The organism is Gudongella oleilytica (assembly GCF_004101785.1).
GTDB lineage: Bacteria > Bacillota > Clostridia > Tissierellales > Tissierellaceae > Gudongella > Gudongella oleilytica.
Genome location: NZ_CP035130.1, coordinates 1 through 461373, shown reverse-complemented (window position 1 = coordinate 461373; position 461373 = coordinate 1). Strand labels below are relative to the sequence as shown.

The 461373-nt window shown below is 42.5% G+C and carries 413 protein-coding genes, 6 tRNA genes, 3 rRNA genes, 1 other RNA gene, 5 pseudogenes, 3 riboswitches and 3 other annotated features (1 of these 434 only partly in view); of the genes and pseudogenes, 79 read left to right on the top strand and 349 right to left on the bottom strand.

The window, feature by feature from the left end:
* The 3 genes from EC328_RS02105 to kal form a co-directional block, all read right to left on the bottom strand.
* Nucleotides 1-47, bottom strand: partial view of a gamma-glutamyltransferase family protein gene (locus EC328_RS02105; protein WP_420841489.1) — the 5' portion only. It extends 1570 nt beyond the left edge of the window; only the first 47 of its 1617 coding nucleotides appear in the window; it begins with the start codon at nt 45-47; its stop codon lies beyond the left edge, outside the window.
* A 79-nt stretch (nt 48-126) separates the two neighbouring features.
* Nucleotides 127-951 carry a 3-keto-5-aminohexanoate cleavage enzyme gene (gene kce, locus EC328_RS02100; RefSeq protein ID WP_128425273.1) on the bottom strand — a complete coding sequence of 275 codons (825 nt, stop codon included), beginning with the start codon at nt 949-951 and terminating at the stop codon, nt 127-129.
* Between the two features lie 133 nt (nt 952-1084).
* A complete protein-coding gene (kal, locus tag EC328_RS02095; RefSeq protein WP_128425272.1) occupies nt 1085-1468 on the bottom strand; it encodes a 3-aminobutyryl-CoA ammonia lyase in 384 nt (127 codons plus the stop codon).
* 175 nt (nt 1469-1643) lie between these two features.
* Between kal and EC328_RS02090 the strand changes: the two genes are divergently transcribed.
* The 4 genes from EC328_RS02090 (at nt 1644) to EC328_RS02075 (ending at nt 7085) form a co-directional block, all read left to right on the top strand.
* On the top strand, nt 1644-2861 hold the full coding sequence (locus tag EC328_RS02090; RefSeq protein WP_128425271.1) for a 6-phosphofructokinase: 1218 nt from the start codon (nt 1644-1646) through the stop codon (nt 2859-2861).
* Nucleotides 2862-2947: 86 nt separating this feature from the next.
* Nucleotides 2948-3697 (top strand): ABC transporter ATP-binding protein, encoded by a 750-nt coding sequence (locus tag EC328_RS02085; RefSeq protein WP_206363894.1) that lies wholly within the window; start codon nt 2948-2950, stop codon nt 3695-3697.
* On the top strand, nt 3698-5785 hold the full coding sequence (locus EC328_RS02080) for a COG1361 S-layer family protein (RefSeq protein WP_128425270.1): 2088 nt from the start codon (nt 3698-3700) through the stop codon (nt 5783-5785).
* A gap of 16 nt (nt 5786-5801) precedes the next feature.
* A complete protein-coding gene (locus tag EC328_RS02075; protein ID WP_164906005.1) occupies nt 5802-7085 on the top strand; it encodes an ABC transporter permease in 1284 nt (427 codons plus the stop codon).
* Nucleotides 7086-7315: 230 nt separating this feature from the next.
* Here EC328_RS02075 and EC328_RS02070 read toward each other — a convergent pair whose 3' ends face one another.
* The 24 genes from EC328_RS02070 to EC328_RS01955 all read right to left on the bottom strand — a co-directional run bounded on the left by EC328_RS02070 (nt 7316) and on the right by EC328_RS01955 (nt 39791).
* Nucleotides 7316-8926 (bottom strand): CTP synthase, encoded by a 1611-nt coding sequence (locus EC328_RS02070; RefSeq protein ID WP_128425268.1) that lies wholly within the window; start codon nt 8924-8926, stop codon nt 7316-7318.
* Nucleotides 8927-9119: 193 nt separating this feature from the next.
* Nucleotides 9120-11474: an ATP-binding protein gene (locus EC328_RS02065; RefSeq protein ID WP_128425267.1), complete on the bottom strand. Its 2355-nt coding sequence runs from the start codon at nt 11472-11474 to the stop codon at nt 9120-9122.
* Nucleotides 11475-11705: 231 nt separating this feature from the next.
* On the bottom strand, nt 11706-12887 hold the full coding sequence (locus tag EC328_RS02060) for an MFS transporter (protein ID WP_206363893.1): 1182 nt from the start codon (nt 12885-12887) through the stop codon (nt 11706-11708).
* 191 nt (nt 12888-13078) lie between these two features.
* Nucleotides 13079-14734, bottom strand: coding sequence for a peptide ABC transporter substrate-binding protein (locus EC328_RS02055; protein WP_128425265.1), 1656 nt, complete (start codon nt 14732-14734; stop codon nt 13079-13081).
* A 126-nt stretch (nt 14735-14860) separates the two neighbouring features.
* Nucleotides 14861-15844: an ABC transporter ATP-binding protein gene (locus EC328_RS02050; RefSeq protein ID WP_128425264.1), complete on the bottom strand. Its 984-nt coding sequence runs from the start codon at nt 15842-15844 to the stop codon at nt 14861-14863.
* A gap of 1 nt (nt 15845) precedes the next feature.
* The gene (locus tag EC328_RS02045) at nt 15846-16862 is read right to left on the bottom strand and encodes an ABC transporter ATP-binding protein (RefSeq protein WP_128425263.1); all 1017 of its coding nucleotides are present in this window, start codon (nt 16860-16862) and stop codon (nt 15846-15848) included.
* 7 nt (nt 16863-16869) lie between these two features.
* Nucleotides 16870-18057 (bottom strand): ABC transporter permease, encoded by a 1188-nt coding sequence (locus EC328_RS02040; RefSeq protein ID WP_128425262.1) that lies wholly within the window; start codon nt 18055-18057, stop codon nt 16870-16872.
* Nucleotides 18058-18059: 2 nt separating this feature from the next.
* Nucleotides 18060-18986, bottom strand: a complete 927-nt coding sequence (locus EC328_RS02035; RefSeq protein ID WP_128425261.1) for an ABC transporter permease — start codon at nt 18984-18986, stop codon at nt 18060-18062.
* Nucleotides 18987-19327: 341 nt separating this feature from the next.
* A complete protein-coding gene (locus EC328_RS02030; RefSeq protein ID WP_128425260.1) occupies nt 19328-20794 on the bottom strand; it encodes an ABC transporter permease subunit in 1467 nt (488 codons plus the stop codon).
* Nucleotides 20794-21855 (bottom strand): ABC transporter permease subunit, encoded by a 1062-nt coding sequence (locus EC328_RS02025; RefSeq protein ID WP_128425259.1) that lies wholly within the window; start codon nt 21853-21855, stop codon nt 20794-20796. Before EC328_RS02025 ends, EC328_RS02030 begins: the two co-directional genes overlap by 1 nt.
* Nucleotides 21848-23455: a sugar ABC transporter ATP-binding protein gene (locus EC328_RS02020; protein WP_206363892.1), complete on the bottom strand. Its 1608-nt coding sequence runs from the start codon at nt 23453-23455 to the stop codon at nt 21848-21850. The genes EC328_RS02025 and EC328_RS02020 overlap by 8 nt, the downstream gene beginning before the upstream one ends.
* A gap of 92 nt (nt 23456-23547) precedes the next feature.
* Nucleotides 23548-24738 carry a DUF3798 domain-containing protein gene (locus EC328_RS02015; protein WP_128425257.1) on the bottom strand — a complete coding sequence of 397 codons (1191 nt, stop codon included), beginning with the start codon at nt 24736-24738 and terminating at the stop codon, nt 23548-23550.
* 225 nt (nt 24739-24963) lie between these two features.
* Nucleotides 24964-27093 (bottom strand): adenosylcobalamin-dependent ribonucleoside-diphosphate reductase, encoded by a 2130-nt coding sequence (locus EC328_RS02010; RefSeq protein WP_128425256.1) that lies wholly within the window; start codon nt 27091-27093, stop codon nt 24964-24966.
* A 441-nt stretch (nt 27094-27534) separates the two neighbouring features.
* Complete coding sequence (gene rbsK, locus EC328_RS02005) at nt 27535-28410, bottom strand: ribokinase (protein WP_128425255.1); 876 nt, start codon at nt 28408-28410, stop codon at nt 27535-27537.
* 2 nt (nt 28411-28412) lie between these two features.
* Entirely contained in the window at nt 28413-29699 is a 1287-nt protein-coding gene (locus EC328_RS02000) for an amidohydrolase (RefSeq protein WP_128425254.1), read from the bottom strand.
* Nucleotides 29700-29723: 24 nt separating this feature from the next.
* Nucleotides 29724-30671 carry a nucleoside hydrolase gene (locus EC328_RS01995; RefSeq protein ID WP_128425253.1) on the bottom strand — a complete coding sequence of 316 codons (948 nt, stop codon included), beginning with the start codon at nt 30669-30671 and terminating at the stop codon, nt 29724-29726.
* A 9-nt stretch (nt 30672-30680) separates the two neighbouring features.
* The gene (locus EC328_RS01990) at nt 30681-31607 is read right to left on the bottom strand and encodes an ABC transporter permease (RefSeq protein WP_128425252.1); all 927 of its coding nucleotides are present in this window, start codon (nt 31605-31607) and stop codon (nt 30681-30683) included.
* Between the two features lies 1 nt (nt 31608).
* A complete protein-coding gene (locus tag EC328_RS01985; protein WP_128425251.1) occupies nt 31609-32676 on the bottom strand; it encodes an ABC transporter permease in 1068 nt (355 codons plus the stop codon).
* Entirely contained in the window at nt 32669-34216 is a 1548-nt protein-coding gene (locus EC328_RS01980; RefSeq protein WP_128425250.1) for an ABC transporter ATP-binding protein, read from the bottom strand. Before EC328_RS01980 ends, EC328_RS01985 begins: the two co-directional genes overlap by 8 nt.
* Before the next feature lie 104 nt (nt 34217-34320).
* Nucleotides 34321-35406: a BMP family ABC transporter substrate-binding protein gene (locus EC328_RS01975; RefSeq protein WP_128425249.1), complete on the bottom strand. Its 1086-nt coding sequence runs from the start codon at nt 35404-35406 to the stop codon at nt 34321-34323.
* Nucleotides 35407-35423: 17 nt separating this feature from the next.
* Nucleotides 35424-36803 carry an ADP-ribosylglycohydrolase family protein gene (locus EC328_RS01970; protein ID WP_128425248.1) on the bottom strand — a complete coding sequence of 460 codons (1380 nt, stop codon included), beginning with the start codon at nt 36801-36803 and terminating at the stop codon, nt 35424-35426.
* Nucleotides 36803-37504, bottom strand: coding sequence for a purine-nucleoside phosphorylase (gene deoD / locus EC328_RS01965; protein WP_128425247.1), 702 nt, complete (start codon nt 37502-37504; stop codon nt 36803-36805). Before deoD ends, EC328_RS01970 begins: the two co-directional genes overlap by 1 nt.
* Before the next feature lie 20 nt (nt 37505-37524).
* Nucleotides 37525-38808, bottom strand: a complete 1284-nt coding sequence (locus tag EC328_RS01960) for an amidohydrolase family protein (RefSeq protein ID WP_128425246.1) — start codon at nt 38806-38808, stop codon at nt 37525-37527.
* Nucleotides 38805-39791 carry a LacI family DNA-binding transcriptional regulator gene (locus tag EC328_RS01955; RefSeq protein WP_164906004.1) on the bottom strand — a complete coding sequence of 329 codons (987 nt, stop codon included), beginning with the start codon at nt 39789-39791 and terminating at the stop codon, nt 38805-38807. The genes EC328_RS01960 and EC328_RS01955 overlap by 4 nt, the downstream gene beginning before the upstream one ends.
* A gap of 226 nt (nt 39792-40017) precedes the next feature.
* Between EC328_RS01955 and EC328_RS01950 the strand changes: the two genes are divergently transcribed.
* Nucleotides 40018-40428, top strand: a complete 411-nt coding sequence (locus EC328_RS01950; RefSeq protein ID WP_128425244.1) for a universal stress protein — start codon at nt 40018-40020, stop codon at nt 40426-40428.
* Nucleotides 40429-40590: 162 nt separating this feature from the next.
* On the opposite strand, the gene EC328_RS01945 is transcribed toward EC328_RS01950, so the two are convergent.
* Genes EC328_RS01945 through EC328_RS01935 form a run of 3 tightly spaced genes read right to left on the bottom strand, consistent with a single transcriptional unit; the run spans nt 40591 to nt 43594 of the window.
* Nucleotides 40591-42015 carry an amidohydrolase family protein gene (locus EC328_RS01945; RefSeq protein ID WP_128425243.1) on the bottom strand — a complete coding sequence of 475 codons (1425 nt, stop codon included), beginning with the start codon at nt 42013-42015 and terminating at the stop codon, nt 40591-40593.
* Nucleotides 42016-42032: 17 nt separating this feature from the next.
* Entirely contained in the window at nt 42033-43172 is a 1140-nt protein-coding gene (locus EC328_RS01940; protein WP_128425242.1) for a M20 family metallopeptidase, read from the bottom strand.
* Between the two features lie 38 nt (nt 43173-43210).
* Nucleotides 43211-43594: a VOC family protein gene (locus tag EC328_RS01935; RefSeq protein ID WP_128425241.1), complete on the bottom strand. Its 384-nt coding sequence runs from the start codon at nt 43592-43594 to the stop codon at nt 43211-43213.
* Between the two features lie 154 nt (nt 43595-43748).
* On the opposite strand from EC328_RS01935, the gene EC328_RS01930 reads away from it, so the two are divergent.
* Together EC328_RS01930 and nhaC are read left to right on the top strand one after the other, a co-directional pair.
* Entirely contained in the window at nt 43749-44162 is a 414-nt protein-coding gene (locus EC328_RS01930) for a universal stress protein (protein WP_128425240.1), read from the top strand.
* Nucleotides 44163-44346: 184 nt separating this feature from the next.
* The gene (gene nhaC / locus EC328_RS01925) at nt 44347-45735 is read left to right on the top strand and encodes a Na+/H+ antiporter NhaC (RefSeq protein WP_128425239.1); all 1389 of its coding nucleotides are present in this window, start codon (nt 44347-44349) and stop codon (nt 45733-45735) included.
* A 142-nt stretch (nt 45736-45877) separates the two neighbouring features.
* Here nhaC and EC328_RS01920 read toward each other — a convergent pair whose 3' ends face one another.
* The 7 genes from EC328_RS01920 to ilvC form a co-directional block, all read right to left on the bottom strand.
* The gene (locus tag EC328_RS01920) at nt 45878-46849 is read right to left on the bottom strand and encodes a 2-hydroxyacid dehydrogenase (RefSeq protein ID WP_128425238.1); all 972 of its coding nucleotides are present in this window, start codon (nt 46847-46849) and stop codon (nt 45878-45880) included.
* A 12-nt stretch (nt 46850-46861) separates the two neighbouring features.
* Nucleotides 46862-47833 carry a 2-hydroxyacid dehydrogenase gene (locus EC328_RS01915; protein WP_128425237.1) on the bottom strand — a complete coding sequence of 324 codons (972 nt, stop codon included), beginning with the start codon at nt 47831-47833 and terminating at the stop codon, nt 46862-46864.
* 12 nt (nt 47834-47845) lie between these two features.
* Nucleotides 47846-49072 carry a DUF401 family protein gene (locus EC328_RS01910; RefSeq protein ID WP_128425236.1) on the bottom strand — a complete coding sequence of 409 codons (1227 nt, stop codon included), beginning with the start codon at nt 49070-49072 and terminating at the stop codon, nt 47846-47848.
* 375 nt (nt 49073-49447) lie between these two features.
* Nucleotides 49448-50359, bottom strand: coding sequence for a branched-chain amino acid transaminase (locus EC328_RS01905; RefSeq protein ID WP_128425235.1), 912 nt, complete (start codon nt 50357-50359; stop codon nt 49448-49450).
* Between the two features lie 2 nt (nt 50360-50361).
* Nucleotides 50362-52020, bottom strand: a complete 1659-nt coding sequence (gene ilvB / locus EC328_RS01900; protein WP_128425234.1) for a biosynthetic-type acetolactate synthase large subunit — start codon at nt 52018-52020, stop codon at nt 50362-50364.
* Between the two features lie 25 nt (nt 52021-52045).
* Nucleotides 52046-53704 carry a dihydroxy-acid dehydratase gene (gene ilvD / locus EC328_RS01895; protein ID WP_128425233.1) on the bottom strand — a complete coding sequence of 553 codons (1659 nt, stop codon included), beginning with the start codon at nt 53702-53704 and terminating at the stop codon, nt 52046-52048.
* 19 nt (nt 53705-53723) lie between these two features.
* The gene (ilvC, locus tag EC328_RS01890) at nt 53724-54716 is read right to left on the bottom strand and encodes a ketol-acid reductoisomerase (protein ID WP_128425232.1); all 993 of its coding nucleotides are present in this window, start codon (nt 54714-54716) and stop codon (nt 53724-53726) included.
* A gap of 207 nt (nt 54717-54923) precedes the next feature.
* On the opposite strand from ilvC, the gene EC328_RS01885 reads away from it, so the two are divergent.
* Nucleotides 54924-56579, top strand: a complete 1656-nt coding sequence (locus EC328_RS01885; protein ID WP_128425231.1) for a transposase — start codon at nt 54924-54926, stop codon at nt 56577-56579.
* Here the strand turns inward: EC328_RS01885 and EC328_RS11895 are convergent.
* Complete coding sequence (locus EC328_RS11895) at nt 56461-56814, bottom strand: ACT domain-containing protein (protein WP_420841491.1); 354 nt, start codon at nt 56812-56814, stop codon at nt 56461-56463. The genes EC328_RS01885 and EC328_RS11895 overlap by 119 nt on opposite strands.
* Nucleotides 56815-56893: 79 nt before the next feature.
* Nucleotides 56894-57162, bottom strand: a binding site (T-box leader).
* A gap of 106 nt (nt 57163-57268) precedes the next feature.
* A complete protein-coding gene (locus EC328_RS01875) occupies nt 57269-58291 on the bottom strand; it encodes a homoserine dehydrogenase (RefSeq protein WP_128425229.1) in 1023 nt (340 codons plus the stop codon).
* Nucleotides 58292-58464: 173 nt separating this feature from the next.
* Between EC328_RS01875 and EC328_RS01870 the strand changes: the two genes are divergently transcribed.
* The gene (locus tag EC328_RS01870) at nt 58465-59844 is read left to right on the top strand and encodes a TraB/GumN family protein (protein ID WP_128425228.1); all 1380 of its coding nucleotides are present in this window, start codon (nt 58465-58467) and stop codon (nt 59842-59844) included.
* An 85-nt stretch (nt 59845-59929) separates the two neighbouring features.
* Here the strand turns inward: EC328_RS01870 and EC328_RS01865 are convergent, their stop codons facing one another.
* The 20 genes from EC328_RS01865 to EC328_RS01765 all read right to left on the bottom strand — a co-directional run bounded on the left by EC328_RS01865 (nt 59930) and on the right by EC328_RS01765 (nt 79753).
* Nucleotides 59930-61048, bottom strand: coding sequence for a glycerate kinase (locus tag EC328_RS01865; protein ID WP_128425227.1), 1119 nt, complete (start codon nt 61046-61048; stop codon nt 59930-59932).
* A gap of 22 nt (nt 61049-61070) precedes the next feature.
* Complete coding sequence (locus EC328_RS01860; RefSeq protein ID WP_164906003.1) at nt 61071-61952, bottom strand: DMT family transporter; 882 nt, start codon at nt 61950-61952, stop codon at nt 61071-61073.
* A gap of 61 nt (nt 61953-62013) precedes the next feature.
* Complete coding sequence (locus EC328_RS01855; protein WP_164906002.1) at nt 62014-62481, bottom strand: hemerythrin domain-containing protein; 468 nt, start codon at nt 62479-62481, stop codon at nt 62014-62016.
* Nucleotides 62482-62539: 58 nt separating this feature from the next.
* The gene (locus EC328_RS01850; RefSeq protein WP_128425224.1) at nt 62540-63010 is read right to left on the bottom strand and encodes a peptidoglycan recognition protein family protein; all 471 of its coding nucleotides are present in this window, start codon (nt 63008-63010) and stop codon (nt 62540-62542) included.
* Nucleotides 63007-63570 (bottom strand): sigma-70 family RNA polymerase sigma factor, encoded by a 564-nt coding sequence (locus tag EC328_RS01845; protein WP_128425223.1) that lies wholly within the window; start codon nt 63568-63570, stop codon nt 63007-63009. Before EC328_RS01845 ends, EC328_RS01850 begins: the two co-directional genes overlap by 4 nt.
* 116 nt (nt 63571-63686) lie before the next feature.
* On the bottom strand, nt 63687-64256 hold the full coding sequence (locus tag EC328_RS01840) for a competence protein ComK (RefSeq protein ID WP_128425222.1): 570 nt from the start codon (nt 64254-64256) through the stop codon (nt 63687-63689).
* A 148-nt stretch (nt 64257-64404) separates the two neighbouring features.
* On the bottom strand, nt 64405-65652 hold the full coding sequence (locus EC328_RS01835) for a D-serine ammonia-lyase (RefSeq protein ID WP_128425221.1): 1248 nt from the start codon (nt 65650-65652) through the stop codon (nt 64405-64407).
* 224 nt (nt 65653-65876) lie between these two features.
* Nucleotides 65877-66884, bottom strand: a complete 1008-nt coding sequence (locus EC328_RS01830; protein WP_128425220.1) for an aldo/keto reductase — start codon at nt 66882-66884, stop codon at nt 65877-65879.
* 198 nt (nt 66885-67082) lie between these two features.
* Nucleotides 67083-68066, bottom strand: a complete 984-nt coding sequence (locus EC328_RS01825) for a C-terminal binding protein (protein WP_128425219.1) — start codon at nt 68064-68066, stop codon at nt 67083-67085.
* A 21-nt stretch (nt 68067-68087) separates the two neighbouring features.
* Nucleotides 68088-69248 carry an aminotransferase class I/II-fold pyridoxal phosphate-dependent enzyme gene (locus EC328_RS01820; RefSeq protein WP_128425218.1) on the bottom strand — a complete coding sequence of 387 codons (1161 nt, stop codon included), beginning with the start codon at nt 69246-69248 and terminating at the stop codon, nt 68088-68090.
* A gap of 75 nt (nt 69249-69323) precedes the next feature.
* A complete protein-coding gene (locus EC328_RS01815) occupies nt 69324-69581 on the bottom strand; it encodes a hypothetical protein (protein WP_128425217.1) in 258 nt (85 codons plus the stop codon).
* Between the two features lie 98 nt (nt 69582-69679).
* A complete protein-coding gene (gene proB, locus EC328_RS01810) occupies nt 69680-70477 on the bottom strand; it encodes a glutamate 5-kinase (RefSeq protein ID WP_128425216.1) in 798 nt (265 codons plus the stop codon).
* 123 nt (nt 70478-70600) lie between these two features.
* The gene (locus EC328_RS01805) at nt 70601-71449 is read right to left on the bottom strand and encodes a protease complex subunit PrcB family protein (protein WP_128425215.1); all 849 of its coding nucleotides are present in this window, start codon (nt 71447-71449) and stop codon (nt 70601-70603) included.
* Between the two features lie 378 nt (nt 71450-71827).
* Nucleotides 71828-72538, bottom strand: a complete 711-nt coding sequence (locus tag EC328_RS01795) for an ABC transporter ATP-binding protein (RefSeq protein ID WP_128425213.1) — start codon at nt 72536-72538, stop codon at nt 71828-71830.
* A complete protein-coding gene (locus tag EC328_RS01790; RefSeq protein WP_128425212.1) occupies nt 72538-73305 on the bottom strand; it encodes an ABC transporter ATP-binding protein in 768 nt (255 codons plus the stop codon). Before EC328_RS01790 ends, EC328_RS01795 begins: the two co-directional genes overlap by 1 nt.
* On the bottom strand, nt 73289-74362 hold the full coding sequence (locus EC328_RS01785) for a branched-chain amino acid ABC transporter permease (RefSeq protein WP_128425211.1): 1074 nt from the start codon (nt 74360-74362) through the stop codon (nt 73289-73291). Before EC328_RS01785 ends, EC328_RS01790 begins: the two co-directional genes overlap by 17 nt.
* A gap of 2 nt (nt 74363-74364) precedes the next feature.
* Entirely contained in the window at nt 74365-75258 is an 894-nt protein-coding gene (locus tag EC328_RS01780; protein ID WP_128425210.1) for a branched-chain amino acid ABC transporter permease, read from the bottom strand.
* Between the two features lie 71 nt (nt 75259-75329).
* On the bottom strand, nt 75330-76478 hold the full coding sequence (locus EC328_RS01775) for an ABC transporter substrate-binding protein (RefSeq protein WP_128425209.1): 1149 nt from the start codon (nt 76476-76478) through the stop codon (nt 75330-75332).
* Between the two features lie 161 nt (nt 76479-76639).
* Nucleotides 76640-78256 (bottom strand): amidohydrolase, encoded by a 1617-nt coding sequence (locus EC328_RS01770; RefSeq protein WP_128425208.1) that lies wholly within the window; start codon nt 78254-78256, stop codon nt 76640-76642.
* 63 nt (nt 78257-78319) lie between these two features.
* Nucleotides 78320-79753 carry an alanine/glycine:cation symporter family protein gene (locus EC328_RS01765; RefSeq protein ID WP_128425207.1) on the bottom strand — a complete coding sequence of 478 codons (1434 nt, stop codon included), beginning with the start codon at nt 79751-79753 and terminating at the stop codon, nt 78320-78322.
* Between the two features lie 215 nt (nt 79754-79968).
* Between EC328_RS01765 and EC328_RS01760 the strand changes: the two genes are divergently transcribed.
* On the top strand, nt 79969-81624 hold the full coding sequence (locus tag EC328_RS01760) for a M20/M25/M40 family metallo-hydrolase (protein WP_128425206.1): 1656 nt from the start codon (nt 79969-79971) through the stop codon (nt 81622-81624).
* A 233-nt stretch (nt 81625-81857) separates the two neighbouring features.
* On the top strand, nt 81858-82826 hold the full coding sequence (locus EC328_RS01755) for an S-layer homology domain-containing protein (protein WP_164906001.1): 969 nt from the start codon (nt 81858-81860) through the stop codon (nt 82824-82826).
* 214 nt (nt 82827-83040) lie between these two features.
* Here the strand turns inward: EC328_RS01755 and EC328_RS01750 are convergent, their stop codons facing one another.
* The 7 genes from EC328_RS01750 to EC328_RS01720 form a co-directional block, all read right to left on the bottom strand.
* Complete coding sequence (locus EC328_RS01750; RefSeq protein ID WP_128425204.1) at nt 83041-83598, bottom strand: GGDEF domain-containing protein; 558 nt, start codon at nt 83596-83598, stop codon at nt 83041-83043.
* 137 nt (nt 83599-83735) lie between these two features.
* Nucleotides 83736-84710, bottom strand: a complete 975-nt coding sequence (locus EC328_RS01745; RefSeq protein ID WP_128425203.1) for a copper amine oxidase N-terminal domain-containing protein — start codon at nt 84708-84710, stop codon at nt 83736-83738.
* Between the two features lie 125 nt (nt 84711-84835).
* Nucleotides 84836-85618, bottom strand: a complete 783-nt coding sequence (locus tag EC328_RS01740) for a tyrosine-protein phosphatase (protein ID WP_128425202.1) — start codon at nt 85616-85618, stop codon at nt 84836-84838.
* A complete protein-coding gene (locus tag EC328_RS01735; protein WP_206363891.1) occupies nt 85615-86364 on the bottom strand; it encodes a CpsD/CapB family tyrosine-protein kinase in 750 nt (249 codons plus the stop codon). The genes EC328_RS01740 and EC328_RS01735 overlap by 4 nt, the downstream gene beginning before the upstream one ends.
* Nucleotides 86365-86366: 2 nt before the next feature.
* Complete coding sequence (locus EC328_RS01730; protein ID WP_128425201.1) at nt 86367-87041, bottom strand: YveK family protein; 675 nt, start codon at nt 87039-87041, stop codon at nt 86367-86369.
* 16 nt (nt 87042-87057) lie between these two features.
* The gene (locus tag EC328_RS01725; RefSeq protein ID WP_206363890.1) at nt 87058-88908 is read right to left on the bottom strand and encodes a polysaccharide biosynthesis protein; all 1851 of its coding nucleotides are present in this window, start codon (nt 88906-88908) and stop codon (nt 87058-87060) included.
* Between the two features lie 95 nt (nt 88909-89003).
* Nucleotides 89004-90647 carry an S-layer homology domain-containing protein gene (locus EC328_RS01720; protein ID WP_164906000.1) on the bottom strand — a complete coding sequence of 548 codons (1644 nt, stop codon included), beginning with the start codon at nt 90645-90647 and terminating at the stop codon, nt 89004-89006.
* A gap of 284 nt (nt 90648-90931) precedes the next feature.
* Here EC328_RS01720 and EC328_RS01715 point away from each other — a divergent pair, with 284 nt between their 5' ends.
* Nucleotides 90932-92548, top strand: coding sequence for an S-layer homology domain-containing protein (locus EC328_RS01715; RefSeq protein WP_128425199.1), 1617 nt, complete (start codon nt 90932-90934; stop codon nt 92546-92548).
* 36 nt (nt 92549-92584) lie between these two features.
* Here EC328_RS01715 and EC328_RS01710 read toward each other — a convergent pair whose 3' ends face one another.
* The 4 genes from EC328_RS01710 to EC328_RS01695 form a co-directional block, all read right to left on the bottom strand.
* The gene (locus tag EC328_RS01710) at nt 92585-92722 is read right to left on the bottom strand and encodes a YvrJ family protein (protein ID WP_128425198.1); all 138 of its coding nucleotides are present in this window, start codon (nt 92720-92722) and stop codon (nt 92585-92587) included.
* 209 nt (nt 92723-92931) lie between these two features.
* Nucleotides 92932-93150 (bottom strand): DUF2922 domain-containing protein, encoded by a 219-nt coding sequence (locus EC328_RS01705; RefSeq protein ID WP_128425197.1) that lies wholly within the window; start codon nt 93148-93150, stop codon nt 92932-92934.
* Between the two features lie 34 nt (nt 93151-93184).
* Entirely contained in the window at nt 93185-93406 is a 222-nt protein-coding gene (locus EC328_RS01700) for a DUF1659 domain-containing protein (RefSeq protein ID WP_164905999.1), read from the bottom strand.
* Between the two features lie 104 nt (nt 93407-93510).
* On the bottom strand, nt 93511-95244 hold the full coding sequence (locus tag EC328_RS01695; RefSeq protein WP_128425195.1) for a 5'-nucleotidase C-terminal domain-containing protein: 1734 nt from the start codon (nt 95242-95244) through the stop codon (nt 93511-93513).
* A 145-nt stretch (nt 95245-95389) separates the two neighbouring features.
* A riboswitch (cyclic di-GMP riboswitch) is annotated at nt 95390-95473 on the top strand.
* A gap of 221 nt (nt 95474-95694) precedes the next feature.
* Here EC328_RS01695 and EC328_RS01690 point away from each other — a divergent pair.
* Both EC328_RS01690 and EC328_RS01685 read left to right on the top strand, forming a co-directional pair.
* The gene (locus EC328_RS01690; RefSeq protein ID WP_164905998.1) at nt 95695-97905 is read left to right on the top strand and encodes an MSCRAMM family protein; all 2211 of its coding nucleotides are present in this window, start codon (nt 95695-95697) and stop codon (nt 97903-97905) included.
* 141 nt (nt 97906-98046) lie between these two features.
* On the top strand, nt 98047-99858 hold the full coding sequence (locus tag EC328_RS01685; RefSeq protein WP_164905997.1) for an O-antigen ligase family protein: 1812 nt from the start codon (nt 98047-98049) through the stop codon (nt 99856-99858).
* Nucleotides 99859-99909: 51 nt separating this feature from the next.
* On the opposite strand, the gene EC328_RS01680 is transcribed toward EC328_RS01685, so the two are convergent.
* From EC328_RS01680 to EC328_RS01510, 39 genes and pseudogenes are all read right to left on the bottom strand, one after another.
* The gene (locus tag EC328_RS01680; RefSeq protein WP_128425192.1) at nt 99910-102408 is read right to left on the bottom strand and encodes an S-layer homology domain-containing protein; all 2499 of its coding nucleotides are present in this window, start codon (nt 102406-102408) and stop codon (nt 99910-99912) included.
* Nucleotides 102409-102520: 112 nt separating this feature from the next.
* Entirely contained in the window at nt 102521-103513 is a 993-nt protein-coding gene (locus EC328_RS01675; protein ID WP_128425191.1) for a stalk domain-containing protein, read from the bottom strand.
* Nucleotides 103514-103798: 285 nt separating this feature from the next.
* A complete protein-coding gene (locus EC328_RS01670; protein WP_164905996.1) occupies nt 103799-104395 on the bottom strand; it encodes a TetR/AcrR family transcriptional regulator in 597 nt (198 codons plus the stop codon).
* On the bottom strand, nt 104388-107510 hold the full coding sequence (locus EC328_RS01665; RefSeq protein ID WP_128425189.1) for an efflux RND transporter permease subunit: 3123 nt from the start codon (nt 107508-107510) through the stop codon (nt 104388-104390). Before EC328_RS01665 ends, EC328_RS01670 begins: the two co-directional genes overlap by 8 nt.
* A gap of 2 nt (nt 107511-107512) precedes the next feature.
* Entirely contained in the window at nt 107513-108718 is a 1206-nt protein-coding gene (locus EC328_RS01660; RefSeq protein WP_128425188.1) for an efflux RND transporter periplasmic adaptor subunit, read from the bottom strand.
* A gap of 350 nt (nt 108719-109068) precedes the next feature.
* Nucleotides 109069-110310 carry an efflux RND transporter periplasmic adaptor subunit gene (locus tag EC328_RS01655; RefSeq protein ID WP_128425187.1) on the bottom strand — a complete coding sequence of 414 codons (1242 nt, stop codon included), beginning with the start codon at nt 110308-110310 and terminating at the stop codon, nt 109069-109071.
* A 27-nt stretch (nt 110311-110337) separates the two neighbouring features.
* On the bottom strand, nt 110338-112695 hold the full coding sequence (locus tag EC328_RS01650) for an ABC transporter permease (RefSeq protein ID WP_128425186.1): 2358 nt from the start codon (nt 112693-112695) through the stop codon (nt 110338-110340).
* Entirely contained in the window at nt 112695-113387 is a 693-nt protein-coding gene (locus EC328_RS01645; RefSeq protein ID WP_240671507.1) for an ABC transporter ATP-binding protein, read from the bottom strand. Before EC328_RS01645 ends, EC328_RS01650 begins: the two co-directional genes overlap by 1 nt.
* A gap of 83 nt (nt 113388-113470) precedes the next feature.
* Entirely contained in the window at nt 113471-113611 is a 141-nt protein-coding gene (locus EC328_RS11475; RefSeq protein WP_164905995.1) for a hypothetical protein, read from the bottom strand.
* 23 nt (nt 113612-113634) lie between these two features.
* Entirely contained in the window at nt 113635-114810 is a 1176-nt protein-coding gene (locus EC328_RS01640) for a TolC family protein (protein ID WP_128425184.1), read from the bottom strand.
* Between the two features lie 171 nt (nt 114811-114981).
* On the bottom strand, nt 114982-116553 hold the full coding sequence (tnpC, locus tag EC328_RS01635) for an IS66 family transposase (RefSeq protein WP_128425183.1): 1572 nt from the start codon (nt 116551-116553) through the stop codon (nt 114982-114984).
* 113 nt (nt 116554-116666) lie between these two features.
* Entirely contained in the window at nt 116667-117023 is a 357-nt protein-coding gene (gene tnpB, locus EC328_RS01630) for an IS66 family insertion sequence element accessory protein TnpB (protein WP_128425182.1), read from the bottom strand.
* A complete protein-coding gene (gene tnpA / locus EC328_RS01625) occupies nt 117017-117379 on the bottom strand; it encodes an IS66 family insertion sequence element accessory protein TnpA (RefSeq protein WP_128425181.1) in 363 nt (120 codons plus the stop codon). The genes tnpB and tnpA overlap by 7 nt, the downstream gene beginning before the upstream one ends.
* Nucleotides 117380-117547: 168 nt before the next feature.
* Nucleotides 117548-118945 (bottom strand): annotated as a pseudogene (locus EC328_RS01620) (IS1182 family transposase).
* Nucleotides 118946-119138: 193 nt separating this feature from the next.
* Complete coding sequence (locus EC328_RS01615; RefSeq protein ID WP_128425180.1) at nt 119139-121856, bottom strand: S-layer homology domain-containing protein; 2718 nt, start codon at nt 121854-121856, stop codon at nt 119139-119141.
* A gap of 411 nt (nt 121857-122267) precedes the next feature.
* The gene (locus EC328_RS01610; protein WP_128425179.1) at nt 122268-122675 is read right to left on the bottom strand and encodes a four helix bundle protein; all 408 of its coding nucleotides are present in this window, start codon (nt 122673-122675) and stop codon (nt 122268-122270) included.
* A 52-nt stretch (nt 122676-122727) separates the two neighbouring features.
* The gene (locus tag EC328_RS01605) at nt 122728-123849 is read right to left on the bottom strand and encodes a S41 family peptidase (protein ID WP_128425178.1); all 1122 of its coding nucleotides are present in this window, start codon (nt 123847-123849) and stop codon (nt 122728-122730) included.
* 198 nt (nt 123850-124047) lie between these two features.
* Complete coding sequence (locus EC328_RS11700; RefSeq protein WP_338035542.1) at nt 124048-124341, bottom strand: group II intron maturase-specific domain-containing protein; 294 nt, start codon at nt 124339-124341, stop codon at nt 124048-124050.
* Between the two features lie 3 nt (nt 124342-124344).
* On the bottom strand, nt 124345-125289 hold the full coding sequence (ltrA, locus tag EC328_RS01600; RefSeq protein ID WP_240671505.1) for a group II intron reverse transcriptase/maturase: 945 nt from the start codon (nt 125287-125289) through the stop codon (nt 124345-124347).
* Nucleotides 125290-125866: 577 nt separating this feature from the next.
* A complete protein-coding gene (locus EC328_RS01595) occupies nt 125867-128626 on the bottom strand; it encodes an InlB B-repeat-containing protein (RefSeq protein ID WP_128425177.1) in 2760 nt (919 codons plus the stop codon).
* A gap of 28 nt (nt 128627-128654) precedes the next feature.
* Nucleotides 128655-128737, bottom strand: a riboswitch (cyclic di-GMP riboswitch).
* Between the two features lie 8 nt (nt 128738-128745).
* Nucleotides 128746-129162 carry a hypothetical protein gene (locus EC328_RS01590; protein WP_128425176.1) on the bottom strand — a complete coding sequence of 139 codons (417 nt, stop codon included), beginning with the start codon at nt 129160-129162 and terminating at the stop codon, nt 128746-128748.
* 154 nt (nt 129163-129316) lie between these two features.
* Nucleotides 129317-130348: an LPXTG cell wall anchor domain-containing protein gene (locus EC328_RS01585; protein WP_128425175.1), complete on the bottom strand. Its 1032-nt coding sequence runs from the start codon at nt 130346-130348 to the stop codon at nt 129317-129319.
* A gap of 183 nt (nt 130349-130531) precedes the next feature.
* Nucleotides 130532-131737 carry a BTAD domain-containing putative transcriptional regulator gene (locus tag EC328_RS01580; RefSeq protein WP_128425174.1) on the bottom strand — a complete coding sequence of 402 codons (1206 nt, stop codon included), beginning with the start codon at nt 131735-131737 and terminating at the stop codon, nt 130532-130534.
* 446 nt (nt 131738-132183) lie between these two features.
* Nucleotides 132184-132942, bottom strand: coding sequence for a lysine 5,6-aminomutase subunit beta (gene kamE, locus EC328_RS01575; protein WP_128425173.1), 759 nt, complete (start codon nt 132940-132942; stop codon nt 132184-132186).
* The gene (gene kamD / locus EC328_RS01570) at nt 132942-134495 is read right to left on the bottom strand and encodes a lysine 5,6-aminomutase subunit alpha (protein WP_128425172.1); all 1554 of its coding nucleotides are present in this window, start codon (nt 134493-134495) and stop codon (nt 132942-132944) included. The genes kamE and kamD overlap by 1 nt, the downstream gene beginning before the upstream one ends.
* A 95-nt stretch (nt 134496-134590) precedes the next feature.
* Nucleotides 134591-136228 (bottom strand): lysine 5,6-aminomutase reactivase ATPase KamC, encoded by a 1638-nt coding sequence (kamC, locus tag EC328_RS01565; protein WP_128425171.1) that lies wholly within the window; start codon nt 136226-136228, stop codon nt 134591-134593.
* 1 nt (nt 136229) lies between these two features.
* Complete coding sequence (gene kamB, locus EC328_RS01560) at nt 136230-137309, bottom strand: lysine 5,6-aminomutase reactivase subunit KamB (protein ID WP_240671504.1); 1080 nt, start codon at nt 137307-137309, stop codon at nt 136230-136232.
* On the bottom strand, nt 137272-138534 hold the full coding sequence (gene kamA / locus EC328_RS01555; protein WP_128425170.1) for a lysine 2,3-aminomutase: 1263 nt from the start codon (nt 138532-138534) through the stop codon (nt 137272-137274). The genes kamB and kamA overlap by 38 nt, the downstream gene beginning before the upstream one ends.
* A gap of 65 nt (nt 138535-138599) precedes the next feature.
* Complete coding sequence (locus tag EC328_RS01550; protein ID WP_128425169.1) at nt 138600-138953, bottom strand: four helix bundle protein; 354 nt, start codon at nt 138951-138953, stop codon at nt 138600-138602.
* 66 nt (nt 138954-139019) lie between these two features.
* On the bottom strand, nt 139020-140057 hold the full coding sequence (gene kdd / locus EC328_RS01545) for an L-erythro-3,5-diaminohexanoate dehydrogenase (protein ID WP_128425168.1): 1038 nt from the start codon (nt 140055-140057) through the stop codon (nt 139020-139022).
* A 211-nt stretch (nt 140058-140268) separates the two neighbouring features.
* Complete coding sequence (locus EC328_RS01540; RefSeq protein ID WP_128425167.1) at nt 140269-141657, bottom strand: sigma-54 interaction domain-containing protein; 1389 nt, start codon at nt 141655-141657, stop codon at nt 140269-140271.
* Between the two features lie 155 nt (nt 141658-141812).
* On the bottom strand, nt 141813-143453 hold the full coding sequence (locus EC328_RS01535) for a M20/M25/M40 family metallo-hydrolase (RefSeq protein WP_128425166.1): 1641 nt from the start codon (nt 143451-143453) through the stop codon (nt 141813-141815).
* Between the two features lie 64 nt (nt 143454-143517).
* Complete coding sequence (ispE, locus tag EC328_RS01530; RefSeq protein WP_128425165.1) at nt 143518-144360, bottom strand: 4-(cytidine 5'-diphospho)-2-C-methyl-D-erythritol kinase; 843 nt, start codon at nt 144358-144360, stop codon at nt 143518-143520.
* A 114-nt stretch (nt 144361-144474) separates the two neighbouring features.
* On the bottom strand, nt 144475-144735 hold the full coding sequence (locus EC328_RS01525) for a Veg family protein (protein WP_128425164.1): 261 nt from the start codon (nt 144733-144735) through the stop codon (nt 144475-144477).
* A gap of 425 nt (nt 144736-145160) precedes the next feature.
* Nucleotides 145161-146498: a magnesium transporter gene (mgtE, locus tag EC328_RS01520; protein ID WP_128425163.1), complete on the bottom strand. Its 1338-nt coding sequence runs from the start codon at nt 146496-146498 to the stop codon at nt 145161-145163.
* A 144-nt stretch (nt 146499-146642) separates the two neighbouring features.
* The gene (gene mgtE / locus EC328_RS01515) at nt 146643-147980 is read right to left on the bottom strand and encodes a magnesium transporter (RefSeq protein WP_128425162.1); all 1338 of its coding nucleotides are present in this window, start codon (nt 147978-147980) and stop codon (nt 146643-146645) included.
* A 340-nt stretch (nt 147981-148320) separates the two neighbouring features.
* Nucleotides 148321-148617 (bottom strand): iron-sulfur cluster assembly accessory protein, encoded by a 297-nt coding sequence (locus EC328_RS11865; RefSeq protein ID WP_332925370.1) that lies wholly within the window; start codon nt 148615-148617, stop codon nt 148321-148323.
* Between the two features lie 159 nt (nt 148618-148776).
* Nucleotides 148777-149079, bottom strand: coding sequence for an iron-sulfur cluster biosynthesis family protein (locus EC328_RS11860; protein WP_332925322.1), 303 nt, complete (start codon nt 149077-149079; stop codon nt 148777-148779).
* A 77-nt stretch (nt 149080-149156) separates the two neighbouring features.
* Nucleotides 149157-149504, bottom strand: a complete 348-nt coding sequence (locus tag EC328_RS01510; RefSeq protein ID WP_128425161.1) for a phage holin family protein — start codon at nt 149502-149504, stop codon at nt 149157-149159.
* Between the two features lie 166 nt (nt 149505-149670).
* Here EC328_RS01510 and EC328_RS01505 point away from each other — a divergent pair, with 166 nt between their 5' ends.
* On the top strand, nt 149671-149856 hold the full coding sequence (locus EC328_RS01505) for a DUF1858 domain-containing protein (protein WP_128425160.1): 186 nt from the start codon (nt 149671-149673) through the stop codon (nt 149854-149856).
* Nucleotides 149857-149939: 83 nt separating this feature from the next.
* Here the strand turns inward: EC328_RS01505 and ltrA (EC328_RS01500) are convergent, their stop codons facing one another.
* From ltrA (EC328_RS01500) to metG, 8 genes are all read right to left on the bottom strand, one after another.
* Complete coding sequence (gene ltrA / locus EC328_RS01500) at nt 149940-151181, bottom strand: group II intron reverse transcriptase/maturase (protein WP_240671456.1); 1242 nt, start codon at nt 151179-151181, stop codon at nt 149940-149942.
* A gap of 112 nt (nt 151182-151293) precedes the next feature.
* Nucleotides 151294-151473, bottom strand: coding sequence for a hypothetical protein (locus EC328_RS01495; RefSeq protein ID WP_128425093.1), 180 nt, complete (start codon nt 151471-151473; stop codon nt 151294-151296).
* Nucleotides 151474-151730: 257 nt separating this feature from the next.
* Complete coding sequence (locus tag EC328_RS01490; RefSeq protein WP_128425159.1) at nt 151731-151961, bottom strand: glutaredoxin family protein; 231 nt, start codon at nt 151959-151961, stop codon at nt 151731-151733.
* Nucleotides 151962-152074: 113 nt separating this feature from the next.
* Nucleotides 152075-152221, bottom strand: a complete 147-nt coding sequence (locus tag EC328_RS11460; RefSeq protein WP_164905992.1) for a hypothetical protein — start codon at nt 152219-152221, stop codon at nt 152075-152077.
* A 200-nt stretch (nt 152222-152421) separates the two neighbouring features.
* A complete protein-coding gene (gene rsmA, locus EC328_RS01485; protein WP_128425158.1) occupies nt 152422-153282 on the bottom strand; it encodes a 16S rRNA (adenine(1518)-N(6)/adenine(1519)-N(6))-dimethyltransferase RsmA in 861 nt (286 codons plus the stop codon).
* Nucleotides 153272-153817, bottom strand: coding sequence for a ribonuclease M5 (rnmV, locus tag EC328_RS01480; protein ID WP_128425157.1), 546 nt, complete (start codon nt 153815-153817; stop codon nt 153272-153274). The genes rsmA and rnmV overlap by 11 nt, the downstream gene beginning before the upstream one ends.
* Nucleotides 153818-153834: 17 nt before the next feature.
* A complete protein-coding gene (locus tag EC328_RS01475; protein WP_128425156.1) occupies nt 153835-154605 on the bottom strand; it encodes a TatD family hydrolase in 771 nt (256 codons plus the stop codon).
* 9 nt (nt 154606-154614) lie between these two features.
* Nucleotides 154615-156615 carry a methionine--tRNA ligase gene (gene metG / locus EC328_RS01470; protein WP_276318551.1) on the bottom strand — a complete coding sequence of 667 codons (2001 nt, stop codon included), beginning with the start codon at nt 156613-156615 and terminating at the stop codon, nt 154615-154617.
* A 17-nt stretch (nt 156616-156632) separates the two neighbouring features.
* Nucleotides 156633-156860, bottom strand: a binding site (T-box leader).
* A 460-nt stretch (nt 156861-157320) separates the two neighbouring features.
* Here metG and EC328_RS01465 point away from each other — a divergent pair.
* Nucleotides 157321-158346 (top strand): 3D domain-containing protein, encoded by a 1026-nt coding sequence (locus EC328_RS01465; protein WP_128425154.1) that lies wholly within the window; start codon nt 157321-157323, stop codon nt 158344-158346.
* 26 nt (nt 158347-158372) lie between these two features.
* Here EC328_RS01465 and pulA read toward each other — a convergent pair whose 3' ends face one another.
* From pulA to EC328_RS01420, 9 genes are all read right to left on the bottom strand, one after another.
* Complete coding sequence (pulA, locus tag EC328_RS01460; RefSeq protein ID WP_164905991.1) at nt 158373-160292, bottom strand: type I pullulanase; 1920 nt, start codon at nt 160290-160292, stop codon at nt 158373-158375.
* Between the two features lie 12 nt (nt 160293-160304).
* Nucleotides 160305-162557, bottom strand: a complete 2253-nt coding sequence (locus tag EC328_RS01455; RefSeq protein ID WP_164905990.1) for a glycogen/starch/alpha-glucan phosphorylase — start codon at nt 162555-162557, stop codon at nt 160305-160307.
* 4 nt (nt 162558-162561) lie between these two features.
* A complete protein-coding gene (glgA, locus tag EC328_RS01450) occupies nt 162562-163995 on the bottom strand; it encodes a glycogen synthase GlgA (protein WP_128425151.1) in 1434 nt (477 codons plus the stop codon).
* 6 nt (nt 163996-164001) lie between these two features.
* Complete coding sequence (glgD, locus tag EC328_RS01445) at nt 164002-165126, bottom strand: glucose-1-phosphate adenylyltransferase subunit GlgD (protein WP_128425150.1); 1125 nt, start codon at nt 165124-165126, stop codon at nt 164002-164004.
* Nucleotides 165127-165138: 12 nt separating this feature from the next.
* Entirely contained in the window at nt 165139-166278 is a 1140-nt protein-coding gene (locus tag EC328_RS01440) for a glucose-1-phosphate adenylyltransferase (protein WP_128426958.1), read from the bottom strand.
* Nucleotides 166268-168199 (bottom strand): 1,4-alpha-glucan branching protein GlgB, encoded by a 1932-nt coding sequence (gene glgB, locus EC328_RS01435; protein ID WP_240671503.1) that lies wholly within the window; start codon nt 168197-168199, stop codon nt 166268-166270. The genes EC328_RS01440 and glgB overlap by 11 nt, the downstream gene beginning before the upstream one ends.
* Before the next feature lie 105 nt (nt 168200-168304).
* Nucleotides 168305-170161, bottom strand: coding sequence for an ATP-binding protein (locus EC328_RS01430; protein WP_128425149.1), 1857 nt, complete (start codon nt 170159-170161; stop codon nt 168305-168307).
* A 218-nt stretch (nt 170162-170379) separates the two neighbouring features.
* The gene (locus tag EC328_RS01425) at nt 170380-170757 is read right to left on the bottom strand and encodes a GIY-YIG nuclease family protein (RefSeq protein WP_128425148.1); all 378 of its coding nucleotides are present in this window, start codon (nt 170755-170757) and stop codon (nt 170380-170382) included.
* Between the two features lie 86 nt (nt 170758-170843).
* Nucleotides 170844-171830 carry a DNA double-strand break repair nuclease NurA gene (locus EC328_RS01420; protein WP_128425147.1) on the bottom strand — a complete coding sequence of 329 codons (987 nt, stop codon included), beginning with the start codon at nt 171828-171830 and terminating at the stop codon, nt 170844-170846.
* 111 nt (nt 171831-171941) lie between these two features.
* Between EC328_RS01420 and EC328_RS11795 the strand changes: the two genes are divergently transcribed.
* Nucleotides 171942-172184 (top strand): AbrB/MazE/SpoVT family DNA-binding domain-containing protein, encoded by a 243-nt coding sequence (locus EC328_RS11795; protein ID WP_128425146.1) that lies wholly within the window; start codon nt 171942-171944, stop codon nt 172182-172184.
* 38 nt (nt 172185-172222) lie between these two features.
* Here EC328_RS11795 and rsmI read toward each other — a convergent pair whose 3' ends face one another.
* The 14 genes from rsmI to EC328_RS01345 all read right to left on the bottom strand — a co-directional run bounded on the left by rsmI (nt 172223) and on the right by EC328_RS01345 (nt 184445).
* Complete coding sequence (rsmI, locus tag EC328_RS01410) at nt 172223-173050, bottom strand: 16S rRNA (cytidine(1402)-2'-O)-methyltransferase (RefSeq protein WP_128425145.1); 828 nt, start codon at nt 173048-173050, stop codon at nt 172223-172225.
* A gap of 5 nt (nt 173051-173055) precedes the next feature.
* Nucleotides 173056-173769, bottom strand: a complete 714-nt coding sequence (locus EC328_RS01405; protein WP_164905989.1) for a tRNA1(Val) (adenine(37)-N6)-methyltransferase — start codon at nt 173767-173769, stop codon at nt 173056-173058.
* Nucleotides 173770-173845: 76 nt separating this feature from the next.
* On the bottom strand, nt 173846-174013 hold the full coding sequence (locus EC328_RS01400) for a DUF362 domain-containing protein (RefSeq protein WP_128425143.1): 168 nt from the start codon (nt 174011-174013) through the stop codon (nt 173846-173848).
* A 79-nt stretch (nt 174014-174092) separates the two neighbouring features.
* Entirely contained in the window at nt 174093-174980 is an 888-nt protein-coding gene (locus tag EC328_RS01395; protein WP_128425142.1) for a PSP1 domain-containing protein, read from the bottom strand.
* Complete coding sequence (gene holB, locus EC328_RS01390) at nt 174980-175960, bottom strand: DNA polymerase III subunit delta' (protein ID WP_128425141.1); 981 nt, start codon at nt 175958-175960, stop codon at nt 174980-174982. The genes EC328_RS01395 and holB overlap by 1 nt, the downstream gene beginning before the upstream one ends.
* A gap of 3 nt (nt 175961-175963) precedes the next feature.
* On the bottom strand, nt 175964-176245 hold the full coding sequence (locus EC328_RS01385; protein ID WP_128425140.1) for a cyclic-di-AMP receptor: 282 nt from the start codon (nt 176243-176245) through the stop codon (nt 175964-175966).
* A gap of 12 nt (nt 176246-176257) precedes the next feature.
* Complete coding sequence (locus tag EC328_RS01380; protein ID WP_128425139.1) at nt 176258-176584, bottom strand: cyclic-di-AMP receptor; 327 nt, start codon at nt 176582-176584, stop codon at nt 176258-176260.
* Complete coding sequence (gene tmk / locus EC328_RS01375; protein WP_128425138.1) at nt 176581-177216, bottom strand: dTMP kinase; 636 nt, start codon at nt 177214-177216, stop codon at nt 176581-176583. The genes EC328_RS01380 and tmk overlap by 4 nt, the downstream gene beginning before the upstream one ends.
* Nucleotides 177217-177229: 13 nt before the next feature.
* Nucleotides 177230-178645 (bottom strand): aminotransferase class I/II-fold pyridoxal phosphate-dependent enzyme, encoded by a 1416-nt coding sequence (locus EC328_RS01370; protein WP_128425137.1) that lies wholly within the window; start codon nt 178643-178645, stop codon nt 177230-177232.
* A gap of 127 nt (nt 178646-178772) precedes the next feature.
* Nucleotides 178773-179735: an AmmeMemoRadiSam system radical SAM enzyme gene (amrS, locus tag EC328_RS01365; protein ID WP_240671502.1), complete on the bottom strand. Its 963-nt coding sequence runs from the start codon at nt 179733-179735 to the stop codon at nt 178773-178775.
* A gap of 24 nt (nt 179736-179759) precedes the next feature.
* Nucleotides 179760-181166: an AmmeMemoRadiSam system protein A gene (gene amrA, locus EC328_RS01360; protein ID WP_128425135.1), complete on the bottom strand. Its 1407-nt coding sequence runs from the start codon at nt 181164-181166 to the stop codon at nt 179760-179762.
* 57 nt (nt 181167-181223) lie between these two features.
* Complete coding sequence (locus EC328_RS01355; RefSeq protein WP_128425134.1) at nt 181224-181856, bottom strand: 50S ribosomal protein L25; 633 nt, start codon at nt 181854-181856, stop codon at nt 181224-181226.
* 695 nt (nt 181857-182551) lie between these two features.
* Nucleotides 182552-183727: a YibE/F family protein gene (locus EC328_RS01350; protein WP_128425133.1), complete on the bottom strand. Its 1176-nt coding sequence runs from the start codon at nt 183725-183727 to the stop codon at nt 182552-182554.
* 40 nt (nt 183728-183767) lie between these two features.
* Nucleotides 183768-184445 carry a hypothetical protein gene (locus EC328_RS01345; RefSeq protein ID WP_128425132.1) on the bottom strand — a complete coding sequence of 226 codons (678 nt, stop codon included), beginning with the start codon at nt 184443-184445 and terminating at the stop codon, nt 183768-183770.
* Between the two features lie 143 nt (nt 184446-184588).
* Here EC328_RS01345 and EC328_RS01340 point away from each other — a divergent pair.
* A tRNA-Val gene (locus EC328_RS01340) sits at nt 184589-184664 on the top strand.
* Nucleotides 184665-184901: 237 nt separating this feature from the next.
* Here the strand turns inward: EC328_RS01340 and EC328_RS01335 are convergent.
* The 9 genes and pseudogenes from EC328_RS01335 to EC328_RS01295 all read right to left on the bottom strand — a co-directional run bounded on the left by EC328_RS01335 (nt 184902) and on the right by EC328_RS01295 (nt 193351).
* A complete protein-coding gene (locus tag EC328_RS01335; protein ID WP_128425131.1) occupies nt 184902-185537 on the bottom strand; it encodes a V-type ATP synthase subunit D in 636 nt (211 codons plus the stop codon).
* A complete protein-coding gene (locus EC328_RS01330) occupies nt 185538-186926 on the bottom strand; it encodes a V-type ATP synthase subunit B (RefSeq protein WP_128425130.1) in 1389 nt (462 codons plus the stop codon).
* A pseudogene (locus EC328_RS01325) lies at nt 186919-188683 on the bottom strand (V-type ATP synthase subunit A). Before EC328_RS01325 ends, EC328_RS01330 begins: the two are co-directional and overlap by 8 nt.
* Nucleotides 188684-188699: 16 nt before the next feature.
* Complete coding sequence (locus EC328_RS01320) at nt 188700-189008, bottom strand: V-type ATP synthase subunit F (RefSeq protein ID WP_128425129.1); 309 nt, start codon at nt 189006-189008, stop codon at nt 188700-188702.
* The gene (locus EC328_RS01315) at nt 189001-190005 is read right to left on the bottom strand and encodes a V-type ATP synthase subunit C (RefSeq protein WP_128425128.1); all 1005 of its coding nucleotides are present in this window, start codon (nt 190003-190005) and stop codon (nt 189001-189003) included. The genes EC328_RS01320 and EC328_RS01315 overlap by 8 nt, the downstream gene beginning before the upstream one ends.
* Nucleotides 190006-190009: 4 nt before the next feature.
* The gene (locus EC328_RS01310) at nt 190010-190573 is read right to left on the bottom strand and encodes a V-type ATP synthase subunit E (protein WP_128425127.1); all 564 of its coding nucleotides are present in this window, start codon (nt 190571-190573) and stop codon (nt 190010-190012) included.
* Between the two features lie 21 nt (nt 190574-190594).
* The gene (locus EC328_RS01305; protein WP_206363888.1) at nt 190595-191074 is read right to left on the bottom strand and encodes a V-type ATP synthase subunit K; all 480 of its coding nucleotides are present in this window, start codon (nt 191072-191074) and stop codon (nt 190595-190597) included.
* 17 nt (nt 191075-191091) lie between these two features.
* Nucleotides 191092-193038, bottom strand: a complete 1947-nt coding sequence (locus tag EC328_RS01300) for a V-type ATP synthase subunit I (protein ID WP_128425125.1) — start codon at nt 193036-193038, stop codon at nt 191092-191094.
* Entirely contained in the window at nt 193025-193351 is a 327-nt protein-coding gene (locus EC328_RS01295) for an ATPase (RefSeq protein ID WP_128425124.1), read from the bottom strand. Before EC328_RS01295 ends, EC328_RS01300 begins: the two co-directional genes overlap by 14 nt.
* Before the next feature lie 275 nt (nt 193352-193626).
* On the opposite strand from EC328_RS01295, the gene EC328_RS01290 reads away from it, so the two are divergent.
* Nucleotides 193627-195375 (top strand): IS1634 family transposase, encoded by a 1749-nt coding sequence (locus EC328_RS01290; protein WP_128425123.1) that lies wholly within the window; start codon nt 193627-193629, stop codon nt 195373-195375.
* Between the two features lie 163 nt (nt 195376-195538).
* Here EC328_RS01290 and EC328_RS01285 read toward each other — a convergent pair whose 3' ends face one another.
* From EC328_RS01285 to EC328_RS01250, 8 genes are all read right to left on the bottom strand, one after another.
* The gene (locus EC328_RS01285; RefSeq protein ID WP_128425122.1) at nt 195539-195964 is read right to left on the bottom strand and encodes an MOSC domain-containing protein; all 426 of its coding nucleotides are present in this window, start codon (nt 195962-195964) and stop codon (nt 195539-195541) included.
* Nucleotides 195965-196004: 40 nt separating this feature from the next.
* On the bottom strand, nt 196005-196262 hold the full coding sequence (locus tag EC328_RS01280) for a hypothetical protein (RefSeq protein WP_128425121.1): 258 nt from the start codon (nt 196260-196262) through the stop codon (nt 196005-196007).
* Nucleotides 196263-196562: 300 nt separating this feature from the next.
* Nucleotides 196563-197384 (bottom strand): c-type cytochrome biogenesis protein CcsB, encoded by an 822-nt coding sequence (gene ccsB, locus EC328_RS01275; RefSeq protein ID WP_128425120.1) that lies wholly within the window; start codon nt 197382-197384, stop codon nt 196563-196565.
* Nucleotide 197385: 1 nt separating this feature from the next.
* A complete protein-coding gene (locus EC328_RS01270) occupies nt 197386-198642 on the bottom strand; it encodes a cytochrome c biogenesis ResB family protein (RefSeq protein ID WP_128425119.1) in 1257 nt (418 codons plus the stop codon).
* Between the two features lie 55 nt (nt 198643-198697).
* Nucleotides 198698-199765, bottom strand: coding sequence for a cytochrome c3 family protein (locus tag EC328_RS01265; protein WP_128425118.1), 1068 nt, complete (start codon nt 199763-199765; stop codon nt 198698-198700).
* A gap of 33 nt (nt 199766-199798) precedes the next feature.
* Entirely contained in the window at nt 199799-200068 is a 270-nt protein-coding gene (locus EC328_RS01260; RefSeq protein WP_128425117.1) for a hypothetical protein, read from the bottom strand.
* Nucleotides 200069-200123: 55 nt separating this feature from the next.
* Nucleotides 200124-201317 (bottom strand): rhodanese-like domain-containing protein, encoded by a 1194-nt coding sequence (locus EC328_RS01255; protein WP_128425116.1) that lies wholly within the window; start codon nt 201315-201317, stop codon nt 200124-200126.
* Between the two features lie 394 nt (nt 201318-201711).
* A complete protein-coding gene (locus EC328_RS01250) occupies nt 201712-202326 on the bottom strand; it encodes a GNAT family N-acetyltransferase (protein WP_128425115.1) in 615 nt (204 codons plus the stop codon).
* Between the two features lie 194 nt (nt 202327-202520).
* Between EC328_RS01250 and EC328_RS01245 the strand changes: the two genes are divergently transcribed.
* Nucleotides 202521-202862 carry a cytochrome b5 domain-containing protein gene (locus EC328_RS01245; protein WP_240671501.1) on the top strand — a complete coding sequence of 114 codons (342 nt, stop codon included), beginning with the start codon at nt 202521-202523 and terminating at the stop codon, nt 202860-202862.
* 18 nt (nt 202863-202880) lie between these two features.
* On the top strand, nt 202881-203273 hold the full coding sequence (locus tag EC328_RS01240) for a hypothetical protein (protein WP_128425114.1): 393 nt from the start codon (nt 202881-202883) through the stop codon (nt 203271-203273).
* 201 nt (nt 203274-203474) lie between these two features.
* Here EC328_RS01240 and EC328_RS01235 read toward each other — a convergent pair whose 3' ends face one another.
* Nucleotides 203475-204869 carry a dipeptidase gene (locus tag EC328_RS01235; RefSeq protein WP_128425113.1) on the bottom strand — a complete coding sequence of 465 codons (1395 nt, stop codon included), beginning with the start codon at nt 204867-204869 and terminating at the stop codon, nt 203475-203477.
* 175 nt (nt 204870-205044) lie between these two features.
* Between EC328_RS01235 and EC328_RS01230 the strand changes: the two genes are divergently transcribed.
* On the top strand, nt 205045-206388 hold the full coding sequence (locus EC328_RS01230; RefSeq protein ID WP_128425112.1) for an SLC13 family permease: 1344 nt from the start codon (nt 205045-205047) through the stop codon (nt 206386-206388).
* A 72-nt stretch (nt 206389-206460) separates the two neighbouring features.
* The gene (locus tag EC328_RS01225) at nt 206461-207465 is read left to right on the top strand and encodes a DUF4349 domain-containing protein (protein ID WP_164905988.1); all 1005 of its coding nucleotides are present in this window, start codon (nt 206461-206463) and stop codon (nt 207463-207465) included.
* 52 nt (nt 207466-207517) lie between these two features.
* On the opposite strand, the gene EC328_RS01220 is transcribed toward EC328_RS01225, so the two are convergent.
* Together EC328_RS01220 and prxU are read right to left on the bottom strand one after the other, a co-directional pair.
* Entirely contained in the window at nt 207518-207922 is a 405-nt protein-coding gene (locus EC328_RS01220; RefSeq protein WP_128425110.1) for a Fur family transcriptional regulator, read from the bottom strand.
* An 81-nt stretch (nt 207923-208003) separates the two neighbouring features.
* Entirely contained in the window at nt 208004-208615 is a 612-nt protein-coding gene (gene prxU, locus EC328_RS01215; RefSeq protein WP_240671539.1) for a thioredoxin-dependent peroxiredoxin, read from the bottom strand.
* 483 nt (nt 208616-209098) lie between these two features.
* On the opposite strand from prxU, the gene EC328_RS01205 reads away from it, so the two are divergent.
* Nucleotides 209099-209542, top strand: coding sequence for a YaiI/YqxD family protein (locus EC328_RS01205; protein WP_128425108.1), 444 nt, complete (start codon nt 209099-209101; stop codon nt 209540-209542).
* Nucleotides 209543-209556: 14 nt separating this feature from the next.
* Nucleotides 209557-210141, top strand: coding sequence for a DJ-1/PfpI family protein (locus tag EC328_RS01200; protein WP_128425107.1), 585 nt, complete (start codon nt 209557-209559; stop codon nt 210139-210141).
* A gap of 66 nt (nt 210142-210207) precedes the next feature.
* Here the strand turns inward: EC328_RS01200 and EC328_RS01195 are convergent, their stop codons facing one another.
* From EC328_RS01195 to EC328_RS01175, 5 genes are all read right to left on the bottom strand, one after another.
* Nucleotides 210208-211506 carry a DUF4179 domain-containing protein gene (locus EC328_RS01195; RefSeq protein ID WP_128425106.1) on the bottom strand — a complete coding sequence of 433 codons (1299 nt, stop codon included), beginning with the start codon at nt 211504-211506 and terminating at the stop codon, nt 210208-210210.
* A complete protein-coding gene (locus EC328_RS01190) occupies nt 211499-212023 on the bottom strand; it encodes an RNA polymerase sigma factor (RefSeq protein ID WP_206363887.1) in 525 nt (174 codons plus the stop codon). Before EC328_RS01190 ends, EC328_RS01195 begins: the two co-directional genes overlap by 8 nt.
* A 96-nt stretch (nt 212024-212119) precedes the next feature.
* Complete coding sequence (locus tag EC328_RS01185) at nt 212120-212464, bottom strand: tRNA-binding protein (RefSeq protein WP_128425104.1); 345 nt, start codon at nt 212462-212464, stop codon at nt 212120-212122.
* Between the two features lies 1 nt (nt 212465).
* Nucleotides 212466-212972: a dihydrofolate reductase gene (locus tag EC328_RS01180; protein WP_164905986.1), complete on the bottom strand. Its 507-nt coding sequence runs from the start codon at nt 212970-212972 to the stop codon at nt 212466-212468.
* Between the two features lie 10 nt (nt 212973-212982).
* Entirely contained in the window at nt 212983-213690 is a 708-nt protein-coding gene (locus EC328_RS01175) for an RtcB family protein (RefSeq protein WP_206363886.1), read from the bottom strand.
* A 171-nt stretch (nt 213691-213861) separates the two neighbouring features.
* On the opposite strand from EC328_RS01175, the gene EC328_RS01170 reads away from it, so the two are divergent.
* On the top strand, nt 213862-214413 hold the full coding sequence (locus EC328_RS01170; protein WP_128425102.1) for a GerMN domain-containing protein: 552 nt from the start codon (nt 213862-213864) through the stop codon (nt 214411-214413).
* A gap of 45 nt (nt 214414-214458) precedes the next feature.
* On the opposite strand, the gene EC328_RS01165 is transcribed toward EC328_RS01170, so the two are convergent.
* The 11 genes from EC328_RS01165 to EC328_RS01115 all read right to left on the bottom strand — a co-directional run bounded on the left by EC328_RS01165 (nt 214459) and on the right by EC328_RS01115 (nt 225783).
* Nucleotides 214459-215304, bottom strand: coding sequence for a VOC family protein (locus EC328_RS01165; RefSeq protein ID WP_128425101.1), 846 nt, complete (start codon nt 215302-215304; stop codon nt 214459-214461).
* A gap of 255 nt (nt 215305-215559) precedes the next feature.
* Nucleotides 215560-216768, bottom strand: coding sequence for a cation:proton antiporter (locus EC328_RS01160; protein ID WP_240671500.1), 1209 nt, complete (start codon nt 216766-216768; stop codon nt 215560-215562).
* A 12-nt stretch (nt 216769-216780) separates the two neighbouring features.
* Nucleotides 216781-216839: riboswitch (Fluoride riboswitch) on the bottom strand.
* Between the two features lie 40 nt (nt 216840-216879).
* Nucleotides 216880-217734 (bottom strand): homoserine kinase, encoded by an 855-nt coding sequence (gene thrB / locus EC328_RS01155; RefSeq protein WP_128425099.1) that lies wholly within the window; start codon nt 217732-217734, stop codon nt 216880-216882.
* Entirely contained in the window at nt 217727-219208 is a 1482-nt protein-coding gene (gene thrC, locus EC328_RS01150) for a threonine synthase (RefSeq protein ID WP_128425098.1), read from the bottom strand. Before thrC ends, thrB begins: the two co-directional genes overlap by 8 nt.
* A gap of 3 nt (nt 219209-219211) precedes the next feature.
* The gene (locus EC328_RS01145; RefSeq protein ID WP_128425097.1) at nt 219212-220423 is read right to left on the bottom strand and encodes a homoserine dehydrogenase; all 1212 of its coding nucleotides are present in this window, start codon (nt 220421-220423) and stop codon (nt 219212-219214) included.
* Nucleotides 220424-220425: 2 nt separating this feature from the next.
* Nucleotides 220426-221409 carry an aspartate-semialdehyde dehydrogenase gene (locus tag EC328_RS01140; RefSeq protein WP_128425096.1) on the bottom strand — a complete coding sequence of 328 codons (984 nt, stop codon included), beginning with the start codon at nt 221407-221409 and terminating at the stop codon, nt 220426-220428.
* Nucleotides 221410-221430: 21 nt separating this feature from the next.
* On the bottom strand, nt 221431-222738 hold the full coding sequence (locus EC328_RS01135; RefSeq protein ID WP_128425095.1) for an aspartate kinase: 1308 nt from the start codon (nt 222736-222738) through the stop codon (nt 221431-221433).
* A 91-nt stretch (nt 222739-222829) separates the two neighbouring features.
* Nucleotides 222830-224071 carry a group II intron reverse transcriptase/maturase gene (gene ltrA, locus EC328_RS01130; protein ID WP_240671456.1) on the bottom strand — a complete coding sequence of 414 codons (1242 nt, stop codon included), beginning with the start codon at nt 224069-224071 and terminating at the stop codon, nt 222830-222832.
* A gap of 112 nt (nt 224072-224183) precedes the next feature.
* Nucleotides 224184-224363 carry a hypothetical protein gene (locus EC328_RS01125; RefSeq protein WP_128425093.1) on the bottom strand — a complete coding sequence of 60 codons (180 nt, stop codon included), beginning with the start codon at nt 224361-224363 and terminating at the stop codon, nt 224184-224186.
* A gap of 478 nt (nt 224364-224841) precedes the next feature.
* Complete coding sequence (locus EC328_RS01120; RefSeq protein ID WP_128425092.1) at nt 224842-225351, bottom strand: type 1 glutamine amidotransferase domain-containing protein; 510 nt, start codon at nt 225349-225351, stop codon at nt 224842-224844.
* Between the two features lie 60 nt (nt 225352-225411).
* A complete protein-coding gene (locus EC328_RS01115; protein WP_206363885.1) occupies nt 225412-225783 on the bottom strand; it encodes a CPBP family intramembrane glutamic endopeptidase in 372 nt (123 codons plus the stop codon).
* Between the two features lie 193 nt (nt 225784-225976).
* On the opposite strand from EC328_RS01115, the gene EC328_RS01110 reads away from it, so the two are divergent.
* The 4 genes from EC328_RS01110 (at nt 225977) to EC328_RS01095 (ending at nt 228238) form a co-directional block, all read left to right on the top strand.
* Nucleotides 225977-226064, top strand: a tRNA-Leu gene (locus EC328_RS01110).
* Between the two features lie 110 nt (nt 226065-226174).
* The gene (locus EC328_RS01105; RefSeq protein ID WP_128425090.1) at nt 226175-227005 is read left to right on the top strand and encodes a histidine racemase CntK family protein; all 831 of its coding nucleotides are present in this window, start codon (nt 226175-226177) and stop codon (nt 227003-227005) included.
* 13 nt (nt 227006-227018) lie between these two features.
* A complete protein-coding gene (locus EC328_RS01100) occupies nt 227019-227813 on the top strand; it encodes a threonine/serine exporter family protein (RefSeq protein WP_128425089.1) in 795 nt (264 codons plus the stop codon).
* On the top strand, nt 227804-228238 hold the full coding sequence (locus tag EC328_RS01095) for a threonine/serine exporter family protein (protein ID WP_128425088.1): 435 nt from the start codon (nt 227804-227806) through the stop codon (nt 228236-228238). The genes EC328_RS01100 and EC328_RS01095 overlap by 10 nt, the downstream gene beginning before the upstream one ends.
* Here the strand turns inward: EC328_RS01095 and EC328_RS01090 are convergent.
* From EC328_RS01090 to EC328_RS01065, 6 genes are all read right to left on the bottom strand, one after another.
* A complete protein-coding gene (locus EC328_RS01090) occupies nt 228224-228955 on the bottom strand; it encodes an ABC transporter permease (protein ID WP_128425087.1) in 732 nt (243 codons plus the stop codon). The genes EC328_RS01095 and EC328_RS01090 overlap by 15 nt on opposite strands.
* A complete protein-coding gene (locus EC328_RS01085) occupies nt 228952-229872 on the bottom strand; it encodes an ABC transporter ATP-binding protein (RefSeq protein WP_128425086.1) in 921 nt (306 codons plus the stop codon). Before EC328_RS01085 ends, EC328_RS01090 begins: the two co-directional genes overlap by 4 nt.
* A complete protein-coding gene (locus tag EC328_RS01080; RefSeq protein ID WP_164905985.1) occupies nt 229865-230998 on the bottom strand; it encodes an ABC transporter permease in 1134 nt (377 codons plus the stop codon). The genes EC328_RS01085 and EC328_RS01080 overlap by 8 nt, the downstream gene beginning before the upstream one ends.
* Nucleotides 230999-231017: 19 nt before the next feature.
* Nucleotides 231018-231962 (bottom strand): glycine betaine ABC transporter substrate-binding protein, encoded by a 945-nt coding sequence (locus EC328_RS01075; protein ID WP_164905984.1) that lies wholly within the window; start codon nt 231960-231962, stop codon nt 231018-231020.
* Nucleotides 231963-232034: 72 nt separating this feature from the next.
* Complete coding sequence (locus EC328_RS01070) at nt 232035-232271, bottom strand: hypothetical protein (RefSeq protein WP_128425083.1); 237 nt, start codon at nt 232269-232271, stop codon at nt 232035-232037.
* A gap of 160 nt (nt 232272-232431) precedes the next feature.
* Nucleotides 232432-232704 carry a hypothetical protein gene (locus EC328_RS01065; protein WP_128425082.1) on the bottom strand — a complete coding sequence of 91 codons (273 nt, stop codon included), beginning with the start codon at nt 232702-232704 and terminating at the stop codon, nt 232432-232434.
* A gap of 98 nt (nt 232705-232802) precedes the next feature.
* Here EC328_RS01065 and EC328_RS01060 point away from each other — a divergent pair, with 98 nt between their 5' ends.
* From EC328_RS01060 to EC328_RS01040, 5 genes are all read left to right on the top strand, one after another.
* Nucleotides 232803-233486 (top strand): RluA family pseudouridine synthase, encoded by a 684-nt coding sequence (locus tag EC328_RS01060; RefSeq protein WP_128425081.1) that lies wholly within the window; start codon nt 232803-232805, stop codon nt 233484-233486.
* A complete protein-coding gene (locus EC328_RS01055; RefSeq protein ID WP_206363884.1) occupies nt 233477-234052 on the top strand; it encodes a GNAT family N-acetyltransferase in 576 nt (191 codons plus the stop codon). The genes EC328_RS01060 and EC328_RS01055 overlap by 10 nt, the downstream gene beginning before the upstream one ends.
* On the top strand, nt 234053-234607 hold the full coding sequence (locus EC328_RS01050) for a GNAT family N-acetyltransferase (RefSeq protein WP_128425079.1): 555 nt from the start codon (nt 234053-234055) through the stop codon (nt 234605-234607). It begins immediately after the preceding gene.
* A 109-nt stretch (nt 234608-234716) separates the two neighbouring features.
* On the top strand, nt 234717-235274 hold the full coding sequence (locus EC328_RS01045) for a CD3073 family putative ECF transporter S component (RefSeq protein WP_128425078.1): 558 nt from the start codon (nt 234717-234719) through the stop codon (nt 235272-235274).
* A complete protein-coding gene (locus EC328_RS01040) occupies nt 235274-235759 on the top strand; it encodes a CD3072 family TudS-related putative desulfidase (protein WP_128425077.1) in 486 nt (161 codons plus the stop codon). Before EC328_RS01045 ends, EC328_RS01040 begins: the two co-directional genes overlap by 1 nt.
* A gap of 95 nt (nt 235760-235854) precedes the next feature.
* Here the strand turns inward: EC328_RS01040 and EC328_RS01035 are convergent, their stop codons facing one another.
* From EC328_RS01035 to EC328_RS11785, 10 genes and pseudogenes are all read right to left on the bottom strand, one after another.
* On the bottom strand, nt 235855-236427 hold the full coding sequence (locus EC328_RS01035; protein ID WP_128425076.1) for a nitroreductase family protein: 573 nt from the start codon (nt 236425-236427) through the stop codon (nt 235855-235857).
* A 137-nt stretch (nt 236428-236564) separates the two neighbouring features.
* Complete coding sequence (locus tag EC328_RS01030; RefSeq protein ID WP_128425075.1) at nt 236565-237233, bottom strand: PhzF family phenazine biosynthesis protein; 669 nt, start codon at nt 237231-237233, stop codon at nt 236565-236567.
* A gap of 114 nt (nt 237234-237347) precedes the next feature.
* Nucleotides 237348-238133, bottom strand: coding sequence for an alpha/beta hydrolase (locus EC328_RS01025; RefSeq protein ID WP_164905983.1), 786 nt, complete (start codon nt 238131-238133; stop codon nt 237348-237350).
* A gap of 71 nt (nt 238134-238204) precedes the next feature.
* Nucleotides 238205-238339: a hypothetical protein gene (locus tag EC328_RS11790; protein WP_276318543.1), complete on the bottom strand. Its 135-nt coding sequence runs from the start codon at nt 238337-238339 to the stop codon at nt 238205-238207.
* A 234-nt stretch (nt 238340-238573) separates the two neighbouring features.
* Nucleotides 238574-238810, bottom strand: a complete 237-nt coding sequence (locus EC328_RS01020) for a hypothetical protein (protein WP_128425073.1) — start codon at nt 238808-238810, stop codon at nt 238574-238576.
* 99 nt (nt 238811-238909) lie between these two features.
* On the bottom strand, nt 238910-239146 hold the full coding sequence (locus tag EC328_RS01015) for a hypothetical protein (RefSeq protein ID WP_128425072.1): 237 nt from the start codon (nt 239144-239146) through the stop codon (nt 238910-238912).
* Nucleotides 239147-239338: 192 nt separating this feature from the next.
* Complete coding sequence (gene recR / locus EC328_RS01010; protein WP_128425071.1) at nt 239339-239938, bottom strand: recombination mediator RecR; 600 nt, start codon at nt 239936-239938, stop codon at nt 239339-239341.
* 17 nt (nt 239939-239955) lie between these two features.
* Nucleotides 239956-240294, bottom strand: coding sequence for a YbaB/EbfC family nucleoid-associated protein (locus tag EC328_RS01005; protein ID WP_128425070.1), 339 nt, complete (start codon nt 240292-240294; stop codon nt 239956-239958).
* Nucleotides 240295-240306: 12 nt separating this feature from the next.
* A complete protein-coding gene (dnaX, locus tag EC328_RS01000) occupies nt 240307-241944 on the bottom strand; it encodes a DNA polymerase III subunit gamma/tau (protein WP_128425069.1) in 1638 nt (545 codons plus the stop codon).
* Between the two features lie 93 nt (nt 241945-242037).
* Nucleotides 242038-242226, bottom strand: a pseudogene (locus EC328_RS11785) (Rdx family protein); the annotation flags it as partial.
* Between the two features lie 163 nt (nt 242227-242389).
* Between EC328_RS11785 and EC328_RS00990 the strand changes: the two are divergent.
* Both EC328_RS00990 and ffs read left to right on the top strand, forming a co-directional pair.
* Nucleotides 242390-242481, top strand: a tRNA-Ser gene (locus EC328_RS00990).
* A gap of 3 nt (nt 242482-242484) precedes the next feature.
* Nucleotides 242485-242750, top strand: an RNA gene (gene ffs, locus EC328_RS00985) — signal recognition particle sRNA large type.
* 111 nt (nt 242751-242861) lie between these two features.
* Here ffs and EC328_RS00980 read toward each other — a convergent pair.
* Together EC328_RS00980 and kynU are read right to left on the bottom strand one after the other, a co-directional pair.
* Complete coding sequence (locus EC328_RS00980) at nt 242862-244325, bottom strand: DUF5050 domain-containing protein (protein ID WP_164905982.1); 1464 nt, start codon at nt 244323-244325, stop codon at nt 242862-242864.
* A gap of 136 nt (nt 244326-244461) precedes the next feature.
* Nucleotides 244462-245742, bottom strand: a complete 1281-nt coding sequence (kynU, locus tag EC328_RS00975) for a kynureninase (RefSeq protein ID WP_128425067.1) — start codon at nt 245740-245742, stop codon at nt 244462-244464.
* 243 nt (nt 245743-245985) lie between these two features.
* Between kynU and EC328_RS00970 the strand changes: the two genes are divergently transcribed.
* Nucleotides 245986-246792 carry a helix-turn-helix domain-containing protein gene (locus tag EC328_RS00970; RefSeq protein ID WP_128425066.1) on the top strand — a complete coding sequence of 269 codons (807 nt, stop codon included), beginning with the start codon at nt 245986-245988 and terminating at the stop codon, nt 246790-246792.
* Nucleotides 246793-247032: 240 nt separating this feature from the next.
* Here EC328_RS00970 and clpB read toward each other — a convergent pair whose 3' ends face one another.
* The 5 genes from clpB to EC328_RS00945 form a co-directional block, all read right to left on the bottom strand.
* The gene (gene clpB, locus EC328_RS00965) at nt 247033-249606 is read right to left on the bottom strand and encodes an ATP-dependent chaperone ClpB (RefSeq protein WP_128425065.1); all 2574 of its coding nucleotides are present in this window, start codon (nt 249604-249606) and stop codon (nt 247033-247035) included.
* Nucleotides 249607-249620: 14 nt separating this feature from the next.
* Nucleotides 249621-250568, bottom strand: a complete 948-nt coding sequence (locus EC328_RS00960) for a DnaJ domain-containing protein (protein ID WP_128425064.1) — start codon at nt 250566-250568, stop codon at nt 249621-249623.
* A gap of 139 nt (nt 250569-250707) precedes the next feature.
* Nucleotides 250708-250977, bottom strand: coding sequence for a metal-sensing transcriptional repressor (locus EC328_RS00955; RefSeq protein WP_128425063.1), 270 nt, complete (start codon nt 250975-250977; stop codon nt 250708-250710).
* Between the two features lie 11 nt (nt 250978-250988).
* Nucleotides 250989-251195: a heavy-metal-associated domain-containing protein gene (locus tag EC328_RS00950; protein WP_128425062.1), complete on the bottom strand. Its 207-nt coding sequence runs from the start codon at nt 251193-251195 to the stop codon at nt 250989-250991.
* A 16-nt stretch (nt 251196-251211) separates the two neighbouring features.
* A complete protein-coding gene (locus EC328_RS00945) occupies nt 251212-253581 on the bottom strand; it encodes a heavy metal translocating P-type ATPase (protein ID WP_128425061.1) in 2370 nt (789 codons plus the stop codon).
* A 216-nt stretch (nt 253582-253797) separates the two neighbouring features.
* On the opposite strand from EC328_RS00945, the gene EC328_RS00940 reads away from it, so the two are divergent.
* The 4 genes from EC328_RS00940 to EC328_RS00925 all read left to right on the top strand — a co-directional run bounded on the left by EC328_RS00940 (nt 253798) and on the right by EC328_RS00925 (nt 258823).
* Nucleotides 253798-254016, top strand: a complete 219-nt coding sequence (locus tag EC328_RS00940) for a FeoA family protein (protein ID WP_128425060.1) — start codon at nt 253798-253800, stop codon at nt 254014-254016.
* A 52-nt stretch (nt 254017-254068) separates the two neighbouring features.
* Nucleotides 254069-256054 carry a ferrous iron transport protein B gene (feoB, locus tag EC328_RS00935; RefSeq protein WP_128425059.1) on the top strand — a complete coding sequence of 662 codons (1986 nt, stop codon included), beginning with the start codon at nt 254069-254071 and terminating at the stop codon, nt 256052-256054.
* A 12-nt stretch (nt 256055-256066) separates the two neighbouring features.
* A complete protein-coding gene (locus EC328_RS00930) occupies nt 256067-256324 on the top strand; it encodes a FeoC-like transcriptional regulator (protein WP_128425058.1) in 258 nt (85 codons plus the stop codon).
* A gap of 1044 nt (nt 256325-257368) precedes the next feature.
* Nucleotides 257369-258823, top strand: a complete 1455-nt coding sequence (locus EC328_RS00925; protein WP_128425057.1) for a nicotinate phosphoribosyltransferase — start codon at nt 257369-257371, stop codon at nt 258821-258823.
* Nucleotides 258824-258857: 34 nt separating this feature from the next.
* Here the strand turns inward: EC328_RS00925 and EC328_RS00920 are convergent, their stop codons facing one another.
* The 25 genes and pseudogenes from EC328_RS00920 to EC328_RS00805 all read right to left on the bottom strand — a co-directional run bounded on the left by EC328_RS00920 (nt 258858) and on the right by EC328_RS00805 (nt 282590).
* Nucleotides 258858-259484 carry a V-type ATP synthase subunit D gene (locus EC328_RS00920; protein ID WP_128425056.1) on the bottom strand — a complete coding sequence of 209 codons (627 nt, stop codon included), beginning with the start codon at nt 259482-259484 and terminating at the stop codon, nt 258858-258860.
* A 9-nt stretch (nt 259485-259493) separates the two neighbouring features.
* A complete protein-coding gene (locus EC328_RS00915) occupies nt 259494-260867 on the bottom strand; it encodes a V-type ATP synthase subunit B (RefSeq protein WP_128425055.1) in 1374 nt (457 codons plus the stop codon).
* A gap of 11 nt (nt 260868-260878) precedes the next feature.
* Nucleotides 260879-262651: a V-type ATP synthase subunit A gene (locus EC328_RS00910; protein WP_128425054.1), complete on the bottom strand. Its 1773-nt coding sequence runs from the start codon at nt 262649-262651 to the stop codon at nt 260879-260881.
* Nucleotides 262644-263273: a V-type ATP synthase subunit E gene (locus tag EC328_RS00905; protein WP_128425053.1), complete on the bottom strand. Its 630-nt coding sequence runs from the start codon at nt 263271-263273 to the stop codon at nt 262644-262646. Before EC328_RS00905 ends, EC328_RS00910 begins: the two co-directional genes overlap by 8 nt.
* An 11-nt stretch (nt 263274-263284) precedes the next feature.
* The gene (locus EC328_RS00900) at nt 263285-263590 is read right to left on the bottom strand and encodes a V-type ATP synthase subunit F (protein WP_128425052.1); all 306 of its coding nucleotides are present in this window, start codon (nt 263588-263590) and stop codon (nt 263285-263287) included.
* A gap of 2 nt (nt 263591-263592) precedes the next feature.
* Complete coding sequence (locus EC328_RS00895) at nt 263593-264030, bottom strand: ATP synthase subunit C (protein WP_128425051.1); 438 nt, start codon at nt 264028-264030, stop codon at nt 263593-263595.
* A gap of 27 nt (nt 264031-264057) precedes the next feature.
* Nucleotides 264058-265986: a V-type ATP synthase subunit I gene (locus EC328_RS00890; RefSeq protein ID WP_164905981.1), complete on the bottom strand. Its 1929-nt coding sequence runs from the start codon at nt 265984-265986 to the stop codon at nt 264058-264060.
* Nucleotides 265987-266000: 14 nt separating this feature from the next.
* Nucleotides 266001-267056, bottom strand: coding sequence for a V-type ATPase subunit (locus EC328_RS00885; RefSeq protein WP_128425049.1), 1056 nt, complete (start codon nt 267054-267056; stop codon nt 266001-266003).
* 9 nt (nt 267057-267065) lie between these two features.
* Nucleotides 267066-267392, bottom strand: a complete 327-nt coding sequence (locus tag EC328_RS00880; RefSeq protein WP_128425048.1) for a hypothetical protein — start codon at nt 267390-267392, stop codon at nt 267066-267068.
* Nucleotides 267393-267668: 276 nt separating this feature from the next.
* Nucleotides 267669-268238: an indolepyruvate oxidoreductase subunit beta gene (locus tag EC328_RS00875; protein ID WP_128425047.1), complete on the bottom strand. Its 570-nt coding sequence runs from the start codon at nt 268236-268238 to the stop codon at nt 267669-267671.
* Nucleotides 268239-270014 carry an indolepyruvate ferredoxin oxidoreductase subunit alpha gene (gene iorA / locus EC328_RS00870; protein WP_128425046.1) on the bottom strand — a complete coding sequence of 592 codons (1776 nt, stop codon included), beginning with the start codon at nt 270012-270014 and terminating at the stop codon, nt 268239-268241. It lies immediately after the preceding gene.
* A 110-nt stretch (nt 270015-270124) separates the two neighbouring features.
* Entirely contained in the window at nt 270125-270541 is a 417-nt protein-coding gene (locus tag EC328_RS00865; RefSeq protein WP_128425045.1) for a DUF1622 domain-containing protein, read from the bottom strand.
* Between the two features lie 97 nt (nt 270542-270638).
* Nucleotides 270639-271097: a hypothetical protein gene (locus tag EC328_RS00860; RefSeq protein WP_128425044.1), complete on the bottom strand. Its 459-nt coding sequence runs from the start codon at nt 271095-271097 to the stop codon at nt 270639-270641.
* 36 nt (nt 271098-271133) lie between these two features.
* Entirely contained in the window at nt 271134-271502 is a 369-nt protein-coding gene (locus EC328_RS11690; protein WP_276318549.1) for a zinc ribbon domain-containing protein, read from the bottom strand.
* A gap of 68 nt (nt 271503-271570) precedes the next feature.
* Nucleotides 271571-272368, bottom strand: a complete 798-nt coding sequence (locus EC328_RS00850; protein ID WP_128425042.1) for a transposase — start codon at nt 272366-272368, stop codon at nt 271571-271573.
* Between the two features lie 162 nt (nt 272369-272530).
* Nucleotides 272531-272848 (bottom strand): annotated as a pseudogene (locus EC328_RS00845) (peroxiredoxin family protein); the annotation flags it as partial.
* 12 nt (nt 272849-272860) lie between these two features.
* A complete protein-coding gene (locus EC328_RS11965) occupies nt 272861-272992 on the bottom strand; it encodes a thioredoxin domain-containing protein (protein ID WP_276318542.1) in 132 nt (43 codons plus the stop codon).
* 112 nt (nt 272993-273104) lie between these two features.
* The gene (locus tag EC328_RS00840; RefSeq protein ID WP_128425040.1) at nt 273105-273335 is read right to left on the bottom strand and encodes a hypothetical protein; all 231 of its coding nucleotides are present in this window, start codon (nt 273333-273335) and stop codon (nt 273105-273107) included.
* A gap of 57 nt (nt 273336-273392) precedes the next feature.
* Nucleotides 273393-274844, bottom strand: a complete 1452-nt coding sequence (gene pap, locus EC328_RS00835; protein ID WP_206363882.1) for a polyphosphate:AMP phosphotransferase — start codon at nt 274842-274844, stop codon at nt 273393-273395.
* 71 nt (nt 274845-274915) lie between these two features.
* Nucleotides 274916-275161, bottom strand: coding sequence for a hypothetical protein (locus EC328_RS00830; protein WP_128425038.1), 246 nt, complete (start codon nt 275159-275161; stop codon nt 274916-274918).
* Nucleotides 275162-275166: 5 nt separating this feature from the next.
* Nucleotides 275167-276180, bottom strand: coding sequence for an ABC transporter ATP-binding protein (locus EC328_RS00825; protein ID WP_128425037.1), 1014 nt, complete (start codon nt 276178-276180; stop codon nt 275167-275169).
* Complete coding sequence (locus EC328_RS00820; RefSeq protein WP_240671498.1) at nt 276173-277351, bottom strand: ABC transporter ATP-binding protein; 1179 nt, start codon at nt 277349-277351, stop codon at nt 276173-276175. The genes EC328_RS00825 and EC328_RS00820 overlap by 8 nt, the downstream gene beginning before the upstream one ends.
* 28 nt (nt 277352-277379) lie before the next feature.
* Nucleotides 277380-279146, bottom strand: a complete 1767-nt coding sequence (locus EC328_RS00815; RefSeq protein WP_206363881.1) for an ABC transporter permease — start codon at nt 279144-279146, stop codon at nt 277380-277382.
* 15 nt (nt 279147-279161) lie between these two features.
* Nucleotides 279162-280148 (bottom strand): ABC transporter permease, encoded by a 987-nt coding sequence (locus EC328_RS00810; RefSeq protein ID WP_128425035.1) that lies wholly within the window; start codon nt 280146-280148, stop codon nt 279162-279164.
* A gap of 114 nt (nt 280149-280262) precedes the next feature.
* A complete protein-coding gene (locus EC328_RS00805; RefSeq protein ID WP_128425034.1) occupies nt 280263-282590 on the bottom strand; it encodes an ABC transporter substrate-binding protein in 2328 nt (775 codons plus the stop codon).
* 373 nt (nt 282591-282963) lie between these two features.
* Here EC328_RS00805 and EC328_RS00800 point away from each other — a divergent pair, with 373 nt between their 5' ends.
* From EC328_RS00800 to EC328_RS00790, 3 genes are all read left to right on the top strand, one after another.
* Nucleotides 282964-283956 (top strand): macro domain-containing protein, encoded by a 993-nt coding sequence (locus EC328_RS00800; RefSeq protein WP_128425033.1) that lies wholly within the window; start codon nt 282964-282966, stop codon nt 283954-283956.
* Nucleotides 283957-284058: 102 nt separating this feature from the next.
* A complete protein-coding gene (locus EC328_RS00795; RefSeq protein WP_128425032.1) occupies nt 284059-284712 on the top strand; it encodes a vWA domain-containing protein in 654 nt (217 codons plus the stop codon).
* A 102-nt stretch (nt 284713-284814) separates the two neighbouring features.
* On the top strand, nt 284815-286017 hold the full coding sequence (locus tag EC328_RS00790) for an MFS transporter (RefSeq protein WP_128425031.1): 1203 nt from the start codon (nt 284815-284817) through the stop codon (nt 286015-286017).
* 88 nt (nt 286018-286105) lie between these two features.
* Here EC328_RS00790 and EC328_RS00785 read toward each other — a convergent pair whose 3' ends face one another.
* Nucleotides 286106-287080: a dipeptidase gene (locus tag EC328_RS00785; RefSeq protein ID WP_128425030.1), complete on the bottom strand. Its 975-nt coding sequence runs from the start codon at nt 287078-287080 to the stop codon at nt 286106-286108.
* A 48-nt stretch (nt 287081-287128) separates the two neighbouring features.
* Nucleotides 287129-288340, bottom strand: coding sequence for a DUF819 family protein (locus EC328_RS00780; protein WP_128425029.1), 1212 nt, complete (start codon nt 288338-288340; stop codon nt 287129-287131).
* A gap of 163 nt (nt 288341-288503) precedes the next feature.
* On the opposite strand from EC328_RS00780, the gene EC328_RS00775 reads away from it, so the two are divergent.
* Together EC328_RS00775 and EC328_RS00770 are read left to right on the top strand one after the other, a co-directional pair.
* Nucleotides 288504-289058, top strand: a complete 555-nt coding sequence (locus tag EC328_RS00775) for a cupin domain-containing protein (RefSeq protein WP_206363880.1) — start codon at nt 288504-288506, stop codon at nt 289056-289058.
* A gap of 287 nt (nt 289059-289345) precedes the next feature.
* A complete protein-coding gene (locus tag EC328_RS00770; protein ID WP_128425028.1) occupies nt 289346-289597 on the top strand; it encodes a hypothetical protein in 252 nt (83 codons plus the stop codon).
* 142 nt (nt 289598-289739) lie between these two features.
* Here the strand turns inward: EC328_RS00770 and EC328_RS00765 are convergent, their stop codons facing one another.
* From EC328_RS00765 to EC328_RS00730, 8 genes are all read right to left on the bottom strand, one after another.
* Nucleotides 289740-290807: a TRAP transporter substrate-binding protein gene (locus EC328_RS00765; RefSeq protein WP_128425027.1), complete on the bottom strand. Its 1068-nt coding sequence runs from the start codon at nt 290805-290807 to the stop codon at nt 289740-289742.
* A 45-nt stretch (nt 290808-290852) separates the two neighbouring features.
* Entirely contained in the window at nt 290853-292136 is a 1284-nt protein-coding gene (locus EC328_RS00760) for a TRAP transporter large permease (protein WP_128425026.1), read from the bottom strand.
* On the bottom strand, nt 292136-292714 hold the full coding sequence (locus EC328_RS00755) for a TRAP transporter small permease (RefSeq protein ID WP_128425025.1): 579 nt from the start codon (nt 292712-292714) through the stop codon (nt 292136-292138). Before EC328_RS00755 ends, EC328_RS00760 begins: the two co-directional genes overlap by 1 nt.
* A gap of 43 nt (nt 292715-292757) precedes the next feature.
* Complete coding sequence (gene aroE, locus EC328_RS00750; RefSeq protein ID WP_128425024.1) at nt 292758-293639, bottom strand: shikimate dehydrogenase; 882 nt, start codon at nt 293637-293639, stop codon at nt 292758-292760.
* Nucleotides 293640-293674: 35 nt separating this feature from the next.
* Nucleotides 293675-294496 carry a sugar phosphate isomerase/epimerase family protein gene (locus EC328_RS00745; RefSeq protein WP_128425023.1) on the bottom strand — a complete coding sequence of 274 codons (822 nt, stop codon included), beginning with the start codon at nt 294494-294496 and terminating at the stop codon, nt 293675-293677.
* A gap of 17 nt (nt 294497-294513) precedes the next feature.
* Complete coding sequence (locus EC328_RS00740; RefSeq protein WP_128425022.1) at nt 294514-296334, bottom strand: thiamine pyrophosphate-binding protein; 1821 nt, start codon at nt 296332-296334, stop codon at nt 294514-294516.
* A gap of 13 nt (nt 296335-296347) precedes the next feature.
* Nucleotides 296348-297820 (bottom strand): aldehyde dehydrogenase family protein, encoded by a 1473-nt coding sequence (locus tag EC328_RS00735; protein WP_206363879.1) that lies wholly within the window; start codon nt 297818-297820, stop codon nt 296348-296350.
* An 84-nt stretch (nt 297821-297904) separates the two neighbouring features.
* Entirely contained in the window at nt 297905-298816 is a 912-nt protein-coding gene (locus EC328_RS00730; RefSeq protein ID WP_128425021.1) for a hydroxymethylglutaryl-CoA lyase, read from the bottom strand.
* 246 nt (nt 298817-299062) lie between these two features.
* Between EC328_RS00730 and EC328_RS00725 the strand changes: the two genes are divergently transcribed.
* Nucleotides 299063-299956, top strand: a complete 894-nt coding sequence (locus tag EC328_RS00725; protein ID WP_128425020.1) for a LysR family transcriptional regulator — start codon at nt 299063-299065, stop codon at nt 299954-299956.
* Between the two features lie 60 nt (nt 299957-300016).
* Here EC328_RS00725 and EC328_RS00720 read toward each other — a convergent pair whose 3' ends face one another.
* On the bottom strand, nt 300017-303010 hold the full coding sequence (locus EC328_RS00720) for a hypothetical protein (RefSeq protein ID WP_128425019.1): 2994 nt from the start codon (nt 303008-303010) through the stop codon (nt 300017-300019).
* Between the two features lie 218 nt (nt 303011-303228).
* On the opposite strand from EC328_RS00720, the gene EC328_RS00715 reads away from it, so the two are divergent.
* The gene (locus EC328_RS00715) at nt 303229-305355 is read left to right on the top strand and encodes a hypothetical protein (RefSeq protein ID WP_128425018.1); all 2127 of its coding nucleotides are present in this window, start codon (nt 303229-303231) and stop codon (nt 305353-305355) included.
* Nucleotides 305356-305386: 31 nt separating this feature from the next.
* Here the strand turns inward: EC328_RS00715 and EC328_RS00710 are convergent, their stop codons facing one another.
* The gene (locus EC328_RS00710) at nt 305387-305584 is read right to left on the bottom strand and encodes a hypothetical protein (protein WP_128425017.1); all 198 of its coding nucleotides are present in this window, start codon (nt 305582-305584) and stop codon (nt 305387-305389) included.
* Between the two features lie 85 nt (nt 305585-305669).
* Here EC328_RS00710 and EC328_RS00705 point away from each other — a divergent pair, with 85 nt between their 5' ends.
* Nucleotides 305670-305870: a hypothetical protein gene (locus tag EC328_RS00705; protein ID WP_128425016.1), complete on the top strand. Its 201-nt coding sequence runs from the start codon at nt 305670-305672 to the stop codon at nt 305868-305870.
* 73 nt (nt 305871-305943) lie between these two features.
* Here the strand turns inward: EC328_RS00705 and EC328_RS00700 are convergent, their stop codons facing one another.
* From EC328_RS00700 to buk, 7 genes are all read right to left on the bottom strand, one after another.
* Nucleotides 305944-307278, bottom strand: a complete 1335-nt coding sequence (locus EC328_RS00700; protein ID WP_206363878.1) for an ATP-binding protein — start codon at nt 307276-307278, stop codon at nt 305944-305946.
* Nucleotides 307279-307615: 337 nt separating this feature from the next.
* Nucleotides 307616-307840, bottom strand: a complete 225-nt coding sequence (locus EC328_RS00695; protein WP_128425015.1) for an ErpK protein — start codon at nt 307838-307840, stop codon at nt 307616-307618.
* A gap of 12 nt (nt 307841-307852) precedes the next feature.
* Entirely contained in the window at nt 307853-309559 is a 1707-nt protein-coding gene (locus tag EC328_RS00690; protein ID WP_128425014.1) for an IS1634 family transposase, read from the bottom strand.
* 137 nt (nt 309560-309696) lie between these two features.
* The gene (locus tag EC328_RS00685; RefSeq protein ID WP_128425013.1) at nt 309697-311415 is read right to left on the bottom strand and encodes a DUF2207 domain-containing protein; all 1719 of its coding nucleotides are present in this window, start codon (nt 311413-311415) and stop codon (nt 309697-309699) included.
* Between the two features lie 345 nt (nt 311416-311760).
* Complete coding sequence (locus tag EC328_RS11570; protein WP_206363877.1) at nt 311761-311979, bottom strand: PQQ-dependent sugar dehydrogenase; 219 nt, start codon at nt 311977-311979, stop codon at nt 311761-311763.
* A 28-nt stretch (nt 311980-312007) separates the two neighbouring features.
* A complete protein-coding gene (locus tag EC328_RS00675; protein ID WP_128425012.1) occupies nt 312008-312667 on the bottom strand; it encodes a hypothetical protein in 660 nt (219 codons plus the stop codon).
* A 102-nt stretch (nt 312668-312769) separates the two neighbouring features.
* Nucleotides 312770-313837 carry a butyrate kinase gene (gene buk, locus EC328_RS00670; protein ID WP_128425011.1) on the bottom strand — a complete coding sequence of 356 codons (1068 nt, stop codon included), beginning with the start codon at nt 313835-313837 and terminating at the stop codon, nt 312770-312772.
* Between the two features lie 245 nt (nt 313838-314082).
* Here buk and EC328_RS00665 point away from each other — a divergent pair, with 245 nt between their 5' ends.
* Nucleotides 314083-314655 (top strand): TetR/AcrR family transcriptional regulator C-terminal domain-containing protein, encoded by a 573-nt coding sequence (locus tag EC328_RS00665; protein ID WP_128425010.1) that lies wholly within the window; start codon nt 314083-314085, stop codon nt 314653-314655.
* A 199-nt stretch (nt 314656-314854) separates the two neighbouring features.
* A complete protein-coding gene (locus tag EC328_RS00660) occupies nt 314855-316711 on the top strand; it encodes an aldehyde ferredoxin oxidoreductase family protein (RefSeq protein WP_164905978.1) in 1857 nt (618 codons plus the stop codon).
* A 93-nt stretch (nt 316712-316804) separates the two neighbouring features.
* Here EC328_RS00660 and EC328_RS00655 read toward each other — a convergent pair whose 3' ends face one another.
* The 24 genes from EC328_RS00655 to EC328_RS00540 form a co-directional block, all read right to left on the bottom strand.
* On the bottom strand, nt 316805-317953 hold the full coding sequence (locus EC328_RS00655; protein ID WP_128425008.1) for an aminotransferase class V-fold PLP-dependent enzyme: 1149 nt from the start codon (nt 317951-317953) through the stop codon (nt 316805-316807).
* Nucleotides 317954-317965: 12 nt separating this feature from the next.
* Nucleotides 317966-318838, bottom strand: a complete 873-nt coding sequence (locus EC328_RS00650) for an ADP-ribosylglycohydrolase family protein (RefSeq protein ID WP_128425007.1) — start codon at nt 318836-318838, stop codon at nt 317966-317968.
* A gap of 275 nt (nt 318839-319113) precedes the next feature.
* Nucleotides 319114-320652 (bottom strand): hypothetical protein, encoded by a 1539-nt coding sequence (locus EC328_RS00645; RefSeq protein ID WP_128425006.1) that lies wholly within the window; start codon nt 320650-320652, stop codon nt 319114-319116.
* Between the two features lie 17 nt (nt 320653-320669).
* Entirely contained in the window at nt 320670-320927 is a 258-nt protein-coding gene (locus EC328_RS00640) for a Smr/MutS family protein (protein ID WP_128425005.1), read from the bottom strand.
* Nucleotides 320928-321239: 312 nt separating this feature from the next.
* Complete coding sequence (locus EC328_RS00635; protein WP_128425004.1) at nt 321240-321923, bottom strand: DarT1-associated NADAR antitoxin family protein; 684 nt, start codon at nt 321921-321923, stop codon at nt 321240-321242.
* A 15-nt stretch (nt 321924-321938) separates the two neighbouring features.
* Complete coding sequence (locus EC328_RS00630; protein WP_164905977.1) at nt 321939-322925, bottom strand: DarT ssDNA thymidine ADP-ribosyltransferase family protein; 987 nt, start codon at nt 322923-322925, stop codon at nt 321939-321941.
* Nucleotides 322926-323142: 217 nt separating this feature from the next.
* Nucleotides 323143-323349, bottom strand: coding sequence for a hypothetical protein (locus EC328_RS00625; protein ID WP_128425002.1), 207 nt, complete (start codon nt 323347-323349; stop codon nt 323143-323145).
* Between the two features lie 180 nt (nt 323350-323529).
* Complete coding sequence (locus EC328_RS00620; RefSeq protein WP_128425001.1) at nt 323530-324138, bottom strand: DUF4230 domain-containing protein; 609 nt, start codon at nt 324136-324138, stop codon at nt 323530-323532.
* Nucleotides 324139-324151: 13 nt separating this feature from the next.
* Nucleotides 324152-324958 (bottom strand): PASTA domain-containing protein, encoded by an 807-nt coding sequence (locus tag EC328_RS00615; RefSeq protein ID WP_128425000.1) that lies wholly within the window; start codon nt 324956-324958, stop codon nt 324152-324154.
* A 229-nt stretch (nt 324959-325187) separates the two neighbouring features.
* Nucleotides 325188-326198, bottom strand: coding sequence for a hypothetical protein (locus EC328_RS00610; RefSeq protein WP_128424999.1), 1011 nt, complete (start codon nt 326196-326198; stop codon nt 325188-325190).
* Between the two features lie 19 nt (nt 326199-326217).
* Nucleotides 326218-326961 carry an OmpA family protein gene (locus EC328_RS00605; RefSeq protein WP_128424998.1) on the bottom strand — a complete coding sequence of 248 codons (744 nt, stop codon included), beginning with the start codon at nt 326959-326961 and terminating at the stop codon, nt 326218-326220.
* A 15-nt stretch (nt 326962-326976) separates the two neighbouring features.
* On the bottom strand, nt 326977-328704 hold the full coding sequence (locus EC328_RS00600; protein WP_128424997.1) for a hypothetical protein: 1728 nt from the start codon (nt 328702-328704) through the stop codon (nt 326977-326979).
* Nucleotides 328705-328723: 19 nt separating this feature from the next.
* The gene (locus tag EC328_RS00595; protein WP_164905976.1) at nt 328724-330019 is read right to left on the bottom strand and encodes an NYN domain-containing protein; all 1296 of its coding nucleotides are present in this window, start codon (nt 330017-330019) and stop codon (nt 328724-328726) included.
* A gap of 280 nt (nt 330020-330299) precedes the next feature.
* The gene (locus tag EC328_RS00590; protein WP_128424995.1) at nt 330300-330632 is read right to left on the bottom strand and encodes a hypothetical protein; all 333 of its coding nucleotides are present in this window, start codon (nt 330630-330632) and stop codon (nt 330300-330302) included.
* Between the two features lie 32 nt (nt 330633-330664).
* Complete coding sequence (locus EC328_RS00585) at nt 330665-332272, bottom strand: NERD domain-containing protein (RefSeq protein WP_128424994.1); 1608 nt, start codon at nt 332270-332272, stop codon at nt 330665-330667.
* Entirely contained in the window at nt 332272-334113 is a 1842-nt protein-coding gene (locus EC328_RS00580; protein ID WP_128424993.1) for a hypothetical protein, read from the bottom strand. Before EC328_RS00580 ends, EC328_RS00585 begins: the two co-directional genes overlap by 1 nt.
* A 106-nt stretch (nt 334114-334219) precedes the next feature.
* Nucleotides 334220-337657 (bottom strand): helicase-related protein, encoded by a 3438-nt coding sequence (locus EC328_RS00575; protein ID WP_128424992.1) that lies wholly within the window; start codon nt 337655-337657, stop codon nt 334220-334222.
* On the bottom strand, nt 337650-339650 hold the full coding sequence (locus tag EC328_RS00570; RefSeq protein ID WP_128424991.1) for a DEAD/DEAH box helicase: 2001 nt from the start codon (nt 339648-339650) through the stop codon (nt 337650-337652). Before EC328_RS00570 ends, EC328_RS00575 begins: the two co-directional genes overlap by 8 nt.
* Nucleotides 339651-339680: 30 nt before the next feature.
* A complete protein-coding gene (locus EC328_RS00565; protein ID WP_128424990.1) occupies nt 339681-340778 on the bottom strand; it encodes a radical SAM protein in 1098 nt (365 codons plus the stop codon).
* Between the two features lie 259 nt (nt 340779-341037).
* On the bottom strand, nt 341038-344115 hold the full coding sequence (locus tag EC328_RS00560) for a type III restriction-modification system endonuclease (protein WP_128424989.1): 3078 nt from the start codon (nt 344113-344115) through the stop codon (nt 341038-341040).
* A complete protein-coding gene (locus EC328_RS00555) occupies nt 344116-346125 on the bottom strand; it encodes a site-specific DNA-methyltransferase (RefSeq protein ID WP_206363876.1) in 2010 nt (669 codons plus the stop codon).
* A 2-nt stretch (nt 346126-346127) separates the two neighbouring features.
* The gene (locus tag EC328_RS00550) at nt 346128-346736 is read right to left on the bottom strand and encodes a DUF4391 domain-containing protein (protein WP_128424988.1); all 609 of its coding nucleotides are present in this window, start codon (nt 346734-346736) and stop codon (nt 346128-346130) included.
* Between the two features lie 10 nt (nt 346737-346746).
* Nucleotides 346747-349977, bottom strand: a complete 3231-nt coding sequence (locus EC328_RS00545; protein ID WP_128424987.1) for a helicase-related protein — start codon at nt 349975-349977, stop codon at nt 346747-346749.
* Between the two features lie 112 nt (nt 349978-350089).
* Nucleotides 350090-353281 (bottom strand): DEAD/DEAH box helicase, encoded by a 3192-nt coding sequence (locus tag EC328_RS00540; RefSeq protein ID WP_128424986.1) that lies wholly within the window; start codon nt 353279-353281, stop codon nt 350090-350092.
* A gap of 229 nt (nt 353282-353510) precedes the next feature.
* Between EC328_RS00540 and EC328_RS00535 the strand changes: the two genes are divergently transcribed.
* From EC328_RS00535 to EC328_RS00520, 4 genes are all read left to right on the top strand, one after another.
* The gene (locus tag EC328_RS00535) at nt 353511-354143 is read left to right on the top strand and encodes a YfjL-like protein (RefSeq protein WP_128424985.1); all 633 of its coding nucleotides are present in this window, start codon (nt 353511-353513) and stop codon (nt 354141-354143) included.
* A 123-nt stretch (nt 354144-354266) separates the two neighbouring features.
* A complete protein-coding gene (locus EC328_RS00530; RefSeq protein WP_128424984.1) occupies nt 354267-354827 on the top strand; it encodes a DUF4342 domain-containing protein in 561 nt (186 codons plus the stop codon).
* Nucleotides 354820-355509, top strand: coding sequence for a response regulator transcription factor (locus EC328_RS00525; protein WP_128424983.1), 690 nt, complete (start codon nt 354820-354822; stop codon nt 355507-355509). The genes EC328_RS00530 and EC328_RS00525 overlap by 8 nt, the downstream gene beginning before the upstream one ends.
* Nucleotides 355484-356950 (top strand): sensor histidine kinase, encoded by a 1467-nt coding sequence (locus EC328_RS00520; RefSeq protein WP_240671497.1) that lies wholly within the window; start codon nt 355484-355486, stop codon nt 356948-356950. Before EC328_RS00525 ends, EC328_RS00520 begins: the two co-directional genes overlap by 26 nt.
* Here EC328_RS00520 and EC328_RS00515 read toward each other — a convergent pair.
* From EC328_RS00515 to EC328_RS00480, 8 genes are all read right to left on the bottom strand, one after another.
* Entirely contained in the window at nt 356942-357871 is a 930-nt protein-coding gene (locus tag EC328_RS00515) for a DNA-methyltransferase (RefSeq protein WP_128424982.1), read from the bottom strand. The genes EC328_RS00520 and EC328_RS00515 overlap by 9 nt on opposite strands.
* A gap of 99 nt (nt 357872-357970) precedes the next feature.
* Nucleotides 357971-359551, bottom strand: coding sequence for an N-acyl-D-amino-acid deacylase family protein (locus EC328_RS00510; RefSeq protein WP_128424981.1), 1581 nt, complete (start codon nt 359549-359551; stop codon nt 357971-357973).
* Nucleotides 359552-359588: 37 nt separating this feature from the next.
* Nucleotides 359589-361067, bottom strand: coding sequence for a sodium:solute symporter family protein (locus EC328_RS00505; RefSeq protein WP_128424980.1), 1479 nt, complete (start codon nt 361065-361067; stop codon nt 359589-359591).
* Nucleotides 361068-361094: 27 nt separating this feature from the next.
* Complete coding sequence (locus EC328_RS00500; protein ID WP_128424979.1) at nt 361095-362279, bottom strand: YgeY family selenium metabolism-linked hydrolase; 1185 nt, start codon at nt 362277-362279, stop codon at nt 361095-361097.
* 11 nt (nt 362280-362290) lie between these two features.
* Nucleotides 362291-363517, bottom strand: coding sequence for a diaminopropionate ammonia-lyase (dpaL, locus tag EC328_RS00495; protein WP_128424978.1), 1227 nt, complete (start codon nt 363515-363517; stop codon nt 362291-362293).
* 256 nt (nt 363518-363773) lie between these two features.
* Entirely contained in the window at nt 363774-365555 is a 1782-nt protein-coding gene (locus tag EC328_RS00490; protein ID WP_128424977.1) for a sigma-54 interaction domain-containing protein, read from the bottom strand.
* A gap of 119 nt (nt 365556-365674) precedes the next feature.
* On the bottom strand, nt 365675-366331 hold the full coding sequence (locus EC328_RS00485) for a heterodisulfide reductase-related iron-sulfur binding cluster (protein WP_128424976.1): 657 nt from the start codon (nt 366329-366331) through the stop codon (nt 365675-365677).
* Nucleotides 366332-366369: 38 nt separating this feature from the next.
* On the bottom strand, nt 366370-367389 hold the full coding sequence (locus EC328_RS00480) for a bifunctional transcriptional activator/DNA repair enzyme AdaA (RefSeq protein WP_128424975.1): 1020 nt from the start codon (nt 367387-367389) through the stop codon (nt 366370-366372).
* 192 nt (nt 367390-367581) lie between these two features.
* Between EC328_RS00480 and EC328_RS00475 the strand changes: the two genes are divergently transcribed.
* Nucleotides 367582-368037, top strand: a complete 456-nt coding sequence (locus tag EC328_RS00475; RefSeq protein WP_128424974.1) for a helix-turn-helix domain-containing protein — start codon at nt 367582-367584, stop codon at nt 368035-368037.
* Nucleotides 368038-368083: 46 nt separating this feature from the next.
* Here EC328_RS00475 and EC328_RS00470 read toward each other — a convergent pair whose 3' ends face one another.
* Complete coding sequence (locus EC328_RS00470) at nt 368084-368575, bottom strand: pyridoxamine 5'-phosphate oxidase family protein (RefSeq protein WP_128424973.1); 492 nt, start codon at nt 368573-368575, stop codon at nt 368084-368086.
* A 38-nt stretch (nt 368576-368613) separates the two neighbouring features.
* Nucleotides 368614-369174 carry a hypothetical protein gene (locus tag EC328_RS00465; protein WP_128424972.1) on the bottom strand — a complete coding sequence of 187 codons (561 nt, stop codon included), beginning with the start codon at nt 369172-369174 and terminating at the stop codon, nt 368614-368616.
* Nucleotides 369175-369466: 292 nt separating this feature from the next.
* On the opposite strand from EC328_RS00465, the gene EC328_RS00460 reads away from it, so the two are divergent.
* Nucleotides 369467-370636 (top strand): IS110 family RNA-guided transposase, encoded by a 1170-nt coding sequence (locus EC328_RS00460; protein WP_128424971.1) that lies wholly within the window; start codon nt 369467-369469, stop codon nt 370634-370636.
* A gap of 152 nt (nt 370637-370788) precedes the next feature.
* Here EC328_RS00460 and EC328_RS00455 read toward each other — a convergent pair whose 3' ends face one another.
* From EC328_RS00455 to EC328_RS00445, 3 genes are all read right to left on the bottom strand, one after another.
* Complete coding sequence (locus tag EC328_RS00455) at nt 370789-371631, bottom strand: nitroreductase family protein (protein WP_128424970.1); 843 nt, start codon at nt 371629-371631, stop codon at nt 370789-370791.
* Between the two features lie 115 nt (nt 371632-371746).
* Nucleotides 371747-372502 (bottom strand): acyl-CoA dehydratase activase, encoded by a 756-nt coding sequence (locus tag EC328_RS00450; protein WP_128424969.1) that lies wholly within the window; start codon nt 372500-372502, stop codon nt 371747-371749.
* A gap of 15 nt (nt 372503-372517) precedes the next feature.
* Entirely contained in the window at nt 372518-373678 is a 1161-nt protein-coding gene (locus tag EC328_RS00445) for a double-cubane-cluster-containing anaerobic reductase (RefSeq protein ID WP_128424968.1), read from the bottom strand.
* 250 nt (nt 373679-373928) lie between these two features.
* Here EC328_RS00445 and EC328_RS00440 point away from each other — a divergent pair, with 250 nt between their 5' ends.
* A complete protein-coding gene (locus EC328_RS00440; protein ID WP_240671496.1) occupies nt 373929-375029 on the top strand; it encodes a glycosyltransferase family 4 protein in 1101 nt (366 codons plus the stop codon).
* Nucleotides 375001-376008, top strand: a complete 1008-nt coding sequence (locus EC328_RS00435) for a flippase-like domain-containing protein (RefSeq protein WP_128424967.1) — start codon at nt 375001-375003, stop codon at nt 376006-376008. Before EC328_RS00440 ends, EC328_RS00435 begins: the two co-directional genes overlap by 29 nt.
* Nucleotides 376009-376058: 50 nt before the next feature.
* On the opposite strand, the gene EC328_RS00430 is transcribed toward EC328_RS00435, so the two are convergent.
* Both EC328_RS00430 and rocF read right to left on the bottom strand, forming a co-directional pair.
* The gene (locus tag EC328_RS00430; RefSeq protein ID WP_128424966.1) at nt 376059-376253 is read right to left on the bottom strand and encodes a hypothetical protein; all 195 of its coding nucleotides are present in this window, start codon (nt 376251-376253) and stop codon (nt 376059-376061) included.
* A 199-nt stretch (nt 376254-376452) separates the two neighbouring features.
* The gene (gene rocF / locus EC328_RS00425; protein ID WP_128424965.1) at nt 376453-377346 is read right to left on the bottom strand and encodes an arginase; all 894 of its coding nucleotides are present in this window, start codon (nt 377344-377346) and stop codon (nt 376453-376455) included.
* A 247-nt stretch (nt 377347-377593) separates the two neighbouring features.
* On the opposite strand from rocF, the gene katG reads away from it, so the two are divergent.
* The 10 genes from katG to EC328_RS11440 all read left to right on the top strand — a co-directional run bounded on the left by katG (nt 377594) and on the right by EC328_RS11440 (nt 386219).
* The gene (gene katG / locus EC328_RS00420; RefSeq protein WP_128424964.1) at nt 377594-379786 is read left to right on the top strand and encodes a catalase/peroxidase HPI; all 2193 of its coding nucleotides are present in this window, start codon (nt 377594-377596) and stop codon (nt 379784-379786) included.
* A gap of 128 nt (nt 379787-379914) precedes the next feature.
* Nucleotides 379915-381285 carry a sensor histidine kinase gene (locus tag EC328_RS00415; protein ID WP_128424963.1) on the top strand — a complete coding sequence of 457 codons (1371 nt, stop codon included), beginning with the start codon at nt 379915-379917 and terminating at the stop codon, nt 381283-381285.
* 23 nt (nt 381286-381308) lie between these two features.
* Nucleotides 381309-381944 (top strand): response regulator transcription factor, encoded by a 636-nt coding sequence (locus tag EC328_RS00410; RefSeq protein WP_128424962.1) that lies wholly within the window; start codon nt 381309-381311, stop codon nt 381942-381944.
* 142 nt (nt 381945-382086) lie between these two features.
* Nucleotides 382087-382257, top strand: coding sequence for a hypothetical protein (locus EC328_RS11445; RefSeq protein WP_164905974.1), 171 nt, complete (start codon nt 382087-382089; stop codon nt 382255-382257).
* Nucleotides 382250-382462: a PLD nuclease N-terminal domain-containing protein gene (locus tag EC328_RS00405; RefSeq protein WP_128424961.1), complete on the top strand. Its 213-nt coding sequence runs from the start codon at nt 382250-382252 to the stop codon at nt 382460-382462. Before EC328_RS11445 ends, EC328_RS00405 begins: the two co-directional genes overlap by 8 nt.
* Nucleotides 382459-383361 carry an ABC transporter ATP-binding protein gene (locus EC328_RS00400; protein WP_128424960.1) on the top strand — a complete coding sequence of 301 codons (903 nt, stop codon included), beginning with the start codon at nt 382459-382461 and terminating at the stop codon, nt 383359-383361. The genes EC328_RS00405 and EC328_RS00400 overlap by 4 nt, the downstream gene beginning before the upstream one ends.
* Nucleotides 383358-384134 (top strand): hypothetical protein, encoded by a 777-nt coding sequence (locus tag EC328_RS00395; protein WP_128424959.1) that lies wholly within the window; start codon nt 383358-383360, stop codon nt 384132-384134. Before EC328_RS00400 ends, EC328_RS00395 begins: the two co-directional genes overlap by 4 nt.
* A gap of 9 nt (nt 384135-384143) precedes the next feature.
* Nucleotides 384144-384569: a hypothetical protein gene (locus tag EC328_RS00390; protein ID WP_128424958.1), complete on the top strand. Its 426-nt coding sequence runs from the start codon at nt 384144-384146 to the stop codon at nt 384567-384569.
* A complete protein-coding gene (locus EC328_RS00385; protein ID WP_128424957.1) occupies nt 384566-386080 on the top strand; it encodes a serine hydrolase domain-containing protein in 1515 nt (504 codons plus the stop codon). Before EC328_RS00390 ends, EC328_RS00385 begins: the two co-directional genes overlap by 4 nt.
* Nucleotides 386058-386219, top strand: a complete 162-nt coding sequence (locus EC328_RS11440; RefSeq protein ID WP_164905966.1) for a hypothetical protein — start codon at nt 386058-386060, stop codon at nt 386217-386219. The genes EC328_RS00385 and EC328_RS11440 overlap by 23 nt, the downstream gene beginning before the upstream one ends.
* A 63-nt stretch (nt 386220-386282) precedes the next feature.
* Here the strand turns inward: EC328_RS11440 and EC328_RS00380 are convergent, their stop codons facing one another.
* On the bottom strand, nt 386283-387908 hold the full coding sequence (locus tag EC328_RS00380) for a hypothetical protein (RefSeq protein WP_128424956.1): 1626 nt from the start codon (nt 387906-387908) through the stop codon (nt 386283-386285).
* Between the two features lie 296 nt (nt 387909-388204).
* Here EC328_RS00380 and EC328_RS00375 point away from each other — a divergent pair, with 296 nt between their 5' ends.
* Complete coding sequence (locus tag EC328_RS00375) at nt 388205-389728, top strand: IS1182 family transposase (protein WP_128424955.1); 1524 nt, start codon at nt 388205-388207, stop codon at nt 389726-389728.
* 81 nt (nt 389729-389809) lie between these two features.
* Here EC328_RS00375 and EC328_RS00370 read toward each other — a convergent pair whose 3' ends face one another.
* Nucleotides 389810-390571, bottom strand: coding sequence for a ZIP family metal transporter (locus tag EC328_RS00370; protein WP_128424954.1), 762 nt, complete (start codon nt 390569-390571; stop codon nt 389810-389812).
* A 199-nt stretch (nt 390572-390770) separates the two neighbouring features.
* On the opposite strand from EC328_RS00370, the gene EC328_RS00365 reads away from it, so the two are divergent.
* Together EC328_RS00365 and EC328_RS00360 are read left to right on the top strand one after the other, a co-directional pair.
* On the top strand, nt 390771-391943 hold the full coding sequence (locus EC328_RS00365; RefSeq protein WP_128424953.1) for an MFS transporter: 1173 nt from the start codon (nt 390771-390773) through the stop codon (nt 391941-391943).
* Between the two features lie 201 nt (nt 391944-392144).
* Complete coding sequence (locus EC328_RS00360) at nt 392145-393668, top strand: IS1182 family transposase (protein WP_128424952.1); 1524 nt, start codon at nt 392145-392147, stop codon at nt 393666-393668.
* Nucleotides 393669-393754: 86 nt separating this feature from the next.
* Here the strand turns inward: EC328_RS00360 and EC328_RS00355 are convergent, their stop codons facing one another.
* A complete protein-coding gene (locus tag EC328_RS00355; protein ID WP_276318548.1) occupies nt 393755-394534 on the bottom strand; it encodes an aminotransferase class V-fold PLP-dependent enzyme in 780 nt (259 codons plus the stop codon).
* 64 nt (nt 394535-394598) lie between these two features.
* On the bottom strand, nt 394599-395744 hold the full coding sequence (locus EC328_RS00350) for an aminotransferase class I/II-fold pyridoxal phosphate-dependent enzyme (protein WP_164905973.1): 1146 nt from the start codon (nt 395742-395744) through the stop codon (nt 394599-394601).
* Nucleotides 395745-395960: 216 nt separating this feature from the next.
* Between EC328_RS00350 and EC328_RS00345 the strand changes: the two genes are divergently transcribed.
* A complete protein-coding gene (locus tag EC328_RS00345) occupies nt 395961-396611 on the top strand; it encodes a DsbA family oxidoreductase (RefSeq protein ID WP_128424949.1) in 651 nt (216 codons plus the stop codon).
* A gap of 44 nt (nt 396612-396655) precedes the next feature.
* On the opposite strand, the gene EC328_RS00340 is transcribed toward EC328_RS00345, so the two are convergent.
* The 26 genes from EC328_RS00340 to rpsF all read right to left on the bottom strand — a co-directional run bounded on the left by EC328_RS00340 (nt 396656) and on the right by rpsF (nt 420504).
* Nucleotides 396656-398302: a hypothetical protein gene (locus EC328_RS00340; protein ID WP_128424948.1), complete on the bottom strand. Its 1647-nt coding sequence runs from the start codon at nt 398300-398302 to the stop codon at nt 396656-396658.
* Nucleotides 398303-398637: 335 nt separating this feature from the next.
* A complete protein-coding gene (locus EC328_RS00335) occupies nt 398638-399615 on the bottom strand; it encodes a hypothetical protein (protein ID WP_128424947.1) in 978 nt (325 codons plus the stop codon).
* A 374-nt stretch (nt 399616-399989) separates the two neighbouring features.
* The gene (locus EC328_RS00330) at nt 399990-400835 is read right to left on the bottom strand and encodes a nucleotidyl transferase AbiEii/AbiGii toxin family protein (protein WP_128424946.1); all 846 of its coding nucleotides are present in this window, start codon (nt 400833-400835) and stop codon (nt 399990-399992) included.
* Nucleotides 400832-401425: a type IV toxin-antitoxin system AbiEi family antitoxin domain-containing protein gene (locus EC328_RS00325; protein ID WP_128424945.1), complete on the bottom strand. Its 594-nt coding sequence runs from the start codon at nt 401423-401425 to the stop codon at nt 400832-400834. The genes EC328_RS00330 and EC328_RS00325 overlap by 4 nt, the downstream gene beginning before the upstream one ends.
* A gap of 193 nt (nt 401426-401618) precedes the next feature.
* Nucleotides 401619-401709 (bottom strand) — tRNA-Ser (locus tag EC328_RS00320).
* 58 nt (nt 401710-401767) lie between these two features.
* Entirely contained in the window at nt 401768-402241 is a 474-nt protein-coding gene (locus EC328_RS00315; protein WP_128424944.1) for a pyridoxamine 5'-phosphate oxidase family protein, read from the bottom strand.
* A 97-nt stretch (nt 402242-402338) separates the two neighbouring features.
* A complete protein-coding gene (ltaE, locus tag EC328_RS00310; protein WP_128424943.1) occupies nt 402339-403367 on the bottom strand; it encodes a low-specificity L-threonine aldolase in 1029 nt (342 codons plus the stop codon).
* A 68-nt stretch (nt 403368-403435) separates the two neighbouring features.
* Complete coding sequence (gene tadA / locus EC328_RS00305) at nt 403436-403891, bottom strand: tRNA adenosine(34) deaminase TadA (protein WP_128424942.1); 456 nt, start codon at nt 403889-403891, stop codon at nt 403436-403438.
* Nucleotides 403892-403910: 19 nt separating this feature from the next.
* A tRNA-Arg gene (locus tag EC328_RS00300) sits at nt 403911-403986 on the bottom strand.
* Nucleotides 403987-404243: 257 nt separating this feature from the next.
* Complete coding sequence (locus EC328_RS00295) at nt 404244-404630, bottom strand: DUF302 domain-containing protein (RefSeq protein WP_164905972.1); 387 nt, start codon at nt 404628-404630, stop codon at nt 404244-404246.
* A gap of 107 nt (nt 404631-404737) precedes the next feature.
* On the bottom strand, nt 404738-406723 hold the full coding sequence (locus EC328_RS00290) for a TRAP transporter permease (RefSeq protein WP_128424940.1): 1986 nt from the start codon (nt 406721-406723) through the stop codon (nt 404738-404740).
* A complete protein-coding gene (locus tag EC328_RS00285) occupies nt 406720-407262 on the bottom strand; it encodes a DUF1850 domain-containing protein (protein ID WP_128424939.1) in 543 nt (180 codons plus the stop codon). Before EC328_RS00285 ends, EC328_RS00290 begins: the two co-directional genes overlap by 4 nt.
* Nucleotides 407263-407265: 3 nt before the next feature.
* On the bottom strand, nt 407266-408294 hold the full coding sequence (locus tag EC328_RS00280; protein ID WP_128424938.1) for a TAXI family TRAP transporter solute-binding subunit: 1029 nt from the start codon (nt 408292-408294) through the stop codon (nt 407266-407268).
* A gap of 208 nt (nt 408295-408502) precedes the next feature.
* On the bottom strand, nt 408503-409771 hold the full coding sequence (gene serS / locus EC328_RS00275) for a serine--tRNA ligase (RefSeq protein WP_128424937.1): 1269 nt from the start codon (nt 409769-409771) through the stop codon (nt 408503-408505).
* Nucleotides 409772-409808: 37 nt separating this feature from the next.
* Nucleotides 409809-409974 (bottom strand) — a binding site (T-box leader).
* A 45-nt stretch (nt 409975-410019) separates the two neighbouring features.
* The gene (murI, locus tag EC328_RS00270; protein WP_164905971.1) at nt 410020-410820 is read right to left on the bottom strand and encodes a glutamate racemase; all 801 of its coding nucleotides are present in this window, start codon (nt 410818-410820) and stop codon (nt 410020-410022) included.
* A 12-nt stretch (nt 410821-410832) separates the two neighbouring features.
* Nucleotides 410833-411852 carry a PTS sugar transporter subunit IIC gene (locus EC328_RS00265; RefSeq protein WP_128424935.1) on the bottom strand — a complete coding sequence of 340 codons (1020 nt, stop codon included), beginning with the start codon at nt 411850-411852 and terminating at the stop codon, nt 410833-410835.
* A 21-nt stretch (nt 411853-411873) separates the two neighbouring features.
* The gene (locus EC328_RS00260; protein WP_240671493.1) at nt 411874-412863 is read right to left on the bottom strand and encodes an ATP-binding protein; all 990 of its coding nucleotides are present in this window, start codon (nt 412861-412863) and stop codon (nt 411874-411876) included.
* On the bottom strand, nt 412847-413929 hold the full coding sequence (locus EC328_RS00255) for a DnaD domain-containing protein (protein ID WP_128424934.1): 1083 nt from the start codon (nt 413927-413929) through the stop codon (nt 412847-412849). The genes EC328_RS00260 and EC328_RS00255 overlap by 17 nt, the downstream gene beginning before the upstream one ends.
* 8 nt (nt 413930-413937) lie before the next feature.
* Entirely contained in the window at nt 413938-414534 is a 597-nt protein-coding gene (locus tag EC328_RS00250; protein WP_128424933.1) for a GNAT family N-acetyltransferase, read from the bottom strand.
* A gap of 100 nt (nt 414535-414634) precedes the next feature.
* Entirely contained in the window at nt 414635-415975 is a 1341-nt protein-coding gene (dnaB, locus tag EC328_RS00245) for a replicative DNA helicase (RefSeq protein WP_128424932.1), read from the bottom strand.
* 12 nt (nt 415976-415987) lie between these two features.
* Complete coding sequence (gene rplI, locus EC328_RS00240; RefSeq protein ID WP_128424931.1) at nt 415988-416434, bottom strand: 50S ribosomal protein L9; 447 nt, start codon at nt 416432-416434, stop codon at nt 415988-415990.
* Nucleotides 416431-418425: a DHH family phosphoesterase gene (locus EC328_RS00235; protein ID WP_128424930.1), complete on the bottom strand. Its 1995-nt coding sequence runs from the start codon at nt 418423-418425 to the stop codon at nt 416431-416433. Before EC328_RS00235 ends, rplI begins: the two co-directional genes overlap by 4 nt.
* Before the next feature lie 10 nt (nt 418426-418435).
* Entirely contained in the window at nt 418436-419401 is a 966-nt protein-coding gene (locus tag EC328_RS00230; RefSeq protein WP_128424929.1) for a YybS family protein, read from the bottom strand.
* A gap of 115 nt (nt 419402-419516) precedes the next feature.
* Nucleotides 419517-419741 carry a 30S ribosomal protein S18 gene (gene rpsR / locus EC328_RS00225; protein WP_128424928.1) on the bottom strand — a complete coding sequence of 75 codons (225 nt, stop codon included), beginning with the start codon at nt 419739-419741 and terminating at the stop codon, nt 419517-419519.
* Between the two features lie 17 nt (nt 419742-419758).
* Nucleotides 419759-420199, bottom strand: coding sequence for a single-stranded DNA-binding protein (locus tag EC328_RS00220; protein WP_128426944.1), 441 nt, complete (start codon nt 420197-420199; stop codon nt 419759-419761).
* Between the two features lie 20 nt (nt 420200-420219).
* Nucleotides 420220-420504, bottom strand: a complete 285-nt coding sequence (gene rpsF / locus EC328_RS00215; protein ID WP_128424927.1) for a 30S ribosomal protein S6 — start codon at nt 420502-420504, stop codon at nt 420220-420222.
* Between the two features lie 197 nt (nt 420505-420701).
* On the opposite strand from rpsF, the gene phoU reads away from it, so the two are divergent.
* The 3 genes from phoU to EC328_RS00200 are packed head-to-tail and all read left to right on the top strand — an operon-like array spanning nt 420702 to nt 423084.
* On the top strand, nt 420702-421352 hold the full coding sequence (gene phoU / locus EC328_RS00210) for a phosphate signaling complex protein PhoU (RefSeq protein WP_128424926.1): 651 nt from the start codon (nt 420702-420704) through the stop codon (nt 421350-421352).
* A 4-nt stretch (nt 421353-421356) separates the two neighbouring features.
* Nucleotides 421357-422022 (top strand): winged helix-turn-helix domain-containing protein, encoded by a 666-nt coding sequence (locus EC328_RS00205; protein ID WP_206363875.1) that lies wholly within the window; start codon nt 421357-421359, stop codon nt 422020-422022.
* A gap of 3 nt (nt 422023-422025) precedes the next feature.
* Nucleotides 422026-423084: a sensor histidine kinase gene (locus EC328_RS00200; RefSeq protein ID WP_128424925.1), complete on the top strand. Its 1059-nt coding sequence runs from the start codon at nt 422026-422028 to the stop codon at nt 423082-423084.
* Between the two features lie 52 nt (nt 423085-423136).
* Here the strand turns inward: EC328_RS00200 and EC328_RS00195 are convergent, their stop codons facing one another.
* The 15 genes and pseudogenes from EC328_RS00195 to EC328_RS11890 all read right to left on the bottom strand — a co-directional run.
* A complete protein-coding gene (locus tag EC328_RS00195; protein ID WP_128424924.1) occupies nt 423137-424321 on the bottom strand; it encodes an aminotransferase-like domain-containing protein in 1185 nt (394 codons plus the stop codon).
* A 135-nt stretch (nt 424322-424456) separates the two neighbouring features.
* Entirely contained in the window at nt 424457-425515 is a 1059-nt protein-coding gene (locus EC328_RS00190; RefSeq protein ID WP_128424923.1) for an S-methyl-5-thioribose-1-phosphate isomerase, read from the bottom strand.
* A 10-nt stretch (nt 425516-425525) separates the two neighbouring features.
* A complete protein-coding gene (locus EC328_RS00185) occupies nt 425526-426347 on the bottom strand; it encodes a purine-nucleoside phosphorylase (RefSeq protein ID WP_128424922.1) in 822 nt (273 codons plus the stop codon).
* Between the two features lie 67 nt (nt 426348-426414).
* The gene (locus tag EC328_RS00180) at nt 426415-427578 is read right to left on the bottom strand and encodes an iron-containing alcohol dehydrogenase (RefSeq protein ID WP_128424921.1); all 1164 of its coding nucleotides are present in this window, start codon (nt 427576-427578) and stop codon (nt 426415-426417) included.
* A 66-nt stretch (nt 427579-427644) separates the two neighbouring features.
* Complete coding sequence (locus tag EC328_RS00175; protein WP_128424920.1) at nt 427645-429804, bottom strand: hypothetical protein; 2160 nt, start codon at nt 429802-429804, stop codon at nt 427645-427647.
* A complete protein-coding gene (locus tag EC328_RS00170; RefSeq protein ID WP_128424919.1) occupies nt 429801-430112 on the bottom strand; it encodes a hypothetical protein in 312 nt (103 codons plus the stop codon). The genes EC328_RS00175 and EC328_RS00170 overlap by 4 nt, the downstream gene beginning before the upstream one ends.
* A 15-nt stretch (nt 430113-430127) precedes the next feature.
* Nucleotides 430128-430412, bottom strand: a complete 285-nt coding sequence (locus EC328_RS00165; protein WP_164905970.1) for an RNA polymerase sigma factor — start codon at nt 430410-430412, stop codon at nt 430128-430130.
* Nucleotides 430413-430414: 2 nt separating this feature from the next.
* The gene (locus EC328_RS00160; RefSeq protein WP_164905969.1) at nt 430415-430636 is read right to left on the bottom strand and encodes an RNA polymerase sigma factor; all 222 of its coding nucleotides are present in this window, start codon (nt 430634-430636) and stop codon (nt 430415-430417) included.
* Between the two features lie 234 nt (nt 430637-430870).
* Entirely contained in the window at nt 430871-431110 is a 240-nt protein-coding gene (locus EC328_RS00155) for a DUF951 domain-containing protein (RefSeq protein ID WP_128426942.1), read from the bottom strand.
* Nucleotides 431110-431967 carry a mechanosensitive ion channel family protein gene (locus EC328_RS00150; RefSeq protein WP_128424916.1) on the bottom strand — a complete coding sequence of 286 codons (858 nt, stop codon included), beginning with the start codon at nt 431965-431967 and terminating at the stop codon, nt 431110-431112. The genes EC328_RS00155 and EC328_RS00150 overlap by 1 nt, the downstream gene beginning before the upstream one ends.
* A 9-nt stretch (nt 431968-431976) precedes the next feature.
* Nucleotides 431977-432243 (bottom strand): putative Se/S carrier protein, encoded by a 267-nt coding sequence (locus EC328_RS00145; RefSeq protein WP_128424915.1) that lies wholly within the window; start codon nt 432241-432243, stop codon nt 431977-431979.
* A gap of 38 nt (nt 432244-432281) precedes the next feature.
* Nucleotides 432282-432554 (bottom strand): sulfurtransferase-like selenium metabolism protein YedF, encoded by a 273-nt coding sequence (gene yedF / locus EC328_RS00140; RefSeq protein ID WP_128424914.1) that lies wholly within the window; start codon nt 432552-432554, stop codon nt 432282-432284.
* 143 nt (nt 432555-432697) lie between these two features.
* Entirely contained in the window at nt 432698-432898 is a 201-nt protein-coding gene (locus tag EC328_RS00135; protein WP_206363874.1) for a sulfurtransferase TusA family protein, read from the bottom strand.
* 122 nt (nt 432899-433020) lie between these two features.
* Nucleotides 433021-433716, bottom strand: a complete 696-nt coding sequence (locus EC328_RS00130; RefSeq protein WP_276318547.1) for a DUF5711 family protein — start codon at nt 433714-433716, stop codon at nt 433021-433023.
* A gap of 447 nt (nt 433717-434163) precedes the next feature.
* Nucleotides 434164-434262: pseudogene (locus tag EC328_RS11890) on the bottom strand (L-serine ammonia-lyase, iron-sulfur-dependent subunit beta); the annotation flags it as partial.
* A 168-nt stretch (nt 434263-434430) separates the two neighbouring features.
* Here EC328_RS11890 and arsM point away from each other — a divergent pair.
* Both arsM and pdxR read left to right on the top strand, forming a co-directional pair.
* Nucleotides 434431-435222 (top strand): arsenite methyltransferase, encoded by a 792-nt coding sequence (gene arsM, locus EC328_RS00120; RefSeq protein WP_206363872.1) that lies wholly within the window; start codon nt 434431-434433, stop codon nt 435220-435222.
* A gap of 86 nt (nt 435223-435308) precedes the next feature.
* Nucleotides 435309-436763 carry a MocR-like pyridoxine biosynthesis transcription factor PdxR gene (gene pdxR, locus EC328_RS00115; RefSeq protein WP_128424911.1) on the top strand — a complete coding sequence of 485 codons (1455 nt, stop codon included), beginning with the start codon at nt 435309-435311 and terminating at the stop codon, nt 436761-436763.
* 27 nt (nt 436764-436790) lie between these two features.
* Here pdxR and EC328_RS00110 read toward each other — a convergent pair whose 3' ends face one another.
* From EC328_RS00110 to dnaA, 22 genes are all read right to left on the bottom strand, one after another.
* The gene (locus tag EC328_RS00110) at nt 436791-437603 is read right to left on the bottom strand and encodes an alpha/beta fold hydrolase (protein ID WP_128424910.1); all 813 of its coding nucleotides are present in this window, start codon (nt 437601-437603) and stop codon (nt 436791-436793) included.
* Between the two features lie 181 nt (nt 437604-437784).
* Nucleotides 437785-438732, bottom strand: a complete 948-nt coding sequence (locus EC328_RS00105) for a 3-hydroxyacyl-CoA dehydrogenase family protein (protein WP_128424909.1) — start codon at nt 438730-438732, stop codon at nt 437785-437787.
* Between the two features lie 21 nt (nt 438733-438753).
* Nucleotides 438754-439413 carry a 3-oxoacid CoA-transferase subunit B gene (locus tag EC328_RS00100; RefSeq protein ID WP_128424908.1) on the bottom strand — a complete coding sequence of 220 codons (660 nt, stop codon included), beginning with the start codon at nt 439411-439413 and terminating at the stop codon, nt 438754-438756.
* Complete coding sequence (gene atoD, locus EC328_RS00095; protein ID WP_128424907.1) at nt 439413-440069, bottom strand: acetate CoA-transferase subunit alpha; 657 nt, start codon at nt 440067-440069, stop codon at nt 439413-439415. The genes EC328_RS00100 and atoD overlap by 1 nt, the downstream gene beginning before the upstream one ends.
* A 319-nt stretch (nt 440070-440388) precedes the next feature.
* Entirely contained in the window at nt 440389-441567 is a 1179-nt protein-coding gene (locus tag EC328_RS00090) for an acetyl-CoA C-acetyltransferase (RefSeq protein ID WP_128424906.1), read from the bottom strand.
* 84 nt (nt 441568-441651) lie between these two features.
* Nucleotides 441652-442941 carry a GntP family permease gene (locus EC328_RS00085; RefSeq protein WP_128424905.1) on the bottom strand — a complete coding sequence of 430 codons (1290 nt, stop codon included), beginning with the start codon at nt 442939-442941 and terminating at the stop codon, nt 441652-441654.
* A gap of 53 nt (nt 442942-442994) precedes the next feature.
* Nucleotides 442995-443756 carry a 3-hydroxybutyrate dehydrogenase gene (locus EC328_RS00080; protein ID WP_128424904.1) on the bottom strand — a complete coding sequence of 254 codons (762 nt, stop codon included), beginning with the start codon at nt 443754-443756 and terminating at the stop codon, nt 442995-442997.
* 25 nt (nt 443757-443781) lie between these two features.
* Complete coding sequence (locus tag EC328_RS00075; protein WP_128424903.1) at nt 443782-443976, bottom strand: hypothetical protein; 195 nt, start codon at nt 443974-443976, stop codon at nt 443782-443784.
* A gap of 109 nt (nt 443977-444085) precedes the next feature.
* A complete protein-coding gene (locus tag EC328_RS00070) occupies nt 444086-445789 on the bottom strand; it encodes a sigma-54 interaction domain-containing protein (protein ID WP_206363871.1) in 1704 nt (567 codons plus the stop codon).
* A gap of 99 nt (nt 445790-445888) precedes the next feature.
* Nucleotides 445889-446005: ribosomal RNA gene (rrf, locus tag EC328_RS00065) — 5S ribosomal RNA — on the bottom strand.
* Nucleotides 446006-446160: 155 nt separating this feature from the next.
* Nucleotides 446161-449100 (bottom strand): 23S ribosomal RNA (locus EC328_RS00060).
* Between the two features lie 189 nt (nt 449101-449289).
* A tRNA-Ala gene (locus EC328_RS00055) sits at nt 449290-449365 on the bottom strand.
* A gap of 271 nt (nt 449366-449636) precedes the next feature.
* Nucleotides 449637-451172, bottom strand: a 16S ribosomal RNA gene (locus tag EC328_RS00050).
* The 16S, 23S and 5S rRNA genes sit together here with 1 tRNA gene alongside, the layout of an rRNA operon.
* Nucleotides 451173-451460: 288 nt before the next feature.
* Nucleotides 451461-452255 carry a SigB/SigF/SigG family RNA polymerase sigma factor gene (locus EC328_RS00045; protein ID WP_128424902.1) on the bottom strand — a complete coding sequence of 265 codons (795 nt, stop codon included), beginning with the start codon at nt 452253-452255 and terminating at the stop codon, nt 451461-451463.
* A gap of 13 nt (nt 452256-452268) precedes the next feature.
* Entirely contained in the window at nt 452269-452628 is a 360-nt protein-coding gene (locus EC328_RS00040) for an ATP-binding protein (RefSeq protein ID WP_128424901.1), read from the bottom strand.
* Nucleotides 452618-452950 carry an STAS domain-containing protein gene (locus EC328_RS00035; RefSeq protein ID WP_128424900.1) on the bottom strand — a complete coding sequence of 111 codons (333 nt, stop codon included), beginning with the start codon at nt 452948-452950 and terminating at the stop codon, nt 452618-452620. The genes EC328_RS00040 and EC328_RS00035 overlap by 11 nt, the downstream gene beginning before the upstream one ends.
* A gap of 83 nt (nt 452951-453033) precedes the next feature.
* Nucleotides 453034-455454 (bottom strand): DNA gyrase subunit A, encoded by a 2421-nt coding sequence (gene gyrA / locus EC328_RS00030; RefSeq protein WP_128424899.1) that lies wholly within the window; start codon nt 455452-455454, stop codon nt 453034-453036.
* Between the two features lie 9 nt (nt 455455-455463).
* Nucleotides 455464-457395, bottom strand: coding sequence for a DNA topoisomerase (ATP-hydrolyzing) subunit B (gene gyrB, locus EC328_RS00025; RefSeq protein WP_128424898.1), 1932 nt, complete (start codon nt 457393-457395; stop codon nt 455464-455466).
* A complete protein-coding gene (gene recF, locus EC328_RS00020) occupies nt 457385-458521 on the bottom strand; it encodes a DNA replication/repair protein RecF (protein ID WP_128424897.1) in 1137 nt (378 codons plus the stop codon). Before recF ends, gyrB begins: the two co-directional genes overlap by 11 nt.
* A gap of 28 nt (nt 458522-458549) precedes the next feature.
* On the bottom strand, nt 458550-458759 hold the full coding sequence (locus EC328_RS00015; RefSeq protein ID WP_128424896.1) for an RNA-binding S4 domain-containing protein: 210 nt from the start codon (nt 458757-458759) through the stop codon (nt 458550-458552).
* A gap of 11 nt (nt 458760-458770) precedes the next feature.
* Complete coding sequence (gene dnaN / locus EC328_RS00010; RefSeq protein ID WP_128424895.1) at nt 458771-459877, bottom strand: DNA polymerase III subunit beta; 1107 nt, start codon at nt 459875-459877, stop codon at nt 458771-458773.
* 167 nt (nt 459878-460044) lie between these two features.
* A complete protein-coding gene (gene dnaA / locus EC328_RS00005; RefSeq protein WP_128424894.1) occupies nt 460045-461373 on the bottom strand; it encodes a chromosomal replication initiator protein DnaA in 1329 nt (442 codons plus the stop codon).

Below are 461373 nucleotides of genomic sequence, written 5' to 3'. Positions count from 1 at the left end.
TTTGACGGATATCTTTGATAATAGGGGTCAAATTTCAATTTTTTCACATCCTTATGGGAAATTAAATAGAGAAAAGAAAATTGGTACCGCTGTTGGTACCAATTATATCACATAAATAAATATTTATTAAGCTTTTAGTGGTTTCAGCCCAAGTATTTCCCTTGCTTCTGCAGGAGTCGCTATTTCTCTTCCAAGCTCCTTGGCAAGTCTTACAACCTTTTCTACCATTTCACCGTTGGATTTTGCAAGGACACCCTTCTCTATATAGGTGTTGTCTTCAAAACCGACTCTCACGTTTCCGCCCATAACTATTGCCATGGCAGCTATCGGGAATTGGTTCCTGCCTATACCGGCTGCAGTCCAGGTGGAGCCCTGTGGTATGCTGTCCACCATAAATGCCAGATCCCTTGCAGTAGCTGACATCTGGACCCCAAGAACGAAATCGAAGTGCATGGGGGCTTTAATGAAGCCTTGCTTCTGGAATCTGATGGCATAGTCGATCATGCCCTTGTCAAATACCTCAACCTCCGGCTTAATGTCTCTTTCTATCATGATCCTTCCAAAATTCTTAATGGTTGTTTCTGTGTTTACAAAGATCTCGTCTCCACCAAAATTAAGTGTTCCGCAGTCAAGAGTAGCCATTTCAGGATACAGCTCAGTTGGCTGAAGTCTTTCTTCGTCTGTCATCCCGACAGCACCACCTGTGGACGGCTGGATTATGACATCCGGACACCTTCTTCTGATTTCATCCATTGCAAGCTTAAATCTTTCCTTACTTTGAGTGGGAGTGCCGTCGTCCTCTCTTACATGAAGGTGGATTATGCTCGCTCCTGCTTTATATGCAGCCTCTGCTTCTCTGCCAATTTCTTCTATTGTATATGGCACATTTGGATTGTTTTCCTTTGTTACCTCTGCCCCGCAAATGGCAGCAGTAATTATTAGTTTTTCCATAATAACATCTCCTCGTATAAGTTGGTTAGTTGGAAAGGGGAAAGGGGAAAACACAAATTGACAATTGACGATTGACGATGAAAGGCTTTGTCATCCCGACCGTAGTGGAGGGATCTCAATTGTGCATTGTGAATTATTTTCTCTTCTTATCCTTCGGTACTACACAGGTTCCTTCAGCTATACATACGATTATCGGTTCTTCCAGCACGTCGCATGCTGATTCGTTTATGTCAGGTCTTGGTACGATAACCTTTCTTGCTTCAAACTTCATCTTTCTTGATGTATTTCCAACGCTCACTATTTCGCCTACTGCCTCGATGTAATCTCCTGCAAAAACAGGCGCCTTGAACTCCACCTTGTCATATGCAACGAAAAGTCCTTCGTCTCCATCCAGCCTTATGAGAAGCTCAGTCGCAACGTCTCCAAACAGACCCAGCATTCTGGCTCCGTCGACAAGATTACCGCCGTAGTGGGCATCGTGTGCACTCATTCTAACTCTGATCATTGATTTTTCCATCAAGATACCTCCCTGTTAATGTTTGTCTCAATTATAACATAGTCCTTGTTTTTATTCCACATGAGAAATCGTTATCCCTTTCATAGCTTGTTGAATACAGGCCTGTTATCTGATATTATGATATCAATGGAACTCAGTGTTTATAATGGGATCAACTGATAAAGGAGGATAAATCATGAAGCTTGAAGGGAATGTATTAGTAGCCCAGGGCGGAGGACCAACCGCAGTCATTAACCAGTCAATGGTGGGTGTAGTACTTGAAGCAAGGAAATTTCCACAGGTTCAGAAGATATATGGAGCTTTGAATGGCGTCAGGGGAATAATAAACGAGGAATTCCTGGACCTTACCCAGGAGACTACCAATAACCTTGAAAAGGTGGCGGGAACACCGTCATCCGCCCTGCTCTCGACCAGAGACAAGCCTGATGATGAATACTGCAACAAGATATTCAAGGTTCTGGAAGCTCACAATATCCGCTACTTCTTTTACATAGGTGGCAATGATTCAGCAGATACAGTAAGGATCGTCAATGAAAAGGCGATGCAGTCAGGTTATGAGCTAAGGGCGATCCATATTCCAAAGACCATCGACAACGACCTTAGGGTCAATGACCATTGTCCGGGTTATGGCTCGGCAGCAAAATTCGTTGCCCAGGCTTTTATGGGAGTCAACCTTGATGTTAAAGCATTAGCAGGGGTATACATTGGCGTGGTTATGGGAAGAAATGCTGGATTTTTGACCGCAGCAGCATCTATGGCTCAAAAATATCCCGATGATGGTCCACATCTCATCTATCTGCCTGAGCGACCCTTCAATGTGGAGAGCTTTATCAATGATGTCAGGGATGTTTACGATAGATACGGCAGGTGTGTTATTGCAGTATCAGAGGGAGTATCTGATGAAAGCGGCACGCCGATAATCGCAAGTCTGACCAAGGATATCGAGGTGGACAGTCACGGCAACGTCCAGCTTTCGGGTACAGGTGCTTTGGGGGATCTGTTGTCTAACCTTATAAAGGAGAAGCTTGGGATAAAGAGAGTTCGAAGCGACACTTTCGGCTACCTGCAAAGATCATTCATTGGGTGTGTATCAGATGTAGATCAGCAGGAGGCCAGAGAGGTTGGCGAGAAAGCTGCTCAATATGCCTTATGGCATAATGTAGACGGATCTGTCACTATCCACAGAACTGGACTATACTCTGTAGACTACAGGCTCACGCAGCTTTCAGAGGTTGCAAGAAATACACGTTCAATGCCCGATGAGTTTATCAACCAGGCCGGAAACGGAGTAACAGAGGCCTTTAAGTATTACCTGCTCCCGCTGTTAGGCTCTAATATGCCTCAGGCACATAGATTAAGAGCCCCAAGAGTCGAGAAGAAACTCAACAAATAGAACGGACAAAAGAGTCGGCGATCGCCGGCTCTTATTCTTACATATGTTCAAATTTAATCGTTTTGTAACTACTATTTTCTCTCCATATGTTAGACTTTATTTGTATCGAGAAAGAGGTGGTCAAGCTGGAAGATCTTATTCAACTGAGGAATCTCAGAAAAATATATAAGATGGGTGATGAAAAGATCATTGCTCTGGACAATATTGACCTTGATATTGGCAAAAAGGAGTTTGTGTGCTTGATCGGAACCTCAGGCTCCGGTAAGAGTACGTTGCTAAATATGATGGCCGGTCTTGAGAAGCCCACAAGAGGGGAAATAATAATAAATGAAATGCATCTGGAGAAGATGGATGAGAAGCAGCTTGCCAAGTTCAGGCAGCTTAACATAGGCTTTGTGTTCCAGTCGTACAACCTTATCCCCACTCTCACAGCCTTGGAGAATGTTAGCCTTGTGCTTACCTTCAGGGGTGTTCCAAAATCGAGCAGAGACAAGGTTGCAGCAAAGATGCTTAAGAATGTCGGCCTTGGAAACAGGCTTCACCATAAGCCCTCGGAGATGAGTGGGGGTCAGCAGCAGCGTGTAAGTATTGCAAGAGCGTTTGTAAGCAATCCCAGGATAGTATTTGCAGACGAGCCGACAGGAAATCTGGACACCAAGACCACCTACGAGGTAATGGACCTGATAACAGGAATGGCAAAGGAATACAGCCAGACACTTGTAATTGTTACTCACGACGTCGAGATATCCGGGTACGCACATAGAGTCATACACCTAAGAGACGGCAGTATTGAGAGGATAGACATCAATAAATCTTCAAAGGAGGAAATAGGATAGATGAAACGATTATTAAGCAGGCTATTGATATTTGCAATAATATTTACGATGCTCCCGGCAGGGGTTTGGGCTGAAGAAGATTTAGCCACATCAAGTCCTTACTACCCAGATCTTATGCTAATAAGCTCTAATTCTATTAGGGCTGAGGCTGGCGATAGGGAAACTATTGAAATAGAATTAAAAAATGTAGGCACTGAAAGGGCTACAAATATAGTAGCCACTCTATATTCTGATGAGACAGGTACTGTTCTGGTTACCGGTTCTTCGAGTAAGAAAATTGATGATATTGGCTTCGAAACTAATAATAATGTAGAGTCTGAATACTTCACTATTGATATTGACGATGATGCTGAGGATGACACTTATCAAATGCGATTAGAAGTAGTGTATTATAATGAATATAACAATGTCGATATTCACCCAGTGAAATACACTCTTTCTAAGACCATCAATGTCCGAGTAACCTCCTCCCCCACAACTCCCGAGTTAATTGTCTCCAGAGTTGATCTTATGCCGGTAATAGTTTTACCTGGTGGAGACTTCATAGTCGGCTTCGAGCTTGAGAATGACGGTGACGGACCAGCAAGAGACATAAAAGCCTCCATAAAAGGACTAACAGTTGACACCTTCTCATTAAGAGCTGGACTTAGCACAAAAACACTTACCTCGATAAACAGAGGCAAGAAGGATTATATATACTTCGAGCTAAAGGCTGCAAAGGGACTCAAAGCAGGAAATTATGAGCTCGAGCTTGAGTACAGCTACAAAGATGATAAGGGAACTAAAATAGGACCGGAAAAAGAAGGGTTCAGCATCCAGGTGGGATCAAATCTGGAGCAGGCGGCAAACCTTTTACTCCAAAACATAACCTATCCTTCAGGGCCTCTGGGTCAGAACAAGGAAGTAAAGGTTTCAATGGAAATAAGAAATCAGGGTCAGTCCATTGCGAAAAATGTCGTAGTAAACGCTGACAGCCAGGAATCGAGCGGACTTGTTCCAAAGTCGCTTAGTACCGCTAAAATAGATGCGATAGCACCAGGCGAGACAGTTAAGGTTGAATTCTTATTCCTGACTGCTCCAAATGCAATGACCAGCAACTACCCGATCAATATTACAGTTGATTACACCGACGATTTGGTATCTCCGGAGTTGAGAGATCAGATTTCGCAAATGATCGGAGTATTTGTAAATGCACCTGATGAGGATGCAAATCTGTCAACTCCGAAGTTAATAATAGATAGATACAGCTTCAGCCCGACAATGGTGGAAGCAGGACAAAACTTTGAAATGTACCTGTCCTTCTATAATACAAACAGCTCGAGGGCTGTAAGAAATATAAAGATTTTCCTCACAGCTGAGGAAGAAACAGATTCAGGCTCAGTATTCACGCCAGTTAACAGCTCCAATACCTTTTATATCGACAGTATCGCACCTAAGGGCAGGGTTGAAAAGACAATAACAATGTTCACCATACCGGATGCCAAAGCGAAGACCTACACCATAACTGCAAACTTTGAATATGAGGACTCTGCAGCCAATCCCTACCAGGCTCAGGAATTCATAGGCATACCTGTAGTTCAGCAGTCGAGGCTTGAGACCGGTGAAGTGGGTTACTTTCCCGAGAGCTATGTAGGTCAGTCGACTCCTGTATCTGTAGAATTCTATAACACTGGAAAGGTAACTCTTTATAACATGATGGTAAAGCTGGAGGGCGACTTCCAGACAGAAAACGGTCAGTATTATGTTGGTAATTTCGACAGCGGAAGCAGCGAGTACTTTGAGGGGTATATTATCCCTATGAATCCTGGCGAGCTTTCAGGGGATATCGTCTTCACATTTGAGGACTCCACAGGTCAAATGCAGGAGGTACGAAAGCCCTTTACGCTTAATGTTATGGATATGATGCCCATGCCTGAGTTCCCTGAGGGCGAGCCTCCAATTGAGGAGCCCATGCCCGAAGGTTCAGGCGGCATAAAGTCCTTCCTCATACCTGCCGGGGTTGCTTTAGCAGCTATAGTTGCAGGTGTGATCTTCTACAGAAATAGGAAGGCAAAAAAAACACCAGAGGAAATGGAAATAGATGAATAGCCTTGATTTAGTCAGAATGGGTGTAAAAAACCTGTGGAGAAGAAAGCTTAGGACCTTTCTTACAGTCCTTGGTGTAATTATAGGCGCAACATCAATTATCGTTATGTTGAGTCTTGGTTTTGGTCTTAGCAAATCCTTTGAGGACCAGATATCCCAATGGGGGAGTCTCACTACAATAAACGTGTACAAACGGTGGGAGGATCCTTCAATGCCCTCCGGCGGTGGAGAACCTGTCAAGCTGGATGACAAGGCAGTTTTAAGCTTCAAGGCACTTCCGCATGTAATAGCGGTAAGCCCCACGCTTGAGGTTTATGGAACGATAATAAATGGAAGATATATCTCAGGAGTTCCCATCAGAGGTCTAGACCCTGATTCAATGGCTGAGTTCGGATTTGAGATAGCTGAGGGAAGGCTGCTTACCAGCAGCGATGAGCTAACCGTGGTATTCGGAAGCCAGATGAAGCAGAACTTCTACGATCCCAAGGCCAGGGTCTGGAGAGAGCCAAAGGTCGATCTTATGAAGGACCGGATGACCATGACTCTCAATCCAAGCTATGGGTGGGAGGATCCGGGAAATAAGGTGGTTTACAAGGAATATAAGATAAAGACTGCAGGGGTTCTTGCAGAGGGCAACTGGGAGTACAGCTATGGTGTGTTCATGCCCATAACCGAGGTCCAAAAGCTCATCAAGGAAAAAGAAAAGGCTGAGGGCGTAAAGCCCAAGCCCGGTCAGGATTCAAGCACTGACTATCAACAGATAAACGTGAAGGTCGACGACATGAAGAACGTTCAGGAGGTCCAGCTGGCAATAAAGGATATGGGACATGAGGCATACAGCCTTAATGACCAACTGGAAGCGATGAAGGAAACTGCAGGTATGATCCAGCTTGTGCTTGGAGGGATCGGTGCAATTTCACTTTTAGTTGCCGCAATTGGCATTACAAATACCATGGTAATGAGTATTTACGAGAGAACAAAGGAAATCGGGATAATGAAGGTAATAGGTGCCTCCATAAATGACATAAAAAGGCTGTTCCTGTTTGAATCAGCCATGATCGGGGTGCTTGGAGGAGTTATAGGGATTGGTTTCTCGTTCCTTTTGTCTTATCTCATCAACCACTTCGGCAGTCAGTTTGGAGGTTTCTTTGGAGCATCAGGGGGATCCAAGATATCGATCATTCCTGTTTGGCTTGTATTTGCATCCTTGGGATTCTCGGCATTGATCGGGATAATTTCAGGTTATTACCCCGCAAGAAGAGCGATGAATCTTTCGGCCATTGAGGCGATAAGGACGGAGTAACATAAGTGATGTGTTTGAAATAATCGAGGGGTAATACTTTTATCGGACCGCTCACGGCCGCTTGGCCAGGAAATGTCCTCAAAAGTGTTACCCCTCAATCTTCTTCGTGTTAATTGCAACATCCGGTTGAATGTTTATCACTTCCATACTCAGGAAGTCAAAGACCTCCACTACGGTCGGGATGACAAACCATTGTTGATCTCTGGGCGTCAATCGTCAATTGTCAATCGTCAATTATCCTTTCCCCTCTCCAACGCTGCCTTAACGAACTCCCTAAACAAAGGATGGGCTTTTGTCGGCCTTGACTTGAATTCCGGGTGGAATTGGGAGGCGACAAACCACGGGTGGTCCTTGATCTCAATTATCTCTACCAGATCCCCGTCAGGAGACAGACCCGAAAAGTTGAATCCTTTTTCCTCAAGCTGTTTTCTGTAAAGGTTGTTGAACTCGTATCTGTGTCTGTGTCTTTCGCTAATAATTTCAGTTCCATATGCTTCCCTCGCCTTAGAGCCTTCCTTCAATACACACGGGTAGGAGCCAAGTCTCAAAGTGCCTCCCAGCTTTGTAATATCTCTTTTATCAGGAAGTATATCGATTATCGGATAAGGTGTATTCGGCTCAAGCTCTGTACTGTTTGCACCAGTTAAGCCTACAACATTCCTTGCAAATTCTATGCTTGCAAGCTGCATTCCGAGACAAAGTCCCAGATAGGGCACCTTGTTCTCCCTTGCATATCGTATGGCTGAGATCTTCCCCTCCATCCCTCTTTGACCAAAACCCCCAGGTACGAGTATTCCATCTGCCTCACCAAGGAGCTCGGCGGCATTCTGATCCTTGACATCTCTTGAATGTATCCACTCAAGCTTTATCTCAGCATCATTTTCAATACCGGCATGTCTTAGTGCCTCAATGACAGAAAGGTAAGCATCCTTCAGCTCCACATACTTTCCAACAAGAGCAATCCTGACAGATCTGCTTGGATTTGTTGCCCTGTCAACCAGGTATCTCCAACCTGAGAGATCAGGAGCAGTGGATCTTAAGCCAAGGTGCTTGACCACATTTTCGGCAAGACCCTCAGCCTCGAGCAGAAGAGGTACCTGGTATATGCAAGCAGCATCCCCATTCTCGATCACTGAGCCTGGATCAAGGTCTGAGAACAACGCTACCTTATCCTTGATTCCACTGTCCAACGGCTTTTCAGTTCTTAATATCAATGCATCCGGTTGTATTCCTATACTTCGAAGCTCCTTTACGCTGTGCTGGGTAGGCTTCGTCTTTAGTTCTCCTGCCTTTGAAAGATAGGGTATCAGAGTGACATGGATGTACATAACATTCTCCCGTCCAACGTCATGCTTTATCTGTCTTATCGCTTCAAGAAACGGAAGCGACTCTATATCGCCTACGGTCCCTCCTATCTCAGAGATTATTACATCGACATCCTTGCTTCCTGATGCCTTTATTATCCTCTCCTTGATCTCATTTGTGATATGGGGAATCACCTGGACTGTCCTGCCGTCGTAATCTCCGTTTCTCTCTCGGTTGAGTACTGCCCAATAGACGCTGCCTGTAGTGACACTGCTGTCTGAGTCAAGATTTTCATCAATAAACCTTTCATAATGACCAAGGTCAAGATCTGTCTCTGCTCCGTCCTCAGTAACAAATACCTCTCCGTGCTGGTATGGACTAAGTGTCCCTGGATCAACGTTGATGTAAGGATCAAACTTCTGGATCGTCACCTTCAGTCCTCTGCTTTTCAGGAGTCTTCCCAGACTGGCTGCTGTGATCCCTTTCCCAAGGGATGACACTACTCCTCCAGTGATAAAAATGTACTTGGTTTCCACTTTGATTCCCCTCCCTCTTTATACACTTTTTAACTTGATTATTTTATCCCAATCACGTTAGTGAGTCAAAGGATTTGAGTGGAATTGCCATTGTTTTTTTGTTGTTTCTCAGTCTGAGAAATACCGGAAAACGAAAAAGCAACGAGACTGTCCCCAAACGACATCGTCAACAGGTATCACGGTCTTTTCCCGCTCATTTTTCCTCCTCCTGGGAATACATGGATTCCAGCTTCCTATTAATAAGCTGATCTATCTCCTCTGCAGTCTTATCCATCAGCACCTCGATCCCCTGATCTATATGGTCGATAGCATATATGTGAAACTCACCGTTTCTTACTGCTTCAACCACTTCCTCCCTCAATGTCAGATTGTTTAAGTTTGTTCTTGGTATCAGCACTCCCTGTTTGCCTGTAAGTCCCATTATCCTGCAAACCTGGTAATAGCCTTCGATTTTCTCATTTACCCCGCCTATAGGCTGTATCTCACCCTTCTGGTTCACTGATCCTGTTACGGCTATATACTGCTTGACTGGGACCTCTGAGATAGACGACAGTATCGCATAGAGCTCTGTACTGGAGGCACTGTCACCGTCGACTACTGAATAATTCTGTTCAAAGCCGATCCCTATGGTCAGGCCCAACGGATTTTTCTGAGCATACTTTTGTCCAAGATAGCCGCTTAGAATGAGTACTCCCTTGTCATGTATCCTCCCACTTTGGCGAGCCTCCCGTTCTATGTTGATTACTCCCTTCTCGCCCCTATATACGGTAGCCGTTATCCTGCTTGGCTTTCCGAAGCTGTATTCCCCTGTCCCCATAACAGCCAGTCCGTTGATTTGGCCTACCTCCTCGCCATCCAGATCGATAAGGAGGGTACCTTCGACAAACATTTCATTGAGCTTTTCCTCATACTTGTTGGATCGCTTTATTTTGCCGTCTATTGCTGTCTTCACGTGCTTCTCGGTGATGATCCCGCTACCGTCCTGCTCTGCCCACAGGTCAGCTTCGTATAATATCTCAATTATTTGATTGAATTGAGTGCTTAGCTTTCCCTGGTGGCCGGCAAGCCTTGTGCTGAATTCCACTACTCTTGCCACAGCAGCCTTGTCGAAGGGTCTGATGCCGCTTTCCTTTGTATGGGCAGATATAAATTCTGCCATCCTCCCTATGTTTTCGGGATTCTTCTCCATCTCTATATCGAAATCCGCCATGACCTTAAAAAGCTTCCTGAAGTCGTCATCGTAGTTGTAGAGGAGGCTGTAGGTATAATCATCTCCGATAATGATTACCTTGACGTCAAGAGGTATGGGCTCGGGCTTAAGACTTGAAGTGACGGCCATACCCATAAGGCGATTGTAGTTCTCGATATTGATTTCATTGGTTTTTAGTGACCTCTTAAGCATTTCCCAGGATATGGGGTTATTCAGTATCTCCTTCATTTGGAATACGATATAGCCGCCATTTGCCTGATGGAGAGATCCAGGCTTTATCTGCATGAAGTCTGTTGTCAGGATCCCCATATGGCTCCTGTATTCAATACTTCCCATCAGGTTGTTGTATACCGGGTTTGATTCATTTATGATGGGAGCGTGTTCCAGCTGGCTGTTGTCAACAAAGAGGTTGACCTTGTATCTGATGAAGAAATTATCGTCTGGGGGCATTTGGATATCAAATAGCGAGAAATTCTTCGCTGCCGCCTTAGGCTTGAACTTCTCAATATTCTCAATGATGTCCTTCTCAAGCTCGTTTAAATATATGGCAGTGGAGGGTATGCTTCCATACCTGTTCAGCAGCTTCTTTATGTCATACTGGATAAGCTCCTTTGCCATATGCTCATCCAGCTGAGTTAGATGATCCTCCAGTTCCTCATCCAGCAGCCTGAGGTCATTGAACTCTTCGACTGTAGCGATCCTCAGCTCCTCATATTTCTCCATCATCCCCTCGCGCTCTTCAAGCGACAATGAGCTGTATTCCTGCTCGTTTATGGGCTTTCCTTCCTTTAGGGGTATCGATATAAGTCCCTGGTCGCTTGGAGTATATACGAAGCCATACTCCTGGGATTTCTCATTTAGCTTCTTTAAGACCTCACTTTTTTTCTGGTTGGCTATTTTGAATAGGTTGTTTTTTCTGTTCTCATACTCGATCCCTGAAAATGCTTCAGGAATAGTCTTCTTAAAGCCCTCCACCAGGTCCTCTATGTCTTTTTTGAAATTCTTACCCTGACCAGGTTGAAAAGGCAGCGCCTTGGGGGACTCCTTCTTATTGAAATTATAGACGTAGACCCAGTCCTGTGGAACAGGCTGGTTTTTTGCGAAATCACATGCTATGGAATAAGTGAAGCTGCTGCGTCCTGTTCCGCTCAATCCGGCTACATATATATTATAGCCCTTCTTCTTCATCTTAAGTCCAAAGCTTAAGGCATCGACACCTCTATCCTGCCCGATTATCCCCTTAAGAGGCGCGACAGACTCAGTGGTCTGGAAATCAAGAAGCTCCATGTTGCATGGACTGGTCAGCTCTTCCGGCATCACTCTGTACTTATCCTTCATTAGTATCCCTCCCAACTTGTAAACACTCACCACTTTTATACCCATCTTTTTTTTTGCAAACAAAAAACCAGGCGTATACCTGGTTTAATAGAATGCATTTAACAGCATCGGCACTATCATGGCCACCACCATGATTATGGCCAGCACTACTGATACAGTTCTCTTTGCTTTCATAAAATCATTCCCTTCCAATTCTTATTATCTTAATTTTAAGTGTTTGGTCTTCCAATTTCAATTACTTTCTTTCCCGGTTCTTATAGTTAGCTGCATGATCCCGAGAACCAGTGCGATCGCGATGGCGATTATGGACAGCAGGAACGGGACCCTGTTGCCTATTCCGTATGCAAAACCTGCAATAAGGGCACCCAGCATTTCGCCCAATGACCTGGAGGCACTGAACAAGCCTGACATAAATCCAGCACCATACTCTGTGCTTTTTACTGCAAAGCTTTGGAGCATTGGGAAAAGCACAGTATGCATAGTAAAGTAGAAAAGACTCCACGCCATGAACGGAATTATACTTGTATTTGCGAATATCATAATTGCACCTAATAGAGTAAAACTTAGGAAAATTACAAAAGCATTCTTTCCCTTGTAGTTTCTTGCCAGCCACACATTTATAGTAAGATTTGCTATAAGTCCGAATATTCCAGTCCCTGCTCTCCATATACCGTTGACTATTGGCTTGAAATCCAGTTGCTCCTTCAGATAATAGTTGAAGGCATTCGTGTTGCTTGAGTAAGCTATAAATACAAAGAGGGTCACTCCCAGAAATATCAAGATCCATGGGGTGAATACCGCCTTTGATTTATCCTTATCCTTTAAAATATTCCAGATAAAGTCAGGCTTGGTGCTCTTTCCCGTAGGTGAATTAGTCTCTCCCAAGGTCAAATGTATTGCAAGGCTCACCGCCATCATCACCAATCCCTGGATATAGAATACATACCTCACTGGAAGATATCCAAGTATCCCTCCGATCAGAAATCCAATGGACATTGAAACGCTCATGACCGCTGAAAATGCTGCTATTCTCTCAGCTCTGTTGGATTCATCAGATACATCCACAACAGCCGCGAGAAATCCTACCATAAAGCCTCCGCTGAACATTCCCGCTATTGCACGTAAAAGGAGTATGTGCCAAAGCTGTGTGGACATACCATATGCAATCTGGGTCATGCCGTAAAGAAGAGTGGAGTATACCAGTGTCTTCTTTCTGCCATAATTATCTCCCAGGCTTCCCCAGATGGGTGATGTCAGGAAAACAGCCGAAACCATAAATGCCATGGAAGTTCCAAAAACATGATTTGGCAAGTTCAGCTCCGTAAAATACGTAGGATTTACAGGGTGGTGGAAGTTGGTAGCTAACCAAAGGAACACAGATATGATCATTAATTTTTTGTATTGTCTGTCCATCAATATCCTTCTCTCCATTTTAGCATGTCAGGATACATTTTAGCACAAAATAACCAAACAAACAACTATTGCCGAGAAAGCACCAGGGGCAGTCCCCATTGCTTTGAAAATAAGCAATGGGGACTGTCCCTGGTGCTTAATGTTTTAAAATAAAACACAGCCCCGAAGGACTGCGTTTAGTTTAGCTTAGATTATTCAACTATAGTTGCAGTTGAGAAGTCAAGAGTTCCAAGAACTGATCTGTCCCATCCCTGAAGCTTAGGTGATGCCAATATTACGTCGGTATAGTGATATACCGGGATTATTGGAAGCTCGCTCATAAGGATCTCCTGTGCCTCATAAAGGGCTTCAAAGTGCTCTGCTCCTCTAGTCTTAGCAGCCTTTGAAAGAAGCTCGTCATATTCAGCATTCTTGAAGTTAGGGTCGTTGTAAGCATTCTGGCTTGTAAAGATTGCAAGAAGTCCCATAGGATCCATGAAGTCTGTCAGCCATCCGCCTCTTGCCACTTCGTAGTCGCCTTCTTTTCTTGTATCCTGGAATACTGCCCACTCCTGGTTTTCAAGCTTAGTGTTGATTCCAAGGTTGGTCTTCAGCATTTCCTGAACAAGCTCAGCAACTTGCTGGTGTCCAGCACTTGTGTTGTACATGATCGTAAACTCTGGGAAGCCTGCTCCGCCTGGGAATCCAGCTTCAGCCAATAGAGCCTGAGCTTCAGCAACTTTACTGTTATCTGTTGCTATGCCGTAAGTTCCTGACTTCTCGAAGAAGTCGTTTCCTTCGTGATCAAGGAATCCTGGAGGTACAAAGCCTGCTGCAGGAATCTGTCCTGATCCCATTGTTTCAGTGATAAGCTCTCTGTCTATTGCAAGGTTAAGAGCTTTTCTTACTCTTACGTCCTGGAACATTGGAAGATCCATGTTGATGTTGTAGTAGTAGGTTCCCAATAGTGGGAATACATAGAAGTCTGGGCTTTCAGCTATCAAGGTTGGTATTTCAGCAGGAGGTACATCTGGTAAAAGATGAAGTTCGCCTGCCTGATATGCCTGGTAAGCTGTTGCTTGCTCATCTATGAATTTACCTTCGATCCTGTCGATCTTAACCTCTGCTGCGTTCCAGTAATGCTCGTTCTTAACGAGCGTCAAGCCTTCACCAATCTTATAGCTTGTCAGCTTGAAAGGACCGTTTGATACTGCATTTGCAGGATCCTTAGCCCACGCGCCGTCTGCTCCGGCCTCAACAGCTGATTGCTTGGTTGGCATGAAGTGATAGAATGACAATAAGCTGATGATATAGTCTGTAGGTGTAAGAAGCTTAACTTCAAGAGTGTAATCATCAAGTGCAGTTACTCCCACTTCGTCCAATGATGCTCCATTTACTGCGTCAAATGCGCCAACTATGTTTGTGTACTCCCAAATCCATGCATACTCAGAAGCTGTAGCTGGATCCATTCCTCTCTTCCAGGAATATACGAAGTCATGAGCTGTAAGAGGTGAACCATCTGACCACTTTGACTCTCTCAGATGGAAAGTGACTGTAAGACCGTCTTCTGATACATCCCAGCTCTCAGCGATTCCAGGATAAACAGTTCCGCTCTTCTCTCTTGTCAGACCCTCGAATGTCTGGTTGATTACGTCTCCACCATCACTTGCTCCGTTTAAAACTGGGTCGATCGTTTTAGGATCAGCACCTATATTCCAGTTGAAAACTACCTCTTTTGCTGGTTCTGCAGGTTGCTCCGCAGGTTGCTCTGGTGCTGGTGCCGGTGCTGGTGCAGGTTGCGCACATCCTGCCAGCAATGATATTGCCATTGTCAATACCAGCATAAGCGCTAATAGTCTTTTGTTCATTTTTTCCCCTCCTTATTGATGTTAATGCTGCTATTTAAACCGGACATTCCGGATTAAATACTCATTCAATTGATCCCTGTATTGCTTTTAACTAAGCTCACTTTAGTATATTATACCACATTTCAGCTATTTAACAAGATGGCAGGCAACGAAGTGGCCCGGCTCTACCTCTCGAAGCTCAGGAGTTACCTCTCGACAGACGTCCATCACGTATCGGCACCTGCTGGCAAACCTGCACCCCTCCGGTGGATCTATAGGACTCTTGACGTCTCCCTGAAGTATGATCCTCTTGTGTTCCTTGTTCTTCTTCGGATCCGGAATCGGGATCGACGACAGAAGAGCCTGAGTATATGGATGCAGCGGCTTTCTGTAGAGTTCGTTGCTCTCAGTTATCTCCATCATCTTGCCAAGGTACATTACGCCGATCCTGTCGGAAATGTGCTTAACCATTGACAGGTCATGGGCTATGAACAGATAGGTAAGCCCCATGTTGTCCTGAAGATCCTCAAGCATGTTTACTACCTGTGCCTGGATTGACACGTCCAGTGCCGAAATTGGTTCATCACATACTACAAGATCAGGTTCAACAGCCAACGCCCTTGCAATACCGATCCTTTGTCTCTGTCCGCCTGAGAACTCATGGGGATATCTGTTGGCGTGCTCCTTTTTTAGGCCTACTGTCGTTAGGAGTTCATATATCTTATCGAGCTTCTCCTGACCTGTGTAGAGCTTGTGAGTTTCTATACCCTCTCCAATGATCTCTGAAACAGTAAGTCTTGTGTTTAACGATGCGTATGGGTCCTGGAATATCATCTGGAGCCTTTTTCTGTACTTCATCATCTCATGCTGGGATATGTTGGTTATGTCCTCGCCATCGTAAATAATGTTTCCGCCGGTTGGCTGATAAAGTCTTACAATGGATCTTCCAAGTGTCGATTTGCCGCAGCCTGATTCTCCTACAAGACCAAAGGTTTCGCCTTTGTTTATGTGGAAGGTTACGTCGTCAACTGCTGTCAGGTTGCCGCTTTTTCTGTTGAAAAAGCCTCCTGACTCTATGGTGAAATATTTCTTCAGATTTTTTATTTCCAATAGTGGTCTGTTTTGTTCCATCCTACAGGACCCCCTTTCCAAAGCCTTCAACTGCCGGGGCATCCTCGTGGAGAAGCCAACAGGCTGATGTATGATCCTCGCCTACGTTAAACATTGGTGCAGGCTGTTCCTTGCATATCTGCATTACATGTGGACACCTTGTTGAGAATGGGCATCCTGCCGGGGGTTTCAACAGATCCGGCGGCGATCCTGCTATCGGCTTAAGTCTTTCCTTTTGCTCCCTGTCCATTCTGGGAACTGATTTCAATAACCCCTGAGTATAAGGATGCTGCGGACTTGCAAAAATGTCCTCGACGCTCCCCATTTCCATTGGCATTCCGCCATACATAACTATCAGGTCATTACAGGTCTCTGCTATGACTCCAAGGTCGTGAGTAATAAGTATTATCGACGTGCCGGTCTTAACTGAGATATCTCTCATTATATCAAGTATCTGAGCCTGGATGGTAACGTCAAGGGCTGTTGTCGGCTCATCAGCTATCAGCAGCTTTGGGTTGCAGGAAAGTGCTGTAGCAATCATTGCACGCTGTCTCATACCGCCTGAAAACTCATGAGGGTATGAGTTTATTCTTCTTTCAGGTTCTGGAATACCTACAAGCCTTAGCATTTCAAGAGCTCTTTCCGTAGCTTTATGCTTACCCAGTTTCTGATGTCTCTCTATTACTTCAACCATCTGGTTCTTGATTTTAAAAACGGGGTTCAGTGAGGTCATCGGGTCCTGGAAGATCATGGCTATGTCGTTACCTCTGATGTTTGACATCTGATTCTCGGAATAATTTGTTATGTCCTTTCCGTCGAATATGATGCTGCCTTCCTTTATCTTTCCAGGGGCGTCGATAAGCTTCATAACAGAAAGTGCTGTTACACTCTTTCCGCTGCCTGACTCACCTACAATACCCATTACATCTCCCTTTTTCATCTTAAAGGAGATCCCTCTTACTGCCTGTACCTCTCCTACATGGGTATAAAACGATGTCTTTAAGTTGTTTATCTCTAAAATATATTCTCTGTTATCCATATTTTCTCTATCCTTTCCTTAGTCTTGGGTCCAAAGCGTCTCTAAGTCCGTCGCCAATGAAGTTGAAGGCCAACATCGTTACTGCTATTGCCATTGAAGGGAAGAACAGCTGATACGGATAGGTAGTCAGTCCTGCAAGAGCATTGTTGGCCAATGTACCCCATGAAGCCATTGGTGCAGAAACACCAAGACCGATGAAGCTTAGGAAGGATTCAGTAAATACTGCTGACGGGATCATCATAGCCATTGAAACTATTATAGGTCCTATCGCATTTGGGATCAGGTGTTTGAAGATTATCTTTCCCCTGGAAACGCCCATTACCCTGGCTGCAAGAACGAACTCCTGCTCTTTTAGTGACAGCATCTGTCCTCTTACAAGCCTCGCCATGGATACCCAGTAAACTGAGCTCAGGGCGAAAATTATATTCCATAGTCCGCCTCCTCTGAACCAAACCATAAGGAGGATTACATAGAGAACCAGCGGTATGGAGTTAATTATATCGACGATCCTCATCATTATATTGTCGACCTTGCCGCCCTCGAAGCCCGAGATACTTCCGTACACGACTCCGATAAGAAGGTTGGCTATTGTTGCTATAAAGGCTACAAGAAGTGATATCTGAGCTCCGTACATTACTCTGGTGAGAAGGTCTCTTCCGAGTCCGTCAGTGCCAAATGGGAAAAGCTTGTTCCACTTTGTAACAGCCGGGTATTGCTGGATCTCCCCATTGTACTCCAGGGTCATGTCGTAATCATAGCCCATTTTAGTTGGCAGAAGGTTGTAGGAAAAGTCTAGCTTGACCTCCTCATCTCCCAGCTCATAAACATATACCTTGTTCAGCATGTCTCTCTTTAGTGGATCAAGCTTAAGCCTTTCGATCAAAGTGCCATTTTCATCCACAAGAAACATATTGTAGTCCTTGGAAACATGGAAGTACTTGTCCCCAAATTGATACAGCTCAAGTCTTGGAGGAAGGTTCTTGTAGTCGTTTACCTGATCGGAATAGGAATATGGCGTAAAATTTGGTCCCACAAATCCAAACAGAAGAATCAGTATTATAGTCAATATTCCAAGCATTGAAAGCTTGTTCTTTTTAAGTCTTCTCCAGGCATCCTGCCAGTAGGTCAAGCTCGGTCTGACGGCCTCGCTGCCCTCTCCAGTCTGCTCAACAAATACGAATTTTTCTTTCGACATACCTATTTTTCCTCCCTGAACTTAATACGGGGATCGATAAGCGTATAAGCCACGTCCACCAGAAATACCATTATCAGGTAGAACACGGCGTAGAATACTGTTATCCCCATTATCGTAGTATAGTCTCTGTTGTTTACGCTTTCAACGAAATGTCGGCCTATGCCAGGGATGGCAAAAATTTTCTCAATTACGAATGAACCGGTAAGTATTGCTGCTATCATAGGGCCAACGTAGGTAACTACAGGGATCAATGCATTTTTCATGGCATGTCTCATTATTACCGAGAATTCCTTTATACCGTTAGCTCTTGCTGTCCTTATATAATCCTGTCTTAAAACCTCCAGCATGCTGGATCTTGTAAGTCTGGTTACAAATGACAAGGAATAGCCTGCCAGAGCTATTACAGGACCAATATAGCCCTTTGGATCACTAAGTCCAAAGCTTGGTATCCATCCCAGCTTGCCGGCAAAGAAATATATTATAACTGTAGCTACAACAAAGCTTGGTACGGTTATGCCAAGGGTCGCCAAAAACATAACAGCATAGTCGATGGGCTTGTTCTGCTTGAGTGCTGAAATTACCCCCAGCGGTATTCCTATTGCTACGATTATGACCGTAGCCATAAGTCCTATTTTTGCTGACGCAGGGAAGCCCGACTCAATCAGGTCGTTTACAGTTGTTCCAATTTTGGAGTAGGAAGGCCCAAGGTCAAAGGTAATAAGGCCCTTCATGTAGTTCAGATATTGAACCGGAAGTGGATCATCCAGGTTATACTTAGCATTCAGAGCACGCAGAATCTCGTCAGGAACAGGTCTTTCTCTGGTAAATGGACCTCCCGGGATCGAGTGCATCATGGTGAATGTAAGCGTCGTAATCAAGATGATCGTGATAAGCATCGATATGATTCGCTTAAGATAAAAAGATTTCAACTATGTAGCTCCTTTCTTGTAAAATTCTCCTCCATCCTTCAGATGAGGTTAAAAAAATAGAGTATATTTGACAAGCTGCCATGCATGTGATCCCCTGCCTATGCAAGCGGAATATCCCTAACTACTCAACCACTTTACAAATACACTCTTATTAAGTTGTCTGTTCAACATGTATAATTTTATCACTTATAAGCCCAATTTTCAAATTATATTTGCAATTGACTGGTAACGTCTAACCTTAGCCATTCTTGAAAAATACACATATTCCGGTATTGCGTTACCATGGTTACACGGTCTAATGACAGATGAATAAAGGGGCAGCTTAAGCCACCCCCCCTGTTTTATGCCTTTGAAGTTGTTACCTTCGGTTTTCCATCCTTGACTGCTGGTTTGATGGTTGTTTTCCATGCATGCATCGCAAGTGATACTGCTATTACGCCGTATGCGACGAAAACCCTGAAGTATTCTCCAAGCTGTGCATTGTTGAATAACTGCTTTCCAGCCTGAGGAGCTACTATGAACAGTGTATGGAAAAGTATTACTCCGATTATCGCCTGCTTGTTTGTTGCTTTCTGTACTGATGCTCCCCCTACCAGAAGTGCTGCTATGGTGAACTGGGCCACCTGGGTGTGAGCTCCGTATGTGGAGAAGGTACCGATGTTCTGAAGGTATATAAGCTGTCCCCAGCAAGCCAGAACTGTTGAAAGGATCATAGCAATTATTCTTGTCCTGTCTACGTTTATACCGGCAGCGTTGGCAACAACCCTGCTTTGACCTACAGTCCTCATATTCTGGCCGAGCCTTGTCTTAAGAAGCATGTTGTTGAATACACAAAGTGCAACAATGCAAAGATAAGTGGTAACCGGGATATATACATACATCAGGATCTCTTCCACAGGCTTCGCATAAGTAAGCCCGAATGCGATCGCCATTGCTATTATGGCTGCAATAGGCTGCTTTATATTGAAATCCTCTTTTTTAAGTATCAGCTTGTTGTTGACTATTCTCCAAAGCTGGATCAGAGTCCAGGCTGCTATGCCTATCAGAACAGCGTGGAGAAGAAGCAATCTGTCAGTTGCAAGGAATGCCTCCATTTGAGGTATAAAGGTAGCAGCGTAAACTGCTCCTGCAAGCACTAGCAATATAATATCCTTTACTATGGATACTCCAGTCTTCCTGATGAGGTTATATCCCATTCTTATTACCAGCACTGCGATAGTTATAAAGAACAGAATCTCAATAATAGTAAGCATGGAAACTGTATCAAGAGAATATTTTATGTTGTCAGCCAGGTCGATAGTGTTCTTGACCCCAATTCCTCCAGGGATAATAAGCCTTGGACTGTCTACGGGTATTATCCCGCCGATCACATAGAGGAAAAACAGCTGATATAGACCGTCTGCAAAGTATCCGAGCACCATACCTGCGATCATCTCCGCACCCTTCATCTTGTTGAATAGTCTTCCGACCATCCAGCCAAAGAGTATTGCAATAGGAGTTGCCATAAGTACTCCAAGTAAAAATCCTTCGATTCCCTTGAAGCCCCAGTATACTACCCAGAAAACCGCTATCTGAGCAGCTATCGCACCTATTGTGATACCAAAGTTTAACCCCATACCTGCAAGTACAGGGATAAGCAATGCCAGTACCATAAAGCCATTACGTCCGATCCTTGTGAATAGCTCTGCTGAAACGAAGGTCAGCGGATTCCCAGAGGCGTAAATAGCGCCTATACAGAGGATCACGAAAAGCAGAACTACCTTGTTGTCGAGAATCTTATTCATTAGCTTGTGTCTTGATTCACTCATCATTTGCTTCCTCCCTTCGTCTTTGAAAGGGCGTAAAGGATGATACCATTGGAGATTATGATCCTTATAACGTCTGACAGGTTGCCTTCAGGCAGAACCTTATTGGCTACAGGCAAAGCTACTGCAAGGATCCCCTGGAATAGGAACGCTCCAATTATAACGTGAGATATTTTAGCTTTGTTTATGGAAGCACCACCGATGAGGACTGCCGCTACTGAATGGAAGCCCATCATTAACGGTGCATTGTAAAGCTGGAGAAAACCATAGCTTTGTGCATAGGTGATTATCCCAATGGATGCAAGTGCTGTGGAGACTGCCGTACCAAGTATCCTCATCTTATCGACGTTTATACCTGAGGATCTTGTAAATGCAGGGTTAGAGCCTGCTGCGCTCATCGCCATCCCAAGCTTGCTCTTCATAAATACGCCTACAAGAAAACATGTTAACAGGAAGAAAAGTATGAGGCCTGTAGGTATGGAAAGTCCCGTAACAGGATCTCCAATGGTGAAGGCCAGGAAATTATTGAATACCCCTCCAAAGCTTGACTCAAGGCTTATTGTAGTTCTCATTCCCTGTCCGCCCAGAGGCCAGATAAGCTCACCGCTCTTGTATGGGAGAGATAACCATATCATATTCATGAAGGCTATGACTGAAAAACCTACGTATGTTGAAACTGTCATCTCTGATCCCTTTACCCTGTTTAGGAGCATTCCATAGCCTATTCCAAACACACTGCCGATTGCAAGTCCAACAAGCATTGCAAAGAGTATGCTCAACCAGGGATTTCCGATCCCCAGTTCTATAGCAAGAGTTGCTCCCAAAAGGCCAGCGACTATACCAAGACTTATACCAAAATTCAATCCGATCCCGGACTGGACTGCTGGTACCATTGCGAGAACCAGTATCCCATACATGGCCCACCTTCTGATTGCATCGCCCATAAGGCTGGAGACATTGAGGCCAAGCGGTGCTGCTGCTGCAAGTAAAGTCAGGAAGAATCCGACTATTATAAGCCTGGGCAGACCAATACTATCATATATGCTCTTCAGTCTTTCACTCATTGCCACCACTCTCCTTCCTTAAACCTGCCATTGCAAGTCCGAATTCAGCGTCGGAATCATTAGGCTTGAGGATCTTTGCAAGCTTGCCATCAGATACGATCGCAATTCTGTCGCAAAGTGATCTGAGCTCGACCAGCTCAGAGCTTACCATGATTATGGTCAAGCCCTTTTCCCGATTAAGCTTGACGAGATATTCCAGAACAAGCTTCTTTGCTCCGATGTCAATTCCCCTTGTGGGTTCTGAAACGATCAATATTTCAGGGTCGATCGTAAGCGCCCTTGCCAAACACACTTTTTGCTGATTCCCTCCAGACAGACTTCCTGCTGTCTGCTTCGGACCAGTGCATCTTATGTCAAGGAGCTTGATCATATCCAATGCATGCTCCTTGGCTTTTTTACTGTCAAAAAGCTTCATCGGCCCGATCTTTTTAATAAAGTCTTCCTTTATTTGCATAGCTGTAAATACTATGTTGTTCTCTATAGATTCGTCCAGCAGAAGTCCTACTCCTCTTCTGTCCTCGGATACGTTTGCAATCCCATGCTCCAATGCATTTCCGAGCTTTTTAAGGTCAAGCTCCTCTCCAAAAACCTTTACTGTTCCTTCAGATTCGTAGAGACCCATTATTCCGTTTGGTATCCCTACCTTCCCCTGTCCTGCCAGACCTCCAATACCGAATATTTCGCCTTTTCTAATATCAAGATCAATACCCTTTACCATCTCTCCCGGCATCATTACATAAAAATCCTTTATAGACATTGCGATATCATCATCAGAAAGGATCCGGGTATCCTCCTGGTCATCAACGAGCTTTTCGACCTTTCTTCCGATCATAAGCTCTGCAATCTCAACTACTGAAGTGTCCTTAATATCCTTCCTTGCCACAAATTCTCCGTCTCTTAGTACAGTCAGACTGTCTGCGACTGCCATTACCTCATCGAGTCTATGAGTGATAAATATAATTGCAATTCCCTTGCTGGCAATCGTCTTCATGATTTCTAAAAGTCTCTCTGCCTCGCTTTCAGTTAATACAGCTGTCGGCTCGTCAAATACAAGGAGCTTGATGCCAGTCTTATCTATCTCCCTTGCTATCTCAACAAACTGCATGTATCCTATCGGCAGGCCTGCCACCTTAACATATTCCTCGATGTTCAAGCCAATGTCACTCAATGCTTTTTTTGCATCTCTTCTCATGGAGTCCATGTCAAGTGTCTCAAGGCTTCTTCCAAGAAACCTGCTTAATAAAGTAGGCTTGCTTATCTCCCTGCCTACCTTTATATTCTCAGTTACGGTAAATCCCGGGATCAGCATGAACTCCTGATGCACCATTCCTATTCCAAAATCCATTGCCTTATGAGGTGCATCTATGACTGCAGGCTTACCATCTATCTCGACGGTTCCCTCGAAGCCACCTGTGCTATGTATTACCGGCATTCCAAACAATATGTTCATCAGAGTGGATTTACCTGCGCCGTTTTCTCCCATGAGAGCGTGTATCTCGCCTGGTTTTACCTGCAGATTTACGCCCTTCAATACTCTGTTTCCATAGTACTCCTTGGATATGTTCTCCATATTCAGAAGATATCGGGTTTCCAATTGCATCCCTCCTATCCTTTGCTTATTTTTTTGTCTGATTAACGCATTAAAATCCGCCGGCTTACCGATCAAGCCGGCGGATCCTATACTAATACATTTTAGTTAGCCGCAAAATCATAGAAGTCGCAAAGAAGCATGTAGAAGTTGTCAAGCTCTACGCCAGCCTCATTGTATTTAGTCAATTGAGCTGAGCCTTCTCCGCCGGCGATCCTGTTTATTATTGTTCCAAGAACTGCTTCGTCGTTAGTCCCGTTGGTTCTTCCTTCGATGAACTCGATAGCATAGTCAACGCCTGCTTCAACCATTAGCATGTTTATTGGAACGCTCCAGGTTGACATTCTGCCTTCCTGACCAGCTTCTGTCAGTTTAGCGTCGATTTGATCAAGCATGTATTGTACATCGCCTTCATGGCCTGCAACGTCAACGTTGAATGCAGCCGGGTAGCCATGGTATGGGCTTGGGCAGCATTGCTGCGGATATATTGCGCCTTGTTCAAGAACTGATCTTATCAAAGGCTCTTGCATTGCGCAGTTGGTTGAGAAGAACGCCGTGTCTTTACCATATTGGGCAACTTGCCTTGGCACATCTTCAAGGATGAACTGCTGAGCTCCTGATACGCCTGCATCACCTGTTGGGTCTGGTGCAGTTACGTCTACGAATTCGATTCCAAGTTCTTCACATTTTTCGATCATAAGTTCTCTTCTTGCAGCTATTGTTGCATAGGAGAGGTGGCGGGCGAATGAGTAGTGGATGAAGGTCTCAGCACCCATTTCATAAGCTTTTTGCGGGATTGACGATCCCATTGATATCTCATCTACAAGCATAACTACGTCAGCTTTGCTTGATATAGTTGCAGGGTCTTCTGCTGCAACTCCTGCCACGAAAAGCATGTCAGGTCTTGTCTCTCTAACCTTGTCGATCGCTGCTGATGCACCTGGAACTGCCTGTACGAATACTATCGCCTTTACAGCAGGATCAGAAGCAAGAGCTACTACGTTTGCTATTGTAGTCTCAGTCTCCGATGAGAAGTTATCAGGATATGTAGCTGTTACGATCTTATCGCCATATTTCTTGACCATGTTTTGTGCTGCCTGATACTCTTCTTCACCTTGTGATACTGTACCGGTGATTATACCGATCTTGTAGTCTTCAGCAACTGGAGCCTCTGCTGGAGCTTCTGCCGGAGTTTCTGCTGGAGCTGGAGCAGGTGCTGGCTCTGCACTTCTGCAGCCTGCAAGACTAAGTATCATAGTCAAGGCCAGAAGTAAACTGATAATCCTTTTTGACATAATTATCCCCCTTTAATATTATGTAGTCATTAGTCTTCATTGAATAAACATAAAATTCAAAGAATTCTAATATGTGACTTATTATACAAAAAAACTACCAGAATTGCAATCGGTAAATTGGATAGTGGCCATCCCAGGGATAGATAAACAGCACTGTAATTTGGCAGCAGTGCTGTTTCCAAAGGTTTTTGAAGCTTTGAAAATTTGTATATTGATGCGCTGGTCCTATACCGCGCAAGGACTGTATCCACAATCCTGACACTCAGCGCAGCCACCTGAATGGTTTACCTTTCCGCCGCACATAGGGCAGGTTTCAGGATCTATTTTTAGCTGCTCTTCTGCAAGCTGTCTGATCTGTTCCTGTAATTCATCGATCTTGTCGATGTTCGACTTTTTCTTGTTGCTTATAAGGATACCGCTTCTTGCACAACCGTCTCTATATATGGTAATGCCCTTGAGCCCCTTCTCCCAGGCATAGATATATAGGTTCTCGACCTCTTCGACCGTGAATTCGTTGGGTACGTTTACAGTGGATGATATGCTGGCATCGATATATTGCTGCCAGGTTGCCTGTACCTCAATCCTCTCTTTGTAGTCAAGGTTTGATGTGGTGATAAAGAAATCAGGAAGCTCCTCCTCGTAGGAAAGACCATTGGTATCCATATAATCCTTAACTATAGGGGTTAATACCTTGTAGTAGGTGTCTTCATGGTGCAGCGACTCGGACTTTCTGGTATATGATACCTGGAATATTGGCTCTACTCCATTGCTGCAGCCTACGAGCGTCGAAATGCTTCCTGTTGGAGGTATTGTAAGAAGCTGGCTGTTCCTTAGGCCGTGCTCCTTGATAAGCTCCAAAACGTCCTCATCGGCATTTTCCTGGACAAATGGTGATGCAAGTATAGCATCAAGGTTGAACCTTGGGAAAGGACCGTCGACCTGTGCCATCATTGCAGACTGTCTCAATGCTTCGTTTATCATGATCCTTCCTACCTGGTGGATGAGGGATATGGATTCGCTGCTTCCATATTTAATGCCCATCTTTATGAACATATCCGCAAGACCCATTATTCCTAGTCCTATTTGACGAAGATCTCTGGACATTTCCCTTTGCTGCTCCAATGGATGGAGGTTCATATTCTCATCGAGGACCTCGTTTAGGTAAATGACTCCGTTCCTGACCATTTCTCCAAATTTCTCAAACTCAAAGCGGGCGTACTTAGTAAATGGGTGCTTGACAAATTCGCTTAAATTTATTGATGCCAGATTGCAGCTGCCAAATGCCGGAAGTGTTTCTTCGGCACAGGGATTGACTCCTGCGAACTCAAAGGTCTCGTCATGGCTCATCATGTGCCAGGAGTCTATCCTGTTTTTGTATAGTATACCTGGCTCTGCCATATTCCAGTTGTTGTAGGCCAGCTTTTTAAACAGGTCTCTCGCCCTTATTGTTTTGGATATCTCTTCTCCCGTGGATTCTACCTTGAAGTAGAGAGTGTAGTCCCTGTCTTCTTTAACTGCTGTCATAAACTCATCGTCGACGTTGACTGATATATTTGCATAGGTTACCTTCTTAAGGTCATTCTTGACGTTTATGAAGTCCTCTATGTCAGGGTGGATACAATCAAGATTGAGCATCAGTGCTCCCCTTCTTCCTCTCATCCCGATAAGTCCTGTTACCATTGAGTAAAGGTCCATAAAGCTTACTGCTCCAGTTGTTGTGCTGGCAGCGTTGTTGACCTTGGAGCCCTTTGGTCTGAGCTTTGAAAGTGTCAGCCCAACTCCTCCGCCATAGGAATAAGTCCTTGCAAGATACTTGGCTGTATCAAAGATAGATTCAATATTGTCTTCAACCTTGGGCATAACGTAGCAGTTGCTCAAAGTGATTTTCCTGCCGTATTTATCAAGGCCTCTTCCGGCAAGGATCCTGCCTGCCGGCATGAATTTCTTGTCCTTTATGGCCTTTTTGATCGGGTTGTTTCCACCGCTGACCCTGTCAAGAAATTCGTCGAAGGTCTCTGAATCGAAGCGATATTTCTTTTCGTAAATATCCCTCTGCAGGTCAGTCATGTTCCAGCCCTGTTCCCTAAGCTTTGCTCTTTCTTCACGATATATGATGTATTTTCTGGCAACCTCAGGTCTTGTCTTCATCAATTCGATTTCTACGAAGTCCTGGATCTGCTCGATATTTACCTTTTCGTGACTGGCAAACTCATCCATTGCCTTGTCTGCTATTTCCCTGGCGAGAACCTCGTCAATACCTTTTTCTGTCTCATTCATAGCCTTCTTGACGGCAATTTCGATTTTTTCTCCATGAAATTCCACTATCTGGCCGTTACGCTTCTCCACCTTCAACATTGCATTTACCCCCTTGGCTTGTTCTCTATATCCAGCATCAACAACTATATATTGTGTGTGGTTGATGCACCATATACAACATATATACAATTTACCATATTATTACTCCATATTCAATATGAAAAAAGGCAATTTTGTTATTGATATTTTGGGGTACTTATGCTAAAGAGGATCCGCAAAAGGAGGAATAATAAAGAGCTGGCTGATGAGCTCGAAGAAAAGCAGATAGATCCCTCACTATCGTTCAGGATGACAAAATGCAGTCATTCCAAGCGTTAAGGAAGGATCCTTCGTTGTTCATTATACATTGTTCATTGTTCATTGTTCACTGTTCACTGTTCATTGTTCATTGTTCATTGTTCATTGTTCATTGTTCATTGTTCATTGATATCCCTCGACTTCGCTCGGGATGACAATACATTGTGCATTGTGCTCTGTGAATCATGAATTGTTGAGATCTTCCCTCCGCGGCATACCTCCCTGGGCTCCAAGCTTTGTCACGCTTATTGCAGCTGCCTTGTTGGCAAATTCGACTGCCTTTATAATATCCTTCCCCTCAGCAAAAGCAACTGCAAGGGCTCCATTGAAGGTATCCCCTGCACCTGTCGTGTCGACTGTCTTGACCGGATGACCCTCAACGTGTATTAGTTTATCACCGTCATGAAATGAAGCCCCTTTCTTTCCTTGAGTCAGGATAAGCTTGTTGGGATACTCCTTAAGGATATCCTCTACTTTCCTGTTTCCAAACAGATGAATCACCTCAGTTTCGTTCGGTGTAATATATGTCGCCTTAAGGATTGAGTCAGCCTCCATATCAGCAGCCGGAGCCGGATTCAGGATAACCGGTACATTTTTTTTGCTGCAAAGATCGAGCACGTACTCCACAGTTTCAATCGGTATCTCCAACTGAAGAACGACCATCCTGGAGCTTGATATCATTTCAATGTGTTCGTCAATGATCGCCTTTGATACCAGGTGGTTTGCGCCAGGTATTACTATGATGCTGTTCTCTCCACCAGATAGGACGATCCCCGCTACTCCGGTGGACATGCCCCTAAGAATGCTGATACCCTGGAGGTCTACTCCCTGTCCTTGAAGATTTTCCAGCATGACCCTCCCGTTGGCATCATCACCTACGCAACCGATAAAGCCCACCTTAGCTCCCAATCTTGCAGCAGCCACCGCCTGATTGGCTCCTTTACCCCCGGGAACCGTAATAAAGCTGTTACCCAGGACAGTTTCTCCTACCTCAGGTCTTTTGTCTGTATGGAAGACCAAATCTGCGTTGATACTTCCGATCACAAGGATATCGTACATTGCTATACCTCCACCTTAAGACCCAGCCAACTCTTGACATAGGCTTCCTTGGTCATGGTCGGTTTGAATTTTTTAATGGCTGCAGTCAGATTTTCACTATCGGTAAGCATGTCTGCCACTGTCGATGCTACAAGCTTTGCAGGAGCCAAATAGGCCTTTTCCTCGTCGAGTATATGGAAATCCGCTCCATGAAAGCTGCCTCCAAAGCCGCTGAATCCAAAATGCAGCACCGGCTTGATATTTGAAACATCTGCAACGTCATCTGACGCAAATGTCCTTCCTCCGGTCAGCAGGTCTTCTCTCCCTAAGTATTCCAGAGCTCTCTTGTGAAAATATCCATCTGCACCTTCAAAGTAATTGCTTGGGAGGTATCCTGGAATATCCTCTATTTCGCATTCGCAGCCCAGAGCCTTCGCCGAATAAATGAAGGCATTATTTATCCTGTCGTTGGCATCATTGATCGCTGCTACTGTACTTCCCCTCACATATGTCTCGACCTTTACCCGGTGAGGGACTGTATTTACCGCATCTCCACCTTCCTTTATCACTGGATGGAACCTTATATGGTGGTCATCCCGGAAGGTCTCTCTTAACAGTCCGACGGCCTGGATGGCAAGTATAGCAGCGTTCAGCGCATTTTTCCCAAGGTGAGGGTATGCCCCGCTGTGAGCTGACACTCCCTTAAATATGGCGGTCTTTGCAATAAAGCCGTTTGATGCAGTCCCAGTTTCTATGACTGCTCCCGGAAGTCCATTGCCGTGGCTCCCTATTACAAGATCAACATTGTCGAAGGCTCCTGCTGCTATCATATTCTGCTTTCCAGAAAAGGTCCTGATCTTTCTCTCCTTGATAAGGTTTTTTCTGTAGTCAAAATCAACGAACTCCTCTGCGGGAGCTGCCATAAGCGACAGTGCTCCCCCAGTTTCCTTAAGAAGCCCACTTTCATAAATTGCCTTGAAGGCAGCTGCCATAAGAGCCATCTGTGCATTGTGTCCACAGGAATGTGCAGCCAGATCCTCATTTGCAGCAAGCTTGTGACCCTTTGTGGGCAGGGCATCCATGTCGAAAAGAAGTGCGATATGGGGACTGCCCTCACCTATAGTAGCCTTAAAGCCTGTTATAGCATAGGGTTCAAAGTCAGTCAGCTCAATGTCTTTTATATAGCTTAGCAAAATCTCTCTGGTCTTATATTCCTTGTATCCAAGCTCTGGAGTTTCAAATAATCTTCGTCCAAGGCCAATAATTTCTTCCTTGTTTTTTTCAAGAAGCCCGTTTATCCCGTCCGTCATAATACCACCCTCCTAAACATCTCTTTAAGCGGTCAATTCGTCAAGCTTCTCAAATGCCTTTCTCAATATCTTCATGAACTCCTCCCTGTCAACGTGAAGGAGTACCCTGGTATTCGGTCTGTCATATCGCATCCATTCCCTGTTATCAGCAGCAGTTCTTCCTCTGTGAGGGCCTTCAGATACGTCTATATCCACCTGAAGATCCTTCCATTTGAATATTTCAGGCCTTAACAGATACATCACGCTGCAAACGTCATGAAGCGGGTAAGAGCTATATCCCTCCCTGCTGTGATATCTGGTATAAAAGTACAGAAGCTCACCACACATTTTTGAAACTCTCCCGTCACTTTCCCTTAGCTCCTGGATCTCGGAATCGGTTATTGCTGCCTCATGGGTCACCTCCAGACCGCTCATCACTATGGGTATCCCCGAATCAAAGACGACCTTGGCAGCCTCAGGATCTACAAATATGTTGAATTCAGCATGAGGTGTCCTGTTCCCGGCATAAATGGATCCTCCCATAAGTGAAATCAGCTCTATCTTATCCTTTACCTCAGGAAATACGGATAAAAGAAGCCCAATATTGGTCAAAGGACCCACAGGCACAAGAGTCACCTTGCCCTTAGCAGCCATTATCTTATCCCTCATAAAGGTCACAGCATTTGTGGAATCCAACTGAAAATCAGGCTCCGGAAACTCCCAGCCGTCCAATCCTGTCACTCCGTGCACATCATCACCGAGCTGGAGCTTCCTGATTATTGGTTTTGAAGCCCCGCTTGCAGCTGGGGTCCTCATCCCCAGGTAAGCGTATAGTCTCCTTAAATTATATGTTACCTTTTCAAGTGTCTGATTGCCTGCCACTGTTGTTACCCCGAGGATATTAAGCTCATCCTGATTGGCAAGTGCAAGCAATAGTGCCATTACATCGTCATGCCCCGGATCACAGTCTATGATTATATCTCTCTTTTCCATACCTTCCCCCTATTTATTAATGATCCTTTCCTGTCTCTTCTTCCTGTTAAGGCTGTATACTGCAAGACCTGCTATTGTAGTTATATATGGGATCATCTGCACCAGCTCATACGGGAGGCTGGCTCCGGTCTGGAACACGTTGGCCATGGCGTCTGCAATTCCAAATATAAGGGAAACTATCAGCCCTCCGATGGGAGTACTGCCACCCATTGCATTAGCGGCAAGTCCTATATAGCCTCTTCCTGCAGTCATGCCATTTGTGAACCAGGACAGGTACCCCATGGATAGAAATGCTCCTCCGAATGCTGCCAGAACTCCACTCATAGCCAAGGCGATATATTGGATCTTGTGGACATTTATGCCTACCGACTCTGCTGCATGCGGATTCTCCCCTACTGATCTTATTTTTAAGCCAAGTGGTGTTTTGTAAAGCATCAAGTGTACAATTACAACCATTATGAAGACGAGATACGTCAGTATGTTGTGTCTTGAAAGAACAGTCCCGAGGAACGGTATCTGCTCTATGACTGGTATTGCGATGTTAGGCAGGCTTAAACTCTTAAGAGATGATGATACTCCCCTGTCCCCGGATACAAGGTAAAGAAGGAATATGGTTCCTCCCGATGCCATTAGATTGATTGCAACACCTGCAAGAATGGCATCCGTCTTCAGCCTTAATACCAGAACTCCCAAAAGCAGGCCAATTGCCCCTCCAGCTATGAGTGCTGCCAACAATCCCAGCCATGGGTTCTGAAGCTTTGCTGAAAAAATTACACCCACCAGTGCTGCAATAAGCATTATCCCCTCTATGGCTATGTTGAAAACCCCGGATCTTGCAGCTATGGTAACTGCAAGGGTGGCGAACAATATAGGTGTTGTAACTCTTAGGACAACGAACAGGAAGTCCGGTGAAAGCAGAATTTCAGTTATACTCATATCACTCAGCTCCTTCCGTTTCCATCTGTAGTCTGGCCTCGCGTGCCACAAGCTTGTGTTTATACCCGGACAGGAATTGCTCGGCTACTATAAGGATTATTATGATGCCTTGCGTAATTGCCACTATTTCAGGAGATACATCCGTGGATCGCGACATTATGTCTGCTCCGATCCTTATATAGGCCAGGAAGAATGCTGCCAGAGGAACAAACAGGGGATTCTTCTTTGAAAGCGTAGTAACTATGATCGCATCCCATCCGTAGCCAAGAAGAGCTGCCCATGAAAATCTCCTGTACATCCCCAGAAGCTGTACGCTTCCACCAACGCCGGCTATGAAGCCCCCAAGAAGCTGAGATATAAGGATCACTGTAACTATGTTCATTCCAGAGTACTTCGCAAATTTTTCATTTTCTCCTGATATCCTAAGCATATATCCAAGCTTGGACTTGAACAGGAAAAGATATCCAAACACTGCCGTCAGTAGTGCTATGAAAAGTCCTATATGGATATTGGTGCCGGACACTATGCTTTGAAGCTTGACTGACTCGGGCAAAAGATGTGAGGTCAGGGCTCCTGCAGTTGTGTCCCTTAGGTAATAGCTCAGTATATAGTTCCCCAGGAAAAGCGCTATATAGTTTAGCATCAGGGAAGAAACGAGTTCACTTGCTGTTGTAAAAATCTTTAAGATCGCAGGGATCGCCGCAAATACCGCACCTGTAAGCCCTCCCAGAAGTATTGCGGCTATCGGATGCACCCCTTGTGACATTGGTACCATCAGACCTACAACTGCGGCAACAAGCCCTCCCAGATGAAAGCTTCCCTCAGCTCCAAGGTTGATCTGGTTTGCCGAGAACATAATGCTTACGGATACTCCGGTGAATATGAGTGGTATCATCAGCTCGATCACATTTGCGAATAGCCTCTTGCTGGATAAAGGCCCTGTTATCATCCTCATTATTGCCTCTACTGGCTGATCGCTTACAAGAAAAATTACCAGGAATGACAGAATAAGTGCTATAGCTATGGATAGTGCCGTTCTGAATGTGTTGAATTGTGAGCTCTTAAGCATACACTATCCCCTCCAGTCCCTCGTCCTTATCTATCCCCAGCATGTACCTCCCAAGCTCTTCTTCAGTCAGAGCAGATACATCTTTGAAAACTCCCGAGAATTCTCCCTTATACATTACCGCAAGCCTGTCTGACAACTCCATTACCTCATTAAGATCTGCTGATATCAATATTACAGCGCAGCCTTTATCACGAAGCTCAAGAAGCTTCTTTCTTATGAACTCAGCAGCCCCTACGTCGATACCTCTCGTGGGCTGATTTGCGATTATTACCTTTGGATCGTCTGAAAACTCCCTGGCTACCACCACCTTCTGGATGTTGCCACCAGAAAGCATCCCCACCTTGGTCTTGAATGAACCGGCCTTTATTAGAAACTGGCTGATAAGATCCTTAGCTGCCTGTTCCATAGGCTTTTTCTTAAGAAATATCCTTCCTGAATACTTTTCCTTGTCGTACTGGTTTGCAAACAGGTTGCTCAATAGATCCATATTCTCAGCTATTCCATAGGTCATGCGATCCTCGGGTATATAGGACATCCCCTTCCTTCGGAGATCCTTTATGCTTAAGCCCTTTGCAGTTTCTCCAAAGATGCGGTATTCCCCTTTGTAGTTCTCTATAAGACCGGCCAGGACCTGTGCAAGCTCGCTCTGCCCATTTCCCTCCACGCCGGCAATACCAAAAATCTCACCTTCCTTGACATCGAAGTCAAGTCCGTTCACCTTCTTTGTGCCTGCAGTGTTCCATACCTCAAGTTTTCTTATGCTAACAGCCGTTTCCCTTAGGTTCAATGCCGCCTTGTCAAACTTTGTTACGACATCCCTGCCTACCATCAGCCTGGATATCTCCTTTGTGGTGAGGTCAGTGGTCTCATAGGTCCCCATGTTCTTACCGTTTCTCATTATAGTCAGGCGGTCGCATATCTGTTTGATCTCATCAAGCTTGTGGGAAATGAATATTATTGTATGTCCCTTCTCCTTAAGTCTTCTCAACTGGATGAAAAGCTCCTCTGTTTCCTGTGGAGTGAGTACTGCCGTTGGCTCATCCAGTATTAGTATTTCTGCTCCTCTGAAGAGAGCCTTTAAAATCTCCACCTTTTGCTTTATTCCGACAGGAAGGTTCTCAACCTTCTCCCCGACATCCAGTTTGAAATTATATTCATCGGAAATCCTTCTTGAAAGCTCCTCTGCCTTGTCCATATCTGTGAAAATGCCCTTCCTAGGCTCAACTCCCAGTATTATATTTTCTGCTATGGTAAAGCTTGGCACCAGCATAAAGTGTTGGTGTACCATGCCGATCCCAAGTTTTATCGCCTCGAGAGGATTCCTTATTGCTACGGACTTCCCATTGAGGATGATCTCCCCTGATTCAGGCGTTTCTATCCCAAAGAGGATCTTCATAAGGGTGCTCTTTCCTGCTCCATTCTCACCAAGAAGAGCATGTATCTCTCCCTTTTTCAGAGACAAACTTATATTGTCGTTGGCCACCACTCCATTAGAGTATATCTTAACGATATTTTTCATCTCAAGTATTGTATCTGCCATTTTGTCACCGCCTTCTTCCTTTCAAAAGCAGCCTGTTACTATTGTATTTGGCTGTAAATTTAAAGGAAGGAGGAACAGCTTAGCCATTCCTCCCACCAGAGGTATTATTTTACTGAGTCCTTTATTGCCTGGATCTCTTCATTTGTCTTGCCGAATGCGGTGTCAACGATGATCTCGCCGCTTAGAATTTTCTCTGACAGCTCAGTTACCTCATCCCTTATCTCCTGGGGTACAAGCTTCTGATAATATTCATTGTCTGCGATACCTACTCCATTCTCAGCTATACCTAAAGTTTCAGCCTGGCCGTATGGGACTTTGCCTTCATACTCAAGATCGATTGCTCTTAAGATCGACTGATCAACATTCTTAAGCATAGATGTTGGTATGAAATTAGCTGCAGGCTCTCCCAGGATAAGCGCCTGGTCTGAGTCAACCCCTATTGCAAATTTCCCCACCTCCTGAGCCGCGTCTATTTGCCCAAGCCCGGCTAATCCAGCAACGTTAAATCCTACATCCACCCCGTTTTGCTGATATTGTGAAAGCGCAAGATCCTTGCCCTTTGGTGTGTCGTAGAAGTTGCCTACGAAGGATACTACCACCTTGATATTTTCCTCGACGTACTTCGCCCCCTGGATATATCCGAGAAGGAAGTCGTTGATAACAGGGTTTTCAGCTCCGCCAAGGAATCCTATGGTCTTGGTCTCGCTTAGTCTTGCAGCAATGGCTCCGGCAAGGAAAGAACCCTCGTTTTGCTTATATAATATTGAATAAATGTTTCCAAAGTCACCAGCTGTATAATCCACATCCTGGTCAAAAATAAAGAATTTTTGGTCCGGATACTGAGGTGCTACCTCCGCCAAAGGCTCAGCCATCTGCCAGGTTCCGACGATTATGATGTCCCAGGTTCCGTCATCTGCATAGTCATACAATGTGGGAAGCCATTTTGTCTCGTCTGTGGTCATCTCGACCGTTGCGTACTCAAATCTGTCTCCATACTTCTCCTTCGCCATTTGCAGACCTCTGTCCGCTGAATCGAAGAAGGACTTGTCGCCCAATGTCCCGTTAAGAAGCAAAGCAACTCTCAAAGGCTCATCTCCTGCACCTGCCGGTTGTTCAGGTGCGGTCGTTCCACAGGCCGCAAGACCTATGGCCATGGTAATGATCAACAGTAGTGCCAAAGCTTTTTTCATAGTTTCCCTCCTATTTCTTATCTGACTGCATTTTTTACCGTTGCATCCACAAGCTCATCCAAGGTCAAATGCCTCGGATATCGCATATAGGTTTTTATATCAAGGAAGGCCTCGTGCATATACCTCTCAGGTATCCCTGAGGTTCCCTCCCGGATGCCGATTACAGGCATTATCTGTGCTGCGTTGCAGTCCACGTCAACTCCCGCCTGAGATATGATCTTAAGGGTCTTGGTAAAATCACCCTCCCCAAAGTACAAAGCTATTACCTCCGCACATGCATTGGGATAGGAGTGTATCCAATTGTATCGGATATACTTCTCCTCGCATGCCTCCATGGCAGCTTCCCAATTTTCACTGTTTCTGCAGGAATGGAGTGCAAAATCAAGTACTGACCGATACTCACTGTCCTTTGGGATCAGTTCAATGGCAGATAGAAGCACCTTCCTTGTGTCCTTCTCAACAAAGGCCAATGATAACATAACTGCATTGAAAACCTCGCCAAGTATGCCGTTGTTGGCATGGGACACCTCTCCGTCTGTCCATGCTAACCTGGCGGCAAGCCCCGGATCTCCGGGAGCAACCATACCGCATATAGCCCCTCGCATCTGAGCACCTATCCATTCGTTGAACGGATTGTTCCACCTTCCACTCTCAGGCGGGAATACACCCTGCTTGATGTTTCTTAGTGCAAACTCTTCAGCAGACCAGCCGGCTGGAACCAGTCCAGCCCATTTAAGAGCTATCTCCTTTGAAGTAATATCAGCACCTTTTTCATTGAAGGCTTCAAGAAACGCCAGCTGGAACGTCAAATCGTCATTATAGGTGTTAGGTTCTCTAAGGTAATAGTCGAAATCACCGAAAGCTTCCCTCAGGCTTTCTCTTGTATAGCCCTCAAGCTGAGTTCCCATTGCTGCTCCGATCAATTGGGACAGCCATGCTGCCTTTATCCTGTCTCTGAAGTCGTCGTTTAAATCTTGTAGCTTTATTGGGTCAGGGAAGTTGACATTTTTTTCATATTCCTCAAAGTTATGGTAGTACTTATAACTCCAATAGGGTGAATCAGGATTCTTCTTAGCCTCGAGAAGGCGCTTTCTCATTAGAGCGGATATCTGATGAAGTCTTATGAAGTCCTTGTCATCATAAGCCCTCAGACCCTCCATGAGAAGTTCCTCAGAATCCTCAACGATATAGCCTCTGTTCTCTAACGCCTGAACTGCAGCAACCATTATGGTCTCAGGTGCTCCCGAGCCTGGAACATTGCTCTTCCAGTCCAGACCTGCAAGCTGATCATAAAAGCCTGATACACTTTTCATGACCTCCCAGGTTTGCTCCTCCTCGCCCAGTATGACGGGCTTGGCATTTCTATACAGCCGGGAAGCCATTTCCCAGGCCTTCATCAGGCCAGCTCCAGTGCAATCTCCATCATCCTGGTGAAGCTCTTCTCCCTCTCCTCAGGAGTAGTCTCCTCCTTGTTCACGATAGAGTCGCTTACAGTCAGTATTGTAAGGGCATTTACCCCTGCATGTGCAGCATTGCAGTATAGGGCAAATGATTCCATCTCAACCGCCAGAATGTTCATACTCTGCCATTTTGCGATCGAATCCGTATCTGCTGAATAGAAGGTATCGCTGGTAAGGATGTTCCCCACATGTACCGGGATCCCCTTTTCCTCGGCTACTTTTACTGCCTTGTACATCAGATCCCAGGATGCTGTAGCTGAGTACGTCCCAGGCAAGCCATACTGATGTGCATAGCTGGAGTTTGTACTTGCCCCCATTCCAATTATTACGTCATAAAGCTTCAGATTTCCCTGCAATGCACCACAGGAGCCTACCCTTATAAGGTTCTTAACTCCATAGAAATGGATCAGCTCATAGGAATATATCCCGATCGAAGGAACTCCCATGCCTGTTCCCATTACCGAGATTTTCTTCCCTTTATAGGTCCCTGTGTAGCCGAACATATTTCTTACTGTGTTGAACTGAACCGGATCCTCAAAGAAATTCTCCGCAATAAATTTCGCTCTCAATGGGTCTCCCGGCAATAATATGGTTTCCGCTATATCTCCCCTGACTGCACTGTTGTGTGGTGTTGTCATCTTATCACTCCTCGTATTTTTTAGTAACTAAGGCTGGTCTCTCCCTCCTTGGATTCGCCCAGTTCAATCATCCTGTTCTTAAGGTAGCTGATATCTTTGGATACGTCGTGCTTAAGTCTTCCTTCTCTCTTGACGAATACTCCCTTGGATATTACAGTGTCAATATTTTCTGATGTTGCACTGAAAATTATTGCGGCTAAAGGATCGGATGCAACTGCGGTCGATGGCTTGTCCAGATCCCATATGATGAGGTCTGCGCTGAATCCTTCCCTTATCTCGCCAGTATCAAATTCAAGTGCCCGATGCCCTTCCATCAGATATCCCCATACCTCTCTTAAAGGGAAAGAGGTGCTGTCCTTCATCAGGTATTTGCCCATCAGAGCAAGAAGTCTTGCCTGCTCCAAAGGATCCAGGGTATTGCTGCTGGCGGCTCCGTCGGTCCCTATCGCTATTTTGATCCTGTCCTTGAGGAAAGGAACATTTCCGAAGCCCATGTTCAGCTTGTAATAGGTTTTTGGACTTATTGCAAAGGTTGTGTTTTCATTGAGGAACAACAAGTCTCCCTCCTCAACGTAGAGACCATGTGCTACTATAGTCCTTCCCATAAGGACTCCTGACTTGCTGAGGAATTCAAAGGGCGTTTTTCCGGTTTCGATCTTTGACCTTATCACCTGATCCTTGGTCTCAGCAGCATGTATATGGACCTTTAATCCGCTTTTTACCTGGATTTCAGCAAGGGATCTAAGATCCTCCATGGAACAGGTATAGGGTGAATGGGGGCCAAGACTTACAACCACCCTGTCAAAGTCCCTGTATGTCTCCGAAAGCTCTATGGTCTTTATTAAGCCCTCATGAAATCTGCCGTCAAGAGAAAAGAGAGTTGGAGCTATGTCAAGGCCCATGTCCATCTCCAGAGCAGCCTTTACTATTTCTTCCGCAAACATATAATGGTCAGCAAAGACTGTCACTCCATTGTTCTGCATCTCGGCAATAGCTACCCTCGATCCGTGGTACGCATCCTCCGGGGTAAGCCGGTTCTCATAAGGCCAGATCAATTCATTGAACCACCTGTCTATTGTTACATCCTCAGCAAAGCCCTTGAAAATATTCATCGGTGAATGAGTATGCAGGTTCGCAAAGGAAGGCGAAACGTACTTCCCGGCACAATCCACCTCGATATCGGCTGACCATATGTCCGGATCGATTGCTTTTATCCTTCCATTTTCAACAACGATAGCCTTAGCCTCAGATACCTGACCATCACTGTGTATGATCGAGGGATTCTTCAGTACAATTCTATTCATCGGCAACTCATCCTTTCAATCAACTCCGGCTGAAGCACCACTGACTGCTCAGTCGTGCCTCCTTCGATCATTCCAAGGAGCACCATCACAGCACTTCCACCAAGCTTATATATGGGCTGTCTTATAGTCGTAAGCGGCGGATCGATATATTTCGAAAGTGCTATGTCGTCAAAGCCTATCACTGAAACATCCGCAGGAACATTTTTCCCAAGCTCTCTTAAAGCCTTGATTGCTCCAATTGCAATGAGATCATTCCCACAGAAGACTCCATCAAACTCCAGCTTCTTTGATAACTCCATGATTCCTTGATACCCTGTTTCCACATTAAAATAACCTGTATGTAGTCCTGACTTATCAAGCGGTATACCTCTCTCTGCAAGGATCGATGTAAATCCCTGATACCTTTCTGCGGCTGGCTTATTATCAAGCTCTGCAGTAATATGGACTATACTGCTGCAGCCGCTCTTTATAAGCCTTTCTGCTGCTAGCCTGCCTCCAGTAACGTTATCCACAGTAACTCTTCCGACTTTTTTTATGATTTTCACATCCCTGTCCACAAGTACTACTGGTGTAGTTACTGAGTCCAGCTTATCTCCAAGATTGCTGTGGGAAGCTGTTATAATAAGGCCGTCCACCTTCTTCTCCTGAAGTATCTTGATATACGTTCTTTCCTTAATCTCCTTGTTATCACTATTGCAAAGTATCAGAGAATACCCATGGTTGGCAGCGGCATCCTCGATTCCCTTAGCTACCTCCGAGAAAAACAGATTAGTAACATCGGGAATGATAAGGCCGAGAGTTTTGGTGTTTCTTATCCTGAGGCTCTTTGCAATCCCATTGGGGATATAACCCTTTTTTTCTGCTATATTCAGTATTCGGGTCCTTGTCTCGCTGCTGATATTCTGATCCTTCCCATTTAGCACCTTGGATACCGTAGCACTGGATACTCCTGCAATCTCTGCGATTTCTCGTATGGTGGTCATATCATAAGCCCCCATTGTTAATTTTGTTAAATATATTACCCCGATTATTCCAAGGGTAAACGATTACCTAAACATTATCATACTCCATTGATCCAATTAAGTGAACCCCCTCCTTTTTTTGTGAAAAATTTGATTTAAATAACGTTTGAAAGGCATTTTATGGGTATATGATTATTAAGAAAAGGCTAATGCTGTAAATGTATTTTAAGTACAGGAGGTGCGAAATATGAAAATCCTGGTTCCAGTTGACGGATCAGATTATTCAATGAAGGCTCTACAAAAAGCAAAAGAGCTTGGTGAATTTTACAAGGCAGAGCTTACACTTCTAACAGTAATTGACAGCGGTCGCTTTGTAAGCGTAGATTTCAAGCAGGACATGATCAACGCAAGCATTGAAGCGGGGCAGGAGCTACTGCACAAGTCTGCGCTGACTCTTGAGGGTTACCCCCACGGAGTTAAAACCACATACAGGATGGGCGACATAGCAAATGAGATCATTGCAATGGCAGAGGACAACAAGTTTGACCTTGTAGTTATGGGGAGCAGAGGTCTGGGAGTGTTCACAAGAGCACTTTTGGGAGGCGTGTCCCACAAGGTCGTAACACATGTGAATACATCGGTTTTCGTAGTTAAATAGGTTCAAAACAACAGCCGCAAGCCCCTGAGTAATCGGGGGTTTGCAGCTTTATTTATACGTTTATTTTTTTGTCTGCTCAATAATCGGAGGCTAAGTCGTTTTATCGGACCGCTCTCGGCCGCTTGGCAAGGAAATGTCCTCAAAACGATTAGCCTCCGATTTTTATAACTTGTTCTCCTCCATAAACCGAGCGTTGGTTCCTTTTATTTCGAAGAATTCTCTGGCTGCCCTTTTACCGATGCCCTCAGGGTACTGAGCTATCTCCTCCATGATTTCCTTCTGATCGACATTTACCAGCTCTCCATCTCTGTAGATCACCCTGCCATCGACAACTGATAAAACGACCTCATCTCCCCTGGCACTGTAAACAAGGTTAGGCACGATATTTCTCATCGGGTAGGTGTAAACAGGATACATAGAAGGCTTGCCAAGGTCTATTGCAATAAAGTCTGCTCTCTTGCCAACCTCAAGAGATCCTATCTCCTCACCAAGGCCCACAGCTCTCGCTCCTTCAATAGTTGCCATCCTAAGTGCCTTCCAGGCAGGCATTACCTCAGGGTTTGTGTATTTGATCTTATTGAATAAGGCAACCAGCTTCATCTCATTTATTATATTATGACAGTTGTTCCCCGGTGCCTGATCCGATCCAAGTGCAACATTGCCTCCTGCCGCCTGGAATGCCATTGATGGTGGAACTACACCGTCTATTATTCCTATCGATCCCGGACAAAGGATCATGGAGGCTCCACTCCTGGCAACAACCTCAGCCTCGTCGTCCCTGGCATCCGTCAGATGTACTGCAATCAGAGTCTCATCCAGGTAGCCTATCTCCTGAAGCCACTCTATTGGCCTCTTGCCATATCTTTTTACTATTTGATACGTCTCTCTGTCGCCCTGCTGAGTGTGCAGATGTATCTTGGTGTTTCTCTCCTTAGCCAGCTTCTGGATCTTAAGAAGCAGCTCCTTGCTTACGAAGTCAGGTCCTTGAGGTCCGAATAAGATTTTGAATCTTCCATCTCTCTTATTATGCCATTTGTCGAAAAGCTCAAGGTTTTCCTCCAGACTCTTTCTACCCATATCCTCATCATATTCATAGAGCTCCCCTGGTTTGTACACTCTTCTTAAGGCTTCGCGCACAGTAAAGGTTATATTACCCCTTGCACCGACCCGATCTAAGAAGGAGCATACGTCGTCCATGTTTCTTTCATAGTCGCCAATGGTTGTAGTACCTGCCCTTATGGCTTCAATTATGGCAAGCTTGCTTCCAAGATTTCTTTCATATATCGTGGCAACATTGTCAAATGGCTGAAGCCCGAACATCATCCAATTGTTGGTGTCCTGGGCAAGACCCCTCATTATTGCATAGCCTGTGTGCATATGGGCATCAATAAAGCCCGGGAATATGGCATGATGATCCATTTCAAGCGTCTCTTCAGCAGAGTATTGGGAGAATATATCCTCCTCACTCTCGATTGCCACTATCCTGCCTGAGTCAACTACCATTGCAACCCCTTCCGCATAGCCGACACCGTCGCCTGCCATTGTGTAAAAATGGGGTGCTTTCACAATCATATCTACTTTTTTCACACTACCCCTCCTTGTTTTTATTCTCCCCTAAACTCCTTCCACAGATCCTCCAATGCTCCGGGAGTGCCGTAAACGGCCTTTACAAATCTTGCTATTATCTCTCCTCCATCAAGAATCGCCTTATGGGTCCTGTCTTCGGTCATAGCCCTTGCAAATTCTACAGTATGCCCGTTAAACTCCTCCCCTATGCTGATATATGGATGGAATGAGGGACAAATACTGCTTACGTTGCCTATATCTGAGGACCCTCCTGTTAGATCGCCTAAATCAACTACAGGAAGCTTCATATCCCTATAAATATCTTCAAGGATCTTCTCTCCTGATTTTATCCTTCTCATACCGTCAAACTTCTCACCAAGCTGCTCAACAGAGTAGCTCGTCCTGGTGGCGATAGATGCTGCCTTGGCACAGTCCATTACCCACTGACTCAGCTCGTCCACATATTTTCTGTCCTTTGCCCTGACGAGCATCTCAACGACTGCCAGATGAGGCACCGTGTTTGATGCATCTCCGCCATTTTTGATGTAACCATGGATCCTCACGTCTTCCCTTACATGCTGTCTCATCATATCTGTCGCATCCATAAATAGTCTGGCGGCATTCAGAGCATTTCTTCCCTCCCAGGGAATGCTGGCGGCATGGGCAGGTTTGCCGTGAAAGCTGAATTCATAGGCATCGAGTGCCAAAAACCCTGAATAAAGTGCGTTCTTATTGCTCATGTGAATCATTATGGCAAAATCGTAACCGTCAAAAAAGCCATTATTGGCCATGGTCACCTTTCCGCCTCTCATTTCTTCGTCTGGAGTTCCGATTATATGGATTTCTGCAGGAATCTGATCTTTTATCTTATTCAAAACCAAAGCAGCCAATATACTTATAGATCCGCTGGCGCAATGCCCGCAGCCATGTCCTATCCCCCGCAAAGCATCGTATTCCGCAAGAATAGCTGCTTTCCTTACTTTTCCTTCGTTGATGACTCCCCTAAAAGCGGTCTCCATACCGGCAAATGGGTATTCCACCTTTATGCCATGCTTTGAAAGCAGTCTTACCATGGCACCTGAGGACTTATATTCCCCTCCCCCGATCTCAGGATTCCTTGCCATAAAATCATTTAATGACAATACCTCATCCTTAAAACTCTCAATTAACTCCCTCATGCTCCACCTCCATCCCAGTGGTTGTTTCCAAATATGGATTATTGCCTTTCTCTTACGATTTCGATATCGTAGCCATTTGGATCTGTTATAAAGTAATATCCCGGAGGGTCTCCAGGTAGTCCCATAAGCTCAGTAACCTCCAGTCCCATTTCAGTGTGCTTTCTGTGGGATTCCTCAAGGTTTTCAACTGAAAAAGCCATATGGCTGAAGCCGTCTCCAATAACATATGAAACCTCCCTACCATAGTTCCAGGTAAGTTCGATCTCAACATCTCTTTTTTCATCTGCAAGAAATACCAGGGTAAAGTCCTCGGGATATTCCTTTCTCCCTGTCTCTATCAATCCCAGTGCCGACTTATAGAAATCAACTGAGGCATCCAGGTCGTTGACCCTTATACATGTGTGCCTGATCTTATAGTTCATATAGCCCTCCTGTTTTGTTGTTTAGTATAATAATAGCAAATCACTGCAGACTGGTACAGTACTTTAGGAGTATATTTATTCCGAAAATAATAGTTTTAAAAACAAACAGGGTATATTAGTAGTAAGTAGAACCGCAAAAACAGGGGGTGTATTTATGAAAAAAATACTTGTTCCAATCGATGGCTCTGAGTGGTCCACTAGGGCATTGCTTAAAGCCAGGGAGATTGCAGAAGCATTTCTTGCAGATGTAACGATCCTAACAGTCATTGACAGCATAAGGTATCTGGATATGGATTACAAATTCGACGTTGTCAGAGACGGCATCGACTTAAGTAAGCAGCTCCTTGAGCAGTCAAAGAAAATGTTCGAGGGCTATGCAGGAAATGTGGATACAGCTCATATTATAGGAGACGTTGCTGAGGAGATCATAAGGTATGCAGAAAACGGCAGCTATGACCTGATCGTAATGGGAAGCAGAGGTTTAGGGGTATTTTCAAGGACGATCCTGGGCAGTGTCTCCCATAAGGTTATCCAGCACGCGAAAACGACAGTGATGATAGTTAAATAGCTTAGAAAAGCCCTGTTCAAAGCAGGGTCGCTTTTTTGTTTTGCGCTAATGCTTTAGTGTGACGGAATTTTCAGATAATGGTTGAAAGCTTGACAAAAATAGTGTAATCTATACTCATAACAATAATAGTTGTTATCACCTGAAATACGTTTTCAGGAACTAAATTTATTATAGGGGGGTACATATGAAAGAAAAGAAGCAAGCAACAATAGGTTTAGCACTGATACCAATTTTAGTACTTATCGTTTCCCTATTTGTTGGTATAGTCTATCTGGGTACGGATGCTCATATGCCAATTCTGATTGCTATTATAGTAGCAGCTAGTGTTGGGATTTTCGCGCTTGGTTTTGAATGGTCTGAAATTGAAAAGGGTGCCATCGAAACTATCCAGATGTCCATGCAGGCTATACTTATCCTGATGGTAATTGGTACTGTAGTAGGAACCTGGATCTTGGCAGGTACAGTACCAGCAATGATCTATTACGGATTGAAGATTTTATCTCCAGGAATATTCCTTGTGGCTACATTGATCATCTGCTCCATCGTTTCATTGGCAACAGGAAGCTCATGGACTACCGCTGGAACAGTAGGTATTGCACTGATGGGAGTAGGGCAAGGTCTTGGGATGCCTCCAGCAATCGTTGCCGGAGCAATCGTTTCCGGAGCATACTTCGGCGACAAGATATCCCCATTGTCAGATACAACTAACCTTGCACCCGCAATGGCTGGCTCAACACTGTTCGAACACATCAAATACATGCTCTATACTACAGTGCCAAGCTACTTGATAGCAATGGTATTATACGCAATTATTGGCTCCAGATACGCAGGAAACCAGCTTGATACCTCAAATATCCAGATAATTATGGATGGTATAGCTGCTAACTTCAATATTTCACCTTTGCTATTCATTCCACCGCTTGTAGTTATTGTTATGGTAATTATGAAGATGCCTGCGCTTCCAGGTCTTCTGTTCGGTACAATCCTTGGAGGATTGTTTGCAGCAATATTCCAGGGATCGAGCTTTGGTGATATCCTTAACACGGCTCACTACGGCTTTGAGATAGAGAGTGGAGTTGCTATGGTAGACGAGCTTCTGAACAGAGGTGGCCTCGACAGCATGATGTGGACCGTTTCCTTGATATTACTTGCGATGGTATTTGGCGGTATCATGGAGAGAACAGGAATGCTGCATGCAATAGCAGCTGTTATCCTGAAAATGGCTAAAAGCACTGGATCACTTGTTCTTGCAACTGTACTTACAAGTATAGCAATAAACATACTCGCGGCTGACCAATACCTGGCCATAGTTATCCCTGGAAGAATGTACAAGGCAACCTATGACGAAAGAGGACTCGAACCAAGACTTCTCTCCAGAACACTTGAGGACGCAGGTACACTTACTTCATCGTTGATCCCATGGAATACCTGTGGAGCTTACATGCAAAGCGTTCTTCTGGTATCGCCACTGGCCTATGCACCATATGCTTTCCTGAACATTATTAACCCAATTGTAGCGGTATTCTACGGTTACACAGGAATCACCATCAAGAAACCTTCAACAGCGAAGTAAATTCAGGCATTCAAAAACAGCACTCACGAAGTGCTGTTTTTTTGTTCAAATGATAGTTATTGTATAGACAAAAGTTGAAAGGGGAAATTAGCTGGCGACCAATGGTCGCCCCTACAACTATTCACTATTACTTATTCACTGATTACTTCATTTCCGGCACAATATTTTTACTTGTTCCGGTTTCGAGGACCTCTACCATTGATCTGGCAGCAGTCCACGCAAGATTTGCCATCGTCTGATGAGTCCCTGCTGCTATATGAGGTGTGGTCACCACATTCTTCATTGAAAGCAGTGGACTGTCCTTTGGCAGTGGTTCCTTCTCGAACACATCAAGACCTGCACCTGCAAGCTTCCCTGATTGAAGTGCTTTAATAAGAGCCTCCTCGTCAATGACCGGACCCCTGGAGGCATTGATAACAAACGAGCCTTCCTTCATCAAGTCAAGCTCTCTTTCCCCTATCAAATGGGCAGTCTCAGCAGTTAGAGGTGTAAGTGTCACAAGAAAATCAGCCTCCGCCAGAAGCTCATCCATGGGCTTGTAAGTTATTCCAAGCTCCTTCTCAACAGCTTCCTTCCTGCTTCTGTTATAGTAGATGACATCCATTTCAAAACCGAATTTTGCTCTTCTTGCAACAGCTTCACCGATCCTTCCCATACCTATGATCCCTAAGGTGCTGTGATGAACATCTCTTCCAAACAGCTCAGACATATCACCCTTTACCCATTTTCCCTCTTTGGTGAAAGTATCAAGCTCCGGAAGTCTTCTTGCGGCGGATATCATAAGACCCATTACAAAGTCAGCAACTGTCTCATCGAGGACTCCGGGAGAATGGGTGCATAAGACACTTCTCTTTTTCATTGCCTCCACATCACAATTGTTGTAGCCGACTGTTATATTGCTTGCCACCTTCAGTTTGGGAGCATGATCAAGGAGCTGGTCGTCGATCCTTAATCCAAGAATGACCATCCCCTCTGCGTCCCTGATCTTATCCTTTATGGTCTCCAGATTCACAGGCTTTGAAAAATCGAGTACCTTTAAATCACAGTGTTCTCTTACAAATTCGACTACGTCTTCCGGTACCGGATATGCTATTACAGCTTTAGGTTTACTCATATTCTGCACCTCCTACGAAAGTTCTGGCACTCTCATGCCAGAATTCTTACCATATAATTCATCTACTAAAGCCTTTGCAGCTGCCCAGGCCATTTCATCCCTGGTCTTTGTTGTTGCGGAGCCTATGTGAGGAACGGTTACAGCATTTTGAAGCCTTAATAGAGGATTATCAGCATCTATCGGCTCCTTTTCATACACATCCAGGCCAGCTCCAGCTATCCAGCCCTCCTCAAGAGCTTTGATCAGGGCCTTTTCATCCACCACCTGACCTCTTGATGCATTTATGAGAAATGCCGATGCTTTCATCAGTTTAAGTTCCTTTTCCCCCACCAGATGTGTCGTCTCAGGAGTCAATGGAGTCATAAGGAGGACAAAGTCTGATATTTTTAATATTTCTTCCATGGGTCTGTATACTATCCCGAGCTCCTCTTCAACCTCAAGCTTTCTGCCTCTGTTATAATAGCTGACATCCATGCCGAAGCCAAGCTTTGCCCTTCTGGCCACCTTCTCCCCGATCCTTCCCATTCCGATTATCCCCAGAGAACTGCCATGTATATCCTTTCCAAACAGATCAGAATTGTCAGCCTTTACCCAGGATCCTGACTTTGTGAATCGATTTAGCTCCGGTATCCTCCTTGCTGAGTTTAAAATCAACCCAAGTATCAGATCGGAAACAGTGTTATCAAGAACTCCCGGAGTGTTGGTTCCTATGATCCCCCTTCTTTTCATTGCATCAAGATCATAGTTGTTGTAGCCGACTGATATATTGCTTACCACCTTAAGTCTTGGTGCACTATCAAGGATCCTGTCATCGATCTTCATACCAACCTGGATTACTCCATCCACGTCCCTGATGTTCTCAAGAATACCCTCCAGAGTCTTTGGATATCTGAAATCCCATTTGACACATTCACAGGATCCCTTCAAAAACTCCTCTACATCTTCAGGAACAGGGTTTGCAATGAAAATCTTCGGTTTTTCCATAACATCTACCTCCTAAGCAAATAGCATCAATAACAGCAGCGTGGTCCCATAGATCAACAGTAGCTGCAGAATCGCATACAGCCTGTATTCCTTATAAAGCTCAAGGGTTCCCACCTTCATTTCTCCTAGAGTCAAAACCTGGCATAGGTGCAGCGGTGAGTAAAAGTAGCCCGCAAAGGATGCGGTCAATAAAAAGTAGACATATATATGGATCGAATTCATGCTCATTTCCATCATGCTCAGAAGCGGAAGAGTTATCGCAAGAGCTGATGTAGGATATCCAGTTATATATCCGAAAAAGATGGATACAATTGTGAACACGATCATTACACCTATGCCACTACCCATTCCTGAAAGTGCTCCTTCAACCAATGAAAGCATGTCTCCAAGCTGAAGGATTACATCCTTTAGTATCAATATGGACAAAACCATAAGCACGGTGTGTAGATTGAATGACTTTATAACTGTTCTCATAAAATCTTTCTTATTTCCTAAAAAGTAAACTGCAATAATGCTTCCAAGCATGGAAATAAAAAATGGCAGTCCGGTTATGACGTTGATAACTACTGATATATAGATAGGAATAGTCAAAATTAGAAGCTTTAGAATACTCCTGCCCCGGTCAGTACTTTTGACCTCCTTGCCATTCCCCGATCCTCTAAGATAAAGGTAGTACGCAATAGCCATAATACCTGCTAAAAAAGGTATACTGAAAGCTATGACCTTGTATATGTTTATCTCCGGGATAGAAGCCTTTACAAACAAAAGGACAGTCGAGAATGGCAGAAGAAACATGGATATATGTCTGAAAATCAGATTTATGGCAGCTCTTTTTGGGGGCTCGATATTCATTTCCTCACCAAGGCTGTTAATAAACGGGGCAGATAGAACTGCTCCACCCGGCACCACCAGAACACCTATCATTGAGGGTATGAGCATCATTACAATCTTCTTGTTGGATATTACCTTGAGCATAGTATTTACTATTCCATCCAGAATCCCGTAGTGCTTCATCAGGCTGCCAAGCATGCCGACCATTGCTACTGTAATTATAGTATCCAGGGAATTTGGATTAGTAAATATTTTAATAACTGTCTTGGCCAATCCATCAATACCTATCCCAGAGAGTAAGGATATTATTATGGTCACTACAAATATGGTATTGCTCAATTTCATTTTTTTCTTGATCAAAATTGGTATGAGTGCAAATGATGCCAGTGTAATAAGTAGCTGATTCATTTATTCTGCTCCTTTTGTATGTATTTCGTATACCTAATGATACCATAAAACCAAAAATTTATACATTGAAAATGTTCAATAAGTGGGAAATTAGAAAGCAATTGACAATGGACAATCAATAAATAAGCTAAGAACTAAGAGTGAAGAACTAAGAAAAGATCCTTCACTTCGTTCAGGATGACAGAAATGTTGTCATTCTGAGCTTCAGCGAAGAATCTTGAGTCTTAACTGGCGACCAATGATTATCCCTATTATTCATTATTCATTGTGAATTGTGAATTGTGAATCGTGAATTGTGAATCGTGAATTGTGAATCGTGAATCGTGAATTGTGAATTGTGAATCGTGAATTGTCAATTGTTCACTATTCACTGCCTTAATAGACCGCTGTCCCATACCCTTTGTACTTCTCATTCTTACCGGTTGCCACATCAAAGAACATATCGCGGAGCTTCTTGCAGACTTCTCCTTCTTTGCCTGTACCGACCTTCCTTCTGTCCACCTCGACTACAGCTGTTACCTCCATTGCAGTGCCGCTGAAGAATACCTCCTGAGCATTGTATAGCTCAGTCCTTGAAACACTTCTCTCCACTACCTCCATTCCCAGCTCCTCACGAGCAAGGGTCATTACTGTATCTCTTGTTATTCCCTCGAGGATATCATCTGAAAGTGGTGGTGTTACAAGTTTGCCTTTCTTGACAAGGAAAATATTTTCACCAGGGCCCTCGCATACTTTGCCGTCCTGAGTCAGGAATATTGCCTCATCGAATCCATTTTGCAGTACCTCGAGAGATGCAAGTGCTGAGTTAAGATAACCACCAGTCGCCTTTGTTCTTGGAGGGATCATATTGTCTGTGATCCTTCTCCAGCTTGAGACTGCAACTTTCAGTTCCGTTTTTCCTGAATAGCTTCCCAATGGCTGGCAGTAGATAACAAGTCTATTGTCTTCATCTTTAAGGGTCGGTGTAAGGCTGTTTGAACCCTTGTAAACCACTGGTCTTATGTATGTCGTAGTTTTAAAATTATTCTTCCTTAAAAGCTCAACCGTGAAATCGCATAGCTCCTGTACTGTGTAAGGAATGTCCATATAAAGTGCCTTGCAGGACTCCAAAAGTCTTTCATAGTGCTCCTTGAGTCTGAATCCGTAAAGCTGTTGTCCCTCTTCGTCCCAATAAGCCCTTATACCTTCAAAACACCCAAGTCCATAGTTGAAGGCTTTACACCTTATGCTTATGCTTACCTCTTCCTCAGGAACGATTTTGCCCTGATAAAATACCCAACTTGTCATATTTACACTCTCCCTTTCTCATATATCATTTCATTTATTGCTCTCCCTGCAGGAACGATAGGATAAACCCATTGATCCATGGGGAATTTGCATTCTATTATAACAGGTCTCCTCTCTTGCTTTGCCCACTTCAAGGCACTTTCAAGCTCCTCGTGATCAACCACTCTTCTTCCCTTGATGCCATAGGCTTCTCCAAGGGCCATGAAGTCGACCTCATCTCCCAAATCAGTTTCTGAAAAATTGTCGTTGCAGAACATTCCCTGCCATTGTCTGACCATTCCAAGTGTGTTGTTGTTGAACAAAAGGATCGTTATCGGAAGTCCATATTTGGATACAGTGCCCAGCTCGTTGCAGTTCATCCTGAAGCTCCCGTCGCCTGTGACGAGTACCACTTCTTTTTGAGGATTTGCAGTCTGGGCACCGATTGCAGCTCCAAGCCCATAGCCCATCGTTCCAAGGCCTCCGGATGAAAGCCAGGTTCTTGGTCTTTTGAAGCTCCAGTGCTGAGCGGTCCACATCTGGTGCTGACCGACATCTGTTACAACTATGGAGTCCTTAAAGTGCTCGTTGGCGTGCTTAAGGGCACTTACTGCACTCCATGCACCGTCAAAGGGAGTTTTTTGATCCTTTAGCTTTATTATATCATTATGCCACATGGAGCGGTCTTTTTTTTCTATACTATCTGAAATAACGGACAAAATTTCCTTCAGATCTCCTACGGCGTAGCCATCCACTGCCTTGTTCTTGCCTATCTCTGCTCCGTCTATATCCAGCTGAATTACCTTTGCCTTTGGACCAAAGGCTTCCGCCTTACCTATCACCCTGTCGCTGAATCTTGCTCCGATCGCGATTATAAGATCTGCATGACACATTGCCAGATTTGTCTCCCTGAATCCATGCATACCCACAAGTCCCAGTGAAAGCCTATGGTCCCTTGGAAATCCTCCAAGACCCATCAGGCTGTTTGCGACGGGAATATCGCCTTTTTCTGATAGCCTTAAGAGCTCTTCCGCCGCTCCAGAGGATATTACTCCACCGCCGCTGTAAATAACCGGTTTTTCAGATGCATCGATCATTCTTGCAAGCTCATTGAGGTCTCCTTCATTGTTAGGCCCTCTACAGTCAATATCATCATCCTGAGTGACATACTCTGACTCAGCCATCATAATATCCTTTGGAATATCTACAAGGACCGGTCCCTTCCTGCCGGAATTTGCTATCCTGAAGGCATCGTGGATAGTAGGAGCGATCTCAACTACTCCCTTTACCTGATAGTTGTGCTTGGTTATGGGCATGGTTATTGCGGTTATGTCCACCTCCTGGAAGGAGTCTCTTCCGAGAAGCGACGAAGCTACCTGCCCGGTTATAATAACCATCGGGACTGAGTCGGCATAGGCAGTTGCGATCCCTGTAACAGTATTGGTAGCCCCTGGTCCGGATGTAGCTATGCATACGCCTACTCTCCCGCTGGACCTAGCATAGCCGTCTGCAGCGTGTGAGGCACCCTGCTCGTGGCTGGTAAGTATGTGCCGGATCCTTTCTCTATACTTTGTATATGCATCATAAAGAGGGATCACTGCACCTCCCGGATAGCCGAAGATAGTATCCACACCCTCTCTCAAAAGACTTTCCATCACTATTTCTGAACCCTTCAGTCTCATATCTCCATCTCCGCCTTCTAATATTCTATGGTATACACACCGCCCCTGTTGAAGCAGACTTGACTATTTTTTCATACTTTTTAAGATATCCGAATACCTCATTAGGAACGTAATTCCAATCCTGTTTTCTTATTGCAAGCTCATCATCTGATACCTCAAGGTCCAGTGAGCCCTTCATCATGTCTATATTTATCCTGTCTCCCTCTTTTACCAAGGCTATGGTTCCGCCAAGCGCCGCTTCAGGCGACACGTGACCGATCGATGCTCCCCTTGTGGCTCCGGAGAACCTGCCGTCTGTTATCAGGGCTACATCCTTGTCAAGACCCATTCCTGCAAGTGCTGCAGTTGGTGAGAGCATCTCCCTCATACCAGGACCACCCTTCGGTCCTTCATACCTTATTACCAAAACCTCGCCCTTATTTATCCTTCTGCCAAGTATTGCATCCACTGCTTCCTCTTCGCTGTCGAATACCCTGGCAGGTCCTGAGTGTACGAGCATTTCAGGTGCTACCGCTGACTTCTTGACTACAGCTCCGTCTGGTGCAAGGTTCCCTCTAAGTACCGCTATCCCGCCAGTTTCACTATATGGCTTGTCTATTGGCGCAATAACCGTTTGAGGCAGCTCCTTTACTTCCTTAAGGACATCGTCAAGGCTTCTGCAGGTAACGTTCTTTACATCCAGCTTAAGAAGATTCTTTTTGCTAAGCTCCTTCATTACCCTTGGTATCCCGCCAGCCTCGTAAAGATCTTCAATATGGTCAGGTCCTGCAGGACTCAGTCTGCAGAGATTAGGAGTTGCCATACTTATATCATTTATAATATCAAGGTTGATTGGGACCCCTGCTTCATATGCTATGGCTGACAGGTGCAAAACTGTGTTTGTAGAGCAGCCAAGAGCCATATCAACTACCAGTGCGTTGTGGAATGCGTCCTCAGTCATTATGTCCTTTGGTCTTACATCTTTTTCGACCAGCTCCATGATCTTCATCCCTGAGTATTTGGCAAGTCTCATCCGCTCCCCGTAAACTGCTGGTATGGTACCATTTCCGGGAAGTGCAAGCCCGAGAGCCTCTGTCATGCAGTTCATGGAGTTTGCCGTAAACATCCCAGCACATGAGCCGCAGCCAGGACAAGCGGAATCCTCCATCTCAAGGAGCTCTTCCTCGCTCATGTTTCCTGCTTTTACAGCTCCTACAGCTTCAAACATACTGCTTAGATCTATGTACCTTCCCCGGTGTTTTCCTGCAAGCATCGGGCCTCCGCTGACAATAATCGTTGGGATGTTGAGCCTTGCTGCAACCATAAGCATCGCTGGCACGACCTTGTCACAATTGGGAATCATAACAAGTCCGTCTAGCCCATGTGCCATAGCCATTACCTCCACGCTGTCAGCAATAAGCTCCCTGCTTACCAGAGAATACTTCATCCCCTGGTGATTCATGGCAATCCCGTCGCATACTGCAATAGCCGGGAATTCAAGCGGCGTGCCGCCGCTCATTAGTACGCCTCTTTTAACTGCCTCTGCAACCTCTCTCAGGTGCTTATGACCAGGGACGATCTCATTAAAGGTATTTACAACACCGATAAGAGGCTTTTCAATCTCCTCAATCGTCAGTCCAAGAGCCTTCATCAATGATCTGTGAGGGGCCTTCTCAACCCCAGATTTTACACTATTGCTCCTCATATTGATTTACCGCCCCTTCCTATTTCTTAAGCCAGCTCATCATCTTTCTGAGCTCTCTTCCTACTACCTCCATGGGATGATCTTTTTCGATCCTTCTCATGGCGTTGAAGTAAGGTCTGTTTGCTTTATTCTCAAGGATCCAGTTCTTTGCGAAGGTTCCATTCTGAACCTCTTTAAGTACCTTTCTCATCTCATTTTTGGTGTCTTCAGTTATTATTCTGCTTCCAGTAACATAATCTCCGTATTCAGCTGTATCGCTTATTGAATGTCTCATGTAGCTAAGACCGCCCTGATTAACCAGGTCTATTATAAGCTTCATCTCATGAAGGCACTCAAAATATGCGCTCTCCGGCTCATAGCCCGCTTCAACCAACACCTCAAAGCCTGCCTTCATAAGTGCAGTTACTCCGCCGCAAAGAACTGCCTGCTCTCCGAACAGGTCTGTTTCAGTCTCTTCCTTGAAAGTCGTCTTAAGCACTCCAGCTCTTGCTCCACCGATCCCGGCTGCATATGCAAGCGCTACATCCATTGTGTCACCGCTTGGATCCTGATATGTAGTGACAAGACAAGGAACTCCCTTTCCTTCCTGATACTGGCTTCTTACCGTATGCCCAGGTCCCTTTGGAGCAACCATGAACACATTGACATCCTCAGGAGGAACTATTTGACCGTAATGTATGTTGAAGCCATGAGCGAAAGCAAGATACTTTCCTGGCCTAAGTGCTTTCTTAATACTCTTTTCATAGAGCTCTACCTGCTTTTCATCGTTGACAAGAAGCATTACGATATCTGCCCACTCAGCAGCATCTCCGGAGGTTGTAACCTTTAGTCCGACCTCCTCAGCCTTCTGCCATGATCTGCTCCCCTCATAAAGTCCTACCATGACCTCCACTCCGGATTCAGTAAGATTGAGGGCATGTGCATGTCCCTGGCTTCCATAGCCTATTACCGCTACCTTCTTGCCGCTAAGTACCTGCAGATTACAATCATTTTCATAATAAAGCTTCGCCATTTTACCTCTCCCTTTTTTAATTATATTTTGGTTTAGGTGTCAAAAGTACTTTTCACACCCAAGTACAATCATAAAAATCTTGTCCAACTAACAGCAACGACCATTAATGTAACTGAAAAACGCCTTAGAAGCATTGCAATATTAACATTTTCCGACCTATTTGTGATATAATAAAGGTATCACAGGTAATTCGGAAAGGTGGATATTATGGCTTTTAAACCCAATGCTGTCCAACAAATCAACATGGAAGATGCGCTGCTTAACCTCCCGCCACGTGTTAAGAAATTTGTTGAGAAATCATGGTCCGCCGGTTTTTCAGAGATCATTTTTCCACAGATTAACGAAAAACGGTTCGCGGTCTTGTACAGTGACAATCCGGCTACCCGACCCAACACGCCTGTCAATGCCATCATCGGTGCGTTGATCATTAAAGAACTGTTTAGCCTAACTGACGAAGACCTGCTGGAATCCATCCTGTGCGACGTACGGTTTCAAGTAGCACTACGCACCACCAGTTTCAAGGAACAACCCTTCAGCGACCGCACCTTCAGCCGATTTCGTGAACGATTGTACTATCACGAACTGAACACCGGCGAAGATTTACTAAAAGAAGAAATGGTTGATCTGGCCGAAGCCTTTCGAAAGTACCTAAACATCGAACCCACTTTAAAACGAATGGACAGCCTGATGGTGGCCTCTGGCAGCAAGAAGATGAGCCGCCTTGAAATTTTGTACACCTGTGTTGCCAACTTGGTAAAGCAGCTTCATAAAAACGGTGAAACAACATTGGTGCAACCCCTGCAGACCTACCTGAAAGAAGAACACCGAAACCAGATCATCTACCACCAGCGCCATGAAGACCTGGACCAACGCCTGAATGCTGTTATCCAGGATGCGAAACACCTGATGGACCTGGTGCCGGTAATAAGCCAACAAACAGAAGCTTATCACCACCTGGTCCGAGTGATGGAAGAACAAACCCACACCGATGACACAGGAACGACCATAGCTAAGCCGAAAAAAGATATCTCGACCCAGAGTATGCAAAACCCCTCCGACCCAGACGCCACCTTCCGCTGGAAAAGCGGCCAGAACCATAAAGGCTATGTGGCACATGTCGTTGAAACCACAGGTAAAGAAGGCAGTATGATCACCGCCTACGAATATCAGCCCAACACCCACAGCGACAATGAGTTTTGTCGAAAAACCATCGAAGAGATGGGCCCTCAGAAAGAGAAGACCACCCTGGTAGCTGACGGAGCCTATGCCAGTACCGAGAACACCTTAATGGCAGAAGCCAACAACATAGATCTGGTGACCACCTCCCTCTTGGGAAAAGCCCCAAATGAAGTACAAGCCCATTTCAAACTCGATACCGAGAATCATAAGGTGTTAAAATGCCCAGCTGGGAAAAAACCATACAAAACTTGCTATTACCAACAGACAGGAATCTATCGGGCCTCTTTTACACTGAGCGCCTGCCAGGATTGTCCGCTACGAAATCAATGTGGCATGAAACCCCAAAAGAAATCCAACTACGTGATGATTACCGAAAAAACGGTTCAACGGGCCGAATATCTACAAAAGTATTCTCTGCCAAAATACCAGGAACTGGCAAGAATACGAAACGGAGTGGAAGGCATACCCTCCGTCCTTAGGCGCAAGCACCATGTTGATCAAATGCCTGTCCGGGGTTATCTGCGCTCAAAAATGTGGTTTGGGTTTAAAATTACAGCAATCAACGTTAAAAGAGTGTTGAAAAAGGTAAGACAGGACCGTTTTCTTCCGGATATCTTGACAAATATTCAAGACATTTGGGAAACAATGTTTTCAACTCAACATTTTGTAAGATTGTGGGCTTAAAATCGGCTGTTTTGACACTACAACCATATTTTTCAATTAATTGAAATACGTCTTGAAATCTTCTCATCTGCATTATTATGTTGTCCATTTCATCATCATTTGCACCAAGTGTAATGACAAGAGTCGACATTGAGGAATCCTCATCAAGCTCCAGGCTAAGGCTCTTGACTTCACAGCCTCTTCTTTTCATAAGTCCTGTTATTCTCATTAGCGATTCTGGTCCGTTTTTAACCATTGCATGCAGTGTCTTTGTCATTTTCTTCTTCCTCCTTTTAATAAATAAAAAACCTCCGTCACTGAAACACTAAACGTGTCTCAGGGACGAAGGTCTATTCGCGGTACCACCCTATTTTCCAGCACTCTCGCGAGGGCTGACTCATCAGGCCCAAAGCATTGCTTTTAGCCCTAGCCATATAACGGTGGCACATCCTGTTTCTCAGGATTCCCGGTCTCGGCTACTTTTCTCATTTCGCCTCGAAAGCTCAGGAGTGATTATCCCTGTACACCTTGATCCCGGCTCTCACCCTGTGCCGGTTCTCTGTTATCAAAGCTATTACAGTCTTGTCTCCATCATTGCTGCTTCAGTATGTTAAATTAAAATTGATTCTATACTCTTTTCTGAAAAGAGTCAACACCTTTTTTAAAAAATTATAATTTTTTTGAATGATTCAATTGTTTTCATTTTTATTTCATTTGATTTTGCTCCATATCTGCAGCAAATCCCTCAGTAAGGAAGCAGCGGCTCCTTTTAAATTGGATGCTCCACCAAGGACCGCAACCTCTCCCAGGGTATCGGTCAAATATTGGATCCCCTTATTCTTCCCGTTGACACCAAAGAAGATATCATTTTTGTCGACAGCCTCCGGAGCAACAACTAAATTCCAGCTATTTCCTTCCCTTTGCACCTTCCCAATAAGCTTAATCTTCTTGCCTTGTGCAATAGCTTTATTTACGTCTTCAAGTTTTAGATTTTGTATGCCCTCGATGCTGGCATCCTGAAGCTTTAAATTTGAACCCATAAGGGCATTTGTAATTATTATAAGCTTTATTGCCGTATCCCAGCCCTCGACGTCCATGGCGGGATCCGTCTCTGCTATACCCTCCTTCTGGGCCTTACCAAGAGCTTCGATATATTCCAGGCCTTCCTCCTCCATCAAGGTCAATATGTAGTTGGTTGTTCCATTAAGCACTCCTCGTATTCCTGTTACCCGTGCCCCCAAAAGATCATACTGCCCGCTGCTTATGGTAGGGAGCGCACCACCTGCCGTACAGCCGATACCAAGGCTCACTCCCATAGTATCCGCAAGGTCCTTAAGTCTTCTATAGTAAAGCATTACAGGGCCCTTATTTGCCGTGACTACATTTACTCCCCTTCCAAGTGCAGACAGGATATGGCCTAGTGCAGGCTCACCGGTAGTCTTGTCAGTTGGAGTCGCTTCAATAAGAAAATCCAGATTTGCAACATCAAGAAGACCGTGGATATCTCCTCCCTGGAAGCCTCCATCAAGAAGAGAAAGGTCCCTGGATGTTTCCAGATGATCGAGGAGCTCCCTTAGATCGATTCCTTCTTCTCTATAGCATCCGGAGCTGCTGTTTAGCACAAATACTATTTTCGGCTTTACCCCCATCGTAATAAGCTCGTCACTTTTTTCGATCAGTAGCGATATTAATGCTCTTCCTACCCCGCCAAGCCCTATTATTCCAATCCTCATCCTAATCCTCCTCACTGAAGATACAACTTAGTTAGCTTCATTATACCCCTGCGATGTCCATATTGATACAGCAAAGGGCAGGGAAAAGCCACTATTATGCTCTCCATTTTTTGACATATAGTTCGCAATAGGGGATAATTAATATGTAACCAAAGAAAGGGGATGACCTGGCAATGAAAAATCATGTATCGAATAAGAAATTTCACGTTCTTCTTCTGGCATTACTTCTGGTGTTTTCATCCTTCACATCAGTTTGGGCGAATGAAGCACCGATTCCTGATTTCAGTCCGTGGGCACTAGAGGATCTTAACGAAGGTGAAAGATATGGACTGTTTGATCCTTCGTGGTATTATGACGGATTCCGGGATCAGATAACTACCGAAAGAGCCGATATGATACTAAGCGGAATTGAAGAAAGACTTGAGGCATTAGGTTATGAAAGAACTGCAGTCGAAACTTATTTGATCCCCGAGATGCCTTTGGCAAGGGGAGAATTTCTGACACAGCTTTATAATATTTTGGAAAAGTTCGGGTTGGAGCTTGATGGGACACCTGAGGAATATTTCACCAAGATGGGAGTTCTTAGAGGCACTGGTACCGGAAATGCCTTGGATGCACCCTGTACATCGGAGCATGGCGTAATTTTTGGAACAAGGCTCGTTGAAGCAGTTTACAACGAGCAAGATGCAGGATCAAGAGGATTTATGTGGTTGGCGGAAAAGGGAGGTAATAAGGTCTACCTTCTTGGCTCCATACACATTGGTGATAATCTGGTATATCCGGTCGATAATTCTATAAAGGAGGCCTTTGGAGAATCACAAGCTCTGTATGTTGAGGCAAATCTATTCGACCAGTCAGGTGGGATGGAGTATTTCATGGAGAAGTCCATGTACCAGGATGGAACCTCAATAAGGGATCATATACCGGCTGAGCTTCATGAAAAAGTGATCAAGGCTCTTGAGTTGTATGGAATACCATATGAGGCTTATTCAACCTTTAAACCGTGGAGTCTTGCAAACAATCTAAACGCGATCCATACCTCAAACTCAGACAGCCTTGAGGATGGCCAACAAGCGGCTATGCTTGGCATAGACTTATATTTCATGACCAAGGCAATGCTTATGGGAATGCCGATAGTTGAGCTCGAGGGAATAGCCTTCCAGGCTGATATGTTCGATGGACTGTCAAAGAAGGTTCAGGTAATGTACCTGGAAAGCATTGTTGATGCAATACTTGATCCTACTGATGAAGGCGATGAGGAACAGGATCTTCTGAAAGAATGGTTGATCCAGTGGCAGAAGGGTGACTACGAGAGCTTCACTGAGAGCTACGCGGACTCAATGGAGGAAGAGGATGAAATCTCCAGGGAGCTTGCCATGATGTTGTTTGGCGAAAGAGATGAGAATATGGCAAATAAAATAATGGAGCTGCTCGATGCACAAGGAGAAGCTACCTACTTCCTGGTTGTCGGAGCGGGACACTTCACTGTTGAGAACTCAATTATCGACAGACTGAAGGCTTCAGGGTATAATGTTCAGTATATAGCCAAATAATCAGGACACCGGGGACGGTCCTTTTTGTCTCGAATTGTTACTTTTCCGTAATAATCTGGGACAAAAAGAACCGTCCCCGATGTCCCTAAATCATTCTTGCGATGCGTTCTCCTGTATCAGCAACTAATCTCCTGGCATCTTTCATGGCTTCCTCAAGCGTCATTGGCCTGTCGATAACCGGCAGTATAAGCTTTACTCCGGTCTCATAAAGTTTTTCATAGCCCTCTCCCAGACCACCTGCAATTGCTATTACTGGTACTCCCTGTGTCATAGCCCTACTTGCAACCCCTGATGGTACCTTTCCATAGGCGGACTGACTGTCGATCCTGCCTTCTCCAGTTATTACGAGATCTGCTCCCTCAAGCTTACTCTCAAATTGGAGTAGATCAAGGATCATCTCTATACCTCGTTCAAGCCTTCCATTGCAAAATGCCACAAGACCGGCACCAAGTCCACCAGCTGCTCCACTACCCGGCATATCGATAATATCCAACCCCAGTGTTTCTTTTATCTTTTCTCCATACCTGAGAAGATTGCTGTCAAGCATCTCAACCATTTCAGGATCCGCTCCCTTCTGTGGCCCATAGACTCGTGAAGCGCCCTTAACTCCACATAGAGGATTGGTTACATCAGACATTATGATAACCTCTGCCCCATCCAGCAACTCAGTCCTTCCTGAGATATCTATAGTCTCAAGGTATTTAAGGGCGCCTCCGCCAAAGACTATCTCATTGCCACTTAAGTCCTTAAAAGACACCCCCAGCGCCTGAGCCATCCCCACTCCCCCGTCGTTGGTTGCTGAGCCTCCAATGCCAATATAAATCCTTCTGCAGCCCATCCTGAGAGCCTTAAGGATCAGCTGTCCTGTTCCGAAGGTCGTTGTGTTCATCGGATCAAGCTTTCCATCCTTAACCAGTGTCAGTCCTGATGCAGCTGCCATCTCGATTATAGCCTCTCCTCCCGGCAGGACGCCAAAGCTTGATGTAATAAGGTTTCCTGAGGGTCCTACAACCTCAGCGGTTATCAGTCTTCCTCCCAGGCCTGTCACTAAGGTATCCACTGTCCCTTCTCCGCCATCAGCCACTGGCAGCTTTAATATCTCAGCTCCCGGATATATCCTTCTTATACCAGTCTCAAGACTGTCTGCCACCTCTGTGGAGCTTAATGATCCCTTAAAGGAATCCGATGCAATCACGATTTTCATAAATTATACCTCCTATATTGAATCATTCTCCGCCCCAATGTCCTATCCCAGATGACCTTACCTTGTTGAACAGACGCTGGAAATACCCGCTTAAGCCGGCAACCGCGCCAAAAATTATTATTATTCCCAGCTTGATATTGTCAGTAAAAGGCTCGCCAAGAAAAAGTACACCTATGAGCGCTGCCATAAGTATCCTGGTGGTAGACACCAGGGAACCAGTAGCTGAATCCACATATTTGTATCCCCAGGTCAGAAATACCTGACCCAGTATGCCAAGCAAGGCGGATGCCAAAATATATGGCAAGGCTGCATTATCAAAATTCATGAGCTCATTAAATGCCAAAGGAGTGTTTATTATAAGCCCGATATACATAATATAAAGGATAATTGTATCTCCAGTGTCGTGCTTCCTCGCCTCGGTGAGATATAGGGTTCCAAGACCGGTTATCCCTGCTGATGAGAAAGCTATTAGGTCTCCAGTATTTATATGATCGAATGAGGGTTGAGAAACGAGGTATACTCCAAACATTATAACAATAAGGTATACAAAGCTTGACGGTCTTATCCTCTCACCGGTCACAAAAGGAGCGAGTATAAGTACAAAAACCGGATATGTAAGATTAAGCATGTTGGTATTGGTTATCGTTGTATAGTTTATAGAAATCGTGAACAGGATTATTCCAAATGCGTTCAACACGGCTCTTATTATAACAGGCTTTGGCTTGTTGGCTTTAAATGTTGCTCCTTTATACTTCATGTAGATGGAAATAAGGATCGCTCCGATGAAAAACCTGAAGAAGCTTGTGACTATTGAATTCATGTCAGTTGTAGTTGTGACCAGCTTGCCGAAGAATGAGCTTAATGTGAAGAAAAGCCCCGATGCAAGGATTATTATTATGCCCAATTGAGTCATCTCCTTTGCTATACATTGAATTATAGCAAAAAAAATGAGCGATGTACGCTCATTAGAGTATTTCCTTATACATTTTTCTTTCAAGCTCGAGATATGCTTTTGATTCCTCCTCCAGCTTTTCCATCTTCCTGTAGGTTGTATTGTATGTCTGGCAGCCGCTTGGCGGCATGGTGTAATTATTAGTTGCACTTCTTAGCTCATCGAAGGCTTCCAGCAGGATATCATTGTCCTTTTCAACATCCTCGACTGCAAGCCTTATTTCATCCAGTAAAGCTCTGTCTCCATTTTTGTTGTATTCCCGGATCAGCGGCAAAACTACGAGCTGCTTCTTGACTAATTGAAGCTCAAGTTCATTCTCTACTTTTCCGTATGCTCTGTGGACCTTGATAAGCTCCTCGTGGCAATCCTTATAATGTACCTTCAGTATCTTGTTGGCCATCTCCTTTATCACCGGCATCTCCTGCTTGAGATACCCATGGTGATTCTCGGCTATATCCTTGATCACTTCGTTTATGTCCATCCGATCTTCCTCCTTTTGCTTGGTCTTTGATTTATATACCCAAGGAGGTCGTTTTAATTCAGATTTCATCATAGAATCTGGTCCATTCCCTCCAGCCCATTGCCGACATTTTCCCGGGACAATTCTTGAGACTTGCATCATAGTGCCTGACTACCCTGTCCTTTGGAAGATCATGCTTCATAAGCAAATAACGGATCAGGTCTATTCCACGCTTCTTAGTAAGCTCCCAGTCTCCATCTATATTTATGCACAGCTCGATACCAATGGAATTTCTATTGGTGATCCCGAATCTTCCTTTTCCGTCCCCACAGTGCCATGCCGAGTTATGGTCCTCGACAAGCTGAAGTGTCTCCCTGCTGTCCACAAGGTAATGGGCTGAAGCATTTCTGCCCGGTTTATTGAAATACAGGCAATGATTCTCCGCTCCGGCTCCCCTTGAGGGATTCCCTGTGTCATGCACTACTATATACTTTATGGCTTCCCCATTTCTGCCTGAGTAGTTATATCCTATAAGCTTCTTGGTTATCATCTTACATCCCCCAATATATTCCTTAGATTTTTAAGCGCGGCTGTACGAGTGTTTACGACTGTCCTGTAGGCAACGCCGTTGATACTCGCTGTCTCTGAAAGAGACAAGCCGTTGTAGAAAAGATCCACTATGACTCTTTGCTGGACCTCCGGAAGGGATGAAACCGCTTTTCTTACTTCTCTTATGGTTTCGTCTCCAATTATATCCTCAAGGATGTCAATATCCGACTCCAAAAGATCCAGAAACTCATCCTCATCCTCACCATAGCTTTCATTTAGAGACATTACGGCCTGTGGTCGCTTCATACCAAGATAAAGGTACCTTAGCCTTGAGCTTAAAAATCCAAGCACAGGAACTCCTTTTTCAGGATCGTACTCCTTTAGTGCCTCCATCAGTCTAAGTCTTCCCTCCTGAAGCAGATCCTCTCTTTCCTGCGGATTCCAGCCGCCCTTTCTTATACAGGATGAAAGCAGCGGGTACATCCTGTCTATCAGCTCCTCCAGGCTCTCCATTTTTCCTGATCTTGCCTCATCTGCCAACTGCTCTACTTCTTTTACCATATTTACTCTCCCTTTGGGAGAGGCGCCTTCCCTTGAATTACCGGTAAGGCAATGATACAACAAACCCTGCAGAAATAAAAAAGCCCAGCAGTAATTGCTGGGTTGCCGACCTGGTCTTATCCAAGCTTTAGAAGCAGGTCATCAAGCTTCATGTAGAGTCTCGCTATGTCAGATTTCATAGCAGGCCCGTCCTTGCTGTGGTAGTATTCAAGGCTTTCCTGGACTGATTGTGTCCTTACGGTTCCGTAGAGCTCTTTGGCCAGCTTTCCCTTGGAAATCTGATTTCTCGCATTGTCAGCTGAACAGAGACAGTCTATCTCGGTTTTGTTTTTGAACCGAATTATCGCTCCTCCTTCTCTTTCTATTACCTCATCTATACCTCCCAGCTTGAAATATCCCATAGCTCCATCGTCCTTTCCCACAGGCTCCCTTGCCTTAAGCTGTATAAATATCCTCTCTGGCGAGATGACCAAAGGGATATTGGTCTTAAGGTTCAGCAGGCCTCCATAGGTTTCATTGGCTGCTTTAAGGTCTATGTGGTTATGCTTACAGATTTTCTTTATCACGGTTTTTACAGTTCTTTCAATGATTTGCTGACCATCCTCCACCAGAATGAGCGTGCAATTGCCCTTGTCACCCCTGTAGGTTGGAAGAATGGCCAGAATATCCTGTTCGATCCATTCCATTTATTCAACCTCCTGCTGACAGTCTGTGGCGCGACTATCAAGTATTCATGATACCCCGGTATTATATATGTTAAATATAGCAGAACACATGTTCGATGTCAAGGCGGTAAATAAGGCTGCAGCCCTGTTAAATACTGCAGCCCGGATATTATTTGTTTAAAAAGAATTTTCTCTCCTCCTGTGGCACGAGACTTCCCCCAGTTGCCCAAACCAACTGGACAGGCTCCTTGCCCTTGTACTGGTCCCTTGTAAAAATCGGACCACTGAACCCTGCTGTTGCAGAAGGTTCAATGAATATTCCTTCTCTTTCGTACAGAGCCTTCAAATATTGAAACAGCCTTTTGTCGTCAATGGTAAATGCTCCGCTTAGAAGATGTTCCATGATCCTTCCAACAAATGACGATGGTCTTCCGACAGCCAATCCGTCAGCCTCAGTCTTATTGTCCAGACCTATGTCCTCAACGGCTATTTGATCGTGCTTGCCTGTAGCAAGTCCAAGCAGCATGCATGGCGAATGAGTAGGCTCTGCAAAATAGCAGTGGACATTATCGCCATATACAAGCTTAAGACCATAAGCTACACCTCCCGGACCTCCTCCAACTCCGCAGGGCAGGTATACTGCTAACGGATGCTCTTCGTCTATGACTATTCCCATGGAATCAAGCTGCGCTTTGACCCTTACGCCTCCCACAGCATATCCCAGGAACAGGTCCTTTGAGTTTTCATCGTCGACAAAATGGCTCAATGGGTCGAGGTCAGAGTTCTTCCTTCCTTCTTCGACTGCAATGGAGTAATCATAGGGGTACTCGACTACAGTGACCCCCTTGCTTCTCAGCATGGCTTTCTTCCAAGCCCTGGCATCAGACGACATATGTACTATTACCTTGAAGCCAAGACATGCGCTCATTATTCCTATGCTAAGACCCAGGTTACCTGTGCTCCCTACCTGGATCGTATGTCTGCCGAAGAACTCTCTGAACGGGTCGCTGTCAAGCACTGAGTAATCATCCTCCTCTGAAAGGAGTCCTCCTTTTATGGCAAGGGTCTCAGCATGCTTTAATACCTCATATATCCCGCCACGGGCTTTTATGGAACCAGCGATATTAAGAAGATCGTCACGTTTTAAATACAGCAAACCTGGAACCGGGCCACCTGAGTATTCAACCAGCCACTCCCTCATATTTGGAATGTATGAGATCGGGGATTCTATTATCCCGTCCACAACCTCCGGAAAGACCTTGCTGATATATGGCGCGAATCTCTTAAGACGTGCTTCGGCGTCCCTTACATCATCTTCGGTTACAGGTATTGTATCACAGTAATCCTTGAAGCCCATGTAGCCAGGGTTGGACCACATTACCTCTCTCATAAGCTTAAGTTCGTTTATTAAATCCATGGAAACACCTCCGAATTCAATTCACAATTCACAGATCACAATGCACAATTATAATTAAAGCATTAAAGAATCTAAATTCTTTTAGCTAACAGCTAATAGCGAACTGCAAAATCTTTCCCTTTCCAGCATTCCAACTTTCCAACTTATTGAGATTCCTCGACTTTCGCTCGGAATTACAAGAACGAATATCCATTGTCAATTGTCCACTTTTACTCATCCACTGCTTAATAGTGGCTCGCTACCTTTTTCAGCATATCTCTTATTGGCAGATCATAGGGACATCTTGTTTCGCACATGCCGCAGTCTATACAGTCTGCAGCGCTTACAGCCTGAGCGTTGTACCTGTCGGTTGCCCATTGCTGGAGGTTGTATCTCGTGTAATAGCTGTCCAGGACGAATTGAGTCGGGATATCGATCCCTACTGTGCAGGGCGCACAATATCCGCAGCGCCTGCAAAACTGTGTTCCAAGCTCGCTGGCTTCCCTCTCCACCTGGGCTCTCTCTTCATCTGAAAGGCCTCTGCCATCCTTTCCAGGCTGGGCGTTCTCAACGACCTGCTCCACTGAATCCATCCCGGGGATAACGACTGAAACATTTGGATTCTCCAGAATAAACCTTATTGCAAGCTCGCCCTTGCTTATGGCTCCACCGGCTAAGGGCTTCATGATTATAACTCCGATATTTCGCTCCTTCGCCCTTTTGAAGACGTCCTCTCCCTGTCTTTCCACGGCGTTATACGGGAACTGGATAGTCTCGAAATAGTCGGTCTCGACAGCTGTCTTAAGTACATCAGCACTATGACTGCTAATTCCCATATGCTTTATAAGTCCCTTTTCCCTGGCTTCAATTGCGTATTTATATGCACCATCCTCCGACATCAGCCTTTCATAGTCCTCAAAGCTTCTGACGTTGTGGAACTGGTAGAGATCTATGTAGTCAGTCTTAAGGTTCTTCATTGAGATTGCAAGCTCAGCCTTGATTCCCTCGTAGGTCCTGTTCATTGACTTTGTTGCCAGGATGAATCTATCCCTCCCAATCTCCTTAAGAGCCTCTCCGATCAGCTCCTCGCTCACAAGGTATCCTCTTGCTGTATCTATGAAATTTATACCTTGGTTAAGAGCCTCCTTGAGCATTGCAGTTGCTGTATCCTTGTCAACCCTTTGGATAGGTATCCCTCCAAAGCCCACGACTGAAACCTCATAGCCTGTTCGACCTAGTAGTCTTTTTTGCATATGATCATCCTTTCTATCAACATTCCAACTTTCCAACTAAAAACGAGATCCCTCCGCTTCTGTCGGGATGACAGACCATTGTGAATTGTGAATTGTGAATTGTGATTTGTGAATTGTGAATTGTGAATTGTGATTTGTGAATTGTGAATTGTGAATTGTGAATTGTGAATTGTGAATTGTGAATTTCATTGTCAACTGTCAATTGTCAATTTGATTCCTCAGGTTAATCGGTCTTTCGCCCCTCAGGATCCTTCCGACATCTCTTGCAGTTATTCTTAGCTGCTGCTCCTGTGCCTCATCTGAATAATAAGCACTGTGCGGTGTTATTATTACATTTTTAAGCTCGAAAAGCTTCTTATCAATCTCCATTGGCGGTTCATTCCATAGTACGTCCAATCCCGCTCCTGCAAGTCTTCCTTCCGCCAATGCTTCGTAAAGTGCCTCCTGGTCGATTATCCTTCCCCTGGCAGTGTTTATAATATACGCTGAAGGCTTCATCATTGCAAGTGCTTCCTTTGAGAATATCCCACTGGTTTCTTCAGTTAGAGGTGCGTGGATAGTAATATAATCAGACTCCCGTAAAAGCTCATGGAAACCCGTCTTTGTCACTCCGTAAGCATCCATTTCATCATTTTCAACATAAGGGTCGTAGGATATCATCCTTACTCCAAAGCCCTTTAATTTTTCTGCCACCCCACGCCCTATAGACCCAAAGGCAAATATTCCTACGGTGGAATCGGATAGTCTTTTTACACTACCTATCCCGTCGACCGACCATCTGTCCTCCCTGGCATTTTCAGCTACATGCCAAAGCTTTCTTGCCATAGTCAGTATAAGCATCACAGCGTGAGCAGATACTTCATCCACACAGTAATCCTTCGCGTTGGTAACCATTACCCCGTGTCTGGTTGCAGAGGGTACATCCGCAGCATCGAATCCCGTGCTGGCACAGCAAAAAGCCTTAAGCTTGAGTCTTGAATACAACTCATTGCTCATCTGTTGGTTCCATGTCACTATTATATCAGCACCTGCTGCTTTTCCCACAAGCTTATCATCAGACAAAACAGGCTTTCCAAGGAACTCGTATTCCACTCCCGGAGCCTCTTCTCTTATAAATTTCTCTATAGCTTCAACCTCCTGGTCATTCATTCCAGGAACTCCTACAAGTACTACTTTACTCAAATGTATCCCTCCAGACAATTTTTACTTAAATATATCCATCTTCTCCAGTCTGTCAAAGGCTTCACCCATTTTCTCGCAGCTTAAGGTCACAGCCAGTCTCAGATACCCTTCCCCTGACTTTCCGAAGGCGCTCCCCGGAACCACTGCAACATGAGCCTCCTCAAGCATTCTTTCGGCAACCTCTGCTGATGACAGGCCTGTAGCCTTAATATTAGGGAACAGGTAGAAGGTACCCTTAGGCTCCATCACATGCACACCATTAAGCCTGTTTAGCCTTTCCCAAGCGTAGTAGCTTCTTTTTTTGAATTCCTCTAACAGACCGGGCTGGATATCCTTTCTCATCCTGATAGCGTGTATAGCTGCCCTTTGGGATACGGATGGTGCAGAGTATACATTGTTTTCATTAATTGCCTTCATGGTTTCAATGAAGTGGCTCTCAGCCTTGATGTATCCAATTCTCCAGCCCGTCATTGCGTAATCCTTGGAGAAACTTCCAATGGTTATCGTCCTTTCCTCAAGGCCTGGAAGAGTCGACATAGGGACAAAGGGTGCTTCATAGCTGTAAAGAGTATATATATCATCAGCTATTATCAACAAGTCGTGCTTTTTCGCAACCTCACCGATTTTTTCGAGAGTTTCCTTTGTAAGACAGCTGCCAATGGGATTGTTCGGAGTGTTTATAATGATCGCCTTTGTTCTTTCGGTTATCGACCTGTCAAGCCTGTCAACCTTAAGCTGGTAGTCCTCTTCCTCAAGGAGCTCAACAAAAACCGGCATTCCGCCTGCAAGCTTCACCTGATCGGGATATGGCGGGAAGTGGGGACTAGGTATTATGACCTCGTCTCCGGGATCCAGTATTGCCTCCATAACAAGCCACATCGCCTGACAAGCACTGGTGGTTATCAGTAGCTTCTCAAGCTTGACCTCGTGTCCATATTCCTCCAGGTAGTATTTCGATATTTCCTCACGCAGCTCTTTCATCCCAACAGATTCGGAGTATCTTGTGTACCCTTTGAGAGCATCTTCAAAGGCAGCCCTGATTACCCTCTCATCAGTGATAACGTCGGGATCGCCAAGGGTAAAATTGATCAGATCCTTCGCTGCACTTGCCTTGTCCGCGCTTTTGGCCAGCTCGCTGCTGGCTGATTTCCAGTATCTCTTTGCTATATAAGGATTCTTCATAAGTACCACCTCTTTAATAAAATATATTAAAAACCATTATATCCCTAATACCTCCTGGACACAATGGTTTGTGTTCTAAGCTCGTGTAACGAAAACAATGGAAAGAAACGATCCTATCCCTATTGCTCCTGATACCACCATAAGGACTAATGTACCAGTAAAGCTGCCTTGGGCAAGCTCACCGAAGCTGCCGGTCAAAAGGACCAGGATCGAGGGCATTACGATCCCTGCCATGAAGCGCTTCACCCCCTTCATGCCGATCTCAGCCCAAGTCAGAAAGCCATATAGCTTGTTCAGCTTCCATATCCCATAAAAAGCGGCGAGGAAATTCAAAAGCCTTGAACCTATGCCAAAGGATATGATATCCTGTGTCTGTTTTCTTATGGTATTAAATGTGACATCATAGCCGATACCCCATTTGTTGGTCTGCTTTATTTTGAATGTGGTGCGAACAAGGTGCCCTCTATATCTCCTTCTGCTATTCTCTTTATAACGTTCTCGATCTTCCCGTTGACTACTATCATCGGGATCCCGTACTTGTTGGCAAGCTTTGCCGCCTTAAGCTTCGTCTTGATGCCGCCAGCTTTGGTTGATTCAGGATCTGCCAGGGAGAGCTTCTCCTCAAGAGAATCTATATCCTCGATCATCGGTATTATATGGGCGTCGCCATGTGTGCTTGGATTGCTGTCGTAGATCCCCTCTATCCGGCTTAGAAGTACAAGGAGGTCTGCTCCCCAAACAACAGCGGTATTTGCAGCAAGAATGTCGTTGTCTCCAATTTTGATCTCGTCGGTGCTGACTGTGTCGTTTTCGTTGACAATTGGGATGACGCCTTCGTCCATAAGGGTAAAAAGGGTGTTTCGTATATTCATAGTTCTCTGACTGGAGTCAAAATCCTCCTTGGTAAGGAGTATCTGGGCTATATGGATACCATACTGATCAAAGGTCCTTCTGTAGGAGTCCATAAGCTCCACCTGGCCGATAGCGCACAATGCCTGCTTGTAATGGAGGTCTCCCTTTCTGGACCACTTCCCTATTGTGTTTGCACCGGCCGCGCCTGCACCTGAGGAAACAAGTATGACCTTCCTGCCCTGATCCATAAGCTCCTTCACCTGAGAGGCAAAGCTGTCCAGAAAGCCCTTGTCGATACTGCCGTCCGGGCTTGTCAGCGTGCTGCTTCCGATTTTTATTACTATTTTCTTTGCATCCCTTGCAATAGTAGCCTCCATATTATCCCCCCTCCATTTTATCTGGTCGATCGTTTCATAAGTCGTTACTGTTTGGATATATTATAGCAAAAATAAAGGCCGTTGCAAACTGCAACAGCCCTGCTCTCGTTTATTCCGCCTTAGCTAGTCGGTAATTCTGAACCCCTCGACAACAAAGTTGTAGGGTGGTTCTCCAAGCTCCGCCTTAGGAATTTCAACAGTCAGCGTCTGATAGGTTATGACCTGGGGGTAAATCATGTCAGGGTCAGGCTGATCGATCCTGAAGTGGATCCTGAACAGTTCGTTTTCTCTAACGATCTTTTCTATCTCAAGAGAATATCCCGGTGTGGGAAATTCCTTGGTTATTATTAACGTGACCTTGTCCTCTCCGATCATGGTGGCCATTTCTTCCTGTTTGTCATAGCTTTGTTCATTGTTGGTTACCTGGAAGGATATCTCATTCTGCTTCTTCAGTACCCCATCCAGTCTCTGAACCAGGACGACCGCCTCTACCTGTGAAAGCCGTCTGATGGGATTGAATACAGAGTTGCTTTCACCCTTTACTATCCCAAGCTGATGCAACAGGGACAGATAACCCTTCTCTGCCTCACTCATTGAGCTAATGTCTGTAAATGGAAGCTGGTGGCTGCCATCAATTGCAAAGCCGGTTTCGACAAGCCTTGAGCCAATGATGGAGGCCATATCTCTTCTGGTCAGGATACCCGGGTCGCCAAGTCCTGAGACCTCATAGCCCCTGTCCCTGAACAAGGATATAAGTGACAGTGTAAAATCCTGCTTGGTGGTTCCTGTATTCGGTTCGAAGCCTTCGAAGCTGTTCTTTGCCATATACGGAAAATAGTAAGCCATGAAGGTCTTATCGATTTCATTCCTGGCCCAATGCCCCTCAAGCTTGCTCTCCAGTTGGGCAAAGGTCATGCTCCCAAGCGAGAGAGCAAATATTAGAACTAATGATAATAGTAGTTTTCGTCTCATATACAATGATCCCCCTTCCTTATGGTAGGTTTATACCCAAGGTTGGGGGAATTATGGTTACAGTAATATTACAAAGCGTTAAGCGCTAGGCGATAGGCGTTAGAGATCCCTCCACTACGGTCGGGATGACAAGAGTGTTGTCATTATAAGGCTTGCTGAAGAATCTAAGGTTTTGCTGACTACTACCTACTGATAACTAACAGCCATCTTCTTAACTCTTAGCTCTTAGCTCTTAGCTTATTGTTCATTGTTCATTGTTCATTGTTCATTGTTCATTGTTCATTGTTCATTGTTCATTGTTCATTGTTCATTGTTCATTGTTCATTGTTCATTGTTCATTGTTCATTGTTCATTGTTCATTGTGCATTGTGCACTGGTTTACTTCGCCTCTCCCAGATATGCTGCCTTTACCTTTTCGTCATTCAACAGCTCTTTGCCTTCACCCTGCAGTGTCAGCTGACCTGTTTCGAGAACATAGGCATAATCCGCAATCTCAAGGGCTTTCTTAGCGTTCTGTTCTACAAGCAGAATTGTGTTGCCCTGTCTGTGGAGCTCCTTTATTATCTCAAAAATGTCCTTTACCAACAGCGGTGCCAGCCCAAGGGAAGGCTCATCAAGCATCAGGACCTTAGGCTTTACCATAAGCGCCCTGCCTACGGCAAGCATCTGCTGCTCGCCACCGGACAATGTGCCTGATTTCTGCCAGCTTCTCTCTTTGAGCCTTGGAAAAAGCTCATACACCTTTTTCATCTCTTTGTCTATGGCTGCCTTGTCGTTCACCGTATATGCCCCGAGTATGAGGTTCTCTTCAACTGTAAGGTTTGCGAATACCCTTCTTCCCTCAGGCGAAAGAACTATACCCTTCTTAACGATATCCATGGTCCTGAGATTCGTGAAGTCCTCACCATTGTAAGTGACTGTCCCTGATTCCTTCTTTACCAGATTCATTATAGCCCTGAGTGTAGATGACTTTCCGGCCCCATTGGCACCTATAAGAGTCACTATCTTGTTATCTTCAATATCTATATTTATTCCTCTGAGAGCCTTAATACCCCCGTAGCTTACGTAAAGATCCTTAATGGAAAGCATCACTCCACCCCCAGATAAGCTTCTATTACCTTCGGATTGTTTTGGATATCCGCAGGGTTTCCTTCAGCAATGTTTATACCATGGTCAAGAACATATATCCTGTCGCATATCCCCATAACGACCTCCATGTGGTGCTCGATGAGGAATATGGTCAGGCCGAATTCATCCTTTATGTCCCTGATAAAGTCCATAAGGTCCTGAGTCTCCTGAGGATTCATTCCCGCTGCCGGCTCATCAAGAAGCAGAAGCTTTGGGTCTGTGGCAAGTGCTCTTGCTATCTCAAGCCTTCTCTGCATGCCATACGCCAGAGAATATGCTTTTTCCTTCCTCTGGTCATAGAGCCCAACCTTTTCAAGAAGATAATGTGCCTTCTCCATCATGGTCTTCTCCTCCTTGACATAGCCTGAGGATCTTACGATAGATGACAATACACCGCTTTTTAGCCTTAAGTGGCTTCCAATAAACACGTTGTCCTCCACGGGAAGGTCCTTGAAAAGTCTGATGTTCTGAAAAGTCCTGCATATGCCTATATCAGCTATCCTGTCAGGTCTCATACCGGTTATGTCCATTTCCTTGCCTTCGGGAAGATAGGAAATCGTCCCCTCAGTAGGCCTGTAAACACCTGTGACCATGTTGAAAACGGTTGTTTTTCCTGCACCATTGGGTCCAATCAGTCCTACTATCTCTCCCTTGTCTATATGGGCGTCGAAGCTGTTTACTGCAACCACGCCGCCGAATCTCATGGTCACATTATTGATTCTTAGCATATCGAGCCCTCACTTTCATATATGTCGTAAGGAATATGTTGTCCTTCTTGAAGATGATGACAATCATAAGGATCAATGAGAATACTACCATTCTAAGTCCCGGGAGTGCAGGGGTTGTCATAAAGCCCAGGTTTATTGCCGCATCCAGGAATCTCAAGCCCTCCATTGCGATTGTAACTACTATTGCAGATATGACCGTGCCCTTGATATTTCCCATACCCCCAAGAACTACTATTAGAAGGATGTTAAAGGTAAGTGCAAATTTGAACAGGGTCGGGTCTATTGTTCCAAGGGAAACCGCCAGAAGTCCGCCACCAACTCCAGCCATAAATGAGCCTATTGTAAAGCTCATTACCTTATGCCTGAAAAGGTTTATCCCCATTGACCTTGCTGCGACCTCGTCCTCTCTGATTGCCTTGAAGGCCTTTCCGTAGCTTCCCTCCATAAGACGTATCATGACAAATATGGTCAGAATGGCTGCCACTCCAGCCCAGAGAAGATTGGTCTTTGGTGCCACCCCGAACAGACCAGCAATAGCATCATTGGTATGCTGAGGGATCCCCTTCAGCCCCAATGCTCCATTGGTGATAGTCTGCATGTTAATTATCACGACTCTGATTATCTCTGAAAAACCCAGAGTTGCAATTGCAAGGTAATCGTCAGTAAGCTTTAGTACCGGAGCTCCAATAAGGAATCCGAATATTGCCGCCATTATCCCTCCCATAAGAAGCGCAAAGATAAACGGCATATTAAGGTTCAATAGAGCTGGAAGGATGGGCTTCATGTAGAAATTCATTTCCTTCATCTCAGGTGGTATGGTAAGAAGTGCCACAGTGTATGCCCCTATTGCCATAAAGCCTGCATGTCCAAGTGAGAACAATCCAGTGAAGCCGTTTATAAGGTTCATGCTAAGTCCCAAAATAATGTAGATAAGACATAGATTTACAACCCTTATCTTGTAGCTGTCCAGGGTAAGGTTAAGTACTACCAAGCCAACGAGGGCAATTGCTGTCAGAATCAGTTGCTTTGTTTGGTTTCTATCGAGTATTTTTTTCATAGCTACACCTTCTCCGTCATCTTCTCACCCATGAGCCCTGTAGGCTTGACGAGAAGTATGACTATCAAAAGAATAAATGAAAATGCATCCCTGTAGCCAGTCAAGGTGGGCAGGAAGGCTATAAGCATTATCTCGCCAAGGCCCAGAATAAAGCCGCCGATTACTGCACCTGTGATGTTGCCTATACCTCCTATTACAGCAGCTATAAAGCACTTAAGCCCCGGCATTACTCCCATTAAAGGCATCAGCTGTGGATATTTTGTTCCCCAAAGGATCCCGCCGACAGCTGCAAGGAAGGAGCCTATAAAGAAAGTGAATGAGATTACTCTGTTTATATCTATCCCCATCAGGCTGGCAGCCTCGTAGTCCTTTGACAGGGCTCTCATTGCCATTCCTGTTTTTGTCTTTTGAATGATGAAGGTAAGTCCCATCAGAAGAAGAATAGTGATAATTGGTATGACTACGGAAACGATTGCAACAGATACACCACCGACTACAAGGGTCTTGCTCAAGACGTCGGGAATGGGAAATGCCTTTGGTCTTCCTCCAAATACAAGTACTCCAAGGTTTTGCAGTAAAAACGACGCACCGATGGCAGAGATCATTATGGTGATCCTGGGTGCGCTTCTGAGCGGCTTGTAAGCCAGCTTCTCAAGCACCATACCGAACACTCCCGTAATTACAGCCGATAGAATAAATACAAGCCACCATGGAATCGGTGTATATGCTATTCCATAATAGGTGATATATGCTCCCAGCATAAAAATATCACCATGGGCGAAGTTGATCAGACGGAGTATACCGTAGACCATGGTATAGCCGATGGCAATAAGGGCATATAGGCTGCCGAGGGAGGTGCCGTTGACCAGGTGCTGCATGAATTCCTGTATGCTCATAAGTTTTCCCCCTAACAAATTCCGACTAAAGATCAAACAGCCCTCCTCCCTTCAGGAGGAGGGCCTGATATTTAAGGCTCTACAGTTGTAAGATATACGAATTTTCCGCCCTCGACCTTGTTGATTACTGCTGATTTTACGGCGTCGCCGTTTTCATCAAGAGTAATATTTCCGGTTGCTCCCACAAAGCCTTCTGTTTCTGCAAGTGCCTGCTGAATGGCTACAGAGTCAGCTGAGCCGGCTCTTTCGATCGCATCAAGGATTACCATGTATGCATCGTAACCAAGTGCTGCGAAAGCATTAGCTGCCTTACCGTATTTAGCCTGGTAGTCAGCAAGGAATACCTCTGAAACCTCAGTAACAGGAGCCTCAGATGTAAAGTGGGTCGAGAATACTGCTCCTTCAACAGCTGCGCCACCGATTGAAAGGAACTCAGGAGCTTCCCATGTGTCTCCTCCAAGGATCGGAGTGTCCATTCCAAGGTCTCTTGCTTGTTTTATCAAAAGTGCTGATTCGCCGTAGTTTCCAGGTGCGAATATTACGTCCGGATTCAAACCCTTTACGCTTGTCAATTGAGCTGAGAAGTCCTGGTCTCCGGTATTATAGGAAACTGTTGCAACTATGCTGTTTGGATCGCCTGTCAACTCTGTGAATGCGTCGACAAAGTACTTGCTAAGTCCTACAGAGTAGTCCTGTTGTACGTCCTGGATTATTGCTGCGGTTCTTGCTCCAAGCTCGTTGAATGCGTAGTTTGCCATAACTGTTCCCTGGAACGGGTCAATGAAGCAAACTCTGAAATAGAAGTCATTGTTAAGCGTTACAAGCGGGTTAGTCGGTGAACATCCTACTGCAGGCACCTGAGCGGTCTTCACGATGTCTCCGGCTGCCATTGACAATGATGAACCATAGCTTCCGATTATTGCAACTACCTTGTCCTGCTCAATAAGCTTGTTGGCTGCGTTGGCTGCCTCAACCTTATCTGACTTGTTGTCAACTATTACAAGTTCAACCTTTTTGCCAAGGATCTCAGGCATCTTTTCATTAGCCAGCTGGATCCCCTCAACTGTCATTTCTCCACCGGCTGCATTGGCTCCGGTCATAGGCTCGAATACGCCTATCTTGATCACGTCGGACTCTGCAGGTGCTCCTCCGCCGCCACAGCCAGCCAAAAGGCTCAAGGCCATTACCACTGACAGCATAAGTACCAATGTTTTCTTCATTGATTCTTCCCCCTTTTAATGAATATTCTGATATTTAGCCCTAAAAAACTGGAAGACTCCCTTCCAAGGGTATTATGCTAAACAGGTAGAATTGTACCTCTTTAGCAAGTTTCAATCATTTATTAGTATATATCCAGATGCCTCTTATGTCAATATTTCCTCTAAAGCACTCTGCCCCCAAATATCGTTGATTCAACCTTTACATCCTTTATCTCATGAGGGTCTATTGACAATATATCGCTTGAAAGCACGACCATATCAGCAAGCTTTCCTGGCTCGATCGATCCCTTCAAATCCTCCTCGAAGGATGCATATGCTCCCTCCATAGTATAGGCACGAAGAGCTTCATAAGGAGTCAGTGCTTGCTCAGGCAGCCAGCCTCCCTCAGGATTGCCCTCAAGGTCTTTTCTTGTAACTGCCTCATATATTCCATACATTACATTGAAGGTCTCAACAGGAGCATCTGAACCGCAGGGTATGTGGACTCCACGATCCAGAAGACTCTTCCAGTTGTAGGATGTCTTCTCTCTTTCAGCTCCTACTCTTGCCCTAACCATCTTCCAGTCATAATCAAGGAATATTGGCTGGATATATGCTATTGCATCAAGCTCCTTAAACTTATCGAGAAGATACTCGTCAGTTATCTGGGCATGAACTATGCCATGTCTGTGGTCTTTTTTGGGATATTCAGACAGAGCCTTCTCAATAGCATCGAAGGCCATATACATCCCCTTGTCGCCTATGCCGTGGATGGCGATCTGACAGTCTGCCTTATGTGCCTTCATTACCAGGTCATTGAGATAATCCTGGGTGGCAGTTATAATGCCTGTTGTTCCAGGCTCATCCTCATAATCCTCCATAAGTGCTGCAGTCCTTGCTCCCAACGATCCATCCTGAAGCAGCTTCAATGGACCTATCTTAAAGCTCTCGTCACCCCAGCCGGTCTTATAGCCCTTATCTAGGAAGCCCTGAAATTTTTCCTTGACCGGAAGCAGACATTGCTCATAGATCCTTACTGTATTCTTGCCTTCAGCTATTAGCTCACGGTAAGCTTTGATGACGTTCTCATAATCGCTTTGCGGAAGCGCTCCGAAGTCATCTGTTCCAACGGAGGTGATACCACAGGCATTGAGATCCTTATATGCTGCAAGCATCATGCTCTTGATCTCATCGAGATTTGGTGTTGGTATCGAATCATATACCAGTTTAAGTGCATCCTCTCTGAAAATACCAACTGGTTCTCCATTTTCATCCAGGTCAAAGTGTCCACCCTCTACCTGCGGAGTATTCCTGTTTATCCCAAGCATTTCCAGAGCCTTTGAGTTTACTACCGACACGTGACCACATGTCCTTGTGACGCAGATCGGGTGGTCCCTGGATATCCTGTCTAAGTCGTACCTGGTGGGGAACACCTTGTCACCAGAGAAATAATCCTGATTCCAGCCTCTGCCTCTTACCCACTTTCCTGCAGCGATATCATTCTCTTTGATGAATTCTCTAGTCCTCTCAAGGACCTCCTCGAGAGATCTGGTCCCTATAAGATCCACCTGGGTAAGGCTGTAGCCGTAGTTCAACAAGTGCATGTGGCTGTCGTTAAAGCCTGGGACCATTGTTTTCCCTTCAAGGTCAATTACTTTAGTGTCTTCTGTCTTAAGCTTCATGATCTCATCATTTGTTCCAACGGCCTGGATCCGGTCTCCTTTTACAGATACCGCCTGGGCAGTTGTGCCATCTTTGTCCATCGTATGGACCACTCCATTGATAAAAATCAAATCCATTTACAAACCCTCCTCGTAGAAAATGCCCCGGGATAACCCGGGGCATTTTAAGTTCAATTGATTTTAGTCCTCGTAGAATACCTTGAAGTTCGGGTCAACAGTACCAATTCCAAGATGTCTTGCTTTGTAGTCCTTCAACAGTCTAATGAAGACTGGGCTCAGGATTATAAGAGCGATAATGTTAAGGAATGTAGGTATTCCTGTTGTAAGGTCAGCAAACAACCAAAGAGTAGCGGGAGTTTGTCCTCCATATACTGCATAAGCTGTCATTGCAAGACCTGGTATAGGATAGAACCACTTGTAGAATGTAAGAATAGATTCTTTTGTCTTTGAATCTTTACCGAACAAATGTCTGAGAAGTATCTCATAGTATGCATACCATCCGGTTGTAGTTGTAAGTCCGAACAGGAAGATCGATATTGAGATTACTACTCTTCCAACAGTTCCGATCTCACTCTGGAATGCATTAAGAGTCAGAGTTGCTCCGGCAACTCCTGACTGCCACTCACCAGTTGTTACTATTACAAGTGCAGTTATTGTACATACTATCAAAGTGTCAACGAATACTTCAAATGCTCCCCACATACCTTGTCTTATGGGGTGATCGGTCCTGGCTGTTGAGTGGATCATTGGTGATGTTCCCCAACCAGCTTCGTTTGAATAAACCGCACGAGCGATACCCATTTGGATAGCCTTTCCAGCTGCTGCTCCGGCAAATCCGCCTACTGCTGCAGTTCCTGATACTCCGCCGCCAAATATAAGTGCAAATGCGTGTGGGATCTGTCCTGCATTTTTAAGAATAATGAAAAGTCCGGCTAATACATAGAACAATGTCATGAAAGGAACCAATCTGCCTGCCCATTTTCCAAGGGACGGGATCCCGCCTGCTGTGATGACATATACCAAAATAGTATAAACAATACCAACAGCCAGCAATGGGATGCTAAATGTGTTTGCAACAGCCTCAGATACTGAGTAGTTTTGCATAGTAAGGAACAGAGACGTAAAGATACCTAAGCCAAACAATACAGCAAGGATCTTCCACCAGCCCATGTTTCTCTCTTTACCCATACCATTTTGCATGTAGTATGTAGGGCCTCCGTAAGGATTGCCTTTCTCGTCCTTCTCTCTGTAGTATACAGCAAGAGAAACTTCACACATCTTGATCAGCATACCAACAAGTGCTGCAACCCACATCCACATTAATGCTCCAGGTCCTCCAACAGCGATTGCTGTTGCTACACCGGCGATGTTACCAACTCCAACTGATCCTCCGATCGCTGATGATACTGCCTCGAAGGGTGAAAGTATACCTGCGGCTCCCTCTTCGCCTTTGTGTCTTACTACCAGTTTGCCAAAGGTCTCTTTCATAATGTGACCAAATTTCACAAATTGGAAGAACCCTGATGCAAAGGTTAGGTAAAGACCGATACCCAGGATGGCTACCAATAGGGACACTCCCCAGATCCAACCAACCAGCGTCTCAACAAATGCCATACAAATACCTCCCTTTCGTTTTTTAATAAATTAGAAAATTATAACTAATATTTTTCATTTTATCGGAAATGAGCCATTCTGTAAAGAAAAAAATATTTCACGAATTAAAGGGATAACAGGTCAACTTGGCTCGATTTTTGCATACTTTTTCTCCATTGCCTTTTATCAGGTGCTGTGACATAATGAAGGTGGAAATGTTAACGGAGGTGCGATAAATGTATCTTGATTGTTTAGAGACAGTAAAAGACCTTACAAAAGAGCTGGTGAGGATCCCGAGCATAGTGAAAACCAGTGGCGAAAGCGACGTGGCAAGATGGATCTACAATTATTATCTGGGTCTTGAATACTTCAAACAATACCCTGAGCAGGTAGTGCTTCAGGAGACTATAAATGACGAGATCGAAAGACACAACGCCATTGCTATGGTAAGAGGCACAAAGGGTGACTCGAATAGGACTATTGTCCTTATGGGTCATCTGGACACAGTAGGTGTCGACGATTTTGGAGTAAACAGAGAGGCTGCCTTTGACCCCGATAAGCTTCCGGAGGTACTTAAATCCCTGAACGTATCTGAGGAAGTCATGAAGGATATCGAGTCCGGTGAGTATATGTTTGGCAGAGGGGCTCTCGATATGAAGGGCGGAGTTGCAGGTCATATGTATATGATCGAATACTTTTCGAAGCATCCTGAGGAATTGAACGGAAATGTTATAGCAATAGCAGAGTGTGATGAGGAAGACAACTCTCACGGCATCATATCAGCACTGAAGGTCCTCTTGAAATGGAAAGAGCAATATGGTCTTGAGTACGTGGCTGCAATAAATGCCGATTACTCGACCCCGTATCATCCATTGGACAACAATCAGTATGTATACTTTGGAACCATAGGGAAGCTTTTGCCATCCTTCTATGTGACAGGTAAGGAGACGCACGTTGGCAACTCCTTCGGGGGATTTAATCCAAACAGCCTGATTGCCGAGATAAACAGAAAGATAGATCTTAATTCAGAGCTTTGCGATGAAGCCCAGGGTGAGGTTACAGTACCGCCAACAAGCCTAAAGCAAACCGACACCAAGGTTGGTTATACAGTACAGACTCCACTTGCAGCCTACAGCTACTATAATTTCTTTACGCACAGCATGAGCCCCAAGGAGGTCATAGAGAAGGTTAAGGGCAAGGCCGAGGAAGCCTTTGACGATCTTCTTGAATATATGGACGGGGAATACAGAAAATATTGTGAGATGGGCAAGCACACCTATACTCCCCTTCCATACAGAAAGAGAGTCTATACCTGGGAGGAATTCTACAATGAACTTGTTACCATCCATGGCGACAAGTTCAGGCATTATCTGCACAACTTTGCAGCAGACCTTAATAAGACCAATCCATCCATGGATCTTAGAGACTTCTCAGTTGCAGTCATCCAGGAAGCATGGAAGTGGTCAGTGGATAAGTCACCTGTCGTAATAATCTACTATTCATCCCTGTTCTCATCCAGGATTGAGATGAGGGGAAAGACTGAGATGGAGAAGGCTTTGCTTGATGCAGTCAAGGATTCGATAGCGCTGGTTCAGGAGCACTCAGAAAAACCGATAGTCGTAAAGATGTTCTATCCATACATCTCCGACTCAAGCTTTATGGCGCTTTCTGATGATCCGGATGAACTGGTAGCACTTGAAAAGAACATGCCAAGCTGGGGAACAAAGTACAACCACCCCATAGAGGATATATTGAAGATAAACGTACCTGTCGTAAATATTGGAACCTTCGGCAAGGACGGGCACTCACTTACTGAGAGAGTCCATATAAAGTACACCTTCGAGAACGTACCTAATATGACGTATAACACTATCAGGACGATACTTGGGTAGTTATCAAATCACAATTCACAATGCACAGTTCACAATTGTAGTGTCATCCCGACCGTAGTGGAGGGATCTCAAAAATATCCCTCTCTCCGTTCTCATCGATAACACATTTGCCGAGCCGAGCGTAGAGAGGGATCATTTTTTTGGTTGAAATATTTAGATCCAATGATATAATCTTCCCAGGAGTGTGATTAAGAATGAGAAGATTTATGGGTCTCTTGTTGGCCATTTTACTAATGCTACAGCCTATTCAGCTGGAGGCGGCCGGCTTTAGAGACGTTGCAGCAAACGACTGGTATTATGAAGATATATCAAGGCTTGTCCATCTTGGAGGCTTCAGCGGATACCCTGACGGTACCTTTAAGCCCTCTCAGACAATGACAAGGGCTGAATTCATCAAAGCGACGGTGTCGCTTCTGGGCTACGATGATATTGCACCCACGAGAAATCACTGGGCCAGCGGATACGTGGACAAGGCATTGAAACTAAAGATACTATGTTCAGATATGACAAATGATCTGGATAGTTACATAACAAGGTACGATATGGCCAGGATATCCTCCCATGTACTGGCGTACCAGAATCTGTTGCCTGACAATACCCTGTTGCAATACAGCAGGCAGATAAAAGATCTAAACAAAATACCTGCTATATCAGGCGACGACCTTAAGACAGCAGTACTCCATTCCTATGCGAATGGCATTATAACAGGATATCCTGATGGAACCTTCAGCGGATCAAGGACCCTTACAAGGGGAGAGGCAGCATCTGTACTGATACGTCTGGCTGATAAGGACATGAGAGTGGTTCCTGCAATAGTAGACTACTCGACGGTATATGCACAGCAGGTCCTGGAGCTTGTGAATGCAGAAAGAACAAAAGCTGGATCAAAGCCGCTCGTATTGGATGCCAAGTTGTCTTATGTTGCCACAGAGAAATCAAAGGACATGGCTGTTTCAGGATATTTCGACCATATTTCACCTAACTATGGATCACCCTTTGATATGATGAAGGAATTCGGGATAACCTACAGGGCAGCAGGCGAAAATATTGCCTTTGGCTTCAGAACAGCTGAAACCGTTATGAATGGCTGGATGAATTCTCCCGGACACAAAGCAAATATTCTTAACGAGGCTTTCGGAAGGATAGGTATAGGCGTTTACTTCGGCGACAGCGTTTATTGGACGCAGATGTTTGCGGACTAAGTCAATTGACCATGGACAGTTGACAATGGACAATTTAAAAAAAAGACAAACTAAAAGATCCTTCACTTTCGTTCGGGATGACAAGCTAAAATTAGTCATTCCTGAGGTCAGTAAGGATCTTTTCTATTGTTCATTGTTTATTGTTCATTGAGATCCCTCCACTACGTCGGGATGACGAACAATTGTGCATTGTGAACTGTGCATTGTGAATTGGTTACCTATGCGTTCTCCCCATCCCTTCCCTTTCAGAAAGTGTTGTTAGTTTTTCAACTTCTTCAAGTAGCTCATAAACTGGCTGACCCTCATATAGCTTTGCTCCGCTGCTGAATTTGACCTTGACTCCGGTAGACTGCAGCTCCTTCTCAATAAGCTTTTTAAGACGTTCGGCAACAACAGGACCTTTATTGGCATGGATGTCCGGCAGAAGGATCAGGAACGACCCATCTCCGTAGCGCCCGAGGATATCGACTGCTCTTACCGAGGACTTAAGGGAATTAGCCATTAGTTTTTCTACTACCTCCATCATGTCCCTGCCGTTTTTTTGCAGCATCTCTTCGTATTCAGAGATCCTAAGCATCAACAGACTTAAGAAGGTCTGGTTCCTCTCAGCTCTAAGTACTTCATATTCCAGCCTGTCATAAAGAGCCTTCCTGTTGTATAGCCCTGTCAACTGATCGATCGGATGTAACTCCGCCAGCTTTTCCTTCAAACGTCGGTTCTCTTCCTTCAAATCCTCTATCACTTTAAGCAAGCCATCTTGAGAGTTATCCATTTATCCATACCTCCTTTAACCTTGTATTACGATATACCCCTTATATGAATTAATTTACCAGAAATATCCGGTTTTGTCACATAAAAATAAAAGACCTGCTTAAATAACTGACGCTATCCGGGCAGGTCTCTCTTATCTTATTCCAATATTCTAATTGCACCTTCAGGCAAAACCTCTACATTGGCCTTTAGCACCTGCTCAGCAAATGATACCGGCACATAGGTTCTGTCACTATATATTACAGGCGCAACCTCAAGCCTTATAAGCATCTTGGCAAAGCTGTAGGTGTTTCTGTCAATATATACCTTTGTCCAAAGCGGACCTTTTGTAAGCTCAACACTTCTCTCCAAGCCGTCCCACTTGACCTCATAGCCCAGATATTCTGCCACTTGTCTTAATGGGATCAAAACAATTCCATCCTCAAGCCTTTGCAGCTCTTCATCAAGGATAAGACCTGCCGGCTCCTCCAATTTCTCCCTTTCCGGAAGTATTATGATCTTCAAAGGACTTGTTTGCATTGGATAGCTCTCAAGTACGATATCGTAAAAGATCACCAGCTCCCTGTCTTTTATCATCTCTACTGTAGCAGCTTTGCCTTCAAAGTCAACTATGACAGTCTCTTCACCAGGTCTTATTATCATCGATCCATCTGCACTTAAGAGCTCATTATCGAAAAGCTCTACCATAACTAAATTTGCTCCCTCGCCGCCGTCGTGAAGAATAATTACATCCGGCTTCATTTGACCTGGATAGCTCATAGCCATAACTGTATTCTTATGATAGTAAACTGTCACACCCATACCCTTCTTAATGGCATCAGTCTGGGCAGGACTCATGGTCTTGTCGCTCAATAGAAGCATCTCATCGTTGATGTATGCCCATAGTACGTCGAGTCCTTCACCGGAATCATTTCTCACAAGGATCCTGAAGAAATCGTCCCCATTCTCGATCTCCTCTACTATACCTTTCATTTTTATATACTCAAAGGGTTGCTCTTCAATAGGTGCTGAAACAGGCACTGCCTCAAGCTCCTTTCCAAAAGCTGCCATAGGGCTTAGTGTAAGCATCAAGGCACTTAAGGCAAACGCTATCGTTCTTATCATCTTATTCATGTCATTTCCTCCTCCTTTGTTATATGGTCATTATATCAACCTATGAGAGACAATTGGTAACAGAAGGGTGACAAAGGGGTTAAGAAGGGGTTAAAAAAAGAGCTGAAAAAATCAGCTCCAAAGTATCAAATCAAACTGCTAAGTATATTTAGTATTCCATTGCTCTTTTTTACCTTCTCTGCATATCTGTAGGTAATAGGCTTGTTGATAATAACCTTTTCAGGATTCTCGTAGACTATTCTCCAATAGTTTTCTTTGCCTATTTTATTTTCAAGAAGTTTTAGCATCCTCCTTGTTTCAGGAGATCTTCTACCATCCGAGTGGGTGTCTGAAGCAGCAAAATGGATCATATTGTGTCTTAATAGAACTAATGCAGTTTCTTTGGCAGATTTCCCATACATCCCTTCAAGACTTTGAAGGTTCATCTGGGTTAATGCCCCCTTCTCCAGCATAGAGTAAAGCATATTGGGATTCTCTATGATCTTAGAATTCCTCTCAGGATGAGAAATTATTGGAAGGTATCCCTTTATCTGAAGTTCATAAATCACAGTATCTGTATACTTTGGTATGTCATTAGATGGGAGCTCAATTAGAACATAGCGGCTGTTGTTTAGGGTCAAAGCCTTGCCGGTCACAACGTCGGCTGCTGTTGAAGGTGATATATATATCTCATTTCCAGGCAGCACTTCCAAATCTATTCCTTCTAATTGTATGGCAGCATTGAGCTCCTCAAGCTTTTCCAGAAGTTCATATCTTGAGTATTTCTTTGTTCCGTCGATGAAATGAGGAGTAGCTATAACCTTTTCATATCCGTTATCCACATATATCCGCGCAATGCGAAGTGACATATCCAAATCAACTGCCCCATCATCAACACCTGGAAGGATATGAGAGTGTAGATCTATCATTTGTCTTTCCTCTTTCCGGATTTTCTCTTTTTAGGCAACTCGTCATCACCATAGTATTGTTCATATTGATAATAGGCATAACCATAGTATTTATTGCCACTAGTGGGTATCCTGTTCAAAACAGTACCTAAAATATTTGCATTTACTTTCCTAAGTTGTTCCACAGCATGTATTGCAATTTCGATCTCTGTTTCTCCAGCTTCGAGAACGAGTATAGTACCATCCGCTATAGTTGAAAGTATCGCGCTGTCAGTAACAAGTCCAATCGGTGGACTGTCAATAATTATCATCTCGTACTTATCCCTTATTGAGTCTATAAAATTCTTCATCCTGTTGGAGCCTAAGAGTTCCGCAGGGTTAGGAGGAATTGGGCCGCTGGTAAGAATATGAAGATTCTTTTGTGTTGGATGTGAATGAACTACATCCTCCAGCTCATTTTCTCCAATCAATATATTGGTAAGACCTGATAGGTTGCTAAATCCAAATATTTTATGAACCCTAGGTTTTCTCATATCACAATCTACGGATAATATTTTCTTTCCAGATTCAGCCACAAGATACGCAAGGTTGCAGCTAACCGTGGACTTCCCCTCCCTCTGTCTTGGCGAGGTAAATACCAATACCTTCTTGTTCTTGTCAATATCAGCAAATTGGATATTTGTCCTAAGAGTCCTGAAGGCCTCAGAAACAACAGATTTAGGGTTATCCATAGTGAATAGTCTAGCTTGTCTGCTTTCCTTTTTCATGATCAATCCTCCACGTTTGGTATTGACCCAATCACAGGTAGCCCAAGGTATTTTTCAACATCCTCAGGGGTCTTAATGGTATTATCAAGCATTTCAATAAGAAATGCGAGGAAAACTCCCAACATCAAACCTAGAATACCAGCGATAGCCAAATTCAATATTGGTCTTGGGCTTACCGGTGTATATGATGGTTCAGCCCTATCTATTACCTGGACGTTCTCTACCTTCATTATTTCCTGAACGGTATCCATGAATACAGAAGCAGTTTCATTTGCTATCTCAGCTGCAAGCACCGGGTCAGTATCTGTAACAGTTATTCCGATTATCTCAGTATCTTTGACAAGACTTACATTGACCTTGCTTCTGAAGGTATTGTAACTAAGGTCTAAACCTAAGTTCGAGATAACCTTCTCAGATACTATCCTTGTTTTTATAAGCTCGCCATAAGTAGATACAAGTTTTTGATTTAGCAACAGCTCATTATACTCAATTTTATTCTCATTAATATAATCCTTTGGTTTCCCAACCATAAGAGTTGTGAAAGCGCTGTATTCTTTATCCAATATGAAAAATGTTACGACTGAGCTAATTGCCACCGACAACACTAATAAAAGCACTATGAGCTTCACGTGCTTCCTAAGGATAAAAAATATCTCCCGTAAACTAATTTCTTCCAAGAAACTTCCTCCTTAATTAAGCATGGTTCTCAAAGGAATCCTCAAAAGGTGTATATCCCTCAACCAAATTTGTCAATTCAAGCTTTAAGGGCATATTATCCTCCATATCGAGGTATTCTTTTAATTTTTCAAGATTTACAAGCAACTCATAAAAGTTATGCTCCTCAGGTTCTTCAATAAATATCTTGCTGTTCTTTGTGCTGGTAAGTTTTGGACCTTTTATAAGCAGCTCTTCATATAGCTTCTCCCCAGGTCTTAAACCCACTATTTTTATGGGTATATCAACGTATGGTTCAAATCCAGAAAGCTTTATAAGATCCTTTGCCAAGTCAATGATTTTAATAGGTTCACCCATATCAAGAACAAATATCTCTCCGCCGGTAGCCATTGATCCTGCCTGCAATACTAACTGGCAAGCTTCAGGTATGGTCATAAAGTACCTTATCACTCTTTCGTCTGTGACGGTTACAGGCCCACCCTCAGCTATCTGCTTCTTAAAAAGAGGTATTACACTTCCATTGCTTCCTAACACATTTCCAAACCTAACAGCAACAAATTCTGTTTCACTTAATCCATTATAGGACATAATGATCTTTTCTGCCACTCTTTTTGTTGCACCCATAACGTTTGTGGGATTAACAGCTTTGTCCGTCGATATCAGTACGAACTTCTTTACTCTGAATTCATCTGCTGCCTGAACCAAATTTAAAGTTCCAAAAATATTATTCTTGACAGCTTCACTTGGGTTTGATTCCATTAAGGGTACATGCTTATGTGCAGCTGCATGAAAAATTATTTCCGGCCTATATTTATCAATTAGTTTCCTTATGGATCTTTTATCTCTAACAGAAGCAATCAATGTCACGACCTTGATATTTTCATATTTCCTAAAAAGTTCATTTTGTATATCATATAAGTTGTTCTCATAAACATCTATCAGCACAATCAACTTTGGTCTACATCTCGCGACTTGTCTTGCCAGTTCACTACCGATTGATCCCCCACCGCCTGTTATCATAACAGTTTTTTCTGATATAAACTCATCAATGTCCTTCAGATCAAGTTTTATCTCATCTCTGCCCAGTAAATCCTCTATTTGTACATCCCTTATTTGATTTATGTTGATACTTCCACCGATAAGCTCATACATCCCAGGCAATATTCTTGTTTTTACAGAGGTTTCCTTGCATAATCTTACTATCTCTCTTCGTACTGAAGGCTCAGCTGATGGAAGTGCAATTATAATTTCATCTATATCATTTTTCTCCACAGAATTCCTGATACAATCTCTGTTGCCGATTACCTTTATACCATTGATCACTTTACCTATTTTGTTTGGATCGTCATCTATAAATGCTACAGGCTTTAGGTTAAGGCTGTTATGATTTCTCAACTCTTTAAGAATCATAACTCCAGCAGCACCAGCTCCTATAATAAGAACTCTGGTTTGTGTCTTGTCGGCTTCAATACCATTTCTAAGTCTTCTGAGGCTTCTATAAAAAAATCTTGAGGACCCAATAAATGTTATCTCTAAAATAGTAATTTGAAGATGCATAGCGAATGGTATCGCATTCCCTGTAATTGTAAAAAGAATAAAAATAATAGCATTAGATATCGTAACGCCTAAAGCAATTTCTATTAATTCGTCAATACTTGCATATTCCCAAAGGCTTTTGTAAAAGTTGAATAGGTAAAATATAAACAGCTTGATAACGGTAACAATAAGAACTGTACCAAAGTACTGGTTAAGGTATGTAGGATGCAAGGTGGTATCGTGTCTAAAATAAACAGTAGCAAAAAAAGCAGCACTTATCAATAGAGCGTCTAAGGCAACCAGAAAAAATATCCGCCTGGTTTTCATATTCATTCACTTCCTGATCTAAATATTATTAACTTTGTACAAGTCCGGGTTGCCCCGGACTTGTATAATAACATTATCTCAATTAAATACTATATCTATTATTAATTATATCCTGGTACATTTAACGTGATATTGAAAACCAGATCGGTAGTACCATCTGTTACGACCACAGTTACATCGTTGCCAAATTTTACAAAATGATCGAGTGTGATCGGATGCTCTATAATAGCTTCTACAGGATTACTATAAGCAGTTGGAACATCAACATTTGGCTGAATTAAATCCCAATTATCGACACTAACGCTCTTAATCCTAACGGCTTTGTTGAATTGTGCAGATATCGTATAAGAATGTTCATCGTTGAACGAGAAAGGAACATTTATACTATCACCAGAGATAACTGCTTCAGTCCCATTAAGTGATGCACTGGTAAGTCTTGGAGAAACGTAAGGTGCTCCTCCACCACCTCCGGTAACAGGTTCTTCTGGTAGAGTGACGTCTTTCGCATTTGAATCCACGACGATTTTATCTGCCTCAACGTCTATGATCGATTTGGAGCCTGTGCTCATAACTTCAATTATTTCAACTGTTCCCTTTCCCTTTATGGTAGTCTCGGAAGCTGCAGTAACAATTGAGACAACTTTTCCATTGACAGTTATGGTTGATCCTTCGGCTTCCTTGTAAACAAGAACGCTGTCAATCTTAGAGTCCTTATCTACACTTACCTCTGCACCCGGTGCATATACCTTTATTTCACCAACTTTTGCGTCAACTAATTCGACAGGGATATCAGTGTTTATTACCAAAGTCTCTAAAGATCCTTCAATTATTACCTTATCATTACCATCTTCGATATATATTGCTTCAGCTTCGGTACCATCCTCAAGGAAGACCCTGACGGCTCCATCATATCTTGAAATTATTACAGATTCACCAATAGATGAAGAATTTTTTATAATTATGGAATTGATTCCTCCACCCCTTACTACCAGTCTGCCCTCAATATTTACATTGTCAAGAATAAGACTACCATCACCAATGCCTTCTCCAGCTATAAGGTCTCCCTTTATTGACATATTTTTTAATACTACTCCTGGAACACTGACCATTACATTTCCAGTATAATCCTCTGAATATTCTCCTGCTGATCTAATATAATTCTTGATCATATTGTGCATCAACTGGGCAAATTCAGCTCTTGTTATGCTGCCTTTAGGATTGATGAGTCCATTGGATCCCTTAACATAGCCAGCATTAATTAAAGCAAATACCTCGCCTTTTGCCCATACCGATATTTCATCAAGATCGGAAAAACCTGCTGGCATAGAGCCTGAGGGCTCAAGTTTCATAGCTCTTGCCATTACTATGAATGCTTCTTCCCGAGTTATGTTAGACTCCGGATTCAGCATATTCCCGCTTCCAACGAATGTTTTCATTTGTACGGCCTTAGCCATGTCATTTCTATACCATTTGCTTTCAGGAACATCTATGTAGCTGTCTATTGACCCTGATGCATATGATCCGAATGCCCTGTTGATAATGGCAGCCATTTGGGCTCTGGTAAGACTTGCTTCCGGCATCAGCTTGCCATTATAACCTGTCAACAACCCGTTTTCCACAGCCTTAGATAAAGCTTCTGATGACCAATCTTTCGGCATATCAGAGAAGCTCTCTCCCAAAACGATTGTTGGCAGCATGGTTAACACCATAACTAGTACCAGTAATTTTGCCGTAATCCTCTTCATTCCCATTCCTCCTCTTTTTTATAACTGCCTTAAATATTTGAAATGATGCCAATTTATAGCGTAATGCTCTTACTTAAAACAACTACTATTATTATACAATACATTTGAAATTTATACTATGATTCTCGACTAAATTGTCAAGAAAATTTCGGATGTTGCTATACGTTGGCACGTTGATAGAATGGATCAGGGATAATACTTAACCCATTTGTAATACTTTAGGCATACATAATGTAGTATAATCATTACATAAGGAATAATAAGCAAGAAAGGGTGATCCTTAAATGAAGCGACTCTTATCCTTGACTTTAGCAATAATTATGCTATTTGGGATGACGATGGATGCAGCTGCAGCAAGCCCGTATACAAAAGAGGGTGAATTCCTTAAAGATATCGGTGTGTTAAAGGGTGGCACCGACGGAGACCTCATGCTTGAAAGCAACCTGACCCGAGAGCAGATGGTCGTTCTTATCTCCAGGCTCTATGGAAAGGAAAGCGAAGCTGAAGGGTATCTATCCACAAATACTTTCACAGATCTCAGGCCTGAGAACAAATATTATATTCCCTTTATCATCTGGGCAAAGGATCAGGGACTGATCCAGGGTATGACAGCTTCAACCTTTGGAATTGGTCAGACTGTAACTACCCAGCAGTTTCAGACAGTACTGTTGAGAGCTCTTGGTTATACCGAGGAAGCTAAGGATTGGTATAATGTCCCCGCCTTTTCGGTAGAAATAGGCCTTATGAAGGGTTTGAACTTTAACTCAGATGCTAAACTAAACCGAGGTCAGGTTGCAGCTATGCTTGTAAATGCACTAAGCTTGATACCAAAGGGTGAAACATCCCCTTTGGCCGTCAAGCTTAGAGTTGTTTCTGCACCTGAAACAGAGGATACTACAGATACTACGGCTACAGAGCCTGAAGATAAAATAATCCTGCCATCACTTCAGGGAAGCTTTGGATACATAAATACAATTATGCTGACTTTCAACAAGGAAATGAATGAAAGCTTGATCACCAATAAGACTAACTATACCATAACTCAAAAGGGTAAGGAGCTTCCTCTTCCTGAAGGGACAACTCTGATGTTGGGTAAGGATAAAATGACACTGACCATAACCCTGCCACAAACAATAGATGGAGTATATACAATAGTTGGACTTGACGACAGCGTTATGGCACTTAAGGCAATAGGTTTGATGGATACAGAAGGAAACAGAACTGATCCGTCAATAATCAAGGTAGAGTTTGATGATATTTCAGCCGGTCTTGGAAAGGCTGTCGATTACGATAAGGCTTACCCCGGTAAAAAAGCCGCATTAACTGATATTAGGAATATTAAGATAAGGTTCAACGTACCAATAGCTGCTGCAAATACAGAAGACTTCTCAGTACCTGGCAGGAGTGTGGAGCGTGTTGTAATTGATGGAACCAATATAATAACATTAAGGCTTGACGATTCTGATGAAACATTTATAGAGGATGGATATATTGAAATTGCAAAGGATAATAAAATAATGACAGCACTTGGATCTCCTGTTGAGGGAATGAAGCTGCAGCTGATTGACATGGTCCCTCCCGCGCTTATGAGTGATGAAGCGGATGTGAGAAGAGGGTACATTGAGATAAACTTCAGCGAACCTCTTGAAAAGGATGGAGCGGGCCTTTACCGAAGAGATCTTGTTATTACAAGATTGTCCGATAGTGTAGTCTTAGGTAAAGACGAATATTCAACAGCGCTTAAATCTACTGATCCGTCAACTATGCAAATATCCCTTAAAACCGATGCAAGGGCCTCATATTACTCAATAAAAATCGTTGATGAACCCCAATATATAAGGGACTTGGAAGGAAATCTTGTATTATCTGCTGAGGCGATCGAAACTGATGATGACATTTAGAGAAAGGGCCTGATCAAAATGATCAAGCCCTTAACTTTATTTAGCTATTGCCTGCGCCAGCTCATTTATACTCTTAGTAAGCTGATCCAGCTTTCCTTCTATCCTCACCAGAAGATAGACTGAAATTACGATCGGAAAACCAAGATTGGCGACGCTGGAATATATTTCTTCCACGATAAATCACCCCGACTATTCAATTGACAATTGACAATTGACGATTGACAATTGACAATAAAAATCTTTCGATACACTTATGACTAAATCTCTACTAGATTAAGTGTTAAGTTAAGCTGATTGGAGGTTGGTCATTTTGAGGACATAACCTGGCCAAGCAGCCGCGAGCGGTCCGATAAAATGATCCAACCTCCATTAATAACACTTACTTAAATTTCCATTTCACTCACAGTAGTTGTCACTACCCTTGCTCCAACTGCTCCGACAAGGTCACCATTGGTGGACTTGAAGACGCCTGCACTAACTATGACATCCATTGCATCCGATACCTCAGTTGCAGTTAGATCAGCCCTGGGAGCATCGATACTCATCCTGTAATTCTTATTCAATGCATCCAGAAAGTCCATTTCAAGCTTAGTTTTATCCATTATTTCACCCCCTTAAGAAAAATACATCACTAAATTACACCTCTGAGAATTCGTACTCTTCTACCTTCTTGACCTTAAGAAGGCCCTTCTCCTGAAGCCCTGCGATCGCCTGACCACTGATATGAAGATTCTCGTCAGTTGCGTCTGTCTTGACGTTAGTAAATAGCTTGGAAGCTACTTTTTGCTTACCGTCAACGATTCCTCCATCCAGCTCAAGCTTCAGGGATTTCTTAGAAATATTCGCTGCTGTTGCCATCATCTCACCTCCCTTCATACTTGTTAAATAGGAAAAGGAGTGTGATTTTACTATCCAAAAAATAAAAAAGCCCCCTCATTTTTTGAAGGGGCACATCAGACATCCTATTGTGGTATCATTATGACTTGGTTAGGGAATATCAAGTCAGGGTTCTTCAGGTTATTATGCTCAGCAAGGACCTTCCAGTCCACACCATATTTTATACCGATCTTCGACAACCAGTCTCCTGGTTTTACAATATACTCGATGTGTTTTGGAGCAGGTGTGGGTGCTGGTTCTGGCTCTGGTGCTGGTGCTGGAGGAGCAGGTATAGCTGTGATCCTACCTTCAACAGCTGGGTTGATTTCCGGATTAGCTTCAATGTATTCCATTAGTACATCAGACAGTAATCCGCCTTCACCAACAAATGGCTTATTAGCAAACATTGTATAACCATCACCGCCTACAGCCATGAAGTCATTTGTCACAACCTTGTAGGTCTTTGCAGGATCAAGGGCTTCATCACCTATCATTACCTCAGTAACTCTTTCCCCTGCAGGCTTGCCTGCATCAAAGGTATACTTCATTCCACTTACATGCGGGAATTGTCCGGCAGGAGCAGGAAAATCCTTGACGCCGTGCTCAATTGCTGCCTTTAACTCGGCACCAGTTACATCTATTACTGCCAGAGTATTTGTGAATGGGAAGGATGTCAATACTTCATTAACGGTTATATCACCCGCATCAATGGATGCTCTTATACCACCGCCGTTTGTAAAAGCTACATCTGCTCCGGTAGAGATTCTCATGGCATCTGTAATAAGATTTCCAAGGTTTGTTTCACCAGCTCTTACATGCTCTCTTACACCATCAAGCTCCACAAGTGTCTTTCCTACAACAACACTTACGATTGGGTCGTTTACGGCTTTAGTCTCTGCTATCATCGAGACTATTTCCTCATCCGCTTCAAGTGTTGCAGCTTCTTCGTAAGGCATCAAGCTGGCAGTAGCTTTGGTCAGCTCACCATCAGTTATTTCCATTTTTACAATACCAATATTCTTGGTGTATGACTCTGCCTGTACTATCAGAGTACCATTAACCAAATTCCCTTCAGGAAGAAGAGTATGGCTGTGACCATCAACTATAAGGTCTATGCCCTCAACTTCGTTGGCAAGCTTTACTGATGTATTAACAGAGGAAGCATCGTCTCCAAGGTGGACTAGCGCTATAATGATATCAGCTTTATCCTCAAGTTCATCCACCATTTCCTTCCCGGTTTCAACAACATCCAGGAATTCTATTCCTTCTGTATTTTTAGGGTTTGACTTGTATTTGGTTTCATCGGTCCCTAATCCAAAAATACCAACCTTTAATCCATTGTCCATTGTATAGATCACGTAAGGATCAAAATCTGAATCCCCACTATCCTCATGGACTATATTTGCGCCAAGAATTGGAAATTCTGCCATTCCCTTAAGTTTCATCAATTGCTCGTAACCATAATTGAAATCATGGTTACCTGGAGTCATTGCATCAAAGCCCATTGCGTTCATGATCTCCACCATCTGCTCACCACTTGTCAGATTGACGATTGTAGTACCATGAAGTGCATCTCCTGCATTTAGAAACAGAAGATTTGGATCCTCTTCCTTAAGAAGATCTACCTTGGTCTTTAGCTTAGCAAAGCCAAGCTCCTTGCTGCCAGCATTTTCCTCTACTCTGCCATGAACGTCATTCACATGAACTATCGTAAGGGTCTGCACCTCCTCTGCAAATGCAAACTGATCAGGAATCAGCACAAGTCCTAACAATAACACAAATGACAATGCAAAGCTTATTACTCTTTTGTTTCGTAACATTAGCTCTCCTCCTTTTTTTGATCATTATTTCTAACACTCTTTGTATACCCTAATAAAGAGCAATTACCATACAAATAATTGAAATATGTCATTTTTGATAAGCTGTTTAACCATTTATTACTGTGGTATAAATAAGGAACAAGGGACACATAAAGGGCGAACCAAGCGAAAGCCTGGGGCGCAAAGCCAGAATCTAAAGCCTTAAGGCAATGATCGTGCGGCTGCTGTGTTTATTACATAGCAGCCTTACGCCTGTTTAAATATAATTGTACTATCTAACAAAACTTAATAAAACAAGGCAATATAAGAGTGAGGCGTGCTTTTTCTTTGTTACGCCTTCAAGCTGCTATGTATGATAGCAGCTTTTTGTATTTAAGGGGTTGGTGTATATGAATGTGTACTGTTTATGATTTGCAAAACTAAAAAATGAAAATGAAAGGAGAGAAAGTCATGAAACTAGGCATAAGAAAATTTCTGACCATCCTTGTAGCTTTATCAATGATATTAAGCATGCATGTATCTTTAGCTGCAGCAGGTGGCGGTAATCTTGAGCTTGGAGACCCTTATGAGTTCCTTGTTAAGTTTGAATGGAAAGGAAACGACTGGGAAGCAGAGGGAAACTCCAACGGTGTAACTGTAACGGGTAGTGCAATCAGCGTAAGCTTTAAAAGTGAAACACCCATATATGCAGTTGTAATTAAAGGGGCTACCGACAATGACACCGTATATTTTAATGGTGTTTACAGGGGAGAATTAGATAATTTAGGTTTAAGTAATCCTGGTGGAAACCCTGATATTTCCAATATATCCTTTTACACTATGACGGATGAGGAGCCTTGGGAAGGCACTATTAAGATAATAAAATCATTTGAAGAAGGTGATGATCATCCACTTTATGGGGTCTCGTTTACATTAAGTGATGGCCAAGGTTTCTTAGTTGATGAATCAACAAACAGCGACGGTGAAGCTGTATTCGAGAAGGTACCTGCTGGGACCTATACTTTAACAGAAAATGTTCCTCAAGGTTATACCAGCAGCCTTGGTAATGGTATTACAATCGAGCTTCCAGATGCTGCTGATAACCAAAATTATTTAGAAATTAGCGTTAAAAATTCCTTAATTGATGATGAGGAGGAGGAATTTGGAAGTTTGAAGGTCCACAAAGGGATCATGAGAATTAGCGGCAGCGTTGATGCAAATCTTGGCGATGGAGAGTTTAAAGTCAGACTGACAAGCCCACAGGGCGAAGACAGTGAAGTTAGAGAGCTTACAATTAAAAACCCTGCTGATCATGTAGTGTTTGAGGACTTGCCATTTGGAATCTATACTTTGGAGGAAATTGATGCATACCATCCTGAACTTGAGTTCAGCGACTACTATTTTGCGAATTCAGGAAATCAGAATCATGATGTGATAAGCAATGAGGTGACAATAGACAGCGAGAATGAAATCGAAATCTGGCTTATCAATAAGGTTGGAGATCCCTGGGAAGGAAATATCCGAGTAATCAAATCAATCCCAGGGGTACAGGCACCTAATGAATTGCTTGAAGGCTTCGAGTTCACACTTTCAGGACCTAACGATTATGAAGAGACTGCATCAACTGATGAATATGGCGAAGCAGAATTTACAGGACTTGCAGAAGGAGAATACCTCCTGGAGGAAGATGACTACGTGGGTTACACTTCAAGTATACCTGATGGTTTTACTATAGATCTTCCTTATGATGCAGATGAAGAAAATGATAACTATGCTATAGTTAGAGTTACTAATACACCAATACCTGATGATTGGAAAGGTGTAATAAGAGTCGAGAAAAGTATAACTGGTGAGGATGATCCTGATCTTTCGGGTATTGAATTCACATTATCAGCTGAGGGTATGCAAGACTTAACCCAATCAACCAACTCTTCAGGTATCGTCGAATTCATAAACCTACCTGAAGGGATATATACCCTTACAGAAGATGTTCCTGAAGGCTATAGATCATCTCTGCCTAGTGAAGGTCTTGAGATAGAACTCCCTGAGGAAGCAAATGAAAATGACATAGTTACCGTTCAGGTAACGAACAGATTAATTCCAGATGCTGAGCTTGGGGAAATTGAAGTTGCTAAGATCGTACAAAACAGGTTAGGTAGTACAATGACCAGCGACAATACAAGATTCTACTTCGAACTTCAAATGCTTGGAGAAGGCTGGATAACAATAGATTCTGGATCGATCCTGGGCAATGGCACTCTTGTATTTAATAATCTTGAGGATGGAGAATACAGAGTCAGAGAGGTAAATATTGACGATGATTTCAATTTGATCTCTCCAAATAACATTTTGGTCGAGATTGAAGATGGTTCCTCTGAGGAAGTTGAATTTGTGAACAGAGAGAGACCACTCCCACCGGATGATGATGACGATGACGAGGAAGAAGAGGATGAACCGGAGGATGAACCGGAGAATGAACCGGAGGTTCTTGAAATAACAGTAGTAGAACCCATTCCTGAAGCAACTCCTACTCCTGAGCCTGAGCCAGTTATAGAGGTTGTTGAAGAAGTAATACCATTAGCAACACTTCCTAAGACCGGCACATTTGATTCTTCTACACTTGGCGGAATAGGTGCAGCACTTCTTGGGCTTGGATTGTTGCTTAAGAAAAAAGAAGATTAGCGATTTAATAAAGTAATTATGGAGAGACTGCTTCTGCGGTCTCTCCATTTTTATAGAATTTGATGTTTCAAGAATTATAACTTTACACAACCAATAATATGGTATAATTATCTGGTAAATAGTAAGATTGGAGGTATGGAGTTGGGCAAGAAAAATAAATCATCTTCCTCAAAAAAGTTAAAATATGACTTGGCTTTGGTAGTGCCCTTAATCCTTGTAATCTCGATAGTTCCATTGATAGTCTACCTGAAGATAGTTCCTGTGGACGATGTGATGTTGTTGTTCACCAATGGAAAAGAGAATTTTGACTTTTTCTCTTATTTTAAAATGCAGTGGCTGCTCATAATAACCCTTTTAGGATCAATTTATTACGCAGTCCGAGCATTTTTAAGCGAAAACGTACTTATCAGAAAAACTAAAAGCTATTATTTAATGGCAGCATATCTTGTATTTGCATTGCTATCAACCCTTTTTGCAGAGTATAAGAGTGTTGCTCTCACAGGCTTTGTTGATCGCTATGAAGGCTTATTTGTTTTGGCTGCTTATATTGCCTTGACATTTCTGGCATTTAACACTATCGACAACGAAAGACAGCTAAAATCAATACTGGTTGCGCTAGGAATTTCATCAATTCTAATGACAATACTTGGACTCACCCAGTTTATGGATAAGGACTTCTTTATGACAGACTTTGGAAAAAGGCTGATACTCCCAGGAAGGTACGAACATATCGCCGATGAACTTAATTTTACATTTGCAGGCTCAAGGACCGTTTATGGTACACTGTACAACATAAACTATGTAGGGGTTTACATGAGTCTGGTGTTTGCTGTAAATAGCACACTTGCTATTCTACTAAAGTCTGATAAGTACAAGCTATTCTTCATATTAACAAGCTTAGCTTCATTCCTTATGCTTCTTGGATCAAGATCAAGAGCAGGGATGTTCAGTATTGCAGTTTATGCACTGTTAGCTCTTATATTTTTCAGGACTCAGATACGTACGCGATGGAAGTCATTCTTGGGAATAATTGTTGCATTAGCATTAGTATTCTTCGGTGTGAATACAGCCAGGGACGGGTACTACACGAATATCTTGAAGGCCGGCTTGAACTCTCTAACAACAGTACATGAGGCTGATTTCAAGGATATAGTATTGGAAGATAATACTGCAACTATTCACTTTAAGGACTATTCCCTTAAAATAGCTGCAGAAGAAAGCGGTTTTCAATTCTATGACGAAAATAACAACTTGTTGAAGACAACATTCGCAGACAATGTATACAAGGTAGCTGATGAACCATATAACAAACACACCTTTACTCTTAAAACAATGGAAAAACGATATGTAATCCTCGATTCAACAGTTGCCACAAACCGTGGAAGTAGAGTTATTAGATTTGTTGTGGATAATGATACCAAAATCAAGGTACTTGGCTATAGAGGGGAATTCCTTGATGATATCAAGGCACCAAGCTTTGGTTTTGAGGGAAGAGAACAAATGGCTTCTAACAGAGGTTATATCTGGTCAAGGTCCATACCAATGCTTAAGGACACAATATTATGGGGGCATGGACCTGATACTTATGCATTGCACTTCCCAAATAACGATTTTGTAGGAAAGTTTCTGGGTTTTAGTAATTTAAACACAGTTGTAGATAAACCTCACAATCTATACCTTCAAATAGCGATAAATACAGGCGTTACATCGTTAATCGCTTTTCTTGTGTTAACAGGAGCTTATGTAATTGACGGATTTAAGCTGTTTATCAACCGCAAGGAGTATACAGGTTTCATTGATGTAGCGGGACTGGGAATCCTTATGTCTGTCATAGTATACTTATTTACAGGCCTCACAAATGACAGCATTGTCTCAGTAGCACCGGTATTCTGGATACTGTTGGGATCAGGGATGGCTGTAAACTATAAGCTGAGGGAAGAAAATCAAAATTAGTGTTCAAAAAAATAGCTGGGGTTCCGGAACCCCAGCTATTTTTGTATTCCATTATTCTATTACTAATATGACCTCAAGCTCATTGTCAGCATTAACATCAAATGATATCATATCGCCTGACCTTACTCTGGTGTCTCCAAAAATAAGCAAATCCTTTGACAGGAATCTTCTTGTATCAGTTCCACCAATATCGAGCATGATTTCCTCATCCGCCATATCTACACTTACAACCTCATACTCAGCCGACGCATCATCTATCCTTACATCAACTGCAATTACAAGTTCATCCTCAAGTGTCACGGTTACTATTTCTCCCACTGAGAGTGCTGGTATTGCTGCAAATGGTGCTACATCATACTCAACCTCATCTCCATTGACGTCATCACCAATTATACTATCATCTCTGCTTGGATTATAGGTGAAAGTCACTTCAAAGGTTTCTTTTTCGACAAAGTCATCTGAAGGAATAAAATCGGTAAACACTATAACATATGCTAAGCCAGTTGATGTGCCTACCTTTCTTTCGTTCCCAACATCCATAGCAGTGAACTCAGCCTCAGTTATTACATAGGCATTTAAGCCGCTGTCCGGATCAGCCATCTCAAGAACTGTTTCCATTTCTGTGACTTCAATTCTGGTGACTGCAAAGCCTTGAGTATTAACTATGAACATAGTTGTTAATGAATTATACTGGAATATTCCATCTGTCAGAGCTATTTCAGAATTATCAATATCTATATCCAGCTTGTTTCTAAATATTTTTACTGAGGTGGAATCAGTATCAATCTTTGAGGCTGTTGCAAGTCTTACCAGTTTATCCACATCTGTTCCATCGTAGAACAAGTAAGCGATATCACCTCGTTTGAAATCTCCAATAGCTAAACTTGCACCAAGTTCGTTTTCGAAATCTGTTGCACTGTCCGCCCTATAGGTTGTCCTGGTCCCATCCGGGTTTATTACCTTGATGTCTCTTGTACCTACTTCCTCAATCAGAACCACCTTTTCGCTGTACTCAACCTCTCCGGATATCAACTGAAGTGAATCATTTAAGTCCAGCATATAGGTTACATCTGTGTCCTCAATGTCCTCGAGATATCCGCTTGCAAGACTGTCAATAAGAGTAAAGTAGTTTATTCCATCCATCGAATACACTGGTTTCTTGGCTGTACTGTTTCTCATCTGGTATCTGCTGCCATCAATATCGGCATAATAAACACCGCCTGATTGAAGTACTCTGTCATACTCTCCTGATTTCAATGCATCCTTTCTTACGATTCCATAATCGCCATAAACATGGATCACATCATCAGCCTCAACCTCGTCAAGACCCATTACCATGAACATAGAATTTTGATAGCCGAATACTCCGTCAAGAGTAAATATCTTCTCTGAGCCATCAGTTTTATCGTCAAGATAATAAATTTCTTCTCCATCCTCTTCCACCTTGGTTACAGGTGCAATATCATCGAATTCAAAGGCATCTATAAAGAATACTACATCATCGTTGACTGTTACTCTTGCAAATTCTGCAGTGTATTTATTGTCATTCGTACTGTCCAAATTCAAGTAATCCTCATAATCATAGGCTTTATCATTGTGGTATACTCCGTAGAGCATCTCAAATCTATTTGATGACCTTGGCTCAAGCTCAACATCGAATTCGTCGCCAGTATTTAACATTATCCGATTCTCTTCTGCTACGAATGGTCCAATATAGTATTCGTAGTCAGTGTTAATTATTGCTTTTGTTGCATTGTTATCTTTATCTATTGTTAGTTCTACGACCTTCCCTAAAAGATTCTCAGAATCCATGGTTGTGGGTATCGTTACCTCGATCTCGTCACCCTTTTCGTATCTCAATTCTGCATCCGGAGAATTGTTCCCTTCTTTTAAGACGACAACTGTTAATTCATCATCCTCAAGATCAGCTACTCTTGCATTTTCAGTTACAATTGCTTCGTAAACCTCTCTGTTGGCCTGGATTGAACGCATAACAGTGTTGTATACCAGCTCAAATACTTTTTCTCTTGTTGCAGCTGCATTGTAATCGTTGTTCGGTATGACAACCCCTTCCATAATGCCAACCTCTATTGCTTTGGTTATATATGGAGTAGACCAATATGCTCCGGTATATCCTGTTACATTTGGAACATCGCCATTTACCATGACCATGATCTTTATGATCTCGGCATAGGTAATGTTGCTGTCGGGCCTGAAGGTGCCACCTGGATAACCATTTACAAAGTTAAGGCTTGCTGCATAATTGATATAGCCATTAGCCCAATGGTTTACAGGCACATCTGAGAATTGACCCTGGATCGGTTTTAGCAGCGTTGCTGTACTTTCAGCAAATAGCGCTCTTGCAGTCATAGCTGCTACCTCAGATCTTCTTATTGGATCGTTTAGTCTGTAGCCTCCTGCATCCCCTGTTACAAGCCCTTCCTCTATAAGCCAATCGACCTTGGCATTTCCAGTAGCTGCACTGACTGTACCAAAGGTTCCAAGAACCATAACAAGCGCCAGCACAAATGAAAGAATTTTTCTATTCATCGTATCGCCTCCTCAGTTTTTCCCTACTTTCATTACATACCCATTAATAGATTTGTTGTTGCAAATTGCAGAAAAAAATCCAGCTGAAAAAGCTGGATTCCTTATATTTTGATTAGTTGCTAAACGAGGATAGGGTTTCACTATAGGAATCATTCGATATCACAAGACCGTCTATCCCCGCTGTCGGGAATGAATCTTCGATGAAATCCATAACTTTATTCTTGGCTTCTGTCTTTTTAGTTGAAGACAGTGCTTTCCAATCATCGTAATCAACCAATACGTCTACCTCTATAACGCTTTTAGTCCCGCCAATTTTAAAATCTTCAATGCCGTAGGAGCCCTTGAATTCATCATAAAGTGCATCTTCCAAATCAGCAAGTGTGCTGACGGTAGTTGAAGTCTTGCTTAAACTAATTACTCCCCTATTAACAGTAAATGATACTAATTTTGTGTCATCATAATCATCTTGTACATAACCGGATACTTTGGCATCAGGGAACTCATCAAGAACATCATCTACCATTTTTTGAAGTGTAGTCTTTACATCACCATCATCATAAGCATCATACCATGCATCCAGATCTGTTTGATCCTCCAAATATACATATACTCGGAGCTCAATATCGCTTGTTTTACCTTTTACCAAAATATCATCTATAGGCACACTTCTGGTAAATCTGGTGTAGTTGTCAACCAAATCTTCCTGCATATCTGTCAAGCTATAGGTTGTTTTGTTCGCCAATAGTGTCTCAAGTTCTTTTATTCTTGCATCCTTTTGTATCAACTGTGATGTTAATGCGGAGATATCCACTCCAGTAATATCAATCCTGTAAGTATTGGGATTGAAGTTTACCTGATAACCAAGCATTTCTGCGATACCTCTTAATGGTACGTAAGTCGTTCCATCAACTATAAATGGTTCTACTACAGCTCCAGTTGCTGTTTTTGCCTGCTTCATTGTACCGTTAACATATACAGAGATGTTTCTGTAGGAAGCCTTTATCGTTTGATCCAGCCAGCTTGCAAAACCAGTGGATGAGAATGACATTACAAGCATCATTACTGCAACCAGTATGGCAATTTTTCTGAATTTCTTGTTCTTCATGGTTATTCCCTCCCTTTGTATTTAACTATATCATACTCCCTTGACTTTGTTTTGTCAAAGCGTGAAGCCGTTGAAAATGAGATTGTAACTGAATTGTAACCGGAAAATCAATTCACAATGCACAATGCACAGTTCACAATGCACAAAGCACGGTCACAGTTTAAAGATCCTTCACTATCGTTTAGAATGGCGAAACCATAGATTCTTCGCAATCGATCAGAAATACCCTCCTCATTGTGCATTGTCATTTGTGAATTGAATATTAATTGTTCATTGTTCATTCCATCATTGTTTATTATCTCTCCCTATTCCCCTAAACAATAACTCGATCATTGGCTCAGGGTCGACCTTATCCGGGTCCTTGATGCCCTTATGAAAGCCGTGAGCATATGCTTGGCTGATCGAACCAATGAGCATACATATAACTTCATCACTATTTGATCCTTCTTTTAGTTCTTTTTTTTGTATACCATCCTCGAGCATACCTTTAATACTTTCAAATAATTCTTTTTTCTTACCCCAAAGATAGACTTTCATCCCTTCAGAAACAGGCTCTGAACCTTTGAGAGTATTTTCAGCAAGCTCATAATGTGACCACATGAATCTGCCATGATAGGTTGAAAACTTTATTAGTCTGCTCTTAACAGACTCAGTGCCGTCGAATATTTCCTTTGCACCTTTGAAGTAACCATCAACTATGAACTTGAACATTTCCTCGAATAGCTCTTTTTTGCTGCTGAAATACTCGTATATGGTGCCCTTTCCAATCCCAGTCTTTACTGCAATTTCACCCATCTTTGACCTATGAAACCCTTTTTCCCCAAACACCTCTATTGCAGCTTCAATTATCTCTCTTTTCCTGATATCTCCAATTTTACTCATGCTGCACCTCCTCTGCATTAGAGGATTTCTTGCTAAACCTTTGCTTAAGATTTATCGACAAGTCATCTAATAAGGTATATATTGCAGGCACAAGCACAAGAGTCAAAACAGTCGAAAGAGTGAGTCCTCCAATTACAACAGACCCGAGTGGAGCCATAAGCTCTGCTCCTTCACCTATTCCAACAGCTATTGGTATAAGACCTAGTACAGTAGTCAATGTGGTCATAAGGATCGGCCTCAATCTTACCGGACCAGCCTTAAGGATAGCTTCCTTTCTGTCCATCCCTTCTTTTCTTAAAGTGTTAATATAGTCGATGAGAACTATACCGTTGTTTACAACTATACCTGAAAGGATTATTACACCTATAAGGGCAGTAACTCCAAGAGATCTCCCGGTAAAGAACAATCCAAGTGCTCCTCCCGAAAAAGCAAGTGGTATCGTAAACATTATTATGAACGGATATATTAAAGATTCAAACTGAGCTGCCATGACCATGTAGATCAGGATTATGGCCAGTCCTAATGCCTGGGCAAGCTGACTGAAGGCATCGATCATCTCTTCATTCTCTCCACCTATGGTGTAGCTGTAGCCTTCGGGCATATCGTAGTTTTTAAACTTTGCCTCGATATCCTGCACTATGGAGTTAAGGTCTCTGTCTATGATCTGGCTTGTTACAGTAACTACTCTCTCCTGATTATCCCTGTTTATAGCAGTCGGACCCCTCTCTATGGTTATGTCTGCAAGCTGGCTCAAGGGTATGTTTGCGCCGGTAGGTGAGGATATTTGAAGCTGGGAGAAGGTATTCAGGCTTTCGGTTACATCCTCCATTGGCTTTATCACAATGCTTATTTCATCTCCTCCCTGCTTGAACCTTGATACTGTGGTACCTGCAGAGCTGCTTCTTACTCCTGTAGCCACCTGAGCTGCAGTAAGTCCATAGGCTGCAGCCTGTTCCTTGTTTACAGCAACCTGGACCAGAGGCACAGCATCGCTTACACTGGTTGAAACCTCTCGTGTGCCGGAAACTGACTGTATCATTTCCTTGAAATCATTTGAAATTGTTCCAAGTACATCAAGCTCCGGTCCCTTTATGCTTATGCTTATGGGTGCACCTGAGGATATCATTCCCATATTGGAGGTCTCGCTTACAGATATTTCTGCCCCAGGAATATCCCTTACTCTCGTCCTTATCTCCTCTGCTACCTCGGAGGTACTTCTGTCTCTTTCAGAAAGCGGGTACAGCATCAAAGAAATATTCGAGCTGTTGCTGGTTCCGCCCATAACGCTACCCATCATGAATCCTCCGCCACCTACGTTGGCTGCCATGGATTCTATTTCAGGAAGATCAAAAATAGCCTCTTCAACCTCTGCAGATAGAGCGTCCACCTTATCAAGACTTGCTCCAAGGGGCAGCCTGATGTTTATGGATATCATTCCCTCATCAGTTGTGGGCAGAAATTCCATACCTACTACTGCTAGGCTTGCAATACTGAGTACAAATACTACAACTGCAATGAGTATCGTCTTCTTCCTGTTCTCGATACCCTTTTCAAGCAGGCTTTTATATTTGTTTTCAAGCTTTTCATAGCCGTTGTCAAACAAATTGTACAGCTTCTCAAGCTTTCTCTTTTTCCCGGTGCTTTCAGTTACGCTAAGGATCTTAGACGACAGCATTGGGATAAGCGTCAGTGAAACAACCAAAGATGCAGCCAATGACAGCGTTACAGTCAGGGCAAAGTCCCTAAATATCGTTCCAACGAAGCCTTCAACAAATACTATTGGTATAAAAACCGCAATTGTTGTAAGGGTAGATGCTGTTATAGCCATTCCAACCTCGGATGCTCCCTTAATGGCAGCGTCATACTTCGACATGCCCTCCGTTCGGAAACGGAATATGTTCTCAAGTACTACAATGGCACTGTCTACAAGCATACCCACAGCCATTGCCAGCCCTCCAAGGGTCATGAGGTTTAGTGTGATCCCATTGAAGTACAGGAGTATAAAGGACGCTATCAGAGATATCGGTATAGATATCCCTATTATGGTGGTAGTCCTTAAATTCTTTAGAAAAATATAAAGGATCACGATGGCAAGTATAGAACCAAAGATCGCATTCTGGGCCACCGTATTTATCGACTGTGTTATATAAAGGGAATTGTCCATTACTACCTGAAAGCCTATCTCGGGATAATCGCTTTGAAGCTTCTCAAGCTCATCGTGTATAAGCTCAGCTACCTCAACAGTATTTCTACCCGACTGCTTCTGGATGGACATGTTGATGCTTTCACGCCCGTTCGTCCTTGCAATGGTATTTAATTCTCTGTTTACAAGCTCAACCTCTGCGATGTCTCCAAGCCTTATTACATCCCCTGTTGAAAGAGTAATAGGCATGCTGCGAATTTCCTCAACTGATGAAAATTCTCCTGTGACTCTTATTGAGAGCTCCTGATCCCCCTTCATAACATTTCCACCGGGATAATTCAGGTTGGAGGCTCCAATAAGCTGCGACAGCTGATTGATGGATAAACCCATCCCGGAAAGCTGGCCTTCACTTACCCTTACCTCTATCTCTCTTGAGTAGCCTCCGCTTATATCGACAGATGCAACACCGTCGATCCTTTCAAACCTTTGGCTGAAGGTGTCCTCTGCAAGCTCCTGAAGCGTTGCAAGGTCTCCAGATGAGGTGAGTGCTATCTGGACTATCGGCATAGCGTTAGGGTCAATCTTAAGAACCATAGGCTCCTCTGCATCCTGAGGAAGGAAGCTTTTAACAAGGTCTACCTTTTCTCTCATCTCAAGAGCTGCATTATCCATGTCCACCCCAAAGTTGAACTGTGCTATTACGATGGAGCTTCCCTCAGAGGAAATGGAGCTTACCGTATCGATGTTCCCTACTGTAGCCACTGCTCCTTCAATTTGCCTTGTAATAAGATTTTCCATCTCCTCAGGACCTGTCCCTGAATAAGTTGTGGATACTATAGCGACAGGGACCTCAATCTCGGGAAACAGGTCTATGGGGAGCCTGGTGAGGGATATGGCACCTAGAAGTACAACCACAAGCACTATCATCGTAATTGTAACGGGCTTTTTAACTGAAAACTTGGATAGATTCACAGCTATTCACCCCTTACAACTTTCACTTCGCCACCGTCTGCCACGTAATGCTGCCCCTGGACTATTAGTTTTTCTCCAGCCTTAAGACCGCTCTTTATCTCTACATGATCGCCAGTGTCAAGGCCAGTTTCTACTATCCTTTTGACTGCCTTGTCCCCTTCAACCACGAATAGATAGGTCTCTCCGTTATCATAAAGAACTGCATCGGATTTGACTATTATTGAATTTTCTACGGACTCAAGAGTCAAAGTGACCTCTCCGGTCATACCGGGCTTTATTGATCCTGTAGGATTGTCTATATATATCCTCACTGAATACAGCTGACTTCTCGGATCAGCTGTGGGGCTTACGTATTCTATCGTGCTCTCGATCAATTCGTCGGATACAGACGGGACTGAAATAAGTGCTTTTTGTCCTGCTGAGAGCTTGGTTACAATATTTTCAACCACGTTTACCTTGAGAAACACTCTGTCAGTCTCAACGACTGTTGCAGCAACCTGTGCGCCTGTGGCGATCTGACCCTGGACCACATTAAGGGCAGATACTGTTCCCTTTATTGGTGACTTGACTATAGTGTTCTCCAATCCGCTTTGAGCCTGATCGTAGCCTACTCTTGCCTGCTCAAGCTGAGAAAGTGACTGCTGATATGCAATCTCTGCCTGAGTAACCTGAGCCTTCAGGACATCAAGGTTAAGGGCATTCGCAGACAGCTCTGCCTGCTCAAGCTGGCTCTTTGAGACTGCGCCTTCCTCGTAGAGGACCCTTGTCCTTTCCAGATTAAGCATTGCGTTTTCTATCTTCTCCTTATTTAATTCAAAATTGATCTTTGCAGAGTTCAGCCCATTGGCAGCCTGATCCACACTTTTTTGAGCCAATTGAACCGAATTAAGTGCAGATTCAGTATTCCTTGCGTAATCGTCCTGCTCTATTGTGAATAGTACTGTGCCCTCTTCTACTGCATCTCCGATTTTAACATTGACTGACGTGACAACTCCCTGTGCTTTCGGGAACAGGGACACCTCCTCACTGGCGGATAGTCTTCCGCTTAAGGTCACGGTGCTTTCCAGTGTGCCAAGCTCAGTTGTTTCAATCTCGACGGGAGTGTAGGTCTCCCTGGGCTCTTCTGCAACCTCTGTGCTGCAGCCTGAAAGGGCCAAAGCTGCTGCAAAGCTAAATGCAAGAAGGCCTTTTTTAATAATATTTTTCATCATCTAATCCTCCTTCAAAGTCAAAAACCGAATGGTCGGTCGGTAATTTTTATTATAGCTTATTAATTCACAATGCACAATTCACAGATCACAATTATTTATTTGTCATCCCAAATGTCTTGCGTTAAACGATATACGTTAAGCGATAATCGAAAAGACAGTTAGATTTCAGTTGTTCTCTGCCAGCTTTTAGTAAATTACAAAAAAGATTCTTCGCTATAGCTCAGAATGACAATATTTCAGTAGCATCAACTTTTCTGTCATCCTGAACGCAAGTGAAGGATCTTCGTTCTTGTTTAAATTGTGAATCGTGATCTGTGAATTTCAAATTTCCATTGTTCATCGTTCATTTAATCATTGTTCATTGCTTTTACTTTCTTCCCTTCCTCCAGTTCTTCATCCGGAGACTCAATAACATACTCACCTTCCTGAAGACCTGAAAGTACCTCGATATCTCTTCCGCTTTTAATTCCTGTTTCGACCTCTCTAAGTCTTGCTGTGCCGTTATCTGATATAAACACAAAGCTCTTACTGTCAAGCTTGAAAACTGAGTTTTCAGGGATGATAAGGGTGTTGTCACTTTCCTTAAGAATAAGCTTCAGCTCAAGATCATACCCCGGCTTGATATTTTCAGGCTTGTCCTCAAAATCAATCTCAGCTCTTATCCTCTTTTGCTCGATCCCAAGATCGGAAAACTTTGTAAAGGCATTTGGGTGTATCATAGTCACTTTGCCGGTAATATTGTCAATACCAAGATCCTTGCTGCTTATTTCTACCTTGGTCCCTTCTTCTATCCCTGCAATATCTCCGACAAGTACATCAGCTGTAATAAATAGTTTCTCCATATCTCCAATCTCAAGTACCGTCATTCCTGGTTGAAGGAAGTCCCCTTTTTCGGTCTGCAGATTCATTACTGTCCCTGGGATACTTGCGGTTATGACAAAGTCACCCTGATAATCAACCATCGATTCTCTCTGTATCTGAAGCTGCTTTAGTTGTGCCTCGAACTGAGCGACAATATTTTGCGAAACAGGACTTTTCAGTTGGTTTAACTGAAGCCTCAGCTTCTGCAGATTGAGTTTTTGTGCCTCAAGTGCTCTTTCAAAGCTTCTATAGCTTTCCTGGCTAATTGCTCCAGCATCGTACAAGGCCTTCATATCCTTAAGCTTGATCTCATCCTCAGCGATTTGGGATGTAAGATTCGCTATGTCAAGCTCCAGACTTTTTATGGCATCAGAATTTCCTGTTCTTTTTGCATCATTTAGCTGCGCATGAGCAGCGAGGATTTGGGCATCAAGCTCTGCAAGCTGTCTCGCAGCATCGGTACCATCCAGTCTAATAAGCAAATCTCCTTCAGCGACGACGTCTCCTGAACTAATAAGAACCTCAAGTACCTCCCCGCTTACAGGAGAATTTACCTTCACCTTATTTCGAAGGTCAACTTCGCCTATCTCTTCAACATATTCGCTTATGCTGCCCTTTACAGCCGCTGAAGTGTTCACTTCGACAGCAACGTTCAGGCTCATAAAGTATCCCATGGCTGCCAACACAGTTACTGCAGGTATTGCGATCATAACAAGCTTCTTTTTCATTTTCTCACATCCTCGTATGATTTAAGATCAGGAAACGCGGTTCTTCAATGCATCTAAAAAGCTAAGATTATTGATCTTTCTATAGGTTGCAAGCTGTGCTATTGCTACGAATATCAAGGTTGCAATTGTGGCTATTACATAAGTCGACGGCATTATTATAGCAGGTATAGTATAAATATCCGTAGAGATGGATGTCTCAAGACCCTTGATCATTCCATACCCGACGGGGATTCCAAGGATAATTCCTATTACAGTCATCAAGGCATTTTCCCTTGTTATCATCCTAAAGATCTCCTTCTTTTCAAAGCCCATGACTCGAAGGGATGAAAATTCCAGAAGTCTTTCATTTATGCTAACCGTAGTAATATTATATACAATGGCAAAACCAAGTATCCCTCCAAATATCATCATAGTACCCATGGAGGCAATTATCATATCCATGTATTCGACCATAGCATCCTGCATATCTCCAACAGACTGTACTGCTCTAATATTTTTGATCTCCTTAAGGCTTCCTGTTATATCGGTATCTGTTAAAACATAAGCACCGGTAGCAATGTTTTTCTCCTCGACTACCTTGTAAATAGCCTCGATATCCATATAAGCATTTGCTCCCAGATACTGCTCAACGATACCCTTCACCTGAAGCTCCTTTTCATCTAGTCCTGGGATAAAGCTTTTGACCTCTACATAGTCTCCGGTTTTTGCTCCAAGACCATGGGCGAGAATACTGGATAACAGTATTCCGTCTTCAGGCAGCTGGATCTGTTTCTTATCTTTGCCCATGAAGCTGTACATCACCGTTTCCGAAGGGACTGCTACAACGCTTACAGTCTTCTTTCTCCATCCATTCTTAATCTGCATTGGCATTTCTACCTTAGGCTCGATAACATTTATATCAGCAAGCTGCTTTATATCTAAAAGAACACTTGCGTTCGTTGGCTTTGAAAGATCTATGCTGTAATCCATCCTCTGAAGTTCTCCATACTGGCTGTCAAGGAGAGTATCCCAGATGGTAGCCATGTATATGGGTAGCATGGTTATAGCAAATGTAAGGGCAATACCTACAACAAGAAACACAGCTCGTCTTTTCGTACGAGAAATATTTCTTATGACTATCTTCCAGCTAAAGGATATACGCCTCCAAATGCCCTTCAAGCCTTCAAGCCATATCCTCTTCCCGGCTTTAGGTGCCTCTGGTCTCATAGCATCAGCAGGGGTAATGGCCATTATCGACCTTGAGCCAAATAGACCCGCTGCAACACAAAAAGCAGTGGTAAGTGTTATCCCATAAGCAAAGTACATTGGATCCATAGAGGTGTCCAGAACGGGTACATTCATGTATTGAATATACAGCTTGACCAAAGCTACAGACACGGGAATACTAATAAGAATACCAATGAATGATCCAAGCATACCTATGAGGATGGAATACTTGACATAATGTAGGAGAACCTGGGCATCGGTATAACCAAGACCCTTCATGACCCCTATTGCCATTCTGTCCTTTCTGACAAGCCTTGAAAGCATTATACTGATTATTATAGCCGCGACAAATAGGAATACCACAGTCATGGCAGTTGACATTATACTAAGCGAGTCTACCTCCTGCATCATAACGCTGTGGCTCAGCTGATCCTCTCTCTTGATGACAGAGCTTACACCGTATCTCTCAAGCTCGTCCTCAAGCTGGTCAACTATTGAATCTATTCTGTTCCTATGGCTATTCGATACCTTGAATACTATATCATTGTAGCTACCCTGAAAGCCAAGAGTGGATTGAGCAAATTCCTCTGTGACATATATTACCCCGAAGCCCTTTTCATCGGGAAGAAGCTCCTGCTCATTCTCCATAAGGTAGATGTATTCAGGGCTGCCTACTTCTCCAACTACCAGAAGAGGATAGGTCTTGCCACCGATATATGGGGTTATTATATCCCCAAAGCTCATGTCCCTGCCCACAAAAAACTGCTGGAGCACAGCAGTTGAGCTAATGTTATTACCCAGTTCTTCACCACCTATGGTGTAAAGCGAGTTAATAGGCTCTTCGGATGGAGAAACAGATACAAGTCTGACTGTAACCTTCTCATCAGGATCCTCGACCTTTAAGGGTACATCAGATACTATACGACCCTGAACAGACTCAATTCCCTCGATAGCTAAAAGCTCCTGAACGGCACCAGCGGGTATCCTGGAGACTCTTGCAGTTATATCTGAAAAATTGGTGACCTCATAGTACCTGTCTATCGAATTTCCCAGTTTATCTGCAACCATGCTGAAGGATATGAAGATCACAAGGGCAACTATAATTGTCACAGTTATGGATATAAATTGCCCCTTAGAGTTTTTGATCGATCTTAACAGCCTTAAATCCAGCTTTTTCATCACCAAACGATCCTTTCGGGGTCAATTGGATTTTCATTTGTCTTGATTTCCGTTATCATACCACTGCGCATACGAATAACCCGATCGGCCATCTCACCGATAGGGACGTTGTGGGTTATTATAACAACTGTCTTATTGTACTTAATATTAATATCTTTAAGAAGCTTCAATATCTTTATCCCTGTTTCAAAGTCCAGAGCACCTGTCGGCTCGTCACAGAGTAGAAGATCCGCATTCTTGGCAACAGCCCGGGCAATGGCAACACGCTGCTGCTCACCTCCTGAAAGCTGAGCAGGAAAGTGATCCTTTCGATCTCCAAGCCCAACTGTATCCATTACTTCATCAATATCTAAGGCATTTTGACAGATCTCAGTAGCAAGCTCAACATTTTCCCTTGCTGTCAAGGTTCCCATTAGGTTATAGAACTGGAACACAAAACCTATCTTGTCTCTGCGGTAATAGGTAAGCTTTTTATCGTTGAAGCCTATGATGTTCTCTCCCTCCATGTAGACATTACCTTCAGAGGGTACGTCCATTCCGCCAAGGATATTTAGGAGGGTACTCTTGCCCGAGCCTGAAGGACCTAGGATTACTACAAATTCACCTTTATATATTTCAAGATCAACTTTTTTCACCGCAACAACTTCAAGCTCTCCCATTTGGTAGAGCTTGCTGATGTTTTCCGCTTTCATTAAAATTTCTGGTGCCATCTTACCACCCCACAAAAGATAGTTCAGAGTTTAGAGCTAAAATCTAAGAGTTTTTTAATGCTTTCTCAGTTCTTAACTATCCTTTCTTTGTCATCCTGAACAGAGTGAAGGATCTTATCTTTGTCTTTCAATTGTGAATCGTGAATTGCTGTGTGCCCAGCATGGGTATGCATTGTGAATTCGTTTCTCAATTGTTCATTGTTCATTCAGTCATTGTTCATTATCCTTCTTATTTCCCAATTCCAGTCGAATACTCAAAATCAAGCAGAGCTAAGTTGTACGCGTGTATTTGCTGTGCCAGGCTCTTCTTTGCATTCATAAGGTTAATATTTGCCTGAGCAATCTCAGTTGGTGTATTTTGCCCAAGTTCAAAGCTAAGTTCAGCTATTCTAAGCGCTTCAGTTGCCTGTTGTACTGCAAGCTTAAAGGTTGCTATTTGCTTTTCTGCTGTTATAAGATTCAAGTATGCTGACCTTACCCCCATTTCAACAGCGGTTCTTACCTGTTCTGCACTTCTCTTAGCATTAGCAACGACTAAAGCCTCTTCCCGGTATCTATAAGTGATATCTGGATATTTAACCTTTATCGCCTCGAAATTTAGCTCGGATAGCTCGGATCTCTCTCTTGACATCTTCAGCATGGCATTGTTTTCATTTGATTCACTAATTGACTTGTCAATATCGATTGGCTCGTAGCTTGAGATAGCTATTGGATCTGATAAAAAAATTTGAGTATCCATTGGTAATCCTATAAGATTCTTAAAGCTCATTGCTTGTAACTCAAATGCCAGTGTTGCTCCATCAAGCTGGCTTTGTGCCTGTGACAATGATAGTTGCAGCCCTAATAGCTGTTGTTTTGAGATCATGCCTACACTCAACCTGAGTTCACCGATAGATAATTGCTTTTTAGAGAGCTCAAAATTCTCTCTTGTAATTTTTAGCTGTTCATAAGAAAGAGCAGTATCATAGTATGATTTTTTTATTTTATAGGTCAAACTATTTTCAGCGATTGCTACGTTCCATATTGCAGCATTGTGGTTAAGTTCTACAGTCCTTCGCATAGCTCCGTTTTTTACCAAAACCTTATTTATTGCAGCATCCTCTGCCCTATATCCGGTTATAGGGTCTCTTGAGAATATCAAGTCAACATTTCTCTCCATGTCTCGAACATCTCTTATTTCTCTCTTATAAACTACTTCTGCCTTTTCAAGTTCAAGTTTGGCGATTTCAAGATCAGCATTTTTTTCAAATCCAATCTTGATTGCCTCGTCAAGTGTTAGATTAAACACTTCGCCAACTTCAGAATCTGATTTTTGTATACTTTCTGCGTTTTCTTCTGCATAAGATGGTACTAGTGTAGCAAAGATTAAACCCAAACACACTACGAGTGTTAGTATTTTTTTCATGGTAGCCTCCTATTATTGTTAATACCTGGTTTCATATTCTAAGTTAATTATACCAAAGAAATTTGATATTAACCAATAATCATGATTCAGACAAATTATATTGTAAGTGCACAATAATATATGCCTAGAAAAATTTATGGAGATGATCTCGGGTCATCTCCATTAGTCTTGTTATTTACAAATTTCTTGAATCAATGAATCCCAGGGCATCATCAAATCAATTATTCCAGGGTTATTTTTGAAATCTCTGCCTGGTAGTCTAGATAGTATATACTCAAGGTATTTATACGGATTTAGTCCATTGGCTTTGGCTGTTTCCACCAGTGAGTAAACGCATGCGCTAGATGCGGCTCCTTGTGGACTTCCACAGAATAGCCAGTTCTTCCTACCTACCGTGAATGGTTTGATGCTGTTTTCTGCGATGTTGTTCGAGATCATACAATTTCCATCCTTTAGGTATTCTTGAAGTTTGTCCTTGTGATTTAGGGCATAATTGATTGCCTGACCTGTCTTTGATTTAGGGAGGATTTGTGTCTTTGTTTTTTCTGCCCATGCAAAGAAGGCCTCCAGTAAGGGCTTTTCATGTTCAAGTCTTTTTAGTTTTCTCTCTTCGGATGGAAGGTCCTTGAATTTCTTCTCCCAATCGAAGAGCTTGTTACAGTAGGCGATACCCATTGCTGGGAGTGTACCTTCTGGAGTGTCCAGCTCCTTTGGACTTGCATCCACAAAGTATCTCCTTACATGTGTCCAACACAGGCAGTGGTTTACCCCCTTTATCTTCTCATAGCCTGAGTAGGCGTCTGTATGGAGGTAACCTTTGAATCCCTTTAGGAATTCTTTTGGGTAGTCTCCTGACCTTCCTGTCTCATATCTGAAGAGCCTTATTTGTTTCTTGGCACTTGTCGATGTGCTGTAGACCCACATGTACGATTTTGTGGTATTCTTTTTGCCCTCTTCATTCATGACCTGTACAGGTGTCTCGTCAGCATGGAGGTACTTCTCTTTTAGAAGTTCTTCCCTAAGTTTTTTCTCAACTGGCATAAGCCACTGTTCTGAGGTTTTCATTATCCAGTTTGCCATGGTGCCTCTCTTTAGTGGGAACCCCATCCTCTCCCAATCCTTTTCTTGCCTTTTAAGCGGCACTGACTGGACGAATTTTTGATACATCGTAAAGGCTACACTTGATGCGGTTGCATAGGAATGCTGGAGTACTGGCTCTGGTGTGTATGGATTGAATATGCCTGGTCTATTCTCCTTTTTACAGGTTTTGCATTCGTAGCTTTCCTGATATATATTTATGATGCTTATTTCTGCAGGTATGTATTTGATTTCTGAACGCAGGAACTTATTGCCGACTACTGATAGACTGCTTCCATCTATCGGGCATGTCTGCTGTGATTTATCAAGCTTATATATCTGATCCTGTTGTGGTAGGTCCTTGAACAGATCCTTTCTCTTGTATCCTTTTCTGGTTCTCTTGACAGGTTCCTCGAAGGGTACAGGTTCAAGTATTGAATCGTCTGTTTCAACCTCTGCTTCATTGAATATTTCCAATGCCATTTCTCCAATGATAAGCTGACCGTCTATTGCAGCGGTCTTTTCTGTCTTTCTCCCATAGAGTTTCTTTATGAGATACTCCATGTTCTCATTGGCCCTTTTTAGCTCTTCTCTAAGGCCCTCTATGGTCTTGTTCTGAGATTCAATTGTTTGTTGAAGCGTCTTTATCAGGGAGCTATCATTCATTGGAATTTAGCCTTTCTGGTTGTATTTACCTATGCCTTATTATACCATTTAGAGAGTTCAAAAACAATCTAAAAAAGGCCCGTAACTATGTATTTTTCAATAGCTTCAGGCCTTCATAATATCATTTTATCTTCAACTCTCTGTATTGTTTTCTTCTGGTGGATGGAGAGTCCCTCCATCAGCCATCGGTATTGTTGTGGTGTCAGTTCCATTACATCTGTTTCATCCTTAGGCCAGTTGAATTTGCCACCCTCTAATCTTTTGTACATGAGTAGAAATCCATCTCCCTCCCATAGGAGTGCTTTTAATCTGTCTCTCTTTCTCCCACAGAAGAGAAAAAGACTTTTTTCGAAGGGATCCAGGTTGAAGTTCTTTGATACGATGGCTGCCAGACCATCTATTTGTTTTCTCATATCGGTATGACCACAGGCGATATATATCTTAAGGAACCCTCCAAGATCTGCTAGCATAAGTTCCCGATTATCCTTAGAGTATGTTCAAGGACTTTAAGATCTGCTCCATTGTGTATCTCAAGAGAAAATGGTCCAGATTTGAGAATCGCACATGTCCCGCTGGAAGCAGAAATATCCTGTTCATCTTCCTTTACCAATACCTGTGCGAACTGTTGAGCTGGAACAGCCAGGCTTTTCCTTGCAAGTACAAGGGACTCGTTTCTTATTGCTCTTAGCCAGTAGTAATATTTACTTGGGCTTACTGAGTTCTCCTCGCACCAGTTCCTCACAGATTTGCCACTGTTCCTGCATTCTGATATCAGTTCACGCCATTCTCTTAAACTCGCCTGATGGTTCAAGCTTCTCATATCCATTAAGTATCCCTCCTAAAGTGTTTGATAGTGTTCGCAACTTACAAACACTATCAAAGTCTAATCATATTAATTTTTACACTTTAGTTAGGAATTGTGAATACATCTATTATTGTGCACTTACGAGGGTTTGCTCATTTAAATAATTTAGTAAGATATTTTGTACTCTATCTAAAATAAACCCTCGATTTTTACTGGGTTCACACCCAATTTCCCATCTTTTCTCAACATCTTCGACAGCTTCTTCAAATTTAAACATGCATAAGTAAGAGCTGCCTTGTACCCCATTTTCTCAGCTCCTATCATGGTTGTGTATCTAAAACCATGAGACTCTTTGGCAGTTCCAAAGATCCTTTCTATGGTTTCTTTCCTTAGCTTGTACAATGCTTTGCCATCCTGTGTATATCGGATTGCTTCACATGCCTCTATGTAATTTTGCCATATATGCCTAGTGATTATCTTTGTACTATTTTTGCTTTTAGTACATTCTTCAAGTCTGCTGCAATTCTTGCAGATTTTGGGATTGCTTTTGTATTCTCTATGGCCTTCTCTGTTGGTTGTTTTGTACTCCAATGTTTGATTCTCTGGGCAAATATAACTGTCATTATGAGGGTCATAAGTGTGTTCTGATCTATTTATCTGATCTATTTATCTGACCTCTTACACCCTTCGGTCTTGTGTATGGCAGTATTGGAAGGATCCCTTTATCTAAGAGTGTTTTTGCTATGTACGGCGTTTTGTAGCCTGCATCCATTACTATTGTTTTTGTTCAAGTGACTCTATCTTCTTGAAAAAATCACTGAAGGTGACGCTGTCATTCTCATTTCCTGGATATACCTCAAATCCTAATATCCACCCATTCTTATCACAACTTGTCTGAACACTGTATGCAAATACATCTTTATGTTCTCCCTTGTGGAACAATCCACTTTCAGGATCTGTGGTGCTTACTGTTTTCTCAACTATTTTCTCGTCTCCGTCTTTAGGTGGCTTCAAATCTTTTTTATCATGATCTTCTCTATCTTTGTTGATTTCTTTAATCAGCTCTTTCTGGTATGTTCTTGTGGCTCTTTGAACTTTCACTTTTTGAAGTTTGTGCCTGTTGGCGCTTGCTTTTACATGAGTTGAATCTATGAATTGAAGCTCTGGGCTTACATATCCCTTCTCAAAGCATTGCTCTAATATGTGCTCAAATATTTTTTCGAAAAGATCTGTGCCCTGGAATCTTCTGGTGTAGTTGTTACCAAATGTAGTAAAATGAGGCACTTCATCGTAGAAATCTAAACCAAGGAACCATCTGTATGCAACATTTACTTCGATTTCTCTCATGGTTTGCCTCATGCTTCTTATTCCAAAAAGATATTGTATGAAGAGTGTTTTGATTAAAAGAACAGGGTCTATGCTGGGTCTACCATTATCAAGGCAGTATTTGTCTTTTACAAGGTCATAGATGAATGAAAAATCTATAGCTCTGTCTATGTCTCTAAGGATGTGGTTTTTAGGCACTACTTGATCGATCGAAAAGATTTGTACTTGATCTTTTTTCTCTTTGGAATCCCTGGTCAGCATATTTTACACCCCCCTGATATTAACTATATTATATCAAATTATTAGGGCTAAATGTTGGAATTGCAATGAAAAATCGGACTTAATTGCATGAAAAAAGCTCAACAATCTTAATTGATTGCTGAGCTTTGTCTTCAGTCTGTAATAAAGACCAGCATCAGCTGGTCTTTATTACATTAATATTATCTAGAATTTATTAGAAATCAACTAGATAAGGTCCAACTTCCTTAACTGGAGTAGCACTTGTTCCTACGTACAACTTGAACACTGTAGACTTAACACCCGTAAAACCATAGGCCGAAATCAAAACCTCAGCTTTCCCTGATGTTATTGTCCCTACAGGAAGAATTTCTTCTGAAGTTCCCACTGTCGCAGAAACGTAATAAGTCTTAGCTGAATCTAGTCCTTCAAGTTTAATTGCTGCTGGACTAGTAGCGCTATATTCCATCTTTATAACTGTAGGAGTTACTTCAGGAGTAGCACCAGTAAATGGAGTAACATTAAGCATTACTTTAACCATTCCATCATCTACTAGCATAATAACTGCATCGCCTTCATCAATTCTTGAGAATCTTGTTGAGGTATCAAGCTTACCATCAGTCTTAGTTACATAGTAAAGTGTGTCCGCACTAACCTTAACAGTAACACCACCTGGAGTAGTTGTTACATAATCTCCTGCAATTTCATGGATTACTTTTATTGCAGCATTAGTTGTAGTAGTAGGAATCTCGTTAACTATAGTAACTTCTGCTTTACCAGAGTTGTTCATTACAAATGTTATCAAATCACCCTTTGAAACTGATCCAAGAGCTGCTAAAGTATATACAGCTTTGCCCTCACCTACTACATCAATTTCAACTTTATAGTTTGTTCCTGATCTGTAAGGATCTCCTGTAACGATACCGTATTGTGTCTCGTCAACAGCTTTGAAAGCTGGATCAAGGAATACGATCATAGCAGCGTCTCTACCTGTTCCTCGAACAACTATTGCACTTGTAGTTGAGATAGCCATGTCTTTAATATCATCAACTTTAATAATCGATGGGTCAAGCTCAGCATCCTTGTTAAGTGCTTTAAATATTATTGTGTTATCTGTCAGATAGTATCTTTCAGAGTTCCACTCAAAGTACGATTTGTCAACGAGCTTAGTAAGATCCTTTGCATCAGCTGCTACGTAATCTTCTATAGTCTCAATTTCACCATCTTTGTTAAGTTCGAATTCAACAGCAATAACAACTCCTGCTCCTGTTGTCGTATATACTTTGTCATAAGGTGTAACCATTGTTCTGCTTTCAAATGCATAATCAACCTCTTCACCATCAGCTGTGAAAACTGAAAGTTTAGGAGTTCTTGCATCTGTAAACCAAGTTGCTATACCGTACATTGTGTCACTTGTAGCTTCAGTGTCAGTAACAAGAATCATTGCTTTGCCAGCAAGGTTCATATATACCGCTACTTCTTCGTCAACAAATCCAGTTACATCAGTATATACTGTCCATGCAGTAAAGCTATCCATCTCATCATCTGAGTACATCGCATCAGCTGCTTTTGAAATAGTTTTGCCTTCTACAGTCAATCTGCTGTCTGTTACTCTAACTGCTTCAAGAGTACCTTCAACTACCTCATCTGTAACAACGAAGTAATAGTTGTCATCTGCATCGATCCAGAAGAATAAAGATGATCCAGCTTTAACGTCTTCTAATTTACCAGCTGATAATTCTTTTGTGAAGACATAAATCTCTTCAGCTTCGTCAAGCTCTAAATCATCAAGACCTATTGACATGACACTTGCAAATTCCATGTCTGTTGAGTCAATAGCTGTTACAACTCCCATATCTTCGAAGTCAAACAGATAAGCAAATGTTATTTCATCATCTTCATTAAATACGAATCTACCATAAACATCTGCTGCAACTTCATCTAAATCAACTTTTACGTTGTTTACATATACAACTGCTCTGTTAGCCCAATCATAATCGTCGTCCAGAACTGTCAAATAAACATCATCATCTGTCGATGCTGTTTTTACTACATCGTATGCTATATCAGCTTCATCAGTTTCGATTGCTACAGCAAATACTACATCATTCTTTTCCCATGCTGTTACTTCTAGTCCAAGTATAGCATCTACATCGACGCTTGCTGAAACTTCATAAACTGTTCCATCAATTGTAATTTCATCAGCATCAAGTTTTGATGAAACTCTGAAATTACCGTCAACCATACCTTCAATTTCGTCAACGCCAATTCTGCTTAGAAGATACTCTTTGTCAGTTCCTTCTTTCCCAGAAATAACCCATTTTGCTTCTGATCCGAATCCAACTTGAATCATCATTGGAATTTCAAGAGCGTTATCAGTCAATAGAGCAACTAGTCCTCTAACTGCTGGCATTCCCATAACTCCATCTGCGTCATCAAGAAGATCAATTTCATTAGCCACTATTAAATGACCATAAGGATAACCACCCTTACTTAATGCATCTGGCTCATATCCAAGAGCTCTAACAAGCATAGTTACAGCTTCTTCATATTTAACAGGTGCATTTGGAGCAAACAATCCGTTGCCGATACCTTTAACGATACCAGTGCTTGCTGCTACTCCTACATATCCAGCTGCCCAGTGTCCTGCAGGTACATCAGAAAATCCTGATGGAAGACCTTTAGAAGCTACTGCAACTGACTCCAAACCTCTTATTCTAACAGCAACAGCAGCAAATTCTGCTCTAGTTATTAGATCATTAGGCTTGAAAGTTCCATCTGGATAACCTTTCAGTACTTCTAGTAATTCTAGTCTGCCGACAGCGTCTTCGTAAATTGTCCCTTGAACATCAGCAAAATCTGGAGCTGCTGATACGAAGCTGAAGCTGCTCAGCACCATGACTAGTGCTAATACTAATGCTAAACTTTTCTTCATCAATAAAACCCTCCTTATAAAGTATATTATTGTTTCCTGAAGGAATATTGGCTTTTATCAGAAGGTCATTCCTCCAAACCTCTTCTGATTTGTTCGCAGAAAATGGCAATCAATCTCTTAACTGCCACCATTCTACACTTGATTATAGCATCAGGGGCTGGTTAAATCAAGCCAAAGATGCCTGTGTAACAAAAATGTAACAATGGGAATTGCCCACAAGTTGCCACATTTTTATTTGTTTATGTGCTTATAATACCACAATAAAGTGTGTAATGACATTACAGGTGTGTTACATTTGTGTGGCAATTCTAATTCACAGTTCACAATTCACAAATCACAGATAAAAGATAATTTAAACTCACTGTTCTCAATTCACAGATAAAATATAATCTACAGTTTATAGAACTCAATTCACGATTCACAAGTAAACTCAATAATATAATTCTCAGGATCTTCGTTAATATTATCCGCTAAATTTTGACGTGAAGTTTTTACAATTGAATTTAGTATCTTGCATAATTCCTTACAGTCAGTGAGAAGCCCTGAGTTTTTCTGTGAATCTAAATATCCTGAATCTATTAAGAGCCTTATCCAGTATTCAGTCTCATTGGCTTCTTTGAGTGCAATATTCATCTTTGATATAAAGTCTTTTCTGCTTTGTGCACGTAAGCCCTCAACTACATTGGCTCCAATACTTGTTCCCGATCTCAGTAATTGTTTAGATAATACATATTCATTATTCAAGGATAATTCTTTAAATATCTTTATAATTGTTAAAGCAAATTTGTACGATTTTTCTTCTATTACATTAGCTGTCATTTTGTCTCCTTAAATTGTGATTTGTGATTTGTGCATTGTGAATTCATTATCCCTACTTTCCGCTCAAGAGTTGGACCGCTTTTTTAAGCTGCAAATCTTCCTCGGCTGTGTTGGCGATTTGGATATCTGGTTGGATACCAATGCCGTGGATCCTGGTTTGATCTGGTGTAAGGTATTCTGCGGTGGTTAGCTTAACAAGTCCTCCATCCATAAGTGGGATTAGGGATTGGACAATGCCTTTACCGAAGGTCTTGTTCCCTACGATAATGCCTGCCTTCCTATCCTTTATTGCTCCTGTAAGAATTTCAGAGGCTGATGCGCTGTTTTCATTTACAAGGAGTACAAGCTGATATTTGGATGCTTTAGTTCCTGAATAATAGGTGTAAAGATCTTTCCCTTTTTCTCTGATGTGGACCACTGGTCCTTGTGACACAAATAGTCTGGAAACCTTGATAGCCTGATCCAATAGCCCCCCTGGGTTGTTTCTTACATCAAGGATCACCTTCTGTATGGACATAGAGTCAAACTGTTGGAGTGCTTTACTGATTTCCTCATCTGCATTTTTATTGAATTCAGTTAGCTTGATATATCCTATTTGGTCATTTATTATTCTGAAGCTTACTGGGTTTATCTTTACCTCGTCTCTTTGAATCTCAAATTGCAGAAGCCCAGTTATGCCTTCTCTTTGTATACCTAGCTTAACGAAGGTACCCTTTTCTCCCTTTATTTTTATTGCAGCAGTAGAAGAGGTCATATCCTTTGTGCTTTCACCATCTATAGAAACTATAAGGTCATTGGGTAGGACCCCAGCCCTCTTTGCATTTGCTCCCTCAATTGTATCTATTACTTTGATGTAATCTCCTGATTTTTCTATATACAGCCCAACCCCAAAGAAAGTTCCATATACATCAGAATAAAGTATCTCAGCTTCCTCAGCAGTATAGTATTCACTATATGGATCGATGGATTCAAGCATTCCCTTCAATGCTGACTCCACCAAGGTCTTGTCTTCGATTTCCAGAGGATAAGCTTCCTTGATGTACTGATAAACTTGAAGGAACAAGTAAATATCTGTCTGGGGATGACTGGAAATGTCATTCTGGTCTATTGCAAAGACAGATGATGGGATGAGAAGCGATAGGATAATTAGGATCAAAAGTAATTGTTTTTTCATGGAAAACCTCCGTTTAGTAAATAATAAATGAACAATGAACAATTAACAGTGAATAATTTAAAAAATTAAGCACTAAAGATTCCGCCCTTCTGGTCAAAATGACGGGTTAGATCCTCAATAAACTAATTTATCAAATCGAGTAGGGGAAAATTAATTCCCCTCTCACACCACCGTACGTGCCGTTCGGCATACGGCGGTTCAATTCAAATAATAATCTAGACAACTAATGAGTCCTCGCTTTGCGAGGATTTCTTTTGTAATTTTGCGTACTCCTGTGGTTTTAGCCACTGCCTGGTAATGGTTGTTGAACCCTACCGACTGTCTTACCATCCATTCCGGTACACCGAGTCTTCTTAAACCCCACATTCTCTTCTGACTTGTTTTCCACTGCTTCCATATCACGATACGAATTCTTGTACGCAAGTGTTCATCTATTCGTATCATATTAGTCTTCATTTTACCGATTCGAAAGTAGTTTATCCATCCTCTGATTACTCAATTAAGCCTCTTGATTCTGTCGTCCATGCTGATTGACCATGAGCGTTTTGTGAGCTGCTTGAGTTTACTCTTGAATTTGACTAGGGAGTCCTGATGAGGCCTTGCCTCCCATTTACCATCCATCTTCACAAAACCAAACCCTAAATATTTTAGCTTTGTTGGTTTTGTGGTTCTTGTCTTTTCTGCGTTGACTTTTAATCCGAGTTTTCTCTCTATCCATTTTGTTATGGTGTTCATAACTCTGTTGGCAGCTGCACTACTTCCTACTGCTATTACACAGTCATCTGCATATCTAACAAAATTAAGTCCTCTTGCTTCAAGCTCTTTGTCAAGTTCATTAAGCATGATGTTACTCAGTATTGGGGAGAGGTTTCCTCCTTGCGGGGTTCCTTTATTGGTATCTTCATACTTTCCCTTGTACATCACACCTGCCCTTAGATATTTAGCTATTAGTGATTCTGTGTCTGGGTCTTGTATGATTTTGCCTACAAGGGTCATCAGTTTATCTTGTAGTACATTATCAAAGAACTTCTCAAGGTCAATATCAACTATGTAGATATATCCGTCATTCAGATATTCTAATAGTTTTATGACTGCCTGTTGTGCTCGTCTGCCCGGTCTGAATCCATAGCTGTATTCGCTGAAATGTGGCTCTACTATGGGTGTGATTGCTTGCACTATTGCTTGCTCTATGATTCTGTCCATCACTGTGGGTATACCAAGCTTTCGTACTCCTCCGTTTGGCTTTGGTATTTCTACTCTCAGCACCGGTTGTGGTTTGTACTTTCGATTTCGGATACGTTCCTTGATATCTTCCCAGTTCTCTTTCAGATATTCATCAATTCCGTCTACACTTATGTTGTCTATGCCTCCTGCTCCTTTGTTGTCTTTTACCTTTTTGTATGCAAGCAGCATATTCTCTCTTGATAGTATCTGGTCCATTAGTTGTGACATGATTTGTCTCCTTTTCCTGTTTTGCTTTCATGCATATTAGCCTTACCTCCTGTGAACCTTTCGCTCCGTTACGTCTTCGCTACTTTGGTTCTCGTCAGGCCTATGCACTTACATCTGTAAGTCCATTTGACTTTGAATTGTTCGGTCCTTCCTTGTTTCCAAGTACTATGACCTCTGCTGACTTCTCATGGTTCGTTGTTACTACGGTTTAGGCCGCCCATGAGACCTCACGGGATAAGCCGAATGTCTTTCCTCGTCTACCTGCCTGATCTACCCGCATGGGTTACGATTGCCTTTTGGACTTCGCCGCTTATGGCCAGCTTATCCTCCATGCAAGCCTTGGTATCAGGTTTCTGTCCGTCAGGCTACGATTTCGCTATTGCTTCCTCTCGCCCACACCTCACGATGTGAACCTTGCAAGTCGCTATTGGGTTCGTCGGCAATTACGCCCCTTGTGGACTTTCACCACAGACAGATGGCATGCCCGTCATACCATAAAAAGGGTGTAGACTGTCTATTACAGTTTACACCCTTTGGGTTGATTATTCAATATTTGTTGGTGCTGCTATGCGTCTTTCTTCTTTCTTATCAGTAGGCCGATTGCCATTAGAAGTGCTCCGATACCAGCTGCTTCGCCTGCTCCAAATGTTCCTGTTTTTGGAAGAACAGGAGCTTGTGGTACTGGCTCAACCGGAACTTCAACAACTGGTGGCACTACTACTGGAGGAGCTTCTGGAACTGGTGGCTCTTCTATAACTTCAATTTCCAACTCAGTATATCTCGCGACTACTGTTTCATCTCTTCTAACATTAGTCCAATTTCCATCCCACTCTCTAAAATTCCATCCTGCTCTTGTTGGGTTTCCTGGAGGAGTTGCGCTGTTTCCTCTGTTAACTCTTTGAGTTTTTATAACTGTACCGTCAAAGTCAACAAATGTTACAGTAAACCTTTCAACCTCAGTTGGTCCTGGCCCAGGAGGGGTATTAGGTCTGTAAACCGCAGTTATTATCTCATCTTTTGTTACATTTTCCCAATTACCATCCCAACCTAAGAAGGTATACCCTTCTCTTTCTGGATCAGCTGGTGGTGTTGCATCCCCTCCATCTGCTACCTTTTGTTCCTTAAGTTCTGTTCCATCCCAGTCAATGAAGGTTACTGTCCAGTATACTGTATCTTTTGTATAGGTTGCCTGAACTATCTCATCTTTTGTTACATTTGTATAGTTACCTACCCATTTATCAAAAGTATACCCTTCTCTTTCTGGATCAGCTGGTGGTGTTGCATCCCCTCCATCTGCTACCTTTTGTTCCTTAAGTTCTGTTCCATCCCAGTCAATGAAGGTTACTGTCCAGTATACTGTATCTTTTGTATAGGTTGCCTGAACTATCTCATCTTTTGTTACATTTGTATAGTTACCTACCCATTTATCAAAAGTATACCCTTCTCTTTCTGGATCAGCTGGTGGTGTTGCATCCCCTCCATCTGCTACCTTTTGTTCCTTAAGTTCTGTTCCATCCCAGCCAATGAAGGTTACTGTCCAGTATACTGTATCTTTTGTATAGGTTGCCTGAACTATCTCATCTTTTGTTACATTTGTATAGTTACCTACCCATTTATCAAAAGTATACCCTTCTCTTTCTGGATCAGCTGGTGGTGTTGCATCCCCTCCATCTGCTACCTTTTGTTCCTTAAGTTCTGTTCCATCCCAGTCAATGAAGGTTACTGTCCAGTATACTGTATCTTTTGTATAGGTTGCCTGAACTATCTCATCTTTTGTTACATTTGTATAGTTACCTACCCATTTATCAAAAGTATACCCTTCTCTTTCTGGATCAGCTGGTGGTGTTGCATCCCCTCCATCTGCTACCTTTTGTTCCTTAAGTTCTGTTCCATCCCAGTCAATGAAGGTTACTGTCCAGTATACTGTATCTTTTGTATAGGTTGCCTGAACTATCTCATCTTTTGTTACATTTGTATAGTTACCTACCCATTTATCAAAAGTATACCCTTCTCTTTCTGGATCAGCTGGTGGTGTTGCATCCCCTCCATCTGCTACCTTTTGTTCCTTAAGTTCTGTTCCATCCCAGTCAATGAAGGTTACTGTCCAGTATACTGTATCTTTTGTATAGGTTGCCTGAACTATCTCATCTTTTGTTACATTTGTATAGTTACCTACCCATTTATCAAAAGTATACCCTTCTCTTTCTGGATCAGCTGGTGGTGTTGCATCCCCTCCATCTGCTACCTTTTGTTCCTTAAGTTCTGTTCCATCCCAGTCAATGAAGGTTACTGTCCAGTATACTGTATCTTTTGTATAGGTTGCCTGAACTATCTCATCTTTTGTTACATTTGTATAGTTACCTACCCATTTATCAAAAGTATACCCTTCTCTTTCTGGATCAGCTGGTGGTGTTGCATCCCCTCCATCTGCTACCTTTTGTTCCTTAAGTTCTGTTCCATCCCAGTCAATGAAGGTTACTGTCCAGTATACTGTATCTTTTGTATAGGTTGCCTGAACTATCTCATCTTTTGTTACATTTGTATAGTTACCTACCCATTTATCAAAAGTATACCCTTCTCTTTCTGGATCAGCTGGTGGTGTTGCATCCCCTCCATCTGCTACCTTTTGTTCCTTAAGTTCTGTTCCATCCCAGTCAATGAAGGTTACTGTCCAGTATACTGTATCTTTTGTATAGGTTGCCTGAACTATCTCATCTTTTGTTACATTTGTATAGTTACCTACCCATTTATCAAAAGTATACCCTTCTCTTTCTGGATCAGCTGGTGGTGTTGCATCCCCTCCATCTGCTACCTTTTGTTCCTTAAGTTCCGTTCCATCCCAGTCAATGAAGGTTACTGTCCAAGGCCCAGGCACAAGAATCGACTGCCCTTTAAGATCATGTCCACCTCCAATACCCTCTACAAAAATTGATTTAGTCCCACTTTCCAAAATTGATTTATTGAACTTATAAATAGTCCATCTAGCATTATTAACATTACCACTAACTTCTGTGTTAGGCGCCACATTAGTCCCATTTAAGCTCAAGTACTCTCCTTCGGCTTGTTCTACACTATTTGAGGATGAAATACTCCCGCCTAATATCATCGTACTAGACATCATATGTGTTGACTGAACAGCAACATACATATTTCCAGATGAATCGAGCCAGGCATAAACTGCACTTGTGTGGTTGTTAGTTGAATTTCCAGTTATCGTTATATCTTTAGCTGACTGATAATTTGTAACTGCTATACTAACCCCCATCCCTGCAATCATTGAAAATACTAATAAGAACGTCAGTAATCTTCTAAATCCTTTTTTCATAATCTCTCTCCTCTCTTTAGATAACTTCCTAAAGAAAGTCGGTTGCACTAGTTACTCGATGCATCTCAAGTGCCCAGGTACAAGATGCATTTCATCGTATCCTTTCTGTCTCCTTCTGCCTACCCAAGTCTGCGCTGTCTTCCAAAAAGTTCTTCATCAGATGCTTCTGCAAGATATCTTCTCCCAGCCTCCTCTTTTACTTTCGTGATGTCGGTATAGATCATCATAAGATAATCCCTTTCATCACTATAAAGATTTACCAAGTACCACCTGTTGTCCTTCTGTACGAAGTGCTCGAATTTTCTCCTGGTGTTTGGCAGCATGTGATAATGAAATTCCTTAAGTCCAAGTACAGGACTGTCGATATCGATTGCCATGTCTGCCAGCTTCATCCCCAGGATGAAATCCGAAGTGATCTTTGTAGCCTTTGAAAAATTATCGCTGACTTCTATCAGAATGTAGTCGATAAATCGGCCTTTTTCGTTGAACAAAGCCTTGAATCTGATAAAGAAGTCATATTTTGAAGGGTATTCCATTGTTATCCCCCCTTGTCCAGGTTAAATGTTTCTTTATTTGAATATACCACTCCAGAGTTTTACATTGCGTTTATTGCAATTTTATTTCAGTTTTATTGATTGACACGCTATAGTGTTATATAAAAGGAGAGATTTGAGTCTCTCCTGATTTATACTATTTATCCTTCTTTGATATTGCAAATCCCAACAACAGCATTGCTGCTCCAATTCCTGATATAGCTGTTGTACTTACGGCTCCTGTCTTTGGAAGTGTAGACTGTACAGTTGGTGCTGATGCAGGTACTGATTGGGTTTCTTCGATTACAACTACAGGTATTGCTTGTGGTAATACTTCTTCTGAATCTAGAATTACTACTTCTGAAGAGTCAACTGATTTGATTTCCTTGTTTTGTTCTTCTAGATCTTTGTTAGTCTTATCATTTTCTGATAAAACTTCCTCAGCTTCATCTTCTGAATCTATTTCTTCAGATCCTTGTTCATTATCAGTAAGGCTGCCTTCATCTTGTTGTTCTTCTTGTTGTTCTTCTTGTTGTTCTTCTTGTTGTTCTTCTTGTTGTTCTTCTTGTTGTTCTTCTTGTTGTTCTTCTTGTTGTTCTTCTTGTTGTTCTTCTTGTTCTTCTATCTCATTCTCTTCCTTACTTTCTCCTTCGTTTTCACTGCTTGTTCCACCTTGTGATGGTGGGTTAGTGTTGTCTTCTGGTTTATTGGCATCTGTGTCTTCTTCACTCTCTTGTTCTTCATCTGATGGGACTTCCGTCTCTTCGGTTGGGCTCTGATCCTTTATCTTGATATTCTTAGTTTTTGTCTTTCCATTTGAATCTGTTATCTCTACCTTGAATACCCCACCCTTGTTACCTGACTCATCGCCATCAAATTCATTTAGAATTTCACTTAGGTTTATAACCACGCTTCCTGCTTCGTGCTCATACTCTTTGCTCTTATCTGATCCGGGCTTAGTCACTCTGACCTTGCTCTCTGTATCGTAGTCGTCAAATTTTACTTCTATAGTTTCATTACCTTCATATATTGGATCATGGCCATTTTTATCTTGTTCCTCTTCAGTTATATGGCTCGATTTTGGACTATTTGTTTTTTCTTCATCTTGTGCAGCAAAGCTTATCTGATAGTTCAAAACCATTGCTATTACTACTAATGCCGTTAATATTGTTATTTGGATCTTTTTCATGATTTTCCCTCCCTGGGTTGAGTTTTCATATTATTACGTTATATTATTATTGCTTATTTGTTTTCTTGTACTAAATATACTCTATTTAGATTTTATGGCTGTTTTAGACCTGTTTTATTTTAGTTTTATTTTCAAAAAACACAAAAAAAGAGAGCCTTTTGGCTCCCGTTTGTAGGGTTTTGTCTATTTGAAGTTGAGATTTGTATTTTTTTCTATCGGCTTTGATTTTATGGTTACCCTAAAATCATTCTTATCAAGCTCATCGTACTTTTTCTTTACTCGCTTTTCTATTACCTGGATAGCTCCTTCCTTGACATCCGGAAGCATTATTAGGACTTGGGTGTCGTTCCAGAATGTGTAGATGTCTCCCTTTCGTAAAGTGGTATCCAGTACAAAGGTCATTAGCTTATTCCAGGTTGAGTATATCTCACTATCTTGGCTTGGATCATTTGTTGTTCTTAGTGTTAGAAGTGTAATATAGTCCTGTTGGTCATTTTCTTTTCTAAGTCTTTTATGGCTGTTGTACAGGAATCTAAAGTATTCGGCATCGCATAACAGAGGCCCATTCTTTTGTTTTTCATCAAGCTTTTTGTCCAGTTCCTTGATATCCAGCTCAGATTTCTCGGTGGAATAGTTCTGGATCCTTCTGTGGATCTCTCTCATTGCTGATGTTGAGGTTATACCCATATCCTTCTCGAAGGCTACCTGCATGAAGTCAAAATGGTTTAAGGCGTTCTTTATTTTCCCAAGCTTGAGAAGGCTCTCTATCATAAATATGTGAAGCTTTTCCTCATATGGCTCCTTAGCTATGGCTTCCTCGCAAAGGCTTACAATTGTTTCGTTGTCATCCTTCTCAGAGTATAAGGAGATGATGTTTTCGATTGTTTTGATGTATAGGCGTTTGTAGAAGCTTCTTACCGGTACAAGCCAGACCTCATAGGTATTCTCCCAAAGGTATCCGCCTTTGTATAGTGAAACAGCCTCTCTATAGGCTTTTATCGCAGCCTCTCTGTTTTCCAGCATAAGGTCGTTGCCTTTTTGGATCAGTTTCTCCATTTCATCCGAGTCGATGACTACATCACTTCCAACCTCGAGAATATAGTAGCCATTGTTGAAGGTTATATTGAGATACTCCTCACTTGGAAGGATGTTTTTTAGGATCTGCCTTAGTCTGAATATCTGGCCTCGGATCATGTTCTTTGGATCTGCTGATTCCTGATCCTGCCATAGGTTGTCTATTATTGTTTCAGGGAGAAGCTTTTTATTCTTGAAGGTTAGGAAATATTGAAGAAGCTTGAACAGCTTGTATGAACGGCTAACATCCTGCATTACAGACTGGCCGTTTATGCTCATATCGAATTCGCCTAATGTTGTTATGTATAGCTTCATCAAAACACCTCCTAAGAACGATTTTAAAGGAATTATATAAAGACCCGCTATAACACCTACTATACCCAATAAATATTAAAATGTACACTTTTTTTGATCAACTGGAATGTTTTTTGACAAAGTTAAGCCAATGCACAATTCACAATGCACAATTCACAATTCACAATGCACAATTCACAATTCACAATTCATAATTAAAAAGGATTTAACCAGAAAAAAGAAAAGAAGATTCTTCACTTCGTTCAGAATGAAACATTTCTGAGAGGAGCAAAGAATCTTAGATTTTACTTCTTTATTACTGGCGATAGATGATCGCCCCTACAACAAGATCAATGATGAGATCCCTCCACTTCGGTCGGGATGACAGAATAAGAATGGTCAGGATGACAGAATAGAAATGGCCGGGATGACAGAATAATTGTGAATTGTGATCTGTGCATTGTGAATTAGATTAGGTTTCTCTTTACGATTTCGTTTACAATGAAGGTTGCGACGTCCTCTGCGTAGCTGCCAGTTCCAAAGCCTGCGTCGTATCCCAGCTCTTTGGCAAGCTCGTGACTTAGTCTCGGCCCTCCGCAGACAAGCACTACCTTATCCCTTATCCCCTCTGCCTCAAGAAGCTCAACAAGCTCTGTAAGGTTTGGAATATGGACGTCCTTTTGAGTTACTACCTGGGAAACAAGTATTGCATCTGCTTTAAGCTCTATCGCCTTAGCGACAAGCTCCTCGTTTGGGACCTGGCTTCCAAGGTTGTAGGCATCCATTCCCTCGTATCTTTCAAGGCCGTAGTGTCCAGCATAGCCCTTCATGTTCATGATGGCGTCGATCCCTACTGTGTGGGCATCTGTTCCGGTACATGCTCCAAGAACGACCACTGGTCTTTTGATGTTGTCTCTGATAAAAGCTTCTATGTCTTCCTTTTCCATTACATCAACATCTACCTTTGGAACCTCTATCGTAGTGTAGTCTACTGTGTGTACAGTTTTGCCATATACTACGAAGTAGGTGTAGCCAATTCCAAGGTCATGTGAGTATACTACTGCAGGTTCTTCGAAGCCCATTTTTGCTGCAAGCTGTCTTGCTGCCTCGTTTGCCTCGTCTCCGTAGGGTACTGGCAGGCTGAAGCCAAGCTGAACTGCTCCGTCGTTCATTGTATCGCCATAGGGTTTTACCCTTGTCAAATCTACTTTTTGTACCTCGTACATTACCTGTCACCTCCAAGCATCATTGGGATGAAGGGATTGAAATAGCCCGCATCCTTTTTGGTGACTCCGTCAAGGCCCTTGCCTCCGGTCCTTGATCTTCTTACTCCACCAAACTTTCCTTGCTCTATAGTCTGGAACAAGCCTTCCTTCTCGATCTTAGCGAGAAGCTCTGTCGCTTCGTCCAGAACCTTCTGAGCTCTCGTCTGGATGATCCCTCCATCCTTGAACTCGATCTCATCGCTTATGTGTCTTGCATTGTTGAAGACATACTTGGCGTTCTCTATTGAAAGGTATCTGTCGTGAAGATGAGGTGTGTGGATAGCTTCTGTAAGCATTCCAAGAAGCTGGATGCCCTGGTTGGTCATTATGGATACCATGTTGAACATTGCATTTTGCACGTGACCCTTGAAGATGTTTCCTGTCATAAACTTAGTTGGAGGCATGTATTTAAGTGGTGCTTTAGGGAATATCTCCCTTGCCATCTGTGCCTGTGCTAACTCAAGAAGGAAACCGTCCTCAATTCCTGGCTCCATTTCGAATGCGTGCCCAAGACCCATTTGCTCCTCCGGAAGCCCTGCCTTAAGTGCGAACTGCTCGTTTATAAACTGGGATGCAAGAACTGTATGTGCTGCCTCGACTGCATCGTCAGTTGTAAGGTAGTTGTCCTCGCCTGTGTTTATTATGATTCCTGCAAAGCCGTTGATGACTCTTGAGAAGAACTGGTCAATAAGGGTTCTTTGCATGTTGATGTCTCTGAAAAGTATTCCGTAAAGAGCATCGTTTAACATCATGTCAAGCCTTTCAAGAGCTCCCATAGCTGCGATCTCAGGCATACAAAGACCTGAGCAGTAGTTGGTAAGTCTGATGTAGCGGCCTACCTCCTCGCCTACCTCGTCAAGCGCTGCTCTCATTAGCCTGAAGTTTTCCTGGGTTGCATAGGTACCGCCAAAGCCCTCTGTTGTTGGACCGTATGGTACGTAGTCAAGCAGCGACTGACCTGTAGTCCTTATTACTGCGATTATGTCTGCGCCCTGCTTTGCAGCTGCCTTTGCCTGGATGATGTCCTCGTAGATGTTTCCTGTAGCAACGATTACGTAAAGATAAGGTCTCTTGCCTTCACCTATGGTGTTAAGGTAGTTTTCTCTTTTTTGTCTGTTGCCCTTTATTCTTTCTACTGTCTTTGCTGCTATGTCGTTGATCGCTGCTTTTATTGATGCTTCGTCCTTTGCAGGAAGCCTTGTTATATCCACCTCTCCTGCTGCGATCTTCTCAGCGATCTCCTGTGGCGTCGCTCCAAGGTTCAGCATTGCGTTACCTACCCACCATGCTGCTCCTCTTTCAAGTCCGCCGCCTTCCTTTATGTTGTCTACAACAACATTTGGAAGTGGTTTGCCGATCTCATCGACTCCATCTACTCCAAGAAGTCTTACGACTGTTCTTTCTGTTGCAACTGTTGTATGCTCGTCGATGAATTTTTGAATATCCTCAGCGATGTTTCGTGCTGAACTTCTTGATGCATCGATTTTACTTTGGTCAAGCTTCAGTTTAGACAAATTATCACATCCTTTCGTTCAATTCAGTGAATAGTGAAAATGCGAGATCCCTCCACTTCGGTCGGGATGACACGGGCAGACAGGGTCGTCTGCCCCTACACTTTCCCCTTTCCACTTTCCCCTATTATGCCTTCTGCTATTTCAAGTATCTCTTTCTTAAGTCCCATTATCCTCGCGATATTTATTGCATCCTTCGGTATCGGGGTTGATTTGTCGACGACTCTCAGGCGGTAATTCATGTATTTGTTTATAATGGTCATGCCGTCGCCGTATTTAATTTCTTCTGTCAAGTCGTCAAGGTTTAATTCTGAAAGACCGATTACCTGAAGGTGCTGTACCCCCTCCATATCCGCCACGTTGTCATAGTGGGTGGTTATAAGGGATATGGCCGGCTTGTCCTTAAGGTATTTGACTATGGCCTTTGATATTGCATACCCCTCCTCGGGGTTGGTGCCTCTTGCAAGCTCGTCTATTAGGATAAGGCCTTCCTCATCTGCCCTTTCCATAGCTTCGCTTACGACCCTAACCTCTCCGCCAAAGGTTGAAAGTCCGCTGTCTGTGGACTGCATATCTCCTATGGACGATTTGATGTAATTTGAAAGCCCCAGCACCATACTCTCTGCAGGCACGTACATTCCGTGGTGTGCCATTGCACAGAGAAGTCCGGTCATCTTTAGGCTTATTGTCTTTCCTCCCATATTTGCCCCGGTGATACAGGCGACCCCCTCTCTTAAGTCGACTGACACCGGAGTAAAAGAGAGTTTTTTAGACTTCAACAGCTCAGCTATCTTTGGGTGGATACCATTCTCTATGGTTATCCTGAAGTTGTCGATTATTATTGGCTTAACTGCATCCATATCCACAGCAAGCCTTGCCTTTGCAAGTATAAGATCGAGCTTTCCTATTGCCAACATGTTTCTGAAAAGCTCTCTTCTTCTCTTGCCAACCTCATGGGAGAGACTCTCTCTGATCTTCATTTCCTCTCTTTCCTCCCTATCCCTAAGGATAAGAAGCTCCCTTTCTGCAAGAGTCATCTCCTCGGTAGGCTTTATGACAAACCTGATATTCAGGTAGGTCTCTGATACATAGGTCAAATAGGGATAGCTTTTAAGTGTTTCCAGAAGCTCGGTCCTGTCCTTCGTTATGACCACCGAGCCATCCGGTCTTAGATCAAGGTTCAGATCCTCCCCAACCTGTTCCCTGAGCCTTTTCTTCATAAGCTTTAATTCCCTGTCCTTATCCCTTTTCTGCTCTCTCAGGGCTCTCAATTCCTCTGAGTAAGCGTCGTATATATAAAAGGTGGATATCTTTGTGTCTTCCGGGTCCAGAAGCCTTTCAAGCCTTGGCAGAAGGTCTATCCTGGTCTCCGGAAACTGGGGCATCCGGTTTTCCTCCATAAGCTCCACCAGCTCCCTTGTTAGAAAAAGAAAGCTTTTTATCTCAAACAGCTCGACGTCTGTAAGTATAAAGCCGTCCATCGCTCTTTTGGTGGAGAGTCTAAGGTCCTTCATATGCCCAAGTATGTTGTTGAATTTTCGTCTCAGCTGGTTATCCCTTATGAATGGGATATGGCTTTGGAGTATGTTCAGTTGATTCTCAAGAAGCTTCTCCTGGCCTCTGGTGTAGGGCTTCATCCTGGATTTGAACATTACGCCGTAGGGGGTAAGCACCTCCAGCTTGTTCATTATGTATTGAAAATCCAGAGCCTCTCTTGTCGTCTGGTCCATAAACATACTATTCACCTCCCAGCATAAGGTCTAAAACCGGTATATCCTTGATGTAGCCTCTCATCTTTTTTAAGAATTCATAGGGCTCGAAGTAATATCCTTGTGGCGAATACGGATTTATGGTGATGCCGATAAGCTTGATCGGATGAAGCACCCTGATCCTTACCCCGATCCTTTGGAATCTCAAATATTCCCTTGGGGGTATGAATATCTTTGTACCGTCTGCAACGACTATATCAACATCCTTATAGGCTCTTGTGGATCGCGTAAGATCATCCAGTGTTCCTCTTACCAAAGAGCCTGGTATAAGGAGGTATCTTGCCTCATCGTCAAGGCTTTCGGCCAGGGTATGCCCTGCTCCAAGCGCCGTCTCAAGGTTTATATCCCTAACCTCACCATACCTTGTTACTACTGCCGGCCTGTTGGCTTCCAAAAGCTCCTCAAGCAGGCAGCAGTCTTCCTCATCCACCTGTGGAAGAGAAAGAAGGCTTACTGTGTGAAGTGTTTCCTCAATGACCCGGTTTATGTCTCTTGATATGGCAGCTCCTGTTGAAAGTATTGTCGCATCTGAAATAGTAGGTGCTGCAGATGATTTTCTATCAAGGGCTCCGTCTATCACTACAAATTTTGCACCAAGACCGAGCATCTCATCGCACACCTGCCTTATGTCCCTAAGGCTTTGCGGTCCTGCCAGCTGGATATAGCCCGGTGACTTGACCCTCCCTATGATCACGTCGCCCAGTGGCGTCCTGAAGTCTGTTACCTTCAGTATCTCCATTCCGGCATCCCCTAAGGGCAGAAGGCCTGTTGTGGTCGCGACTATGGTGTTCTCCTCAGCAAAAATTCTTGGCTTTTCAGTATCTGTTACAAGGTCCAGGGATTCGCCGTCACGGCCGATGGAGGTCATCCCTATTTGGATGCCCTCCTCCATGGCCTCTGATATAAGCTGGTTAAGGGTCACGGTCTTACCGGAGTTTTTCCTCATGCCAACGATCGATATTATTTTGTGCTCATCCCCGATAAGGTGTAGTAAAGACATGTCGTCTCCCCTATTTATTGTAATTCTTGCTTCTTTCGTGTCTTTCAAGGTAGCTTGGCTCAAGGTTCTTTATTTCAGGACCCTCCATAAGAGCTGCAACTCCTGATGATGTTGACTTCTTCTTGCCTTGGCAAACGTCACACTGGCATTCTTCTTCAAGAGCGTTTGGCTCAGTGTAGGTAGTGATTATGCCTTCATAGTTTCTCAGAACAATCTTGTTAGGCGACTGAGAAATGATGTACTGAGGCATAACTGGAGTCTTTCCTCCTCCTCCAGGTGCGTCAACTACGAATGTAGGAACTGCATAGCCTGAAGTGTGGCCTCTTAGTGCCTCGATGATCTCGATTCCCTTTGATACCTTAGTTCTGAAGTGCTCGATACCCATTGAAAGGTCGCATTGATAGATGTAGTAAGGTCTTACTCTGATCTTAACAAGGCCGTGTACCAGTTGTTTCATGATATGTGGGCAGTCGTTTACGCCTTTAAGAAGTACTGACTGGTTTCCAAGTGGAATACCTGCATCTGCAAGCTTTCTGCATGCTTCGACTGACTCTGGAGTTATCTCCTTAGGATGGTTGAAGTGAGTGTTAAGCCAAATCGGATGGTATTTCTTAAGCATGTTTACCAGGTCGTCAGTAATTCTTTGTGGCATAACTACCGGAGTTCTTGATCCAAGTCTAATGATCTCAACGTGTGGGATCTCTCTAAGCTTTTTAATGATGTACTCAAGTCTGTCGTCGCTTACAAGCAGACAGTCTCCGCCTGAAAGAAGTACGTCTCTTACCTGTGGAGTATTTCTGATGTACTCGATGCACTTGTCGATCCTCTCTATTGGAGCACCCATGTCATGCTGTCCAGCAAATCTTCTCCTTGTACAATGCCTGCAGTACATTGAGCACTGGTCAGTGATAAGGAAAAGAACTCTGTCAGGATATCTGTGAGTAAGTCCGTCAACCGGTGAGTCTGCATCTTCATGCAATGGATCTTCCATGTCAGATGAGCTTATGTGTGTTTCCATGATAGTTGGAACTGCCTGCATTCTTACAGGGCACTTTGGATCGTCAACGTCCATAAGTGATGCATAGTATGGGGTTATTCCAACTCTGAACTTCTTAAGTACCTCGTTTATTGCCTCTTCTTCGCCTGGCTCCAGGTTGATTACCTTTTTAAGAGTCTCAACGTCAGTTATCCTGTTTCTTACCTGCCATTTCCAGTCGTTCCATTCTTCAGGAGCTACGTTGCTCCACAAGGGGATATCTTTGTAATTTCGCACTTTTATTCCTCCATTCGATAATATAGTTTAAGTGAATAGTGAACAGTGAATAGTGAATAGTGTTTTTATAGCTTTCCTTTGCTTGTCTTAACTGAAGCCTGTAACATTCTTATTAATTCAAGGCATTTGATTCTCAAATGTTCTCCAGCTTCATCATCTATATATCCAGTCTCCATAAGTAGGTCGATCCAATAGTATGTTTCATTAGCCTCTTTCAATGAAATACTCATCTTAGAAATAAAATCATTAAGTGATTGAGCAAATCGAGCTTCGCTAATATTAGCACCTATACTCGTTCCTGATCTTAATACTTGTTTTGATAAAACATATTCTCTTTTATCTTCAGAAAGTCTCTTATAGAGGTAAATAATTTCAATAGCAAAATTTCTACTTTTTTCAAATAGTATACTTTCTTTCATTATGAACTCCTTCGCTGTCTTTTATACTATTCACTATTCACTATTACTTATTCACTAGCATTTTTGTTAAGCGTATAGTTCTGTGAAAATCTTTCTCAGGGTTTCTGATTCTCTCATTAGCTGAAGAGTGATCGCTGCGTGGCCCTTAGTGTATCCGTTTCCTACGATCATGTTTACATCCTTGCCTACTCCCTCTGCTCCAAGTGCTGCCTTAGTGAAGCTTGTAGCCATTGAAAAGAAGTATACGGTTCCGCCGTCCTTAGTCATAAGGATCGAGCTCATCTCAGTGTTTGGAATGTTTACTGTGTTTATGACTATATCAGCCATTTGTCCGTTGGTTACCGCTGCAACCTTCTCCATTACCTCGATAGCATTTGTTGCATCAGCTACTATATATTCGTCTGCAAGGTTTGCTGCCTTCGCTCTTTCGATGGTCTTCTCCCTGCTTCCGATACATATTACCTTACCTGTTACTCCTGCTCTTTTCTTTGCTTCATACAGACAAAGCATACCTGATTTGCCTGTTCCGCCAAGAACTACTACTGTATCTCCAGGCTTGACCAGCTTTGCGGTCTGTGCCGGAGCTCCTGCTACGTCAAGGACTGAAAGCGCAAGTGTCTCAGGCATATCGTCCGGAAGTACAGCATATATCCCTGATTCGAAAAGTATTGCCTTACCCTTGATGTCCACTTGGTCGATATCCTTTCTGACTTCAAGGAACTCGTCTATCCTAAGCGGCGTAAGGGAAAGTGATACCAGTGTTGCGATCTTGTCTCCTACCTTAAGGTCAGTTTTACCCTCCAATGCAGGCCCGATCTTCTCAACGATCCCGATAAGCATTCCGCCTGATCCTGTTACAGGGTTTTGGTGCTTTCCTCTCTCTGCTACGATCCCCGCCATAATCTTTTTGATCTCTTCTATGTCTCCTCCTGCCTGCTCCTTGATTTGAGTGAAGCTTGCTGAGTCTACGTTAAGTGTCTTAACGTCGATAAGTATTTCGTTGTCGTAGATCTCCATGTTGTTGTCGATCTTAAATGCCGGTTGCGGAAGAACACCCTTTGGCTCGATTACCCTGTGTGTTCCGTATGGATTTCCTATTCTCATAATATTCCTCCTCCTGGTTTAAAAGCTTTTCCTTGCTATTAGCTTTCCTGCTATGCTTATATAATTAATGCAAATATCATGCCAATAGAAAGATTGTTAAAAAAATGGCTTGTATAGCCATTTCCTTGATCACATGCAGGGAAAAGGTATTCCTTGTGCCGATTATTCGGCGTTTGGTGCAAACAAAAGCCTGAAATATGAACACTTCAGGCTATACTATGCTGTACTTTTGAAGCTTGTATTGAAGGGTTTGCCTGGGGATCTGGAGAAGCTCTGCAGCGTGAGTGATGTTTCCATCGGTCTGCTTCATTGCCTCCTGCACCAGTGATTTCTCTGTTTCCTCCAATACCTGGTTAAGCGCAAGATTTATCCTTCGCTTTTCCTTCCTGCCCTTGGCCTTTCGGACCTTTTGCGGCAGATGCTCAAGATCGATAACATCCACATCGTAGATGCTCATTATCCCCTCTATAAGGTGCTCCAGCTCCCGTACGTTTCCCTCCCATGGATAGTCCAGGAATTGGTTTAGAGCTCTTCTCGATATCCCCTTAGTGCTCTTTCCCAACTTCATGTTGAATTTTTCTATGAAGTGGTTAGTGAGTACCTCGATGTCTTCCTTCCTCTCCTTTAATGGAGGGATCTCAAAGCTTATTACGTTCAGGCGATAGTAAAGGTCTTTTCTAAGCTGTTTCTTCTCAATGGCTTCCTCCGGAGAAACGTTGGTTGCAGCTATTACCCTTACATCGACGTTTTTGATCTTTGTACCACCGACACGTCTGATGTTACCGTCCTGAAGGACGCGTAGAAGCTTTGATTGCAGCTCCAGAGGCATTGAGTTTATCTCATCGAGGAACAGAGTCCCTCCGTCTGCCAGCTCGAATAGCCCGGGCCTGTCCTCAGCACCGGTAAAGCCTCCTTTTGTGGTACCAAAGAGTATTCCTTCCAAAAGGTTGGATGGAAGGGCAGCACAGTTTTGTGTTATAAAGGGATTGTGCCTTCTCTTGCTTCCATTATGGATCGAATGGACGAAAAGCTCCTTCCCTGTACCGGTGTCACCTGATACAAGCACAGGCACATCCCCCTCGGCAGCCCTTTTTGCAAGAGCCTTCAGACTCCTTATCTCCTTGCTCTCACCGACTATGTCATAAAACGTGAATCTGGCTGACTCCCTCGCCTGGTCCGATTTTTTGTTCCCTGAATACAGCTGGTTTTGCAGGTCAACGATTTTTTCTGAAAGCTCCCTTACCTGTGTGATATCCTTGGAAATCTCTATGGCTCCCAGGATCTTCCCCTTGCTTTTTATTGGTATTGAGGAGTTTATTGTTGTGATCTTCTCCCCCTTGTAGTTAAGAAATGTCTGCTCCTTTTTAAGTATGGGAACACCGGTCCTTATAGCGGTAAGCATGGTGCTGGTTTCCTCATCAAGGGACGGATATATCTCAAGAAGATGTTGTCCTACTGCCTTAGCCGGGTCTACTCCGTCTATCCTTTTAGCAAAATTATTGTAGTAAACTATCTTTCCCGCAGCATCGATTATATGTATCCCCTCATCCAGATAATCCATGATTTCAGTCATGTTTTCCTTGAAAAAAAGCTCCTTCATAATGACCTCCAGTTCATAAAACTACCAGCGCTTGATTTTCGGCACTTGTCGCTTAAAATTCGGCGGAATTATCTCCGCCTTTATGCCTTCATTATATCCCAGACTTGTCTATGTTTCAATACGAAAAAGGCTGCGTGTGATCGCAGCCTATGGTCTTACTTCATCAATTCTGTAACTGTATCAAGGAGTATTTGCGGAAGCACTCCGAAGGAGTAGCCCATCTCAACTCTTTCGGTAAACTTATGGGCATCCTTGCCGAATGGCCCTATGTTTACTACAGGAAGGTTCAGTTGCTGCATTTCCTTAAGCGGCAAATTGTATTTTACTCCGAAGCCAGGCATGTTTTCCTTCAGGGATTCTACTGCCTTTTCTTCTCTTGGAGCTGCTGCATAGCTAAGGTCTGAGATGTACGGATAGAATTTCTTGTTTACTATATGGTATTCATCTCCTGCGTTTGCTATTGCCTTATCTACTGCTGCTACAAGCTTTTTCTCTCTTTCGCTTTCTCCCTTTACGTAGATGTGCGGATAGTATGGTGGTGAGAAGTAGCCTATTACTACAGGGTCTTTGTCTGACCACATGTTGTGTACCATTTCTACTGTCTTCATTGCGAATATCCTGTCGTCTACTGTTGGGTCTTTTAACAGCTCTTTTGAAAGGGCTTCTATTCTTTCGTCTACCTCTGCTCCTCTTTCTGCCTTTACTTTCTCAAGGAGCTCATTGTATGACATTACTCTTGCCTTCCATGGCAGTGGCTCGAATGGATAGCTGCTTGCTTCTGTGTATTTTTTGTATTGTGCGTTAAGGTCGTCTATTGTTATTTGGAATGCTTTTGTCGCTCCCTTTATCATCTTTTCCATTACCTGGTCTGGTGTGGAGTTGTGGGTTGCGTAGTTGAAGTATACCAGGGAGTTTCTTGCGATCTGCACTGAGTATTCTGTCTTAAGGTCCTGTTGCCTTAGCGTTATTGGAGGAAGTGCTACCTCTCCGTCTGCTATGTCGCAGTATTCCATGTTGAGGTTGAATTCTCTTGTTATCTCGGATGCTATCTGGTTGGGGTCTAGTCCTTTGTATGGCTCGCCTACGTGGGTCTCTTTCCCTGTTATATAGAAGCTTGGCATCAGCTTTCCTACTGTTCCTACGTAGATGTATCTTGTTTCGTCTCCTACGTATTTTGGTGCCGAGTAGTCTGTGTCTACTACTGCAAGGTAGTCATAGCCTTTTTCTTCTCTAAGCTTTATTAGCTCTGGCACTACTGAGAGCATTCCTGCTGAGTTGCCTTCTTCGTCGCATACTGCTGCGAAGATCAGGTTTCCTTCAAGCTCGTCTACCTTAGTGGAGAATTCCTCCATCATTACCATAAGTGCTGCTACTCCGAATTTCATGTCGAAGATTCCTCTTCCGAACAGGTAATTCCCGGATTCAAGGTCGACCTTGGCTTCGTCTGAAAGCGTTACCTTTCTCAGCATGTCGTTAAGTTCAAGTGGCTTTGTTGCATATTCCTTCATGTCGCCGTAGTCGCTTATTCCTACCGTGTCGGTGTGGCCGATGAAGACAAGCGTCTTCTTGTCATTGCCCTTTTTGCCCTCGATGGTAGCAAGGACTGATTTCCTTCCCACTGGGTCGTCGATGGTGTTTACGAATTTAACGTTTTCCGGATGGTTTTTGAAATAATCCATCTCCATGAATTTCTTGAATACAAAGTCTGACACGTTGTTTTCATCAGTGGTTCCGACAACGCTTAAAATACTTGTTAGCTCAACTGCCAGATCCTTGATTTTTGCTGCCATGTCCATACCTCTCTCCTCCTTAGTGTATTATGCTTCCCAATATATCATATTGACTAATTCTTGACAATCCCTATACTGTGCCGGTTTCAAACACAAAGGGTACCTGGTCCTTCATTTTCTCGTATGCAAAATGGAGCTTTTCAGGGTCCTCGAATATCCCGAACACGCTGGCTCCGCTGCCGCTCATAAGGGCTCCAAGAGCTCCGTTTGACATCATGAAGTCCTTTATCTGACCTATTACAGGATTTTCAGAAATTATTGCATCCTCCATCACGTTTGAGAGGTTTTTTGCTATGCAATGAAGCTCTCTATTCTCAATGCAGGATTTAAGCTTATCCATATCGATCCTTTTATCCGTCAGCTTCAGTCTGCTGTAGGCATAGGGCGTTGAAATCTGGATACCTGGGTTTGCAATAAGCATCGGTATACCCGCTAACGGCTTAAGGGGCGTCAGTCTTTCGCCTATCCCTTCAGCCAAGGCAGTTCCACCCATTATGCAAAATGGAAGGTCGGCTCCTATCTTAAGGCCTATTTCCATCATCTCCTGCATTGTGAGCCTTAGGTCCCACATTCCGTTGAGTGCCTTTATCACGGCTGCTCCGTTTGTGCTGCCTCCAGCGAGGCCTGCGGCTACGGGGATCCTCTTTTCTATCCTTATCCGGAGCCCGACTTTTGTACCCGTAAGCTTTGATATCTCCTCCCAGGCCCTGTAGGCAAGGTTGGATCTGCCAAGAGGCACCAGGTCATTGTCGCAGCTGATTGATACCCCATTTTTTCCCTCGCTTATAAGAAGCTGGTCGGACAGGTCGATCTGCTGCATTATAGTCTTTATTTCGTGGTATCCGTCTTCTCTTTTATAAAGAACATCCAGGGCAAGGTTTACCTTTCCATAGGCTGTAATTTCTGTTTTCAAATGAATCTCTCCCAAGTAAAGCCTTGTTATATTCAACAAGGCTAATTATACCATAATTAGTGTTCTGTCCAAATGTTTTTACATAACAAAACCTGCCCCAGGGGCAGGTTCAAGTTATGATATCTTTATTAGTCTGTCGGTTTCGTCGCAGATTGTCACCTCAACGGTAGATGTAAGTACATCAGAGTAGGTGTAGGAAACCATCCTTGTGCTGTCGTACTGATTACAAATCCTTACTACAAAAAGGTTGGGATAAGCAGATTCAAGTACTCCCTCTTTCACTGTTGTCTTCTTTCTACCTCTGTTGGCTCTAAGAATTACTTTTTTGCCTATGCATCCCTCTAAGTCTTTTCTGATCTGAGCAACACTATTCATACTTGCCGAGAACCACCTTCCATTTTTTTCTCCCAAACTCTGGGGACAGAAGGAGTGTGTTAGGGACACTCATCATGGTATGATTGTAGCACAAAAATATGGTCCTGTCAAGTAAACGAATTATTATACTATTATACCCTTGCAATGTCAATTACTCATCAAATATTCTATTTTAAGAAAAATTAATAGATTATTTTTAGAAAAAAAGTTGTTTGTTACTCGCTATTAGCTGTTAACTTATTGAGATCCCTCCGCGTTGGTCGGGATGACGATACAGGCAGAAAGGGGAACCAATCCACAATTCACAGAGCACAATTCACAAATTAATCGTCTCCCTGTCATCCTAAATGTAATGAAGGATCTTTTTTCGGGCAGACAGGGACGTCTGCCCCTACTATTCACTATTCACTGGCGTTCATGAACGCCTACAGGTTCAACAAAGTCGATGCTATCCCGAAATACACCATCAATGCAACTGCGTCAACGACTGTTGTGATCAGGGGAGCTGCCATTATGGCAGGGTCCATTTTAAGTTTCTTTGCTGCAATAGGAGCAATACTTCCTACCATTTTGGCAATTACTACTGTGACTACGAGAGTCAGCGAAACTGTAAGCGATATTCTGAAATCAGCCTCTGTGAACAGCATAAGCCGCCCGAAGTTAACTATAGCTAAAACTAATCCAACCAGTATACTGACGCGAAACTCCTTCCATACCACCCTTAATGCATCTGACATCTCGATTTCTCCAGTTGCCAGACCACGGATGACAAGGGTCGAGGCTTGGGACCCGGAGCTACCTCCTGTATTCATAAGCATCGGCATAAATGCAGCAAGTATGACTGCCGAACTTAAAAGCTTCTCATAGCTAGCAATGATCCTACCCGAAATAGTCGCAGTGACCATAAGGGCCAATAGCCAGACTACTCTTTTCTTAGATAACTCAAATACACTTGATGTCAAGTAAGGCTCCTCAGACGGTGCCATCGCTGCCATTCTCTGGAAGTCCTCTGTGGCCTCCTGCTCCATGACGTCCATTATATCGTCGACGGTTATGATACCGGTCAACCTGTGCTCCTTATCTACAACAGGAATCGCAAGGAAGCCATATTTAACGAATACTGCCGCAACGGTTTCCTGGTCATCGTGAGTCTCCACGAAGATGACCTCATCCTCCATCAGGTCTTCTATAAGGGCATTTTCATCTGAAACCACCAGAATCCTCAAAGAGATAATCCCTTCAAGCTTTCTGTTCCTGTCTGTCACGTAGCACGTATAGACCGTCTCCTTTGAAAGGCCGGTCTCCTTGATGTGAGCCATCGCTTCCCTGACAGTCATGGTTTTGCGTAACTCAACGTATTCTATTGTCATTATGCTTCCCGCAGAATCAGGAGGGTATTTCAGAAATTGATTGATCAGCTTTCTTTCCTCGCTGCTGGATTGCATAAGGATCTTATTTACTATATTTGCCGGCATCTCCTCAAGAAGGTCGATCATGTCGTCGAAGAACAGCTCATCCAGTATGAAATTGAGCTCCTTGTCAGTCATGGCATTTACCAGATCCCTTTGCTGCTCGATAGAAAAGTGTGCGAAGACCTCTACTGCAAGGTCTTTTGGCAGCATACGGAATATGAGAAGTGCTGTGTGAAGGTCGAGATCGTCAAGTATCTCAGCAATGTCGACCTCGTTCATCTCCTCCAGGATTCTTTTCAGTTGGAGGTATTTCTTTTCTTCAATAAGTTCAAGAATGTTCAGTTCATCCATTCTATTCCTCCTTCTGGATATATTTTAGAAGGAGCTTCTGATCCCTGCGATGATCATGGCTCCATATTTTGTTTTATTACTCGCAGGTAACGGACTTGAGTCCACAATCATCACCTCTTTTATGTTTTGATTTTTAATTTCTTCTTAGATTTTGAATATTGCTGATGCTATGGAAAAATATACTACAAGGCTCAATGCATCTGCTATCGTAGTGATCAATGGTCCCGCCATAATCGCCGGGTCAAGCTTTACTTTTTTAGCTGCAATTGGAAGGATACCTCCAATTACCTTTGCAATAACAACTGCAAAAATTAGTGTGACAGAGACCAATCCAGATATAGCATAACTAGCTTTTTCAATAAATAATAACCGTGCGAAATTAATCACAGCAAGTGTTGTTCCGACCGTCAGTGAGATCCTGAATTCCTTCCACAGGACCTTTGGAGCATCTATAAGCTCTATCTCCCCAGTTGCAAGTCCACGTACGATAAGTGTTGAGGATTGGCTTCCTGCATTCCCGCTGGTATCCATAAGCATCGGAAGAAAAGATGTAAGTATGACGACAGAGCTTAACACATTCTCATAATTTGTTATGATAGCCCCTGAAATAGTTGCCGAAACCATCAGTATAAGGAGCCATATTATTCTGTGTTTGGCCAGCTCCACAACCTTCGTTTCAAGGTAAGGAGTTTCTGACGGTGCAATTGCAGCCATCCTTTGGAAGTCCTCGGTTGCTTCTGTCTCCATTACATCCATGATGTCATCTACTGTGATTATCCCTGTAAGCCGTCCCTCTTTATCAACTACCGGCAAAGCAATAAGGCCGTATTTTATGAAAATATTGGCAGCCTTTTCCTGGTCGTCATGAGTCTCTACATAAATGATATCCTCCTCCATCAGGTCCCCAATGAGGATCCTTTCATCGGAAGTGACCAGGTTTCTTAAAGAGACTATCCCTTCAAGCTTTCTGTTCCTATCAATGACATAACAAGTATAGACCGTCTCCTTCATAAGGCCGGTCTCCTTTATATGTGCCATAGCTTCTCGGACTGTCATGGTCTTTTTGAGCTCGACATATTCTATTGTCATTATGCTTCCGGCTGAATCAGGGGGATACTTAAGGAATTGGTTTATCAGCTCCCGCTCTTCCTTAGTGGCTCTTGACAGGATCTTGTTGACGATATTAGCAGGCATTTCCTCCAGCATATCTATCATGTCGTCAAAAAAGAGCTCCTCAATAATGTAGTTGAGCTCCTTGTCAGTAATAGAGCTTACGATATCTCTTTGCTTCTCAATTGAGAAGTGCGCAAAAACCTCTACTGCAAGGTCTTTAGGCAGCATGCGAAAGATTAGGAGAGCAGTGTGAAGATCGAGGTCATCAAGTATCTCAGCTATGTCGACCTCGTTCATCTCCTCCAGGATTTTTTTTAGCTGGAGGTATTTTTTTTCTTCGATAAGTTCAAGAATGTATATTTCATCCATTCTATCCCTCCTCCCATATTTAGTTTTGGGGGGAGCCTACGGTCAGAGTGGTGACCATGGCTCTGTATTTTTTTTTGCAACTGTCAGGCAAAGGGCTCGAATCCATAATCATCACTTCCTTTCATAATTTGAACTTAACCTGTTTTTATTATAGCACAGAGGAAATAGTTGGCAAGAGTTAGTACAGTTAATAGTGAATAGTGAACAGTGAATAACAAAAATATTTTAGAGGGTAGTAAGTAGTAGGTAGTTGTTAGTTAAAGAAAAAATTTCCAGGGGTGAGGGACTAGGGGTTAGGACAAAAACACTAACGACTTGCGCTTATCGCTTAACTCCTCCACTATTCACTATAAGTCGCTCCATACGGGCTCACGATGAAGCCTCTGCGTATCCAGTTATTGGTGTAGTCTATGGTAAGAACATTGTACTCCTCTGCGACCTTGTTCTCGATCGCTAGTGTGATTCCTTTAATTTGAATTATCATATCATCATTTTTTGGCTCATCCAGAGTCATTCCAAACGATGGTCCACTTCAGCCACAGCCTGCAAGAAATACTCTTGGTACGCTATTTCCCTTGATCTTTGATACAGCCTTTTCGATCTCTTTTTTTGCGGAGCTGGTCAGAGTTATTTCCATGGTAAACCTCCAAATTTGTTTGAAATTCAAATGGCCATTGGGGACGGTCCTTTTTGGCTGAAATTGTTGGGATAACAAGACAATTCCAGCCAAAAAGGACCGTCCCTCGTGGCTGAAAATAAAAAGACAGGCGTGATTTGCCTGTCCTCATAGTCATCATTAACAGCTTGACGCAGCTGCTCCATCCGGATACACTGAAAATCCTCTTCTCAGCCAGTTGTCACTGAAGTCGATTGTAAAGCTTCCAAAGTTTTCAGTAAGAAGATCCTCAAGTACAAACTTGAACTCTCCCTCTTCCACCTGGATGTCATCATCTTTTAGCTCATCCAGAGCCAATCCAAAGGATGGACCGCCTCAACCATAGCCTGCGATATAGATCCTCAATAGCTTATTCTCATTCTTTTTATTTGCCAGGACCTTTACCAGTTCCTCTTTGGCAGTATTGGTTATATCGATTTTCATTCTATTCCTCCTCCAAAATATACCCCTATATGGTATCTGATTTCATTCTACAATAGACATTGCTCTTAGTCAATATGTTATTTAAATCTGTTTCCCGGGATCACCAAATCAACTATCCCAAGAACCAGAGCTCCCAACAATGCCCCCATAATAGATATTGAAAAGCCATCGACTATATACCTTGTCAGATAAAGGATCACCGCAGTCAGTAGAAAGCCGGACGCTCCAGCTCCAAAGGGCGATGCCTTAACTCCAATGAATTCAACCACTCCCCAGCTTAGAAGCCCGACAACCACAGCCGTTATTAACAGAGTTCCAAAGCCTCCGGATATTGAGAAGCCAGGTGTCAGCCAGGCGGCAATACCCAGCACAACTGCGGACACAAATATCTTGACCAAGAGTGAAAATAAACCTTTCTTTTTCATTCTCACACCTCCTGTAGTTATCTATATCCTTATTGGATATCAGCTAAACATTCCCGGCTTATGTTAAAAAATTGACTAAAGTATTTTCAAAAAAGCAAAAAATCATGTAGCAATTATGATATTTATATGCTACTATAATGCTATGAATTAAAAGGAGGAATGAAGCATGGAAATCAAGAAGGATATGCTTATTGGCGAGCTTATTAGAAAGAAGCCTGAAGCTATAGAGATTCTATTAAGATTCGGCATGGGTTGCGTTGGATGTCCGTCCAGCCAGATGGAGAGCCTTGAGGAAGCAGCGATGGTTCACGGCCTGGACCTTGACAGGCTTATGGAGACTCTTAACGCTTAATATCAGAATTACTCAGACAATCGAGTAGGGGAAAATTAATTCCCCTCTCACACCACCGTACGTGCCGTTCGGCATACGGCGGTTCAATTCAAATAATAATCCAAACAACTAATGAGACCTCGCTTTGCGAGGATTTCTTTTGATATTTTACGTAAACCTGTGGTTTTAGCCACTGCCTGGTAATGGTTGTTAAACCCTACCGACTGTCTTACCATCCATTCCGGAGCACCGAGTTTTCTTAAGCCCCACATTCTCTTCTGACTGGTTTTCCACTGCTTCCATATCACGATACGGATTCTTGTACGCAAGTGTCCATCTATTCGTATCATATTAGTCTTCATTTTACCTATTCGAAAGTAGTTTATCCAGCCTCTGATTACCCAATTGAGTCTCTTTATTCTATCGTCCATGCTGATTGACCATGAGCGTTTTGTGAGCTGCTTGAGTTTTCTCTTGAATTTAACTATGGAGTCCCGATGAGGCCTTGCCTCCCATTTACCATCCATCTTCACAAAACCAAATCCTAAATATTTTAGCTTTGTTGGTTCTGTGGTTCTTGTCTTTTCTGCGTTGACTTTTAATCCGAGTTTTCTCTCTATCCATTTTGTTATGGTGTTCATAACTCTGTTGGAAGCTGCACTACTTCCTACTGCTATTACACAGTCATCTGCATATCTAACAAAATTAAGTCCTCTTGCTTCAAGCTCTTTGTCAAGCTCATTGAGCATGATGTTACTGAGTATTGGGGAGAGGTTTCCTCCCTGCGGGGTCCCCTCGTTGGTTTCTTCATATTTTCCTTTGTCCATCACTCCTGCCTTTAGATATTTAGCTATGAGTGATTCTGTGTCAGGGTCTTGTATGATTTTGCCTACAAGGGTCATCAGCTTGTCTTGTGGTACATTATCAAAGAACTTCTCAAGGTCAATATCCACTATGTAGATATATCCGTCATTCAGATATTCCAATAGTTTGATGACTGCCTGTTGTGCTCGTCTACCCGGCCTGAAACCATAGCTGTATTCGCTGAAATGTGGCTCCACTATGGGTGTGATTACCTGCACTATTGCCTGTTCTATGATTCTGTCCATCACTGTGGGTATACCAAGTTTTCTTACTCCACCATTTGGCTTTGGTATTTCAACTCTTAGCACCGGCTGAGGTTTGTACTTTCTGTTACGAATACGTTCCTTGATGTCTTCCCAGTTTCCTTTCAGATATTCATCAATTTCGTCTACACTTATGTTGTCTATGCCTCCTGCTCCTTTGTTGGCTTTTACCTTCTTGTATGCAAGCAGCATATTCTCTCTTGATAATATCTGTTCCATTAGTTGTGACATGATTTGTCTCCTTTTCCTGTTTTGCTTTCATGCATATCAACCTTACCTCCTGTGAACCCTTCGCTCCGTTACGTCTTCGCTACTGAGATTCTCGTCAGGCCTATGCATTTACATCCGTAAGTCCATTTGACTTTGAATTGTTCAGTCCTTCCTTGTTTCCAAGTACTATGACCTCTGCTGACTTCTCATGGTTCGTTATTACTACGGTTTTAGCCGCCCATGAGACCTCACGGGATAAGTCCTCTGTCTTTCCTCGTCTACCTGCCTGATCTACCTGCATGGGTTACGATTGCCTTTTGGACTTCACTGCTTTTGGCCAGCTTATCCTCCATGCAAGCCTTGGTATCAGGTTTCTGTCCGTCAGGCTACGATTTCGCTATTGCTTCCTCTCGCCCACACCTCACGATGTGAACCTTGCAAGTCGCTATAGGGTTCGTCGGCAACTACGCCCCTTGTGGACTTTCACCACAGACAGAAGGCATGCCCGTCGTACCAACAAAAGCTGAAGCGATATCGCCTCAGCTTTTTCTTTTTTTGCTATGATTTTAGCAGATTGTCTATCTTTTCCTTGTCGAAGCCCACTACTTCCTGTCCGTCTATCACTATTACCGGAACTCCCATATGTCCCATAGCCATAAGCTCTTTCCTTGCTTCCTTATCCGTCGATACATTTTTTTCTACATACGAAACACCCTTTTCAGCCAGGTGGTTCTTAGCCAGTGTGCAATATGGGCAAGTGCTGCTTGTATAAACTGTTACTTCATGCATATTTAATCCCCCTTTATATGATCCACAGTTTGATTATACCCCATATGGGTATTTGTGTCAAGTACCTCCCAATTTATGATACCCACACGATCAGGAAATTAAACCAGCATACTTTAGTGTGAGTCACCAAAAACCTTGCCATAAGCCTGTTTAATATATTCGTCAGAAGCAAATCCCGTGAGCTCTATGTATGCCCCGATCGTGTCCATGTTTTCTATCTTTGAATTTCCAAGCTCATTATTTATATCATTGACGGGCATTTAATAGAATCTCTTGTTGCCATCCTTCTCTTTTTTTGCAGTCAGTGATGAATTAACACTACTGACTTTTTGCTTTTTCTATTGTTTATTGTTCATTGTTCATTGTTCATTGTGAATTGTGAATTGTGAATTGTTAATCGTGCATTGTGAATTGTGAATTGTGAATTGTGCATTGTGAATTGTGCATTGTGAATTGTGAATTACAGCTTCGGCAGTTCCCTTGCAAGCCTTACATAGTCCTCCAGTGCCAGGTCCTCACCCCGCACCGTCTCGTCTATGCCTGCACGGACCAATGCAGCTCTAAGCTCGTCCTTGTCAGCCTCAAGACCATAGGTTGACAGTGCGTTTATCAGAGTCTTTCTTCGTTTGGAGAATGCTGCTCGAACAAGCTTAAAAAAGCTTTCCCTGTTGGTATCCGGAAGCTCGTCCTTGATCGTGAGTCTGATTACCGAGCTGTCTATCTTAGGCTGAGGCATAAATACTGTCTTAGGGACCTTCAATATGATCTCAGGCTTAGTATAGAAGCTTACAAACAGGGTAAGAGAGCCGTAGTCCTTGGTGTCCGGCCTTGCAACCATTCGATCTGCCACTTCTTTTTGCACCATGACGCTTATAGATTTGAAAGGCAGCTCCTCCTCAAGAAGTCTTCCAATTATCGGCGTGGTAACATAGTATGGCAAATTGGCGACCACTTTAACGGGGCCGCCTCCAAGCTTTTCATCGATTATTTCCCTCAAGGGGAGCTTAAGGACATCTCCATATACCACCTCGACATTATCGTAGGGATAAAGGGTCTCCTCAAGTATGGGCTTAAGCCTGTTGTCAAGCTCTATGGCAACAACTTTTTTTGCATTGAGGGCGAGCTCCTCTGTAAGAGTCCCCATGCCCGGGCCTATCTCGAGAACATAATCGTCCTTTGTGATACCGGCACCTCTTACGATCCCTCTTACAATGTTGCCGTCTATCAGGAAGTTTTGTCCAAGGCCCTTGGAAAAGGTAAAGCCGTGTCTGTCAAGAACCTCTCTGACCTGCTTTGGGGAATACAGTCTTTTATTCTCCATCCTCATCGATCCTTTCCATGGCCCTTATAAATTCGTCTCTGGTTACCCCAAGGTGGTTGAGCCTTTTTAGTATCTGCTTTCCGTTGCAGTAGCCGATTCCAAGTATCTCTCCAAGCCTCTCACGCCTTTCGCTTGAGCCCTTTCCACCTGCAAGGTTGAACATGAGGATGTCCTCCCAGTCAAATGTATCAACCTTCTCAACATTATTTGGCCTTGCTTTCTGTATGGCTTCACGGATATCGTCAGGTGTTGCGTTTTCAACTCCGACGTCTCCCTTCTTAAGGGCTTTCCCCTGTGGAAGGAAGGCGTGCTTGCAGTTGGGGATGTGCTTTGAAAGGTCCTTTCTGATCCTCTCTCCTCCGAAGTCCGGATCGGTAAGGATAATAAGCCCTCTCCTTTCCTGGAGGGACTTCAAGGTCCTTATTAATGACTTCCCATAGCCAAAGCCGTTGGTTGCGATTACCTCGCACTCAAGGGCGGCTTTAACTGCGGTTATATCGTCTCTGCCTTCTACTACGATTACTTCCTTGATCATCAAATCTTTCCTTCCTGTTAGGGCAGCCTGAAGAAGTTCCTGGCATTATCGGCAGTTGCCTTTGCAAGCTCCTCTACTGGCATTGCCTTTATCTCTGCTATCTTCTCAGCCACCAGGTTCACCAGCTTTGGCTCGTTCCTTTTGCCTCTGAAGGGCTCAGGTGTCATGTATGGACAGTCGGTCTCTATCATTAGATTTTCAAGTGGTACGACTGAGGCAACCTCCCTCGGTACTCTTGCATTCTTAAAGGTGACTGCTCCTCCAAGGGCAATGTAGAATCCAAGCCTTGCATAATCCATTGCCATCTCCGCGCTTCCTGAATAGCAGTGCATAAGGACCTTCAGCTTCCCGTCAGCTGCAGCCTCTTTAAGGATGTCATAGGTCTCCTTGGCGGCATCCCTTGTGTGGATAACGACGGGAAGACCCAGCTCCTTTGCAAGCTGGAGCTGAGCCTTGAACCATTTTCTCTGTATATCCCTGGGTGAATTATCGTAGTAAAAATCCAGCCCGATCTCACCTATTGCCACGACCTTTTCCTCTTTGGCTATCTCCCTCAACCAATCAAGACCATCCTCCTCAAGCTCGCTGGCTGAATGGGGGTGGACTCCGGCTACGGCATATATATTATCGTATTTCCTTGCAAGCTCAAGGGTCGAAAGGCTTGATTCCTTGTCAGCACCGATATTAATGACCACATCGACGCCGTCTTCCCTAAGGCTTTCAATTACATTCTCCCTGTCCTGGTCGAACCTTGGGTCGTCCAGGTGGGCGTGACTATCTATAAACATATTTCCTCCTTATGAGATGGATGAACCATCTGCAATATCCTCAAGTGTTGACAAAAGGGTCAGGTTGCCGTCTGCATCCTCAGCAGCCATGATCATCCCTCTCGATTCAACTCCTCTAAGCTTTACAGGCTTAAGGTTTGCCACTACTATGACCTTCTTGCCAACAAGGTCCTCTGCCTTGTACCATTGCTTTATCCCGGATACTACGGTGCGGATCTCCTCTCCTACCTTCAGGGTAAGGACAAGGAGCTTGTCGGCCTTTGGATGATCCTCGCATGCAATTACCTTGGCGACCTTAAGCTGAACCTTTGCAAAGTCGTCAATGGTTATCTCCTCAACAGGCTCCACTTCGACAGGAGCCTCCGGCTTTTTCTCCTCGGATTTAGTCTCCTTCCTGGCACCAGTCCTCTTCTCGATCAGCTTATTGTTTGCTGTATTCAGTCTTTCAAGCTCAACCTTTATATCAAGTCTTGGGAAGATAATACCTCCCTTTTGAAGCTTTGTTCCTTCCTTAAGAAATCCCCAGGTCTTTGCATCCTCCCAGTTGACTGCTCCTTCTACTCCAAGCTGTTTTCTTATCTCGTCTGAGGTCCTAACCATAAACGGCTGGATCAGGATCGATACTATCCTCAGGCTCTCAGACAGGTTGTAGAGAACCGTATCAAGTCTTTCTGTGTTGCCGTCCCTGGCGAGGATCCATGGCATGGTCTCATCGACATATTTGTTGGTCCTTCTTATGAGCTTCCAAATCTCCTCAAGTGCATTGGAGAAATTAAGCTTGTCCATCAATTCTTCAACTTTGCCGGCTGTTTCCGTGGCCTGGGTGATAAGGGTCTGATCCAGCTCCTCAACGGCCTTAGGTGAAGGCAGGATCCCGCCGTTATACTTCTCTACCATAGACACGGTTCTTGATACAAGGTTCCCCAGATCGTTCGCAAGGTCCGAGTTAAGTCTTTGAAGGAACTTCTCTCTTGAGAATGAGCCGTCCTGTCCAAAGGAGAATTCTCTCATAAGGAAGTATTTGAAGGCATCTATGCCGTAAAGCTCAATTATTGGCTCAGGATATATAACATTGCCCTTTGATTTTGACATTTTGTCGTCCTCAAACAGGATCCAGCCATGGCCAAATACTTTTTTGGGAAGGGGAAGGTCAAGAGCCATCAGGATCGCTGGCCATATTATGGTGTGGAACCTTACTATTTCCTTTCCTACCAGGTGTACATCCGCCGGCCAGAACTTGTTGAAGTTGGTTTCATCCTCTGTGCCGTACCCAAGGGCTGTAAGGTAGCATGAAAGTGCGTCTATCCATACGTACACCACGTGCTTCTCGTCGAAGGGCACCTTTATTCCCCAATCGAAGCTGCTTCTTGATACGCTAAGGTCATCCAATCCGTCCTTGAGGAAGTTGTTTATCATCTCGTTCTTCCTGCTCTCTGGCTGGATGAACTCCGGATTGTCCTCGTAGAGCTTTAGTAGCTTGTCTCTGTACTTTGAAAGTCTGAAGAAGTATGCCTCCTCCTTGGCAAGATGGGTCTCTCTGCCGCAGTCCGGGCATTTGTTGCCGTCTACCAGCTGGGAATCGGACCAGAAGGACTCGCAGGGCGTACAATAGGCTCCCTCGTATTGGTCCTTATATATCTCGCCCTTGTCATATAGCTTCTTGAATATATCGGCTATGGCTTTCTCGTGCTTTGGATCGGTGCTCCTTATGAAGGAATCGTAGTCGATCTCGAGCATATTCCAAAGTACCTTTATGTCGGCAACTATTTTGTCAACGTAAGCCTGGGGACTCATTCCAGCCTGGGCTGCCTTTTCCTGGATCTTTTGTCCGTGCTCATCTGAGCCTGTCGTGAAGAATACGTCATAGCCCTGGAGCTTCTTATAGCGCTTGATGGTGTCAGCGGCAACTGTTGTGTAGGTGTGGCCTATGTGCAGGTTGTCGCTGGGGTAATAGATCGGGGTCGTTAAATAGAAATTTTTCAAAGCTATCATCCTCTCTTTATGGAAAATAAAAAAGCCTCCGGTCTCATAGAGACGAAGGCGACTTCGCGGTACCACTCTAATTATCTCAGGCCTCACGGCATGGATCTCAGCAGGTTTTTAACCTTACATAATAACGGATGTCACCGTCCAGGCCTACATTTCAGCCAGGAGATTCAGGGGCCATGTTCAAGGATCGCCATTGCCCGGATCCCACCATCCCGGACTCTCTTGTAAAGGCATGTGTCCCCTACTCTTCCCGTCGATATCTTTAATTTACGATTAACAAGTATTATAGCGTATTTGAAGGAGGAATGTCAATACAATTCACAATTCACAATTTACAATGCACAATTTTTTGTCATTCCGAGCGTAGTCGAGGAATCTCGTATTTCGTTGGAATGTTGGAAGAGTTGGAATGTTGGAAAGGGAAAAGAAAGCACAAAGCGTTAATCGGTTGTAGGGGCGACCAATGGTCGCCAGAAGAAAGATCCTTCACTTCGTTAAGGATTACAAGGAAAAGCCTGGCGGCCAATGACCACCCCTACTTTAATCCCTGATTTTCTCTTATTTCTTTAGCTAACTACTAGCTACTATCCACTAATAACTAGTCAGAATATTTCGCCTATGAAGTCAAAAATTTGACAAGCTTAGATTTTTCGTTTACAATACAGAGGCGGTCAAAAATAGTTACAAAAGAGTTACAAATTTTGTAACAAAACAAGGAGGAGAATTATGGACAATAACAGGACCAAAATGGTCGGTAAGGTTAAAGTCCTCTTACTTCTGGCTATAGCAATGACATTATCATTAGGGGTTAACTTCTTCCAGGGAAATGAAGTAAGCCTGAATGTGGATGGCGAGATCATAAAAATGGTCTCCTATTCATCGACAGTTGAGGAGCTTCTTGAAGAGGAAGGTATCAAGCTCAGAAGGGGCGCAGTCGTAGAGCCCGGTCTGGACGCTTTGATCAAGGAAAAACTTGAAATTACAATCATAAATCCGAAGGATTATACACTCATCATCGGGGATGAAACTATTAAGTTTAGATCCCTGAGCTCAAAGGTATCTGATGTCCTTGCAGACGCAGATATAGCTGTTGGGTTAAAGGACTTTACGAAGCCTTCTCTGGACTCTACCGTCAAAGACGGTGACACGATTGAGTTGTTTAGAGTCGTGGAGGTTCCCAGAGTCGAAGAAGCAGTCATACCCTTTGAAAAGGAGATCATTTCCAACGAACGATTGGACAGAGGAGTGGTCCATGTTCTTCAGGAGGGCAAGGACGGCTTGAGAAGATCACATATCAACGATATTTACGTAAATGGTGTCTTCACATCATCCGTCATGATCAGCGATACCATTCTGGAAGAGCCGGTATCTCAGGTTATTGAAAAAGGGGTCAACAATATAGTGCTGACATCCCGTGGAGAAACCCGCTTTAAGGATACTATGATCCTGGAGGCAACGGCCTACGACCTTTCCTACGCAAGCACAGGAAAGAGGCCGGGAGACCGATATTACGGCATAACCGCCACTGGAACGAGGGCAAGACCTGGAACTGTTGCCGTCGACCCAAGAGTTATACCGCTGGGGACCAAGCTGTACATCCAGTCCCTGGATGGAACAAAGGATTATGGATTTGCTATAGCAGAAGATGTTGGAGGAGCCATTAAAGGCGAAAAAATAGACCTGTTTTTCAATTCGGCAACCGACGTAAGATACTTCGGCCGAAGAGATGTAAAAGTGTATATATTAGATTAGGGAAGGTGCCGCAGCTTGCGGCACCTTTATTCTATCTTCAACTCATATACGTATGTCGTTATCCCTGGGACGCTTATCCCATGGGGGTGATTGAACTCACCGTTTTCCCTTACTATCCCGTTCTCATCGAAAAGACACCTGATTTTAATCTCTTCGATATTTCTCTTTCTCTTAGCTTCTATATGCCTTCTCATCACTGCATGGGGCAAAAGACACTCATTCTGATTGGCGTTGTGTATAACCAGAATACAGCCACCGTTGCTTTTTATTGTGTAGGAGAGCATATGGCAGTTGCCGGTGTTCTCAAGGAAGTGAAGCCTGTCCCTAATTTCATCTCCATCGTCGATCCTGAATTCCGGTCTTAGCTTTCTGAAAGCTATCAGGTCTTTAAGGTAGCTGTAAAAATCAAGGTTTTTTTCCTTAAGTGTCCAATCTATTGCATTTATCGACAGGGGAGCATTATAGGTGTTGTGGTGACCTCCCTTGGTCCTCAGGAATTCATTGCCTGCATGGATAAATGGAATGCCCTGTGACAAAAACAATATGCCATGAATAAGCTTATTGTACTTGATATATTCATCCCTTGTCTTTCCGGGAAGGGTCTTTAACAGCTTATCCTGGAGTATGAGATTGTCGTGGGAGTTTGCGTAGTTTATGGTTTCTCTCGCCCTGGATGCAAAGCCTATCCTTCCCTCGTCATAGAAGATAGAGCCTGCGATCCCTGTCTCAACGCCTCTTCGTTCGTCCAGATTGCCCTGGGCGAACCCGTTGTGTCTTCCATCGTTGTCTCCCTTTATTGCATTTCTGAAGCTGTCGTTGAATATTGCGAAGCCCTTCCTGCTTTGAGTGCCCCTTGAGGTCGTCTTATTTGAAGGCAGGGTTGTAATTCCTCCCGTCCACGGCTCTCCGTATATCAATATGTCCGGCCTTATCCTTCTGAGCCTGTCAACAGCGAGCTCCATGGTATCTATGTCGATAAGCGCCATCAGGTCGAACCTGAAGCCATCGATTTTGAACTCGTTGACCCAGTACTCAAGACTTTCAACTATGAATTCCCTGACCAGTGGTTTTTCGGTTGCCAGCTCGTTGCCGCATCCAGCTCCGTCTGAGAACGTGCCGTCCTGCCTCATCCTGTGCCAGTGTCCTGGTGCCAGTATATGGAAGTTGGAATCCTTTGCTCTGTAGGTATGATTATAAACTACGTCGATAACGACCCTAAGCCCTGCCTTGTGGAGCGCCATTATCAGCGCCTTTAGCTCTCTGATCCTGACACGGGGGTCATATGGGTCAGTTGAGTATGAACCCTCCACTGCATTATAGTGCTCCGGGTCATAGCCCCAGTTGTAGTTGTCATCTCTTAGTCTCAGTTGGGGCTCCTCTCTCACTGTCAAAAAATCGTTGACGGGCATCAGGTGAACGTGAGTAACTCCAAGATCAACAAGGTGGTCTATACCCAATGATCGACCGTTTAGTGTCCTCCCTCTCTCAGCAAAGGCCCTGAAGGTGCCAGGATGCTTTGACCCAAAGCTTTCGTGTGCGGTAAAGTCCTTTACGTGTACCTCATAAAGCACACTGTCGACAGGTTCAATTGGTGCGGGGAGCCGGTGCTCCTTCCAGCCTTCGGGATCAGTATCTGAAAGGTCGATTATTGCTGATCTTTTGGAATTGCAGGATAAGGCAACACTGTAGGGATCTGTCACTTCAAGCCTTCCATCGACAATATAGGTGTAGAATTTCCCTTTAAGGTCTTCCTCCATGGTGATCGAGAACGAACCGTCGTGATCCCTGTTCATGGCATACTCCGTTTTTCTAAGGGAGGAGTGATCCTCATAAATCCTTAATCTGATATCAGTCCTTGTGGGAGAAAATACCCTGAAGGTCGTCATCTCCTTTGAGCAGCTTGCTCCAAAAACACTCTCTGATGCTATATGTTTTTTGTAGTCCAATTTCCCCACCTCCTAGGATAGCTCCTGCCACATTTTCTTAGCATATATCCCGACAACGGAATCAGATGAAAAATCGGCCAATAGAGCAATGCTCTTCAGCATCCTTCTGCTCCAGCCGTATCTGTCAAGATACCAGCCGGATACCTCATCCATTCCCCTTGCATACTCAGCATAATCTTTGAGCACCAGACTGTGATCGTTGTATTTGATAAGCCCTTCGTTAAGGATCCTGTAAAGGTTGCCGTCGACAAGGTTCTCCCTTCCCAGGAGTGCTTCACAGGCTCTTTTCAGCTCCTTGTTCCTGTAGTACTGCTCCTGAAGCTTGGTATCCCTTATTTCGTAGTGAAGCTGTGCTTCTTCCTTAGTGGATCCAAAGAGCTTTATGCATTCCTTCCCTGAGTAGCTTTTGATCAGATTATTGGTATCATCTCTGCTTCCCATGGCTATGGCTCCGTTCACCATTGAGGTAAGCCCTCCGATGTGAAGGCCTCCCTTTGAGGGAACAGTAAGTGATTGAACCAGCTCAATTGCAGGGATCAGAAGCTCGCCCCTCCTTTGGGAAAGATCCTCGATAAAAAGGAGCTTCAGCTTGTCCTTGATCGTGATATCCCTGTTTATCTTGTCTGCCAGCTGGTTTATCAGCCTGATCAGAAGCTTAGAGGTCATATCGTGGCTGGCTGCCCTGCCGCCTATGAATATCACCCTGGGGACGACATCCAGATTTGGTTCATCCTTAAGCCCAAGATACTGGTCGATCACCCACAGCACCTGGAGAAGCTGTCTGTTGTCATCGTTTATATCACGTATGTGACCGTCGAAAAGTGCATAGGGATCCAGAAGTATCCCTTTGGTATCAAATATGGCCTTTGCCAGCGTATTTTTGTTGTCTGTTTTTATTCTCTCAAGAGAGTCCAGAAATGGAGCATCCCCCTTTAACTCATCCAGTTTTTTTAGCTCCCACGGATCAGATATAAACCCTTCTCCAAGACTTTCCAGCAAAAGATCCCTCAATTTGGGATTAGCTGAAAGCAGCCACCTCCTGTGGGAGATCGCCAACGGGTGCCCCAGAGGCGGTCCCTGATAGGCACCAGCCTTTGCAATATTTATCAGTCTTACCTCATTGTCCCAGAGTATCCCTGAGGCTTTTCTGCCCTCCTCCTTAAGCGGGGCTGCATCTGAAAGCTTTGCCAGATAGCGGTGATGGATCTCTTCCAGGATAAGCCACAGCCTTGGAAGAAGCTCCCGGGTCATTGCGCCTTCAAGCTTATTCATGGCTTCCTCTATTGAAGATATCGGCGTGTAATAGAATGCCCTGCTTGTTATGTCCCAGGCCTCATCCCATGAAAGCTTCACATCGTCAAGTAGTATCCTCAACAGCTCAGGTATCGCAAGGAGGAGATGGCTGTCCATCATAAGGAACAGGTAGTGTTCATCCAGAAGGTCTATGGGATTCCCTTTTTCAAGATGCTCTCGCACTATATCCTGCATTGCTCCGCTGATGAGAAGGTACTCCTGCTTGAACCTCTGCCTGTTCTTCTCCGGTAAAGAGTTTGAAGGAATAAGCCTTTTGGTCAGAAGCTCATTATCCATAAGCCTGAGTCTTAAGGTCCGGTCATTTCCCCAGCCTGTATATGGAAGATCGTAATATCTTATGTTATGCTCTTCTCCTCCTTTTTGGGTGAAGATAAGGTCTTCGCCTTCCTTGGAGATATCGACAGAACCGCCCATGGTTGTTTTCAGGGCTACAGTGCTTTTATAAAGCCAGTTTTTTCCCCTGCTCCACCAGTTGTCCGGTTCCTCAGTCTGCTCGCCATCCTTTAATCCCTGACGAAAATAGCCCTCCCGATAGAGAAGGCCGTAACCGATCGCACTGTATCCGCAGCTGGCAAAGGTATCCATAAGTCCGTTGGCAAGAAGACCCATGTCGTTTGAACCCAAGCCAAGCTCCCTGTCCTCCGCTAAAAGCTCCTCAAGCTCCCTGCCATACTCCTTCAGCGTTTTATCTATTTCATCATATATCCCAAGGTAATCAAGATTTTTCTGCAGCATAAGTCCCGGCAGGTGCTCCATGGAAAGATAGACGATTATCCTATGTCTTCCCATCTCTCTGTCGGTCTGCCAAATCTGCTTGCCGAGGGTTTCTCTCACGTAGTAGGACAGAGCCCGGTAAAGCTCGCCTGATGCTGCTTCCTCGATTGTGACTGCTCCATGCTGGAAAAGTATCTCCTGAAGCCTCTCACCGATAGTCTTTGTGTTTCCTGTCATGCTATCACCTCTGTAGTAGCAGCTCCTCATAAAGCTTTATATATTTTTCAGAGGACACTGCCCAGTCTGTCTTTTCGGTCATCGCCTGTACAACAAGGCTCTTCCATGTATCTTCATCGTCATAAACGCCGATTGCCTCTTTCAATGAATAAAGAAGCTCATGTGCATTGTAGTTGGCAAAGGAAAATCCTGTACCTTCGCCGGTGTACCTGTTATATGGCTTAACGGTATCCTTCAGTCCTCCTGTCTCCCTGACTACAGGCAGAGTGCCATACCTCATGGCAATAAGCTGTGATATCCCGCAGGGTTCAGCAAGAGATGGCATCATGAATATATCGGATCCTGCATATACAAGGTGTGATTCTCCTTCGTTGAAATATATGTGAGCAGAAAGCCTGTCAGGATATCTCCATTGGAAATGCCTGAACATATCCTCATACTCTTCTTCGCCGGTTCCAAGCACCACTACCTGGACCTCCTCCTGAAGCAGCTCATCCAGGATATATCTTACAAGGTCAAGACCCTTCGTCGCTACAAGTCTTGTTACCATGCCTATTACAGGTACATTCTTATTCTCCGGCAGATCAAACAGTCTCTGTAGTGCCTCTTTGTTAAGAGCTTTTCCCCTTAGATCGTCCTTTGAATAGTGGTAAGGAAGCTTCGGATCTTTTTCAGGATCATATACATCGTAGTCTATACCGTTAACTATCCCCTTAAGCTTCCAATCGTTCTTTCTTATGACCCCCTGGAGATTCTCTCCGTAGAACTCATATCTTATCTCCTCAGCATATGATTCGGAAACTGTTGTCAGAGAATCGCAGTATACGATCCCCGCCTTCATGAAGTTGGCCGCATCGTAGAACTTCAAGCCGTCCTCGTGGAAATATTCATTGGATAGCCCCGCCAGTTGAAGGATCGAGGGAGGAAATACGCCCTGATACTTCAGGTTATGGATAGTAAATACGGTTTTGATCCTCGAGTAAGCTTCATCTCCCCTTGAGTAATCCTTGATGTAAAGAGGCAAAAGTCCCGTGTGCCAGTCGTTGGCATGGACTATATCGACCTTAAGGTCAAGTGCCTTTATCATTTGTGCAATTGCTCTCGAAAAAAACAAGAAGCGTTCTCCGTCGTCTCCCTGTCCGTATATGGTATCTCTGTGGAAGTAAAATTCATTGTCGATAAAGAATGTCTTTATTCCATCCTCTTCTATGGAAAATATTCCAGCGTATTGGTGCCTCCAATCCAGGTCGACGAAGAAAAAGGCCTCCTGCTTCATCCTGTCTCTATAGGTGCTGCTGATCCTCGAATAAAGGGGAAGTACCACAAAAACATCATGGCCCTCCTTTGCAATGGCTTTTGGAAGGGAGCCGGCAACGTCAGCCAGCCCTCCCGTCTTTATATATGGGGCAACCTCAGAGGCTGCGTAAAGGATCCTCATGCCTCATCAGTCCTTTCTCAGTATCTGCTTCTTCTGGACCACATAGGGCATCAGAGAGCTTCCCGCGATACGTATTTCCTCTCCTATTATTGCGTCCTTGTCCAGTATCGAGTTGACCACAAGTGCGTTTTCTCCTATCTCGGCCTTCTGCATGACCACGGAGTTTTTAACGACTGCTCCCTTGCCTATTTTGACACCTCTGAAAATTATGGAGTTTTCTACTTGCCCTTCGATTATACAGCCATTTGCCACCAGTGAATTCTGAACATCGGAGGTCTCGGTATATAGGGTGGATGGTTCATCCTTGGTCTTGGTAAATACGGTTCCCCTTTCGTAGAACAGCTCATGCGCAACATTCTTCTTCAGCAAGTTGAGGTTAGCATCGTAAAAGCTCTTGAGGTTTCTTATGTTTTCAACGTGTCCCCTGAACTCAAAGGTATTTATATTTAGCTTGTCCTTGCCCTTGATCACCGCATCAAGGAGATAGTCGGCATTGCCCTTCTCTATTGATTCCATGACAAGCTTCATAAATACCTCCTTCTTCATAAATCCTGTCTTAAGGAACATGTTGAAGGTTTCCTCTGTCCCCAGATTTATCCCTATATTATCCAATGACCCGTCATCATTTATCGATATTTTATCCGAATTGATGTACTGCCCCCACGGATCCTGCTGTTTTTTATAGAACAGGGTTATATCAGCATCTGTCTCCCTGAAGTACTTGAATGCGGAGGTGAGGTCGACCTTAGCCAAAATATTCGGGTGCACAAGTAGTATATATTTCTCCCGGGCTTGCCGGTAAAAGTCCATTGTTGAGTAGAATTGCGGCACATCCCCAAACCTGTTCAGGGTAAAGTCATGGGTTATGGGGGGAAACAGCATGAGACCGCTGAACCTTCTGTTAAGATCCCAGGGCTTTCCGTCGCCCAGGTGGTCCATTGTGGATCTTATCTTTTCACCTGTGTAGACTGCAATCGTCTTTATGCCGTGGTTTACCATGTTTGAGACAGCAAAATCTATTAGTCTGTAACGTCCTCCAAAGGGGAGCATATATACCGGCCTGTGGATGCACAGTGTACCAAAGTTGTTCTCAATATTTGCGCCGCTGATTATTCCGATGCACTTCTCCATTCTCTCCCCCTCCTATTCCTTGGATATATTTCTATCCGAAACCATGTAGATGCAGTCTTCGTCACCCTGGCCGATCACCTGGCCTGCTTCAACAGTAACTCCCTCAAGGATCACTGCCTTTGATACTTTGGCTCCTGCCTTGATGACGCAATCTGAAAGAACCACAGAGTCCTCTATCATAGCACCCTCCTCAACGATGACATCGCTGAAAAGAATGCTTCTTACCACTTCACCCTTCACATAGCAGCCTTCGTTCACAAGTGAATTCTTCACGATCGCTCCTCTGGCTATATACTGGGGCGGCAGATTTTTGGACCTGGTATATATTCTCCAGTCCTTGTCGTAGAGGTTCAGGGTATTCAGTGGATCCAAAAGGTCCATATTGGCCTCCCAATAGCTTCTTACGGTCCCAACATCCTTCCAGTATCCATCGAACACCCAGGTGTACATCTTCCTCCCTTCGGAAAGCATAAGCGGGAGTACATTCTTCCCAAAGTCGTTGTCGGAGCCTGGATCTGCATCATCTTTTATGAGATAGTCTCTAAGTACCTTCCAGTTAAACATGTAGATCCCCATTGAAGCCAGGTTGTTTTTGGGATTTTCAGGTTTCTCCTCGAACTCGACGATCCTTCCATCAGAATCCACATTTATGATCCCGAATCTGGGTGCCTCATCCCATGGTACCTCCATTACAGCTATCGTGACATCCGCACTCTTTGCCTGGTGCTCCTCCAGAAGATCATTGTAATTCATCTTGTATACATGGTCTCCTGAAAGGATCAGTACATATTCCGGGTCCTGCTCGTCGATATAATCGATGTTCTCAAATACAGCATTGGCCGTTCCTGTGTACCACCTTCCCCCATCCTCCGAGGTAAATGGAGGCAATACCCTTAAGCCTCCGACATTTCTGTCATAGTCCCAGGATGATCCTATTCCTATGTGTGAATTCAGCAAATATGGCTTATACTGGGTCAGGATACCTATATTGTCGATCCCTGAGTTGGCTGCATTGCTGAGAGCGAAGTCTATTATCCTGTATTTCCCTCCAAAAGGGACCGCCGGTTTGGCTATTTTCCTTGTGAGGGCTTTCAACCTTGAACCCTGTCCGCCTGCAAGCAGCATTGCCACAACCTTGTTCTCAATCATAATTGTTCCCCCCTGTCTTGTGTTCGTTTTGAGGCTTCCTGTCAAGCTTAAGATATATTGCAGCCAATGGCGGCAGGTCGATCCTTATGCTAAGGTCTCTGCCGTGGAAGGACTCGGGTTTTGCCTTATATCTCTTTACCCGCTCCGTGGAACCGCCATACCTCTTGTGGTCGCTGGTAAGTACGGTTCTGTATGTCCCTTCCTCCAAAACCCCTATTGGATAAGCCGGTCTTGGAACCGGTGTGAAATTAAATATGCATATAAGCCTTTCTCCGGCTTTGTCCAGTCTCTCGAAGGATATTATGCTCTCCTGAGAGTTGGAATGGTCGATCCACTGAAATCCGTCGTAGGTAGTATCCAGCTCATATAGTGTTGTCTCATCCCTATAAAGCCCATTCAGATCAGATACGAACTTCTGCATCAGCTTATGTGGCTCCAGATCCAGTAGCTGCCATTCAATTGATTCATACTCTCTCCACTCAAGGAACTGGGCGATCTCATTTCCCATGAACAGAAGCTTTTTCCCTGGATGTGCAAACATATACTGGTATAGCAGCCTGAGATTCGCAAACTTTTGCTCGTAGCTGCCCGGCATTTTTTCCACCATGGACTTTTTGCCGTGGACCACCTCGTCGTGGCTGAAGGGGAGTATGAAATTCTCGGAGAATGCATACATCATAGAAAAGGTAAGCGCTCCATGGTGATCCTTTCTGTAGATTGGATCGAGCGCCATGTATTTCAGGATGTCGTTCATCCAGCCCATATTCCACTTGAAATTGAAGCCCAGTCCGCCCTCGTCTACGGGGTGGCTGACCTTCGGCCAGGCTGTGGACTCCTCCGCGATCATCATGGTATCCGGGTAATGCTTGAAAACGACGGAGTTCAGTCGTTTTATAAACTCGATGGCCTCAAGGTTCTCTCTTCCTCCGAAGCTGTTCCTTATATCTTTTCCTCCAAAATCCAGGTAAAGCATATATGCAACGGCATCCATCCTCAGGCCGTCAATGTGGTAGTAGTCGTGCCAGTACATTGCGTTCGAAATAAGGAATGAAAAGACCTCAGGCTTGGTATAGTCGAAGTTGAGAGTCCCCCATTGCTCGTTTTCGGCTTTGGCTTTGTCCAGGGACTCGAAAAGGTATGTTCCGTCGAACCTTGCAAGACCATAGTCGTCCTTGCAAAAGTGAGCAGGTACCCAGTCCATGATAACGCCAATGTCGTTCTGGTGGCACTGGTCTATTAAAAACATAAGGTCTTTGGGAGTCCCGAAACGGCTGGTGGGTGCGTAATAACCGGTTATCTGATAGCCCCAGGAGGCATCGAGCGGGTGTTCAGAAAGCGGCATGAATTCTATATGGGTGAAACCCATTTTTTTAACATATTTAACAAGCTCCCTTGCAAGCTCAATATATGAAAACTGGATATTTCCTTCTTTCTGCCTCCAGGAAAGCAGATTTACCTCATATATCGAAATAGGTCTCGTGTAGAGCTTTTTGCCTCTCTTTTTCATCCATTCCCTGTCGTTCCATTGGTAACCTTTTATGTCAAATATCTTCGAGTCAGTGAGAGGCCTTGTATCCATGTGAAAACCGAAGGGGTCTGCCTTCATGCGGACCTCTCCGTCCTCTGCGATTATTCTGTACTTATACTTGTCGTACTCTTCGGCTGTCGTTATTATTATCTGCCACAGACCGCTTGTGCCTATCCTTTTCATGGGCAGGCTGACGCTGTCCCACTGGTTAAAATCGCCCACAAGAAATACCTCTCTCGCCCTGGGAGCCCAAACTGTGAAACGGTGTCCTTTTTTTCTTCCCTTTTTATATGGATGAGCTCCCATGAATTCATAGGCTCTGTAAAAGGTGCCCTCATGGAACAGGTACGCATCCATTTCTCCTTCCTCTATGTAGAAATACTCATTTTCCGCCAAGACTCCTGCCTCCCTTCTGATCTGTGGTACATCGGTCAATCACAATTATTGCAACAAAGGCGGTAGATCTACCGCCTTTCGGATATCCGGATAAAACCTTCAGCATTACAGCTCATCTGAGGTTTTCTCTGATTTTATATATCTATACCCCAAAAATGTCTCTTCTTTTCGGATATAGTTCTTTTTTGCCAGAAGCTTCAACTTTTCTTCCAGCCTGTCACGGGTCATCGTAATCCCGGTTTCCCTTTCCAGCTCCATGATAACATGAAGCATGTCTGTCTCACTTATTGGGAGCTTATTGATAATCATATCAAGATATTTGTCGTCATCCTCCCTGGTCCTCTGAAGCAGCTCATCAAACGGGTTCAATGTATGAGGACTGGCGCTGTAGGCTGCCCTTATCCTTGCAAAGGTAGTCCTTCCAAGCATCGCGGATGAAATGAACACGTCTCCGGTCCTAAGATATGGCAGCCTCTTGGCCTCCTCCGGTGTAAGGTCTGTTTCCTCCCTTATCGTGTCTATATCCGAGGCTCTTACTGTTCTGAATATAAGCTTGGTATTAAGCTGTGCTGTGACTGTCTCATCCAGAAGTGTCGGCCTTTGGGTCGCAAGCACCAGAAAAACCCCATACTTTCTTCCTTCCTGTGCGATTTCCTTGATTATAGATTTCGAAGGGGACTCATAGCCCTTGGGTGCGAAGTTGTGGGCCTCGTCGGTCACAAGTATAAATGGAGGGAAAAAGTCTGTGGGCAGCTTTTTATACAATGCGTCCTTGTAGTCTCTTCTTTTGTGATAAAGATTGTTCAGTAAATATGTCCCGTATACCTGAAGTATCCTTGTGCTTCCCTGGATCACGACCAGCTTTCCGTCCTGGAGGCCCTCCTCTATTGCCCGGCTGTCCTTTGAGAATATGCCCTCGTTATGGAGCCTTCGAAGCCTCCAGAGCACTCCCCGAACCGAGGAATAAGGACAAGACTTGTCATAGGTGTTGAACAGATTTCTTCGTTCAGTCCACGCCTTCCTCTCCTCACCATCGGTGTCCCTGATCCTTGCTTCAAGCTTTTCAAGAGAGCCCTCCTCCTGAGCCTCTGAGAGCATTTGCAGCTTCTGGGAAAAGCTGGTGTAGGATTCTCTGCGGCCGAAGAGGACATCGACTACGTTGTTCATCGCATCAGTCAAGGTACTTGCTGCATCCAGTAGATTCTTAAGGTCGCCGGCAGTAAGGTCCTCGAACTTTACACCTGTATGGGTCCCGACCTGATAACATCGGAAGGACTCCTCAAAGTCAAGGTGCCTTTCTGTGAAATAGCCAGGGAGCTCAGAAAAGTCCATCTCGTAGTGAGGATCGAGGACGAGGGTCGGTATGCCCTTAAGCATTATCTCCTCAAGAAGCACCCTCAGTCCGAAGGATTTGCCTGAGCCTGAGCCGCCGAATACTCCTATGTGGGGGTAGTGGTGCATTGACCTGATATCCATTATGAATGGAAGCTCTCTTTGTGACTGGAGTCCTTTTTCCTCAAAGGTATACATCAGATCGCAGAATTCCTCGTCCATATCTACAGCTACATCGTCAGTGTTTCTTATGACGCCCACGACAAGGCCTTTTTCTGGCGGGGTCTTAAGCATAAGCTCCCGAACCTCCTCAAACCTTGGGATGCGGGCATCAGATCCTGTTTGCACGGGGTAGAGGGCTTCATTCAGAAGTCTTACCTTTGCAATGTAGATCGTATCCTCATCCACGTCGTAGCCGAGGGCCTTCAGGCTTTCGAGGACGGCGGCATCCACAAAATCCCCGTAGATGTTCAAGGGAATATATCTGTTGAAGGTTCTGGCCTCTACGACCTCTCCCATAAGATCGCCCTGGAAGGGGTCCTGGATTATTAGAAACTCGTTGATCCTGAAGTTTCGCTCCTTTGAGCCAATATAAAATTCCTGCTGGGTTGTTATTCCTACGACTTTCAATGGTTGGACCTCCCCTAATTCAATTGGATAATTGACAATTGACGATTGACAATTAAATTCACAATTCACAGTGCACAATTCACGGTTACAAGCGGTAAGCGTTAAGCGATAGGCGGTAAGCGTTAGCAAATTAAGATTCCTCCACTTCGGTCGGAATGACAGGGAAGTGAGGGTCGGAATGACAGAAAAATTGTCATCCCGAGCGCAGTCGAGGGATCTCAATAAATATCCTCCGACAAATCAAACCACTTTGGATTCATACGCTCAATCAGCACTAGCTTTTTTTCCTTTCTCCAGTTCTTCAGCTGCTTTTCTCTAAGTATCGCTGATTCTACATCTTCTGTGGATTCATAATAAACTAGCTTATCGACGTTGTATTTTTGAGTAAACCCTTCAACGAGCTTATTCTTATGTTCAAAGACTCTTCTTTGCAAGTCATTTGTAACGCCTATGTAAAGGACATTGTTGAATTTATTAGTTAGAATGTATACCCAGTACACGATTACTCTCCTTAAAAGATGAGATCCCTCCACTCCGGTCGGGATGACAGGAAAGAGAAGGTCGGGATGACAGGAAAGAGAAGGTCGGAATGACATAAACCTAACCCCTGGTCCCCAGTTCCTATCCCCTACTACCGCATAACGCTTCTAATTGTCAATTGTCCATTGTCCATTGTCAATTGTCAACTCCTCTTATCCCTTTCCGACACGAAGTACCTCTCATAGATCCCCCTGTCCAGGTAGCGCTCCATAAGAGCCTTCATCATATCGTCGGAGATCTTGACCTCCTTGTCTACAATGTCGAGCCACAAGGGTACTCCTCTGCTGTTCTCAGGAGTAAGGGTCAATACAAGCCTTGCCATTTCCTCAAGCTTTTGAGACTGGCTTTCGATTATATCTATGCCTATTACCATTGGATATAGCGAGCTCCTTAAAAATCCCGAGCTGTAGCCCTTTGGTTCTTTTCTGTTTATGTCTTCGTTTATATGGATGAACTCCCCGTATTCAAGGAGCCCGAAAAGAAGCTCCCTGTCATAGAGGACTCCCTCGATCCTGCCATCCAGCTCCTTCAGCCTCTCACCTACTGCCGAGGTTTTTATATCCTTTATGACTCCCATAAGTATGGTGCCGGTGGCCTCACAAAGCTCCACAAGCCTTGACCATGCGTCCCCTGCATAGATATTGTAGCGTATAAGCCCTCCGTCCATCATTATGGCATAGGGCTTATGCTCCCTTACGCTCCCAATGGCCGCTTCCACCTCTATCGTTGCCAGACGGATGTTCCTTTGCTCCTCCCGCAAATCTGTTTCACCTGTCAGAGGGTCTTCCTTCTCCTCGCTGAGGATAGGGGTATACACTCCTGAAATGAAAATGGGGTTGTCTCTAAATACGGTGGACTTTGCCAGTCCCTGGTAAAGCTCTATAAAATGTGGATAGCTCCCACCTGCTCTGTTGACTGAGCCGTCTACTCCCGATATACCTCCCTTGGAGTGGATATTATGAAGCTCCAGGCTGCTTAGTTTTTCAATCTTTTTGATCTTCCCGATCTCAGAGTCCATGAAGCTTTTCAGTTTGATTTTGTCACCATCCATGACTGATTTTTGTTTTTTTTGGATTTCACTGTTTACTTTTTCAAGTAAATTACTTAATTCTTTGTTGATAGAATCCATTTTCAACCCTCGCTTTAGCAAGATATCGCTTGGCAGTATATTGACTTTTTTTGACATCTATGGTAGCATAATCCCATGGTTTTTACCAAACCTAATTGGGAGGTGGCTTTGATGAAATCCACAGGTATTGTGAGGAAGGTCGACGAACTGGGTAGAGTGGTTATACCCATAGAGCTTAGAAGGACTCTGGATATCCAGGTCAAGGATCCATTGGAGATCTTTGTTGACGAGGATAAGGTCATCCTTAGAAAATTCTCACCGTCATGCATTTTCTGCGGCGAAGCTAAGGGGATCAAGGATTTCAAGGGCAAGAACGTATGCCCGGGCTGTATTAAGGAGCTGACAAAAAAATAACCGTATAATAAAGCACTTAGGCTATCCTGAGTGCTTTATTATTTTTTTAGCCTCAGACTCTCCGAGTATACCTGGTTCTTTGGAGCTCCGGTCTTCTCGCATACAAACCTTATCGCATCCTTTTTTGAATAGCCATTCTCAAGCAGCTGGAGCAGCATAGCCGCTATGTCGAATTCCTCCTGCTCACCTTTTTCAGCGCCCTGGACCACTATCACCATTTCTCCCTTAAGCTGTCTCTCATGTGCCACAGACAAAAGCTCCTCCAGCGTACCTCTTATGGTTTCCTCGAACTTCTTTGTAAGCTCCCTTGAAAGGGAAGCCCTTCTGTTTCCAAGGACGGATGACATATCTTTTAGGCTGTCAAGAAGTCTGTGGGGACTTTCATAGAATATTATGGTTCTTTCCTCGGTTTTAAGCCCTTCAAGAGCCTTTATCCTGTCTGTTGATTTTGAAGGAAGAAAGCCTTCAAATGCGAATTTGTCGGTTGAAAGCCCGGAAACAACAAGAGCCAATAGGGCTGCCGATGGTCCTGGAAGCCCCATGACCTGTATTCCTGCCTCTACGCATAGCTTTACGATGTCCTCTCCTGGATCAGATATCCCAGGCATCCCCGCATCGGAAACCAGCGCAACAGATTTCCCGTTTTGAAGCATATCCACTATTAAGGGACCTTTTTCACGGATATTATGCTCGTGGTAGCTTGTCATCTGTTTCTTGATGTCAAAATGATTTAACAGCTTCAGTGTATGTCTTGTATCCTCTGCGGCAATAATATCCACAGACCTTAAAGTATCGAGCACTCTGAGGGTAATATCGTCAAGGTTCCCGATAGGGGTTGGACAAACATATAATATTCCCTGTTCCATATCGATCACCTGCTTCCGTATATAGTGCTTATCTGATCAGTGTATTTTCCGTCTACCCCGTATACCGTAATGGGATCCCCATACTTAAAATCCATCCTGCCTCCCTTTACTCCCTCAATAAGGAACAGATTGGCTGGCTTTCCAGGCTTTGGGTATACCCAGGTCATCAGCTTTGGTTCGATCCCGTGGGTTCTCATCGCGTATAATACATCGACGAGTCTGTTTGGCCGGTGTACCATGTAAAGCTTCCCTAATGGACTTAAAAGCCAGCTGGAAACTCTCATTATATCCTCGAGAGTACAGGCCAGCTCATGTCTTGAGATTGCGTGGTTCTCCTCCGGATTTACAAGGGCAGCGCCAGGCTTCATATAAGGGGGATTTGTTATGATGGTGTCGATAGATGCCTTCGGGAACTTCCCCGGAAGCTCTTTGATATTCTCGTTCAATATCCTGATCTTATTCTCCAGTTTATTTAAGTATACACTTTTTTCAGCCATTTCTGCCACATTTGTCTGGAGCTCTACCCCATATATCTTTTTGATTCTGGGGTGATCAGCAAGTCTTAAGGGAATTATCCCGGTCCCTGTCCCAAGGTCCATTACAATTCCCTTGGGCTCTGCAAAATAGGATAGAAGTATGGCATCTACTCCATAGGAAAACAGCTTTTTATCCTGTATTATTTCATATGGTGTCCCTGGCACCTTATCCAGTCTTTCCATAGGTATCATTCCTCCGAAATATATGTATGAAAAAAGACCCTTGTTCGGGTCTTTTTAGCATTGTCTCAAATAAGTACTACTCTGGCTGAGGTGCGTCCACTGGACAAACACTTGCACATGCGCCACAGTCAATGCATTTATCTGGATCGATCACGTAGATATCGCCAGCTGATATCGCTTCAGTTGGGCATTCTGGCTGACATGCTCCGCAAGCGATACAATCATCAGTAATATGATATGCCATTCTTTTCACCTCCCCCAGAAAACTCTGCCTGACTATATTCTAACACGATTTTTCATAATTTCAAATAGAAAAATAGTGTCTATTCCAGACTCCTGAAATCCTCCAGAAGCTCGTCGTCGTGCTTGTCGCCGTATCTCTGATACGCCGGATCAAACTTCCCTGTGGCCTTTATCTCATCCGCCTGGAACTGGAATATATCCTCGGTACCGTCCTTAAGCCTTACCTTGGCTTTCACTCTCTGAAGAAGGGTATATGTGTCGATTATTACTCCTTTGCCCTGAGGCGTCATAACAATGGCACCAACAGAAGGCATTGTCTTAAGAAGCTCCTCATACGTATCCTGCTCATATTTCAGACAGCACATAAGCCTCCCGCAAAGACCTGATATCTTGGTGGGATTCAGTGACAGGCTTTGCTCCTTGGCCATTTTTATTGATACAGGCGCAAATTCTCCAAGGAACTTGGCGCAGCACACAACTTGTCCGCATGGGCCGACTCCTCCTACCATTTTTGCTTCGTCTCTCACTCCGATTTGTCTGAGCTCGATCCTTGTCTTAAAAATGGCTGCAAGGTCCTTTACCAGCTCCCTGAAATCGATCCTGCCGTCTGCTGTAAAGTAGAATATTACCTTGTTGTTGTCGAAGGTATACTCCACATCCACCAGCTTCATATCAAGACCATGTTCCTCAACTTTCCTTTGACAGGTCTCGATAGCCTCCTTCGCCTTTGCCCTATTGCTTCTATGTACCTCGAAATCCTCGTCGGTCGCAAGCCTTAAAACCTTCTTAAGCGGGAGGATTATTTCCTCCTCAGGAACATCTCTTGGCCCTATTACCACGTGACCGAACTCGATTCCCCTTGCAGTCTCGACAATTACAAAATCGTTATGTGCAACCTCTATGACATCGGGGTCGAAATAATATATCTTCCCGGCCTTTTTAAACCTAACTCCAACTACTCGAACCATTAAAACTCCTCCTGTATTTTAAGCAGCATTGTCTCTATGGACAATTGATAATTCACATTCATCTGAACATTGTAAATGGTATTCTGTATCTTCTCTATTATACCATTAATTCTTTCAAAATCCAGAGCGGATTGTTCTGATATCAATTTAAGCCTGTCCCTGTTGACGATAAGGCTGCTGTCAGCGGAGGCCTTGTATAAGAGCAGGTCCCTGAACCACAGCAAAAAAATGTCAAGTATCTGGAGTATCCGGTCCTTCCTTTCTGCGAATTCCTCAGAGGAACTGAATACCATCTGCTTCTCTCCCTTCAAGAGAGATTCTATAAGAGTTATGGCCCATTCCCTGTCTCTGAAAAACTCCTCGTCCTGAAGCAGTTTTATAGCTCTTCCAACAGAGCCCTTGGAATAATCGGCAAGAAAGTCGGCATTATACCGGTCTGCTCCATACTCCTCCAATAGAATCTTTTTTACCGCAGCTCTGTCTAAGGGATAAAATCTTATGTTCTGACCTCTGGACCTTATGGTAGGCAAAAGGTCTTTCGGACTCGAGGTCACAAGAATAATATGAGCATAGACAGGCGGCTCCTCAAGGGTCTTAAGGAGTGCGTTCTGGGCTTCCTTATTCATAAGATGGGCCTCATCCATCAATATGACCTTTCTCTCCGACTCGAAGGGAGACATAGTCATTGTGTGGATTATCCCCTCGACCTCCCCCTTTCTTATCATGCCCTTTTCAGGTCTGATCTCCAGGTAATCCGGGTGAGAGCCTGTCTCAAATCTGCGGCAGCTGCTGCAGGACCCACATGGCTCCTCTCCTCTTTGCAAGCAAAGAAGGGTTTTAGCAAAAACCCTTCCAATAGTCATTTTCCCAAGGCCTTCCTCGCCCTCAAATATATAAAAGTGGCTGATATTACCGTTTTTGACAGCTCTCTTCAATCCCTCTACTGCGATCTTATGACCTGATATATTAGTGTAATCCATAGGCTATATCCTTTCGTATCCCGAAACCGGCATTACAAACAGGTTAACTCCCACTGTGACCTCTTCTGTGCCGTTTTTTATCCTCTTGCTTTTGCAATGCCTGTTTATCAGTTCAGTGATTTCATCCGCCCTGTCATCTTCAACGACTATAAGAAGAGTGGTATTCCCGGAGCTAAGAAAGCCGCCTGTGGATGAAAGCTTAGTGGCTCGTATTTTTTCAGCCATCAGTGCCTTAACCACCTTGCCTGAAAACTCATCGTCTATGATGGCTACAATCAGCTTCATACGAATGACCCCCTATATCCTTACATGCTTCTCTACATCAAGTACAAACACAGTTGCTCCTCCCACCTTGACCTCCAGAGGGTATGGGATATAGGTATCGCCGGGCATTGAAACCGTAAGAAGTGAGGTAGTTATCTCTCTGGTTCTGCAGTTGTCCTCGATGACCTTGATCACCTTATCTACCTCATCGTCTTCAACACCGCTTAACAGTGTTGTATTCCCAGCCTTAAGAAAGCCGCCTGTGGATGCCAGCTTCGTCACCCTGAATTCCTTCTCCATCAGCTCCTCTATAACTCCCGGCGCATCCTGATCCTGAACGATTGCAACTATAAGCTTCATAGCGTTTCCTCCTTCGACTTCAGCACCTCTGTTAGTGCCGCAATAGTTTGGGCGTATACCTCTTCCACTGATTTTTCTGCATCTATTACAACGACATTATCCGGATACATTCTCAGGAGGGTCATGTAGCCCTCGTAAACCTCCCTGTGGAAGACTCCGCCTTCCTCCTCCAGTCTGTCCCCGCCTTCCTTGGTTTTCCTCAAAAGTGTAACCTCAGGATCCACATGGAAGAAAAGGATAAGATCAGGGGTCATTCCCCTCAATCCAAATTCATTTACTGCCTTTACCTCCTGGATCCCCAGGCCTCTTCCAACTCCCTGATATGCCAGACTTGAAAGCAGGAATCTGTCGCATACCACTACCTTCCCCTCCTCAACGGCGGGCAGTATCTTCTCGTGGACATGCTGAGCCCTGGACGCAGCAAACAGCAATGCCTCAGTCTCAGGTCCCATGTTTATATTCTCCCTGTCTATTATTATCCCTCTGATTTTCTCTCCAATGGCAGTGCCCCCCGGCTCCCGGGTTATGACATGTTCTATGCCCTGTTCCTTAAGATATTGACCGATAAGGCCTATCATCGTTGATTTACCGGATCCGTCGGGACCCTCCAGAGTTATGAATAATCCACTCATGCTATGCAGCTCCTTACTCGACTACTACTACGTTGTCCTTTTCCTTGCCCATAAGTCCTACTATCTCAATGCCATTGTCCATAAGGAATAATACATGCTCATATATCTCCTGAGTTATCTCCTCTCCAGGGACTATCAATGGGATCCCCGGTGGATAAGGAATTATTGGCGCGGCTGATACTCTGCCTATTGCATCCTTCAGCTTTACCTGTTCCTTCTTGCCATAGTACGCATCAGCCGGTCTTATTATTATCTTAGGAGTCGGCATCTTGACGTTTACCCAGTTTATTTCCTCGTAGGGAGCATTCTTTGCCAGGTCCTCTATTGCTGCGATCACTTTCTCATAGTCATCGTCGTCATTCATTAGGCTGGTCAGGATAAGGGCATAATAGAAGTCAGCCATTTCCAGTCTTATGTTGTAGTCTGTCCTAAGCTTTTTCTTCACCATGGAGCCTCTAATACCATCTATGGTTATTAGTATCTTCGTATTGTCCTTTGAATATATTGTTGGATCATCAGGGTCTCCGGTAAATACCTCCACCCTTGGGATCTTATTAAGTCTTTCTATTACTTCATCTACCTTTTTTATGCTCCACTCAAGTCTTTCCCTCCCCTCCTGGCTGTCCATGTAGGAAACTGCCAGCTCGTTTGAAAGAGTGAACAGATAAGATGGGCTTGTCGTGGTATAAAGCTGATATCTGTCTCTCAGCTTGTTCAGGTCTATCCTGTCAGTACCTACATGGATCATTGATGTCTGAGTAAAGCTTGGCAATGTCTTATGGGTACTGTTGATCACTATGTCTGCGCCCGCCTTAAGAGCCGAAACGGGAAGCTTGTCATTAAATGTGAAATGAGGACCATGGGCTTCGTCTACCATCAAAACCTTGTTGTACTTGTGGACTATGTCAGCAATGGACTTAAGGTCTGAGCAAACACCGTAGTAGTTTGGATAGGTAATTACCACTGCCTTTATTTCAGGATCAGCTTTCAGAGCCTCATCGACATCCTCCGGGTATAGACCGGTAAGGACATTGTGATTCTCGTTGTAGTTTGGATACAGGTATACAGGCTGGATCCTGTTTAGTATAAGGGCGTTATAAACGGCCTTGTGGCAATTCCTCTGAATGAGAACCTTGTCTCCCGGCTTAGTTATTGCAGCTAGAGCAATGTAAATGCTACCTGTAGATCCATTTACGGCATAATAGGTAGCCTTTGAACCAAAAACCTCAGCTGCATAGTCCTGGGAATCCTGGATTATGCCCCTGGGCTCAAGCAAGTTGTCCATGCCCTCAACCTCGGTAGTATCTATATACGGTATATAGTCTCCCCAATTAATAAGTGTATTCTTCCCCTTGTGTCCGGGCATATGGAAGGATACTGAGTTTTCCTCCATCAGGTTCTTCAATGCATCAAATACGGGTGTTTTCATCTCCCACGATCAGCCTCCTAATTTTTCGGTGTTAACAACGGTATAATTATAGCGCATCCTTTAATATAAATAAACTATTATTTTAGCATTTGTAAACTTTTTTTGCAGAAACTCAAAATCCCGGAAATCAAAATCTTCCTGGAACCTTGTAGCCGCATTGACTGCAGCGTCCTTCCACCATTCCTTCGATCCGGATCTGCGGGAACCTTCCAATCAAACGTTTTCTGCATTCCGGGCAGTAAGTATCATTGTCATATCCCAGAACATTCCCAACATAGACATGCTTTAATTTCTTCTCCGCTGTCTTTTTAAGCTCAGTGAGAGTATAGACAGATGTGGGCGGATCCTTCATCCTGTAGTTTGGATAATATCTGCTCAGGTGAAATGGTATACCGGGGTCAATCGATGCTATGAAGCCTGAAAGCTCCTCCATCTCCTTTTTCGAGCTGTTCCTTCCATCAATTATAAGTGTCGTCAGCTCAACGTGCGTTTTTTTAGCTGCAAGTCTTATGGTTTCAAGAACAGGCTCCAAAGTCCCCCTGCAAATGCTCTGATAGAACTCGTTTGTAAACGACTTCAGATCGATATTCATTGCATCTATATACTGCAATAGTTCCTCCAGGGGTTCCCTGTTGATATAGCCGTTGGTGACGAGGACGTTAAATAGCCCTTCCTCTCTTGCTTTCCTTGCTGTGTCCAAAACAAATTCATAGAAAACGGTAGGCTCATTGTAGGTGTAGGCGATCCCAATGGATCCTCTGACCTTTGCAAGGTCGAGAATGTCTTCAGTAGTTGCTTCCACAAAGCTGTTATGATCAGTAACTATCTGCCAGTTCTGGCAGAAGTCACAACCGAGGTTACAGCCGTAGCTCCCAAAGGAAAATATTGTACTTCCAGGATAGAAATGATACAGTGGCTTTTTTTCAATAGGATCGTAGTTGTATGCCGTTACCCTCTCGTAATTCAGAGAATATAGCTTGCCGCCTATATTCTGTCTGGCTCCGCATCTCCCTCTCTGCCCTTCCCCCAATCTGCAATGATGAGGGCAAAGATTACAGATTACATTTTCACCTTTATTGGTGTAGAACATAGCTTCCCTCAAGGCAATCATCTCCTATTGGTATCTCTCTACCCTGAAGCGTTCCATTTTATAATCATCATCCTCAGATATCCCTGCTTTCTGAAGCGCTATCCTCACCTGGTCCCGGGGGGTATCCACTCCCTCTATCATCGGCAATAGAAGACCTCGTCTGTATCCTTTCTCAACTATTACCCCATAGATTCCCGGGTCTAACTCTGCAATCGAATGAATTGGCTCTGATGGAGACAGTACGTCCACCGAGTAAACCAGCTCCTCCAGCTCATCTTCGGTGACAGCTGAAAATCTGGGATCTCTTGTTCCAGCTTCAACGGCATAGTGGATTATCTCCTTTGCAAGACTTCCCCTGGATGCAGCAGTGGAGCCTATGCAGCCCCTCAGGCTTCCGTGCTTCTTAATTGAAACGAATACCGGCCGCGCAGCTACCAATAGCTCCTCCGGCAGATCCTCCGGGACTTCTAAATATTCCCCGGTCAGAACGTAATGCTCCAGACTCTTCCTGGCAAGGGCAGCATGTGGACTTTCCGACTGCCTTATTGCTGTCTGCTTTGTTTTCTGTGATTTTTCGATGGTATCCATCAAATCCCTGTTTGTCCTTTTTCCAGGTATTAACTTTGCTGTTCCGTAGCCTACCCCATAAGGCCCCTCATAGGACAGAACCTTGGTGTCAAGCTCATAGGGGCTTAGGATCCCTGCAAGTATCATCAGGGACCTTAGTCCGCATTCACCGGCCTTATGGGCAAGCTCCATGTCGAAGGATGATATGGCTCCAATATCTGCCTTTTCAATTATTTCTATTATAAGTCTGTCAAATTCAGGTCCCTCAGGACTATAGCTGTATGGTCCGCTGTCCTTTAGCTTGTGTGACAGATCCCCGCTGGCTATGATGACCACATTGTTTTTTTGTTGAAGGATCGAAGCTTCAATTTGCCTTCCGAAAAGGTACAGCTCCTTTGGGGATAAAACGCCATAGGTTATGTGGACGATCTGAAAGTCTGAGTAATACTTGTCCACAAAATGAAGAGGCACAAGGGCTCCGTGGTCGAGCTTGCCGTCCAGCTTATATCTTTTATACATGTCCTTTGTCATCTGTGCAACGGAAATATTGTTTTTCAGGCAATTCTTGACTATCTGGCAGGTCAGCTCCTGATCTGTGTCATAGGAGTATGAAAGCTCGTTGTGGCCAAAGGAGCTGAAATCCCCCTTAAGTGTTTTCTCCATTGATATTGCATTGGCGTCTGAGAATACAGGCCCATGGGGAGTTATGATCAGTATCGTCTGAGGCTTTCTCATGGCGATATCTCTTCCTATCTCCTCCATGCCCTCTATGGTTTTTATGGCCTTTTGCTCCTCCCCCTGACCTATCTGAGCTATTATTATCGGCGGGTGAGGTGTAAGGTATGCTGAGAGAATTTTTCCCATAACTATCCTCCTTTACTAAAAAAAGGGACAGACTCTCCAGCCTGTCCTGTGTATCTATTATTCTGTATCTTCATCTTTTCCCGGAGCCGCTTCCGGAGATGGCGACTCCCCTTCAGTCTCAGCTCCAGCAGATACTGACGGTGGATTCAGTGAACAGATAAGCTGCTCTGGATCAGTCAAGACTATGAGTCTGTCATCCTTCATTATGTCAAGATCCTTAACCAATATCGGGGTATTAAAGTCCATCCCTGAGACGTCTATCCCTACCGATTCGGGAATATCTCCCGGAAGGCACTCTATCTCTACAGCATCCATCATTTGCATAAGAACAGATGGCTGCAGCGCAATATTGTCTCTGTTCAAAAGTGTAATTGGAACGTGGAGCTTTATCCTCTGTTCCATATCGAGCTTCTGAAGATCTATATGGATCACTTTGCCTTTGACAGGATCCCTTTGCACGGACTTTACAATCGTTGGGATCTTTTCGCCCTCCATGTCAAGCTCAAACAGCGCGGATGACCCCACCTGCCTGAAAAGCTTCGTGAACTCAAGCTCATCAACTGCAAAGCTCTTTGACGGTTCTCCTTTTCTGTAGACTACCCCTGGTATCAGGGCTTCATTTCTCAATTTCTTGACCTTGTTTGATCCGATGTCTCCTCTTAATATTGCCTTTAGGCTCTTGTCAATCATTCTCGGATACCTCCTAATTCTTATTTTGTACAATACATTACTACCCTTTAAGGCATCCGATAAACGATTATTTGGTCAATACCTTATCCCTCTGACTGAAAGGGACTTGGCAAACAGCACCTTGCTCAGGTTTACATCCACCTGATCGTTTGGTGTACTGAGCCCTTTCTGTATGAATACCTTCACTCCATTATCCTCGTATTCGTAGAAACGCTTTGTATCTCCCGGGTGTCCTATCTCAACGGATAGTTGGCTTGAGGAGCATCACCCGCCCTTGACCTGGATCACTGCTATTCTTACAGCTGGTTCTCCGTTTGATTTTTTCTTTATGTGTTCAGCTGCTTCACTTGAAACCGTTACCTTCATATAATAACACCTCTCAGATTTCGATATTAGTTACAGACCCCTGTATTTAATTCCCTTGGCAAAAATCTGCTTCTTGAACACAAGGTTTTTAATATATATTTCGACGCTATCTTTGGGTATTTCCATTTCCTTTTGGAGATAAACAGTGATCCCTCCTATTTCATAGATGTCAAATGCACTTTTTTCCTTAGGCTCGCCTGTCTGAACTGACAGTTCATTGTAAGGGCATCACCCGGATCTCTGCTGTATGATGCCAATCATTACGCCTGGTTTATCATTGCATCTTTCCAGGATGTGTTCCTTTGCGTCATTTGTTATGGTTATAGTGATCATTCGGTCACCTCATTTTCTATCATGGTATCTATCTCTGCTTTTGCAGCCCGCATTCGCTTTATGCCCTGTTCCTTGGAGTAGTGGCTTGCGAAAAGAGCCGTTATAGGTATGGTCAGGATAAGGCCTATACTTCCCGAAAGGGATCTTACAACCTCAGTTGCTATCACATCAAGATTAAATACCTTGCTAAGCTCTGTCTCATATGCCATGAACAATAGAAGCATGGGGATGGAGGTTCCTGTATAGGCTAAAATAAGTGTGTTTACCATTGTGCCCATAACGTCCTTTCCAACATTCATGCCCGATCTGAAAAGCCTTCGCCTTGAGAGCCTTGGATTAGCCTTGTGGATCTCCTCAATGCTGGATGAGATCGATATTCCTATGTCCATAGCTGCACCCAGGGAACCCATTATTATCCCTGCAAAAAGCAGCTGCCTGAAGTTGAACTCTATTCCCTGAGGTATATACATGAGCATTGTTGCTTCCTCGGCTGAAAGACCTGACAGACTTGCCTTATTTCCTACGTAGAAGGCTATTACCCCTGCAATTATTACTCCAAAAGAGGTACCTAAAATTGCTGACATTGTCTTGTGGTTAAAACCTGCTACAAGGACCATGGTAACGATAGTAACTACGACTGCTGTGATTACGCTTACCAGGATCGGATTCCAACCCTTAAGCATCAGCGGAAGCATTACAAAAAGTACTGCAGCTACAGTTATTGCAAGGGAAACAAGCGCTTTGACCCCCTTTATCCTGCCTATCGCAATAACTAAGAGTGCAAACAATACAAGAAGATACCCCAGGTAATTAGCTCTGTAATAATCAGAGATATATGTCTTGAAGCTTCCATCCTCGTACTCCTCCAGCATAAGGACGACTTTTTGTCCTTTTTCCACTATGATATCATAATATTGGTGGTCTGAAAGTGAATTCTCAACCTCGACTACCTCGCCCTTTCTGTTCCCGGAATCTATCCTTACGGTCACATTCTGGACTCTGAAGAATTGACCTTCACCGGACTCGACCTCTCCAGCCTCAAGGACCGTCCCCCTTTCAGTAAGGTTCACGAATTCCATCTCTTCCTCGTACTCAGGTTCCATTGCAAGGACTGCCTGAGAAAGCAGTACTGCTACCAAAATGATCACGAACATGATCGGGGTTTTCTTCATCAAACCAAATCCTTCCTACTTTTAGTAATAGTTTATGATCCTAATACCTGCTTAATTCATTTTCCTTCCTGACTTCCAAGTAACCAATAAATATCATTGACAAAAAGATCAGCCCTCTACCCGCAGCCATCATGTATGTGATCCAAAGCTTCTCAGCTCCCCATATGGGATACTCGACCAAAAGGAGCTGGATGATCATCAGAATGGTAAATAATATTATATTGCTGTCTCCCTTTTTCATGCTGTGTGCCATCAAGGTAATTGAAAGAAGCAGCACATAAATTACAAGAGGTATGAACCTAAGGAATGCGAAGGTTCCGTCAGGCTCCAGGAGAAACCACTGGTTCTGTGGAAATAATCCGATCACAGCCCTGAATATCATGAGTCCATATAGAAGCTTATCCATTGGCAGCTTTCTTTTTGTTGAAAACCTGGTCTTTATCAGGTCGGACAGCACCAGGAAAAAAAGAGTCATAATGAGCATCTGACCTATCCTTCCCCATCCAAGTATCCTGAGGTTCTCCTCAAGACCATCAGTAAGGAGGCCGTAAAGTCTGGGGATGAAGTACACAGAGTCAGCCATGGCAAGAATAAATGCTAAATACCCGAATACGGTATGGGATTTGTTCCCCAGCTTGTTTCTTGATATGTATGCGCCCATATACAACAACAGGATCAGATACAAGAAAAAAACAACAGCTTCCAAGAGCTTTAGCATCCACTCCGCCTCCCTTTATTTATCTTACCTTAAGTTTAATATTAATGAGGGACGATGTAAACACTTTCACAGATATTTCACGTTTTTGGGCATCTAAATTACTGTTGAAAAAGAAGGACTTTTGTGCTAATATAGGAATACATGAGCGGTTAGTTCAGCCGGTAGAACGCCACGTTGACATCGTGGAGGTCGTTGGTTCGAGTCCAATATCGCTCACCATAACTAAAAAAATCCTCAGACATCGGTCTGGGGATTTTTTTGATTTTTTTATTATTGAACATTGAATAGTGAAGAACTAAGAACTAAAAGCTAAAAGCTAAGAACTAAGAGCTAAAAGTCAAGAGCCAAAAGCTAAAAAAGGCAGTTGTTAGGATGACAGAAATACAGACAAGTCGTCCGCCTCTTCTCTTTTCAATTGCCAATTGCCAATCGTCAATTGTCCATTGTCAATTGCCTTTACTTATTGATCAATTCTTTTACCTTCATCAGTCTTGTGATCGTGCTTCGTTCGTTTTCATCAAGCTTCATCCTGATGAATCTTATTGTTTCCTGAAGCTCAGGTATCGTCCTGTACTCGAGAGCATTTACCCTTCTCCTGGTCTTTTCTATCTCATCAGCCATAAGCTGGCAGGCCTTTTCGACCTCAGCAAGCTCCAAAAGCTTGGGCATTATCGTGTAAAGCTTCCTAATGGCGTCGTCCAGCTCCGAGGATGTCGTTGCGAAGCCGTACGGATAGATACTTCCCTCATCTCCCTCAAGCTTTCTTATAAAGCTCATTACAGGGACATGGACGCTCATTACGTTTTTCTTCTTTATGTCCACCGAGATGTTCTCCTTGGGGAAGGCAACTGCCTCCTCCAGAAGCTCAGGGCTCATTACTGCACTTGCCAGGAGAAATTCGTGGAAGGCTTCCTTAAGCTCCTTCTCGACCTGGGTCCTCAGCTTTTTATTCTGCTTGATAAGCTCAATGAAGCGTCTCATCAGCTCGTCCTGCTTGTCTTTAAGGAGCTTGTGGCCTCTGGTGGCGGTCTTCAGCCTTGCTTTAAGCCTTGTAAGCTCCATACGAGTAGGATTTACGTTTAAAACCGCCATCTACTCATCCCCTTTTTCTTCCAGAGGCAGGTACTTATCCAGGTACTCTGTACGTATTCTCTTCAGTTCTCCTCTTGGAATGATCTTCATCAGATCCCATCCCAGATCAAGGGTATCCTCGATGGTCCTGTTGTTCTCATAACCCTGGTTTACATACCTTTCGTCAAAGGCTTCAGCAAATTTTGCGAAGGCCTTGTCGGAATCGGAAAGTGCAGATTCTCCAAGGATCGTTGCAAGCTCTCTCGCCTCGATACCTGACGTGTAGGCTGCATATATCTGGTTCATGGTGTCAGCATGGTCTTCTCTTGTCTTGCCTTTTCCTATACCCTTGTCTTTAAGACGGGAAAGGGATGGCACTATGTTTATTGGAGGTTCAATACCCCTCTTGTATAACTGACGGGAAAGAATTATCTGCCCCTCAGTAATGTAGCCTGTCAGGTCCGGGATAGGGTGAGTTATGTCATCCTCAGGCATCGTGAGAATCGGGATCTGGGTAATGGAGCCCTTTCTCCCCCTTATCCTTCCTGCTCTCTCGTAAATCGTGGAAAGGTCAGTGTAAAGATATCCAGGGTAACCTCTTCTTCCGGGAACCTCTTTTCTGGCTGCAGAGGTCTCACGAAGAGCCTCGGCATAGTTTGTCATGTCGGTAAGGATTACAAGAACGTGCATGTCCTTCTCATATGCCAGATACTCCGCACAGGTAAGTGCCATACGCGGCGTTGCAATTCTTTCAATTGCAGGATCGTTCGCAAGATTTATGAAAAGCACCGCCCTGTCGATCGCACCTGTCTTCGTAAAGTCCTCAATGAAGAATTGAGCTTCCTCAAAGGTGATGCCCATTGCTGCGAAAACTACCGCGAACTTCTCTCCAGATCCAAGTACCCTTGCCTGTCTTGCTATCTGAGCGGCAACCTCGCCGTGCGGGAGGCCTGATCCCGAAAATATGGGAAGTTTTTGTCCCCTAACCAGTGTGTTAAGACCGTCTATACAGGATATCCCGGTTTGAATGAACTCCTCCGGGTAGTCCCTGGATACCGGATTTATTGGAACACCATTTATATCTACTTTTTTCTCAGGAATGATCTTCGGACCGTTGTCCTTTGGTCTACCAAGTCCGTCGAATATCCTTCCTATCATATCCTCGGAAACTCCAAGCTCAAGGGGCTTGCCAAGGAACTTGACTCTGGTGGAATTGAGGTTGATCCCGGTCGAGCTTTCAAACAGCTGTACCATAGCTCTGTCGCCGTTGACCTCTAACACTCTTCCTCTTCTCTTTTCTCCTGTACCTAATTCTATGTCTACAAGCTCTTCATACTTGACGCCCTCTACCCCGTCAACTATCATAAGTGGTCCGACGACCTCTCTAACTGTGTTGTACTCCTTACGCATCGAGAATACCTCCTTCCTCTATAAGCTTATTCATATCAGCCTCAAGCTGCTGAGCAATCTCGTCTATCTGCTCGAGGTGTGCCTCTTCGATATATTTTGACCTCGCGATCTTTTCCCTTACTGGCATTTTTTCAATACTCTTAAGGTACACTCCCTTTTCAATGGCCTTCACGCCAAGGTCGTAGAATTTCAGTATCAGCTTTAGCATTTTGTTCTGCTTTTGTAGTGAACAGAAGGTATCTATCTCGTGGAATGCATTTTGCTGAAGATAATCTTCTCTTATTGATTTTGTAGCCTCAAGCTTCAGCTGGTCCTCATAGGACAGCGAGTCTCTACCTACAAGTCTTACGATCTCCTGAAGCTGTGCTTCCTCCTGGAGCAGCGTCATTGCCTTCGCTCTGTTCTTTGCAAACTCCGGGTCGATATTTTCTGCCATCCAGTGGTCCATTTTAGTCTGGTACAGAGTATATGAGTTCAGCCAATTGATGGCCGGGAAATGTCTCTTGTATGACAAAGCGTGGTCCAGTCCCCAGAATACCTTTACTATTCTAAGGGTTGCCTGTGATACCGGCTCTGATATGTCTCCACCCGGAGGTGATACGGCCCCGATTAACGGTGATCGCTCCCTCTCTGTCGTCGCTTCCGTTGCATATTACCTTCCCGGCTCTCTCATAGAATGCAGCTGCTCTGGATGCAAGGTAAGCGGGGTACCCCTCGTCACCAGGCATCTCCTCCAGACGTCCGCTCATCTCTCTCAGGGCTTCTGCCCATCTGGATGTTGAGTCAGCCATTATTGCGACTGAATAGCCCATGTCTCTGAAGTACTCTGCAATAGTGATCCCTGTGTATATGGAAGCCTCACGGGCAGCTACCGGCATGTTTGATGTGTTTGCTATGAGGACTGTCCTCTTCATCAACGATTCTCCGGTTGCAGGGTCGATGATCTCAGGGAACTCCATCAGTACGTCAGTCATCTCGTTTCCACGCTCGCCGCAGCCTACATAGACTACTATCTCAGTATCAGCCCACTTTGCAAGCTGATGCTGCACAACTGTCTTTCCTGAACCAAAAGGCCCTGGGATTGCGGCAGTTCCACCCTTTGCAACAGGAAAGAAGGTATCTATAACCCTTTGTCCGGTCAACAGAGGCACATCAGGATTCAATTTTTTCTTAAAGGGTCTCCCTTTTCTTACAGGCCATTTCTGAAGCATCTGGATTTTTTGTGTGCCGTCAAGCACGCAAATATCCTCAATAATTGTAAACATTCCCTCAGTAATGGAGGTTATCTCACCACTCATTCCTATTGGAACCATTATCTTGTGGAGGATCAGAGGAGTCTCCTGGACCGTTCCGATTATATCTCCGCCTATTACCTTGTCCCCAACCTTTGCAGTTGGAACGAAGTGCCATTTCTTCTCTCTGTTCAGGTTGTCAACCTTTGTACCTCTTGTAAGGAAGTCCCCTGACAATTTTCTGAATTCCTCAAGAGGTCTTTGGATACCGTCAAACATGGCCTCCAAAAGACCAGGCCCGAGCTCAACGCTCAAAGGCTCCCCAGTGGTGTAAACCGGGTCACCAGGCCCTATTCCGGTCGTTTCCTCGTATACCTGGATCGACGCCCTGTCGCCTCTCATTTCTATTATTTCACCGACAAGTCTGTTGTCGGATACTTGAACTACGTCATATACGTTGGCTTCATCCATACCCTCGGCAACTACCAAGGGTCCAGATACCTTTATAATCTTTCCTACTTTCAAGATAAGCCCTCTCTTTCTATAAAATATTTGATCCTACGGCTTTTTCGACATTCTCGTTGATACGGTTCATCCCTATGTTCAGTGAACCCTGATTGCTCGGGATGAGTATTACCGCAGGGATTATCTCTTTGTCATATCTCTCAATAGTATCTGGTATCAGGCTTGCGATCTGCTCAGTGATGAATATGACGCCGTAATTGCTTCTCGCCATAGTGTCCACTATCCTTCGTGCCTCTTCGCGGTCAGTGACTGTGTTCACGTCCACTCCAAGGGCTTTGAAGGCCAGTACAGAATCCTTGTCCCCAACAACTCCTACCTTATACATACAAATCACGCAGCCTTTCCCTTATGGCGTCAGGTGAAATATTGTTCATCTTAGACACCATAATGATCCTCAGGATCTTGATTTCCATTTCCTTTGCCACCAGATACGAGAAAAGGGGCTCCGGTCCAAAGGTCACCGACTTGGAGCTCTTGTTAAGGTTCATCAGGTAGTTGTCCATATGCTTCTCAAAGGAAGAAAGCCTGCCTGTTTCTAGGTAGTCCTCAAGTCCTTTTGATAGCTCCTTGCTGATCCTGGAATTCCTGAACCTGTTTATCATCGTCTCCACCGAATCGTTGACTGTAGAAAGCATTGTATCCTTCTCGATGTGTCCGTTCTCAAGGATGACCTCCTCAAAAAACTTCAGCTCCTTATCCTGCTTTTTCAAGCGGATCGCGGAGGATACGTTTGTAAAATCTATCAGATCCTTCACGTGGTCCTGGAACAGACTGATGCCTGAATCCTTTGCCATTTTGTGAAGGTGCTCAAAATAATATCTGTCCATAAGTATATCTATTCGCTGAGGATCCTTCTTTTCCTCAAAATCCTTCAAAACAGAAAGGACTGCCTCCTTGTAGCTCACAGGCTCCATATCCCTGTATTCACCGGCGTTGAACTGAGTTTTGAACTTTTCGAAGTCTATTGTCCCAACACGGGAATAGATGGCTGAAAGGTCCTTGCCCATAAGTCTTTCCTTGATCATGACTTTGAGGTTGTGGAAGTCATACTTTAGAGCCATCAGGTCCACCACCAGGCTATCCGGTGAAATCTCCCTTACCAGCCTGTAGACCCTCTCAAGCTCTGTATGCAGGATCACTTCGTACTCTTCGGGTTTTCCTGCCTGAGTAACTGCACTTGCATATTCAGTGTCTCCAAGGGTTCTGAATACCTCTTCAAGATCCCTGGCTTCTACCATCTTTTCGATAGCAGCCCGGTCAAGGAGCTTGTTTTCAAGGACTCTTACTCGGGTTACCCCTTGGATAAAATCCATTCTATCCATGAAATCACTCCAATTCTTTGAAGAGTTCTAAGGCTATATCGCCCTCCATCTGCTCTCTGGCTTCATCCACCAAGGACTCAAAGGTGTAGTTGTACACTATATCTTCGTCCTTTATCATAAAGCCCTGCAGCATGTTTTCGTCTGTTGTGACTGCAAGCTCCCCTGATACCTTCTCCGCAATGCTTTTTCTGGAAGGCGGAACCACCAGGGTACCCTTGCCTTTTATAGTAATATTGCCCAGTGTTTTCCCAAGAAGCTCACCATATTTTGAGTCATCCAATTTTTCAAGCTTATTTTTTGCCATACCGAACACCTTGTCCAATATCTCCTGCTTGGCCGACAGCTTCTCATCCCTTACCTTAAGCTTGGCGCTGGATACGACCCTGTCTTTGGCCATGGCAGCTTCTGAATGCGCCTTCTCAAGGAGCTTTTCGCTTTTATCCTTGGCTTCCTTGATCTTGGCATTCAAAAGGCTTTTGCTTTTTCTATCCGCCTCCGCCATTATGGAATCAGCCTTTGCTTTGGCGTCATCCATTATCCTCTGGGTTAGGCTCTCTAGCTTTGACATGGCTTCACATCCTTACTTTTTCTAGAAACTTACAGCGTTGACAAGAATAAGGGAGATAACGAATGCCAAAAGTGCATAGGTTTCAACCATTACCGCATAGATGATACCTTTTGTTGAGTGCTCCTCATTCTTTGCAAGGATAGCTATACCTGCTGCTGCAGTCTTGCCCTGAGCTATTGCCGACATCCAGCCTACAAATCCTATTGGAAGACAGGCGGCAAAAAGATACATTCCATTTGCAAGACTCATTCCAATATCAAGCTGACCCATTACTAAAAGTCCTATTACAAAGCCGTAAAGTCCCTGTGTACCCGGAAGCAGCTGAAGAACCAATGAACGACCGAATTTTTCGGGTTCTTCGATAACAAGACCTGATGCAGCCTGTCCTACTATTCCTATACCTATTGCAGATCCGATACCTGATAGAAAAACAGCTACAGCTACTCCTAAGCCTCCGAAGAAAACTCCACCTTGTGAAACTATGAATTCAGTAAAAGACATTGACATTTCCCCCTAACCTATTTTAAGTTTATATATTTTGGTTTGCTCTTAAATGTATTGAAGCTTTTACCTCCGCCTTCGTAGAACTTCCCGAAGAACTCAACGAAGGTCAGTCTTATTGTGTGGACATACGCACCGAGGAGGCTAAGCCCCAGGTTGAAGGTCTGCCCAAAGATGAAGATTATTATGGCGAAAACAAAGCCTATAGGTCCTGACTGAGCGACCATCCCTGCCATCATGTTTACGGCGCCGGCAATGAAGCCGCCGGCCAATCCCAGAGCCATAAGCCTCGAATATGAAACAAAGTCGCCTACATAGCCTGATATCCCGTAAAGTGCATATACCCCTCCGCCGACTCTTCCAGCTACGCTCTTTGCTTCTCTTCCTCCTGTTGCCACTATCCCCAGCATACCCAGCACCATTACTACAAGACTTATAGTCTTTAATATTGGCGGCATAGTCATAACAATATTAAGCAGATAGACTATGGAGCCAGTTAACGCCATATACCAGAAGCCTACATCATATAATGCATCCCTGGGCTTTCCGCTTTTTATTAGCTTGTATGCCTTTATTCCAAGAGCAAAATAGATGTGGATCAATCCAAATGCTATGGAAAGAATAAGAAGAGTGTTGTAATCCTCGGCCGGATCGAAAATTCCCGGCAGTGGTATGATACCTCCAAAGAGCGACCCGTATATGAATCCCCAAATTATTACTGAAAAGCTCAGGTAATAAAAGAACTTCAGGAACATCCTGGTGTTGTCCTTAAGATTGAAATTTTTCAGAACAAACATTGAACCAATAAGCATTATCAGCCCATAACCAACATCTGCAGCCATCATTCCAAAGAATATAAGATAGAATGGTGCCAACAGCGGTGTTGGGTCGACCTCATTGTATTGAGGAAGAGCATACATGCTCGTCAATGATTCAAAGGTGCTTGCAAAGTCAGAATTTTTAAGGAGTATCGGAACGTTCGGATCGTCCTTGTCCACCTCTTCAAGCTCAAGGTAATATACGCTTCCGAGAGCTTCCTTTATTCTTTCCTCAAAATCTGAAGCCTTGTCTGATGGTATGAACCCCTTTATAACATTGACCTTCTCTGTCATTACAAAATTTTCCGTAGATGCAAGCCTCAGCTTTTTATTGCTTAGATAATCATACATTAGCTTGAGCTCTTCCAAGGAAGGTGCCAGTTCCTTGAGCTTTTCGTCTATTTCCGAAATCTGCTCCTGCAGTAAAGCGATCTTACTTTCAAGTATAGTGATTTCTTCCGACGGAGTTCCCTCACCATGCAGGATCGCTTTGGTAAAGCTTGAATTTCTAAGTAATTCCTTTGTTTTTTCAGCATCCTGGCCGTAGGACATAACAAGCAGATAAAGGCTCTCCTTGTCCTCATCCACAACCTCGTAGTAGATACCCTCAACCTCTGAAAGATCCGTTATGACCTTTTCCTTCAGCTTCCTGGGGACAGTCCCTATAAACAACTCAGTATCCCTTATGGAGTCCAGGTCCTTCAGAGGAGATGATATACCCTTCCAGGGCTTAAGCTCACCAATCTGAACCATGAGCTTATCTATAGCCTGCTTATGCCCTTCACGTTCCTTCCAGAGATCCCTGACCTGAATGCAAAGTCTGTTGCTGTCGATTTGATGGGATTTCTCCTCCAGCTCGGCGAATGTGTAGGTATCCTGACCCTTTTTCATCGCCTTTAGTCCGGTCTCCTTGACAAAATACTTTGACAGGGTTTCAATACAGCTGTTTATCCTGGTCAGCTGCTCCTCCACCTCTGTAAGACCTTCAGGAGTCCTGACGCCCTTGAGTCCAAGGCTTGTAAGATCCTTGTCTTCCTCAAGATTGCTGAAATGGACGTACTCGAACCTTTGAAGGTGCTTGAGAAGCTCCTCCTTGTGATCATCGAAGGCAAACAGGCTGAATTGGCTCATCTTAACTATTGCCATCAGTCTTCACGATCCTCTCGATTATAATATCAACGATTCTGTCCAGCTTGACGCTGTCGATGCCCCTTATGGCCTCAGCCTCTGACTGACCCTTTTCCAGAATCGGTTTTGCTATGGCTTCTCCTTCTTCAATTGCTCTATTTTTTATCATCTCAGCCTCTGATTCCGCTTGAGTCAGTATTCTGTGGTACTCCTCATCAGCATTTTTAACTGCTTCCTCAGCGGCTCTCTTTGCTGCAGCAGTGGTTGAGTCGAGAATTTCCCTCGCCTTCTCCTCCGCTTCCTTAACAATCTGAATAGCATCCATTGCCATCGCTTCACCCCCAATATACGGTTATTTAAAAAATAATAACACTACGCCTATATTAATTGATTTTATATTAAGTGCAACCATAAATCAATAATTTGAGAATAAATTATCAATTAATTCTTATTATTCGAATCATTGAGACGGGTCTTTGACACTTACTTCAAAAAATAATCGCTAAAGCCATTGGAAAGGCTTTATTTTTTTGTCAATTTTCGGAAATATTTATTGCGTAATATATCGTAATATATTATAATATAAAGCATAGGGGGAGTTTTAATATGAGATTATCATTTTCAAAGTCTAAGAATTCGACTTCACTTTATGTTATCAAAGATGTTATAGAAGGAAATAAACGTACTACTAAAATAGTTGAGAAATTAGGTACTGTAAGAGAATTAGAAGAAAAATTAAATGGACAAGATCCTATTGAATGGGCAAAAGAATATATTGATGAATTAAATAAAAAGGAAGATGAACAAAATAGAGATGTTATTGTGAAATATAGTCAATCAAGGCAAATTGATAAGAATATCCAAAGGTCTTTTAATGGTGGATATTTATTCTTACAGCAGCTTTATCATATGCTTGGACTAAATAAGATCTGTGATAATATCTCTGCTAAATATAAGTTTGAATTTAATCTTGACTCAATTCTTTCAAGGTTAATTTACGGAAGAATCCTTTTTCCTTCTTCAAAATTAAATACTTATCAGGAGTCTAGTAATCTTTTAGAAGAGCCAGACTTTGATTTGCAGCATATTTATAGGGCTTTAGAGGTTATTGCAAAAGAAAGTGATTATATTCAGTCAAAACTCTATGAAAATAGTTTATCTGTTTCAAAAAGAAACGACCGTATTCTCTATTATGATTGCACTAATTATTTTTTTGAGATAGAAAATGAAGATGGACTTAAACAATATGGATTTTCTAAGGAACATAAGCCTAATCCTATAGTGGGAATGGGACTATTTATGGATGGTGATGGTATCCCCCTTGCTTTCGATATTCATAGTGGTAATACCAATGAACAAACTACTCTGAAACCGCTAGAGAAGAGAATTTTTAAAGACTTTGAGTTATCTAAATTCATTGTATGTACTGATGCTGGATTATCTTCAACAGATAATCGTAAATTTAATGACATAAATGGTAGAGCATTTATTACAACTCAGTCTGTAAAAAAATTAAAGAAACATTTGAAAGAGTGGGCTCTTGATCCAACAGGATGGCACCTAGCAGGCAGTGATAATTTATTTGATATTAACCTAATCGATCAAGATGGAGAAAACTATGATAAGTACAAAAATAAAACCTTTTACAAAGAACGTTGGATAAAAGAAGATGGGCTTGAGCAAAAGCTTATTGTTACCTATTCTCTCAAATACAGAGATTACCAACGAAAGATTAGAGCTGGGCAGCTAGAACGTGCAGCTAAGTTAATTACAAACAGAAAATCAGATATCAAAAAGAAAAATCAAAATGACTTCAGAAGGTTTATATCATCTACAAACGTTACAAAGGATGGAGAAATTGCAGATGAAACTATATATGGTATAGATACAGATGCAGTGGTTAAAGAAGAAAAGTATGATGGATTTTATGCTGTATGTACAAATTTAGAAGATGATGCTGAAGCTATTACAAAGATTAACCACAGAAGATGGGAAATTGAAGAATGTTTTAGAATTATGAAATCAGAATTTAAGGCAAGGCCTGTTTATTTAAGCAGAGACGATCGTATACAGGCACATTTCACTACATGTTTTCTTGCATTAGTTTTATATAGATATTTAGAGAAATTATTAGGTGAACAATTTACAAGTCAGGAGATTATTAATGGTTTAAGAGATATGAATTTCTACTCTATTCCAACAGAAGGATATATTCCAACCTACACGAGAACTGATTTTACTGATGCTTTGCATGAGGCATTTGGGTTCAGAACAGATTATGAGATAGTAAGCATAAAAAAGATGAAAAATTATTTTAAGGAAACAAAAAAGAAGAATACATTACGCAGTTTTTAAACAAAGCGAAAACTCTGAAGTGCACTAATTACAATGCATTCCAGAGTTTTTGTGTCTCTCAACTGTCAAAGATGGAATTTTATATTAAGTGCAACCATAAATCAATAATTTGAGAATAAATTATCAATTAATTCTTATTATTCGAATCATTGAGAAATTGTTGTCACGATTGCAATGGCTCAATTTCGTCATTTATTTTTATGACTCCGCCCCTTAAAATAATTGCATAGCTGACAGTAAATATTAGTGGACAGGGAGTGTTTTTGACAATATTGTGACATTCGCCAAAGCATTTTTTGCTCAATTTTGAAATCTCCAGCAATACTTCACCAATTTTATACTTATCACCCTTAACCAGCTCACCTTCTCCCGACCAGGTGATATTCTCCCTGAACCTGGAGATGCAAAGGCCTTCAACTTTTCCCTGCTCGATCCTCTCCCTGACCCAAAGAGGCAGCAAGGAAATCTGTCTATCGCCTCCATTCGCCTTGAGATCTCCTTCTATGCCAAGTCCTTCTATCAATACAGCCCGGCTCTGGCTTTCAGTTCTACCATTCAGGTCCTTAAAAGTTATTCTCTCCACCTTCATATCGATGCCTCCTCGTAAAAAAAGACCAACGAAGGTTGATCTATTTCCTCTTCTTACCTCTTTGTCCGTCTATGAACTCTCTTTTCAGCTCGGGATCCGGATGTAAGAGTCTTTCATGAGCCTCCTTAAGCTCCTCGGCCTTGGATTTTAATAGCTTTCCGTCCTCCGAAAGCTCCTTGACAGTCTTCACTGACTTGTTAAAATCAAACTCTCTTTTTCTAAAGGAAAGATCTCCCCTGGTGATCCCTTCGATAAATTCCTTTGGTTTCTTGAATCGTTTCTTAGTAAAATTGTCCATGATAACTCACCTCAGGGTATTGTTACCCAATTATTAATAATTCACAAGGCACAATTGAAATTACAATTCACAATTCACAATGCACAATGCACAATTGAAATTACAATTCACTATTCACAATTCAGGAATCTCAGTTAAAATCAAAAATCCCTCTAACCGTTCCGATGACTCATTTACTGTCATCCCGAGCGCAGTCGAGGGATCTCATCATTTCGCTAACAACTACCTACTACCTGCTAATAACTGCCTTTTTAGCTTTTAGCTCTTGGCTTTTCATTGTCAATTGTCAACTGTCAATTGTTATCGGTAGCTGTGTATACCCGGCAAGAAGGTATTGACTCCAATAAATGTGAATATGACGCAAATAAAGCCTATTATCGAAAATAATGCCGCGGGCTTACCCTTCCATCCTCTATTGAACCTGAGATGAAGATATACTGAGTATATAAGCCAGGTTATCAAAGACCAGGTCTCCTTTGGATCCCATCCCCAATACCTGGACCAGGCAGCTTTTGCCCAGATTGCCCCGGTTATGATCACAAGAGTCAGCATAAGGAATCCAAATGCAATTACCCTATAACTTAGGTAGTCGCATACCTCAGCATCAGGCAAGGATCCCTTCCCGGATGAGCCTGCTCCTTTTCTGAGATTCAGAAGATACATTGTTGACAGACCGGCTGCTACTGCAAAAGCCCCATAGCTTATTACGGCCGTTCCCACATGAAGTGGCAGCCAACCGCTCTGAAGAGCTGGCATCAAGGGCTTGATATTCTTAGGAAGCATAGATGCATATCCCATCACAAGGAAAGCTATAGGCATTACAAATGCCCCTACTGCAGTGAATTTATAAGCATAGTGAAGCACGAGGTAGCACATTACTATGCCCCAGGTAAAGCTTGTGGCAAACTCGAACTGATTGCTGAAGGGGAGTCTGCCTGACTCTATGACCCTAAGGACGATCGCCAGAGTGTGGATCGCAAACCCCAGTGTTGCAAGCAGAACAGCCGCTTTCCCAACGGAATCCTTTTTAAGTGCCACATATATAAAAAATCCTATTGCAGACAATGTATATGCTATGAATCCCAAGGTAAAAAACAATTCCTCATAAAATATTATATCCATATCAGCTTACCTCCCGTCCCGTTATCTGCTTTAGCATCCTTCTTACCTGGTAGCTGAAGCCCCAGCTGTTCTGCCTTGTTATTGGAGAAACCCTTCCATTCTCAACAATAATAAACCTTGGATAAAGATAGAAGGAAAGTATCAAACCAAGAAGCATCGCAAGGCTTCCTGCCAATACGAAGAAGTAGCCAAAATCCTTCCTATAGGTAAGACCCGTGTAAAGAACAGAGTCATTAAAGGAAATCGTGTAGCCATCCATATCTATCGTCTGCCCAGGTTCAAGTATATATGAGCCTATATGATTGTTGAACTGGTAGAGTACGACAGCATAGTGGGGGTTATTTTCCTTCTCCGACATCGTTAGAGGCTCTCCCTGGCTTGTTATGTTAAAGTCAGGATAATAGCCGTAGAGGTAAATAGTAATATGGCTCGGTTGGTAAAAATGGGATTCTCCACTCCTGAGCAGCCTGCTTTCAAGTACCTCCCCTGTTGAGTCCTTGATATACAGTCTGCTTGCCCAGCCATAGCTTGTCTGGTAGAAATTAAGTGACTGGACCTTCAATGGTTTGTTGACCCACAGCTTTTCCTTTAATTCCCCTCCTTCCGGGCTCAAGACTGAAACCTCACTGTAATACTGCTCAACAGTATTGTTTTCTCTAAAGCCCAGGTAAAAATCATCCAGTCTTAAGGAGAAGCCATATTCCGGGAAAGGCTTTATATCGCCAGGAACCAGATTAAAAAATCCTTCCTCGGCAAACATATTTCCCAAAAAGCTTCCAAGGACTATTATGATTATCCCCAAATGGGTCACTGAAGAGCCTATACTTCCTATTCTGCTTTTAGATGCTCTGTAGCCTGTATCAGTTTCAGTTATTCTATATCTCTGTTTCTTAAGCTGATCCTTGAGGGCTTCATCTTCTCCCTGTTCGAGGCTGTAGGAGTCTCCATCTGCCTTTGGCTGTGGGAAATATTCCTCTTTCAGCCTGGCAAGCTGTGACGGAAGTATTTTTAAGGTACAACCCACTAGATTTACTATGAATACTCCAAGAAGGACCCTGAATATCCATGAGCTGTACACTCTGTCAAACTGCATTGCAAGTATTATGTTTCCAAAACTATTGTAGCTTTCTATGTAGAATTCCCTTTGCAACCCCTGAGGTAGAACGGTCCCAATGATGGAATAGGCTGCTATCAGTATGAAAAGAGCGATCGCAAGCCCAAGACTTGTAAGATATCTGATGAACTTCTTGATTGTCATCTACCTCCTAATTGAGAATTAATGCACAAAAAGGGGAGCTGGGCTCCCCCTTGTTTTAGTGATCCAGTGAAGGCGGCAACGCTGGAATAAGCGCCTTGTTTGCCTCGCTGTCCGTTTCTCTTAAATCATCCTCGGTAAGCCATATCCTGGTGTTGGTATGGCAAGCTTCGCAGCTTTCGTTCTGGAAGGTGCTCTTCTGAACATTGTGGGAAGGTGAATAGTTCCAGTTGACCTTTTGGTCAAAGTTAGGCATCATATTCTCCTCAACTACCTCAAGCATGGATTCTTGTCCGGGAACGTGTCTAAGTACTACATACTTGTAAGGTCTTTCCTCAGTAGGCTCGGGATTATAGCCTACTCTAAACTGAATTTTCATTTCCGAGGAGCTTTGTAGTCCTGAGCCATCAGCTTTTTCGTCAAGGTGACACTCGTAGCAGTTGTTGTTTGCCTGAGCGTGACATACCTGACATGAAAGCGAATCCCCATGGACCTTATGCTCTACGTCTGTTGCAACTGCAGGATCCTTGTCAGTGTGGCAGTCGGTACAGCTCGGTAGATCAACCTCCCACATATCATAAGGTACTTCTCCGGTTCCATGGAAGTTGTTGACCGGGTGACAGTCCATACAAGTCATGCCTGCATCAAAGTGGACGTCACTGCCAAAGCCTACCAATCCCATAAACTCTCCACCGTTTCTTGCATTATGGCATGCGTAGCAGTTGTTCTCCATTGAAGGAGTACCCTGGAATGTGTGCTGTTCAACAAGACCGTTGGAAAAATTCTTTGGTCTGCTGACGTGGCAGTCCCCGCAGGTTGCATGGCATTTGTAACAGTCATTGCCAAATACCTCTTCATGATGGGGTGACTCTGACAACGATGTTATTCCTGCATACTCCGAGAGACCATTAGCCATTCCATTAAGGTTGAAGTGGATGGCAGTGTCGAAATCTCCTGTTACATCGGAGTGGCATGCGCTGCAGGTTGATTCATAATCTCTTGACGGATAAGGATTCATGTCGGTATGGGCAACTGCTTTGTCAGGTGCGTTTTCGCCACCATGACAGGTGATGCAGCCCAGGCTTCCATGAGTTGATGCAACGAATTCCTCTGATACTAAAAACATTTGCACAGTTTCCAACTGTGGGCCAGCGGCGCCTCAGCCACCAGTGTTTTCAGCAACAGGCCTGTCTTTGCCCCAATCCGATGCTGCTATGACAGCCTCACTTGTATGGCAGGCCACACAGCTTGAGCTGTCGATGGACGGGAATTCAAATGGCTTGTCCTCTCCGCCCCCTACTTCAGTATACTGTTCTTCAGGCAGTGTTGGAGCTATGACGAACTGGTATACTCCTAAAGCCGCCACGCCAAGTACTGCCACAACCACAAGGCTTGTTATCCAATTGTTAAAAACCTTGGGTTTGGACATAGACTTCACCTCCTGTCCAACTAATAGGTTATTGTGTAATCGCTTTTGCCAGTTATTACTCAGTTACTGTGGGAAGAGCTTCTCCATCCCAACCGGTCATTCCTCTGTTAAGGCTGATTGCGTTAAAGCCCATGATCCTCATTGGAGCTATTGTAATTCCAGCTGTCTGCCCTGTGTAGCAGGTAACATAAACTGGTCTGTTCATCGGGATCTGATCGATATTTGCTCCGACAGTCTTAAATGGGATGTTCATTGCAGTTTCAATGTGTCCCTTAGCATAGTCCTCTGCCGCTCTGATGTCCAGAACTGTTATTGCATCCGGATTTTCTTCTACCAATGCAAGAAGATCTGCAGGAGCTATGATATTGTTCTTTTCTGGTGGGAAATAAGCCTTTACAGCATCCCAGATGATTTGCTCTTTCTCGTCAAGCTCAGGAGCCTTTGCTGCAGGAAGTGGATTAGCATCCATTTGCAGTGTGTCCTCTCCAAGGTTTAGGGGAGCCCATCCAAAGTTCATTCCACCTCTGAAGGATACTGCATTGAAGCCCAGCATTTGAGCAAGTGCAGTTGCCTGAGCAGAGGTTTGTCCAGAATAGCACTGGAATATGATCTGCTTGTTCATTGGAAGGACCTCAAGGTTATCTCCAAGTGTAGCCCATGGAATGTTTACTGCGTTTGTTATATGACCCTTAGCATAGTCTTCAGCTGCTCTAAGGTCTACCCAAAGTACTGCATCGGGATTTTCCTCAGCAAGTGCCAATGCTGCGTCTGAAGCCATTATGAAGTTGTTGTCAGGAATATTGTTCAACAAGTTCAAAGCAGCTTCCCTAAGTACATCCTCTTCTATTAGAGCTGGTTCTGCAGGTGCTGGTTCTGGTGCTGGATAGGCGGCAGGATCCAATGCATTATTCACCGCATATATTATCCCTTCGCTGGTATATGTAGCTCCAGATATTACATCAACTTCTGTTGAATTAGCTTCAACAATAATAGCTGGAAGCTGTTCAAGAGCTGGTGTGCCTACTCCAGCAGTCTCATCCTCTCCAACTACCTCAACGCTGATTATCTTATCGCCTTCTACTACAACAGTTGCCTTTATTTCCCCTCCAAATCCCTCGCCGATTCCAGTAAGAGTCTTTCGCTCTGCTGGTGCAGGTGCAGGTTCTGCCTCTGGTGCGCATGCTGTAAGCACTGTTGCAAACATCATAAGTACCAAAAGCAGGCTCATAATTCGTGCTTTGCTTTTCATTTTTTTGCCCTCCTCAGATTTTGTTAGTTAAATTTTTAACTTTTTTTGGTAGCATTATACCAAAGCATATTTAAAGTATACCAGATTTAGGGAATATGTCAATTAACAATTGGCTTAAAATCTGTTGTTCGAAGACTTTACAGCCTACGCACGCGACTATGGTATATCCTTTAGTCAGACGAGCTTTTTCTGTCAGATCAGCAATGGACTTTGCTACCCTATGTTTATGAGCTTAAGATCGGACTATCTGTCCAGTTAACTTATCTGATTGTTATTGTCCTGCTATACTCAATATGGGAAAATAGTCCTATTGTCCATCCGTAGCAGCAATACAGTATTTTATTTAAATATTTGGCTTTTATTAACAAAAAACCCCGCCTTCAGGCGGAGTCCATCATATTTTCTTCCAGTAAATCAGGTCTGTATACATAATCCCTTTGTGCTCCTCATATCTCATCCCTGCAAGATGGTAATTTTGCTTCTTTCTGAATGAAAGTGACGCAAAGTTCGGTACAGGATCCACAAGAGTCTCTGAGAATATGTAATGGATATTATGAGACCTCATCTGCTTGATGATCTCTTCATATATCAGGCTTCCTATTCCTTCACCTGTGTGCTCAGCCACTATTGCGGTTTTGTCGATGAGTACGAAATCATTGAGGAAGCTTTTATCAAAGCTGGGGTGCCAGTTGATTTTTTCTATCCAATCAGGATAATACTTTAGCCACATTGATTTCTTATAGGAGAGCGAAAATCCAATTATTTTACTATTGATCGTTGCCACGAAAAAATACTCCAGGTTCTCTATTCTGTCCCTGAAGAAATTCAAGTAGTATTCAGGGTCTGAATGATAATCATCCATCAGAAAGCCTTGATATGAATCCTTTTGTCCGCTGACGCTGCAGGCTACTCTGTAAATTCCTTCCTCATCGCCCGGCTTTGCCTTACGAACCTGAATTCGGTCTATGTCAAGAGCATCTTCTGTTTTTATCTTTTTATGTAAGTACATATATTACCCCCTTGATTTATGAATTTTAAGAGCCAACTTTAGAAATAGTTAAGTGTGCACTTTAGTATATTATATCAAATTCACAGCCTGATGCATATTCATTTTTTTGCTTATAACCTACTGTTTTTGTTGGCATTAAACCCTTGCTGGGTATAATAGCATCAACCCCTTTAAATACGAAAGGAGCGATATCTATGAAAAGAAAGTATTTTAATCTGCTACTGATATTGGCGATAGCCATAATGGTTTTGGCTGGTTGTGCAACTGCACCTGCAGAAGAGCCGGCAGAGGAGCCCTCTGAGGAGCTGGTGCTGACACTCGAGGAGTTGGCTGAATACGATGGAAAAGATGGAAGAAGAGCCTACGTTGCAGTTGATGGCATCATATATGATATGACAGACTCGCCTGCTTGGAAGGAAGGCGGGCACAATGGCTTCCAGGCCGGACAGGATTTGACAGATGCTATCAAAAACGATTCCCCGCATGGAGTTGGAAAGCTTGAAAATGTTCCTGCAGTTGGAAAGCTGGCAGACTAAAAGAGCTGGGGGTGTTCTATGTATTCGGTATTGGGATGGTTGAATGCAGGTATATTGGTGATTCTTCTTTCACCCTTCCTGCTTAATTTTCTGAATAAACACATTATAAAGACAAAGAGTAACGGTTTCAGGGATCTGATAAAGATTTTAAGAAGATTCCACAAGCCTCTGGGTGTTGCCCTCGCTATACTTGCACCTATTCACGGCTATATGGCACTGGGTGGTTTCAGGCTCCACACGGGGACTCTTCTTTACCTTTCTGCCTTTGCAACGGCAGCTCTTGGAGGGAGCTTCTACAGGTTGAAAAAGCGAGTGCTTTTTCAGTGGCATAAAAGGATGGCTGCGGTGACGGTAGTGCTGCTACTGATCCACATCTTCTTCCCCAGTGCGCTGTTTTACCTGTTTAGATAGTAGGATAGTAAGATTCGTCTGTTATTTCTCTTTCGAATACAATTAAATTAAAATTGCATGTTGAGCAAAGATGATTGAGGGACACTACTTTTAAGGACATTTCCTGGCCAAGCGGCCGTGAGCGGTCCGAAAAAAGTAGTGTCCCTCGATTGCTTCATAATTCTATCTTTTGAGCAGACCGAGTCGCCTGCTTCTACTCCCTTAATTTTCTTCTATATACAGTATCCTCGTGGCTCTTTCAACCGAGCCTGATCCATCGCTTGCTTCGAAGGTAACTACATAGAACTTCTCTTTAAGGGGCGAGGAGATATCCAGCAGGATTTGATCATTCTCTATCACTGCTTTATGGGGAATACCGTTTAGTATCACCCGATAACTCAAATCCTTGCCATTATTTCCTGTTATGGACGCCCTAAGAGAAGGCGTTTTCGTAATAAACCGCTCACCCATCTGAAGAAGCGGTGTTATAGTTACTCCTTCAAGTGATGGCTCCTCTATCCTTGCCATGTCATTTTCCTTAATCACTCTAAGCATATTCAAGCCAAGTATCTTCTTAATATCAAGCTCAGAGTAACCTCTTTTTACAAGCTCCTCAGTTATCTTATACATCCCGGAGGAATCCCCCAGATCTTGCGGCATTACCGCGCCGTCAAAGTCTGAGCCAAGTCCTGCGTGATCAATGCCTGCAAGCTTCACTATGTGGTCTATGTGATCAACTATCCTGGATATTGATGCAGTGCCCGGTTCACTGATAAAGTCCGTATAGAATACGACACCTACCACTCCGCCGTTCTCCTTGATTGCAAGGATCTGATCGTCCTTGAGGTTTCTCTCGTGGATAAACTCTGAAAACGCACCGGAGTGGGACGCGATGATCGGCAGCCTGGAAGTCTCTATCACATCCCAGAAGCTCGTTTCAGCAAGATGACTAACATCAATCACCATTCCAAGCCGGTTCATTTCTTCAACAGTTTTTCTTCCCAGCTCAGTTAGTCCACCCTGAGAAAAGCTGCCGTCTCTGTCGGCATAAGACCTGTATAATCCTTCGCCAAGTGCATTTGAGTAATTCCAGGTAAATCCTATGGCTTTGATCCCCAGATCGTCATACTGCTTAAGGAGCTCGTGCGCATTTCCCTCAGACAAGGAATAGGCTCCTTCGATTGCAGGCACAGCTGCTATCATCTTTTTTAACAAGGCAGCTTCTATTTCCTTGTAGCTGGAGGATATTTTAAGTATATCCCTGTTGTGCTTCTCCGTATAATAGAGCGCATTGATCAGAGCAAGAGTCCTGCTTACGCTTCTGTCCGGATTCCCATGGTATGGAGACGAGTAAGCTGCAAAGAGCGGAACGCTCAGGTTGCCCGCCCTTAGCTTTGCAAGATCTATCTGCAGGTCGGTGTCTCCCCTTAAATCAACTGAAGGAAGCCATGTCTCTTCATCCACTATCTTCATCATGGTATCATTGTGTGAATCTACTACAACTGATTCTATGTGCAGCTTCAAGGGTATCATCACTCCATTTCGTTTTGAATATACAAAGGCTGTTCCGATTATAAGTATTGAAAATGCCAACACAAGGGCAATTATCTTCCTCATCGCTTCCTCCCTTCGTCCCAAATGTCTTCTCTAAAAATCTTCAATTCCATAATAATTGATTATACCCAATAATATGACCTTTAAGGGCTGGTTATTTTCTCGAATCCGGAGCATAAACAACTTAATTGTGCTATTATTAGTGTAAAGCAATCAAGTACTTACATAGGGTGATTCAATGGATAGAAAAAAGAAAATTCTACTTAGCTTCATAGTACCAGTCATTATCCTTTTGATAAGGCCTCTTGGCATGACCATAAACCAGGCGTTCATACTTTCCTCACTTCTATTGGTATTGACCTTCTGGGTAAACAAGGCAGTGAGCAGAACCCTGTCATCCTTAGTTCTGCTTTCCTCCTTTCTTCTTTTTAGCGGAGCACCAGCGGAGGAGATACTCTTCTTCCCGCTTTCTGAAAATTTCTATCTGATCATATTTTCCTTCCTGTTCTCTGAGGGAATAGTTAAGAGCAGGCTGATCGATAAGCTGTTCAAGCCCTACATAGGTTATTTGGCCACTACGCCTGCAAAGCTCCTTGCAGTTATCTCCGGCATGGCATTTGTAATGATATTTATGGTTCCTCAACCCTTCTGCCGCCTTATAATGCTTGCAATGATAATCAGGGAATACTGCGATGGCATTAAAATTGAAGGAAAGCTAAAGGAACTGCTTTTGCTTATGGTTTTCCTGATATCGATGATAACCAACACATTGATTCTCAAGGGTGACATAATAATGAATGCTGCTGTAGTGAACCTTTCAGGCATCGATATTGGCGAGGCACAATGGTTCAGGCTTCTTGCAGCGCCAGGTATTGGGATGCTTACTGCTACCATTGTAGTTTTTCTCTTTGTTTACAGAAAGGAGCTCAGGGGATATTCACCTGGTTTGATCCAGAAGCCTAAGCTGGATATGAGATGCGAAGACTGGTTAAACCTGTCAATCGTAGGAGCAACGATACTCATCTGGGCGCTTGAAAAGTATCATCCCATACCCAGTGCAGGAGTTATCCTTATTGGCACTTTGCTTTTATTTGGCAGAAGGATACTTTCCATAAAAGACCTTAAGGCAATAGAGTGGCCGCTTATGGTATTCTTAACGGCAACCTTTTCCATAGGTGCTGCTATGACCGGAAGTGGAGTTGCGGGGATAATTTTCGGCAGGCTCTCAGTGATTTTCCCACAGGATTTTTCGATCCTTATGATTCTTGCAGTCGTAGCAGCTGCCATGGTGATACACATGATGCTTGGGAGTGTTGTTACAACTATGTCCGTCGCAATACCAGGTATAGCAATAGCTACATCAGGCATAATGCCTGAGATCGCATTGCCCCTCTTAGTATTTATCTCCATAGTTGCCCACTTCTTCCTTCCATTCCACAATGTCCATCTTGTGATCGGTGAGGGCTACGGTTTCTTCAGTTCAGATACTGTTACCGGCTTTGGGATCTATATGACCTTTGTAACTATAGTGTCAATACTTGTTTTTTACCTCCCATGGTGGAGAATTGTAGGCATTTTGTAAAATGATTGTAACCGATTTGTCTCACATAGATAGCCTGTAAAGGGTATAATTAAGCCAAAGGAGATGAGAATGATGAGTAAAAGAATCAAATATGGTGCCCTGTTGCTTGTATTTATACTTGCAATGGCTGTGTTTACAGGCTGCAGCGCAAGAAAGTCCCCAAATGACGGAGTAACGTCAGAGCCTGGATATCCTCAGGAGATGCCTGCAGAAGCACTTGCTCCCCCAGCACCTATGCCTGAGCCCATAGTGGAGGAATCCAAGGGTGGCGATTACGGTCTTGGATCTGATATGGGAGGGTCCATAGAACCTGACAAGATCATAACTACCGTATATCTTGGTGCTGAAACAACGGAGTTTGACAAGTCTCTTGAATCTCTGTATTCTCTGATCCAGCAGGCAGGGGGTTATCTCGCAAGCTCCAACATATACTATGGAAGCCACTATGAAGGCACTCAATATCGAAGCGGTGATTTTTCCATCAGAATACCGAGGGAAAAAGTAAACCAGTTCAGGACCCAGCTTCCAGAGATCGGAAATATTACAAGCGAAAGCACTTCTAAAGAGGACGTTACCCAATATTACAGGGATACTGAATCAAGGCTGAATGTGCTCACTATTAAGGAAGAGAGACTTCTTTCACTTCTTGAAAAAGCGGAAAAAATAGAGGACATAATCGCTCTTGAGAATCAACTGAGCGAGGTGATCTACGAAAAGGAAAATCTAAAGGCAACATTGATAAACCTCGATGACAGGATAGATTATTCGACATTTAATATAAGCCTTAAAGAGGTAGCCAAGGTAACGACTACTGAGACAGTTGAAACGACTTTTATGGACAGAGTAAGAAATGCCTTTGATAACTCATTGTACCAGTTTGTAAGATCAGCTGAAAATTTCGCAATATTTCTGATCTACAACGGTCCGTCGCTTATAGTACTCCTAATAGTATTCTTCATTATATTCCTGATCCTTAGGGGAATTTTAAGAAGACTATTTGGAAAAAGCAAAAAAAATATAAGTCCAAAAGCACATGAGCCTCAAAAGGAAGAACCAAAGGAAGATAATAAGGAATAGAACAAAGCTGGCAATAAAAAACACCCTGCGGGGTGTTTTTTATTAGTCAATTTTAGTGACACTTCGGACATACTCCTGTTACGAGAACTTGCTCGTCTGCTATTATAAACCCGTCCATGTCGTCTATAAATTCTATTTTCTCTACATTCAAATCATAAATACTGTCGCAGCTCTGACATTTGAAATGTCCGTGGAATCCTCTCGCCGCCTCATATCTAAGCTCATTGCCCTCAATGTTCAAGGCCTGAGCCAGCTCATATTCTGTAAATAGCTTCAAGGTGTTGTATACAGTGGTCTTTGAGAGAGTGAGTATTTCCTTTGACAGAACCTCATATATCTCATCCACAGTTGGGTGTATGCGAGCATTCATAAGCAGGCTAAGTATCCTGACTCTGATAAAGGAAGGTCTTATCCCTTTTTGCTTTAACATTTTAATTGCATTGTCATAATTTTTCATCCACACAACCCCACTCAATTTATTTACATGCTGATTTATTATACCGTAATGAGTTGGGAGGGTCAATGTTTTTGACCAATCTTAGTCTTCAAATGCCTCGCTTACATTCCATACCTCCCATACCTTTCCAACAAGGTCTGGACTTGGCTCAAGAACCTTTTTGCCTGGCTTCCACCCTGATGGAGTAGCCTTGGTTCCCTTTGATTCCCTAACCAACTGGAATGCCTTTACTTGCCTAATGCTCTCAGAGACGTTTCTTCCAACTGGAGGTGTAAGCACCTCAAATCCCTGGATCACTCCATCCGGGTCGATTATGAATCTGCCTCTTGTCTCCACTCCGCTGTCCTCATCATATATACCATACATCTTGCCGATGTAGCCGTCCTGATCGGATGCCATCGGGAATGGGATATCCTTGCCTATCATCTTTGAAAGCTCATGGTCATTCCACATTTTGTGGACGAAGTGGCTGTCAACGCTCATTGAAATAACCTCTACTCCAAGTGACTGAAGCTCATTGTATTTTTCAGCAACTGCTGAAACCTCGGTCGCTCAGACAAAGGTGAAGTCGCCTGGGTAGAAACATAATAGTACCCATTTGCCCTTATAGTCCTCTAACTTTACATTGGTGAAAGCTCCTTTGTAAAATGCCGGTGCTTCAAATAGTGGTGCAGGTTTGCCTACTTTTACCATTGACTCTACCTCCTTAAGTTCTTGCTGGATCTCAGTTGATGATGTTGACTCCTGTTTGATCTTCTTGATTGCTGGTCTGTCGCAGCCTGGTTTCAATGTTTCTGCCAAGTTTACACCTCCTATGTTTTTTGTAACGATTACAATATTATATATATTGTAACATCTCGTATTAATTAATTCAATACCCTGACGTTTCCTATAAGAAACTTATTTAGGGATAATGTCAAAAATAATTATGCCCCCAATCCTGGAAGGCATAACAGAATTCCTGCAAACACCGAAAGGACAAGATTGCCCTTCCAATATGACAGAACTCCCGATACAGCTATTCCAACGATTGCCACTGGAAAATAGCCTATAACAATAGGCAAACCCGAAATACATGCAAGAGGATGGTTTATTAAGGATATTGTAGATATATCGCCATCTTTGGGTATGAAGCTACCTGACAACATAAATTTCTGTCCAGAAGGAGATAGTGCTATGAGGATATACATAGATGCAGACGGCTGTCCTGTGGTTGATACAGCTGTATCTATTGCAAGAGGCAAAGGAATTCCTGTGACCATTGTGAAAAACCATTCACATATTATAGAAAGTGATTATGCCACGGTGATCACAGTTGACAATTCAAGAGATAGTGCTGATTTTTATATTGCAAACCATTCAACTAAGGGAGACGTTGTCATTACTCAGGACAATGGCCTGGCAGCAATGTGTCTGGCAAAGGGATCCCTTGTTATCAATCAGAACGGAGTGGTAATAACCTCAGACAATATAGATGCTATGCTTTATTCGAGACATGTGCACAGAGAATTAAGGCAGAGGGGGATCTATACCTCCAAGTCGGGTAAAAGATCCAGAGACCAGGATATAAACTTTAGAATTGCCTTCAAGCGATTATTGGACAAGCTGATCAACGGATGAAAGGAGGCTGGGCAATGGATATAAATATTCTACTTTTTGATGATTATGAAACATTGGATGTATTTGGGCCAGTTGAGGTATTCGGTAATATTGGCAAGAGCTATTCCTTAAGGTATTTATCCTTGGAGGGCGGACTTATTAGAAGCAGACATGGTTTCCTGGTTCATACTGACCCACTTCAGGAATTTGTTGAAGATGGGATACTCTTTATTCCTGGAGGCTATGGAACCAGAGTATTGGTGAGCGACGGTGATTATATAAATATGGTACGGGATCTCGCTTCAAGGAGCAGGTACTGTCTTACTGTTTGTACCGGTTCAGCGATCCTTGCGAAAACAGGACTATTGAAGGGGCTTAAAGCAACCTCCAATAAAATTTCCTTTGATTGGGTTAAAACTATTGACCATGAGGTATTGTGGATCAAGAGAGCGAGATGGGTTGCAGATGAAAAATTCTGGACATCCTCAGGAGTTTCAGCTGGAATAGATATGGCGCTTGGCTTCGTCGAAATGATCAACGGTAGGGGTAAAGCACTTGAGGCAGCTCATTTTATGGAATATATGTGGAATGAAAATATGGAGGAGGATCCATTTGCATAAGGGAAAGCTTCTGTCCAGCCTTTCGCAAAAAGTTTTGACCGGCCAATCTGATCTGGCCGGTCTTTTTTATTCCTTTAAGGCTTCCTGGTAAACAACCATTTCATAATTCTTTGTATAAATGATATTTCTGATCGATAGCTTTAGGTCTTCGCCTATTCCTTCAAAGCTTAGGGTCCTAATATTTGAGAACTTGTTTTCAGGAAACTCCACGAAAGTGCTTTCGGAGGTCTCCACCAGTTTATATTCCTCATCATCGGCGATGAGCACAGTCCCTGGTATCCTTGTACCAATATCTGTGCTTATGGTTATCATAGTAGATGTCTCGCTTCTTTCGATCTTAAGAATATCGAGCCTGTTACCCATGATCTCGATATAGCCTCCCTCTTTTATCGTATACGTCTCCTCCAGCTTCTCTGAGACGCTTATCTTGTCAAGAACCAACTCAACGGATTTAGTACCAGGTGGAAGCTTGTCAAAGATAACCTCGAATCTACTTCCGTTGATGTTCGTACTCATTCCGGACCCAAGTCTGTTCAAAAGCACTCCATCTGCGTAAAGACTCATCTCCAAGGCCTGAGGCATGAGAGCTTCACCCTTCATCCTATCCAGTCCGAGAGATATTATGTCCTGGATTTCACCCTTCACTACAGTTGAAATCGGAGACATGTTAATGCTTTCTATAGTCATTGTCCTGCCGGAAAGATCTATTTTTTTATTTATTCTATTTCTAATGGTTTCTCCCAATGCTTCACTTCGATCGAGCTTGAATGAGATTTCACCGTACTCCCATATTCCATTCTCAAGTTGATTGCTTAAATCCAACTTAATGGTCTGAACAAAGAATTTAGGTACATCCCGGGTAGTCAAGACCCATTTTTGTGAGTATTCATCCTTGAGGATCTTTCCTGCTCCACTTGAGCTGCTGTTGAAAAATGGTGCCTTTACCGTAACACCTATTATTTGATCCTCGATATTTCTGGTTTTTGTCGTATCCTCGATAGTATAGAAAATCACCATCCCATTGCCATCAAGCATGACCCAGTCAAGCTGAACCTTCATACCGTCCCTGAAGATATAGCTTTTATCTACCTGTTGACCCTTGCCCAGCCTTCCCAGTTCAAGAAGTGTTCCATCCATAACTCCTTCATATCCAAGCAGCTGCTTACCGTAGAACGCCAATGTAGAGCTGTTGTAGGCAAGAATAGATATCACGAGTAGAACGGCTGCAGCTTTGGACAAGCTCCACTGCCTTCTCCTGTGCTTTCCTTGCAGCGCTTGTCTAAGCTTACTCTCAAGTTCTTCTGGTGCTTTTATGGCATCAAGCTCAAACTTCTTATTTAATAGCATTTTTTCAAGATCACTCATTGAAGCTCACCCCCTCCATCAAAGCCTTAAGTTGTGTCATAGCAGAATTTATTCTGGATTTAACTGTTCCAAGCGGCACTTGTAAAAGCTCTGCTATCTCCGAATACTCCATATCCATGTAATATCTTAATCTGATCACTTCCTGGTGCTTTAAGGAAAGCTGGGAAACAAATACTTCTATATCCAGTCTATCCGCGATTTTCTTTGTATCGTCAACAGATTCTACAAGCTCATCAAAGCCTGTTCCGCTGCTCCTTGATCTTCTTGTCAGCTCTTTCTTGCACAAATTGACAAGAATGGTCTTGCTCCAAGAGTAGAATTTTTCCAATTCCCTAAGTCGGCTGATATTTTGATACAAAGCTACTATCATGTCCTGCAGCATATCCTGAGCATCCTGCTGGTTTCTCATATAAGTGAGGGCCAGCCTGTAGTAGCTGTCCTTCTCATTCATAACAAGACTTACAAGTGCATCCTTGTCACCCTTTTTAGCTTTTTCTGTCAGCTCTTTAAGCTCCACCCTCTCACCTCTTTCATATATATGAGTCTCAAGACTATCAAAAGGTTCATTTCGATCAAAAAATATTAGACGCCATATCAATTTGGCGTCCATATTCTATCCAAGTATGTCTCCCGGCTTGACTCTCTTGTCTGGTGTTATGAGCACGACTCCTCCTTCGGAGTACGTTCCAAGAACCAGAACCTCGGACTGAAATCCTGCAATATTTCTCGGTGGAAAATTTACAACAGCAAGCACCTGCTTGCCAATAAGCTCTTCTGGCGTAAAGTGCTCAGTGATCTGGGCGCTGGACTGCTTTTTGCCAATTGGTTCTCCAAAATCAACAAGGAGTTTATAGGATGGTTTTTTTGCTCGTTCAAATACCTTTGCTTCCAAAATCTCCCCAACTCTTATATCCAGCTTCATAAAATCATCAAAGGCGATTTCCTTTTTTCTGTCCATGCTACCACCTCACTCTTTTGTAATCTATATATCTATAGTAGATGTCATCTTGTCTGAAAACCTCAGATTCTTCAACCATCTCCCAATCTGGGTCCAAATCAAGATTTGGAATAAAGGTGTCCGTGTTTCTGAAATCTCTGAATATCTTTGTGATGTAAGCCTTATTGCAAAATAGAAGCAGCTGTCTTGCAATAGTGCCTCCTCCAGTCACAAATACCTCCATTTCCTTGTCAGGATTGATTTCCTTAAGAAGAGGAAAAAGGTCCTCTAGAGAGTTGACTATTATAAAGCCTTCCTTAGTGAATTCCTTATTCCTTGTTACGATAATGTTGATCCTGTTTTCCAGTGGCTGTTGGTTTGGCAGGGCTTCCATTGTTTTTCTTCCCATGATCACCATATGACCCTCTGTGATCCTTCTAAATCTGTGCAGATCCTCTTCGATCTCAACAAGCATCTGCCCGTTGTAGCCTATTTTCCAATTGCCATCGACTGCAAATATCAAGTTCATGTGCATCCTCCTATGCCTTAAAATTGTATATGGGTACTATCCTGTCTGTCACTTGGACTGTATCTCCGATCCTTTCTAAAATCTCCTCGAGAGGCTTGTATGAAAATGGACTCTCGTCAATTGTTCCCTCATGCACTGATGTTGAATATATCCCCTTCATTGACTCTCTGAAACTTTCCATGGCTCCTTCGTCTCTGGCCATTCTCCTGCTCCCGGAATGGATCACCAGATAATGATTTCCAGAGCTGTCTCTGCCCACTTCTATGAAATGATTGCCTCCTCCAAGGGTACCGATGCTTCTCTGGATCCTGTCAATGCCTTTAAGCTCCCTGAAGCACCTTAGACCAGTCAACTCAGCCATTGTTTTTACAGGGTCTCTGTGAGTTTTGGTTCCCGATGGGATCCTTTTTCTAATGAACCTATCGAGCTCAGCAGGGTCAGGGCAATTGTCCCCAAGCTTTATCGTCAGCATCCCGCAACCGATATCGACACCTACCAGATTTGGAACTACCACATCCCCCAGCTTAGCTGTAAGACCAATTACACAGCCTATTCCCTGGTGTACGTCTGGCATTATCCTTACTTTTTTATCCTTTATATAATCCTGATCCAAAAACTCCTTTATTTGCTGAAGGGCTCCTTCCTCAACATTATCGGCGAAAACTTTCGCTTCCCCGTACATCCCTTTGACCACCATAAAATCAACTCTCCTTGTCAAATGGCTTTATACCCCCTATGTCATACTGAATACCATAATTTCGATTATTGGTGCATTTCGCTTAACTGAGCCGTTTTGTCACCGAATTGTAAATTGTAGCGCTTCAAAATTGTGGTATTATATGAATAAGGACAAGGAATTGGTCCAGTTGGATCTAAGGGGGTAAATAAAATGAAAAAATTGACTATATTGCTGTTGGCTCTGGCCTTGGTACTGGGTCTTGCCGCTTGTGCACCTAAGGAGGAGCCTCAACCGCCTGTGGAGGAGCCGGTAAATGAGCCAGCAGAGGAGCCTGCCGTTGAGGAGAAAACCGAGGAGGTTGTTCTTTTCTTTGGCAACAATGAGTACATCATGACTGGAGACGAGCAGTACGAGTGGATGCTTACAGAGGTTCAGGAGATAACCTATGGCGAGATCTGCCTTGAGGAGGCCATAGTAAGAGCCCTGATGGCTGGTCCTATGGATACTGATAAGCTAAGCACAGGATTTACAGAAACCATTCAGCTGATCTCTGTGGACGTACTGGATGGAACAGCTTATGTGAACTTTGCCAGTGAAGGGCTTCATGGAGGTTCAATGCAGGAGAGCTATATTATCGGCCAGGTAGTAGAATCCTTGACACAGCTTGACTCAGTCGACAGGGTTCAGTTCCTTGTTGACGGACAGGAAGCGGAAACACTGATGGGACACATGAGCATAGAGGGTCCAATCGAGGCATATTGAATTGAAATCTAAAGGAGCTTCCCATAAATGGGCAAGCTCCTTTAATCATTTAATGATTATCCTGTTTCCGGAAGGGTCTTTGGTTAAAAGCTCTCCATCTATTATGGTTCCAAAGTATCCGGCTTCATTCAGCTTTTTTTCAAGTTCCCCAAGGTCTTCTCCAGCCGCTGTCAAAAGAAAGCTGTCAAGACCTGAGGCATTATCCGGAGCTGTTTGTGCACCTCTGCCATTCCAAACGTTAAATCCTATGTGGTGATGATAACCTCCAGTTGAAACAAAGCAGGCACTTGCTGCCATGGAATGGACCAACTGGAATCCCAGCACCTCGTAAAATCTAAGTGCTGAATCAAGATCACCCACATGAAGATGGATGTGCCCAAGTACCGTAGTCGCTGGCATACCCTTCCATAATGATCCCTCAGCCTCTCTTAGTATGCCCTTGTAATCAAGAGGTTTTGTATACATGACTTGCTTGTCTGATTCATATTCCCATTTGGTATCTGGAATGTCTGAATAAACCTCGATCCCGTTTCCCTCCGGGTCCTCCATGTAAAATGCTTCACTGACTCCGTTGTTGGATCCTCCAATATGATTTGCCCCATAATCGAGTATATGTCTAATGAAGCTTCCAAGATCCCCCCTTGATGGAAGAAGAATTGCAAAGTGGTACAGTCCAGCCCGACCTCTTGGCTTAGGAACTATATCGGGATTTGTTATGAGGGTCAATATTTCCCTATCCCCATCAACCGTAAGAGTTATCTTCTCTGGTTCTTCCTTAAGAATTTTAAGCCCCATGCCTTCAGTATAGAACTTCTTCATCAAATGAATATTTCGAGCTCTTAGAGTAATCGCGATCGGATGTCTTAAGCTGTCTGAATGGTAATTGTTCATATTTATCACCTTCTATATAATGGTGATTTCCCTATACCCCAGGCTCTAAAATTCAAAACAATCTCACCTATTTTTGTCGTTTCCTCCGTATTGAGTTATAAATCAAATAAGGCGCAAAACAAAATGCAAAGATAAACTCCTTCGCCATGTAGTCACCTGATCCATCAAACCTGAACTGTCTGAGAATCTGATCTGGCAGGAAAGGATAGATTATGCCTTGATAATAGCATATTTCAGTTCAGAAAAGATTCATTTTCAGTCTTTTATCATCGGTGAAAGCAGCCTGATCCCCATGGCTCCCAGTGGTGCAGTTAGTATGATAGAAAGCACTGCTACAGCAAGAATAAGTTCCCCCGAAGCAACACCTGCAGCAAGTGGTACAGCGCCTATAGCCGCCTGCACTGTAGCCTTAGGAGTGTAGGCAACTGCACAGAAAGATCTTTCCTTTAGATCCAAATTTGTCCCTACGAGGGAGATGAACACTCCTATTGACCTCGCCAGCAGCCCTATAAAAAGAACCAGGAATGCTGCAGCTCCTCCATCGAGAGCCACATGGACATTCACCTGAGCTCCAACCAATACGAATAGAAGTATCTCTGCAAGGATCCATATTTTATTGAACTTTACTGACAGCCTCTTTGCTACGACTCCCCTTTTCAAGAGGATGATAAAGCCTATGGTCATTACGCTTAAAAGACCTGCTATTGGTATGGTATTTACAAGGATATCCTCTGCAGCCATAATCAAAATGGCAGCTCCAGTGACCATCAGCACTTTTTTGGTATCTCTTATATGATAACTCTCGAAAATTCTAACAAATATTAAACCTGCGATAACGCCCAAGCTAACTCCTGTTATTATCGATACGGGAATCCTCATAAACTGTGAAAATACATTAATATCCTGACCTCCATAAAGGCCAAGAAATCCAGTAAAAATAGTGATCATAACTATATCATCCAGAGATGCGCCGGCAAGTATCATGGTCGGTATACCCTTCCTTGTTCCAATACCATTTTCTTTGAAATGAAGCATTGCAGGAACAACGACTGCTGGGGAAACCGCCGCTATGATAAATCCAAGAATACCACCCTCTACTAAAGATAATCCCATCAGTCTATTGGAAACGAGCATTATTGCAATGCCTTCTATGACTCCCGGAATAAAGCTAAGCCTCAGTGCGGGCTTTCCTACCTTCTTCAGTTCATCCCAGTCCAGCCCCAATCCCGCCCTTAACAGTATCACAATAAGAGCTATCTCCCTAAAATCTGAGGATACTCTCAAAAGGTCAGGATTCAGTAGATCCATGCCATATGGACCGATAATTATGCCCAATAAAAGCATTCCCAGAAGTCCCGGAAGCCTTAGCTTTGTGAAAACGTAATTCGCAATTAACCCCAGAATAGTTATTACTCCCAATCCTGTCGCCATTTTATCATCCTTAAGTGCAAAAAAATCCTGCAAAGGGCTACTCAGCCCTTTGCAGGAGTCATCAGCTTGCGCATTTAATGGCGAACCCCATCGCCTATACTGTTTGATTATACAGTCAATGGCTTCTTGTGTCAACATGGTTATCTACAGCTCAACCGCTCCCTCGTAATCCGGTTGAAGTGGTATTGCTCTCCAATTGTTGGGGAGCCTGGAAAGGTATTTCTCCATATCAGAAAGAAATCTTCCAGTATCTCCTTTTACTATGCACATTATCGTTGATCCTGCACCGCTCAGGTATGAACCCAGCGCTCCGAATTTTCTACTAATCTCAATTATCCTGTCAAAATCAGGTATCAATACACCTCTGTAGGGTTGATGGATCCTGTCCTTCAAACCTTGGAATATTAAGTCGTCCCTTCCGGTCGCTAGTGCAGATATCAGTATACTGACCCTCCCTGCATTATAGACTGCATCCTTTAAGGGTATCTCTCTCGGAAGAACTGCCCTGGCTTCAGCCGTTGAAAGCTGGAACTCAGGAACAAGCGCTATGAACCTAAGGTCATCAGACAATTCCAGGCGGTTGGTCACTATGCCATCCTCATCCATAACAGAAATCATAAGTCCTCCGTATATTGCAGGAGCAACATTGTCAGGATGTCCTTCCAGCTGGGTCGCAATATTAAGGATATCCTCTTTGTCCAGAGTGTTGCCCATTATAGAATTGGCTCCCATTATACCGGCAGCTATACAGGCTGCAGAGGATCCCAAGCCTCTTGATGAGGGAATTTCTGCCTCTACAGTTATTTCTGCATTGACTACGTCCTTACCCATTGCCTGGAATGTGTATTTATAAGCCCTGTGGATCATGTTCTTGTCATCCAGGACACTATTGGGATCATCTTTGAATTCATAGATATTGTATAAGCTAAGGGCAAGACCAAGTACGTCAAAGCCTGGCCCCATATTTGCAGTGGTCGCAGGGACTCTTATCCTAACCATTGGTTTTGCTCCCTTCCAAAAAACTTTTCACAGCATCTCTCATACGGGATTTTTCGCATACTTTACTATGGCGGATCGGAAGCTTTTCAAGCTCACTCATTCTCTCAGGAACAGGAATTCCCATTAGATCTCCAAGCCTTTTCATCCCTTCGAACTCATCTTTGTACTCATCCTCACCAATTGAAGCGAGTACCTTACCGGAGAACTTAAACGGACTTGCTGTCGAGGCTATCAAAGCGGGTACATTATCCCCTGAATCCTTAAGATACCTTTCCCATACACTGTAGGCTATGGCAGTATGGGGATCCATAAGGTAGCCATCACCTGACCATAATTTTTCTATAGCAGAGGATATATGCTGTTCTCCTGCCATTCCAGGAACTACCGGTCCAAGGCTATCCTTAGTCCACTGATAGTGACCTCTGTCTTGAAGAAGCCTCATTTTATCTTTAATTTCCACCGCATTTCCCCCGGACATATGGAAAAGATACCTCTCAAGGTTACTGGATATAAGGATATCCATGGATGGTGAGGATGTAAGGATAAGCTTTCTTCTCCTGTCATAAATGTTGCTTTCAAAAAAATCCGTGAGAACTCGGTTGTCATTAGATGCACAAAGAAGCTTGTTTACAGGTAGTCCCATCCTCATGGCATAGTATGCAGCCAGGATATTTCCGAAGTTTCCTGTAGGAACCGCAATATTTATCTTCTCTCCAAGCTTTATTTCTCCTTGCTCTGCCAAGCTTAGATAGCCGTACACATAGTAGACTATCTGCGGAAGGAGTCTTCCAATATTTATTGAATTTGCTGAGGAGAGAACAAATCCCTTTTCCTTCAGCTCCTCGTTGAATACCTTGTCATTGAATATTTCCTTTACTCCATTCTGGGCATCGTCAAAGTTTCCCTTCACTGCCGCCACATAGGTGTTGGCGCCTCTTTGCGTTACCATCTGAAGCCTTTGGATCTTGCTGACTCCGTTTTCAGGGTAGAATACAACGACCCTTGTTCCGGGCACATCTTTGAACCCCTCAAGAGCAGCCTTTCCGGTATCTCCCGAGGTAGCCGTCAATATTACTACTTCCTTGCTCTCGCCTTGTTTAATAGCTGCTGTCTTCAGAAGATATGGCAGGACCGTAAGAGCCATGTCCTTAAAGGCAAGAGTCGGCCCCTTGAACAGCTCGAGAAAAAAAGCTCCACCTGCTTTTCTAATGGGCACAATGTCTTTATCCTCGAACTTATGGTCGTAGGCTCCCTCCACAGCTTGAAGGATCTCCTCCTCAGAGTAGTCGTCAAGATACAACTTTAATATCCCAAACGCAAGCTCTCTGTAGTTTTTCCCCATTAGCTCCTCAAGAGGTGGCAATTGCGGGAAGGCTTCAGGGACGAACAAGCCACCATCATCAGATATACCCTTTAGGATCGCCTGACTGGCCGATACATATATATCCTTGTTTCTTGTACTGTAGTATCTCATTTATCAGCTCAACCCCTCAACTCTTACTATGGAATAATCAGCTGTATTAAGGCCTGCCGTAAGTTCGAGAAGACTGTCAAGCCTTATTTCGCCTGTTATGGCAGCGACAGGATCGTTTTTGCTGATTACTTCTTTTAACGGCAATTCCTCAAGAACTTCCGACTCGAATCCTCCCTCAAATCTTACATAATAGGATCCCTTCAGGGACTCGTTCCTGTTTTGAAGAGCTCTTGCCCTGAGAGGTGAGGACTTGCTCTGAGTATTCAAAATGCAATCAATGACATCACTTAGAACTGCATTGGCTGTAGGGAGCATCCCTGCGCCTGCGCCTGTAAATGTAAGCGCACCTGCATTATCCCCTGAGAAGCAAACGGAATTCATCGCTCCGCCAACTCCTGCAAAGCTGCTTCCCAAAGGTACTGCCGTTGGCTGGACTATTGCTGAAAATCCTCCATCAGCCTCCCTGGCTTCTCCTATAAGCTTTACAACATATCCCCTTTCCTTCAGCTTCTCAATGTCATATGCCGAGAGCCTGTCTATGCCGTCGCAGATTATGTCATCCTCGGAAATGGATGCGCCGAGCGCAAGTGTTCCTATGATCCTTAGCTTTCTCATGGTGTCTGTTCCCTCCACATCAGCCGATGGATCCGCTTCAGCGTATCCAAGAGCTTGTGCCTCCCTTAAAACATCCGAATAATCCAGACCCTCGTTGGTCATCTTGGAGAGTATGAAGTTACATGTACCATTCAATATTCCTCTTATGCTTTCAACCTTGTTTAGCCTTATGGCGTCCTTCAAGGGCTTGATGAAGGGTATCCCTCCTCCTGCACTTGCCTCATACAGGAAATGGAGTCCCTTTTCCTCAGCCATGTAGGACAATTCCTCAAAGTATGCTGATACTACCGCCTTATTGGCAGTTACTACGTGCTTGCCATTCTGGAGGGCCTTCTTAATAAAAATATAACTGTCGTCCAGATCTCCTGTAACCTCGATTATTATATCTATCTCCTCATCAAGCAGCACCTGGTACGGGTCCGTCGTCAGGACTCCTTCAGGGATGGATACCTTTCTTTCCTTATCCAGATTTTTGACCAGGATCTTTTTTAACTGTAAAGGCTCTCCAATAAGAAGCTCAAGCTCTTCGCCCCTTCTGTTAAGGATGTCTGCAACTCCCTGACCCACTGTTCCAAATCCAAGCATTCCAAGCTTTGCCATCCCTAAATCCCCCTTTTCACTAAGAGCTCACCTATCTGAACTGCATTGGTAGCTGCTCCTTTTCTTATATTATCAGCAACTACCCATATATTTAGTCCATGCTCAAGGCTGAAATCCCTTCTAATTCTTCCCACGAAAACCTCATCCCTTCCCTCAGCATCGATCGGCATTGGATAGAGCTTGTGGTCAGGGTCGTCTTTTACTATTATCCCTGGGAACTCACTTAAAATCCTTTTGACATCCTCAACCTGGAAGTCTTTCTCAAGCTCCAAATTTACGGAGACGCTGTGAGCGAACCTTACGGGAACTCTTACAGTTGTTGCCGTTACCTTGAGCTCAGGCGCATGAAGGATCTTTCTCGTTTCCTCGATCATCTTCATTTCCTCCTTGGTGTATCCATTCTCAAGAAATACGTCTATGTGAGGAAGGACATTGTTCTGTATAGGGAATGGGTAGAACTCCGAAAGTCCCTCGTCAAGGTCTCTTAAGCCCTTGGTCCCTGAGCCGGACACTGACTGGTAGGACGAATAGACTACCCTCTTGATCCCGTAGTTGTCCATTATTGCCTTTAAGGGCAGCATACACTGTATTGTGGAACAATTAGGGTTTGCTATAACTCCTTTATTCGAAAATGCATCTTCTCCATTTACCTCAGGCACCACCAAGGGGACCTGCTCATTCATTCGAAAGACGCTGCTGTTATCAACTACGACAACACCCTTTGAGGCAGCTATCGGTGCATACTTCTCGCTGATAGAGCCGCCTGCAGAAAAGAAGGCTATATCTATCTCCTCATCGAAGGAGTTCTCATCGAGCTCCTTTACCACTATCTCTCTGTCCTCATACTTTAAAACCTCTCCTGCAGATTTCTTGGATGCCAGACATACAAGGGTCCCGACAGGAAACCTCCTCTCCTCCATGACCTTAAGTATTGTCCTGCCTACAAGTCCTGTAGCTCCTACCACTGCAACGTTATACTTTTTCATAGCTCCTGCCTCCCTTTCTCTTTATTCAAAGGCCTTGTAAATGGCCTCTATCGCCTTCTCAAAATCGTTGTTTTCAACTCCGATGATTATATTGAGCTCGCTTGAGCCCTGCGAGATCATCCTTATGTTCACTCCGCCGTCTGATAGTGCGGTGAATACCTTGGCTGATATTCCCTTCGTATTGATCATTCCCCTTCCAACTACCGCTATGAGAGCCATGCTGGGGTATGAAACTATATTGTCAGGGTTACAATATATTTGGATCTCATCCTTTACCTTCTTCAGCTTGCCGTTTAGGCCGATATCCGAGACTATAACGGATATTGAGTCTATGCTTGAAGGCATATGCTCTATGGTTATGTCATTTGTCTCAAACACTGAGACCAGCTTTCTGAAAAACCCCTGTTCAGCGGTCATAAGTGTCTTTTCAACAGATATTACCGTGAAATCCTTCTTACCGGCGATGCCTGTTATGCTCCCCTCGTTTCTTTCAGCCCACTGATCGTTTACGATCAGAGTCCCTTCGTCCTCAGGTCTGTTTGTATTTCTTATATTAATTGGGATCCCAAGCCTTCTTACGGGGAATATAGCTTCTTCATGTAGCACCGGTGCACCCATATATGAAAGCTCTCTAAGCTCCTTGTAGGTTACGAGCTTGATAGGCTTTGGGTCTTTTACGACCCTTGGATCTGCCATTAGAAAGCCGGATACATCTGTCCAGTTTTCATAAAGCTCGGCATCGACGCCATCAGCTATTATGGCGCCTGTGACGTCCGAGCCTCCTCTTGAAAAGGTCCTGATGGATCCGTCTTCGTTAGACCCATAGAACCCAGGGACCACCACTTTTTCAATACCTCCAAGCTTCTCTGCGATCAACGATCTGGTCTTATTCTCATCCAGCTGCCCCATGGTATCGAATCTTATAAGCTCAGCAGCATCGATGAATGGAATACCCAGGTAGTCTGCAAGTATCAGACCGTTTATGTATTCACCCCTGCTGGCGCAATAGTCTCTTGAGGCTCCGTCCCTTATCATGGTCTTTATGTCTGACAAAATCTCCCCTATGGGGATCCCTGTTTCAAGCTCAGAGCAGATCCCTGTGAATCTATCCTGAATTATGGTGTACACCTCGTCAAAATTCAGGCCATGGGATGCAAGCTGATGGCACATATACAGTAGGTCCGTTACCTTATGATCCTTACCGTGTCTCTTCCCTGGAGCAGAAGGAACCACCACACCAATGCTCTTGTCAGACTCCACTATGCTTTTAACTTTTTTGAATTGGGCACCGTCTGCAAGAGAGCTGCCGCCAAACTTTGCTACCTTCATGCTATAGCCTCCTAGTAAAAATGTATAATCGAGTAGGGGAAAATTAATTCCCCTCTCACACCACCGTACGTGCCGTTCGGCATACGGCGGTTCAATTCAAATAATAATCCAAACAACTAATGAGACCTCGCTTTGCGAGGATTTCTTTTGATATTTTACGTAAACCTGTGGTTTTAGCCACTGCCTGGTAATGGTTGTTAAACCCTACCGACTGTCTTACCATCCATTCCGGAGCACCGAGTTTTCTTAAGCCCCACATTCTCTTCTGACTGGTTTTCCACTGCTTCCATATCACGATACGGATTCTTGTACGCAAGTGTCCATCTATTCGTATCATATTAGTCTTCATTTTACCTATTCGAAAGTAGTTTATCCAGCCTCTGATTACCCAATTGAGTCTCTTTATTCTATCGTCCATGCTGATTGACCATGAGCGTTTTGTGAGCTGCTTGAGTTTTCTCTTGAATTTAACTATGGAGTCCCGATGAGGCCTTGCCTCCCATTTACCATCCATCTTCACAAAACCAAATCCTAAATATTTTAGCTTTGTTGGTTCTGTGGTTCTTGTCTTTTCTGCGTTGACTTTTAATCCGAGTTTTCTCTCTATCCATTTTGTTATGGTGTTCATAACTCTGTTGGAAGCTGCACTACTTCCTACTGCTATTACACAGTCATCTGCATATCTAACAAAATTAAGTCCTCTTGCTTCAAGCTCTTTGTCAAGCTCATTGAGCATGATGTTACTGAGTATTGGGGAGAGGTTTCCTCCCTGCGGGGTCCCCTCGTTGGTTTCTTCATATTTTCCTTTGTCCATCACTCCTGCCTTTAGATATTTAGCTATGAGTGATTCTGTGTCAGGGTCTTGTATGATTTTGCCTACAAGGGTCATCAGCTTGTCTTGTGGTACATTATCAAAGAACTTCTCAAGGTCAATATCCACTATGTAGATATATCCGTCATTCAGATATTCCAATAGTTTGATGACTGCCTGTTGTGCTCGTCTACCCGGCCTGAAACCATAGCTGTATTCGCTGAAATGTGGCTCCACTATGGGTGTGATTACCTGCACTATTGCCTGTTCTATGATTCTGTCCATCACTGTGGGTATACCAAGTTTTCTTACTCCACCATTTGGCTTTGGTATTTCAACTCTTAGCACCGGCTGAGGTTTGTACTTTCTGTTACGAATACGTTCCTTGATGTCTTCCCAGTTTCCTTTCAGATATTCATCAATTTCGTCTACACTTATGTTGTCTATGCCTCCTGCTCCTTTGTTGGCTTTTACCTTCTTGTATGCAAGCAGCATATTCTCTCTTGATAATATCTGTTCCATTAGTTGTGACATGATTTGTCTCCTTTTCCTGTTTTGCTTTCATGCATATCAACCTTACCTCCTGTGAACCCTTCGCTCCGTTACGTCTTCGCTACTGAGATTCTCGTCAGGCCTATGCATTTACATCCGTAAGTCCATTTGACTTTGAATTGTTCAGTCCTTCCTTGTTTCCAAGTACTATGACCTCTGCTGACTTCTCATGGTTCGTTATTACTACGGTTTTAGCCGCCCATGAGACCTCACGGGATAAGTCCTCTGTCTTTCCTCGTCTACCTGCCTGATCTACCTGCATGGGTTACGATTGCCTTTTGGACTTCACTGCTTTTGGCCAGCTTATCCTCCATGCAAGCCTTGGTATCAGGTTTCTGTCCGTCAGGCTACGATTTCGCTATTGCTTCCTCTCGCCCACACCTCACGATGTGAACCTTGCAAGTCGCTATAGGGTTCGTCGGCAACTACGCCCCTTGTGGACTTTCACCACAGACAGAAGGCATGCCCGTCGTACCAAAAAACACTCGTCCAAAAAAGGACGAGTGCAATTACCCGCTTCCACCTAAATGCATGACAGAACAAACAGCTTTAACGTAGCTACCGCTTACCCCTACTATTTTTCAGGGCAGTGCTCGGAGGTGGTTTTCGATTCTGTGTATCGCAGGAGGCCTTTCAGCCGGTGAACCTCCCTCTCTTTCGACCTTGCAGGATCTACTCGTCCTCGTCTTCGCTTTTTATCATTCTATAGCGATAAAGTCTCTCTGTCAAGTGGATTTATGTTATTTTTTCTGAAGCTCACCCACAAAGGCCTTTACAAAAGCAGGAAGGTCCAAGGGACTTCTTGAGGTTATAAGGTTACCGCTTACTACTACCTCCTCATTGACCCACTCAGCTCCGGCATGTATAAGATCATCCTTAATGGTAGGGACCGAGGTAAGTCTTTTATCCTTGACATCGCAGCAGGATGCCATCATCCACGGTCCGTGGCATATTGCTGCTATAGGTTTACCGGCTTTGTCAAAGTCAGATACCAGCTTTCTTGTTGCTTCAGATTTTCTCATGTAGTCAGGTGAAAAGCCACCTGGAATTATTATCCCCTCGTAATCCTCAGCCTTTATATCAACTGAGCTATGGGTGCTTTTCATTTTGAATCCTGATTTGCCGGAGTATTCGGCATGCTTTTCCGGTCCTACAAGATGGACCTCGTAGTCTTCACTCAACCTGTGATATGGGTATACAAGCTCCTGCTCATCAAATAGATTCTCGATAAGAACAATTACTTTCTTCATATAAAAACCTCCTTCGTTATCGTGTTTCTATATGGATACCCGTAAGAGGTTTATAGTACTCTATAATATTCCAAACATCATCAGACCTATGGTATTTATAGCCAGATTCGCCATCATGTGCACCAGCCAGGAGGATAAGATATTCCCATTTTTCTCGTTAAGCTTGTCGAAGATCAGGCCTCCAACAAAAAGTCCAATCATTGATAGAACAAATATCAGAGGACTGAACCAGCCCTTAATGATCGCAAGATGGTATACTGCGAATATCCCTGCACTTATGAAGTATGCATTAAACCTTTTGGTTTTACCAAGAAGCCCAAGATAAATAAATCCTCTGAAGAAAAATTCCTCAAGCAATGAGTTCACAAAGGAGATGTATATTGCAACAAGTATAAAATTATCCTTAACAACCCCAAGCTGCTCCCCCAGCAAAGCCCTTATCCTGTCAAGGTCCAGGTAGGGTGAGAAAAATAAATAAGCTCCAATTAAGGTTGCATTTCACTTAAAATCATATACTATTAGTTGATTTTTATACAACCACAGGTTTAGTCGTTGAATTTTAGCGCTTCTTTAAAATTCCTGTTGTAAATTTTTATTGCATTATGTATAATTAATAATGTTCCATGCGGCAGTGGCGGAATTGGCAGACGCGCTAGATTCAGGTTCTAGTCCTGATTGCCAGGGTGGGGGTTCGAGTCCCTTTTGCCGCACCAATCAAAAGACAAGGTCCAGTACCTTGTCTTTTTAATGCCCCGGACTTCAAGTTCATGATGATATTCCTTTACTTCTTTGCTATACTAAAGACAGGAAAGGAAGTGATATCATGAAGCTTAACTTTATTAAGACAAGCCCGGCAGGCAATACAACTGTATTTATTCTGGACCAGCTTCCAAGAGATATGCACAGTCAAGTGGCGAGAGCACTAATGGATCCAGGTAGTCTTTACGCCGAACAGGTCGGCTTCATCGAAAAACCCAAGGAAGATCCGGATGGCATTCGTCTTCAGATGATGGGTGGTGAATTCTGCGGCAACGCCAGCAGATCCTTCGCAGCTTATATGGTATACTCTGGTTATCCTCAAATCGGTTTTGAAAATGACAGCTACATAGTTCCCATACAGGTATCAGGTCTGGAAAGGGACCTTGTTTGCAGGGTATACCCAACTGAAATACCCTCAAGCTTCAGGGCTTCTGTTGAAATGCCTCTGCCTTTAAGTATGCATGCCGAGGAATTTATCATAAGCGGCGAGAAAAGAGCAGCGATTCGGGTAGATTTTCCAGGGATAACACACTTTGTTGTGGATGAGGACAACCTTAGAAGCAGGACTGAGTTTTTCCATCTCGTCAGGGATAAAATGTCTACCGAAAGCTTTGAGGCATTCGGAATAATGTACCATAACTTCGAGGAATCCACCTCATCGCCATTGGTATATGTAAAGGACACAGACTCCCTGGTCTGGGAGAGAAGCTGTGCATCAGGCACTGCAGCTCTTGGAGCTGCCATGGCATATCTTAGCGGCTCTGATATACAAATGGAGATAAAACAGCCAGGCGGCAGTTTGCTTATAAAAGTAGATTGGAACGGTGAAGAGACTACATCGATAATCCTTGACGGTATGGTAGAAATAGTAGCTGAAGGAACAGTAAATTTATAGCAGGAGATAAAGTATGGCAGAAATCAGTATTAAAAAAGCAATATCAATAGCACTGGAAACAGGAAGAATAATGCTGGCGAACGGAGCAGAGGTTTACAGAGTCGAGGAGACCATAGAGAGAATGATAGCTTCAAAGCACTCAGCTCCCGTGAATGTATTTGTAGTTTCCACCGGAATAATAGTAAGCACCGAAATAGACGGAGACCCCTACACGGTTGTAGACAGAACGCCATCAACATCCTTAGATCTTGAGGTGATATCGCGGGCTAATGCTTTCTCTCGTCTTTTTACCGACGACGATATGACCGAGGAGCATGCAGAAATAATCCTCCAGGGACTGAGAAACCACCCCAGGTTCCCAAATTCGGTAAGATACCTGTTCAGCGGGGCTGCCGGAGGCTTCTTCGTGCTTCTTCTTGGTGGGACCTTCATTGAATTTTTATCTGCATATATTGCATCTGCTTTGGTTGTAATGTTCACTGACACACTTACAAAGGAAAATATGAACTTCTTTATTAAGAACATCTCGGGAGGGTTGCTGGCAGCAGGACTGGCTCTTGTCACCGTTTTGTTTCTTAGGCTCTTTGGGATATTTGCTTCATATAACCATATAGTAGTCGGTCCATTGATGACTTTGGTCCCCGGGGTTGCATTGACCAATGGGATCAGGGATCTTATATCAGGAGAGCTTATAGCGGGAAGTGTTAAAATAATGGAGGCTCTATTTATTGCGATCGCACTTGCCTTTGGGGTCGGTGTGGTGCTTCAGTTGAGTCTAGCCATTATAGGTGATCTATCATGGATATAATAATTCAATCGTTTTATTCATTTTTATGTGTAATGGGCTTTAGCGTCATGTTCAACATACCGAGAAAGCAAATACTTATAGCCAGCCTGAACGGTGCGATCGGATGGTCCATTTACCTCTTGCTGCAAAGCGGTTCAGCAAGCTTTATAGTCCCTCCCCTTGCAGGATCGATAGTAGTCGGGGTTATAGGGGAGATCGCTGCAATAAAGAACAAACAGCCTGCAACGATCTTTATTATCCCAGGGATAATACCTTTCGTTCCAGGCTATGGGATCTACAATACGATGTATCACATCATCAACAACGATTTCAGTCAAGCAATAGTATCCGGCTCAGAATCAATGTTTATCGCCGTTTCCATAGCATGCGGGATAATTGTTGCCACATCCATCGTCAAGCTTATTAAAGAATCACTTCCAGCTTAATTGCTCCTGAGTCCATTTAAGTATCAGCTCCACAAATATGGCCAGGAGAGTTACAGGGATCGCGCCCTGCATGATCAGTGCCGTATCAAAGGTGCGCACTCCGTTTACTATCAATACCCCCAGGCCGCCTGCACCTACGGCAGCTGCAAGGGTTGCAGCACTTACGTTTATTACCATGGCTGTCCGGATGCCTCCAAGTATCACACTTAAGGCCATGGGCAGCTTTACCTTTGTGTACAGCTGCAGCTCGCTCATCCCCATTCCCTTTCCTGCCTCTATTGCATCCTTGGATACCTCGTCTATTCCTACAACAACGTTGTAAACTATTGGCATGAGAGCATATATCACAAGTGCCAGAAGAGCTCCGTTAAATCCATATCCAAACACCGGGACCGCAAGTGCAAGAAGTGCAGGTGAAGGGAATGCTTGTCCAAGCTTTACCAATCTCATAAGAGTTTGTTTAAAATCAGAACCGTGGGTGGTTGTCGCAAAAATACCTAATGAGGTTCCAAGTACTACTGATGCAACGCCGGAGATCCCAATCATCCAGAGATGTTGGAAAAAGTAGACATATACGGGTGTCCTTAGATATGTGGTACCTTCTTTTCCTGAAATTGCAACAAGGATCCTTTGAAAATCTTCCCCAAATACAAGGATCAGCAATATCAATGATCCGATTATTGCTCCATATAAAAGGTTCCTGTTATTACCCTTCACTTTAGGTCACCCCGCATCATCCTGAGTATGCCGTCCCACGAGATACTCCCTCCACAGGTCGAAAGCCGCTCCTCACCTGTCGAAAGCATGATCCCGACTGCATCCTTGAGTGAAGCATCCGGTGATATGGTTTTTCCGAAAAACTCAACGTTCTCTACTGCGTCGCATACACTCCGCCTTGAAAGCAGTGTTAACGCTCCTTCTCCCTTGAAAAAGCTTTCCACAAATTCATTTAAAGGGTTCATTACGATCTTCTCCGGAGTATCTATCTGAACTATTTTGCCCTGATCCATAAGACATATCCTGTCTCCGAGGAGAATGGCCTCATCTACGTCATGCGTAACAAACAACACGGTCTTATGGAGCTTTTGCTGGATCCTCATGAACTCTCTTTGAAGTCTGAGTCTGTTGATGGGATCAACTGCGCCAAAGGGCTCATCCATGAGGAGTATATCGGGATCGGATGCAAGAGCCCTTGCAACACCTATCCTTTGTGCTTCTCCCCCTGACAGCTCAGAAGGCTTTTTATTCCAGTATACATTGTGATCAAGGCCAACAAGTTGTAGCATTTCTATAGCTCTGTCCTTTATTCTCTCCTCATCCCACTTCAAAAGATTAGGGACAACTGAGATATTTTTTCCCACGGTCATATGCGGGAACAAACCGGTGCTTTGGATCACATAGCCTATGCTTCTTCTAAGCTCAACCTGATCATAGGTGTCTATGTCCCGGCCTCTGATCTGGATATTGCCGCCGGTTCTTTCAACCATTCTGTTGACCAGCCTTAGTGTGGTTGACTTTCCACATCCTGAAGGACCCAGGATAATTAAAATTTCTCCTTTTTCCGCATGGAAGGATATATCGTTTACAGCTGTAAATTCATTGTAATTTTTAGTTACTCCTTCAAATCTAATCATAAACAGATCTCCTGTACATGTCCTCAAGTATCTTCAATCCACCATCTACCAAAACAGTTATCACTACTATGGGTATTACCCCAAGAAGCACCAGATCCTGCGAGGCTTCTGCCAGCCCGAGAAAAACAAAGCTTCCAAGTCCTCCACCTCCTACAAGACCTGCCAATACCGCTCCGCCTATCGTCTGGACCAAAGCTATCCTTATCCCTGTGAATACCACAGGCAAAGCCAATGGAAGCTCTACCCTTCTTAATATTTCACTCCTGGTCATACCCATTCCCTGCGCTGCATCAATAACTGCAGGCTCCAGAGCCTCAAAGCCGGCAAGAGTATTCCTTGCTATGGGAAGAAGAGCGTAAAGTGTCAATGCCACATAAGCTGGGGCCCAACCGATCCCGCTGACTCCTATGGCTCTGAACAATCCAATGCCGCCAAGAGTTGACAAAGGGACTAGCAATAGTCCAAAAAGGGATAAGCTTGGTATTGTCTCTATTATGCTCAAGGGCATCATGATCCTTCCCTCAAGACTGCTTCTCCTGTATGCCAGATATCCAAGTGGGATAGCCATTAAAGCAGCTGAAACTGTCGATCCTATGGACAAAACAGCATGTGTTCCAAGGTGTGTAAAAAACTGAGATCTTTTAACCAGGTACTCCTTCATCAGTGAATAGCTTTCCAAATACCCGGTCATAGCCATTAGAAACAGACCTGCTGCAAGCACAAACAGAAAGGCAGGAAGTATCCACCGCAGATTTCTCTTAGGCAGTTCTATTCCTGATACCAGGAGGTAGAATAGAAGCAGCTGTGTATAGAACCCTATAGATAATGATATCCTTGGGCTTGCTCCGCTGAGATATCCCTTACCTGGAAAATAAAACACACCTAAAAGAAGAGAGATGGGAACAAGGATCCCTGTTATCAGGGTAAATGTTTCCTTCTGCTTCCATTTGTAAAAAGAAAGGGTCATAACCATGACCCACGCAGTAAGCAGTAAATAGACCCACGGACCCAGGAAATCAAAGGAATCTTGATCGATCCCTGAGGCTATCCTGTTTGGCTTTGTCTCTGCCATATTTAAAAATAATGCTGATAATATTCCTGATAAAGCAAGGATCTTTCTATTCATAAGGTCATCTCCCCGGATGCTATTCCAATATACCCTCATTTATAAGGTGTTCCTCTGCAACCTCCCTGGGAGAAAGCCCGTCAACTATTACCTTCTTGTTCAACAGCTGCAGGGTCTCAAGATCCAGAGTCTCAAATACATCCTCGATAATAGGCCCTATCTCGGGGTATTTATCCAGCACGTCAGACCTGATTATTGCGGAGGGCTCATAAACCGGAGGGATTGAAAGCGGATCCTCGATCACGACCAGTTCAAGCTCTGCGAGAGAACCATCAGTTCCATATACGAGCGCTGCGTTGACGTCATCAGTGCCATTTGCAAGAGCACTGATTGTTTCAGCTGTATTGCCATGAGGAAGCATTATTACCTGCTCTGGTTTTAGTTTAAATCCATAGGCCTCCTCCATTCCCAAAAGCCCTGAATATTTCTCGGCAAAAAGTTGACTTGTGATGAACTTAATGACCCCTTCGCTGTTTACATAATCAGCAAAATCATACATATCCTCAATCCCGTTTTCTTCAGCAAAGCTTTTCGTCATTGCGATAGCCTCAGTATTATTTGCTTTTGCCGGCTTGAGCCAAATAAGTCCGTTGTTTTCCTTGTCATAGGAAGCTATGGCCTCGTAGCCTTCCTCTGCATCATTCCATACCTCTTCAGCTATTCCCTCTGAATAGAACTGTCCATTCCCGGTATAATCGATCCCTACCTGGAGCTCGCCAGCTATCAATGCATTTCTATGAACGTCAGGCGTGCCGAACTGTACCTTGTCAGTCACAGCATATCCATTTTTTTCAAGTGTAAGGAGGATCATATTGCCTAATATCCCTCCCTCGGTATCGACAAAGGAACCGACTATGATTGGATCATCCTTGTTCAGTACCTCAGTGGAAGTCTCAGGAGCACAGGATGACAGGAGCATTGCTGCACTTATTATCATTATGGTTATTATTGAAAGCTTTTTCATGGTAATACCTCCGTTCGTCATATTCAAATTCCAACACTATAATGTTACCCTGTAAAAAAGCCGACTAACATATCAACCCTTTATAATAAGACCCAGATATTTCCAGGATAGTCTCGCAGATCCCTTCCCAATCTTAAAAAGGCTCTTAAATCCATATTTCTTAAGCATCTCTGTGCTTTTTTTGCTCATAAGGTTTATATAGAGATACGTCTTCATAAGCTCCCAGCAATAGCTTCTAAGTCCCATTCGGGAAGGCTTGACGACTACCTGCCCAAAGCTCCATCTCTCGTGGTCATTTTCCGAAAACAACAGCCTGTCCTTGAACTCTTTGTGGATAGGAAGACCCGGAAAAGGATTTAGAGGGTTAATTGTTGATATTTCCGGATGGTGTCTTCTTCGATCGAAAGAAGATCCCTTCTTGTCAAGTCAGGGTCTATAAGCTTTTCCTCAACACCCTCTATTCCCCATCTCAGGCAAAAGCTGCAGGCCTTCCTGCACCCGGTTCCGTACTCCATAATAGCTGCAGGCATATATCCAGAGAGCGGTCAGGCGGAAGGAGCTTTAGGTCATATGGATCGCTTTCCATCGACTTCAGCCCTTCTCTTATCTCTCCAGCAGTTTTACCCCCCAGAAGATTCTTTATTGCATAATTAAATCCCTTGACTCCATTCCATCCAAATACCAAATCTATATATGGGGACCTGAAGTCATCCATAACGACCTCAGCATGTATAAGCTCCATCTGTCCTCCGGCGTGTTAATTCTGTATTTTATTAAACCATATGCACATTGCCTGAGTATCGGGTATAATAATCTCAGGGCAACACTTAGGAGGTCATTATGGACATATTGAAAATATTTGAAGATAAGTATATATTGGCAGCGGTAAAGCCCTCGGGGATTGCCGCCCAGGGTGATAAAACAGGGGACGAGGATCTTATGACCATACTTGGGGGGCAGCTTTTTCTCGTCCATAGACTGGACAGACCTGTAGGAGGGGTCATTCTCTATGCAAAGACTCAAACAGCAGCTTCAAGGCTTTCCAGGCAAATTGCCGAAAAAACCATCCAAAAAGAGTACCTTGCAATTGTCACAGGAACCCCAGCTGCTCCTGAAGGAGAGCTTATCGACAATCTGAAAAAGCTTAGGACAGTAAATATGAGCAAGGTGGTCCCGCCCGAAACTCCAGGATCAAAGGAGGCAAGGCTTACGTATAGACTTATGGAGACAGTCCAAACAGAAGATTTGGGATCTCTAAGCCTATTATCCATCAAGCTTCATACAGGAAGACATCACCAGATCAGGGTCCAGCTGTCAAATGCGGGAATTCCGATCTGGGGAGACACAAAATACAACAGGATATTTATGAAAAGGAAGGGCTGGAGCAAAATCGCGCTTTGGTCAAACAAGCTTAGCTTCAAGCATCCTGATGATAATCGGCTGATTGAACTAAACTCAATTCCTCCTTATGAGGAGCCATGGAGCATTTTCAATTCCCTTGGTGACAGGGAGGTGTGCCTTTGAAAAGACAGTATGAAACAAAGAGGCTTATCCTGAGGACACTTGATGAGGGGGATGCCGGCAAGGTCCTTCAATTTTACCTGAAAAACAGGGAATTCCTGAAGGAATGGGAAACAGAGAGAACTGAGGATTACTTCACTTTGGATTATCAAAGGCTTCTTATACAAAAGGAACAAATAGTAATGGAGCATGGTGGTTCCTTAAGACTTTGGATATTCAAAAAGGAAGACCCCGAGACAGCAATTGGTTCTCTTGGCTTTGACAACATAGTTATGGGTTGCTTCAGATCCTGCTTTATGGGCTACAAAATAGATAAGGATGAGATAAACAAAGGTTATATCACGGAGGCAGCAAGAAAGGGGATCGAGATAATGTTTGACCAGTTTGGTCTGCACAGGATCGAAGCAAATATAATGCCGCGAAATTTAAGGTCTCTTAGGGTGGCTGAGAAGCTGGGCTTCCATAACGAAGGACTTGCAGTCAAATATCTAAAGATCAATGGGAAATGGGAGGACCACATACATATGGTCCTATTGAATGAAAAACTTGAGAGGGAGGACAGATTGTAAATGCCAAGACTTTTTGGAGAAAGTATAGTGCTTAGGGAATACAGGTGGGAAGATCTCGACGGGATCAGAAACTGGGTAAACGATAGTGAGGTAACACAGTTTTTAAGCGGATTATTTCTATACCCTCACACGCTGCATCAGTCAGAAAACTACTTGAGAATGATGATTGAGCAAAAATCAGAGGCAAGAGGTTTTGTTATTGCAGACAAGGACACTCTGGAGTATATAGGTCAGATCGACCTGATCAAGGTAGACTGGGTAACCAGAAAGGCGACGCTTGGGATAGTGATTGGCAGGAAGGAGCTCCATGGGAAGGGTATTGGAACCGAGGCAATCAAGCTTCTTCTCGATTTTGCATTTAACCAGCTTAACCTTAACAAGGTGGATCTGACAGTAAGGGATTACAATAAAAGAGGCATCAGATGCTATGAAAAATGCGGCTTTGTTGAAGAAGGGAGACTTAGAGAGGATTACTACATCAACGGAAAATATACTGACACAGTACTTATGGGCTGCCTGAAGAGGGAGTTTTTGTTGTTAAATATTAAGAAATAACTATTTAATACTCTTATGGCCTCACAGATTCTATAAAATAATCAAATTTAACTTTAGCCTGCATACTGTAATATAATCAGTGGTGATTACAATATAGGAGGCTGGTTAAATGAATGGTAAAAAGAACACCTCAGCTATGATATTTGCAGCTCTTGGAATAGCTATCAACATTGTTTTAGGATCTGTGGCAAATTTTTTAAGCATCCCGCTTGTTTTTCTTGATACAATTGGAACAATATTTACAGCTGCAATATTTGGACCATGGTGGGGAGCATTGACGGGCGGCCTTACAAACTTGGTTCAAGGGGTAATAAGCGACCCAAGAAATATTCCATTTGCACTTGTGAACATAGCGGTCGGTTTAATTGTTGGATTCATAGCTAGAAAATACAAGTTTAACCTTAAGACAGCAGTAATAACAGGGATGATTTTAGCCGTAGTTGCACCATTGATCGGTACTCCAATAGCTACATATGTCTACGGAGGCATAACCGGTGACTTCAATGACGTAATATTTACCTGGTTGGTACAATCAGGGCAGAAAATATTCACAGCAGCCTTTATCCCAAGAATTGCCAGCAATATAGTTGATAAGATCCTAAGCTCAGTATTAGTAGCACTTCTTATTAAGAGACTTCCTTCAAATTTAATCAACGGTGCTAAGTAATGGAGAGAAGCAAGAAGGTAATATTATCAGCACACTGTGTATTGAATCAGAATACAGTCGTCGAGCCTCTTGCAAGATCAAAAGGAGCACATAAGGATATTGTTCAATTGATCATGGCTAAGGCTATTGGTATTCACCAGCTGCCTTGTCCGGAATTCAGGTATCTTGGTCTTGGAAGGCCGCCAATGACTAAGGAAGAATATGATACGCCAGAATTCAGGAAGCTTTGTAAAGAACTTGCTTCTGATTCGATTAGAATCGTACTTGAATATGAAAAGTCAGGTTATGATATAGTGGGTCTATTAGGAATAAACCAAAGTCCTACCTGCTCCATAACAGGTTTAAGAGGCATATTTATGGAAGAATTGCTTTCTCTGTTAGAGGGTGAAGGGATCATTTTGAAGACTTTTGAAGTACCTGAAGATTATTATGATGGAGATCGAGGTAGTGACTTTATAGACCATATAGCTGGACAAATCGAGTAAAGATAATCTATTTCAATCATTCAGATCTACAAATATCTTTAATAATTACTATTGTGCATATTAAATGGGCGAACCAGGGGGTTCGCCCATTAAAATTACAGCTTCAGGATCAGCTCCTCAAGACTTCTCTTAGGAACGTGATGAACTCCGTTCTCATCTCTCCAATACTTTACATCCCCATCCGGTCCGATATCCTCCAAAACCACCTTTTCCTTGGGTTTACCCAGTGCTATTACAAGTAGTATTTCATATCGATCTGGGACATTCAGCTTATTCTTAAGATTTTCTTTATTGAAGCCTCCAAACATACAACCTCCATAGCCCTTTTCGACGGCCCCAAGAAGAATGCTCTGACATGCGATACCATGATTCCAGAATATGTTGGAGCTGATTTCCTTGTCGACAACCATAACTATATAGGCTGAAGGCTTCTCCCCTTCAACTGGACCGTCCCAATCCTTAAGATAGGCCGCCCACTTCAGCTCCTGAAATATCAATTCATTTTTGTCTGCAGTATTTGATATGATGTACTTCAGCTGCTGCATATTGGCGCCAGTAGATGAAAGTCTGGCAAGGTCTATGAATTCCAACAGCTCCTTCTCGGTGATCTCAACATTCTGGTAAAACCTTCTGTATGTCCTGTTTTTGATGATCAGGTCTCTAATCACGAAATCTCCTCCTCTTCATAGATTCTAACATATTTCCCGGTTATTGATGCCTCATTCCTGATTATTCCTTTAGTGTGCCACCATCATTTTTGTTTTACTTTAGCAGTTTTAATGCTTAAGATACAGACTTATCCAACTTAGGCAACTATCTTGTCCTTCCCACCACTTACAGCCCAAAATGGCACTATATGGCAGTGACCTGAACCGCAAACAGGATCCTCGGGTATATCAAGCTTAGGCGCAAAGGATCTTGATACGATGTCGTACTCTTTTCCCTTAGCTGAAATATGCAGGAGAAGTCCGTCAAGCTTTTTAATCTTTTCCATATCAGGAGCTGCACTCCTTACGTCATCTTCAGTTGGCAGGATACACAGCAGGTCTCTGCTCATATACGCCTCTAATGGTCTTACACCGATAGCCTCCGCCATTTCATCTGTGACTTCTACCTTTTTAAGCTTATCTGATGGGAAATCCATCTCCAATAGATCCCCCTTCTTAACAACTGTAAGAAGGCCGCTGCGAGTCTGAAATCTGACCTCATCTGCCTCAGGTTCGTAGAATCTTGTTATCACATAGGCTGTTGCAAGTGTAGCATGTCCGCACAGATCGATCTCTCCCCCTGGTGTAAACCAGCGAAGTCTGTAATCTGAGCCTTCCTTGAATGCATATGCCGTTTCGGACAGGTTGTTCTCCTCTGCGATATTTAGCATTGTATCGTCACCAAGCCACCGGTCCATTACACAAGCGGCAGCTGGGTTGCCTCCAAATACCTTGTCAGTAAATGCATCCACAACATACTGCTTCAATTTAGCCTCTCCCAAGTAATTTTTTAGCAACATCTCCCATATATCTCTTATTCACAGAATATATCTTCCTACGATCCCAATTGCTCAAACATTAAAGCTGCCTAAAGCTTTCCTTCAATCAAGCCCAAATAGATGGATCAAAGGCCAGTGCACTCGCCTTTGCCAATCAGTCTCTGTATGGGCTGCTCCTATTATCCAATGGGCTTCAATGCTTCCCTTTGAGCTGTCGTACAGGCTTAGTATATGTTCAACGACCTTGTCAAAGGATTTATCCAGGCTTCCCTCTCTTGTTCCCATGTCCATCCACATACGGCTATTTTCAATTGCATCCTGATTCATGTAAATTGTCTTGATGTTTTCCTGAGTGCTCCACCAGAACGAAGGAGATATTATTCCAAGCCTTCCGAACACATCGGGATGCCGAAAACCAATGTTGAATGTAACCAGCCCTCCCATTGATGATCCCATAAGACCTGTATCCTCTGGACCTGCCAATGTCCTGAAGTTCTTATCGATAACAGGCTTCAGCTCTTCTATAAGGAAGCCTTCATATAGTCTTCCCCTGGCATTTATCCTTTCTCCTTTATATCTGCCATTAAAGTGGGCGTATTCGCTTAGCCTGTCATGTCCAATGTTGTCGATCCCGACTATTATTAGCTCTCTTAGCAAACCCCTTTTGACCAGCTCATCATGGGTTTCATGTACCATCCATCCCACTCCCGCATAGGCTCTTTTGCCGTCAAATATATTCTGGCCATCATGCATGTATAGCACAGGGTAAAATTTATCGGTGGATTTAAAATAGCTCGGTGGTAAGTATATATTAATCTCTCTGGTGTTGTTTAGAATATTTGAGTAAAACTCATCTATTGTAACCATGCGCTCATCCGTTTCGAACATTGTCTGGTCTCCTAATAAATATTTATTCACCATAATGTCTCATAATGATAATATCAAATTCTTAGCCCAAGCTAAATAATATTATCCCTCTTCAGCTCCTTAATTGCATTTTTAACTGCCATTTTGATTATGAAATACAATACCAGAGCCGGTAAAGCGACGTATATTGGCAGTAAAATTATTCCTGCTGTCAGAACATTATTCATTTTTCAGTATCCTCCCCTTATTCCTCAGTCATTCATGCCAGGTCTATTTGTATCTAAACAACTTTCTAATTAATAGATAGAAGGCAAAGGTTATAACAGGTATTAATATAAAATATGCAAATAGACTTATTGGTGTAAATTTCACTTTTAACCCCTCCTCTTGTGATACCTTGCTGGTTGAGGTAATTTTGTACTTATGCACATAAAATAAATATTGTCCATCTATCAGCTCTATTACTTTCTTCCATAGTCATATTTGCAGAATGGACATTTTGGATAGTCTTTGTCATGCACTTCTCCACAGCTGGGGCACTTAATCTTTGTGATCAACTCATCCTTACGGTGGTAAAACTCAAGTTTCCCGCATCCAGGACACTGGTGCACATCAACCTGTATACCATTTGGAACCCTTCTCATCATAAGCATTTCAGGTTCACCAATCCTCAGCACAAGGTCTTTCACTACCTCCATCTCACTTCCACATCTCAAGCATTTCATCTCATCTTTCAGTGGTATCCCTCCTTATAAATCATGACATATAATTCTACTTATATGAGCTTATCGACCCGCTTACTTCCCCATGTAATATGACAGCAATGAAAACAGTAAGTTGGCGATCGCAATGCCAAGAAATACCAGGTCCAGGCTTAAATCACTCTTCTTTGAATTCTCCGAATCCGCTGCAGTAAACATGCTTTCACTGAATTTTGATGCAAGAAATCTATTGGAGCTGCCTCCGATCCCCATAAGACTTGCACTTCCATTCACCCAGCGAAAGGTTGGGCCCTCCTTTGAAACGTTAGACACTTAGTCATGCTTTTTATTAGTATACCACACGACTGGGATTAATATCCCATGACCTTCAATATAAATGACTATAAATGAATGTTCTCTTGCCTCTTGAACCTAAGCTGAATGTCTGCTTGACTATCAGCGGCAAAAATATAAGAGTAAGACGCTTTAATTGTCAGCGCTTACTCTCTGAATTTTTTCCTTCTGTTACATTTCTCTGCGACCTTCCATTGCACGTGCCAAAGTAATCTCATCAAAGTATTCCAAATCTCCTCCGACGGGAATTCCATGGGCTATTCTTGTGACCTTGACTCCCAAGGGCTTTATCAGCCTTGAAATATAAAGTGCAGTTGCTTCACCCTCAACTGTTGGATTTGTTGCGATGACCACTTCCTTTACCGTGTCGTCTCCCAGTCTGTTCAGGAGCTCCTTGATCTTTATATCCTGAGGTCCTATGTTTTCCATGGGAGAAATCGTTCCGTGGAGCACATGGTATAATCCCTTATACTCCCTGCTCTTCTCCATGGCTACAATATCCCTTGGTCCCTCAACCACACAAATAAGAGATTTGTCCCTTCCTGTATTGCTGCATATATTGCATACCGGTTTATCGGTTAGGTTTCCACAGACCTGGCAAAAACCTATCCTCTCCTTTGCCTCAAGAATAGCAGAAGAAAGCTTTACAGCCTCCTCAGAATCCATCTCAAGTACATAAAAAGCAAGCCTCTGGGCAGATTTTCTTCCTATCCCCGGAAGCTTTGAAAACTGGTCTATTAGATTTGCTATAGGTAAGGCGTAGTGATCCATCTGATCGTCCCCTTTTGTTAGAACAGTCCTGGGATATTCATGCCTCCCGTAACCTTTTTCATTTCGTCAGCAGCATATTGCTCTGCCTTTCTAAGGCCCTCATTTACAGCTGCAAGCACTAGATCCTGAAGCATTTCCACATCCTCCGGATCGACAACTGACTGGTCTATCTCTATGTCCAGAACCTCTCTCTTTCCATTGACAGTTACCTTCACTGCTCCTCCACCAGCTGTTGCCTCAAGCTCCTTTGCATCTATCTCCGCCTGGATCTCCTCCATCTTCTTTTGCATCTTCTGCATTTGCTTCATCATATTGTTCATATTTCCACCCATTCCCGGGTATCCGCCTCTTGCCATTTCAATTCCTCCTTATTTGAATTTGACTATATCTTTACCGAAAAAATCGACTGCTTCCTTAATTACCTCTTCCTTCGTAGCCTCAATTGACTTTTCAGGATAGTTCCCTGAATTATCCGGAACACAAGACTTCATAAGGATCATCAGCTCCACTGGCTGTCCGAAAAATTCAACGAGTATTCCTTCAAGAAATTCTTTGTTCTGCGGTTTGTTTACAGCATCTTTATGGAACTCAAAGCCATCCTTATAGGCAAGAGTGATCCTGTTCCCATTTACCTGAGCCACCTCTCCCTCCATAACAAGAGCATATATACTCATCTTACGCGTCTTTACCGTTTGAAGGAACCTTGGCCATGCCTTTTTTATGGACTCTATGTCAAGACCTGGCTTCTCTATAGATTCATCAGGTCTTTTCACCTCAGAGGTTTTAGGTGTTTCCTTCTTCTCCTCCACAGCAGGCTTTGACTCAGGGGATTTTTCAGTTTTCTTTACCGGTGTCTGACTAGGTTTTTGAATAGGCAAAGCTATTCCATCCTCAAGGGCTTTGACTCTCTCCTCAAGTGACCTCTCATTATTGAGTCCGACCAGCCTTATTGCTGCCATCTCGAGTATTATTCTTGGTTGGGTAGACCATTTCATGCTTGTGTCAGCATCTGCAAGTATCTGGAGTGACCTCATTATGTAGCTCAGCTCCATTTCACCTGACTGCCTTTTGCATACCTCCACCTCTCCCCAGTCTATCAACTGCTCCGGGTCGGCGGAGGTCTTGGCGATCATAAGATTTCTGTAATGATGGATCAGGTCCTTCAGGAAAAGTGAAGTGTCCTTCCCTTCCTGTATTATATGGTCGATCAGCTGAAGTACCTCATCAAGCTTCTCCTCTTTTATGGAGTCTACCATTTTGAAGATGAGCTCCTTGTTTGCTATCCCAAGGATCTTTAAGGCATCATCATAGGTTACTTTTTTGTCGTCGAAGGCTATGCATTGGTCAAGAAGACTTAATGCGTCTCTCATAGCTCCGTCGGAATTGGATGCTATAAGCTTGAATACCTTATCATCGACCTCTACTCCCATCTCAAGTGAGATCTTCCTCATACTGTCCTCCATGTCCCTTGAGGTCAGTCGTTTGAAATCAAACCGCTGACATCTTGAAAGTATGGTGGGGGGTAGTCTTTCAGGCTCTGTGGTAGCAAGCAAGAATATCAAGTGCTTCGGGGGCTCCTCAAGGGTCTTCAGCAAAGCATTGAAGGCCTCGTTGGTAAGCATATGGACCTCGTCTATTATATAGACCTTGTATTTTGCCCTTGATGGCGGATAGACGACCTTCTCCCTGAGTTCTCTTATATCCTCGATCTTCCTGTTGCTTGCAGCATCCATTTCTATGACATCCATTATACTTTCATCGAGGATCCCCTTACAAATATCACATTTATTGCAGGGGTTGCCATCCTTCGGATCCAGGCAATTGACCGCCCTTGAGAATATCTTTGCTGCTGATGTCTTCCCTGTTCCCCTTGTCCCTGAAAAAAGGTAGGCGTGCCCGACATTGCCCTTTATTATTTGATTTTTAAGTATCGTAGTGACATGTATCTGCCCAAGAAGCTCGTCAAAGGTCTTGGGTCTGTATTTCCTGTAAATTGCCTGATACATCGACATCATCCTTACCTTTTGATATGGTCCTATTATACCAAAAAAGCGCTCTATTTACATCAAAAATGTAAACAGGGGCCAATTGGCCCCAAATTATAGGTTATTTCTTACAAGCTCCTCTGCCTCTCCGTCCTCAGGGAATCTTCCCAGCTCAGCTTTTGAGAACAGAAGCTTATCGTCAAGGCTGATTTCAAATACACCACCTGATGACGGTACTACAGCAACTTCGCTTATCTTGTTTTTATGTTCGGAAAGAACTGCATCTGTCAGAGCAACTGCCCTGCCTCGATAGCCTCAGGATGTGCAATACTCTATTTTTAGTTTTTTAGCCATTGTAACTCCTCCTTTTAAGGTTTGTATTGATTTTACCCACTATGTCCCCTTAGCAAACGGAGTTGTTGACATGACCGATTTTTTAGTCTATAATGTAATCCTGTGGAAACATGGAGAGATGGCTGAGCTGGTCGAAGGCGCACGACTGGAAATCGTGTAGGCGTGATGAACGTCTCGAGGGTTCGAATCCCTCTCTCTCCGCCATTACCGTGCTAGATGGGGAGGTAGCGGTGCCCTGTACCTGCAACCCGCTGTAGCAGGATCGAATCCCTGGTCCCGGCATCTCTATTGTAAGGTCTGCCTCAAGTAAGTGGCGTTGACGGTTGGGTCCTACGCAACGGAAACTCATGAACCTCGTCAGGTCCGGAAGGAAGCAGCGATAAGTGAATATTTTCGTGTGCCGTGGGTGAGCCTGGCTCGAGCTAACTACTTGGGTAACGCTTGGAATAGGATCGCCAAAACCGGGTGCACGGTTACATATGAAAAGAGACCTTCGAGGTCTCTTTTCGCTTTTAAAATATTTATTTTAAATCTGCAAATCCAACTGCCAGCCTTCCACATGGTCACTGGAATGCTTTGAATCCTCAATCGACAAGCTCTATCTCTCCACTATCAAGATCTATCCTCTTTAGAGTTGGGTACTGGTTGTCTTCAAAGGAATGGAACAATAACCATTTCCCTACCTTGGTCAAGCCCTCAACACTGAAGGTTTCATAGTACATCTGATTTCCTGTACCGTCCTTTTGGATAAGGTACAGGCCATCTCCCGGGTACCCGACCTCTTCTCCGTGGATTGAGTAGAATATTCCCATGTCCGTAATGGTAAACGACGATATCTTTTGCCCAACCAATAACTCCGGAGCACTCGAATCATCCATATTTGCCCTATAAAGCCCATAATCATCACTGATGAAGTACATATAGCTGCCATCTATGACGATATCCCTTGCATAATCCTCAAGTTCTATCCTCCGGTCACTCCCATCCAGCCCGATGCTTTCGATCGATCCCTTGTCCTCATCCTTCTGCTCATGGCTAAAGTATAGCCTGCCATTATAAATTGAAATATCTGAGGACTCGACATCCAGAAATCTCTCGAGGCCTCTTCCGTTAAGGTCCATCCTGTAAATATAGAATCTGTCAGAAAAATTTATGAAGTATATCCATCCGCCCTCTATGTTTATATCCAGTAAATATCCTTGTTTATATATTATCTCATTAACAGTTCCGTCAGTCTTTATCCTGTTAATGCTTTGTCCACTCATATAATATATCCAGTCGTCGACGATATTTAGTCTGTTAATACCGCTTCCACTGGGCTTTTGGATGAGATAAGTCCTGTTTTTAAGATCCTTGTCTGCTTTTATAAGGTTTAGGTGGTCTTCAACATAGTAAATATTCTCCCCATCCTCTGCCCCATAACCGTAGTTATTGGTGTTCACCACTGAATTGCCCGGTTTGGAGGTATTCTTAAATTCTATCTCCTCAACCTTCTTCACGAAGGAGTTGTGTCTTATCATCTTGATCTTCCAGAACATCCCCATTTCGCCAAGAATAGGAATAGATACCAAGATTAGTATTAGAAGAGCTGTAATCACACTGGTCGCTCTCCTTGTCCAGATGCTACCCTTCCCCCTTATATCCTTAACGAGCTTATCCAGGTAGTAATGTGGTCCAGACATTTTGACCGATCCGTTGGAATATTCAGCCTCCACCACATCCTTGCCAAGTTTATTGTATGGAAAGTCGAATTTTGGTCTTAGTACCAGCCTGTTCTCTTCTTTTTCAACAACATTCCATCTTCCCTTGGAAATTTGAGCTTCTAATTTTTCAAAGGACTCTACGCTTTCGTCTATCACCATGTGTCTGTAGTTTAGCGCAGTAGATAAACCTATGATTGCTGCGTACATGGAAGCAAACATCCAGGAGAAGCTAAAGTCGAGGCCAAATATTACCTCGTAAACAAAGTATAGGGCTGCAATCAATGGAACTGAGAAAAAAAGGAGCCTTTTCCCAATAAGTATGATCATGCTATTCTTCCGTCTCATAAGCATCTCCTTTATGAATCATTATTTCTTTCGTATTAGCTATTATTGTAACATAATGAAACGTTAAAATCCTTCAATTATTACACTTTCATTGCAACAATAAAAAACACCGGGTCTCCCCGGTGTAATTAAATATCTATGCAACTGTTCCTCTGTTCCCGTCATATTTTTCATATTCCTTCGTCTCCATGATGTCTATTATGATGTCCACCAAGTTAAAAACATCCTCATATGACACGTAGAAAGCTATAGGTGCCAGCCTTATTACGTTTGGATACCTGAAGTCAGGTACAACTCCCCTTCCCTTAAGTGCCTTGTTTATCCTGATTGCGTCATCATGCTCAAGAGCTACATGACCTCCCCTTCTCTCGTCATCGGTTGGGTTGCCGTAGGAAAACCCATACTTTCTAAGCTTCTCGTCTATCAGATACATCAAATAGGCTGTAATGTTAAGAGATTTCGCTCTGATATTTTCTAAGCCTGCTTCGGCGAACATCCTCAGGCTGCCTTCAATTGGCGCCATGCTGAATATCGGCTGTGTTCCAGTCTGCCAAGCTCCGGCATATTCTGAGGGCTCAAATGTCTGGTTAAGATCGAACTGAGTCTCTTTCTTGTTGCCATGCCAGCCTGCAAGTCCGGGACCAAGCTTAAAGTGCTTCTCGTTTATATAAAGTCCCGCTATTGCTCCTGGTCCCCCGTTAAGGTATTTATAGCTGCACCATACCGCAAAATCCGGCTGTATCCGGGAAAAATCGTGAGGTACGCTGCCAATTGAATGACTCAGGTCGAAACCAACATATATTCCCTTTGCCCTTGCCGCATCAGCGATCTTTTTCATATCCACAAGGTATGAGCTCCTATATAGAACTGAAGGCAGCAGGATAAGACATACGTCATCTGTCATTGCCTCGATCATATCGTCCTCGAATATATTCTTTCCGTCACGGCTTCTAACTACCCTGACAGCATCCTCAACCGAATATCCATGAAGCTTGACCTGACTGTCAACTGCATATCTGTCTGTCGGGAAATTCAAATCGTCCACGATTATCTTGTATCTTTCCTTTGTTGGACGATAAAAGGTCGCGAGAGCCTTATGTATATTGATCGTTGTATTGGTGCATATAGTCACTTCACTGGGTTTTGCGTTTATAAGAGGAGCAGTCAGCTCTCCCAGCTTGTCCTGATATAGGAAATAGTTCACGTCTGGATGGGACCACACGTCTATCCCATGGGTTTTCCAGTTCTCAAGGGCCTCAAGGAGATACCTCTCAGCATCCCTGGAACATAGTCCAAGAGAGTTCCCATCCATATAAATGGTCCCGGGCTTTACATAAAACCTTTCCTTAAATGACCTTAGCGGGTCCTTGTTGTCCATATCGATTGCAAATTGCTTAGACGTTTCAAATTTTCTCATTTTTGCCCTCCTTTGAACATAAATAAAGATATGACTTACCCAATATACTAATCACAAAAGGTTATATGGAGATCTGATGTCATTTTGAGGACATTTCCTGGCCAAGCGGCCGCGAGCGGTCGAAAAATCGACTCAATCTCCATTACTTTAGTAATATTTGATTTTTATGTTATCACTATTGCATAACATTGTCAATATAGTTTATAATGTTAGTAAGGTCAGTCTGGATAAGGAGTGAAAGCGATGAATGAACAGGGGTTTTTTAACATAAATGAGGCAGCAAAAATGGTTGGGGTATCGCAAGCTACAATAAGAAATTGGGAAAAGAACGGACTGATCAAGTCCAAACGAAGAGACAACAACTACCGGGTTTTTGATTTCAGGGATATAGAAACCCTGAAGACCATTAAGCACTACTCTGCTGAAAGGGGAATGACTCAGGAGCTTATCAGGGAACTTGTTTCCAAGGATGACCTTACTTTTATTGAATCAGATGAGACCTCATACAAAAAAATCCATCATATAATGCTTAAAAAATATAGGGAAGACGAAGGCTACACCTTGGATGAGGTAGCTCAGGCAGTTGGAATTTCAGCCTCTTATTTAAGCAGGATAGAGCAGGGAAAGGCAAATGTTTCCTTCGAGGTCCTTGAAAAGCTTGCTGCCTTCTATGGAGAAAGTACCTTGAGATTCTTTGATATCAGAGAAGAAGTCCGAAATGAAATAGTTAGGAACGGGCAGGGAAAATTTTTGGCGTCCGGATTTAAGGGTGTAGAGATCCAGGCTCTAATTGGATCGTCTTCAAGCCCCCTTGATGTCATAAGGTTCTCGATCCAGCCAGGCTGTGGTGATTTCAAGGCACACTCCCATCGAAGCGGGAATGAGTTCATTTTTGTATTAACCGGACAGCTTGAGGTAGTTCTGGACGAGAGCTCGGCTCATTTATTGGGTGTGAATGATTCGATCCACTTCGAGTCGTCGAGAACACACAGGTGGTCGAATCCAGGAAAAGAAGCAGCAGATATTATTTGGGTACATTCGTATATTTAGAAACGAGATCCCTTCCGCTGCGCTAATTCACAACTCACAATGCACATTTCACAACATAACGCAAAAAACTTCAGGACATAGGTTACACTATATACTCCTTTACTTTGGGATATTAAGTGTTACCCATGTCCTGGTTAAATTAACTCATTGCCGATTGCGAAGTGCCCTACGATAGAAATGCCCAAAATCCTTGATTTTGTGGTATTTCATCAGGTGGGTATCAATTGTCCATTATTGTTATTACGAAACTACAAGCTGTCCATTCTGCACATCTATATTTATTGTATCCCCATCCTTGATAGAACCCTGGATAATCAAGCGGCTTACCCTGGTCTCAAGCTCCTTCTGGAGGAATCTTTTGACTGGTCTCGCACCATACTGGATATTGTATGATTTGTAAAGTATATACTCCTTAGCTGCACCTGTAACCTTAAGGTTTATGCTCCTATCCTTAAGTCTTTCCTCTATTTCCTCCAGTTGCAGATCGATTATCTGATAAATCTCATCCTTTTGAAGAGGCTTGAAAAGAACAGTCTCATCTACCCTGTTGAGAAATTCAGGTCTGAATACCCTTTTCATCTCATTCATAACAAGCTGCCTGACATTTTCCTCGATTTCACCCTTTTCAGATAACCCCTCCAGAAGATATGAGGATCCTATATTGGATGTCATTATTATTACTGTATTCTTAAAGTCAACAGTCCTGCCCTGATTGTCAGTCAATCTCCCATCGTCCAATACCTGGAGCAAAATATTGAATACGTCAGGGTGAGCCTTTTCTATCTCATCAAAGAGTACCACAGAATATGGTCTTCTCCTGACAGCCTCAGTCAATTGACCGCCCTCGTCATACCCAACATATCCGGGAGGTGCTCCTACAAGCCTGGAAACTGAATGCTTCTCCATATACTCGCTCATATCTATCCTGATCATATTCTTCTCATCGTCAAATAATGCCTGTGTAAGTGTCCTTGCAAGCTCTGTTTTGCCAACTCCTGTAGGCCCCAGGAAGATAAAGCTCCCGACTGGCCTGTTGATATCCTTAAGCCCAGCTCGCGCACGGAGAACTGCATCCACAACGGAATCCACAGCCTCATTCTGGCCTATGACCCTTTTATGGAGAATATCACCAAGTCCAAGGAGCTTCTCTCTTTCAGTTGCCAGAAGCTTAGATGTGGGTATGCCAGTCCATTTGGCAACAACATCAGCAATCTCCTCCTCAGTAACCTCCTCCTTGAGCATCCTCTCCCTGTCCTTGTCCTTATCCTGTGCCTCCTTAAGTCTTCTTTCAAGCTCAACTAAAGTTCCATACTTCAATTGAGAAAGCCGTTCAAGGTCATAGCTTCTCTCAGCTTCCTCGATTTCTCTTTTGACCTTGTCTATTTCCTCCTTGATATCCTTTTCTGCAAATATCTCCTTTTTCTCCTGCTCCCATTGGGCTTTCAGTAGGTCAAACTGCTCCTTAAGCTCAGAAAGCTCTTTACTAAGCTTTTCAAGCCTTGACTTGGAAGCTGCATCAGTCTCCTTCTTAAGTGCCTCCCTTTCGATTTCAAGCTGAAGAACCCTCCTTCTTACCTCATCTATCTCGGCAGGCATGGAGTCGATCTCGGTCCTTATCATCGCGGATGCCTCATCCATAAGGTCTATGGCTTTATCTGGAAGAAATCTGTCTGAGATGTACCTGTCGGAAAGTGTCGCTGCAGCTATGACCGCACTGTCTGATATCCTTATACCGTGGTGTATCTCATACTTCTCCTTAAGTCCCCTTAGAATGGATATGGTATCCTCTACCGTTGGCTCAGTCACAAGGACCTTCTGGAATCTTCTTTCAAGAGCAGCATCCTTTTCAATGTATTTTCTGTACTCATCCAGGGTCGTAGCACCTATTGTATGAAGCTCTCCTCTTGCAAGCATCGGCTTCAGCAGGTTCCCTGCATCCATTGAGCCCTCTGCGCGACCGGCTCCAACGATGTTGTGAATCTCGTCGATGAAAAGCAGGATCCTTCCCTCAGATTTTTGTATTTCATTCAATACTGCCTTAAGCCTTTCCTCAAACTCTCCACGGTACTTTGCTCCAGCAACGAGAGCACCCATATCAAGGGCAAATACGGTCTTATCCTTTAAGCCCTCCGGCACGTCCCCATTGACTATTCTTTGAGCCAGTCCTTCAACAATTGCTGTCTTTCCAACCCCAGGGTCACCTATCAACACTGGATTGTTCTTGGTACGCCTGGAAAGAATTCTAATTACGTTTCTTATCTCCTGGTCACGACCAATAACAGGGTCAATTTTGCCCTTCTTCGCATCTTCAACCAGATCCCGGCCGAATCTTGCCAGGGCTTCATAGGTCTCTTCAGGATTATCAGATGTAATCGTCTGACTTCCCCTGACCTTCATAAGAGAGCTTAAAAACCCATCCCTTGTTATTCCATACTGCTTGAATATTTCCTGTGAAGCAGTTCCCTTCTGGCTAAGCAGAGCCAGATAAATGTGTTCTACCCCAACATATTGATCCTTGAAGTTCTTGGCCTCTTCCTCAGCATCCATAAGGACCTTAGTGTAGGTCCTGCCAGGGTATAGACTGCCTCCAGTCTGTTTTGGCAATCGGTCAAGCCTATCCAGAACAACCTTCCTGACCCCATCCCAGCTGATCCCCATCAGGCCCAGGACCCTTGGAACAAGTCCTTCACTATTCTCGATGAGTGCATAATGAAGATGGAGCTCCACAAGCTCAGGATTACCAAGCCTCATGGCTGTGTTTTGTGATTCCTGTACTGCTTCTATGCTTTTCTGTGTGAATTTATTTAGATCCATTTTTCTTCCTCCTGCTATTCATTTCTTGGATTGTATTTGACCCTCTCAGCCAGCTTTTCGTAAAGCTTCAAGGCCTCCTCGTCAAGCTGAGGAGGGTTTATTATTTCTATTTCAACATAAAGATCTCCTGCATTCCCCTGCATGTCGATATATCCCTTACCTGGCAGCCTCATCCTCTTGCCGGCATGAGTGTTTTTTGGGATGTCAAGCTTGATTTTTCCGGATAAGGTCTGAACAACTACCTTAGTTCCAAGAGCTGCCTCCCAGGGAAGCACCTGCACTCTCTTTGTTATGTCCAGCCCTTCAAGCTTCGTATTAGCTTCCTCTCTGAAGCTGACCTTAAACAGGATGTCCCCATCCAGACCCCATTTATCTCCCTTGACCTTGATCTTTTTGCCAGGGGTAATGCCCTTTGGTACCTTTACCCTGATATTCTTGTGGGTACCCCCAATATTAAGGGTTACCTCCCTTTCTCCTCCTGTATAGCCCTCCAGAATAGATATCTGAAGCTCAGACTCGTAGCTCTGCCTTTGGGGCTCTCTGGTCCTTCTTCCTCCGGCTCTGCCGCCGCCGAAAAGATCGCCTATGTCGAAGCCGCCTCTGCCTCCCCCCGCTCCACCGAAGAACATGTTGAAGAAGTCGCTGAAGCCGCCTGCATCACCTGAGGAGTAGGTGTAGGTCCTTCCTCCCTGGCCGAAGTCGAAGCCGTATTGGCTTGGATCGAAGTTTTGACCGTTGGAGAAGCCATACTGACCAAGCCGGTCATATTGCTTTCTCTTTGTATCATCGCTGAGTACCTCGTAAGCCTCGTTTATTTCCTTGAACTTCTCCTGAGCCTTATTGTCTCCCGGATTCAGGTCCGGGTGATATTTTTTGGCCAGCTTTCTGTAGGTTTTCTTGATCTCATCCTGTGTTGCTGTCTTTTCAACACCCAGTATATTATAATAATCCTTATATTCCATAAAATCATCTCCAATGATATCTTTGACTTTCTTTGACCTTTAATTGAATTATATTAAAAAAACTTAAAATTTGCAATATGTATATACCCCTGTGCGAAAAAAATAACCCCCCTGGACTTAGTCCAGGAGGGCAGCATCGTTACTTTATATACTTGTCGATTATATTGATTATCTCTTCTATTTTCTCATCGCCCTGCTCTCCGCCTTCAAGGATCGCATCCGAGACACAGGTCCTGATGTGGCCATTAAGCACATCAATGTTTGATTTCTTCAAAAGGCCTATTACAGATAGTATCTGGGTGGATATGTCCACACAGTACCTGTCTTCCTCGATCATCTTTATAATCCCGTCAAGCTGGCCTCGTGCGGTCTTCATTTTGCTGAGCGCTGCCGCTTTCCCCTGGTTCAAAGGATCAACCCCTATTCAATGGATACTACTTCGTAGCCTGCATCGTCAATAGCTTCCCTTAAGGCTTCGTCTGCCAAAGCCTCTCCTACAACTGTCACCTTGCCGCTTTCAAGGTCAACCTCAACCGTCCCAACTCCATCCAATCCCGTAAGAGCTCTCTTTACCGCCATAACGCAGTGATTGCAGCTCATGCCTTCTACTTTTAAAATCTTTTCCATTTTTACCATCCTTTCATTATTTGAAATTTCTCAGTCTAAGCGAATTCGTTACGACGGAGACCGAGCTGAATGCCATCGCAGCCCCTGCGATCATTGGATTCAGGAATCCAAGTGCAGCAAATGGGATCCCTACCGAATTGTAGAAAAATGCCCAGAAAAGATTCTGCTTGATGGTCTTCATAGTTCTGTGACTTAATCTTATAGCAGTCACTACTCCTGAAAGATCTCCCCTCATAAGTGTAATATCAGCTGCCTCCATTGCCACATCCGTTCCGGTGCCTATTGCAAAGCCCACATCAGCTGCAGCAAGTGCAGGAGCATCGTTTATGCCGTCACCAACCATTCCCACATGTTTGCCTTGACCCTTAAGCTCCTCAACCTTCGACGCCTTGTGTTCGGGAAGTACATCTGCAACCACGTTGCCGATTCCCACCTGAGATGCTATAGCCTTTGCTGTCCTCTCATTGTCACCTGTTATCATATATACCTGCAGACCCATATCCTGAAGCTCCTTGATAGCAGTCAGTGAGGTATTCTTTATTTGATCCGCAACAGCTATGATCCCAGCCAGCTTGCCATCCACTGATACAATCATCGCGGTCTTGCCCTGCTCCTCCAGGGATGATATTTCATCCTCCATTCGTGTAAGGTCAATACTCCCTTCGTTCATCAGCTTTCTGTTCCCTATAAGGACGTCCCGGCCTTCGAATTTTGCCTTCAATCCCTTGCCTGGGACTGCTGCAAAGCTTTCTGCATCCTTGAGCATAACAAGCTGAGATTCCGCATAGCCTACGATGGCTTGACCCAAGGGATGTTCAGAGGTTTTTTCAACAGATCCTGCGATCCTTAAAAGCTCATTTTCGTCAAAGCCGTTCACGGCTTCAACGTCGGTTACCTCTGGCTCACCTTTCGTTATGGTACCTGTCTTGTCGAATATTATGGCATCCATTTTATGGGCCATTTCCAGATGCTCCCCTGATTTGATTAAAATACCGTTCTCTGCGCCTTTTCCAGTTCCAACCATAATTGCAGTTGGCGTAGCAAGTCCGAGAGCACAGGGGCATGCTATTACGAGTATAGCAACCGCGTTGATAAGCCCTGTGTTGAAATCCCCTAAGAAGTAGAAAATCAGGAAGGTTACCAAAGCAATAACGAGCACTGTAGGAACAAATATTCCTGAGATCTTATCCGCAAGCTTTTGTACTGGAGCCTTGGAGCCCTGAGCATCCTCTACCAGCCTAATTATCTGAGACAACACTGTATCCTTTCCGATCTTTGTCGCCTTAAACTTGAATGCTCCAAATTTATTTATTGTCGCCCCTATTACCTGGTCGCCTTCCTTCTTATCCACAGGTATGCTCTCACCGGTTATCATGGACTCGTCAAGAGCCGATGAACCTTCGACGATTATCCCGTCGACCGGAACCTTCTCACCAGGTCTTACAACTATAATGTCCCCGACAAGGAGGTCATCGATATCTATATCCATCTCGGTATCGTTTCTTATTACCCTTGCCGTCTTGGGCTGAAGCCCCATAAGCTTCTTGATTGCCTCAGAGGTCTTCCCCTTCGCAATTGCCTCAAATAGCTTGCCCAGTACGATCAAGGTGATTATTACAGCTGATGCCTCAAAATAATACTCATGGACCATGTTGAATAAATTGTAGATGCTGTAAAAATATGCAGCTGAGGTTCCAAGGGCAATCAGCACGTCCATGTTAGCTCCTCCGCCCCTGACGGAGTGATAAGCTCCCCTGTAGAACCTATAGCCGATTATAAATTGGACCGGTGTTGCAAGTGCCCACTGGAAGTAGCCATTCGTCAGTATATTAGTTTGACCTGCCATATGGAAAAACATTGCTGCGACAAGTGGAGCAGTAAGGATCAGAGATATGATGAACGATGTTTTAAGGGATTTTATCTCCTTTTCCCTCATTTGCTTTTCCTTGTCAACATCAGATTCCCTCTGTACCTGAGCCTTATAACCAGCTTTCTCTACAGCAGCTATAAGGGCAGAAGTTTCAACCACTCCTGATGGAAAATCTACAATAGCTTTATTTGTTGAGAGGTTGACGTTAACTTTCACGACTCCCTCAACCTTGCCTAACATTTTCTCCACTCTTGCGGAACATGCCGCGCAGGTCATTCCCTCCACCAATAGAGTCTCCCTTGCAAGGGGGACCTCGTAACCAGTCTTCTCTATGGTTTTTACGATCATATCCTTATTGGTCGCTGCAGAGTCGAATTCAACTGTGGCCTTGTTTGCAAGGAGGTTGACGTTTGCCGAGGTCACGCCCTCAAGCTTATTCAATGATTTCTCGATCCTTGCTGAGCAAGCTGCACAGGTCATTCCAACAACATCGACCGTAAGCTTTTCAGTACTCATGGTATCATCCTTTCATTTCTATCCCCCTCCCCTGGGGGGTAGGTTCAATTTAATAATACTACGCCTATATATCGATGTCAATGAATATTTTAGAACCGTCCCCAATGTCTCTGAAAAAACTCTTGCATATCATGTACGAATAATATATTATGATAATGAGAATAGTTATCAAATTAACATGCGCTCTATCTTACGTAGAAAGGTTTTGGTGATCCTATGGTACTTTCAAGTCTCAAGGCCAACCATAAATGCAGAGTTAGAAATATCGCAGGCGGTGGTTATGCACGCAGAAGATTATATGAGCTGGGCTTTATCACAGGTGCTGAGGTCAAGGTCATCAAGAACGACTTTGGTCCTGTTATTGTGTCTCTTTCCGGGAATAAGCTTGCCATAGGAAGAGGTCTTGCTCAGCATATTATTGTGGATTCTGAATAATTTTTTTAATTTTTATTGATATCGATTATCAATAAAGAAGGGACGTGAATCGATGTACACAATTGCTTTGGTGGGTAATCCCAACAGCGGGAAAACCACCTTGTTCAATGCTCTGACTGGCTCGAACCAGCATGTTGGAAACTGGCCAGGTGTGACAGTGGAGAAAAAAGTAGGCTCCCTAAAGCATAAGGGAGCTATTTATAATGTTGTGGACCTTCCCGGCACTTACAGCCTTGGAGCCTATTCGGACGATGAGCTGGTTGCCCGGGATTTTGTCGTAAAGGGACAGCCGGATGTAGTAATAAATGTAGTGGATGCTACAAATATAGACAGAAATCTATACCTCACCACTCAGCTTCTAGAGATGGGTGCAAATGTAGTCATTGCCCTGAATATGATGGACGAAGCCAGCATGAAGCAAATAGATATTTCGATCGAGAACCTTTCGAGATCCCTTGGAGTACCTGTCGTTCCAACAGTCGCCGCCAGGAAGAAGGGCATAAACCAGCTTCTTGATGAGGTAGTCAATGCTATTAGCGCAGGTCGCAAGCCAAGCGATATCGTCTACGGCGAGGAGCTTGATGAAAAAATCATGAAGCTAACTGAAATAATTAATGTCAGGGAATACCAGTATCCCTCAAGGTGGATCGCCTTAAAGGCTCTCGAAGGGGATCCTGAGATAAAAAGGCTTATCGCAGATAATAAAAAAGCTCAGGAATTTATATCAAGCATATCAGGCGAGGGCACTGATCTTGAGCTGGATATCATCGACAGCAGATACAACTACATAAACAAAATCGTAAGAGCAAGCGTTAAACGACCGGAAAATGAGATCGTTACAACAACAGATAAGATTGATAAGGTGCTTACAAGCAGGCTGTTTGGCCTTCCAATATTCGGGCTGATCATGTACATTGTATTCCAGCTGACCTTTGTTATCGGATCAGACTTTTTAGGAGGATATGTCGAGTCCTTTGTAGGTATGGCAGGCAAAGGCCTCAGCTCATTGTTGATTTCGATGAACTCACCTGAATGGCTTGTATCTTTCGTAATTGAGGGCTTCATAGGAGGTGTCGGTTCAGTGCTGGTGTTTGTACCTCTTATAATGGTGCTTTATTTCTTTCTGGCAATTCTCGAGGATACAGGCTATATGGCAAGAGCAGCCTATATAATGGACAGTATTATGAGAGCGGTGGGGCTCCACGGAAAGACCTTTATTTCCATGATAATCGGCTTCGGCTGTAATGTGCCAGGAATCATGTCAACAAGAACCCTTGAAAACAAACGTGACAGGATGATCGCAATACTAATAAACCCCTTTATGTCGTGCGGGGCAAGACTGCCAATATATCTAGTGTTTATAGCAGCTTTCTTCCCAAATAATGGAGGCCTGGTGCTTTTCATAATTTATGCATTGGGGATCGCTGTCGCCTTGTTGATGGGCAAAATCTTCAGCAAGACATTATTCAAGGGAGAATCCTCACACTTTATCATGGAGCTTCCTCCCTATCGTCTTCCGCAGGCATCCAGTGTTCTAAGAGATATGTGGGAGAAGGTATGGGACTTTATAAAGAGAGCTGGAACAGTTATTTTTGCAGTAGTCTCATTCTTGTGGATCCTTTCAGTGCTGCCGGTTGGCGTCGAACCCTACTCACAGGAAAGTATACTCGGCAGAATAGGTCAATTCATTGCACCGCTGTTTGTACCGGCAGGCTTCGGCAACTGGCAGGCATCAGTCAGTCTTTTTGCTGGAATAGCTGCCAAAGAGGCAGTAGTAGCAATACTTGGAATGGTCTATGCAGGAGTCAGCGAGGGAACAGAGCTTATAACAGCTATCCAGTCAGCATTTACTCCACTTTCAGCTGTATCCTTCCTCGTTATGACATTGCTTTACACACCATGCGCTGCTGTGATCGCAACTGTGAAGAAGGAGACCAATTCCTGGAAATGGGCGGCTTTTATGGCTGTTTACCCATTTATCCTGGGATGGGTGTTTAGTGTTGTAGTATACCAGGTGGGCAGTATACTGGGCTATTAAGGAGGGCTCCAAATGCTTAAGGAAGTACTAAGGGAAATCAAGGAGGTCAAGGTTTACTCCAAGCCTCTTATTGCACATAATCTAAAAATATCTGAGGAAGTCCTTGACGATATGTTAAGGCAGCTTATAAGGATGGGTTATCTTTCGGAGGATCTGGGCTCCCCGACCTGTGAAAGCGAGTGTGCCGGTTGTCATGTCTCAAGCTGCAGCATAACTCCAATAAAAATGTTATCTGTGACGAAAAAAGGAGAGAAGCTTTTAAGTCAGTGAATAAGTAAGAGTGAAAAGTGAATAGTTGTGCAAAAGATTAGATCCCTCGACTACGCTCGGGATGACAGGAAATGAGTCATCAGAACGGATAGAGGGATTTTTTGATTTCAACTTTTAACTTCAAAAATTATTAAAATTAGTTAACATAATTTTTTATGTTTAATCTGTTTAGAAAAAAATATGTGGGTATAATATACATACAAATCATTATATTAATTCAATGCTTCATAGAAGCGATGATTTGTATAATGGTTTTATAGGACTTTGATAACTGCATCCAACAAAACAACCAATCAATACTCGGCGTTGAAAAATCAGACCTTGAAAAAGTCTGAACTCGCTTCATCGGATATTGAGGCTTTTGATCCAAATTCAATCGAGAGATTGAAAGAATGCTTCACCTATTTTTATAGCATCACCAATGCAGGATTCCGAAATCAATTGTGATCAGGAAACTCTGGATAGTAAAGTTGCGAAGATAGATAAAGTAGTGAAACTTGTTTAAGATGTAAAAAGTTTTGAATTAGCTTGCTGCTCCTATGTTCAAAGTTACTGGTTCACAAGTTTCAAAATAACAGTTGTTTGGATTGAACGCAGGTAATGTAGTAAAGAAGGAAAAGCAGTTGCGTTATCGAAATGCCTGTACAGACGTACAGGAAGGAAACACTTGTAGTACGAGCAGCGGCTTTGAAAGATGAACCACTTGTAACACAAGTAGTAAGTTTAGTAAGAGTAGCTTGTAGTATAAGTAAAATGTAGTACTCAGGCCGATAGGCTTGAAAAAGAAACACAACTAAATAAACTTATTAGGTTATAAGATTAGAGTTTGATCCTCTGTAATCTAAATTAAGGAGAGTAGATTGGATAAAGTGATTGAACCAAAAAGTTCTCGTTGGAGCAGTTATCGTAAGTTCTATTTATAAAGAGGGATCATTCAGGTAGTTGATGGATAATCCCTCTTATATATTTTTAAAATACCGGTATCCTTGAATTTCCAGTTCTACAAGTCTATAATGATATTAATATATCTAAAGGAGACTCGTGATGAACAAATTAGATTGGGCGGATAAACGGAATTTGACTATGCTGGCCGACTTCTACGAATTTACCATGGCCAATGGTTATTTGGAAAACGATATGGAGGAAAAAATAGGCTACTTCGACATGTTCTTCAGGTCCATCCCTGACGACGGTGGTTTCGCCATTATGGCTGGAGTTGAGCAGCTTATCGAATACCTCAAGAATCTGAAGTTTGATAAAGATGATCTGGAATATTTCAAAAGCAGAGGTATATTTGGAGAAAAGTTTATAAACTATCTGAGAGACTTTACTTTTTCCTGTGACGTGTGGGCAATACCTGAGGGAACTCCTATATTTCCAAAGGAGCCGATAGTAATAGTGAGAGGTCCCATTGTCCAGGCTCAGTTAGTCGAGACCATGATACTACTTACTATCAACCATCAATCCCTAATAGCCACAAAGGCAAACAGGATCGTTAGAGCAGCAGCCGGAAGAGCAGTAATCGAGTTCGGTTCCAGAAGAGCTCAGGGCTATGAGGGAGCGATCCTGGGAGCCAGAGCAGCCTATATAGGAGGCTGTATCGGAACAGCAAACACAATCGTAGACCGCGACTACGATATCCCTGCCATGGGCACAATGGCGCACAGCTGGGTACAGATGTTCTCCACTGAGCTGGAGGCCTTCAGAGCTTATGCAAGGATCTATCCTGACAGCTGTACCCTATTGGTAGATACCTACAACACGCTTGGCAAGGGCATCCCAAATGCCATCAAGGTGTTTGATGAAGAGGTTGTTCCCAGAGGCTTCAGACCCAAGGCAATAAGGATAGACAGCGGAGATATTGCATATCTTTCGAAAAAAGCAAGAAAGATGCTTGATGATGCAGGATATCAGGATGTAAAGATAATGGCATCCAGCAGTCTGGATGAATTCGTCATAAAGGACCTTATTACCCAGGGTGCTCAGGTAGACAGCTTTGGAGTTGGAGAAAGACTTATAACTGCAAAGTCAGAGCCGATATTCGGTGGGGTCTACAAGCTGGTAGCAGTAGAGGACAACGGTGTGGTAACTCCAAAGATCAAGATCAGCAATAATGTTGAGAAGATAACTACTCCAGGCTTTAAGCAGGTATACAGGCTCTATAGAAATTCAGATAAGAAGGCGATAGCAGATGTTATCACCCTTCATGATGAGAAAATTGACGAATCAGGCCCATATGAGATCTTCCACCCATTGTTCACATGGAAAAGAACGACCTTGACGGACTTCTATGCCAAGCCACTTCTCGTTCAGCTGTTTAAGGACGGTCAATGTGTATATGAGAGTCCTCATGTAACTAAGATCAGGGATATTTGCAAGGCAGAAATAGATACTCTCTGGGATGAGGTCAAGCGTTTCGAAAGGCCGCATGAGTATTTCGTAGACCTTTCACAGGATCTTTGGGATATAAAGGATACACTATTAAAGGAGCATAAATAAAATTTGCCGGAGGATCGATCCTCCGGCATTTCTGTTATTTCTTCTTTTTTGTTTTGCTCTTGACCCTCTTGAGTCGGAAAAAGTCCTCTCTCTCCTTCTCCTGAAGAACCTCGTCGATATACTTGATTGTCGATTCATAACGAGGTATCTGTATCTTATCCAGGGCGTTGGCCCTCTTCTGAGTCTTTTTTATCTCCATAGCCAGTTTGTAGACAGAATTCTCGACCTCTGCAAGCTCATAAATGAGTCCTCTTACCTGTATAAAGCTTAAAACTGCCTTGTCGAAGGCTGAGTTGGTCCTGAAAAATCCATACTCAGTGGTAAATGGTTTTTCTTCCCTTTTGATCATCGGGACCTCAACACCCATGACTGACTTGAAAAGTATCTGAAAGTCTGATTCCTTCTCAATGGACTGTGCTATCTCCTCAACGGATTCTGATCCCATGGTTATATTTGCAAGCTTGAGAGCATCATAAGCTTCAGAAAATGTCTTTTCGATTCTCTCCTGAAGGCTGCTTGCCGAATCGATCAGAGACATCATTTCCCTAATAAGGACAGTCCTCTTCTTATCCAGGAGCTCAAAGCCCTTCTTCGCAAACTTAAGGGAGTTCTTTGACTTTATCAAGTTGGCTTTTGTTGGAGTTATTTTATAAACTGCCATTGCCTCACCCTATTTCATATACTTTTCGATCATTTCAGGCTTCAGGCGGTCTAACTCTTCTCTTGGCAGAAGCTTTAGAAGATCCCAGCCCAAATCCAGCGTATCGTTCATATCTCTGTTCTCATTGAAGCTTTGGGTAACGAATCTCTTCTCAAAAGCATCTCCAAACCTCATATACTTCTTATCCTTGTCAGAGAGATCCTCCTCACCGACTATCTGAGCCAGTGCTCTTACCTCCTGAACCTTGGAATAGGCTGAGAACAGCTGGTTCGATACCTCAGGATGGTCCTCCCTTGTAAAGCCCTCTCCAATACCGTCCTTCATAAGACGGGATAGTGACGGCAGCACGTTTATTGGAGGGTAGACTCCCTTTTGGTAAAGCTCTCTTGCAAGTACAACCTGTCCCTCGGTGATATAGCCTGTAAGGTCAGGGATCGGGTGTGTTATATCGTCATTTGGCATCGTAAGTATTGGAATAAGAGTTACCGATCCCTCAACCTCGTGGATCATACCAGCTCTTTCATAGAGGGCAGCCAGGTCTGAATACAGATATCCCGGATAACCCCTTCTACTGGGAACCTCCTCTCGAAGAGATGAAACCTCGCGAAGTGCCTCCCCATAGCTTGTGATGTCTGTCATAATTACAAGAACGTGCTGATTTTCCTCATAAGCAAGGTATTCAGCTGCAGTCAGGGCGCATCTTGGAGCGATTATCCTCTCCATGATCGGATCGTCTGCATAGTTTATATACATAACTACCTTCTCCTGGACCCCAGCCTTTTTAAAAGCTTCCTCAAAGAAGAATGCCTCGTCGTGCTTAACTCCGATAGCAGCAAATATGATGGAGAAATTATTATCCCCATCTTTGGACTGGATCTTTGCTTGTCTTACTATCTGAGCAGCAAGCTCGTTGTGCGGAAGTCCTGCACCTGAGAATATTGGAAGCTTTTGCCCTCTGATAAGTGTAGTCAGCCCATCTATTGATGATATTCCTGTTTGGATATAGTTTCTGGGGTACTCCCTCGAAACCGGGTTTATTGGCCTTCCGTTTACGTTGTAGGTCTTATCGGAGTAGATATCTCCTCCTCCATCGATAGGTCTTCCTATGCCGTTGAAGGTCCTTCCAAGGATCTTCCTGGAAAGAGGTATCTCAAAGGGCTTGCCTTTAAAGCTCACCTTTGAGTTTTCAATGGACATTCCCATGGTAGCTCCAAAAACCTGGACTACTACCTTATCCCCATCGATCTTGATAACACGACCAACCTTTCTATCCCCCAGCTGGTCTTCTATCTCAACTATTTCTCCATATCCGACTCTGTGTATCTTTGAAAGCTCAATAAGAGCTCCCTGTACTCTATCTAGTTTTAAATATTCTCTCTTCATCCTATCACCCACTATTTGGAATACTCTGATTCTAACTGGTTGTAGAATTCATTGATCATAGTATTCAAGCCTTGTATTTTTTCGATCTCTTCGTTCGGAATGGAGTATTTCATTTTTATAACTTCTTCATACAGCTCAGCATTTCTTACTCTTGATATCGGAATGCCCTTCTTGACCGCCTGAAGTCCTCTGTTGTAAAGGAGCTCTATGGTCTTAAGCATTTCAAGCTGCTTCTTAAGGGGAACAAAAGTGTCCTCCTTATGGAAGGCATTCTGCTGAAGGAAGCCGATCTTTATTACCTTTGCAACCTCAAGAATAAGCCTTTGGTCATCAGGCAGTACATCCTCTCCAACCAGCAGAACTATCTCAAGGAGCCTGCTTTCATCGTATAAAAGGTTAAGCATTCTGGATCTTATCCCCTCGATGTCCTCATTTAGCTCCTTCTCATAGAACTTCTTGATCATATCGCTATAGCCAGAGTAGCTTGTAAGCCAGTTTATTGCCGGGTAGTGTCTTGAATATGCAAGCTCTCTGTCAAGTCCCAGGAATACATTTACGAATCTCTTTGTATTCTCAGTTACCGGCTCCGAGAAATCCCCTCCTGCCGGAGAAACTGCTCCGATTATTGTAACTGATCCCTCTTCACCTGAAAGAGTTTTTACATAACCTGCTCTTTCATAGAACTGAGCAAGTCTTGAAGGCAGATAAGCAGGGTAGCCTTCCTCAGCAGGCATCTCCTCAAGACGCCCTGATATCTCCCTTAAGGCCTCTGCCCATCTGGAGGTTGAGTCGGCCATGATCGCTACGTTGTAGCCCATGTCCCTGAAGTACTCAGCCATGGTAATACCTGTGTATATGGATGCCTCTCTTGCAGCTACCGGCATGTTTGACGTATTTGCAATAAGGACGGTTCTTTCCATTATCGGTCTGTCGGATTTAGGGTCAATAAGCTTAGGGAAGTCCTCAAGAACCTCAGTCATCTCGTTTCCACGCTCTCCGCAGCCAACATAAACTATTATGTCCGCATCCGACCACTTGGCAAGCTGATGCTGAGTCATTGTCTTTCCTGTACCGAAACCGCCTGGTATTGCAGCAGTTCCTCCCTTTGCGATCGGGAAGAAAATGTCCAGTACCCTTTGTCCTGTTATAAGTAGCTTATCTATCTGAAGTCTTTCATCAACTGGTCTTTGGACACGGACAGGCCATTCCTGATGCATCATGACCTCGTGCTCTTCGCCCTTAAGGTCCTTTACCTTCATAACAACATGGTTGATATTGTATTTCCCGGGTGCAGCAAGCCAGGATATCTTGCCTTCGACACCTATCGGCACTAAAAGCTTATGAGTGATAAGAGGCGTCTCCTCCACTTTTCCAAATATATGTCCCTGCTTCACATAATCGCCAACTGCCACTGTGAACTCTACTTCCCAAAGAGCCTCCTCATCTATGGATATCAGGCCTATGCCCTCAGGAATAAAGCTTCCGTGTTCATCCCTTATTCTTTTAAGTGGTCTCTGTATACCGTCAAACATATTGCTCAGCATTCCAGGTCCAAGCTTAAGTGAAAGAGGCTTGCCAGTAGAGATGATCTCCTCTCCTCTTTTGACTCCCTCAGTTTCCTCATATACCTGTACTGTACCGAAATCGCCGTCGACAGCAATTACCTCGCCTATAAGCTTCTTTGTGCCGACCATTACCATCTCTCTCATCTTAAAGCCCGTCATGTTTTTTCCCAGTATAACGGGACCGTTGATCATCTGGATCTCGCCTATCAGCTTACTCATTGCTCTCACCAGCCTTTTCCAGGGCAAGGCACAGCCTTTGTCCTATGGTGTATTCCTTCTCCTCGATAAGAGTCTTAAGTGAATGATCGATGTTGTAGGTCTTCTCGGAGTTGCTGATCACAAATCCTCCGATTTTATCATCGCTCATGGTCTCAATTACAAAGGACTTGCCTGTAACTGCCACTAAGCCCTTGATGCAGCCCTTGATCGACTCCTTGTCCTTCTCCCTTACATAAACAACAACTTCGTTGTTCTCAAATTCCTTAAGGTATTTATTGATATTCTCACAAAGATATTCATAATACTCGTCAGTATCGACAAATTGGTCGGCTTTCTTCAATATCTCCCTTAGGAGCTGATCCTGAAGATCCTTCCTCTTTTGTCTCAGCTGAGCTTTGTTTTTTTCGATCGCCTTGGCCATAGCTTCGTTTCTCTCGATCTTAGCCATGCTGATCTTCCTTCTTACTATCTCGTCTCTATGTGCTTCAAGCTCTTTTCTCTTATCTTCAAGTGCCTGAAGGTTCATCTCCTCAAGCTCCTTCAAAGCTCTCTGAAATTTCTCCTCTTCCTCACGGTAGACGATCTTGTGGAAAATCTCCAATTTTTCCTCAACTGTTATCATAAGTTCACCACCTAAATTTTTATGCCTATGGACTCTTTAATATATCTCATAATGAAATTCTTGTCCTTTAGGCCAGTACGGTCAGGAATCGTCACTATAAGCTGGGAGCTGCCGGTGCGCTTAAGCTCCAGCACCTCTTCCTTCATTTCTTCGAAGATCTTCTCAGTAATAATGATGATCCCGATATCCTTGTCCTCGACAGCCTCTTTGAAGCGTGCAATTATTTCCTCTCTCGTCTGGGCAAGGACGCCCTCGATATTGGCCAGTCTCATCCCGATTATCGTATCTCTGTTATCACTGATCAGGTAAGACTTCATTTTTATAGCCTACCCAGGATCATGATCGATACTATAAGTCCATAGATAGCGATACCTTCTGCAAGACCTACGAATATAAGAGTCTTACCAAGAAGTGATGAATCCTCTGAAACCGCTCCAAGAGCTGCTGAACCTACAACCGCTACTGCATAACCTGCGCCAAGTGTTGCAATTCCTGTCGCTAAAGCTGCTGAGATAAAACCAAGTCCCTGAGATGATGAAAGAAGTCCGCCTGCTGCTTCTCCTGTTTCCGCGTTGATTGCTTGCGGGACCATGATAACGACTGCTGCAATAAGAAGCGGTAAAAATACAAACAGATTAGTCCTTAATATCCCCTTAAGCTTCTTTTTTCCGCCCTCCATATTGTTGTAGATGTAGAAAACTCCTGTACCGATCGTAAGTAAAACTAAGATTGCTGTAGAAACAAGTATAAATGACATTTTTTCTCCTCCTAAAATTGAATTGTGTTAGTTTTCAAGGCTGACAGGTTTAAACTCTCTGCCATCGCCCTTGTAGTATCTGCTGAACATTTCATAGTATTGAAGTCTCATCCCCTGAATGAATACTATCAGTGCTTCCAATGAGATGATAAATATATTTCCAATAACTATCATCAGAATATTACCTGCTGCTGATCCTATCATATGACCCATGGTCTCAAATGCAAGGAACAATCCTACGTGAGTCAATGCAAATGCTCCAACCCTAATGAAGGATATAGTTCCGCTCAGCATAGCCAGGAAGGTCTCAATAAGCGAGAATATGGACTCGACATAGTAGCCGGATATATCTGAACCATGAAGTGGCCTCTTCCCCTCAATCAAATGTGTCAGCGGCAGCCTGAATACTATAGCCAGCAATGCGAGAACTGCAATTCCAACTCCTATGGGCATTGGCAGGATATTTATTCCAAGCATTCCTCCGCCTACGAGAACCAACACAGTTACGTAAAGAACCACACCTGCAACGCCTTCCTTACCAAACAAGCCTTCTTCGATATCGTGTCTCTTCATGGCATTTATTATACCAAATACGTAGGATATAAGCAGGATCACAACGCCTACTATTATCGCAAATATCAGGATCTCGTTGATATTCTCAAATGGCTTCATCCACAAAGCCGGTATCAGAGTTTCTATCCCAAAAACCGCTCCGTACAAAAGGCCGAATATCATTGACGAAATCCCAAGCCTTTGAATAAGACCACCAAACTGCTTCATCCTCTTCGAGAGAAAGTACCCGGCAATCAGAAAAACAAATCCTTGCCCCAGGTCTCCAAACATTATCCCGAAAAGGAGCATGTAGGACAAACTCACAAAGGGAGTTGGATCGAGCTCATTGTAGTTGGGAGTTCCGTAAAGGTTGACAAGCCACTCGAACGGCCTGAAGAACCAGTTGTTTTTTAATTTTGTTGGTGGCTGAAGGCTTGTTTCATCCTTAAATATGACTAATGTATCTCCATACTTTTCAAGAGTCTTCTTTATTTCTTCTCTTTCAGATTGGGCAACCCAACCTGACATATAGAAGAATCTCTTTGAAAATGCTATTTTTTCTTTTATGTTATCAAGCTTGGAGAGAAGTTTAACCTGCGCTATAAGATGCTCTATCCTGTCTCCGTATTTTGCCTTGATTTCAGCCAATCTATCCTCTTGACCCTTTATCTCCCTGTAGAGCCTGTCTTTATTCTTGATTATCTGCTCCCTGATCTCCTGTGGAGTACCTGAATATTCCTTAGGGATCACTATCTCCCTGAAATTCAGTGACCTTAATATCCTCTTCATTTCTTCCTCAAGGCTTGTGGGATAAAGTACAAGGTAAACCTCGCCCTGTACGCTGGTTCCGGTATGAAGAAGTATGGCAAGTATATTTTCATAGTTTTTCTTCAGCTTGTTGCGGTCTTCCTTAGTCAAGGTTCCCATCTTAAAGCTAAAATACTCCATCTCTCTAAGTGAGCTTATGGGTACCGAGAATTCCTTAAGCTCCTTAAAGCTGTTCGCATAAAAATCCTCCAGATATTCCAGTTCCCTTTGCATAGCCTGAAGCATAGCATTAGGCTCATTAACCTCTTCGCAGATGTCATCAAGCTCATTTAGAATATCTTCTTTCTTCATCTCGACAGCAGTCTCATGTATTTCGGACTCTGTTTCGATTCCAAGTATTTTCTTAAGCTCTTCACCTTTTTTAAGAAGCTCATCATAACGCTCATCCTTCTCAAAGGTGGTTATGCTGTTCAGGTCGATCAGCCTGTCGATGTTTTCATCGCTGACGTCGAAAAGGAAGTTGTTCTCCTCTATCTGCGTCATAGCATCTACAAGATCTACCTTTCCCGACTGTAGTATATCCTTAAGCACCAGGTCAGCTTCACTAACCTTGCCAATGATATTCATAATCGTCATTTTTTCTACGGACATTATTCATCACTTCCTTTTATCGTCCTTACGAGGTACTCCTTGATCTCGTAATAGGATAATCCATATTTTTTTGCTTCCAGTATAGATATAATATCACGGATCTCAAACTCCAGCAGGTGAAGATATGCATTGGAGATCGAAAGATCCATCTTACCCTTAGTAAAAGTATTTCTAAACATATTATAAAGATGCCTTTGCAGCCTTATCTCCATGAAAAGGTCTATGTCCTTTTCCTCGTTCACCATTTCCTTATAGGGTGTCTTCGAAACCTTTGCCTTAAGATCCTCGACAGTTCCGTAGCACAGCTCCTTCAACTCCTTGTAGCCAAACAGCTTCCCGTTGGGCAAAGTGTAGTTGATAAGCTCCTCAGGCAGAAGATTATAGAACTTGATACCTCTATATATCCACTCGATGTTCAGCAAATCTATGTTTTCACTGAGGAAATCGGTGTAGATGTTCTTATCAGTCTTCCCTAACAAATCAGTACTTTCAAACAATGAGTTAAAGTAAAGCCTGTCGAGATTCATCTCCATATAGAAAAGAAGCTTTGAGTAATCCTCATGTCTGTAAGGGTATAGAACATCGTAGAATTTTGTACCCTCAAGCTTTTCTATAAAATCGTCAAGAGACTTTGCAGTTCTAAGTTTTTCGATGGAGAAGCTGTAATACTCGTCCCGTATCATGCTGACCTTTTCATACTTCGAAAGGTCCTCTCCCCTTGCAAGAGCTCTTAGGTAAAGCTTCAGGTCCTCTGTTTCGAACCTGAACATATAGGCCTTGTAGAACTTTTCATAGTTGTCTGTAAAGTACTTCAGGATCTTCTTGAACTGGGTTATCAAAAACCTGTCAAGCTGGATCTGTACCTGCTGGATGTCTTCCAGATCATGAAGCTCCTGGAGGACCTGTCCATAAACGGTATGGTCCTTCAAATACTGGATCTGGTCACTTACCTGATCCTTTTCCATCAGCGTTATATAGTCGGAATCCTTCAGGAAACGGGAGCGCATAACCCTTAATTTTGTGTTTATGGCAGAAAATCGTCTTACATTTCCCATTCTATCCCTCTATTCTTCGCCAGTCAGTATTTCTTTCCAAAGGCTTTCCACCAACTTATCCTTAACTTCATTGTATACTACATCGATGTTTACCATGCTGCTCATGCATTCAACCTCAACCTTGCCTGGTCTTTCAGATTCCTCGGTCGATTTCTGCATTATCTCCTGATAGGCCCTTTCTCCCTCCTCCATATAAGATTTCATAAGGTCCTGCTCCAGCTTTTGAAGCATGTCCAAGCCCTCCAGCTTCTTCTTTCTGAGAAGCTCCTCATACTTGGCTCTTAGGGCAACGGTCTCCTTATCTAGATTGATGATTTGTTGTGCGATTTCGTTCATTTTTTATCACTCCTTAACCCTATTAATTATACTCTAATGGGAATATATAACAATAAATCAATATGTCGAAACCGGCAGCAAACAGACGCAAACCATGACATTGTTTGTTAAAACACTAACGCCTCTGCATATCTTCATTTTACTCCTGTTTTCTCCATTTTTCTTCGTTTTTCATAAATATTAAGGAAAATTAATATATCGATGGAAATCTGTGCCATCGAATGATGGAAAGTAAAAAAATAAGATGCCACAGCCATCTGCAGCATCTCTATCATATTATAAACTCAAACCTTTTTCAAACGCATTTACATTAACTTCGTGAACTTTAGGTGGCAAGAATTTCTTTATCTTAGATATCCAGTCGATTTTGTCCAGCCCAAGGGCTTTTACCATCAGTCCTAACATGACTATATTGGACGATCTGGGCTCACCCAGCTCCTCTGCGATCTCTCTTGCATTGACTGAAATGACATTCTCGATGGTGTCCTTAATTCCCTCCATTATGCCGAGTGGATATTCCTCCAAGCCTGAAAGTACAGGCAACGGCCATATTTCTTCCTCATTTACAATGAGTGTGCCGCCTTTCTTAAGCATTGGGATATATCTAAGCGCCTCCACCTTTTCGAATGAAACCAGTATGTCGGCTTCTCCCTTGTTTATCGTAGGAGAGTAGACCTTGTCGCCGAAGATTATCTGAGTAGTTACGCTTCCTCCTCTTTGAGCCATTCCGTGGATCTCTGACATCTTAACATCGTAGCCTTCCTCAAGAAGACCTTCTGTAAGTATCTTCGATACAAGTATAGTTCCCTGACCGCCAACTCCAACCATCAATATTCTCTTATTCATCTATTTCACCTCTTCCCCGAAAGCTTCAATAGAATGGAACGGACAAACCTGCAGACAAACCTGACACCCGTTGCACATCGTAATGTCCATGCTGACAACATTATCCTTCATGGAAATTGCTGGACAACCGATTCTAAGGCATGTTTTACACTTTGTGCAAATCTCCTGATTTACCTGGCAGTAAAGGTTGGCTCTTCTCTTCTGAACATCCTTAAGAAGGGCACAAGGCTGCTTTGTGATTATGACGAATGGCTCGTCTGTTGCAATAGCTGCCTTTACAGCCGCATAGTTCGCTTCCATATCATAGGGGTCAACGACCCTTAAGTTCTCTTCCTTGATGCCGATAGCCTTGACTAAAGCTATAAGGTCGACCTGAGGTGACTCAACTCCTGAAACACTCTTGCCGGTTCCCGGGTTTTCCTGATGTCCGGTCATAGCGGTAATTCTATTGTCAAGGATCACAACTGCCATATTGCTCTTGTTGTAAACAGCATCCACAAGTCCTGTCATGCCTGAGTGGAAGAATGTTGAGTCCCCGACAACACCAAAGACCTTCTTGTCTCTTCCAGCCATTCTGTTTGCTTTGTCAAAACCGATCCCAGCGGAAATTCCAGCTCCCATGCATATGGAGATATCGCCTATGTTAAGAGGTGCCATTGCTCCAAGTGTATAACACCCTATATCTGTAGTAACGTTTATCTTGTTCTTATGCTTGCCCATTGCATAGAATATCCCTCTATGAGGACAACCAGCGCAAAGTGCAGGAGGTCTGTTCGGAGCAGTTATATCTAAGCTGTAGCCCTCCTCAGGCTTCTCACCAAGCATAACCTCTCTGATGATCTGTGGGTTGATCTCACCGCAAACTGAGAAAATCTCTTTCCCGGTGCACTCGATTCCCATAGCCTTCATAAAGTTTTCCATGTACGGTTCGTTCTCTTCGATTACGTAGACCTTCTCTACTCCTGCTGCAAATTCCTTCATCTTCTGATCAGGAAGCGGCCAGCTGAAGCCTACCTTCAAATATGATGCTGTATCGCCGAAAACCTCTTTGGCATGAACATAGCTTGCTCCTGATGTAACAATACCTATCTTTCTGTCATTCCATTCTATCCTGTTCATCTCGGTGGTGTTTGAAAACTCTCTTAAGCGAGGGATCCTTTCGGTCTCCATCTCGATGTGCTTGACTTTTGAGTGGGCAGGCACCATTATGTATTTCTTGATATTCTTTGTGTATTCCCTGATACCGACCTCTTGTCTGTCCAACAGCTCAACTGCTCCCTTGCTGTGGCAGATCCTGGTAGTGACCTTAAAAAGCACTACTGTATCGAAATTCTCGGATATTTCGAAGGCTGCCTTCATGAAGTCCTTGCATTCCTGGCTGTCAGATGGTTCTACCATCGCTACTTTTGCTGCCTGTGCATAAAGCCTGTTGTCCTGTTCGGTTTGTGAGCTGTGCATTCCAGGCTCATCTGCCGTTATTATTACGCAGCCTCCGTTAACTCCCTCATATGCAAAGGAGAAAAGAGGGTCTGCAGCCACGTTAAGTCCAACATGCTTCATGGCTGCCATTGATCTTGCTCCGGCTATGGAGGCACCTGCTGCGACCTCAACTGCCACCTTCTCGTTTGTAGACCACTCAGAATAGATCTCGGGGTATGTGGAAACGTTTTCAAGGATCTCAGTCGAAGGCGTTCCCGGATATGCTGCGGCAACTAAGCATCCGGCTTCGTAAGCGCCTCTTGCGATCGCTTCGTTTCCGGTCATAAGCTTTTTCATTTAATCACTCCTCGTTTAATATCTTTGCTTACATTATATACTATATATTGAAAAATTCCACTATGTTTTAGTGGAAAATTCCAGTCGCTATGCGGCTTTAACGCTTAAAATCAGTGTCCCGTCTTGATGGTCTCCTTGGGTGCTAAGCTGATATCCGCAGGGTCAATTGAAAGATCAGCGGGATCGGGGCAATAGCTTTCAACGTTCTTCGCTCCAGTCTTAAGCTCCCAATGGAGAACGAAGGAGAGTACAACCCTTAGTATGGCAACAGATGCAAGGATAATAAACTCATCGATGGTCCTTATTACGACAGTCTTTATGATCTCGGCTGCCAGCTTGAACTCAAGGCTCAGCGTCATCGCCTTGGCAAAGTCTATGGCAACATCGTCGCCCCTGAAGTCAAAGCCGTTCCTGAAGAACTGGACAAGTCCACGCACTGCTGCTATGGCAATGATAGCAACCCCTATAAGCTCAAGCGAGCTTGTGATATATGGTACAATGTACTCAAGAAAATGCTCGATAATCAAAGTAATCGCTCCTTAAAAAATAAAAGTAGAACAAAGAATTCCCTAACGTCCATTCTACCATATGATGTACCGAATGCCAAAATAAAATTATGATCATCTATCTATTTTTTCGGTTGGACCACCATGTGAAAAGAATTGAAAAAGCCAGTATCTGAAGAATTATTTCCGGATAGCCAGTTAGCGGATCGAAGGAGAAGTTAGTATATAGCAGCCCTTCGATCGAACCCGGACCGGTTATGACTGCACCGATCGATGTCAATGCAAACATCAGCCATGCCAGCTTAAGCCATCCAAAATCTTCCCTTATTATGTTATTCCTGAATGGGTATATTGCCGAGCCAAGGATCGCTCCCCTTACAAGCTGCACAGGTACTGCCAGCCTTACTGATAGAGCATCGATAGGCTTCATTACAAGGCTCATCATCTCGTCTGAATCAAAGTAAGAAAAATAATCGCTAAAAAACATAAACAATATGCCAAATACCGCATAGGTCAGGGTATGTATTACAGAAAATCTTGAAATGAACCTCAGCGGGCTCTCTCTTTTAACAAACATCCAGTTACACCTTCCTTTCAAGGGCAGTGGGGTGGGTTACAGCTTTTGACCGCAGTTTGGACAGAAATTGTGCTCGGGGTCAACATGGGCCCCACAGCTTGGGCAGCCTGTATACCCTGCTGTACGAGCATGTCCGCAGTCAAGGTCCCGCTCAGCTATGACTACATCTTCGCCCCTTCGCAGCCTGTCGCCCAGGTCTTTGTCCAGCATACATGTCTGTCCGCAGCAGGACTTTGTAACAGTATACCTCCACCCCCACTTGAACAGCGGGATGAAGAAAAAACTGAACACGTTGCAATGCCCTTGGACCATGTACCGTCCGTACTTACCGCAGGATGAACATATCTCCGCCCGATTGTATTCATATGTATATGATTTGGGGTAAACCCCCGCAACAAAAAACATTCTTAAGTGCCTCCTGACATCGGGGACGGTTCTTTTTGGCTGAAATTGCATGTTTTTCGAAACAATTTTCAATTTAGCCATCGACCGTTTTGTTTCTTTGCTGATTCTTGTACCATATTCCTGCTTACTTCCAGCATATCAGCTATCTTCCTAAGAGAAAGGTTTGATTTGTGAATCATCACTTCAATCAAGGAGTCCATAAGATAAGGCTTCACAGTAAGCTGTCTTACATCAGAAACACCCTTACTTTCACAGAATTCGCTGATTATTTTTTGTGCCTTTATGTATTTAATCTGTTCCATTTCTTCTTTTGTATCCAGGTATTCCCCTTCATCATCAAGCCTATGGAATGCCTTGAACGATTCTATACTGCCGGACAGCTCCAGTATCAAATCGTATTGACCTTGTGCCAATATCCCAAGGTTGCCTGATATATATCCATTGTAGCTGCTCCACGAATATCCTTTGCATTCTCTTGTTATGCCTGCATTGACGGGATTATTGTGTACATACCTTACAACCTGCAGCAGATGTTCATCACTCAGAACCTCCTGGGACTTATACCGATCCTGGAAAACATGTCCAACCCTATCCATCCTGCTGTTCAGCTTCATCGCAAATGTTGTGTTAACCCGCTTGAGCAGGATACCTATCTCAATCAATTCGCCCTTCAAAACAAGATGCACATGGTTGTCCATGATGCAATAGGCAGCCACTTCAATCTCTGTCTCCTCAAGCTTCCTGGATAAAATTTCCATAAATGATGATTTGAAGTCATCACTTCGAAAGATCATTTCCTTATTGATGCCCCTCATCATAATATGGTAGTAGCCAGTGGGGCTTTCCTGTCTTTTCTGTCTCGGCACTATTATCACCTCAACCCAATATTACCATAAATCTGTAGTTTTCAAAATATTTAATTAAAATAAAAGCCATCGGGAAGCCATCGGGGACGGTCCTTTTTGGCTGGAATTATCCGGTAACAGGCACAATTCCAGCCAAAAAGGACCGTCCCCGATGGCTGATGATTAAAGTGAATCTATTGATCCAAGTATCTCATCGTTCTCCGGTATATCCTGCATGGAATGTCCATAATGCACGAACCGAAGCACGCCCGCCTTGTCCACCAGCATCTGCGCTGGCATCCTGCCAAGCTTGAACAGGTTGACCTTTTGCCCGTATAGCTTCAACACCTCATGCTTAGGATCCGGGATTCCATAAAACTCCAGATCATTATTCTTCCAGTACTTCTCAAAGCTGTCTGCATTCTCCGGTCCAATTGCCACTATTGCTGTATCCCTATCCACAAACTTGTTATAATCCTGATGCAACTGCATCATATGCTTTTGGCAATACGGTCATACAAAGCCCCTGTTCAATACTATAAGTACATTTTTCTCTCCCTTGAATGCTGAAAGCTTAAACATATCCCCTCTAAAATCCTTAAATTCAAAATCCGGTGCCTCTCTATTTACTTCTACACTTGCCACTTATTATTCCCCCCTGAACTGAACAACCTTTGTTTGCATTCTCCATTATATTATACCCATCCAGAAAATCTCCAATAAAAAGACCGCCTGAAAATAACAGGCGGCAGCAATATTATCCTATTGACTTGATCAAGTATATGAGTACAGCAGCAGATATGAACACAACAGTCAAGACTTTCCTTATCCTCTTCCTGGATTCAGGATCTATACCATTGTAGCCGCTCCCCTCCAGCTCCCCCTTACAGAATGGGCACTCCTTCATATGATCAAGGACATCCCTGCCACAATGAGGACACTTGACAAGATGCTTCTCAAATCTCTTAAGCTTATTTCTTTCATCCATTTTAATACCTCATAAAGCATGAATCATCCCGACTGTATTTTAGCAAAGATCCTCATGCTAAGCTTTATTTAACTTCTCCCTTGCCATTTTAAGAAAAGTCTCTATTACCTTAATTCTGGCATAATACTTATCGTTGCCCTCAACAATCACCCAAGGAGCGTATGGGGTATTCGTCCGCGCCAGCATCTCTTCGATAGCTTCCTTATAAATATCCCATTTATCCCTGTTTCGCCAGTCCTCATCGGTCAATTTATAATTCTTGTCAGGGTCTTCCTCCCTGTCGTTGAATCTTCTTAGCTGCTCATCCTTGTCGATATGGATAAAGAATTTTATTATCAGGGTGCCGAAATTTGCAACATGCTTCTCATTTGAGTTTATTTCATCAAACGCCCTCATATAATCACCGGCTGAAACAAGGTTTTCAACTCTCTCAACCATGACTCTTCCATACCAGGATCTGTCGAAAATAGTCATATGTCCAGTTTTAGGCATGTGCTTATAAAATCTCCACATATAGTTGTACTGCTTCTCTGTACTGTCAGGTGCAGATATAGGAATGACTTCGTAGCCTCTTGGATCCATTTCCTGAGTAAGCCTCTTTATGGCACCGCCTTTTCCTGCAGCATCCCACCCTTCAAATACAATTATTGATGGGATCCTCTTTGTGTACAGAGCATAGGCAACTTCCTTCGCTTCAAGCTGGAGCTTGCCAAGCCTATCCTGATATTCCTCTGTTTCCAGCTTCTTACTCAAATCAACTGATCCAAGGACGTTAGACTCTCTCTTTATATATTCCGTGTGTGTCTCCGGAGTTGCTTCCTTCTCTCCAATTCCGTTTTCGAGCCTTTTCTCAATCATCTTTTTAACTGTGGTAAGCATTTCATTTATAGCTTTCTGCTTTTTATCTGTCGATATTATATTCCAATGACTCTGCTCATAATCAGTTATTGACAGGATCTCACTGAACATTGCCTTGTATTCCTTGCGGCGCTTTATTTGATCCCAGTCATTTTCTGTGACTCTGAAATCAGTGTACTTGCTTGATGCAAGCTTCTTGACCCTGTCCTCCTGATTTTTTTTGGAAACCTCTAAAAAGAACTTGATAATCAATGTGCCGTCATTTACCAGTTGCTTTTCAAAAAGCTCGATATCCTTTACATCGTCGTAAGCGATAGGTTTACCAAGTCTGTTGCCTGACATTATATTTTTATAATAGCTATGGATGTATATATGGATGCTGCCCTTAGACGGGATCCCTTGCCAGAATCTCCACAGGAATGGTTTTCTCTTCTCATCCTCTGTAGCTTCCTCATATACCTTTATTTTAAAGATTCGAGGATCCATTTCTGTGATAAGCTCGTTTACCATGAATCCCTTCCCTGACGATTCCCATCCATCGAAGAGGATTAGAACTGGAAATCCGGCATCCTTTACTCTTCTCTGCAGATTTCCGATCTCCTCTTTAAGTTCTTTATTTTCTTTCTTATAATCCCTCTTATCATTCTCCACAGCTATCCCCCTTATCAAGGTTATCTAAGGTTAAAGAAATCACTGGCTGGATCTGGTAATGCCCGATGTCCCTAATTGAGCCAGAACTTCAAGGAAAACAGGATGAACAGGAAAAAGGCAAAGACGAACACAAGGGCAATTGCGAGTCCTGCTCCAACTGCATATTTCATCAGTGCGAACATCTCCCGCTTGCTCATAGGTTCATTGTCGCCGACAAATTGACCTGCTGGTTCCTTTTTCTCCTTCACATACCAGGGTGCCCCCTCAAAATTCATGTCGGCGACTACCCTGCCGTCGTCCTCAAAGTGCTTCTTCATAACAACTACTCCTTATTATATAAATGACAGGCCACCTTATGCCCCTCTTCCATCTCCTGCATCAATGGGATCTCTCTACTGCAGATATCCATCGCATATCTGCACCTTGTGTGGAACTTGCATCCTGACGGCGGATTCGCAGGTGAAGGGATACTCCCCTCAAGGATGATCCTCTCTGCCTTGAAGTCCGGATCCGGTACAGGGATCGCGCTGAAAAGCGCTTGAGTGTATGGATGCAGCGGATTTCTAAATATAGATTCCTTATCCGCATATTCAACCAGATTTCCAAGATACATTACCCCGACGGTATCTGAAATATGCTCTACAACAGACAAGTCATGGGATATGAAAAGATATGTCAGATCGTACTTTTCTTGAAGATCCTTAAGAAGATTTATGATCTGTGCCTGTATAGATACGTCAAGTGCTGAAACGGGCTCATCGCACACTATAAACTCAGGATTAAGTGCCAAGGCTCTCGCAATGCATATCCTCTGCCTTTGTCCGCCTGAAAACTCATGGGGATACCTGTCCTTATGGTACTCCTGAAGACCGCAATCCTTCATGATGCGTGTGATGTACTCATCAAATTCTGCCTCAGGCACAAGCTTCTTCTCCCTTACAGCCTCACCTATGATCTCACCAACGGGCATCCTTGGTGAAAGGCTTGAATACGGGTCCTGGAATATGATTTGGATCCTGGGCCTTAAGGCTCTAAGGTCTCTTCGATTAAGGTCGTGTATTTCTATCCCGTCAAACTTTACTGAACCGCTGGTTTTATCTGTCAGTCTGAGTATTGTCTTTCCGATCGTAGTTTTCCCGCAGCCTGATTCACCAACAAGGCCCATGGTCGTGCCTCGCTTGATATCGAAGCTTACGTCATCAACCGCCTTTACATAGCCCTTTACCTGGGAGAACATACCTCCGGAAATCGGGTAGTATTTCTTGAGATTTTTGACCTGGATTATGTTTTCATCATTTTCTTCTACAAAATCATCATATCTTACAGCCTCACTCATTGCTCTCCCTCCTTCCCGGCATGTATTGGTAGCAAGCCACCCTATGTGTACCGCTTATCTGATATGTTGGAGGATAAACTCCCTCACAGGCCTTGAATGCCTTGTTGCATCTATCCTTGAAGTAGCAGTAGTTCGGCATATCGATCGGATTTGGAACTGATCCAGGTATGCTGTAAAGTCTTTCGACCTTCCTGTTGCTGCTTGGCTTGGACTCCATCAACCCGACTGTATATGGATGCTTTGGTGAATGGAATATCTCCTGTGCAGTCCCCTGCTCAACAACTCTTCCTGCATACATTACAACCACATAATCTGCCATCTCAGCTATTACGCCAAGGTCGTGGGTAATAAGCATGATGCTGGAATTTATCTGATCCTTAAGATTTCTCAAAAGGTCCATGATCTGCGCCTGGATAGTTACATCAAGTGCAGTCGTCGGCTCGTCAGCGATTATTAGCTTCGGGGTACATGCAAGCGCCATGGCGATCATAGCTCTTTGCCTCATCCCGCCTGACAGCTCGTGGGGATACATCTCGTAAACACCCTCTGCATTGGCTATCCCTACCATCTTGATCATCTCGATGGTCCTTGCAGATACCTGCTCCTTACTCATTTCAGGATTGTGAAGCTCAATTACCTCGTCTATCTGCATTCCGACTTTAAATACCGGGTTAAGGCTTGTCATTGGCTCCTGAAATATCATCGATATCTCATTGCCTCTTATTTTCTGCATTTTTTCTGTGGGCATCTTAGCGATGTCGTATACCTGGTTGTCCAGGTTGAATCTGATCTCTCCATCCACTATCTGCCCCTGGGGTCTTTGCACCAGCTGCATTATAGATAGTGAGGTCACGGATTTGCCGCAGCCTGACTCACCAACTACACCTACAGTCTTTCCTCTAGGCACATCAAAGGATACCCCGTCAACTGCCTTGACAACTCCTATATCAGTGAAGAAATAAGTGTTCAGATTATCTATCTCAAGGATATTGTTGGGGTTCTTCATGGTCGAGACATACTCTGACTCAGGAACGTCCTTCCTGTTTCTAATCCTTTCGAATTCGTCAGTTATCTTCCTGTTTTCCCTTGAGATCTTCCTCAATTCCTTGGCCGAAAGGTAGTTAACGTTCTTTACAGCCTTGCCATTCTTACCGTTTAGTATTTTATCCATTAGATTTTTCTTATTGTCCATTTCGCACCTACCGTTTCATCTTGGGGTCAAAGGCGTCACGAAGGCCATCGCCAACGAAGTTGAAGCCAAGAACCGTCAAGAGTATAAGTGTACCTGCAGGTATCCACACAAACCAGAAATTGGTCATCTCATAGGCTGTGGACACGCCGCTAATAATATTTCCCCAGGATGCCAGCGGGAATTTTACTCCCAGCCCCAGGAAGCTCAATGTTGATTCATAAAGTATTACGGAGCCAAGACCCATCGTTGCAAAAACAATTAGCTGAGGTATTACATTAGGTACAAGGTGCTTGAATATCCTTCTGGATACTGAAAGACCTGTCGCTTCAGCTGCAACCATAAACTCCTGTTCCCTTAGAGACAATATCTGACCTCTGACCATACGTGCTATGCCGGGCCAGCTCATTATACCAAGTATAAACATCAAAAAGTAGATCCTAAGCTGCGGTGCGACCTCCATGGCATCCATTATTGAACCTAGAATTATCAATAAAGGCATAAAAGGTATACAGTTGAATACGTCAACTATACGCATTATAAGCATATCGACCCATTTGCCGAAGTACCCTGCCAATCCTCCCATGATTACTCCGAGGGCTGATTCCAGAAGTACTACTATAAATCCTATGGTAAGTGATATTCTGCCACCATACATAAGCCTTGTCATTACGTCCATTCCGTGCTTGTCCGTTCCAAGCCAGTGCTTCGCTGAAGGCTGTTCGTGGATGGATATGAGGTGAGTCTGGGTGTCAGCCTTCACTGTATAGAGGTTGTTGATCCTCGACACCTGATACTCCACATCTACACCCTCTTCATTCTTGAACATAAAGGATGGGTGGTTGCCCTCGATCGCATCACTAAGGGCTTTCTTGAATTCTATAGTAAGGAAGACATCCGGTGATGCCGGCTGTATAGCAAGGTTTGACAGAAGGGCATATTCCTCGTCACCCTTGTAGATCACGGCTAAATTGTCCTCCTCCTCGATCCTGTAATCGACACCATCTGCAGAGAAAGTAAATATTCCATCTTCTCTGAAAGCCTTCTCAGCTGCATAGGTAAACTCATAGCCAAGGTTTTGTGTCGGTATTGCCGGGTCGAATATATTTTTCGACTCAATGGCAGCATCTCCGGATCTTCCAAGGACATACTCCCTGCCGCTTTGAACTATCGTGTAAAGCTCACCATCAAGGTTAAATTGACCAACATTGCCTAGGACCGCCTCAGTAGCAGCTGCATTAAGCTCTGGTGAGATTACTTCTCCGTCGATGCCGTTAATAGCGACAAGCCCTCTGAAGTTTGTTATCCTGGCTATTGGTGCTGAAGTGACTATCTTGTAAAATTCCTCGCCCTCCTCGACTATGTGGTACTCCTGCCCGCCTGAGGTGAAGGTTGTCTTTCCGCTGTTTCTTGCAAGGATAAATGCTGAGTGGGCTGAGCTTGAATACTCCATCCCATCAACAACTGTATATCTGTAATCGTTATTGTAGGTGATACTCGCATATTCCTTGGACATGGTTCCTACATACTTGAAGACCTGAGTCTCCTCATAAGGTGTCACCAAGCCTCCGATAAAGGAGAACACAAACATAAACGCAATTATTATCAACCCAATTATCGCTAGTCTGTTCCTGATAAATCTCTTTACAACTAGCATCCCGGGGGATAGCACCTTGACTCTCTGTTCATCCCCAAGACTACCGGATGTGCTCACATGACTCTCAGCTATGTTTTCTTCTTTTTCTTTAATTATCATCTCTTGATTCTTCTCAGTCACGTAAAATCACCTCCATCAGTCTATTCTGACTCTAGGGTCAACCACTGCATACAGAATGTCTGCAATAAGTGTACCCAACAGCGTCAGAACTGCTAAAAATACCATGTAAAACATGGTGAAGGGTATATCGCCGCTTACCATGGCAAGATATCCCGTGTAACCGATACCTGGGATCTGGAACAAGGTCTCTGTAATAAGAGCTCCAGCAAATAACCCCGGCAATGATCCCCCAAGAATTGTCACTATGGGGATCAAGGTGTTTCTAAAGGCATGGAAGTTGATAACTCTCTTCTCAGAAAGTCCCTTAGCCCTTGCCGTTCTAATAAAGTCTGAATTAAGGACCTCCAGCATGTTGGTCCTTGTGTATCTCATAAGGCTCCCTATTCCAATAATGGTCAATGTCATGACGGGAAGGACAAAATGGCTTGCCACGTCCATGAACTGCCCAAAGGAATCCAGAAGCATGTAGTTTCTTCCCACCTTGCCATAAAGGTCGAACCACCCCAGCCATACCGAAAAGATTAGCTTAAGGACGGTAGCAAAGAAGAAGGTTGGAAGAGAAATCCCCAAAAGTGCCACTACAGTTACTGCATAATCAGTTCTGCTGTACTGCTTTCTTGCTGCAAGGATCCCCAGCGGGATCGATATTATAACCTGAAGCACGAATGCTATTGAACCAAGTATAAATGAATCCCAAATAACCGATGCAAACTTTTCAGTAACCGGCACGCTAAAGGCCCAGGAATCTCCAAAATTCCCTCTGACTGCATTTGAAAGCCACTTAAAGAACCCAGGTACTATACCAATATCCAGTCCATATGCCGCGTTCAGCTGTGCCAGCCACTCGCTGTAGGGCTTGGAATTTGGTCTCATTGAAAGCATCCTTGCCTGGGACTCAACGTATGATGTTGGGATGCTTCTCATTATGGTATAAATTATCAGCGATACGAAGAAAAGAAGTACCGCTGATATCAATAGCCTCTTTAATATGTATTTACGCATTTGATATCCCTCGTTTTCCGTTAAATAGTTAGCTGGTTAATACGCCACCCCAATAAATTACCTGATGGCGCAACATGAGCCCACAATTGTGGGCTCATGCTTAACCATCGACTGCTATTTCATTTCCAGAAGCTCTAGGTCGTTCATCCATCCCCAGTAAGTCGTTATGTCTGGTGTTACTGTATCCATGTTGATTCTTTCTGGGCTGAAGATTACCAGGTTCTGTCTTTGATAAGTCGGGATCTCTACTCCCCAGTCAAGGATTATGTCAAGAGCTTGCTTGTAAACTGCTTTTCTGAACTCTTGATCCGGGCTCTTTCTAGCTTCGATTATAAATCTGTCAAGCTCGGCGTCAGCTATGTTGTAGCTGTTGCTGTCAGTTCCGCCCAGGCCTTTACCGTTTGAGCTGTGGTATACCTGATACATATCCGGGTCAATAGTTGAGCCCCATGCAGCAGTCCACATCTCATGTGTATTGGCGTCCAAAGTATCCCAAAGAACATTGGTATCTGCCGGGTCATTGATAGTTAAAGTGATGCCTATCTTCTCAAGTGATGTCTTGGTGTCAGCAAGTATTGCAAACGCAGGGTGATCACCGATTCCATCAGCAGGAACGATTATTTCGTACTCAAGTTCTGCTCCAGCTGGAGCTGCAGTGAATTTGCCTGTTGCTTCGTCGAATGTATAGCCTGCCGCCTTGAAGAATCCAACTGCTGCCTCAAGAGCTGCTGCATACTTGTCCTCAGCTACCATGCTCTCAGTGTAGATGTCATTTCCGTCTACATCCTTGGAGTATGCAACTGAGTAACCTGGATCAGATTTTTGTGGAGCTGCCCAGGATGTATTTGATATCGGATAGTTGATTACAGATGCTGCATCGCCATAGTAGCTGTCGATAGCAACGTCTCTGTGTACTGCGAAAACTGTTGCAAAGCCTTTTCTCAGGTTCTTGCTGGCTTCAGAATCCTGAACTCCACCGACATTGACAGTCTTGGAGTTGATTCCGATGTAGCCATAGCCCAGGTTGTCAACTGAAACAGCTGCGATCTTGTCGCCAACCACTTCGCCGTTTGAGTTGTATGACTTCAATTCATCAAACTTAGCCTTTGATCCTGATGGATTTGCCAGGTCGATTACGCCTGTGCCAACACCGGCGATCATTTCAGCGTCAGTAGTTTCCTTCAATTGTACATACTTGGTCTTTGGTGCGCCTTTGTAGTAGTTTTCATTTGCTTCATAATAAACTACTTTGTCCTTGTATTCAATGAACTTGTAAGGACCGGCTCCCATTGGTTGAGTAGTTTTAGCTTCTATTCCGGAAAGGTCTCCTCTTGTGAAACCAAACTTGTTGTTGTCATAATCATACATATCTTCGCTTCCATAGTAATGCATTGGAGCTACCTGGATCCCGCAGATGGTATAAACTGCTGATGCGTCAAAGCCCTTGGATTTAACCTCTACTTCATATTTTCCAAGCTTCTTGATACCTTCAATATTTGGTACCTCAGTACCATCTGATGCTGCAAGCTTTTCCTTAAGAACTATTCTGCCTACTTCGCCTTCGATGTCACCAGCAAAATAGCCTTCGCTTCCGCCGTAGTTAGCTCCAAGAGTCTTCCAGTCGTCGCCATATTGAGCGATTATGTCTGAAAGTACCTGTGCTTCGTCAGCAACAGCGGCTGCGTCGTAGTTTGCATCCTTGGCATAGAAGAATGCGAATAGATCCTTTGCAACAGGATATTGATCTGTGTAAGTCTTATAGTTTGGATCTCCATAAATGCTCTTGACCCAGTCAAGCTCGTCAGTTAAAACTCCGCTTACGAAATCGGACATAAATGCCTTCATTTCGTCAGTTGGGTTCTCCATTGCTGCTGCAAGCTCCTCTGGAGTTACCGCAAGCTCTTCAGCCTTGGAGTTGTTCTCCCTGTAGTTGGTCATCCCGATTATCGGGAATGAATAGAAGGTGGTTGAGCCGGTATAAGTAGGATCTGAATACACATAATAGTTGAATATTATGTCGTCAGCATCCATCTCCTGACCATCGCTGAACAATACGCCTTCCTTAAGCTTGATGTTGTAAGTAGTTACGTCAGCAGCCTCATCATAGTCAACCTTGATGTCTGCAATTCCAGTGTACTCGTGATCTGTCCCCTCGTAGCTTACTGTTTCGCCCTCGATTGCGTTGTACACGATTCCTCCCACTCTGTCAGTAGTAAGAAGTGAAACCTGAGTCATGGTAACAGCGTCCATGTCATAAGCTGTTGTAGCAAAAAATGGACTGAACTTCTGGCTGAATGCCGCATAGCCTACTACCAGCGGTGTGTCGTTCGCCGGTGTTTCAGCAGGTGTCTCTACAGGTGCCGCAGGCTCATTTGGTGCACAACCAGCCAACATTGATATTGCCATAACCATTGCCAGCATTAGAACTAATACCTTTTTCATTTTCTTCCTCCTCGTATAATATGTTTAGAGCTTTTTTAGAAACTATACGTCAGGTAGTCTGGAGAAGATAATCTCCCCACAAGTTTCCACAGCCTACGATGATATAAAGCTTTGCTTAATTCTACCACAATTTTGAATTTTGTTAAATATCAGTTTATACAGTATTGGAATAGTTTATTATATGTCACACCTGTTACTATGATACAAATGTTTGAATTTTGACATTTTCACCCAGTAAATGATTTAGAAAAAAGGACAACAGGGACGGTTCTTTTTGTCCATAATCGGGACAAAAAGAACCGTCCCTGTTGTCCCTTATTCCATTTGGGTATCATATGGATATGATTGCCAAAACCAATGGAGGAGGGTATATATGCCACTTGAAATAGTAAGGAATGACATCACAAAAATGGATGTTGATGCAATAGTTAATGCGGCTAACTCCATGCTTAGAAAAGGCGGAGGAGTCTGCGGAGCAATTTTTGATGCAGCAGGAGAAGAGAAAATGGAGGCTGCATTAAAGAAATACAAGGGATGCAAAGCTGGAGAAGCTGTGATTACAAAGGGCTTCGATCTTCCGGCCAAATATGTTATCCATACTGTCGGCCCTGTGTGGCAGGGAGGTACAAATGGCGAGGAGGATGTTCTTAAAGCCTGCTACAGGAACAGCCTTCAACTTGCAAAGGATAAAGGACTTGAGTCCATAGCCTTTCCCCTGCTTTCATCTGGAGCGTTCGGCTATCCCAAGGATAAGGCACTTCAGGCAGCCATTAGCTCCATTGGAGAATTTCTGATGGAGAGCGATATGACGGTGTATCTGGTCGTATTCGATAAAAAGGCCTTCTCTTTAAGTGGCAGACTGTTCAGGGAGGTAAGAGCGTATATTACCGACAGCTATGCCGAAAGAGCAAGAGAAGGGACAACCACAATCGGGAGATATCTTGAGATGGATTTCGAGCTGCGGCAAACCTCGGAGGCAGTTTTAGAAAAATCCACAGCCGGGATCGAGGATATTGTTAACAACCTGGATACATCCTTTTCGGAGACGCTAATAAAGCTCATCGATATGAAAGGCTTAATAGATCCGGAGGTATATAAGAAGGCAAATATTGATAGGAGGCACTTCTCAAAGATCAAAAACAATCCCGGCTACAGGCCCAGCAAAAACACGGCTCTTGCGCTTTGCATAGCCTTGCAGCTAAACCTGGACCAGACTACTGATCTGTTAAGAAGAGCAGGGCTTGCCCTCTCTCCCAGCAGCAGGTTTGACTTGATCGTCGAGTACTTCATTAAGAAAGGAATTTACGACATATACGAAATCAACAGTACACTTTTCTATTTCGATGAGAACACGTTGGGCGGTTGATAAACAGAATAATTTGTCGCTTGCCATGCGACCATCTCCTCTGTAAAAGTTGATATCCTAAGAGTAGGAAGACAATTGAATAAACTAAAGGAGAATATGAAAATGAAAAAAGGATTGGTAGAGCTGGTATTTATTTTAGACAGAAGCGGTTCAATGAGTGGACTTGAATCAGACACGATCGGAGGCTTCAACTCGATGATAAAGAGTCAAAAGACCATCGAAGGTGAATGCAGGGTTACTACCGTGCTGTTTGACGACCGATATGAGCTCCTCCACGACCGGATCAACCTTATGGGGATCTCCCCTCTGACAGAAAGGGAATACTACGTTAGGGGCACCACAGCACTTCTCGATGCGGTTGGAAGGACCATAAATAAGATCGCATCGGTTCAGAGAAATACCACAGAGGAGGAAAGGGCAGAAAAGGTGCTTTTTGTTATCACTACTGACGGCTATGAAAACTCCAGCAGGGAATACGACTATGATAAGGTCAGGGCCATGATCGAGAAGGAAAGAGACAAATATGGATGGGAGTTCCTTTTCCTGGGCGCAAACATCGATGCCATTGAGACAGCAGCAAAATTTGGAATATCAAAGGACAGGGCAGCAGATTACCATGCAGATTCTGAGGGCACCAGAGTAACCTACCAGGCCATGGATCAAGCTGTTAGAACTATCAGGGAAAACAGGACCATGGACAAGGACTGGAAAAAGAAGCTGGACGAGGACTATAAAAACAGAAAGAAAAAGCAGTAATTAATGGACCAGCTGATTCTTCAGCTGGTTTTCCATTGTGGTTACTTAATTTAGGTGTTAGAATGTATAGGTACTAAATATAACGAAAATGGTGACCACAAAATGAAAAATCGACTAAATCTATCATATACGGCAGTTCAAGCAGCTTATTGTATGCTGTTTGCAGTAGTGCTAAGCTTTTCATCCGTATATCTGCTTCCAAAGGGCTACTCCAACACAGAGATCGGAACAATACTGGCTCTGGTCAACATAATATCCGTACTGCTTCTTCCCCTATTTGGAGATGCAGCAGACAGATCCAAAAAGCTATCCCTGGCTCAGATAACAGGTATACTCTCCTTTATACTTCTGCTGCTCATGGCAATGCTTTTCCTGTTTGAGTCAAGGTCTGCCATGCTGACGATAATTTTTGCGGTACTTGGAGGCCTCATGGTATCACTATCCCCAATAATAAACTCAATTGCTTTCCAATACAGCAGCTTCAGCAATCCAATAAATTACGGGGTTGCAAGAAGCGGAGGTTCCATAGCATATTCAGGTATAAGCATGCTGCTTGGATACCTTGTATTCGCCTTCGGGACAAACACGATCCCCTCAGTCGGGGTCGCAGTTCTCGTGATGCTGTTATTTTCGCTTTACACCACCGAGAGACTTTATAAGAGCGGTATTGCATTGTCACAGGATGAACACGGGAGCGCAAAGGCATTAAAGTTGGATGAGCCTATATCACTGATTGCTTTTGTTAAAAGAAATAAGATGCTTTTCATTTTTTCCTTAGGAACTCTGCTTGTATTTTTTCAAAATGCCATAATAAATAATTATTTGTTCCAGATAATCGAGCCCATAGGCGGAACCAGCAGCGATATGGGGATAATTTTCTCCTATATGGCGATCCTGGAGCTTCCTGGTCTGTTCTTCTTCGATAAAATCAACAAAAAAATCAGTTGCCAGACAATGCTTAAGATATCCTCGGCAGCTTTCATACTGAAGATATTTTTTACATACACAGCTAAATCTGTTGGATTGATTTATTTTGCATTCGCGTTTCAGCTAATATCCTTCCCCTTCTATCTTGCATCCTCTATCCATCTTGTTCATAAGCTGATGGATCGAAGAGAGGCAGTTAAGGGACAGTCCCTGATATCAGGTATGATGACCTTAAGCGCAGTATTTGCAAGCCTATGGGGAGGCATGGTGCTGGATTCTGGGGGGCCATCCCAATTGCTCCTTCTAAGTACGGTCCTGTGTGTATTGGGCTCAGGAGTCGTAATAATGACCGTAGGAAGAATAAAGTCAAATAAGTGATAGAAAAGCTGTTCACATACCAAAATATAGTATGTGAACAGCTTTTTTAATTTGCAAATGCTCACTCGTCCGTTCTAATTACTCTAAACTACTTCATGACACAATCCATAAGGTTCAGGAAGTTTTTAAATGTTATTTTTTCTATGTCTTCGTCTTTAAAACCTCTGTTCTTAAGCTTCTCGATAAAAGAATTCCCCTTGGAAATATCCTCCAGCCCGATGGTCCCGGCGTAGGTATCGCTTGTAAAGGAGTCTGTAGTATCACCTGACAGATATTCAAAGAAATCAAATCCCAGAGCAACTTTATCAATGCCTATTAGACCGGCAATGTTCTCCAAGTGATTGATCAGATTGTCTGCTGTACGCTTCTCAGGCACTAAGTCAATGAATTCATTGTAGGCGTTTATGCCTATAAGCCCATTCATTTCCCCGATTTTCTTTATTTGCTCGTCAGTCAGGTTTCTTGGAACATTGCAAAGCTTTCTCGAATTTGAGTGCGTAGCGATGACTGGCTTGTCTGTAATATCTACTATATCCCAAAAAGTTTTATCATTTGCATGAGAAAGGTCAAGGAGCATACCCAAATCATTAATAAGCTTGACAGCCTGCTTCCCTTTTTCGGTAAGTCCTCTTTCAGGATCTCCCTTGACACCTGTAGCCAGGTCATTTTGTTCATTCCAAGTAAGGCTTGCGTGTCTGAATCCGAACTGATACAGAGTATATAATTCATCAATATCTTCACCTAGAGAGCTAAGCCCTTCAAGTCCCATCATTACGGCCAGCTTTTTCTCATCCATCGCCTTATAGAAATCTGAAGAATTAAGCATTAGTCTGACAATATCCCTGCTGTCGAACAACTCCTTGGAAATAGCCCGTATGCTTTCTGCCAGCCTTTCCTTAGGTCGTTGATCGTGTGGGGGATCAGCCCAGACTACAAATATGCCGCCTGCCATTCCGCCTTTTTTGAATCTTTCAAGATGGTACTCCCTGATGATGTCCCGCTTGCCCTGAAGGCTTTTAACAGTGACGTCAGTCCAAATATCTCCGTGAATATCTAAAATCATATTTTACCCCCTAACTATCCAGGGCACATGTGCTGTGCCCTGTCCAGATTACATATACTGCAGCAAGTTACCCATGAAGATACCAAGGTAATTGCCTATTATATACCCCCATACGCCCGCAAGTATGATAGGTCCTATCAACTTATTCCAGCCCTTAGCTATAGCCATGGCTGCAGCAGTGGTAGGTCCTCCAATATTTGCGTTTGATGCAAGAAGGATCTCCTCCAGGTCAAATTTAAATATCTTACCAAAAACAAGTGATACGATCATATTTACAGCTACGATTATAGCAGTGAATACGAGCAATAGCGGAGCCTGACTTATTATTACAGGAATTGAAGCTGGTACTCCGATTACGACAAGGAAAATGTATATAAGGAAGGTACCTATCTCTTGTGCGCCATGGATACCGCTCATGAATTTTGGTGCATAAGTTGCCAGAAGCATAGTGAATGTGGTAATTAAAAGATACTTATTTCCTAATAGTCCGTTTAAAAGATCATATGCGAAATTTCCTGTAGGAATTACTGCAGCCAATACAGAAGAAATTTCCGTTGAGACCCACACTATAATAAATGATAGTGCCACTCCAAATGCTATGTCCCTAAGCGAGATTTCTTTTCTTCCCCAATATTGTTTAGCCAGGGTCTCACCCTCACTTGTATCGACTGCAGCGTTGACGGCATCGATATGCGGATGTTTGAATTTCTTTAGGAAGAAGTTAACTGAGGGTATAGCCAGAAGTACAAAGAAATATAATGCCATCAACAAGTTATCCGCTACGGTAAGTGCAGATATCCATTCCTCACCTGCTCCAAATGATTCTGCCATAGCGGCAAAGTTTACACCTCCACCGATATAGGAGCCTGTCATCATAGCTGCCATCTTATAGAGATCCGGAATTGAATCTTTTAGTAGAAAATAAGCTAAGAATACACCTAATAAAGTCCCAGCTGCCCCGATCATGAATATCACCATGATTCTTCCGCTTTCTTTCCAGATCTTCTTAATGTTTGCATTAAAAAGCAACAGTGGTATAGCAAGCGGCACTACGTATCCCCAAACCACGTCATAAGTTGGTGCAGCAGTAGGGATCACGTTAAAGTTAGCAAGAAGCATTGCAATTACAAGCCCAATTATTGCTCCTGTTATCTTTGACGCCCATGAATAAGTTTGCTCCAGATAAATACTTAATGCTGCGATACCGATCAAAATTGACCACAGCGCCCAAGCATTATCCGCACTGATTAATGAGTTCATTTTACTACCTCCTCGTATAATTAGGATCATTTCTTATTAATATATTAAACTATTTCATTTATTATTTCAATATATTGAATTAATTAGATTGATATTTCTTACCATTCACATATCATATGTATTTATGATAAAATAAAACAACAACTGTTACGGAGGTAGCCCATTGAATATTGACATAGGAAAGAAAATGAGAGATCTTAGAAAATCCAAAGATATGAGCATTGCAGAGCTTGCCGAGAAAGCGGGATTAAGCTCCGGTATAATAAGCCAAATTGAAAGGAATCTAGTAGCTCCTTCAATAGTCACTTTCTGGAAAATATCTCAGGCGCTGGAGGTATCTGTTGGCCATTTTTTTGATGAGGAAGAAGTAGAGCTAAACATTTCGCCGATAGTTAAAAAAAGTGATAGAAAAAGAATTACCGTATCAAACAGCAACGCCCTATATGAGCTTCTTTCTCATGACCTGAACAGAAAAATAGAATTTCTTTACATTACGATTGGCCCAGGAGAGGTTTCGTCTGAGGGCTTGGTATCACATGAGGGAGAGGAATGCGGACTTGTGTTGAAGGGCAAGCTGTTAGTAAAGACTGCAGACGGTGATTACGAACTAAATGAAGGTGACAGCATTTACTACGAAAGTACCATTCCCCACAGGTATATCAATATTGGAGATAATGTATGCGAATCAGTTTGGGCAATGACGCCTCCAAGTTTTTAGTAGGAACATATTTTAACTTAAAAATTAGCATATCCATGTATAGTGGCTATGCCATTTTTTTGTTTTAATCGAAAATATCAAATTCACCGATGTAGTTGTAGAATATCTGGCTGTAAGAAATATGTCCTTTGGATGCTTTTTTATCGGTATATCTCTGTAATCCTTACAGATTAAATCTGTTCGGCTTTATGTGTACGCCCGTTTTGCTACTAATACAAAAAACATCGTTCTGTTGATAAGCTATAAAGCATGCTATACTGTGATTATGTAAAAGGAAGTGGTTAACGATGAAAAGAAAACTGTTACCGGGTATCATTGGTGGTTTTATTGGTTTAGTGGTTGGAGTTTTTGGTGGTGGTTACCTCGGCTTAATTGTGGGTGGAACTTTTTTAGGTGGCCTCGAAATCTACAAACATACCGGTTTTGAAGGATATGAGTTAGCCGCATATGTTGGGGCTATAATAGGTGCCCTTGTTGTAACAGTATTAGGAGCAAAACTTGCATTGAGGATTACTGACAAGACGGGAAAGAAAATGTAATAAAAAGGAAAAAGCCAGCCATTACAAGCTAAAAGCTTGAACATGACTGGTCTCTTTTTGCGGCCGTTTGAAGCTGTTTATTTGAGTTTTCTTTCAATCCCTAAGTTGAACTCCCTTTCGGAGAGCCTTACTTTTTATCTTCCTAGTTCTCTAATGCATTCAACAATGAATCTACATATTCTTGGCCTATGTCAGTACCTATCTTGTCATAAACTCCTTGAGCCTTTGCAAGAACCTCATCCACGAAGCTTGCCTCGAACTCAACAAGCTCCATTCCTCCGTCGATTAGCTTTTGCTTATTAGTCTCATTTATCTCTGCCAGCTGTGCTTCGATCTCAACTGCTGCCTCATCCACTGCCTTTTGAAGAGCTTCCTGATAAAGCGGATCCAGGCTGTCAAACTTGCTTGCATTTATAAGGAACTGGTTGCAATACAGGATGTGGTGAGTCATTATTAAGTAATCCTGAACCTCTTGAAGATTTGCTCCTACACATGTATCAGTTGCATTTTCCTGTGCGTCAACCAGACCCTGCTGCAGTGATACATAAACCTCTGACCATGGAAGCGGAGTTGGAGATGCTCCCATTGCCTGCCAGAATGCCATGTGGTTTTGGTTCTCCATTGTTCTGATCTTTAGACCATTGAAATCATCGATAGAAGCTATCTTCTTATTGGAGGTAGTCTCTCTGAAGGTTCCACCTTGTAAGTAATGAAGTACGTACATGTTCTTAGCTTTATAAGCTTCGTTGATCTTAGTTGTAAACTCGCTCTTATTAAGAGCCTTGTCGATAGTTGCAGCGTCATACTTGGCAAATACCATTGGAAGGTCAAATATAGCTACTTCTGGTACAAATGATACTGTTTGTGCAGTTTGAGCGATTACGAAGTCGATATCTCCTGCAAGCATTTGTGCCTGAAGTTCCTGGTCATTGCCAAGCTGGCTGTTAGGGAAATAGTCGATAGTAAGCTTGCCTCCTGTGATCTCTGCAACCTTGGCAGTGATGAGCTCACCATAAAGCTGCGCTGCTGCTCCTACACCTGCGTTGTCAGCTCCAATAAGCTTAACAGGCTCAAGTGCATCAAATCCAGTTGCTGCGGGCGTTTCCGCGGGTGTCTCTGCTGGAGCTGGCTCCGGAGCTGGTGCTGGTTGAGCACAGGCCGCTGTGAAGATCATCGTCAGTGCCATTAGAAAAATAAGTATCTTTTTCACTTTGAATCCTCCCTTTCTCGTTTTCATTTATCACTTGAATCCTTTTTACAGGAATGCAAGACTCAGCCATGGTACATAAGTTATTGCGAACAGTGCTATTCCAAATGCCAATATAAATGGTATTGCTTTCTTTGCCACATTCATCGGAGGTGTGTCGGACAGTGTCCCAGCTACGAACAGGTCAAGACCAAATGGCGGTGTTGCAAGGCCAATCGACAAGCAGCATACCATTATAACTCCAAAGTGTACCGGGTCAACTCCAAGTGCCTGAACAGCCGGCAATAGGATCGGTGAAAGAATTACTATTGCTGGCCCAGTATCCATAACCATCCCAAGGATAAGGAAAATTACAACTATACCTGTAAGGACAGTAAAGCTTGATGTGAAATTGGTCAGTATAAAGCCTTCTATCAAAGCCGGTGCCTTAGCCAGAGCAAGAACTCTTCCAAATGCAGTTGCGAATGCAAGAACGAAGCAAAGTGGTGCATATGTCTTTACTGCCTTTGCAAGGAACGGGATTATCTCTTTTACAGTAAAGGACTTATATATTACCAGCGAGACAAATAATGAATAAAATACTGATATACATGCAGCCTCAGTTGGAGTAACCAAGCCTGAGTAAATCCCTCCAAGCACTATAACCGGTGACAGGAGAGCCCAGAAGCTTTCCTTTAAGAGCTTGAAGAACCCGTTGCCTCTTAGCTCCTTCATCTTGGCATTGATCTTTTCCTTGTCTTCACCATTCTTTTTAGAATAATAAACTGCATAAACCATCATAGCTAATCCTATAAGGATCCCTGGAAGAATACCACCGAGAAACAGTGCTCCAGTGGATACGCCGGTTGCCAGAGAATAAAGCACAAAGGGTATGGAAGGGGGAATTATTACGCCAAGCCCTCCGGCTGTGGCAACCATACCCGCTGACCAAGTTTTGTCATAACCCATATCCACAAGGAATGGAATTGTCATAGATCCAACTGCCGCAGTTGTTGCTGGGCCTGAACCTGAGATAGCGCCATAGAAAAGACATGTAAGTATTACTGCACATGGCAGTCCACCAGGCAGATTCCCTACGAAATATGCGAAAAAGTTGAAAAGTCTTCTCGATATTCCGCCCTCTGCCATAAGTACTCCACCGAGGATAAACAGCGGAACTGCAAGAATAGGGGTAGTGTCCGAGCCAGAGAAGCTGTTGGCTATAAGCTGCTGGATAGAGCTTCCTGTACCGCCTAAAACCAGAGGCGTCATCGCTCCGAGGACCATACTCATAGTTATTGGTATTCCAAATGCCAATCCAACAAGAAACACCAGAAAAATCCATAGAGCCATTACAGGTCACCCCCCTCTGCTTTGACATTGTCATCAAGATGTACACCAGTCGCCTTTACCTCTTCCTTGGCTTCCTTAAGTGTAGCCTCGAGAGTTGTCTCAGATTTTTTGTTGAAGTTCTTAATGTTGTTGATAATTTCCTGTACCGTCCTTATTGCTGCCAAGCCAAAGCCTATTATAGTCGACATATACATCATCCACATCGGTACGTGCATAGCAGGAGAAAACTGGCCTGTAAGCTTGATTTTCCCGGTGTAAATGATCGCATATCTGAAGAGGATAACAAACAAAACCAACATTATTAGGTTGACGACTATCTCTATGGACCTTCTAAGCTTTTGAGGGAGCATATCCATGAGTATACCTACCCTAAGCATATTCCTCTTTTTTATAGTATATCCGAGGGACAAAAATACCGTCCAAATGTAGCAATACCTTGAAAATTCCTCTGGCCAAGTGAACGAGCTTGCAAATGTTCGAGCCAATATCTGAGCCATCATTACGCATGATATGGTGGCAAGAAGCAATACAAGGATCGATTCCTCAAAATGTTCGTCCAGCCATTTCAAAACAGACATCTAATTTCCTCCTTCCACTGGAAGCGTGACCCTGTATTCAAGGCTACACTTCCTTTTTACCTGAGAGGATGTCCATAAGCTCTTTGCGCATAGCCTCAACAGGTGCTGCTTTTCCGCTCCAAAGCTCGATCTGCTCTGCACCCTGATACAAAGACATTCCCAGACCATTCATTGTTTTGCATCCCATTTCCTCAGCCTCTGCCAGGAATCTCGTCTTTGCAGGATTGTATGTTGCATCGAAGCAGATTTGGCCGCTTCTCAAATATTCCTTAGGGATCGGGGTCATATCAGGACTTGATATCATTCCAAGGCCAGTATTATTCATAATGACATCTGATTCATTGATTTTAGCCTTCATAGCCTCAAGATCCGCCATATCGACAAGCTCGGCGACTGGGGCAAATTTATCATTGATATCGTCGACAAGAGCTTTAGCTTTTTCAAGAGTCCTGTTTGCTATGTAAATCTTCTTGGCTTTATTGTAAGCCAATACGCTGCAGATCGCCCTTCCAGCACCACCTGAACCAAGACAGAAGAATGTAGATTCCTCAACCTTTAATTCAGGGATTTCTTCCTTAAGAGATCTGAAAAAACCCATGCCGTCAGTGTTATAAGCCTTTAGTCTTCCATCCGGAAGCTTGACTACAGTATTGCTCGCGTTCATCTTCTCGCAAAGCGGGTCCTTCTCATCCACATACTTCATGATCTCAACCTTGTTAGGCTTTGTAACTGCAAACCCTGCAAAGCTCATGTATCTAATCCCATTTACTACATCAGGCAAATGGTCATTCTCGACCTCTGAATAGAAGTAGACCATGTCGATATCAGCTGCCCTGTAGGCTGCATTTTGCATCCTCGCTGCATATGACTGGGAAAGAGGCTTCCCTAGTAATGCAACCATTCTGGTATTAATATTTACAGGCATATATTTCCCCCCTTATTTTTACTTTGCCTGTTGTGCTACTCTATATTGTTTTCTATAAAATATTTCCTAGCTGTCTCCAGACACCTTGCCGCATGACCTGCTGCTCCTCTTTCGGCCATCTCCCTTGAGTTGGGAAGCTCGATAGAGATAGGATTATTTGGCATTGCCTTTAACATCCCTGCTATATCAACACCTCCTTCTCCCGCATATAGCCTTCCTTCCCTTGCTACTCCGATCATTGAAGGATCCTCAAGTGAAGGTATTTCCTTAGGGCCGTCGCAAAGGTGTATAAAGCCAAACCTTGTTCTATCTACTTTAGCTAAATCCTCCGGGCTCACTCTCGATCTATGTGCATGGAGTGTGTCTACCATTAGATATGCATTTGGTCTTGCAGCTGCATCGAGCACCTCCAAAGCCCCCTCAAGTCCGACAACACCTGAGAAGGTCACAAACTCAAGGTTCACTCTAAGCTTATAGCTTGCGGCCATATCGCAGATCTTGGCGAATTGCTTCACCGCAAAGTCCCTATCCTTAGTCCAGATGCTTGATAAGACATCAGTTGCTCCAAGCTCTGCACCAGCAGCAAACGCTCTCTCAAAGTCCTCCACCTTCAGGTCTTCCCTTACTCTGGCAAGCTCTACATCCATAATACCTATCTTATACTCCTCAAGTGCTTTTCTGATATCCATAAACAGCTTCCTGTCCTCGCCGAACTGAAACAGCGGCTCGTTTGGCAGGTGCATAGGTATAGGTCTTAAGCTTACAAAATCGTACCCTGCTTCTGCGGCGATCCTTATCTGATCCACTGGGCTTGTGCCCGGTATGGTCAAATAGGCAAGTGAAAACTTTCTTCCCATAATATCCCCTCCAGAGGTTACTGCTTGTGAGAGCCTGAATGGACCGGTGGCTCAAACTGACCATTTTCACTTCTTCTTACTTTCCCATTGACTACATTGGCCTTCGGTGTGTAAATATCGTTTATATTCCAGGTTCCTGGCGTAGGTACCACTATATTCTCCATTGGAACATCCAACAGGTACGGCTTATTGCTCTTGATTGCCTTTTCAAGGGCCGGCTTGAACTCGTCAGCAGAACTTATCTTAATAGAATCTACTCCATACGCCTTGGCAACCTCTGCCCAGTTGGGAGTATATGGCGCCCCGTCCGGAGTGGTAAATACTGTTCCGAATTTAGTTTTGTAATTTGCATATTCAAGACCTGCAATAGTTCCAAAGGAAGAGTTGTTCATAACCACCCATATGACCGGGATATTCTGTTCTACAGCAGTAGCAAGAGCTCCCGGGTTTATTCCAAACCCTCCGTCTCCAACAAGGGTAAGAACTACCTTATCAGGTGCCGCAAGCTTGCCGCCTATTAAAGCTGCCCCTCCAAAGCCCATCGTTGCAAGCCCTGAGCTGTGGTGTATGGTTCCAGGTATGGTAATGTCAAATTGCTGTGCCACTCCATTCTTGTTCCATCCTACATCGGTATAGATTATGGTGTCCTCAGGGATAACCTCCTTGACATCCTTAAGTATTCTTTGAGGAGTCATAGGGAATCTCGAGTCTTCGGATATCGATATGTTGGACTCCTTGAAGCCTTGTCTGTTTACTCTGATGAATTCTCTAAGTTCCGGTTTATCAATTCCATCCGGTACCAAAATCTTAGCTTCCTCTATTATCTGCTGAAGTGCGAGCTTAAGATCTGCTATGGCTCCGATACTTACCGGATAATTCCTTCCTATCTCGGTCGGGTCGATATCTATTTGCATAAACTCAGTTTTTTCCATGTCGAACGTCACGCCTGGATACCAGCTTGAGCTATCAGCCTCGGCGAACCTTGTTCCCAATCCAAGGATCAAATCCGCATTGGCTGTAAACTTATGAGTAAACTCGAGACCCCAGAAGCCTGTTTGTCCAAGCATCAAAGGGTGTGTATCGGACATGCAGCCCTGACCCATCAGAGTTCTCGATACCGGTATATCCAACAGCTCCACAAGCTCCTGAAGCTCCTTGGACGCCCCTGAAAGAAGTATTCCTCCGCCTGCATGAATAACGGGATTCTTCGCCTCAACCAGTTTTTTCGCTATTTCCTTGGCTGCTTGAGGTGCAAGTGCTGGCTTTATGGTTTCCCTGCTGTCCTTGTATGTCCTTGCAAACAGCTCTTCGTCTATCTCCTCTGAGAAAACATCCATTGGCACAGATATCAGTACTGGTCCCGGTCTTCCACTTTCAGCGAGTCTGAAGGCCTTATCCAGTATCTCAGGCATAGCCTCTGGATCGTCCACTCTCCAGGCTCTTTTTACTATAGGCCTAAGTATCTCGTACTGGGAGGCGTCAGAATGAAGGTTTACCTCCTGATGAGGATGCTTGCCGTAGTAGTATCTCGGTACGTCTCCAGCTATGACCACCATTGGTATGGAGTCAAAGGAAGCGTTCCCAACTCCGGTGACAACGTTCATTATCCCCGGACCAAGGTGACACATTACGACCCCGGCCTTTTTTTTGATCCTCGCATAGCCGTCGGCTGCAAGGGTTGCAAGCTGTTCATTTCTGAAGGATATATACTTAAGCTTCTCGCTCCTCGACAGGGCATCCAGAAAACCTATAACTGTATGGCCGCAGAGTCCGAATATATACTCTACATTTCGTCTCTCCAGATATTCAACCATCTGGTCAGAAACTAATCTTTTCATGTGACTTCCTCCTTTATGCTTTGCCCTCTCTCTCAGGCTCATAGAATTCTCCGAACAACTCCTCGTCGCTTGGTCTGTCCTCGGGGATCTCCTTGGATACCCAGGTAACATTCATATAGTGCTTAAGACTTACGTTCTCAGATGTCGCATTCCCGCCCCAGGTCCCGCAGCCTATGCTTGAGGTCATGGGCATTCCATTGGTGAATGAGCCTGCATTGGCCTTGGATTGAGGCTGTCTTACCATGATACGACCTACCTGAGCCTCAAGAGCAAGTCTGTGGATATGGTCCTCGTCATAGGAATAGATCCCGACGCTATGTCCCTTTCCTCCAACATTATGGATCTGCTTGACAATCTCTATGGCATTTTGGAACTCACCTTCATACCTGTGTACAGCAAGAAGGGTCGAAAGCTTCTCTCTGCACCATACGTCATCATAGCTTGTAGTGTAGCTTCCTGTTCCCTTAGCTATAAGGAACTTTCTGTCATCCGGGATCTCAAAGCCTGCAAGCTTAGCCATTGTCTGTGGTGACTGGGCAACTGAATCTGCCAGTCTGTGGCATTCCTCATCCCACATTATCCTCTTGACGCTCTCCTGTTCCTCCGGATTAAGAAGATAACCGCCTACCTCCTGAAGTGCTTTTACAGCATCCTCGTATATGCTCTCATGGATCACTATATTTCCATCGGCAGAGCAGCCTGACCCAAAGTCTGAGGTCTTTGACAGCATTGTATTATGAGCAGCCTTGTAAAGCTCATCCTTGGCAGTCTCATCCCATACCATCGTGGCGTTCCCTGCTCCGACCCCGTAAGCCGGCGTACCTGAATGATAAGCCCTTCTGACTACACCCTGTCCTCCCGTTGCTATTACAAGGTCGCATTTTGTGTTTAGAGCCTCTGACATCGACTTGTTTACCTTAGCCTTGCCCTGTCCAAGAATCTGGATAAGATCCTCTGGCGCTCCAACCTGCCTCAAGCCCTCTCTCATAAGCTCGATGGTCCTGCCGCCTGTTTTTACTGCCCTTGGGTGTGGTGAAAAGATGATCGCATTTCTTGCCTTAAGAGCATAGATTGCATTTCCTGCTGGTGTAAGATCCGGATTGGTTGCCGGGACTACACAGGCTATTACTCCCACTGGCTTTGCATACTTAACGATTCCCTTTTCAGGGATCTCCTCGATAACTCCTACACTCTTCTGCCTTAAAGCATCTCTAAGTACTCCCCTGATCTTGAACTTTTTGTTCTCTCTGCTCACAGGATCTCCCATTTTGCTCTCCTCGATGCTCATTGCAACAAGCTCCTTGAAGGTTTGGGTATTTGCCACCTTCCAAGCTATGGCTCTGATAGTCCTGTCGATGTCCTCCTGGCTCCATTTCTCGAATTCTCTCTGAGCGGCATCGGCCTTTGCAAATTTCTCTTCGATCTCATCGATCTGATCCTGGTTCAGCTTTTCATAAACCTCGTCCATTGAACTCATTCTGCTCATATATACTCCTCCTAACAATTATTGCATGATAATATTTTGTGCACTACAAATTTCTTTGAAAACGATTCCCTGCTTTCGAAAAATTTATCTGATCAGGTCCTTTGACCTTCCTGCCTTCAATAGGTACGATACTCCCGGGTGCCCAACGAGATCTTCAAGGCCTCGAGCCATATTAAGAAGATTAACAACATCGATTCCGCTCTCGATCCCCATCTCATCCATCATGTGTACAACATCCTCAGAGGACACATTCCCAGCTGCACCAGGTACGAATGGGCATCCACCCAGACCGCCCAGCGAGGTGTCAAAGTTAGTGATCCCTGCCTGCATCCCTGCAAGAATATTCGCCATAGCCATTCCTCTGGTATTGTGGAAGTGAAGCCACCATTTTACCTGTGGAAATTTTTCTTTCAAAGAGCTGCACATTTCAAATACCTGGTTTGGAACAGCCATTCCCGATGCATCCGACAGTGATATTTCTGTTATCCCTACGTCGATATAGGCCTGCACAATGCTTTCAACATCCGATACCGGGATGTCCCCTTCCCAGGGCGATCCAAATGGCATCGATATTGAACCGGATGATTCGATGCTATTCTCTGTGGCAAGCTTAACTATATCAGCAAAGCCGGCAACGCTTTGCTCGGGGGTCATATTTATATTGGCCAGGTTATGTCCTCTGCTGGCAGACACGTTCAGCTTAACCTTTTTGCAGCCGCAGGCTATAGCTCTCTCAACACCCTTCATGTTAGCAATAAGCGCTCTGAACTCAACTCCTTCAGTATCGTTAAAATGCTTGAACAGCTCATCGGTATCTGCCATTTGAGGCACCGCCTTCGGGCTCATAAAGGAGCCTAATTCGATGACCTTAAAACCAGCATCTATAAATCCTTCAGCAAGCTTCAGCTTGTCCTTTGTATCCAGAACCTTTGCTTCATTTTGGAGACCATCCCTTAAGCCAACCTCACATAATACGATCTTATCTGGAAGTATCAAATTTCATCACTCCTTCGAAATAGTCTGACTATTCGTTCTTATCTTGATTTTATATTACTCGATATTGAAAGTCTAATACCGGTTTTGTATAATAATCATAGAATGTATCTATAATATAGCTATGTATTTTTGTAAGCAGCAATTTGGATATTTGAGTATTTTCAATGTTTTGAAGGATTTGTTAACCATTAAATAATCAAAAACACAGTCTATGGATCACTCATAGACTGCATAGGGAGGTTAATCATGACACTGCAACAGCTTAGATATTTCGTCGAGATGAGTTATATTCTGCACTATACGAAAGCAGCCGAGGAGTTAAATATATCCCAGCCAAGCCTTAGCTATGCCCTTAACCAGCTTTCAGAAGAGCTTGGTGTGCCGCTATTTAAAAAGAACGGCAAAAAGGTTGAGCTGACAGAGTATGGAGAGGCCTTTCTGCCTTATGCTGAAAGTTCTTTGAATATCCTCTCACAGGGAGAACAGCATTTGAAGAAAATGCTAAATCCGACAGCAGGCGTCATTAACCTGGGATATATTTACAGTGTGAGCTTTGATGCAGTACCAAGCATTATAGATGAATTTTATGTTTACCAGGGAAACAGAAACATCCACTTCAATTTCCAGGTAAATATGACTCACATACTTAGGGATAAGCTTATGGACGGATCACTTGACGTTATACTTGCTCCCATGCCGGAGTCTGCAAGCGATAATATAGACTATCTCCCCATTTTCAAGCAGGAGCTGTTTCTTGTAGTATACAATGGCCATCCCCTTGCAGACAGAACCTCAGTAACCATAGATGATTTCAAGGATGATAAGCTTATAATGATAAATAAGAAAACAAACCTGTACATCCAGACGGAGAACATGTTCAAAAGACACAATATAATGCCGGACGTAGCATTCACGGTCGATGAATGCAATTCGATGGCAGCCTTTGTGGGCGCTCAGCTTGGGGTTGCGATAATGCCAAACATCCCTTCACTGGAAAGCTACAAGGTAACCGCAATCCCCTTTGAAGGCAGGACTATGAATAGGACGATATGCCTTATTTGGAATAAAAAACGCCAGCTTTCGCCGGCGATGAAGAGCTTCATAGATTATTACAGGATCTCTCAGGCTGAGAACAGATAAAAGCATAAAATAATAGAGGGGACAAGATCCCCTCTATTATTATGAAGCTTAATACTATACTTATGCATTAGGTGTATATGTTGGATCCTGTGGAATATTTGCCTTTTCCTTAGGAAGAGGCAGAGGTCCGAACATCCTGTCGTATACGTAGTCGAATAGACTATCAGTTATCCTGGTCAAGTCTACTCCGACATATACCGGTACCTTGACTCCTGTATTTTCAAACTCCAACGGTACTGTCAATATGAGCTTGTCCATATCTATGTTGATCTCGCCTCGTTCACTGGCTTCATTCAAGGTGCCGTAGACCCATGCAGCTCCCTTGCCACATATCTCTTCCAGATATTTCGAAAGGATCTTCTCCCCGGCTTCATCATAAACCATATCAGGTAATCCATCCTTTAGCCAGTTTGAAACCCAACCCTGCAGCTTCTCCCCGTTTTTCTTGCTGCCTACGAGATTTTCAAAATACTTGCCTGCTGCAATTTTCATTGTAGTGGAGGTCAGGTCGCTGAAGGCTGAATTAAGAGCTCTATAGAAGTCTCTGTTTCCACTTTGGTCTACATCCAGCAGATAGTGTTTTGAGAAATTGAAGATCGCAAAGCCAGCGATTACAACCCCTGCTTTTTTCATGCTCATATCCGGACCCAAGCTATTTAATATATAGCTTTCAAATACGGCAGATATATTATCAGCGACCTTCAGGTTTTCAAATACGAAGGTCTCACCCATAAAGATCTGTGTACCAACCTCTCCAATCATCGCAACGAGTATTTCCTTGGCTGGAGTGATTATTGCCTCTCCTGCAGGTCCTGTATAAATAGTCATCAGAACCGAGAAGGATTGGTCGCCAAGCCACTTGATAACCTCCAAGCCAGTCTCTATTTGCTGCAATCTGTCCGCGATATCATTGTACTCCCTTGCTTCATTCGTGAAGTATATCGATGATTCGACCAAAATCATCTTGTTCAATAGCCGAAGCTCCTGTGTAGAGCGGTTCCTCCCCAATACACGCATTCTCTCTGCAAGATCTGCACTTAACCCATATCTTTCAACTCGCTTCCTCAAGATCTCCAACTCTTCATCCCAGCCTGCCATTGGGTCCATTGGCTCTCCGATTAGCCTTACCTTAAGCTCGAGTTCATATTTCTCATTCCCGTATTCAGCAGATATTGGCTGCTTGACAATAAGTCTTCCCACCTCAGGTTCAGGAAGCGACTGCTTTGGTTCAAATCTGTATACTCCCCTGTTTTCCACTCCAGCAGCATTGACCTCTATTGGGTAGCGGGAAACCAGGGTATTTGTTCTTTGATCTGTCCCCATCAATTCTCCAAATTCTGGCGTATACTCAGAAGGAGGAACCACCTTGACATCCATCTCGCCATCATCATTTTTCTCAGCAATTATCAACTGAAGCTTGAAACGAGTTGGCAATACCTCATTTGACTCCTTATTATCAGCATCCGGGTAACAGATAACCTTAAAATTACCATCCTCATCAAACTCTTTATCCATATCAACGACTGATAATCCTTCTGGTTGAAGTACCACTCTTACCCTGTCTTCGACAAATTCAGATTCATTTTCACCAGTAACCTTTATATTGAAGCTCTCAGTCTTATATGAAGTCGATTCATTTTTTGCACTCAAATTATTTAATCTGATAACATATCTGTATTCATCAAGCTTCTCAAGCTTCCCATCTGCAAGGTCATCCCTTGGGATCTCGATTTGAGCATTTGTGAGAGGCTTAGTGAAGTCACGAAACTCGACTTCATAAGAGTATTTCCCGTTGCATCCATAAATCATATTTATTGAAGGTAACAGATCCTCGCCTTTTTCAGGGAAGTGGATATATGGATCTCCAACTAATTTGAACTTCACGTTGTTTTGGAAAACCCCACCTTCACCTGTAAACTTAAAGCTTACAGTACCTTCCTCAGGACCACCGGACTCATAGTAGTCAGCTTTTACTGAAGCCCCCATGTAATCTCCCGAAATCGTGGGATTACCCACCTGCATGTATGTGTCAGGAGAAAATATCTCGATCTGGGCGGTTAGATCATCTCGTTTTATCTCCATGCCATCTTTTTTGATCTCTACCATTCTCGCATAGACGAACTCGTGAGCTCCTCCTCGCTTTAGCTTATCTCCGAAGTCCTTTGAAACATACATCTTATAGCTGCTTTGCTCTTCCTTTTTATCCTCTGATTTCTTGGATTTCTTGTTCTTGTTGCCCATAGCCTTAATGCCAAGTGCCGCTCCTGCCAGCCCCAATGCTCCGACAATGATAATAGGAGCTACTGATATTCCACTTTCTCCAGCCTCCGAATCTGCTTCAGTATTGACAACAGTAGTACTCGGGCCTGCCTGGACACCTATGATCTTAAACTGGTATCGATTATCATATGCTCCCACCCGCTCGTCTTGAGTCATCTCCTCTGGAACAAATACCCTTATCCTGACCAAATGCCCCTGAACCTCTGCCTCCCCCGATGTTGATAGTGGTCCTCTTTCAATGCTCCGTTTAACTTGTTCATAACCTTCTTGGACTATGTCATAACCTGTAATCGATGTGACAGCATTAAATCCAATACCACTTTCCAGGGTTTCATCCAAATATATTTCCAGTTCAACTGTAAAGTGCCTGGAAGCAACAGCCGTTTCATCATTGTATTTAAGGTTAAGGGTCGTTACTTTCCCTCGCTCCAGAGCTATAGGCTCCAATTCTTGAAACTCAGCTACCCCTCTGCGTATTGTATCAAGCATAGCTGGCTGCAATACAATTACTCCTGGAGGCTTATCCTTCATACCCTCGGTTACCTTCTCAAATTGCTCTGTAATGTCCATATCCTCATCGATCTTATAGAAATCATAAATGGTCTTTAATGCTTTGCTGTCATACTCAGGAGATTCGATTTTCAACACTTCAAAGTACCTTTCCGGAAGATCTCCAAGAGCGTTAGCTAAAGCAATTCCCATAAAAGGCTGAAAAACCATGACCAAAGATAACAATATGAACACTATGTACCTGGATTTGGATAAATTCATCATAAATTATTCCCTCCCCTCATTTGCACTTCCTTATATTAAATTGGTAACTTATTATATACATTATACCAATATTACAGTCAAAGTAACTCTGATAGATGATGAGTTTGGCACGAAGAATTTTTTGTCACAGTTTAAATATTAGCTGTGAAAAATGTAAAGAACTTAGTATATAATTTAATTGTTACCACTTACACTAAAGCGATATTGGGGGGATATGTGTGAAAATATGCAAGGAGAAAGTTTTTATTCCTATACTCTTAGTGATTTCAATGGTCCTGTCTTCATGTTCAGGTTCTGGTGGCTCTAAGGGAGTAGTTCTTGATGAGCCAATAACAGCAGCTATAGGCTCCGCTGATACGATTATAGGGAGTGTTGAAAAGTATGGAGTCCAGATTCTTATCCCACAAGGTGCCGTGCAAGAGGAGAATACCTTCACACTTAAGCTTGCTGAAGACATCCCCGAAAATGACCCTTCTGTAGGATCAACTCTTGGAAATCCTGTTGATATAAGCATTGAAGGTGATATTAAGCGCTTTGAAGAGCCGATAGAGGTAACCTTTAGACTATCAGATGAACAATGGGAAAGCTTTGAAAACCCAGGTGATATACATATAGGCTATTTCGACGGCTACAGCTGGGTTTACCTTGAACCCTCCGGTATTGACCTGGAAAATAGGAGTGTGACATTTAGTACCTACCACTGCAGCCTCATTTATCCTTCCAAGGCTGAAAAGGAAGAAATGAAAAGACAGCTGGCAAAGAGCATTGCAGTTGAGAACGTTGTAGTAGACAAAAAAGCTGAACTGAGAAAAACAACCGAATCTCTTGTTAAAAGCGTTATGGGTCCCAATGTAGACAAATCCTTCCTTCAGGATGTTGTTGAAGGTATACTTGATCAGCATGATGTTACCCAGCTGGTAAAAACTACAGCAAACGAGAATTGGACAGAGGCTGGTATCCAGCTTGGTGCAGTTTTTACTCAGGTTTTAGCAAGCAATCTTTGGGCTTATGCTAAAAATGCAGATGCTCTGGGCGATGTTGCAGCAAATCTTGGACTGATAGGGTCATTTGGGACAAGTGCCGCTCACTTTGAAAATGGAGATTTCGAGGAAGCCGCAAAGGAGCTGGCCAGGGGAATAATATCCACTCACCCTGTTGGAAAGTTATTCACTGCAGCTGTAAATGTAACAGAAAGACAAATCAACAGATGGAAAAACGCTGAGATAGAGGCAGCGTATCAGATATACCTGAATGGCAAGGAGCCTACTATTCCCTTCTGGGGATATGGAAGCATCTCTCCAGGAGATTTCAATGAAATTTGGGATCAGATGAGGGGAGTTGGAAGACAGATCGTAATCGATGCAGTTGAAGACTTTAAGTTGGAAAACGGTAGAGAGCCTTCCTCAGAGGAAAGAGCACAACTGGAAAGGGATGCTAAGGCAACTCTTGAGAAAGAGTTCCGAGACAGGAAGGAAAAGGAAGCAGCCATAGCAGAAGCAGAGAAAAAGAACATGGAATTCCTCAATATTATCGACGCAGGTAATCTATTGGTGTCCGGTAGATATGGATATGATTCAGATAAGATGTCCTATAAGGACAGGGTCCGTCAGATATTCCAGCTTAGAAACAAAGTGCTGGCCGATACCAACAGGAAAATGAATTTTGGAGGCTTTGACTCAGATACTGAGCTAAATGTCTACACAGTTGAGGCGCTGATCAAAGAATATGTCAGCAACGGCGAGGAAGCCTACAATGAAATGCTTGCTGCAAAGGGGCTGGTTGATGTTCTAGATGTTAAGAGCATAGCAGGTTCATATACAGTACCCATCAAGTTCTCGAAGAGCTCTCTTGCTTCAGAGCAAAGCTTAGCTGAAGGCAAACAGACCATAAGCTCGAGTGCATCAGCATATCCTTCTGAAGCAATTATCGAGATATCTGCAGAAGGCACAGCTTCGATTTCTTACTCAGTCAGCATGAGCTCTACCAGCTCGAACACAGTAGTGTATAATCCGGAGCTGACCGCTACTGAAACCTCTACGGGCAACTACACTGTAGTGGAAAACTACAAAAATATCAAGATAGCAACAAGACCAGGAGCATCCACCCAGTTAAGCGATATTCGAGGAGAGATGACCTATACCGGCAACGAGGTACATCCTCATGCGAGCTGGGAGACTAAGAGCGATGTTACACTATCATCAATATTGAAAAGCTTTACTTCGAGGGTTGACGGTTCAAAGCTTACAATAAAGATAAATACTGAGATAAAGATGCCCAGCAGTTCTGTGGGAGGCTTTTCAGACGGATTCCCCGCAATAATCGAGCTTGTATTGGATACAAAGTAGAATAACTGTTTATATAAACGAAGAGCAGGCTTTAGAAAGGCCTGTTCTTTTGATTTATCAAATTTTCATAAAACATTTCATTTCTCTTTTTCATAAGGCTATTGCTTGGATATATGAAGTACAATGGTCTCTCGATTGAATAGGTCTCTATTTTAAGATAGCATAGCTCTCCCTTTTCAACCTCCTTTTTTGCAACCTCCTCGTACATGAAGGATACTGCATCCAACATCTATGTACCATCGAATGCAAGTGATGAAAACCCCATTATTCTTTATGTTGACAATGGCGGCTGGTTCACAAACACAAAACCTGTAATGTTAAAGGATGGAGATGTCCTTCCGGCTAATGGGAGTAAAACGGCGGCAATATACAAGCTCTACAGCGCAGGAATACTTCAGGGGATAGATGCCGCTCACAATGCAAGTCCAGCTTCAAACATCAAGAGAAGCGAGGTAGCAGTTATACTGACTCGTATGATGGACAGCGCTGCAAGAATAGAATTTGACATGGAATAAGAATTAGCTCACCAACCGAGGATATGGTGATGGAAAAGCCCCCAGGAAATTGATCCTGGGGGCTTAATTCTTCTTATAATGCCATGCCTATCAACCTGTCAGTATGGTCAGCCATAAATAATGGGATATTCAAAAGATCATCATTAAGCTTTAAATTATTTAACGAAAGTCTTACTCGAAGCTTAACATCGTCGCCGTACTTTTCTTTATACTTCTTGAGACTATTGCTTTCAATATTATTTTCTGACTTAACTTCAACCGGAAAAATATCGTTCTCTCTTTGGACGAGAAAGTCCACTTCATATCTCGGATTATCCATAGCCCAGTACCTGGGAACAGCCTCAAACTGGGTCATAAGTGACTGCAGGGCATAGTTCTCGCTTAAAGCTCCTTTAAATTCTACAAATATCCTATTTCCTTCCCCAAATGCCGAAGGAGCTAATAAGGAATGTCTGCGAAGTAATCCAACATCAGACATGTACAGCTTAAAAGCGGATAAATCATCATAGGCAGATATTGGTAAACCAGGCGCGGTACTTCTATAGATCTTATAGGTTAAACTGGCGTCACATAGCCACTGCAAGGCATCTTCATATTCTCTGGCTCTTGCTCCTTCCTTGACAACCTTATACATGAACTTCTTGTTTTCTCTTGCCAGTTGAGAAGGGATCGATCTCCAGATCATAGATATTTTTGGAAAATCCTTTGGGTCTGGATGCTTTGCAAAGTCACGTTCATACGCACCTAAAATATTAGATAATACCTGCTGCATAAGATCTACGTTCCGGTCTTGGGTCCAGGATCTTACAGATTCAGGCATGCCTCCTGTTATGAAATACATTTTTAGTTTTTCATATAGCGGATTAAAAAATATATCAGGTATAGGCTCTATTTTATCTATGCTGTCTAAATAAGTAACCAGATTCTCGTCACCATTAGCCATAAGAAATTCCGTAAAGGTCATAGGCATGATTTCAAGAAAATCGACCTTGCCCACGGGAAACGATGTGGGCTTTGATAGTGTGATTCCAAGAAGTGATCCAGCACAAGCAACATGATAGTATGGGGTATTCTCATAAAAATACTTGAGTGTATTCAATGCATTTGGACACTCCTGAATCTCATCAAATACTATTAGGGTTTTTTCTGGATTCTCTGAGTTTATATATTCTCCACTTGCCATCATAAGATTTTGCAAGATCCTATCAACATCTTTCGTGCTATCAAATAGCTGCTTATACTCCGGGTGCTCATCAAAATTGAAATAGGCTATATTTTCATAATATCTCTTTCCGAATTCTCTCAGTAGCCATGTTTTCCCTACCTGCCTTACACCCTTCAAAATCAATGGCTTTCGGTACTTTGAATTCTTCCATGACAGTAGTTTTATCATCGCAAGTCTTTCCAAATGAATCACCTCTTTTAATCACATAATTATAGGGTTTTTGTGTTGATTTCTCACATTATTATATATATTTTAGCACTTTGAGAAGTTACGTCAATATTAATCACATAATTATAGGGTTTTTGTGTGTTTTTATCACATAATTATTTATTTTTTTGTGATTCAAGGTCCTTCACTTTGTTCAGGATGACACCCCTACCAGCAAATTCAGCATAATGGTCATCCTGTGCGACAGCGAGGAATCTTAAAGCCCCCAGGAAATTGATCCTGGGGGCTTTGTGCCGTTATCTTATTTCGAGAATCCTTAACTTCCTGAAAAAATTAACTCTCAAACCCTATTTTAGGGTTTTTCATCCTCGTTTTCACTCATAAATGCCAAAATTTCATCCAGACTTTTGCTGGTGTTTACGAATGCATTTAGGAGTTCTTTTCCTTGCAGTTCCTGTTTCTTTTTCATCAAAACATTCAACTCGTTAAGCGCTGAATCGTACTTATCTTTCAACTGGGAAACCACTTCTTTTTGCTTAGATATTTTTTCGTCAATGGATATGCTTCGTCTGCCCATCTGCCTGCCCCCTTACAATCCTTCAATCATTTTTAGTTGACTGTTAATGCTTATCGCTTGTTCACGAATGTTTCTTTCAGTCAGATCAAATGCCTTAAGTATTTCCTTTTGTGTTGCAGTCACGGCATGATCCAAACGGTAATTACCATCACTCTGACGAATCATCTCTATTTTTTCCAGTTCCCTAAGAGCTGCTGGAACCGTCATGTAATTCTCGCTTTTGTTGTTTTTCTTCATCTGGTCTTTCAGATATGTGTAAAACTTGTTGCGTATGATCAGTGCGACAAACTCAATGAATATCTTGCTATTGACCGATTCACTTCCATGTACCCTGAAGCTTTTGTTGCCCAGATACGACTTGTCTCCTTGGAAGAGTTTCTCAGAACCATCTCTGCTTTTATACAGCTCAAGCGCTTCTTCTGCTGACATTTTTTCAGATGTGATTATTATGAAATATCCGCACAGCTTGATTTCCCTATCGATCACATCTTGACGCTCTCTTGCGAACATAAAGACTCTTTCATCCCCCTGACCATGATAAAAGGGTTCAAAGTAGTGGCATAAGGCACTCGGACATTCATATCCCATCTTCCCTTCCTGGGATTTTAAATATGAGGCCATTCTGTCGATTTTTTCTTCCAGTTGTTCGCGTTCGCCTGTTCTCTTGCTTTCGTTAAAGTATATATGAAAATATCTGTCTTTCTCATCTGAAGGGAACAGTTTCCCTTTCACGGTGCTTCCGCTTACTTTATAGTCCCGAATACTGTGTTTTCGGCTCTCTTCGAAAGTTCCTTTATTCTCCATCACCAGACTATGGGCGTACTTTTTCATTCCTTTCATCATGATGACGAAGTCATAACCGCATTTGTCCATATATCGGATGTTTTCTTTACTGAAATACCCTCGATCCAGAATGAATCCAACGTGTCGATAGCCATAGCCTTCTGTTTTTTCAAGCATGTACTGCAGCTGTGACACGTCTACTACGCTTCCGGGATACATTTCATAAAATAGCGGTTCTCTATTGTTCTTGTCGTATGCTATGGAGTAATTCAATATCGGTTTGTTCTGATCATCCTTGGCATGGCCAAATTCAACAAAATCCACATCTCCTGCCTGACAATTTTTGTTCGTCGAATCATAGGATATGTAGATTTTCTCTCTGTGATCCCGGTTTTCATTCCATCTGTTGAGAAATTCAACGCTTTGATCTTTCTTGATTGAAGCTATGAAATCAGACACTTTAGAATCGCTGTAAAGCCTCATTTTACTGGTAAATAGCGGATGGTTGTATGCATAATCCGGATAGTATTGACCAGCATTATTTTCAGTAATGATGGTATATATCGCAAGATCCAGAAAAAGGCCACTGTCTTTTCCTATTAGATCTCCAAGCAAAACATCCAAGTGATATTCAGCGACAATTCTTTTCAGAACCATATGTGCACCAACTCTTAAGCAAGCACTTCTGCGGGAGGATTTCTTTTCTTCAGGAAGCTTTGCTTCCGGATAAAAAATCAAGTATTTCTCGTTCGGAATCATCATCGTCTGATCATCTTCACAGAGCTTTCCGATAGGTGTACTTTTAGGAATGCTATACTTTTTTTCCGGGTCATAAATGCGATCTGTTTGATAATAAATGTAGGTGGTTCCTCTGATTTTCTTCCTAGTTACTTTTCCTTTTTCATCAGGTATTTTTACTCTCACATCAGTGTACATGTTGGCCTCCTATAGAGAGTTAATTAACTCTCTATAATAATACCATATTTCACTGGGAAAATCAATAAAAATCTGCTTTTCCCGTTGAAAAACAGACGTTTTCAGAGCATCAAAAACACTATTCGAATCCCTGAGAGTTAATTAGATTGGAAGTTCAGAAGAATATCGAACTGGTTGTTTCTCGGGTTCCCGAATACCTTAAGGGAATCTCCTGGTTTGGCAAATACTATTGGAGCACCAAGGGTCTTTGCAGTTCCAACATATACCACATCGTCACCCGCAGCCTTGATGTAGTAGATGGTGTTTCCGTCTATTACAACGCTTTGGATCTCCTCGATCTTTATTGTAAGCTCGTTTGCATCTTCTCCAGGAAGGTTTGATGTATCTGTCCTCATGTAGTACTGGTTTATGACCTCCTGAACGGTATTTCCAACCTCTACCTTCTGGTAGTTCTCAGCATCCACCAGCGCGAACATCTTGGCAAGTCCCGATGCATCCTTTAAGCCGATAAGATACGTCGGCCGGTCCTTGATGTTCAACAGAACAGGGAATGCCGGCACATAGTTCTTCTCCTGGATCTGCCCCGTTGCTGAATTCATTGCAGAAAATTCATCCGCAGAGGGCACTGAGAAAAACATGGCATCCTTGGTCCTCAGGTTTACAAAGTAAAATCCAAGGTTGGATGAGTCGCTTCTAATGGATGTTACCCCGGTGAATAGATATATATCGTCATTAAGAGGCACATAGTTGTAGCCTCTTGTAGTCCTTGTCACATTCCTCTGCCCAATGATGGAATTAATAAACCCATCTGAATAGCTTCCTCTATAGTCAAGCTGCTGGATGATTAGATCGGCTGGATAAACCCTGTCTACCCAGTGAGGTACATCCGCAACATCATAATAGTTTGACTCTCCTGTGCTTCCATTGGTCACAATGGCACCCTTTACATCAGTTCCTCCGAAGAACCCAATTCTCTTTGTAAGCACTGAGGTAATATAAAAGCCGTTACCCTCGTCATCCACCTCGAAGTTGGTCTCACCGAACATCTTGGTGGGGTATTTGAACCTGTTGTGTCTGATTATATCCCTCATAAGGATATCGCTCTTTGAATACTTCAGTGGACTAACGAGCTTGATAAGGTCTGCCTCCTGGGTTGCCATATCCACCTTTACATAATAAGGTATACCGTTCCTGAAGTTAAGGAAATACTTTATAAGGTCAGAATATGCCAGTGGAGAAACCCTTACAGGCACTCCCTTTATATTTATCTGGGTGTAGTTCTCGTTTATCTCAAACTGCGAAACAACCTCCTGAACTGAGCCCATTTGCCTTGCTCCGATTATTGCTGCAGCCTCCCTGTCCACTACCGGCACCTTGTCATAGCTTATCTCAGTTACTGTTTCAGCAAAATTTGCATCTGAAACAGGGATAAGCGTGGAATATGCCTTGGCCCTGAATATCGGCTGAGCAAAGAATCCTATAACTATTGGGGCAAGCAAAAGCACACCCACCAGGATGGCAGAAATCGATCCTATCTTAAAAACAGGCATTTTGCCGAATATCAGGTTAAGAACGTTGAAAAGTATTATTCCCGCAATCAGGAAGGAATAGAACTCCGGAGCCATAAAGTTTAGTGCCGGAAGGGTCACAAAGAACAAAATAAACATTATGACAAGAGTCAATAAAATCACCTTAAAGGGATTAGATCCCTTCCGGTTGTTGTCTCTAATTTTCATATCCTGCTTAAAATCTGAAAATGCCTGCTTGAATCCCTTGGATCCTTTATGGATATTTTCTGTATTGGGCCTTTTACCAAAATCAAAATTAAAGTTGAAGCCTTTATTACCTGAGTCCATTAAGTAAGTCTCCTCTCTTCCTCTCCCATTTACTTCCTCCAGAAGGTCTCACAGCCCTTCTTGTCCTCTGTATTAAACCTTATGATCCTCTCCAACAGCTCATAATCCATTGGCTTGCCCCATGGGAACTTGATAGTCATGCTGCCATAGCCATAGCCAAGCCTGTCCGGCTCCTCAGCTAAATATACCCTATGCTCTGTATTCTCAAAGGTTTAAAGACACTCCCCAAAGGTTTGCATAAAATACCTCCACTACCGTATTGGTGTTATCTTTATTATAACATCATTCTCGTCCTTTGGAACACCTCTTCCGTCTCTGTTGTTTGTGGCTATATATAATGAGCCCTCATGATAGATCACAGTTGACCGGATGCCACGAAAAGCCCTGCGGATTCCTAAGTCCATATGCATAGACAAGGCTATTTTCGAATGGATTATCCTCAGGAACGCTGCCGTCCGGATTCATCCTTAGGATCTTCCCTGCCAGTGAATCCAACCCACCTAAGATCCAGAATATGACCAATGAAATTATCAGTATAAATACTATCAACCACTTCTTGTTCATCCTGTATCCTCCTGACTTATAACCAGTCTTAATCCAGGAGTCTTGTTATACTAATGCTTTCAACGATCCTATTGTTTATGTGGAAATTCATAACATTAACATAGTCAAATGGCTCGTATCTGTAATCATCCTCGCCGTCCGCAATCTCCCCTCCCAAAAGAATTCCCTCCGGGTAGGATTCCCTAAGGACCTCATAGCTGTCACCGACCTTGATCTTTCTTAATGTCTGGTATTTTGGATCGGTGATCTCGATGGAAAATATAAAGGGCTCGATTTCGCTCCCTTCTATGGTCTTAACAACTAAGCCGTCATAGTCATACACCTTCTCAGTAAAGCCTATGAGCTGATCCATGTTTCTTCCGTCACCTTCAGTAAATGTATGAGACTTGAACTCACTAGCTTTTCCAAACAGGCTGGACATCTTATCTTCATCTGCAACATCGCCTAAGGTTATGGTGTTCCTATTGTAGATAAATGCAAGCTGCTGCATCAAGAGCCTCTCATTCCCGTCGATGGAGCAAAGCTCCATGTACTCCTCAGGCTCAGTGGGTGCTTCAGTATGCTCTTCCACTACCTCAACTGGAGGTTCAATTGGAGCAGCTGGCTCCTCAGCAGCGCATCCTGGTAATAAGGAACCTATAATAAATACTATTATTATCATTGACACTGTATTCCATGGTTTTCTCATAGTTTTCACCCCATATATAAAATTTGTATTCTGCGTTGTTTGATCCATTTTTACCCCTCACGAGAAATGATAATCCCCTGAGGTTCACCCCAGGGGATCATACTATTTATATTCCTTAGCCTCTTCTTCGCCCTTAAGAACTCTCAACCCTCCCTGAGCAAGAGCCAACAGCTCATCCTCGCCGGGATAAAGAAATATCGGACCTATAAAGGATATCATTTTTATCAAGCTATCAGTGATATATTTGCTGTAGGCCACTCCGCCGGTCAGTATTATTGCATCGACCTCACCACAAAGCACCACAGAGTACTTCCCTATCTCCTTTGCAACCTGATAGATGAATGCATCCAGAATAAGCTTAGCCTTATCATCTCCTGAAAAGGCTCTCTGTTCTACTTCCCTGACATTATTGGTTCCCAGGTATGCAGCCATACCGCCTTTTCCAACAAGCATTTTCCTTATCTCATTCATTGAATATTTCCCGCTGAAGCATAGCTGAGCCAAAGGTTCTGTAGGCAATTCACCAGCTCTCTCAGGAGTAAATGGCCCCTCATGGGTGGCATGATTGACATCGACGATCCGGCCCTTTTTATGAACACCTACGCTTACTCCCCCGCCAATATGAACGACGATCAGATCAAGCTCAGTATAGTCTTTGCCTTGTTCCCGTGCAAATCTCTTGGCAATAGCTCTTTGATTAAGTGCATGGAAGCCTGTCTTTCTTTCGATTAGAGGTATTCCGGATATCCTTGCGACATCCTCAAGCTCATCTACAACGACAGGATCCACAATAAATGCAGGAATACCAAGAGGCTTCGCGATCTCAACAGCTATTGCTGCCCCAATATTGGAGGCATGCTGCACCTGCGGCCTGAACTCAAGATCATAAAGCATGGCGTCATTTACGGCGTAGGTGCCACCCTCTACGGGCTTCATCGCTCCTCCTCTTCCAACCACCACATCCAGTGATTTCAAATCAAAGCTTTTCTTCTCCAAAGCCTCAAGAATAAGGTCTTTCCTGAATTCATACTGGTCAAAAATCACATCGTATTTATGGATCTCTTCAGCGCTGTGTCGGATGGTTTCCTCAAAAATCAGCTTTTCATCCTCAAAAACACCTATTTTCGTCGACGTAGAACCTGGATTTATTACCAGTATTTTATATCCCACTGTTTCCACTCCTATTCTATACTGATAAGATACAATTATAACCATATTCTAACATTTAGCTTTTCAAGCTAACAATATATATCGTGGCAATAATTTAGAATACTCTCAATAATCACAAACAATTTGTGGTAAAATATCAAATAAGTATATGGTAGTCTATACCCAAGTATAACGATCAGATCGATATTTACTTTTTAAATAACAAATTATCTGGAACTTTAAATACACTTTAAGGCGGGATAGTTATGAAGTCTGATATTACAAAAAAGGCATTGGCTTCATCTCTTAAGGAGTTAGTGTCAAAGCATCCTTTGGAGAACGTCAGTATTGCTGACATTACAAATAACTGTGGATTGAGCAGACACAGCTTTTATTATCACTTCAAGGATAAGCAAAACCTCGTAACCTGGATATTCAAATATGAGGTAATGTCCAAGCTCGATCAGCGGTGGCCAAGGGATATATATAGAGATACCTTGGCATTTTTCAAGGCAATCGAAAAGGATAGAGATTTCTACATCAATGCTTTCAATTACACAGGTCAAAACAGTCTTTCCGAATTCCTGTATAACTGGAACAGCAAGGATATGACTAGATATCTTAAGAATTTTGCCGAAGAGAATCCTACTTACAAGAAGCTTCTTGAGGATGAATTCAATTTTACCTTCATCGTAAATCTAATGGCACACACCTTGTCAGGACCTGCAATCGATTGGATAACCATGGGCATGAAGCCCTCTGCTGAAATTGCCGCAAAGGTAATTTCCAATGTGCTGTCAGATTTCCTTCCGAGCTTCCTCAAAGAAACCTATAAATGAGGTAAAAATAATAGAGAAATAATTATCCAGCCCCACATGGAATTTGTTTTTATTAATGAATTCTATGTGGGACTTGTACATTTGTAGTGTTTTGTAGAAAAACCAAACACACATAAGACTTTGTACCAATTAAAATTCCTTGGATAGTGTATAAATTGAATTAAATAGATAATGTTGAATATTTGAAAGGAGGATGGATATGTTATACGGATATGCTGGAAAAATGCTTTTTATCGATCTTACAGATGGGAAAATTGAAGAAAAGGAATTAACCAAGGAAATGGCTGAGAACTTCGTTGGAGGTTACGGCTTTGGGGCTAAAATCCTCTATGAAATGATGCCTGCGGGCACTGATCCCTTAGGCAAAGATAGTGTGATGGGCTTTATCACAGGTCCCACAAGTGCAACAAAAGCCTTCTTCGGGGGACGATACACCACAGTACATAAATCCCCGGTAACCGGTGGATGGAATGACGCTAACTCTGGAGGTTTCTTTGGACCGGAATTAAAAAAGGCTGGATACGATGCCCTCTTTGTAAAGGGGTGCAGTGAAAAGCCAGTTTATATCTATATCAATGATGGAAAAGTAGAAATAAGAGATGCCTCCAGGATTTGGGGCTTGGACAGCAAGGAGTCTTGGGAGGAGTTGAAAAAAGAAACAGGAGAGCCCAGGATAAGAGTATCTGTCATAGGGCCTGCTGGAGAAAGGCAAGCGCTTCTTTCCTGCCCTGTCAATGATGGCCATCGAGTTCCCGGAAGAGGCGGCGGCGGTGCAGTAATGGGCTCCAAAAATCTAAAAGGAATAGCAGTCAGAGGTACCGGCAGTATACCTGTAGCGGATCCTGAAAAGGTTTTGGAGATAAATAAAGGAATTGGAGAATTTATGAAAACCAGTTCTCTGGCACAGGCATTTGGAACCTTCGGAACAGGAGTAGGTACAGCAGCCTCTGCCCTTGGAGGAGACTCACCAGTAAAGAACTGGGGTGGTGTAGGCGTAGTTGACTTTGGTACAGAAAAGGCTGAGAAAATAACAGCTACGACCATAGATAAATACAAAGTAAAAAAATACAATTGTTCTGCATGTCCATTAGGGTGCGGTGCTGTATACAGTGTTAATGATGGAAGATGGCCAATGGAGGAAACAGAGCGACCCGAATATGAAACAGCCGCAGCCTTTGGAAGCACATGTCTCTGCGGTGAAGCCGATGCCATAATGAAATGCAATGAAATATGCAACAGATACGGGTTTGACACTATCTCCGCCGGAATGACCATAGCATGGGCTATGGAGTGCTATGACAAAGATTTGCTGACCAAGGATGATCTTGACGGTATCGACCTCACTTGGGGGAATGGTGCTGCAATGGTCGAGCTAATGCAAAAAATGGCAGATGGTGTAGGCTGTGGGGCGATCCTGGCAAATGGATCTGCTTATGCTGCGAAATATTGGGGAAAAGGCGAAGAATATCTTCAGACTGCATCCGGCATTGAGCTACCAATGCACGATCCAAGATTTGCACCTGGACTTGCAAGAACCTACAAGTACGATCCAACACCTGGAAGACACGTAAAGGGCGGTATTGGTCTCGTTCAGATGATGAGTACAGATCCAAGCAAATACAACTATGAAAATACAGGACAGATGGACCTGGCTATGACAACCAATACGGAAGTAACAAACGCAAGCAGCATGTGCCTGTTCAATGCCTACGCTGCACCTCCAGAGGCTTTAAAAGAGTACCTGACAGCAATTACCGGAGTTGAATATGACGATAAAAAGATACTTGAAACAGGCTGGAGAATATACCTGTCACGACATGCCTTCAACGTAAGAGAGGGCATAAAACCGGCTGATCATACACTAACTCAAAGAGCAGTCGGAAATCCTCCACTGACAGAGGGTCCCCTTAAGGGAGTCAACGTAGACGAGGCAAAACTTAGCAAAAACTTTTTCGATGCAATAAAAATCGATATTGAAACTGGTCTTCCTGAGAAGGATATTCTTGTTGAGCTTGGTCATCTGGACGAACTGGTTAAGGATTTCTACGGGAATTAGAGTAAATAAAATTTTAGCAAAAAGCAAGCAGGCCAATTACTGGTTTGCTTGCTTTTTGATTTAGCGATAGATCGTAATTTTTTATTGGTGGCCTTATGACATCGATTCCAGAAATTCCGTCAACTTATCAATGTCTTCCTTATTGTTGAAGAAGTGGATCCCAACTCTTATTGTCCCGCTATTAGTGGCATGAGCCCTGATCCCATTTTCACGAAGTATCCTGTCATTGAGCTTCCACTCTATGGGGAACTTGATATACACTATCCCGGATCTTCGTTCCTTGGGAAAAGGTCCCACAAGATCCAAAGCCTTCGATTCAGAGACTTTTTCATACAGATAGTCAACAAGACTCAGGATATATTCCTCAACATCTTCCTTACCAAGCTCAAGGTAGATATTGAGAGACTGTTCAAGTCCTCTAAGTCCCACCCAGTTAAGGCTTCCGGTTTCGAACCTGTTGGCTCCATCAGAAAGTTCCAGGTTATATCTGCTGTGATCCGTTCTGTTCTTATTCCCGGTCCAGCCTACGTATTTTGGACTTATCTTATCAAGGATCCTGTTTGATACATAGGAGAATCCTACCCCAAATACTCCACCAAGCCACTTATATGATGAAACTGCAAGAAAATCTATATTAGTTTCCTTAACGTCTATCTTCATGGCACAGATGCACTGAGTAGCATCCAGAACAAGATATATACCTCTCGATTTGCAAAACTCTCCAATAGTCTTTATATCATGGTACCAGCCTGATGTGTTCTCAACCATGCAAAGAGCAATGACAGCGGTGTTCTCATCCACAAGCTCAAACAGTCTTTCAGCAGGTAATTGCCCGTCCTCTGACTTGGCAAGCCTTACATTCTCCTCTCCAACCCTGTTGAACCAGTTGTATACTGTTGAAGGAAAGGCCAGATCAGTTGTAATGATATTTGCATTTTCCTTAAGCTCGATCCCATTGGTAAAAACATTTAGCATTTCTGAGCTTGAGGCAGAAAAGAATATCTCATCTGCTTCAGCATTTATGACCTTGGCAGCAGTCTCCCTCAAGGCATCTGCGTGCTTCCAGTTGTCCACAAAGTCGTACATATCCATGCCTTCTGAATATCTGTTATCAAGAAAATCAACCATTGCATCCCTGCTTCTTGTTGCGAATACTCCCGTTGTAGAGGTATCAAGGTATGTATATTTCTGCGCTAACGGGTACTGCTCAAGCCTTATCTTCTCGAATTTGGATGTGTCCATGAGTTAAGCCTCCTATTGTTTTTCAGCTATTAAAACCTTCCACTTGCGGCAAACTTCTCTTAACGGTTCATCAAGGTACGACCAGGCTTTTTCCTTGATCCACTCTGGAATACCATATGCAGCTTCGGCAATACTTCCAGTTATCGCTGCCAGCGTATCGCTGTCGCCGCCAAGGGATATGGCGTTTCTGATGGCATCTTCAAAGTCAGTGCTCTCAAGAAATGCAATAATAGCTTGAGGAACAGTATCCATACACGTTTCGTTGAAATGGTAGGTGGGCCTTATTTCATCCAGAGTTCGAGTCAAATCATAGCCTGAATTCTTTCTGATCATATCCTTCCAATCATCAATGTTATTTGGGTAGTCATCAAAGCTGCGTGCCCTAAGCATAAACCATATAGCCCTTGCAGTCTCCACAGCTCCCTTGATCCCCTCAGGGTGATTGTGAGTGACCGATGCGCTCGTTGTGGCAAGTAGATCAACATCCTCAATGCATTCATGAATAAACTGAGTCTGATCGCAAACCCAGGCACAAGGGGATACCCTCATTGCTGAGCCATTGCCCCAGCTGTTATATGGTTCCCGGGTATTAGATTGTATCCATAATCTGAAATTCCCTCCATAGCCTGCATATGGGTATAGTCTCCCCCACTTCTTCATAGAGTCAATAAATAGATCCTCGCTTACAGTTATCCCTCCGTGAGAACTAACACCGCTCCCAAGCATCTCCCTTTTCCCCTGCATAATGGCATCTGCCACCGCAATCGTCATAACTGTATCGTCCGTGAAAAAGCAATCCTTACGGAAAAGGGGAAAATCTTTCGTTTTAATATTATCCCACTCATAGACAGAACCAACGATGTCACCAATAATAGCTCCAAGCATTATTTCGGCCTCCCATCCAGTTACTACCTACTTAAAAATCTTCTTCAGGATTTTGAATATATCAAATGAGGTTCTGTTATTTACCTTATTGTACACAAACTTTCTTGGATTACTAAAGGGTATTGCTCTAGTCCTATCTATTAGAATTCTCATGTGTTCAAAGGTGCCCTCCTTATTTATTATATACTATTAATCTAAGCTATTACTTTATTAAACACCTCGAGGGAATTAAATATACCTAGATTTAACTATATCAAAAATTTGTAATCACTCAATCAAAAGCCCTCTTCGTTATTATCAAGTTCCTCAATAGTCCTGTTTTGGTAATCATCAATCTTTTCGAAATCCATGTCTATTCTTGGGAACGCATAAGTTACATGCCCAATATCAAACAACTCCGGAAGTTTAGTTAATATTTTTTCATGTACACCAAGTTTAAAAGCTTCAGTATCAAAACTAATACGCAAAATTACTGCATTTAAGTACTTATAGTTGATATTTATTTTTATTGATTCATCTTTCATAGCAGTCTTGAAGTTATTGATATATAGATTTTGGTATCTTTTTCTAATATCGAGATCAACACTTTTTAGGTAATTCATTAATGTATCGTCGTGACTAATATTTGTTTTTGAGTTTATAAGATCAAAATATTCTACTTCATATGATATGGGAAACTCCTTAGATTTGATGTCGAAACATTTGTATATTTCCAACTTATGAAAAGTATCGTTGAAGACTCTCTCCGTTTTCTGGTATAGTCTCTTTTGTTCATTTTTGATTTTTACGTATATCTCCTGAACATCTAGTTTTGAAATGCCCCTTCTTCTTTCGCGCTGCTTTTGTTCGTATTTCTCCAATTCTTCAATACTATTAAATTCAGGAATTTCGAAGTCTTCTACTTCATACAAATCAATCCATTGGTAATACTCCTCAAATTTTCTCAGCTCATCATTTGTTCCATAAAGGGATTCATCATCATTTCCCCACTTCTCTTCTTCTATATATTCCCTATCCAAAAAACTATAATTCTCATCTCTGTGGTAATGAGGATATTCTTCCTCAAGGATTTCTTCGAAGTACTCACTACACTCTGCTATTCGACTTTTTTTGTACTCATACAGGTCATATTCGTAATCAGTAGAATTATAGTAATCATCAGGTGAATCTAATAATTCGTCTTCGATATCATCATAGTCCAATATCTCAGCCAACTCTTCAAATTCAATATCTACGTCCAGCCCTGGCGATTTTTGCTCCTTTACCTTCTTTTCATTCACGACTTTGAAGTTTAAGGCACTAATCAAATTAAATCTTCTATTAATGTTTTTATTTGGTAAAAATTCAATCAAAGCGTAACCTTTAAATATTCTATTCTCATAATTCTTAATTCCATTATCTAAGATATCGATATAGGAGTAGTCGTATAAAGAACTAATTTTCACTTGATTATTCTTTATATACGATCCCCCAGAAAACTTAACTAGACACATAAATCTTCTATTCTTTACACTTCTAAGTAGGACTTCATCAAAGCTATAACACGGATTCCCATATAACATATTTAGCTTACTTATAAGTTTTGGAAATGAGACTTTCCCAGCAATATCAATTAAACTATCTTTCTCAATTTTTATAATTCCATTAATTTCATCAATACTTAGCTGATTTTCATCCAAGCCGATTAAATCAAATTTTTCAATTAAGTTTGTGTTGTCTCTTGAATAAAGGTTTAAGTCATATACCTCTCGATTCGAGTAGTCCCATAAATATATATTATATTTTTTGATTTCTAGAACAACAAAATATTTCATAAACACAAATACCTCCATTAGTTTTTCGAAATTATAAGTGAAGTAACTCCAGGATTCATCCAAATATATTTTCTTGAAACAAATTTTGAAGAAAATTCTTTTTGAACATAATCTTTTAAGCAATTGCCATGCTTGTAACCATGAATAACAATTATCTCTTCTACCATGTCTTTATTAAATTCTACTGAAACTTCAAGATAGTGTCTAGCTTGATCCAAAGTCATGCCATGTAAATCCAACTCAATGTGCTTTTTTGCTACAAAATATTCCCTCATAATGATCCTCCTTGAAATTTTGTATACAAAAAAGCACTAGCAACACTGATTAATTCTAATATCCCACAGCAAATAAGCCGGTACCGGCTATCTATTGCTATGGAATTACCAAAGTTAATCACTATTGCTAGTGCTCTAATTGAAACTTAGCATAAAACGATAAATAAGTCAATCGCTATTTAGAACCGAATTGATGAATTATGAATATCAATGAATTAGTTTGCCAGCGAACATTGAATTTCTTTATCACTATTGAAGTAGTCTGCTGACCTAGTCTAGGTTATGTCTCTAGTAAGTTATACTAGCTAACGCCTAAATAAAAGTTATCTGAGAGTTTTCATTTGTTGATACTGAGTAAATCTTTTTAAAAGCCCCATTATCATTTAGAGTCTCCTTTAATTTCCCAAGCTTGAATAAACTGACAAATATTGCAGCAGAACGAGCCTGGCAATTATATGACTTTTCATGATTAAATTCAATGTCTGTAAATGCTTCATATTTAATAATGTCTTTTGATAGCCTTTCATTCCTAGTTAAAGCCTTTATATAAAGCCAATCATAAAACATTGATTTTGGTTCACTCTCCCAAATGATATTGTTGAAATTAAAACCAATTAATCTACCCGATGTTTTTAACCTCTCATCTCTTTTTGCTTCCTTAGGTTGAACATAAAGAAGATCTCTGTAAGGTCCTCCCATTTCAAATATTTTTGATGATTGGAATATGTTTTCCAGAGGAAATTCCTTACTATTTAGCTCATCATAAAATTTTAGATTAAAAGCACTTAACTCTACACCTAGCGGGATGTTTGATTTAGTTGAAACCTCGAGTACCTTTAGATTTGGATAACTATTGTTAATACTTAAATGCATTGAACTTATTGATTTTTGTTTTTGCTGTAATGAGTAACCATTGAAGTATTTAAATTCAATCTCAGCTTCTTTATATAATGGGTATCCATTTATATTTGATATAAAACATATTCTCTTTGCCATATTATCCTCCAGTACCTAATATAAGAGATCATTTCTATTTCTAAACAAATCTGGTTCGACTACGTAATCGTTCATATCTAGCAGATCAGAACCATAGATTGACCTATAGTATTCAATGTCTCCCTCTTTATAGAAATTTATCGTTGCAATATATTTTGTTTCAATAGTACCACTAATTAAAATCTCAGCCTGAGGATCTGTTGTCATTGATGAATTTAATCTTTGCAATGATCTATTAATTATTTTATTATCTTTAGTTATTATTTCATCACTGTACATTTTCTCAAAAGCAAGTGAAGTGCATAGTTCAGCTTTATTAGCTGTTTTAGGGAGCACATGTGCAGCATTTGTGTAACAAAAGAATGCAATGTTTGTGGGTGAAAATAAAATATCTTTGTTAATCTTAAGCACCACCCACTTAGTACCTCGAAATTTTTGTTCTCTAAAAACATAAAAAAGTCTATCATTTGGAAAATCTACCGAACAACTAGTACAGTCTAATTGCCCATCTAATCTCATATCATCATTATGCACAAATTCAATCTTCAATCTATTCAAATCGCTTATTGGAACCAATCCTTTTTGTAAAATACTATGTAGATTTTCGATTCTTGTAAAATGTATTAAATACTTAACCCCTCTCTGATCAATTTGATGCTTGATTCTACTCTCATTATCCTTTCTTACTTTTTGAATATTAATATTTCTAAAGTAGGGCTCATCTTTATTGACATTAGATCTAACAGTTTTAGTTAAATCCAATTTATTTATTCTTTCTGATACTATTTTATCCTCAGTAACTGTTTCATGATTTTTTATCTCCTTAATAAGTGATACATGTAGCTTTTCGTCTTCGATTATTAGGGACTTTTCAAAGGCACTTGGGTAATCGAATTTGGCTGTCCTAGAAGGAAATTCAATCGTTATTCGAGTGGTGCACTGTTCAATAATCTTTCCTATACCATACTTATTATGTTTCACGTTCTGATTAATTAAGTTCACTAAAATCTCTCCTTATCACTAGTATATTTCATATTTATACTTGTGCATCTCATAGAGCGTAATGAAAATACTAAGTCACCTTATCTTATATGGTAACGAGTAAGGTTATTATTCAAGAACTTTTATATATAATTTACATCTAATAGTGCTTCAGCAATGTTAATTCGCACTAGATCAATAATAGCTCTAAGACTTCTTTTGCCTCTAGTTTATTAACTCACCACTTGAAAATCTTCTTCAGGATTTTGAATATATCAAATGAGGTTTTGTTATATACCTTATTGTACACAAACTTTCTTGGATTACGTACCCAACCATATCCTCTGGGCATTTTAAGTCCGGCTCTATGCACAACTTGTCTCTTAATGCTGGTCCTTGCATTGATCCTTTTACTCAGGCTTGGTTTTCTAATCCCTATTTTCATATTGCCTCCTTTGCAAAGCTTGTCTTTAACTTCTCTAGAATTTCTCTATAGGCTGAGATCAAAAGATTGTAATCAAATCAAATTATCAACTGGCTCAATGGCACCGGACAGGCGGCTCACACCACACCGGAACTGCGGCTCTTTAGAACTAGAATATCTAATATGTAGTTTTTTAGCCAGTTAATAGAATTCAATAACAACATTTTCATAACCATTGGCTACAAAGAAAGAAGTTAACAACTGCTTCACTCTATTATCAGCTTCTTCCAAAAAACCTTGACTGATTTTTTCTTTTTCTAGTTTTTCTTTCTCAGCATTGATTTCATCAAAAATTATTTGACTAGGATAGTCAGAGAATATATTCCCCTTAATATCTTCAACCTTCGTAGTGTTGGTATCTACAACATTATCCAGGATTTTAGACTTTGGAATTTTAACTGACAATTCCTCAGAATCTTCATCATATGACATTTGAATTTTAGATAGATCGGTTCCTGCTTTTAGGTATCCGGAATACTGGATTAGTTTTATTGCTTCTGCATAGTTAATGTCAGTAATACCTAATAAAGATAGACTCTTTTCTGTGCGACTGACAATAACGTTACTATACTCATATTTAAGTGTTGTCCATTCAGACAATTCTACTAATTTATCCTGTATTAATGCTGTTTCTGAGGTAATGCTAGTTTTGTTCTGAAACAGAGTATTATTACTTATAATCAGAGTTCCAACAACTACAGCGATAAGTATTAATAAAAGCAAAATCATTTTCCCTACTAGTTTTTTCATAGTATTGTTCTCCTCATATATTCTTCTTACCTCTAGCCTTTTTGATCGAAAATTGCTTGCGAAATTTTGTTATTATCTTTTTCGGTTCCTTATTATCTTCAGTAGGGACTCTGCTCGGTATGTCTTCAGGAGCAGCTAATTCAGGATCTGTCTTTTTATGCTTAACTCTTCCTTTGTTACCTTTAATAGCTCTACTTTCAGTAATTACTTGTTCATTAACATAATAAACCCAGATTCGTTCTCCTGTTTTAACTTTGGAACCGATTCTCTTTTGATTAGGATATGTTACTCTGGTAACTTGATCGTCTTCTAAATCCACAAATTTAGAATTTGGATGTTCTAGTTTAACAGTAACTCTTAAACCAAGATTCTCCAAATCTTCTCGCGCTTCATAAACATTTAAACCAATAACCCTAGGTAACCTGCTTTGCTTTACCTCTTTGTCAAGCAACTTCTTACTGTCATTAATTATCTCTTGAGTCAAGTAGTAGATCTTAATGGCTTCACCAGGACTAACCTTTGACCCAAACCTGGGTACAGAATATACAACCGCGTTTTGAGTACTCTCAACATACGCCAGGTTTGGTTTAGATTCAATTGGCATTGGAATTAACCCTAACTCGTCTTTCAATACATGTATCGCTTCATCAAGATACACATCTTTCAAGTCTGGAACCTTAATTAAACTTTTCTGTTTTTCTAGAACAAATCTCCCAACTTCAACTCCAAAATCCAACACTTCTTTGTCAACATTTACTTTTGATATTTTCCCAGCTTTAGTTAATCCCTTCTTTACGATTTCTAACGGTAGTTTAACCATATTACCACCTCCAGTTTATACATCACTTACCTGAGACGCATCGAGCAAATGTTTTTATATGCAAGTTTGATATATGAATTTTTCTATAAAAATCAAATCAGTATATTCTCTTATCAGCTATTCACCTCTAAATTAAACCATGTCTTGTAAACGAAGAAAGTATTTCATTGATTTAAACTGAAAGTGTAGCATCCTATGTAACATGGATACTTGTAAATAAATAATATCTTTACTTCTTATATCTTATCGCTGTAGCCGAACCATACTCAGGCCAATAATCCTCAGAAGGGTGATCACTTATAGGCAGATAAGACTCACAGTACCCGACAGCACTTAAACATCCCTCTATATCATTATATCTGCACTTTAAACAATAATTTTCTTTCCTATCTATTAAAATGTTGTTGTCAAAACCATCACCTGATCCAATTATTTTTATATTCCCACCTATCAAAGTAGGATCCTCAATATAGTATTCACCTTTGTTACTTGATACAATAAAGTATCCCTTTATAACTCTTTCTATTTTCAGCAACCCTCTATATTGACATTTCAAGTGGGATCCCGGCAGTAGTTCTGGATATTTATTATTAGCTATTGGTAGTTTATGTATTTGATGTATTAATTTAAGTATTTCAGGGCTCTTAACAACTAGATTATCTGATGCATCATTTTTAATATCTTCTTTTTTTTGTTCTCTACTGAGGGGCTTCGCGATTACTCTAGCTTTATCATTTTTCGTATCATTTGGTAGTAAGTCAATTTCTTCCTTTAGCAGTTCCTCAGTTAATTGGATTTCATCCCTTCCCTTACCTATCTCTACCTTACTCCCGTTAGTAAAATTAGAAATTTTATCCATAATATCCAATTTTACATCATCAACTAAAGTTTCTTCTCTTTTTGGTGAATCAGGTAATGTTGGATTGTTGTCGAGGTTTATGGAGTCTGTTCTATTGACTTTCTCTAATAAAACGCTATTTAACATCAATACCAATTTCTCAATCTCATTTTTTTCGTTATAGTTTTTATGAATCGAGCTGCAATTATCATAATTATCTTCAGAAATAACTGGAAAATGATTAGCATTATTGACAGTTGTATCTACAATTTCTCTACCCAATTTTTCTGTAGTTATATATTCTTCAATTCCTCGAGTTGATATGTCAAGAATCTTATCCTTTTCAACAACTGGAATGTATGTTGTTCTTCGTTTAGGGTAAAACAAATCCCAGAATTTCATGCCAGTCCTCCTTATAATACTAATTAAGGTTAAGATTATTTTCTTTTAGGATTTCTGAAAGCTTCTCGTAGTCCTTTAGTCTAAACTTGAACTCAACCCTTCTTGATGCAACTTGATTTACAGAGCCATCATTATTATAAATCAACTCACTCCATGACCTTCCATTCGCAGTTATTATCGGTAATAGTTCATCTTTATTGTCAAACCCAGTAAACTCATCACTTAAAATATATCTAACTACACTATACGCTCTTCCTTGTGACAAATTTAAATTGTACATATATGAATCAATATTGTCAGTATGACCTTCCACAATAATCTCTGCAATATAGTTTTTGTACTCTTCACTGAGCAATATTCCAAGATACTGAGGAACGAATTCATTTAATTGTCTTTTAAACTCTGGTTTAAGATCAGTTCTGTCAGTATCAAAAAATATGTCTCCACTAAATTTAATGCTCCCCGTCTCAGCATCAACAACAAGGCTTAATCCACTATTCTCGAATTCAGCAACCAACTTGTTCCCAATAGATTCTCCGATACCTCTGACATATTCCAATTGCTGTTCAATCTCTTCAATTTTTGCAGCCTGACTATTTACTTCCTCTGTTTTTCTCTCAAGTTCTATTGTTTTAATGGCATTAATGATTAGCATGAATACTACAATGAATAATAAAATACTACTAAGTAGATCCGTAAAAGTTGGCCAAAAATTACTTTCTTCAGATTGTTTCCTAAGAACGTTGCTATATCTATTCAGCATGTCTTCACCTCTCTATTATCGCGGAACATCGGAGAGGTTCCCGAGGCTTCTATTTTGATGTGTGCTTTCCTTTAGTAATCTTCCTACTTGTTTAAGTTCATTACTGAAATTTGATATAGAAATAAACAGCTCTTCAATTTTCTTGTCACCACTCTTCTCATATATTGAGACCAGTTGATTTATTGCAGATAATTTATTATTCAACAATTTTTCACTTACATCAACGTAACTCGCAAAACTTCTTATAGTCTTATCAATATTTGAATCAAGGCTGATATCTATCTGCTTTACAATAGTTTCCAATTTGCTGTTAAATATATCAATCTTCTTTTCAAATTCATCTAGATTACTTATGAAACCTTGATTTATTTCTTCAATTAACAATTTACTGATGTTTTCAAGCTCCATACCTCTGCTACTTATGTCGTGGTTTAGTGAGTATATTTTGCTTAAGAGATCATTATTATTGGCTGCTAGTTTCTCATTAAGTGTATTTATCTCTGATGAAATTCTTTCTTGAATTTCTAGACTATTATTAAACATCTTTTCTTGAAGATTGTTGCTATCACTTATAAATTTATCTTGAAGTTGAGCACTTCCCTCGAATATTCGGTCGTGAATTCTATTCAACTCGTCAAACTTATCATTTTGAACTTCTATGATTTTACTTATTAGTTCCTCATTCCTATTTATCAGCCAGTCATTTTTAAGTAATGCATTGTTTAACGACACTGAAACTTCTTCTTTTATATTTTCGATAACTTCTAATTGCCTTGTACTTAGTTTATTCTGCTCTTGAATATTTATTACATAGTCCTTCTTCTCCTGTTCTATTTTGTTAAAGTATACGAACAGGTTATCAAAATTTGAGTTCAAATCATTGATTCCTTTTTCAAAGCTACCCACCAATGATCCAAAACCCTTAAATAATTCATCATACTTTCCAATACTTTGATCTAAATCCTGGTTTAACATCCTCATGCTATTTGCTGCATTATTAAGCTCACTTGTGAATTCCGCAAAAGAATTTAACGACTTACTTATAGATTGGATCCCATTCTTAGTATCTACAAGACATTCAAATGTCTCATTTACAATATTATCTGCATTTTCTTGGGCTTGTAATTCAAGTACTTTCCTATCAACTTCAATTTGCTTTTCGAGAGAGTACATTATGTTAGTTAATAAGTGTTCTGTATTCCATATTTTACTTGATATGCTTAATACTATAGAAAAGAACATCCCAGCAATACTTGTATAGAAAGCAATACTCATCTTCTTTAAGATATCACCAATGCTTCCAACGCTACTGTTTTCAATATTTGCAACTCCCGAATTCTCAACAATGTTAATACCGTTATTAAAAGCCTTATCTATGTCATCAAATGATATGACTAAACTATAGAAGGTGCCAATAACTCCAAGAATTATAAGCAACGATATAGCCATTTTAACTAAATCCATCGTCCAAATAATTGATAATTTCTTAGATAGCTTGTTAAAAATACCTATTTTATAGTTAGAAAAATATCTTTCAACATAAGACTTTGCTTCAGATCCATCATACTTTTCAAGTATATCAACAGCAATCCGACCACTATAGATTCCTCTTAAATGATTAAAAACTTTAAAGTGCAAAATTATTGGGACTAGGCCAGATATAAATATTGCTAAGTATATCCCTCTATTTAGTGGCTGATTCATACTTTCTACGAAACCCTTGAAAAAACTTCCAATTTCCATCGATACTTCCTCCTTAAGATTAGTCAATTAAAAAACAGTCAATGTAATCATCAACGGTATATAACTTATAATTATCGCTTATATACTTGCTTGTTGATTCTTTGTTTGAGGAAATAAAAATCACTTCTCTTCCTGATAATTTTATTTCCTTGGCTATTTCAGTGAAATGTTTATCCCCACTCATGATGCAAATGCTATCAAACTCTTGGTAAGTTTTCTTTATTAGTTCAATTAACGTGGTGTCATCGACATCATATTCTTCATCCCCTCGTATTTCTTTAGCATGTGATAATTCATTTCGAGTGGTTATTATATTGAATCCATATTTTTTAAGATACTCATGGACGAATTCAGTTCTCAATTCTGACCTTAGGTTTCTATATTCATCGTTATACGTAGGCTCAAATATTACTGCAGTTTTACTTTTAATTTTATAATATTCATGTTCATCATATACTTTACATAGCAATTGTCTTAAATCTAAATTGAGCTTTCCTAGCCCGGTGAATATATTAGCGTAATCGATAAACACAGCAATATTTTTTTCTCTTCTGGGTAGTTTATTCTCATCCCCCAAATCTTCTAATAGCTCTTCAAATGTCGTATATGGTATCGCTGAATTTTCGTACTCCCCACCATAATTTAGCCTGTTATAAATTTTAATAAACGGATTGTTTTTTGAATAGATGTTTATATTTTGCTGTACTATAGCATTAACCAGAACTCTCAGTTGGTTGAAATTACTATTTTTAATTTTATTCTGATTCCCAACATTCTCTAATAACTTCCCATATCCTATGAATGCCACTATTACTCCTCTGTCATTCATCAAAAAGTCTGAAGGTAAAATGTCTTGGGAAAAAGTATAGTTGCTTCTAGATAAAAAATCAAAAAAATCAACAATTTGTTCAAACCAAGATAGATTACTTTCAAATTGATCTTTAACAGATTCAAAATCAAATAACTCTTCTTCTGATTCTAATATTGGCAGCAGTGCGATTTTATTTTTTGGCTCATCCTCATCGATTTCTCTTATGTCATTTGAATGGTTTAAAAATACTCTTTGTATATCCTTGATTGTGTTTTTCTCGAAACGCCAGAATGGATTGACTTTTTTCTGTAATCCTAATTGAGCTTTTTTAATCTCATATTCTTTCTCGCAATTAGAGATATTTTCTAATGACTTACTTAGCTGGAGTTTAAGATTTCTAATGCTTGTTGATGGTTCATAACCCTTTTCAAAAAACATCCTTAGAACTACTAGTGAGTTTGAATCTTTAGGATAATAATTAGATTCTTGATAGCCAATATCCATCAGATCATAATGTTTATATGTAACATCTTTAAATAAAGAATGCTTGCTACGTAAAATGTCGGAAATATAATTATGGTAGTAAATCTTATCAATTGGATCAATCTCATCGTCGAAATCAGAATCATAAAACCTTGGGAGTATAATATACGAGTTAAAAAAAACTTCTGCTTCATTAGAATTATAGTTCATAGATTTCACACCCCACTTAGTTGCATAATAAGTCTTCTTATATTTGTTATTCAGTTTTCTTTAATAGCAAAATCGATAATATTTTTAATGACTAGTAAGGTATATCTAAAATGATTGCAAATGTCTCATTAATATTTTCAATATTTCTTCTGACAACAATCTTACTTAAATGACAAGTTTCTTTACTAACTCCTTTAATAACCAGTCCTATAGCATCATTCTCTGTTGCGTAATCAAGCTTTTCATTCATTCTTTCAATCCCAATTACAGTAGCATTCCCCGTAAACAATCCCTCTTCATTCATAAGTTCAATGTGATCATCGATCCTTACAGTACCCTTAGATATTTGTCCAATAAGCACTATACCTTTACCTGGGATATCGAAATAATCAGAAATTCCCATTACAAACTCTGGAATTAGCATTGCTTAACCTCCCAATATTAATATTTATAAATCTATTTAATCTTAATTTCATAGAGGTAGAACCTTGCTCTAGTATATGCTACATAATATAGCTCCTTCGATATATCATTATGATTGAGAAATATTATTACATCTGATTCCAGGCCTTTGAATTGTTCTATTGTCCTAAACCTAATATCGCTATCTTTCGTTGGCTCTAAAGTAGTAACAAATTCCCATTTACCAAGATTTTCACTAGCTCCTAAAATACTTAAAGAATAATCGCAGTCAGAGATGATAGTAATACTTTTATTGTTGACTCCCTCTTTGTCGATGAGAGTCCTTAAGATATTCTCTAGTTTGTTTCTTGCGGACTGGATAGATATCAAGTTAATGCTTTCAGGATCTGCACCCTCAATAGTATTTGGCACTACATTATCTCCTAGAGATGTTCTATTAACTGCCCACTTATAAATACTTGATGTATTCCTAAGATTTTCAATAAGTTGAAAAGGCGGAGTCTTAATGTCAAATTCATTTGCAAAGTCTCTTTTATGAATGTTTTGGAAGGAATCATAAAATACGTACAGAGATGAAGCGATTTGATCTTTAAGGAAAAATCGAACCATATAAGCTAGTTCTGCTGTAAAATCTTGACCCTCATCGATTACAATACTGTCAAACTTCTCAATATTTTGCTTCGACTCAATGAAATTTTCAACTCCCCTAAGGTCCTCAAACCGAATAACTTGATCATATTCCTCAGGTGATAAGGTTTCTTTTACCAGATCTTTAATAGTGTAAACCTTCAGACTATCAAATCCTATAATCTCACTTCTTATGCTATTGGCTAATGTAGCGCTTGAACAAAGAAACAATACTTTCTTACCAAGCTTTGCATCATTTTTTGCTTTCTTAATACCAATCCATGTTTTCCCAGTACCTGCTCCTCCAGTTATATAAACCTGGTTGTGATTCATTAGGAAATGAAGATAGTTATCCTGTACACGGTTTATTAACTCAAGTTGAGCCCTCTTGTACTCCATTAAGGCTCCAGCAGCAGCTGATAGTGATACTCTTTTATGGATAGCATTTATTAACTTCTTCCTCTGATCAGATGAAAAAGCAATGAAATTATGATTGTTACCTCTCCAATAGTTAAATATCTCTTTAATCCTTCTCGCTAGCAGTTCCATGTCAGAATATTGAATTGTGATTTCTTTTGGGCACCCAGGACCCAACTCAGCGTCAATATTATAATAGGGAAAAGCTACTGCATAACCAAATACACCCTTATAAAAATGACCAAACTGCTCTTCATAATAATTCTTAAAATATCTCATGCTTTCTTCAGCTTGTTTATAAGGGCTTCTTTTCAATACCCGCTCTTCATTGTCATTGAGTTTCAAAATCCATTTATCTCCCTCAACTAATATGGATTCTCCACCTTTGACCTCAATACAAATGTATCCAAGCGTTGGATCAAGAACTAAAAAATCACTTTCACTATCAACACGTATATTATTTATCAAGGTATACCATTTAATTGAATAGAAAACGCGATAGCTGTCTGGTAGTATACTCTTAAGTTTATTGTAAATATATCGTTCAGATTCTGTTGGATTATAGGTTTCAATTGACTCTGGATACATTATTGCCATTAGTATTCCTCCCAATAGCCATAAGTCTTGTTATCGTTAACATCCGTGTATCCGATTATAAATCTTCTGTTTAAGTCCTTATTGAAGTGTCTGCACGATACCTCATTAATATACAAACAACCTATACATGAAATATCTGTGTCATCACCTACTAATCCGCCTTGCTCTCCACGTCTTACTCCATCGATGCATATAGGGTCAAAAACACATTTATTCATATTTTCATTTGTCTTTGACAACCATTTGTGTAGTACTGATCCAAATAAAGAGAATAAAGATCCAAGACTTGTGCCTTGGGTATTCTGGCAATAGATGAAGAACGCTGGTACTGAAGGGAATAGATACTCTGCCAAAGAATTTTTATCCAATCCACTAAAGTCCTCAGATTCTTTGATTAGAGCATGGCTCAGGCTATGTATTAGGTTATAAACATAGTATGTGTACTTGCTGCTATACTTATCAATTTTTGAGAAGGAATTTATTGCACCTAAGTCGATATTGTTTATAAACCATAGTTTCAACTCCTCATCATTATCAACATCTGGTGCTTGGTTTTCATCCAAAATACCATTGTCAATAAGCCATTTAATAATTCTAGCTCTATCCAGCTCAAATAGAATTCCTTCTGTTGTTAGCCTTGTTGCATACACATTCCGCTGTCCCGGTGTTTCTTGTTTTATTGCTCTCAAAGTTAGACCACCATTGGGTAAATCCTTTGGGTCATAGCCTAAACGTGTATATCCATAAACGCAATTTAGTATTGGGATATTACCGCATGCTTTGATGCTTTTAAATCCATATTTTTTCTCGATCTCAAGGTATTCCTCAATAGAAAAAATGCTGTTTTCTTGAAGAGCTTTGTTGGCTCCCTCAAGAATTGAAATACCAACGCCACTATCAAGAATTGTGTTGTACTCTAATATTGAAATTGCCGTTTTCTTGAGAGTATACTCATTAGCAAGATGGTTTGCATGTATCAATGGTTTTACTTCGTTTGCCTTCTTATCAAGAATACTTTCTGGGTTATTCTTTTGAACAGTTGATCTGGCTATTGCTCTCGCTTGGTCTTCCGGTAATCCATTTTCAATTAGAGATTTACATAGATTGTCTTCAATTTCTTTAAACATTTCATCATCATTCTTATCAAATTTTAATATTTTTCTATATTCTTCTTCTCCTGTTCTTCCTATCCATTTCGAGATAACAACATATGAAGAATTTTGAATTTCTAAAACAAACTTTTCTTCTAACTGTTCCAACAACTCAATCATAGTAAAGTTAAATGGTACAAATATATCTCCAGTTGCAATATTCTTAGGGAATAAATTAGTATTGCACTCAGGGCAACGTTTCATCATTTCAACTTTAACCCCATCAAGCTTGCAAGTAAATTTGAATTCACCTGCCCTATAAGTTAAATGCTGAATTCCATGCCCAGTAGTTGTGCACTTATTCGGTATTAAAGGACCAGCCCACCCACAAGTGCATGCGTAAATTAACCCTATTTGTTTTAATTCACCATTACATCCTGGTTTGTCACACTTTGCATTTCGAGGATTATTAATAAAAAAACTACTATTTGAGAATACTTTCACAGAGTGACATTTGGTACAAAAAAATGTCAATGGGCTGACACTAGAAACAATATCTGGTATTTGAGGATTACCAGATGCTTTCGGTGTTAGTACAACGAAATTGGATGAATTCATGGTGGCAGGATTCAACCCTGTAACTCTCCCACCCCTAAGCATAAACTGAGTAACTTCATTCTTTACTTCACTAAAAATACGTTCTTTGTTAATATTCTCAAGTGGTTTGCTATTCCAATCTGTTACTTTCATTGAGTATGATATCCTAGCATCCTTGTCATAAAAGTCACCCCACTGTTCGGGTAAATATTTGTATAAAGCTTGATGTATACTACGTTCCATTAATCTCGACATAATCTCACCTCAATTCGATATTTACACTATTCTCGGTATACCTTAAGCTGGTCATAGCTGGACTTAGCCTGTTGTCAAGAAGACTAATCCCCTTGCTAGGCAGATAATAGTACTCATCGCTAAATGTCTTATCTCTAACTGACTCATATATCCTATTAATGCTACTTATAATGAATTCTTTATAGTAGTAGCTTGGGTTGCTATTCCCACCGTCTTCAAGCTCACAAGCATATGCTTTTAAAACGTGATTTGTAAGCTCTTCTATATTAATAAGTTCAGCCTCTACCAGTTTTTTGAAGACCTTCATATCATAAATATTACCATATTCATATTGGTACTTAAGATCATAATTGTTAATAAGAATGGCTGATACTATTCCTGTTAAAGTGCTCTCTATAGCTTTGGATGCCCACCTGTTGATCGGAACAGGTTCTATTAAGATGTCTTTAAACTCATGGAATTTTACGAAGAATTTAAGATAAGACATATCCTTAGCTCTAGTTGGTCTAATAATATCTATTACAATACCTGGATATTTTCTACCTACCCTCGAATATGCTTGTATATATTCTGCAGTATTGTTTGGCATACCGAAAAACATCATCATATTAAATCTTTCAGCGTCTACTCCGTGTGAAATCATACTAGTTGCAGCAATAAGGTTGACCCCATCAAATACTTCATCATTATTTTCAATTTCTGACAATATTTTCCTTACATCCTGGAAATTTTCATCTCCTGTCATTTTTCTAATGTCAAATTCCTTGAAATTCTCATCACTTAACTGAGGATTGATTATATTTTCAATTGCATTTATAACTCTATTTCCATCTATTCTGACATTGTTGTACTCTAAAAAAATCCAATAATCTTTCACAATCTCAAATGCTTCTTCATCAGAATCAACGTATATTCCACTAATTTTTTTTACTAAATCAATATCGCTATAGTATTTTTGAACTATTTTCCGTAAATATTTCAAAGAATATACAACAGAGTCCATAATTGATCTACCAAACGGTGCATATGATAATATGATCCTATTAATATCATTGTCATCAGTATATGAGTAAAAATCCTTACCAATGAAAGGTGATTTACTTGGGAACCTAACTGGTCGTTTATTGTAAAGGTCTAAAATTTGTTTTTCATAGTTAGATATTGTTGCAGTAGCTCCAATTACTTTGACTTTTTTATTACTACGACATAGATTTTCAAGCATATACTGTATTAAAGTTTCGTAGTGAGAATTAAAAGTTCCTAATGACTCTCTAATTAAGTGAACCTCATCTTGAATAATTAGCGAAGGTGAAGGGTCAAAGAGTTCAACATCTATGAATTCTGTCACATCAACTTTGCACAAGTCCTTTTCAGTACAAGTCTTCTTACTTGTATATCCATGCTTAGGACATTTATGAAAAACATCCCCCAAAATGTTTCTAAAGTTTGATTGAAATCCTATTGATGCTATCTTATCTATTGTGCTTATGATTACTGAAGGGAGGTATCTATAAATTTCGTTGTCTACAATTATCAACGGAACCTCCCCTTTTGAGGGACACCCCTCAGTGTTACAAGTGTGAATGATTCTTAGAGACTCTTCATTAACTGCAATATTAATAGACTTCTGCTTGCAAAATGGGCAGTAGTCTATGATCCTTAGCTCATCATTAAGTTGTTCTTGTGATTTGGAAAGATAATTTTGAAGAGATGTCTCCGTAAGTTTATTTGGAGTATTAGAATCTCCAACAAAATATCCAAGGGAAAATCTATCCCCATCGAATATTTTTGCTTCCTGCTCTCTTATTATCTCAGCACTTGCCAAGACATTGGCCAACCTATCTATTTGTTGCACAGACAATAACCTAAGTGGATATTTAATAAGGCCAGAGACGCCTGACTTTTTTCCTCTTATTCTATCAAAGAATAAAGTGAAAATTATGCAGCCTATGAAAGCTTCTGTTTTTCCTCCACCTGTTGGGAAGTACAACAAATCAACCATATCTATGAATGATTTATCTATGTCGTCTTCTCCATAATGCGTAGAAATTATATCTGGGATCACTGAAACGATGAATACTAACTGGAAAAGTCTCCAACTATCATACTTATCAGAGGTATTCTTAAAGGCTTTGTTCATATTAATGAATGATTTTCTTACCATTTCTCTATTCTTAATTTGTTCAATACCATACTTAAATCTCTTTATTTCGAATTCAAAACTCTTTATTTCCTCAGTATAAGTTCTTTGTGCTGATTCTAGATGTTCACGGTCTGAAACCAGATGATCTTTCTTCGTCTCATAATCGATAACCCATTGATCTAATTCTTTTTCCATCCTCTTAGCAACTTTATTCAAAACAGTTACAGGATCTTCAATTAGCTCCATAAATTTAACTGATAGATCTTCTCTAGTTTTGAGTCTTTTTTGAATGAACATAGGAATGTTGGTACTAACAAGTTTATTCGATTCTGCATCGAATTCTATGCTACAGTTGGTCCCAATACCCTTTGTAGTTTTATTATACTTATAATCATCCAAGAAATAATCTAACTCGATGTCCCTATATTCAGCATTTTGTAAGCAAATTTCCACCCCAGAGTTGAATAGTATTGGTAGATATGGTGCTTTATCCAGGTTCCTGCTCACAATGTTGGACTCGGTCTTGTTTATTAGACTGGCACTAATCCTATATTTCCCTTCACCCACTAGTTTGGTATTGATTAATAGATCTATATTAAAATTCGGCCTTGGGATATCTTTATTCCTAAACATATCCAAAAATTCTTCATACTCAATTTCTGAAATCAAGTTATGAGATGAAATGTTATCATTTATAGGTCTATATACTTTTGGATTTGCCATAATTTCATCAATTTTTACATCAAGGTATTCAATTATTTTATTATTAAATGAAAATCTCGATTCAGCTTTCCCTGCTACAACTTCATCCAGTTCAATTTCAAAATATGTATCATCAAATGAGATTTTATTGTAAACTTTATAGATATCACATTTATTAAGATTTGTTATCTGTAGATTCTTACTGTTCATCCTAAAAAAATCGTTGATTTCAGTAATTGTATTTAAATCCATATCGGATATCTTGTCGCTGACTGTATCTATATAGTAATTAAGCTGCTCTTCATATGTAGGTAGAACCCTATAATAGAAATCACCCTTAATTTTGATTGCGACTCTAGCCTTGTGAATATGTTCCTCCTTCAGAAAGAAATCTATAGACATTTGACTTACGATAACATTTGAGGTCATTTCATTTCCATTTAGTGTTTCTATTACTGGGAATAGTTTCCCTACATAGTAGGCTTTATCAGGATTTATTCCTTTTAACTGCTCTACATTTCTCCCAGTTATGCTATCAATGAAATCTTCACAGATCTTCTCAGCGAAAATTTTTCTATTATTATAAGACTTAGTCATTGTTCATCACCCTTTCATAAGACTCTAAAATAATTTTTGAGTACAAAGAAATATTTTCATCTTCTTCAAGGACTATAGTTAAGTGGTCTCTTGCTCTAGTACAAGCAGTATAGATTTTGTTTATGCAATCAATGAACTCCTGGTTGAGCTCATCGTTAGTACCTCCTGAATTAGTCATCCTAGTTTTATTTTTCGAATTATAGTAACTTCCCATCGGAAATAATCCGCTCAAAATTACTGCGTCAAAATCCAGTCCAAGTGATGATTCGATCGTCGTAAGCGCAACTCCGCTATTCATGCCATATATAGCAGGCAAAGTCCCATCTTGTCCGACTATTAATGAATAGCTCTCAATGTATTTTTCTCTTAGTTTATCAACCAACCAATTATAAAAGTAATACCTATTTGGCTGATATTGTCTGAATGGGAAAATTATTGCGATTCTTTCCAATGGTACCTTGTTTTTATCTCTCAAGTAAATAATCTCTTCAACTACTTTATCTACCACTTTCATTCTATCTGATTTAATTACACGAGGCTTTGTTGATGTTCTAAAAGCTTTCCCCATTAAGAATGTCTCTTCTTCATTTTCAACATTAATGTTGAACTCTTGAAGATATTGTTTTGACACCCTGGTGATTTCAGTAACAAAATCATTAATTTCAATTGAATTTCTATAATTCTTGTCAATTCTCAAGCTTCGACCCGTATATTTTGGTAACTCTAGATTACCTGTAGACTGCCATGGTGCGCCGCCTTTTTTAATGTTTCTATTTACGTTTTGGGATATATCTCCACAAATAGTAAAGAAGTAATTATCCCTATCGTGATTCGCTAATAAATAATAGCAAAACTCATACCATTCAGGCTTAAATACTTGAATCTCGTCTAAAAAGATACCATAATATCTTCTCTTAATTTTGCCTTCATGTAGAGCTTTATTTGCTTTTTCAAAATTTTCTTCATGATCAATTCTTGAATATTGAATTCCTGCTTCGTGTAACAATTCTTGTATTAGCTTGTGAAAAGTCACCGCTTTTACATTTCGCTCTCTATACCCTGAGTAACCCATCTTCCATTGGTAAAAGCTTGCAAGGTTTCTGTTAAAACACGTTATTAAGAAATTTTGATCTGTATGTATGCTGGCAGCTCTAAAAGCCTTAGAAATTAGAATAACGCTCTTACCACTCCCAGCACATGCAAGAATAAGCTGATTCCCTTTTCTAAGATTATTTATAATTTGAATCTGCTCTTCATCCAAACGATGTACTTTTACATTAAAATCATCTTTGCTAATGTCATACACTTCTTCAGATTCGTTGACAGCAATATTTTCCACTTGAGGTGTTTCGGCCTCGTGGGAATTAGGAATAGGTATAGTATACTCGGGGCAAATCATCTGGATCACATAATTAATCTCTTCTTTGCTAAATCCATCCCAATCTCCCCAATAAGAATTCTTAACATTAGAGTGTAGAGCATATTGAAGATCTCTTCTTGTCGAAGTATCTTTGAAAATTTTGAAAAGTGGTTTTTCTTCAGAGATCTGAGTGTCTTGATATATGCAGTGATCTCTTAGAAATTCTTTATCATCTCCTGCGACATCTAATTTAGTTACCTCCTTTTCCTTCAGCTCACTAAAATAAACCTTATATGTAAACGGAAATTTTAGGAATTCTTTATCACCGTTTTTAACTTTAAGCATTTTATGCTGACTCAATCTAGAGTGAATCTTTCTTGCTTGATCAGTACTATTACTCTCAATACCTTTAACTACATGAGGTAATACACTAGTGTTATTAATACTATTATGCTCAATAAATACTACTCCTTTGCTAGATATGAGAGCATGTATGTTTGCACTACCAACAGGATTTGCTTTAGCTAAAAGAATTGAACCATCCTCAGCGTGCAATTGTTCTAACTTTTTGATCAATAATTTTTCTCCTTGGGAAAGATCCAGATTATCTAATCTTTTTGGTATAATCTCCATAGTATATCCCCTTTCAAAATACTGATCTTTTTATTGTTTTACATCCTCATAACGTAAATCAAAATACTCTCTTGATATCTCAGGATATTGGAATTCAAAATCCGCTAATGCCCTATAGGCTGAACATAAAGTTCCTTCAGTTTTATGATATTTCTGATTAGCTTCACAAAATTGCCTGAAACTCATCTTTTTGAAGAATTGTGGCTGATTACACCACCTTGCAAGTTGAATATAAAGACTTCGATGCTTAGATTCTTTATATTTTTCATATCTCATAATATATGGTAGACAACCGTACTCCATGATTATTTTTATTCTTTCAAAAGTATCAATAATATCTTTTTCATCCTGGGAGTAATACGCAGTAAGAACATATAACTTTGTTGTTTTTTTGCATTGCTCTCTCCAGATTTTAAGCTTCTCAATTATAAGATTTCTATCGTCAATATTGTCAAATGCAAATATGTAGTCACCGCTGTATTTTAACTCAGACAGTATTTTAGCTTTTTCAGATGTCATAAGCCTTATATCTAGCCCTTGTCTAAACTGAAATGGTTTCTTGATACTTTCTAACTCATATAAGACTTCCTTCCACCCTTCAAAAGCTAAAATATTATCATCCCAAAGGTAAATCTTTTTCCTACTACTGTCTAAAAATTCTTCAATATAAGCATGTCTTACCGCTCTATCATATTTCTTGTTAACACAAAAATTACACTTTCTAAAGCAACCTCTTGTTAAAAATCCTATTGAATAATCAGTATAAGCATAAAATGATTTGATATTTTTACCTTTGCTAACTTGTAAATGAATATAATCATCATAAAGCGAATAATCAGGCATATGATGTTCAACCTCGTAAGGCAAACATTCTCCTCCATCCTCCGAGAAACCAGTACCGCCTTTTTTTAAATTTTCACGTAACAATACCTGATCCGGAACCTTCGTAAAATTGAATACCTTAGACATTAATAATTTGTCAAATGAGTCCAGGTCATCATTATAGTTTTTTATTAAATGTACATCATCTCCGGCTGCTTTATGGTACGCACTAAGTTTCATCAATGCAAGATTCGGGTGTTTGGTTCCATTATCCAATAAATCTGCATCTATTAACCCAATCTTCATTTTTATCCCTGCCTTTGGTCTGTTTTGCTTTGTTGTTTATGGTGTTTAAGATAAGTATAATTAAGCATTTTCAAATAATTCTTACATTAATTTAATAATACCATAGATGGTAAATATTTGAATCTATTTTCTTCGTTTTCTCTGATAATTCATGCATACCTTAGACTTTAATTTCAGTTGAGCAAAATACATGAATTACAAAATAAATAACCCCAAAAATCATCTTCTAATGACTTTTGGGGCTAATCTTGTTCTATACTTAAACCGAATCCATAATCGCTAATAAGCTTTGATAACTGTCTACATCATGATATTTTACTTCACTTGTAGAGATCTCATTAAATAATTTCTTCGCACATGAAATCTTAGTTTGCTCAATAGGCCTTAGTTGGAGACTGTCCATAGTGCCTTTAGTTTCTGCTATAAAGAAAATGTGTTTTACAGCTCCCTTTTTAAATGAGATCGCCCAGTCTGGTGAGTACTTGCCAACAGGGGTAGGAATATAAAAACCTCTAGGTCCTTTAGGAAGTTTTGCATAGACTATTACTTCATCAGCCACATCTAAATCTTCAGCAAATCGTCTTTCAACACTATCAGGTGAAGTGCCGTCCGTAAATACAAAGTCCTGGATTGAACGTTTTGCCTTAAAAGCTTTCGAATATTCATCAGATGTACGACTCATATTAAAAATGTCTTGTGAATATGGTTCTTCAGCACTAGGTATGTATGTTATATGTTCTATTACTACAGAAGCTTTTTGTTGGTTTATTATTCCAGATACTTTACTTATAAATTCTTCCGGGTTTTCTTGGAACATCCATAACTTCGGTTTTGATATCCCCATTAAAATCTTTGTAATGGTTTTCCTAGTTAAAGTCGTAGCTTCCGCTATCTTACCTATTAGATCATATTCAACTAGGCTCCCTTTTGATCTATCAAGCTTTTTAGTCTCTGAACGATTGATCTCAAACTCTGTTCCTGTTTGCTCACCTTTAGTCAGTACATACATCAACCTAGATACTCTCAAGTCAGTTTCGATAGCACTTGTAGATTTCTTAATCAGTTCTTCGCTATCAAAGTCAACAGTGTAAGCATATTTTTTGTTGATTTTCTCCCAAAGCTCGATGAAATCCTTCCAATTCTCATTTATTGGGTTTTCATGGACTTTTGTTTTATTCCCCTTGTCAATCATATCTTCAAGTACGTTAGGATCAAATATTGCTTGTACCAATTTATGAATGCCACTGCCAAGCGGTTCTAACTCTTTCTTAAGTGGTGCAAAACTGCCCACTTCTACTGCAGCTCGATAAATTTCCGTAATGGTGCCATTATCATCAACATAATCATTCCGTACAAGATAATTATATATCGCTGTAGCTTCAGCCGCCGTAATTGAATAAAGTTCATCCCCAACTAATACATTCTTATTTTCGAAATATTCAACACTAGCCTTTGTGGGTCTATCGTATAGATCAGCTTTAATTTCTTTTTGCAAGTCTGCGACAAAACAAGCATAGCTTTCGCTAGCAACAACTGTTAGGACATTTAATCCATGAACAAGTGATTCTCCACATTCATCTATATCTTGTCGATCTCCATTCTTATTTACACAAAGGCGTAATCCTCTTCCAACCTCTTGTCTTTTAGCTGTGACATTGTCAGAATGCTTTAATGTGCAAATCTGAAATACATTTGGATTATCCCATCCTTCTCGCAAAGCGGAATGTGAAAATATAAATCTTGTTGGCTCATCAAATGACAGCAACCGCTCCTTATTCTTAAGAATCAGGTCGTATGCACTAATATCATCAGAATATTCACTGCCACGTTTTACTTCACTATTTATTGCTCGTCCCTTCTTATCAATTGAAAAATATCCTCTGTGTGTTTCCTTAGTTTCAATGCTCCTCAAATAGCTTTGATATTCTGTTGGGAAGAAGGTTAGTTTCTCATTAAGAACAGCATTATACTCTTCTTCAAATATCCTACCGTACTCGCTTGTAGTTTCGTTACCATCTTCATCATATTGTCGATATTTTGATACTTCATCGATAAAAAATAGTGATAAACACTTTATTCCTTGGTCAAATAATTTCTCTTCTTTATCAAAATGAGATACGATTGTCTCACGGATTTGTATCCTTCGAATATCATCTTCATTCACATTCCCAGTCGCTTCACCAGGCTCTAAAGTTCCCCCGTTTGAAAAGGTAACAATAGACCTTATCGGATCAACTTCAACAATAGATAAACCTTTATACTCTTCCAAACCATTAGATGCAGTATATAGGCTATCACCTACTTCCAGCAATCTAGTCTCTCTACTAACCCCGTTAGCACGCCTAACTTCATATTCTAATCGAGCTCTTGGTGGTTTTTTTCGATCAATAACAATTTCTGCAAGATAAATATACCTGTTTGTACCGCTCAAATTCTTAAGGTCAAATCCCTTTACCTCAATTTTCTTAACTAGCTTTTTCTTAAAAGCGTCCAATGCATCAAGTACATAAATAAGGTTATGGGAAGTCTTATGAGTTGCAGAGAAATTTAGTGAAAACAAAGGATTAAAGTTCTTTTTTAATGCATTCTGTGTCGCAGCTCCACCCATCTTTTGAGGTTCATCTAAAATTATTATCGGCCGATTAGCCTTGATAACATCGATGGGTCTACGTGATCCGAATTCATCTCTTTTAGTATAGATGATACGAGCAGCCTCGTTTCCCTTTCTACCTTCGACACTTTTCTCTTCATTCATTGTAGTATTGAATGCCTGAGTATTAATTATCATTACATTAATCCCTGAGTTTTGAGAAAACTCATCTAGTTGATGTAGGTTTGAGGAGTTATATACAAAGAATCTGGCTTTAATACCATAAAGCTCCATAAAGTGTTCTTGAGTCATTTCAAAAGATTTCTTAACACCTTCACGAATGGCTATACTAGGGACTACAACAATATATTTACTCCAACCGTATGTTTTGTACAGCTCAAACATCGACTTAATATAAACGTATGTTTTACCAGTCCCAGTTTCCATTTCAACATCTAAAGAGACTATGCCCAATCCATCCTCAAGGGCTGATGAATTTTTTATGTTATTTGCGGTTTGGATAGCTCGAACATTTTTGAGTAACTGGTCTTTACTTAATTCAATTTCTGAATTGCGATATCCTACCTCATAATCTATGTCTTGCTCTTCAAAGGTCATCTGCGATTGCTTCTTTCCAATGTCTCGGCGATATTGTAAGTGGCCTTGCTTGGGTTGCCCCGAGAAAACTTTTACTATACTATTGGCAGCTTCAGATTGAAAGGGTTGTATTTTAAATTTAAATTTCATCTACAATACCCTCCTTATAGTGTGAGGACTATACGTGTTGAAAATTTGTTCAACATTGATTAGTGAACTATCATTTATAAAACTACTATCTCTAAATACGGCATAATATGGTTGTTTCTTTGCAATATCAGTAATCATAGTAGTATCAACTCTCTCAAAACAAGCAATTAAGTAATTATCGTTAACAGAAAACTCTTTGTTCTCTTGTTTGATTTTAGCTGAAAGTGGAATGCCGAGTTCTAGCATAACTTGAAATAGCAAGTCTTCATCTGTACGATCCGGTTTTATATTGTCCATAAAACCTTCCAAGTTAAAGCCCTGTTTTCCATACTCTTCTGGTGTATAATATACATCTTTCATATTGCTACTATCTAGCTTAAGAACTCGAAAACCTATGTCTAAGTTTTGGGCTATTAAACCAGCTTCTTCCTTAATCTTTATCCCCACTCGACGAATACGTTCTTTCCCTATTTCGCAAATGTTGCTGTATCCAGCTTTAAACGCTTCACTTTTTTCATCACAGAGTTCAGGTATTTGAACCATAATGAATTTGCGATTACCCCCATCTTCTGAATTTAATCTCATTATCGCATGGGCTGTCGTTGCTGAACCTGAGAAGAAATCAAGGAAAATTCCTTCTTTTTCTTCGATAGATTCTATGAGCAATTTTATCAATGAAGTTGGTTTTGGATTTGAAAAAAAGCTTTTCCCTTCAAAGATGTTTTCAAGTTCCACTCCACCGTCACTTTTTAAACTAACAATAGTTCTTAGTAGCATTTTGCCAACATCGCGTAAATATTTAATTGAACTTGGTTGAGTATTTTCATCTTTTGCAAACCAAATATTACCACAGATAAAACTTCCGTCATGTCTTTCAATAACATTTTCGTAGTCTAAATTGTTACTAAATGTTTGCTGATTCCATCTCCATCCACGATCAGGCTTCTTGGTCGGTTTTTTAGTTACGGGATGTAATACATCATAATTTGGTCCAAATGTATTGCTGTTGGGCCAACTCATGTTGATTTTTCCCCAAGGTTGGTAACTTTCATCTAATGAGTTATATAGAGTGATACCTCTATCATATCCTTTTTTATTGTATAGTTTCTTTAATTCTTCTTCTGCTTCAGGTATTGGTATGCTTTGTTTCTTCATTTTTTCAAGGAGCTCGGAAATTTCATCTAAACCATCTTTAGGCATCATAAATTGCCTATTTCTTTGTGATTGTTTTACATACACCAATATGTATTGGTGTATGTTTCCAAGTCCCTTATTATCATTTTTGGGTACACGAGTATTCCAAGTTATACAGTCTACAAAATTTGAAGAACCAAATACTTCATTACAAATCTTTTTTAGATTTTCGACTTCATTATCATCAATACTAATAAGCATCACACCATCATCCATCAACAAGTCCCTTGCCATGCGAAGTCTGGGATAAATCATATTTAACCAATCTGTATGAAATCGTCCATTACTATCGAAATTTGAAATTAAACGATTGCCTTGCTGATCAAATTGACCATCTCGGCGAAGAAATTCACCTGTTTCTTCTGCAAAATCATCTTCATATATGAAATCATTCCCAGTGTTATAAGGTGGATCAATATATATCATCTTTACTCTATTCAAATATGTCTCACGGAGCAACTTAAGTACATCAAGATTATCCCCTTCAATATAAAGATTTTCAGTAGTATCAAAATCAACACTTTCTTCACGACATGGTCGTAAAGTTGCTGCTAATGGTGAATTTGCCAGTAGCACTGATTTCTTCTTATCTGGCCAAGTAAATTGATATCTCTCTTCTTTTCCAGCAACAACATGGGTATTAATTTCCTGTGAAAGTACATCTGCATCTATTGATCTTTCAATTATTGCTTCCCCATTTTCATCATAACCTCTTATTGCCTCAGTCACTGCGTTTGGGAACATTTTTACAAGAGTAGAGAATTTCTCATTTGCTAAATTTTGAGTATGCATATTTAGTCTCTCATGTTTATTCATAATTACACTCCCTCTAATTGTTCTTTTAATTTATTGATCTCTTCTACTAGTTCCCATTTTCGTCTTGGTTGTTTTTCAATCATTGCTTTGTTTTCAAGAATTTCCAATTGCTTTCTAACTTTATCTCTAAGCTCATTCTGGATAATTATTTCGTCCAATTTCTTACCTTCTAAAAGTTCAATCCCAAAAATATCAGAGAATAGGTGATCCCAAGTTGATACTAAATCAAATCCTTTAAGTCTGAACTCCCATTTATCAACTGATCTACTATCGGATATATTGACTCTATTTGCTCTGTAAACAGCGAACTTAATCGTATTTTCATATTGCAAAGCAAATATCATTTTCTGATCAATAAGCTTTGATAAAAGCAATATATTCTTTTTATCGCAATCAACAGTCTTTAATTGAACCAAAACAATAAAAAAACTTGTAAGTTCATCACTTGCTGCTATACTAACAGTCTTAGGAGAAACCTCAGCAACAATTGTTATTCGATGGATCTGATCATCAAATAGATTATGATCTATTGAGCATGGTTTAAACTTCTTGAATATTGCACTTTTGGGTATTGACTTACTCATTTCAGTTGATTTTGGTAATCCAAACATACTAAAAATCTCACCTCACATTAATGAAGCATACTAACTCAAAGTCATCTAGTCCATCGATTGTATTTGCTGCAAATGAAATTTGTTTACCTGAAAGGAATCTATCAAGTATATCATCTTCATTGAGATCTACTATTGACTCCACTGCAAAATAAAGGAGGTCTGAATAATGCTTCATGTTTTTCCCGTCTTTTGTCTCAAGATTGAATTGCTTACAAAGGTCTAATATTGGTTCTGATTTCCCCTTGCAGATTTGTCTAAGTACATCTAATAATTTTTTAGGTTGCAAATGATCTATAAACACTCTTGAATCATCCTGTACATAGACCATATAAAATGGGTGTAGTTGATTCCTACTTTGATTGTCGATTTTAGTGTTATTATTCTTCAATACAAATATTGTTCCTTTAGGGGTTTCTTCATTACCATTTACAACTGCATGAAGACCAAATGGAACTTTATCTAGATTATCATGTTTTTTAACGTAGTCGAGAAGATCTAGTCTAAACTCATTCAGGCCTAAATCCATAATAGACACACCATTCTGCATGTCTTCAATATCGACAACTTCATTTTGTAGGCGTTCTAGTTGAGACTTTCTGTACTCAAGATCTCCTAATTCATCAGGGTCAATAGGATTATCATCACCAGTAGCAACCATTACTGATGCTTTCATACGAGTCTCCACTCTCCCTTTTAATTCGAGATACTTATCTAATCCAATATTTGGCCAAAAATTCACGAGCTGAATTGAATTATTATGGCTCCCAATGCGGTCAACCCGTCCAAATCTCTGAATAATTCTGACAGGATTCCAATGTATGTCATAATTAACGCAATAGTCACAGTCTTGTAAGTTTTGTCCTTCAGAAATACAGTCTGTTGCTATTAGGATATCAATCTCCATCGGATTATTTGGCATTAATAGTTCTTTATCTTTTGCTTTTGGTGAGAATAGTGTAAGTATTGTATTCATATCCGTACGTTGTAATTTGGCTGTAGTTCTACCTTCAGTTGTACCTGTTATCATAGCTGTATTAAGCCCAAATCTTTCTTTTATTACTGTACCTATCTGAGCATATAGATAATCTACAGTGTCAGAAAATGCTGAGAACACAATTACTTTCTTATTATTTTCATTAATAGGGTTTTGGATCTTAACAGAGATTAGATCAACTAATGATTGTAGTTTTGAATCATGTTCTGGTGTAATGTCCCTGATCATGGATGATAATAATTGTAATATCTCTGTATCATCAAATAGCTTATCTCTCCAGGTTATGTAATCCATATCGCCTAGATCTATGTCAATTTTCTTCGTATTATTTCCAAACAAAGTAGTGTTCCTATCATCACCATCAAAGTCTTCTTCCGAAATATCCTGTGCTTTTAAAATCCTATTATCACCATTTTCATACGCATCTATAGCCTCAATTGTTCCCTCAATAAGATTTAATACACGATCAAGTGTTATTCTAAATGATGCAACTGAGCTTTCGAGGCGCTTTAGTAGGTTTATTGACATCAACCTTCTTATCCCGATTTCTCGACCTGCTCTATCAATATTTAATTCAGAATTTATATACTTATATCTTTTACTTTCAAGCAAAAAATCTGTTGGAATATATACAGCAAGATTCAACTTCATTAGTAAATTATAAATCTCATCATAATCTATAGCACCAGCTAAGGTTGTCAATCTTGGACGCAGTGAGATGGGTTTCAGGCGATCAGGAAATTTACCTATAGCCTCAACATTATAATATTTAACTATGTGTTTCCTCGATCGAGCTATTGTAACGCTGTCAAGAATTGTAAAAAAATCAAAATCCAGCGAGCGCAGTAGACTTTCTGTAGTTCTTTCCTTCGGACCTAACTTGCTCCATCTATTGAAGGCAGTTTGTGCAACCCTAAATATAACATCAATCGGCTTTTCTATCTCTAGCTTTTCGCTTATTTGTGATGAATCCCCTTCATATGCAAGTTCGAGCTGATGTCTCAAATCAGAAAAACCATTATTTACCGGTGTTGCAGAGAGCATAAGAACTTTTGTTTTTACTCCTTGTCTAATTACTTTATTAAGGAGTGTAAGATACCTATTTTCTCGTTTTATATCTCCATTTCTTGAGTAATCACCACCATTACGAAAATTATGGCTTTCATCGATGACAATAAGATCGTAATTACTCCAGTTTAGCTTAGAGATATCTATACTCCCAGAGCGACCACTTTCACGAGATAAATCTGTATGATAGAGTACGTCATACCTTAGACGATCCGAAGCTATCGGATTGTTAAGGTAGTTTTCTTTAAATGTTAGCCAATTATCTCCTAGCTTCTTAGGGCATAGTACTAAAACATTACGATTTCTAAGCTCATAGTATTTTATAACAGCAAGAGCAGTAAATGTTTTCCCTAAACCAACACTATCTGCTAGAATACATCCATTATAATTTTCTAACTTATTGATAATAGCTAACACAGCATCTTGTTGGAAATCATATAGTTTTTTCCATATTTGGGTTTCTTTAAACCCTGTTGCTTCTTTGGGAAGTATATCATCATTTATATCCTCAAGAAATTCACTAAAGATATTGTATATTGCAATAAAGTATATAAATTCTGGAGAGTTTTCATTATAAGCTGCTGTAATATCTTCGATTACCTGTTCAGTAACGTCTTGAAGTATGTTTTTATCATTCCAAATCTGTTCGAACATCTTAATATACTCTTTGGATAACGGAGAATCTATCCGGTTGACCATGTTTATGATATTGTTCCCACGTTCACAACCTAAATCTGAAGTAGTGAATGAGTTAAATGGAGAATAAGTAATTGTCTCATCGTTTTTTACGACACTAAAGAACGTACCAATTGATCCACCGGTAGTATTTGAACGAAACTGGACTTTTTTTCTTATCCAATCTGCACACTCTCGAGCTACTACCTTTTGAGTCATTTCATTTCTCAACTTAACTTCAAACTCAGTACCGAATAATGAACGTTCTCGATTCAATCGAGGTATATAGAATTCTCTTTTTTCTCTCGGAATCTTCTCATTTAAAAAAGTTGGTGCAGTAAATATAAATCTCATTTCATCAATACTTTCCAATTGCTTCCTGAGAGCTTCATATGCATAAATCGAGAAGCATGCAGATGCAATTGCTAGCTTATCTCCCTTTGATACCGTTCGTTCTAAATCTTCCTTTACAGTTTTATTAATGTTATCGAGTATTTCCATAACTTCCCCCCGATTAAGAGTTGCGGAGTATCAATTATATCTATATATAATACTTATTCAGTCTTTACAAAATAAGCATGGGTTATTTCAAAGACTCTACGCGACTATTGGTTTAGTCTTCAATAGCTTCACTCTCAATATCATCAACAAGATCATATCCCAAGAAGTAATCCTCAATAAAATTCCATCTATCGTTATCTGATTTAAGATCAACAAAAAATTTTCTTAGAATCTTGGTTGAATTCTCGTGTCTTTTCTTGACAGCTTGAAGTATTTCATTACGATAATTAAAGTTCTCCGATGTCAGCCTTCTTACCTTTAGGGGATCATTTAGACGTACAAAAATCTCAGGGCTCTCCCCACCGAGAATTTCATAGCTTGCGAGGTCAAATATCTCAAGTAGGTATAAGCCTCTGAAAAGATCGAAATCCTTTTTGTTTGACTTTGGATAAAATAGATTAAGGTGATCATCATCTGTATCCAATCTGCGAATAATATCGCTTTTATATATTATATCTCTTTTTACCATGTTGTAGGTTCTATTAATGATTCTGTACTTGTTAAAGCTGCTATTAAACTCTATCGCTCTTTGAATGAATTTCCCTTGATCCGTAATTGGAGAAATAAGATCTATATAAGATGATGCTATAGAATGTGCCTTCTCTCTGTTGTTATAGATCTGATTTATATCTGAAGCAAATTCCTGTACTGTAAACATCTTCCCTGAATCTTTGTAGTTATCTAATATCCTATTTATTTTATCAATCTCTAGGGCTAATTGGTTTTTAAGATCTTTTATTTTTAGACCATTCTTTGTCTGAATTCCTATCTTATACCTTAGGTGAATATTTTTCGAGTAATTAAATTTTAGTTCGTCAGATTTACTGAAAACATGGTACTTAAAGCTTGCAAAGCTCATTTCTGGAAAATGGTCTTCCCAAAGCTTTCTAAGATTGAAAAGATATATGTCCCCAAAATCAGTTACAGTACAAGCCCCCTCCTTGTGATTGTTCCTGCCGTTCTGGATTCTATCGAAATACATCCCATATTTACTATCTCGAATTTCTTGGTCTACATCCTTATCTAATACAACAAAGGCTTTCGAAAACATGCTCTTTGGCCTTGAAATGAGCACCGGGAATCCGTAGCTTTGTTCAAGGTCCTTTTCTAACATTAGAAGCACTGTTTTAATTTTCCTCTCCAAGTCATCTGGACCACTTTTGCTGTCTTTTGAGAAGATATAGGAGAAATCATTTGGTGTTACCAAGAAATTTTGCTTCTCCCTCTTTGAATATACATTGTATAGCTTTTTTAGTACTGCCTTTGCCTGGTACTGCTTAATTGAGCTCATACCAAAGAGCATATTTACAAATTTAAAATCTTTAGTCATGAAGTCTATACATGCAGTTCCTTTTATTGATTCATCCCTTGCAGCCCTTCCGATTTCTTGAACGTAATCATTTAGATTCCCAGTCGGTGCGTAATGATATACTACCTCTATGTTACTAATATCTATTCCCATACCGAATGCCTTTGTTGCTAACATTATGGGCTTCTCGCCACCGGAGAAGTCCTTCTCCGAAATATCTTTTTGAGTCTTGTGCAAACGTCCAGTATATACCGTAAACTTGTCCTTTATTGCTGAGAAATGCTTATCATAACTAATGGATTCAGCGATCGATGCATAAGGGAAATATGAAATTACCTTTTTATTTTCACTTAGATATTCATTAAACCTAGAAAGCATTTTTTCTATTTTATCATTCTCGTATTGTTCCTTGCTTTTCGGATTTAGATCAACATTAATATCAAAGTTTATGTCGTCTCGCTTCACTCTTCCTAGGTATTTTATTGTAGACTTCATATTTAAGCTTTCTATTGTTTCATCATACATGTCGTCATTTCCACCATATACAGCAGTTGCCGTGAAGGTTACGATTGGGAATATTTGGTTTTTTGAACGTACTCTAGAGAGGTACTTGCCTAAATACCAATAGTCTGGCCTAAAGCCCTTACCCCAAGTCGTGACAATATGAGCCTCATCTATAATGAAAAGGCCTATTTCTCTATCACCTATGAAGTTCTCGATCGTATATGATAGCAAAGTTTCTGGCGAGAGGTAGAGAATATCTATCTCCTTAGATCTTATCTTTTGTAGCACATTTTCTTTTTCAATAAAGTTCAACTCTGAATTTATATAGGCTGCATTTTCAATATTATTCTTGTGAAGATTCTTGATTTGATCCTTCATAAGAGCTATTAAAGGAGAGATGATTATCGTTAGCTTGTCATATTCATTGGCAAGATAAAGAGCAGATAATTGGAATATAATTGATTTCCCAGCACCTGTTGGAGCTGTAATAAAAACATCCTGGAAGTTCTCCTTATTAAAGGCTCTCTCTGCTTGGTTCACAATGTCTTCAATAATCTGGCCTTGGGAAACGGATATAACATCTTTGTTCTCATCTGGATTCTGATATACCTGAAGCTCTTTAAATGAGCTGTATCCCCAAATATCCTCGAGGTATTCATCAAAATCTTTCCTGTAAGTCTTAGCTGAGACAGTATCACTAACGATCATAAATTTTATATCATTGAATTTATTAACCAGTGCATTGAAGTTTTGTTGAAGGTATTTATTGAAATATAGTTGATCATTTATTTTTATACCAACTGACTTGAATACTTGGCTATTGAGGCTTTCAACAATTCTAAGATAACTCTCAATTTCAGAGTTTATCTCAAATATAATCTCTGTACTTACGTTAGTGGTTTTTTCTAGCTTTCTAAGAACATCATCCTCTAAACTCTCTGGGTATTCAATTGTCCTTATGTTATCCAGTACTCTTTCTTGATTTTTATATGAAATATAGTATTTACCATCTATGTATTTAATGTTTCCATAAAATCTAAGTAAATTAGATAATTCTTCATCTATTTCAAATTCCTCAGAGGAAGTATTAAAATAGCTATAAGCTAGATCAAGTAAAGTACTCATTCCTTCATCTATTAGATTTACTGGATAGTAGTCAGGATAGACCAGATTCTTAAGGATTATTATTTCGACCTGTGCTAATCTAATGAACTCCTCTCCGAGTTCTTGAATTAGTACAAATTCCTCGTAGGTCGCAAATTTGAAGCCTGTAAACACAAGCAATCGACTCATTAGTTCTCTTTTGTAATCATCATTAAGTATCCGAATATCAATCTTATCGTCCAGTGAATTGTTAATTAGTGGTTCTTGATCAAATTCCTCAATAAAAGATCTTTCAAATCCCTTAAGAACGTATAGTTTTTTATCCATCGTTTCACTCCTTCTGATCAAATAAGTAGAGAACTAATGACTAAAATAGCTTATATTTACAGTATAACAAACTTGTCTGAATTTTCCATCCTATTTCCACAGCATTTATAATTTACTCTACTTCCCGAATTTTTCATTCAAGCCATGCCTTATTACTTGCTCTTCTTGAATATGTTTTAGGTTTGGGTATCTAAATACCAGAATGATATTTCAGATCGGATGTGAACCCATGAAAAAACAAACTAAAAAGCTCCTCCTCCTAATTATTGCGTCTTTTCTACTGGTTATTTTAAGCTTTGCCGTCAACTTCTACATCCAGCTCTCCGGGAACCCTATAGAAGGCTGGCAGGAAAAAAGAGCTCTGTTGAAGCTGTATGAAGAGAAGTATGGTGAGGATTTCAAGGTAACATATACAAGCTATGATTATAAGCGGCATGAGTTTTCATTTACCATGCATCCCGAATCAGACTCTGAATGGAGCTTCAGGACCACACTCTATGAGACTGAACGTAATGACGCTTATGGTGAACTTAGAGCGAGAAGGTTTCTAAGTGATCTGGTAATGGAAGCTCTTGGTTCAGACTATGATTACCTGGACTACAAGATGAATGTATTTGAAGAATATGATTCGCCTGGCCTTCTTGAGGGTGATCTTAATAAGAGATTAGCCTTGAATCATTATAAGATCGACTTTAGCTGGGATGTTGAGAAGACAGATCCGGTTGAAACAGACCCTGTATTCATGGATATAGTTGAAAGAATTGAAGAGAAACTTACCTTCCCCATAGGAGGTATTGTTATAAGGGTTGGGGTATTTGATGGAGAGGATTACCATCATAATCAAGTGGTGTTGCCTAACTGATTTTGCTTTGATAAAATGAGAGAAAATAAACGAATTTTTAATGTGATTTTAATGTTACTTAAATTGTGTTTGAATCTTCCACTACTATAATAAAGACATAGAAAATAGTAGGAGGTGTGTATAATGGTAACTTTACAACAAGTAGAAGAACTAAGAAGGTATGCCGATATTACATTCAACGAGGCCAAGGAAGCCTTGGAGGAAACTAACGGCGACATTCTGGAGGCGATCATAAATCTTGAGAAGAAGGGGAGAATAGAACCTCCCAAGGGCGGTGGGTATTATAGCACAAAGGATGCCGGGGAGACTGGGGAACAAAAGAGCTCTGAGGCTAAGGCGGGTACAGAGTCAACTCAGAAGACTTCATCCTCGTTCTCTGATTTAGTAAACAGGTTCACCACATTTGTGGGCAAGCTGTTCCATAAGGGGAACAGAAACATATTCGAGGTTTCAAAGAACGGGCAGAGCACCATGACATTGCCGGTAACTGTGCTTGTAATATTGCTTCTATTTACATTCTGGTTCACAGTTCCTTTGATGATTATCGGATTGTTCTTCGGATATAAGTATTCCTTCTCTGGACCGGAGCTTGGCAAGGAAGAAGTAAATCGTACTATGGATCAGGTATCTGACGTAGTAGACAACCTAAAAAAAGAATTCAGTGGTGAGAACAAAAATGACTAAGATCCTAATAGTTGAGGATGAAGAAAAACTGGCTAGGTTTGTAGAGCTGGAGCTTCAGTACGAGGGCTATGAAGTGGAAAAGGCATATGATGGAAGGGCTGGAATTGACATGGTCAAGGCCAGCCCCTTCGACCTTGTTCTTCTTGATATAATGCTTCCGGGATTAAACGGAATTGAGGTTCTAAGGCGTATCAGGCAGACATCAGATATACCTGTTATACTTCTTACTGCCAGGGATGCTGTGGTAGACAAGGTAACTGGTCTTGACAGCGGTGCGGATGATTACATCACGAAGCCATTTGCCATTGAAGAGCTTCTGGCAAGGATCAGGGCTTTATTGAGGAAGAAAGAACCCGGCAGCCAGGCTCAGACAAAGGATATAATGGTGTATAAAGAGCTTAGTCTTGATACTAAGAAGAGAGAGGTACATGTTAAGGGTACAGTGGTTCCATTGACAAAGAAGGAGTTTGATCTCCTAGAGCTTCTTATGGAGAACAGGAACATAGTGTTGTCCAGGGAAACCATACTTGATAAGATCTGGGGCTACGACTTTTCAGGGGGAACCAATGCGGTTGATGTGTATATAAGGTATTTAAGGGCAAAGCTTGAGGAGCCCTTTGGAACAAAAATCTTCTCGACTGTAAGAGGAGTGGGGTATGCAATCAAAGATGAGGACCAATAAGGATAAAGGCAAGGAAAGCTTTTCAAACAGAATAAGATCTTCGCTTGTACTAAAACTCAATCTGGAAATGGTGAGAAGGTTATTGTCTGGATTTATGGCAGTTAATACCCTCGTATTTCTGATGGGGTTTTTTGTTGTTTTATGGAGAGCAGAGGTCATTATTGAGGATTCGTACAACGTCCTGGCTGCTTCGGGCTTTAATGAGGGATCGGTACACTACCCTATGCTTGATTTTGAGGTTATGACAGTAGCCCCTGAAGAGGGAACTACGCTTCATAGGGACATCCAGGAACTTCTACCCTTCCATATAAAGGATGCAGAAAGGGATGTTTTTACGGGAGCTATGGAACTTCCTGCTCCCCTTAGGGAGAGGATCGAGAATATCAGGTACTCCGTTGGCTTTGAGAAAGACTTCTCATATTACAGGTTCGTATATAATATTGGTCCTGAGGTGTATGGACTATTACAAATTCTTTTTATTCTCCTTATTGCGGAGTCGCTCATGCTTATTAAGCACACGGTAAAGGGCCATAGAGTCGTAAGGGAGACCTTGAAGCCTCTTGCAGATCTTGCTGAGACCACAAGGACTCTTCAGACGATGAAGCCCTATGATGAGAAGTACCTTAAGGCAATTGCAGGGGAATTAAGCAGCATCGATGTCAACAGGCTGGACAAGGGGATATCTGTGGACAGCTCCCAGAATGAATTGAAGGATCTTACCTATGCAATCAATGGTATGCTGAACAGGATAAACCAGTCCTACCAATCACAGGTCAGGTTCGTATCTGATGCGTCCCATGAGCTAAGGACTCCCATTGCAGTTATTCAAGGGTATGTAAATCTTTTGGACCGGTGGGGCAAAAACGATGAAAAAACAAGGCAGGAATCTATAGATGCGATAAAAAGCGAAATAGGTAATATGAAGGATCTGGTTGAGAAGCTTCTTTTTCTTGCAAGGGGAGATAATGAGACGATCCAGCTTAATATGGAGAGATTCGATACCAGCGAGATAGTGGATGAAATAGTAAGAGAGGCTCAAATGATAGATGAGAGTCACCTGTTTAAGACTGAGCTTAGTTCTCCTGCATTTATTGAGGCAGACAGGCAGTTGTTTAAGCAGAGCATCAGGATACTGGTTGATAACGCCATCAAGTATTCCCAAGAAGGCAAGGAAATTGCCCTTAGGGTAACCAAGGGCAATGGTAAGGTCGTTATTGTCGTTCAGGATACAGGGATTGGTATACCGCCAGATGACTTACCTCATATATTTGACAGGTTCTACCGCTCGGATGAGTCCCGGGCCAGAAAAAGCGGCGGGTCAGGCTTGGGGCTTGCAATTGCTAAGTGGATCATTGAAAGGCATGGAGCCTTCTTTGAGATCCACAGCAGGGTCAACATTGGAACAAGGATATCGATCGTGTTCCCTGAGGCTTTAATTTAGTACGTTTCTTTCCCAGAAGACTCCGTCTACATACCCTTGGATGTAGTCGTCATTATCTGCCATCTCCAGTCTTTGCTCTGTCCAAATACAATACTGTTCATTAAGCTCGATACCAAGGTAGTGTCTGTCGAGTTTCTTAGCCGTAACACTTGTGGTGCCTGATCCTAAAAATGGGTCAAATACTACATCTCCAGGATTTGAGCTGGCTAGCATGATTTTGGCCACGAGCTTCTCGGATTTCTGCGTAGGGTGAGCTGTATTTTCAGGCATGGACCAAAATGGTATGGTGATATCATCCCAGAAATTGGAGGGGCATGTATCTCTGTAGTTTCCATTTTCTGTTTCAGTCCAATCCTTAGGCTTCCCGTCTACTCTGTATGGAGCTATTACTTTTTTTCTTATTTTTACAGCATCCAGGTTGAAGGTGTAGTTGTTTGATTTTGTCGCAAACCAAATGTCCTCAAGGCCGTTCTTCCAGTTGGCCTTTGCACCTCTTCCCTTTTCTCTTTGCCATGTTATCCTGTTTCTGACTATAAGGTATTCCTGAAGTATGCGGCCTATGATAAGGCTCGTTTCCCAGTCGCAGCAAACATAAATAGATCCGTCATCCTTTAGGAGTGGGATAGCTTTGGAAAGCCACTGCCTAGTATAATCCTCATATTCCGACTCCTTTTTCCTGGAGAACTGTGTTCCGTGGAATGACTTTGTGAGGTTATAAGGGGGATCTGCTATGATAAGATCTATACTCTTTACTGGAAGCAGTTCCATTACATCAAAGGAGTTCCCGATAATGGTTTTATCCAGGATTGAATTTATGTCATCGATTGGTTTTTCTATTGCAATGCATCTATCCAGATATTTTTTGCCTTCATCTATACTAGTATCTATAGTTTTATTTCTTCCAGCTTTTATCTTAGCCACTTAATCAGCTCCCTGTAAGAATTATACTTCTTGTCCTTGATTATAGCATATAAGAGACCCCGGCTTCAATTTAGAAGCCAGGGTCTAGTTATATCTATGTTATTTTTTCAGTATTCTTCCAGGGCGGTTTTCTGTTACCTGTCCCTTTTCGATTACCATTTCACCGTTTACTATTACATACTCTATTCCCTCAGGGAACTGGTTTGGATCAGTGTAGTCGCCCTTGTCGATTATCTTATCGAAATCGAATAGAACTACGTCTGCTGCCATTCCTTCCTTAAGAAGACCTCTGTCCTTAAGTCCAAGTACCTGAGCTGATTTACCTGTCATTTTGTAAATAGCAGTCTCAAGAGTGAAGGCTTTTTCATCTCTTACATATTTTCCAAGGACCCTTGGGAATGCTCCGAATAGTCTTGGGTGAGGTTTCCCTCCCATGATGCCGTCTGTGCACACGTTTTGCTCGGGTCTGCTCATGATAAGCTTCACGTGCTCCTCAGTTCCGTAGAAGTCAACAAGTCCTACTATGTTTTCTTCCTCAAGGATTACATCGAATATTGCATCCAATGGCTCCTTGCCCTTGATCTGACCTACTTCAACAAGGCTCTTGCCTACTACATCCTGGTTTTTATCTGAGCCTACGAAGGTGACGAATATTCCGTCAAGGCCTGCGAAGTCCACAAAGTTGTCCCAGCCAGGGATACCCTTTCGTATGTCTTCCTTCATCTTTTCTCTAAGATCAGCGTCCTGCAGTCTTTCAAGAAGTCTGTCGGTTCCGCCGTCATGTACCCATGGTGGAAGGATAACACTCATCATTGTGCTTCCTGCTACGTATGGGTATTGGTCGAAGGATACTGTCATTCCTTCTGCCTTTGCTCTGTCAAGTCTGTCGAGGACCTTGGGGAACTTGTCCCAGTTATTCTTTCCACACACCTTGAAGTGTGAGAAGTGGACCTTGCAACCTGATTCCTTGCCTATGGTTAGTATCTCCTCCATTGAATCGAGGATAGAATCTGCCTCACTTCTCTGATGAGTCACAAATAGTGCGTCCTTGTCGTGAAGGACCTTTCCAAGCTCGATGAACTCGTCTATATCTGCATAGCAGCAAGGAGGATAGATCATTCCTGTCGACATTCCAAATGCACCTTCATCTATGGCCTTTGCAAGGTTTGCCTGCATCAGCTTCATTTCTTCTTCAGTGGGCTTTCTGTTGTCAAGACCCATGGAGACCATTCTAACGTTTCCGTGTGGTGCAAGGTATGCAATATTTGGTCCAAGTGGAAGCTTTTCGATTACCTCAAGATAATCTGCAACACTTCTCCAGCTCCACTCTACGTCGTACTCGCCCTCAAGTCCCTTCATAGCCTTTTTCCAGGGTGACAGGGTAGCTTCGTTTACAGGAGCCGGTCCCATACCATCCTGAGCAACAAGCTCAGTTGTTATTCCCTGCTTTATCTTTGGACTTAGTAGTGAGTCCTTGAATACTAGCATGCTTGAGTGGCTGTGGGTATCTATGAAGCCAGGAGCAACTACCATTCCCTTGGCGTCTACTACTTTCGCGCCATCTGCTACAAGGTCTGTTCCAATCTTTTCTATCTTCTCACCGTCTATCAGCAGGTCGGCTAGGTAGCTTTCTTTTCCGCTGCCGTCTACTATCAAACCGTTTTTAATAAGTATTTTCATCTTTTCACCCCTGTAATTTTTGTGTGAAATAATCGATTTATTTCTCTGTGAACTCGATCATTGGAAGAGGCTTGACTCCCATCTTCTTGTCAATAGCTGAAACAAGGAATATTACTATGAATGCTACTAATCCTCCAGGTACCATTGCGTTTAGTCCGTAAGGAGTCTTAAGTGCGTAGATCCAGTAAGCTGCAACAGCAGTTCCTGCAAATATCGAGTAGAAGCCTGCTCTCTTGGTAACGTTCTTGTAGAATATGCCGCATATGAATGCTGCGAATGGTCCTGCACTTCTAAGAGCGAATGCACCCATCATTACGCTGATGATGTTTGATGCTGTTATTGCTATTATTAGGCCAACACCACCTACGATAACCATTGCTATTCTTGATATCCAGACTTCCTTAGCGTCGTCCTTTACGCCTTTGTTGATGTATGGTCTGAAGATGTCGTTTGTAAACATGGTTGCTGTACCGATCATGTTTCCTGATGCACTACTCATGGTTGCCGCAACTACTGCTGCAAGGACGATCCCTGCTATTATTGCAGGTGCAAAGGTGATAGTCGCCTGTGCCAATGCGTTCTTTTGTGGTCCGTCTACTCCAAATCCGTCGATGCAAACATATGCTACTAGACCGATCATTGCAGGTACTATTGCGTATGCTGCTGATACTAATCCTGCTATTATTGAACCAAGCTTTGCTGATGCTCCGTCCTTAGCTGAACAATAGGTTTGAACTATCTCTTGTCCGGTTGGGAAGGTCATGAAGTACATGGCTATGTAGCCTATTATTGTTGGTAGTCCTATCTTTGTCATGCTTACAAGGTTCATGTTGTTGCCGGATGCGTCGCTCATTGCCCTTGCCTTCTCAAAAAGTGCTGAGAAGCCTCCAACTGCTTCGTTATTTACTATGATAAACATTGCTATGGTCATACCTACTGTAATAAACATTACGTGCATAAGGTTGGCTGCAGTTACTGACTTGTAGCCTCCGCCCATTGTATAAAGAATTACTACGATTGCCGTTATTATTGCCGCTATGTTGAACTCAAAACCTGTAAGCACATTGATTATTGATGCCGTAGCGATTATTTGAGCTCCTGTTGCCATGAAAAGCGCTGTTATCGATGTTATTGCTGTTATTATGTGTGAGCCTTTTCCGTATCTTTTGCTTATGATCTCAGGTACTGTACTTGCTGAGGATCTTCTAAAGTAGGGTGCAATAAAGGATACTAACACGAAACCGATACCTGCCGCTATTACATACCAGCTTGCTGATAATCCGTATTTAAGTACGTTTGTAGCAATACCTGTCGTACTTGCTCCACCGGTATTGGCAGCAAAAAGTGTTCCTGCCAAAACCAAGGGTCCAAGTGATCTGCTGGCCATTAGGAAATCCTCGTTGCTTTGCTTTTCTTTTTTATTCTTCTTTCTGTTTGAAGCGTATAGACCGATCACAACTGTTGCAGCCATGTAAATTAGGATAATGATCAATGCCGTTATTTGAGTGCTGTTCATTATTTGTCCTCCTGTAGTCTGTAATTTTTACTTCAAAAGTGCTTTCATTACGCCGTAGTAACATTCTGTTACCTTGGTCAGCTGCTCTATCTCGATGTATTCGTCAACGGTGTGTGCAAGATTTTCTCTTGACGGACCGATTCCAAGGGTTTTAATACCTGCCTCTCCGGCATAGTGACTTCCGTTGGTGCAGAAGTTGTACTGAGTTATCATTGGGTCGAAGCCCATGCTCTTAAGCTCGTTGTAGGTGTCCTGAACAAAGGCTTCTTCCTTGTCGTAAAGCCATCCCGGGAAGAACCTTTCACCTGTTATATGGTTACCAGTGTGGCACAGTTCTTTCCCAACTGCATAGGATGCCTTAACCTTAAGCTGTGGATCAGCTGCCATCATTTCATCAAGTAGCTTATTTATTGGCTCCAGAACACTATCCATTGTTTCGCCAACAAGAAGTCTTCTGTCATAGGTCGCTCTGCAGTACTCAGGTACTACTGAAGCTCCGGGGTAGGGGCTTGATTTTACGTCTGTAAGCTCCAGGATCCCAGGTCCTAGTACGTCATGGTGAGTAGGCTCAAGGGTCCTGATCCTTTGGATAACCTCTGCCATTTTATATACTGCGTTTACTCCCTTTTCGGGATTTGCGGAGTGACAGGGGATTCCGAATGTCTCGATCACTATCTCTCCTCTTCCTCTTTGTCCTATTTTAATGTTAAGCTCAGATGCTTCACCAATAACTACATAGTCAGGCTTTACTCTTTCGCTTATTGCTCTTGCTGCAACTCCCTCGAAGCATTCCTCGTGGACTACTCCTGCTACATAGATTTCCCCTGCGAAGTCCTTGTTTGTGTCCTCTGCGAAGTTGGCTGCTGCACATGCCATTGCTGCTACTGCACCCTTCATGTCAGTTGTGCCTCTGCCGTAGATCCTTCCATTGCTTATCTCTGCTCCGAATGGAGGGTAAGTCCATTCATCTACATTTGATACCGGCACTGTATCGATGTGTCCGTCGAACACTATTTTCTTCCCAGGTCTGTTTCCCTTTATCTGGCCTATGATGTTTCCGTAATGATCTACTACAACATCATCAAAGCCCATTTTCTTGAAGTTCTCCTTAAGAACTTCAACTACCTTGTCCTCTTGACCTGAGTAGCTTTGGTTTCTAACAAGCTCCTGACAGAGAGCTATTACCTTTTCCTCTCTTTCCTTACTTAGCATCCTATTCACCCCTAAAATTGTTTTTTCTCGTAGCTTGGATACTTGCCGTTCCAAACTATATCCTGATAGCTTTTCTTGTCGGTGTCACCCTCTGTACTGAAGAACAGTACTCTTGATGACTCGTTCAATTGAAGCTTTTCTCTCATCCATGCAAGGTTTTCGTTTGTCATTATTTCTGCTACACAGCCTAGTGTTGCCGCTCCGCTTTCGCCGGAAATGACCTTCTCATCTCCCCTTGGAGGGTTGCCCATCATTCTCATTCCCTCTGCTGCAGTAAAATCAGGACATGATATGAAGAAGTCGGTGTAGTCCTTAAGTATCTCCCAGCCGATCGTGCAAGGCTCTCCGCAGGCAAGTCCAGCCATAATTGTGTCCATGTCTCCTGATACCACTCTGAGCTGTCCGTCGTTTGCCTCAGCAGTTCTATACAGACAGTCTGCCTTGTTTGGTTCAACTATAGTTATTATCGGTCTATCCTCTCCATAGATAGAGGAGAATAATCCTGTTATCGCTGCAGCCATGGAGCCTACTCCTGCCTGAAGGAAGATATGGGTCGGCTTCTCTTCGCCGATTGCTTTAAGCTGCTCGAATGCTTCATAGCCCATTGTGCTGTAGCCTTGGATGATCCAGGTGGGTATATCCTCGTAGCCTGCCCAAGCAGTATCCTGAACCATTACCCAGCCATTATCCTCTGCAATGCCGTTTGCTTTCCTAACAGCATCGTCGTAGTTTAGATCTGTTATGGAAGCATCTGCCCCTTCTGCTCTTATATTTTCAAGTCTTTCAAGGGAGCTTCCCTTTGGCATCAGAACAACTGATTTCTGCTTCAGCTGATTTGCAGTCCAGGCGACGCCTCTTCCGTGGTTTCCGTCTGTCGCTGTTACAAATACCATTTCACCAAGCTCTTCTCTGACAGCGTCGGATATCAGAACGTTGTATGGCATTTCTGTGATACTCTTACCTAGCTTTTTAGCAAGGTAGTTGCCGATCGCATAGCTTCCTCCAAGTACCTTGAAGGCATTTAGTCCGAATCTGTAGGACTCGTCCTTTACATAGATCCTTCCCAAACCAAGCTCACCGGCAAGATTTTTCATGTCTCTTAGAGGTGTCTCTGAGTACATGGGAAAGCTTTTGTGAAAGTCCATGACTTCCTTTGATACCTTTTCACTTAGAATTTCAAGAGAGCTCTTCTCCCCTGTCTTTCTTTCAAACTGTACTATTTTAAAGGTTTCCTTCATTTGCCTCCTCCTTATAATGTTCTGAGGATATTAAATCCATCTATGCCATATATAAAAGCAAGTTCCGTGCCAACATCGTTAAGCTTTTGTTTTTTATGAAAACATTTGCAGGATCATTATTATGATTTGCCTTTATTTCAATGTTTACCACAGCAAAAATAAATCAGGCACCGATAATTTTTAAATTATCAGCGCCTGATTTTAAATCTGATGAAGGATTAATCAACAAAAAATTGGAGATATTTCATTCTCAATTCTAGAATTGATTTCTCAATTTGAGAAAATCCGATGCCTCTATTTCAAATAATCTCCTGTAGTAGGTGGCAAGACTTATACCCAGGCTCTCAGCAGCCTGCTTCTTCCCTTCTGTGGAGTCGCCATAAAGCCTCGAAGCCTTAAGTATCTCCCTGTATTCCAGCTCCTTTAGCGGGGTTATGCTCTCTGTATCCTCAGTTGGATACACTGCCTCTCTGTTGTCATTGAAGAAGTCCATTGGCAGTGTGTTATCTCTTATTACTCCATCCCGATCCATCATATTGACCATAAACTCGATTGTATTTTCAAGCTCTCGAACGTTTCCTTCCCAGCTGTGTACCTTCAGCTTGTTCATTGTTGAGGTTTCTATCCTCGAAAACGGCTTATTTAGGAGCTTGCTGTACCTTGCTATGAAGTAGTTTGCCAGGTCTTCTATATCCTCAGTTCTTTCCCTCAAAGGCTTTATTTGCAAAGGAATTACATTGAGCCTGTAATAAAGATCCTCCCTGAACTTCTTCTGCTGCATCATCTGTTTAAGGTCCTTATTGGTAGCTGCGATCACTCGTATGTCAACCGGGATCAACTGGTTCGATCCTATTCTCGTGATGGTCTTTTCCTGTAGGACTCTTAATATCTTAGCTTGAAGGTAGATCGGCATGTCTCCTATCTCATCCAGGAATATTACACCTTGATTGGCAAGCTCGAATTTCCCGATCCTGCCCTTGGGATCCGCTCCGCTGAAGGCTCCCTTGACATAACCGAAAAGCTCGCTTTCGAGGAGTGCATCGGGTATGGCTGCACAGTTAACTGCAACGAATCTTTGGTCTCTCCTGTCGCTTTTTCTCCAGATGGCTGAAGCAACCATCTCCTTACCTGTCCCGCTTTCTCCTGTGATGAGGACAGTGGAGTTTGATTCAGCGATTTTTCCAATATTGTCTATAAGCGTAAGGGTTGCGTGACTCTTTCCGATTATATTTTTCGTCTCATAGCTTTTATGAAAGGAGGTTACGTCGTATAGATCTGAATGAACCGTCTTGATGCTCTTAAACACAAATATGCTTGTGTATTGGTCATCTCTAGTACCCAGGGGATAGATCTCGCCCATGGCGGGTACCTCAGCATCACCTATTTTAAGTATGAATTCTGATGAATTTATCAGCTTATCTCCTGTGCTTACTATCTCAAGGTTCAACCCTTCCAGCGATGTCATACCCAGCTGCTTTTTGGCGCTTTCGTTGCTGCCCCTTACTATCCCATTGTTGCCAACCATAAGTACACCCTGGTCCATGTGATTTATTATGCTGTCGAGGGTGGCAATTATGGAGGTCTTTATCTCCTTGTCCTTTTCCTCTATGGCCTTTGCCGCTATGAAGTTGGCCATCTGGCTTACGAATTCAAGGTAGAGAGTCTCTCTTTTTATAAGCATGTCTCTCTGTTCCGCAGTACTCCCAACGAGTCCTATTACGCCGATTATTTCATCCCTTACCTTAATAGGCATGGAGATCTCAACCGTCTCCTGGCAGTTGTTTCTGCTGGGGCAGTTGCAGCAAAGCGAGTCCTTGCCGGGGTCATAGATGACCTTGGTCTCCCCCGTAGAAAGGATATGCTTGTAGACGTAGCCTTCTGTCGACATGTCCTGGTTTATTTCACCTGCATATAGCCCGGTTCCTGCCACTCTGTAAAGTCTGTTGTCGACCACTTCAACGTCGACTCCTGAAACCTGTGCTATTACCTTTGCGTACTCCTGGATTGTATCCTGAATTGTTGTAAGCTGAAAGCTCATTATTATCATCCTTTATATGCTACTGATTCTTGTCGCCATTGATCGACGACTATATTATATTAGTTAATCAAAAAAGGTGCAAATAAAATCCCCGGATCGAATGATCCGGGGGATGGTATTTAATGTGCGTCTATGTACTCCTGAAGCTGCTCATGCCATTCGACTGTGTCATAGATCTGTGGCTCGGTTGATTCTCCAAGCATTAGGTCCAGGAGATGCCTTGGATTCTTGCCTCCGATGTGCATGGACTTTATGCAGGAAATGCAATATACGCACACGTCGTCACATGGCATCGATTTTGCCCTTTTGTGCATGTGTTCATGTATCTGGTCCAAGGGTAGGCTTGGGTAGAAATCATCACCGCAGCAAATGGAGCGGGTCCCATGGAATTCCGTTTCTACGATCTCAATGTTCATTTTGCCAAGTATGCTTCGCACTGCTTCATGGATCTGAGGCTTTTCTCTTATGGGGCAGGGGTCGTGTACGGACACTTTTAATCCACTGTGGTCCGGGTAGGGAAAATAGTCCAGCTCATCGATTATCTCATAAAGGGATTTAGTCGTTATGCCTTCATAGAGGCTTCGAAACCTTCTGTCGCAGCCGGCACAAACATTGATTATCATCGAGCCTTGTTCGAGCTGTGGATCATGATGGCAGCATATCTTGTGTAGCTCCACCTCTCCATAGTTGGTGTTTAGAAAATTAAGTATCCTGTTTTCCATCTCCGGCTTATAAATGCTTAAGCCACAGCCTGGGTTGAAATACGTCTTTGTCATCCAATAACCTCTCCCTTAAAGTTTTTATGTCCTATAGATTACTTGTTTTCTCTTTCAATCTTTAGCAGCTTTTCCTTTATTCCGATCCCACCTGCATAGCCTACAAGTGCTCCGTTTGCCCCGATCACTCTATGGCATGGAATAAGCACCATCAGCTTGTTCTTGTTGTTTGCCATGCCTATAGCTCTGGCACCCTTGGGATTTCCTATTGCCTCTGCGATCTGTTTGTAGCTTCGGTTCTCTCCATAGGGAATTCTTAAGAGCTCTTTCCAAACTTGTATTTGGAAAGGTGTGCCCTCATATACTATTGGTACATCAAAATACTTTCTTTTACCTAATAGGTATTCATCCAGTTCATGAGCTGCCGTATCACTTATACTTGTCCTATTTTGGTTTACGCCAACGGGAGCTTTTTCTCCGAATTGTAGTGTTCTGATTCCGGAATTGTTCGCACCTATCGTTACCGGTCCAAAGCTTGTATGGTATATGCTGAATGTGATCCCCTCATTTGAGGCATTAGCCATATTTCTGTACTCTCCCGGTGTCATATCGGTGAGCTTTCTAAAGAAGTTGAAGAAGGCCGATATGCTTTCAAAGCCCAAGGAGTATGCTATTTCAATGATCTGCTCGTCGGAATTTTTTAGCTTATCCTTTGCTGCCTCAAGTCGTAGAGCATTGGAATATTCGTTAATCGTCTTTCCGTATTGCTTTTTGCATATCTGTGAAAGTCTTTGCCTTGAGAACCCAAGGGATCTAAGATTATCCTCCAGCTGCTCCTTATTGGGTCCGCTTGATTCAACTACTCTTTTGATCTCACCAGCCATTTCCGCCATAGGATCGTAATCATCAAGATCCGGCCTGCATCTTTTACAGGGTCTGAAGCCTGCCGAAATTGCTTCCTCTCTTGTGTCAAATGTCAGTACGTTTTCTCTTGAGGGCTGCTTTGAGCTGCAGGAGGGCTTGCAAAATATTCCGGTTGTCTTTACTGCGTAGTAGAACATTCCATCTGCTTCCTTATTGTTGCTTATTATGGCTTCCCATTTTTCTTTGTCGTCCATTCCTGCACCTCCTCATTTGTATCGTCTACTTAATATTACAGATTAATTATACGTGATTTATGGATTAATTTCTTTCTGTTTTTAAACATTCAATTTATTTTTATTGTTCCTCAAAATTTCCTTGACATATTGCTTATTGTTACTTATTATGTATTTATAAGGAATTATAGGGAATATAAAGGAGTGGTTAGAATGATTGAAACGTATTATTCAGTAGAGCAGGTTGCATCTCTGATAAATATGCATCCTAAGACGATTCAAAGGTATATCAGGGAAGGAAAGCTTAAGGCTCAAAAGGTAGGGAAGGCATGGAGGGTAACCGGACATGATCTGAGTGTTTTTGTCGAAGGTACCGATGGAGTTATTGAGACGACTGCTTCACCAGGAATGCAGACAATAATCGAGGATTCCCTCAAGAAGACTAGGGTTTCCGCAGTGATAGACATACCTGTAAATAACGAGGCCGAGGCTGTTCAAACCATAAACTGGGTCATAGGTCTACTGCAGGCTAAGAATCCGGAGCATGGTCATACCTCGATGACCTCTCAGTATATTATGCCCGAAAATATAATCAGGGTCATGCTTTGGGGAAATCTTCAATTTATGAGTACTGTAATGAGTGTATTAGGGGATCTTGAGAAAAACTAAAAATTATTCCATCAAAAAGTCCCCTATTTGGGGACTTTTTGGTTTATTATTTACTTTCCTTCATCCTGACAAACTCTATTGCTTCCTTGCCTGTAATGTGTTCAACATCAACGGCAATTATATGCGAGGTGTTGCAGTCATGTATCTTCTCAAATTTCTCTTCCTCCGGCTGTGAGGCCGAGTATTTTTCAACGAGGTCCCTGAAAGCATTTATTCTTTCTTCGCCTTCTGCTATTCTTGCCTTGCCGAATGCTATTACGCTTCTGAAGTAAGTAGTATATTCAGCTCCTACAATTTGGTCCTCATCGACGACTGCAAAGGACACCTTCGGGTTTTTCATTATTGCGTCGATCTTATGGCCAGCCTTCGCTGAATGGATATATATCTTGCCATCAGAATATGTATAGCTTACTGGGACAGCGTAGGGGTAATCCTCGTCTCCCATACATGCTAGTATGCCATTTGTACATCTTTCCATGATTGCATTAACATCCTCTGTTGAAAGCAGCTGCTTTATCCTTCTCATTTTCCTGAACATTTTCTAGTGCCCCTCTTTCATGAAATTTAGTGATCGTATTACCTCTCAATGAATCTGATCGTAGCACTCCTGAAGCGCTTTACGATAGTTTTTTCTTCGTTCAGTTCTCTCGACTCAATAAATATATTTGATATAACCTCCCACATGAATACCCAGCCGCCAATGAATATCCCTTCTGTGATTATTTTGGTTATGAACAGATCGGATTTTATTGGGTTCAGATAAGCTATTAAGAAAAATATGATCGCAAGCACAAAGTATTTAAGCTCCTCCAGTCTTTCGTGTCTACGTTTTCTAGCGTTTTTTGAGAGCATATAGTCAAATTGATGCCCTAATGCACTTATAAGCTGCCTTTCCTTGGATTCATTCTTTAGTTCTCTTGGGATAGAAAACTCAAATATCAATGGAAACTTCCTTGGAATATCCTCGACTGAATCCCACAGGAAATCAAGGAACTCATCCTCAATGTCCCTAAGCTTAAATGGGGAAGGATCCCAGTCGTCAAATACGTCATTGTAGTCGTCCAAAGCCACAGGTATTATGAATGCCTGGTTTTCTTTGTCAAAAGCGTATCTTTCATATGTTTCCTTTTGTCTCATTTTAACACGTATAATCCAATTAACCTCTTTAATAGAGGGGGTTGGATTATTTCTCCTTTCTCCCAAATTATTTGGGGATTATCTATTACTCCGTTATTATAATGATAAAGCACTGTGGATTTGTTTCTATTTTGCTACAGCTTTGACTGTTTTGAGGTGACTCAGACCACAGCTTTTCGTCTTCACTGGTAATTGGTTAGTTAACGCTTTGACGTTTGTATTTACGTGATTACATGGCCGGAAACCTTGTGGAAAACAACAGTGCTAAATATTATTAAAGGAGGTATTTCTAATGTTCTATGTCGGAATCGACATCTCTAAGTTCAAACACGACTGTTTCATTGTTACTGAAGCAGGCGAGGTTGTTTGTGATTCTTTTTCTATCAAGAACGATTCTGATGGATTTACAGAACTCTTATCTGTTCTAGATTCTCTTGATCCTAAAGAGAATGTAAGAATAGGGTTTGAATCTACTGGTCATTATGCTTTAAACCTGAAGTTGTTCCTCGAAAAAGCCCACTACAGCTTCATGGAATTTAACCCTGTTCTTCTCTCAAAGTTTAACAAGTCTCAGTCTTTAAGGCGTACCAAAACGGATGCAATTGATTCCATATCCATTGCCCGCTGGCTTATGACGGTTGATTACAAACCCTATCCAATAGGATTTTATCATACCTATGCGCTTAAGTCATTAACTCGTCTTCGTGACTCTCTTGTTAAACAGAGAAGCTTTTACATGGTCAAGATTACAAATGTCCTTGATCACGTCTTTCCTGAGTTTAAGCCATTTTTCAATAATCGGTTTAGCAAGACTGCTATCTACCTTTTAGATAATTATGGTTCTGCCAAAAGTATTGCTAATATGAATACTAGGTCCTATGATGCTTTACGCAGTATTTCCAGAGGAAAATTCTCTATGCAAAAATTTATAAAGCTAAAAGAATTGGCCAAGAATACCGTTGGCTGCGATCATGAACTTTTTACTTGCCAATTGAATAGTCTGCTATCTTTGTATAAACAATTAGCAAATGAGGTAGACTCTCTTGAAAGTCAAATTGAATCTTTAATCGTTGAAATTGATCCCAAAACTTTATCTATACCTGGGATTGGCCCTCTGTCAGCAGCTGTTATATATGCTGAATATGGTGATTTATCTAAATTTAATTCCCCTGCTCAGATGCTTTCTTTTGCTGGGCTTGAACCAGGTTATTATCAATCAGGGACGTCGGAACATGGTGGAGGTATGGTTAAAAGAGGTTCTTCTCATCTTCGCTACACCTTGATGAATCTGTGTATTCCATTGATTCAATACAACATGACATTTGCTGAGTACTACCACAAAAAGCGTAATGAAGGTAAATCACACCGTGTGGCATGTTCTCATCTTGTCAAGAAATTGATTCGAGTCATCTTTACTCTTGAAAAGAATGGAATTGATTTTGATCCAACAAAACTTCGCTGATTGTGTAGTGGCGATCAGTAACACTAAAGTCTGATTGCTTTTTGAAATGATCTATCAAAAGGCTTATTTGGTATGCCCATTTTTGTTTCATCATATTTCTAAAAAAAATCATTGACTTTTAATAGTTAGTCACCTCGTTTAATGCACCAAATCTATTTTCCAATTCTCCATGAGAATGAGTATAGCAAGTTCTTCGGAAGCTCCCCCTTAGGCTCTTCGAATTCAAACTCTCCCTTTAGTCCCTTTTCCCTTGCTGCCAGATCAAAATGTGCCGCTGCTATTCCAATGTCTATTTTCTGTATGTCGTAGGTAAAACGGTCACTGTAGCCCGGCTCCTTATCCTCGTAGAAATGGAATGCTCCGTCTCTCAGAACGATCCTCCAGGACTGCTTGTTAGATGCTGAAGGCCCAAGGCGAAGCATTTCCAATGGGAATGCAAATTCCCCTGCCTGATCCTCGCTCAAAGGTGAGTTAAGGTCATTTTCAAAAAATATCTTGCTCCAATCTACCCGTTGATCTGCCTTTATCAGTGTCCTCATAGCCACTTCCTTGATATGCTTCTTCTCTGCTGGATAGCCATAGGGTGTTATAGCGGGGAACAGCTCCCCCTTATCTACCTTCATGGCAGTCGCAAAGCTCTCCCTGTCAAAGGTTCCTCCAAGCCAGCACGTACCAAGTCCCTTACTTGCCAGGTAAAGCATAAGCACCTCCATCTCATAGCCTAAAGCCTCCAGGGCAAGAGGTTCATCCTTTATAGTTGTGCCTATATATCTATTAGCTCCCTTGATGACTCCGTAGGTTCCAAGCTTTTGATTTTCCTCGGGATTTGCATTGTCAAGGTAGTGGAATGTTACCTTGGGTCCAAAGGGATTGGAAAGGTCATCGATAAACTCTTTTATGGACTCCATAGTTTCTTCACTGATCTCAATATCAGAATAATTTCTTACGCTGTATCTCTTTCTGACTGCTTCCTCGATATTAAAGCCTATTTTCATTAGCAATACTCCTTTCACGGGAGATTTATACCCAAATTACACACTTTATCTTATCATAGTGTTGAAAAAAAGCCAACACCTGGGGTAGGTGCTGGCATGATGTAGTAGATTTCAGTTATATTTTCATGGCAATCAATGCAGCACCGATCGATCCTGCGTACCTTGCCATTGAGTTTGTTTTTACCGGGGTTCCAATCTTCTCGGATAGTAAATGGACAAAAGGCTCAATTTCACAAAGGCCTCCAGTAAGAAATACTGGGTCTTTAGCCCCGTGTTTGTGGAGCAATGCATACACTCTGCCGGTGATCGAATTTACTATTCCCCTTGCTATGCTTTCTCTCTTCGTTCCCGCTCCAATAAGTGATATAACCTCCGATTCTGCAAAAACAGTGCACATACTTGTAATTGCGATGTTTTCACCTTCAAGCGCCATACGGGCAAGCTCCTCTATCCCAACTCCCAGGGTGTTTGACATCAGCTCGAGGAATTTACCAGTTCCAGCAGCGCATTTGTCATTCATTACGAAATCAGCTACCTTCCCATCTACCAGTGTTATGATTTTTGTATCCTGACCCCCTATGTCTATTACCGTCGCGTTTTTCCCAAACAGATAGGTTGTTCCAGCACCGTGGCAGGTTATTTCTGTAACCGTCTTATCTGCATAAGGAACCGAGATCCTTCCATAGCCCGTCGCAACTACCTTTGAGGAGCTTAGGTCAACTCCGCCCTTCTCAAGTCTTGTTCTAATTGCCTTGGCCGTTTCCACGCTGCTCCATCCGGTTGGCAGGGCATAGTTGTCAACTAAGGCGTTGTCGTTAAATACTGTTACCTTTGCTGCAGTTGATCCAATATCTATACCAATGTAATTCATTTCCTTCTTCCTTAATTAAACCAGGCTACGGCTGTCCAGGGTTTCCAGGAAGGCTTCAACCCTGACCTTGACTTGGCCTGTGTCTGAATCTGAGTAATCTGTCTCTATTTGTATGAAAGGAAGTCCCAGCTCTTCCTGAACGAATTTCTTGACTGTGTATGATTCTATGTTGTAGGTGTGGCATGCCTGCCAGGTCAAATCTACAACCCCGTCTACCTTATACTCGTCTACCATTCTGCGAATAAGGTCAAGTCTTCCATTATTGTTGGTCATGCATGAGCAGGGCGTTGATAAATACTTTTCAGCAAGTGCCGTTATTGGGTCCTTATCCTCATCCACCATTACATCAAGACCTTTGTAGCCTGTGCAGTTTTCAAATGCCACTACAGAAGCCCCTGCCTCTTCAAGTGCCTTAAGTACCTTGTCTGAGCCCACGCCTATAGGAGTGCCGGTAAGAAGTATTCTTGGTGCTTTTTCATCAAATGCATAGATGCCTTTTTCTACTCTGTCCTCAACCTCAGCAATCAATCTTTCAATAAGCTCTATCCCGGCTTCCTTGTCTACATTGAAGCCTTTCAGCCATTGAGCCTTCATCATGTCTGTACCAGCAAGTGGTGCTGGTTTGTGAGCATTCAGCTTATGGAGCCTCTTCATTACATTTCTTTCTCTGTTCATAAGTCTGATCGCATCTCTTAGCTTCTCATCTGTTATTTTCGTATTGAATTGATTCTCAAGGAATCCTTTGAACTTCACCATTTCTCTTTTCCAGAATTCAAGTGAATCCTCGTCATTAGCTGTTTGAGGCAAATTCATTACGTGCATTGGCTTTAGCTTGCCCATAAGCTCATACATTTTTTTCTTACCATCGCAGGTAGTCTCAGCCAACAAAACATCTGAAAAATAGAAGTACGGGCATTTGTCTGTGATCGCAAATCCATAGCTTGACTTGATCAGCGGGCAAAGGTTTCTTGGCAGCTCCTTCTCTGCTTCCTCGATTGGGTCCTGAGAGGTTCCGCATAAGCTTACAGATATGGCGTCTGCAGCCAGAGCAATCTCTGATGGTGAGAATATACAGTACATGCCGACTATCTTTCTTCCTTGTTCATGCGCTTCTTTTACTTTAACTGAGTTGACTCCTCGCAGTGCTTCTACTTCTTCCATTACTATTGGTCTCATTTGATCTCTCCTTTTAACATTATGTATAAAGGGTACCACAATAAATTTCGTGCATGAAATTCGATTATTTAATAGATAATGGTTATTTATAAATATTCATCGGGTGTTCCCTTTATGGAACGGATCTGAATTTAATGTGGCAAAATAATATTGAGCGGGTATACTATTAATGTGCTAATACAAAAAATTTGATGATATAAAGTCGTTCTTCTTCAGGTTATTCGCTGACGGATTTTGAAAGGATGGAAAAATGAACACAAAATTTGAGGATACTAATAAGGAAAAAATACTAAAATTGACGGTTATGTCTTTGGCTGAAAAAGTAAAGGGTCAGGGAGTAGGTTCGGCATTCCATGAGCAATATGATCTGATAAGAAAAGTGATGGGGGATCGTGTCGATATAAGGTTGAATACGTTTGGTTGCGGAGAGGTCACGCACTATCATACGATCAATTTCAGATTCTACTTGCATGCGCTGCTCCACAGGAATAGAACTGTACGTGTCGCTTCAGTACATTTTATACCTGAGACCATGGAAGGGAGTATAGATCTGCCTTGGTTTATGAAAAAGGTTTTTTATAGATACATTATCAGATTTTACAAATCAATGGATCATTTGGTCACTGTTAATCCGGTTTTTATAGATAAACTTGTTGAGCTTGGGATAAAGCGGGAGAGAATTGAATACATACCAAATTTCGTTTCCATGGATCAATTCTATAAAATGAGTCAGGATCAAAAATTGGATACAAGGATCAGATACGGCTATTCCATGGATGATTTTGTAGTATTGGGTGTTGGGCAGATACAGACTAGAAAGGGCATAATGGATTTCATAGAAACTGCAAAGAAAGTTCCAGACATTAAATTTATTTGGGCAGGAGGGTTTTCCTTTGGCAAAATAACCGATGGATATGACATGTTAAAGGAGATTGTAGAAAATCCCCCTGAAAACGTTAAGTTTATAGGTATAGTGGATCGAAATGAAATGAATGATGTTTATAATATAGCTGATGTTCTATTCCTTCCGTCCTATAACGAGCTTTTCCCAATGACAATACTTGAGGCTATGAGTGTCCAGTTGCCTATATTACTAAGATCCCTAACCGTATATGAGGATATTCTGTTTGATTATTATTTACACGCAGATGACAATGACGGCTTTGCTCAATTGATTCAAAAATTATCTTCCGATCGAAGCTTCTATGACTTTTGGTCGTCTCAATCAAAAAAAGGCTCCCTATATTACAACAGCGAGTCCATAGGCTTAAAATGGCAAAGCTTTTATTATAGAATGTTTGAACTGAAAGGTAGTATGCGATATGATAATGACCCCAAAACAATTAATTAAATTCCTCCTACCGTGGATTTTTCTGATTATCTTGTTGATTTATATAATTTCAACGGATAATATGGCTAATGTGGTCGATGCTCTTAGAAACATAAATCCAATATTCCTGTTTATCAGCTTAGTGCTGATAATAGGATATTGGATCTCTGAAGCCTCTATTCTGCGGATTTTATTGAAGGATTCTGCAGAAAAGTTGAGCTTTAAGAGGATACTCAGCATCACATTAGCCGGTCAATTTTTCAACGGTATAACGCCCTTTGCTTCCGGAGGTCAGCCTGCACAGCTGTACTTGCTGCATAAATATAAAGTCTCTGTAGGTAAGGGTGCTTCTGTGTTAACCAAAAAATTCATTGCTTATCAAGCTGCTCTCGTGTTGTATGGGTCTGCGGTGCTGTTGTTTATGTCCGGATTTTTCAAGGAACATATCTCAAACTTCATTTATTTGGGTATCATCGGATTTTTGGTAAATCTGGCTGTGATCCTGATGCTTGTTTTGGTTGCTGTGAGTCCGCGGACTATTAAAAAAATTATCATTTCTATCACAAGAGCCCTAAGAAAGCGTATGAATTACTTGAGAGTGACGCGAAAATCCATCGGGATCATAAGAAGCGTCGATTTATTTCATACCCACATGAAGGATGCAGGAAAGGAAATGGGCTCTCTAGGAATAGCCTTTACTTTATCTCTGGTCCAATTGACCTTGTTTTTCCTGATCCCGATCACAATTGGATTGGGGTTCCAATTGACATTCAGCTCTTTGTTAAACGTTATTGGTGCCTCTGCTTTTGTATCCATGGTGACGGCATTCATCCCATTGCCTGGAGCAGCCATAGGTGCTGAGGGCAGTTTTTATATGGTATTTAGAATATTTTACCCGGCTAATATCATAATCACTGCACTGCTTCTGTGGAGGGTAATTACCTATTATTTGCCTATCGCAATTGGAGGTATTGTGGTGATTGCTGATGGTGGAAAGTAGAAGTGCTTTTCTTAGTCCTCAGTAAGCTAATTCTTGACTAAAAACCCCCTTCAAAGACAGAGCGCCGGTAGAAACATCGCCAGTCCGAGGGCAACTATAAATGATCCTGCTATAATTGCAAGTAAAAACCCTGTGGGCTTTGGTGCTTCCTTTTTCTTCAGCAATACGATGATACCTATGGCTGAAGCAACAACCATAGAATATGGGATCCAGTTTATTATTACCTCCTCCAGGAATATGATCATAAATATAAGTGATAGAGCTATAACTGTAAGCCTAAGTATGTTTTTTACTTAAATCAAACTTCCCCACAAAAAACACTCCCACAAATAAATACTCTTCCCTTGTAAATATTTTACATTTTACTTATACCCCTTTTATGGAATATATTGAATCAAATGCTTAAGGCTGCAGCGGTTGCTGCAGCCTGATAGCTGAAGTGAATTAATAAACTACCTTTCCAAGAGCCGAAAGAACAAGCTCACTTGCAAGCTTTGCGGTCTTGTTTGAAATATCAAGAATTGGATTAACCTCTACCATATCCATCGAAAGAAGCTTGCCTGATTCATGAAGCATTTCTACTGCGAGGAATGCTTCTCTTATGGTCAATCCGCTGTGGACCTTTGTTCCTGTTCCAGGTGCTGCTTCCGGTGTAAGTGAGTCTATATCGAAGCTTAAGTGGATGCCATCAGTACCATTTGATGCAATTTCAATGGCTCTTTTCATTACTTCCTGCATTCCAAGCTTATCGATAGTGTCTATTGCGAATACATTCAGGCCTGCAGCCTTCATTTTCTTCGCTTCCTCGGCGTCTATATCTCTTCCTCCGATTTGCACGCATTTGGTTACATCTGCATAAACAGGTCCTTGTCCGTAGTCTACCATAACATCCGGGCCGTGTCCGCATACAGCTGAGAATGACATGCCATGCATGTTTCCGGTTTCAGTGATCTTATCGTCATTCCAGTCACCGTGGGCATCTATCCAAATGACGCCAACCTTGCCCTTGTGGTGCTTAAGAGTCGCTGAAATGCTTCCCGCTGCCAGGCTGTGATCTCCACCTATAGCTATTGGAAAGGCTTCCTGCTCCAGTGATATAAGGGTGCTTTCATAAAGTGATTTGCATGTTGATATTACTGACTCATGGTTTCTAAGCTTTTCGGAGCTTGCCCCTCCCTTGGGTTGGATTATGTCTCCCTTATCCTCCAGCTCATACCCAAGCTTTCTTATTCCCTCACAGATCCCGGCGATCCTTATTGCCACCGGTCCAATGGATGCACCTACCTTGGATGCCCCGCAGTCGACCTGCACTCCTATCAAATCCACTTTCTTTTTCATACCCCACGCTCCTTATAATCAACTATACTTCCCTGCAATCAAAATACTACACAAGATTACATTTTTTTGCAAGTCACCGATTTACTATGTTGTATTGATATAGATGCCCAGAAATCAATATCAGCAATCTCTAATGAAATCGATCCGAAGTCTTGATATTAAAATTGTTGCTCAGAAATATTATAATGGGTATCAATACTTCGTCAATATAAAGTATTAAACCAATCCAATAAAGGAGGGTAGCTTTATGGAAGAGATGAAATGTCCCGTTACAGGTCATACAAGAAAAAGCATTTCAGGCGGAGGTACAAGCAACAGAGATTGGTGGCCTGATCAGCTGAATCTTAAAATGCTGCATCAGAACTCGGAGCTTAGTGATCCAATGGGTAAGGATTTCAATTATGCCGAGGAATTTAATAGACTGGATCTAAAGGCTGTCAAGGAGGATCTATATAAGCTGATGACTGATTCTCAGGAATGGTGGCCTGCCGATTATGGCCACTATGGACCATTGTTCATTCGGATGGCATGGCACAGCGCAGGTACATACAGAATGGGCGACGGACGAGGTGGTGCCTCGGACGGTACGCAGAGGTTCGCACCTCTAAACAGCTGGCCGGATAATGTCAACCTGGATAAAGCCAGAAGACTATTATGGCCAATAAAGAAAAAATATGTTAAGAGCATTTCCTGGGCTGACCTGATGATCCTTGCAGGAAACTGCGCCTTCGAGTCAATGGGACTTAAGACCTTTGGTTTTGCAGGCGGCCGCGAGGATGTGTGGGAGCCTCAGGAGGATGTGTATTGGGGTTCTGAGACTGAATGGCTTGGAGATAAGAGGTATTCAGGCGAAAGAGATTTGGAGAATCCGCTGGCGGCAGTTCAGATGGGGCTTATCTATGTGAATCCTGAAGGACCAAACGGTCAGCCAAGTGCACTTGCGTCCGGCAAGGACGTCCGGGAGACATTTGCCAGGATGGCTATGAACGACGAGGAGACTGTTGCTCTAATTGCCGGAGGACATACCTTTGGCAAATGCCATGGAGCAGGTCCCGCAACTCATGTTGGCAGAGAACCTGAGGCTGCTCCCATAGAAGAGATGGGCCTTGGCTGGAAGAGCACCTATAAGAGCCGCAAGGGCGGAGATGCTATAGGAAGCGGTATAGAGGGAGCCTGGAAGCCACATCCGACCAAATGGGATATGGGGTACCTTGAGACTTTGTTCAAGTATGACTGGGATCTCGTTAAGAGCCCTGCAGGAGCGTGGCAGTGGATCCCTACTGATCCTGAGGCAGCTAAGACTGTCGAGGACGCGCATGATCCAAACAAGACCCATGCACCGATGATGACAACCGCAGACCTGTCCTTGAGGATGGACCCTGTATATAATCCTATTGCCAAGAGATATAGGGATAATCCCGAGGAGTTTCAGGATGCCTTCGCCAGAGCTTGGTTCAAGCTGACCCATAGGGATATGGGTCCAAAGTCAAGATATCTTGGTCCCGAGGTTCCAATGGAGGATCTGATATGGCAGGATCCGTTACCACCTGTAGATCATGAGCTGATAGATGAAGATGATATAAAGGCTCTTAAAGAAAAAATACTGGCATCGGGCTTATCTGTTTCACAGCTTGTGGCTACGGCATGGGCATCAGCTTCAACCTTCAGAGGCTCGGATAAGCGAGGGGGAGCCAATGGGGCAAGGATAAGGCTGGAGCCTCAGATAAATTGGGAGGTCAATCAACCAGTCCTGCTGAAGGGTGTACTCGCTAAGCTTGAGGAAATAAAAGATGGCTTTAATAAATCCCAATCTGGAGGTAAAAAGGTTTCCTTGGCAGATCTTATAGTACTTGGAGGCTGTGCAGGAGTTGAGCAGGCTGCAAAAAATGCAGGGATGGAGCTTAAAGTCCCATTCTACCCTGGGAGAACGGATGCCACCGAGGAGCAGACTGATGCTGACTCCTTCTCAGTACTAGAGCCGAAGGCTGATGGCTTCAGGAACTATCAAAAGTCTAAATTCTCGGTTTGTGCCGAGGAATTACTGGTTGATAAGGCTCAGCTTCTTACTCTTACTGCACCAGAGATGACAGTACTTATTGGTGGTATGAGAGTATTAAATGCCAACTACAATAGCTCCCCGCATGGAGTTTTTACAAAGAGGCCTGAGACACTTACTAATGACTTTTTCGTTAATCTACTGGACATGGCGACTGTTTGGAAGCCGACTGAAGATGATAAGGATATTTTCGAAGGACGTGACAGAGCAACAGGTGAGCTTAAGTGGACTGGAACAAGAGTTGATCTGATATTTGGTTCAAACTCACAGCTAAGAGCAATATCTGAAGTGTATGGCAGTGACGATTCCAAAGAGAAATTCGCAAGGGATTTCATAGCCGCATGGAGCAAGGTAATGAATGCGGACAGGTTCGACCTTAAATAAGTAAAGCCAGCATGAGACTTCTCCAAAAAGGAGGAGTCTCATTATTTATTGTTGACATCACCCGACCTATTATTATATATGTAAAAATGAGATAGATATCAATCTTTTGGATAAGATTGGAGGCTCCTATGCAAATCAGGGAATTATTGCCTATTATAATACCTGGCGTTTTGCTGCAGGTACTTATTCAAGCTTATTTTATAAAGCATTGCTGGGGGAATGAAAAGCTGTCCGGCAAGGCCAAATTATGGTATATAATTGCGATCCTTTTGATAAACCTCCCTGCAGCAGCTTTTTATCTGATAAGGTCCCGCGATGGGAATACTTCCTATGAGTATGAGTTTAAGGAAATAGATATTGATGATAACCTGAAGCTGGGAATATTTGTTCTGCTTGTGGTTGCCTATGAGATATTCTCTTTAAGGATCATTTCTGATAATGTCTATAATCCCCATTACCTTCTGATCGTAAGCCTTATTTCTTATTGCTTCATTTTAGGGCTTATATGGAACCTAATCGTAAGGGAAAGCAATGCTATCCTTGATCATATGCTTCCTGCCGCACAGCTTATGCTGATGATCCCCGTGCTTTATCTTGATAATACCTATAACTCATCCTTGTTGCTGCTTATAGTATCTGCAATTATTCTAAACAAGCTTCCCATAACATTTTCCAAAATATATCTCATTGCGTCTTTCGGAGCCTTCCTGGCAGGTGGTACGGCTAAGGCTCTTAGATTCCATGATTCGATGGGCTTTAACGAAATAATCAACTACATATATGTGAATGCTCTTGTATTTATTCTTATTACAGCTGCTTTCTATTCCCTGAAAAAACAGCTTATAAATAATATACGTCTCGACAAGGCACTGCGGATAGTAAAGGATCAAACTGAACAGATAAAGGAAATGAGTGCTGCATCTGAAAGAAACAGGATAACAGGCGAGATACACGACACAGTTGGCCACACGCTGGCCAGTGCTTTGATATCTATCGAGGCTGCAGAGGAGTTGCTGGGTCCGGCGGGCGGGGAGGCTGCTGAGAAGCTTTATCTTGCTAAGGATCAGGTAAAACGTGGATTAAACGATATCAGAAGCTCCATCAGATCGATCCGTGCCGGTGATGATGAGCCCTTTGATGTTTCCTTATGCAGGATGTTGGACGAAGTAAGGCAGACGACAAATATTGAAGTTAATTGCATCGTTGAGTTAAAGACTGAGCTTTTATCAGTTCAGAGAGGTATCCTTCTCCTGGCGATCAAGGAATGTACGACAAATGCTCTAAAGCATGGAAAGTGTAGTGAAATAGACGTACTGGTCCAGGAATCAAAGGGAGAGGTCAAGCTGACATTCTCAGATAATGGCAAGGGTTCATCCTCAATAACTCCTGGGTCCGGATTGACGATCATGAGGGAGAGAATCCAGGGCATAGGCGGAACCTTGGGTATGAGCACAAGCCCTGGCGAGGGCTTTACTGTTAATATAGCAATTCCTGTTTGATTTTTCTTAAAGGGGGATGCATAATGACTATGATTAGAATTGTGTTGGCAGACGATCAGACCATCATCCGAGAGGGTCTGTACTCTATCCTTAAATCTTATGCGGACATGGATGTGGTCGGGCAGGCTGGTAATGGCAGAGAGGCTTATGATCTTTCTATTAAGCTTAAGCCGGATATTGTCCTTATGGATATTAGGATGCCGGTTATGGATGGGGTCGAAGCTACCAGACTCATCAAGAGGGATCAGCCGGAAACGAGGGTTATAATATTGACGACATTTGAGGATGATGACTACATAATAAACGCAATGACTTACGGAGCCTCAGGCTATCTTCCAAAGGATATCGGCAGTAAAAAACTTGTGGAGGCAATCCGTGACGGCTTTGCGGGGAATATAATCCTTCCGGGAAAAATTGCTTCGAAAATCACATCCCACCTGGCGCAAAACAAGACGGAACAGGTTGAACTTAGCGATTTTTCCCAAAGGGAACAGGATATCATAGGTCTGCTTGTTGAAGGTCGCAGCAATAAGGAAATCGCCGACACACTGTATTTGACTGTAGGAACGGTGAAAAATTATATCACACAGATTTATAGCAAGATTGGAGCAAGTGACAGAGCAAATGCAGTTCTGTTTTTTAAGAAGCTTGGGCTATAGAATATGATTATTCTTTCTAAGAGGGTGGTTTTTGACCCCTCTTTTTTATTGTGACTGAAAATATTACTGGAGTCACTTATCATATTACCTATTAAATTGCTACCATCTGTTTGTAGTCAAATAAACCAAATGGAGGTGTGTTATGAGGACATTATATTTACTGATCGTTTTGCTGGCTTTGCCCTTCCTGATTATTGGATGTGCATACAGCTCCTACAAAAACGATGAGCGGATAATAAATGGATCCGGTGAGAAACATGAGGAGGTCAAGTCGATTAATGCAATCGGAAATGAGGTGATCGATAATGAATGATTTTGTCCTTACCACAGATATCCTTATTATGCTGCTGCCTCTTCTACTATTGCAGCTTGGGTTGGCGATTTACTGCTTAGTCAAGATCCACAGTGAAGGAGTGCAAAACCTGAACAAGCTTGCCTGGTCACTGATATGCATATTTATAAATCTTATTGGACCAATAACTTTCATGATTGTTGGGAGAAAGAGGGAGTTTAGATGATATCTGTAAGAGGCTTGACTAAAAAATATGGGGATGTCCTGGCACTAAATAATGTGAATATGTATGTGAATAAGGGCGAGATTTATGGTTTTATTGGCCATAACGGCGCTGGAAAGTCTACAGCAATGGGTATACTGGCAGGTCTGTCTAACCCTGATGACGGCGAATGTGTCGTCAACGGAATGAATGTTAGAGATGTAAAACACCCTGGTGACCTTAGGATAGGCTACCTGCCGGAGGAACCAAGGTTCTACCCCTGGATGTCCGCAGCAGAAGCTCTCGAATACTTTGGCGGCGGTATCAGAAAACCGAGGATCGAAGAGATCCTTGATTGGGTGGGTCTGTCCGGTATTGGGGACAGAAGGATCGGCGGTTACTCGAGGGGAATGAAGCAAAGGCTTGGAATAGCTTCCGCGATGGTAAGAGACCCCGATTTGCTTATCCTCGATGAACCGTCATCAGCTCTCGACCCCGAGGGTCGAAGTGATGTCCTAAGATTAATTTCTGAAATGAAGCAGCTTGGCAAAACCATTATCTTCTCCTCTCATATATTAAGTGATGTGGAGAGGATATGCGATACGGTCGGCATGATCCGAAACGGTGAAATGATTCTGGAAAAGCCGCTGGAGGATATCCAAAGAAGCTCAATAAAGCCAGTTTTTGAAATTGGGTTCTCGGTTCCGATAGAATCCCCTTTACTGGAGGAGCTGAAAAAAATGGAGGGAGTGGACAGTGTAGATATTGACGAAAGTTGTTTAAAGGTTTTGGTGGAGGGTTCTGACAGGTCTTCTATAGATATTATGAGCTTCCTTTCAGCACACAATATCTCTGTAGAGTATTTTCAATTGAAAAGACGTGATTTGGAGGATCTCTTCCTAAGGGAGGCTAGGGTAATATGATCTATGATTTGAAAAAGGAAGCTATGTATGGATTTAGAAGCGGCAAGCTTTTGGCCATTATGGGAGGCTTTATGTTCTTTTCCCTATTGACCCCATTTATACTGAAGGTCGTTCTGCCGCAGGTGCTTCTAAGCCGGGGTGCTTCTACACAGGATCTGTCAGGTCTGTTGGAGATAACTCAAATAGGGTGTATCCAAATATACTTAAAGGATATGTTCGAGATAGGGACTATAATCGTCTCGTTTTCACTATGCGGCTTGCTTGCACAGGAGATCAGGGATGGTACTCTTATAATTCCGCTATGCTCCGGGAGAAAATACACCTGCATTCTTGGAAGTAAGGTAGTAGTATTTGGTTTGGGGGTCTTTAGTATATCCTTATTGGCAGCTATTGCAAACTACTTGTATTCAGGCTACCTGTATTCCTTTGAAATTGGTGCCTCATCAGTGCTTATTGCAGGATTCTTGCAGGGAATATATATGGTTTTCCTCGTCCTGTGTGTTGTAATGTGGGGGAGTATCATAAAAAAGCCTGTTGCAACAGGTTTTTTGACCCTGCTTACAGCATTCGGAATGCATTTCATTGGAGAGCTGCTGAGTATTCATAAGTGGCTGCCTTCAGGGCTGCTGCTTCAAGCCCAGAGATTAAATCCTTTATCAGATATATCTGTATTCACAACTTTATCTGTAACAGCTATTTTATCGATAATTATGTTCGTTGTAACTCTAAAAAGGCTAAATAGACTTGAATGGAACGAGCGCAAGGCTCAATAGGGAGGAATTATGGAACACATAGCATACTGTGAATCTAAGGCAAATGAGCTTGACAACCTGGTAAGCGGGAACAAGTCCATGTTAATTAGAGGGGCTGCCGGTAGAAAGCTGCCGCATGGAAGAGTGGCGATTGGAGATATAGTGTACCTGATAAATAATGACAGCAGTGGGAAAATACTTGCTAAGGGAACCGTCAACTTTGTATATCACTCAGAAAAACTTACGAGAGATGAATCTGAAAGGATCATAGATGAGAATATGTATCGACTGAAGCTTACACCCGATCAAAGAAAGAGATGGATCGGCAAGAGATTTCTATGTCTGGTTGAGATAGAGAATGTGGTTCCGGTTGAACCTTTCTCATATGTCAGAGAGAAAAACATGGACGACTGGATCATTGTTGAGAAGGTTCAGGATATCATGAGGTCAAAATGAAGCGGAATCGACTATACAAAGCCTTTTTGACAATACTTATATGTCTGGTAATGATTGGTATAAATTATATTCCGGTTGATATATCTTCCCATGCTTCAGACGAAGTCTTTTTAAGGCATTTAGATGAATTTGTTCCAAGGCTGATGAATAGATATGATATCCCCGGGTGCAGCCTGGCAATAGTTAAGGATGGAGATTTGTTCTTTTACAGATCATACGGATACTCTGACAGGGAGAAAGGGATCATGCTGACATCCCGCGATCCCTTTAGAGTACAGTCAATATCCAAGTCAGTTACTGTCTGGGGCGTAATGAAGCTGGTTGAGAATGGCAGAGTGGATTTGGACTCAGCAATTTCATGCTACATAGACATCTCCGGATTTAAAGATGGAGGTAATTACCTGAAATCAGTAACTGTAAGGCAGCTCCTAACCCATACCTCGGGACTTCAGCTGGGAGATGTATTTACTGTTTACTCACCAGGCTCGCGGATGCCATCATTGCAGGAAAAGCTTCGTGATGAGGTTTCGTTTATTAATAAGCCGGGAAGCAGCTTCTCTTATTCAAATACTGGATATAATCTTTTGGAGCTCTTGATTGAAGAGGTCACAGGGCGCAGCTTCACGGAGTATATGGAAAGCGAGATACTTATTCCCCTTGGTATGACCAATTCCACATTTGACCTAAAGGAATCAATGATACCATATGTCCCTACCGGCTATACCTTGAAGGGTAAACCGGTACCGGCTTATGTTTATCCTGAAAAGGCATCAGGAGGTCTTCTTTCTACCAGCAGGGATCTGGCAAGGTTCATGATTGAGAGTATGAATTTGGGATCAAGAGACGATCTGGTATTAAGTGAGGATAGCATCGCTGCCATTCACTACCCCCAAGTAAGTGACATAGGGATCTATAGCCTCGTATTCGACTCCTATGCCCTGGGACATTATGTGGAGGAGCTGTCAAACGGCAAAATAGCTTTGTCACATGGGGGACAGGGTACGGGTATAATGACTCATATGCATTTTGTACCTGAAAGTGGTGATGGGATCATAATTCTCACAAACAGTCAACGGAGTTGGCCATTTATTTCACATTTACTGAGAGATTGGGCAGTCTGGAGGGATTTCGACCCTATTGGGATGACCAGGATCATATGGGGAGAGCAGTTGATGATTGCTCTTGTAGGGTTAGTGTGGGCAGCGATACTGTTCCAAGGGGAAAAAACTATTGGAATTTTCAAGTTAACCACGTTGGCTCGCAGGGATCTGAATGGAATGAAGTGCTTATTTTTCATACTATTTCCCGTGGTTCTTATTATCTTCCTCTTTTGGTGTTATAAGCAAAGGTATCTATTTATTACGACTCTATTCCCCACTGCCGCTGTCCAACTGGGGATAGCATTGTTCACATTTGCAATAATTACCATAATGAGAGCTATCATAACATGTAGAGGCATTATAAAGAAATCCAAAGAGGAGTGGTTTGATGAAGCCGGAAAAGAAATATAGCAATATCTTAAATTTAGGATTGCTGATCAGTTTATTCACTGGTCTTGGTATTGTCATAGGTGCATTAACAAACAATATCACACTATGGCTATACGTAGGTGCTGGAGTAGGTGTTATGGTTGGCGTGTTGCTGAACTAAGTAAAAGAGCAGACCCGTAGAATTCTGGTCTGCTTTTTACTTAGTTATTTTGGTCTATAGGAGTTAGTCAGAAATTTTCGTCAGGCTTATAGTGGCCTCAATATCTTCACCCCAAAACAGTCCTGTCATAGTACCAAATCCAGTTATCTGCCCCCCGGATGATGAGAATTTAAGGTCGAAAACAAGTCCATCCTGGTCCATGTGGATGCTATTGGATGCTTTATCATATGACAATACCGTTCTTTCTCCATCATCGTCTATCCATACAATGTTTCCGTCACCCAGATCCTGTAGCTCTATTATTCCCACTTCAGGCTCCTCCATCGTATCTACCTTGCTGACCCTGTTGTATTTTCCGAATATATTGATCTCTGAAATAGGGGCTTCTGTGGATGGAGTCTCAGTAATATCAGGTCCAACGGAAATCGCATCTGATATTCCTTCGTTGCTCTCGATTTTACCCATTTCTGAAATCAGGATCTCCATTTCTTCCCATACACTGCCAATGTCAACGGAGTCCTTATACTCTTTCACAAGATCCTGGATCGTCTTGGTTTCTTCAGGGAATACATACCCTATTGCTTCAAGTGCTGATTTCAAGGCCTCCTTGCCTGCACTGTCAAGGATCCTGGCTGTGACATCTCCATTATCAACCTTTACACCCATGAATTTGCCTTCATAGAACCAGTCTACCAACGAATCTCCAATATATGTCAACTGCTCTCCTGTTTCTGCTGCATTAAAGCCCGCTAGTCCAACCACCGCTGAAACCGGAGCTAACTTATCCTTAAGCTCATTGAAGCCTATTGTCACCTGGTTGTTCTCACCTAATATGATGCTGCTTCCGGTTGCACCAATATCTACTATGCAGTCAGCCCCGCTTACGACTACACCTGTCGCAGTTCCAAGAGTCATACTGCTGCTGCCTAGGGCACCTATCGTTCCTCCTCCGGTGACTATTGTTCCTACGACAAACACTCCCACCTTGCTGGCTGTCTTAACTCCCTGAAGATAGTTTATGCTCTCTGTCCAGGCATTGACATCGGCCTCGGCTTCCTCAAGTGCAGCTGAATCGCGGATTATCTTTTGAGCCAGTGCCATTTGCTCATAGGCAGTTCTTGCATCCGTACCCAGCTGGTTTGCCAGCTGCTGGTACCTTTGGCCGCCTCTTAGCGCATCGTATTGCTTGGTCAGATTTTCCGCCCAGGTTTGCGGGTCAAGCTTTCTCGCAGTACCTGCTGCATATGCTATTGATCCGGAACTCTTTGATAGCCTGATAATCCTGTTGAGTATTGAGTTTGCTTTAAGCTCATCAGAAATTCCTTCTTTACTTGCCATTTCAAGAACCTTTACGGCCCTATTCGTAATATCCTCAGCAGATTCTGATAGGGCTTCTGCACTCTCCCACGCAAGAAGCGCATCGTCAGCCATCTGTGCCAGCTCCTCCATGGTCATTGTGGAAGGATCTACTGACATATAGACCTCGGTGGCAAGCCTAGCATGTATGTACTGCTTTAGGGCTATTGCTGTGGCTTTACTGGCTGCCTGGAGAGATTCCGGCTCAGGATCTCTTTCTACCGTTACTGGCTCAAGCTCTTTGCTGACATCAGCTGTCTCTTGTGATCCGCATGCACTTAGGCTAAGAACAATTGCAAAGGCAAGTATTAGTGAAATTATTCTGTTTCTCATAGACTGGATCCTCCCTGAATTTGTTTATGTTTAGACCTCTTGGAACGATTTTATCAAAATGATCAACCCATTTACATATATTTTTTATCTTTGGCACGATGATGACAAAAAATAAAAGCACCAGGAACCGTCCGAGACCAGTGAAAAAGTCCTGAACTAGTCCCACTCAAAATAGAATAGAGTTATGCGATCAGAACCTTAAAACCATTGTAATTACTCGATTTCACATAAAAATATCCCCCGTTTATGGTATAATGTAAGTAGCGAACCAACATTACCAAAAGGAGGATATTTCTATGTTACGAACAAAGCCTAAGCAATTGTCGTTCCACTCATCATTATACAATAAAATACCCGAGAATCATATCCTAAAGAAGATAGATTCTGTCGTAGACTTTAGCTTCATTAATCGTCTCCTTTCAAGCAGCTACTGCAAGGAGTTCGGAAGACCCGCTAAAGAACCTGAATTGATGTGTAAATTGCTGTTTTTACAACACCTATACAATCTTTCAGACGAGAGAGTCATCGAAGAAGCAGAGCTTAATTTAGCATATCTTTACTTCCTAGGAGTCAATCCAGAGGAAAGTCTTCCTGACAAAAGCCTCTTATCCAAATTCAGGACCCATAGATTAAGAGAATCCACTCTTGATGAAATCATAACTGAGATTGTGAAACAATGCGTAGAAAGAGGTATCATAAGCTCATCAAGCGTAAGTATAGATGCTACACACATAGAAGCAAATACAATCAAAAAAACACCTGAGCGATTGATGAAACATCTTGCGCAGGAAATAATCAAAAGCTATGAAGAAGATACAAAAGAAGAACTAAAAGACTTGCCACAAGTTCCTGAATACAAGGAAATCAAGGATCATAAAGAAGCCAAGTCTGTCATGAAAGACTATCTAGAAACAGTAATAGAGAAAGTAGGCAGCTGTATAACCCCGGATAATGCAAACACGAATAAAGCGATCAATAGAGCCAAAGACATCTTAAGCGACCCGAAATTCATAAATCAAAAGGGTACACGATCACTGATAGATGAAGATGCAAGAGTTGGTAGAAAAAGTAAGACCCAGGATTTTTATGGCTACAAGTCAGAATTTGTGATGACAACAGAAGAAAGGATAATAACCTCAGTAAGAACAGCAAATGGAGCATACATAGACGGAAGTTACGCGAAAGAACTCCTGGACAGCACAAAGAAAGCTGGAGTAAATATTAGGGAAGTATATGGAGATAAGGCATACTTTAGAAAATTCATACTGGATGACATAGAGTCTGTACAAGCAAGAGCCTACATACCGGTTAGTGCAGTGGTATACAGACTTGATGAAACAAAATTTACATACAACAAAGATTCAGATGAGTGGCAGTGCATGCAGGGGAATACAAGCATAGAAAGAAAATACTTCACAGGTACGAGCCAAGGAAAACTCAGGGCAGGTTACAAATACTATTTTGATATAGCACAGTGCGAAAAATGCCCAATGCATGATGAGTGTTCAGGTAGCGATAAAAGGAGAGTCTTACAAGTTGGTTTAAATACAATGCAGTTCTATGAGATCTCTCAATATCAAAAGACGGAAGAGTTTAGAGAAAAGTATAAAAAGAGAGCATCAATAGAGGGTAAAAATGCAGAGTTGAAAAGATTTCACGGACTGTCCCGAGCAAGAGGGTATGGTCTTTTAAGTGTCTCGATCCAGTCGAAATTGGCTGCGATAGCGGTAAATATAAAGAGGATAGCTGCAATAGCATCCTCTCTATATTTTACAAATATCCAATTTTGGTTATTTTGGGGTCCAAGATATGATTTTTAGGTTTCAGCTAAAAAATGTCGCTAAAAAACCTTAGTTTTTCACTGGTCTCGAACCGTCCCCGCTGCTTTGTCCCCGCTGCTTTTACATATTGCTGAGTATAAAGGCGCTTAAAAATCCAATTGCTGTTATTAATCCTGCAAAGTCATGGGTTTCTTCAAATGCTTCGGGTATCATCGTATCCACAACCATTGAGAGGATAGCACCAGCTGCCACTGCCAGTATTGCGGAAACGAAGCCTGAACTGATTCCTTTAAACAATGTATAACCCAAAGAAGATACTATTGAGCTTGTGAGGGCAATTATTCCCCAGATAGAAAATATGTAGATTTTGCTTCTTTTTGCGTTCTTCATGCCAGCTGAGCTTGAAAGACCCTCTGGGATATTTGATATGAATATTGCCAAAACGGTTATGAGATTTATCCTTCCCCCGTCTATGATACTTAGTCCTATAACCAATGATTCCGGTATGCCGTCTATGAATGCTCCCATAGCTATTGATAACGCTCCTGCGTCACTTGTGTCCAGATGAGATTTCCCCTTGAGGTTAGACCTTTTACGGTGCTTCGCCCCTTTTTTGGATATAAAATAGTTCGCAGCAGTATAGACCAATGCTCCTATAATGAAACCCATCCCTGCGGATTTCAAACCGCCTTTATTGTAAGCTTCCTGAATTAGTTCGAAGGAAAGAGCTGATATCAATACTCCGCTGCCAAATGCCATTACTGCTGCAACCAGTCTTTGATTAAGGTTGCAGTAGTACCCGATAAGGGCGCCAATAAGAAGTGAACTTCCAGCTAATCCTCCCCAAAATCCAGCTTGTATAAATAATGGTATGGAGTTCATATGGATTCTCCCTTTACTATCATGAATTTTAATCAACTACTGACACTGTCTATAATCATAAGCTATTGATACCCACCAATGAAACAAATACTTGAATATAAGTATTATCTTTGATCAAGCTGAGCAGTATGCATCTTGATTTTATTAAAGCAAAGGGGTATCGTAAGATTCATAAAATAAATAAAATCGAAGGTGTGCTATGAAAAACAGATTTTTAAATTCAAATATTGTTTTATTGGGACTGGTTAGTTTTTTTGTAGATATGAGCACAGAAATGGTATACCCATTGATCCCGTTGTATTTATCTGCAGCCTTGGGAACTTCTCCCGCAATAATAGGGGTGATTGAGGGCATAGCTGAAAGCCTTGCTTCTATTTTGAAGGTTTTTAGTGGTTACATTGGTGATGTCTACCACAATAAGAAAACTCTTGCCTTTGCGGGTTACGCTGCATCTGTCATATACAAGATATTCCTTATTATTGCATCATCGTGGACTGGAGTACTTATTGCCAGAATAATCGATCGTACAGGTAAAGGGATACGAACTGCTCCAAGAGATGCTCTTGTTGCACAATCCAATAGAGGTAATAATCTGGGCGGTTCCTTTGGGCTTCATAAAATGCTTGATATGGCCGGTTCTGCTCTGGGCGTGGTTTTTGCATATTTTTTTATAGCTACCAACTATGGCTTTAATAAGGCATTCTTATTTTCGATAGTTCCCGCAATATTAGGAATCTTGATATTAGGTGCTGTGAAGGAAGATAAAAGCATAAATACACACAGGGAAAAACTTAAGTTAGAAGGATCACAGCTTAAGGGCAATTTAAGATGGTATCTCGCAATTATATTTATATTCTGCTTAGGCAATTCATCCAATGCTTTTTTGCTTCTAAAGGCTCAGGAAAGAGGGTTCTCAGCTTCTCAGGTAATTTTATTGTACTTGCTATTCAATATCTCAGCTTCATTACTTGCAATCCCTTCAGGCATACTATCAGATAAACTTGGAAGGAGCAGGATCATTGTTCCAGGATATATTGTTTATGGGATAGTATATCTGGGTTTTGCTTTTTTATCGTCAAAGCTTTCCACCATTATACTTTTTTCTGCTTATGGAGCTTATAACGCTTTGATCAGCGGGGCTGAAAGAGCTTTCATCGTTGAAAATTCACCGAAGGGGCTAACTGGAACAGTCCTGGGTGTATATGGCATGCTTCAGGGTATTGGGCTCCTACTATCTTCAATTATTGCTGGATTGTTATGGGTCAAATTTGGTTCAAATGCTCCATTTATATTCGGTGGTATTCTTGGGATCATCTCTGCTATTATGATAATGGTAGTATTGGGTAATAAGAAGAATTGTGCTGCAGATTGAAAATAAACGAACATTAAAAAAGCACCAGGAACCGTCCGAGACCAGTGAAAAAGTCCTGAACTAGTCCCACTCAAAATAGAATAGAGTTATGCGATCAGAACCTTAAAACCATTGTAATTACTCGATTTCACATAAAAATATCCCCCCGTTTATGGTATAATGTAAGTAGCGAACCAACATTACCAAAAGGAGGATATTTCTATGTTACGAACAAAGCCTAAGCAATTGTCGTTCCACTCATCATTATACAATAAAATACCCGAGAATCATATCCTAAAGAAGATAGATTCTGTCGTAGACTTTAGCTTCATTAATCGTCTCCTTTCAAGCAGCTACTGCAAGGAGTTCGGAAGACCCGCTAAGGAACCTGAATTGATGTGTAAATTGCTGTTTTTACAACACCTATACAATCTTTCAGACGAGAGAGTCATCGAAGAAGCAGAGCTTAATTTAGCATATCTTTACTTCCTAGGAGTCAATCCAGAGGAAAGTCTTCCTGACAAAAGCCTCTTATCCAAATTCAGGACCCATAGATTAAGAGAATCCACTCTTGATGAAATCATAACTGAGATTGTGAAACAATGCGTAGAAAGAGGTATCATAAGCTCATCAAGCGTAAGTATAGATGCTACACACATAGAAGCAAATACAATCAAAAAAACACCTGAGCGATTGATGAAACATCTTGCGCAGGAAATAATCAAAAGCTATGAAGAAGATACAAAAGAAGAACTAAAAGACTTGCCACAAGTTCCTGAATACAAGGAAATCAAGGATCATAAAGAAGCCAAGTCTGTCATGAAAGACTATCTAGAAACAGTAATAGAGAAAGTAGGCAGCTGTATAACCCCGGATAATGCAAACACGAATAAAGCGATCAATAGAGCCAAAGACATCTTAAGCGACCCGAAATTCATAAATCAAAAGGGTACACGATCACTGATAGATGAAGATGCAAGAGTTGGTAGAAAAAGCAAGACCCAGGATTTTTATGGCTACAAGTCAGAATTTGTGATGACAACAGAAGAAAGGATAATAACCTCAGTAAGAACAGCAAATGGAGCATACATAGACGGAAGTTACGCGAAAGAACTCCTGGACAGCACAAAGAAAGCTGGAGTAAATATTAGGGAAGTATATGGAGATAAGGCATACTTTAGAAAATTCATACTGGATGACATAGAGTCTGTACAAGCAAGAGCCTACATACCGGTTAGTGCAGTGGTATACAGACTTGATGAAACAAAATTTACATACAACAAAGATTCAGATGAGTGGCAGTGCATGCAGGGGAATACAAGCATAGAAAGAAAATACTTCACAGGTACGAGCCAAGGAAAATTCAGGGCAGGTTACAAATACTATTTTGATATAGCACAGTGCGAAAAATGCCCAATGCATGATGAGTGTTCAGGTAGCGATAAAAGGAGAGTCTTACAAGTTGGTTTAAATACAATGCAGTTCTATGAGATCTCTCAATATCAAAAGACGGAAGAGTTTAGAGAAAAGTATAAAAAGAGAGCATCAATAGAGGGTAAAAATGCAGAGTTGAAAAGATTTCACGGACTGTCCCGAGCAAGAGGGTATGGTCTTTTAAGTGTCTCGATCCAGTCGAAATTGGCTGCGATAGCGGTAAATATAAAGAGGATAGCTGCAATAGCATCCTCTCTATATTTTACAAATATCCAATTTTGGTTATTTTGGGGTCCAAGATATGATTTTTAGGTTTCAGCTAAAAAATGTCGCTAAAAAACCTTAGTTTTTCACTGGTCTCGAACCGTCCCCGCTGCTTCTCTATTGATAATCAAAGGTTATTTAGTTATTAGCTCTTTTACTGCCTTTATGAATTCATCGATCTCTTCCTCTGTATTGTATGGCTCGAAACCGGCTCTGATCCAGCCCCCGTTTTCGTTTATACCGAGTACATCAGCCAATGTACTTGCATAGAAATGGCCGTGGGCAACGAATATCGAGTAGTTTTCAATAATCCATCTGACTGCATCACCTGAGTTCATTCCTTTTATGGTAAATGATACGGTCGGAGTTTTTCTGACCCCTTCAGGAGCTTGATATAGCTTTATTTCAGGAATCTCTTTAAGAGCACTTCTAAGCTTATCTGCAAGGAAGTTTTCATATTCTTCCATGACCTCATAGCCTGATATGATCCTTTCCCTTCTTGTCTTACCCTTCCCAAAGGATGCAATGAACTCAACTGCAGGCTCTATCCCTGCTATACCTTCATGGTTTTGGGTTCCTAGCTCCAATTTGAAAGGGATGTCATCTGTTGCGCAAGCAAGCTTGTATGCCTTGAGGGACTCGAGAAGCCCCTTCTTTATTATTGCTGCTCCCATATGGGGTCCAAAGAACTTATAGGTCGAGCAGAAAAGAATGTCAGCGTCGTAATAGTCTCTGTCGACGTAAATGTGAGGAACAGCCTGTACTGCATCAAGCGAGAATAATGCCCCTACTTCCTTAGTTCTCATGCTGATTTTCTTGGCATCGTTGATAGTTCCCACACCGTTTGAAGCCAAGCCTGCGGCTACGAGAACAGTCTTTTGGTTGATTACAGAATCCAGCTCTGAAAGGTCCAGAGTTAGAGTAAAAAGCAGTAGGGACAGTCCCTACTGCTTTTATACTGCTTTTAATCACCAATAATTACCTATTCTCAAGTGTTTTTAGATAACTGCTGAATGCATCCAAGCTGGCTCTTAGCTTATCCTGGTCAGTGTATCCACCATAGCCTATCCTAAATGCCGGCTCCTCATCGAAGCAGGCTCCATGGCATACGAGTATCTTCGCTTTTTCCATAGCATCAACAGCCAATTCAGTCGATGAAATATTGTAATCGTAACGGACTAGGCAGGTTGTCCCCTTAGCATCGCCGCGAAGACTTAAATGTGGTTGAGTTTTGACCCAGTTATATACGATCTCTTTATTTGGCAGGAGAATGTTTCTTGATCTTTCCCATACTTTCTCATAATTCTCCAGTGCGATCGATGATATCACTTCATCAACGATACCGCAGCATATAGTATTGTAGGATCTCCTGTTCTCAAAGTTTCTGTAGGCAGCTTCATCCCTTGTCACTATCCAGCCAATTCGAGTCCCCGCCATTGAAAACATCTTAGACATACTGCTTACGCTTATGGCTTTATCATATCCATAGTCTAGTATTGATGACATGTATGTCTCATCCAAACCTCGATAGATCTCGTCACAGAGTATGTATGCATCTACGCTCTTAGCTATTTCTACCAGTTCTCTAAGGTCCTCCTCATATAGAGTCGCTCCAGTAGGGTTATTGGGATTGGAAAGTGCTATTAGCTTAGTGTTTTTATCAACCGTCTTTCTTAATGTGTCCATATTGAGCAAATAATCGTCTTCCTCTTTAAGCTGGACGATCCTTGTTTCGATGCCGATTGATTTTGGGATATCGTAGTGCTGCTGATATGTAGGCTTTACGACTACAATGTTGTCACCTTTTTCAAGAAGACCCATAATGACTATATCATTTGCTCCGGTGCCTCCGTGAACCATCATGACATGGTCAGGTGAAACATTGGACCTTGGGTAGATGCCTGCAACAGCTTTCTTTATCCTTGGAGAACCTGTGGAATCTCCATGGTGGTAGTGAAGGCTCATAGTCCTCATCTCTTCGAGAAAGGCATCCTCATCCTGGTTCGTTACCCGGAAAAGCTCATCCATGGTCATTGCCCTAACACAGCTTGTACCTAAATTGTGTTCCGCTTTTGAATCCATTGGATTAAGCCACTGCTCAACTAAAAAGTCTGCTAAAATCATAACCTCTCCTCCTTTTACTTTTAAACATATGTCACCTAGGTCCATTATACTAGTTATCAGGATAATTTCATATGATATAACATGAACTATTATCAGCAAATCTCAACTGGAATCGTCTCCTATGCTTTCTCCACTTTTTTATGATTAATTTCCAAGGATTAATGGTAACTATACATCGATACGTCTAAATATATTTCAAGCAAGGAGTGTTTCATTATGAGTAAAATTACTATAGAGTTTTTTCACGATGTGATTTGCAGTTTTTGTTTCCCCATGTCATACAGAATGAGAAGGCTTAAGGAAATAATGCCTGATGTGGAAATCGTTCATAGGTCCTTTGCACTGGTCAAAGAGGAGAAGCATTTTGACCTGATGTTTGGATCTAGAGCAAAGGCCAAGGATGAGATACTTGGTCATTGGGAGCATGCCAACCATAATGATGACCTTCACAGATTCAACATTGAGGGTATGCGACAATCAGATTTTCCATTCCCTACTTCGATGAAGGCGCTCACAGCTTGTAAAGCGGCGTATTATGTGGGGGGCGACCAAGTATACTGGGATGTATTAGATGCATTGCAGTACGCACTTTTTGTACAAAACCGGGACGTGGGATCACAGGATGTTATTGAGGAAGTAGTAAAGGAGACTGGAATTGATTTTGAGAGTTGGAAGCTTTATTTTTCAGATAAAAATACTTTGGAAGAAGTTGAAAAAGACCTCAGTTTAGCTGATCTATATGGTATTCGCAGCATTCCTCACCTGGTTATTAATGGAAGATTCAGGGTCAGTGGTGCACAGAGCATTTCAAATATTGTCCGTTCGATCGAGGAAGTTAAGCAGGAAATGAAGCTCGATCCTTCTTAAAAAATACGGAGCCCAATAGGGCTCCGAAATTCTTACTAATTTTATCAGTCAGATGTCTTAGTTAAAGATAAAATCCTCATTTGGTAAGTACCCGAGACAGTCTCTTCGGAAATTCCCACCCCCAGAACATCCTCATCCCATGGATCGAATGTTACATCAACATTTACTCCCTGACTGGATCCTAATATTCTTCTGCTTTCCTGGTCATAGGGGAGTATCAGCTGTCTTCCATCCAAGTGAGTCCAAATAATATTTCCATCGCCGTTATCGCCAATGCTTATAGATCCGGCAACTCGGTCTCCACCATCCTTGTTTGTGGAAACGATGGAGTATGTACCTAATAGGCTTAACTTCCCAACTGCGAATCCGGCTGCTCCCGGGACCTGGGGTTCTTCTTCCTTCGGTGCTTCATCAACCGGAGGCTGATTCTCAGTTACCTCGCCCTTGTTTTCTGAACTTTCCAGCTGAGACATTTTGGAGTCCAGTTCCCTCATTCTCTCTTCTATTGTCTGTGGATCTATCCCCAGCTCCTGCATTATATCCTCAAGTTTTTCAGAGGTCTCGGGAAAAACATAGCCAGCGGTTTCTAAGGCTGATCTAAGCGCTTCAACTCCTACACTGTCGAAGATCCTTGCAGTTACGGTCCCGCCATCCACCTTGACTCCCATGACCTTGCCCTCAAAAAACCAGTCCGTCAATGTATCTCCAATATATGAAAGTTGTTCTCCCGTCTCAGCAGCATTAAAGGATGCAAGACCTACCACTGCAGATACAGGCGCCAGCTTTTCTTTCACATCATCAAAACCAACCGTCACTTGATGATTTTCGCCTAGAATGATATTGCTGCCAGTAGCTGCTATATCCACAATGCAATCAGTGCCGCCTACGATGACTCCTGCAGTAGTACCAAGTGTCATGCTGCTTGTCCCAAGAGCGGCTATGCTGCCTCCTCCGGTGACTATCGTACCCACCACGAAGACGCCAACTTTGCTGGCGGTCTTTGTAGCCTGTGCAGCCTTGGTCATTTTATCCCAGAATGCCGCATCCTCCGTCGCTTGGCCATGAATAATACTCTGGGCAAGCTGCATTTGTTCAAAGGCGGATTTAGCATCTGTTCCAAGCTGCTGAGCCAGCTGCTTATACAGCTGAGCTCCTTTCAGAGCATCAAATTGTTTTGTCAGATTTTCTGCCCAGATCTGCGATCCAAGTTTTTTTGGATCTGCTGCAAGACCGTAGAATTGAAGACCGGAAGGGATAGACGCAAGGCTCATTGGCTGAAGCTTATGTCTGCCAATCAGGGATTCTTGTTTTGATACTGATATCTCGAGAATTTTTTCTGCTTTGCTGCTAAGCTCCTCTGCGGCCAGTGAATACTGCTCTGCATTTTCCCATATGACCAGGAGCTCGTCAACAATATCAGAGACTTCCTCCATTGTCGTCGATGAGGAATCTAAAGTCAAAAATTTCTCCGTTGCAAGTCTCGCATAGATGTACTGTCTAAGAGCAATTGTGGTTGCTTCATTTGCTACTTTTAGCGATTCTGGTTCGGGTTCCCGATCTACAGTAATCGGTTCTAATTCCTCAGCTTCATTAGTGGTGTCCTTTGAACCGCATGCACTTAGGCTTAGTATCATTGTGGCTGCCAGTGTAAGCGCTATGAAGCGCTTAATTAGGTCTTTGAATTTTCTCACTGCCCTGACCCCCTGTAATTGTTGATATTTTAATATCTTAGAATTATCTTATCAAAACATTTTATCGATAAACACATATTTTTTTAGTTTGGCACAGGCATGACAAAATGACCGTTTATCGGCAATGTTCAAAAAGCAAAAATAAAATAAAGCACAGTTATTTCAATAAATAACTGTGCTTTAATATCTGGCAAAGAACACAAGTTTGATACAAAATGCACCCGCTAACTCTGTTCCCGTTTGTTGCGTGAACACCCTTGCTTGTTTCCGTTTGTTCCATGTGCAGAGTGTGAACCCCCTAATTGTTTGAAAATAAGTATTTGAGATTGGCTCTTTCAGTCAAGTATGTTCACTAACTCAATTTTTGTCACCATATCATCCTTAAACCAGAATATCAATGCCAGTCCCCACCCACCTTCGTTATTGCAATACCAGAGGTAGTCGCCTTCACGACTCCAAAATTGCGTATCAAAAATGTTTGGGTATGCAAGCAATACTTCCTCTCGGCTCATACCGATTCTAATGCCACGATAAGTGGCAAGGTCGGTGCGCACAGTCTCAAGGTTGTTTATCCTATTTAAATCCTCAGCTTTATTGTGGTAACACAAAGCGGTAAGTCCCTTGTAATCCAAGCGTAACCAATAATCTCCCTCATTGTATATTGGCTCATATTCCTCTAAAATCTCTTTTTCTGGTTCCTCGTTTATAGGAATATAAGTGGAGCCAGGCCCCACATATTGTGGATATCCATCGAAATTAATGGACACATCTATATCCCATATGCCGTAAGCAACTTCCAAAATAGTTTCCTCAATTTTCTTATCGGAATCCACATCATAGGAAATGCCCATTACCCTATCCCAGGTGTACTTGTCCGGGTTTTCTTCATAGCCACTGCGATTTAACACCACATAACCGGGTTGGCTTTGATGCCAATCGTAAGTGCCCTCAGAATCCTGGCTTTCTCGTGTTAACCAGTATCTGCTGTACTCTATTTTATAAGCCACCCCAATAGTTTCATATAAAACCCTTTCATCTACATAGACAAGACTGTCGATACGAAGATCGCCTTCTTGGGGTTCCTCGGGTTCCTCTGATGCAAAGTAGACGGCATCTTCTGATGTAGCTTCGTTGCGAAGATAGGAAAGGACCAAATCCCGTACAGGAGCCGGTGCCTGTTCTTCCATGGATGGAGTATCTGGTTTTTCGGGCAGTTTGGTTCCCGGCTTATTGTCGCAACCTACCAACATCAGCAAAGAGGGTATAATCAGCAGCAGCAAGAGTGCAAGATGCGATTTAGGGTTTTTACTCATAGTATGTGTCCCCTTAATTGAATTCGTTTGGACTGGCCTGCTAAAGAAGGCACAATGTTTGGATTAAATATAGCACACCAAATGCTATCATTATTTCTGATTTCAATCGATAATCGACAGTGTTATCCTATCATGGACTGATAGCAATTGCAAATATAAAATGGAATATTATTGCTACCTACACGAAAAATGGATACTATGATTTTAAATTTAAATTTACCGCTTCCGGGGGGTGGGGGGGTACGGGGGCCTGGCCCCGCCCGTAAGGCGCTTTTGCGTCAACATTAAAAAAGACGCCCAGCATATTCTGAATGAATATGCTAAGCGCCTGGCGGAGAAGGAGGGATTTGAACCCTCACGCCGGTTGTGCCGACCTACCGCTTTTCGAGAGCGGACCCTTCAGCCAAGTTTTTCACTGCATTGATAACCATTGCCCAAGTAATATCAGCTGCATAGAAGTATTTCTTTTGGTATTTTTCCCAGAGATCAGCCATGATATCGTTCTCCATTATGAAATCAATAGTATTCATAGTTTCAGTTGACATCTGATTGGTAGTACCTCGTTTTTCAGCTGTATTGACCAATGCTGTCTTAAAAATTTTCACGTCGAAGGTTTGTGTATTAGTCAGGACATATATATCATAAAAATCTCTCATTCGGGTATTGGTGACGCCACGGGTAATGATCGTCTCAAGCTTCTCGGCAAGAACCGTTTCCAAGTTATATGCCATAATGCTGATTGTTCTATCTTCAAACATTAGCTTATAATCATACTCCATTTCCCTTGGGGTAACAGGATCTCCGGTTGTGATGTCAATCTTAAGCATTTGGCGAGTTTTATCAAATACGGCTCCGATTGAAACACGATACCCTGGATAGTCTGCTTCTTCGCGTATCTCCTCAATCCCTCGTATTGAAAATTCAGCTCCATCCTCAATCTGAATGGTCAAGATGTCCTGAATGATCTCTGATAGTTCACTCTTAGATAATGTCTGCCCTTTGATTGTTGCATCCATATCCATTGTGGTGCGCGCATCAATGCCAACCATCGCAGCAATGAGCATGCCTCCTTTAAGAATAAAGTTATGTTTGTAATCTGAAACAGAAATACGTTCCAAGAAACACTCCATCATGAAGTTGCGAAGCAGGATCTCAGTCTCTACATTCGATTTTTTCGAAAGGTTTCTGATCAAGGCTTTTAACTGCGTGGAAGTTCTCATAACAATACCTCCATGTAGCTTCTGAGTAGTTTGGTAACTTTGAATGCTTCTGCCATTAGCATGAGTTTATTAAGATTTTTGTCTTTACGCTTGGCGTAACGCTTAATTGCATCTGTGACAACTGCGATGTCTAAATCGTTCCGACTTCTCAGACAGTCACAAATTGTGCGTTCCATATCATAGGCTGTAATAGAGTTTCCAAACATTGTAGTTAGTTTTGTCACTCCAATTTCATGCAATTCGCGCTTAATTGTAAAAACTTTGAGACCATTTTCTCGAAGCCGTGTTGGATTGTAGCCTGTTGGAACTGTAACCATATAGTTGATTGGATCACGATCCGTCAGTTCGTGCAGAAATAGTGCTGTTTCATGCGAATAGATGACTTTCGGACGCCGTAGTTGTACGATATACATCTTGTCAACAAATTCATCAGGCAAAACATAAATCCCAGTAGACACACGGTCTAAATCACCTGAATTGACGAGCAGGCGCAATCTTTCGTTTGAGACACCGGCTTTATTTGCTTGGGCGGTAGTAACGATTCCACCATTTTGCTTAAGGACTGATTTAAGTTCATTGGGTACAGCCATGCTATCACCTCTAATTTGATTTCCATGCTAATATAATATACAAAATGTGCACAAATATCAATATATATTTGATTTTTGTGCACACTTCATTAATAAAACAAGCATGCTAATCAAATTGCTTCAAATCATTTTATTCGAAATGAGCTTCTAAAAAAAGCACAGTTATTTCAATAAACAACTGTGCTTTAATATCTGGCGGAGAAGGAGGGATTTGAACCCTCGCGCCGCGTTAACGACCTACCGCTTTTCGAGAGCGGACCCTTCAGCCACTTGGGTACTTCTCCAATATATATTTAGATGCTGGCTCTCCGTAGTAACCACACTATGGAGAACCAGTTATTGCTACTTATAGTATTTCCCGGTAAGTTCCTCGATCGTAATTTCGATTACTGCTGTTCCTTTTACCATGTTTTCAGGGATATCCTTCCCGCTAAGCTGTGGAGTATACTTTTCCACAATCTTAAGCAGCACTTCCTTCTTATACTCGATATCCGTTAAAATTTCAGCATTTCCCCGGACGATTACGCTGTTGTATTCTGTATTTATTTCACATGGTTCCTCTATTCCCTGGCTTATCAGGCTTAGCATTTCGTCAACTTCAAACCCAACCTTTGGATTTTTACTGATGCAATCAAGTTTCTGCCCCTTTGGCAGTCCATGGAAGTAAATTCTTTCGTTGAGGTACACGAAATGGACAGGCACCACATAGGGATATCCTTCTGGATCGACTGAAGCGATTCTTCCAACCTGGCTTTCAGTTAATAATCTTTCGATTTCCTGATCAGACAGCATATGGAGTTTCATTCTGTTTTGCATGATGCTCTCCTCTTGCATTTACCAATGCGATATATATTTGATCTAATATAAGTTCTCAAGCTTACCCGGTACAATGGATATTATACACGGATTGTTGTCATTTTGCAAAATAATCCTTCATTAACCCGATCACCTTATCAATATCATCTCTTAATATGTCGTTGTGTGTAACATATCTGAATTCCAATGGCCAGTCGTTATTTATCTTTACTCCATTTGTTAAAAGGTACTCCGTAAAGTCTGCCGCATCGAAGTCTTCTTTTTTTATTCCGAAATATACCATGTCTATCTGCACATTCTCAGGCTTAAGACTGATCTCAGGGATCTCCATCAGTCGTTCCATCATGTACTTTGCATTTTCGTGGTCTGAGGACAGCCTTTTGGTCATTTCCTCAAGTGCAATTATCCCTGCCGCAGCAAGAATACCAGCTTGTCTCATTCCTCCCCCAAGGAGCTTCCTGTGCTTTCTTGCTCTATTTATGAACTCACCTGAACCTGCCAGCATTGAACCTACAGGAGCGCAGAGCCCTTTTGACAGGCAGAACATAATTGAATCTGTATATCTCGCTACCTCAGATGCATCTACTCCAAGTGCTGTTGCAGCATTGAATAACCTTGCTCCGTCTGTATGAACCGGCAATCCGTTGGCTTTAGCCGTTTCATAAACTTCCTTCATTATGTTTAATGGTACAACTGTGCCATTGGCCAGAGCATTTTCCAGGCACACAAGACCGGTTCTTGGATGATGGATGTCATCTGTTCTGATTTTTCTTATTATATCCTTTGCATAGATCCTGTCGTCCGGGTTATCCACTATTGCATAGCTTACTCCAGAAAGCCTTGCTGCCGCTCCTACCTCATGGACTACGATATGAGAGTTCGCTCCAACTATGATCTCATCTCCATAGGAGGTATGGCTCATGATTGCAAGCTGATTCCCCATTGTTCCTGAGGGTACGAACAGCGCTGCTTCCTTTCCCGCCATTCTTGCTGCAAGCTCCTCAAGCCTTTTTATCGTAGGGTCATCCTCGTACACATCATCTCCGACTGGAGCTGCTGCCATTGCTTTTCTCATTTCATCCGTTGGCATTGTTACTGTGTCGCTTCTCAGGTCGATGTATCTCATATGTATCCCTCCGTTTATAGTTATGCTTTTATTATACGATTTGTGGGGATAAAACTAAAGGGAAACCATTATTTTGGCTTCCCTGATTTTCTAAGCTCTCTGAAGAACTCTGTCAGGAGAAGCCTGCACTCCTTCTCCATTACCCCTGTTGTAAGCTCTACTCTATGGTTCATTCTTGGATGTCTTACAAGGTCCTCATTGGATCCACAGCATCCAAACCTTGGATCCATTGCTCCTATTACAAGCCTTGGGAGTCTGGCGTTTACTATCGCTCCAGCGCACATGGCACATGGCTCAAGGGTGACATACATGGTACAGTCAACGAGCCTCCAGCCTCCCAGGAATCTGCTTGCCTCCTGTATGGCCATTATTTCCGCATGAGCTGTTGGGTCTTTTTCCGTTTCTCTCCGGTTCCAGCCCCGCCCTATTATTTTTCCGTCATAAACTATAACAGCACCTACGGGAACCTCGTAGGTGCTTGTTTTTGCTATATTTATTGCTTCCTTCATAAAGAGCTCATCCATATTTATCACCTGAAAAAAATGGTGCACCCGAGAGGAATCGAACCCCTGCACATGCCTTAGGAGGGCACCGCTCTATCCTTCTGAGCTACGGGTGCAAGTCACAAAAATAATTATATTATTTATTGCCATTTTTGTCAATCGGATCAGCTTTTGGGATGGTGTCAACTTACTGTAGGGAAAAAATATCATGAAATTTAACAATAACTTTTGGTGATTAATTCCACAGATCGTTGTATAATGTTCAAGAGAATAGACCCCTCCATTTGTATTGGTTTTTTGTCGCAGATTGATCATACCATATGGTGCTCTATTCTCTTTATTTCTTCCTACACTTGTTTTACACCAGCGAGGCCTATACTGCGGCCTCTATCGCACTCCAAAGGGTTTTCTCGACCATGAGTGCTGCTTCTTTAATACTATCTTCCCCCATTATGTCTACCAGTGCCTCAGGCTTGATCATTCCGACCACGACGGAGTCTCCATCGTCCCTGATCATCATCTTGCATGGCAAGAAATATGCCATATCCGGCTTGGCATTTAAGATCTCAATTGCAATCTTGGGATTGCACACCTCAAGGATCATGTGGTTCTTTCCGTATTCAAAGCCTTTTTCTGCAAATTTATCCCTGAAGTTTAGCTCCCATAATACTCCGAACTGCCTTTCCTTTAGTGTTTCTCTTAAAGCCACCAGTGCTTCCTCGAAGGACTTGCTCGTTCTCTTTTCCAAATATAGCTCCATATCCATCATTCCTTTCGGCTTTACTTGTATGCACATTATACCCCATATGGGTATCATAATCAACAAAAGAAAATCCGCAGCCTTATTTGGATGCGGATTTGTTTTAATTATGCTTGCTGTGCTTTCTTTAGGCTGGCCTTCTGGAATAAATACGTTCCAATCAGAACAACTACTCCAAATGCATCCGTTACAAGACCTGGCTTAAGAAGCATTAGAGCTGCTGCAGCTAATAGTACCCTTTCAATAATATTTGTTTTCTTGACCAGATAACCCTCTACAGCTGCGGCAAGACAGAGGATTCCAATTACTGCTGATACCACAACAGGCAATGCACTTACAAAAGGAGTAAATACAACTGTTGAGCCCACAATTTCCTCAACCATTATTAGTCTAGGGTCTATTGCGAATATATATGGGACTATGAAAGCTGCTAAGGCTATCTTTACCGCCTGAAAGCCTGTCTTCATAGAATTCGCACCCGCTATTCCAGCTCCTGCATATGCTGCAAGTGCAACTGGAGGTGTAATATCTGCAACTACCCCAAAGTATAGTATAAACAGGTGAGCTGCCATTAGGTTTACATCAAGTTTAAGAAGTGCAGGTACTGCCATTGTCGCAAGTACTATGTACTTAGCTGTTGTAGGTAGGCCCATTCCAAGGATGATCGATGCAATCATTGTGAAAAATAGTGTCAAAAGCAGGTTTCCTCCTGCCGCTGAAACAATAAGCTCTGCTATTCTAAGTCCCAAGCCTGTTAGAGTTACAACTCCTACTATCATACCTGCACAGGCACAGGCACAGGCTACTCCTACAGCTCCTTTTGCCCCAGCTTCCAATGCTCCTAAGAAGTCATTAAAGGTAAAGGATTTGTCTTTACGTACAAGTGTTGCGATGATTGCTATTACAAGACTTATTACTATAGCCTTGAATGCAGCCAAGGTTGGTGTGTTGCCTGCTACCAGGAAGTAGACTATTGTTACAAGAGGTATAAGCAGGTATCCTCTGCTTAACATAAGCTTTCCTACCTTAGGGAGCTGCTCTCTTGGCAGGCCCTTAAGCCCAAGCTTTGATGCTTCAAGATGCACCATTGTTCCAACAGCGAAATAGTATAGTATGGCAGGTATTGCTGCTGCGATAATTATTTTAAGATAAGGTATGCCAGTAAATTCAGCCATTATAAAGGCTGCTGCACCCATTACGGGCGGCATGATTTGTCCTCCAGTTGAAGCTGCTGCTTCAACTGCTCCGGCAAAGTATGGCTTATAGCCTGTTTTCTTCATAAGTGGTATTGTAAACGCCCCTGTAGTTACTGTATTAGCTACTGAGCTTCCTGAGATCGAGCCCATAAAACCTGATGCTACTACAGCAGTCATCGCAGGGCCGCTCTTATAGTGTCCTGTAAGGCCAAAGGCCATGTCGATAAAGAATTTACCTACACCTGTTTTTTCAAGGAAAGCACCGAAAAGAATGAACAGGAATACGAAGGTTGCCGATACTCCCAATGGTATGCCCATTATACCTTCAAGTCCCATGTACATATGCGATACGATCCTTGTTAAGGAGAAGCCTCTATGCGCCAGAACTCCAGGCATTTGAGGCCCAAAATATGCATAGGCTAAAAATACTATAGCCACTATTGGAAGCTCTGGCCCAACTACCCTTCTTGTTACCTCAAGTGTTAGAAGTATTGCCAGAATCCCAAATACAAGGTCCATAGTGGTGGCGTTACCACCTTTTAAAGCCAGCTGCTCCGGGAACAAGAACACATAACCGAATACTACGACTCCAATTCCCATCAGTACAAAATCCAGTATTGAAGGCTTTTCTTTGCTGGATTTCTTTCCTGCCGGATATAGAAGCAGACCTAGGATAAATGCAAAAATTATATGTAATGACCTTTGTTTGTAGGATAGCAAGGTGCCAAATCCTGCGGTATAAAGATGGAAAGATGCCATGGCTATGGCAATAACAGTGCCGAATTTAGCTACGTTTCCCTTAAGTTTTCTGAGCTTTGAAGTATCCTTATCAAACTCCTCCATCAGTTGATCTACATCCAATGCTTCTTTCTGGATTATGTCTTTTTCATCAGTCATCTAAACCCCTCCTTTGCTAGATAATTCATTAATGACATTTTTTGGGTTTTAAATTTGATCCCTTCCGTTGGTTCTGCAAAATCAAGGAACGGATATTCCTTTTCACGAATTATTAATATATGGTTTGCTCGCACTGCACCAACCCTGTAAACAAGATCTGTTATTTTCATGTCAATGTTGTACAATCTAAACCCCTGCTCTGTTATCTCGAAATCATAAGGTGATGTTGAGGGCAAACCCGCCCCAAAGGATTGAAAAATTGTTTCCTTTAGGACAATGTCCCCGGATTGTATCTCATATGTCTCCCAAACTGGAGTCAGCTGGACGGAATGTGTGTACTTAACAGTAAAAAATTCCCCATCTCTTATCTTCCAGGACCTGAGTATTTCTCCGGTCCTCATATCTGAGGCTGTGAGATAGTCCATCTTATAAAGGGAAGAAAACAATAAAAATATGATTGCAGCTGCTGCAAGTATTTTAAAGAATAGTGGAAAGGTACTGATACTATCAGTACCTTTCCTTGGGACTCTATTGTACACTTTTTACTTTATTCCCATCTCATCGTAGTATTTTTGTGCTCCTGGGTGAACGTCTATTGGCATACCGACAAGTGCTGTTTCGAGCTTAATGTCATTTCCTCTTGCATGGGTATCAATTATTACCTGTCTTTGCTCATACATACTCTTTGTCATGTTGTAAACCAAATCTTCACTTAGGTCTTCTGGAACTATAAGCATTGCCATTACAGCAGCTGCTACTACGTCTTCTGTTTGTCCCCTGTAGCTGTTTGCAGGTATTACTACCTCGGCATAGAATGGATATTTGGCATTCAAAGCTGCGATCTTGTCGGAGTCGATAGCTACGACTACGATATCTGCCGTTTGAGTGACCTCTGTTACTGCTGATGTCGGGACTGCACCTGTTACGAATGCCGCATCGATTTGCTTGTTCTTCAATTGATCAGCTGCTTCGTTGAAGGATAGGTAGTCAGCCTTTGCAAGGTCGGTATAGTCCAAGCCGTATTCTGCAAGCATTTGTCTTGCATTTACCTCGGTACCTGATCCAGGTGCTCCTACAGCTACTTTTTTGCCTGCCAGATCAGCAAGGTTTTTGATTCCTGATTCAGCTGTAGCTATTACCTGAGTAACCTCTGGATAAAGCATTGCCATTCCTCTGATGTTGGTTATTTTGTCTTTTCCTGCAAAACTCTCGGTTCCTGTCCAAGCATAGTAAGTTACGTCATTTTGTGCAAAGGCAACTTCAGCTTCGCCTTGAGCGACCAGGTTTACGTTCTCAACAGATGCTCCTGTTGATTGAGCGTTAGCAGTAACTCCTGGGATATTCTCGTTGAATATCTTAGCCATTGCACCGCCAAGTGGGTAATATGTTCCGCCTGTTCCGCCTGTTGCGATCGATACGAAAACGTTCTCAACCGGTGGTGCAGGAGTTTCTGCTGGAGTCTCAGCCGGTGTTTCCGCAGGTGTTTCTGCTGGAGCCTCTGGTGCGCATCCAATCAGCATAGTCATAGTAAGTACTAAAACCATCATTAAAGATAAAATCTTTTTGTTCATATTCATCCCCCTTTTCTTTTTGTACTGAATCAAGCTACTTCTTTATCGAAGCAGCTTCATAAGTATATTATAACTGAAAACCCGCCCGGATTCTACTCAAAATTTGTTGAATAGTTGAAATATTTGATATTTAGGCTATTTTAGCCTTTCCATATGCCACTAAAGAAAGACCTGACGATAATATCCGGTCTTTCAGTATTCTTTATTCTTAAAGCTTTTCGATGCCTCCCATGTACTTTTTCAATACTTCAGGGATAATTACAGATCCATCGGCTTGCTGATAATTTTCCAGTATAGCCGCAAATGTCCTGCCTACTGCAAGACCTGAACCATTGAGTGTATGCAGATACTCAACCTTGCCGGTCTCAGTGCTTCTGAATCTCAGGTTCGCCCTTCGCGCCTGAAAGTCCTCGAAGTTGCTGCAGCTTGATATCTCAACGTATCTGCCGTAGCTTGGCATCCAAACCTCAATGTCGTAGGTCTTTGCCGATGAGAAGCCAAGGTCTCCTGTGCTTAGCATTACTACCCTGTATGGTATCCCCAGACGCTTCAGAACTTCCTCTGCATTTGCTGTAAGCGTCTCAAGCTCTTCATAGGATTTATCCGGGTGGGCAAATTTTACCATCTCCACCTTGTCGAACTGGTGGTTTCTGATCAGACCTCTGGTATCTCTTCCTGCTGAGCCGGCTTCTGCTCTGAAGCATGGAGTATACGCAGTAAAATATACTGGAAGGTCCTCCTCTCTAAGGATCTCGTCCCTTAGAAGGTTGGTCAGTGGAACCTCTGCTGTAGGAACGAGGAAAAAGTCCTTGGCAGGAACATGGAACATATCCTCCTCAAACTTCGGAAGCTGTCCGGTTCCTATCATACTGTCCCTGTTGACCATATACGGGGTTGCCATCTCCATGTATCCATGGTTCTCCGTATGAAGATCCAGCATAAAGTTAACTATTGCCCTTTCAAGCCTTGCTCCTGCTCCTCTGAATACACTGAACCTTGCTCCTGATATCTTTACTGCCCTGTCAAAGTCCAAAACCCCCAATTCCGTTCCCAGATCCCAGTGGGCCTTAGGTTCAAAATCAAATTGTCTTGGTTCTCCCCATTTTCTCATTTCGACGTTGTCAGCATCTGATTCTCCTTCGACAACGGTCTCATGAGGGGTATTTGGTATCTGAAGCAGAAGGGTTTTTATCTCATCGTCCACTTCCTTGACCCTTACGTCCAATACCTTTACCTTTTCAGCAAGTTCCTTCATCTCTTCAAATATAGGGGCTACGTCCTTGCCTTCTTTTTTAAGCCTTGGAACCTCCTTGGACACTCTATTTTGTTCAGCCTTCATTTCCTCGACTTCTACAAGAATGGTTCTCCTCTCTTCATCCAGCTTTAACAGCTGTTCGATGGGGAAATTTCCATGCCTCTTCGCAAGTGCCCTAAGCACGCCCTCTGAATCCATCCTTATTTTTTTAATATCCAGCATAATATCCCTCCTTAAAATAAAAAAACCCGTCCCTGTGATTAGGGACGGGAATATACCCGCGTTGCCACCCTAGTTGACCGGTTAAGGTCCACTCAAAGCACTATTGCTCAGGGCTGGATTCGACAGCTTATCCTTCCGGTTCACACCGACCACCGGCTCTCTAAGAGGAATTGCTGTGTACTATTTCCCTTCTTCACAATATTTAATTAAAGCTAATTATATAGTACATCAATATAAGATGTCAATACCTATTCGGTGTACTCCTTGATTGCGACTGTCTTCGGCTCACTCATTCTCTTTATCCCAAGCTTCTCTGCAGCTTTCCTGTAGATACCAGCCTCTCCGGAGGTATATATCTCCACACTCCCTAGGCCGTCTCTTTGAAGGAGCTCCATATCATGCAGCTGAGCTCTGATCGCCTTGGCTTGCTGGAATCCAGGATTTATGTAATTCAGGGAGGGATCTATATCCAGGAAAATTTCTTCAACGATAGGATAATGGGTACAAGCCAGCACTATGTTGTAAACCTCGCCCTTACCCTTTATGCTGTTAAGGTGATGCTTGACGATGTCATAGGTAGCCTGACTGTCAAACTCTCCCCGATCAATCAGCGTTGCAAGATCCCTGCTGCCTTCGTTGAATACCTCTATCCCAGGTCTTCTTTCTCTGAGCATCCTCTCGTAGGATCCCATTTTTACGGTGAACTCAGTAGCAAGGATCGCAAGTCTTTCTGCTCCCATCTTATCTATGTGGTCCACAGTTGGGGTTACGATGTCCACAACCGGAAAGGGCAGCTTGCCATTGAATCTCTTATGTATGGTAGAGATCGTGTTGCAGGCTATTGCAGCAAGTTTTACCTCTCTCTCCTCAACAAACTTCAGCATTGCCATGGTAAGAAGGTAGATATCTTCCTCTGACTTGTTTCCATATGGGACATTTTTGCTGTCTCCAAGGTATATGATGTCCTCCCCAGGCATCAACTTTTGCATCGATGCCACGATAGTAAGACCTCCTATACCGGAATCGATAACTCCTATTGGTTTCTTCATCATATTCCCCCTCTATAGTGTCATGTCGCCTTTTTTTATGAGGCCTTTTCTTCTCATCCACTCTGATACTGAAAACGCTATTATCCCGGGGAATACAAAGTGCATCATCAGGATCAGCAGAAGTACATACGGGCTGGCACCCATAGTTTCTATCATCGCCAGCTGCCCCACAAGACCGCTTGTCCCCATACCTGCACCCAAAGCGTTGCTTTCCATGTGAAGAATGTAGGTAGATATAGGTCCAAGTATTGCCGAGGCTACAATAGCCGGTATCCAGATCAGCGGATTCTTAACGATGTTCGGTATCTGAAGCATAGATGTCCCCAGGCCTTGAGCTACAAGACCGCCATATCTGTTCTCCCTGAATGAAGCCACAGCAAAGCCAACCATGTTGGCAGCACAGCCTACGGTAGCCGCTCCTGCGGCCAGGCCTGTTAGGTTCAGGGATATGGCAAGAGCTGCAGAGCTTATTGGCAGAGTCAGGACCATTCCCATTATGACAGATACGATTATCCCCATAGGGATTGGATGCATTTCGGTAGCCTTATTGATCAACGTCCCGATCCCTGTCATAAATGCCGCTATGTATGGACTAATATAGCTTCCTACAAAGCCTCCGACAAGTATAGTCACCATAGGAACCAGGATAATGTCGAATTTCGTCTTCCCGCTGACTATCTTTGATATCTCCGCTCCGCACAAAGCCGCCACAAAGGCTCCTACTGGCTCTCCCGTCTTAATAATAGCCGATGCTCCGTCAAAGGATATACTGCCAGCTCCGATCGCGCCTGCTGCAGCTGCTGCGAATATTCCAAGTGGTGGTGCCCCTACGCTGTAGGCGACTCCTACTCCTATTGCAGGCCCCATTAACCTCTGGGCAACATTCCCGAATAGGATCAGAGGCTCAAGTCCTCCGTAGGTCCCTATCTGCTTGATTATGAGCCCTATAAGCAGGGACGAGAACAGACCTAAAGCCATTCCGTTTAGGACCTTTACGATATAGCCCTGTATTCCTGTTGCTTTCCTTGACATTTGCTAACCCCTTTCAATAGATTATTCCCACCTCAGGTCCTTGCCGTAGAACTTCAGTGGTATGAACTTATCAAAAATCCTTGAAAAAACTCTGTCGGTGTATATCTCAGAGATTTCGTTGGGTGTAAGGTTTGTTGAGATAATGGTTTTCTTACCTGACAATAGTCTGGTATTTACTATGTTGAATATCTCGGCGTTGGTAAAGGAGTTTGAAACCTCAGTGCCAAGATCGTCGACTATTAAAAGATCTGCATCAAAGAGCATAGAGTACTCATAGTCTGTCATATCGCTCTCATCACGCCTGAACCTTCTTCTCTCGAGAATATCCAGGATAGTGAATGCAGTCTGGTATATTACTATCTTGTTCCTGTCTAAAAGAGCTTTGGCTATGCAGTTGCAAAGAAACGTCTTCCCCAGACCTGTTGTCCCGTAGAATAGAAGGTTTTCACCGTTGTCCTCGTCGAAGTTTCCGATAAAGCCCTCGGCATAGCCTGCGATATCAGCCATGTTTTCCCTTGGAGTTAGTGCCTCCCCCTCGAATGGCTTATCTGAAAACAGATCTATGTTGAAGCTCTGAAAGTTCTCCTTATGTAGTATCCTGTCAAGATTGGACATTTGATATGCTCTGTTTATCATCTCCTGCTTCAGACACTTACATCTGGCTCCGTCTTCGAGATAGCCTGTATCGTTGCATTGGCTGCATTGATATTTTGGCTCCAGATAGTCAGCGGGTATGTTTCCCTCAGTCAAGAGATACGCCTTCTCCATTTTCAGCGCTTCGATACGTTCCTGAGTCTTAATAACAAGGTCCTCCGCAGCTTCGGCGCTCCCCAGTACAGCCTTAGCCATACGGATGCCTGTTCTTCTTATCTCATCATCTATCTCCCTGACTCTGGGGAGCCTTTTGTATACCTCCTGTTGTCTTTTCTCCAGTGCTCTCTGACTGTTGTCTCTTCTTTGTTCATAAATTCTTTGGATGTCTGCCTTGGTCCTGCTATTCATCAGCTTCATCCCTTCCCTTCAGCCTGTGGGCTTCTCTTTTCTTCCTTGCAATATCCTCCAGCTCTGAGGCCGAGTATTTTGATGACCTCTGCTCGAAGTTGTGGAACCTGGTCTTGTAGCTTTGTCTTGTATTTCGTTTCACTTCAGTCCTTGGTGTCTGTTTCTCTGGCGGCTTGTCCCTTTCGACTACATCCTCCACAGTTCTGAAGCCCTTCTTATGCCAATCGCTGATGACTCCATCAATATAATTTATAGTTGGATATTGCACCTTGCTGGAGGCTTCACAGCCCTTTAACACCATGTCCATGGAGTAGCCATACTCATCAAACCATTTAGATATGAGCTTATTGTCTCCCTCGTTGTAGCCTTTATTGGAGAGTCCTACAGCCTTCATGACCTTGTGGTACCTGTGAAACCTCTGGTCCTCCTTGGCCAGGTACTCTTCAACTGCGTCCATCGTAGTCAGTCCCATGTCGTACCAGTTTCTTACAATGCCCTCTATATAGTTAAGTTGCTTTTTACCCTTGGCCTCAACTCCGTATTGAAAGGCTTTTTCTATTACATCCGGATCCATATTGTAGTCATAGAACCAGTCCAGTATCTTCTTTTTTTCAATTGCCTGGGTTTGTCTTCTCATTATTTCGTCGATCCTGTTGAACATGCTGTTTATCATAGGATTCTTTAGAGCTCCCACAAGATCGTCGGCCCAGGACGCCTTCTCTTCCTTTTTCACTTGAACCGGCTTAGCCATGAGATTATTTCTTATATACAGCTGCTTAAGACTTAAAAACTTTATCTGGTAATTAACATCATCTTCGCCGCTTTTTTCAACTATCCCCTTGTTTTCCCAGAAGTCCCATGCCCTTAATACATCCTCCAAGGGAACGTCAAGATGCCTTGCTATGGTTTGATTAGTAAGCTCCAGCGAAGCATCCCTGTCATGGGCATACTTATATCCCAATAGATATACCTTGACGTAGGTTCCGTTGGCCATTGGCATGAAATCATTGAGGAATATATTTTCAATAGGTGTGTCACCCAGGTCCATATCGGTGGTCTCAAGCTTGAATCCCATCCTGCGTCTCAGCTCCTTTTCCTTGAAAGATACACATCCTTGGTCAATTTCATCTGGTAAATATAATTATATATCTTTTCCCCGTCAAATACAAAGCATGATTCCCATCTAATCAGCTCCGGATCTGAGCGGTCAATTCCCTGGTCGGGGAATGGGTCCAGATAGTAGGCTGTCTTCTTGAAACCAAGCTTTTCATATACATGGATCGCTCTTTCATTAAACTCTGCAACCTCAAGAAGCAGAGCCTTCATCCTTAGTTTTTCGAAATAATAGGGCAGAAATGTCTCCAGTGCTTCTGTCCCAAGCCCTTTATTGATATTATCCGGGTCAAAGACGATTCCAAGAAACGCTGTCCTTTTGAACGGCCTTTTATTCTTGATCCCCATATAGCCTACTAGTCTTCCATCCTTGTCCCGTACTGAAAAGTAGCTGTTCCTCCAGTTGAAGGTCTTGAACCTGAACCAGGTCTTCACCTCAGTGTCGTTTATATACGGAAAATTATAGTCTGCCAGGAGCTTGCTTTCATGCTGTCCCCAAGATCTCATGTCGTAAGCATCTTCTATTGTAAGCGGTGCAAGCTTAAGGTTTTTTCCCTCCAGTTCCAAGTTGATCCCTCCTTAAAGGGGTACCTGAGACTGGACTCCGGTACCCCTGCCATGATACATTTCATTTAATTCAACCCTGGTGCAAAGCTCGATCAATTGATCAGTCAGTATCGATAAATTTCTCCATATTAAGAAACTTTGTGTATTCCTGCTTGAATACCAGCTCTATACTTCCGGTAGGACCATTCCTGTGCTTTGCAATGATTACCTCACCGATGTTTTTCTTTTCGGATTCCTTGTCGTAGTACTCATCCCTGTAAAGGAACAATACTACGTCTGCATCCTGCTCTATGGCACCGGACTCCCTCAGGTCAGATAGTATAGGCCTGTGGTCGCTTCTTAGCTCAGGAGCTCGTGACAGCTGCGATAAAGCAAGGACAGGACACTCCATTTCCTTTGCAAGACCCTTTAGCCCTCTTGATATTGCTGATATCTCCTGTTGCCTGCTTTCCACCTTGCCGTCAACCTGCATCAGCTGGAGGTAGTCGACTACGATCAGGTCAAGTCCCTTCTCGACTTTAAGCCTTCTGCATTTGGCCTTCATCTCCATCATCGATATTCCTGCGGTATCATCGATATATATTTCCATCCTGGATAGAGGTCCCATAGCGTTTACCACCTGGATCCACTCATCATCAGCCAGGTTTCCACTGATTATCTTTTGAAGATCGACGTGGGCTGTTGAGCTTATTATCCTCTGCACCAGCTGTTCCTTAGACATTTCAAGTGAAAATATTGCTATCTTCCCATTTCCCTTAAGGGAGGCATTTGTTGCGATATTTACTCCAAGGGCGGTTTTTCCCATGGATGGTCTTGCTGCAAGAAGCACAAGGTCTGATTTTTGAAGACCTGACAGCTTTCTGTCCAGATCCGAGAAGCCTGTGGTAAGGCCTGTCAGACCACCCTTGTTGGCAGCTCTCTCCTCAATTTGGGCAAAGCTGGAAAGAAGCACCTCGCTTATGGGGACTATCCCCTTTTTGTGTGCCCCTTGAGTTATGTCAAATATATTCTTCTCGGCCTTTTCGATTATTGCATTGACCTCTTCGCTGTTCTCATAGGCCAATCCCATTATTTCGTTGCTGGACCTTATCAGCTTTCTTAAGGTGGATTTTTCCTCCACTATATTGCAGTAGTATTTTGCATTTGCTGTAGTGGCAATGCTGCCAGACAAATTGGCAAGATATGTTATCCCGCCGACGGCCTCAATAGTCCCCCTCCTCTTTAGCTCTTCGGAAAGGGTTATGATATCGACAGGCTCGTTTCTGTTATTCAAAACAAGCATAGCCTCAAAGATCTCCTGGTTGGCTTCCTTATAGAAGTCGTCAGGACGTATAGTCTCTATGGCTGTATTGATTGCCTCCTTGTCCAGGAGCATTGCTCCGAGGACAGACTGCTCCGCCTCCAAACTATGTGGAGGTATTCTGCCAAGTCCAGTATCCAAAAAAATCACCTCTTATATAGTAACTACGTTCACCTTCAGCTTAGCTGATACCTCCGGGTAGAGCTTAAGGTCGACCTCTGTAGCTCCTGCGTTCTTTATATTGTCCTTCATCTCTATCTTTCTCTTATCAATATCTACTCCATGCTGTTCCTTGAGAGCTGCTGCTATGTCCTGCGAGGTTATGGAGCCAAAAAGCCTTCCTCCGCTGCCGCCCTTTGCTTTTACCTCAACAGTTAGTTTTTCCAGCCTTTCCTTCAGAGCATTAGCCTCTTCAAGCTCCTGCTTCTTTTTGGCTGCCTCCTGTTTTTTTGCTTCCTCCCATTTCCTAAGGTTTTCTGATGTAGCCTCTATCGCCATGTTCCTTGGAATCAGGTAATTTCTGGCATAGCCGTCCTTTGAATTGACAAGGTCTCCCTCTTTGCCCATGCCCTTTACTTCCTTTAGCAAGATCACCTTCATTTCTTTTCACCTTCCTTTAAGAATTTGCCTATTATATCGATCAACAGTTTTTCTGCATCGTTCATCGAAAGCTTTTCTATCTGTGCTCCCGCACTTGTCAAGTGTCCTCCGCCTCCAAGCTTCTCAAGGATAAGCTGAACGCTTATGTTGCCCAGAGACCTTCCCGAAATGTGTATTTTATCGTCAAGCTTACTGAGCACGAAGGAAGCCTCCACGTCGTTTATGTTTAATAGCTCATTGGCTGCCTGAGCTGCTATTAGTATGGAGTCATCGTTGGTAACCTCAAGTCTTCCTATTGCAATTTTATCGAACACCATCTTTGCAGACCTTACGACCTCTGCTTTATTTATAAAGGTGCTGAAGTCATCCCTGAAAAGCTGCTTTACAACAGTCGTATCTGCTCCCGCCCGCTTTAAGACAGAAGCAGCTTCAAAGGTTCTCACTCCGGTCTGGAAGCTGAAGTTCTTCGTATCTACGGTTATCCCGGCAAGCATTGCCTCAGCCTCAAACTTGGTGAGATTTGTCTCAGCACTCATATAGGTCAAGACCTCCGTAACCAATTCAGAGGTCGACGAAGCATAGGGTTCAAGATAGGTCAATACCGGATCCTTGATAAACTCAGCCCCTCTTCTGTGGTGGTCTATAACAACTACCTTATTGGTCTTCTCCAAAAGCTCTGGTGCCTCTGTAAGACTGGGCTTGTGATTATCTACGACAATCATAAGGTCCTTATCGTCGATGATCTCCAGTGCAGCTTCGCCATTGATTATTTTATCCTCGAGCTCCGGTGCCTCTTGTCTCATCCTGTCCATAAGGTTTCTTATTGATGGATTTTCTCCATTGAGAACCAGAAAAGCCTTTTTGTCTCTGTTCTCGACTGCTCTCATTACCCCAATTGATGAGCCTATGGAGTCCATGTCGGGATTTTTATGGCCCATTACGAATACCATACCTGACTGGTCTATAAGCTGCCTAAGAGCATCTCCTATTACCCTTGCCTTTACCTTGTTTCTTTTTTCCATTGCCTTTGACTTGCCGCCATAAAAATCAAATGAGTTCCCAATATTTACAACTGCCTGATCACCACCACGGCCAAGGGCAATGTCGATTGCAGCATTAGCATTTCTATAGGAATCCAGCAGCGTCTTTCCTGCCTGGCAGACTCCGATGCTCAAGGTTATGGGTATGGTGTTCCCCATGTTGAGATCTCTTATCTGATCCAGAAGGTCAAATCTTTTCGTCTTAATATCCATTAAGCCATTATGATCCACCAGAACAAGGTATTTATCGTTTTCATATTTTCTAACAAGGCCGTTATACTTACCGAAATAAGAGCTGATTACCTTGTCGATCTCAGCAAGTACCATCGGCCTGTGGGTATCCGGCGTGGAGTTTTTGACGTCGTCGTAATTATCAACATTTATCAGGGCAACTATGGTCTTTTCATCTGTGTACATTTTCAGAAGATGCTGGTAATCAGTGTCCTCAACCCAATACAGCATTGTTATGTTGCCCTTGGCAAAGCTTCCCTTGCCCTCGATAAAGTTTGGAAGTACCTTGAAGCACTTGTCCATGTAGTTTATATCAAGTGGCTCATTTTCCTTCTTTCTGCTCAACTCAGTGATGTTGAAGGCTGGGATCAGCTCACTTATGGATCTGTTTAGAACGTCTCCTCCTCCCACCAACTCGAGGAAGGGGGTGTTGTACCAGGTGACATTACCTACATCGTCAATGAAGGATAATGGAAATGGCATGTTGAATATGGCGTGCTTGGCAGCAGAATCAAAAGTATGGGAAAGCCCCTCAATGTATTTTGTAAGCTCCCGGTTCTTCTCTTCGATTTTCCTGTGGGTATAGAAAACCATGTACCCAACCACCAGCGCCATGATAAAAGCGACGATAGGCTGGAAAAAAGCCAGGATCAAAACCATTAGAGCCATTATGATCAGATATATTCTGTTGTCTGCCCATGTGAATAGCTTGTCTTTCATCTCAATCCTCCTACCGGGGTTTTCTTCTCCTAAGCTTTCTAAAGTCCAATACTATATCTGCTCCTCCAAGCAATGATATTACAGTAAGCATCGGGGACAGAATTACAAGGATAAACATGAGTATTCCCCTTGCTATGCTGTTCATTTTAAGCTGAAGCAGGTAATAGTCTGTTACGGCAAGTCCTTGTATGATAAATACCGTCCCTACCAGTACGATCAGGTTCATGAATATCACGTCATAAAATCCTGTATCGAAGGATTTCACGGCGAAAAGTCCGATAAAAACCACCAGCATTCCTACCCCAAAGTTGTTGGGCACTGTAAACCTGTGAAGCCAGGGCATTGGTAGTATGCCTATCCCAAGGGCTCTCAGGAGTCTTACTGAAAAAAGATAATTCAGGTAGCTGACCACGAAGGAAAGCACCATGAGGATTGCCGGAAGGATAAGTATGAGATAGGAATACGCATCTTCAAGCATAGTCCTTGTCTTATCCAGCTCGTAAACACTCATGCCCATTCCCTCGAGCATTTCGAGCTGCATGAATAGGGTCTCCCGGAAGGTCTCCTCCACTTGCTTGACCACACTTGTTCCTGCTGCGTTCCCAAATAGCGCAAATAAGAGCAGCGTACTGGCGAAGAAAACTATTGAGCCCGTGGCAAGAACCTCCAGGGGCCTTCTTCTCTTTCTCATGCTATAGGTCATTCCTACAGCCATTGGGCCAAACATCCCGATTAATACCGATGCACTTGTAAAGTCTGAGACCAATCCAATCACAGCAGCCGTTATTGCCATAAGCAATCCCATGTTGACAAGACCGTGCTTTACTCCGTATATTACAAAGCCCAGTGGAAACAATATCAGCAGGAATGGGAAAAAGTAGATGGCAATAAGTCCTCCAAGAACCTCCATCCCCAGTATCCCTGCGCCTTCAATTATGGGTATCATCCATTTATTGTCCTTGTTCAAGTGTTTCACCCCGTGTTTTTTTAGTGCTTCCTTTGATTATATTATATATTAGAGATGAATGAAAGTATTACATGATCGGAATTACTCTTATCCATAAAAACAAGAAAAGAGAGGTTTCCCTCTCTTAGTCTGCGCTGTAAGGCAGCAATGCCACTTGTCTTGCTCTTTTAACAGCTATTGTAAGCTGTCTTTGGTGCTTGGAGCAGTTTCCTGAAATTCTTCTTGGGAGGATCTTTCCTCTTTCAGTGATGTATTTCTTAAGCTTGCTCACGTCTTTATAGTCTATGTGTGTAGATTTGTCAGCGCAAAAGCTGCACACTCTTTTTCTTGGTTTGAACCTTCTTTGCATCCTTTTCCCCTCCTTAATTAGAATGGAATATCGTCATTGTCGGTTGGGTGGAAGCCATCCATTTCAGGATAATCAAGGCTGTTGTTGTTAAAGCTTGAGGAGGTCTTATTTGTGTTCTCTCCCCACTCAAGGAACTCTACGCTGTTAGCCACCACGTCTGTGGTGAATACTCTCTTTCCGTCCTTGTCGTCGTAGCTGCCAGTCTGAATTCTTCCCTGTATGCCTACCAGCTTACCTTTATTGAGAAAGTTAGCGCAGTTCTCTGCCTGCTTTCCCCAAACGACTATTCTGATGAAATCAGCAGTCGGTTGATTTTTCGATTCCATTTCTTGTTTTTTATCTCGTGAAAGACCTTTGTCAACAGCAATCGTGAACGTGGATACGGGTGTCCCTGAATTTGGAATATATCTTAGTTCAGGATCTTTCGTGAGCCTTCCTATCAATGCAACATTATTCAAGTCATTCACCGTCCTTTGGATTACTCTTCCTCTTTAACGATCATATGTCTCATAATGCCTTCTGATATCTTTGCAATTCTGTCGAACTCCTTAACTACTTCCGGGTTTGACTCGAAGTTGATCAGTACATAGTACCCTTCCGCCAAATCATCGATCAGATATGCAAGCTTTCTCATTCCCCACTCGTCTTGTGTTATTATAGTACCGCCTGTTTCGATGATTCCCTTGAATCTCTCCAAAAGCGCTACTCTTTTTTCTTCCTCGAAATTTGGGTAAAAGATTATCATAGCTTCATATTTTCTCATGTATTTCACCTCCTTATGGACTATCGGCTCTATCCTTATGATAGAGCAAGGAACACTGATGTATTATACCACAGCGGTTTTCGCTTGGCAATAACAATGATACCCTTCTTTACACAAATTTTACAGCGTAAGTAGATTAATTTTAACATAAAAGGCCTATAATAGCATTAAGAAATAATATAAAAGAGGATGATATTATGAGGAGTAAATTTGATCAGGATCTTGAAAAGCTTAATTTTGAACTGACTGAGATGGGAAATCTCATAGAAAGCTCCATTGAAGCTACTGTAACTGCTCTAAAGACACAGGATGTGGAACTGGCGGGGAGGGTCATCGCGGGAGACAAGGAAGTCAACGATATGGAAAGAGCCATCGAGGATCTTTGTCTGAAGCTGATACTTAGACAACAACCTGTTGCAAGAGACCTAAGGCTTATTTCATCAGCCTTAAAAATGATAACGGATATGGAAAGGATAGGCGACCAATCAGCGGACATATCAGAAATCACAATAAGACTTGCCGATCAAACGTATCTTAAAGAGCTTGTTCACATCCCGCAGATGGCAGATGCTACTATAAAGATGGTTAGAGATAGCATTGATGCCTTTGTTAGGAGAGATATCGAGCTTGCAAAAAAAGTTATCTATTACGATGATATCGTCGACGACCTGTTTAGTGTAATAAAGGATGAGCTGATCGGCTCTATCAAAGCAGGTACCGGTTCCAGCGAACAAGCTATTGACCTGATGATGATCGCTAAATATTTTGAAAGAATTGGCGACCATGCGCAAAACATTGCGGAATGGGTATACTTTGCCATAGCAGGTGACCATTTCACAAGGAGTTGATCATATGAAGCTGATATACTGTATTGAGGATGATGAAAGCATAAGAGAGCTGGTTTTATATGCTCTGAGAAATGAGGGTTATAATGCCGTTGGCTTCGAATCCGGTGAAGGGCTTTTTACATCTCCTATCCCTGATCTTGTGCTGCTTGACATCATGCTTCCAGGTGCTGACGGCTACAGTATATTGAAACAGCTTCGTAATGATACCCGAACTCAGGGTGTCCCAGTAATAATGCTGACCTCTAAGACCAGTGAATTTGATAAGGTAAGAGCCCTTGATATGGGTGCTGATGACTATATTGCAAAGCCCTTTGGGGTAATGGAGCTGTTGTCAAGAATAAGGGCAGTCCTTAGAAGAGCTCAACCACGCATTGAAGCTGATGCCATATCTATCGGCGGTGTGAGTCTTGACTACGAGAAGCATTTAGTTACTACAAACGGGAAGGAAATAATTTTAACTCCCAAGGAATTTGATCTGTTGCACTATTTGATGAAGAATCAGGGACTTGTTCTTACCAGAGAAAAGATCATGAATGTGGTTTGGGGCTTTGATTTCGAGGGGGAATCCAGAACAGTAGATGTCCATATAAGGACTCTGAGGATGAAGCTTGGGGATGCGGGTGAATCTGTCCAGACCGTGCGAGGCGTAGGCTACAAGTTTGGAGGTTAATTTATGCAAAACAGGATATATGCATACCTTGCGGTAATAGTTAGCATTGCGATGACCATCACCACTATGGCTATGGCCTTTGTAGTATACGATTTAGCCAGAGGGCCTGGGAGTATAGAAAATCTAAGTTTCTTTGAAGTGCTGATGTCTATGTTGCCTGCTGCAGTCGGTGTTTTGGTTCTGCTTTTGGTAACGCTGTACTTATTGTCTCACAGGCTTGCAGACAGGCTTATGGCTCCCATAAAAAGAATAGCCTCGAGTGTGGAAAGTATATTGTCCGGAAACCCTGTGACTGAGGTATCTATTTATCCTGAGATCAGGCCTTTTGTTGACACTATCGACAGACAAAAGAAGCAGATAGATCTGGCTCTTCATGAGATGAGGGAAGCAGAGAAGGTGAGAAGAGAATTCACTGCCAATGTATCCCATGAGCTCAAAACGCCGCTTACATCTATCATTGGCTATTCAGAAATGTTGCAAAACGGGGTTTCTAATGCAGATGACTCCAAAAAATTTGCAGGGGTCATCCACAAGGAGGGCTCTAGACTTTTAGAGCTTATAGATTCGGTCATAAGTCTCTCAAGGCTTGAGGACTCAAATGCCATTAAGACATTTGAAAGTCTGGAGTTGTATGGTATAGTCCAGGATCTCGTCGAGAAGCTGCGCTTTTCTGCCAAGGAAAAATCTGTGGAGCTATCCGTTGTAGGCTCGCCCATCCAGGTTCGTGGAGACAGGAGAATGGTACAGGATCTTATTTTCAACCTTGTAGACAATGCCATCAAGTACAACCGATTTGGAGGAAGTGTTACAGTAAGCATTTCAGAGGAGGGTACCTATGGAGTGATGAGGGTTACCGATACAGGAATCGGCATTCCAAAGGATGATGTCGAGAGAGTCTTTGAAAGATTCTATAGAGTTGATAAAAGTCGTTCAAAGAAAGTCGAGGGTACTGGCCTTGGTCTTGCGATAGTAAAGCATATAGTAGAGTTCCACGGAGGCAGCGTTCTTCTCGATAGTGAAGTAAACAAGGGGACTACCATAACTGTAAAGCTCCCTAAATAAAGTCGATGAAAATCCGCAGGGCTTAAGCCCTGCGGATAATTTTTAATATAGACTATTTCATAGCTTCCTTTATAACCTGGGCAAGTCGCTTCATTCCCTCAACGATAAGTTCGTCGCTCATGGCTGAGTAGTTAAGTCTCATGCAATGCTCATTTCCTCCATTGGCGAAGAATGAACCTCCCGGTACAAATGCAACATGCTTTTCGAGAGCCTTTACTGCCAAATCTCTGGTGTTGATGTAGTCGGGCAGCTCTACCCATGTGAACAAACCGCCCTGTGGTCTTGTGAACTTCACGCCCTCAGGAAACTCCTCATCCATTACCTTAAGCATAAGATTTCTTCTTCTAAGATAGGTTTCCTTGATCTTTTCTATATGCTCCTCGATATTGTAGTTTTCAAGGAATGTCGCTACCTCGATCTGAGATATGGTGCTTGATTGAAGATCAGCACCTTGCTTGACCAGTATGAATTTGTTCAGGATCTCCGGAGATGCCGCTACCCAACCAAGTCTTAGGCCTGGGCAGAATATCTTTGAGAAGGTTCCAAAGAATATTACTCTTCCCTCTGTGTCATAGTGCTTTATTGCAGGCAATATTTCTCCTTCAAATCTCAGCTCGCCATATGGATTGTCTTCAACTATTACGATGTCATATTTATTAGCAAGCTCAACAAGCTTCTTCCTCTTTTCAGTAGACCACGTTTTTCCTGATGGATTCTGGAAATCTGGTATAACGTAGATATACTTGACATTCTCGGTATTCTTAAGAATTTCTTCAAGCTCCTCCATATTCATTCCATCGTCCTCAAGCTCAATGTCAATAAATTTCGGCTCGTAGGCTTTGAATGCATTGATAGCTCCAAGATAACTTGGTTTTTCAACGATTATAACGTCCCCAGGATTGATGAATATCTTAGCTGCAAAGTCCAGACCTTGCTGTGATCCACTTGTAACAAGAACGTCATTCGCAGTCATATGGACATTTACCTTCTCCATCCTCCTGGCGATAGCTTCTCTCAGCGGCTGATACCCCTCAGTGGGACCATATTGCAGCGCTTTGGAGCCGTGCTTCTCTATTACTTCCTTGCTGATATGTATCATCTCTTCAACTGGGAACAGCTCAGCAGCCGGCAGTCCGCCCGCGAAGGAAATGATTTCAGGTCTTTGGGTCAGTTTAAGTAGCTCTCTGATTTCAGAGGCCTTGATATTTTCCATTCTCTTTGCAAATTTCAATTGCATGGCATACACCTCCATTTTAAATCGGAAAACCTTTTCCCGTCTATACTTATATATTATCACCTTGCATGAGCGCTTGTCTATATCAAAAATTACAAAAATTGAGGGCTGCTGGATATTTTTACCCAGCAGCCGAATTTACAGCACCAGCTCTGCTTTGTCGCTATCTCCAAAGTATCTGTACAGATCATATGGAGAAAATATCCCTTTATCAGTTACCACTCCGCTTACCAGATGTGGTGGTGTGGCATCAAAGGAAGGATAAAATCCTTTTACTCCTTCCATGGCCGTTCTTACTCCCATGGCCTGAAGGACAAAATCAGGATCTCTTTCTTCAATAGTCACTGTTTTTATTGTCTCATGTCCCCTGTCCGGGACTCCCGTTACAAAATACGGGACGCCCATATACTTCGCAACTATAGCTATTTGGAAGGTACCGATCTTATTTACCACGTAGCCATCCATACATATAGCATCAGCAGCCGATGTGAATACATCAACGCCTTTTCTCTCCATAACGAATGCAGGCATGTTATCTGTTATTACTGTAACGTCAAAGCCCTGATCATAAGCTACACTTGCAGTCAGCCTTGCTCCCTGGAAGTACGGCCTTGTCTCGGGAACAAACAGCTTTATGTTCTTTCCTCTGACTTTAGCTTCCCTTAACATCATTCCAACTATTGTTTCTCCGAAGCATTGGGTCATTACTGTACCTTTGTCCGGGAACATGTCCACAAGGTTTTTAGCCACCAGGCCAACTCTTGCATATCTTTCATTCGTTACCTTAATGGTATGCTCGAATATAACCTGATCCAGCTTCTCATCCAGATCAATGGAGGACCTTGCAGCTTCCAGACAGCCATCGACGATAAGCCTCATCCTCTTTGCGGTTGTCGGCCTGGCGCTTGATATTGTGTCAGCCGCTTCATCGAGGAACCTTAGCTTAGCTTCTCTGGCCATATTTCTAGCCTCGTAAGCCGCCAAGGCCATACCCATGCCAGCAGCAAGAAATGGGCCTGCACTCTGGGTTACCATGTCGGCTACTGCCTTAGCCACCTCTTTGTGACTTTCACAAATCTCGAAACTCTTTTGCGCAGGGTAAATCCGTCTGTCCAGGATCCTGACCTTGCCATCCTCATACCAGGCTACGTTGTGATATTGAAGCATAAATGCCAAATCTCTATCCTCTCTATGCATCCTCTACCTCCTACATTGCGCCTACTACCGATGTAATCAACCGTTCCAGCTTATCCTTCGCTTTTCTGCCCTCAAGGTCAACTTCCTCTGTGGTGACCGGTTGGTCGAGAACTCCAGCTGCCATGTTTGTTATCAGAGAAATACCCAGGACCTCCATACCGCAATGAGCAGCAGTGATAGCCTCGGTCACGGTTGACATTCCAACAGCGTCGCCTCCAAGTATCCTCATTGCTCTGATCTCAGCAGGCGTTTCAAACTGCGGGCCTGTAGCGTAGAAATAAACTCCTTCCTTTAGGTCTATTCCTTGTTTCTCGGCCTCAGCTTTAGCGAGCTCTCTGAGGGTCCTGGTGTACATGTTGGAAACGTCAAAGAACCTGGGTCCCAGCTCAGGGATATTTGGTCCTCTTACCGGACTTGCCCCGGTAAGCTTGATGTGATCAGATATTAACATTACATCTCCAGGCTTGTAGTCGGTATTGATCCCACCGGCTGCATTTGTTAGGATCACCTTTTTTACGCCCAATAGCTTAAAAACTCTCATGGGAACCGCAAGCCTCTCAAACTCATATCCTTCGTAGTAGTGGAACCGACCGCTCATGCAAACCACTTTTTTCCCACTTAGGGTCCCTATAAGGAGCTCCCCTGCGTGGGAATCTACGGTAGACATCAAGAAATTAGGTATCTCTTTATACTTGATTATTATTCTATCTTGTATAAGCTCTGATATTCCCCCTAATGAAGAACCGAGAACAAGCCCAAGCCCGATTTCTCCTCCAGCCCGCTCCTGGATATACTCTGCAGATTTCTTGTAATATTCATAGGCATATTTCATCAATTTTCACTTCCCCCTAATAACAAACCTTCCTCAAGTATAGCAGATTAATCCTTAAAATCCATCCCTATAGAGCAAGATTATAGATTTTAAGGACATCCTCTTTTTCAAGGACCTTAAAGGCTCCTATCGGACCCATAAGGACAGCCTTTTCTGACATTAGCTCAAGGTTATCCGTGGGTATGTTTCCTTCAGGGAATGTCCTTGGAAGACCAATTTTAGTCAGGAACTCCTCAAATCTGTTTATGCCCTCTAAGGCAAGCATCTCATTTGATTTGCCTGCATCCGATACTCCGAATACCTTTGTCGCAAAACGGCTGAATCTTTCCGGGTTAGTCCTGTATACGTATTTCATCCATGCTGGGAAGATTATTGCCAGACTGTCTCCGTGGGTAGTTCCATAGAGAGCGCTTAATTGATGGGCTATCCTGTGGCTTGCCCAGTCATCATCCCTGCCAAGGCCTAAAAGACCATTATGGGCTAGTGTCCCTGACAGCATGATCTCTGCTCTTGCATTGTAGTTCTTGGGGTCTTTCTTAAGGATATATGCATTTTTTATAACATTCCTCATGGTGCCTTCGCTGAGCTCATCAGTGAGATTAACGTCCGGAGTGTTTGTAAAGTATCTTTCAAATATGTGTGAAAGTATATCCATGATCCCGGCGAACGTTTGGGTGTCAGGCAAGGTCATTGAATACTCGGGGTCCATTATTGCGAAGGCTGGTCTTAGAAGGTCATCGTCAACTGAGTGCTTAAGCTGTTCTTCCTCATTAGTGATTACACTGCCCATGCTCGTCTCGCTGCCTGTGGCAGGAAGAGTAAGAACTACTCCAACAGGGAGTGCTCTTTCTACCTTGGCCTTCCCCATATAGAAATCCCAGATGTCTATGTCAGTAAGTGCTCCAAGAGCTATTGCCTTTGCTGAATCTATGGCACTTCCGCCGCCTACCGCAAGGACAAGGTCAATATTCTCTTTCTTTGCAAGCTCTATGCCTTCTCTCACAAGCGAAAGCTTCGGATTTGGAGCTACTCCTCCCAGCTCGAAAACCTTTGCTCCAGTCATGTGGAGCTGCTCGATCACATCCTGATACACGCCATTTTTCTTAATGCTTCCTCCACCATAATGAAGTAAGATCCTGTTGTATTTGCCATCTATTATTCGGCTCAGCTTGGAAATGCTTCTTTTACCGAATTTGATCATTGTGGGGGTATAAAAGCTAAAATTCTTCATTATAAAACTCCTCTCTTGATTTGGCTAATTTATGTATACCCAAGCAGAGAGGAGTTATAGTTGCAATTATTGATTCCAGTGCCTTTGATTGTATATCTCGTCGATTATTGTCTTAAGGTTTTTGTCCCTCAGTCTTCCTGTTGTCGACGTATAAATGACTCCACTGTTTTCATATGCGCCGTCACCTATCAACCTTTCGACGAATTCCCTGAATACGCTTAAATCGCTCGATGAAGGTGGATTTTCCTTTAGAGCTGCCACCGCATCCGTAAATATCGATCCTTGGAGTCTCGATGGGTAGAACCTTTTGTCTTTAAGTCTTTCAATTGCCTTATCGTAGTCCTCAAAGTATAAGTCAAGGAAAACAAGTGTGTCCGGTACATAGCTTTCCAGCTTTTCCAGGGCAGCCCTTGCAGCCTTCCAGTCCTTTTTAGCTCTGTGGAACTTGAATTCAATATATTTTGAGTCATCGTTCTTGAGATTATCAAGGGACTCTATGACTTCAAGTACAATCTTCTCATTTTGAATAATCTCCTCAGAGGTCATCTCCTGCAAAATAGTGTTCAATATGTCAGACCTTAAGTCAGATTCCATTATTGAATCTGACAGATCAAAGGCTCTATCTAGGTTCTTTTCCCCTCTCTTCCATCCTAATCCATAAAGCTTTGCCAAGCTTGTTATTGCTTCAACGTCTTCTGGGTCTTCTATAAGAATATCCTCATAGTGCTGGATAGCTTCCGGATAATCCATCCCTGTGACAAGTCTTTGACCTTCCGATAGTTCACCTGGCATTATGACGCTTGGAAGGCTGTCATAATATGTCCTCATCGGGAGACTGCTCGTTATTAGTCCATTGTCCTTTGTATAAGCATTTACAGTTATCGGATACTCGACTCCAGGTAGAAACATCCCGAGAACTGCACCTGGTCCCAGGATCCAGTCATTTCCTTCTCGTGTTAATCCACCGCTGGCATAAAGAAGCTCTGACACCTTGAATCTCGCTGAATCACTTGTAAATCTTATCTCTCCTTCTACAGACTCGATAGCTCTTCTGAAGTATCCGCCTGATTTATTGATGGGGTCTGTAAATACCACAGGCTCAACTGTATAATAAGCCGCTCCGGGAACCTCCTCCCATTGGACAATTAGCTCATCAGAATCCAAATATGTCCCTGGCTGAGGTGACAGGACCTTTATAGTGTTTCTAAATTTGAAATCAACTGTCGTTATACCCTCTCCTACCTCCACATATCCTGGTTCCGTTCTGGAAAAAACCTTGTCTACCAAAATACTTTCCATAGTTCCTACTCCGATATCGTAGAGCCCTTTTTTTAGCCCTATGCTTTTGAAGTGGCCATTTTCATCAGTTATTGCTATATAGCCGTCTCCTCCAGCCCTGAAGCCACCGTCAGCATACTGGAGATAAATCTCTACGAACGCCATTGGCTTTCCTTCAAAGAGGATCCTTCCTTCAATGAAGCCATCTTCACCGATATGTTCGCTCGCTTGTTCAAGCCAAAATTTTCTATCCAAATACGCTCTTGAGCCAAAATATGTGTCTTCCTGTTCCTTCCAGTTACTTTTGCTAAATTCATCATATAGCCTTGTTGCCTCTTCGATATTACCCTGGAATAAAGCTAACTCTCCCCTCATGATTTGCAGCCTTGGATCATTGCTCCCTGCTCTTTCCAAATCTTCTATAATAATCTCAGCCTTTGAAAAATCACGATTGATTGTATGAAGAAATGCTGTGTATATACTACTAATCTCTTTGATTTCAGTAATATTGCTCTTCTCGCCCCATCTGATCAGCTCCTTAAGCTTATCAGGCGATCCTTCGGCGATTGCCATGTCCATCAGCATTCTGTATGATGATATATAATCCTTTAGCTCTGATTTAGATGGATTTTCTCTAAGGTTTAAGTGCAGCACTTCCTCTGCTTTCTCCATTTCCTCCTGTGATACTCCATTTCCTCCTCCCCAGCCCTGGCTGTAGATTACGAACCTGGAATAGTAGTTCACAAGGCTTTCAGCAAAAATTAGCCTGCTGCTTACGGATTTCCTTGTATTTGCATATTTTTCATAATAAAGCTGTGCTTTATCATTATTCCTTGTATACAGGTAATTAGCTATTCCAAGTGTCGCCTGGGGTATGCCCCAGAAGTATAGGATCCCGATAATTAGCATGCCAAGAAGTATAGTTTTTACTTTTACTCTTATCTTCACTTATCTGCCACCTCCCTGTCGTCTCTGATGATTATCTGAGACCCTCCAATATCTATAACCTGGATATTATGGTCCTTGAAGACTCCCTTCGGAAGTATTGATATGACAAGTAAAGCTGCCAAGCCTGCTATTGCCGGTGCCAGGGGAATTTCTATTTCCTTGTTCATAAGCTCTCTGAACTTGACCATCCTGGAGGGCTTTGAGTTTTTAATTATATTATTGATGGTCTCATTGCTTAGAGCTATGCCCTCAGAATCCTCTTCAAAAATATTTTTTATCTCTTGTCCTAATTTATCCACTTTATTCATCGAGCATGCCTCCCCTCAGTAGCTTTCTCCCAGTAGCTTTCTTCCCCTTGAAAGCCTGCTTTTTATAGTACCTTCACTGTCACCGAGTATTTCTGATATTTCTTTTATGGAAAAGTCCTTGAAATAGTAGAGCACCAGAACTTCTCTATAGACTAAGGATAGCTTGTATAGACTTGTTCTTAAGATCTCTCTGTCTATTTCAACAACTATTTTAGATTCCAGATCGTCGCCTACTATCAACTCCTCCTCAAGCGGCAGCAGATCCTCTGATTTTCTCAGCCTGTCTCTTGAAATATTCACTGCTATCCTGTAAAGCCATGTATACAGACTGCTATTCCCTTAAATTCATGGATCCCCTTGAAAACTCTTATAAATGTCTCTTGAACTACATCCTCAGCCTCTTGTCTGTCCTTGAGTATCAGGCAGCAGGTCTGCAGGAGTCTTGAACCATGTTGCTCCACTAAATGTCTGTATGAATCCTCACGGCCTATCTTAAGGCCATCAATAAGCTTTCTGTCTGCCACCATCAACCCTCCTTACTATATAGACGTTATTCCCTGAAAAAGGTTGCATAAAAAAACAAAAAGAGAGAATAGATCCTCTCTTTTATCATAATACTTGTAAATTGCTAATCTATTTATGAACACCTATTTTTATACTTAGTCAGATAGGTTCTTCTGATCATAGTAAAACCGAGATCCCTCGACTACGCTCGGGATGACGTGGTATTAGTTGAATTGTTCACTATTCACTGTTCACTATTCACTGCTCGTGGTTTCCTCCGGTTTCTTGTGGTGGACAATGCTGACCCACTTCTCCCCTTCAAGGATCTTTCTTACCCTCTTCTCGAATTCGATCCTTGTAAGCCATACCTGTCTGTCACAGCCCATGCACCTTAGCTTTATATCGACTCCGGTACGTTGTATCTCCCACTTGTTTTCACCGCAAGGGTGCCCTTTTTTTAAGGTGACCTGATCTCCTACCTGATAATTAAGCATCATGATTCCTTGCCCCCATCCAGAACAACGATTTTTGAATAAGGTATTTCTATATCCTCTCTATTGAAGGCTTCCTTGATCGACTTTCTCAGAGCCCTTTCAACTGCCCATTGCTCCATTGGCTTCGTTTTGGCTACGACTGTAAGAACTACATCCGATCCTCCAAATTCGGTAACTCCAAGCACTGTCGGCCCTTCAATTATATTATCATTTGATTTGGCCAGATCCTCAGAAACCTTTTCCAGAACCTTAATTGCCCGCTCAATATCCTCCTCATAGGCAATGGATATTTTAACCAGGGCTCGCATCGCACCTCTTGTCCTGTTTGTGACTATTTGAACATTGCTGTTTGGGATTATATGAAGCTCTCCTGTAAAGTCTCTTAGCTTTGTTACTCTAACTCCCAGCTCCTCCACTATTCCCTCAAGACCACCTATTTTTACATAGTCTCCGACTGCATACTGATCCTCCAGGAGAATGAAGAAGCCTGTAATTATGTCCTTTACGAGGGATTGTGCGCCAAAGCCTATGGCAAGACCTCCAATCCCTGCAGTTGCGATTATGGAGGTGGTGTTTATGTTGAAAAGATCAAGTGATACTACTATCCCAATAAATACCAGGATGTATTTTACAACCTTCTTGAGGATCTCTGACAGAGTGTTCATCCTTCTGTCATTGATTTGAAGCTTCGTGAGCCTTCTGTTATTCATAGTCTTATCGACAATGTGATTCACAACCCTTGTGATTATGAATATGGCAATGAAGATAACCGCTATAGCTACTGCTTTCCCCAATAGGTTCAAAGACCCTTCCGTGGTTTTAAAGAAATCATCTATAAACTTCCATATCAACTCCATTTTAACCCCCTATTCAAGCATTTCAAGTTTTCTGTTCCCATCCTCGATAACCAGGCTGTAAATCGCCTTTGATCTGAAGTCCCCCTTTGATCTAAACTCCTTTACCCTTTCAATATCATCCTTGATGATCATTATGGAAAGGCCACAGCTCAGAGTTATATCCCTTGGCGTAGGAATGGTCTTTGTTAAAATACCTTGATCCTTCAGATAGGACTCAGCTGCCATTGCGTGGTGTGTTGACTCAAAGGTTATTATTCCATATTCTTCTCTCTTCATAATATCTTATCCTATAGTAATAGTATTATTTGCACCGCTCATTTTTCATAAATAGTGTACATATTTGAGATGATCCCTACTCCAAGCTTTTCCTTGAGTTCGTAAAAATCAAGACAGGTTCCGCATGATACTATCTCAACACCCAGGTTTTCCAGGTACTTCAGGTCATCCAACAACGGGCTGTCATTAACTGTAAGTCTGACGCCGGAGTTGTAGAACAGGATCGCCTCAGGATGAGGTGTTGTTTCCTTTACCGTATAGATGAAGCTCTTCATCAGGATCTTGCCCAGTGCCTCATCACCTTTTCCCATTTGGTCAGACTGGATTACTATTACTGTTCCTTGCCAGAAGGAGCATTTACATTAGAAGCCTCAACAACTCCTGTATCTTCAGATTCTCCCTTTTTTATCGTCACAGCAAAGCTATTTTCACCTAACACCCTCAGTTTCATAGCTTAGCTTAAGGCTTGTCGCCAGCCTTGAAAGGTTTCCACTGCCACCTGATTGTCGACAAGGGTTTTTACCTCCCCCGCTGATATGACGTCAAGCTCTTTTTTTGTCAATATTACAGGTCTTGGACATGCCAGGCCTTTGCATCTATTTCCTTTTTCATTGTTCATCCTCCTGCTCTTTTTCTCAGCATCCTTTATCCTCATTACTGAAACGCCTTCCTCCATGGTGATGATGAGATCGTTGAATTGACTGGTTAATCCCTTGATCCTGCCACCAGTGGAATTGCTGCATATTATCTCTCCATCCCTTAAATGCTTCTATATCTCTATTGCCATACATTATTACATACCTTCCATGATTGTTGGAGCCCTTTGTACTCTATGGGATTAGTCAACTTTTTGATAGTCTGTCCGGTCTTGTCAAGAACCTCAAGGTTATCACCATATAGGACATAGATGTCAGTACCGTCAACAGCAACGTCCTTGATCAAAGGAAAGTCACGCTCCCATTTGATCTCGTTACTCTTAAACAGCTTTATACCCTCATCTGTCAGAATTATACTTCCATTACCATAGGAAAAAGTCTTAAGGATAAGCTCATCCACTACTGAAAAAATAGGTTCCTGTTCATTTTCAGAGTACAGCTTGGATAAAATCTCCCCATCAGCTGTATCTATAACCGAGAATTTAAGCTCTCCCTTTTCATCCTTCCAATACCCTAATGGTATTTCACCGGAATATTCATTTCTAAGCTTTTCAGTTCCGTCAGGGCCGTACACTATTATAGTTTCACCCTTATCATTTTTTAAGTGAACACCCACATCCCCGTCAAGGATTCTCGCGTCAAAGATTTTATCCTCCATATCTATCGTGAATATTTCCTTGCCCTCGGAGTTATATACATAGATCTCTCCTTCTTTATTGAATACCGCGATCCTTCCTCCTTCAATTTTTAGATTGGGTTCGTCAAAAAGGAAGGTTCTCGACCACAGGGTCGCAGAGTTATGATCAAGATATGATATTCTTTCACCATCCCATGAATATATCTCCCATTATGGTAGGTCAGGTCTCCCATGAAATATGACATTTCCACAAATTCATTTTCTCCTCCGGTTATATCGTCCAACAAGCTGACAAGGAGCTTCTGGTTGCCTTCAAAGGAAAGAAGACCGCTGTAAATCCAAACAGTATCAAAAAAATGTTAAGCAATATCCCGGATGACCGTTCATGGCGACTCCCCATTCAAAAATGTCTTGCATTATATAATATCACCTATTTAACTGACAAGCAATTTTCGCTGCTACTCCATCAACATTTCCTTCCACTTCTTACCTGTCTCGGTTGCTGCAAGCCCCGCAACATTTCTAAACCCTTGTTCCACCTCTCTATTCGCTAAGTCGAATTACTCGGATATTTTCTGTTTCTGCTATCGATTTTACTACCTCGTCAGGTTCTCTTTCGAAAAGATTTCTTGCCAACTGTCCTATCCTGACCGGACCGGCTGTATGCGAGCTTGAAGGTCCTATCATAACTGGACCTATTATGTCAAAAATACTTCTATATTTCATATTTATCTCCTCCAGATTCGCTCCTGAGAATATTACCTGATTCAATTATACAATATTGTCATCTCGTGAGTATATGTTTTCTACAGGCTCATCAACCAGTAATTCAAATTGATTTTTTCCGATTTGAGGTGTACAATTATTGCAAATAAACAATAGAGGATGAAAACTGTGAAGAAAAATATGGAGAAAAAAAGAGAAGCCATAAGGGAGAACTATTCTTCAGTTGCAAAGGGGTCAAGCAGCGGTTGTTGTGGCGGAAGCAGTTGCTGTTCAAGCTCAGCTGATCCCAAGGAAATATCAAAACTCCTTGGTTACTCCGAGGATGATCTGGATATGATCCCATCAGGGTCAAATATGGGCTTAGGCTGCGGAAATCCCATTGAGATTGCGAGGATACAGAAGGGAGAGACAGTTCTCGATCTGGGCAGCGGCGGAGGCTTTGACTGTTTTCTTGCAAGCAGGTTTACGGGTTCGGAGGGTCATGTGATCGGGGTCGATATGACTCCTGACATGGTATCGCTTGCCAGGAGGTGTGCTGATGAAGAAGGCTATGAAAACGTTGAGTTCAGACTGGGCGAAATAGAGCATCTTCCAGTCGCAGACTCCTCAGTGGATGTAATAATCTCAAATTGTGTATTAAACCTATCCCTTGATAAAGCTCAGGTCTTCAAGGATGCCTACAGAGTGCTTAGACCTGGCGGAAGACTTGCTATTTCAGATGTTGCAGCTACCTGTGAGCTTCCGGAGGAGATCAAGAACGATCTGTCAATGATTTCAGCTTGCATCGGGGGTGCAATTCACTATAAGGAGTTAGGAAAGCTCATTAGGAAGGCGGGCTTTGATGAAGTAAGACTTAGAGCTAAGAAGAACAGCAAGGATATTGTAAGGGACTGGGCACCTGGAATAAGTCCGGAGGACTACATTACTTCCTTCTATATCCAGGCTGTGAAACCTGTTTAATAAAACAATGTACTTTGTATGGATACTCGGTGGAATATGATATAATAAGTGTATCCATACAATGTCTTTTTTGGGAGTTGAAATTAATGTTTAACTCAGTAAAGCTTGATAAAAAAAACTCTAAACCTATGTACCAGCAGCTCTATGAAGCCATTTCAAAGATGATCGATGAAGATGCACTTGAGGATGATAGACTACCTTCCATAAGAACCCTTGCCAAGAGCCTTGGAGTCAATAACGTAACCGTTGTAACTGCATATAAGGAGCTGGAGAAGGACGGTTATATCTACACCCTAAAAGGCAGCGGGACATTTGTTAAGAAACAGCACTCCGATCAGGATATGTCTTCAGTTGAGGAAGGTGATATAGAGCTTATGCTTTCCGGTATATTTCCTCTTCTAAAAGACAGTATCGACTTTGCCAGCGTATCTCCTATCCCTGATCTGTTCCCTATTGAGGAGTTCAAGCAATCCCTTGTGGAGGTCCTGGACAGGGACAGGGGGGAGGCCTTTCTGTACCCTGAGATCAACGGGTACGGGCCTCTTAGGGAATCAATATCGGGATTTCTTAAGGAGAACTACTCAATTTCAGCATCCAAGGAGCAAATACTTATAACGTCAGGCGGGCAGCAGGGTCTTGATATAATTTCTAAATCCCTTGTTGAAACCGGCGATGTAATTCTTGTTGAAAATCCGACCTACCCTGGCGCATATGCAGCCTTCAAATCAAGAGGCGCAAGGATAATTGGTATCCCTCTCAAGGAGGATGGAATCGATATCGAGGTTTTAAAGCAGAACATTAGAAGATACAAACCAAAATTCATATACCTTATGCCCAATTACCAGAGTCCTACGACAATAAGCTACAGCAGGACTAAAAAAGAAGCTGTTCTTAAGCTTGCTGAGGAATATGGCTTCTATATCATAGAGGATGATTTTCTAACTGACCTCAGCTTTGAGGATGAAAAAAGGGAGCCACTTAAATCTCTTGATAGCAGAGACAGAGTTATTTTTGTAAAGAGCTTCTCAAAGATATTTATGCCTGGGGTGAGGATTGGATTTATGACACTTCCGCCTTTGCTATTCAAGCAGATAATCAAGGCTAAGCATTCAACTGATATTTCATCCTCAGGTTATCTTCAAAGAGCCTTTGATCTTTACCTGAGAAAAGGCTTATGGGTAGGATACATGGGTAAAATCAAAGAAGTCTATAAGGAGAAATACCTAATTATGGCAGAAGGCCTGGACAAGCTGAAGCATGTAGGCCTTGAGTATCATAGACCAGGAGGAGGGCTCAGTCTTTGGGTCAGGATCCCTGAAAGCTGGGATGCAATGGAGCTTTATGAGGAATGCAATAAAAGGAAGCTTGCTATAGTACCCGGTAAGGTATTCTACACGGAGCCTTTGGATAGAGACAGCTTCATAAGGCTTAGCTTTAGTGCCGAGGATCCGGAAAGGATAAGAAAAGGACTGAGTTTATTGGAGGATATTCTCTCAGGAAATGAAGGGGATGAGGTGGACAGATATATGCCTTTCCTATAGAAAAGCAGCCTTGCGGCTGCTTTTTTGTTATATATTGTTTTCGATAAATTTCTTTATCAGACTGCTAAGTTCAACAGGCTTCTCCATAACAACAAGATGTCCTGCGTCTTTAATCAGCTCAAAGCTTGCATTGGGCATCATCGAAGCAATGTCCTTGCCTGATTCAGGGTCGTAGAAGGTGCTTTCAGAACCGTTTACCACAAGAACAGGGATCTCTATCGAAGGAAGAATCGATCGGTAATCCTTACTCATCAGCGATTTCCATACGGAGCTCATTACCTCAGGTCTGTTCCCCGATATCCTCTCAATGGCAAGCTTAAGAGAGCTTTCATCGAGCTTGGGAGACATTTCTCTTACAAACGACTCTGCAAAGCTCATCCAGTCCAGCTCCATCACCCTCAAGTCCTTTATGAACTGTTCCCTTGAGTAATTTCCTTTTAATAGAGTTCCTCTCCACTCCCTTGCAGCCATTACCATAGGTGATGTCTCGATGAATATCAAACCGCTTGATTCTTTATCTCCAAACTGCTTTATGTATTCCATTACAACAGCGCCGCCCATTGACCAGCCTGCAAGTACAGGCTTTTTTATCCCCAGCTTTTCAATAAGCTCCTTGATGTCACTTGCAAAAACATCTATGGATATTTCTGAGCTGGTATCGGATCTTCCGTGACCTCTGAGGTCAACTTCTATGGTGTTATAGCTACTTGAAAGTATTTTGTCTATTACTCTGAAAGAGGAGCCCTCTCCCCCGAAGCCATGAATAAAGACTATTGGAGTGCCCTCACCACGACTGCTGTATTGTATTTTTATATTATCTGAGGTTAGAATATATGCCATAAAAATTACCCCCTTAGTGAAATTATAGCAAATATATAATTAAAATCAAAACAAAAAGCTGCTACCGCAGGATTCGATAGCAGCTTTCCATTCTTTAGGATTAATTGCCTCATAAGACACAGGGAGTACATCTATAGGCGTAGTGTAAAGCATCCTATGACCTTCTTCCGGCAGATATATCCTATTTCTTCATATGGATATATTTTAGCATGTTGAACAGCATTTTATCTCTGTTCTTTATGGCCTCCTCATCCTTTCCGTCGGAATAGTCGTAGAAGCCTTTCTTGGATTTAACTCCAAGCTCTTTGGTATCCATAAGTTTTTTAAGCATCTCTGGAGGCTCCTTCATATCACTCAACTCATTAAACAGGTATGAAGAGATATAGTAGAAGGTGTCAAGACCTCCAAGATCTGCTGTCTGAAGAGGTCCGATTATGGGGTATCTGAAGCCTGGGCCATATCTCATTGCCCTGTCCACATCCTCTATATCGGCTATCCCTTCATCCACTATGTGCAGGGCCTCTCTGAAGGCTGCAAATTGGAGTCTATTGCCTATGAAGCCAGGAGCATCCTTTTGAACTACTACCGGCTCCTTTTCTATTATGGTCAACAGCTCTCTCAGTACAGCTACGGTATCGTCTGAAGTATCATCAGCTCTTATCAGTTCCACCAGCGGGATTATGTGAGGTGGATTCCAGAAATGCATCCCGATGAATCTGGATTTGTTTTCCACAAGCTTTGATATGCCATTTATGCTGAGTCCTGAGGTATTGGTTGCAAAATAAGCATCATTTGTGGCGATGCCCTCTACCTCTTGCCAAAATACCTGCTTGATATCCATCTTCTCAACAATGGCCTCTATGATCAGCTGACAGTCTGCGAAAACCTGTTTGCTGGTGCTATAGGATATAAGGCTAACAGCCTCGCTTGCTTCCTCCGCAGTCATTATTCCTTCCCCTATTAAGCTTTCATTGAATATCTGTACAAGCCTTTTAGATTTCTCCAAATATTCTTCAGCTATATCAGTAACAACTACCTCATAGCCCTTTCTTGCAAATATCTGGGCGATTCCTGAACCCATCGTACCGGCACCTGCGATGCCGATCTTTTTGATGTCCTCAAGTATCATCCGTTTCACCTCCAAATTAGACTATACTTCCATCTGCTTCATGTCTTCAGGGATGATCAGGGTAGCCTCTGTGGCTGCCTGTACCTCTTCCACTGTGAACTCCGGATTGATTTCTCTCAGGACTATGCCTTCCTTTGTAACCTCCATGAACCCCATCTCTGTTACTATATAGTCTACCTGGTGGGCTGCTGTCAGGGGTAGGGTGCACTCTTTAAGGATCTTGGGCGCTCCCTTTGCTGTGTGCTCCATTGCTATGGTTACTTTCTTTGCTCCTGTGACAAGGTCCATTGCTCCTCCCATTCCGGGTACCATTTTCCCTGGGATCATCCAGTTGGCAAGGTTCCCTTTCTCGTCTACCTGGAGGGCTCCAAGGACTGTCATGTCTACATGGCCTCCCCTTATGATGCCAAATGAGGTTGCTGAGTCGAAGAATACTCCGCCGGGTAGGATGGTTACGCATTGGCCTCCTGCATTTACTATGTTCTTGTCTTCTTTGCCTTGCTCCGGTGCCGGACCTACTCCTATGAAGCCGTTTTCTGACTGGAGGAATATGTTGGCTCCTTCAGGAAGGTAGTTTGCTACAAGGGTTGGCATCCCTATCCCCAGGTTTACTACGTCTCCGTCTTTTAGCATTCTTGCTACTCTTTTTGCTATGAATTCTTTTATCATGTTTTTATCCATTAGTTTGCACCTCCATTTACAAGGTGTGTTACGAATATACCGGGGGTGACTACGTGGTTGGGATCCAGTTCTCCTACCTCTACTATTTCTTCTACCTCTGCTATTACTATGTCTGCTGCTGTTGCCATGAGGTGGTTGAAGTTTCTTGTTGCCCCGAAGTATACGAGGTTGCCGAATTTGTCTGCTGTCTGTGCCGCTATTATTGCTATGTCTGCTTTTAGTGGTCTTTCAAGAAGGTATTCTACTCCGTCAAGCTCTATCTTTTGTTTGCCTTCTTCTACTACTGTCCCGACTCCTGTGGGGGTCAGTATTCCTCCAAGGCCTGCCCCTCCTGCTCTTACCTGCTCTGCAAGGGTGCCTTGGGGTATCAGGATGACTTCTGTTTCTTTTTCGTTCATTTGTCTTCCTGTCTCTGGGTTTGTCCCTATATGGGATGCCATTATCTTTTTGAATTGTTTGTTTACTACCATTTTACCTACTCCGAATTCGGGGAAGGAGGTGTCGTTGCAGATCAGGGTCAGGTCTTTTACTCCTTTTTCTACGAGCTTGTCTATTATCCTGTGGGGATTGCCACAGCCCAGAAAACCACCGACCATTATGGTCATGCCGTCTTTTACCATGTCGACTGCCTGCTCCATCGTTATTTGTTTGTGCATTTATTTCCCTCGCTTTCTTGTGTGTATTGGGTTTGACTTTGATGATCCATCATTGGCTGTTTTAGCTCTGAATTGACGATTGACGATTGACAGTTAACAATTCAGGAAGATTCTTCGCTTACGCTCAGAATGACTACTTATATGCCGGGTGGGCACTTTCTGTCATCCTGAACGTGGTGAAGGATCCTTGTTTTCCATTGTTTATTGTTCATTGTTTATTGTTCATTGTTCATTGTTTATTGTTCATTGTTTATTTGGATCCCTCGACTTTCGTTCGGGATGACAAGATAATTGTGAACTGTGGACTGTGGATTTTGAATTATCTTTTCACTACCATGGCTATTCCTTGTCCGCCTCCTATGCATAGGGTTGCAAGGCCGTTCTTTGCGTCTCTCTTTTCCATTTCATGAAGAAGGGTGACGAGGATCCTTGCTCCACTTGCTCCTATGGGGTGGCCTATTGCTATGGCTCCTCCGTTTACGTTTACTTTTTCCATGTCGAAGTTTAGCTCTTTTGCTACTGAGAGGGCTTGTGCCGCGAAGGCTTCGTTTGCTTCTACAAGGTCTATGTCTTCTATTTTCATGCCTGCTTTTTCAAGGGCTTTTTTGCTTGCTGGTATTGGCCCTGTTCCCATTATTGCAGGGTCTACTCCGCCTGATGCGTAGCTTGTTATTTCTGCCAGGATCTTTAAGCCGAGTTCTTCTGCTTTTTCTTTGCTCATTACTATTATGGCTGCTGCTCCGTCGTTTATCCCTGATGCATTTCCTGCTGTTACTGTTCCATCTTTCTTAAATGCTGGCTTTAGTTTGCCAAGGGTCTCCATTGTCGTGCCGAATTTCGGATATTCGTCTGTGTCTACTACTACCGGGTCGCCTTTTCTTTGGGGGATTATTACCGGTACTATTTCTTCTTTGAAACGGCCTTCTTTTATTGCTTTTTCTGCTCTTATTTGTGAGTTGTAGGACAGTTCATCCTGCTCTTCTCTTGTGAGGCCGTATTTTTCTACTATGTTTTCTGCTGTTATTCCCATGTGGTAGTTGTTGAATATGTCTGTGAGGCCGTCTGCTACCATGTAGTCTATTACCTGACCGTTGCCCATTCTTTGTCCCCATCTGTTGTTTGGCAAAAGATATGGCGCCTGGCTCATGTTTTCTGTTCCGCCTGCTACTATTATTTCTGCGTCCCCTGCTTTTATTGCCTGTGCTGCAAGGGCTACTGTCTTTAGTCCTGAGCCGCATACCTTGTTTACTGTGTATGAGGTGACATAGTCAGGGATGCCTGCGTGTATTGCAACTTGTCTTGCTACGTTTTGTCCCTGGCCTGCCTGGAGGACGTTTCCATAGATCACTTCGTCTACCATTTTAGGGTCAAGGTTTATTCTTTCCATGGCTGCCTTTACTGCTGTTGTCCCAAGCGCTACTGCACTTACGTCCTTGAATGCTCCGCCGTAGCTTCCTACCGGTGTTCTTACTGCACTTACTATTACTGCCTGCTTCATTTTTGTTACCTCCTTGTTATTTAACAAACTATCAACTATGATATATCCCCCGTCCCAACATGGGACGGGGATATATCGTCTCTATTAATAGATTCCTAAGCTTGCCAATATGATCGCTGGTATTGATGATAATACCGGAAGGATCAACGAGGTTACTGCGATATCTATATAGGAGTCCTTATGAGTAAGTCCTGTTATAGCAAGAAGTGTCAATACCGCTCCGTTATGTGGAAGTGTATCAAGACCTCCAGATGCAAGGGATGCAACTCTGTGGAATGCCTCGGGACTGATTCCTGTCTCAAGAGCTAATTGGTAGTATTTCTCGCCAAGAGCTGCAAGTGCGATTCCCATACCGCCTGATGCCGAGCCTGTTGCTCCAGCCAACAGGTTGACTGCTACTGCCTCTGATATAAGTGGTGAGCCCTTGATTCCCATTACAAGGTCAGTAAGTGATTGGAAGCCTGGTACCGCTCTAACGACTGCACCAAAGCCTACAGCAGCACTGGTGTTGATAATTGCAGTCATGGATCCAAGTGCACCTGCACTCACAGTCTTTGTAAAGCCTTTATACTCTTTGAAATTAAGCGCCATCGCCAGAACTATACCTGCAAGCAATGCCACGATTATCGGCCAGTCCAGAATGTTAAGAGTTAGAAGAACTGTTAACAGCGGAAGTATTGAAAGGAATGGATTTGGAAGTACTCTGTTTGGATCTTCCTCTACCTTCGCTCTGTTTGTAGGCTCGGTAAATACTTCACCCTTTGCCGTAAGTTTCTTTTCTTTCCATACCATATATGCATATCCAAATCCAAACATAAACACTGCTGCTGTTATACCCATAATCGGTGCTGCAGTTGGAGTAGTGAAGAAGTAGTCCATTGGTATAAGGTTCTGGATCTGTGGTGTTCCAGGAATAGCTGTCATGGTAAATGTGAAAGAACCAAGTGCTATTGCTCCAGGGATAAGCTTTCTTGAGATGTTTGCCTCTCTGTAAAGCTCAAGTGCCAATGGGTACATAGCGAAAACTACTACGAATAAGCTGATGCCACCGTAGGTAAGAACAGCACAGCCAAGGATAACTCCAAGGATCGCTCTCTTTGGTCCTATGACTCCTGTAAGCCATTTTGCAATGGATTTTGCCGCTCCTGTGTAATCCATAAGGTGTCCGAAGATCGCACCAAGCATAAATACAGGAAACCATGATTTTGTGAAGCCGACAAAACCTGTCATGTAGGTGTCGGTGTATGCAGGAAGAAGCTCAAGACCTCCAAATAGAGCTACTACCATTGCTGTAAGAGGAGCTACCCAGATGATGGAGTGCCCTCTGTAAGCTAAGAACATCAATAATACCAGACCAATTAAAATACCTAGCATTTGTTTCCCTCCATTTCATAAATGATTTTAGTAATTATTGCTTACCTGTTGCATCAACCAGCTGTCCATCCACCGTCGATAGTCATAGTTGAACCGGTAATGTGTTTTCCAGCATCTGAGCAAAGGAACTTAGCTACCTCAGCTATTGTCTCAGGCTCGATAAGCTTCTTGACTGCTGCCTTTTGAAGCATAATTTTTTCTACTACCTCTTCCTTTGAAATACCGTGAGTCTTGGCCTGATCTGCAATTTGTCCATCTACCAGCGGAGTTCTTACATAAGCTGGGCAAATGGAGTTTACAGTTATCCCATAAGGGCCACCCTCGAGTCCTGCTGTCTTTGTAAGTCCGGACAATCCATGCTTTGCAGATACATATGCTGACTTGAACTCGGAAGCAACTAAGCCGTGGATAGAGTTCAGGTTAATGATCCTTCCCCATCCTTGCTCCTTCATTGAAGGCCATACATACTTAGTCAATAGGAATGGTGCTGTCAGCATAAGGTTGATCATGAAGTCCCATTTGTCTTCAGGGAAGTCTTCGATCGGGGAAACCGTTTGTATACCAGCAACATTGATCAGAATGTCTACCTTTGAAAACCTTTCCAGAGCAAAATCGACAAGTGCCTTGCAGTCTTCTCTTTTGCTTAGGTCAGCTTTCATATACGCTGCTCCTAACCGCTCACCCACTTCCTTTAGCTTTGGCTCGTTTATATCGGCAATTACAACCTTGGCTCCATCCTTTGCAAAGGATTCAGCTATAGCCAAACCTATCCCACTAGCGCCTCCAGTTACAATACATACTTTATCTTGTAGCATATCTCTACCTCCTTTAAATTTTGATCTATTTTATTGCAACTTCCATGCCAAGACAAAGGATATTTATTCCGATATTTCGGTTTATTTTTACAAAAAAAGTACCAGATAGAAATACTATTAACAAAGTATTGTCTCCTGGTAAATTATTTGTAGATTCGTTTGAAAGTTTTAATAATAATTTTGCAACCATTGAATATATTGTGTAAACTATTCCGTACATTATTGCGCTTTATTGTGATTCATTGTAAGCTTTTTCTTACAATATTTCTCTGATTTTCCGAAATATGTCAGAATTGTTGTTATCGGAGTTTTTTGTTAATATATTATCATTAAGCCTCTATATTGTACTTCGTAAGCTTGTCATACAGGCTTGTCCGGCTGATTCCAAGAGTTTCAGCAGCTTCAGACTTATTTCCCTTTGCCAATATCAATCTGTTAAGAATAACATCCTTCTCGACTTCCTCGAGAGTTTCCTTTAGTGTTCTCATAGAATCATAGCTGGATATCCCTGTAATTTTTGGAGGAAGATGCTTTGCAAGTATCCTTGTCTCGTCGTCCATGAAGTTGATTGCCCTTTCCAAGGTATTCTCAAGCTCTCTGACATTACCAGGCCAATCGTAATTTTTAAGGAAATCAAGAGCTTTGAAGGAAATTCCATCCACTCTGATGCCTTCTTTCTCGGAGATCTTCTCCATAAGGTATTTAGCCAATACAGGTATATCCTCCCGCCTTTCTCTCAAGGAAGGCACCCTAATGTTAACTACATTCAACCTATAGAACAGATCCAGCCTGAATTGCCCCTCATTTACCATATTCTCAAGATTCTTATTGGTTGCAGCTATTACTCTGACATCGACTTTTTCCGAAATATTCGATCCAATCTTCTCTATCTCCCTGTCCTGAAGGACCCTCAAAAGCTTTGCCTGCATGCTCATTGGCAGCTCCCCGATTTCATCAAGAAATATGGTTCCTCCGTCTGCAGCCTTGAACTTACCTATCTTTCCACCTTTTCTTGCTCCGGTGAAGGAACCTTCCTCATAGCCAAAGAGCTCAGATTCAAGTAGCTCGAAGGGGATCGCACTGCAGTTTACCTTTATAAATGGAGCATCGACTCTCTTACTGTTATTGTGTATCGCATGAGCAAAGAGCTCTTTCCCTGTTCCGGACTCTCCAAGTATCAATACGTTGGAGTTTGTGTTGCCAACCTTCTTCACAATATCCTTAAGCTGCTTCATTCCGGGGCTTTCGCCAATTATACTGTCCAGTGCATAGCTTGCCTTGTTTGCTTTCTTGAACTCATCTCTATACAGATTCAATTCCTTCTGGATGTTATTTATTCTAAGGTATAGAGTATTGAGCTCATCCACGTCTCTGAAAAGTACCTTTCCTACTGCGCCAACGACCTTCCCATTCACGAATATCGGTATCCTTGTTGCTATCATGTTTCGACCATTTATTTCCTGGACTTGTGCTATCTCGGGCTTCCCCGTTTTAGTTACAATGTCCATTCTTGTGTTTTCTATAACATCACGAACGTGTCTGCCAATAGCCCAATCCCTGTCAACGCTAAGGAATTCAGCATAGGCTCTGCTTAGCATTTCAACTATGCCGTCCTTGTTGACGTATACGATGCAGTCATTTATTGCATCCATTATTATACTTAGGAGAGAAGATGCCTCAGCCTCATTATCCACTTCCTTGATAATCTTTTTCAAGGTATCCAATTGATTAAAGCTAACAAGTATCCTTTTATTTTCATCATACTCGAACCATGAGGTATGGAGTACCAGATCCTTTTCATTTACTGTTACCTTACTTCTCCTGGAAGTTTCATTCCCCTGTACAAAGTCGTGAACTCCAAACTGATACATGAGCTGAGGCAGTATATTGCTTAAGTCTGAGTTCTCATCAAGTCCAAGAACTTCTCTGCCTCTTTGGTTAAGATATATAAGCCTTAAGTCTTCAGTAAGTATCAACACACCTGATTCGAATGCATTGACCAATTCATATGCTGACAAGCTAACTTCACTCATAATTATTACCTCGCTTTATGCAGAACAGTTTCCAATATCCTACCTTTTCATTCTATCACAAAAAAAAGACCCGCTGCAATATGCAGCGGATCTTCATTAGTCTGGCAACTTCCTACTCTCCCAGGTCGTTTCCAACCAAGTACCATCGGCGTTAAGAGGCTTAACTTCTGTGTTCGGTATGGGTACAGGTGTCTCCCTCTTGCTATCGTCACCAGACGAAAACTAAATCTTTCTAAGAACAAACATTACTTCTTTCAATTCACAATTCTCAGTTCACAGTTCACAATTACTTGGGTCATTCTCTTGGGTCTTAGACCCTAAATCCTTACTTCCACAATTGTGCATTGTGCATTGTCAATCGTCAATTGGTTTAGGTCAAGTCCTCGACATATTAGTATCTCTTAGCTTCAAGCATTGCTGCTCTTTCACCTGAGACCTATCTACCAGGTCGTCTTCCTGGTGTCTTACTCACTTCCGTGATGGGAAATCTCATCTTGAGGGGGGCTTCGTGCTTAGATGCCTTCAGCACTTATCCCGTCCAAACTTAGCTACTCAGCCATGCCTTTGGCAAGACAACTGATCCACCATAGGTTTGTCCATCCCGGTCCTCTCGTACTAAGGACAGCTCCTCTCAAATTTCCTGCGCCCACGACGGATAGGGACCGAACTGTCTCACGACGTTCTGAACCCAGCTCGCGTGCCTCTTTAATGGGCGAACAGCCCAACCCTTGGGACCTACTTCAGCCCCAGGATGAGACGAGCCGACATCGAGGTGCCAAACACCCCCGTCGATGTGGACTCTTGGGGGGTATAAGCCTGTTATCCCCGGGGTAGCTTTTATCCGTTGAGCGATGGCCCTTCCACGCGGTACCACCGGATCACTAAGTCCAACTTTCGTTCCTGCTCCACTTGTTGGTGTCGCAGTCAAGCTTCCTTCTGCCTTTACACTCTTCGCACGATTTCCGACCGTGCTGAGGAAACCTTTGAGCGCCTCCGTTACTTTTTAGGAGGCGACCGCCCCAGTCAAACTGCCCAACTGACAGTGTCCCCACACCGGTTTCACGGTGCCAGGTTAGAATTTCAGCATCACAAGAGTGGTATCCCAAGGACGGCTCCACAAATACTGGCGCACTTGCTTCTATGCCTCCCACCTATCCTGTACATGCAATGCCAAAATCCAATGTCAGCCTGCAGTAAAGCTCCACGGGGTCTTTCCGTCCTGTCGCGGGTAACTCGCATCTTCACGAGTACTACAATTTCACCGGATCCTTTGTTGAGACAGTGCCCAAATCGTTACACCTTTCGTGCGGGTCGGAACTTACCCGACAAGGAATTTCGCTACCTTAGGACCGTTATAGTTACGGCCGCCGTTTACTGGGGCTTAAGTTCACACCTTCGAGGTTTCCCTCTAAGCATTCCCCTTAACCTTCCAGCACCGGGCAGGTGTCACCCCCTATACTTCGTCTTTCGACTTAGCAGAGAGTTGTGTTTTTGGTAAACAGTCGCTTGGGCCTTTTCACTGCGGCCACCTGAAGCTTGTTTATCGTTTGATATCCACTTCAAATGGCACCCCTTCTCCCGAAGTTACGGGGCTATTTTGCCGAGTTCCTTAACAAAGGTTCTTCCGCTCGTCTTAGGATTCTCTCCTCACCTACCTGTGTCGGTTTGCGGTACGGGTGAAAATATTCTCGATAGTGGCTTTTCTTGGCAGTGTGGAGTCTGCAGCTTCTCTACTTGTTTTTCGATCCCCATCACACCTCAGGATCATTAAGAAAACGGATTTGCCTGTCTTCTCTCCCTACGTGCTTAGACGTGCTCTTCCAACCGCACGCTCTGCATATCCTCCTGCGTCCCCACTTCTCTGTTAACGAATACCTCCAGTACAGGAATCATAACCTGTTGTCCATCACCTACGCTTTTCAGCCTTGGCTTAGGTCCCGACTTACCCTGAGTGGACGAGCCTTCCTCAGGAAACCTTAGGTTTTCGACGGGTGAGATTCTCACTCACCTTTCGCTACTTATGCCAGCATTCTCTCTTGTGTAATGTCCAGCGCTCCTTTCGGTACACCTTCGTCCCTTACACAATGCTCCTCTACCGATGTATTATTACATCCCACAGCTTCGGTATCTGATTTTAGCCCCGGAAATCTTCGGCGCAAGGTCTCTCGACCAGTGAGCTATTACGCACTCTTTAAATGTATGGCTGCTTCTAAGCCAACATCCTGGTTGTCTGTGAAACCTCACATCCTTTACCACTTAATCAGTATTTTGGGACCTTAGCTGGTGATCTGGGCTCTTTCCCTTTTGACTATGAAGCTTATCCCCCACAGTCTGACTCCCAAGCTTATGAGTATGGCATTCGGAGTTTGATAGGTTTTGGTAACACTATGTGCCCCTAGACCATTCAGTGCTCTACCTCCATCTCATCCATTCTTGAGGCTAGCCCTAAAGCTATTTCGAGGAGAACCAGCTATCTCCGAGTTCGATTGGCTTTTCACCCCTATCCACAGGTCATCCCATAGCTTTTAAACGCTACCGGGTTCGAGCCTCCATTTTATTTTACTAAAACTTCACTCTGCCCATGGATAGGTCACCCGGTTTCGGGTCTATGACATGCAACTATATCCGCCCTGTTAAGACTCGGTTTCCCTACGGCTCCGTAACTTAATTACTTAACCTCGCTGCATATCATAACTCGCTGGCCCGTTCTACAAAAAGTACGCGGTCACACTTTTAACGTGCTTCCACTGCTTGTAAGCATAGGGTTTCAGGTTCTTTTTCACTCCCCTCCCGGGGTTCTTTTCGCCTTTCCCTCACGGTACTGTTCACTATCGGTCACCAAGTAGTATTTAGCCTTGGGAGGTGGGCCTCCCTGCTTCCCACGGGATTTCTCGTGTCCCGTGGTACTCTGGAGCACAGCCTGTGAATCTTCCATTTCGTCTACAGGGCTATCACCTTGTTTCGCAAAGCTTCCCAGCTTTCTTCGACTATGGATCATCCATTCCTTTGCTGTGTCCTCAACCCCTGATTAATCAGGTTTGGGCTCTTTCCATTTCGCTCGCCGCTACTTTGAAAATCGATGTTTCTTTCTCTTCCTCAGGGTACTTAGATGTTTCAGTTCCCCTGGTCTACCTCTCATGACTTATTTTATTGGGTCATGAGTACTTGAGGGTTGCTCAAGTGGGTTCCCCCATTCGGATATCTACGGATCGACGTCTATTTGCGACTCCCCGTAGCATTTCGGTGCTTATCCCGTCCTTCTTCGGCTCTTGGTGCCAAGGCATTCGCCCTATGCTCTTAATAACTTGACCTATTTCATGTTTGTTCTTCTTCTTAGATTTAGTTTTCAATGTTCGGTTGAGACAATTCACAGTTCACAGTTCACAGTTCACAGTTATCAGGGTCATTCTCTTAAGTCTAAACCTAAGATCCTTCGCTTTCGCTCAGGATGACTTCTTTTAATTGTGCATTGTGCATTGTTCATCGTGCATTGGATCTCTTGGTGGAGATGAGGAGGATCGAACTCCTGACCCCCTGCTTGCAAGGCAGGTGCTCTCCCAGCTGAGCTACACCCCCGTGATCAATTAATACCCTGTCAATGAAATATGTCAAAATCATAGATTTTGGATATTTCTATTGCTGGGCACTACGCAATTGACAATTGACAATGAACAATTTTGTTCAAAAATTTTGTTCAAAGGCCAGTTTGCCTCTGGCTTGCCAAGTTAATTTAATTCACTATTCACATTTCACAATTGTGCATTGTGATTTGTGCATTGTGATTTGTGCATTGTGAATTATATTTATAACAAACAGTGTGAGATACTTATCCTGAAATCTTCCTTAGAAAGGAGGTGATCCAGCCGCACCTTCCGATACGGCTACCTTGTTACGACTTCACCCCAGTCATTGCCCCTACCTTCGACAGCTGCCTCCATTACTGGTTAGCTCACTGGCTTCGGGTATTGACAACTCCCATGGTGTGACGGGCGGTGTGTACAAGACCCGGGAACGCATTCACCGCGGCATTCTGATCCGCGATTACTAGCAACTCCGACTTCATGCAGGCGAGTTGCAGCCTGCAATCCGAACTGGGATCGGCTTTTAGAGATTTGCTTGCCATCGCTGACTTGCTTCTCGTTGTACCGACCATTGTAGCACGTGTGTAGCCCAGGACATAAAGGGCATGATGATTTGACGTCATCCCCACCTTCCTCCGATTTGTCATCGGCAGTCTCTTTAGAGTGCCCAACTTAATGATGGCAACTAAAGACAAGGGTTGCGCTCGTTGCGGGACTTAACCCAACATCTCACGACACGAGCTGACGACAACCATGCACCACCTGTGTCCGCTGTACCCCGAAGGATAAAGATGCATCTCTGCACCGGTCAGCGGCATGTCAAGCCCTGGTAAGGTTCTTCGCGTTGCTTCGAATTAAACCACATGCTCCGCTGCTTGTGCGGGTCCCCGTCAATTCCTTTGAGTTTCATACTTGCGTACGTACTCCCCAGGCGGAGTGCTTAATGCGTTAGCTGCGGCACCGAGGTTTGACCCCCAACACCTAGCACTCATCGTTTACGGCGTGGACTACCAGGGTATCTAATCCTGTTTGCTCCCCACGCTTTCGTTCCTCAGCGTCAGTATAAGTCCAGAAAGTCGCCTTCGCCACTGGTATTCCTCCTAATATCTACGCATTTCACCGCTACACTAGGAATTCCACTTTCCTCTCCTTAACTCAAGTCTGACAGTTTCAAATGCTTACGTAGGTTGAGCCTACGCCTTTCACATCTGACTTATCAGACCGCCTGCGAACCCTTTACGCCCAATAATTCCGGACAACGCTCGCCCCCTACGTATTACCGCGGCTGCTGGCACGTAGTTAGCCGGGGCTTCCTCCTTGGGTACCGTCATTATCTTCCCCAAGGACAGAACTTTACAACCCGAAGGCCTTCATCATTCACGCGGCGTCGCTGCATCAGAGTTTCCTCCATTGTGCAATATTCCCCACTGCTGCCTCCCGTAGGAGTCTGGACCGTGTCTCAGTTCCAGTGTGGCCGTTCACCCTCTCAGGCCGGCTACCTATCGAAGCCTTGGTGAGCCGTTACCTCACCAACTAGCTAATAGGACGCGAGACCATCTTTCACCGCTTATTCGCTTTGACTGATCTACCATGCGGTAATTCAGTTTCATAAGGTATTAATCCCAGTTTCCCGAGGCTATCCCTTTGTGAAAGGCAGGTTTCTCACGCGTTACTCACCCGTCCGCCGCTAAGATGACTCTTCAATCCATCCGAAAATTTCTCTCAGAGTCACTTCGCTCGACTTGCATGTGTTAGGCACGCCGCCAGCGTTCGTCCTGAGCCAGGATCAAACTCTCATTTAATAGTTTGATTTAGCTCATATTATTTGTTCTTAAAAAATTGAAATCTTTGGTTCATTCAAAGCTCTCACACTGTTTAGTTATCTAGGTCCATTGGCCGCCCTCTTGAGGCGACTTGCTTAGTATAGCACTTTTCTAAGCCATCTGTCAACAGGTTTTCTGTAAGATTTTTAATTAACTTGTCTAAAACCGTCAACCTTTTATACTATACAGCCAACAAGCGACCTTGTCAACAGGTTTATAAAAAAAAGGAGCTACTCCGGTTATTCGGGCAGCTCTTGGTTATTTGTGTTAATCTATCATAGTCCGTTCAACTTCCTTGCGAAGCTTCTCAAGGATCCTCTTTTCTATCCTCGAAACGGTCATCTGTGAAATATCGAGATTATTAGCTATTGTGACCTGGGTCCTCTTATTGAAGTACCTTTCAATGAGGATCTCTTTCTCGATCTCGTTCAGCTTCTCCATGGTCTTCATAAGGAAATCATTGTTTTCTATTCTGCTGAAATAGAAATCTTCTTCTCCTATAAGTTCAGCAAGGTTAACTTCCTTATCATCATTGTGTGAATCGAAGGTTACATCCAGAGATTGGGGAGTGTAGACCTTGCTGGCTTCCATTGCCTCGAGTATCTCTTCTTCAGAAGTGTTAAGGTAAGTAGCAATATCCCCTACAGTAGGTATCCTTTGAAGTTCCTGGCTCAGGTGAACCTTTGCATTATTGATCTTCTTCGATAGCTCCTGGATCCTCCTTGGAACACGGATGGTCCACCCTTTGTCCCGGAAGTACTTTTTAATTTCTCCTATTATGGTAGGGGTTGCAAAGCTTGAGAACTCAAAGCCCTTGTCTATGTCGTACCTGTCAATGGCATAAATAAGTCCTATACTGGCCACCTGATAGATATCGTCGTAGTCTATTCCTCTGTTGGCATATTTTTTTGCAAGGATCTCGGCAATATAAAGGTGGTTTTCAATTAAGATATCTCTGGTTACCTTTGTAGGCATGTCCTTATACTGCCTGAAGAGCTCCTTGATATCTGCCTTGTCCAAGCTGTTGTTTTTATCTCTGTTGTAGTTATGCTTGTTAGCCATAGGACTACCATCCTTAATCTATATATTTGACTATTCTGATCTGTTCATCCAAATAGTAGGCCTCATCCATCAGCGACTCTATGATCATTTTACTCAGTTTGGCTTCCCTTGTCTCTTCGACTGGATCGATCGCATTGTGTCCACTAATGGATATTTCAAGTTTATCCTTTAACACCTCAAAGGATATCTCAACCTCGTCTGCTTTATCCGGTACGAAGGACAGTATGCATGCTTCACCCATGGCAACCTTGAGATCGTCTATCTCATCGACATTATATCCTATTCTGCTTCCAATCGCCGAAGAAATCAATCTGACCAAACTTATATAGTCTGTCTTATTTGGGATCTTGACTGATATTCTGTCATTGAGCATTTTCATCACCTCTTATGATGAACAGCTTATCAAGCTCGGTTATATCAAATAGCTTTCTGATATTCGGCCTTATATTATCTATATATATCTTATATTCTGTATCCTGGAGCATTTTTAAAAGGCTTATTAGAGCACCAAGACCTGTACTGTCGATATAGTCCAGCTGCCTTCCGTCGATAACCAGATCTGCCTTCCTCTCCTCAAAGGACTTGACGATTTCTTCCTTAAATACAGATGAGGTATAGATATCAATTTCCCCGACAGGCTTGAAAACCCACTGATTGTGATCATGGTTAAAATCTACCTTGGTATTAAGCGACATTCATTCTTCCCTCCATCCACTGTTAATTGGTTTGTTATTCATTCTATAACAAATATGTGTTAATGTAAATAAATTTAGGGCTTCTAATCCTCCATATACATGGCGACTGCGACCACCTTATCATCCTTCATCTTCATCAGAGTTACTCCCTGAGTGCTTCTTCCCATAATTGAGATCTCTGACACTCCGATCCTGATGACTATTCCGTTTAAAGATATCATCATGACCTCGTCGTGGTCGCTTACCACCTTAGCTGAAACTATATCTCCTGTCTTCTCCTTGATGCTGTATGTGATAAGGCCTTTTCCACCTCTGTTCTGGAGTCTGTAATCAGTTAGTGGAGTCCTCTTTCCATAACCATATTCAGTAATTACAAGAAGATTCTTATCATCATCGACAATCTCCATTGCCACTACCACGTCACCTTCGTTAAGAGTTATAGCTTTTACGCCCATGGCGCTTCTTCCCATATTTCTTACGTCTTTTTCACTGAACCTTATTGCCATGCCCTTCTTGGTAACTACTATAAGATCCTTTGAGCCGTCTGTTAGCTTGACGCTTATAAGCTCATCTGATTCATGGAGAGAAACAGCTATTAATCCTGATTTTCTAATGTTTTCAAACTGATCCAGCCCTGTCTTCTTGATGATTCCTTTCCTTGTTATCAGCACAAGATTATCCTCCGGGTTGTGCTTATACAATGGGATTATTGCTGAAACCTTTTCATCACCGGTAAGGTTCAAGAGATTTACTATGGCTGTTCCTTTAGCCTGTCTTCCAGCTTCTGGAATCTCATATGCTTTTAGGGAGTATACCTTGCCCTTATTGGTAAAGAAGAGTATCGTGCTGTGTGTAGATGTGATGTATAGGTCCTCCACAAAGTCTTCTTCTCTCTTTGTAAGTGCTATTATTCCTCTTCCTCCCCTTCTCTGGGGCTTATATGTCCCCTCAGGCATCCTTTTGATGTACCCAAAATGAGTCAGAGTTATTACTACGTCCTCGTCCTCTATCATGTCTTCGAGATTTATCTCATGACTTGCCGCCATGATCCTTGTTCTTCTCATGTCTCCATACTTGTCCTTTATATCAAGCAGCTCTTCCTTGATTATATTCATAACAAGCCTTTCACTTGCAAGGATCTCTCTTAGTCTGTTTATTTCCTTGATCAGAGCCTCGTATTCCTCCTCCAGCTTGTCTCTTTCAAGACCGGTGAGTCTCTTAAGTCTCATATCAAGAATTGCCTGAGCCTGTTTGTCTGAAAGGGCAAACCTGCTCATCAATGAATCCCTTGCTTCCTGGTCATCACCTGATCCCCTGATTATCTTGATCATTTCATCGATATTATCCAAGGCAATCTTTAATCCCTCTACTATGTGGGCTCTTTCCTCGGCTTTATTCAGGTCGTATTTAGTTCTCTTGATTATAATGTCCTTTTGGTGCTCAAGATAGTAATAGAGCATTTCCTTAAGGTTCAATACCTTTGGCTCTCCATTTACAAGTGCAAGATTTATTATTCCAAAGGTGGTTTGCAGCTGGGTATGCTTGAAAAGATTATTAAGGACAACCTTAGGATTAGCATCCCTCTTTAGCTCTATTACTATCCTCATGCCTTCCCTGTCGGATTCGTCTCTCAGGTCTGAAATGCCTTCCAGCTTTTTATCTCTTACATATTCTGCAATTTTCTCGATCAAATTTGATTTGTTGACCTGATATGGTATTTCGGATACTATTATGCTGTGCTTACCTCTGGAGGATTCCTCGATCTCAGCAACCGCTCTTAGCGTTACCTTGCCTCTTCCGGATCTGAAGGCCTTCCTTATTCCGTCTTTACCCATAATGATCCCGCCGGTAGGGAAATCAGGCCCCTTTATTGCTTTCATAAGATCATCAACTGAACATTCAGGATCGTCAATCATAAGGGCAAGTCCGTCAATCACCTCTCTTAAATTATGAGGTGGTATATTGGTGGCCATGCCTACAGCTATTCCTGAGGATCCGTTTACCAGAAGGTTGGGAAACCTGCTTGGAAGTACTGTCGGCTCCTGAAGGGTCTCGTCAAAGTTAGGTCTGAAGCTTACTGTATCCTTATTGATATCTCTTAACATCTCTGTGGCCAGTTTTGTCATTCTGGCCTCGGTATAACGCATTGCTGCTGCTCCATCTCCGTCGACGCTGCCGAAGTTTCCATGTCCATCAACTAGCAGATACCTTGTATTAAAATCCTGAGCCAATCTTACCATTGCTCCATAAACTGAGCTGTCTCCATGTGGATGGTACTTACCAAGTACATCTCCGACTACCCTGGCTGACTTTCTGTACTGTTTGTCAGGTGTCATTCCCAGCTCGTCCATTGCATATAAAATCCTTCTGTGTACAGGCTTAAGCCCATCTCTTACATCAGGGAGAGCACGGCTTACGATGACGCTCATGGCATAATCCAGATAAGAGTTTCTCATTTCATCTTCAATTTTTATTTCTACCAGCTTATCTCTTTCGTTATCCATTTCGGCCTCCTAGATGTCAAGATTCTTAACATACTTAGCATTCTCTTCAATAAACTCTCTTCTTGGGTCAACCTTGTCACCCATAAGTGTTGTGAATATATCATCAGCAGCAACCGCATCCTCTACGCTCACTCTCAGAAGAGTCCTCTTCTCAGGATCCATAGTTGTGTCGTAGAGCTGTTCTGCATTCATTTCTCCAAGACCTTTGTATCTTTGGATCACAGGATTTCCGCTTCTTCCTATCTCGTCAAAAAGCTTTTCAAGTTCTTTGTCGCTATAGCAGTAGTATTCCTTCCTGTTCTTACTTACCTTGTATAGGGGAGGTTGAGCTATATATACATGTCCGTTGTCAATAAGCTCTCTCATATATCTGTAGAAAAATGTAAGCATAAGTGTTCTAATATGAGCTCCGTCTACATCGGCATCCGTCATTATTATTATCTTGCCATATCTAAGCTTCTCCAGGTTAAAATCCTCGCCTATACCAGTTCCAAAGGCTGTTATCATTGCTTTAATCTCATTGTAGCCAAGTATCTTATCCAGCCTCGCCTTCTCAACATTCATTATCTTGCCTCTAAGAGGAAGAATTGCCTGGAATCTCTTGTGTCTACCTTGCTTTGCACTACCTCCCGCAGAATCACCCTCCACTATGAATATCTCAGTTTCCTTGATATCACTGGACTGACAGTCCGCAAGCTTTCCAGGAAGTGTTGTGTTATCCAATATGCTTCTCTTTCTAGTAAGGTCCCTTGCCTTTCTGGCCGCCTCTCTCGCTCTTTGGGAGCTTATTGCCTTATCCAGGACTATTTTTGATACCTTTGGATTTTCTTCAAAGTAATTATTCAAGAATTCCGTAGTTAATGACTCGACTATTCCCCTTGTTTCACTATTTCCAAGCTTGCCTTTGGTTTGGCCCTCGAACTGAGGTTCAGGAAGCTTGACTGAAAGGATCGCAGTCATACCCTCTCTTACGTCCTCTCCGGACAAGTTGTCATCCTTTTCTTTAAGGAAGCCGTATTTCCTTGCATAATCATTTATTGACCTTGTTAGTGCAGTCCTGAGACCAGAGAGATGTGAACCACCCTCTGCTGTATTAATATTGTTTGCGAATGTAAATACGTTCTCTGTATAGCCGTCTGTATACTGTATTGCAAGCTCCACAGTAGTAAGATCTCTTTCCTGCTCAAAATATATTACATCCTTATGAAGTGGATTCTTGTTCTTATTGATATATTCGACGAAGGATTTTATTCCTCCTAAATAATGAAATTCTTTCTTAACTCCGGATCTCCTATCTTCCATGGAAATTTTTATGCCTTTGTTCAGGAATGCCATTTCTCTGAATCTGTATTCAAGAGTTGCAGAGTCAAATACTGTTGTTTCAAATATTTGGTCGTCGGCCTTGAAGTGAATAGTTGTACCAGTTCCCTCTGCATTTCCAATGCATTCCAATTCAGAAGTAGCTACACCTCTTGCAAAGGATTGTCTGTATTCCTTGCCCTCTCTCTTTACCTTTGCTACAAGCCACTCTGAAAGAGCATTTACTACCGATACCCCTACTCCGTGAAGACCTCCTGAAACCTTATAAGCCGAGTTATTGAATTTCCCTCCGGCATGTAGTATTGTCAAAACTGTCTCAACAGTTGATTTTCCAGTCTGAGGATGGATCTCCACTGGGATACCGCTTCCGTTATCTTCAACTGAAACTGAGTTATCTTCGTAGATTATAACGTTTATAGTATCGCATATACCAGCAAGAGCTTCATCCACACTATTGTCGACTACCTCATAAACAAGGTGGTGAAGACCTCTGGGCCCGGTGGTGCCAATGTACATGCCAGGTCTCTTTCTGACAGGCTCAAGACCTGTCAATACTTGGATCTCATTGGCTGTATAATGTCTTTCATTTCCATTTCCATTGCCGTTTATTTCAATCGCCATTTAATTCCCTCCACGTTTTATTTCCATTGTACAGACAACCTTCTCTCACATGGAAAATTGTTTTGTTAAAAGCCTTAAGACTGTCCGTTTCTACTGCATCAGTAACTGTAATAAATGTTTGCGTTTCACTGAATAATCCGGTCAAAAAACCTCTTCTGTCCTCGTCAAGCTCAGAATATACATCATCTAAGAGTAATACAGGATAATATCCTGTTTCCTTTTTAAGTATTTTTACTTCTGACAGCTTAAGTGTCAGCACAAGAGTCCTTTGCTGACCCTGTGAACCAAATATCCTCAGGTCCTTACCGTTGATTGAGGGATTAAAATCATCTCTATGGGGACCTAATGATGTACTTCCTATTTCTATATCTCTCGATCTTCCCCTTCGAAGTTGATCCAGGTATTTTTCCTCAATAACAAGGAGTGAATCTCCTTCTGGTACATTTGTATTATATTTTATATCAAGCTCCTCTTTGCCTGATGTTATCTGAAAATGGATATCTCTTGCTTCCCTTTTTATTTTTTTAATATACTGCTCTCTTTCCATGGAAATAAGTGTACCAAGCTTAGCCAGCTGGACATCAAAAACTTCAAGCAGCTCTGATAGTTCACTTAACAGCCTTCTCGACTTTAGCAGGTTATTTCTCTGTATCAAAGCTTTATAGTATCTGCTGAGGTTATGATGATAAACCGGCTTGATCTGGGATATACTTGAATCCAGATAATTTCTCCTGTTTCCGGGACCTTCTTTTACAAGCTTAAGATCATCAGGAAAAAATACTACTACCTTCAAGCCTGTATTTAACTCCTTATAACTTTTCATTTCTACCTTGTTCATCCTGATACGCTTTGGTTTATCTGATTCAAGTTTTATTTCCGTGAATTTTTCAAGTTCACCTATACTAAGCTCAGCACCTATATAGGCTTCCTTCTTTCCAAAGCTTATAATTTCCTTATCTCTTAAAGTTCTGAAGGATCTGCCTGTTGAACACATATAAATCGCTTCGAGAAGATTTGTCTTCCCCTGGGCATTTTTCCCCACAAGAATGTTTACTCCGCTGCCAAAGCTTGCGGACATGCTGCTGTAGTTTCTGAAGTTAATTAATCTGATGCCCTTAATAATCAATCAATACACTCCCAATCAATCTGCAGGACTAAATCAATATGAAGCGATATTCATCAGCAATTACTATCCTATCGTTTTTCCTGAGCTTCTTTCCTCTTTCGTATGCAACCACATCGTTGACCTTTACTATTCCGTCTGCAATCATTTCCTTTGCCTGTCCTCCAGTTTGTGCTGCTCCACAAAGCTTTAGAAATTGATCCAGCTTGATGTAGTCGGTGGTAATTTGAATTTCTTCCATAATATAATCTCCTAGAAATCATCCTGTGCAAGCCTTACGGGCAACACAAGGTAAGTATAACTGTCATCTTCCACGCCATTTATAATGCAAGGATTCAGACTGCCGGCGAACTTCAGGACTATCTCTTCACAATCCATTATCTTTATTCCTTCGAGTATATATCTTGAATTGAATGCAATATTTAAGTCTTCACCCTTCTGATTTGCATTTACTGATTCAAATACATCTCCCATCTCAGAATTTGATTTTATAGCTATCTGACCATCCGAAACTGATATTTTGATAAGGTTTGCTTTTTCTTCCTTGGCCAGAAGTGATGCTCTTTCAAGTCCACTTTGGAAGCTTCTTCTGCTTACCCTGACTTCAGTTTTATGCTCAGCTCTCATGATGTCCTTGTAATTGAAAAATTGACCTTCCAAAAGCTTAGTATACATTATGGTATCACCAAGGTTAAAAATAGCCTGTCCATGAGAGATGCTTACTACCATCTCCTCTTCCTTGTCCTCAATGATCTTGTTCAGTTCATTTAATGCTCTTCCTGGTATTATTATCTTTTCCTTTATAAGTGATGAGGTTGTTATTTTTCTAAGGGCAAGTCTGTATCCGTCAAGTGATACACAGGAGATATTTCCTCCATCCAGCTCCATTAAAACTCCTGTAAGTGAAGGTCTTGTTTCGTCCTGAGTAGTCGCGAATACGGTTTGTCTTATGGCTGACTTGAAAAGATCTCTGGTAATGCTGAATTGATTTTCTTCAATTATTATCGGCAGATCAGGATAATCGTCACCCGAATTTCCAATTATATTGAACTCAACATTTTGGCATTTTATATTTACATGATTATCCTTTACTTCAAATGCGATAGTGTCATCTGGGAGCTTTCTAACGATATCTCCGATTATCCTCGAATTAAGAACTATCTTTCCCTTCTCCTCAACGACTGCATCGACAAAGGTTTCTATGCTTATCTCAAGATCTGTGGCTGTTAATTTCAGACTGTGATCCTTTGCTTCAAAGAGTATGCCATCGAGGATTTGAAGGGTTGATCTTGAAGAAATACCTTTCTGAGCTATCCCTATGTGCTTTGACAGGTCCCTTTGCTCCACTCTGAATTTCATGTTTTTCCTCCCTCGTATAGAATATTAGAATCAAAAACTATAGTAGTAATAGTAGTAGGCGTTGTGATTATGTGGATAACCTTTTATTTCAAACCAAATTGTTGGTTTAGCGGATTTAACAACATGTGAATAAGTCATGAAGAAGTTTTTTATTTTACACAGATAAATCATTTTCTAAGGTCATCTATTATATCTTCTATCTTCTTTTTAAATAGGTTGTCCCTTATCATATCATTGCTTATCTTTTCACAGGCATGTATAACAGTGGTATGATCCCTTCCACCAAATTCGTCTCCTATCTTTGGAAGAGAAAGATCGGTAAGCTCTCTTGTAAGATACATTGCAACCTGTCTTGGATAGGCTATTGCTCTGGTTCTCTTCTTGGAGCTGAATTCGTCTATTCTTATATTGAATCTCTTCGAAACCTTGTCCTTTATAAGGTCTACCGTTATCTCCAATGGTTTGTGATTCGATATAATGTCCTTTAGTGCCTCCTCGGCAAGCTCCTCGGTTATAGCTCTGTTCGTAAGGGATGAGTAAGCCACTACCTTTATCAAGGCTCCTTCAAGCTCCCTTATATTGGAGTGGATCGTATTTGCTATAAGGAGTACAACTTCATCGGGGATCTCAAGGTTTTCCATAGTAGCCTTCTTCCTTAAGATAGCCATCCTTGTCTCCAGGTCAGGTGCCTGGATGTCAGTTGTCAGTCCCCACTCAAATCTCGATCTTAATCTTTCCTCCAGAGTGGGTATATCCCTGGGAGGTCTGTCGCTTGAAATTATGATCTGCTTATTTGCCTCATGGAGTGCATTGAAGGTATGAAAGAATTCCTCCTGCGTACCTTCCTTTCCTGCGATAAACTGTATGTCGTCTACAAGGAGCACATCTACATTCCTGTATTTATTTCTGAACTCTTCATTCCTATATTCTCTGATAGAATTTATAAGCTCATTGGTAAACTTCTCACTGGATACATATACTACCTTTGAATCCGGATTCTGGCTTAATATATAATGTCCAATGGCATGCATAAGATGTGTTTTACCAAGACCTACCCCTCCGTATATGAATAGAGGATTGTATGCCTGAGCAGGTGCCTCTGCAACCGCAACTGAAGCAGCATGGGCAAAATCATTGCTCTTACCGGTCACGAAAGTGCTGAAGGTGTACTTCGGGTTCAACTGGGATTTGTTCAGAGCCTTTGTTGTTTCTTTTTCCCGCTGAGACTGAGTTTGCTTGACCTGCTCACCGGGTATTATAAATCTGATCTGGTAATTTTTACCTGTGACTTGCTTGATGGCATTTTTTATCAGGTTGAAGTATCTGCCTTCAAGTATTCCTTTTGTAAAGTCGTTGGGTGCTCCGAGTATTATTTCGTCATCCTCCAGACTTATAGGCTCAATTGATTTTAGCCAGGTGTTAAAGCTTACCTCAGTTAGCTCTACCTTGATCAGTCCCAGGACGCTTTCCCAAATCTGGTCTAAATTAGTGTCCAT

Coding starts and splice junctions, on each gene's coding strand:
- EC328_RS01695 (WP_128425195.1), bottom strand. CDS start 95,244: ATGTTACGAAACAAAAGAGTAATAAGCTTTGCATTGTCATTTGTGTTA.
- EC328_RS01770 (WP_128425208.1), bottom strand. CDS start 78,256: ATGGATTTGATTTTTATCAATGGAGTGGTCCATACGATGGACAAAGAT.
- EC328_RS00105 (WP_128424909.1), bottom strand. CDS start 438,732: ATGATACTTGAGGACATCAAAAAGATCGGCATCGCAGGTGCCGGTACG.
- EC328_RS01680 (WP_128425192.1), bottom strand. CDS start 102,408: ATGAATAGAAAAATTCTTTCATTTGTGCTGGCGCTTGTTATGGTTCTT.
- EC328_RS01385 (WP_128425140.1), bottom strand. CDS start 176,245: ATGAAGCTGATTGTAGCCATCATAGACGATGAGTTTTCAGGCAAGGTG.
- EC328_RS01780 (WP_128425210.1), bottom strand. CDS start 75,258: ATGAGCATACAGGAATTCATGCAGCACCTGGTCAACGGCACCTCCCTC.
- amrS (WP_240671502.1), bottom strand. CDS start 179,735: ATGTTCTACACCAATAAAGGTGAAAATGTAATCTGTAATCTTTGCCCT.
- recR (WP_128425071.1), bottom strand. CDS start 239,938: ATGGATCACTACGCCTTACCTATAGCAAATCTAATAGACCAGTTTTCA.
- EC328_RS11690 (WP_276318549.1), bottom strand. CDS start 271,502: ATGTTTTTTGTTGCGGGGGTTTACCCCAAATCATATACATATGAATAC.
- EC328_RS00085 (WP_128424905.1), bottom strand. CDS start 442,941: ATGCTAGGTATTTTAATTGGTCTGGTATTATTGATGTTCTTAGCTTAC.
- EC328_RS01345 (WP_128425132.1), bottom strand. CDS start 184,445: ATGCTAAAGCTCTTGGAAGCTGTTGTTTTTTTCTTGTATCTGATCCTG.
- rsmI (WP_128425145.1), bottom strand. CDS start 173,050: ATGGAACAGGGAATATTATATGTTTGTCCAACCCCTATCGGGAACCTT.
- EC328_RS00430 (WP_128424966.1), bottom strand. CDS start 376,253: ATGATCATATTCCTGGAGGAGGTAATAATAAACTGGATCCCATATTCT.
- EC328_RS01605 (WP_128425178.1), bottom strand. CDS start 123,849: ATGAAAAAACAATTACTTTTGATCCTAATTATCCTATCGCTTCTCATC.
- EC328_RS02045 (WP_128425263.1), bottom strand. CDS start 16,862: ATGGATAACAGAGAATATATTTTAGAGATAAACAACTTAAAGACATCG.
- EC328_RS01200 (WP_128425107.1), top strand. CDS start 209,557: ATGGATATAAATATTCTACTTTTTGATGATTATGAAACATTGGATGTA.
- EC328_RS00720 (WP_128425019.1), bottom strand. CDS start 303,010: ATGATGAATTTATCCAAATCCAGGTACATAGTGTTCATATTGTTATCT.
- EC328_RS00615 (WP_128425000.1), bottom strand. CDS start 324,958: ATGGTTAAACTACCGTTAGAAATCGTAAAGAAGGGATTAACTAAAGCT.
- EC328_RS11460 (WP_164905992.1), bottom strand. CDS start 152,221: ATGCCCGTCAATGATATAAATAATGAGCTTGGAAATTCAAAGATAGAA.
- EC328_RS01230 (WP_128425112.1), top strand. CDS start 205,045: ATGGATAGAAAAAAGAAAATTCTACTTAGCTTCATAGTACCAGTCATT.
- EC328_RS00695 (WP_128425015.1), bottom strand. CDS start 307,840: ATGGGCAGACGAAGCATATCCATTGACGAAAAAATATCTAAGCAAAAA.
- EC328_RS00435 (WP_128424967.1), top strand. CDS start 375,001: ATGATAATGACCCCAAAACAATTAATTAAATTCCTCCTACCGTGGATT.
- EC328_RS00345 (WP_128424949.1), top strand. CDS start 395,961: ATGAGTAAAATTACTATAGAGTTTTTTCACGATGTGATTTGCAGTTTT.
- EC328_RS01140 (WP_128425096.1), bottom strand. CDS start 221,409: ATGAAAAAGTATAACGTTGCAGTGGTAGGAGCTACAGGACTTGTAGGC.
- EC328_RS01660 (WP_128425188.1), bottom strand. CDS start 108,718: ATGAAAAATATTATTAAAAAAGGCCTTCTTGCATTTAGCTTTGCAGCA.
- EC328_RS01845 (WP_128425223.1), bottom strand. CDS start 63,570: ATGGTAAAAGAAGTAGAGCAGTTGGCAGATGAGGCAAGATCAGGAAAA.
- EC328_RS00295 (WP_164905972.1), bottom strand. CDS start 404,630: ATGGAGCTATATTTGGAAAAGAGAACGAGCAAGTCCTTCGAGGAAGCA.
- EC328_RS00705 (WP_128425016.1), top strand. CDS start 305,670: ATGTTAAAGGATGGAGATGTCCTTCCGGCTAATGGGAGTAAAACGGCG.
- EC328_RS02015 (WP_128425257.1), bottom strand. CDS start 24,738: ATGTCAAAAAGGATTATCAGTTTACTTCTGGCCTTGACTATGATACTT.
- EC328_RS01170 (WP_128425102.1), top strand. CDS start 213,862: ATGAAAAAATTGACTATATTGCTGTTGGCTCTGGCCTTGGTACTGGGT.
- EC328_RS01955 (WP_164906004.1), bottom strand. CDS start 39,791: ATGACCACCATACGAGAAATCGCAGAGATTGCAGGAGTATCCAGTGCT.
- EC328_RS01490 (WP_128425159.1), bottom strand. CDS start 151,961: ATGCATGAAGTAACAGTTTATACAAGCAGCACTTGCCCATATTGCACA.
- EC328_RS00770 (WP_128425028.1), top strand. CDS start 289,346: ATGAAAAGAAAACTGTTACCGGGTATCATTGGTGGTTTTATTGGTTTA.
- EC328_RS01875 (WP_128425229.1), bottom strand. CDS start 58,291: ATGAGGATTGGAATAATAGGGCTTGGCGGGGTAGGAAGAGCATTAATA.
- EC328_RS00920 (WP_128425056.1), bottom strand. CDS start 259,484: ATGGCAGTTTATAAAATAACTCCAACAAAAGCCAACTTGATAAAGTCA.
- EC328_RS00480 (WP_128424975.1), bottom strand. CDS start 367,389: ATGGACGACAAAGAAAAATGGGAAGCCATAATAAGCAACAATAAGGAA.
- EC328_RS01045 (WP_128425078.1), top strand. CDS start 234,717: ATGAATGGTAAAAAGAACACCTCAGCTATGATATTTGCAGCTCTTGGA.
- EC328_RS00595 (WP_164905976.1), bottom strand. CDS start 330,019: ATGGATATTGGCTATCAAGAATCTAATTATTATCCTAAAGATTCAAAC.
- EC328_RS00905 (WP_128425053.1), bottom strand. CDS start 263,273: ATGATAACAGTTGAGGAAAAATTGGAGATTTTCCACAAGATCGTCTAC.
- EC328_RS00380 (WP_128424956.1), bottom strand. CDS start 387,908: ATGAGAAACAGAATAATTTCACTAATACTTGCCTTTGCAATTGTTCTT.
- tnpC (WP_128425183.1), bottom strand. CDS start 116,553: ATGAATGATAGCTCCCTGATAAAGACGCTTCAACAAACAATTGAATCT.
- EC328_RS00195 (WP_128424924.1), bottom strand. CDS start 424,321: ATGCAATTGAAATTTGCAAAGAGAATGGAAAATATCAAGGCCTCTGAA.
- EC328_RS01245 (WP_240671501.1), top strand. CDS start 202,521: ATGAAAAGAAAGTATTTTAATCTGCTACTGATATTGGCGATAGCCATA.
- EC328_RS01535 (WP_128425166.1), bottom strand. CDS start 143,453: ATGGACATGGCAGCAAAAATCAAGGATCTGGCAGTTGAGCTAACAAGT.
- EC328_RS01790 (WP_128425212.1), bottom strand. CDS start 73,305: ATGCTAAGAATCAATAATGTGACCATGAGATTCGGCGGCGTGGTTGCA.
- EC328_RS00690 (WP_128425014.1), bottom strand. CDS start 309,559: ATGTACACTGATGTGAGAGTAAAAATACCTGATGAAAAAGGAAAAGTA.
- EC328_RS01640 (WP_128425184.1), bottom strand. CDS start 114,810: ATGAAAAAAATACTAACACTCGTAGTGTGTTTGGGTTTAATCTTTGCT.
- EC328_RS01940 (WP_128425242.1), bottom strand. CDS start 43,172: ATGAGGGAGTTAATTGAGAGTTTTAAGGATGAGGTATTGTCATTAAAT.
- EC328_RS00590 (WP_128424995.1), bottom strand. CDS start 330,632: ATGCTAATTCCAGAGTTTGTAATGGGAATTTCTGATTATTTCGATATC.
- EC328_RS02010 (WP_128425256.1), bottom strand. CDS start 27,093: ATGTTGAAGGTGGAGAAGCGTAACGGCCAGATAGTGGAATTTCATGGA.
- EC328_RS01580 (WP_128425174.1), bottom strand. CDS start 131,737: ATGAAGCTATACATAACAACATTAGGCGAATTCGATATGAGCATAAAC.
- dnaX (WP_128425069.1), bottom strand. CDS start 241,944: ATGTATCAGGCAATTTACAGGAAATACAGACCCAAGACCTTTGACGAG.
- EC328_RS01165 (WP_128425101.1), bottom strand. CDS start 215,304: ATGAACAATTACCATTCAGACAGCTTAAGACATCCGATCGCGATTACT.
- pdxR (WP_128424911.1), top strand. CDS start 435,309: ATGTTTAACTCAGTAAAGCTTGATAAAAAAAACTCTAAACCTATGTAC.
- EC328_RS00930 (WP_128425058.1), top strand. CDS start 256,067: ATGCTTAAGGAAGTACTAAGGGAAATCAAGGAGGTCAAGGTTTACTCC.
- EC328_RS00255 (WP_128424934.1), bottom strand. CDS start 413,929: ATGGGATTCAAGCTTGAGACCACCGATATGGACCTGGGTGACACACCT.
- katG (WP_128424964.1), top strand. CDS start 377,594: ATGGAAGAGATGAAATGTCCCGTTACAGGTCATACAAGAAAAAGCATT.
- EC328_RS01765 (WP_128425207.1), bottom strand. CDS start 79,753: ATGGCATTTGTTGAGACGCTGGTTGGTTGGATCTGGGGAGTGTCCCTA.
- EC328_RS00460 (WP_128424971.1), top strand. CDS start 369,467: ATGTTCTATGTCGGAATCGACATCTCTAAGTTCAAACACGACTGTTTC.
- EC328_RS00280 (WP_128424938.1), bottom strand. CDS start 408,294: ATGAACAAAAAGATTTTATCTTTAATGATGGTTTTAGTACTTACTATG.
- EC328_RS01285 (WP_128425122.1), bottom strand. CDS start 195,964: ATGAAGGTGGAGAGAATAACTTTTAAGGACCTGAATGGTAGAACTGAA.
- EC328_RS00860 (WP_128425044.1), bottom strand. CDS start 271,097: ATGTTTGTTAAAAGAGAGAGCCCGCTGAGGTTCATTTCAAGATTTTCT.
- EC328_RS02075 (WP_164906005.1), top strand. CDS start 5,802: ATGGGTGTAAAAAACCTGTGGAGAAGAAAGCTTAGGACCTTTCTTACA.
- EC328_RS01910 (WP_128425236.1), bottom strand. CDS start 49,072: ATGAATCAGCTACTTATTACACTGGCATCATTTGCACTCATACCAATT.
- EC328_RS01735 (WP_206363891.1), bottom strand. CDS start 86,364: ATGAAAAAGGAAAGCAGACAAGCTAGACTATTCACTATGGATAACCCT.
- EC328_RS00560 (WP_128424989.1), bottom strand. CDS start 344,115: ATGAAATTTAAATTTAAAATACAACCCTTTCAATCTGAAGCTGCCAAT.
- EC328_RS00400 (WP_128424960.1), top strand. CDS start 382,459: ATGATATCTGTAAGAGGCTTGACTAAAAAATATGGGGATGTCCTGGCA.
- EC328_RS11790 (WP_276318543.1), bottom strand. CDS start 238,339: ATGAATAATGTTCTGACAGCAGGAATAATTTTACTGCCAATATACGTC.
- EC328_RS00265 (WP_128424935.1), bottom strand. CDS start 411,852: ATGTCAAGGAAAGCAACAGGAATACAGGGCTATATCGTAAAGGTCCTA.
- EC328_RS00580 (WP_128424993.1), bottom strand. CDS start 334,113: ATGAAAGTAACAGATTGGAATAGCAAACCACTTGAGAATATTAACAAA.
- EC328_RS01320 (WP_128425129.1), bottom strand. CDS start 189,008: ATGTATAAGGTAGGAGTTGTTGGGGACAAGGATTCTGTACTGGCCTTC.
- EC328_RS00600 (WP_128424997.1), bottom strand. CDS start 328,704: ATGGAAATTGGAAGTTTTTTCAAGGGTTTCGTAGAAAGTATGAATCAG.
- EC328_RS00655 (WP_128425008.1), bottom strand. CDS start 317,953: ATGGACACATCCAAATTCGAGAAGATAAGGCTTGAGCAGTACCCGTTA.
- EC328_RS01370 (WP_128425137.1), bottom strand. CDS start 178,645: ATGAAAACACCCGTATTTGATGCATTGAAGAACCTGATGGAGGAAAAC.
- rnmV (WP_128425157.1), bottom strand. CDS start 153,817: ATGATCAAGGAAGTAATCGTAGTAGAAGGCAGAGACGATATAACCGCA.
- EC328_RS01380 (WP_128425139.1), bottom strand. CDS start 176,584: ATGAAGCTTATAGTTGCAATCGTTCAGGATCAGGATGCGCCGGGAGTT.
- EC328_RS00885 (WP_128425049.1), bottom strand. CDS start 267,056: ATGGGAAATGTAAGACGATTTTCTGCCATAAACACAAAATTAAGGGTT.
- EC328_RS00505 (WP_128424980.1), bottom strand. CDS start 361,067: ATGAACAGCACTCAAATAACGGCATTGATCATTATCCTAATTTACATG.
- EC328_RS00540 (WP_128424986.1), bottom strand. CDS start 353,281: ATGGATAAAAAACTATACGTTCTTAAGGGATTTGAAAGATCTTTTATT.
- EC328_RS01395 (WP_128425142.1), bottom strand. CDS start 174,980: ATGGTTCGAGTAGTTGGAGTTAGGTTTAAAAAGGCCGGGAAGATATAT.
- EC328_RS00620 (WP_128425001.1), bottom strand. CDS start 324,138: ATGAAAAAACTAGTAGGGAAAATGATTTTGCTTTTATTAATACTTATC.
- EC328_RS00155 (WP_128426942.1), bottom strand. CDS start 431,110: ATGCTTAATTATCAGGTAGGAGATCAGGTCACCTTAAAAAAAGGGCAC.
- EC328_RS00445 (WP_128424968.1), bottom strand. CDS start 373,678: ATGAGACCAATAGTAATGGAAGAAGTAGAAGCACTGCGAGGAGTCAAC.
- rsmA (WP_128425158.1), bottom strand. CDS start 153,282: ATGGAGAATAAAAGACTGTATTCCCCAAAGCAGGTCAGAGAGGTTCTT.
- EC328_RS02020 (WP_206363892.1), bottom strand. CDS start 23,455: ATGCAATTGGAAACCCGATATCTTCTGAATATGGAGAACATATCCAAG.
- ltrA (WP_240671456.1), bottom strand. CDS start 151,181: ATGGAACAGATATTATCAAGAGAGAATATGCTGCTTGCATACAAGAAG.
- EC328_RS01335 (WP_128425131.1), bottom strand. CDS start 185,537: ATGGCGGTTTTAAACGTAAATCCTACTCGTATGGAGCTTACAAGGCTT.
- atoD (WP_128424907.1), bottom strand. CDS start 440,069: ATGCACAAACAAATAACGATGGAGCAGGCAGTCGACATGGTAAAAGAC.
- EC328_RS00710 (WP_128425017.1), bottom strand. CDS start 305,584: ATGTTGGATGCAGTATCCTTCATGTACGAGGAGGTTGCAAAAAAGGAG.
- dnaN (WP_128424895.1), bottom strand. CDS start 459,877: ATGAAATTCAGAGTGGAGCAAAGGGACCTGTCAAAGCACATAGGGATA.
- EC328_RS01785 (WP_128425211.1), bottom strand. CDS start 74,362: ATGAAAAAAATACTCGATAGAAACCAAACAAAGCAACTGATTCTGACA.
- EC328_RS01805 (WP_128425215.1), bottom strand. CDS start 71,449: ATGAGACGAAAACTACTATTATCATTAGTTCTAATATTTGCTCTCTCG.
- EC328_RS01670 (WP_164905996.1), bottom strand. CDS start 104,395: ATGAGTAAAATTGGAGATATCAGGAAAAGAGAGATAATTGAAGCTGCA.
- EC328_RS00925 (WP_128425057.1), top strand. CDS start 257,369: ATGAACAAATTAGATTGGGCGGATAAACGGAATTTGACTATGCTGGCC.
- EC328_RS01265 (WP_128425118.1), bottom strand. CDS start 199,765: ATGTTTTTAGTATCAGAGGAATTCGTTGCATCAACTCATGGAAGCCTG.
- EC328_RS01745 (WP_128425203.1), bottom strand. CDS start 84,710: ATGAATAAGATGATAAGAACGATAGCGTTTGCCTTAAGTGCCTTGATG.
- EC328_RS00555 (WP_206363876.1), bottom strand. CDS start 346,125: ATGAATAAACATGAGAGACTAAATATGCATACTCAAAATTTAGCAAAT.
- EC328_RS01795 (WP_128425213.1), bottom strand. CDS start 72,538: ATGCTTTCCATTAAGGATCTTTACGTAAGCTACGGGGGTATTAAGGCT.
- EC328_RS00150 (WP_128424916.1), bottom strand. CDS start 431,967: ATGGAGTTGATATGGAAGTTTATAGATGATTTCTTTAAAACCACGGAA.
- EC328_RS01455 (WP_164905990.1), bottom strand. CDS start 162,557: ATGACAGGAAACACAAAGACTATCGGTGAGAGGCTTCAGGAGATACTT.
- EC328_RS01260 (WP_128425117.1), bottom strand. CDS start 200,068: ATGTCCAAACCCAAGGTTTTTAACAATTGGATAACAAGCCTTGTGGTT.
- EC328_RS00455 (WP_128424970.1), bottom strand. CDS start 371,631: ATGAAAATAGGCTTTAATATCGAGGAAGCAGTCAGAAAGAGATACAGC.
- EC328_RS00185 (WP_128424922.1), bottom strand. CDS start 426,347: ATGAAATATGCCTATGAATATTACAAGAAATCTGCAGAGTATATCCAG.
- EC328_RS01270 (WP_128425119.1), bottom strand. CDS start 198,642: ATGACAATCAAGAAGTTCATCAGATATCTTACAAGTCTTGGGCTTGCG.
- EC328_RS02065 (WP_128425267.1), bottom strand. CDS start 11,474: ATGAAGGATAAGTACAGAGTGATGCCGGAAGAGCTGACCAGTCCATGC.
- EC328_RS01740 (WP_128425202.1), bottom strand. CDS start 85,618: ATGATAGATCTACACTCTCATATCCTTCCAGGTGTTGATGATGGGGCA.
- EC328_RS00520 (WP_240671497.1), top strand. CDS start 355,484: ATGCAATCAAAGATGAGGACCAATAAGGATAAAGGCAAGGAAAGCTTT.
- murI (WP_164905971.1), bottom strand. CDS start 410,820: ATGAAGAAACCAATAGGAGTTATCGATTCCGGTATAGGAGGTCTTACT.
- EC328_RS01590 (WP_128425176.1), bottom strand. CDS start 129,162: ATGGAATACCCTTCAAAATATGACTTCTTTATCAGATTCAAGGCTTTG.
- EC328_RS01315 (WP_128425128.1), bottom strand. CDS start 190,005: ATGGATAGAATGGATTTTATCCAAGGGGTAACCCGAGTAAGAGTCCTT.
- EC328_RS02040 (WP_128425262.1), bottom strand. CDS start 18,057: ATGTCGAAAGAAAAATTCGTATTTGTTGAGCAGACTGGAGAGGGCAGC.
- EC328_RS01040 (WP_128425077.1), top strand. CDS start 235,274: ATGGAGAGAAGCAAGAAGGTAATATTATCAGCACACTGTGTATTGAAT.
- EC328_RS01125 (WP_128425093.1), bottom strand. CDS start 224,363: ATGCAGGTAGATCAGGCAGGTAGACGAGGAAAGACAGAGGACTTATCC.
- EC328_RS00650 (WP_128425007.1), bottom strand. CDS start 318,838: ATGCTTGGAGCTATTATTGGTGACATCGTTGGTTCTGTCTATGAGTGG.
- EC328_RS01180 (WP_164905986.1), bottom strand. CDS start 212,972: ATGAACTTGATATTTGCAGTCGATGGCAATTGGAAAATAGGCTACAAC.
- EC328_RS00785 (WP_128425030.1), bottom strand. CDS start 287,080: ATGATTTTAGATATTCACGGAGATATTTGGACTGACGTCACTGTTAAA.
- EC328_RS00040 (WP_128424901.1), bottom strand. CDS start 452,628: ATGCTCAATGACAGAATATCAGTCAAGATCCCAAATAAGACAGACTAT.
- EC328_RS00440 (WP_240671496.1), top strand. CDS start 373,929: ATGAACACAAAATTTGAGGATACTAATAAGGAAAAAATACTAAAATTG.
- EC328_RS00205 (WP_206363875.1), top strand. CDS start 421,357: ATGAAGCTGATATACTGTATTGAGGATGATGAAAGCATAAGAGAGCTG.
- EC328_RS00635 (WP_128425004.1), bottom strand. CDS start 321,923: ATGGCAAAGAGAATATGTTTTATATCAAATATAAATGGATACCCATTA.
- EC328_RS00035 (WP_128424900.1), bottom strand. CDS start 452,950: ATGTCGCTTAATACCAAGGTAGATTTTAACCATGATCACAATCAGTGG.
- EC328_RS00950 (WP_128425062.1), bottom strand. CDS start 251,195: ATGGAAAAGATTTTAAAAGTAGAAGGCATGAGCTGCAATCACTGCGTT.
- EC328_RS01610 (WP_128425179.1), bottom strand. CDS start 122,675: ATGACAGCTAATGTAATAGAAGAAAAATCGTACAAATTTGCTTTAACA.
- EC328_RS00235 (WP_128424930.1), bottom strand. CDS start 418,425: ATGAAAGACAAGCTATTCACATGGGCAGACAACAGAATATATCTGATC.
- EC328_RS01465 (WP_128425154.1), top strand. CDS start 157,321: ATGGACAATAACAGGACCAAAATGGTCGGTAAGGTTAAAGTCCTCTTA.
- kdd (WP_128425168.1), bottom strand. CDS start 140,057: ATGAGAATAGGAAATCCATACGGAACACACAGGGTAATCGAGCCAAAG.
- serS (WP_128424937.1), bottom strand. CDS start 409,771: ATGCTGGATATTAAAAAAATAAGGATGGATTCAGAGGGCGTGCTTAGG.
- holB (WP_128425141.1), bottom strand. CDS start 175,960: ATGGATTACACTAATATATCAGGTCATAAGATCGCAGTAGAGGGATTG.
- tmk (WP_128425138.1), bottom strand. CDS start 177,216: ATGAGTGGATTATTCATAACTCTGGAGGGTCCCGACGGATCCGGTAAA.
- EC328_RS01280 (WP_128425121.1), bottom strand. CDS start 196,262: ATGGACAATTTTACTAAGAAACGATTCAAGAAACCAAAGGAATTTATC.
- EC328_RS00800 (WP_128425033.1), top strand. CDS start 282,964: ATGCCACTTGAAATAGTAAGGAATGACATCACAAAAATGGATGTTGAT.
- EC328_RS00100 (WP_128424908.1), bottom strand. CDS start 439,413: ATGGATAAAAACATGATAAAAGAATTCATAGCAAAAAGAGTAGCAAGA.
- EC328_RS00875 (WP_128425047.1), bottom strand. CDS start 268,238: ATGAATAAGAGAATATTGATGGTTGGAGTTGGCGGTCAGGGAACTATA.
- EC328_RS01750 (WP_128425204.1), bottom strand. CDS start 83,598: ATGGATAACTCTCAAGATGGCTTGCTTAAAGTGATAGAGGATTTGAAG.
- EC328_RS01295 (WP_128425124.1), bottom strand. CDS start 193,351: ATGGCAATGGATGCTATTCAGATTGTTAAGGAAGCGGAGGAGAAGGCG.
- EC328_RS01855 (WP_164906002.1), bottom strand. CDS start 62,481: ATGGACATAAACGAAGTGATCAAGGATATAGCCGAGAATCACCATGGG.
- ltrA (WP_240671456.1), bottom strand. CDS start 224,071: ATGGAACAGATATTATCAAGAGAGAATATGCTGCTTGCATACAAGAAG.
- EC328_RS01350 (WP_128425133.1), bottom strand. CDS start 183,727: ATGAAGAAAACCCCGATCATGTTCGTGATCATTTTGGTAGCAGTACTG.
- EC328_RS01240 (WP_128425114.1), top strand. CDS start 202,881: ATGTATTCGGTATTGGGATGGTTGAATGCAGGTATATTGGTGATTCTT.
- EC328_RS01525 (WP_128425164.1), bottom strand. CDS start 144,735: ATGAATAGTGTTGCTCAGATCAGAAAAGACTTAGAGGGATGCATAGGC.
- EC328_RS02050 (WP_128425264.1), bottom strand. CDS start 15,844: ATGGAACAAAACAGACCACTATTGGAAATAAAAAATCTGAAGAAATAT.
- EC328_RS00675 (WP_128425012.1), bottom strand. CDS start 312,667: ATGAGAAAACCATGGAATACAGTGTCAATGATAATAATAGTATTTATT.
- EC328_RS00170 (WP_128424919.1), bottom strand. CDS start 430,112: ATGAATAAAGTGGATAAATTAGGACAAGAGATAAAAAATATTTTTGAA.
- EC328_RS11475 (WP_164905995.1), bottom strand. CDS start 113,611: ATGAACAATGAACAATTGAGAAACGAATTCACAATGCATACCCATGCT.
- EC328_RS00900 (WP_128425052.1), bottom strand. CDS start 263,590: ATGAAGTCTTACCTGATCAGTGATAACAGAGATACGATAATCGGGATG.
- EC328_RS00145 (WP_128424915.1), bottom strand. CDS start 432,243: ATGAAGAGAGAAGAATATGGAATAATAACCTTTGAGTCAACACACCAC.
- EC328_RS00330 (WP_128424946.1), bottom strand. CDS start 400,835: ATGAGAACTTCCACGCAGTTAAAAGCCTTGATCAGAAACCTTTCGAAA.
- EC328_RS00535 (WP_128424985.1), top strand. CDS start 353,511: ATGAAAAAACAAACTAAAAAGCTCCTCCTCCTAATTATTGCGTCTTTT.
- EC328_RS00685 (WP_128425013.1), bottom strand. CDS start 311,415: ATGGACTCAGGTAATAAAGGCTTCAACTTTAATTTTGATTTTGGTAAA.
- EC328_RS00350 (WP_164905973.1), bottom strand. CDS start 395,744: ATGATTTTAGCAGACTTTTTAGTTGAGCAGTGGCTTAATCCAATGGAT.
- EC328_RS01100 (WP_128425089.1), top strand. CDS start 227,019: ATGGCAGAAATCAGTATTAAAAAAGCAATATCAATAGCACTGGAAACA.
- EC328_RS11445 (WP_164905974.1), top strand. CDS start 382,087: ATGAGGACATTATATTTACTGATCGTTTTGCTGGCTTTGCCCTTCCTG.
- EC328_RS00740 (WP_128425022.1), bottom strand. CDS start 296,334: ATGAAAAGATTAGTTTCTGACCAGATGGTTGAATATCTGGAGAGACGA.
- EC328_RS01330 (WP_128425130.1), bottom strand. CDS start 186,926: ATGCGTAAGGAGTACAACACAGTTAGAGAGGTCGTCGGACCACTTATG.
- EC328_RS01830 (WP_128425220.1), bottom strand. CDS start 66,884: ATGCAAAAAAGACTACTAGGTCGAACAGGCTATGAGGTTTCAGTCGTG.
- EC328_RS01075 (WP_164905984.1), bottom strand. CDS start 231,962: ATGAAAAAGCTTTCAATAATAACCATAATGATAATAAGTGCAGCAATG.
- ilvB (WP_128425234.1), bottom strand. CDS start 52,020: ATGAGACTGAAGGGTTCAGAAATAGTGATGGAAAGTCTTTTGAGAGAG.
- EC328_RS00825 (WP_128425037.1), bottom strand. CDS start 276,180: ATGAGTGAGGCTGTAAGATATGATGATTTTGTAGAAGAAAATGATGAA.
- EC328_RS00190 (WP_128424923.1), bottom strand. CDS start 425,515: ATGCATAGAGAGGATAGAGATTTGGCATTTATGCTTCAATATCACAAC.
- EC328_RS01235 (WP_128425113.1), bottom strand. CDS start 204,869: ATGAGGAAGATAATTGCCCTTGTGTTGGCATTTTCAATACTTATAATC.
- EC328_RS01905 (WP_128425235.1), bottom strand. CDS start 50,359: ATGACAAGTTGGGTATTTTATCAGGGCAAAATCGTTCCTGAGGAAGAG.
- EC328_RS01225 (WP_164905988.1), top strand. CDS start 206,461: ATGAGTAAAAGAATCAAATATGGTGCCCTGTTGCTTGTATTTATACTT.
- EC328_RS01540 (WP_128425167.1), bottom strand. CDS start 141,657: ATGAAGGAGCTTTTTTTCAAGGAAAACATGACTGAAATCATGGATTAT.
- EC328_RS00315 (WP_128424944.1), bottom strand. CDS start 402,241: ATGCAAAACAGAATGAAACTCCATATGCTGTCTGATCAGGAAATCGAA.
- EC328_RS02060 (WP_206363893.1), bottom strand. CDS start 12,887: ATGGACAGACAATACAAAAAATTAATGATCATATCTGTGTTCCTTTGG.
- EC328_RS01105 (WP_128425090.1), top strand. CDS start 226,175: ATGAAGCTTAACTTTATTAAGACAAGCCCGGCAGGCAATACAACTGTA.
- EC328_RS01585 (WP_128425175.1), bottom strand. CDS start 130,348: ATGAAAAAGATCCAAATAACAATATTAACGGCATTAGTAGTAATAGCA.
- EC328_RS00895 (WP_128425051.1), bottom strand. CDS start 264,030: ATGTCATTTATACTTGTTTCTACAGCAATCTTAGTTTTACTTACGATC.
- EC328_RS01020 (WP_128425073.1), bottom strand. CDS start 238,810: ATGGAGGTAGTGAAAGACCTTGTGCTGAGGATTGGTGAACCTGAAATG.
- tnpB (WP_128425182.1), bottom strand. CDS start 117,023: ATGCTAGCAGATCTTGGAGGGTTCCTTAAGATATATATCGCCTGTGGT.
- EC328_RS00910 (WP_128425054.1), bottom strand. CDS start 262,651: ATGAGTAAGCTGATAGGCGAGATCCAGATGATCAACGGTCCCGTTATA.
- kamC (WP_128425171.1), bottom strand. CDS start 136,228: ATGTTTATGGACCAGACGACAAGAGAGGCTCTGGATTTTCAATACATA.
- EC328_RS00375 (WP_128424955.1), top strand. CDS start 388,205: ATGTTACGAACAAAGCCTAAGCAATTGTCGTTCCACTCATCATTATAC.
- dnaA (WP_128424894.1), bottom strand. CDS start 461,373: ATGGACACTAATTTAGACCAGATTTGGGAAAGCGTCCTGGGACTGATC.
- EC328_RS01820 (WP_128425218.1), bottom strand. CDS start 69,248: ATGAAGAATCCTTATATAGCAAAGAGATACTGGAAATCAGCCAGCAGC.
- EC328_RS01650 (WP_128425186.1), bottom strand. CDS start 112,695: ATGAAAAAGCTGGATTTAAGGCTGTTAAGATCGATCAAAAACTCTAAG.
- EC328_RS01700 (WP_164905999.1), bottom strand. CDS start 93,406: ATGGCAACAGCAGCGAATATTTCTAAGAAATCCCTGAAGCTTGAGCTG.
- EC328_RS01990 (WP_128425252.1), bottom strand. CDS start 31,607: ATGAGTATAACTGAAATTCTGCTTTCACCGGACTTCCTGTTCGTTGTC.
- thrC (WP_128425098.1), bottom strand. CDS start 219,208: ATGAGATACTACAGTACAAGAAACAAGGATATATATGTATCGGCCAGT.
- EC328_RS00395 (WP_128424959.1), top strand. CDS start 383,358: ATGATCTATGATTTGAAAAAGGAAGCTATGTATGGATTTAGAAGCGGC.
- rpsF (WP_128424927.1), bottom strand. CDS start 420,504: ATGAGAAAATATGAAGCTATGATAATCTTTTACCCAAATTTCGAGGAA.
- ccsB (WP_128425120.1), bottom strand. CDS start 197,384: ATGGATATAATATTTTATGAGGAATTGTTTTTTACCTTGGGATTCATA.
- EC328_RS01420 (WP_128425147.1), bottom strand. CDS start 171,830: ATGGATTCTATCAACAAAGAATTAAGTAATTTACTTGAAAAAGTAAAC.
- EC328_RS00405 (WP_128424961.1), top strand. CDS start 382,250: ATGAATGATTTTGTCCTTACCACAGATATCCTTATTATGCTGCTGCCT.
- EC328_RS02080 (WP_128425270.1), top strand. CDS start 3,698: ATGAAACGATTATTAAGCAGGCTATTGATATTTGCAATAATATTTACG.
- EC328_RS01250 (WP_128425115.1), bottom strand. CDS start 202,326: ATGTACTTACATAAAAAGATAAAAACAGAAGATGCTCTTGACATAGAC.
- EC328_RS00735 (WP_206363879.1), bottom strand. CDS start 297,820: ATGAGCAGAATGAGTTCAATGGACGAGGTTTATGAAAAGCTGAACCAG.
- EC328_RS01405 (WP_164905989.1), bottom strand. CDS start 173,769: ATGGAAAGACTGGATAAGGTGCCAGGGACACCATATGAAATAATACAG.
- EC328_RS01195 (WP_128425106.1), bottom strand. CDS start 211,506: ATGAGTGATCTTGAAAAAATGCTATTAAATAAGAAGTTTGAGCTTGAT.
- EC328_RS00645 (WP_128425006.1), bottom strand. CDS start 320,652: ATGAAATATTTTGTTGTTCTAGAAATCAAAAAATATAATATATATTTA.
- EC328_RS00045 (WP_128424902.1), bottom strand. CDS start 452,255: ATGGCTAACAAGCATAACTACAACAGAGATAAAAACAACAGCTTGGAC.
- EC328_RS00370 (WP_128424954.1), bottom strand. CDS start 390,571: ATGAACTCCATACCATTATTTATACAAGCTGGATTTTGGGGAGGATTA.
- tadA (WP_128424942.1), bottom strand. CDS start 403,891: ATGGATGAGCTCTTTATGAAGGAAGCAATAAATATAGCAAAAACAAGC.
- clpB (WP_128425065.1), bottom strand. CDS start 249,606: ATGGATCTAAATAAATTCACACAGAAAAGCATAGAAGCAGTACAGGAA.
- EC328_RS00660 (WP_164905978.1), top strand. CDS start 314,855: ATGTTATACGGATATGCTGGAAAAATGCTTTTTATCGATCTTACAGAT.
- EC328_RS00550 (WP_128424988.1), bottom strand. CDS start 346,736: ATGTTTGGATTACCAAAATCAACTGAAATGAGTAAGTCAATACCCAAA.
- EC328_RS00260 (WP_240671493.1), bottom strand. CDS start 412,863: ATGAAGCTGATGAATAGCAGGACCAAGGCAGACATCCAAAGAATTTAT.
- EC328_RS00575 (WP_128424992.1), bottom strand. CDS start 337,657: ATGACTAAGTCTTATAATAATAGAAAAATTTTCGCTGAGAAGATCTGT.
- EC328_RS00490 (WP_128424977.1), bottom strand. CDS start 365,555: ATGAGCTTTCAGCTTACAACAATTCAGGATACAATCCAGGAGTACGCA.
- ltrA (WP_240671505.1), bottom strand. CDS start 125,289: ATGGACCAGATACTATCAAGAGAGAATATGCTGCTTGCATACAAAAAG.
- EC328_RS01425 (WP_128425148.1), bottom strand. CDS start 170,757: ATGTCATTCCGACCTTCTCTTTCCTGTCATCCCGACCTTCTCTTTCCT.
- EC328_RS00625 (WP_128425002.1), bottom strand. CDS start 323,349: ATGAAAATAGGGATTAGAAAACCAAGCCTGAGTAAAAGGATCAATGCA.
- kal (WP_128425272.1), bottom strand. CDS start 1,468: ATGGAAAAATCAATGATCAGAGTTAGAATGAGTGCACACGATGCCCAC.
- rpsR (WP_128424928.1), bottom strand. CDS start 419,741: ATGCAAAGAAGGTTCAAACCAAGAAAAAGAGTGTGCAGCTTTTGCGCT.
- EC328_RS02030 (WP_128425260.1), bottom strand. CDS start 20,794: ATGAGTGAATCAAGACACAAGCTAATGAATAAGATTCTCGACAACAAG.
- EC328_RS00385 (WP_128424957.1), top strand. CDS start 384,566: ATGAAGCGGAATCGACTATACAAAGCCTTTTTGACAATACTTATATGT.
- EC328_RS01755 (WP_164906001.1), top strand. CDS start 81,858: ATGCTACAGCCTATTCAGCTGGAGGCGGCCGGCTTTAGAGACGTTGCA.
- EC328_RS01960 (WP_128425246.1), bottom strand. CDS start 38,808: ATGAATAGAATTGTACTGAAGAATCCCTCGATCATACACAGTGATGGT.
- feoB (WP_128425059.1), top strand. CDS start 254,069: ATGTACACAATTGCTTTGGTGGGTAATCCCAACAGCGGGAAAACCACC.
- EC328_RS00510 (WP_128424981.1), bottom strand. CDS start 359,551: ATGAAAATACTTATTAAAAACGGTTTGATAGTAGACGGCAGCGGAAAA.
- EC328_RS01255 (WP_128425116.1), bottom strand. CDS start 201,317: ATGAAAAGCAAAGCACGAATTATGAGCCTGCTTTTGGTACTTATGATG.
- EC328_RS01310 (WP_128425127.1), bottom strand. CDS start 190,573: ATGTCAAAGCTAGAGAGCCTAACCCAGAGGATAATGGATGACGCCAAA.
- phoU (WP_128424926.1), top strand. CDS start 420,702: ATGAGGAGTAAATTTGATCAGGATCTTGAAAAGCTTAATTTTGAACTG.
- EC328_RS00795 (WP_128425032.1), top strand. CDS start 284,059: ATGAAAAAAGGATTGGTAGAGCTGGTATTTATTTTAGACAGAAGCGGT.
- deoD (WP_128425247.1), bottom strand. CDS start 37,504: ATGACAACACCACACAACAGTGCAGTCAGGGGAGATATAGCGGAAACC.
- EC328_RS01145 (WP_128425097.1), bottom strand. CDS start 220,423: ATGGCAAAGCTTGGAATGCTTGGATTTGGAACAGTGGGTCAGGGAGTT.
- EC328_RS01980 (WP_128425250.1), bottom strand. CDS start 34,216: ATGGCAGATACAATACTTGAGATGAAAAATATCGTTAAGATATACTCT.
- mgtE (WP_128425162.1), bottom strand. CDS start 147,980: ATGGATGAAATATACATTCTTGAACTTATCGAAGAAAAAAAATACCTC.
- EC328_RS01760 (WP_128425206.1), top strand. CDS start 79,969: ATGTATCTTGATTGTTTAGAGACAGTAAAAGACCTTACAAAAGAGCTG.
- glgD (WP_128425150.1), bottom strand. CDS start 165,126: ATGGAGAAGTGCATCGGAATAATCAGCGGCGCAAATATTGAGAACAAC.
- aroE (WP_128425024.1), bottom strand. CDS start 293,639: ATGCCTGTAAATATTAATACCAGAATGGTTGCATTACTAGGGAAGCCT.
- EC328_RS01715 (WP_128425199.1), top strand. CDS start 90,932: ATGAAGCGACTCTTATCCTTGACTTTAGCAATAATTATGCTATTTGGG.
- ilvD (WP_128425233.1), bottom strand. CDS start 53,704: ATGAGGAGCAATAGTGTAAAATCTGGGGTTGAGAAGGCCCCTCACAGA.
- proB (WP_128425216.1), bottom strand. CDS start 70,477: ATGGAGGCTACTATTGCAAGGGATGCAAAGAAAATAGTAATAAAAATC.
- EC328_RS01120 (WP_128425092.1), bottom strand. CDS start 225,351: ATGAAGAAAGTAATTGTTCTTATCGAGAATCTATTTGATGAGCAGGAG.
- iorA (WP_128425046.1), bottom strand. CDS start 270,014: ATGAAAAAGCTTATGACCGGAAACGAAGCGATCGCAAGAGGCGCTTAC.
- EC328_RS01355 (WP_128425134.1), bottom strand. CDS start 181,856: ATGATTGACAAGAGCCTAAAGGCAATATTAAGAGGAGACATCGGATCA.
- EC328_RS02000 (WP_128425254.1), bottom strand. CDS start 29,699: ATGACGGACGGGATAAACGGGCTTCTTGAAAAAAACAAGGAAGAAATT.
- nhaC (WP_128425239.1), top strand. CDS start 44,347: ATGAAAGAAAAGAAGCAAGCAACAATAGGTTTAGCACTGATACCAATT.
- kynU (WP_128425067.1), bottom strand. CDS start 245,742: ATGAGAAAATTTGAAACGTCTAAGCAATTTGCAATCGATATGGACAAC.
- EC328_RS01865 (WP_128425227.1), bottom strand. CDS start 61,048: ATGAAAATCGTGATTGCATCGGATTCCTTTAAGGGATCATTAAGCTCC.
- EC328_RS00760 (WP_128425026.1), bottom strand. CDS start 292,136: ATGGCTCTATGGATTTTTCTGGTGTTTCTTGTTGGATTGGCATTTGGA.
- yedF (WP_128424914.1), bottom strand. CDS start 432,554: ATGGGAAAAGGTGATGAGGCACTGGGCAAGATCCTGATGAAGAGCTTC.
- rocF (WP_128424965.1), bottom strand. CDS start 377,346: ATGAAAAAGAAAGTGGATTTGATAGGAGTGCAGGTCGACTGCGGGGCA.
- gyrB (WP_128424898.1), bottom strand. CDS start 457,395: ATGGCGATTGAAATAAACGGCAATGGAAATGGAAATGAAAGACATTAT.
- EC328_RS01300 (WP_128425125.1), bottom strand. CDS start 193,038: ATGGCAATAGTTAAGATGAGCCAATTCAGCCTGTTTGCCTTCGATGAT.
- EC328_RS00755 (WP_128425025.1), bottom strand. CDS start 292,714: ATGTCTGTTTTGAAATGGCTGGACGAACATTTTGAGGAATCGATCCTT.
- EC328_RS01690 (WP_164905998.1), top strand. CDS start 95,695: ATGAAACTAGGCATAAGAAAATTTCTGACCATCCTTGTAGCTTTATCA.
- EC328_RS11795 (WP_128425146.1), top strand. CDS start 171,942: ATGAAATCCACAGGTATTGTGAGGAAGGTCGACGAACTGGGTAGAGTG.
- EC328_RS00500 (WP_128424979.1), bottom strand. CDS start 362,279: ATGCTAAGTAAGGAAAGAGAGGAAAAGGTAATAGCTCTCTGTCAGGAG.
- EC328_RS01720 (WP_164906000.1), bottom strand. CDS start 90,647: ATGAAGAGGATTACGGCAAAATTACTGGTACTAGTTATGGTGTTAACC.
- EC328_RS01975 (WP_128425249.1), bottom strand. CDS start 35,406: ATGAAAAAAGCTTTGGCACTACTGTTGATCATTACCATGGCCATAGGT.
- EC328_RS01870 (WP_128425228.1), top strand. CDS start 58,465: ATGAAAAATCATGTATCGAATAAGAAATTTCACGTTCTTCTTCTGGCA.
- ltaE (WP_128424943.1), bottom strand. CDS start 403,367: ATGAGATACATCGACCTGAGAAGCGACACAGTAACAATGCCAACGGAT.
- EC328_RS00820 (WP_240671498.1), bottom strand. CDS start 277,351: ATGGATAAAATACTAAACGGTAAGAATGGCAAGGCTGTAAAGAACGTT.
- EC328_RS01475 (WP_128425156.1), bottom strand. CDS start 154,605: ATGTTTATAGATAGTCACGCCCACCTGGACGACCCAAGGTTCGACCAG.
- EC328_RS00465 (WP_128424972.1), bottom strand. CDS start 369,174: ATGAGACAAAAGGAAACATATGAAAGATACGCTTTTGACAAAGAAAAC.
- EC328_RS00545 (WP_128424987.1), bottom strand. CDS start 349,977: ATGGAAATACTCGATAACATTAATAAAACTGTAAAGGAAGATTTAGAA.
- EC328_RS11440 (WP_164905966.1), top strand. CDS start 386,058: ATGAAGCCGGAAAAGAAATATAGCAATATCTTAAATTTAGGATTGCTG.
- EC328_RS02085 (WP_206363894.1), top strand. CDS start 2,948: ATGTTAGACTTTATTTGTATCGAGAAAGAGGTGGTCAAGCTGGAAGAT.
- EC328_RS01935 (WP_128425241.1), bottom strand. CDS start 43,594: ATGAACTATAAGATCAGGCACACATGTATAAGGGTCAACGACCTGGAT.
- EC328_RS00890 (WP_164905981.1), bottom strand. CDS start 265,986: ATGACGATTATGAATATCATTGGCAAGGTTAGTGAAGCTGACCTGGTG.
- EC328_RS00470 (WP_128424973.1), bottom strand. CDS start 368,575: ATGTTCAGGAAAATGAGAAGGATAAAGCAGCTGCTTTCAACAGAGGAT.
- EC328_RS00180 (WP_128424921.1), bottom strand. CDS start 427,578: ATGAAGAATTTTAGCTTTTATACCCCCACAATGATCAAATTCGGTAAA.
- EC328_RS01835 (WP_128425221.1), bottom strand. CDS start 65,652: ATGGATTTAATAAACGAACTTAAGCTTATGAGAGAGGTAATGTGGTCC.
- EC328_RS00090 (WP_128424906.1), bottom strand. CDS start 441,567: ATGAAGCAGGCAGTAATAGTAAGTGCAGTAAGAACACCGGTAGGAAGC.
- EC328_RS00980 (WP_164905982.1), bottom strand. CDS start 244,325: ATGAGACGGAAGAATAGCATGATCATACTTATTGGGAAAAGGCTCCTT.
- EC328_RS00015 (WP_128424896.1), bottom strand. CDS start 458,759: ATGGAAGAAATTCAAATTACCACCGACTACATCAAGCTGGATCAATTT.
- EC328_RS00810 (WP_128425035.1), bottom strand. CDS start 280,148: ATGCGTAAATACATATTAAAGAGGCTATTGATATCAGCGGTACTTCTT.
- mgtE (WP_128425163.1), bottom strand. CDS start 146,498: ATGGATGAACTGAACATTCTTGAACTTATTGAAGAAAAGAAATACCTC.
- EC328_RS01220 (WP_128425110.1), bottom strand. CDS start 207,922: ATGAAAAATTATGACAATGCAATTAAAATGTTAAAGCAAAAAGGGATA.
- EC328_RS00475 (WP_128424974.1), top strand. CDS start 367,582: ATGATTGAAACGTATTATTCAGTAGAGCAGGTTGCATCTCTGATAAAT.
- tnpA (WP_128425181.1), bottom strand. CDS start 117,379: ATGGATATGAGAAGCTTGAACCATCAGGCGAGTTTAAGAGAATGGCGT.
- EC328_RS00780 (WP_128425029.1), bottom strand. CDS start 288,340: ATGAACTCATTAATCAGTGCGGATAATGCTTGGGCGCTGTGGTCAATT.
- EC328_RS01025 (WP_164905983.1), bottom strand. CDS start 238,133: ATGTTCGAAACGGATGAGCGCATGGTTACAATAGATGAGTTTTACTCA.
- EC328_RS00640 (WP_128425005.1), bottom strand. CDS start 320,927: ATGAGGGAATATTTTGTAGCAAAAAAGCACATTGAGTTGGATTTACAT.
- EC328_RS00570 (WP_128424991.1), bottom strand. CDS start 339,650: ATGGAGATTATACCAAAAAGATTAGATAATCTGGATCTTTCCCAAGGA.
- EC328_RS00070 (WP_206363871.1), bottom strand. CDS start 445,789: ATGAGTGAAGTTAGCTTGTCAGCATATGAATTGGTCAATGCATTCGAA.
- EC328_RS01505 (WP_128425160.1), top strand. CDS start 149,671: ATGGAAATCAAGAAGGATATGCTTATTGGCGAGCTTATTAGAAAGAAG.
- EC328_RS00450 (WP_128424969.1), bottom strand. CDS start 372,502: ATGAATTACATTGGTATAGATATTGGATCAACTGCAGCAAAGGTAACA.
- EC328_RS00880 (WP_128425048.1), bottom strand. CDS start 267,392: ATGAACGAAATCGCACAACAAATCATCAATCTAGATAAGGAGACCGTT.
- glgA (WP_128425151.1), bottom strand. CDS start 163,995: ATGAGGATCCTTTACGCAGCCTCTGAGGTTGCCCCATATATAAAGACG.
- EC328_RS01675 (WP_128425191.1), bottom strand. CDS start 103,513: ATGAAGAACAAGAAATTCAGAAAAATTGCCATACTGGTTGCAGTAATG.
- EC328_RS01705 (WP_128425197.1), bottom strand. CDS start 93,150: ATGGATAAAACTAAGCTTGAAATGGACTTTCTGGATGCATTGAATAAG.
- EC328_RS01095 (WP_128425088.1), top strand. CDS start 227,804: ATGGATATAATAATTCAATCGTTTTATTCATTTTTATGTGTAATGGGC.
- EC328_RS01930 (WP_128425240.1), top strand. CDS start 43,749: ATGAAAAAAATACTTGTTCCAATCGATGGCTCTGAGTGGTCCACTAGG.
- kce (WP_128425273.1), bottom strand. CDS start 951: ATGGAAAAACTAATAATTACTGCTGCCATTTGCGGGGCAGAGGTAACA.
- EC328_RS11895 (WP_420841491.1), bottom strand. CDS start 56,814: ATGGTTAAAAACGGACCAGAATCGCTAATGAGAATAACAGGACTTATG.
- EC328_RS01920 (WP_128425238.1), bottom strand. CDS start 46,849: ATGAGTAAACCTAAAGCTGTAATAGCATATCCGGTACCGGAAGACGTA.
- EC328_RS11570 (WP_206363877.1), bottom strand. CDS start 311,979: ATGAACAAGAAGTGGTTGATAGTATTTATACTGATAATTTCATTGGTC.
- EC328_RS00605 (WP_128424998.1), bottom strand. CDS start 326,961: ATGCTGAATAGATATAGCAACGTTCTTAGGAAACAATCTGAAGAAAGT.
- EC328_RS00915 (WP_128425055.1), bottom strand. CDS start 260,867: ATGAAGAGAGAATATTTAAAACTAGATAGAGTACAGGGAGCTCTTATT.
- EC328_RS00290 (WP_128424940.1), bottom strand. CDS start 406,723: ATGACTGATGAAAAAGACATAATCCAGAAAGAAGCATTGGATGTAGAT.
- EC328_RS00335 (WP_128424947.1), bottom strand. CDS start 399,615: ATGAGTAAAAACCCTAAATCGCATCTTGCACTCTTGCTGCTGCTGATT.
- EC328_RS00200 (WP_128424925.1), top strand. CDS start 422,026: ATGCAAAACAGGATATATGCATACCTTGCGGTAATAGTTAGCATTGCG.
- EC328_RS00525 (WP_128424983.1), top strand. CDS start 354,820: ATGACTAAGATCCTAATAGTTGAGGATGAAGAAAAACTGGCTAGGTTT.
- EC328_RS00805 (WP_128425034.1), bottom strand. CDS start 282,590: ATGAAAAAGGTATTAGTTCTAATGCTGGCAATGGTTATGGCAATATCA.
- EC328_RS01290 (WP_128425123.1), top strand. CDS start 193,627: ATGAGATTATCATTTTCAAAGTCTAAGAATTCGACTTCACTTTATGTT.
- EC328_RS01550 (WP_128425169.1), bottom strand. CDS start 138,953: ATGAAAGAAAGTATACTATTTGAAAAAAGTAGAAATTTTGCTATTGAA.
- EC328_RS01495 (WP_128425093.1), bottom strand. CDS start 151,473: ATGCAGGTAGATCAGGCAGGTAGACGAGGAAAGACAGAGGACTTATCC.
- EC328_RS00665 (WP_128425010.1), top strand. CDS start 314,083: ATGAAGTCTGATATTACAAAAAAGGCATTGGCTTCATCTCTTAAGGAG.
- EC328_RS00360 (WP_128424952.1), top strand. CDS start 392,145: ATGTTACGAACAAAGCCTAAGCAATTGTCGTTCCACTCATCATTATAC.
- EC328_RS00485 (WP_128424976.1), bottom strand. CDS start 366,331: ATGACAAAGACGTATTTCAACCCAGGCTGTGGCTTAAGCATTTATAAG.
- EC328_RS00585 (WP_128424994.1), bottom strand. CDS start 332,272: ATGGCAATAATGTATCCAGAGTCAATTGAAACCTATAATCCAACAGAA.
- EC328_RS01655 (WP_128425187.1), bottom strand. CDS start 110,310: ATGAAAAAGAAGCTTGTTATGATCGCAATACCTGCAGTAACTGTGTTG.
- EC328_RS01885 (WP_128425231.1), top strand. CDS start 54,924: ATGGCTTTTAAACCCAATGCTGTCCAACAAATCAACATGGAAGATGCG.
- EC328_RS00945 (WP_128425061.1), bottom strand. CDS start 253,581: ATGAGTACTGAAAAGCTTACGGTCGATGTTGTTGGAATGACCTGTGCA.
- EC328_RS00080 (WP_128424904.1), bottom strand. CDS start 443,756: ATGCTACAAGATAAAGTATGTATTGTAACTGGAGGCGCTAGTGGGATA.
- EC328_RS01850 (WP_128425224.1), bottom strand. CDS start 63,010: ATGATAACCAAGAAGCTTATAGGATATAACTACTCAGGCAGAAATGGG.
- EC328_RS01995 (WP_128425253.1), bottom strand. CDS start 30,671: ATGGAAAAGAGAGATATAATCATAGACTGTGATCCGGGGCATGACGAT.
- EC328_RS00075 (WP_128424903.1), bottom strand. CDS start 443,976: ATGTACGGAATAGTTTACACAATATATTCAATGGTTGCAAAATTATTA.
- EC328_RS01305 (WP_206363888.1), bottom strand. CDS start 191,074: ATGTCTTTTACTGAATTCATAGTTTCACAAGGTGGAGTTTTCTTCGGA.
- EC328_RS01050 (WP_128425079.1), top strand. CDS start 234,053: ATGCCAAGACTTTTTGGAGAAAGTATAGTGCTTAGGGAATACAGGTGG.
- EC328_RS00390 (WP_128424958.1), top strand. CDS start 384,144: ATGGAACACATAGCATACTGTGAATCTAAGGCAAATGAGCTTGACAAC.
- EC328_RS01400 (WP_128425143.1), bottom strand. CDS start 174,013: ATGGCATATCATATTACTGATGATTGTATCGCTTGCGGAGCATGTCAG.
- EC328_RS00110 (WP_128424910.1), bottom strand. CDS start 437,603: ATGGCATATATTCTAACCTCAGATAATATAAAAATACAATACAGCAGT.
- EC328_RS02090 (WP_128425271.1), top strand. CDS start 1,644: ATGAAGCTTGAAGGGAATGTATTAGTAGCCCAGGGCGGAGGACCAACC.
- EC328_RS01205 (WP_128425108.1), top strand. CDS start 209,099: ATGAGGATATACATAGATGCAGACGGCTGTCCTGTGGTTGATACAGCT.
- EC328_RS01065 (WP_128425082.1), bottom strand. CDS start 232,704: ATGGAGCTTATACATGCTGAGGTCGTTATGGATGACTTCAGGTCCCCA.
- EC328_RS00410 (WP_128424962.1), top strand. CDS start 381,309: ATGACTATGATTAGAATTGTGTTGGCAGACGATCAGACCATCATCCGA.
- EC328_RS01615 (WP_128425180.1), bottom strand. CDS start 121,856: ATGAAGAAAAGTTTAGCATTAGTATTAGCACTAGTCATGGTGCTGAGC.
- rplI (WP_128424931.1), bottom strand. CDS start 416,434: ATGAAGGTGATCTTGCTAAAGGAAGTAAAGGGCATGGGCAAAGAGGGA.
- EC328_RS01950 (WP_128425244.1), top strand. CDS start 40,018: ATGAAAATCCTGGTTCCAGTTGACGGATCAGATTATTCAATGAAGGCT.
- EC328_RS00960 (WP_128425064.1), bottom strand. CDS start 250,568: ATGGAATATAAGGATTATTATAATATACTGGGTGTTGAAAAGACAGCA.
- kamE (WP_128425173.1), bottom strand. CDS start 132,942: ATGTACGAGGTACAAAAAGTAGATTTGACAAGGGTAAAACCCTATGGC.
- EC328_RS00725 (WP_128425020.1), top strand. CDS start 299,063: ATGACACTGCAACAGCTTAGATATTTCGTCGAGATGAGTTATATTCTG.
- amrA (WP_128425135.1), bottom strand. CDS start 181,166: ATGGGAAAAATTCTCTCAGCATACCTTACACCTCACCCGCCGATAATA.
- gyrA (WP_128424899.1), bottom strand. CDS start 455,454: ATGGATAACGAAAGAGATAAGCTGGTAGAAATAAAAATTGAAGATGAA.
- EC328_RS00135 (WP_206363874.1), bottom strand. CDS start 432,898: ATGAGGATAAAGGATGCTGAGAAAAAGAGCAGGAGGATGAACAATGAA.
- EC328_RS01915 (WP_128425237.1), bottom strand. CDS start 47,833: ATGGAAAAACCGAAGATTTTCATTGCAAACCCTGTTCCTGAAGATGTA.
- EC328_RS00365 (WP_128424953.1), top strand. CDS start 390,771: ATGAAAAACAGATTTTTAAATTCAAATATTGTTTTATTGGGACTGGTT.
- EC328_RS00415 (WP_128424963.1), top strand. CDS start 379,915: ATGCAAATCAGGGAATTATTGCCTATTATAATACCTGGCGTTTTGCTG.
- thrB (WP_128425099.1), bottom strand. CDS start 217,734: ATGGTTAGGATAAGAGTCCCTGCGACCACTGCAAATATGGGGCCAGGC.
- EC328_RS01840 (WP_128425222.1), bottom strand. CDS start 64,256: ATGGAATGGATCGAACAGGATATTCTGGCCATTCTTCCAACCTACAGG.
- EC328_RS00790 (WP_128425031.1), top strand. CDS start 284,815: ATGAAAAATCGACTAAATCTATCATATACGGCAGTTCAAGCAGCTTAT.
- EC328_RS01060 (WP_128425081.1), top strand. CDS start 232,803: ATGGACATATTGAAAATATTTGAAGATAAGTATATATTGGCAGCGGTA.
- EC328_RS01085 (WP_128425086.1), bottom strand. CDS start 229,872: ATGATTAGATTTGAAGGAGTAACTAAAAATTACAATGAATTTACAGCT.
- EC328_RS00830 (WP_128425038.1), bottom strand. CDS start 275,161: ATGAAGAAGCACTTTGAGGACGACGGCAGGGTAGTCGCCGACATGAAT.
- EC328_RS01510 (WP_128425161.1), bottom strand. CDS start 149,504: ATGAAAAAGAAAGGTTTATTTTCACTCTTGGTCAAGATATTTGTGTCC.
- ilvC (WP_128425232.1), bottom strand. CDS start 54,716: ATGGCGAAGCTTTATTATGAAAATGATTGTAATCTGCAGGTACTTAGC.
- rbsK (WP_128425255.1), bottom strand. CDS start 28,410: ATGTACGATATCCTTGTGATCGGAAGTATCAACGCAGATTTGGTCTTC.
- EC328_RS02025 (WP_128425259.1), bottom strand. CDS start 21,855: ATGAGTGAAAGACTGAAGAGCATATATGATAGTATTGGTCTGCCCAGG.
- EC328_RS01775 (WP_128425209.1), bottom strand. CDS start 76,478: ATGAAGAAAACATTGGTACTTATGCTGTCAGTGGTAATGGCCTTGAGC.
- EC328_RS00970 (WP_128425066.1), top strand. CDS start 245,986: ATGAATGAACAGGGGTTTTTTAACATAAATGAGGCAGCAAAAATGGTT.
- EC328_RS02055 (WP_128425265.1), bottom strand. CDS start 14,734: ATGAACAAAAGACTATTAGCGCTTATGCTGGTATTGACAATGGCAATA.
- EC328_RS01985 (WP_128425251.1), bottom strand. CDS start 32,676: ATGCTTAAGAGCTCACAATTCAACACATTCAGAACGGCACTATCCATA.
- EC328_RS00325 (WP_128424945.1), bottom strand. CDS start 401,425: ATGGCTGTACCCAATGAACTTAAATCAGTCCTTAAGCAAAATGGTGGA.
- EC328_RS01185 (WP_128425104.1), bottom strand. CDS start 212,464: ATGGACAGAAAAAAGGAAATCGCCTTTGATGATTTTATGAAGCTGGAT.
- EC328_RS00940 (WP_128425060.1), top strand. CDS start 253,798: ATGGTACTTTCAAGTCTCAAGGCCAACCATAAATGCAGAGTTAGAAAT.
- EC328_RS00745 (WP_128425023.1), bottom strand. CDS start 294,496: ATGGGAAGAAAGTTTTCACTTGCCTATTTGACCATACCGGGCACAAGC.
- EC328_RS01005 (WP_128425070.1), bottom strand. CDS start 240,294: ATGGCAAGAGGCGGATACCCGGGAATGGGTGGAAATATGAACAATATG.
- dpaL (WP_128424978.1), bottom strand. CDS start 363,517: ATGAAGGAAACCTTTAAAATAGTACAGTTTGAAAGAAAGACAGGGGAG.
- EC328_RS00840 (WP_128425040.1), bottom strand. CDS start 273,335: ATGGATGAAAGAAATAAGCTTAAGAGATTTGAGAAGCATCTTGTCAAG.
- EC328_RS01080 (WP_164905985.1), bottom strand. CDS start 230,998: ATGAATAGAAAGATCCTTGCTTTATCAGGAATATTATCAGCATTATTT.
- EC328_RS01970 (WP_128425248.1), bottom strand. CDS start 36,803: ATGAAGGCCTGGGAAATGGCTTCCCGGCTGTATAGAAATGCCAAGCCC.
- EC328_RS01645 (WP_240671507.1), bottom strand. CDS start 113,387: ATGAAAGCGGAAAACATCAGCAAGCTCTACCAAATGGGAGAGCTTGAA.
- EC328_RS00565 (WP_128424990.1), bottom strand. CDS start 340,778: ATGAAGATTGGGTTAATAGATGCAGATTTATTGGATAATGGAACCAAA.
- EC328_RS00610 (WP_128424999.1), bottom strand. CDS start 326,198: ATGAAATTCTGGGATTTGTTTTACCCTAAACGAAGAACAACATACATT.
- EC328_RS01135 (WP_128425095.1), bottom strand. CDS start 222,738: ATGAAGGTAGCAAAGTTTGGCGGCAGCTCTCTTGCAGACGGTGCCCAA.
- EC328_RS01595 (WP_128425177.1), bottom strand. CDS start 128,626: ATGAAAAAAGGATTTAGAAGATTACTGACGTTCTTATTAGTATTTTCA.
- EC328_RS00530 (WP_128424984.1), top strand. CDS start 354,267: ATGGTAACTTTACAACAAGTAGAAGAACTAAGAAGGTATGCCGATATT.
- EC328_RS01725 (WP_206363890.1), bottom strand. CDS start 88,908: ATGAATATGAAAACCAGGCGGATATTTTTTCTGGTTGCCTTAGACGCT.